At 61.2% G+C, this 353721-nt stretch carries 303 protein-coding genes, 4 tRNA genes and 1 pseudogene (1 of these 308 only partly in view); 212 read left to right on the forward strand and 96 right to left on the reverse strand.

Features of this window, described 5'->3' with window-relative positions:
* The 7 genes from IB264_RS02490 to IB264_RS02520 all read left to right on the forward strand — a co-directional run.
* Positions 1-868 carry the 3' portion of a pyridoxal phosphate-dependent aminotransferase gene (locus IB264_RS02490; RefSeq protein ID WP_025425856.1) on the forward strand. Its footprint begins 323 nt before the window's first position, so the window shows 868 of its 1191 coding nt (coding positions 324-1191); its start codon lies off the left edge, out of view; it ends in the stop codon at positions 866-868.
* The gene (locus IB264_RS02495) at positions 865-2469 is read left to right on the forward strand and encodes a 5-guanidino-2-oxopentanoate decarboxylase (protein ID WP_025425857.1); all 1605 of its coding nucleotides are present in this window, start codon (positions 865-867) and stop codon (positions 2467-2469) included. Before IB264_RS02490 ends, IB264_RS02495 begins: the two co-directional genes overlap by 4 nt.
* A 255-nt stretch (positions 2470-2724) precedes the next feature.
* Complete coding sequence (locus IB264_RS02500; RefSeq protein WP_128090456.1) at positions 2725-3066, forward strand: hypothetical protein; 342 nt, start codon at positions 2725-2727, stop codon at positions 3064-3066.
* A 101-nt stretch (positions 3067-3167) separates the two neighbouring features.
* Positions 3168-5708 (forward strand): protein translocase subunit SecD, encoded by a 2541-nt coding sequence (secD, locus tag IB264_RS02505; protein WP_025425859.1) that lies wholly within the window; start codon positions 3168-3170, stop codon positions 5706-5708.
* A 510-nt stretch (positions 5709-6218) separates the two neighbouring features.
* Entirely contained in the window at positions 6219-6431 is a 213-nt protein-coding gene (locus IB264_RS02510; protein WP_025425860.1) for a hypothetical protein, read from the forward strand.
* Between the two features lie 171 nt (positions 6432-6602).
* Complete coding sequence (locus IB264_RS02515) at positions 6603-7058, forward strand: Rrf2 family transcriptional regulator (RefSeq protein WP_025425861.1); 456 nt, start codon at positions 6603-6605, stop codon at positions 7056-7058.
* Positions 7059-7203: 145 nt separating this feature from the next.
* Complete coding sequence (locus IB264_RS02520) at positions 7204-8214, forward strand: SIS domain-containing protein (protein ID WP_038575867.1); 1011 nt, start codon at positions 7204-7206, stop codon at positions 8212-8214.
* 31 nt (positions 8215-8245) lie between these two features.
* Here the strand turns inward: IB264_RS02520 and IB264_RS02525 are convergent, their stop codons facing one another.
* Genes IB264_RS02525 through IB264_RS02545 form a run of 5 tightly spaced genes read right to left on the reverse strand, consistent with a single transcriptional unit; the run spans position 8246 to position 21102 of the window.
* The gene (locus IB264_RS02525; RefSeq protein WP_371412228.1) at positions 8246-9559 is read right to left on the reverse strand and encodes a capsule biosynthesis protein; all 1314 of its coding nucleotides are present in this window, start codon (positions 9557-9559) and stop codon (positions 8246-8248) included.
* A 28-nt stretch (positions 9560-9587) separates the two neighbouring features.
* Positions 9588-11222 (reverse strand): LTA synthase family protein, encoded by a 1635-nt coding sequence (locus IB264_RS02530; protein WP_038575873.1) that lies wholly within the window; start codon positions 11220-11222, stop codon positions 9588-9590.
* A 55-nt stretch (positions 11223-11277) separates the two neighbouring features.
* Positions 11278-12096, reverse strand: coding sequence for an SDR family oxidoreductase (locus IB264_RS02535; RefSeq protein WP_025425865.1), 819 nt, complete (start codon positions 12094-12096; stop codon positions 11278-11280).
* 52 nt (positions 12097-12148) lie between these two features.
* A complete protein-coding gene (locus IB264_RS02540; protein WP_057204242.1) occupies positions 12149-13564 on the reverse strand; it encodes an aminotransferase class I/II-fold pyridoxal phosphate-dependent enzyme in 1416 nt (471 codons plus the stop codon).
* Positions 13561-21102: a type I polyketide synthase gene (locus tag IB264_RS02545; protein WP_192433119.1), complete on the reverse strand. Its 7542-nt coding sequence runs from the start codon at positions 21100-21102 to the stop codon at positions 13561-13563. Before IB264_RS02545 ends, IB264_RS02540 begins: the two co-directional genes overlap by 4 nt.
* A 405-nt stretch (positions 21103-21507) precedes the next feature.
* On the opposite strand from IB264_RS02545, the gene IB264_RS02550 reads away from it, so the two are divergent.
* The 3 genes from IB264_RS02550 (at position 21508) to pncB (ending at position 24857) form a co-directional block, all read left to right on the forward strand.
* A complete protein-coding gene (locus IB264_RS02550) occupies positions 21508-22689 on the forward strand; it encodes a polysaccharide biosynthesis/export family protein (protein WP_025425868.1) in 1182 nt (393 codons plus the stop codon).
* A gap of 182 nt (positions 22690-22871) precedes the next feature.
* Positions 22872-23471, forward strand: coding sequence for a bifunctional nicotinamidase/pyrazinamidase (gene pncA / locus IB264_RS02555; protein ID WP_025425869.1), 600 nt, complete (start codon positions 22872-22874; stop codon positions 23469-23471).
* A gap of 81 nt (positions 23472-23552) precedes the next feature.
* Complete coding sequence (gene pncB, locus IB264_RS02560; protein WP_025425870.1) at positions 23553-24857, forward strand: nicotinate phosphoribosyltransferase; 1305 nt, start codon at positions 23553-23555, stop codon at positions 24855-24857.
* A gap of 689 nt (positions 24858-25546) precedes the next feature.
* Here the strand turns inward: pncB and IB264_RS02565 are convergent.
* Together IB264_RS02565 and IB264_RS02570 are read right to left on the reverse strand one after the other, a co-directional pair.
* Positions 25547-25756 (reverse strand): cold-shock protein, encoded by a 210-nt coding sequence (locus IB264_RS02565; RefSeq protein ID WP_025425871.1) that lies wholly within the window; start codon positions 25754-25756, stop codon positions 25547-25549.
* Positions 25757-26038: 282 nt separating this feature from the next.
* Positions 26039-26113: transfer RNA gene (locus IB264_RS02570), tRNA-Thr, on the reverse strand.
* 158 nt (positions 26114-26271) lie between these two features.
* On the opposite strand from IB264_RS02570, the gene IB264_RS35545 reads away from it, so the two are divergent.
* The 10 genes from IB264_RS35545 to IB264_RS02620 all read left to right on the forward strand — a co-directional run bounded on the left by IB264_RS35545 (position 26272) and on the right by IB264_RS02620 (position 32565).
* On the forward strand, positions 26272-26511 hold the full coding sequence (locus IB264_RS35545) for a hypothetical protein (protein ID WP_025425872.1): 240 nt from the start codon (positions 26272-26274) through the stop codon (positions 26509-26511).
* Between the two features lie 160 nt (positions 26512-26671).
* Positions 26672-27964 (forward strand): UDP-N-acetylglucosamine 1-carboxyvinyltransferase, encoded by a 1293-nt coding sequence (gene murA, locus IB264_RS02580; RefSeq protein WP_025425873.1) that lies wholly within the window; start codon positions 26672-26674, stop codon positions 27962-27964.
* A gap of 106 nt (positions 27965-28070) precedes the next feature.
* A complete protein-coding gene (locus tag IB264_RS02585; protein ID WP_025425874.1) occupies positions 28071-28511 on the forward strand; it encodes a DUF2948 family protein in 441 nt (146 codons plus the stop codon).
* A gap of 37 nt (positions 28512-28548) precedes the next feature.
* Positions 28549-29853, forward strand: a complete 1305-nt coding sequence (gene hisD, locus IB264_RS02590; protein ID WP_025425875.1) for a histidinol dehydrogenase — start codon at positions 28549-28551, stop codon at positions 29851-29853.
* Positions 29850-30326 (forward strand): UPF0262 family protein, encoded by a 477-nt coding sequence (locus IB264_RS02595; RefSeq protein ID WP_025425876.1) that lies wholly within the window; start codon positions 29850-29852, stop codon positions 30324-30326. Before hisD ends, IB264_RS02595 begins: the two co-directional genes overlap by 4 nt.
* A gap of 14 nt (positions 30327-30340) precedes the next feature.
* Entirely contained in the window at positions 30341-30808 is a 468-nt protein-coding gene (locus IB264_RS02600) for a low molecular weight phosphatase family protein (protein ID WP_025425877.1), read from the forward strand.
* A gap of 395 nt (positions 30809-31203) precedes the next feature.
* Positions 31204-31422 carry a translation initiation factor IF-1 gene (infA, locus tag IB264_RS02605; protein WP_004435948.1) on the forward strand — a complete coding sequence of 73 codons (219 nt, stop codon included), beginning with the start codon at positions 31204-31206 and terminating at the stop codon, positions 31420-31422.
* A 50-nt stretch (positions 31423-31472) separates the two neighbouring features.
* Positions 31473-32093 carry a Maf-like protein gene (locus tag IB264_RS02610; protein WP_025425878.1) on the forward strand — a complete coding sequence of 207 codons (621 nt, stop codon included), beginning with the start codon at positions 31473-31475 and terminating at the stop codon, positions 32091-32093.
* A 5-nt stretch (positions 32094-32098) separates the two neighbouring features.
* Complete coding sequence (gene yacG / locus IB264_RS02615; protein WP_025425879.1) at positions 32099-32308, forward strand: DNA gyrase inhibitor YacG; 210 nt, start codon at positions 32099-32101, stop codon at positions 32306-32308.
* Between the two features lie 181 nt (positions 32309-32489).
* A tRNA-Phe gene (locus tag IB264_RS02620) sits at positions 32490-32565 on the forward strand.
* A gap of 911 nt (positions 32566-33476) precedes the next feature.
* On the opposite strand, the gene IB264_RS02625 is transcribed toward IB264_RS02620, so the two are convergent.
* From IB264_RS02625 to IB264_RS02650, 6 genes are all read right to left on the reverse strand, one after another.
* Positions 33477-33863 (reverse strand): DUF930 domain-containing protein, encoded by a 387-nt coding sequence (locus tag IB264_RS02625; protein WP_025425881.1) that lies wholly within the window; start codon positions 33861-33863, stop codon positions 33477-33479.
* Positions 33864-33965: 102 nt separating this feature from the next.
* Entirely contained in the window at positions 33966-34427 is a 462-nt protein-coding gene (locus IB264_RS02630) for a YbaK/EbsC family protein (protein ID WP_025425882.1), read from the reverse strand.
* A 104-nt stretch (positions 34428-34531) separates the two neighbouring features.
* The gene (locus tag IB264_RS02635; RefSeq protein WP_025425883.1) at positions 34532-34720 is read right to left on the reverse strand and encodes a hypothetical protein; all 189 of its coding nucleotides are present in this window, start codon (positions 34718-34720) and stop codon (positions 34532-34534) included.
* Positions 34721-34797: 77 nt separating this feature from the next.
* Positions 34798-35052 carry a GlsB/YeaQ/YmgE family stress response membrane protein gene (locus tag IB264_RS02640; protein WP_025425884.1) on the reverse strand — a complete coding sequence of 85 codons (255 nt, stop codon included), beginning with the start codon at positions 35050-35052 and terminating at the stop codon, positions 34798-34800.
* 287 nt (positions 35053-35339) lie between these two features.
* Entirely contained in the window at positions 35340-36635 is a 1296-nt protein-coding gene (gene rhaI, locus IB264_RS02645) for an L-rhamnose catabolism isomerase (protein WP_025425885.1), read from the reverse strand.
* A 13-nt stretch (positions 36636-36648) separates the two neighbouring features.
* Positions 36649-38748 (reverse strand): bifunctional rhamnulose-1-phosphate aldolase/short-chain dehydrogenase, encoded by a 2100-nt coding sequence (locus IB264_RS02650; protein ID WP_025425886.1) that lies wholly within the window; start codon positions 38746-38748, stop codon positions 36649-36651.
* Positions 38749-38951: 203 nt separating this feature from the next.
* On the opposite strand from IB264_RS02650, the gene IB264_RS02655 reads away from it, so the two are divergent.
* From IB264_RS02655 to visR, 20 genes are all read left to right on the forward strand, one after another.
* Positions 38952-39764, forward strand: a complete 813-nt coding sequence (locus tag IB264_RS02655) for a DeoR/GlpR family DNA-binding transcription regulator (RefSeq protein WP_025425887.1) — start codon at positions 38952-38954, stop codon at positions 39762-39764.
* 126 nt (positions 39765-39890) lie between these two features.
* Positions 39891-40880 carry a rhamnose ABC transporter substrate-binding protein gene (gene rhaS, locus IB264_RS02660; protein ID WP_025425888.1) on the forward strand — a complete coding sequence of 330 codons (990 nt, stop codon included), beginning with the start codon at positions 39891-39893 and terminating at the stop codon, positions 40878-40880.
* Positions 40881-41133: 253 nt separating this feature from the next.
* Entirely contained in the window at positions 41134-42630 is a 1497-nt protein-coding gene (locus IB264_RS02665; protein WP_025425889.1) for a sugar ABC transporter ATP-binding protein, read from the forward strand.
* On the forward strand, positions 42627-43607 hold the full coding sequence (locus tag IB264_RS02670; protein ID WP_025425890.1) for an ABC transporter permease: 981 nt from the start codon (positions 42627-42629) through the stop codon (positions 43605-43607). The genes IB264_RS02665 and IB264_RS02670 overlap by 4 nt, the downstream gene beginning before the upstream one ends.
* Complete coding sequence (locus IB264_RS02675; protein WP_025425891.1) at positions 43607-44611, forward strand: ABC transporter permease; 1005 nt, start codon at positions 43607-43609, stop codon at positions 44609-44611. Before IB264_RS02670 ends, IB264_RS02675 begins: the two co-directional genes overlap by 1 nt.
* 7 nt (positions 44612-44618) lie before the next feature.
* A complete protein-coding gene (gene rhaM / locus IB264_RS02680; RefSeq protein ID WP_025425892.1) occupies positions 44619-44933 on the forward strand; it encodes an L-rhamnose mutarotase in 315 nt (104 codons plus the stop codon).
* A gap of 4 nt (positions 44934-44937) precedes the next feature.
* The gene (locus IB264_RS02685; RefSeq protein ID WP_025425893.1) at positions 44938-46329 is read left to right on the forward strand and encodes an FGGY-family carbohydrate kinase; all 1392 of its coding nucleotides are present in this window, start codon (positions 44938-44940) and stop codon (positions 46327-46329) included.
* A gap of 700 nt (positions 46330-47029) precedes the next feature.
* Positions 47030-48652 (forward strand): globin-coupled sensor protein, encoded by a 1623-nt coding sequence (locus IB264_RS02690; protein ID WP_025425895.1) that lies wholly within the window; start codon positions 47030-47032, stop codon positions 48650-48652.
* A 41-nt stretch (positions 48653-48693) separates the two neighbouring features.
* A complete protein-coding gene (locus IB264_RS02695) occupies positions 48694-48987 on the forward strand; it encodes an STAS domain-containing protein (RefSeq protein WP_025425896.1) in 294 nt (97 codons plus the stop codon).
* 3 nt (positions 48988-48990) lie between these two features.
* The gene (locus IB264_RS02700) at positions 48991-49356 is read left to right on the forward strand and encodes a response regulator (protein WP_025425897.1); all 366 of its coding nucleotides are present in this window, start codon (positions 48991-48993) and stop codon (positions 49354-49356) included.
* 19 nt (positions 49357-49375) lie between these two features.
* Positions 49376-51664: a chemotaxis protein CheA gene (locus IB264_RS02705; protein WP_025425898.1), complete on the forward strand. Its 2289-nt coding sequence runs from the start codon at positions 49376-49378 to the stop codon at positions 51662-51664.
* 5 nt (positions 51665-51669) lie between these two features.
* On the forward strand, positions 51670-52140 hold the full coding sequence (locus IB264_RS02710) for a chemotaxis protein CheW (RefSeq protein WP_025425899.1): 471 nt from the start codon (positions 51670-51672) through the stop codon (positions 52138-52140).
* Entirely contained in the window at positions 52137-53045 is a 909-nt protein-coding gene (gene cheR, locus IB264_RS02715; RefSeq protein ID WP_025425900.1) for a protein-glutamate O-methyltransferase CheR, read from the forward strand. The genes IB264_RS02710 and cheR overlap by 4 nt, the downstream gene beginning before the upstream one ends.
* Positions 53042-54100, forward strand: a complete 1059-nt coding sequence (locus tag IB264_RS02720) for a chemotaxis response regulator protein-glutamate methylesterase (protein WP_025425901.1) — start codon at positions 53042-53044, stop codon at positions 54098-54100. Before cheR ends, IB264_RS02720 begins: the two co-directional genes overlap by 4 nt.
* Positions 54100-54489, forward strand: a complete 390-nt coding sequence (locus IB264_RS02725; RefSeq protein WP_025425902.1) for a response regulator — start codon at positions 54100-54102, stop codon at positions 54487-54489. Before IB264_RS02720 ends, IB264_RS02725 begins: the two co-directional genes overlap by 1 nt.
* The gene (gene cheD / locus IB264_RS02730) at positions 54486-55040 is read left to right on the forward strand and encodes a chemoreceptor glutamine deamidase CheD (protein WP_025425903.1); all 555 of its coding nucleotides are present in this window, start codon (positions 54486-54488) and stop codon (positions 55038-55040) included. The genes IB264_RS02725 and cheD overlap by 4 nt, the downstream gene beginning before the upstream one ends.
* Before the next feature lie 72 nt (positions 55041-55112).
* Positions 55113-55505: a hypothetical protein gene (locus tag IB264_RS02735; RefSeq protein ID WP_025425904.1), complete on the forward strand. Its 393-nt coding sequence runs from the start codon at positions 55113-55115 to the stop codon at positions 55503-55505.
* Between the two features lie 372 nt (positions 55506-55877).
* The gene (gene fliF, locus IB264_RS02740; RefSeq protein ID WP_025425905.1) at positions 55878-57554 is read left to right on the forward strand and encodes a flagellar basal-body MS-ring/collar protein FliF; all 1677 of its coding nucleotides are present in this window, start codon (positions 55878-55880) and stop codon (positions 57552-57554) included.
* An 839-nt stretch (positions 57555-58393) separates the two neighbouring features.
* Positions 58394-59134 carry a transcriptional regulator VisN gene (gene visN / locus IB264_RS02745; protein WP_025425906.1) on the forward strand — a complete coding sequence of 247 codons (741 nt, stop codon included), beginning with the start codon at positions 58394-58396 and terminating at the stop codon, positions 59132-59134.
* A gap of 12 nt (positions 59135-59146) precedes the next feature.
* Entirely contained in the window at positions 59147-59890 is a 744-nt protein-coding gene (gene visR / locus IB264_RS02750) for a transcriptional regulator VisR (RefSeq protein WP_025425907.1), read from the forward strand.
* Between the two features lie 114 nt (positions 59891-60004).
* Here the strand turns inward: visR and IB264_RS02755 are convergent, their stop codons facing one another.
* From IB264_RS02755 to motA, 6 genes are all read right to left on the reverse strand, one after another.
* Positions 60005-60445: a hypothetical protein gene (locus tag IB264_RS02755; protein ID WP_025425908.1), complete on the reverse strand. Its 441-nt coding sequence runs from the start codon at positions 60443-60445 to the stop codon at positions 60005-60007.
* A gap of 5 nt (positions 60446-60450) precedes the next feature.
* On the reverse strand, positions 60451-61530 hold the full coding sequence (flhB, locus tag IB264_RS02760; protein ID WP_192433121.1) for a flagellar biosynthesis protein FlhB: 1080 nt from the start codon (positions 61528-61530) through the stop codon (positions 60451-60453).
* A gap of 235 nt (positions 61531-61765) precedes the next feature.
* The gene (gene fliG / locus IB264_RS02765) at positions 61766-62797 is read right to left on the reverse strand and encodes a flagellar motor switch protein FliG (RefSeq protein ID WP_025425910.1); all 1032 of its coding nucleotides are present in this window, start codon (positions 62795-62797) and stop codon (positions 61766-61768) included.
* A gap of 29 nt (positions 62798-62826) precedes the next feature.
* The gene (gene fliN, locus IB264_RS02770; RefSeq protein WP_025425911.1) at positions 62827-63453 is read right to left on the reverse strand and encodes a flagellar motor switch protein FliN; all 627 of its coding nucleotides are present in this window, start codon (positions 63451-63453) and stop codon (positions 62827-62829) included.
* Between the two features lie 60 nt (positions 63454-63513).
* The gene (locus IB264_RS02775; RefSeq protein WP_025425912.1) at positions 63514-64461 is read right to left on the reverse strand and encodes a FliM/FliN family flagellar motor switch protein; all 948 of its coding nucleotides are present in this window, start codon (positions 64459-64461) and stop codon (positions 63514-63516) included.
* Positions 64462-64465: 4 nt separating this feature from the next.
* On the reverse strand, positions 64466-65344 hold the full coding sequence (motA, locus tag IB264_RS02780; RefSeq protein WP_025425913.1) for a flagellar motor stator protein MotA: 879 nt from the start codon (positions 65342-65344) through the stop codon (positions 64466-64468).
* A gap of 184 nt (positions 65345-65528) precedes the next feature.
* Here motA and IB264_RS02785 point away from each other — a divergent pair, with 184 nt between their 5' ends.
* The 14 genes from IB264_RS02785 to fliP all read left to right on the forward strand — a co-directional run bounded on the left by IB264_RS02785 (position 65529) and on the right by fliP (position 75276).
* Positions 65529-66308 (forward strand): DUF1217 domain-containing protein, encoded by a 780-nt coding sequence (locus IB264_RS02785; protein ID WP_025425914.1) that lies wholly within the window; start codon positions 65529-65531, stop codon positions 66306-66308.
* Positions 66309-66310: 2 nt separating this feature from the next.
* Positions 66311-67036 carry a flagellar basal-body rod protein FlgF gene (flgF, locus tag IB264_RS02790; RefSeq protein WP_025425915.1) on the forward strand — a complete coding sequence of 242 codons (726 nt, stop codon included), beginning with the start codon at positions 66311-66313 and terminating at the stop codon, positions 67034-67036.
* 18 nt (positions 67037-67054) lie between these two features.
* Positions 67055-68455 carry a flagellar protein export ATPase FliI gene (fliI, locus tag IB264_RS02795; RefSeq protein WP_025425916.1) on the forward strand — a complete coding sequence of 467 codons (1401 nt, stop codon included), beginning with the start codon at positions 67055-67057 and terminating at the stop codon, positions 68453-68455.
* The gene (locus tag IB264_RS02800; RefSeq protein ID WP_025425917.1) at positions 68455-69012 is read left to right on the forward strand and encodes a hypothetical protein; all 558 of its coding nucleotides are present in this window, start codon (positions 68455-68457) and stop codon (positions 69010-69012) included. The genes fliI and IB264_RS02800 overlap by 1 nt, the downstream gene beginning before the upstream one ends.
* Positions 69013-69185: 173 nt before the next feature.
* Entirely contained in the window at positions 69186-69566 is a 381-nt protein-coding gene (flgB, locus tag IB264_RS02805) for a flagellar basal body rod protein FlgB (RefSeq protein WP_025425918.1), read from the forward strand.
* A 5-nt stretch (positions 69567-69571) separates the two neighbouring features.
* Positions 69572-69991 (forward strand): flagellar basal body rod protein FlgC, encoded by a 420-nt coding sequence (gene flgC / locus IB264_RS02810; protein WP_025425919.1) that lies wholly within the window; start codon positions 69572-69574, stop codon positions 69989-69991.
* Positions 69991-70332: a flagellar hook-basal body complex protein FliE gene (locus tag IB264_RS02815; protein ID WP_025425920.1), complete on the forward strand. Its 342-nt coding sequence runs from the start codon at positions 69991-69993 to the stop codon at positions 70330-70332. The genes flgC and IB264_RS02815 overlap by 1 nt, the downstream gene beginning before the upstream one ends.
* A gap of 11 nt (positions 70333-70343) precedes the next feature.
* Positions 70344-71132, forward strand: coding sequence for a flagellar basal-body rod protein FlgG (gene flgG, locus IB264_RS02820; RefSeq protein ID WP_025425921.1), 789 nt, complete (start codon positions 70344-70346; stop codon positions 71130-71132).
* A gap of 17 nt (positions 71133-71149) precedes the next feature.
* Positions 71150-71662 carry a flagellar basal body P-ring formation chaperone FlgA gene (gene flgA, locus IB264_RS02825; RefSeq protein WP_025425922.1) on the forward strand — a complete coding sequence of 171 codons (513 nt, stop codon included), beginning with the start codon at positions 71150-71152 and terminating at the stop codon, positions 71660-71662.
* A complete protein-coding gene (locus tag IB264_RS02830; RefSeq protein ID WP_025425923.1) occupies positions 71659-72774 on the forward strand; it encodes a flagellar basal body P-ring protein FlgI in 1116 nt (371 codons plus the stop codon). Before flgA ends, IB264_RS02830 begins: the two co-directional genes overlap by 4 nt.
* Positions 72771-73307 (forward strand): MotE family protein, encoded by a 537-nt coding sequence (locus tag IB264_RS02835; RefSeq protein WP_025425924.1) that lies wholly within the window; start codon positions 72771-72773, stop codon positions 73305-73307. Before IB264_RS02830 ends, IB264_RS02835 begins: the two co-directional genes overlap by 4 nt.
* Positions 73304-74014 (forward strand): flagellar basal body L-ring protein FlgH, encoded by a 711-nt coding sequence (flgH, locus tag IB264_RS02840; protein ID WP_025425925.1) that lies wholly within the window; start codon positions 73304-73306, stop codon positions 74012-74014. Before IB264_RS02835 ends, flgH begins: the two co-directional genes overlap by 4 nt.
* 18 nt (positions 74015-74032) lie before the next feature.
* Complete coding sequence (gene fliL, locus IB264_RS02845; protein WP_025425926.1) at positions 74033-74530, forward strand: flagellar basal body-associated protein FliL; 498 nt, start codon at positions 74033-74035, stop codon at positions 74528-74530.
* 8 nt (positions 74531-74538) lie between these two features.
* On the forward strand, positions 74539-75276 hold the full coding sequence (gene fliP, locus IB264_RS02850; RefSeq protein WP_025425927.1) for a flagellar type III secretion system pore protein FliP: 738 nt from the start codon (positions 74539-74541) through the stop codon (positions 75274-75276).
* Positions 75277-75561: 285 nt separating this feature from the next.
* Here fliP and IB264_RS02855 read toward each other — a convergent pair whose 3' ends face one another.
* Complete coding sequence (locus IB264_RS02855) at positions 75562-77487, reverse strand: glycosyl transferase (protein ID WP_051509153.1); 1926 nt, start codon at positions 77485-77487, stop codon at positions 75562-75564.
* Between the two features lie 42 nt (positions 77488-77529).
* Positions 77530-77796, reverse strand: a complete 267-nt coding sequence (locus IB264_RS02860; protein WP_128090457.1) for a hypothetical protein — start codon at positions 77794-77796, stop codon at positions 77530-77532.
* Positions 77797-77880: 84 nt separating this feature from the next.
* Here IB264_RS02860 and IB264_RS02865 point away from each other — a divergent pair, with 84 nt between their 5' ends.
* The 22 genes from IB264_RS02865 to IB264_RS02970 all read left to right on the forward strand — a co-directional run bounded on the left by IB264_RS02865 (position 77881) and on the right by IB264_RS02970 (position 98230).
* Positions 77881-78801: a flagellin gene (locus IB264_RS02865; RefSeq protein WP_107026826.1), complete on the forward strand. Its 921-nt coding sequence runs from the start codon at positions 77881-77883 to the stop codon at positions 78799-78801.
* Between the two features lie 262 nt (positions 78802-79063).
* Positions 79064-79984 carry a flagellin gene (locus IB264_RS02870; RefSeq protein WP_107026827.1) on the forward strand — a complete coding sequence of 307 codons (921 nt, stop codon included), beginning with the start codon at positions 79064-79066 and terminating at the stop codon, positions 79982-79984.
* Positions 79985-80316: 332 nt separating this feature from the next.
* The gene (locus IB264_RS02875) at positions 80317-81285 is read left to right on the forward strand and encodes a flagellin (RefSeq protein WP_025425932.1); all 969 of its coding nucleotides are present in this window, start codon (positions 80317-80319) and stop codon (positions 81283-81285) included.
* Positions 81286-81739: 454 nt separating this feature from the next.
* Positions 81740-82393 carry a hypothetical protein gene (locus IB264_RS02880; RefSeq protein ID WP_025425933.1) on the forward strand — a complete coding sequence of 218 codons (654 nt, stop codon included), beginning with the start codon at positions 81740-81742 and terminating at the stop codon, positions 82391-82393.
* On the forward strand, positions 82390-83598 hold the full coding sequence (locus IB264_RS02885) for a MotB family protein (RefSeq protein ID WP_025425934.1): 1209 nt from the start codon (positions 82390-82392) through the stop codon (positions 83596-83598). The genes IB264_RS02880 and IB264_RS02885 overlap by 4 nt, the downstream gene beginning before the upstream one ends.
* Positions 83599-83603: 5 nt before the next feature.
* Positions 83604-84914 carry a chemotaxis protein MotC gene (motC, locus tag IB264_RS02890; protein WP_025425935.1) on the forward strand — a complete coding sequence of 437 codons (1311 nt, stop codon included), beginning with the start codon at positions 83604-83606 and terminating at the stop codon, positions 84912-84914.
* Complete coding sequence (locus tag IB264_RS02895) at positions 84911-86368, forward strand: flagellar hook-length control protein FliK (RefSeq protein ID WP_025425936.1); 1458 nt, start codon at positions 84911-84913, stop codon at positions 86366-86368. Before motC ends, IB264_RS02895 begins: the two co-directional genes overlap by 4 nt.
* Positions 86319-86876 (forward strand): transglycosylase SLT domain-containing protein, encoded by a 558-nt coding sequence (locus IB264_RS02900; protein ID WP_025425937.1) that lies wholly within the window; start codon positions 86319-86321, stop codon positions 86874-86876. The genes IB264_RS02895 and IB264_RS02900 overlap by 50 nt, the downstream gene beginning before the upstream one ends.
* 270 nt (positions 86877-87146) lie before the next feature.
* A complete protein-coding gene (gene rem / locus IB264_RS02905; RefSeq protein WP_025425938.1) occupies positions 87147-87818 on the forward strand; it encodes a transcriptional activator Rem in 672 nt (223 codons plus the stop codon).
* A 91-nt stretch (positions 87819-87909) separates the two neighbouring features.
* Complete coding sequence (locus IB264_RS02910; RefSeq protein WP_025425939.1) at positions 87910-89142, forward strand: flagellar hook protein FlgE; 1233 nt, start codon at positions 87910-87912, stop codon at positions 89140-89142.
* 23 nt (positions 89143-89165) lie between these two features.
* Positions 89166-90581 (forward strand): flagellar hook-associated protein FlgK, encoded by a 1416-nt coding sequence (gene flgK, locus IB264_RS02915; protein WP_025425940.1) that lies wholly within the window; start codon positions 89166-89168, stop codon positions 90579-90581.
* 2 nt (positions 90582-90583) lie between these two features.
* Complete coding sequence (locus tag IB264_RS02920; protein ID WP_025425941.1) at positions 90584-91636, forward strand: flagellar hook-associated family protein; 1053 nt, start codon at positions 90584-90586, stop codon at positions 91634-91636.
* A 35-nt stretch (positions 91637-91671) separates the two neighbouring features.
* Positions 91672-92019, forward strand: a complete 348-nt coding sequence (gene flaF / locus IB264_RS02925; protein ID WP_025425942.1) for a flagellar biosynthesis regulator FlaF — start codon at positions 91672-91674, stop codon at positions 92017-92019.
* The gene (gene flbT, locus IB264_RS02930; RefSeq protein ID WP_025425943.1) at positions 92016-92465 is read left to right on the forward strand and encodes a flagellar biosynthesis repressor FlbT; all 450 of its coding nucleotides are present in this window, start codon (positions 92016-92018) and stop codon (positions 92463-92465) included. The genes flaF and flbT overlap by 4 nt, the downstream gene beginning before the upstream one ends.
* Positions 92456-92866, forward strand: a complete 411-nt coding sequence (gene flgD / locus IB264_RS02935) for a flagellar hook assembly protein FlgD (protein WP_025425944.1) — start codon at positions 92456-92458, stop codon at positions 92864-92866. Before flbT ends, flgD begins: the two co-directional genes overlap by 10 nt.
* A 7-nt stretch (positions 92867-92873) precedes the next feature.
* Positions 92874-93140: a flagellar biosynthesis protein FliQ gene (gene fliQ, locus IB264_RS02940; RefSeq protein WP_025425945.1), complete on the forward strand. Its 267-nt coding sequence runs from the start codon at positions 92874-92876 to the stop codon at positions 93138-93140.
* 220 nt (positions 93141-93360) lie between these two features.
* Positions 93361-95448, forward strand: coding sequence for a flagellar biosynthesis protein FlhA (gene flhA / locus IB264_RS02945; RefSeq protein WP_025425946.1), 2088 nt, complete (start codon positions 93361-93363; stop codon positions 95446-95448).
* Entirely contained in the window at positions 95445-96197 is a 753-nt protein-coding gene (gene fliR, locus IB264_RS02950) for a flagellar biosynthetic protein FliR (protein ID WP_025425947.1), read from the forward strand. Before flhA ends, fliR begins: the two co-directional genes overlap by 4 nt.
* Positions 96198-96201: 4 nt before the next feature.
* Positions 96202-96615 (forward strand): hypothetical protein, encoded by a 414-nt coding sequence (locus tag IB264_RS02955; protein WP_025425948.1) that lies wholly within the window; start codon positions 96202-96204, stop codon positions 96613-96615.
* A gap of 116 nt (positions 96616-96731) precedes the next feature.
* On the forward strand, positions 96732-97283 hold the full coding sequence (locus IB264_RS02960; RefSeq protein WP_025425949.1) for a rod-binding protein: 552 nt from the start codon (positions 96732-96734) through the stop codon (positions 97281-97283).
* Between the two features lie 14 nt (positions 97284-97297).
* A complete protein-coding gene (locus tag IB264_RS02965; protein ID WP_025425950.1) occupies positions 97298-97666 on the forward strand; it encodes a hypothetical protein in 369 nt (122 codons plus the stop codon).
* On the forward strand, positions 97667-98230 hold the full coding sequence (locus tag IB264_RS02970) for a hypothetical protein (protein WP_025425951.1): 564 nt from the start codon (positions 97667-97669) through the stop codon (positions 98228-98230).
* Positions 98231-98247: 17 nt separating this feature from the next.
* Here the strand turns inward: IB264_RS02970 and IB264_RS02975 are convergent, their stop codons facing one another.
* Positions 98248-99237 (reverse strand): glycosyltransferase family 2 protein, encoded by a 990-nt coding sequence (locus IB264_RS02975; RefSeq protein ID WP_025425952.1) that lies wholly within the window; start codon positions 99235-99237, stop codon positions 98248-98250.
* Positions 99238-99396: 159 nt separating this feature from the next.
* Here IB264_RS02975 and IB264_RS02980 point away from each other — a divergent pair, with 159 nt between their 5' ends.
* Genes IB264_RS02980 through IB264_RS02990 form a run of 3 tightly spaced genes read left to right on the forward strand, consistent with a single transcriptional unit; the run spans position 99397 to position 102370 of the window.
* Positions 99397-100617, forward strand: coding sequence for a glycosyltransferase family 4 protein (locus IB264_RS02980; RefSeq protein WP_025425953.1), 1221 nt, complete (start codon positions 99397-99399; stop codon positions 100615-100617).
* The gene (locus IB264_RS02985; protein WP_239637564.1) at positions 100614-101429 is read left to right on the forward strand and encodes a WecB/TagA/CpsF family glycosyltransferase; all 816 of its coding nucleotides are present in this window, start codon (positions 100614-100616) and stop codon (positions 101427-101429) included. The genes IB264_RS02980 and IB264_RS02985 overlap by 4 nt, the downstream gene beginning before the upstream one ends.
* The gene (locus tag IB264_RS02990) at positions 101423-102370 is read left to right on the forward strand and encodes a DUF6492 family protein (protein WP_025425955.1); all 948 of its coding nucleotides are present in this window, start codon (positions 101423-101425) and stop codon (positions 102368-102370) included. The genes IB264_RS02985 and IB264_RS02990 overlap by 7 nt, the downstream gene beginning before the upstream one ends.
* Here IB264_RS02990 and IB264_RS02995 read toward each other — a convergent pair.
* The gene (locus IB264_RS02995) at positions 102314-103516 is read right to left on the reverse strand and encodes a lipopolysaccharide biosynthesis protein (protein WP_225906256.1); all 1203 of its coding nucleotides are present in this window, start codon (positions 103514-103516) and stop codon (positions 102314-102316) included. The genes IB264_RS02990 and IB264_RS02995 overlap by 57 nt on opposite strands.
* 234 nt (positions 103517-103750) lie before the next feature.
* On the opposite strand from IB264_RS02995, the gene IB264_RS03000 reads away from it, so the two are divergent.
* Together IB264_RS03000 and folD are read left to right on the forward strand one after the other, a co-directional pair.
* Positions 103751-105772 (forward strand): GumC family protein, encoded by a 2022-nt coding sequence (locus tag IB264_RS03000; RefSeq protein ID WP_025425957.1) that lies wholly within the window; start codon positions 103751-103753, stop codon positions 105770-105772.
* Between the two features lie 197 nt (positions 105773-105969).
* Positions 105970-106869 (forward strand): bifunctional methylenetetrahydrofolate dehydrogenase/methenyltetrahydrofolate cyclohydrolase FolD, encoded by a 900-nt coding sequence (gene folD, locus IB264_RS03005; protein WP_025425958.1) that lies wholly within the window; start codon positions 105970-105972, stop codon positions 106867-106869.
* Positions 106870-106923: 54 nt separating this feature from the next.
* Here folD and IB264_RS03010 read toward each other — a convergent pair whose 3' ends face one another.
* The gene (locus tag IB264_RS03010; protein WP_025425959.1) at positions 106924-107955 is read right to left on the reverse strand and encodes a substrate-binding domain-containing protein; all 1032 of its coding nucleotides are present in this window, start codon (positions 107953-107955) and stop codon (positions 106924-106926) included.
* Between the two features lie 290 nt (positions 107956-108245).
* Here IB264_RS03010 and IB264_RS03015 point away from each other — a divergent pair, with 290 nt between their 5' ends.
* The 7 genes from IB264_RS03015 (at position 108246) to IB264_RS03045 (ending at position 115788) form a co-directional block, all read left to right on the forward strand.
* On the forward strand, positions 108246-109604 hold the full coding sequence (locus tag IB264_RS03015; protein ID WP_025425960.1) for an ABC transporter substrate-binding protein: 1359 nt from the start codon (positions 108246-108248) through the stop codon (positions 109602-109604).
* 139 nt (positions 109605-109743) lie between these two features.
* Positions 109744-110754 (forward strand): carbohydrate ABC transporter permease, encoded by a 1011-nt coding sequence (locus IB264_RS03020; RefSeq protein WP_025425961.1) that lies wholly within the window; start codon positions 109744-109746, stop codon positions 110752-110754.
* Position 110755: 1 nt separating this feature from the next.
* Positions 110756-111904 carry a carbohydrate ABC transporter permease gene (locus tag IB264_RS03025; RefSeq protein ID WP_025425962.1) on the forward strand — a complete coding sequence of 383 codons (1149 nt, stop codon included), beginning with the start codon at positions 110756-110758 and terminating at the stop codon, positions 111902-111904.
* Positions 111905-111933: 29 nt separating this feature from the next.
* Positions 111934-113586, forward strand: coding sequence for an alpha-glucosidase family protein (locus tag IB264_RS03030; RefSeq protein WP_025425963.1), 1653 nt, complete (start codon positions 111934-111936; stop codon positions 113584-113586).
* A 37-nt stretch (positions 113587-113623) separates the two neighbouring features.
* Complete coding sequence (locus tag IB264_RS03035) at positions 113624-114712, forward strand: ABC transporter ATP-binding protein (protein WP_025425964.1); 1089 nt, start codon at positions 113624-113626, stop codon at positions 114710-114712.
* A gap of 133 nt (positions 114713-114845) precedes the next feature.
* Positions 114846-115256: a hypothetical protein gene (locus IB264_RS03040; protein ID WP_025425965.1), complete on the forward strand. Its 411-nt coding sequence runs from the start codon at positions 114846-114848 to the stop codon at positions 115254-115256.
* Positions 115257-115422: 166 nt separating this feature from the next.
* The gene (locus IB264_RS03045) at positions 115423-115788 is read left to right on the forward strand and encodes a GFA family protein (RefSeq protein ID WP_025425966.1); all 366 of its coding nucleotides are present in this window, start codon (positions 115423-115425) and stop codon (positions 115786-115788) included.
* Between the two features lie 97 nt (positions 115789-115885).
* On the opposite strand, the gene edd is transcribed toward IB264_RS03045, so the two are convergent.
* From edd to IB264_RS03070, 5 genes are all read right to left on the reverse strand, one after another.
* Entirely contained in the window at positions 115886-117706 is a 1821-nt protein-coding gene (edd, locus tag IB264_RS03050; RefSeq protein WP_192433123.1) for a phosphogluconate dehydratase, read from the reverse strand.
* Between the two features lie 177 nt (positions 117707-117883).
* A complete protein-coding gene (gene pgl / locus IB264_RS03055) occupies positions 117884-118582 on the reverse strand; it encodes a 6-phosphogluconolactonase (protein ID WP_025425968.1) in 699 nt (232 codons plus the stop codon).
* An 8-nt stretch (positions 118583-118590) separates the two neighbouring features.
* Entirely contained in the window at positions 118591-120066 is a 1476-nt protein-coding gene (zwf, locus tag IB264_RS03060; protein WP_025425969.1) for a glucose-6-phosphate dehydrogenase, read from the reverse strand.
* 202 nt (positions 120067-120268) lie between these two features.
* Positions 120269-121555, reverse strand: coding sequence for an FAD-binding oxidoreductase (locus IB264_RS03065; protein ID WP_025425970.1), 1287 nt, complete (start codon positions 121553-121555; stop codon positions 120269-120271).
* 16 nt (positions 121556-121571) lie between these two features.
* Positions 121572-123008: a glutamine synthetase family protein gene (locus tag IB264_RS03070; protein ID WP_025425971.1), complete on the reverse strand. Its 1437-nt coding sequence runs from the start codon at positions 123006-123008 to the stop codon at positions 121572-121574.
* A gap of 123 nt (positions 123009-123131) precedes the next feature.
* On the opposite strand from IB264_RS03070, the gene IB264_RS03075 reads away from it, so the two are divergent.
* The 3 genes from IB264_RS03075 (at position 123132) to IB264_RS03085 (ending at position 127567) form a co-directional block, all read left to right on the forward strand.
* Positions 123132-124316 carry an NAD(P)/FAD-dependent oxidoreductase gene (locus IB264_RS03075; protein WP_025425972.1) on the forward strand — a complete coding sequence of 395 codons (1185 nt, stop codon included), beginning with the start codon at positions 123132-123134 and terminating at the stop codon, positions 124314-124316.
* A 230-nt stretch (positions 124317-124546) separates the two neighbouring features.
* Complete coding sequence (locus IB264_RS03080) at positions 124547-124693, forward strand: hypothetical protein (RefSeq protein WP_164474899.1); 147 nt, start codon at positions 124547-124549, stop codon at positions 124691-124693.
* 348 nt (positions 124694-125041) lie between these two features.
* Positions 125042-127567: a methyl-accepting chemotaxis protein gene (locus tag IB264_RS03085; protein WP_025425973.1), complete on the forward strand. Its 2526-nt coding sequence runs from the start codon at positions 125042-125044 to the stop codon at positions 127565-127567.
* 27 nt (positions 127568-127594) lie between these two features.
* Here IB264_RS03085 and IB264_RS03090 read toward each other — a convergent pair whose 3' ends face one another.
* Positions 127595-127807 (reverse strand): hypothetical protein, encoded by a 213-nt coding sequence (locus tag IB264_RS03090; RefSeq protein ID WP_025425974.1) that lies wholly within the window; start codon positions 127805-127807, stop codon positions 127595-127597.
* 88 nt (positions 127808-127895) lie between these two features.
* Between IB264_RS03090 and IB264_RS03095 the strand changes: the two genes are divergently transcribed.
* Positions 127896-128765, forward strand: coding sequence for a LysR family transcriptional regulator (locus IB264_RS03095; RefSeq protein WP_025425975.1), 870 nt, complete (start codon positions 127896-127898; stop codon positions 128763-128765).
* Positions 128766-128770: 5 nt separating this feature from the next.
* Here IB264_RS03095 and IB264_RS03100 read toward each other — a convergent pair whose 3' ends face one another.
* The 3 genes from IB264_RS03100 to aceA form a co-directional block, all read right to left on the reverse strand.
* On the reverse strand, positions 128771-129877 hold the full coding sequence (locus tag IB264_RS03100; RefSeq protein WP_025425976.1) for a helix-turn-helix transcriptional regulator: 1107 nt from the start codon (positions 129875-129877) through the stop codon (positions 128771-128773).
* A 255-nt stretch (positions 129878-130132) separates the two neighbouring features.
* The gene (locus IB264_RS03105) at positions 130133-130372 is read right to left on the reverse strand and encodes a hypothetical protein (protein ID WP_025425977.1); all 240 of its coding nucleotides are present in this window, start codon (positions 130370-130372) and stop codon (positions 130133-130135) included.
* Positions 130373-130454: 82 nt separating this feature from the next.
* A complete protein-coding gene (gene aceA / locus IB264_RS03110; RefSeq protein ID WP_025425978.1) occupies positions 130455-131744 on the reverse strand; it encodes an isocitrate lyase in 1290 nt (429 codons plus the stop codon).
* Positions 131745-131972: 228 nt separating this feature from the next.
* Between aceA and IB264_RS03115 the strand changes: the two genes are divergently transcribed.
* Entirely contained in the window at positions 131973-133382 is a 1410-nt protein-coding gene (locus IB264_RS03115; protein ID WP_192433125.1) for a short-chain fatty acyl-CoA regulator family protein, read from the forward strand.
* Positions 133383-133394: 12 nt separating this feature from the next.
* On the opposite strand, the gene IB264_RS03120 is transcribed toward IB264_RS03115, so the two are convergent.
* Together IB264_RS03120 and IB264_RS03125 are read right to left on the reverse strand one after the other, a co-directional pair.
* Positions 133395-134348 (reverse strand): fatty acid desaturase family protein, encoded by a 954-nt coding sequence (locus IB264_RS03120; RefSeq protein ID WP_162250494.1) that lies wholly within the window; start codon positions 134346-134348, stop codon positions 133395-133397.
* Positions 134349-134408: 60 nt separating this feature from the next.
* Positions 134409-134597 carry a hypothetical protein gene (locus IB264_RS03125; protein WP_128090405.1) on the reverse strand — a complete coding sequence of 63 codons (189 nt, stop codon included), beginning with the start codon at positions 134595-134597 and terminating at the stop codon, positions 134409-134411.
* A gap of 89 nt (positions 134598-134686) precedes the next feature.
* Between IB264_RS03125 and IB264_RS03130 the strand changes: the two genes are divergently transcribed.
* The 4 genes from IB264_RS03130 to IB264_RS03145 all read left to right on the forward strand — a co-directional run bounded on the left by IB264_RS03130 (position 134687) and on the right by IB264_RS03145 (position 138762).
* Positions 134687-135781 carry a polyamine ABC transporter substrate-binding protein gene (locus IB264_RS03130; protein ID WP_025425981.1) on the forward strand — a complete coding sequence of 365 codons (1095 nt, stop codon included), beginning with the start codon at positions 134687-134689 and terminating at the stop codon, positions 135779-135781.
* Between the two features lie 103 nt (positions 135782-135884).
* Positions 135885-137027, forward strand: coding sequence for an ABC transporter ATP-binding protein (locus IB264_RS03135; protein WP_025425982.1), 1143 nt, complete (start codon positions 135885-135887; stop codon positions 137025-137027).
* A 4-nt stretch (positions 137028-137031) separates the two neighbouring features.
* Complete coding sequence (locus IB264_RS03140; protein ID WP_025425983.1) at positions 137032-137943, forward strand: ABC transporter permease subunit; 912 nt, start codon at positions 137032-137034, stop codon at positions 137941-137943.
* A 3-nt stretch (positions 137944-137946) separates the two neighbouring features.
* Positions 137947-138762 carry an ABC transporter permease gene (locus IB264_RS03145; RefSeq protein WP_025425984.1) on the forward strand — a complete coding sequence of 272 codons (816 nt, stop codon included), beginning with the start codon at positions 137947-137949 and terminating at the stop codon, positions 138760-138762.
* 53 nt (positions 138763-138815) lie between these two features.
* Here IB264_RS03145 and IB264_RS03150 read toward each other — a convergent pair whose 3' ends face one another.
* Complete coding sequence (locus tag IB264_RS03150; protein ID WP_025425985.1) at positions 138816-140639, reverse strand: AsmA-like C-terminal region-containing protein; 1824 nt, start codon at positions 140637-140639, stop codon at positions 138816-138818.
* A gap of 176 nt (positions 140640-140815) precedes the next feature.
* Between IB264_RS03150 and IB264_RS03155 the strand changes: the two genes are divergently transcribed.
* The gene (locus tag IB264_RS03155; protein ID WP_025425986.1) at positions 140816-142768 is read left to right on the forward strand and encodes an acetoacetate--CoA ligase; all 1953 of its coding nucleotides are present in this window, start codon (positions 140816-140818) and stop codon (positions 142766-142768) included.
* A gap of 462 nt (positions 142769-143230) precedes the next feature.
* On the opposite strand, the gene IB264_RS03160 is transcribed toward IB264_RS03155, so the two are convergent.
* Together IB264_RS03160 and IB264_RS03165 are read right to left on the reverse strand one after the other, a co-directional pair.
* Positions 143231-144805, reverse strand: coding sequence for an ABC transporter permease (locus IB264_RS03160; RefSeq protein WP_373688513.1), 1575 nt, complete (start codon positions 144803-144805; stop codon positions 143231-143233).
* Between the two features lie 310 nt (positions 144806-145115).
* A complete protein-coding gene (locus tag IB264_RS03165; RefSeq protein WP_025425988.1) occupies positions 145116-148754 on the reverse strand; it encodes a PAS domain S-box protein in 3639 nt (1212 codons plus the stop codon).
* A 230-nt stretch (positions 148755-148984) separates the two neighbouring features.
* Between IB264_RS03165 and IB264_RS03170 the strand changes: the two genes are divergently transcribed.
* The 4 genes from IB264_RS03170 to IB264_RS03185 all read left to right on the forward strand — a co-directional run bounded on the left by IB264_RS03170 (position 148985) and on the right by IB264_RS03185 (position 152895).
* Positions 148985-149434: a phasin gene (locus IB264_RS03170; protein ID WP_025425989.1), complete on the forward strand. Its 450-nt coding sequence runs from the start codon at positions 148985-148987 to the stop codon at positions 149432-149434.
* Positions 149435-149582: 148 nt separating this feature from the next.
* A tRNA-His gene (locus IB264_RS03175) sits at positions 149583-149659 on the forward strand.
* Between the two features lie 388 nt (positions 149660-150047).
* Positions 150048-151811: an adenylate/guanylate cyclase domain-containing protein gene (locus IB264_RS03180; protein WP_025425990.1), complete on the forward strand. Its 1764-nt coding sequence runs from the start codon at positions 150048-150050 to the stop codon at positions 151809-151811.
* A 403-nt stretch (positions 151812-152214) separates the two neighbouring features.
* Positions 152215-152895: a peroxiredoxin-like family protein gene (locus tag IB264_RS03185; protein WP_025425992.1), complete on the forward strand. Its 681-nt coding sequence runs from the start codon at positions 152215-152217 to the stop codon at positions 152893-152895.
* 199 nt (positions 152896-153094) lie between these two features.
* Here IB264_RS03185 and IB264_RS03190 read toward each other — a convergent pair whose 3' ends face one another.
* A complete protein-coding gene (locus tag IB264_RS03190; protein WP_025425993.1) occupies positions 153095-153976 on the reverse strand; it encodes a LysR family transcriptional regulator in 882 nt (293 codons plus the stop codon).
* Positions 153977-154092: 116 nt separating this feature from the next.
* Between IB264_RS03190 and IB264_RS03195 the strand changes: the two genes are divergently transcribed.
* From IB264_RS03195 to IB264_RS03205, 3 genes are all read left to right on the forward strand, one after another.
* The gene (locus IB264_RS03195; protein ID WP_192433127.1) at positions 154093-155589 is read left to right on the forward strand and encodes a CoA-acylating methylmalonate-semialdehyde dehydrogenase; all 1497 of its coding nucleotides are present in this window, start codon (positions 154093-154095) and stop codon (positions 155587-155589) included.
* A 354-nt stretch (positions 155590-155943) separates the two neighbouring features.
* Positions 155944-157050 (forward strand): YjgN family protein, encoded by a 1107-nt coding sequence (locus tag IB264_RS03200; protein ID WP_025425995.1) that lies wholly within the window; start codon positions 155944-155946, stop codon positions 157048-157050.
* Positions 157040-158095 (forward strand): M48 family metallopeptidase, encoded by a 1056-nt coding sequence (locus IB264_RS03205; protein ID WP_192433129.1) that lies wholly within the window; start codon positions 157040-157042, stop codon positions 158093-158095. Before IB264_RS03200 ends, IB264_RS03205 begins: the two co-directional genes overlap by 11 nt.
* 210 nt (positions 158096-158305) lie before the next feature.
* Here the strand turns inward: IB264_RS03205 and IB264_RS03210 are convergent, their stop codons facing one another.
* A complete protein-coding gene (locus IB264_RS03210; RefSeq protein ID WP_025425997.1) occupies positions 158306-159346 on the reverse strand; it encodes a Fe(3+) ABC transporter substrate-binding protein in 1041 nt (346 codons plus the stop codon).
* 193 nt (positions 159347-159539) lie between these two features.
* Here IB264_RS03210 and rirA point away from each other — a divergent pair, with 193 nt between their 5' ends.
* The gene (gene rirA, locus IB264_RS03215) at positions 159540-160013 is read left to right on the forward strand and encodes an iron-responsive transcriptional regulator RirA (protein WP_025425998.1); all 474 of its coding nucleotides are present in this window, start codon (positions 159540-159542) and stop codon (positions 160011-160013) included.
* Between the two features lie 95 nt (positions 160014-160108).
* On the opposite strand, the gene IB264_RS03220 is transcribed toward rirA, so the two are convergent.
* Together IB264_RS03220 and IB264_RS03225 are read right to left on the reverse strand one after the other, a co-directional pair.
* Positions 160109-160498 (reverse strand): response regulator, encoded by a 390-nt coding sequence (locus IB264_RS03220; RefSeq protein ID WP_025425999.1) that lies wholly within the window; start codon positions 160496-160498, stop codon positions 160109-160111.
* A 158-nt stretch (positions 160499-160656) separates the two neighbouring features.
* Complete coding sequence (locus IB264_RS03225; RefSeq protein WP_144239132.1) at positions 160657-161370, reverse strand: helix-turn-helix transcriptional regulator; 714 nt, start codon at positions 161368-161370, stop codon at positions 160657-160659.
* A gap of 657 nt (positions 161371-162027) precedes the next feature.
* Here IB264_RS03225 and IB264_RS03230 point away from each other — a divergent pair.
* The 8 genes from IB264_RS03230 (at position 162028) to IB264_RS03265 (ending at position 169805) form a co-directional block, all read left to right on the forward strand.
* Positions 162028-163623 carry an ABC transporter substrate-binding protein gene (locus IB264_RS03230; protein ID WP_025426001.1) on the forward strand — a complete coding sequence of 532 codons (1596 nt, stop codon included), beginning with the start codon at positions 162028-162030 and terminating at the stop codon, positions 163621-163623.
* 214 nt (positions 163624-163837) lie between these two features.
* Positions 163838-164842: an ABC transporter permease subunit gene (locus IB264_RS03235; RefSeq protein WP_025426002.1), complete on the forward strand. Its 1005-nt coding sequence runs from the start codon at positions 163838-163840 to the stop codon at positions 164840-164842.
* 10 nt (positions 164843-164852) lie between these two features.
* Positions 164853-165761 carry an ABC transporter permease subunit gene (locus IB264_RS03240; protein ID WP_025426003.1) on the forward strand — a complete coding sequence of 303 codons (909 nt, stop codon included), beginning with the start codon at positions 164853-164855 and terminating at the stop codon, positions 165759-165761.
* A 2-nt stretch (positions 165762-165763) separates the two neighbouring features.
* On the forward strand, positions 165764-166618 hold the full coding sequence (locus IB264_RS03245; protein WP_025426004.1) for an ABC transporter ATP-binding protein: 855 nt from the start codon (positions 165764-165766) through the stop codon (positions 166616-166618).
* A complete protein-coding gene (locus tag IB264_RS03250; protein ID WP_025426005.1) occupies positions 166615-167442 on the forward strand; it encodes a dipeptide ABC transporter ATP-binding protein in 828 nt (275 codons plus the stop codon). The genes IB264_RS03245 and IB264_RS03250 overlap by 4 nt, the downstream gene beginning before the upstream one ends.
* A 271-nt stretch (positions 167443-167713) precedes the next feature.
* Positions 167714-168061: a RidA family protein gene (locus IB264_RS03255; protein WP_025426006.1), complete on the forward strand. Its 348-nt coding sequence runs from the start codon at positions 167714-167716 to the stop codon at positions 168059-168061.
* Positions 168062-168155: 94 nt separating this feature from the next.
* Positions 168156-168467, forward strand: coding sequence for a hypothetical protein (locus IB264_RS03260; protein ID WP_128090404.1), 312 nt, complete (start codon positions 168156-168158; stop codon positions 168465-168467).
* A gap of 207 nt (positions 168468-168674) precedes the next feature.
* Positions 168675-169805 (forward strand): AI-2E family transporter, encoded by a 1131-nt coding sequence (locus tag IB264_RS03265; protein WP_025426007.1) that lies wholly within the window; start codon positions 168675-168677, stop codon positions 169803-169805.
* Positions 169806-169816: 11 nt separating this feature from the next.
* On the opposite strand, the gene IB264_RS03270 is transcribed toward IB264_RS03265, so the two are convergent.
* Entirely contained in the window at positions 169817-170614 is a 798-nt protein-coding gene (locus IB264_RS03270) for a response regulator (RefSeq protein ID WP_025426008.1), read from the reverse strand.
* A gap of 164 nt (positions 170615-170778) precedes the next feature.
* Here IB264_RS03270 and IB264_RS03275 point away from each other — a divergent pair, with 164 nt between their 5' ends.
* A complete protein-coding gene (locus IB264_RS03275) occupies positions 170779-171003 on the forward strand; it encodes a NepR family anti-sigma factor (protein ID WP_025426009.1) in 225 nt (74 codons plus the stop codon).
* Between the two features lie 123 nt (positions 171004-171126).
* On the opposite strand, the gene IB264_RS03280 is transcribed toward IB264_RS03275, so the two are convergent.
* The gene (locus tag IB264_RS03280) at positions 171127-171375 is read right to left on the reverse strand and encodes a glycine zipper domain-containing protein (protein ID WP_025426010.1); all 249 of its coding nucleotides are present in this window, start codon (positions 171373-171375) and stop codon (positions 171127-171129) included.
* Between the two features lie 527 nt (positions 171376-171902).
* Between IB264_RS03280 and IB264_RS03285 the strand changes: the two genes are divergently transcribed.
* The 5 genes from IB264_RS03285 to IB264_RS03305 all read left to right on the forward strand — a co-directional run bounded on the left by IB264_RS03285 (position 171903) and on the right by IB264_RS03305 (position 175323).
* Positions 171903-172226, forward strand: a complete 324-nt coding sequence (locus tag IB264_RS03285; RefSeq protein ID WP_025426011.1) for a hypothetical protein — start codon at positions 171903-171905, stop codon at positions 172224-172226.
* Positions 172227-172284: 58 nt separating this feature from the next.
* Positions 172285-172482, forward strand: coding sequence for a CsbD family protein (locus tag IB264_RS03290; RefSeq protein WP_025426012.1), 198 nt, complete (start codon positions 172285-172287; stop codon positions 172480-172482).
* A 639-nt stretch (positions 172483-173121) separates the two neighbouring features.
* Positions 173122-173286 carry a DUF1328 domain-containing protein gene (locus IB264_RS03295; protein WP_025426013.1) on the forward strand — a complete coding sequence of 55 codons (165 nt, stop codon included), beginning with the start codon at positions 173122-173124 and terminating at the stop codon, positions 173284-173286.
* Between the two features lie 219 nt (positions 173287-173505).
* Positions 173506-174009, forward strand: coding sequence for a TIGR00645 family protein (locus IB264_RS03300; RefSeq protein ID WP_081788838.1), 504 nt, complete (start codon positions 173506-173508; stop codon positions 174007-174009).
* A 60-nt stretch (positions 174010-174069) separates the two neighbouring features.
* Positions 174070-175323, forward strand: coding sequence for an FAD-binding oxidoreductase (locus tag IB264_RS03305; protein ID WP_025426015.1), 1254 nt, complete (start codon positions 174070-174072; stop codon positions 175321-175323).
* Positions 175324-175390: 67 nt separating this feature from the next.
* Here IB264_RS03305 and IB264_RS03310 read toward each other — a convergent pair whose 3' ends face one another.
* Positions 175391-176164, reverse strand: coding sequence for an SDR family NAD(P)-dependent oxidoreductase (locus IB264_RS03310; RefSeq protein WP_051509154.1), 774 nt, complete (start codon positions 176162-176164; stop codon positions 175391-175393).
* A gap of 73 nt (positions 176165-176237) precedes the next feature.
* On the opposite strand from IB264_RS03310, the gene IB264_RS03315 reads away from it, so the two are divergent.
* On the forward strand, positions 176238-176858 hold the full coding sequence (locus IB264_RS03315; protein ID WP_025426017.1) for a TetR/AcrR family transcriptional regulator: 621 nt from the start codon (positions 176238-176240) through the stop codon (positions 176856-176858).
* A 161-nt stretch (positions 176859-177019) separates the two neighbouring features.
* Here IB264_RS03315 and IB264_RS03320 read toward each other — a convergent pair whose 3' ends face one another.
* On the reverse strand, positions 177020-177421 hold the full coding sequence (locus IB264_RS03320; RefSeq protein WP_113567036.1) for a hypothetical protein: 402 nt from the start codon (positions 177419-177421) through the stop codon (positions 177020-177022).
* A gap of 254 nt (positions 177422-177675) precedes the next feature.
* On the opposite strand from IB264_RS03320, the gene IB264_RS03325 reads away from it, so the two are divergent.
* Positions 177676-178815: a fumarylacetoacetate hydrolase family protein gene (locus IB264_RS03325; protein ID WP_144239134.1), complete on the forward strand. Its 1140-nt coding sequence runs from the start codon at positions 177676-177678 to the stop codon at positions 178813-178815.
* 110 nt (positions 178816-178925) lie between these two features.
* Here IB264_RS03325 and IB264_RS03330 read toward each other — a convergent pair whose 3' ends face one another.
* Positions 178926-179108: a YegP family protein gene (locus IB264_RS03330; protein WP_025426020.1), complete on the reverse strand. Its 183-nt coding sequence runs from the start codon at positions 179106-179108 to the stop codon at positions 178926-178928.
* A gap of 189 nt (positions 179109-179297) precedes the next feature.
* Between IB264_RS03330 and IB264_RS03335 the strand changes: the two genes are divergently transcribed.
* Positions 179298-179936, forward strand: coding sequence for a bifunctional 2-polyprenyl-6-hydroxyphenol methylase/3-demethylubiquinol 3-O-methyltransferase UbiG (locus IB264_RS03335; RefSeq protein WP_025426021.1), 639 nt, complete (start codon positions 179298-179300; stop codon positions 179934-179936).
* Between the two features lie 209 nt (positions 179937-180145).
* Here IB264_RS03335 and IB264_RS03340 read toward each other — a convergent pair whose 3' ends face one another.
* A complete protein-coding gene (locus tag IB264_RS03340; protein WP_025426022.1) occupies positions 180146-180985 on the reverse strand; it encodes a hypothetical protein in 840 nt (279 codons plus the stop codon).
* A gap of 768 nt (positions 180986-181753) precedes the next feature.
* On the opposite strand from IB264_RS03340, the gene IB264_RS03345 reads away from it, so the two are divergent.
* The 3 genes from IB264_RS03345 to IB264_RS03355 all read left to right on the forward strand — a co-directional run bounded on the left by IB264_RS03345 (position 181754) and on the right by IB264_RS03355 (position 190069).
* Positions 181754-185272 (forward strand): DUF3427 domain-containing protein, encoded by a 3519-nt coding sequence (locus tag IB264_RS03345; protein WP_246811716.1) that lies wholly within the window; start codon positions 181754-181756, stop codon positions 185270-185272.
* A gap of 482 nt (positions 185273-185754) precedes the next feature.
* Positions 185755-188505, forward strand: coding sequence for a UvrD-helicase domain-containing protein (locus IB264_RS03350; protein WP_246811710.1), 2751 nt, complete (start codon positions 185755-185757; stop codon positions 188503-188505).
* Between the two features lie 271 nt (positions 188506-188776).
* A complete protein-coding gene (locus IB264_RS03355) occupies positions 188777-190069 on the forward strand; it encodes a metallo-hydrolase/oxidoreductase (RefSeq protein WP_192433133.1) in 1293 nt (430 codons plus the stop codon).
* 1045 nt (positions 190070-191114) lie between these two features.
* Here IB264_RS03355 and IB264_RS03360 read toward each other — a convergent pair.
* A complete protein-coding gene (locus IB264_RS03360) occupies positions 191115-194042 on the reverse strand; it encodes a phospholipase D-like domain-containing protein (protein WP_192433135.1) in 2928 nt (975 codons plus the stop codon).
* A 228-nt stretch (positions 194043-194270) separates the two neighbouring features.
* Between IB264_RS03360 and IB264_RS03365 the strand changes: the two genes are divergently transcribed.
* The 10 genes from IB264_RS03365 to IB264_RS03410 all read left to right on the forward strand — a co-directional run bounded on the left by IB264_RS03365 (position 194271) and on the right by IB264_RS03410 (position 210974).
* The gene (locus IB264_RS03365; RefSeq protein ID WP_192433137.1) at positions 194271-195263 is read left to right on the forward strand and encodes a hypothetical protein; all 993 of its coding nucleotides are present in this window, start codon (positions 194271-194273) and stop codon (positions 195261-195263) included.
* Complete coding sequence (locus tag IB264_RS03370; protein WP_192433139.1) at positions 195260-196381, forward strand: hypothetical protein; 1122 nt, start codon at positions 195260-195262, stop codon at positions 196379-196381. Before IB264_RS03365 ends, IB264_RS03370 begins: the two co-directional genes overlap by 4 nt.
* Positions 196382-197154: 773 nt before the next feature.
* Entirely contained in the window at positions 197155-199314 is a 2160-nt protein-coding gene (locus IB264_RS03375; RefSeq protein ID WP_192433141.1) for an AAA family ATPase, read from the forward strand.
* A gap of 74 nt (positions 199315-199388) precedes the next feature.
* Positions 199389-200252 (forward strand): hypothetical protein, encoded by an 864-nt coding sequence (locus IB264_RS03380; protein WP_192433143.1) that lies wholly within the window; start codon positions 199389-199391, stop codon positions 200250-200252.
* 574 nt (positions 200253-200826) lie between these two features.
* The gene (locus IB264_RS03385) at positions 200827-203484 is read left to right on the forward strand and encodes a UvrD-helicase domain-containing protein (RefSeq protein WP_246811711.1); all 2658 of its coding nucleotides are present in this window, start codon (positions 200827-200829) and stop codon (positions 203482-203484) included.
* Positions 203485-203545: 61 nt separating this feature from the next.
* Positions 203546-203911 (forward strand): hypothetical protein, encoded by a 366-nt coding sequence (locus IB264_RS03390; RefSeq protein ID WP_192433145.1) that lies wholly within the window; start codon positions 203546-203548, stop codon positions 203909-203911.
* A 177-nt stretch (positions 203912-204088) separates the two neighbouring features.
* Positions 204089-204874 carry a DUF1837 domain-containing protein gene (locus IB264_RS03395; RefSeq protein ID WP_192433147.1) on the forward strand — a complete coding sequence of 262 codons (786 nt, stop codon included), beginning with the start codon at positions 204089-204091 and terminating at the stop codon, positions 204872-204874.
* 445 nt (positions 204875-205319) lie between these two features.
* The gene (locus IB264_RS03400) at positions 205320-208364 is read left to right on the forward strand and encodes a DEAD/DEAH box helicase (RefSeq protein WP_246811712.1); all 3045 of its coding nucleotides are present in this window, start codon (positions 205320-205322) and stop codon (positions 208362-208364) included.
* 239 nt (positions 208365-208603) lie between these two features.
* The gene (locus IB264_RS03405) at positions 208604-210232 is read left to right on the forward strand and encodes an RNA-directed DNA polymerase (RefSeq protein ID WP_192433151.1); all 1629 of its coding nucleotides are present in this window, start codon (positions 208604-208606) and stop codon (positions 210230-210232) included.
* Positions 210222-210974: a hypothetical protein gene (locus IB264_RS03410; protein WP_192433153.1), complete on the forward strand. Its 753-nt coding sequence runs from the start codon at positions 210222-210224 to the stop codon at positions 210972-210974. The genes IB264_RS03405 and IB264_RS03410 overlap by 11 nt, the downstream gene beginning before the upstream one ends.
* Positions 210975-211216: 242 nt before the next feature.
* Here IB264_RS03410 and IB264_RS03415 read toward each other — a convergent pair whose 3' ends face one another.
* The 5 genes from IB264_RS03415 to IB264_RS34545 all read right to left on the reverse strand — a co-directional run bounded on the left by IB264_RS03415 (position 211217) and on the right by IB264_RS34545 (position 218988).
* Positions 211217-212422, reverse strand: a complete 1206-nt coding sequence (locus IB264_RS03415; protein ID WP_192433155.1) for a GIY-YIG nuclease family protein — start codon at positions 212420-212422, stop codon at positions 211217-211219.
* Positions 212422-214548 carry a DEAD/DEAH box helicase gene (locus IB264_RS03420; RefSeq protein ID WP_192433157.1) on the reverse strand — a complete coding sequence of 709 codons (2127 nt, stop codon included), beginning with the start codon at positions 214546-214548 and terminating at the stop codon, positions 212422-212424. Before IB264_RS03420 ends, IB264_RS03415 begins: the two co-directional genes overlap by 1 nt.
* Entirely contained in the window at positions 214549-217242 is a 2694-nt protein-coding gene (locus IB264_RS03425; RefSeq protein WP_192433159.1) for a class I SAM-dependent DNA methyltransferase, read from the reverse strand. It abuts the gene before it with no gap.
* 39 nt (positions 217243-217281) lie between these two features.
* Positions 217282-218283: a restriction endonuclease gene (locus tag IB264_RS03430; RefSeq protein ID WP_192433161.1), complete on the reverse strand. Its 1002-nt coding sequence runs from the start codon at positions 218281-218283 to the stop codon at positions 217282-217284.
* A 123-nt stretch (positions 218284-218406) separates the two neighbouring features.
* Positions 218407-218988 (reverse strand): HNH endonuclease, encoded by a 582-nt coding sequence (locus tag IB264_RS34545; protein WP_246811713.1) that lies wholly within the window; start codon positions 218986-218988, stop codon positions 218407-218409.
* A gap of 230 nt (positions 218989-219218) precedes the next feature.
* Between IB264_RS34545 and IB264_RS03440 the strand changes: the two genes are divergently transcribed.
* The 7 genes from IB264_RS03440 (at position 219219) to IB264_RS03470 (ending at position 229317) form a co-directional block, all read left to right on the forward strand.
* Positions 219219-220340: a hypothetical protein gene (locus IB264_RS03440; RefSeq protein ID WP_192433163.1), complete on the forward strand. Its 1122-nt coding sequence runs from the start codon at positions 219219-219221 to the stop codon at positions 220338-220340.
* Positions 220341-220678: 338 nt separating this feature from the next.
* Positions 220679-221725: a hypothetical protein gene (locus IB264_RS03445; RefSeq protein WP_192433165.1), complete on the forward strand. Its 1047-nt coding sequence runs from the start codon at positions 220679-220681 to the stop codon at positions 221723-221725.
* A gap of 651 nt (positions 221726-222376) precedes the next feature.
* The gene (locus tag IB264_RS03450; RefSeq protein WP_192433167.1) at positions 222377-224356 is read left to right on the forward strand and encodes an ATP-binding protein; all 1980 of its coding nucleotides are present in this window, start codon (positions 222377-222379) and stop codon (positions 224354-224356) included.
* The gene (locus IB264_RS03455; protein ID WP_192433169.1) at positions 224353-225129 is read left to right on the forward strand and encodes an ATP-dependent Zn protease; all 777 of its coding nucleotides are present in this window, start codon (positions 224353-224355) and stop codon (positions 225127-225129) included. The genes IB264_RS03450 and IB264_RS03455 overlap by 4 nt, the downstream gene beginning before the upstream one ends.
* Before the next feature lie 42 nt (positions 225130-225171).
* A complete protein-coding gene (locus IB264_RS03460; protein ID WP_192433171.1) occupies positions 225172-226110 on the forward strand; it encodes a DUF429 domain-containing protein in 939 nt (312 codons plus the stop codon).
* A gap of 317 nt (positions 226111-226427) precedes the next feature.
* Positions 226428-226742 (forward strand): hypothetical protein, encoded by a 315-nt coding sequence (locus IB264_RS03465; protein WP_192433173.1) that lies wholly within the window; start codon positions 226428-226430, stop codon positions 226740-226742.
* A gap of 238 nt (positions 226743-226980) precedes the next feature.
* Positions 226981-229317, forward strand: a complete 2337-nt coding sequence (locus tag IB264_RS03470) for a hypothetical protein (protein ID WP_192433175.1) — start codon at positions 226981-226983, stop codon at positions 229315-229317.
* Between the two features lie 42 nt (positions 229318-229359).
* Here the strand turns inward: IB264_RS03470 and IB264_RS03475 are convergent, their stop codons facing one another.
* Positions 229360-231282, reverse strand: a complete 1923-nt coding sequence (locus IB264_RS03475; RefSeq protein ID WP_246811714.1) for an integrase — start codon at positions 231280-231282, stop codon at positions 229360-229362.
* A 325-nt stretch (positions 231283-231607) separates the two neighbouring features.
* A tRNA-Gln gene (locus tag IB264_RS03480) sits at positions 231608-231681 on the reverse strand.
* A gap of 63 nt (positions 231682-231744) precedes the next feature.
* Here IB264_RS03480 and IB264_RS03485 point away from each other — a divergent pair.
* The 4 genes from IB264_RS03485 to IB264_RS03500 all read left to right on the forward strand — a co-directional run bounded on the left by IB264_RS03485 (position 231745) and on the right by IB264_RS03500 (position 234798).
* Positions 231745-232005 (forward strand): hypothetical protein, encoded by a 261-nt coding sequence (locus IB264_RS03485; RefSeq protein WP_128090403.1) that lies wholly within the window; start codon positions 231745-231747, stop codon positions 232003-232005.
* A 5-nt stretch (positions 232006-232010) separates the two neighbouring features.
* The gene (locus tag IB264_RS03490; RefSeq protein ID WP_025426023.1) at positions 232011-233561 is read left to right on the forward strand and encodes a Ppx/GppA phosphatase family protein; all 1551 of its coding nucleotides are present in this window, start codon (positions 232011-232013) and stop codon (positions 233559-233561) included.
* A 112-nt stretch (positions 233562-233673) separates the two neighbouring features.
* A complete protein-coding gene (locus tag IB264_RS03495; RefSeq protein ID WP_025426024.1) occupies positions 233674-234411 on the forward strand; it encodes an RlmE family RNA methyltransferase in 738 nt (245 codons plus the stop codon).
* Between the two features lie 3 nt (positions 234412-234414).
* On the forward strand, positions 234415-234798 hold the full coding sequence (locus IB264_RS03500; RefSeq protein WP_025426025.1) for a VOC family protein: 384 nt from the start codon (positions 234415-234417) through the stop codon (positions 234796-234798).
* Between the two features lie 4 nt (positions 234799-234802).
* Here the strand turns inward: IB264_RS03500 and IB264_RS03505 are convergent, their stop codons facing one another.
* Positions 234803-236212: a DHA2 family efflux MFS transporter permease subunit gene (locus IB264_RS03505; RefSeq protein WP_025426026.1), complete on the reverse strand. Its 1410-nt coding sequence runs from the start codon at positions 236210-236212 to the stop codon at positions 234803-234805.
* A 180-nt stretch (positions 236213-236392) separates the two neighbouring features.
* Between IB264_RS03505 and IB264_RS03510 the strand changes: the two genes are divergently transcribed.
* The 5 genes from IB264_RS03510 to IB264_RS03530 all read left to right on the forward strand — a co-directional run bounded on the left by IB264_RS03510 (position 236393) and on the right by IB264_RS03530 (position 242057).
* Positions 236393-237385, forward strand: coding sequence for an MBL fold metallo-hydrolase (locus tag IB264_RS03510; protein ID WP_025426027.1), 993 nt, complete (start codon positions 236393-236395; stop codon positions 237383-237385).
* 197 nt (positions 237386-237582) lie between these two features.
* Entirely contained in the window at positions 237583-239085 is a 1503-nt protein-coding gene (gene guaB, locus IB264_RS03515; protein ID WP_025426028.1) for an IMP dehydrogenase, read from the forward strand.
* 104 nt (positions 239086-239189) lie between these two features.
* Entirely contained in the window at positions 239190-239606 is a 417-nt protein-coding gene (locus tag IB264_RS03520) for an MAPEG family protein (protein WP_025426029.1), read from the forward strand.
* Between the two features lie 304 nt (positions 239607-239910).
* The gene (gene adhP, locus IB264_RS03525; RefSeq protein WP_025426030.1) at positions 239911-240939 is read left to right on the forward strand and encodes an alcohol dehydrogenase AdhP; all 1029 of its coding nucleotides are present in this window, start codon (positions 239911-239913) and stop codon (positions 240937-240939) included.
* A 242-nt stretch (positions 240940-241181) separates the two neighbouring features.
* On the forward strand, positions 241182-242057 hold the full coding sequence (locus IB264_RS03530) for a dienelactone hydrolase family protein (RefSeq protein ID WP_025426031.1): 876 nt from the start codon (positions 241182-241184) through the stop codon (positions 242055-242057).
* 263 nt (positions 242058-242320) lie between these two features.
* Here the strand turns inward: IB264_RS03530 and IB264_RS03535 are convergent, their stop codons facing one another.
* Positions 242321-243271: a LysR substrate-binding domain-containing protein gene (locus IB264_RS03535; RefSeq protein WP_025426032.1), complete on the reverse strand. Its 951-nt coding sequence runs from the start codon at positions 243269-243271 to the stop codon at positions 242321-242323.
* 208 nt (positions 243272-243479) lie between these two features.
* On the opposite strand from IB264_RS03535, the gene IB264_RS03540 reads away from it, so the two are divergent.
* The gene (locus IB264_RS03540; RefSeq protein WP_025426033.1) at positions 243480-243767 is read left to right on the forward strand and encodes a DUF1127 domain-containing protein; all 288 of its coding nucleotides are present in this window, start codon (positions 243480-243482) and stop codon (positions 243765-243767) included.
* 353 nt (positions 243768-244120) lie between these two features.
* Here the strand turns inward: IB264_RS03540 and IB264_RS03545 are convergent, their stop codons facing one another.
* The 6 genes from IB264_RS03545 to IB264_RS03570 all read right to left on the reverse strand — a co-directional run bounded on the left by IB264_RS03545 (position 244121) and on the right by IB264_RS03570 (position 250636).
* Positions 244121-244948, reverse strand: coding sequence for a DUF937 domain-containing protein (locus IB264_RS03545; protein WP_025426034.1), 828 nt, complete (start codon positions 244946-244948; stop codon positions 244121-244123).
* A 300-nt stretch (positions 244949-245248) separates the two neighbouring features.
* A complete protein-coding gene (locus IB264_RS03550) occupies positions 245249-246622 on the reverse strand; it encodes a glutamate--cysteine ligase (protein WP_025426035.1) in 1374 nt (457 codons plus the stop codon).
* Between the two features lie 144 nt (positions 246623-246766).
* The gene (locus tag IB264_RS03555; protein ID WP_025426036.1) at positions 246767-247504 is read right to left on the reverse strand and encodes a 16S rRNA (uracil(1498)-N(3))-methyltransferase; all 738 of its coding nucleotides are present in this window, start codon (positions 247502-247504) and stop codon (positions 246767-246769) included.
* A gap of 11 nt (positions 247505-247515) precedes the next feature.
* The gene (locus IB264_RS03560; RefSeq protein ID WP_025426037.1) at positions 247516-249021 is read right to left on the reverse strand and encodes an inorganic phosphate transporter; all 1506 of its coding nucleotides are present in this window, start codon (positions 249019-249021) and stop codon (positions 247516-247518) included.
* Positions 249022-249135: 114 nt separating this feature from the next.
* Positions 249136-249642, reverse strand: a complete 507-nt coding sequence (locus tag IB264_RS03565) for an NUDIX hydrolase (protein WP_025426038.1) — start codon at positions 249640-249642, stop codon at positions 249136-249138.
* Positions 249643-249847: 205 nt separating this feature from the next.
* Positions 249848-250636: a FadR/GntR family transcriptional regulator gene (locus IB264_RS03570; RefSeq protein WP_025426039.1), complete on the reverse strand. Its 789-nt coding sequence runs from the start codon at positions 250634-250636 to the stop codon at positions 249848-249850.
* A 171-nt stretch (positions 250637-250807) separates the two neighbouring features.
* Between IB264_RS03570 and IB264_RS03575 the strand changes: the two genes are divergently transcribed.
* Entirely contained in the window at positions 250808-252082 is a 1275-nt protein-coding gene (locus IB264_RS03575) for a DUF3422 family protein (RefSeq protein WP_025426040.1), read from the forward strand.
* 3 nt (positions 252083-252085) lie between these two features.
* On the opposite strand, the gene IB264_RS03580 is transcribed toward IB264_RS03575, so the two are convergent.
* Positions 252086-252982 (reverse strand): LysR family transcriptional regulator, encoded by an 897-nt coding sequence (locus IB264_RS03580; RefSeq protein WP_025426041.1) that lies wholly within the window; start codon positions 252980-252982, stop codon positions 252086-252088.
* Positions 252983-253088: 106 nt separating this feature from the next.
* On the opposite strand from IB264_RS03580, the gene IB264_RS03585 reads away from it, so the two are divergent.
* From IB264_RS03585 to glcF, 4 genes are all read left to right on the forward strand, one after another.
* Positions 253089-254528, forward strand: a complete 1440-nt coding sequence (locus IB264_RS03585) for an FAD-linked oxidase C-terminal domain-containing protein (RefSeq protein WP_025426042.1) — start codon at positions 253089-253091, stop codon at positions 254526-254528.
* Positions 254525-255736 (forward strand): glycolate oxidase subunit GlcE, encoded by a 1212-nt coding sequence (gene glcE, locus IB264_RS03590; RefSeq protein ID WP_057211572.1) that lies wholly within the window; start codon positions 254525-254527, stop codon positions 255734-255736. Before IB264_RS03585 ends, glcE begins: the two co-directional genes overlap by 4 nt.
* Before the next feature lie 33 nt (positions 255737-255769).
* Positions 255770-256150 carry a DUF4870 domain-containing protein gene (locus tag IB264_RS03595; protein WP_025426044.1) on the forward strand — a complete coding sequence of 127 codons (381 nt, stop codon included), beginning with the start codon at positions 255770-255772 and terminating at the stop codon, positions 256148-256150.
* A 128-nt stretch (positions 256151-256278) separates the two neighbouring features.
* Positions 256279-257574 carry a glycolate oxidase subunit GlcF gene (gene glcF / locus IB264_RS03600; protein WP_025426045.1) on the forward strand — a complete coding sequence of 432 codons (1296 nt, stop codon included), beginning with the start codon at positions 256279-256281 and terminating at the stop codon, positions 257572-257574.
* Positions 257575-257637: 63 nt separating this feature from the next.
* Here the strand turns inward: glcF and IB264_RS03605 are convergent, their stop codons facing one another.
* Positions 257638-258333 (reverse strand): L,D-transpeptidase, encoded by a 696-nt coding sequence (locus IB264_RS03605; RefSeq protein WP_025426046.1) that lies wholly within the window; start codon positions 258331-258333, stop codon positions 257638-257640.
* Between the two features lie 191 nt (positions 258334-258524).
* The gene (locus IB264_RS03610) at positions 258525-259295 is read right to left on the reverse strand and encodes a L,D-transpeptidase (RefSeq protein WP_025426047.1); all 771 of its coding nucleotides are present in this window, start codon (positions 259293-259295) and stop codon (positions 258525-258527) included.
* Between the two features lie 251 nt (positions 259296-259546).
* Between IB264_RS03610 and IB264_RS03615 the strand changes: the two genes are divergently transcribed.
* Positions 259547-260182 (forward strand): DNA-3-methyladenine glycosylase I, encoded by a 636-nt coding sequence (locus IB264_RS03615; protein WP_025426048.1) that lies wholly within the window; start codon positions 259547-259549, stop codon positions 260180-260182.
* Positions 260183-260206: 24 nt separating this feature from the next.
* Here the strand turns inward: IB264_RS03615 and IB264_RS03620 are convergent, their stop codons facing one another.
* Complete coding sequence (locus IB264_RS03620; RefSeq protein WP_025426049.1) at positions 260207-260590, reverse strand: DUF305 domain-containing protein; 384 nt, start codon at positions 260588-260590, stop codon at positions 260207-260209.
* Positions 260591-260740: 150 nt separating this feature from the next.
* On the reverse strand, positions 260741-261109 hold the full coding sequence (locus IB264_RS03625) for a hypothetical protein (RefSeq protein WP_025426050.1): 369 nt from the start codon (positions 261107-261109) through the stop codon (positions 260741-260743).
* A 173-nt stretch (positions 261110-261282) separates the two neighbouring features.
* On the opposite strand from IB264_RS03625, the gene hisS reads away from it, so the two are divergent.
* From hisS to IB264_RS03655, 6 genes and pseudogenes are all read left to right on the forward strand, one after another.
* Complete coding sequence (hisS, locus tag IB264_RS03630) at positions 261283-262797, forward strand: histidine--tRNA ligase (RefSeq protein WP_025426051.1); 1515 nt, start codon at positions 261283-261285, stop codon at positions 262795-262797.
* A gap of 5 nt (positions 262798-262802) precedes the next feature.
* A complete protein-coding gene (locus IB264_RS03635) occupies positions 262803-263945 on the forward strand; it encodes an ATP phosphoribosyltransferase regulatory subunit (protein WP_025426052.1) in 1143 nt (380 codons plus the stop codon).
* Positions 263942-264637 (forward strand): ATP phosphoribosyltransferase, encoded by a 696-nt coding sequence (gene hisG, locus IB264_RS03640; protein ID WP_025426053.1) that lies wholly within the window; start codon positions 263942-263944, stop codon positions 264635-264637. The genes IB264_RS03635 and hisG overlap by 4 nt, the downstream gene beginning before the upstream one ends.
* A 107-nt stretch (positions 264638-264744) precedes the next feature.
* Positions 264745-265453: pseudogene (locus tag IB264_RS03645) on the forward strand (glutathione binding-like protein).
* 77 nt (positions 265454-265530) lie between these two features.
* Positions 265531-266769, forward strand: coding sequence for an NAD(P)/FAD-dependent oxidoreductase (locus IB264_RS03650; protein WP_038575919.1), 1239 nt, complete (start codon positions 265531-265533; stop codon positions 266767-266769).
* A gap of 425 nt (positions 266770-267194) precedes the next feature.
* On the forward strand, positions 267195-269993 hold the full coding sequence (locus IB264_RS03655; protein WP_025426055.1) for an EAL domain-containing protein: 2799 nt from the start codon (positions 267195-267197) through the stop codon (positions 269991-269993).
* A 165-nt stretch (positions 269994-270158) separates the two neighbouring features.
* Here the strand turns inward: IB264_RS03655 and IB264_RS03660 are convergent, their stop codons facing one another.
* The 3 genes from IB264_RS03660 to groES all read right to left on the reverse strand — a co-directional run bounded on the left by IB264_RS03660 (position 270159) and on the right by groES (position 273367).
* Positions 270159-270605, reverse strand: a complete 447-nt coding sequence (locus IB264_RS03660; protein ID WP_025426056.1) for a hypothetical protein — start codon at positions 270603-270605, stop codon at positions 270159-270161.
* A gap of 765 nt (positions 270606-271370) precedes the next feature.
* A complete protein-coding gene (gene groL / locus IB264_RS03665; RefSeq protein ID WP_025426057.1) occupies positions 271371-273008 on the reverse strand; it encodes a chaperonin GroEL in 1638 nt (545 codons plus the stop codon).
* A 62-nt stretch (positions 273009-273070) separates the two neighbouring features.
* Positions 273071-273367: a co-chaperone GroES gene (groES, locus tag IB264_RS03670; RefSeq protein ID WP_004675403.1), complete on the reverse strand. Its 297-nt coding sequence runs from the start codon at positions 273365-273367 to the stop codon at positions 273071-273073.
* A gap of 468 nt (positions 273368-273835) precedes the next feature.
* Between groES and IB264_RS03675 the strand changes: the two genes are divergently transcribed.
* The 5 genes from IB264_RS03675 to IB264_RS03695 all read left to right on the forward strand — a co-directional run bounded on the left by IB264_RS03675 (position 273836) and on the right by IB264_RS03695 (position 280168).
* A complete protein-coding gene (locus tag IB264_RS03675; protein WP_025426058.1) occupies positions 273836-274684 on the forward strand; it encodes a TIGR01459 family HAD-type hydrolase in 849 nt (282 codons plus the stop codon).
* A gap of 13 nt (positions 274685-274697) precedes the next feature.
* Positions 274698-275681, forward strand: coding sequence for a bifunctional riboflavin kinase/FAD synthetase (locus IB264_RS03680; protein WP_025426059.1), 984 nt, complete (start codon positions 274698-274700; stop codon positions 275679-275681).
* A gap of 345 nt (positions 275682-276026) precedes the next feature.
* On the forward strand, positions 276027-278936 hold the full coding sequence (ileS, locus tag IB264_RS03685; RefSeq protein ID WP_025426060.1) for an isoleucine--tRNA ligase: 2910 nt from the start codon (positions 276027-276029) through the stop codon (positions 278934-278936).
* Between the two features lie 128 nt (positions 278937-279064).
* On the forward strand, positions 279065-279685 hold the full coding sequence (locus IB264_RS03690; protein WP_025426061.1) for a hypothetical protein: 621 nt from the start codon (positions 279065-279067) through the stop codon (positions 279683-279685).
* A 3-nt stretch (positions 279686-279688) separates the two neighbouring features.
* Positions 279689-280168 (forward strand): GNAT family N-acetyltransferase, encoded by a 480-nt coding sequence (locus tag IB264_RS03695; protein WP_025426062.1) that lies wholly within the window; start codon positions 279689-279691, stop codon positions 280166-280168.
* A gap of 12 nt (positions 280169-280180) precedes the next feature.
* On the opposite strand, the gene IB264_RS03700 is transcribed toward IB264_RS03695, so the two are convergent.
* The gene (locus IB264_RS03700; protein ID WP_025426063.1) at positions 280181-280630 is read right to left on the reverse strand and encodes a nucleoside deaminase; all 450 of its coding nucleotides are present in this window, start codon (positions 280628-280630) and stop codon (positions 280181-280183) included.
* Positions 280631-280703: 73 nt separating this feature from the next.
* On the opposite strand from IB264_RS03700, the gene IB264_RS03705 reads away from it, so the two are divergent.
* The 3 genes from IB264_RS03705 to IB264_RS03715 are packed head-to-tail and all read left to right on the forward strand — an operon-like array spanning position 280704 to position 284224.
* Positions 280704-282713: a pseudouridine synthase gene (locus IB264_RS03705; RefSeq protein ID WP_025426064.1), complete on the forward strand. Its 2010-nt coding sequence runs from the start codon at positions 280704-280706 to the stop codon at positions 282711-282713.
* Positions 282714-282719: 6 nt separating this feature from the next.
* Positions 282720-283280: a 16S rRNA (guanine(966)-N(2))-methyltransferase RsmD gene (rsmD, locus tag IB264_RS03710; protein WP_025426065.1), complete on the forward strand. Its 561-nt coding sequence runs from the start codon at positions 282720-282722 to the stop codon at positions 283278-283280.
* A 59-nt stretch (positions 283281-283339) separates the two neighbouring features.
* Positions 283340-284224, forward strand: coding sequence for a patatin-like phospholipase family protein (locus IB264_RS03715; RefSeq protein WP_025426066.1), 885 nt, complete (start codon positions 283340-283342; stop codon positions 284222-284224).
* A gap of 114 nt (positions 284225-284338) precedes the next feature.
* Here IB264_RS03715 and IB264_RS03720 read toward each other — a convergent pair whose 3' ends face one another.
* On the reverse strand, positions 284339-286174 hold the full coding sequence (locus IB264_RS03720; protein ID WP_025426067.1) for a monovalent cation:proton antiporter-2 (CPA2) family protein: 1836 nt from the start codon (positions 286172-286174) through the stop codon (positions 284339-284341).
* Positions 286175-286335: 161 nt separating this feature from the next.
* Between IB264_RS03720 and IB264_RS03725 the strand changes: the two genes are divergently transcribed.
* From IB264_RS03725 to IB264_RS03745, 5 genes are all read left to right on the forward strand, one after another.
* Positions 286336-287682 (forward strand): TldD/PmbA family protein, encoded by a 1347-nt coding sequence (locus IB264_RS03725; protein WP_025426068.1) that lies wholly within the window; start codon positions 286336-286338, stop codon positions 287680-287682.
* A gap of 61 nt (positions 287683-287743) precedes the next feature.
* Entirely contained in the window at positions 287744-288559 is an 816-nt protein-coding gene (locus IB264_RS03730) for a 3'(2'),5'-bisphosphate nucleotidase CysQ (RefSeq protein WP_025426069.1), read from the forward strand.
* 57 nt (positions 288560-288616) lie between these two features.
* Entirely contained in the window at positions 288617-288853 is a 237-nt protein-coding gene (locus tag IB264_RS03735) for a DUF4170 domain-containing protein (RefSeq protein ID WP_025426070.1), read from the forward strand.
* A gap of 91 nt (positions 288854-288944) precedes the next feature.
* The gene (waaA, locus tag IB264_RS03740; protein ID WP_025426071.1) at positions 288945-290258 is read left to right on the forward strand and encodes a lipid IV(A) 3-deoxy-D-manno-octulosonic acid transferase; all 1314 of its coding nucleotides are present in this window, start codon (positions 288945-288947) and stop codon (positions 290256-290258) included.
* Positions 290259-290283: 25 nt separating this feature from the next.
* Positions 290284-290988, forward strand: coding sequence for an HAD family hydrolase (locus IB264_RS03745; RefSeq protein WP_025426072.1), 705 nt, complete (start codon positions 290284-290286; stop codon positions 290986-290988).
* A gap of 55 nt (positions 290989-291043) precedes the next feature.
* On the opposite strand, the gene IB264_RS03750 is transcribed toward IB264_RS03745, so the two are convergent.
* Positions 291044-291541 (reverse strand): DUF2938 domain-containing protein, encoded by a 498-nt coding sequence (locus tag IB264_RS03750; RefSeq protein ID WP_192433181.1) that lies wholly within the window; start codon positions 291539-291541, stop codon positions 291044-291046.
* Positions 291542-291684: 143 nt separating this feature from the next.
* Here IB264_RS03750 and IB264_RS03755 point away from each other — a divergent pair, with 143 nt between their 5' ends.
* Both IB264_RS03755 and lpxK read left to right on the forward strand, forming a co-directional pair.
* Complete coding sequence (locus IB264_RS03755; RefSeq protein ID WP_038575925.1) at positions 291685-292350, forward strand: metalloregulator ArsR/SmtB family transcription factor; 666 nt, start codon at positions 291685-291687, stop codon at positions 292348-292350.
* A 160-nt stretch (positions 292351-292510) separates the two neighbouring features.
* Positions 292511-293551, forward strand: coding sequence for a tetraacyldisaccharide 4'-kinase (gene lpxK, locus IB264_RS03760; protein WP_025426075.1), 1041 nt, complete (start codon positions 292511-292513; stop codon positions 293549-293551).
* Between the two features lie 70 nt (positions 293552-293621).
* On the opposite strand, the gene IB264_RS03765 is transcribed toward lpxK, so the two are convergent.
* Together IB264_RS03765 and mutL are read right to left on the reverse strand one after the other, a co-directional pair.
* Positions 293622-293855: a DUF2093 domain-containing protein gene (locus IB264_RS03765; RefSeq protein ID WP_025426076.1), complete on the reverse strand. Its 234-nt coding sequence runs from the start codon at positions 293853-293855 to the stop codon at positions 293622-293624.
* 97 nt (positions 293856-293952) lie between these two features.
* Positions 293953-295761, reverse strand: coding sequence for a DNA mismatch repair endonuclease MutL (gene mutL, locus IB264_RS03770; RefSeq protein ID WP_025426077.1), 1809 nt, complete (start codon positions 295759-295761; stop codon positions 293953-293955).
* A gap of 308 nt (positions 295762-296069) precedes the next feature.
* Here mutL and IB264_RS03775 point away from each other — a divergent pair, with 308 nt between their 5' ends.
* Together IB264_RS03775 and IB264_RS03780 are read left to right on the forward strand one after the other, a co-directional pair.
* Positions 296070-297794 (forward strand): response regulator, encoded by a 1725-nt coding sequence (locus IB264_RS03775; protein WP_025426078.1) that lies wholly within the window; start codon positions 296070-296072, stop codon positions 297792-297794.
* 265 nt (positions 297795-298059) lie between these two features.
* Complete coding sequence (locus IB264_RS03780; protein ID WP_225906253.1) at positions 298060-299406, forward strand: bifunctional diguanylate cyclase/phosphodiesterase; 1347 nt, start codon at positions 298060-298062, stop codon at positions 299404-299406.
* A gap of 21 nt (positions 299407-299427) precedes the next feature.
* On the opposite strand, the gene IB264_RS03785 is transcribed toward IB264_RS03780, so the two are convergent.
* The gene (locus IB264_RS03785) at positions 299428-300360 is read right to left on the reverse strand and encodes a LysR substrate-binding domain-containing protein (RefSeq protein ID WP_025426080.1); all 933 of its coding nucleotides are present in this window, start codon (positions 300358-300360) and stop codon (positions 299428-299430) included.
* Between the two features lie 90 nt (positions 300361-300450).
* Between IB264_RS03785 and IB264_RS03790 the strand changes: the two genes are divergently transcribed.
* Positions 300451-302001 carry a trimethylamine methyltransferase family protein gene (locus IB264_RS03790; protein WP_025426081.1) on the forward strand — a complete coding sequence of 517 codons (1551 nt, stop codon included), beginning with the start codon at positions 300451-300453 and terminating at the stop codon, positions 301999-302001.
* A gap of 95 nt (positions 302002-302096) precedes the next feature.
* Positions 302097-304145 carry an NADH:flavin oxidoreductase gene (locus IB264_RS03795; RefSeq protein ID WP_025426082.1) on the forward strand — a complete coding sequence of 683 codons (2049 nt, stop codon included), beginning with the start codon at positions 302097-302099 and terminating at the stop codon, positions 304143-304145.
* Between the two features lie 60 nt (positions 304146-304205).
* Here the strand turns inward: IB264_RS03795 and IB264_RS03800 are convergent, their stop codons facing one another.
* Positions 304206-304847, reverse strand: a complete 642-nt coding sequence (locus tag IB264_RS03800; protein WP_025426083.1) for a PRC-barrel domain-containing protein — start codon at positions 304845-304847, stop codon at positions 304206-304208.
* A 365-nt stretch (positions 304848-305212) separates the two neighbouring features.
* Here IB264_RS03800 and IB264_RS03805 point away from each other — a divergent pair, with 365 nt between their 5' ends.
* Positions 305213-306310: a hypothetical protein gene (locus IB264_RS03805; RefSeq protein ID WP_025426084.1), complete on the forward strand. Its 1098-nt coding sequence runs from the start codon at positions 305213-305215 to the stop codon at positions 306308-306310.
* A 61-nt stretch (positions 306311-306371) separates the two neighbouring features.
* Here IB264_RS03805 and IB264_RS03810 read toward each other — a convergent pair whose 3' ends face one another.
* The 5 genes from IB264_RS03810 to IB264_RS03830 form a co-directional block, all read right to left on the reverse strand.
* Complete coding sequence (locus tag IB264_RS03810; protein ID WP_025426085.1) at positions 306372-308096, reverse strand: IlvD/Edd family dehydratase; 1725 nt, start codon at positions 308094-308096, stop codon at positions 306372-306374.
* Between the two features lie 183 nt (positions 308097-308279).
* Positions 308280-309164, reverse strand: coding sequence for an SMP-30/gluconolactonase/LRE family protein (locus IB264_RS03815; protein ID WP_025426086.1), 885 nt, complete (start codon positions 309162-309164; stop codon positions 308280-308282).
* The gene (locus IB264_RS03820) at positions 309164-309799 is read right to left on the reverse strand and encodes a 2-dehydro-3-deoxy-6-phosphogalactonate aldolase (protein WP_025426087.1); all 636 of its coding nucleotides are present in this window, start codon (positions 309797-309799) and stop codon (positions 309164-309166) included. Before IB264_RS03820 ends, IB264_RS03815 begins: the two co-directional genes overlap by 1 nt.
* Positions 309800-309815: 16 nt before the next feature.
* Entirely contained in the window at positions 309816-310736 is a 921-nt protein-coding gene (locus IB264_RS03825; protein WP_025426088.1) for a 2-dehydro-3-deoxygalactonokinase, read from the reverse strand.
* On the reverse strand, positions 310733-311503 hold the full coding sequence (locus IB264_RS03830) for an SDR family NAD(P)-dependent oxidoreductase (RefSeq protein ID WP_025426089.1): 771 nt from the start codon (positions 311501-311503) through the stop codon (positions 310733-310735). The genes IB264_RS03825 and IB264_RS03830 overlap by 4 nt, the downstream gene beginning before the upstream one ends.
* A gap of 167 nt (positions 311504-311670) precedes the next feature.
* Here IB264_RS03830 and IB264_RS03835 point away from each other — a divergent pair, with 167 nt between their 5' ends.
* The 12 genes from IB264_RS03835 to IB264_RS03890 all read left to right on the forward strand — a co-directional run bounded on the left by IB264_RS03835 (position 311671) and on the right by IB264_RS03890 (position 323657).
* Positions 311671-312483 carry an IclR family transcriptional regulator gene (locus IB264_RS03835; protein ID WP_025426090.1) on the forward strand — a complete coding sequence of 271 codons (813 nt, stop codon included), beginning with the start codon at positions 311671-311673 and terminating at the stop codon, positions 312481-312483.
* Between the two features lie 193 nt (positions 312484-312676).
* On the forward strand, positions 312677-313417 hold the full coding sequence (locus tag IB264_RS03840; RefSeq protein ID WP_025426091.1) for an autoinducer binding domain-containing protein: 741 nt from the start codon (positions 312677-312679) through the stop codon (positions 313415-313417).
* A gap of 169 nt (positions 313418-313586) precedes the next feature.
* Positions 313587-314342 carry a LuxR family transcriptional regulator gene (locus IB264_RS03845; RefSeq protein ID WP_025426092.1) on the forward strand — a complete coding sequence of 252 codons (756 nt, stop codon included), beginning with the start codon at positions 313587-313589 and terminating at the stop codon, positions 314340-314342.
* A gap of 449 nt (positions 314343-314791) precedes the next feature.
* On the forward strand, positions 314792-315952 hold the full coding sequence (apbC, locus tag IB264_RS03850) for an iron-sulfur cluster carrier protein ApbC (protein ID WP_025426093.1): 1161 nt from the start codon (positions 314792-314794) through the stop codon (positions 315950-315952).
* A 423-nt stretch (positions 315953-316375) separates the two neighbouring features.
* Positions 316376-317353 carry a magnesium transporter CorA family protein gene (locus IB264_RS03855; protein WP_025426095.1) on the forward strand — a complete coding sequence of 326 codons (978 nt, stop codon included), beginning with the start codon at positions 316376-316378 and terminating at the stop codon, positions 317351-317353.
* 17 nt (positions 317354-317370) lie between these two features.
* Positions 317371-319272, forward strand: coding sequence for a potassium transporter Kup (locus IB264_RS03860; RefSeq protein WP_025426096.1), 1902 nt, complete (start codon positions 317371-317373; stop codon positions 319270-319272).
* Positions 319273-319509: 237 nt separating this feature from the next.
* Positions 319510-320685, forward strand: a complete 1176-nt coding sequence (locus tag IB264_RS03865) for a cell wall hydrolase (RefSeq protein ID WP_025426097.1) — start codon at positions 319510-319512, stop codon at positions 320683-320685.
* A 297-nt stretch (positions 320686-320982) separates the two neighbouring features.
* Complete coding sequence (locus IB264_RS03870; RefSeq protein WP_025426098.1) at positions 320983-321342, forward strand: AtpZ/AtpI family protein; 360 nt, start codon at positions 320983-320985, stop codon at positions 321340-321342.
* A 60-nt stretch (positions 321343-321402) separates the two neighbouring features.
* Entirely contained in the window at positions 321403-322155 is a 753-nt protein-coding gene (locus tag IB264_RS03875; protein ID WP_025426099.1) for a F0F1 ATP synthase subunit A, read from the forward strand.
* A gap of 81 nt (positions 322156-322236) precedes the next feature.
* A complete protein-coding gene (locus IB264_RS03880) occupies positions 322237-322464 on the forward strand; it encodes a F0F1 ATP synthase subunit C (protein ID WP_025426100.1) in 228 nt (75 codons plus the stop codon).
* 76 nt (positions 322465-322540) lie between these two features.
* A complete protein-coding gene (locus IB264_RS03885) occupies positions 322541-323158 on the forward strand; it encodes a F0F1 ATP synthase subunit B (protein WP_025426101.1) in 618 nt (205 codons plus the stop codon).
* Between the two features lie 13 nt (positions 323159-323171).
* Positions 323172-323657: a F0F1 ATP synthase subunit B gene (locus IB264_RS03890; RefSeq protein WP_025426102.1), complete on the forward strand. Its 486-nt coding sequence runs from the start codon at positions 323172-323174 to the stop codon at positions 323655-323657.
* A gap of 375 nt (positions 323658-324032) precedes the next feature.
* Here IB264_RS03890 and IB264_RS03895 read toward each other — a convergent pair whose 3' ends face one another.
* Both IB264_RS03895 and IB264_RS03900 read right to left on the reverse strand, forming a co-directional pair.
* Entirely contained in the window at positions 324033-324683 is a 651-nt protein-coding gene (locus IB264_RS03895) for a ribonuclease HII (RefSeq protein ID WP_025426103.1), read from the reverse strand.
* Between the two features lie 450 nt (positions 324684-325133).
* On the reverse strand, positions 325134-326291 hold the full coding sequence (locus tag IB264_RS03900; protein ID WP_025426104.1) for a PA0069 family radical SAM protein: 1158 nt from the start codon (positions 326289-326291) through the stop codon (positions 325134-325136).
* A gap of 199 nt (positions 326292-326490) precedes the next feature.
* On the opposite strand from IB264_RS03900, the gene IB264_RS03905 reads away from it, so the two are divergent.
* On the forward strand, positions 326491-327018 hold the full coding sequence (locus IB264_RS03905; protein ID WP_025426105.1) for a glycosyl transferase: 528 nt from the start codon (positions 326491-326493) through the stop codon (positions 327016-327018).
* Positions 327019-327326: 308 nt separating this feature from the next.
* Here the strand turns inward: IB264_RS03905 and moaB are convergent, their stop codons facing one another.
* From moaB to IB264_RS03925, 4 genes are all read right to left on the reverse strand, one after another.
* Complete coding sequence (gene moaB, locus IB264_RS03910) at positions 327327-327869, reverse strand: molybdenum cofactor biosynthesis protein B (RefSeq protein ID WP_025426106.1); 543 nt, start codon at positions 327867-327869, stop codon at positions 327327-327329.
* Position 327870: 1 nt separating this feature from the next.
* Entirely contained in the window at positions 327871-328782 is a 912-nt protein-coding gene (locus tag IB264_RS03915) for a 4-(cytidine 5'-diphospho)-2-C-methyl-D-erythritol kinase (RefSeq protein ID WP_025426107.1), read from the reverse strand.
* Positions 328783-328789: 7 nt separating this feature from the next.
* The gene (locus tag IB264_RS03920) at positions 328790-330622 is read right to left on the reverse strand and encodes a tetratricopeptide repeat protein (RefSeq protein WP_025426108.1); all 1833 of its coding nucleotides are present in this window, start codon (positions 330620-330622) and stop codon (positions 328790-328792) included.
* A 164-nt stretch (positions 330623-330786) separates the two neighbouring features.
* Complete coding sequence (locus IB264_RS03925; protein WP_025426109.1) at positions 330787-331803, reverse strand: polyprenyl synthetase family protein; 1017 nt, start codon at positions 331801-331803, stop codon at positions 330787-330789.
* A 108-nt stretch (positions 331804-331911) separates the two neighbouring features.
* On the opposite strand from IB264_RS03925, the gene IB264_RS03930 reads away from it, so the two are divergent.
* The 6 genes from IB264_RS03930 to IB264_RS03955 all read left to right on the forward strand — a co-directional run bounded on the left by IB264_RS03930 (position 331912) and on the right by IB264_RS03955 (position 335877).
* A complete protein-coding gene (locus tag IB264_RS03930; protein ID WP_025426110.1) occupies positions 331912-332133 on the forward strand; it encodes a DUF2007 domain-containing protein in 222 nt (73 codons plus the stop codon).
* 52 nt (positions 332134-332185) lie between these two features.
* On the forward strand, positions 332186-332962 hold the full coding sequence (locus IB264_RS03935) for a tRNA1(Val) (adenine(37)-N6)-methyltransferase (RefSeq protein ID WP_025426111.1): 777 nt from the start codon (positions 332186-332188) through the stop codon (positions 332960-332962).
* Between the two features lie 76 nt (positions 332963-333038).
* Positions 333039-333905: a S49 family peptidase gene (locus IB264_RS03940; protein WP_025426112.1), complete on the forward strand. Its 867-nt coding sequence runs from the start codon at positions 333039-333041 to the stop codon at positions 333903-333905.
* 141 nt (positions 333906-334046) lie between these two features.
* Positions 334047-334238 carry a membrane protein gene (locus IB264_RS03945; RefSeq protein WP_025426113.1) on the forward strand — a complete coding sequence of 64 codons (192 nt, stop codon included), beginning with the start codon at positions 334047-334049 and terminating at the stop codon, positions 334236-334238.
* Between the two features lie 110 nt (positions 334239-334348).
* Positions 334349-335311 (forward strand): glycine--tRNA ligase subunit alpha, encoded by a 963-nt coding sequence (locus tag IB264_RS03950; RefSeq protein WP_025426114.1) that lies wholly within the window; start codon positions 334349-334351, stop codon positions 335309-335311.
* Complete coding sequence (locus IB264_RS03955) at positions 335308-335877, forward strand: AAA family ATPase (protein WP_025426115.1); 570 nt, start codon at positions 335308-335310, stop codon at positions 335875-335877. The genes IB264_RS03950 and IB264_RS03955 overlap by 4 nt, the downstream gene beginning before the upstream one ends.
* Positions 335878-335964: 87 nt before the next feature.
* On the opposite strand, the gene IB264_RS03960 is transcribed toward IB264_RS03955, so the two are convergent.
* Positions 335965-336162 carry a hypothetical protein gene (locus tag IB264_RS03960; RefSeq protein WP_025426116.1) on the reverse strand — a complete coding sequence of 66 codons (198 nt, stop codon included), beginning with the start codon at positions 336160-336162 and terminating at the stop codon, positions 335965-335967.
* A 248-nt stretch (positions 336163-336410) separates the two neighbouring features.
* Between IB264_RS03960 and IB264_RS03965 the strand changes: the two genes are divergently transcribed.
* From IB264_RS03965 to IB264_RS03985, 5 genes are all read left to right on the forward strand, one after another.
* The gene (locus IB264_RS03965; protein ID WP_025426117.1) at positions 336411-336959 is read left to right on the forward strand and encodes a LemA family protein; all 549 of its coding nucleotides are present in this window, start codon (positions 336411-336413) and stop codon (positions 336957-336959) included.
* A gap of 93 nt (positions 336960-337052) precedes the next feature.
* Positions 337053-338321 carry a 3-phosphoshikimate 1-carboxyvinyltransferase gene (gene aroA, locus IB264_RS03970; protein WP_025426118.1) on the forward strand — a complete coding sequence of 423 codons (1269 nt, stop codon included), beginning with the start codon at positions 337053-337055 and terminating at the stop codon, positions 338319-338321.
* Between the two features lie 108 nt (positions 338322-338429).
* A complete protein-coding gene (locus tag IB264_RS03975; RefSeq protein ID WP_025426119.1) occupies positions 338430-340370 on the forward strand; it encodes a DUF2207 domain-containing protein in 1941 nt (646 codons plus the stop codon).
* A gap of 113 nt (positions 340371-340483) precedes the next feature.
* Entirely contained in the window at positions 340484-342649 is a 2166-nt protein-coding gene (gene glyS, locus IB264_RS03980) for a glycine--tRNA ligase subunit beta (RefSeq protein WP_025426120.1), read from the forward strand.
* A gap of 14 nt (positions 342650-342663) precedes the next feature.
* On the forward strand, positions 342664-343167 hold the full coding sequence (locus IB264_RS03985) for a DUF523 domain-containing protein (protein ID WP_025426121.1): 504 nt from the start codon (positions 342664-342666) through the stop codon (positions 343165-343167).
* 133 nt (positions 343168-343300) lie between these two features.
* Here IB264_RS03985 and IB264_RS03990 read toward each other — a convergent pair whose 3' ends face one another.
* From IB264_RS03990 to IB264_RS04010, 5 genes are all read right to left on the reverse strand, one after another.
* Positions 343301-343828 (reverse strand): plant virulence effector HPE1-like domain-containing protein, encoded by a 528-nt coding sequence (locus IB264_RS03990; RefSeq protein ID WP_025426122.1) that lies wholly within the window; start codon positions 343826-343828, stop codon positions 343301-343303.
* A 209-nt stretch (positions 343829-344037) separates the two neighbouring features.
* Positions 344038-345309: a phosphoribosylamine--glycine ligase gene (purD, locus tag IB264_RS03995; protein ID WP_025426123.1), complete on the reverse strand. Its 1272-nt coding sequence runs from the start codon at positions 345307-345309 to the stop codon at positions 344038-344040.
* Positions 345310-345457: 148 nt separating this feature from the next.
* Positions 345458-347821, reverse strand: coding sequence for a bifunctional diguanylate cyclase/phosphodiesterase (locus IB264_RS04000; protein ID WP_025426124.1), 2364 nt, complete (start codon positions 347819-347821; stop codon positions 345458-345460).
* Complete coding sequence (locus IB264_RS04005; RefSeq protein WP_192433183.1) at positions 347818-348858, reverse strand: spermidine/putrescine ABC transporter substrate-binding protein; 1041 nt, start codon at positions 348856-348858, stop codon at positions 347818-347820. Before IB264_RS04005 ends, IB264_RS04000 begins: the two co-directional genes overlap by 4 nt.
* A gap of 170 nt (positions 348859-349028) precedes the next feature.
* The gene (locus tag IB264_RS04010; protein WP_057211584.1) at positions 349029-350228 is read right to left on the reverse strand and encodes an MFS transporter; all 1200 of its coding nucleotides are present in this window, start codon (positions 350226-350228) and stop codon (positions 349029-349031) included.
* A 108-nt stretch (positions 350229-350336) separates the two neighbouring features.
* Here IB264_RS04010 and IB264_RS04015 point away from each other — a divergent pair, with 108 nt between their 5' ends.
* From IB264_RS04015 to ubiA, 3 genes are all read left to right on the forward strand, one after another.
* Positions 350337-351152, forward strand: coding sequence for a helix-turn-helix domain-containing protein (locus IB264_RS04015; protein WP_025426127.1), 816 nt, complete (start codon positions 350337-350339; stop codon positions 351150-351152).
* A 166-nt stretch (positions 351153-351318) separates the two neighbouring features.
* Entirely contained in the window at positions 351319-352125 is an 807-nt protein-coding gene (locus tag IB264_RS04020; RefSeq protein ID WP_025426128.1) for a MipA/OmpV family protein, read from the forward strand.
* Between the two features lie 76 nt (positions 352126-352201).
* Positions 352202-353161, forward strand: coding sequence for a 4-hydroxybenzoate octaprenyltransferase (gene ubiA / locus IB264_RS04025; RefSeq protein WP_025426129.1), 960 nt, complete (start codon positions 352202-352204; stop codon positions 353159-353161).
* Positions 353162-353721: the final 560 nt, after the last annotated feature.

A 353721-nucleotide genomic window follows, 5' to 3' on the forward strand; every position in this document is an offset into this window, starting at 1 on the left:
GCTGGGCCTGGTCGAGGCCGGCGATGCCGTTCTCGTCGGCGATCCGCTCTACGCCACCTATGAGGGCGTCATCCAGTCGACGGGCGCCCATCACGTGCTGGTGCCGCTGAAGCCGGAGTTTGGTTTTCACATGCAGGCCGCCGATATCGAGAAGGCGATCACGCCGGAATGCCGGGTGCTGCTGCTCAACACGCCGCACAATCCGACCGGGGCCGTACTGACCGCGGCTGAAATCGCCGAGATCGGCGAGGTCGCGCGCCGCCACGATCTCTGGATCGTCTGCGACGAGGTCTACGAGGAATTGGTGTTCGACGCCGTGTTTGCCTCTCCGTTCGACAATCCGGATCTGGCCGAGCGCACTATCGTCGTGTCGTCGATCTCCAAGTCGCATGCAGCGCCAGGCTTCCGCAGCGGCTGGGCCGTCGGGCCGGAGGAGTTTACCAATAGGCTTCTGCCGGTGTCGGAAACCATGCTGTTCGGCGTGCAGCCGTTCATTGCCGATATGACGGCTTACGCGCTGACGCATGACATCGATACGGCGCGGCGGATGCGCGAGACCTACAAGTCTCGCTCGCGCCGCATCGTCGAGGGCCTCGCCAATGCGCCAGGCATCCTGGTCTTGCCACCGGAGGCTGGCATGTTCACGCTGATCGACGTGTCGGCCACCGGCATGACCGGCGAAGCCTTCGCCTGGGCGCTTTTGGAGGAAGAGGGGGTCGCGGTGATGCCGGGATCCTCCTTCGGTGACGAGGCGCAGAACTTTCTGCGCGTCAGCCTGACCGTGCCCGACAAGGACATCGACGAGGCTTGCCGTCGCATCACCGTGCTTGCCGAGCGCGCCACACTGCGTCAGGAGCGCCGCGCATGACCACGAAAACAGTAGGCGAAGCCCTGGTCGATCTGCTCGAGGCCAATGGCGTCGAGGTGGTGTTCGGTATTCCGGGCGTTCATACGGTCGAGCTCTATCGCGGCCTGGCGGCATCGAAGATCCGCCACGTCACCCCCCGTCACGAGCAGGGCGCCGGCTTCATGGCCGATGGCTATGCCCGCGTCAGCGGCAAGCCGGGCGTCGCCCTTGTCATCACCGGACCGGGCTTGACCAACACCATCACCGCCATGGCGCAGGCCCGGCAGGATTCGATCCCGATGCTGGTAATTTCAGGCGTCAATCGTCGCGATTCGCTTGGGCACGGTCGCGGGCTGCTGCATGAGCTTCCCGACCAGCACGGCATGATCAAGACGCTGGCGCTCTATTCGCACACCTTGCTCAATCCCGACGACCTGCCTTTTGTCGTCGACCGGGCTTTCTCTGTGCTGCTGTCCGGCCGGCCAGGGCCGGTGCATATCGAGATCCCGACCGACGTCATGACGGCACGGATCGAGCCGAAGACGATCCGCTCGGCCGCCGCGACCCGTCCGCGCTCCGACAGCGAGACGCTACAACGCGCCGCGATCCTCTGCGCCGACGCGACCCGCCCGGTGATCATCTGCGGCGGCGGCGCTCTGACTGCCGAGGCGGAGGTCAGGGCACTTGCCGAGCAGATCGGCGCGCCCGTCGTCACGACGGTGAATGCGCGCGGCATGCTGGCCGGCAGCCCGCTGCGCGTTCCGGCAAGCCCCAGCCTCAAGGCGGTGCGATCGCTGCTCAAGGAGGCTGATCTCGTGCTGGCGCTTGGCACTGAGATGGGCCAGACCGACTACGACATGTATGCCGATGGCGGGTTCCCGGTGCTGCGCAACCTGATCCGTACCGACATCGATGCAGCACAGCTGGCCCGCGGTCCGCATGCCGCACTTTCGATCCTCTCCGGCGCCAAGACGGCGACGGCGAGCATTCTGGCTTTCCTGCCGGGACATGCGCCGAAGGATGGAGCGGCCCGCGCCGAGGTAGCGCGTAAGGCGGCGCTGAAGGAGCTGACGGCGAAGATGCGGGCCGAGATTGCCGTGATCGATGCGGTCTACAAGGCGCTGCCGGACTGCACCATCGTCGGTGACTCCACTCAGGCCGTCTACGCCGGCAACCTTTATTGCGACGCGCCGCGCCAGCGCAGCTGGTTCAACTCGGCGACGGGGTACGGGGCATTGGGCTACGCGCCGCCGGCAGCCGTCGGTGCTGCCGTGGCCGACCCGTCGCGGCCGGTCGTCTGCCTTGTCGGCGATGGTGGTTTCCAGTTTTCGCTTGCCGAGATTGGTTCTGCCGTCGATGTCCAAGCGCGGGTGATCTTCCTCGTCTGGAACAACGACGGCTATCAGGAGATCGAGTCCTACATGATCGATTCCGGTGTGACGCCGGAGGGTGTGAGGCCGTCTGCGCCGGACTTTATCCTCGCCGCCAAGGCCTATGGCATCGAGGCGGAAAGGCTGACGTCGGTCACTGACCTTTCGCGGGCACTTGCGGATGCCGGCGCGCGCAGCGGGCCGTCGCTGATCGAGATTCATCAGGTGAAAACCAGCGGCGCAACCGCGTAACCTGCAAATCATGTCACCGTTTGAGCGGCGCGAAATTTGACATTTCGCGCCCGCAATGGTGTTAAGAGCGCCTCGTGCTCGATTCCGGCCATGTTCTTCGGCTAGATTTGTTGCATTCCGGCTGAATTGAACTTTCAGGCGCCAAGCGCCGAGGAAGGGGCGGCGTCCCGAATGGACCCAGTGTGTGGTGGCAACAGAGGCAAGTTTGCCGGCCGGCTAATCGCCGTGCTGTGGCTCTTCTGTGCCTCGCTCGCCATGCAGCTGATCGTCGTCGGGCAGGGCTTCTCCTCGCGTCTTTCAGCCGAACAGCAGGCGGGCAATTTCTCCGCGCCTGACACCGTTCCTTCGGATCACCCCGCCGCGCGCCAGATTTCGCGCGCCACCCCGGTTTCGGATCTGCGCTTTACCGCCGAACGCAAGGATGGCAAATCCGCGACCGGCGACGGCGCGGTGCCGATGCTGCTTGCGTCGGTCCAGTTTCTTGCTTTCGAGCCGTCCGGCGAAGACCTCGCTTTCGGCCGTACCCCCTTCGCCGATGGTTTGTCGAACCGCGGCCCGCAAATCCGTGCGCCTCCGCGCGCCTCTGGTGATTGCTGATATTCGGGCACGATGATCGCTGCGATCGTGTTCATGCCCTTGATGAAACAAAGTCCTGATCACGCGGCTTTCGCCCGTACAGGCTCTCTTGGAACCACAACATGCGTACATCCAAATGGGCGATTTTCGCCTATGTCGTCGTTATCATCTTCGGATGCATAGCAGCGCTGCCAAACGTTCTCTCGCCGGCACAACGCGAGCAATTCGGCGCCTGGCTGCCGGTGAAGCCCGTTACCCTCGGCCTCGACCTGAAGGGCGGCTCTCACCTCGTCCTCGAGGTCGACGCCGCCGGCCTGCGCAAGGCGCGGCTTGAAACCCTGCTCGACGATACGCGCAGGGCGCTTCGCGGCGAGCGCATTCCCGCCTCGTCGGCGCGCATCAGCGGCGATGCCGTCACCGTCAAGATCGACGATCCGGCCGACCTCGAAAAGGCGCTGCCGAAGCTCAAGGAGCTCGCAGCCCCTGTCGGCACGCTCGGTTTCGGTGGTTCGGCCTCGGATATCGAAGTCACCGAGAACGGTGGCAACATTAGCCTGGCAATGACCGAAGCCGGCCTCAACGACCGGATGACCAAGGCGGTCGAACAGAGCCTCGAGATCATTCGCCGGCGCGTCGACACGGTCGGCGTCGCCGAGCCGTTGATCCAGCGCGTCGGTTCCAACCGTATTCTCGTCCAGCTTCCGGGCCTGCAGGATCCGACCGGGCTCCGCCAACTCCTGGGCTCGACCGCCCAGATGAGCTTCCACATGCTGGATCAGACCGTCGACGTGACGCAGCCGGCGCCCCGTGGCGTCGACATCCTGCCCGGTGCCAACGACGGCAACAGATATCCGGTCGAAAGCCGCATCGCCATTTCAGGCGAGCGTCTGGCCGATTCCAAGGCCGGCTTCGACCAGCGCACCAATGAGCCGATTGTCTCGTTCACCTTCGATTCGCTCGGCGCCCGGCAGTTCGCCGAAATCACCCGTGACAATGTCGGCCGGCCCTTCGCCATCGTGCTTGACGGCAAAGTCCTGACCGCGCCCGTCATCCGCGAACCGATCATCGGCGGTAACGGTCAGATCAGCGGTAATTTCACCGCACAGGAAGCAACCGTTCTTTCGGCACTGCTGCGCTCGGGCGCACTGCCCGCACCGTTGACCGTGATCGAAGAGCGTTCCGTTGGCCCGAACCTCGGCAGCGATTCCATCCGCATGGGCATCTTCACCGGCCTTGCCGGTTTCGGCCTCGTGGTTGCCCTCATGGTCGTGCTCTACGGCGCATGGGGCATGATCGCTAACGTCGGCTTGGTACTGCACACCATTCTGACGATCGGCGTGCTCGCAATGCTCGGCTCGACCCTTACGCTTCCCGGCATCGCCGGTATCATCCTCGGCATCGGCATGGCGGTGGACGCCAACATTCTCATCAATGCCCGTATTCGAGAAGAAACCGAGGGCGGCGCCGGCGCCATGAAGGCGCTCGATATCGGCTTCAACAAAGCCTATGCGACGATCATCGACTCCAACGTCACCACGCTTTCGGGCACCGTGCTGCTGTTTGCGTTCGGCTCCGGACCGGTCAAGGGCTTTGCGGTGACCATGATGCTCGGCATCGTCATCTCGATGTTCACGTCGGTGACCGTCGTGCGCCTGATGATGCGTGAAGTCGTCATCCGCCGGAAGATGAAGAAGCTCGAGATCCCCTCGCTCTTCGGACGTGTTCCGCATCTGCCGTCCTTCTCCTTCATGAAGGGCCGTTTCGTTGCCATCGGCATGTCCGCCTTCCTGTCGATCAGCTCGGTCGTGTTGTTCTTCACGCCCGGCCTCAACTACGGCATCGACTTCGTCGGCGGTATCCAGGTGGAAGCGACATCCAAGCAGAAGCTCGATCTGCCGGCGCTGCGCCATGGTCTGGAGTCGCTCAACATCGGTGAAATCGCCCTTCAGGAATTCGGCCAGGACAAGTCGGTCCTGATCCGCGTTCAGCGCCAGCCCGGCGGTGAGCAGGAGCAGACGGTTGCCCTGAACAAGATCAAGGATGCAGCCGTTCAGACCATTCCCGACGTGACCTTCGAGCGGACGGAAGTCGTCGGCCCGACGATCAGCACGGAACTCGCGCGTTCGGGCTTCCTTGCCGTCGGTCTCGCGATGGTGGCGATCCTGTTCTACATCTGGTTCCGCTTCGAATGGCACTTCGCCGTCGGCGCGATCGCGGTCCTGCTGCTCGACATCACCAAGACGATCGGCTTCTTCGCGCTCACCGGCATCGACTTCAACCTGACGGCCATCGCCGCACTGCTGACGATGATCGGTTACTCCGTCAACGACAAGGTCGTGGTCTACGACCGCATGCGCGAGAACCTGCGCAAGTACAAGTCGATGCCGTTCTCCGACCTCATCGACATGAGCATCAACCAGGTGATCGCGCGATGCATCTTCACCTCGATGGCCACGGCGCTGTCACTGGTGCCGATGGCAATCTGGGGCGGCGATGCCGTCAAGAGCTTCGCCTGGCCGATGATCTTCGGTGTTATCGTCGCGACGACGTCGTCGATCTACATCGGCGGCCCGATCCTGCTCTTCCTCAATCGTTGGTGGAAGGATCGCGAAGCGACCCGCACCGGCACCGGAACCACGCAGCCGGGCGCACCGGCCGCCTGATATCAGGGCTGAGGTTATAAAATGTGAAGGGGCGGTCCTATGGGCCGCCCCTTTTTTGTCAGAAAGTGCTGTCTTTATCGCCCCCGTACCTTGCAGGTTGATTCGTCGCTTCCTAGATAGCGAGGGTCTCCGGTTTCGGATCGGGAGAACGGATATTGCATCCGGGACCCCTAAAATTTGATGGGTTGAGAAATATTTTTCGCGTCATCATGTTTTTAATTGACGGAATTGGTAGATTATTCTAGTTTGCAGCTCTGTGACGCGGGCGAGTCCGCCTCACAGTTGTTCATGAACCGCTCCGGCATTGCGATGCCGGACCAAGCCAAAGGAGTGTGACATGTCCGAAACCGTCTCGACCGCCGCCTTCTTCGGCACGCGTTCCCATTGTCGTGCAACAGTGAAGAAACGTCTCATTCGCCTCTGCCGAATGTGATCCTCGAACTCTCGAAATTCATCCTTTGCCGAAATTGAAATGTCCGCGCCTCCGGGTGTGGAAGGAGCGTTATTTGCATGAGCAAGCAGGTTATCGAATATGGCGGCGAAGCCGTCGGGGTCGTCGTCCCGGACGACGGCCGGTTCAAGTTCCTGGCAGTCAAGTACCATGTCTGGGATCTGGACGCTCAGCGGTTCCGGTCGGCTGACGAAGCACGCGCGGCAATTCGCCATCTGCTCGCGCGTCAGGCAGTGCCTGCCGAACGCCATGGCGATGCGGCCGCAGCATAATGTCTGGGGCGGCCGCCCCCTTATTCCGAGTATAATCCCAGACCAAGCTTTGCATTGATTCTGTGCCACAATTGTGTGTTTGCCGCACGATTCTTGTGCTATGCCAAAACAAGATTGCGTTTGCGCGGATGATTCCCGTTCTCAAGGGAACCGTAGGGAAAGCTTGCCGGAATGCTGACGAAGAAGGGAAAGTACGGATTGAAGGCTCTTGTCGACCTCGCTCGACTGGAGCCGGGAGAGACGGCTTTCATTACCGAAATCGCCCAGCGCAACAATATCCCGAAAAAATTCCTGGATACGATCCTGCTCGAACTGCGCAACGCCGGCATGCTGCGTTCGAAGAAGGGGCCAGGCGGCGGCTATTCGCTGTCGCGCCCGGCGGCGGAAATCCGCATCGGCCATGTCATCCGGACGCTTGACGGTCCGCTTGCGCCGATCCGCTGCGCCAGCCGCACGGCTTACGAGGTCTGCGAGGACTGCAATGATCCCGAGACCTGTCAGGTCCGTGTGTCGATGACGACCGTGCGCGACGCGGTTGCCGCGATCCTGGACTCCATGACGCTCGAAGAGTTTGCGGCCGACAAGTCGATGCCGCTCGAAGCGCCGGAAGAACAGCGCGTCGGCTGACGAAACCGTCGTCTTTGTGGGATTTCCTGCCGAAACTCGATGGCTTTGGCTTGGTTTGCCAAGAAAAAGCGCCTATCTGCCTGCAATGGGTCTGAGAAACGCCGCTTCTAACCGGCGCAAACGTCTTCGCGGGAATGGAAACATCATGGGTTTGAGACACGCATCAGCGGATGAGCGACGCGGTTCTGCCGCATTGGAGTCGGTCGGCAGGACGCTGACGACGGCGATGGCAGGCATCAAGGCGCTGGCCGATCATCTCGGTGCCGATACGGCGTTTGCGCAAAGCATGGTCGAAGCGATCGAACTCATTGGCGAAAGCCAGGGGCGCGTTGTCGTTTCCGGCGTCGGCAAGAGTGGCCATATCGGCCGCAAGATGGCGGCGACCATGGCATCAACAGGCACGTCCGCCTATTTTGTCCATCCGACCGAGGCGAGCCACGGCGATCTCGGCATGGTCACGTCGCAGGACGTGCTGATCCTGTTGTCCTGGTCGGGCGAAACGGCGGAACTCGCCAACATGCTCACCTATGCCAAGCGCTTCAAGGTGCCGGTCGTTTCGATTTCGTCCAACCGCGACAGCGTTCTCGCTCGCAACTCCGAAGTGCCGATCGTGCTGCCGAAGGTTCAGGAAGCCTGTCCGCATGGGCTGGCGCCGACGACGTCGGCGATGCTGCAGCTTGCGGTCGGCGACGCGCTTGCCATCGCCCTGCTCGAGCGCCGCGGTTTCTCCGCCGAAGATTTCAAGACCTTCCATCCCGGCGGCAAGCTCGGCGCTCAACTGCGTCTCGTGCGCGAACTGGCGCATGCCGGGGAACAGGTGCCGCTCTTGAGCGTCGGTCGCCCGATGAGCGAAGCCGTCATCGAGATGTCTTCCAAGGGCTTTGGTGTCGTCGGCATCGTCGACGAGGATGGCAAGCTGACCGGCGTCATCACCGACGGCGACCTCCGTCGCCACATGTCGGGCGATCTGCTTGCGCAGACCGTCGAGGCGGTCATGTCGCGTAACCCCCGTGTCATCAGGGGAGATGTTCTGGCAAGCGGTGCAATGGAGTTCATGCAGGATCACAAGGTGACCGTGCTGTTTCTCGTCGACGACGACGGGCTTCCCGTCGGCATCCTGCACATTCACGATCTGCTTCGCGCCGGCGTTGCCTGAGTTAAGCCGTCTTGGAATTTTTACGGCCAGCCTATGCCGATCGCGAGGCTGGCCGTTGTCTTTTCTGCGGCTTCCGGCGCGGTGGCGGATCGATGAACGCGCCGGGCTGGTTGACCGTGTTCTCGTGCAGGCGCTCGGCGATTGCCCGGGCGCCTGCGTCGGTTCCTGTTCTTGAATAGAGATTGCCCCGCACCTGGATCGAAGCCGCAAGCAGCCGGAACATGGCGCTGCTCACCTCGGCGTCGGGTGCTGTCGGCCTTTGCCAGAAATCCTCCAGCGGCTGCTGGTCCGTCAAACCGGCAATGTCGAACACAGCCGTGCCCAGCACCCTGACCGGGCGTCCCTGCTTTAGCGCGTGCAGACCGGCGGTCGAGTTGACCGTGACCATGCCGGCGCTGGCCTCTGCCAGCACATCGAGATTGCCGCCATCGAGATAGAACACGCGACCGGTCAGCCCGAGTTCCGCTGCCTTGTCGTCGATGAATTTGCGCCAGGCGATCAGATCGTTGTCGAGCGGATGAACCTTGAAGACCAGTCTGGTTTCCCTAGCCGCATCGGCTGCAAACGAGTGCATGACCTCGTCGATCGCGTCCTTCTGGCTGTGGAACGGCGAGTGGGCGCGCAGCTGGAAATCGGTTTCGAGCTGCAGCGGATAGACGAAAAAGGGCACGCGTTCCGAAAGCAGGATGCGGACCGTTTCCTCGGCCTCGGCACTGCGTCTTTTGCCGGTGAAAAGGCGGCGGATCCAGCCGGCATATTCGGCAAGTGGATGAAAGATCGCGTGACGGCGATAATGCGGAAAGAGGAACCACAGGAAGACGTTGGGCAGGTTGTAGAGAAGGTCGTAGCTGGCATCGGCGAGAAAGGTCTGGCTGTAGTGCTTGCGCCAATCCGGCTCCGGCAGGGTCTTCGCGGCTTCGACGATATGGGCGGCGTCGGCGGGAAAGTGGGAGTTCGACGACATGCCGTCGCGCTCGAGTGTTAGCCAGTCGGGTCGGAGATAGCCCATCTCGACGATGGCGATCGCGACCCCGGTCCGCCGGGCGACCGCAGTGGCAGCCTGATGATAGGGGCGCTCTTCGCCAAGCAGGATCATGTCGGTGACCTGGTGCAGGCCGATGAAGCGTGCCAGATAGTCCGGCCAATCCTCCGCTCTCCCGCGGTAGTTGGATGCGCCTTTGCGACGCCAGATGATCTCGTCGCCGACATTGAGGTTTATCCGCAGGCAGGTGTGGCCGTAGCTCTCAAGCCGATCGGCGATCTTGCGGAAGATCGGCGATGACGGGCCTTGCAGGAACAGGAAGACCCGTCGGCTTGGCCGATCGGCTGACACACGGGTGTTCAACGCTGCGTTTTCCATCGTCTCGCCGCCGCTAACGCAGCGTGTCCTTCTTGAGGTTGGCGTGGTTGAGCAGCGCCTCGATCAGATCCCAGGCAGCGACATCCCGTGGTTCGACCGGTCGATGATGCGTCGATTTCGCCTTGGAAAAAGGCACGATGAGATAATCCGTGCGTGGGTCGGGGAAGGGGTCTGCGAACGATTTCAGCAGCGGCGCATGATCGCCATAAAAGACGAACCAGACAGGCCGGTCGAGCCTGTCGAGCCGATCGGTCAGCTGCTTCAGTGCTGCGTCGGATTGCTCAAGGATCGCCAGATAGATGTCCACCGGGTTGGCAAGATCGCCAACGCGACCCGGTTCCCAAGGTCCGTGGTTTGCCATCGAGGCGACGAAAACGAAACCGCTCTTGTCTTCCGGCAGGTTCTCGCAGGCATCGATGACCCTGGCGGCGAGCTTCTCGTCGGAGACGTAAGGCCCGTCGCGCGCCGGCACGTGGTCGAATCCATCGAGCATCGTCAGCTCGGCAAAGCCGAGCTGCGGCATCGCCTTGTGGCGCAGGAAGAACGTGCGGTCGTAAGGATGCATGAAATGGGTGTGCCAGCCGGCGCGTTTCATCTTTCCCGGCCAGACGACGTCGGAATAGTGGGACGCGCGCAGATAAGGGTAGCTTGCATCCACGTGGATATCGTCGGGCACGAGCCCGCTGATGACGGCAAACTCGGTGCGCAGCGTATAGCCGCCTTCGAAGACGCTGCTGAGGCGTCCCCACTGGGCGGCCTGACGCCGCAACCGGTCGAGTGTCGGCATCTTCAGCGTGTCGACACCGAAATGGCGCATGTCGATGAAGGACTCCGACTGCCAGACGACGATGAGCGGCGAACCGTCGTCACCGATCAGGTCCTGGACGGCCGCCCGAACGATTTGTGAGAGTTCGGCGACGATCTTCTCCCGCTTGACGCCGAGCCAGATGATGAAGCGGAAGATCACCGACCCGAAGGTGCCGAAGCGCACCGTATTCATTTTGACGTCGAGCACTTTGACGAGCCTCTGAACGAGGGCCGCCGTGGGTCGGTTCACCGGGCCGTAGAACAGCAGGAGCCATGGGCCTGCGGCGACTGCCACCATCACCAGGATCCAGAAGGCCTTGCCGCTGTTGGGCAGAACAGACGGTTCGAAATAGAGGTAGAGCCCGGAAACGCCGAAGACATAGAGAAATGCAACGGTCCAGAACACGATGTTCAGCGAACTGGCATAGAAGATCGTCTTGTATTTGAAGACGTCGACGACGAGGGCGATGTCGGAAAAGATCAGCGGCTCGCGGATGAACTTGAACTTGGCCCTAGAAATCCCGGTGAAGATGATGAAGAAGCTCATCGTGCCGGCGGCGGCATAAAGTGGCCGCCAGGAGCCAGCGAAAAAGCCGGCGAACACCAGCGCGATGACCGGCAGGCGGGCAATAACATCGATGATGTCCTGCTTGCGGCCAAAGGGAGACGGGTTTTTCCGGCGTTCCCGTTTCGGCAGAGCGAAGCGGTCGGTGAAGAAGATCACCGCACAGGACAAGATGAAACAACAGATCGTCAGCGTTATCGGATAGTCGTGCAATTGAAAGGGGAGCAACGCCAAGCGGAAACCTTCATGCTTTCTTGCACACCGGCGCCGCCTCATGCAGCACGGCATCCGCCTGACACTTAGATCCTATCGCCGGCGCGCACAAGCGCCGTCACCTGCCGCCCTTTGATACTCCACCGCTACTGCGGGCGATTGCGCGGTCGAACCACCAGTTGAGGAGTGGTCTGACGGTGGGGCCGAACCGACCGAGAAGAAAAAGCGTCATTCCAAAATAGACTTCGAACCGTCCGCGCTCGATGCCGTAGACGATCTTGCGGGCAACTGCTTCCGCCGGCCAGGGGCTGACCGTACCCATGACGGCGGCGGCTTCAGGGGGACGGAAGGCAAGCTCGCGCTGGAACTGCGGCGTCTGGGTGTCCGGCGGGAAGCAGATCGAGACGTCTATCCCATGCGCGCGCGCCTCGGAGCGGAGTGCCTGGGCAAAGCCGTGCAGTGCGAACTTCGAGGCGCAATAGGCCGAATAGCCATAGATGCCGAGAAGGCCGGCACCGGAGGAGATCATCATGATCTTTCCGTGCCCACGCTGCTTCATGCCGGCGTAGACGGCGCGAACCGCATGGACGGTACCGGAAAAATTCGTTTCCATCTGACGCCGGAAGGCGGCGCTGCCGAGTTCGTCGAACCGGCCCGGCTCGACGACGCCGGCAGAGGTCACCAGGATGTCGCAGGGCCCGAATGCCGCTTCGCAGCGATGGATGGCGGCGATGATTTCCTCTTCCCGCGCGACATCCGCCGTCTCGATCCGGATGTCGCCGGCTGTTGCCGACTTGGAGGAGAGTTCGTCCTGGGCACGCTTCAGGATCTCGGCCGAACGGGCGATCAGCGAAAGGCGCGCGCCACGACCCGCATAGATCGATGCGATCGCCAGCCCTATGCCGCTCGAGCCGCCGGTGATGATCACATGGGTCATGCTGGTTTCCGCCTGCGGCATCCGGCCCGTGAAGGGCGCCTGCACGTCATCCTCAGCGCGCCGAGAGCGCCTTCATCATCTGATCGATATCGATGCCGCCGAGGCCGAAGTTGCGTTCGGTCAGGTCCTTCAGGCGTTCCGCCGTCAGGGCCACCGTCTTGCGGATCTGCTCTTCGGTATGGTCGCTGGTGATGAAGAAGCGCAACCGCGCCAGTCCTTCGGGAACGGCGGGGTGGATGATCGGCAGCGCATTGACGCCGGCCGCAAGCAGATCGTTGGACAGCTGAACCGCGCGCAGGGAATCCCCGACCAGCACCGGCACAACCGAAAAGCCGCTGCTGAGGCCGGTGTCCAGACCCGCTTCCTTGGCAAGCTTGAGGAAGAGCGCGCCATTGCGCCGGAGGGCGGCAGTGCGCGACGGCTCGCGCGCAAGCACGTCGAGGCTGGCGGCCGCCGAGGCGGCCAGAACCGGCGCCAGGCCGACGCTGTAGACGAAGCCGCCGGCAGAGGCCTTGAGCACGGCAACAAGCGCCTCGCTGCCGGCAATGTAGCCGCCGCAGCTGGACGTCGTCTTCGAAAGCGTTCCCATCCAGATGTCGATCTCATGCGGATCGACGCCGAAGTGCTCGGCAAGACCACGACCATGCTTGCCGACGACCCCCAAGGAATGGGCCTCGTCGACCATCAGCCAGAAGCCGTATTCGGCCTTGAGCTTCAGGAGGGCCGGCAGGTCGGCGATGTCGCCGTCCATCGAGTAGATGCCCTCGACGATGACAAGGATACGACGATAGTCGCCCGAGACCGTGCGCAGCACGTGTTCCAGGTCGCTCGCGTCATTGTGCTTGAACAGCCGGCGCGTGGCGCCGGAGAGCTTGATGCCCGCAAGCGCGCTATTGTGAATGAACTCGTCGTGGACAACCAGATCCTTCGGGCCCATCAGGCAGCTGATGGCCGCGACATTGGTGAGATAGCCACTGACGAAGCAGACCGCGGCATCGACGCCGTAGAAGCGCGCGATCTTTTCTTCGAGCTCCACATGAACAGGGCGCTCGCCAGCGACAAGCCGGCTGGCAGAAGCCGAGATCCCGAAGGCGTCGACGGTTTCCTTTGCCCTTGCCAGCACTTCCGCGTGCCGGTTGAGGCCGAGATAATCATAGGAGGCGAAGTTGATCAGCTTGCGCCCGTCGATGACGGTGGTGGCGCCGGCTGCGGTCTGATGCGCGCGGTAGAACGGATTGGCGATCCCCAGCTGTTCGCTGGCAAACTTCTGGGTCAGAACCTGCTTGTACTCCGGCAGGTCCTCGAAACGGGCCTGTTGCCGGCGGGCCGGCGGCGGCATCTCCCGCTCCGAACGCGCCATGCGGTTGCGCTCGGAGGATTGATGCGTGTTTCTCATCCGGTCCAGCAGGTTCTCCTTGAGGCTGCTGGTCATCTTGGATGAGCCGGGACCATTTCCGTTCGTGCTCATTGGCTCTGTGCTTTTTCCTTTGCCGTGCCGACATGCCGTTGCGCCAGTTCTGTGACCAACTTGTCGTCCGCACCGTCGCTCTCTTCGCCCTGGTCGCGCTTGCTGACCTTGTCATAGAGCTTGCGGGCGACGTCGCCAACCGTCGTGTTGTCTGCGACACCACTGAGCGGCATGTCGAAACCGGTATTCTGCTGGAAGCTCATGCCGAGTTCCACGGCCATCAGGCTGTCGAGGCCGATTTCCTTCAGGACCTTGCTGCGCGTGACCGTATCCTTCGAGACCCGAAGGATGGCGGCAATTTCGCCTGCGACCAGTTCGAAGAGAATATCCTCGGCTTCCTGCGCCGACTTGCCCTCGATCATCGCGACGAGGTCCATCTTGGTGCCTTCGCCGCCGGACGAATGCTGATCGGCGCTACGCAGGATGACTTCGAAGAGCGCGTTGCGCGCGACCGGCAAGTTGCGGGCGGCCGACCAATCGATCTCCGATATCATCACGACGGCGGCGTCGACTGTGCCGGGATCGCTGGCGAGATGGCTCTCGACCATGTCCAGCGCCGTCTGCGCCTTCAGTGCCGTCTTGCCGATGCGCTTGGCCAGCAGATCGTTGACGTCGGTGTTCTGCACGAGATAGCCCTTGTCGGCGATCGCGCCGAAACCGACCGCCAAACCGGCAAGACCTTCCGCGCGCCGGGCGCGGGCAAGACCTTCGAGGTAGCCGTTGGCCGCAACGTAGTTTGCCTGGCCGGGATTGCCCACCAGCGTCGTTGCCGACGAGAACAGGATGAAGTTGTCGAGCGCATCGTTGCGGGTCAGCTGATCGAGAACAGCGGCACCCTTTGCCTTCGTGTCGATAACCGGCCGGTTGCGCTCGCGATTGAGATTGCTGATCAGCGCGTCATCCAGCACCATCGCTGCATGAACGATGGAGCGTAGCGGTGCGATGGCTCGCAATTCGGTGAGCAGGAGATCCGCAGCGGTTGCATCGGTGATATCGCAGGCGTGAACCGTGGCCGAAATGCCGGCCTTGGCCCAAAGCTCGATCATCGCCGTCGTTTCCGCGTCGGCAAGGCCGCGCCGCGAGCAGAGCGCGATCGTCTTGGCGCCCTTTTCCGCAAGCCAGTTGGCGGCGGCCAGGCCGAAGCCACCGATGCCACCGACGACCAGGTGCATGCCTTCGGGGTCGACCTTGACGCCACCGTGCGGCCGGGTCGCGACCTGGTGTTTGCCGGCCACCGGCGGCAGCACGACGATCTTGCCGATGTGACCCGCGTTCTGCATCAGGCGGAACGCATTGCCGATCTCGTCGAAATCGAAAGCACGGTACGGCAGCGGCGTAAGCTTGCCGTCCTCGAACAGGGCGCCGATCTCGGTGAAGATGCGCTTGGTCAGGGCCGGCGCGTTGACCAGCAACTGGTCCGCGTCGATGCCGAAGTAGCTGACATTGCGGCGGAACGGCCTGAGGCCGATCTTGCTGTCTGCGTAGTAGTCACGCTTGCCGAGTTCGAGGAAGCGGCCGAACGGTTTGACCAGTGCCAGGCTCTGCTCCATCGCCTCGGCGAAGAGTGAGTTCAGCACGAGGTCGACGCCCTCTCCATCAGTCACGGCGCGCACGTCGTTGACGAAACCGAGCGAGCGCGAATCGAACACATGATCGGCACCGAGCATCGAAAGGAAGCGGCGCTTCTCGCGGGTGCCGGCCGTGGCGATGACTTTCGCGCCCTTGAGCTTGGCAACCTGCAGCGCTGCGAGGCCGACCCCGCCGGCCGCACCATGGATGAGGATCGCTTCACCGGCCTGGATGCGGCCGAGCTCGACCATGGCGTAGTAGGCCGTGAGGAACGCAACAGGCACGGTGGCCGCGGCAACCGGGCTGACCGATTGCGGCAGCCTGGCGACGCCGGCGCGCGAAACGACGGCATGGGTGGAGAAGGCCGCAGACGCGATCGCCATGACCGCATCGCCGACCGAAAGGTCGTCCACGCCTTGACCGACGGCAACCACGTGACCGGACAGTTCCATGCCGATCGTCGCACCGGCAAAGCCGTCCTCGAGGGCTTCTTCAGGCAGAAGACCCATCGCCCACATCACGTCGCGGAAGTTGAGGCCGGTGGCCGCAACCTTGACGACGACGTCGCCGGGGCCCGCGGACGGCACGTTGCTTTCTTCCCAAACGATGCTGCCGACCTGAGAGGCGACACGCTGGCGGATGGTGGCGGCCTCGAAGGAGGCCGTCGAGCCATGGGCGTTGTCGGTCGGACCGGGAACCGCACGGATTTCCGAAAGCGATCCGTTCGGTCCTTCCAGCAGCCATTCGCGATTGCTGCCGGAAACGGTGAGCAATGGAAGCGATGCGGCAATCTGCTCGTCAGACGTCGAGGCGTCTGCGGCCAGATCCAGAGCATGAACGTCCAGGAACTCATATTCGTTCTGCAGCACCCGGGCGAAAGCCCAAAGGCCGGCATTGGTGCCGGAGCTTGCGGCCGTCGTGCCTGAGACACGGCTGGCGACCGGCGCCCCGCCAGGCGCGACAAGAACGAGCCTCGGACGTGCGTCGCCACTTGGATCGGTATCGCCGACATGCCGCCGCAATACTTCGGCTACGGCGCTAAACGCCAGAACCTGGTTTTGCAGCGAGGCAGAATCGTCCGTCCGGCTCTTCGGCGCAGGCGACGAAAGGAAGACGGCGCGAACGGGGCGATCGCGGAAGGCCTCAAGTGCATCGCGAAGCAAGGCCGCATCCGTCGCCGCATCACCCGTCAGGTCGACGGGGATGGCGCCGGTGGACGACTGCTTTGTCTTGGGCGCGCCGATCTGCAACAGAAGGTAGGAGCCCGCCGCTGAGGCAGCAGCATTCGCACCGGTCTCGACAGCCGCCGGCGCTTCCACGCCGCGTGCTTCAAGAACGATGACATTGCCGGACGCGCATTCACGGTCGGTGACGTCAATCTCGCGAAGATCGAGGTCGGCCAGACATTTCTGCCAGTGAGGAACGGCGGCGAGGTTGCCGATCGGGAACTCGGCCGCCTGGCTGCGGGCAAACCAGCCATCCGACAGTCCAAGCGCAAAATCGTTGAAAAGGGATGGCGCGCCGACGCCAGCGACGAGACCACCCGTCCGGCGCAGCGTCGAGCGGAGTGCCGTGCGTACATCGATGTCGTCTTCGATCAGGCCGTAGAGCCGGTCGGAGGCACTGATGGCGAGATCGAACGGCGCCTGTGTCGCAAGCTCACCCTTCTTGAGAATGCGCACATGGGCATCGTTTTCGAAGGCGAGTTCAAGGCCGCGTTGGGCATTGTCACGCGGCTCGACCACACCGAGGCTCGCGCCGTGTTTGGCTGCAAGCGTCGCGATGCGGCGCGTGAACCCGGCAGACACGCTGCCAAGCTCGAGAACGCGCAGACGTGTTCCCGTCGGCTGCGCCCGTAGCGCGCTTTCGACCGCATCAAGCACGAGCGCCATACGCTGGCGGCTTACTTCAGAATGCACGGCCTGATGATCGAGCGTCGCATCGCTGATGAAGCCGGCATTGGCAACGATTTCGGCATCGCCACCGGCTGGGGCCGCCAGCAGGACGTCGAGGCGTGCGAGCGCTTCCGCATAGGCGTTGTTGATCAGCACCGCCTCGACGGCACGATCAGGACGTTCGCCATAGAGTTCGCGCAGGATTTCTGGAACGCTCGGCAGGCTGAATTCCTGGGCGACGACCCAGACTCCATCCTTGTGCTCGCAGAGGCCGGCATCCTCAAGCACGTAAAGGCAGCTCGCCAGGAAACACTGGAAGGCGAAATCACCGGGCAGGCTATCGCTGCGCACGATCGATCGGCCCTTGCCGAGCTTCAGCGCAATCTCCTGGCAGGCGCGGTAGATCGCCGCGTTGAACAGCAACGTCGTGTTGTCGACGCCGGCATCGGCCGCCGTCTTGACGCCGAGGGTTACCGGCGTGAGGACGTCGGCCTCAACTGTCGGCAGGAACGTTTCGGAAAGGACTGTTTCGTAGTGGAAAGAGAGAGCGTCCAGCGCCTTGTGCTTGCGCAGATAGGTGCGTCGGAAACGGCAATCCTCGAAATGAGCGATCGGGTCGCCCGACTTGTCGAAGAAATGGAACTTGGCCTTGATCGAATTGGCGCTGACACGTTCGATCTCGATCGTGGCGCGCGCGATCGGCTTGCCGGCATTGACGACGCGCACGGAACCGAAGCGCACCGGAATATAGGGTGCGCCGCTCTTGTCGCCGGTGAAGCGGTCAAAAAGCGCGACGAGGCCGTGGAACGTGGCGTCGACCGAGATCGGATTGAGGGCATAGGTGACGAGCGGATGTCCCGGTTTGTCCGGGCTCTTCAGCTCGACGTCGACGATCCGGTCGTTATAGGCAACCGCCTTTGCCAGCAGCTGGAAACGCGGACCGTAGTCGAGGCCGAATTGCCGTGCGGTATCATAAGCCTTGGCCGGAGCGACGGTTGCCGTCTTCTGCATGCCGGCAAAGGAAGGCAACGCGCGTTCTTCACTCGGCAACGGCTTGCGGGACCGGGCGACCGCATGAACGGCCCAGTCGTCTTCGGACAGGCGCTCGCGCGAGCGGATCTCGATATCGCCGGTTTCCGGCGACAGGATGGTCGACAGTTCCATGATGCGGCTGTCGCTGAGCTCCAGCGGCCGGACGATTTCCAGATTGGTGATCTCGACTTCGTCTGTCCCGTAAAACTGCTGTGCCGCTGCGACGGCAATCTCGATGAAGCCGCTGCCCGGCAGGATAGCCTTGCCATCGACAACGTGCTCGGCCAGATCCGGGAAGAGGGGCGCATCGATGTGGTTCTTCCAGCTGCCGCTGTTCGGGTCGCTGCGCCATCCGATCAGGCGATAGGGTTTGGCGGTGCGGCCAAAGAGATCCGTGGCGTCGGTCGTGGCCGCCGGTCGCAATTCGACCGGCTCGAACGGCAGGCTCGGCAGCGAAATCGCCGCATTGCGCTTGCCGAATACGCGCGCGGTGTCGACGATTGCGCCGTGGGCGACAGCACGCGCCATAGCGGCCGAGATCGGATCCTGACCGGTCTCTCCGACATCTCGAAGCAGCGTCGGCACGACCATGCCTGGTGCCGCCGCCTGCTTGATCGTCTCCTTGACGTAAGAGGACAGGATCGGGCGCGGAGAAATCTCGATGAAGAGCCGGCAGCCGAGCTCGATCGCCGCCTCTGCCGCCGCCTGGAAGCGAACCGGCTCACGAACATTCTTCCACCAGTAGTCGGGGTCGAGTTGCGTGCCATCAAGGGCAGCACCCGTAACCGTCGATAGGTAGGTAACGTCCGCACGACGGGGCGCGATATCGGGAATATCCGACAGGAATGCGTCCTTGGCCCGGTCGATGATCGGGTGGTGGAAGGGATAGTTGATGTCGAGGATCTGAGCAGGGATCTTCGCCTTGCGTGCCGCGTCGCGGAAGCCGGAAATCTCATGGGCCGGGCCCGAGATCGTCACCGAATTGTGGGCGTTGACGGCAGCGACGCAAAGCTCATCGAGGCCGTGCGCCTCGGCGAAGGCGCGCGCGGCGTCTTCGCCCAGCATCACGGCGGCCATCGTGCCGTGGCCCGCGAGCAGATCCTGGTGCAGCGACCGCTTTGCAACGATCGAGACGGCGTCGACCATCGACAGCGCGCCGGCTGCATAAGCAGCGGCGATCTCGCCGACCGAATGACCGAACACGGCGACTGGCTTGACGCCCATGGCGACAAGCGAATCGGAAAGAGCTGCCTGGACGGCAAAAAGCAACGGCTGGGCGATCTTCGTGTCGGACAGCTTCTTGTCGAGGTCAGGATCGGTCAGAAGCTCGATGAGCGAGATGTCCGAATGGAACTTGAAGAGCGCGCTGACAGATGTGAAACACTGGCGGAAATGCAGGTTCTCACGGAACGCTTCGACGCCCATGCCGGCCCATTGCGAACCGTTGCCCGAAAAGACGAAGGCGACCTTGGCATCTCTGGTGACGGCTTCGCCGACTTCGCCGATATCGGAGCCCGGCTTTTCCACATGGCTTGCGATCGCACGGACGATATCTTCGGGATGATCGCTGCGGGCCGCGAACCGATAGCGCATATGGGTGCGGTTGGCGCCCGACGCTGCGACCATCGAGCGGATTTCGCCCTTGGAAGCGTTGGCAAAACGCGTCTTGTAGTCCTTCAGCAGTGCTTCGAGGCTCGACGCGGTATGGGCGCTTGCAAGGAAGACGTGACCGGACGACGGCGGATTGTTGATCTTGTCTTCGGAAACGGGCTCCGGATCGCTGATGACCACGTGGGCATTGGCGCCGCCGAAGCCGAAGGAGTTGATGCCGGCAAGCCGCGCACGCTTGCCGCGCAGCAGTTCGATCGGGCTTGCCGTGACGCGCACGTTCAGGCCATCGAAATCGATATGTTCGTTCGGCGTGTCGAAGTGCAGCGACGCCGGCAGGTAGTTGTTTTCGAGCGCCAGGATCGCCTTCATCATGCCGAAAAGGCCGGAGGCAGGCTCCGTGTGGCCGATGTTCGACTTGATCGAGCCGATCGGAACCGGTGCCCGGCGATTGGCGCCGATGACCGTGCCGATGGACCAGACTTCCGCTGGGTCGCCGACCTTGGTGCCGGTGCCGTGGCCCTCGACGAAAGCCACCTGATTGGCATCGATGCCGTTGCCTTCGTAGATCGCCCGCAGCAGATTTGCCTGGGCTTCGCGCGAGGGCAGGGAGATGCCGTTCGTGCGGCCGGCCGAATTGACGCCAGTCGCAACGATCCGGGCATAGCTCCGGTCTTTTTCGCGGCGCGCCCGGTCCGAGCGGCGCAGCACGAACACGACGCCACCTTCGGCGCGCACATAGCCCGCGCCATCGTTGTCATAGGCGCGGCAGAGCCCTTCAGGCGACAGCATGCGCGCCTGCGCAAAGCCGACGAACGGCAGCGGATGGGCGAGAATATTGACGCCGCCGACGATCGCCGTGTCGATTTCGCCGGCGTTCAGTGCGCGCATCGCCTGATCGAGCGCGACGAGCGAGGACGAACAAGCCGTATCGACCGTCATGCTCGGACCGCTCAGCCCGAAGATGTGCGAAATGCGGTTGGAGACGATCGACAGGGTGTTGCCGGTCATGAAATACGGGCCGGCCGCCGCCGGGTCCTCAACCGTCAGGTTGGCGTGGTCGAGGCTCGATGCGCCGATGTAGACGCCGACATTCTCGCCGTGCAGCGACGTCGTCGAGATATTGGCGTCCTCGAGCGCGCGCCAGGCGAGCTGCAAGAGCACGCGCTGCTGCGGATCCATATACATGGCTTCGCGCTGCGACATGCCGAAGACGGCCGGGTCGAAGTCATAGAGCTGATCCAGCACGCCCGCGGCGAAGGAATAGGTCTTGCCCTGCGTGCCCATGACCGGGTGCCAGAAACGCGCAACGTCCCAGCGATCGGACGGGATGCTGGTGACTGTGCACTTGCCCTGACGAAGAAGTTTGAACAACGCCGAAGGCGATTCTGCTCCAGGGGCGAGGCATGCACGCCCAATAATTTCAACAGCCATATATGATCGAACGCTCTAAACTGACGTTAAAGTTGCATCTGCGATTGCGCTTCCAAGCGGAAAACGCAACTGCCAATCATTCCGCCCCAGGGTTATCCCCACGTATATTCGTTCCGCCTCATTAGTCAGCTTTTAACTTAAAGTACCTAGCTTTCAAGTCCAATGGCCTAACATATACATGCCCAGAACCTTCATCCAAGACAAATCGGGCCGCAAACCCGTCAAGGTGTAGGAGGTATGACCGGAAAGGCGCAGGGCCAATTATTTTGCTCGTCTTCGTCTGCAAGTGACTTGTTGTGAGACGGCTATTGTGCTTTTCAGAGACCGGCGGATTCCCGACCGGGAGATCATGCGGTGCAGAACTATGAACAGAATCATGGCTGTGCCGAATTCGGAGTGTCTTAGTTGAAACGTGTAGCTGCCCTTCTGCTTTCTACCGCGCTTGCGGGATGTCAGGCTGTTCCGGGCGAGGGGCCGCTGGCCGGGGCCATTGTTGCGGATGCCGGCCAATCCGGCGCCGAAATCGGTCGAAAGAACGCCACCGTATTTGATATCGTCGATGTGACCGGTCAGTCCGCACGCCTTGTTTCCGACTACGTGTCGTCGACGCTCAACCGCCGGTTCGGTATCGGCGGCGGTGTGGGCCGGGTCGTCATCGGTGTTGGCGACGCTCTGAAAGTATCGATCTTCGAGGCCGGCAGCGACGGTCTGTTCTCGACGCAGGACTCCAAACAGACAAGCATCGACCTCGTCGTCCAGCCGGACGGCAAGGCAGCCATCCCCTATGTCGGCTCGGTCCGATTTGCCGGCCTGACGCTGGAACAGGCGCGCCAGGAAATCCTGGAAGCGCTGAAGCAGAAGGCGGTCGAGCCTGATGTCATCGTCACGAGCATGAGCACCGCCTCGCGCAACGTCACCGTTTCGGGCGCTGTCGGCAAGTCCGCAGTCGTCCCGCTCAGCCTCGTCGACGAGACGATCAACGAGGTCATCGCCAAGGCGGGCGGCCCCGTGGCGCAGCCCTACGAGACCTATGTCACGCTGGTGCGCGGCAAGAAGACCGGCACGGTTCTCCTGAAGTCGATCATCGAGAACCCGTCTGAAAACATCCATGTGAAGCCGGGAGACCAGATCTTCGTTGCGCGCGATCCGCGCCGCTTCACTATCCTTGGCGCCGTCAAGGCCAACCAGCGCGTCGAGTTCGGCGCCAACGACCTCAACCTGCTGGAAGCCATGGGACTTGCCGGCGGCGGTTCCGACTATGCGCTCGACATGAAGGGCTACTTCATCTTCCGCTACGAAGAGCCGGATGTCGTCATGAGCCTTCTCGGCCAGCAGCGCTTCAACGAGATGTTGCGCAAGGGCATGCAGACGGACAGCCAGGGGCGCTATCCGATCGTCTACCGCTTCGACATGAGCAAGCCGGACAGCCTGATCGTCGGCCAGACCTTCCCGATCAAGAATCGCGACGTGATCTATGCCTCGCGTCATCCGTCGGTGGACTTCTCGAAGTTCCTGAACTTCGTGGCGCAGCCGGTCGGCATTGCCAATTCCGGCTTCTCCATCGCCGACAACCTCAACGGCAACTGATCCAATTCAGGCTGCAGTTCTTGAGAGGGCGCCGACCGTGGTCAGCGCCCTTTTTCTATGTGCGTCAAGGATCGTGCCGTGGGGTGTCGAAGCAGGTTGCCGTCGCTCAAATTCTGTGATTGATCTTGGACTTAAATCGATTTTGGTGATCGATAGGGATTGGTCCGCTCAAGGGGAAAGCGATGGCTGGTGAGGCGTTGATCGTCGTCGACGTGCAAAACGATTTTTGCCCGGGCGGAGCGCTTGCCGTTTCCGGCGGCGATGAGATCGTGCCTGCGGTCAACGATCTGATCGGGAGGTTCGAGCATGTGGTGCTGACGCAGGATTGGCATCCGGTCGGCCATTCGAGCTTCGCATCCGTCCATTCGGGAAAAGCGCCGTTCGAGACGGTAACGATGTCCTATGGCGAGCAAACGCTTTGGCCGGACCATTGTGTTCAGGGCAGTACCGGCGCCGACTTTCACCCATCGCTGAAATGGACACGCGCCGAACTGGTGATCCGCAAGGGCTTTCGCACCGGCATCGACAGCTATTCCGCCTTCTTCGAGAATGATCGCCGGACGCCGACCGGGCTGACTGGCTACCTCAGGGATCGCGGTATCGGCAGCGTTACCTTGTGCGGCCTGGCGACCGATTTCTGCGTCGCCTTTTCCGCGCTCGACGCCGTGGCCCAGGGGTTTTCAACCTCCGTCGTGCTTGATGCCTCCAGGGGTATCGATCTCAACGGTTCGCTCTCCGCCATGATCACGCGCATGCGGCAAGCCGGCGTGCGTATGCTTTAGCCATGCAGCAATTCAAAGTGCTACAGCGACCTTTGCGCGTCTCATAAGACGCGCTGCGCTGTAAGAGGAGCAATTCCTAAGATGACCAAGACCGATATCGCCAGGCGCGTCTACAATCATGCCTGGAAGCTCGACCCGATCGTGCGCAGCCTGCTCGACACGGATTTCTACAAGCTTTTGATGCTGCAGATGATCTGGCAGCTCTATCCGGATGTAGACGCGACCTTCTCGCTGATCAACCGGACCAAGACCGTGCGCCTGGCCGACGAGATCGACGAAAATGAACTGCGCGAGCAACTCGATCATGCGCGCGAGTTGCGGTTCTCCAAGAAGGAGATGATCTGGCTTGCCGGTAACTCGTTCTACGGTCGCAAGCAGATTTTCTCGCCGGAGTTCCTCGCCTGGCTCGCAAAATTCCGCCTGCCGGATTACGAGCTGTCGCGACGCGACGGCCAGTTCGAGCTGACCTTCCGTGGGCGCTGGGCCGAGACCACCATGTGGGAGATCCCGGCGCTGGCGATCATCAACGAGCTGCGCTCGCGCTCGGCCATGAAAGGGCTCGGCCCCTTCACGCTCGATGTGCTCTATGCCCGTGCCAAGGCGAAGATGTGGTCGAAGGTCGAGCGCCTCAGGCAGTATCCCAACCTGCGGATTTCGGATTTCGGCACGCGAAGGCGCCACAGCTTCCTGTGGCAGCGCTGGTGCGTCGAGGCATTGAAGGAAGGCATCGGTGCATCCTTCTCCGGCTCCAGCAACGTGCTTCTGGCGATGGATACGGACCTGGAGGCGCTCGGCACCAACGCGCATGAATTGCCGATGGTGGCAGCTGCACTTGCCCGCACCGATGCCGAACTCGCCGCCGCACCCTATAAGGTGCTGCAGGACTGGAATCAGCTCTACGGCGGCAATCTCTTGATCGTGCTTCCCGATGCCTTCGGCACGGCCGCGTTCCTGCGCGATGCGCCGGCATGGGTGGCGGACTGGACCGGCTTTCGTCCGGACAGCGCCCCGCCGATCGAAGGCGGCGAGAAAATTCTCGCCTGGTGGAAGAAGATGGGGCGCGACCCGCGTGAAAAACTGCTCATCTTCTCCGATGGTCTCGATGTCGAAACGATCATCGAAACCTACAGGCATTTCGAGGGACGCGTGCGCATGAGCTTTGGTTGGGGAACGAACCTCACCAATGACTTTGCCGATTGCGCGCCGACGGAGATCAAGGGCCTCAATCCGATATCGATCGTCTGCAAGGTCAGCGACGCTGATGGCCGGCCGGCGGTCAAGCTGTCGGACAACCCCCGCAAGGCGACCGGCGACGCGGCCGAGGTGCAGCGCTATCTGAAGTTCTTCGGGAGCGAGGATTTCGTCGAGCAGGCCGTCAAGGTCTGACGGCGGTCGTTTGGACAAAAAGAAACCGGCGCGAGCCGGTTTCAAAAGGGGATTTAAGCGTTGCGATTGTCCATCATCGCGATGTCAAATCTAGGGACAGAATCTTAAGGTTGCGTTAAGGCGCATCTTTCGATGTCTGCAACTACAAATTAAATCTTCCGCTTGAGCGTTTCGATCGAGCGATCTCCTCAGGTTTCCTGAGCGACCCATCAGAACACGAACATGTAAAGCAGAACGATGACGATCAGGGGTACGCCCATGAGCCAGAGAACGATGCCTTTCATTTCAAGACCTCCACGTCGTTGCCGTTGAATTGGTAACGCAGGCTGGCGGGAAACGTTCCCTGTCTCAAGCAGGTCACGCAAGAGTGCCCAGCGGTTGGCGATAACCGCTGAGAGGCAACTGGACTTTAAATTGCGACGAGCTGATCTTGGAGATCGCGCCCGCATTTTGGGATTGAAGCGTTGCCGCGCGGAATATCAAACAGGGTCGTCTGACGACGCCGTAACATCGAGAAATCGCTTCATAATTCCACCTCGATGCGTCGCCGGTTTGAGGTGGAATTATCCAGTCGCCGGTGACAACAGGGCAATAAAAAAGGCCGGGCGAACCCGACCTTCCCATTCGCTGCACTGCCGCTGCCCGCAAATCTGCGTCCGGCGACGACGCGCGAAAATGACTTGGCCTAATTACTTGGCCTGCAGGTTGTCTGCAGAAGACTTGCCGGTCTTGCGGTCGCGCGTCAGCTCGTAGCTGATCTGCTGACCTTCGTTGAGGCCGGAAAGGCCTGCGCGCTGAACGGCCGAAATGTGAACGAACACGTCCGGGCTGCCGTCGTCAGGCTGGATGAAGCCGAAACCCTTGGTGCTGTTGAACCACTTTACTGTGCCTGTAGCCATGACGATTCCCTTTCAATCGCTCGTAATAGACATTTCCGGAAAAAACCTCCGGATCAGGATAACCGATTTTGAAGAGGGAAGTCCGTCTCTCACGCGCTTAGGGCGCCGACACAAAGTTCGTCAGCAATATCGATTTCCGCCAAATAGGAGCTGAATGTGACGATTGCAAGGCTTTGTTCGCCCATGTCTGGACGGGTTGAGCGGCTATGCACATGTGCGTGTTCATCGCGGTGCAACGGTGGCGAATAGCGCCATGGTTTTGAGGCAAAATAGAAGGAAAACTGGTGCTGCTAGAGAGATTTGAACTCTCGGCCTCTCCCTTACCAAGGGAGTGCTCTACCCCTGAGCTATAGCAGCATCTCGCGGCCGGTTCGTTGACAAGCCGCATCAAGCGAGGCGCCTATTGCCATAGCTGGACGGGGAGCGCAAGCCGCATTTCGAAGTTTTCGCTGTTGTTCCGTGAGAAAATCGGTTTCGGCTTCCGAAGCCCCTGCTTTTGCGCTAAAGCATCGCCCATGCAAACAGACGACAAGAAAAGCGCCAAGGGCGAGGTTTCGCCGCAGGAGCAGCAGGCGACTGCGCCGACGCGCAAGAAGAAAGATACGACCGAGTCGGATCTGAGAAAGGCGCGCCTTGCCAAGACCCTGCGCGACAATCTCCAGCGCCGTAAACAGCAGATGCGCGCGCGCCGTTCCGGCGCCCCCGACGAAGCGATTGGTCTGCCTGCCGCAAAAACGGACGAATCCGAAGATTAGTACGACGAGGGAGGGGCTGCCGTTCGGCATTCCCCCACGCATGCAGGCGTCTGCCTTGCGTTCAAGGCACTTCTAATTTCGCGGCGTCTCCACTAAAGAGGCGCCTTCAGACACACTTCATTTTTTTGGAAAGGCGGGCCAAGCCCGTTCGAGAGGCCTCATGGATCGCATCAGGATTGTAGGCGGGAATGAACTTCACGGGGTCATCCCGATCTCCGGCGCGAAGAATGCGGCCCTGCCGCTGATGATCGCATCGCTTTTGACCGATGACACGCTGACGCTGGAAAACGTTCCGCATCTGGCCGACGTCGAGCAGCTGATCCGCATCCTCGGCAACCATGGCGTCGATATCTCGGTCAACGGCCGGCGCGAGCGCCAGGGCGAAAGCTACGCCCGCACGATCCATTTCACCTGCCGCAACATCGTCGACACCACCGCGCCTTATGAGCTGGTGTCGAAGATGCGCGCAAGCTTCTGGGTCATTGGCCCGCTGCTCGCACGCGAAGGCAAGGCCCGCGTGTCGCTGCCGGGCGGTTGCGCCATCGGCACGCGCCCGGTCGATCTGTTCATCGAGGGTCTTCAGGCGCTGAGCGCCAACATCGAGATCGACAGCGGCTACGTTAACGCGACGGCGCCGGCAGGTGGCCTGATCGGTGCCCGCTACACCTTCCCGAAGGTTTCCGTCGGTGCCACCCACGTGCTGATGATGGCGGCGACGCTCGCCAACGGCACCACCGTGCTCGGCAACGCCGCGCGCGAGCCCGAAGTCGTCGACCTAGCCAATTGCCTGAACGCCATGGGCGCCAAGATCACCGGCCAGGGCACGGCGACGATCACCATCGAGGGCGTGCGCTCGCTGTCCGGCGCGCGTCACCGCGTGCTGCCCGACCGTATCGAGACCGGCACCTACGCCATGGCCGTTGCCATGACCGGCGGCGACGTCATCCTCGAAGACACGGATATGGCGCTGCTTGACACCGCACTCGAGGCGATCCGCCGGGCCGGCGCTGAAATCACGCCGACCAACAGCGGCATCCGCGTCGTGCGCAATGGCGCCGGCATCAAGCCGGTCGATATCGTCACCGATCCGTTCCCCGGATTCCCGACCGACCTGCAGGCGCAGTTCATGGGTCTGATGACCAAGTCGAACGGCGTTTCGCACATCACCGAGACGATCTTCGAAAACCGTTTCATGCACGTGCAGGAACTGGCGCGCCTCGGCGCCAAGATCTCGCTGTCGGGCCAGACGGCCAAGATCGAGGGCGTCAGCCGGCTGAAGGGCGCCCCCGTGATGGCGACCGACCTGCGCGCCTCGGTGTCGCTGGTCATCGCCGGTCTTGCGGCGGAAGGCGAAACCATGGTGTCGCGCGTCTACCATCTCGACCGCGGTTTCGAGCGGCTGGAAGAAAAGCTCACCCGTTGCGGCGCTCACGTCGAGCGTGTCAGCGACTGATTTTAGCCGTCGCGCCTGATGCCGTTGCGGTTTCAGGCGCGACGTCCTATGTCCATTTCAATTGTGGCACGCAAAATGTGCGACGAAAGCGAAAGGAATGGATCGCATGGATGGTCTGAAGCTGCTGGCGCTCGATGAAGAGGACCTGGCCGTCGTCTCCGCCCACGTCCAGGATGCCGTGTTCAAGGTTTCCGGACTGGAATACGACGCACGCCGCAAGCAGTTTTCGCTCATCGTCAACCGGTTCGTCTGGGAGATGGCCGACGGCAAGCGGCGTTCGTTCGAGCGCCGGCGCGCCGTGCTCCTGTTCAAGCGGGTGAGCGCCGTGCGCTCGCTTGGCTTCGACCGCCGCAACGGCGAGGCCGTGCTCGATCTGCTGGCGGTGACGTTCACGGTCGCCGGCGAGGGGCCGGAAGGCGCCGTCGAACTGGTGCTTGCCGGCGAAGCTTCGATCGCCCTTGATGTGGAATGCATCGAGGTGCAGCTTGCGGATACCGGCGGAGCATGGGAAACCGCTTTCAAGCCCCGGCATCCCGAAGGCGTTTGAAACCCGCGACACAGGCATACCACAAGGACATTTTGCGTTGGCAATCAGGCTGAACTATCTCGACGGTAACTTCGAACAGCAGTTCGCGGCATTCCTGACCACCAAGCGCGAAGTTTCCGAGGACGTCAACGCCGCGGTCAAGGCGATCATCGACGATGTTCGCCTGCGCGGCGACGAGGCGGTGGCGGAATATTCCGCCCGCTTCGACGGCATCGACTTTGCAACGACCCCGATGGCCGTCAGCGCCGAGGAAATCGATGCGGCGATCCAGGCCGTTGAGCCGGAAGTGCTGGGCGCGCTCAAGGTTGCCGCCGTCCGCATCGAGGCGCACCACGCCCGCCAGCGGCCGAAGGACGATATCTACGAGGATACGATGGGCGTCGGCCTCGGCTCGCGCTGGACGGCGGTCGACGCCGTCGGGCTTTACGTGCCTGGCGGCACGGCGAGCTACCCAAGCTCGGTGCTGATGAACGCGCTGCCGGCCAAGGTCGCCGGCGTCGAGCGCATCGTCATGGTCGTGCCGGCAAACGGCGGCAAGATCAACCCGGCGGTGCTGGCAGCTGCGCGTCTGGCCGGTGTCGAGGAAATCTACCGTATTGGCGGCGCGCAGGCGATCGCCGCCCTTGCTTATGGCACCGCGACCGTCGCGCCGGTGGCAAAGGTCGTCGGCCCGGGCAATGCCTATGTCGCCGCCGCCAAGCGCCAGGTTTTCGGCACCGTCGGCATCGACATGATTGCTGGCCCGTCCGAGGTGCTCGTCATCGCCGACCGCGAAAACAATCCGGACTGGATCGCCGCCGACCTCCTGGCGCAGGCCGAGCACGATGTCGGCGCCCAGTCGATCCTGATCACGGATGACGCGGCCTTCGGCGAGGCGGTCGAAGCGGCGGTCGAACGTCAGCTGAAAACCCTGCCGCGCGCAGAGACCGCATCGGCGAGCTGGCGCGATTTCGGCGCGATCATCCTGGTGCCGGACCTCGAAAAGGCCATACCGCTTGCAAACCGCATTGCCGCCGAGCATCTGGAGCTGGCGCTTGCCGATCCCGAGCCGATGGTCGCCAAGATCCGCAATGCCGGCGCCATCTTTGTCGGACGCCACACGCCCGAAGTCATCGGTGACTATGTCGGTGGCTCGAACCACGTACTGCCGACGGCGCGCTCGGCGCGGTTCTCCTCCGGTCTCGGCGTTCTCGACTACATGAAGCGCACGTCGATCCTGCGCCTCGACGCGGAGCAGCTTCGCATCCTCGGCCCTGCAGCAATCGCGCTGGCGCGGTCGGAAGGCCTTGAGGCTCATGCGCGCTCCGTCGCCATTCGCCTCAATCTCGGGGATGCGGGATGAAGGCAGACCGCAACCAGCGCCTCTGCGACGTCGTATTGGACGAGACGATCGGCCGTTCGACGCCCGACGTGGAGCATGAGCGCGCGGTTGCGATCTTCGACCTTCTCGAAGAAAACCTGTTCGAACCGGTCGGCCACCCGGGCGGCCCCTACAAGCTCAACCTTTCTCTCATGGACGCCAAGCTGGTCTTTGCGATCTCCACCGAGAAAGGATCTGACGTCGCCACCCATATTCTCTCGCTGACGCCGTTTCGCCGGATCGTGAAGGACTACTTCATGATCTGCGAGAGCTATTACGAAGCGATCCGCTCGGCGACGCCGAGTCAGATCGAAGCGATCGACATGGGTCGCCGCGGCATCCACAACGAGGGCTCGCAGACGCTGATGGACCGCCTGTCGGGCAAGATCCGGCTAGATTTCGACACCGCCCGCCGCCTGTTCACGCTCGTCTGCGTGCTCTACTGGCGCGGATGACGGCGGAGACCGGGATGACGGCAACCGCGACGCCTCAACCGACAAGGCCCCGTTCCGTTCTCTTCATGTGCGGCATGAACGCAATCCGCTCGCCGATGGCCGAGGCACTCGCCAAGGCCGCCCTGCCGGCGGGAACCTATGTCACCTCCGCCGGCGTGCGCCACGGTGAGCGCGATCCCTTCGTCGATGTCGTGCTCGACGAGATCGGCCTGTCGATCGGGCGGCATCAGCCGCGCACCCTGGACGAGCTCGAGGACGACTATTTCGACCTCATCGTCACGCTGGCGCCCGAGGCCCATCACATGGCGCTGGAATTGACTCGCTCCATGGCCGTCGACGTGGTCTATTGGCCGACACCTGACCCGACGGTTGCCACCGGCACGCGCGAACAGATTGTCGATGCCTATCGCGCCGTTCGCGATCACCTTGCCACTCTGATTAATCGCCGTCTGGTAGTAGCGCCCGCGGGCGAAAAAGCTTAATACCAACCTGCGCTGATATTGACCTATTGCGTGCGACCGTATGCGGTCCTCCGGCAAGGAGCATATCTGAGAGCGATGCCTGGGCATCGGTCGAGGATTGCGACGCTGCCGGCGGCCGACAGACGGCCCACCCGAAGGGCCGGGCGCTTTTGGTCTCCGACAGCGTCGACAATCCTCACCGGACTGCTCGGGTCCGGTTGCGGTTTTCTCCTTGCCGGAAACCAAAATCGCTCCGGCGCAATCGATCAATATCAGCGCAGGTTGGTATAAGGCAGTACAAAAGCTGAAAAGCCGGCGCAAAGCGGTTCACAAATCCTCGTCGATTGTGTAGTTTCCGGCGAATTTTTCGGGATGCGTGTCGTATCCCCGAACAAACACAGAAAGAACAGTCCTACATGGCGAAAGAAGAAGTCCTCGAATTCCCGGGCGTGGTCACGGAATTGCTTCCCAATGCGACCTTCCGCGTGAAGCTCGAAAATGAACATGAAATTATTGCCCACACCGCAGGCCGCATGCGCAAGAACCGTATCCGCGTTCTGGCCGGCGACAAGGTGCTCGTCGAAATGACGCCCTATGACCTGACCAAGGGTCGCATCACCTACCGCTTCAAGTAAACCGCCCGACAGGTGGCTTCATCATATTTCTGGGGTGACGGCGCGTTCCGATGACAACGGCTCAAAAACTGATACTGGCGTCCGGTTCGCCGCGTCGCGTCGAGCTTTTGGCCCAGGCAGGTATCGAGCCTGCGCGCCTGATGCCGATGGATCTCGACGAAACGCCGAAGCGCTCCGAGCATCCGCGCTCGCTGGCGCGTCGTCTCTCGGCTGAAAAGGCCAAGGCGGCGCTGGCTGCAATCAAGGGTGAAGCCGGTTGGGATGGCAGCTATATTCTGGCGGCCGACACCGTCGTCTGCGTCGGTCGGCGCATCCTGCCGAAGCCGGAACTCGTCAGCGAAGCCTCGAGCGCCCTGCATCTTTTGTCGGGCCGCAGCCACCGCGTCTATACCGGTGTTTGCCTGATCACACCCGACAAGACGTTGCGCCAGAAGGTGGTCGACACCAAGGTCCGCTTCAAGCGCCTTTCCGGTTTTGACATCGAGAGCTATCTTGCCTCCGGCCAATGGCGCGGCAAGGCAGGCGCCTATGGCATCCAGGGCATTGCCGGCAGCTTTGTGGTCAAGCTCGTCGGCTCCTACAGCAACGTCGTCGGCCTGCCGCTCTACGAGACGGTCGGCCTGCTGGTCGGTGAAGGCTACGACGTTCACAATCGCTGGCTGGAAGGCTGAAGGCAGTGACTGACGAAGACAAGAAAAGCGGCTCGAACGTAGCACCTCTGCGCGCCCCGCGTCCTTGCCCCGAATGCGGCCGCCCATCGCACCGCGAGCACTATCCCTTCTGCTCGGACCGCTGCCGCAATGTCGACCTCAACCGCTGGCTCTCGGGCTCCTACGCCATTCCCGTCGCAGACGACGAGGCGAAAGCGGACGACGACGATCGCTGACCGCGATCTGCCTGAATATCCACGGTTTTTTGGCTTTTTCCACTAACTTTGAAATTCCTGCCAAAAAACTTTCATTTGGTGCTGGACACCGCCGAACAAGATGTTATAACCCCGCTCGCTTCCGGGGCACAGACAACGCCCCGAGGGCTCCGAGAGGAGCCGCTGCCCGCAACGGCAGGATGCCCGGATAGCTCAGTTGGTAGAGCAGCGGATTGAAAATCCGCGTGTCGGTGGTTCAAATCCGCCTCCGGGCACCATTCATAATTGCATGGTTTCCTTTGATTTTTAGCCTCTTGATTTAGTCGGTCGCTTGCCGCGTCTAGGCAGGTCTTTTCAGCGTTCTGGAAGTTTCCGTTCTTCCTTCTGCTCACTTCCTTTTTGAAGTCAGCAATGGTGCGTGTCGCAGATGGTAGCCACGTCGAACCTCGCCGCCTCCTCCAACCGAATGTGGCGGGTCTCTAGGGCACGGTCACACTGGCAGGAGCATATCGGGGCAGGGGTGGCTGCTTCCCCTTGCCGATGCAAAGCCGGAGCCGAAGAAGCCGTAATCTTAGCGCTGACGCCCTTACAAGGGCTAGGGCGCGGTCTGTGACTGCGCTCTGATGCAAGCTGCTTCCGATACCCTGCCGCCACCTTATTCAGCCAAGCGGCGATTTTTTCACCTGGCTCTGTCGCCGCCATCCCGCCATGCGGCTGGTATTCCGCATGGGCCCGAAGGGCGCCGCGCCACCTATCCACCCAACACCGCAGACAATGAGATTAACCAATTGTTAACCATGTCGGCGCAACCTGAAACACTGTTGGCAGATTGTGCACCGATCTGGTGGGATCGTGTCAGTCAGGCGTTTCGAGCTTGGAATATACCGGGCATGCCGCGCCCCAAAAGCAGACGAATTCGTTCATTCCTGAGGGAGTAGAGGCAAGGGTGTACGAAATGGCAGATCACATGATGAAGATGCTGATGAGCATCATGGCAGCGCTGTCGCTTGGCTCGCTGCTGTTTCTGATGGCCGTTCTCTAAAGCGCGTCGCGATTTCCAGGATCCGCTTGTCGCGCTTCAAGCTCTTGTTCTTTCGCATGTCATCGCGAAAGCGCTGCACATTTTTGCGCGACATTTCTGGTGACGGCGAAAAGCTCGGGCGTTTGCGCGCACCCGCGGTCCGGTCTGTCAGGGATAGAGGTAGAACTCGTCCCAGTTCTCGCGCGGCACGAGATCGCCGATCTTATATTCGAAGGACAGGATGCCCAGGTGCTCCGCGTCGGTGCGGCACTTGAATTTTAGCTTGTACCATTCCCCCTTGCTGCGGAAAACCGCGCCCGGCGCCTTCATCTTGTCTTCCTTCATGACCGGTTCGGCGAAGGTGTAGGCGATCACCTTGTCGGGCTTGAAGGTCGTCTTGTCGGCGTTGATGCGCTCCATCGCCTCGGTGTCGCAGCGCTGTTCCAGGCGGGTCTGCGGGTCAAGCTTTTCGAACTGGCGCACCAGGGACTGATCCATCGCCAGCGCCGGGGAAAATGTGGCGGCGAAGATGAGCGGGTACGCGACTATCTTCATGCTCGACGGACTCCTGATTCTGGAAAGGGCCGCGCCCGGCAAATCACTGCCGGAGTGCGCCTGCGGTTTCAGTTAAGCTTTGTGGCCATTCCAAGGCACGGATTACGTTTCCGAAACGTCGATCCATTCGGCGCCGGTCAATTCGACGATACGCTGCGGATTGATGTGAACGGCGGCATTGGTGGCGCCAGCGGCAGGAACGACGATGTCGTAGGCTTTCAGCGACAGGTCGCAATAGATGCTGTGGGGCTTGGCAAGGCCGAACGGGCAGACGCCGCCGACTGGATGACCGGTCTCCGCCTCGACCTCGTCGAAGCCGAGCATGCGGGCCTTGGTGCCGAAGCGGGCTTTGTATTTCTTGTTGTCGAGCCGCGCGTCACCGCGCGTGACGATGAGGATCACGTCGTCGCCGACGCGGAGCGCCAATGTCTTGGCGATCTGTGCCGGTTCGACGCCATGGCCCTCGGCGGCAAGTGCCACTGTTGCCGTGCTCTGCTCGAGTTCGATGACGTCGATGTCGGGGGCGTGCTGCGAGAAGAACTGTTTGACGGATGTAAGGCTCATGGTGGGTCTTCAGGCTCTGGAAATGGCTTCATGAAAAAAAGTCGAGCGGACGAACGCTTGGAGAGGCGTCGAGCGCCAAGGGTGCTGCCGCCGGCAGGAATGCCTCAATCGTCGTTGGAGGCGTCAAGGTCTTCCGGGCGTCTGCCTTCCTGCTGCGGCGGCAGGTAGCCATGGGTCGTGAACCAGTTTTCGAGGATCGCCGCGATCGCCTGCTCGCGTGTGAGCTTGCCGGGATGGTCGGCCATGAACGCCTTCAGCGCCGTTTCGATATTGTCGGAGTTCGGCTCGCTCATGGTGATTTCCTTCCGTTGGACTGGCACGGCCCGCCGGGTCGGCGAGCCATGCGGTATGGTCGCGTGGCGGTGGTTCGTCACGCCTGTTTGACGATGCGGATCAGCACCAGCAGGATCACTGCGCCGATCGTCGCGTGCAGGATCGCCGAAAGCACGCCCGATCCAAGGCTGATACCGATGGCGGGAAAGAGGAAGCCGGCGATGAAGGCGCCGATGATGCCCACGACCATGTTGCCGATCAGGCCGAAGCCGAACCCCTTGACGATCAAGCCGGCAAGCCAGCCGGCGATCGCTCCGACAATCAGGAATACGAGAATGCTTTCGATACCCATGAATGGTTCCCTTTCCGTTGGACCTAGAAGGGAAAGATAGACCAGGATTTCAAATCAGATAGGGGGCAATTTCATCGCGCGATGATTTTTTGCAGGAATGCGAAGCATTTGTGCGGGACAATCCGGCGCCGTCCGTCAAACAGGGCGCACAAAAGGCCGCGGTCACGCTCGCTTTATGATCCGCCTACGAGATCGGAGCCGATCCGCGAGACGATATCAATCGTGCGTGAAAATGCCGGGCAGCAATCGCTGCCCGGCATTTAGATTGTGGGATGGGGGAGTGGATCTCAGACGATGCCGCCGCCACCGCCGGCAACGGCCGGCCGCTCGCCGGCCACCTTGGCGCGATAGCCGCTCGCCCGATAGGTCGCAACCGGCGCAATCGCCCCGCCGCTTTCGAAGCGCGCCATCGCCAGGATCGGCTCGACGTCGGTGCGAAACGCGGTCTTCAGCGTTTCCGCCGCCATCAGTGCATCATTGTCCTGCTGGAAGCTGTCGAGCGCTGTGCGGTCGACGATGAGGGCCTGTGCATAGGCGCGGCAGACCTCCATCGCGCTCGTCATCAGGCTTTCGATCGGATCGGTGACATTGTGGCTCTGGTCGAGCATATGGGCCGGATCGAAGCCTTTGGCACCCCGCGTCTCGGCATCGACGAGTTCATTGAAGACGAGGAACAGGCGATAGGGGTCGATCGAGCCGGTATCGAGGTCGTCGTCGCCATATTTCGAATCGTTGAAGTGGAAACCACCGAGTTTCCTGAACTGGATCAGCCGGGCGACGATCATCTCGATGTTGACGTTCGGCGCGTGGTGGCCAAGGTCGACCAGGCAGAAGGCCTTGGGTCCAAGTTCCTGGGCGATCAGGTAGTTGGTGCCCCAGTCCTGCACCACGGTCGAATAGAAGGCCGGCTCGAACATCTTGTGTTCGGTGAAGACGCGCCAGTCCTCGGGCAGTGCGGCATAGACCGCTTTCATCGCATCGAGATAACGCTCGAACGATCTGGTGAAGTTGCTCTGGCCGGGAAAGTTGGAGCCGTCTCCGACCCAGACCGTCAGTGCCTTCGAGCCGAGCTGTCGGCCGATGTCGATGCATTCGAGATTGTGCTCGACCGCTTGGGCGCGCGTGGCCGCGTCGCTGTGCGACAACGATCCGAACTTGTAGGAATGTGCCTGTCCGGGCGCATCCGAGAAGGTGTTCGAGTTCATCGCGTCGAAGCCGAGGCCGAGGGCGGCACCTTTCTGCTTCAGTTCCTGGAGATCGCTGACCTTGTCCCACGGGATGTGCAGCGAGACGTTGGGCGTTGCCCGTGTCAGCTGCTGGATGACGGCGCAATCCTCCAGCTTGTCGAAGATATTGCGCGGCTCGCCCTTGCCGGGGAAGCGGGCAAAGCGGGTGCCGCCGGTGCCGACCCCCCAGGAGGGGACTGCGACGCCATAGGCCGCAACCTTGCGCTTGATGGCGTCGACGTCGATGCCGCGGCGCGCCAGCCTTTCGCCAAGGCTTTCATAGTCCTGGCGAAGTGCCGCCTCGCGGCGCTCGTTCTCTGCGTCAAGGATGGTCTTGCCGATCATGGTGGTGCTCATCAAAATCTCCGGATCAGCGGGTGAACGACTGGGCATTGCCCGCGTCGACATTGACGATGTTGCCGGTCGATTTCGCCGACATGTCCGAGGCGAGGAAGTAGATCGCCTCGGCGATATCCTCCGGGAAGACGCTGAGCTTCAGCATCGAGCGTTCGCGGTAGTGCGCCTCGAGGTCGTCGACATCCATCTTGTAGGCGGCGGCGCGCTGCTCTTTCCACTCGCCGGTCCAGATTTTCGAGCCGCGCAGCACGGCGTCCGGGTTGACGACGTTGACGCGGATCTGGGCGGACGCGCCCTCGAGCGCCAGGCAACGGGCGAGGTGGATCTCGGCTGCCTTTGCGGTGCAGTAGGCCGATGCGCCGGGCGACGCGGCAAGACCATTTTTGGAAGCAACGAAGACGACGTTGCCGCCGGCCTTCTGGTTGCGGAAGACCCGGAAGGCCTCGCGCGAGACGAGGAAGTAGCCCGTCGCAAGGATGTCCATGTTCTTGTTCCAGAGCGCCAGCGTCGTATCCTCGACCGCGGCGGAGGAGGCAAGGCCGGCATTCGACACCAGGATGTCGAGACCGCCGAAGGCTAAAAGCGTATCGCCGAAGCCACCTTCTACCGCCGCCTCGCTGGTCACGTTCATGCTGAGCGAACGCACGAAATCCTTGCCGTGGCGGGCCGCAAGCTCGCTTTCGGCGCTAGCAAGCGCCGTTTCGTCGATATCGGCGATGACGACGCAGGCACCTTCCTGCATCAGCCGGTGTGCCGTTGCCTTGCCGATGCCGCCGGCGCCGCCAGTCACCAGCGCGATGCGTCCCGCAAGGCTTTTTGGCTTCGGCATGCGCTGAAGCTTGGCTTCCTCGAGCAGCCAGTATTCGATGTCGAAGGCTTCCTGTTCCGGCAGGCCGACATAGGTCGAGACGCCGGATGCGCCGCGCATGACATTGATGGCGTTGACGTAGAATTCGCCGGAGATGCGCGCCGTCGCCTTGTCCTTGGCAAAGGTGATCATGCCGACGCCGGGCACCAAGTAGACGACCGCGTTCGGATCGCGCATGGCGGGGCTGTCTGCATGTTTGCAGCGCTCGTAGTAGGCGGCGTAATCGGCGCGATAGGCAGCGATTGCGTCGGCAAGCCCGGCAAGGGTCTTTTCGATGTCTGCAGCGGCAGGATCGAAATCGACGACAAGCGGGCAGATCTTGGTTCTGAGGAAATGATCCGGGCAGCTGGTGCCGAGCGCTGCCAGCGGCTTGAGATCCTTGGCGGTCACGAAGTCGAGCACCGCCTGGCTGTCGTCGAAATGTCCGACCTTGCGCTCGTCGGCGCTGATCAGGCCGCGGATGACCGGCATCAACCGTTTGGCAATCGCCACCCGGTCGCTCGCATCGAGCGTCGGCTTGGCCACGCCGCCGAAGGCCGGCCTGGTGTTTTCCGTCTCGAACCAGGCGATCGCCTTGTTGATGATTTCGACGGTGGTCTCGTAAGCTTCTCTGGCCGTGTCGCCCCAGGTGAAGAGGCCATGGCTTTCAAGCACGACGCCGCGGGCGGACGGATTCTCCAGGCAGAACTTTTCCAGCCAGAGGCCGAGTTCGTAGCCCGGGCGCTTCCAGGGCAGCCAGCCGATGTCGTTGCCGAAGATTTTTGCCGTCAATTCCCTGCTGTTTTTGGAGGCCGCTATCGCGATGATCGCATCGGGATGCATGTGATCGACGTGCTTTTTCGGAACATAGGCGTGCAGCGGCGTGTCGATCGAGGCGGCGCGCGGGTTGAGGTTGAACGTGCAATGCGGAAGATAGCCGACCATCTCGTCTTCGAAGGCGACGCCGCGATAGATGCCTTTCAGGGCATTCAGCTTGTCCATGCAAAGCGTGGCGAAGCCGTCCATCTTGATCGTGCCGACGTCGCCGCCAGAGCCCTTGACCCAGAGGACTTCGACCGTGCCGCCGCCGAGCGGGTCCTTCTCCATCACCTTGGCCGAGGTATTGCCGCCGCCGTAGTTGGTGATGCGCTTGTCGGAGCCGAGCAGGTTCGAACGATAGAGAAGACGTTCGGCCTCGCTCATGCCGGCCGCCTTCGTCTCATCCCATAGATTGGCAAGCCGCGCGCCCTGTTGCTTGTCGAGCATCTCGAAAATCCTCCCGGTCCGTTGCCACGCGGCTTGGCGGCCGCGTGGAGATGTGGTTGGCATCAGATCACATGGCCCGAGAGTCATTGTCAATCAAAAACGATCAAATTCGCGCATGTCGCACTGCACAATGAAAAAATATGATTGATTGTGATTGACAATGTTTGGTCGTGATGGAAGCATGCAAATTATCGGAGGAGCGAATGCACGAGAAAGAAAGACATCGGATCATTCTGTCGGCGGTTCAGGAAAAGCCCGTGGTCACGGTGCCGGAACTGGTCGATCTGACCGACAGTTCCGAGGCGACGATCCGGCGCGATATCGCGGCGCTCCACGTGCAGAAGCGGTTGCGGCGCGTGCGCGGCGGGGCGGAAGCGATCAATCCGCCGCAGTTCGTCGGGCTGGCCGGGCGACCCTTCAAGGTCAATGAAAGCCTGCATGCGCGGGAGAAGCAGGCGATCGCCAAGGAGGCGGTGGCGCTGTGCGAAGATGGCGAGCCGATCATCATCAATGGCGGCACGACGACCTTCCAGATGGTGCACTTTCTCACCAATCGCCGGATGCAGGTCTTCACCAACTCGTTTCCGATCGCCGAGCATCTGCTCAAGCACTCGAAAAACACGGTGATGCTGTCGGGCGGCACGATCTACCGCGAGCAGAACATCATCCTCAGTCCGTTCGACAATGACGTGACGCGCAATTTCTATGCGCGCCGCATGTTCATGGGCGCCCAGGGGCTTGGTCCGCTCGGTCTGATGGAGGCGGATCCGCTGCTGATCCAGGCCGAGCAGAAACTGATCGATCAGGCCGACGAGCTCGTCGTGCTCGTCGACTCGTCGAAATTTCACAAGCGCTCCAGCCTCATCCTGTGCGGATTGAAGCGGATCGCCACTGTGATCACGGATTCGGGCATCGAGGACAGGCATGCTGCGATGCTCGAAAATGCCGGCGTGCGATTGGTGATCGCCAACGCCAGGTCCGGCGCTGACGCGGAGAATGCATCCTCGACCGCTTGAGACGGCCGAGGGGAGGGGAAGGATCGGCACCGGTCGGAAAAGACCGGGCCGGTTGCGAATTCGAGAAGGTTAGTACCGGACGATGCGGTCATCCCGATCGCGTTCCGGTCCATGGGAGGAGTGGAAATGAAGATCCTGAAATCATTGATGGTCACGGCCGCCGTGTCGTTGGCGCTGATGGCCAATGCCGCACATGCGGAAAACAAGAAGATCGCCCTGGTCGTCAAGGCGCTCGGCATCGGCTTCTTCGAGGCTGCCAACAAGGGCGCGCAGGAAGCCGCAAAGGAACTGGGCGACGTCGAGGTGATCTACACCGGTCCAACGACGACGACCGCTGAAGGCCAGATCGAGGTGATCAACTCGCTGATCGCCCAGAAGGTCGATGCCATCGCTGTTTCCGCCAACGACACCGATGCTCTCGTTCCGGCGCTGAAGAAGGCGATGGATCGTGGCATCAAGGTGATCTCCTGGGATTCCGGGGTCGCCAAGGACGGCCGCCAGATGCACCTCAACCCGTCGTCAAATCCATTGATCGGCAACATGATCATCAAGCTCGCCGCCGACAACCTGCCGGATGGCGGCGATGTCGCCGTGCTCTCGGCTTCGGCGACAGCCACGAACCAGAACACCTGGATCGAGGAAATGAAGAAGGTTCAGGGCAACTACAAGGGCATCAATGTCGTCGCGACCGTCTACGGCGATGACCTTGCCGACAAGTCTTACCGCGAAACGCAAGGGCTCATTCAGTCCTATCCCAACCTGAAGGCGATCATCGCGCCGACCTCGGTCGGTATCGTTGCTGCGGCACAGGCCGTCACCGATGCCGGCAAGATCGGCCAGATCAATGTCACGGGCCTCGGCCTTCCCTCGGAGATGGCCGGTCACGTGAAGTCGGGCGCATCCAAGTCCTTCGCGATCTGGAACCCGATCGATCTCGGCTATTCCGCAACGATGATCGCCTATGATCTCGTCAACGGTGCCGAAGCCAAGCCCGGCGCGGAATTGAAGATGGGCCGCATGGGCGCTGTGAAGCTCGACGACAACAACGAAGGCGCCATGGCCGACCCGTTCGTCTACGACGCCTCGAACGTCGAAGAGTTCGCAAAGATCTTCTGATCGGCGAGGGGCGGTTACCTCTCACCCGGCCTGCCGGCCACCTTCTCCCCGTTTGACGGGGAGAAGGGAAACATGCGGCGATGCTCCGCTCCTAATGGGCGTCGGCGTAAGCGGCGACACGCCAACGGGTCCCCTCTCCCCGCGAGCGAGGAGAGGGTTAGGGTGAGGGGCAATTTTGCAGACGTGGCGCCTTGGATGTCAGGCCCACAAATCAGGCGGATGGAATGTGTTGCAGGATACGATCACATCGCGGATGAAGCCCGCCATTGCGCTTGAAGGCATCTCCAAGTCCTTTCCCGGCGTCAAGGCATTGTCCGACGTTTCGCTGTCGCTCTATCCGGGCTCCGTGACGGCACTCGTCGGTGAGAACGGTGCGGGCAAGTCGACCCTCGTCAAGATATTGACGGGCATCTATCAGCCTGATGGAGGCAGCATCCGCGTTGCGGATGCGGAAACCGCCTTCCCGACCGCGCTTTCTGCTGCAAGGGCAGGCGTAACCGCCATCCATCAGGAAACGGTTCTGTTCGACGAACTGTCCGTCGCTGAAAACATCTTCCTCGGCCATGCCCCGCGCAACCGTTTCGGCCTGATCGACTGGAATAAGCTCAATGCGGATGCACGTGCGCTCTTGCATCGCGCCGGCGCTGATTTCGATCCGACGATCCGGCTGCGCGATCTCGGCATTGCCAAGAAACATCTGGTGGCGATCGCCCGGGCTCTGTCGGTCGATGCCCGCGTCGTGATCATGGACGAACCGACGGCGGCGCTGTCGCACAAGGAAATTCACGAACTCTACGCGCTCGTCGAACGGCTGAAGGCCGACGGCAAGGCGATCCTCTTCATTAGCCACAAATTCGATGAGATCTTCCGCATCGCCGATCGCTACACCGTGTTTCGCGACGGAACGATGGTCGGCGAGGGGCTGATCGCCGATGTCAGTCAGGACGATCTCGTGCGCATGATGGTCGGCCGCGCCGTCGGCTCCGTCTATCCGAAGAAGGACGTAGCCATCGGCGACCCCGTTCTGACAGTCTCCGGCTACCGTCACCCGACCGAGTTCGAGGACATTAACTTTGAACTGAGACGTGGCGAAATTCTTGGCTTCTATGGGCTGATCGGCGCGGGCCGCTCCGAATTCATGCAGTCGCTGATCGGCATCACCCGCCCGTCGGCAGGTGCCATCAGGCTGGATGGCGAAATCCTGGTGATCCGCAATCCGTCCGAGGCGATCAGGAGCGGTATCGTCTATGTGCCAGAGGAGCGTGGGCGTCAGGGCGCGATCATCGGCTTGCCGATCTTCCAGAACGTGACGCTGCCGTCGCTGTCGCGCACCTCGCGCTCCGGCTTCCTCAAACTTGCCAACGAGTTCGCGCTTGCGCGGGAATATACGTCTAGGCTCGATCTGCGGGCCGCCTCCCTCGATCAGGACGTCGGCACGCTTTCGGGCGGCAACCAGCAGAAGGTGGTCATCGCCAAATGGCTGGCGACCAAGCCGAAGGTGATCATTCTTGATGAACCGACCAAGGGCATCGACATCGGCTCCAAGGCCGCGGTGCACGCCTTCATGAGTGAGCTTGCCGCACAGGGCCTCAGCGTCATCATGGTCTCATCGGAAATCCCCGAAATCATGGGCATGTCGGATCGCGTCATCGTCATGCGCGAGGGCCGCATTGTCGGCCGCTTCGAGCGGGAAGAATTGACGGCGGAAAAGCTGGTGCGTGCCGCCGCCGGCATTGCGGAGGCCGCATGATGGCCAAGCTCCTGAAAAACCGTGAACTGCTGCTTGTCGGCGCGATCCTGGTGCTGGTCGTCCTGATCGCCTGGCGCTTCCCGCCCTTCATTGCGCCGACCAATCTGGCACGCGTCTACAACGACACCTCGATCCTCATCATCCTGGCGCTCGGCCAGATGGCCGTGATCCTGACGCGCTGCATCGATCTGTCCATGGCGGCAAACCTGGCGCTTTCCGGCATGGTCGCGGCAATGCTGAACGCCGCGTTCCCCGGCCTGCCGATCCCCGTCATCCTCCTGTCGGCCATAGCGCTCGGCGCGGTGCTCGGGATGATCAATGGGGCCCTGGTCTGGAAACTCGACATCCCGCCGATCGTTGTCACTCTCGGCACGCTGACGATCTATCGCGGCCTGATCTTCCTCTTGACCAACGGCAAGTGGATCAATGCCCACCAGATGAGCGATGCCTTCAAGAGCTTTCCGCGCACTGATCTTGCCGGCATTCCCGTGCTGTCCTGGCTCTCGGTCGTCACGGTCGCGGCGATCTTCCTGGTGATAAGCCGCACGCCGCTCGGGCGGGCCTTCTTCGCCGTCGGCGGCAATCCGCATGCGGCTGTCTATACCGGCATCGACGTCGGCCGGACGCGCTTCTTTGCCTATTGCCTCTCGGGGACGCTTGCCGGGCTGTCCGGCTATCTCTGGGTGTCGCGCTATGCCGTTGCCTATGTCGATATTGCCGCCGGCTTCGAACTCGACATCATCGCCGCCTGCGTCATCGGCGGCATCTCGATCGCCGGTGGCATCGGTTCGGTGCCGGGAGCGGTGCTCGGCGCGCTGTTCCTCGGTGTGATCAAGAACGCTCTGCCGGTCATCAACATCTCGCCCTTTGCCCAGATGGCGATTTCCGGCATGGTCATCATAACGGCCGTTGCCGTCAATGCGCGTGCCGAACGGCGCAAGGGACGCGTCATCCTCAAAAAGGCGGAGGCTGTCTGATGGCAGAAACGCATCTCTCCCCCCGCAACATTCCCGATCGCCTCGAAGGGCGCGGCGCGCGCCTGCTGAAGAGTTGGGAAAGCCTGCTGTTCGTCGTCGCCTGCCTCATCTTCATCGGCAATTCGCTGGCCTCACCCTATTTCCTCGACCCGTGGAACCTGTCCGACGCCACCTTCAACTTCACCGAAAAGGCGATGATCGCCTTCGCCATGGCGCTGGTGATCATTTCAGGCGAGATCGATCTCTCGGTCGCCTCGATCATCGCGCTCGCCTCGACGGCGATGGGTTATGCCGTCCAGCTCGGCTTCGACACGCCGGCGCTGGTGGTTGTCGGACTTTCGGTCGGGCTCGCCTGCGGCGTCGTCAACGGCCTGCTGATCACCGGTCTCGGCCTGCCGTCGATTGTCGTCACTATCGGTACGATGAGCCTGTTTCGTGGCCTCTCCTTCATCATCCTTGGCGATCAGGCCTTCACCGGCTATCCCGGAAGCTTCTCCTGGTTCGGGCAGGGCTATGTCTGGTGGGTGTTCTCGTTCGAGTTCACGCTCTTTGTCGTCCTGGCCGTGATCTATGGCGTCGTGCTGCACAAGACCAATTTCGGCCGCGCCGTCTACGCGATCGGCAACAACCAGACGGCCGCGCTGTTCTCCGGTATCCGCGTCGGCCGCGTGAAGTTCACGCTGTTTCTGCTCACCGGCCTGATGGCGGGGCTTGCCTCGATCTGCCTGACCTCGCGCCTCGGCTCCACCCGACCGTCGATCGCGCTTGGTTGGGAGCTGGAAGTCGTGACCATGGTGGTGCTTGGCGGCGTCAGCATTCTCGGTGGCTCCGGTACCATACCGGGGGTCGTGCTTGCGGCCCTGATTATGGGCATGGTCACCTTCGGCTTCGGGCTCCTGAACGTGCCGGGCATCGTCATGTCGATCTTCATCGGTTTGCTGTTGATCTCGGTGATCGCCCTGCCCATCCTGTGGCGACGCGCCCGCCGCCGTCTTGCCCACTGAGGTTTCCATGGAAAAATACGCCTTCCGTATGCGGCTCAATCCGGGAATGGCCGCCGAATATACCGCACGTCACGATGCCATCTGGCCGGAGCTGGTGACCCTGTTGAAGGAGGCCGGTATTTCGGACTACTCCATCCATCTCGACGAGGAGAACGATCTGCTCTTCGGCGTCCTCTGGCGAGCGGACGACCACGGCATGGCCGATCTGCCCTCCCATCCGGTGATGCGGAAGTGGTGGGCTCATATGGCCGACATCATGGAAACCCGCGAGGATAACGATCCGGTCGCCGTACCGCTCAAAACCGTTTTTCACATGAGCTGACCCGATGCGGATCGTGGGCGTCATTGACATCGGCAAGACCAATGCCAAGGTCGCAGCGGTTGATCTCGATCGCTTCGAAGAGGTTGCCGTGCGCAAGACCGCAAACCGTGTCGTCGCGGGCGAGCCCTATCCGCATTTCGATGTCGAGCGTCTCTGGGCCTTCGTGCTCGATAGCCTGACGGCGCTCCAGGCCGAGCATCCCTTGCAAGCGATCTCGATCACCACCCACGGCGCAACCGCGGTTGTCCTCGACGAGGCCGGCGACCTTGCCTTGCCGGTGCTGGACTATGAATTCGTCGGGCCGGATACCCTGTCGGAAGCCTATGAGGCCGTTCGTCCGCCTTTTGCCGAAACCGGCTCCGCGCGCCTGCCTATGGGCCTGAATGTCGGCGCGCAGCTGTTCTGGCAGCAGCAGACCTTTCCCGACGCCTTCGCCAGGATCGCAACGATCCTGACCTATGCGCAATACTGGACCTTCCGGCTGACCGGCGTGCGCGTCAACGAACTGACCTCGCTCGGTTGCCACACCGACCTCTGGAACCCGACGGAAGGCGCCTTCTCGACGCTGGTGGAAGGCCAGGGCTGGCGGCACCTGTTTGCGCCCGTCCGCAAGGCAGACGATATCGTCGGCAAGCTGCTGCCCGAGCTTTGCCTCGCCACCGGCATTCCCGCGGGTACGCCTATCTACTGCGGCATCCACGATTCCAACGCGTCGTTGCTGCCGCATCTGCTGACCCGAACGACGCCGTTTTCCGTGGTGTCGACCGGCACCTGGGTCGTGATGCTGGCGGTTGGCGCCGCCAAAGTGACGCTCGATGAACATCGCGACACACTGATCAACGTCAACGCTCTCGGCGACCCGGTTCCCTCGGCGCGTTTCATGGGCGGTCGTGCCTTCTCGCTGCTGCTCGGCGACGGCACGACGCCCACCGCGTTTGAAGACGAGGAGGCCGTCATTGCGGCAGGGCACATGCTGTTGCCTTCGCTTCCCGAAGGCTCCGGACCTTTCCCATCCGCCAAGGCGCGCTGGACGGTGGACGAGGAGAAGCTGACGCCGGCCGGCAGGGTCGCCGCCGTTTCTTTCCATCTGGCATTGATGACGGCGACATGCCTCGATCTCATCGGGGCGCGAGGGGATATCGTGGTCGAGGGACCGTTCGCTGCAAACGCCGCCTATTTGCGCATGCTTCAGGCGGCAACGGGGCGCCCGGTCCTTGCCGACAGCCACAACGTGACCGGCACCAGCCTCGGGGCTGCAAGTCTTGTCGACGGCCGCCACGTGCGGACCGGCGTGCAGGCCTTCGCCGGCCCCGTGCCTGAGAGCTTTGTGCACTATGCAGAAAACTGGCGGTCGCTAACGAAAAGCCATGTGCAACAGGCCAATGGCAACCAGTAACGGTGAAATATAGGAGAGTAACGGTGCCGCATGAAGTGCGCGGTTGACGACGATGGCGTTCGTTTTTTCGCTTAGAAAACCGAGCTGCGGTTCGTCGAGCGGTTATGCTCGAGATTGAGCACGATGGATACGGCCATCATTGTCAGGATTGCTGTGAGAGCGGCGCCAATTCCAAGAACAATCATTGTTCGTTTCCCGTCAGCGCATCGTCATGATGTCGCTTTGCTTGCTGCAAAGGTTTCTTCCGCGCGATCTGCGCCCACTTCACGTTCGCTTCGATACGCGAGCGCAAGTAGAAGTACAATTCTAAACTCTTGTGAGTGAAAACCTGTTGAAATTCGGGGTCAATAGTGCGGCATTGCTGCGCCGCAAAAACAGCGCCAGGAAACACCCGGCGAATTTTAGTGATTCCGGTTACAGGCCATCGACCGTTAACCTTCAAGCAAGGAATTAACCATAAACATTGTCCCACACGTCGGAATGGGAAAATTCACAGTCTCCTCAAGGCATGATGCCGCCCCGCCGTACCGGTTCCGGTCCGGTATCGATTCTTCACCGAATTTACTTGCGGGATGGACGATAGCAGACGCCCAAGCGGCGGGGGCTGATCTCATTGATGTGGCGTGCACGTCCGGTGGACCGTGGACCGTCCGGATACTCCCCAGGCAAATTCCAAGCATGCAAAGCCGGGGATTTAGCGTTGAGGCAGGAAGCATCGTCAGAACAGGCAAGGAAGGGCCAGGCAGGCAGTCTGCTGGAGCGCTTGCGCTTTGCCGGGCTCGACGACGAGAGTTGTTCCCGCGTCCGCGACACCAGGCAGAAACTTTCCCCTCGCATCGACGCAGCCCTTCGCGATCTCTTCCAGCGCCTGCAGAGCTATCCCGACGCAGCCCGCCATTTCGACAACGACCGGCAGCTCGATCGCCTGCAGGACATCCAGTCTTCGCACTGGAACGTGCTGACCGATGCCCGCTTTGACGGCCTCTATGCCGAGCGCGTCAAGGTGCTTGCCGACACATCGAACCGCATGGGCCTCGATCCGCGCTGGCAGATGGCAAGCCACGCCGTCGTGCTGGAACACTTGTTGGTCGGCCTCATCGAAGAGGCCTGGCCGAAGTCCTTCCTGCCGATGGGCAGGGGACGTCGCAAGGAACTGTGCGATCTGGTTGCGGCACTAGTCCGTACCGTTTTCGTCGACACCGAGATCGGCGTCTCGCTCCGCTTCAACGCCCTTCGCCAGCAGCATCAGCGCCAGCTCGCCGACCAGCACAGTGCCGACGAGCAGGCGGTAACGACCCTATTCGGCGACTTCGCCAAAGGCTTGAACGACGGCGACCTGGGCGTGCGCCTGTCCGAGAGCGCGCCGGATGCCTACCAGCCGATCGTCGCCAGCTTGAACGCGGCACTCGACACGATCCAGCAGAGCCTGCAGTCCGCCGATCAGCGCGGTCAGGCGGCGGAGACTTTCATTGGCCGTCTGCGCGACGGAGCGGCCGGTTTTTCCGACAAGGCGGCGGCTGAAGCCGATGCCCTCTCGGGTCAGCTCGCAGCGCTTGCCGACATGACCGAACGCATGGCGACGGGCTCGAGCCGCATCAGCGCCACCGAGATCAAAGCCACCGAGACAAGGGTTGCTGTCGAGCGCAGCGGCGAGATTGCCGGCCAGGCAATCTCCGCCATGGCCGACATCGAAGCGTCGGCCGAAAAGATCGGCCAGATCATCGGCGTCATCGACGAGATCGCCTTCCAGACCAACCTGTTGGCGCTGAATGCCGGCATCGAGGCTGCAAGGGCAGGCGACAGCGGCCGCGGCTTTGCCGTCGTCGCCCAGGAAGTGCGCGCGCTGGCGCAGCGCTCCGGCGAAGCGGCACGTGAAATCAAGCAGCTGGTGACGGGCACCAAGGCGCAGGTCGAGACCGGCGTCGAGATCGTCGGTCGCACTCAGGATGCGATCAGCAGCATCGTCCAGCAGGTCACATCGATCAATGCCGCCGTCTCCGGTATCGCCCGTGAGGCTGAACAACAGGTCGGCGATCTCAAGGGCGTTGCCTCTGACATCGGTGCGATTTCGCAGGCCGTGCAGGCAAGTGCCGCGATGGCGGGCGAGACGGTCCGGTCTTCCGACGACCTGCACAATGTCATCGTCGAGCTCGGCGAGACGATCCGCAGGTTCCGCGTTGAACGCCGCCACGCGGCCTCACCAACACCGGCCGCCAGCCAGGGACGCGGCCTCGTGGCTCCTGCGGCGATGGCCGACGATGAAATGGCGGCGCCATTGTTCGACGACGGTCCGCAACGTCAGTTCGCCGGTTGGCAACGCTGATCTCAAGGGCACTCAAGAGTTAGCAGTCGAGGAAAACAGGAATGGCCAGCAAAAAGACCGCTCAGAAGACGCTCAGCCTCGCTCCGGTGTTGGACCTGAACGAAGCGACAGCGCTGCATGAGAAGCTTTTGGGCCTGAAGGGCAGCGATCTCACGATCGACGCCTCGGCGGTCGAGCGGGTTGGAACGCTCTGCGTCCAGGTGCTGATGGCCGGCGCCAAGACTTGGGAAGAGGATCATTTGTCTTTCACCTTCAGCAAGGTGTCGGACGCTTTCGAGAAAACGACACAGCTCATCGGGGTCGATATCGATCACCTGATGGCAAAGGAGATTTGAAGAATGAAAAAGCGAGTTCTGACAGTCGACGACTCCCGGACGATCCGAAACATGCTTCTGGTCACGCTGAACAATGCCGGTTTCGAAACGATCCAGGCAGAGGACGGCGTCGAGGGCCTCGAGGTTCTCGAAGAAGCCAATCCGGATGTCATCGTCACCGACATCAACATGCCGCGTCTCGACGGCTTCGGCTTCATTGAAGGCGTGCGCAAGAACGACCGTTACCGCGCTATCCCGATCCTGGTCCTGACCACGGAAAGCGACGCCGAAAAGAAGAACCGCGCCCGTCAGGCCGGAGCTACCGGCTGGATCGTCAAGCCGTTCGACCCGACCAAACTGATTGATGCAATCGAGCGCGTAACGGCCTGAAGTCCGAGGATAGCCTCCAATGGATATGAACGAAATCAAAGAGATCTTCTTCCAGGAATGCGAGGAACAACTCGCCGAACTGGAATCGGGTCTGCTGAAGCTCAATGACGGCGACCGCGATCCGGAAACGGTCAATGCGGTGTTTCGCGCGGTGCACTCGATCAAGGGTGGCGCCGGCGCTTTCGGGCTCGACGACCTCGTCTCCTTCGCCCACGTGTTCGAGACGACACTTGATTGCGTTCGTTCCAACAGGCTCGACCCCGGTCCTGAGGTTCTGAAGGTGATGCTGAAGTCGGCCGACGTGCTCGCCGACCTGACGAACGCTGCCCGCGATGGCGGTAGCGTCGACGAGGCGCGCAGCCGCCAGTTGATCAAGGAACTCGAGGCGCTTGCCAACGGCGAGGTACCGCAGGCGTCGGCCGCTGCCGAGCCGGTCACCAAGGCCGCCCCGGTTGTAACGGCACCCGTCGCCAACGACGAAGGCTTCCAGCCCGTCGCGTTCTCCTTCGACGATTTCGAGGCAGACGAGCCGGCGCTGATGGAGATGCCGACCTACGAGATCGTCTTCAAGCCGAGATCCGATCTCTACGCCAAGGGCAACGAGGCAACGCTGCTTCTGCGCGACCTTTCCCGCCTTGGCGAGATGAGCATCCATTGCGACATGGACGCGCTTCCGGCGCTCGATCGCCTAAATCCGGAATCCGCCTACTTCTCCTGGAAGATCTCGTTGAAGACGGACAAGGGCGAGGACGCGATCCGCACCGTGTTCGAATTCGCCGAGTGGGATTGCGACCTCGAGATTTTGCTGGTCTCCGATGACACAGCCGCTCCGAGCGAAGAGCTGCCGATGCAGCCGGTGCCGTTCGACCTCTCGATCCTCGACGACGAGCCGGCTGTTTCGGTCGGCGTGATCGAGGAAGAAGAGCAGCTGGCAGCCCGGCAGGCGATCCGCGATGCGGCCGTCTCTGCCGCCGGCACGGCCAGCAACGTGCTGCAGATGGCCCAGTCGACCGCCCGTGCGCCTGTTGAAAAGTCGGCCGGTGCCGCCGCCAGTGCCGCGGCGCAATCCGCAGCCGCGCAGCAGGCAGCCGCATCCGCCGCGACACCGACCATCCGCGTCGATCTCGATCGCGTCGACCGCCTGATCAACCTCGTCGGCGAACTGGTGATCAACCAGGCGATGCTGTCGCAGAGCGTGGTCGAAAACGACGCCAACGGCACCTCGTCGATCAACATGGGCCTCGAGGAGCTGCAGCAGCTCACCCGCGAGATCCAGGACTCGGTGATGGCGATCCGCGCGCAGCCGGTAAAGCCGGTGTTCCAGCGCATGTCGCGCATCGTTCGCGAAATCGCCGACATGACCGGCAAGTCTGTCCGTCTCATCACCGAAGGCGAAAACACCGAAGTCGACAAGACGGTCATCGACAAGCTGGCCGAACCGCTGACGCACATGATCCGCAACGCCGTCGATCACGGCCTCGAAACGCCGGAGAAGCGTCTCGCCGCCGGCAAGAGCGCCGAAGGCACCGTGCGCCTGACGGCCAAGCACCGGTCGGGCCGCATCGTCATCGAGCTTGCCGACGACGGCGCCGGCATCAACCGCGAGAAGGTGCGCCAGAAGGCGATCGACAACGATCTGATCGCCGCCGATGCCAATCTCTCCGACGAGGAGATCGACAACCTGATCTTCCACGCCGGCTTCTCCACCGCCGACAAGATCTCCGACATCTCCGGCCGCGGCGTCGGCATGGACGTGGTCAAGCGCTCGATCCAGGCGCTCGGCGGCCGCATCAACATCTCCTCGAAGCCCGGCCACGGCTCGGTCTTCACCATGAGCCTGCCGCTGACGCTCGCCGTGCTTGACGGCATGGTGGTCACGGTCGCCAACCAGACGCTGGTGGTGCCGCTGACGGCGATCGTCGAGACCTTGCAGCCGGAAGCCGCCGCAATCCATTCGTTCGGCTCCAACCAGCGGCTGATATCGATCCGCAACTCCTTCTGCCCGCTGGTCGACGTCGGTCGCATCCTCAACTTCCGCGCCAGCCAGGCAAACCCGGTCGAAGGCGTCGCACTTCTGGTGGAATCCGAAGGTGGCGGCCAGCGCGCACTGATGGTCGACGCCATCCAGGGCCAGCGCCAGGTCGTCATCAAGAGCCTTGAGGCCAACTACACCCACGTGCCGGGCATCGCTGCGGCGACCATTCTTGGCGACGGTCGGGTGGCGCTCATCCTCGATGTCGACACGATCGTGGCCGCCTCGCGTGGCCATTCGCTGAAGGCTGAAATGTCTCTCGCTGCTGCTGGATGAATGCGATGACCTATGCCGCAAGGAATCTGACCACGGACGGACGAGAGCTGATTGCTTTCCGCGTCGGCGATCAGGAGTTCTGCGTGAACGTGATGTCCGTGCGCGAAATCCGCGGATGGACACCGGCGACTGCAATGCCGCATGCGCCGGCCTATATGCTCGGCATCATCAATCTGCGCGGCGCGGTGCTGCCGATCATCGATCTGTCGGCACGCCTCGGCATGAAGCCGGCCGAGCCGACCGTCCGCCATGTCATCATCGTCGCCCAGGTGAAGAACCAGGTCGTCGGCCTGCTGGTCGATGCCGTCTCCGACATACTGACGATTACCGATGACAAGATCCAGCCGACACCTGATGTCATCTCGTCCGAATTCGAAAGGAGCTTCGCCCGCGGCGTGCTCGCGATCGAAGGCCGGCTGATCTGCCTGATAGAACTCGAATCTGTCTTCCCGCAGGAAGAAAGGGAAGCAGCATGAGAAACCAGGCCATTCTGGAGCAGAAGCAGTCGCCCGATGAATGTTTGGCAAGCGGTGAGTATCCGCTGACGCGCCGCGATCTCAGTGAAATCGCAGCGATGATCTATGCCGATGCCGGCATCTATCTCAACGAGACCAAGGCATCGCTGGTCTATTCCCGCCTGTCGAAGCACATCCGCAACCTCGGTCTCAAGGGCTTCCGCGAGTACTGCCAGCTGGTCTCCTCGCCGGCAGGCGCTGCCGCCCGCCGCGACATGCTCTCGCATCTGACGACGAACTTCACCCGCTTCTTTCGCGAGAATCATCACTTCGAGCATCTGAAGACGGAGGTTCTGCCGGAGCTGATTGCCCGCGCCAAGGCCGGCGGTCGCGTGCGTATCTGGTCTGCGGCGTGCTCGGACGGGCAGGAGCCCTATTCGATCGCGCTGACGGTGCTGTCGCTGCTGCCGAACGCGGCCGATTACGACTTCCGCATTCTCGCGACCGATATCGACCCGAAGATCCTGACGCTGGCACGGGCCGGCGCCTATGATGCCACCGCGCTCGAAACGGTCAATCCGGCCATGCGCAAGCAATGGTTCGACGAGGTCAATGCCGGCGGCCGCTTCAAGTGGCAGATCGACGATCGCGTCAAGCGGCTCATCACCTTCAACGAGCTCAACCTGATGGCCCAATGGCCGTTCAAGGGGCCGTTCGATGTCATCTTCTGCCGCAACGTGGTGATCTATTTCGACGAGCCGACGCAGATGAAGATCTGGTCGCGTTTTGCCGGAATGCTCGGCACCAATGGACATCTCTACATCGGTCATTCCGAGCGCGTGTCGGGCGACGCCAAGTCGCAGTTCGACAATATCGGCATCACCACCTACCGCCATACCGGCAAGTTTCATGGAGGACGGGCATGACCGCACCCGCTCGCGTTCTCGTCGTCGACGACTCCGCCACCATGCGTGGCCTGATCACCGCAGTTCTCAATTCCGATCCCGGCGTGACCGTCGTCGGCCAGGCGGCCGATGCGATGGAAGCGCGCCAGGCGATCAAGCAGCTCGATCCCGATGTCGTCACGCTCGACATCGAGATGCCGAACATGAACGGCCTGGAATTCCTCGACAAGATCATGCGCCTGCGCCCGATGCCGGTCATCATGGTCTCGACGCTGACACACAAGGGTGCCGAGGCGACGATTGCAGCACTTGAAATCGGTGCGTTCGATTGCGTCGGAAAACCCCTTCCGGGCGATCCGAACCCCTTCGGCGATCTGATCGACAAGGTGAAGGCCGCAGCCCGCTCGCAGCGAAAGTTCATCATCACCGGCAACAAGGCGGCAGCGCCGACGGCGGCCAATGTCAACGGTGCCTCGGAATATCGGGCAGGGCGCAAGATCATCGCCATCGGCGCTTCCACCGGCGGCGTCGAGGCCCTGATCACCGTGTTGCAGAAGTTCCCGCCGAACTGCCCGCCGACTGTGATCACACAGCATATGCCGCACACCTTCACCAAGAGCTTTGCCGAGCGGCTCAATCGCCTGTGCGCACCGACGGTGCAGGAAGCAACCGATGGCGCACGCCTCGAAATCGGCAAGGTCTATCTGGCCCCGGGCGGCGAGCGCCACCTGCAGGTCTCCAATCCGACGGCGCCTTGCTGCCGTCTGGTCGATCGGGATCCGGTCAACGGCCACCGTCCTTCGGTCGACGTGCTGTTCGATTCGGTCGCCGAACTTGCCGGTCGCAATGCGATCGGCGTCATTCTGACTGGCATGGGCCGTGACGGCGCATCCGGTCTCCTGAAAATGCGGCATGCCGGGGCAAAGACCTTCGGACAAAACGAAAAGACGTGTGTCGTCTACGGTATGCCGAGAGTTGCCTATGAATTGGGCGCCGTCGAAACGCAGCTCCCCCTCGGTTCCATCGGGGAGGAGATACTGAAGACCGCGGCGTTCCGGAAGGAAGGAAGCGAATAATGTCCATCGCCGAAAAAATAAAAGTTCTGATCGTCGACGATCAGGTCACGAGCCGCCTGCTTTTGGGCGACGCCCTGCAGCAGCTGGGCTTCAAGCAGATCACCGCCGCCGGTGATGGGGAACAGGGCATGAAGATCATGGCCCAGAACCCGCATCACCTTGTCATCTCCGACTTCAACATGCCGAAGATGGATGGCCTTGGCCTGCTCCAGGCAGTGCGGTCGAACCCGGCTACCAAGAAGGCGGCCTTCATCATTCTGACGGCGCAGGGCGACCGCGCGCTGGTCCAGAAGGCGGCAGCGCTCGGAGCCAACAACGTGCTGGCCAAGCCGTTCACGATCGAAAAGATGAAGGCCGCGATCGAAGCCGTATTTGGGGCATTGAAATGAACATGGAAGCCGTCGGCAAGCGCGTGCATGTCATTCAGGGCGAGTACAAGGTCTTCAACGATCCCAATGTGGTGTTGTCGACCATTCTCGGTTCCTGCGTGGCCGCGTGCATGCGCGATCCCGTGGTCGGAGTCGGCGGCATGAATCATTTCCTGCTGCCGGGATCGGCGTCGTCGCCCGCTTCCGGCGGCGATGCGACCCGCTATGGGGTCCATCTCATGGAACTGCTGATCAACGGTCTGTTGAAGCAGGGCGCCCGGCGTGATCGGCTCGAGGCCAAGATCTTCGGCGGCGCCAAGACCATCGCCCGGTTTTCGAATGTCGGTGAGCAGAATGCCGCCTTTGCCCGGCAGTTCCTGCTTGACGAAGGCATCCGCATCGTCGGCGAGAGCACCGGCGGTGAACACGGCCGCAAGCTCGAATACTGGCCGTCGTCGGGACGCGCCCGTCAGTACGCACTGACAGGGGTGGAAACCCAGCGCACGGTCCAGCTGGAAGAGCGCCCGGTGATCGCGCCACGTCCGGTCGAAAGCTCCATCGAATTCTTCTGATCCTGCGGGGCATGCTCCGCAGGCGAACCACACGCCTGCACTATCGTCAGAAAAACCACGTGAGAACCGACAATGCAGACTGACTACCAGGGCCACATGCCGCACGTGGAAGAATCGCTGCCCGAAGTGTTGATGCGCGTCGTCACCGAACTTCACGACGTCGCCTATCTCATCGAACGGATCGAGCCTCAGCTGCTCGGCGGTCGGGGCGCCTCGGCACTCGACAATCGCGACGAGATGATGGTGCTGCAGGGCATCGATCTGGCCGTGCAGAAGACCCGCGGCCTGGCCGAGTTCATCGACACGATCACCGCCGTGATCCCCGATACCTGCCTCGTCGACGTGACCACGGCTGTTAGCCTGGTCAAGCTCGCCGACATGAAGAAGGCGCTGGGCAACGGCATGTTGCGTCACGGCCATTCGCAGCCGCTGACCAAGGCGGCGGGCGACTTTGAGGCGTTCTAAAGCCTTCCCAGGAAAAGTGCGGAGCGGTTTTCCGTCAGGGAACGCGTAAAAACAAAGAGAGCGTTTCCGCGCCCCGTTTAAGATGGACGCGCTCTTTTAAGATGGAAGCGCTCTGGCCTTTGGGCTGCATCGTCCGTCGGTGCAGCCAGATTTCTCTACAGCTATATCCCCCGATTTCCCCGAGACTGGCGGCGAAAGCCAAGTTCGCGCAAGTTTCGTTTCCTACGGTCCCGATCGGGGCTGATGGATTCGTGTGTGTTGGAAGTCGTTGCGGGGCACGCGACACCCACCAAACCCAAAATGTTGGAACTGCGCAGGGCGCTCGTCGGATGACCGGCTCGAATGTCCTGCGATACTGGGTGCGGAAACAGAATGAGTCTGTTGAATCAATTTTCGATGTTCACGAAGAACCTCGCCAGTCTGGGGCAAGGCAAGCTGATAGCGCTGGCGGCCGCCGGCATTGTCGCTGTCGGCATGGTCCTGGGGGCCGGTATCTACGTCAACAGGCCATCGTTCGAGACGCTCTATGTCGGGCTTGAGCGAAGCGACGTCACTCAAATCAGCATTGCGCTTGCAGAAGCCAACATCGACTTCAACGTCGGTGCGGATGGCGGCAGCATCCAGGTTCCCGTCGGCATGACCGGCAAGTCCCGTCTGCTCCTGGCCGAGCGCGGCCTGCCGAGCAGCGCCAATGCCGGCTACGAACTCTTCGACAATGTCGGCTCGCTCGGTCTGACCTCCTTCATGCAGGAAGTCACCCGGGTTCGCGCGCTTGAAGGCGAAATCGGCCGCACCATCCAGCAGATCTCCGGTATCGCCGCCGCCCGCGTCCACATCGTGATGCCTGAGCGTGGCAGCTTCCGTAAGGCAGACCAGAACCCGACCGCCTCGGTGATGATCCGCGCCAGCGCCACGGTCGGCCGCAATGCCGCAGCCTCCATCCGCCATCTCGTCGCCTCGTCCGTACCGGGGCTCGACTTCGATGACGTGACCATCCTCGATTCGACCGGCCAGCTTCTCGCCTCTGGCGACGATCCGGCCAACAGCGCCCTCAACCAGTCGCTGGGCGTGGTGCAGAATGTCCAGACCGAGCTTGAGAAGAAGATCGACAACGCGCTCGCCCCATTCCTCGGCATGGACAACTTCCGCACCAGCGTTACGGCTCGTCTGAACACCGACACGCAGCAGATCCAGGAAACGATGTTCGATCCGGAATCGCGCGTCGAACGCTCCACCCGTGTCACCAAGGAAGAGCAGAAGTCCAGCCAGCAGCAGCCGGACAATGCCGCAACCGTACAGCAGAACATCCCGCAGGCCGCTCCGCGCGGCGGTGCCGGCCCGCAGTCGAACGACCAGGCCGAGAAGAAGGAAGAACAGACCAACTACGAGATCAACAGCAAGACGATCGCCACCGTGAAGAACAGCTACACGGTCGAGCGCCTGTCGATTGCGGTGGTCGTCAATCGCGGCCGCCTTGCCGCCATGGTCGGTGAGCCGGTCGATCAGGCAAAGATCGATGCCTATCTTCAGGAGATGCAGAAGATCGTATCGTCAGCCGCCGGCATTGATGCGAACCGTGGCGACGTGGTGACGTTGAACGCCATGGACTTCGTCGAGACGCAGTTGCTTGACCAGGCCATCGCGGGTCCGGGTCTCATGGAGACGCTGACGCGCAATCTTGGCGGCATCATCAACGCGCTCGCCTTCGTCGTCGTCGCCTTCCTGGTGGTCTGGATGGGCATGCGGCCGCTGGCTCGGCAGCTCGGCCTTGGCGGAAGCTCCGGCCAGCTCGCCAACGAATCCGCCGGTCTCGAACTGCCCGATTTCTCCCCTGCGACAGCAGGTGCCGGTGGCGCCCTCATGGACGGCTTCGGCTCCGACTTCGGCTTCGACAGCACCGACGATCTGCTCAGCATGGGCGAAGACGCAGGCGCCTTCAACCGTCGCGTCAAGGAAGGACCGGAAAGGCGCCTTGCACGCATGGTCGAGATCAGCGAAGAGCGCGCCGCAAAGATCCTGCGCAAATGGGCTCTCGAGAAAGCCGCCTGATCACACACAGAAATCGTCTGATAGTGACAAATCCCGCCGCATCGGCGGGATTTTTCGTTTCGCAGGCGTTGCGGGTGCAGCGCTCTTGCCGTCGTGTCCCGTGCAAATATTGTGCGAGTCTCGGCGGTTGCCGGTATCGGCCGCTGAATCCACGGTAAGAATCGTTGTGCCGTCGCCCGAGTCATGGGTGCGGCCCGCGATTGTAATACTTTAACGAGATCTTAATTTTTAGATTCCGCCGTTGCTGCCCGGGTGCGGAAGGTGGGCCGGTTTACTGCGTCTGCCATCGTCAATACACAGATAAATTGGAATATAAATTGGGTTATTCGATAATAATTCTCGACGTATTCGAGTTTTATATATTGATAGACTGCGGTTGTTCGAGTGAATAATTGATGCATTTTCGCAACAGGCGTCAGTCGAAAGTAAAATTCGCCCCTGTTCGAAGCTTCTTCTGACTCTGGTGAATGACGAGATTTGGGCTGAATTTGTGCTCAGCGAGCCGCCCAGCGCTGCGCGAAATCGGTGCGTCAGCGGAGCAGGGGCAATTCGAACGGCAAAACTCTTTTAAATATCAACGCTATGTCAAAACATGTGCTGCGTGGTGCCCGGGATCGGACAATGCTGAAGCAGCATCTCGGCGAATCGTTTCATGAAAGGGTGGTGAAGTAAATAGCGAGAAGATGACGATGGTTTTTTTTGAGGACGGATGTACATTTTTAACATTGATTCGCGTCCTGAATTGCGACTGGTGGTGATATTCGGCTTGGGCCGGCTGTTGGCGGCGACAGTGCAAGCGCAGGTTCCAGGGCGGTGAATCCGGCACGGGGGCTGACATCATGGACATTTCGCAAGCAGACATAACTGTCTGGCCTTTGCCGACAGCGTCGACACGCCTACGCGGTGGTGGGCTTACGCGTGATCAGTTGTTTCGGCGGCTGGGCGACATGGCGGGGCGCGCCAACCTGGGAAGCGGGCTTGCGGCGCTGACCGAATATGTTGGCGCGAGCCATTATCTCCTGGCGCGATACGATCTCTCGCAGGATAACGGGCTCGACTTCGTCGTCTGCTCGGATTGGCCGTTCGACATCGTCAGACGGCTTTCGGGCATCATCATCGGACTTCATGCCAAGACGACCGAGCTTGAAAAATGCCTCTCGGTGCTGCAGCCAGTGTTCTATTCGCTGCCCGACGACATCGACCTGCCACGGGGCATCAGCCGCGAATATTGCGCGGTCACCTTCAATGTCGGACGGCTGCGCTTCTCGTTGATGCTGCTCGTTCCCGAGGATGTGATCCTGTCGCAGGAGAGCCTGCGCGATGTGACCCTGCTTGCTGGATACCTCGCAAGCTTCACCACACGCGCCGAAGTGCGGCACGATCGCGACTTCGACTTGACCGACCGTGAACTGGAGTGCCTGTCCTGGATCGCCGAGGGCAAGACGAGCGAAGAGATCGCCGTCATTCTCGGGATCTCCCGCAACACAATCAACAACTACATCACCAGCGTCATGCGAAAGACAGCCACGCGAACCCGCTCCGAGGCGATCGCCTATGCCGTCCGCAACAACCTGGTCTGAGGGGCGAGACTGATGACCCATTTCCTCGCCAGTGGACGCAACGACGACGACCAGCGGCACAGCCGTAGCGGCAGGGCGGCGCGCGCGGCCACTCTGATCACACGATTGCAGGCGATGCAGCGTCAGATCAACGCCAAGCATTTCGCCGTCCTGCGGCTCAACGGCAAGGGTATGGGCGCGGTGCGCAAGCTGACCTGCGTGCTCGACAACTGGGGAGTTTCCTCGGAAGCGAACGCGCATGATCTCATAACTCTTTACGGCGACGAGTTGACGGCCCATCTCGACACATCGCTGCTGCCGGTGCTTTGGAATGGCTCGGGCGAACATCAGGCGGCGGAGATGTTCGAGTTCGGGCACTTCGGCCACCGTCTGAAAGCGCGCAAGCTACCCTATTCCGGCATTGCCTTTCCCGTGCGGCTCGGTGCGCAGGGCAATGGATATGTGGTCTTCGCCGGCAGCTATGTCGAAGCGACGACCGAGCAGGTGGTTGATCTGCATGGCCGTAGCTGCACGATCATGACAGACCTTCTGGCGGCTGACGAGAAGCGCATGGTGCGGCCGGAGACGCTGAGTGATCGTGAGATCGCCTGCCTGCAGATGGCCGGCGACGGCCATATCAGCGAAGAGATCGCCGAACGGATGGGGCTCTCCGTCCACACGGTGAACGCCTATCTCGGCGCCGCCACGACCAAGCTCGATTCGGTCAACCGTATTCAGGCGATCGCCAAGGCTATTCGCCTCGGCTACATCAGCTGAAGATCGGGCGACCCGGAGCATTTCCAGGAAAAGTGCGTAGCGGTTTTCCGTCAGGAAATGCGTAAAAACAATAATATAGATCGTTTCTACGGCTCCGTTTAAACCGGAAGCGCTCTAACACGCCAGAGGCAGTTCATAGGATTTGATGAACTTCGCTTCGGTCAGGCTCTTTGCAAGGAAGGCCGTGTTCTCGTCTGGATCCGCCGACGGGTTCTGGAAGGTGATGTGGCTGATCTCGATGCCGGCGGTGTCGTTGCCGAGCGAGAGGCGTACGTAGATGGTGACGCCGCGCGGCTTGAGCTCGAGATCGAGCACGATTTCTGGCTCGCTGTCCCAATCCAGATTGTAATTTCCGCCGAGACCGAAATTGACCGTTCCGGGCAGGAAATAGAGCTCGGCGGCCGATTCAACGAGGTCAGCGAGGCTGGCATAGGATTCGAACCGCAGGAGAGCGATGAAATCCGCGGCGTCGATGAGACGCAACTCGGTCGCCACTGGGCGGATCGCTTCGGCTACTATCTGTTCCCGTCTCTCGGAGAATTCGCACTTTTTCATCGGCGTTACGTCATCCGTTTTGGTTGCGATTGCGCATGCACCCTGTGAATGAGTTCGGCAACTGCCTTGTAAAACACGGGTGGAATCACACTATCGACCGAGACTTGTGCAAACATGGAGCGTGCAAGCGGTGGATCCTCGAAGACGGGAATGCCGTTCTTCTCTGCGATCTCGCGGATTTTGAGGGCAACGAGGTCCTGACCAAGGGCAACGACCACCGGTGCGTCGCTTTCTTCGCGGACATAACGCAGGGCAACGGCATAGTGGGTAGGGTTGGCGATCACCAGGGTTGCCCGTGGCACCGATGAAATCATGCGCTTGCGCGCCCGATCGCGCTGCATTGAGCGCAGGCGCGACTTGACGATCGGGTCGCCCTGCGCCTGCTTCATCTCCTCTTTTACTTCCTGCTTGGTCATCATCAGTTCGGTGTACCAATGGTGACGGGACCAGAAGAGATCGGCGATCGCCAAAACGGCGGTGGCCAGCATGATGACGATCATCACCTGGTTGAGATCGGACGTCATCGTCGAGAAGATCATAACCGGATCGGAGAACATCAGATCGAGCGTCGCGAAGTAGTCGTTCCAGAGAACCAGCACGACGAAGATCGACACGACGATGATCTTGAACAGCGACTTTCCGAACTCCACCAACCCTTGAACGCCGAAGATGCGCTTCAGGCCCGCCATCGGCGAAATCCGGTTCATCTTCGGCTGGATGCGATCGAGCACCGGACGCGGCAGGTTCTGAAAGATCGACGAGCCGACGCCGAAGACGATGAGCAGCACGAAGACGGGAACGAGCAGTGCTGTCGACTTCCACGCGAGGTGCGTCATCAACGCGACGACATCCGTGGCGTTGTTCAGTCGCCAGGCTTCCGGCTGCTCGAAAATGTCCTTGAGCGCCGCGGCAACCGTGCTGGCGCCGTCGGTCAGGAAGAACACGAAGAAGATGTAGATCGCCACAATCGAGGCAAAGGTGGTCGCTTCGCGGGAGAAGGGCACGTTGCCCTTGTCGGCGGCGTCGGAGATCTTCTTCTCCGACGGGGATTCTGTTTTGCTGTCCTTATCCTGATCGTCCGACATGCGACAGGAAATCTCCCGACCGGTTTCCACAAGACAGCGCTGATCTTGCGCTGTTTGTAGTGAACCCGGAAACTAGGGCAGACAAGGGCTTCGCGGGGGCAATCATGCCGGGTCAACAGGAAATGCGGGGGCCGTCGATCTCTCCAAAACAGGAACGCGGGCCAAGGGCCCGCGTTGTGGTTCTACGATCAGGCTTAGCGCCGGTCCTTGAAAGGATACCCGGCGACCGGATGGATCAGGCGGCCTGCGCTTCCTTTTCCTTCAGCTCCAGCTGGCCGCTTGCGGCAAGGCGGATCGCCTCCTGGGTGATCGAGCGGCGGGCGATGGCGATGTCGCGCGGGTTGATGCCGGCATCGCCCATGGCAAGATCGGATTCGATCATGCGGCGCTGGCGTGCGCCGATGGAGGCGAGCACCGATTCGCGCAGGTCCGAGGTCGAACCGCGCAGCGCCATGGTGATGATGTCGGTCGAGACATCGTTGAACAGCTGAACGCGGCTGCGCTGCGGCATGTAAAGAACGTCGTCGAAGAGGAAGATCTTCGGGCGAACCTTCTTGGCCGATTCGGTGCTGAGAGATTCGAGCGAAGCGAGCAGCGTGTCGACCTGCGGCTTGTCGAGCTCGTTCATCACCTCGGCGATCTTGGTCGGACCGGCGGAATTGCGCTCGGCTTCCATCTCGCCGATCATTTCCATGACGCGGTTCTCGATGATCGACGCAGCCTTCGGGCTGACGTCCTTCATGTTGACGGCGCGCTTCAGGATATCCGGCCTCTGCTCTTCGGAGAGCTGCAGCAGGACCTTCGCGCCGAAGCTCGACGGCATCATCGACAAGACATAGGCAATGGTCTGCGGATGTTCCTTGGCCAGCTGCAGCGCAACCGCGACCGGGTCGCATTCCTGCAGTCGGTCCCAGATGTTGGCTTCGTAGGACTGGAAGGTGGCGCGGCGCCCGAGCAGGCCGTCGACTTCGTCCGGGGTCAGGCCTTCCTCGAGAATGCTCTCGATCGCCTTGGCATTGTCCATGAGGCCGGCGCCCTCGGTGAACAGGTCTTCGAATTCGTTGACCAGCGCTTCCAGTTCGTGGGGAGGGATGGCCCGCAGCGACTGCGCCGAAGCGATGATCGCCTGCAGCTCGCTCTGGGTGAAGAACTTCAGCAGCTTTCCGGCGACGGTCTTGCCCATCGCGAGCAGAACGGCTGCTGCCTTGTCGGTCTGGTTGAGAGGTCTGGAGAGTGCCTGAGCCTCAAAACTTTCGAAATCCATCATGGATTCATCCCTCGCCCAATGATTGGGTTCTATGACTTCTTGCTGCCCTTGATCTCGATGAGCTTGACGCCGAACCGGGTGTCGTCGCCTTCGAGAACGGTAATTTCACCACGGCCGATGATCCGGCCGTTGACCATGATTTCGACCGGTTCGCCGATCCGCCGGTCGAGCGAGATCGTCGCGCCTTCGGTCAGGTTCATGAGACCCGATACCTGCATTCGGCTGGTGCCGAGAACGATCTGAACATCGATCGGAATATCCATGATCAGGTCGAGATTGGCGGTCATGCCGCTGCCGGGCGGCGTGTCGGTGACGGTTTCACCGGCATCGAAGTCCGATGCGCCGAAATCGCTGGCGCCGAAGCTGCCGCCGCCGAAATCCGTGGTGGCCGGGGTCTCCGACAGATCGTTGCCAAAGGTGTCCGAACCGAAGTCGCCGCCAAAGGCGCCAAGACCATCGGCCGGAGCGGCGAATTCGCCGCCGAATTCGCCTGCGCCACTGAGCGTGTCTACGCTGCCGAACTCGGCGCCGAAGCCAGCCGGCGCGTCCGTGTCTTTCTTGAGAACACCGCGCAGATCGTCGATCGCCTGGTCGAGTTCCATGTCTCCGACAGCGAGTGCGGCCTGTTCGTTGATTGGTGCTTTCTTGGGTGCCATGTGCGAACTATTCCAGTTGAAGCTTGCCTCAGGCCTACTGCCTGGCGACGGCGAGCCGAATTAACTCATGATGTGGCGAAGGATGTCCTGTTCGGAGCCGTGGGTATCCTTGACCCGCACGGTGTATTTCGCACCCGATCGGCCGAACTCGCAGACGTAGAGATCGCGGCCGTTGGCGTTCACGTCGACGCGAACGTCCTGGGCATCGTGGAAGGGAATGACGTCGCCGGCCCGGAGGCGGCTGATCGTCTCGAGTGTCAGGCTTTCAAGCCGGATGCGTGCCTCGATGGTGACGGCGGAGCGGCGAACCTGCTCCTCCATCTGTTCGGTCCATTCGGACTTCTGCTTGCGGTTCTGGCCGGCACCCTTCGGAAAGACGATCTGCGTCTTCAACAGCACGCTTTGCGGCACGATGATCGAGAAGGTCGACAAAACAGGGCCGAAACCGATCGTCATGTCGATCGCTGCCGCATGAACGTCCTCGACCGCAGGGTCGGGCTTGCCGCGGGAAGCACTGTTGTGGGCGCGGGCAACGATCGGCTCGAAGCCGCCCGACGCGTTGACGGCGGTGCGAAGCACGTCGGCGATCTTCTCGAAGATCGGTTGGGCGACGTCGATTTCGATCGGGGAAAGTGTGCGCGGTTGCGGCTCTTCGATATCGGTCGGCTCCGCGCCCAACAGCGCCTCGACCATGGTGATGATGATCGGGCTGTCGCAGCTGATCAGAAAGTCGGGGCACCAGTTGCGCAAGCAGATGTCGCTGATCAGCACGCCGTTGCCGAGCTCGGCGATCAGGCTGTTGCGCAGGCCGGTGCGGAAGCCCGCATAGCCGATGGCGATGTCGAGGCCGGTTTCCGCCTTGCAGATGTCGGGAAGGAATTCGCCGAACACCTGGCCGAGATCGAGCGCCACCCGGCCGATCGCGCGGTCGTCGCCGAGCGCGCCGGTCATGCGCGCCAGCAGTTTCCTGTCGAAGGGATGAACGTTTGTCGGTGTTCCTGATGTCATGGGATCAAGCCGCCTTGCTTTCGCTGCCGCCGCCGGGGTTCATCATCTCCTGCTCGACGGCGTCGATCGAAGGACGCTCATAGGCCGAAATCGTCTTGCGGCCGTATTCAAGCGCGACCTGCGGAACCGAGCCGTTCATGTAGGCAAGCAGCGTCTGCTTGACGATGATGTAGAGCCGGTTCTGTTTTTCGCGGACGGATTTGATGTTCGCGACCAGCGGAGCGACGATCGAGTAGGAGAGGAACACGCCGAGCAGGGTGCCGACGAGTGCGGCGGCGATCTTGGCGCCGAGAACCTCAGGCGCTTCGCTGATCGCGCCCATCGCCTTGATGACGCCGAGAACCGCCGCGACGATGCCGATCGCCGGGAAGGCGTCGCCCATGATCGTCAGCGCGTGGTAGGACTTCATCTTGTCGTGGGTGATCGTCTGGATTTCTTCATCCATCAGCGCCTCGATCTCATGCGAGCGGGCGTTGCCGATGATGATCAGGCGGACGTAGTCGCAGATGAAGGCCGTCAGTTCCTTGTTTTTCAGCACGGTCGGCGCCGACAGGAAGATCGAGGATTCTTCGGGGTTGTCGATGTGGCTTTCGATCTCGTTGCGCGACTTGGTTCTCAGATCGCGCATCAGCGAGTAGAGAACGCCGAGCGTGTCGAGATACTCCCGCTCCTTGGGAACCTTATGGCGAAACGCTTCGCCGAGAGCCTTTCCGGTATCCTTCACCACCTTCATGGAGTTGGCCATGATGAAGCCGCCGATACCGGCGCCGCCGATGATCAGCAGTTCGAAAGGCTGGTTGAGGACTTCCATGTGGCCGCCCATGGCCACGTAGCCGCCGAGAATACAGCCGAAAGTCACAAGAAGCCCGATGATGATGTTCATTTTCGATACCTGACACGATCCCATTTTCGTCTAACGGGATAAGGTTTCTTCCTTGCGTGAGGCTGGCCGTCGAAGCGGCGGAAATCATTGCGGTGGAACAGGTTCGCGCAAGCCAATCCGGTCAGGATTTGCTATGGCCGGCTCTCCAGTCGCGCCCGTCTCACTCCGCTAAGGGCGACCGATCGTGACCACGACCTATACGAGCTACAAGCTGATTACGGCCGACTTGGGCAAGTCGCTGGAGCGCGTCGCCGAGGAACCGGACGTCGCCCGCGAGACCGAATATTATCTTTCGAAGATCGGCGACATAAAAACGATCGACCAGTTTTTCGCTGACACGCGCCTCTACAACTATGCGATCAAGGCGCACGGTCTCGAAGACATGGGCTACGCCAAGGCCTTCATGCGCAAGGTCTTGACCGAGGGCGTCGACAACGAGGATGCCTTCGCCAACAAGTTGACCGACAGCCGCTACAAGCAGCTGGCCGAATCGCTGAATTTCGCCCTTCACGGCGAGGCGGCCACCTCCTTCGATCGCGCCCAGAAGGGCGTCGTCGACAAATACGCCCGCCAGACGCTCGAGCAGAGTGCCGGCGAGGAGAACGCCGGCGTGCGGCTCGCGCTCTATTTCGCCCGCATGGCGCCGTCGATATCAAGCGGTTACGCCATCATTGCCGACGAGGCGCTGGCGCAGGTGGTGCGCACCACGCTGCAGCTGCCCGACGAATTCGCCGGCACCGAGGTCGACCGTCAGGCGGCCGCCTATGAGGACGCAATCGACCTCAAGGACTTCCAGGATCCGGCCAAGCTGACGGACTTTCTCGATCGCTTTACGGCGCTTTGGGAAATCAACAATTCAACGGACGGTTACGACCCGCTTGCGGTTTTCGGCGCGTCGAGCGGCTACGGCATCTCTTCCGACCTGCTCCTGTCCATCAACAGCCTGAAACTCGGGGGACGCTGAACGTGCAGACCGGTCTTTACGTTGCGATTTCGTCGCAGATGGCGCTTGAAAAGCGTCTCAATACACTTGCCGACAATATCGCAAACTCGGGCACCGTCGGTTTCCGCGGCACGGAAGTGAAGTTCAACCAGATGCTCGGCGATACCAAGCCGACCAAGGTTTCCTACGTCAGCAAGGGCGAAGAGTTCCTCAATAGCAGCAACGGTTCGCTGACGCGCACCGGAGGCATGTTCGATTTTGCCGTCAAAGGCGATGCCTGGTTTCAGATCGACACGCCCTCGGGTCCGGCGCTGACGCGCGACGGTCGCTTCACGCTGACCGAAACCGGCGAACTGGTCACCATTCGCGGCTATCCGGTTCTCGACGCCGGCGGCGCGCCGATCCAGATCAATGGCTCGGGCGGCGACGTGACCGTCGGCGCCGACGGTGCCCTGCACCAGAACGGTGTCGCGGTCGCCTCGCTCGGCCTCTACCAGGCCGACTTCAGCAAGGGCTTCATGCGCCTCGACAACAGTGCGGTGCTTCCGGCGGTACAGCCGGAACCGGTCGTCGATCGCTTCGATGTCGGCGTCATGCAGGGGTTCCTCGAAGAATCCAACGTCAACGCCATCGCGGAAATGTCGCAGCTGATCATGGTCACCCGCGCGTTCGACAACATCACCGCGCTGATGCGTGACAGCGAAGGGTCGCTCGACGAAGCGATCAAGACGCTCGGTGGCAGCCGCTAAGGCGTGACGGGAAACGGTATGGAACGCGAAGGCCTGAAGACGAGCGCCGCATCGACATCGCTGGCTGCCCTTGCCGGCCTGGTCGAACGCTACGCCAAACCTGAACATTCGATTGCGCCGGGCGGCCACGTCCAGACGATCTCTCCGGGCCACTATACGGTGACCGGCCTGTCGCGACATGTCCGGCTCGGCGATTTCGTCGCGCACAAGAGTTCGACTGGAACGCATCTCGGCGAAGTGGTGCGCGTCGAGCCTGAACGCGTGGTCGTCTGCCCGATCGAGCCGGGCGATCCGATCGGCATCCACGATACAGTCATCCGCAAGGGCGCCTTCCGCATCGCGCCGACCGACCAATGGTGCGGCCGGGCGATCAACGCGCTTGCGGAGCCGATCGACGGCCTCGGTCCGCTGCTGCAGGGCGACGTCCGCCGCTCGATTTCCAACACGGCACCGCCGTCGATGACCCGCAAGCGTGTGGAGCAGGGGTTCCGCACCGGTGTGCGGGCGATCGATATCTTTTCGCCGCTCTGCCTCGGACAGCGCCTCGGCATTTTTGCCGGTTCCGGTGTCGGCAAATCGACGCTGCTGTCGATGCTTGCGCGCGCCGATGCCTTCGACAAGGTGGTCATCGCGCTGGTCGGCGAACGCGGCCGCGAAGTGCGCGAATTCATCGAGGACACGCTCGGCGACAATCTTTCCAAATCGGTTGCCGTTGTCGCGACCAGCGACGAAAGCCCGATGCTGCGCAAGATGGCGCCGCTGACCGCCGTCACCATTGCCGAGCACTATCGTGACAACGGCGACAACGTGCTGTTGATCGTCGACAGTGTCACCCGTTTCGCCCATGCGATCCGCGAAGTGGCGACCGCATCAGGCGAGCCGCCGATCGCCCGCGGCTATCCGGCCTCGGTCTTTACCGAATTGCCGCGCCTGCTTGAGCGTGCTGGTCCCGGCGCTGAGGGCGCCGGCACCATCACTGCGATCATCTCGATCCTGGTGGACGGCGACAACCACAACGATCCCATCGCCGACTCGACGCGCGGCATTCTCGATGGGCACATCGTGCTCGAACGCAGCCTGGCGGAAGAAGGCCGCTATCCGCCGATCAATCCGCTGGCGTCGATCTCCCGTCTGGCACGCAAGGCTTGGACGCCGGACCAGGAAAAGCTGGTGTCGCGGCTGAAGGCGCTGATCCACCGCTTCGAGGAAACGCGCGACCTGCGCCTGATCGGCGGCTATCGCCCGGGTGGCGATCCCGATCTCGACATGGCGATCAAGCAGGTGCCGGTGATCTACGACGTGCTGACACAGACGGCGAGCGAGCCGCCGACGCAGGATGCTTTTTCCGATCTTGCCGGTGCGCTGAAGGCCGCGGCAATGGGCAATCAGCCGGGTGCTGCAGGGATGAGGCCGAGGTGATGGGTGTGACCGACTACGACGCCGACGAAACGATCCGCCAGCGCAAGCGCGAATCCGGCATGCCGATGATCGACAAGGCGCTGGCCGCAACCGGCATCATGCTGGCGGCCCTTGCGACCTTCTTTCCCTGGTACGCCTTTTTCAATCAGGACAAGTTCACGATGCCGCCGTTGTGGCAGGGCTCGACGCGTGATCTGCCGGAGAAGCCAGCGCGTAGCGTCCTGTCAGTATCGCCGTTGGCAATGTCCGATATGGACGGAGAAACCGTCGCGGCAATCGACCAACTGACGACGGCGACCGTTCCAAGCCTTGGCGGCGGCCCGGCCGTCGAGGGGACCGCTCCGAAGGAGGGGCTCGAGCAGCCATTCCCAGGCAAATCCGGCTTCAAGCTGATGCATGTCGCCAACGGTCGGGCTCTGATCGAGGATACGACCGGCATGTATATCGTGCGCATCGGTTCGATCCTGCCGGACAACAGCCGGCTGGCGACGCTTGAAGAGCGCGATGGCCGCTGGGTGATGATCACGTCGGGCGGCGAGGTCTACCAGGCCGACTGACCGGCCCCCATTTTCCGATCGTTCTTCTCCGTTGCGGGTTCGTCACTGTCCGCAACGGATAATGTCCTGCGTGTTTTGGATGCGTTCCGGCATCAGCACCAAGCTCGTTTCCGACGACAAGTCCCACGCAAGATTACCGACCTAGGTTCGCATCACCAAGCATGGAGCTTTTGATGCAACCGATTCAGCTTTTCGAACTCGCGTCCCGGCAGGCCCAGTGGCTGACCGTCCGCCAGAACGTGGTGGCCGGCAACATCGCCAACGCGAATACGCCGCACTACAAGGCCAAGGACGTCAAGCCGTTCGAAAGCGTGTTGGAAAGCACCGGCATCCAGATGGCCGCGACCCACAAGGCGCACTTCACCGAGAGCCTCGAAGCCTCGCAGGTGGCTGAGGTCGGCATGCTTGACGGCGTTCAGATCCAGCAATCCGGCAACAGCGTCGCGATCGAGCAGGAAATGATGAAGACCGGTGAGATCAAGCGCGACTACGAGCTCAGTGCCGGGCTCGTCAAAGCGTTTCACCGTATGATGCTCATGACGGTACGGAAGTAACAACCATGGATCCTTTGACTTCGGCCATGAAGGTCTCGGCCTCCGGTCTGCAAGCAGAATCGACCCGCCTGCGCATCGTTTCCGAAAACATCGCCAATGCACGCTCCTCCGGCGACGCACCCGGCGCCGACCCGTACCGGCGCAAGACCATCAGCTTTGCAGCCGAGGTCGACAGGGCCAGCGGCGCATCGCTCGTCGAGATCGAGCGGCTCGGCACCGATGATTCTGACTTCACCATCGAGTTCGACCCGGGCAATCCGGCCGCCGACGAGAAGGGCATGGTCAAGATGCCGAACGTCAACATCCTGGTTGAAATGGCCGACATGCGCGAAGCCAACCGCGCCTATGAGGCCAACCTGCAGACGATCAAGCAGTCGCGCGACCTGGTTTCCCAAACAATCGACCTGTTGAGAGCATCACAATAATGATCGACGCAATTAATTCTGTCGGCGCATTTTCGGTCATGAAAGAGGCCGAAGGTACCCGCCTTACGTCCTCTTCGTCGTCGGTCTTCGGTGCGGCCAGCGCCACCCCGGCGGCCCCGCAATCCCAGAGCTTTGCCTCGGTTCTCGGCGACATGGCGACCGACGCTATCGGCGCGATGAAGAAAGCCGAAGGCGCATCGCTCGACGGCATCCGCGGCCAGGCCAACACCCGTGAAGTCGTCGATGCGGTGATGAACGCCGAACAGTCACTCCAGACCGCAATCGCGATCCGCGACAAGGTGGTGACCGCCTACCTCGAAATCGCGCGCATGCAGATCTGAAGGAACGAGACATGAAGGCCCTTTCCATTGCCGCAACCGGCATGAACGCCCAGCAGCTGAACCTCGAAGTGATCGCGAACAACATCGCGAACATCAACACCACCGGCTACAAGCGTGCCCGCGCAGAGTTTTCCGACCTGCTTTATCAAACCGAGCGCGCCCAGGGCGTGCCGAACCGCTCCAACCAGGCGATCGTTCCGGAAGGTGCGATCATCGGTCTCGGCGTCCAGACGGCCGCCGTGCGCAACCTGCATATCCAGGGCAGCCTGGTCAGCACCGGCAACGACTACGACCTCGCGCTGGTCGGCCGTGGCTGGTTCCAGGTCGAAACGCCCGATGGCGAGACGGTCTATACCCGTGCGGGCGCCTTCAACAAGAATGCCCAGGGCCAGCTGGTGACGATCGACGGCTACACCGTCGTGCCGGGCGTCACCGTTCCGCAGGACGCCACCGAAATAGCCTTCACCAGCTCCGGCCAGGTAATGGTGCGCATCGGTAACGATCCGGCGATGCAGGAAATCGGCCAGCTGACGGTTGCCAACTTCGTCAATGAAGCGGGTCTCGAGCCGCAGGGCGAAAACCTGTTCAAGCAGACGCCGGCCTCCGGCGAGCCGATCGTCGGCACGCCGGCTGATCCGGGTTTTGCGCTGATCAAGCAGAAGTATCTCGAAGCGTCGAACGTCGATCCGGTCAAGGAAATCACCGACCTGATCTCGGCCCAGCGCGCCTATGAGATGAACTCCAAGATTATCCAGGCCGCCGACGAGATGGCGGCTACGGTGAGCAAGAACCTCAGATAACGGAAGAGGGGGCAAACATGACGTTTCGCCGAGCCGCAGGAATGACAGCTCAGAAGGACGGTTCCGCGCCAAGGGCGCGGCACGTGGTGGCGGGCATTTTGCTCGCCGCCGCTTTCCTGTCGCCTTCGGCAGGCTTTGCGGAACGGCTGACGGCAGTCATCCCCAAGCAGACGATTTACCCAGGCGAAGCGATCGACGCGAGCCGGGTCGAGATCGTTGATGTGACCAATCCCGATCTGACGGATGGTTATGTCAGGACGTTGAGCGAGATCGACGGCAAGGTAAGCAAGCGCACGCTGCTCCCCGGCCGCGTCATCCTGGCCTCCGCGCTGCGCGAGCAATATGCGGTCGAGCGCGGCTCCACCGTCCGTCTGATCTTCAGCAATGGTGGTCTCACCATCAGCGCGGCCGGTTCGCCCCTTCAGGACGCCGCGGTCGGCGATCTGATCCGGGCTCGCAACATTGATACTGGCGTTATCGTTTCCGGAACGGTGATGGCCGACGGCACGATACATGTGGTGGCGAAATGAAAATGCTTGCCTGCAAATGGTTCCTGACGCTGGCCGTCGCGCTGTCCACAGCGATGACGCCCGCCTTTGGCGCGTCGCGAATCAAGGACGTTGCCTCGCTGCAGGCCGGCCGCGACAACCAGCTCATCGGCTACGGCCTCGTCGTCGGCCTTCAGGGAACGGGTGACAGCCTGCGCGCGTCGCCGTTTACCGATCAATCGATGCGCGCCATGCTGCAGAACCTCGGCATTTCGACCCAGGGCGGAGAATCGCGCACGCGCAATGTCGCCGCCGTTCTCGTCACGGCGAACCTGCCGCCCTTTGCCAGCCCCGGCAGCCGCGTCGACGTGACCGTCGGATCGCTTGGCGATTCCACCTCCCTGCGCGGTGGTACCCTGGTGATGACCTCGCTCTCGGGCGCCGACGGCCAGATTTATGCGGTCGCGCAAGGGTCGGTCGTCGTCACCGGTTTCAATGCGCAAGGCGACGCGGCAACGCTCAACCAGGGCGTCACGACGTCAGGGCGCGTGCCGAACGGCGCCATCATCGAGCGCGAGCTACCGTCGAAATTCAAGGACGGCTTCAACCTCGTGCTGCAGCTGCGCAACCCCGACTTCTCCACCGCGGTCGGCATGGCCGCGGCGATCAACAAATATGCCGCGGCGCGATATGGCGGCCGCATCGCCGAAGCCCGGGATTCGCAGGCCGTTCTCGTCGAAAAGCCGAAGATGGCCGACCTTGCGCGGCTGATGGCGGAGATCGAGAACATCGTCATCGAAACGGACGTCCCTGCAAGGGTCGTCATCAACGAACGCACGGGCACGATTGTCATCGGTCAGGACGTGCGCGTCAACGAGGTGGCCGTCAGCTATGGCACCTTGACAGTGGAGGTCAGCGAGACGCCGACGGTGGTTCAGCCGCTGCCGTTCGCGCGCGGCCAGACGGCGATGGAGCCGAACACCACCATCGATGCTCAATCCGACGGCGGCACGGTCGCCATTCTCAATGGGTCCAGTTTGCGGTCGCTCGTTGCCGGTCTCAATAACATCGGCGTCAAGCCGGACGGCATCATCGCCATCCTGCAGAGCATCAAGACGGCCGGGGCCCTTCAGGCGGAGCTTGTCCTGCAATGATGAACATCGACCGCCTTCTCGGAAGATCCCGCAACATCCTGCTCGCATCGGTTGCCGTCGCGTCGATGCTGGCGATGCCCGGCGCCTTCGCCCAGGACGTCACCGCGCCGCCCGCCAGCAACGCCACAGCCAACGAAATCCAGCAGTTCTGCACCAACATCGCCGATGCTGCCCGCGACCAGCGCTACGTGCTGCAGCGCAAGGAACTCGAGGCTCTTCAGGCGAATGTCGACGACCGGATCGCGACGCTCGAAAAGCGGCGCGAGGAGTATGAAGACTGGCTGAAGCGCCGCAACGACTTCCTCAAGCAGGCCGAGATTGGCCTCGTCGGCATCTACAAGACGATGAAGCCGGATGCTGCCGCGGGCAAACTTGAATTGGTCCGTCCGGAGATTGCCGCCGCGATCGTCATGCAGCTGCCGGCGCGGCAGTCGTCGCTGATCCTCAGCGAGATGAGCGACGAGAAGGCCGCCATCCTGACCAACATCATCTCGAGTGCCAGCGATCCGAACACCTCGAAGGAACCATCATGAAAATGCGTCTAACGGCCATATTGGCCGCGGGCCTCCTCGCAGGATGTCAGAACCAGGCCATCAACGAGATCGGCCGTGCCCCCGCCATGAGCCCGATCGGCAGCGGTCTGCAATATACCCAGACACCGCAGCTGGCGATGTATCCCAAGGAGCCGCGCCATGTCGCCAACGGTTTCTCGCTCTGGAACGACCAGCAGTCGGCGCTCTTCAAGGATGCACGCGCGCTTAACGTCGGCGACATCCTGACGGTCGAGATCGCCATCAACGACAAGGCGTCGTTCGACAACAAGACCGATCGCAGCCGCAAGAACACCAGCGGCTTCAACATCGGCGCGAGCGGGCAGTCGGAAGCCAGCAGCTTTGGCTGGTCGGGTGACCTGAAATACGGCTCGAACACCAAGACCGAAGGCGACGGCTCGACCGAGCGGGCCGAAAAGCTCCAGCTGCTTGTCGCGGCAGTCGTCACCGGCGTGCTCGAAAACGGCAACCTTCTGATCAGCGGTTCGCAGGAAGTTCGCGTCAACCAAGAGCTTCGCATCCTCAATGTCGCTGGTATCGTGCGCACGCAGGACGTCGACTCCGAGAACGTGATCTCCTACGACCGGATTGCCGAGGCACGCATTTCCTATGGTGGTCGCGGCCGCCTGACCGAAGTGCAGCAGCCGCCTTACGGCCAGCAGATCATGGACCTGATTTCGCCGATCTGATCGGCAGGGAATGGCAAGATGGAAGAATTCGATACCGCCGCGCCCGTGAAATCACCGTCGAAGGTGATGACGATCGCCATCGTTGCCGTCCTGACGCTCGTCGCCGGCGGCGGCGGCTGGCTGGTCGGCGCCATGCTGGCGCCGCCGCCGCCCAAGGAGCAGGTGGAGGCGACCAAGGACACAGCTCCGAACGCAACCGGCGAGGAGGGCGTTCCGAAGATCGCGACGGAAGCCAACGGCGTCGTCCAGCTTGACCCGATCACCACGAACCTTGCCTACCCCTCGGAAAACTGGATCCGGCTCGAGGTGGCGTTGCAGTTCGACGGTGTCCCGGACCCGGCGATGGCCGAGCAGATACACCAGGATATCGCCGCCTATCTGAAAACCGTGTCGCTGCAGCAGATCCAGGGGCCGCGCGGCTTTCAATATCTCCGGGATGACATTCAGGAGCGGGTTGACCTGCGCTCGGATGGGCGCGTAACCAATGTTATGTTCAGAACCTTCGTCATTCAATGATTCGCTAAATGATCCGGCTCATCGCCTTCATAGTCGCCATGATGGCGATGTCCGGAATTGCCGGCGCCCAGAGTTTTCCCTCTGACATCCTGAACACGCCCATCGACGGATCGGCCGCCTCCTGGATCATCCGGACGTTCGGCCTTCTGACCGTTCTTTCGGTGGCGCCCGGCATCCTGATCATGGTCACCAGCTTTCCGCGCTTCGTGATCGCCTTTGCCATCCTGCGCACCGGCATGGGCCTGGCGACGACACCGTCGAACATGATCATGGTTTCGCTGGCGCTGTTCATGACCTTCTACGTCATGGCTCCGACCTTCGACCGCGCTTGGCGCGACGGCATCGACCCGCTGATGAAGAATCAGATTACGGAAACGGAAGCGCTGCCGCGCATCGCCGAGCCGTTCCGCGAATTCATGCTCGCCAATACCCGCGACAAGGATCTGCAGCTCTTCATCGATATAGCCAAGGAAAAGGGCCAGACCGTCGTCGTCAACGACAAGGTCGACCTGCGCGCCGTCGTTCCCGCCTTCATGATCTCGGAAATCCGCCGCGGCTTCGAGATCGGCTTCCTCATCATGCTGCCATTCCTGGTGATCGACCTGATCGTTGCCACCATCACCATGGCGATGGGCATGATGATGCTGCCACCAACGGCGATCTCCCTGCCGTTCAAGATCCTCTTCTTCGTGCTGATCGACGGCTGGAACCTGCTCGTCGGCAGCCTGGTACGCTCGTTCAGCTGACCAGCGAACCCGCTCCTCTTCGTTCTTTCAGCCTTGGCTTGTCGCCACGCGCCGTCTCCTGTGCGTGGCCGCGGCTGCTGCAGAAATATCCTCAAGTGTCATCGACCCAGGCACCAGCCGGTGAGTTTGAAACGTTGTCTTGCCCTTGTCGCGCTGTGTTTGATGCGCTGAGCTAAGCTGTAAGCAACGCGCCGGTTCTTGCGTAAAGCCGAACGAAAAACCCCGCCGGATGGGCGGGGTTCAGGAGGGTTATGATGTGCCGGCGGTTGAGCCCGCCTTCTGACTTTACTGTGCGAACGATCCTGTACGTACCGGCAGTGCCGGCACGTCGATGAGAGCAGGCTCCAATCCCTTCTTCGCGCGGTCGGCCATCGCCTCATAGGCCTGCTCGAGGTGGCGGCAGAAGCGTTCCGCATCAAAGAGCGGCATCTGCAGCCGGTTGTCGGCGAGCTTCTGCTTGTATTCGGCTACCTTGCCGCGGGTCTCGTAAAGGGCGATCGCCTGCCCGACATAGTCGTCGACATCGGCGGCAACGAGTTCCGGCACGCCGATTGCGCGCAGCAGGCTTTCGCTGACGCGCGAGGCGAAGTGCGTGCCCTTTGGCGTCAGCACCGGCAAGCCCATCCACAACTGCTCCGACGTCGTGGTGTGTCCGTTACAGGGGAAAGTGTCGAGGCCGAGGTCGGCGACTGGGATACGCGCCAAGTGTTGTTCGTACTCGACCTTCGCGCAGAAGATAATGCGTTTTGTGGCGATGCCGTAGCTCTGGAAACGCCGAAGAATATGAGCCTGGGCTTCCGGCTTGGGGCACATCAGCCAGAGAACGCTGTCAGGCGTCCTGCGCAGGATCCCAGCCCATGCCTTCATGGTTTCGACGGTGATCTTGCGGTTGGCGTTGAACGATGCGTAGACGAAAGCATCTTCCGGCAGGCCCGCTTGCGTGCGTGTCATCGCTGCCGGCCGTGGCCGGCCGGCAGGGTCGTTCGGCTGGTAGGTCTCGGGCAACCGGCAGAACCGCTCGTAGTAGTGGTCCTCGCTGCCATCGGGAAGGACGTGACGGTCGCCGATGATGTAGTCGAGATCGACGTTGACGGTGGTGCCGGGGAAACCGAGCCATGTCGCCTGCACAGGTGCGGTCTTGTGGTTGAGTATGGCAACGCGACTGTTCATCGTATGGCCCTTGAGATCGACGAGGATATCGATCTGCTCGTCGCGGATCGTCTGGGCGGCCTGCTCGTCGGAAAGGTTTTCGATGCGGACGATTTTGCCCCAGGTCTGACGCCCTTCGCCAGCAACGGCGAGGTGTTTCTCCGGCGTGTAGCAGAAGAGCGTCACGTCGAATTTCTCGCGATCATGCAAGGTCAGCACGGCTTGCAGGAGCTTCATCGTCGCGTGCGGTCCCCAGAAGTCGTTCGAAAGGTAACCCAGCCGTATCTTTTTGCCCCACACGTGCTGCATCTTGCGGCGTTCCTCGGGCAATGTTGGTGGGAACGGCTGATCAAGCGCAGCGGCCAGGCGGTTCAACTTTTCATCGCGGCACCAGTGCACATTGTAGAAAGGCGTTTCCGCGCGCAGAAATTTGCGGTTGGTCGCCTGGATCGCACGCTCCAGCGCCTGCGCATAGTTTTCGATTTCGTTGAAGTTGTTCACTTCCTGCATGAAAACGAGATAAGCCGACAGCAGGACCGGGTTCGATGGCGTCCGCCGGAACAGGTTGGTGACGATCTCGCGATCATCGTTGTTTCCGACATCCGACGTCAGCAGCTTTGCCGCCAGCACCTGGTGTTCCTGCCGCGCGCTCGCCGAGAGTGTCGATTTGAAAGGGCTGAGAATGTCGGCCTGGTCGCGCTTCAGGAACAAGGTCACGATGATGTAGGCAAGTTCGGGATCGGTCTTTGCCTGCTCGAGCAAGGGCCGGCCGAGGCTTAAGGCCTGATCATCATTGCCGCAGGCGAAATGCAGCTTCATGGCCTCGGCCAGGAAATGCTCCGAACGCAATCCGCCTTCTTCGCCGGCCAGCTGATAGGCTTGTGCAGCATCGCTCCGGAAGCCGAGCTTCAGCAGTACCTTTGCCAGAAGCGCATAGGTCTTGGCATCACGGGTAAGATCGAGCAGCTGATTGAGGGTATCGAGCGCCTCGGTGTACTGGCCTTTTTGATACTGCCGCGAAGCGGAAGAGAAGATGGTGTGGGCGTTCAAGGGAAGCTCCATGGGATAAGCGCAACCGTTGTCACCGCGCGAGCCTGTGCAACGTCAATGTTCCAGGGTGTTGTTTTGAAGCAGAAACCTTGCCCCAAGCGGGATTGCTGAGCGATTTGCGTATTGTTTGCCAATAAACGCGATGTCGATGAAGTCATTCGCGGGCGACGGGGTGGCGGCAAAGTAACGTGCCGTTAACCATAGGATTTTGCTTAGAAAATATCCTTCCGCCTTAATGAAATCGCAAGCTTTGGGAGGGATATTCACCTTCACATGACGGGTTTGGTTTCCTTCACTTGAGTGAGCGGAGCCGAGTGGCATGAAGCCGGTCCGTCATTGCCGGTAGACGTATTCAGTCCGGCATGTCCCCAACCGTGTAACCTTGTAAATTTGAGGGACAGTCTCATGACTTCTATTATGACCAACAACTCGGCAATGGCCGCACTCTCCACGCTGCGTTCGATCAATTCCTCGATGGAAACGACGCAGGACCGTATTTCGTCCGGCTACCGCGTTGGTAACGCTTCCGACAACGCCGCTTACTGGTCGATCGCAACGACCATGCGTTCGGACAACAAGGCCCTCGGCACAGTTCAGGACGCACTCGGCCTCGGCGCTGCCAAGACCGACGTTGCTTACACCGGCATGAAAGCCGCGATCTCGGTCGTCGACGAAATCAAGGCAAAGCTGGTTGCTGCCAGCGAGCCGGGTGTTGACAAGTCCAAGGTCCAGAAGGAAATCACGCAGCTGCAGGATCAGCTGAAGAGCGTGGTCAAGTCCGCTGGCTTCTCCGGCGAAAACTGGCTCTACACCGCTTCCGGCGCAACTGCTCCGGGCACGAAGTCGATCGTCGGTTCGTTCAACCGTGACGCTTCTGGCAACGTCAGCCTGACGACGCTCGACGTCGACACGACCAAGACCATGCTGATCGACGAAGCAGCAACAGCAAACGGCCTGCTCACAGACGCACTCAAGGACTCCACTGGCACGGCCATCGCCGGCGTCAGCGTTCTGACCCTCGACATCAGCACTGGGGTAACGGCAACGACACTGGCCAACTACCTCAGCGGTGTCGACACTGTCCTGAAGAGCATGACCGATGCCGCTTCGGACCTCGGCGCCGTCAACAAGCGCGTCGATCTCCAGAAGGACTTCGTCGACAACCTGATGGACTCGATCGAATCGGGCGTCGGCAAGCTGGTTGACGCCGACATGAACGAAGAGTCGACCCGCCTGAAGGCTCTGCAGACGCAGCAGCAGCTCGGCATCCAGGCTCTCTCGATCGCCAACAGCAGCTCGCAGAACATCCTGTCGTTGTTCCGCTAAGCGGTCCAGACACCGGCGACTTCGGTCCCGGACTGCAAAACGAAAAACCGCGTCTCCATCGAGGCGCGGTTTTTCTTTTGTCGGTATGTTTTTTTCGTCTGCGGCTTCAAGCTTCGTTAACCATCTTGGTGTTTTCTGTGGCTATCGAAACGGCGGGTTAACCAACAAGATTAACGCGTTAGCAGGCATGAAGCTGGCCGCCGGTTCCCGGTAATCCCGGAATGTCCCTTTCAATCCAGTTTTCCCAAGGGGCACTCAGCCAATGACGTCTATCATGACCAACAACGCGGCAATGGCCGCACTCTCCACGCTGCGTTCGATCAATTCCTCGATGGAAACGACGCAGGACCGTATTTCGTCCGGCTACCGCGTTGGTAACGCTTCCGACAACGCCGCTTACTGGTCGATCGCAACGACCATGCGTTCGGACAACAAGGCCCTCGGCACGGTTCAGGACGCACTCGGCCTCGGCGCAGCCAAGACCGACGTTGCTTACACCGGCATGAAAGCCGCGATCTCGGTCGTCGACGAAATCAAGGCAAAGCTGGTTGCTGCCAGCGAGCCGGGCGTTGACAAGTCCAAGGTCCAGAAGGAAATCACGCAGCTTCAGGAACAGCTTAAGAGCGTCGTCAAGTCCGCTTCGTTCTCCGGCGAAAACTGGCTCTACACCGCTTCCGGCGCAACTGCTCCGGGCACGAAGTCGATCGTCGGTTCGTTCAACCGTGACTCCAACGGCAATGTCAGCCTGACGACGCTCGACGTCGACACGACCAAGACCATGCTGATCGACGAAGCAGCAACAGCAAACGGCCTGCTCACAGACGCACTCAAGGACTCCACTGGCACGGCCATCGCCGGCGTCAGCGTTCTGACCCTCGACATCAGCACTGGCGTAACGGCAACGACACTGGCCAATTACCTCAGCGGCGTTGACACCGTCCTGAAGAGCATGACTGACTCTGCTGCAGACCTCGGTGCGGTCAACAAGCGCGTCGACCTCCAGAAGGACTTCGTCGACAACCTGATGGACTCGATCGAATCGGGCGTCGGCAAGCTGGTTGACGCCGACATGAACGAAGAGTCGACCCGCCTGAAGGCTCTGCAGACGCAGCAGCAGCTCGGCATCCAGGCCCTGACGATTGCCAACACCAACTCGCAGAACATCCTGTCGCTGTTCCGTTAATCAGCGCATAGGTATGACGGACGCATCTGCGCCCGTCATGATCATGACCTCCAGGAAGCCGCGCCGCCCGAAAGGACGGCGCGGTTTTTGCGTTACCGGGGCGTTGTCTTTTGCCGTTAACGCCTGCTTCATATTCCCTTATTTTTGTTCACCTTCGTTACTGACTTATGAATGGCGTTAACCGTTTGTTAACCAAACAATCGTTACACATTCGTTAAGAGCGAAGGGTCGCCCCCAGGGCAAAACAGGGGCGGTTCGCATGACGCTGGTCCCGTCGCTGCCGGTCAATCACTCCGGAATGTTCTCAGAAAATCTTTCGGGGCAAGTGACCAATGACCAGCATCATGACCAACACGGCCGCCATGGCCGCACTTCAGACGTTGCGTTCGATCAACACCAATATGGCCGAAGTGCAGGAGCGAATCTCGTCCGGCTACCGCGTGCAGACAGCAGCCGACAACGCCGCCTATTGGTCGATCGCGACCACCATGCGCTCGGACAACGCCGCACTCTCCACCGTTCAGGATGCGCTTGGTCTCGGTGCGGCGAAGGTCGACACTGCCTATGCGGCGATGAAGGCGTCGATCGACGTCGTCACCGAAATCAAGACCAAGCTCGTCGCCGCGCGCGAGCCCGGCGTCGACAAGCTCAAGATCAACAAGGAAATCACCGAGCTGAAGAACCAGCTCATGTCCGCCGCACAATCGGCGTCGTTCTCGAGCGAGAACTGGCTCTACAATACCAATACAGCCGCCGTCGGCACGAAGTCGGTCGTCGCTTCCTTCAACCGCGACGGAAACGGCAATGTTTCCATCACGACGCTCGATTTCGACACGGCGCAATCGATGCTGATCGACACGGGCAGCGCGGCGCGCGGCCTGCTGACCAGGGCCTATGATGCCGACCAGCTGCAGCAGACGCCGACCGGCACCGCCGCACCGTACTATCTGATCGTCGCCCCGCCGGCTGCGCCGCCGACCGGCACCGAAATCAAGCTGACTGCGACGACCGCGCCCACGGAAATGGACGCGATGATCCGCGTCGTCGACAAGATCCTCGGGCAGCTGACGGACGCCGGTTCGACACTCGGCGCGATCACCAAGCGTATCGACATGCAGGAAAGCTTTGTCGCCAACCTGATGGATACGATCGACAAGGGCGTCGGTCGTCTGGTCGATGCCGACATGAATGAGGAATCGACGCGCTTGAAGGCGCTGCAGACGCAGCAGCAGCTCGGCATTCAGGCGCTGTCGATCGCCAATACCAACTCCGAAAACATCCTGCGCCTCTTCCAGCAGTAAGGTTTTCCAGCCGGTGGCGCCTTGGTTCCGCCGGTTTGGGACCGCCCGTCCGTGCCCGCCGAGAAGGCGGATATCGAATCGAGTTGAGTTCTGCCACGTCGTCGGTCACGGCACCCGGTGGAAACGGTTGGACCGCGCTAATTGCCCTGGCGCGGTCCAACACATTCATTTTCGCACAAGTTTGACCGAATAGCGTTCCCTCGCAGTCCTGTCGGATGACTGCCGGCCAATATGAGATTTGCGCCGCCGCCTGCATCGGTCTGCCGCCGGAATGAAAATTCCCGTGCCCGGCCGCTGTAAGTCAAAGAATGCAGGGTTCGCCGCTATCGGTGACCGGACCCGAGGGAGACATTTCAGCAGTGTCAGGATCATGGGAATTCTGCGCCGTAGGGCGGCGCCTGTCGGGCAGACGGGGATCGCCTTCTATCGTGCTGCGCGCATCGAGGTTCCAGCCATGAGCGCGATGCTGTCCCGCTATCTCAAGGATTTCAGTGCGCCGAAAGTCGAATTGTCGATGATGCCGCAGAAATACTTCCCCGATCTGGATACAGACTACTCCGATGGCGACCGGCACACGTCGCGAGCGGCTGCGCCGCAGATCGATGTCGAAGCCGAACGGCGCGAGGCTTTCGAGCAGGGCCGCGCCGAAGCGTCGGCGGAGCTTGCCTTCGAACACGGCAATCAGATCGCCGATCTCCAGGCGGCCCACGCGGCCGAAATCGAGGCCCTGACCAGGCGCCTCGAGGACGAGGCCGCAAGTCGCATGGCCGGACGGTTTCAGGAGATGACCGAGCATCTGGCGGTTTCGCTGGGTGACCAGACCGCCCGGGTGCTTGCACCTGTCATGGAGGAGGCGCTCGCGCAGCGCGCCGTTGCCGATATGGCGCAGATGATCCGGCAGGGAATTATCGCTGGCGAAGGCTGTGCGATCACCATCAAGGGTCCGCTTCCCCTGTTCGAAGCATTGAAGAGCAGCCTCGGCGACGACATGCCGGTGTTCCGCCACGTTGAAACCAACGACATCGACCTCGCCATCGAAATGGATGAGACGATCCTCGTTACAAGAATGGCGGCTTGGGCCGACACTGTCCGGAAGGTCCTCGCATGAGCGACGAAAGCCATCACAACGGCAAGAACGAAATCATCATCGTCAAACGAGTGAGTGGCGGTCATGGCGAGCATCACGGCGGCGGCTGGAAGATTGCCTACGCCGACTTCATGACGGCGATGATGGCCTTCTTCCTCGTCATGTGGCTGATCAATGCCGCCAACGAGGAGACGAAGGCGGCCATCGCCTCCTATTTCAACCCGGTGCAGCTGACCGACCAGAAGCCCGCTGAGCGTGGCTTGAAGGATCCTGCCAAGGATGCGCAGGGCGAAGAGACACAGCAGCGATCGAAGGTCGACGGCGAGCAGGAAAAATCGGGCGGCTCGGCCAAGACCGGCGACCAGCTGACCGCAACCTCGGGCGAGGAAACGAAATACTCCGACGCCGATTTCTTCGAGAATCCCTATTCGGTGCTTTCGGAAATCGCGCAGGAAGTCGGCCAGCAGGCAAACATCAGCGTCAAGGGTGACGGCGGTGCGGCGCAGTCCGGGCCGTCGACCGGGGCGGAAGGCGGCGAGGCCTTTCGCGATCCATTCGACCCGGACTTCTGGACCAAACAGGTCGAAGTCAAGGATGCCGGCAACACCACCGAGAAGGACGTCGCCTTGGCGTCCAAGGCGGCGATGGCGAGCGGCGCAGCGCCATTGCAGAAGACCGCCGAAGAACAAAAGGCCGAAGGGAAGCCGGCCGACGCCGGTAAGACTGATGCCGAAGAGGCAGAACTTGCCAAACCGGATGCCGCAGCGCAGGCCGAGGAATTGAAGGCCGAGATCAAGAGGGAGCTCGGAGGCGATGCCGGCAAACTGGCAGAGGGCCTCGTCGTGACGCCGGCTGAAGGCGGTCTGCTGTTGACGATCAGCGAACAGACGGATTCCCAGATGTTTGCCGTCGGCTCGGCCGTGCCGCAGAAGGAACTTGTCATGGCCATGGAGAAGATCGGCCGGCTGCTGTCTGAGCGCCAGGGCGTTGTCGCCATCCGTGGCCACACCGATGGTCGTCCGTTCAAGGACGGCACCTATGACAACTGGCGCCTGTCGGCTGCGCGCGCCCAGAGCGCCTACTACATGCTCGTTCGCGGTGGTCTCAAGGAAGATCGCGTCAGCCAGATCAGCGGCTTTGCCGACCGGCGGCTACAGATCCCTGGCGATCCCTATGCGCCCGGCAACCGCCGTATCGAAATCCTGCTGCAGTCGGCTAAGGGTTAGAACCGATGCTGCGACGCTTGCGATCCGCCTTGATGATGTCGGCACTGGCCATCCCGCTTTCGGCGGGAATGGCGGATGCCAACGACCTCGAGGAGCTTGCACCCTTCAAGATGATCCGGTCGCTGCAATACGTGCAGGACTCGGTGGTGCTCGGCGATCATTCTGCCATCGAGATGCAGCGCTTCATGCTGGGTGCGATCGACAAGCGGCTCAGGGCTGCGGATGCGTCCGTGTTCCGCGATCCGCGCAATGTCGATGCGGCACTTGTCTACGCCATGAGCGGCGGTAATCCGGAAACACTCAACTATCTCGCCGACCATGATGTCGATGGCAATTTCGATTCGCGCGTTACTGACGCGCTTAGGCAATATCTCGGCGGCAAGGGTGGCCTGATCGTCGAGAGCCTGTCGAAGGCGGCGCCCGAGTACCGCAATTCCCGTGTTGGTCCCTACCTGTTCCTGATCCTCGGCAATGCCACATCTCAGCAGGACCCGGTCGGGGCGATGAAGTTCTACGACTGGGCGCGATTGACTGCTCCGGGAACGATTATCGAGGAGGCGGCGCTTCGTCGCTCGGTCTTCCTTGCTGTGCAGGCGAACATGCCTGACAAGGGATTTCGTTATGCCCTGAACTACGCCCGCCGATACCTGACGTCGCCCTATGCCAGCCAATTCGCCGACGTCTTCGTCGAGCTGGCCGTCGGGCATTTCGACGAGGCGGCGCACGAACGGATTTCCGAAATCCTGACTTTCATGGATGCGCCGCGCCAGCGCGAGGTCTATCTTCGCGTCGCACGACGTGCGGCTATCAGCGGAAAGCAATCCTTGGCAAAGCTTGCCTCGGAACGGGCCGAGCAGCTCGCAGCCGACGGTGCGTCCGAGCCGCGTGTGCTCGCCAATTTTTACGCCGGGCTGGCGTCGGTACCGTCGTCTGACGTCTTTGCCGCAACACAGAGCATCGCCGCGATCCCGGACGCTGAGCTTTCTCCGCGTGACCGAGCCCTGCGTGACGCGGCAAAGGCAGTTGCAGAGGCCGTTGTCAGACCACCGGACGATGAAAGCCTCACGCAAGCGTTCTCCGCTAGACCGGTTAGACCAGCCACGCCAGTCGAGCAGATCGAAGGTGCGGAAACGGGAAGCGGCATGAGCCCGTTCGGTAGCCCGGCGGCTGATGCCAGCGCCCCAGAAGCTGGCGAGACGACACAGGCCAGCGCTGAGACTGCCGACGCCTCCGATCCTGCTCACGACGGTTTCGTGGCCAAGGGGCGGTCCAAGTTGGAGGAGATCGATGCGCTGCTAAGGGGGGAAGGCAAATGAGAGCTCTCGACGAAAGCCTGCGCGCACCACCTCAGTCCCAGACGGGCAAGCCGGGCGCACGTGCGGGCGGCAAGGAGCAAGCCCCCGGCGCCTTCGAGGACGCCGTCGCAACCGCTGGGCGCCAGAAGGCGAACGGTCAGGGCGGACAAGGTTCGTCCGCCGGCAACGGCGAGGCGGCCGAAGGCGAAAACTCTGGAGCTGCGACCTTGATTGGCAATGGCGGCATTAAAGGCGGCGACGCCAAGATCTCGATCTCCAAGCAGGCGCACAATCGTGCACCTGGGGATCCGGAAGATCCGTTGCTCGACAATCACAATGCTCAGAACGAGCGGTTCTCGCTCGCGGAGCGTGGACGAGACGCCAAGCGTGTTGCTGCCAAGGCGGCGCGGGCGCGCGAACAGGCGAATGAGACGGTTGCCGCCGACGCCGACGAATTGGCCGCCGGCATAGCGGGTTTGTCGCGCGGCTTGGGTAGGGGCCAGGCAAACGGCGCGCAGGGTGCAGACGGCGAGCCAACTGATGCGGCCGCGGCTTCAGATGCCAAGACTTCCCCAAGCGCCAGCGTAGACGACCTGCTGACGCTGCTCGGCGGCAACGCCATGCCGTCGACGCGTGCTGATGCCCAAGGTGGCTCGGCCGGCGCCGCTGGCGTCCATGCCCTCGGTGAACGCGGCGCCAAGGGCGCTGGGCATGGCGAGATGATCGATGCCCATGGTGCGAGTGCCGAAGGTGCCGATGGCGAACAGGGCACCGACCGGTTGTTCCGCTTCGCCCGCGCCGATGGCAAGGGGCAGGCGATTTCGATGAGCATATCGAAGGACGGCGAACGGGCGACGGTTGACGCCGCGCGGTCAAATGCCAAGGCTGAGAACGTCACCGTGCTCGAAGCTCGCCGTTATCTCGGCATTTCGATGAACAGCAATTCCACCAATGTCGCCAACGCGATCGCCGGCGACGCGGGCTTTGCCCAGTCGTTGCAGCCGAGTGCTGCCCTCGGCCAGCCGGGTGCCTGGACGCAGGCCGGCAAGACCTTGAACACGCTCAAGATCCAGATGCATCCGATCGAGCTTGGCCTCGTCACCGCAACGTTGCGGTTGAAGGACGACGAGCTGCAGGTCGAGCTGAAGGTGGAGAACGGCGAAGCCTTCCGCCAGCTGCGCGACGACCAGAGCGAAATGGTCAAGGCGCTGCGAGCCCAGGGCTTCGCGGTCGATCAGATCAACGTCGTGTTCAATTCGGGCAGCGATACATCGACGGGCGGCGGCAGCTCGCAGCCGCAGGCCCAGGCGGGCCAGCAGGGCCGCGATCGCGCCGAGGACGGTAGCGGGCAGGGGCGGCAGCGACAGGATGGCGACAGCCAGGGTTCAGTGGCGGAAAGGCGGGTTGGCAATGGCGGTACGGATGATGCGGTTGCCGGCACTGAGCGTTCTCGCACTGGTCACGTCTACATGTAGCGCATTCGCCGGTGCCGACACTGGAATCTGCGAACGTGAAATCATCTCGGCAGCATCCAAATACGGCATTCCGGCCGGCATACTCTACTCCGTCGGATTGACGGAAACCGGCCGCAAGGGGTCGCTGCAACCCTACGCAATGAATATCGAAGGTAAGGCCTATTTCGGCACCAGCACGCAGGATGTTCTCGTTCGATTTGCCAACGCTCAGGCGCAGGGTGCCAAGCTCATCGATCTCGGTTGCATGCAGATAAATTACCACTTCCATGGCGATCAGTTCGCATCGCCGACGGAGATGCTTGACCCTCGCAAGAATGTCGAATATGCCGCGCGCTTCCTGTCCAACCTTCGAGCGAAGCATGAGAGCTGGACAATGGCCGTCGCACGGTATCATGCCGGCCCGAACAACGACCCGGCGCAGAAGAAATATGTCTGCCGGGTGATCGCGAATCTGGTCGCGACGGGCTACGGCAAGTGGACGCCGAATGCCACGCAGTTCTGTCAATAAGCAACCAATGATTGTTTGATTACGGGTCATTCTGCATTGTGGCGACAATGCGTGGAGAATGTGACGGCAAGTGGTTTTGTCGCAAGCCGTTAACTTTTCCACATTATTTTAGTGTGACCGTTAACGCTTAGCCACTAGATGTAGATCAAATCGGCGCGATATGGTTAATCAATTATTAATTCCACCCATTAACTTCCTCTAGTTGTTCATGAATCCCTCGATTCGTACCTCTCAATCAGTGCGGTGCCATACTGATTCGGAGGCGGACGAATGATCGTAGTGGTTGACGATAGAGAACTCGTGAAAGACGGCTACACGTCGCTTTTCGGGCGTGAAGGAATTCCCTCGACGGGCTTTGATCCCAAGGAGTTCGGCGAGTGGGTGAATGCGGCGGCAGATTCGGATATCGACGCGGTCGAAGCGTTTCTGATCGGCCAGGGTGACAGCACCTTTGCCTTGCCGCGCGCGATCCGCGACCGGTCGATGGCGCCCGTCATTGCGGTCAGCGATACGCCTTCGCTCGAAAACACCCTGGCGTTGTTCGACTGCGGCGTCGACGACGTCGTTCGCAAGCCGGTTCACCCCCGCGAGATCCTGGCACGCGTTGCGGCGATCCGTCGCCGCCTGAAAGCCATCAACAACTACACCGACATCGGCCCGATCCGCGTCTTTGCAGATGGCCGCGATCCGGAGATCAACGGCGACGTGTTCGCATTGCCACGCCGCGAGCGCCGCATTCTCGAATATCTGGTCTCCAACCGCGGGCGCCGAGTCTCCAAGTCTCAGATTTTCAACGCGATTTACGGAATCTTCGATGAAGACGTCGAGGAGAACGTCGTCGAAAGCCACATCAGCAAGCTGCGCAAGAAACTGCGCAAGAAGTTGGGCTTCGACCCGATCGATTCCAAGCGGTTCCTTGGCTACTGCATCGACTGGAACTAAGGCGCGGCTAGGCGGGTCAGGGCGTACCTAAGACAGGTTCACGCAAGGCCCGCTTCCTAGTGTCGCTGCAACGTGGAAATGAGGATCCGATATGAGTCTCTATGGCAGCATGAGAACGGGCGTCTCCGGTATGAACGCTCAGTCGAACCGTCTCGGCACTGTCGCCGAAAACATCGCGAATGCGAACACGACGGGCTACAAGCGCGCCTCGACAGAGTTCTCATCGATGATCCTGCCTTCGGGCGGCGGCAACTACAATTCCGGCGGCGTCGAGACCCAGGTGCGCTACAGCATTTCGCAGCAGGGCGGCACAAGCTACACGACGTCCTCGAGCGACCTCGCGATCAACGGCGGCGGCTTCTTCATCGTGCAGGGCAACGGCGGCGAGAATTTCCTGACCCGTGCCGGCTCCTTCGTTCCCGATAAGGACGGCAACCTCGTCAACACCGCCGGCTTCAAGCTGATGGGCTACGAATACAAGGCTGGCGCCGACCCGACGGTCGTGGTCAACGGCTTCGACGGCCTGACGGAAGTCAAGCTCAAGGACGAAGGCCTGGTGGCGTCGGGCTCGACCAAGGGCACGATGGAAGCGAACCTGCCGTCAGGTGCTGCCGTCGGCGACGAAAAGCCGACGTCGCTTGTCGTCTACGACAGCCAGGGTAACACCCGCATCCTCGACTTCGTCTACAAGAAAACCGGCGTGAACCAGTGGTCGCTTGAGATACGGGACCGTTCGACATACACGGCAGGCCCGCCGGCAACGGGCGTGATCGGCTCGCAGAGCATGACGTTTGACGCGGCCGGCAAGCGCATTTCGGCCACGCCCGCCACGCTGACGACGACGCCTATCAACAACCTGCCGGGCACAGGCGCCAATCTCGGCGCCCTGACGATCGACACGACAAAGACGTCGCAGCTCGGTGGCGATTTCACCAGCACCGGCGGCGGCATCGACGGCAGCAAGCCGAGCAAGATGTCGGGCTTCGAGATCGACAAGGAAGGCGTGGTCTACGTCAAGTACGGCGACGGTAACCTCATTCCGAAGTTCCGCATCGCGCTTGCCACCGTCCAGAGCCCGGACAGGCTCTTGCCGCAGTCTGGCAACGTCTACTCGCAGGGCACCGATTCCGGCGTCATCGTCACCGGTTTTGCCGGCTCCGGTGCGTTCGGCAACATCCAGTCCAAGGCGCTCGAGAACTCCAACGTCGATATCGCCAACGAGCTGACCTCGATGATCGAGGCGCAACGCAACTACACGGCAAACTCCAAGGTGTTCCAGACCGCATCGGACCTGCTTGAAGTTCTGGTCAACCTGAAACGGTAATTGAAAGAGATACGGTCCGCGTTATGTCGCTGTCCTCCGCAATATCCATCGCACAACAGGCTTTCAGCAACACGGCGCAGCAAACCGCGATCGTGTCGAAGAACATCGCGAACGCGGGCAACGCGGACTACTCGCGTCGGCTTGCTTTGCTCGGAAGCACGGCGAATGGCGCGCAGGTCGTATCCATCTACCGTGCCCAGAACGAGGCGCTGCTCAAACAGAGCATCGCCGGCATGGGCGAGGCCTCGGGCCAGGCAAGGCTGCGGGAAGGGCTGGAACTGATGAAGTCGGCGCTCGGTGGCAACAGCTACGAGACGGCGCCTTCCAAGCTGCTGGCCGATTTCCGCAACAGCCTTCAGACCTTTGCCGCGACCCCTGGCAACAAGACGATCGCCGCAACGGCGGTTTCTGATGCCGGGGACCTGGCGGATTCGCTCAACAAGGCCTCCAAGTCCGTCCAGGACATGCGCGAGAATGCCGACAAGGAAATCGCGCTGGAGGTCGACAAGCTGAATGGCCTGTTGGCGGAATTCGAAAAGGCCAACAACGCCGTCAAGGCGGCAACGGCGCAAGGGTCGGACCCGAACGACGCGCTCGATCAGCGCGACAAGATTTTGAAGCAGGTCTCCGAGATCGTCGGCATTTCGACGACGACGCGCGCCAACAACGACACTGTGATCTTCACCACCGACGGGACCGTGCTGTTCGAGACGATTCCGCGCTCGGTCACCTTCGCCTCGCAAAACGTTTACGACGCGACGACAGTCGGCAACAAGATCTATGTCGACGGCGTGCCGATTGCCGCGGGAACCGGCGCCGATACGACGGCGAAGGGCAAGCTAGCAGCACTCGTACAGCTGCGCGACGACGTCGGGCCGAAATTCCAGTCGCAGCTCGACGAAATCGCCCGCGGCCTGGTGACGATGTTCCAGGAAGGCGGCCAGCCCGGCCTGTTTACCTGGGGAACGGCGGGTATTCCGCCAGTCGGCATCGTGCCTGGCATGGCATCGAAGATCACGGTCAACGCGCTTGCCAAGGCAGACCCGCTGATGCTGCGCGACGGTGGTTTCGACGGTACGTCGAACAACCCCACCGGCAATGCAGGCTATACCGCCCTGCTGGACGGCTTCATCAACGCAATGGGTGAGAACATGGCGTTCGACCCAGCGTCCGGCCTCGACAGCAACAGCAACATTCTGAATTTCGCCACCAGCTCCGTCGGCTGGTTGGAGCAGTTCCGCAAGACGGCATCGACAGCCGACGACAACAAGTCGGCTCTGCTGTCGCGCACGGCGGAAGCGCTGAGCAAGCAGACTGGCGTCAGCATCGACGAAGAACTGTCGCTGCTGCTCGATCTCGAACAATCCTACAAAGCATCGGCCAAGCTGGTCAGCACCGTGGACGCCATGATGGCGGCCCTTATGGAAGCTGTGAGGTAATCATGAAGACATCCTTCGTTTCGAACCTGGCGATTCAGACCGCCATGCGCCTGACGATCCAGCAGACTCAGGCCGAGTTGCTGCGACGCACCCAGGAAAGCACGAGCGGCATTCACTACGACATCGGCCTAACGCTTGGGGCGTCGACGTCGCGATCGCTCAATCTGCAGCGCGAGCTGGACAGGATGGGCTCCCTGAAGGGCACCAACGCCGTGGTCACGCAGAGGCTTTCCGCCTCCCAGGGCGCGCTTGAGACGATGCAGAAGGCCGCCGAGAAGGTGCGCGACACGCTTGTGACCTACAAGGGCAACGACAGCGTCGACGCGATGAAGATCCTGAAGTCCGAAGTGAATGGCGCGCTTCAGATCTTCACATCGGCGGCGAACACCTCTTTCAACGGTGAGTTCCTGTTTTCGGGCATCAACTCAGACGTCAAGCCGCTCGCGGACTACAACTCCGTGCCTCCGTCTGCGGCCAAGGCCGCATTCGATACGGCGCTCAGCAGCTACATGTCGACAAACAGCCTGACCGACATGAGCCAGTTCACGCCGGCACAGATGCAGGACTTCATCACGACCAAGCTCGAACCGATGTTCATGGGCACGGATTGGGATGCCAACTGGTCTGATGCCTCGAGCCAGAACATGACGAGCCGGATCAGCGCCAGCGAGGTCATCGAGAGCTCGACCAACGCCAATACCAAGAGCTTCCGGATGTTCGCGCTTGCCAGCGTGATCTCGTCGGAACTGATGGACAAGAACGTCAATTCGCAGGTCCGCAACACGCTCAACAACGCCGCATTCGGCTACATGGAGCAGGCTATTGCCGGCCTGAACGGGGAACGCAGCTCGCTCGGTATCTCGGAGTCGCGCGTCAAGAAGGCGACGACTTCGATCGAGGCGCAGGAGAAGCTCATCAAGACCCACATCATCGACGTCAACGGCATCGATCAGGAAGAAAACGCAACGCGCGTGAATATGTTGAAGACCCAGCTCGATACATCCTACGCGCTGACGTCGAGACTGCAGCAGATGAGCTTGCTCAACTACCTCTGAGAAGAGGCGACCGGACAAACATGAAGGATGTCTGAATGTACCAATTTTCCTATGCCGAGATCATGGAGGATGGCGTTGCCGACTCCAAGAATCGAGAGCGGCAGGTACTCGATCGCTCGATTGCGCTCCTTGAAGCCGCAAGACAGCAGAACGGGTATTCGAGAGAAGCCATCGAGGCGATCTATTTCACCCGGCGCGTCTGGATCCGCTTCATCGAGGATCTTCGCGCTCCGGAAAACCAGCTCAACGAAGAGCTGCGCGCCAATCTGATTTCGATCGCCATCTGGATACTCAACGAGACGGAAAAGATCCGCAAACGCGAATCCTCCAACTTCCAGGGCATAATTGACATTACCACCATCATCAGGGATGGACTGAAATGAAGAGCACACTGCGTATCTCGCTGAAGTCGGGCGAAAGAATTTTTGTAAACGGCGCGGTGCTTCGCGTTGACCGCAAGGTCGCCGTCGAATTCCTGAATGACGTGACCTTCCTTCTGGAAAACCACGTGCTTCAGCCGGAAGACGCGACGACGCCGTTGAAGCAGCTCTACTTCATCGCCCAGATGATCCTGATCAACCCGGAAGGCGCCGAGCAATCGACCGCAATGTTCCGCAAGTCGGTCGTCATGCTGCTTAACTGCTTCAAGAACGAAGAGATCCTGGCCGAACTGAAGCGGGTCGACGGCCTGGTCACCAACGGCCGCGCCTTCGAAGCGCTGAAGGCGATCCGTGGGCTCTACGCCATCGAAGACCGCATCCTCAACACGCAGGAAATCACGCCGGCCACGGTCGAGCAGATTCGCAAGGAGATCGCACCATGGCGGTAAGCGGCGTCAGCAACAATGACTACACCCCGATCGTCTCGGGTGCCGACTCTGGCAACGACGCCAGCAAGGCGTCGCTGAACTACGAGAGCTTCCTCAAGCTGCTCGTGGCCCAGATGAAGAATCAGGACCCGACGCAGCCGATGGACGCCACGCAGCAGATCGCGCAGCTCGCGACCTTCTCGCAGGTCGAACAGACGATCAAGACCAACAAGAATCTCGAAAGCCTGCTGCAGCGCACGTCGCTCAGCGAGGCGGACGCGGTGATCGGCAAGACTGTCACCAATGCCGACGGCACAGTCACTGGCGTTGTCAAGGAAGTCAAACTATACTCTGACGGAATCATTGCAGTGCTGGATAACGGCAAGGAGCTCGTTATCGGCCCAGGCGTCAAGGTAAAGTGATACCCCTATGAATGAGGCGGATGCCCTCGATATCGTGCAGGCTGCGATCTGGACCGTGATCGTTGCCTCGGGGCCCGCCGTTCTCGCCGCGATGATCGTCGGCGTCGTCATCGCCTTCATTCAGGCGCTGACCCAGGTTCAGGAAATGACCCTGACCTTCGTACCGAAGATCCTTGCCGTGATGATCACGGTCGCTGTTTCCGCGCCTTTCATCGGCGCCCAGATCTCGATCTTCACCGACATCGTCTTCTCCCGAATCCAGTCCGGATTCTGAGCGCGCCTTACGGCATAATTTCATTCTTAAATCGGATCCGATTTAAGAATGAAATTATGCAGCAAGTTTAAAGCGATACAGCGTCCTTTGCGCGTCATATTTGACGCGCGGCGCTGTCGCGCTACCACCTTCGCGCAAGCTTGGGCCTCTATCTCCAGTCTTAAGATTGGGGCAGCGCGTGTGAATGCTGCCCGACCTCTCATGAAGAGACGGAAGAGACATGGCACAGCAAGCGGCGTTGATCATCCCGAAAGTAGCACCAAAGGGCCGGGACATCGGCTTTGCGCTCGGGATCGTCATGATCCTGGCAATTCTCTTCCTGCCGATCCCGCCGTTCCTGATCGACATGGGGCTGGCTTTCTCGATCGCCTTCTCGGTCCTGATCCTGATGGTGGCGCTGTGGATCCAGCGGCCGCTCGAATTCTCGTCCTTTCCGACGATCCTTTTGATTTCGACCATGGTTCGCCTGGCGTTGAATATCGCAACGACGCGCGTCATCCTTTCCCACGGTCACGAAGGCCACGGCGCCGCCGGCGGCGTCATTTCCGGTTTCGCCAGCCTCGTCATGTCCGGCGATTTCGTCATCGGTCTGATCGTCTTCCTGATCCTGATCACGGTGAACTTCATCGTCATCACCAAGGGTGCGACGCGTATCGCCGAAGTCGGCGCGCGCTTCACCCTCGATGCCATTCCCGGCAAGCAGATGGCGATCGACGCCGACCTTTCGGCCGGTCTGATCGACGAAAAGGAAGCGCAGCATCGTCGTCGCGAACTGGAGCAGGAAAGCTCGTTCTTCGGCGCAATGGACGGCGCGTCGAAGTTCGTGCGCGGCGATGCGATCGCCGGCCTGATCATCACCGCGATCAATATTTTTGGCGGCATCATCATCGGCTATCTGCGCCATGACATGCCGATCGGCGAAGCGGCCGACGTCTTCGTCAAGCTTTCCGTCGGTGACGGTCTGGTCTCACAGATCCCCGCGCTGATCGTCTCGCTCGCCGCCGGCCTCCTCGTGTCGCGTGGCGGAACCGCCGGCTCGACCGACCAGGCCGTTGTCGGGCAGCTCGGTGGTTATCCCCGCGCTTTGATGGTTGCCTCCGGTCTGATCATCCTGCTTGCGCTGGTTCCGGGACTGCCGTTTCTGCCGTTTGCGTTCCTTGGCGGCGGCATGGCGTTCCTGAGCTGGGTCATTCCGCGGCAGATCGAGGCGGAAAATGCGGCGCGCCGGATGGAGGAAGCCGCGACGGCCCAGCAGGCTAAGGACGGTGAGGCGGACTCGGTCAAATCGGTGCTGAAGACGGCGGAGATCGAATTGCTGCTCGGCAAGCAGGTGTCGACCCGACTGCTCGGCGCGCACCAGGAACTGGCCTTCCGCGTCGGCAAGATGCGCCGCAAGTTCGCCGGTCAATACGGTCTCGTCATTCCGGAGATCAAGGTTTCCGACGACATCAGCATCCCGGACAAGGCCTATCACGTGCGCATCCACGGCACGACGATCGCCTCCAACACGGTGCGTGTCGGTGAAGTTCTGGTGGTCACAGGCGGCGGCCGCCGTCCGAGCGTGCCGGGAGACGAGATCCGTGAGCCCGCCTTCGGCATGCCGGCGGTCTCGATCCTCGAGACATTCACCGAAGACCTGAAGCGCGAAGGCTTCCACCCGATCGACAACGTCTCGGTGGTGCTGACGCATCTGTCCGAAGTGATCCGCAACAACCTGCCGCATCTCTTGTCCTACAAGGATGTGAAGGTACTGATCGATCGGCTGGACCCGGAATACCGCAAGCTGGCCGACGAAATCTGCACTTCGCACATGTCCTATTCCGGCCTGCAGGCAGTCTTGAAGCTGCTCTTGGCGGAGCGGGTATCGATCCGCAACCTGCACCTGATCCTCGAAGCGGTGGCCGAACTCGCGCCGCATGTCCGCAAGACGGAGCAGATCGTCGAGCACGTGCGTGTGCGCATGTCGCAGCAGCTGTGCGGCGACCTTGCCGACAACGGCGTCCTGCGCGTCCTGCGCCTCGGCAACAAATGGGATATGGTGTTCCACCAGGCGCTGAAGCGCGACGCAAAGGGTGAAGTCGTCGAGTTCGACATCGATCCGCGCCATCTCGAAGAGTTCAGCGAGCAGGCGACGAAAGTTATCCGTGAACATCTCGATCGCGGCATGCCCTTCGTACTGGTAAGTTCGCCCGAATCCCGTTCTTATGTCCGCATGATCATCGAGCGTCTTTTTGCCACTTTGCCCGTGCTCTCGCATGTCGAGCTTGCCAAGGGCCTCGAGATCAAGATCATCGGCTCTATTTCATGATAACCGACCCCGAGGGCACGGTGCTCGCACTGTTTGCGGCATTCTGCCGGATCGGGGCGTGTATCATGATCATGCCGGGGTTCTCGACCGCGCGCATTCCCATGCAGATCCGGCTGTTCATCGCGGTCGCCATCTCCATGGCGATCCTACCCGTCATGTGGACCGATATCTATCCGCAGGTGACCGGCAAGGGACACACCTATATCTACCTGATCGCTGCCGAAACCGCCGTCGGCGCGGTCATCGGCCTGGTTGCCCGCTACTATGTGCTCGGCCTTCAGTTCGCTGGCACGACGATAACGATGCTGATGGGCTTCAGCCCGCCGCCGTCGTCGGACGTGATCGAAGACACGGCGGAAAACCAGCTCACCAGCATGATCAGTTTTGCCGGCTTGATGATCCTGTTCATGCTCGATTTCCACCACGTGATGTTCGAGGCGATCGCCCAGTCCTATCGGGTCATGCCGGTCGGCAGCGTCTTCGATCCGCAGGGCGTGCTCATCACCCTGACGGATTCGCTCGAGCAGACCTTCATGATCATGCTGAGGCTCGCGAGCCCCTTCCTGATCTATGGCCTTTTGTTCAACGTCGCCATCGGCATGGTCAACAAGCTGGCGCCGCAGATCCCGATCTACTTCATCTCGCAGCCCTATCTGATCATGGGCGGCATGTTCCTGCTCTATCTCGGTATCGCCGCCATGCTGCGCCTGTTCGGCGACGGCTTTGCGCCGGTCATGCAAGGGGGATAGCCACATGAAGACGCGGTCGCAGAAGCTCAAGCGCCTGGTCGCAGTCCAACGGCATCTCGAGCAGATGGCCGAGGCTGACTTTGTCGAGATGGTGCGGCAGCGCGAGGCCCTGGCCGAGACGATTGATGTCGTCGTCGATGCCATGGGCTCGGCCCATCCGATGCATCGCATGTTTTCCGGCCACTATTCCTCGCAGGTCGGGCGCCTCGTGCAGAAGGACCAGATGCTGTTCGGCATCCAGCAGACGCACGAAGCGCGCATGCTGAAGGAGCGGGCCAAGGCCGACCGGCTCGAGGAAAACATGAAGGATGCCCGGCAATCGGAAGACCGGGAAGAGGCCGACAATTCGATCTATGACCTGATCGATCAACACGTTGCCCGCCAAGCGCCAGCTTCCGGTAAGGTTGACGGGCGATAGTGCGACATCCGGAACGCTCCACCCCCGTGTGGTGGGACGTTCGGTCGAGATGTTGAACGCGCGATTGCGTCGGCCCGGTCGGGGTCGCTGCGATGCCGTTGTCGAGAGGATTTGTCATGGCTATCTCTCCGCCCAGCGATCTGGTGATGGACGTCGTGCGCGCGGCCGATCCGGCCGAGGTGCAGGAAGCGCAGGCCCGGCTGAAGGCCAATCGCGCCGCCTTCCAGGCGACGAGCCTCGCCGAAAACGGCAACGGTTTCGCCGCCGCCGTCAACGTCCTCAACTCTTCGGAGGGATCGAGCGGCCTCGGCGATATCAACAACCGGGTCGAGCAGAAGAAGGTTCCCGAGACCTATCGCAAGTTCGAAGCGATGATCCTGCAGAATTTCGTGAAATCCATGCTTCCGAACGACAGCGAGAATGTTTTCGGAAAGGGCACGTCCGGCGACATCTGGAAAAGCATGATGGCCGAGCAGATCGGCGATGTCATTTCCAAGAGCGGCGGCATCGGCATTGCCGACCAGTTGGCTGCCGGCGATGCGCGCGAACGTGTCAATGCCTCGCTCGATGGCAACAGCCGAAACCTGGCCGCAAGCCTCGTGCAGGAATACGAGCGCAAGACGCTCACTGGCTACACGACTGAAGACGATAAAAACAAACAAGCTTAATTGGGAGTTCATTTATGGAAGCTGTGGCATCCAACGACGTCCGGATCCAGAACGTGCTCGGCCGGCTGGAAATGATCATCGACAATGAGAACAGCCGTATCGGCGTCGATCCGGAGTTCGATATCAAGACGTCGAACGCGCACAAGAGCCGTTGCCTCTACGAACTGACGATGCTGCACCGCGATACGCTGCCGGGCGAGTTTTCGCCGGCCTTCGCGTCGCAGACCCGTCACCTGCGCGACAAGCTCGAGATCAACTCGCAAAAGGTCGAAGCCCACCTCGACGCAGTGCGATCCGTCGTCGATCTGCTGAAGACCGCCGCCCAGGATGCAGATGCCGACGGCATCTATTCCGAAGCGCAGTTCCGCTATAGCGATTTCTGAATGCTCAAGCTCGTTCTCACCGGGGTTTGGGTCTGCGCCGTCACGCTCGGATCCGTCTATTATTCGATGCAGAGCGCCTCGGCGCCCGTCGTCTCGGATGCGGAAGCAACGCGGCGTGCATCGGAGCAATATGTTCCGGGAGAAATGATCACGGTTCCCGTCATCAAGGACGGCGCCGTACAGGGCTATTTCCTGACCAAGCTTTCCTTCTCGGCGACGAAGGAAGGCATCAACAATCTGCGCGCGCCGCTTCGCCAGATGGTCACCGACGAACTCTACGACATGCTGGTCGGTTCGAGGTTCATCGATGTCGGCGACACAGGCACGTTCGACCTGCCGACCTTCAAGTCGACGGTCAAGGATGGGCTCAACAAGAAGCTTGGCGGCGAGGTGATCACCGAGGTCCTCGTCGAACAGCTCGAATATCTGACCAAGGACGACGTCAAGCGCGTGGCCAACGGCCAGAACGTCCCGCGTCAGAAGCCGGTCGCCATCGTCGACAAGAACGGCAACGTCGCCAACGACAAGTTGCCGGAAGGCAGCATCAACGCCAGCACCCACTGATCGCCACTCAGCGGCGCTCAGTTCTTTTCGGGGTTGCGGTATTGTTCGTTGACCAGGCCGAACTCCGCCATCAGCCGCCCGACAGCCACATAGAAGTGGTAGAGACCGGCGGCGGCAAGACCGGTTTTTCTCCATAGTTTGATGCCGCGCGGGATAGCGGCGCCAAGCAGCGCAAGCGATTTGCCGAAGGTCTTCACCCGTCCGCCAAAGCTCGGATCCCGGCGGTGCTCGAGCATCGTCGAAATTGCCCCGTTTCTGAGGCTTCGCGCACGGATCCATGATGCGTTGGTGCGCCGTGCCGGCACCGTTTCCGCCACCCAGGCCTCCTTGGTCCAGGCGAACGAAAACCCCTTCTCCTTGCTGCGGCTGTAGAAGTCGGCGTCGCCGCCACCGATGAAGTTGAAAGCCGGGTCCAGAAACGGGCGCGGCATGGCGTCGAGAACCCGGCGCGTCACCAGCACGTTACCCGAAGAAAACAGGATAGGCACAGGTCCTGTCGTCTCATAATGGGGCGTAAACACCGGGTGCCGCTTCCACTTCTGCCCGCTCATATCCTCGAAAACCGGCAGCTGTGGACCGCCGACCATGTCCGCCTGGGTCGCTTGCTGTGCCGTGACGAGGCAATCGAGCCATTCGGGTGAGGCGATCTCGTCGTCGTCGATGATGGCAATGGCGCGCAGGTTGGGATAGGTTTCGAGCGCCATCGCCCAGCCGGCGTTGTAGGCGTAGCAGTTTCCACGCTGGTGGGCGATGATGACGATGGAGTCGGACGGGTGCCCGAGGAAGAAGTCCTTCGCCGCCGCAGCACCTGCCAGACCTTCATCGTCGTTCTCGATGACGACCGTGGCAAAGGCAACGTCAGGCCGTTGGGAAACAATGGTTTTCAGCGTCTTGATGACATGTTCCGGGCGCCGAAAGGTCGGTAGCACCACGACGAGTTCGATGTCACCGGCGTCTTCCAACTCGGTCCGGAAATAGACGGAAATATCCTGGCCGATAGACGTCATCGTGAAACCTGTGCAAGCGGATTGCTGGCAAGCACTAAAGCAAATCTTCCTAAACAGATGCTGAACCGGCAAAACGACTTTTGAATGAATGCTTTAAGCGGTCCTTCACCCCGCGCTGCTAAAGAAAGGCGCAATGCTCCATCCATGACGTGTGGCAAAATGCATCTGGTCCTGGTTTCCTCACTCGTTCCCGTAGACAATCCCGCCTCCGGTTTCGATATCGCCAATCGTGCGGTGCTTGACGGTCTGCTCGCGCTTGGCCATCGGGTCAGTGTCATCGGATTTCTGCAGCCCGGGCGGCGCCCGGCGCCCGACTGCGAGATGCACCTGCTTGGCGAACTGGAAGTGACCAATGCCAAGGCTGGCCGCCTGCAAAAGCTGAGCTGGCTTGCGACCGCTTTTCTCAATCGCACCTCGGTGTCGTCAGCCAAGATGCTTGGCGTATCGGCGGGCCGGATCCAGTCGATCCTCGACGGGCTTGCACCCTTCGACGGTCTGGTCCTCAATTCCGTGCAACTGCCCGCGGCGTTCGCTCAAGTTTTCAGGTCCTATCCGTCGATCTATGTCGCTCACAATGTCGAGGCCGATTCCGCCCTGGAAAATGCCGAGCGTGCCAAGGGCCTTTTGGAGCGCTTCCTCTTTCGGCGCGAGGCGTTGTATCTCGAACGCTACGAACAGCAACTGGCGCAGAATGCCGTCGGATTGTGGACCTTCGCCGAGGCGGATCGTCTCGGTTTCGGTCGTGCTGTTTACGACCGGGCATTCGTGCTGCCGCTGGTTACCGGCTGGGACGCGCCGATTGTGCCTGATGTGCAGCGCCAGCACGACCTCGGCTTGATCGGCACCTGGAGCTGGCGGCCGAACCGGCTCGGCCTGGACTGGTTCCTGGATCAGGTCGTGCCCCATCTTCCCCAGGACATGTCGATCGCGATCGCCGGGCAACTGGATGGAGCGCCTGTCGTTTCGCATCCGGGCATTCGTTTCGTTGGTCGCGTGCCGGACGCCCGCGCCTTCGTTGCGGCCAGTGCCGTCGTGCCGCTGATCAGCCGTGGCGGCACGGGGGTACAGCTGAAAAGTATCGAGACGTTCGAGCTCGGCATGCCGTCGGTTGCCACGCAGGCTTCGTTGCGTGGCATCGAGACGATCCCGGAAAATTGCACGCCGACCGACGATCCCCGGGAGTTTGCCCGCCTGCTGGTGGAAAAGGTCGCCCACGCGCGCGCCGGCCTTTCGCAGCGCCTGGACGGCGCAGCGTTCCACCGGACTCAAAAGGCCAGGATGATGCAGGTCATGCTGGATGTGTTGCCCGGCCTTGCCGCAAATGACGCAAGCGCCCAGGTTCGACCACGATTGAAGGTCCACGACGGAGGCCGGTCGTGACCATATCTGTCGCCGCCTCGAACGTTGCGGTATCGCAGCGCATGATCCTGGGCATGCCGGTCGCCGATCTCGGCTGGGCGAGCGCTTTCGCCTTTGCCAACGACGCGGTTTCTCGCAGCAGTGGACAGGTGAGTCTTGCCTTTCTCAATGCGAACAACGCCAACCTGATGTTGAAGGACACCGAATATCGGGATGTGCTGCGCCGCCAGATCGTATTTCCCGATGGCCACGGCGTCGATATCGCTTCCTATTTGTTCCATGGAGGCATGTTCCCGGCCAATCTCAACGGCACCGATTTCGTTCCGGCCTTGCTGACCTACCTCGATCGGCCGATGCGGATCGCGATGATCGGCGCGCGGCCGGACGTATTGGCGCGCGCGGCCGAGAACTTTCGCAAACACGCGCCTTGGCACGAATTCCTGCCTGTTTCGGACGGTTTCTTCGATCGCAGCCGGTCGCGCGAACTGCTCGCCGACGTGCGGGCTCTGAGAGCCGATATTCTTCTCGTGGCAATGGGCAGCCCGATGCAGGAGAAATGGGTCGATACCTATGTCGGCCCGCAGGATGCACGGCTGGTGATCACCGTCGGCGCATTGTTCGATTTCGTCGCTCAGGAGTTCCCGCGTGCGCCGAAGCTTCTGCGCAAGCTGCGGCTCGAATGGTTCTACCGGCTGGCTCTTGAGCCGAAGCGCATGTGGCGCCGCTATGTCCTCGGCAACCCGCTGTTCCTGCTGCGTGTATTCCTGCACAAGCTGACGGGCCGCGCTCGAAAAAGCGTCGGCAACTCCAGCCTCGGAGCGCGAAAATGCTGACCGAGCCCTCCAGGCGAACCGCTGTTGTCACTGCGTCCTACGCCAATGATTTCGAGCGCTGCCGCCTGATGTGCGAAAGCATGGATCGGCGGCTGCAGGGCGATTGGGTGCACTATCTGCTCGTCGCCGATTTCGACGTCACGCTTTTCCGGCAGCTCGAAGGATCGCGGCGGCAGGTCATCGACGAGCGCGATCTTCTGCCCTGGTGGCTGCGTCCCGTCACCGACCCGCTCTCGGGCGGGCGCCGCAAGATCTGGCTGAGCCCCTTTGGCCTACCACTGCGCGGCTGGCACGTTCAGCAGCTTCGACGTCTGGCGCTTGCCCGCCATATCGATGAGGCGGCGATGTTCGCGGTCGATTCCGATGTCGTCTTCCTTCGCGACTTCGACCCCGCCACACTCTGGCGGGACGGCCGACTGACGCTTTACCGCAAGGATGCGGCGATTGACGCAAATATGCGCTCCAATCATCTGGCATGGCTTGCGCATTCCGATCGGCTTCTCGGTATCGGCCCCTATGCGCTGCCGGCCAACGATTACATCAATACGTTGATCGCCTGGCGCAACGACACATGCCGCAAGCTCGTCGACCATGTCGAAGCGCTGCATGGCCGCAACTGGGTTCGAGCGGTGACAAAAACACGCGCCTTTTCCGAATGCACGATCTATGGCCGCTTCGTCGACGAGGTTATGGGCGGGCAGGGGCACAAGCCCTCATCCGATGCACTTTGCCACGTGCTCTGGTTCGACGACAGTTATCGGCAGGGCATTGCCGGCCTCAGGGATTTCCTAAGGGATATGGCCCCGCACCAGATCGGCATCGGCGTCCAGTCGTTCGTCGGCCACGATCTCGACGATATCCGCAAGGCCGTGGTCGAACTCGCGTCAGATGACCCGGTTGGCCGGCTTGCTCAGCGCGGTATAGGTCAGGCCGAAGGATAGCAAATACAAAACCAGGAAGATCAGGTTGAGCGATGGCGCCCACTCGGCAACATCCGTGGTCGTCGTCAGCAGCATCGCAAGCAACCCCACTTTCACCACGCCCGCGACCAGCAGGTTGGCCATGCGCCGCACGGTGCGGCCGGTCGCATAGAGCAGTTCCGAATGATACTCGATCAGATTGCGGAACGATGGTACCAGCAGGATCATCGCCACGATCGGTGCTGCAGCCGAAACGTTATGGCCCAGACCGTTCGGGAAAACGTAAAGATAAACGGCCATTGCAGCGATGGCGACAAACGAGGCGGCAGCCACGGCAAACTCGATCGATAGGCGAACGGGCCAGCGGGCGATCGCATCGGGTGTGCGCATGATCCGCTGGACGAGCAGCGTGTTGAACGAGCGCACCGGCAGGGCGGTCAGATCGGCAAGCCGCATCAGGATCGCATAGATGCCGGATACGGCCGGGCCGCCGATCGCCAGCACGGCGATCTTGTCAAACTCCGACTGAATGTAGAAGAGGATTTCGGCGCCTGCGACCGAGACCGAATCGCCCCAGCGGCGGAAGTAGAGCCGGGGCTGCCAGCGAAGACGCACCCTTGGGTAAAACAGTACGAGAGCGATGACGAGGCTGATGGCGTTGGCGGCGAGATAGAACTGCGACCAGGCGCCAAGCGTGTTGACCTGAAGCAGCGCAAACAGCAGCGCCGCCGCCGTGCGGATTGCCGTGGCGATGACCACGAGCAGAGCGCCGCGGCCGAAGCGGCCGAGGCCGTTGAGAACGATGACCGCCGTTTCGAGCCCGCGCCAACAGATGATCTCGGCCGCCATGAAGGCCGCAAAGGTGCCGGCCGACATGTCGCGTGAAAAAAGCGCGATGAAGGTGCCGACGCAGATCAGTGCGATCACCGGCAGGGAAAGCAGCGCGCCGACGAGAAACCCGGCGCTATAGGTACCCACCAGCAGCGGTTTCACCGTCGCCACGCGGTAGAGCGGCGACATGAAGCCGAAGGCAAGTGCGCGCGAGATCATGATGCCGGCGGCGGACGCCGTGGCAAAGAGACCGAAATCGGCGATGGAAAGCGTGTTGGCAACAGCGATAAAATACGCAAGCGACAACACGAGCCGCCCCGCCGAACCCCCCGTCATCGAGAGATAGGCGTGAACAAGCGCCCTGTGGCGAAGATAAAGCGCTTTGATGCGGTGGTGCACGATCGAACTTCCAGGAGTCTCTCCCGTCATAGGCGGGAAAGCTTAATAAGGCGTGAGATCGCCCGTTTCTGGGGTTGGTTCTTTCTCCAAAATTAACCATTTGTTTTCCCTGTTTCCTTAGGTTGAATTCACTATTCGGAATTCGCCATCTCGGCAGCCGCGGGATAAGTCATGTTCAACGTCGACGACGAAAAACGCCCGGTTCCGCGTGCATCGTTGCTCGATATCGCAGCAGGGGGCCCGCGGGTCTCGGCGCGCGCGCAAAAGCCCGACGCCAAAGGCCGAGGATCCGCCGGCTCGTCGTTGCTCGACCGCTTTGTCGAGGCCGATCAAGCGGCTACACAGCCGGGCTATGCCGCGTCGCGGCATGCAGCTCGCGCGACACCCCAACCCAAGATACCGTCGGCACTGAGCGGTCCGGCTACTCGGCCGCAGCGTGGCCTTGGCGGTGCGGACGGCAAGATTGCCCGGTGGCTGGCCGGTCGGGATGCGGACGACGCCTCCGACGGTTCGGGTGGAGATGCATTGCTGCCACCCGGTGACAGACCGCTCGTCGACATCAAGGCCGTGCTTCGCTCCGTCTGGCAGGTTCGTTTCGTCATTGCCGCCACGACGATACTCGGCGCCGTCGCCGGCGTCGCGATCGCCCTGTCGACACCCAGCATCTATCTCTCGGAGAGCAGGCTCTATATCGACCCGCGCGAGGTGCGGCTGACGGATTCCGATCTCTCCAAGCAGTCGCTGGCGACGGAAGCCATTCTTGCGCTTGTCGACAGCCAGCTCGAGGTTCTGCGCTCGCGCACCGTGATGGAGAAGGTCGCACGTGATCTCGATCTGCAGAACGATGCCGAGTTTTCAGGAACTGGCGCGGCGGAAGGCGAAGTCTCGCCGCGCACCCTGCAGAAACTGAGCGACGCCATCCGCGTCTGGCGCGATCCCAAGACCTTCATCGTCATCGTCGAAGCGCAGAGCCGAAGCCCGGAGAGATCGGCGCTGATCGTCAACCGCCTGGTCGAAACCTTTCTGGGCGAGGAGACGGCGGCACAGTCCGGCTTCTTCCAGAAGACCACCGCGGCGCTCGATCAGCGTATCTCCGAACTCAAGGCCGAACTCGATACCGCTGAAAAGGCGATCGAGGAATACAAGGCGCGCAACGATATCGTCGGCGCCGGCGGCGAGCTGATCGCCGACAAACAACTGCTCAGCCTCAGCGATCAGGTCGCTGCTGCGCGCAACCGGATCGCCGAAGCAAAGGCGAAGGCCGACGTGTCCGGCAAGGTCCGGCTCGATGACGTGCTGACCGGCGCCTTTCCGGAGGAAGTCAGCTCGATGGCGCTCGCCGAGCTGCGCAAGCAATATGCGGCGACCAGGGCGCAGTTGAGCTCGCTCGATGCAAGCCTCGGTCCCCGTCACCCGCAGCGCATTGCCGCCGTACAGTCGCTTGAATCCTCCCGCGCCGAGATCGCCAATGAGCTGCGGCGCATTGCGGCCACCGCCCAGACCGAACTCGATCGTGCCGAGAGTGCGGAGCGGGATCTGGTCCGGCAGTTCGCAGCGCAGAAGGCCCGCCAGATCAATTCGTCCGGCGAGATGGTCGAGCTGCGCGAACTGGAGCGAAATGCTGCCGCGACCCGCGAAATCTACGAGTCCTTCCTGAAGCGCGCCAGCGAAACGCGCGAGGAAGAAAAGCTGACGGCCAAGAACATCCGCGTCGTTTCGCGGGCGGAGCCTGCGTTGCAGCCCAAGGGGCCGTCGCGCAAGATCATCGTCATCGGCGCAACGCTTGCGGGCTTTTTCGCCGGTTTCGGTCTCGGTATCCTGCTCGGCATCTATCGCAGCCTGAACGGGTTGTTTGTCGGCCCGAGGGGTGCGCCGCCGGAGACTGTCGACCCGGATCCGCCAGAGCCGGGCACCGACCCGGAACCGGGGCCTGGCGCGCGCAATGAGCAAGAAATGAAGGCGCGCGAACCGGATCTGCCGCCGCCATTCTCGCCAGCAGCCCACCATGCGCAGTCGCTGGCTGCCGCCTATCTCGCTTCGCGCGAGCTGGCAAGCCAGGCTTCCCCGACAAGGCCGTCGCCCCTGGCTATCGAGCCCGAGGACGATCTCGGCATCGCTAAGGTGCAGGACGATCTTCGCGCGCTCAGGTCGCGCGTCGAGAGCTACTCCCGCCAGAAGGTCGCGCGTCGCTGAACCTCAGCATCTGCGAAGAACGAGCAGGCAGCCTTTCAGTGATGAGAGGAAATGTCGCGGCCTGCGCTGCAAACGTGCATCTGGCCATGCCGACCCCTTGCATTTATGCGTTTGGGACAGCATAGGGCGCTTTGAGGCAATCGCCTTTCCCGAGGCGAATTAGAGTGTCCCGCGAACAGGAAGCCAGGAGGAATGCCGTGACGACTGTGATTGATGGCAAGCAGGTTGCCGCTTCGGTTATCGAGGCCGTGAAATCCGCGACACAGGCGCTCGAAACTGATGCGGGCGTGCGCCCCGGTCTCGCGGTCGTGATCGTCGGCAATGATCCGGCAAGCCATGCCTATGTCTCTTCGAAGAGCAAGATGGCCAAGGAATGCGGTTTTCAGTCGGTCCAGCACACCTTGCCTGAAGAAACGACCCAGGAAGATCTGGCGGCGTTGGTTGCCAAGCTCAATGCGGACGCCGCCATCCACGGCATTCTGGTCCAGCTGCCGCTACCGAAGCATCTGAACTCCGAACCGATCATCCAGTCGATCCTGCCGGAAAAGGACGTGGACGGCCTGCACGTCGTCAACGCCGGCAAGCTTGCGACCGGCGATCTCGAAGGCGGTCTGGTTTCCTGCACGCCCGCCGGCGCGATGGTATTCGTGCGCCAGACCCATGGCGAAGACCTTTCGGGCCTGAATGCGGTGGTTATCGGCCGCTCGAACCTTTTCGGCAAACCGATGGCGGCCCTGCTTCTTGCCGCCAATGCGACCGTAACGACGGCCCATTCGCGCACCAGGGATCTGCCGGCAGTCTGCCGCAATGCCGATATTCTCGTGGCGGCTGTCGGTCGTGCGGAAATGGTCAAGGCGGATTGGGTCAAGCCCGGCGCCACCGTCATCGATGTCGGCATCAATCGCGTGTCCGCGCCGGAAAAGGGCGAAGGCAAATCCAAGCTCGTCGGTGACGTTGCATTTTCCGAAGTGGAAAAGGTCGCGGGCGTCATCACGCCGGTACCGGGCGGCGTCGGTCCGATGACCATCGCCATGCTGATGGCAAACACCGTCATCGCTGCCTATCGCAAGGCGGGTCGCAAGCCGCCGCGCTTCTGATCAGCGCAAATTGGTATCCGTCGATATCTGACGCGCCGCCTCTGCGGCGCGTTTTCATTTCTGCGGAGCGGGGCCAGTCGAGGCGCGGACGATCAATTCGGCGCGCCAGAGTTCCTGGTCGGGATAATCGCCGCTCTTGAGGATGCCTGCAATCAGTCGGGTCGCGATGCGCCCGCCGGCTGCCCGGAGCGACGACCGCGTCGTCGTCAGCGGCACGCTGAAATTCTCCGGCTTCAGCATCGGCAGCACATCGTCATGCGCGATCAGCGAGATGTCGCGGCCCATCGCCAGTCCCGCCTGGTTGATCGCCCTGACGGCGCCAAGCGCCAGCACGGTGCTTGAACAGAGCACCGCGGTCGGCGCGTCGGGCTGCTGCAGGAAGCGCTGCATGCTGCGATATCCGTGTTCGTCGGTCATAAGCGAGTGGTGGACGAGGGTTTCGTCGAGGTTGAGCCCATGCTCGGCCAGCGCCCGGGCCATGCCCTTATGGCGGCGGATGGAAAAGGTCAGGTAGTCGGGTCCGTTGATCAGCGCAATCCGCTGATGCCCGAGCTGGATCAGCAGCCGTGTCGCGTCATAGAAGGCGCCGGTGTTGTCGATGTCGAGGAAAGGATAGTCCCGTGCCTCGCCGATCGAGCGCCCATGGACGACAAAGGGCATCGACAGCGATTTGAGCATCGCGATGCGCGGGTCGTTGGCGCGCATATAGGCGAGGAACAGTGCGTCGACGTTGCCGCTGGCGGCCAGGCGCTGGAAGGTCGCCTCCTCGTCTTCCGGCGCGCTCGGATTGAGCACGAAATGGAAGTCGTGCTTGACCGCTTCCTCGCCGAGGCCCGCGAGGAATTCGCCGAAATGCACGTCGGAATCGATGCCGGCCGCTATCGGCATGACCATGCCGATCGAATAGGCCTTGCCGGTAGCGAGGCGCTGGGCGGCCCGGTTCGGCCGATAGCCCGTTTCGCGCACGGCCTGCAGCACGCGTTGGCGGGTTTCCGCATTGACTTCCGGGTAGCCGTTCAGCGCCCGGCTGACTGTCGTCTGCGACAGGCCGAGCAGTTCCGCGAGCTGCTTGAGATTGACCGCCATGGTCAATTTCCCTCCCAAAGCGCTTTGAATATCCGTATGATTTTTATGGTTTGATCCAGCGCCCTCGAATTCTGTAACACTCGTTTTTCATCATACAAAGCGGAATTAGCCGACTTCGCGCTGCAAAAAGTTGCCGCAAAGCAAAATACTGTCGGCAGAAGGCCGGTGAATCGAAAGCTCTTGACTCCTGGAGTGTCGGAATGGTTTGTTAGCAAACTCAAAGCGCTTTGAATTTTGCGCGTTGATGATCTGCCCGGCGGGATCCGGGTTCATCTTGGGAGGAGAACACCGTGAAGAGATCATTTCTGTTGAGCGTGGCTGCGCTGGCGCTGTTTGCGGGCGCTGCCGGCGCTGCGGATCTGAAGTTCAAGCCTGGCGAAGATTCCAAATTCAACTGGGCGAGCTTCGAGGAATTCAAGAAGGGTCACGACCTCAAGGGGCAGACGCTGACGATCTTCGGACCCTGGCGCGGCGAGGACGAAGCGCTCTTCAAGAGCGTCTATGCCTATTTCGTCGAGGCGACCGGCGTCGAGCTCAAATATTCGTCCTCTGAAAACTACGAACAGCAGATCGTCATCGACACCCAGGCCGGCAGCCCGTCCGATATTTCCATCCTGCCGCAGCCGGGCCTGATTGGCGACTTGGCGTCCAAGGGCTACCTGACGCCGCTCGGCGATGATACTCAGAAGTGGCTGCTCGACAATTATGCGGCCGGCCAGTCCTGGGTCGATCTCTCGACCTACAAGGGCAAGGACGGTAACGCCGCCCTCTATGCCTTCCCCTACAAGATCGACGTGAAGTCGCTGGTCTGGTATTCGCCTGAGAACTTCGAGGACGCCGGCTACGAAGTGCCGAAGACCATGGAAGAGCTGAAGGCGCTTACCGAGAAGATCGCCGCTGATGGCCAGAAGCCCTGGTGCATTGGCCTCGGCTCGGGCGGCGCGACCGGTTGGCCGGCCACCGACTGGGTGGAAGACATGATGCTGCGCACGCAGCCGGCCGATGTCTACGACAAGTGGGTCAAGAACGAGATCCCGTTCAACGATCCGGCAGTCGTCGGCGCGATCGACGAATTCGGCTGGTTTGCCAAGAACGACAAGTTCGTCGACGGCGGCGCGGCAGCGGTCGCGTCCTCCGACTTCCGCGACAGCCCGAAGGGGCTCTTCGCGTCGCCGCCGAAGTGCTACCTGCATCACCAGGCTTCGTTCATTCCGTCGTTCTTCCCTGAGGGCACGGTGATCGGCGAGGATGCCGACTTCTTCTACATGCCGCCTTATGACAGCAAGAAGGATCTCGGCAATCCGGTTCTCGGTGCCGGCACGCTGGCGATGATCACCAAGGACACGCCGGCGGCACGCGCCTTCATCGAGTTCCTGAAGACACCGATCGCGCATGAAGTCTGGATGGCGCAGACGAGCTTCCTGACGCCCTACAAGAGCGTCAACGTCGATGCCTACGGCAACCCGCCGCTGAAGAAGCAGGGCGAGATCCTGCTGAATGCGACGACCTTCCGCTTCGACGGCTCCGACCTGATGCCCGGCAAGATCGGCGCGGGCGCCTTCTGGACCGGCATGGTCGATTTCGTCGGCGGCAAGTCCGCTTCCGACGTTGCCGACAGCGTTCAGAAGGCCTGGGACGCCATCAAGTAAAAATGGACGACGGGCGGCGATTGCGCCGCCCGTCCTGTCCTTGGGTCCGTTGAACGCTTGGCGCGGCAGGGCCCCAACGAGAACGGCGACAATCGCCATGCCCTGCACGCAAAGTGCATTTCAGGGGGAGGGACATGTCATGCAACAGCTCGTCTTTGCCGTAGGAACGATGGTGGCCGGGGTTCTCGGCTGCGCCGCCTACTTCTGGGGAACCAGCTTCATTCTCGATCTGATTTTCCCATCGAAGGGGAGATCTGGTGTCGAGGCGTCGCGCAACCTGCGCATCACCAATGCCATCCGGCCATGGCTGTTTCTCGCCCCGGCGCTGTTCGCGTTGACGATCTACCTCATCTACCCCGTGATCATGTCGGTCTGGTTCAGCCTGCATGACCGCGCCGGACAAAACTTCGTCGGTGCCAGTAACTACGTCTGGATGCTGAACGACGGAGAGTTTCGCCAGTCGATCTTCAACAACTTCCTCTGGCTGCTGGTGGTGCCGGCGCTCGCGACCTTCTTCGGGCTGGTCATCGCCGCTTTGACCGACCGCATCTGGTGGGGCAACATCGCCAAGACGCTGATCTTCATGCCGATGGCGATCTCCTTCGTCGGCGCCGCCGTCATCTGGAAGTTTATCTATGATTATCGCGCCGAGGGCACGGAGCAGATCGGCCTCCTGAACGCGATCGTCGTTGCCTTCGGTGGCGATCCTCAGGCCTGGATCACGCTGCCTTTCTGGAACAACTTCTTCCTCATGGCCATCCTGGTCTGGATCCAGACCGGCTTCGCCATGGTGATCCTCTCGGCCGCCCTGCGCGGTATCCCGGAAGAGACGGTCGAGGCCGCCGTGATCGACGGCGCCAACGGCTGGCAGATCTTCTTCAAGATCATGGTGCCGCAGATCTGGGGCACGATCGCCGTCGTCTGGACGACGATCACTATTCTGGTCCTCAAGGTGTTCGATATCGTTCTGGCGATGACCAACGGGCAATGGCAGAGCCAGGTGCTCGCCAATCTCATGTTCGACTGGATGTTCCGCGGCGGCGGCGACTTTGGGCGCGGTGCGGCGATCGCCGTCGTCATCATGGTCCTCGTCATCCCGATCATGATCTGGAACATCCGCAATGCGGCCAAAGAAATGAAGGGGCACTGAGATGAACCCGGCGACACGCTCCCCTCTCACCTGGGCCGTACATCTATCTGTTCTTCTCCTGGTCGCCCTCTGGACGCTGCCGACCGCCGGCCTGTTGATCTCGTCGCTGCGCGACAAGGATCAGCTCGCGGTTTCCGGCTGGTGGACGGCACTGTCGACTTCGACCCAGAATATCGTCGCCCGCGCGCCGGGTGCCGATACCCAGGTCGAACGCGACGGCAAGTTCGTGATCTCGGGCGACGTGCTTGAAGGCACCTCTGCCGGTGAGGTTTCCGCCTTCGGCTTTTCGAGCCAAAAGCCGACCGCCTTCAAGCCTGGCGAAACTGCTGAGCTCAACGACGGCGAGAAGCTGACCGTCCAGGCCGATGGTAGCTTCGAGATCGTCTCGGACACGAAGATGGAAGGCTCGCGCGGCCAGCGCATCTTCTTCACCGCCGCCGTTCCGCCGCGCTTCACCTTCGACAATTACGTCGAAGTGCTGAGCGCCGAAGGCATCGGCGCTTCCTTCATCAACTCGCTGACGGTCGCCATTCCTTCGACGATCATCCCGATCCTGATTGCGGCCTTCGCCGCCTATGCGCTCGCCTGGATGCCGTTTCCGGGGCGCGCGATCCTGATTGCGGTCGTCGTCGGCCTGCTCGTCGTGCCACTGCAGATGTCGCTGATCCCGCTTCTGAAACTCTATAACGGCGTCGGCGCCTTCTTCGGCGTGCCGGCCAAGACCTATGTCGGCATCTGGCTCGCCCATACCGGTTTCGGCCTGCCGCTGGCGATCTATCTCCTGCGCAATTACATGGCCGGCCTGCCGCGCGAGATCATGGAATCCGCACGCGTCGACGGCGCCAGCGACTTCGACATCTTCGTCAAGATCATCCTGCCGCTGTCGTTCCCGGCGCTGGCGTCCTTCGCGATCTTCCAGTTCCTGTGGACCTGGAACGACCTGCTCGTCGCCATCGTCTTCCTCGGCGCCGGCCAGGATGAACTGGTCCTCACCGGCCGGCTGGTCAATCTCTTGGGTTCTCGCGGCGGCAATTGGGAAATCCTGACCGCCTCCGCCTTCATCACCATCGTCGTCCCCCTGATCGTGTTCTTCAGCCTGCAGCGCTACCTCGTGCGCGGCCTGCTGGCGGGATCGGTCAAGGGTGGTTGACCTCACAGGGACTTCTGAACGGAATGAGCATGACTGAAATGAGCGAATCCATTTTGCAGGCCGACAAGGATTGGTGGCGAGGCGCGGTGATCTATCAGATCTATCCGCGCTCCTACCAGGACTCCAACGGCGACGGCATCGGCGATTTGAAGGGCATCACCGCCCGCCTGCCGCATGTCGCCTCGCTCGGCGCCGATGCTATCTGGATATCGCCCTTCTTCACCTCGCCGATGAAGGATTTCGGCTACGACGTTTCGAACTATACCGACGTCGACGGGATCTTCGGCAATCTCGCCGATTTCGATGCGCTGATCGCCGAGGCGCATCGGCTCGGTATCCGGGTGATGATCGACCTCGTTCTGTCCCATACCTCGGACCAGCATCCCTGGTTCGTCGAGAGCCGCGCCAGCCGGGCGAACGCCAAGGCGGACTGGTACGTCTGGGCAGACTCGAAACCCGATGGAACGCCGCCGAACAACTGGCTGTCGATCTTCGGCGGCTCGGCCTGGGCCTGGGATCCGACGCGGCTGCAATATTACTTGCACAACTTCCTGACCTCGCAGCCGGACCTCAACCTGCACAATCCTGATGTGCAGGAGGCGCTTTTGGGCGTCGAGCGCTTCTGGCTGGAGCGCGGCGTCGATGGCTTCCGCCTCGACACCATCAACTTCTATTTCCACGACAAACAGCTGCGCGACAATCCGGCGCTGGCGCCGGAGCGGCGCAACGCCTCCACTGCACCGGCGGTCAACCCGTATAATTATCAGGAACATCTCTACGACAAGAACCAGCCGGAGAACCTTGCGTTCCTGAAGCGGTTCCGTGCTGTCATGGACGAGTTTCCGGCAATCGCGGCGGTCGGCGAAGTCGGCGACAGCCAGCGTGGTCTCGAGATCGCCGGCGAGTACACCTCCGGCGGCGACAAGATGCACATGTGCTACGCCTTCGAGTTCCTGGCGCCCGACGCTCTGACACCGGCGCGTGTCGCCGAGGTTCTGCGCGACTTTCACAAGGCGGCGCCGGAGGGCTGGGCCTGCTGGGCCTTTTCCAACCACGACGTCGTTCGCCATGTCAGTCGCTGGGGCGATGGCGTTGCCGATCGCGACGCGCACGCCAAGCTGCTGGCAAGCCTGCTGATGTCGCTGCGCGGCTCGGTCTGCATCTATCAGGGCGAGGAATTGGCTCTCACCGAAGCCGAGCTTGCCTTCGAGGATCTGAAGGATCCCTACGGCATTCAGTTCTGGCCCGACTTCAAGGGGCGCGACGGCTGCCGCACGCCGATGGTCTGGGATAGCACTGCTGCCAATGGCGGCTTCGGCGATGCCAAACCCTGGCTGCCGGTGCCGGCCGAACACCTGAACCGGGCGGTCTCCGCGCAGAAGGATGACACCGCTTCGGTCATGGAGCACTATCGACGCTTCCTGCAGTTCAGAAAGGCGCATCCGGCCTTTGCCAAAGGCGAGATCGAGTTCCGCAGCACCGATGCGCCCGTGCTTGCCTTCGTGCGCAGCCACGGCAACGAGAAGCTCTTCTGCGCATTCAACATGAGCGGTACGGCCGCTACGGTTGATTTGCCGAAGGAGCCAGTGGAAGCGCTTGACGGCCATGGTTTTACGGCCGAGATCAAGAACGACAAGGTCAATCTTCCAGCCTGGAGCGCATTCTTCGCGCGGCTGGTTTGAGACAACGACAGACAAAAGAGACGAAGGGGAGGGTGCGATGACAGGTCTGACGCTTAAAGATATCCGCAAGTCCTACGGTGCGGTCGATGTCATTCACGGCATCAATCTCGACATCAAGCAGGGCGAGTTCGTCGTGTTTGTCGGTCCGTCCGGCTGCGGCAAGTCGACATTGCTGCGCATGATCGCGGGTCTGGAGGAGATTACCGGCGGCGACATGTTCATCGATGGCGAGCGCGTCAACGACGTGCCGCCGTCCAAGCGCGGGATCGCCATGGTGTTCCAGTCCTATGCGCTCTATCCGCATATGACCGTCTACGACAACATGGCCTTCGGCATGCGGATCGCCAAGGAGACGAAGGAGGAGATCGACCGGCGCGTGCGCGCGGCAGCCGATATCCTGCAGCTCACCAAGTACCTCGATCGTCTGCCGAAGGCGCTTTCGGGCGGCCAGCGCCAGCGCGTGGCGATCGGCCGGGCGATCTGCCGCGATCCCAAGGTCTTCCTGTTCGACGAGCCTTTGTCGAACCTCGACGCGGCGCTTCGCGTTGCCACCCGCATCGAGATCGCCAAGCTCAACGAGCAGATGGCGGACACGACGATGATCTACGTTACCCACGACCAGGTCGAGGCGATGACGCTTGCCGATCGTATCGTCGTGCTGTCGGCCGGCCATATCGAGCAGGTCGGCCCGCCGCTCGAGCTTTACGAGCGCCCGGCGAACCTGTTCGTCGCCCGCTTCATCGGTTCGCCAGCGATGAACGTCATCCCCGCGACGATCACCGCCACCGGCCCGCAGACGACGGTGAAGCTTTCTGGCGGCAAGTCGGTGACACTCGATATCGCCACGAACGCGTCGGAAAACGGCAAGACGGCGAGCTTCGGCGTGCGTCCTGAAGATCTCCAGACGGCCAGCGGCGAGGACTTCCTGTTCGAAGGAACGGTCGCCATCGTCGAGGCGCTCGGCGAGGTGACGCTGCTCTATATCGAGGGACTGGTGGAGAAGGAGCCGATCATCGCCAAGATCCCGGGCATCCTGCCCGTTCATCGCGGCGAAAAAGTCCGGTTCACGGCCGATAAGAACAAGCTGCATCTGTTCGACGCCGGCGGCAAGAGCTACCGCGTCTGACAAAGACCACCATCGTTTGTCTTCAACCCGTCCGATTTTCGGACGGGTTTTTCTTTGCGAAGGCCCTCAATCTACCCTCTGTTAAATTTCTTCCTCTAGCCTGACGGGCAGGGGATACTAAGGGGCCTGTAGAATGACGACCGCGGCACCGGTGATGCAGCAACACTTCCTGAACAAGGAAGAATCTTTCATGTACGATCGCGAAACCACGTTCCCGATGGAGGACACGAGGAACGAGGCGCGGATCGAATATACCGAAAAGGGCATGACGCAGCTGAGCTCCCGCCGCTGCGAAATCATCAAGCTGTCGAAAAGCGGCGCGGTTCTGGGTATCCTGACCAAGTACCAGCTGCCGCAGAATTTCTACCTCGACATTCCAAGCGCCCGCATCCAGATGGTCGGCTGCCTGCTCAAGCGCGTGCACGCCAACAACATCGTCGAAGCGCGCTTCCTGCGGCTCCTGACCGATCGCGACCTCAATCGCATCTTCGTCTACAGCACCCATCCGAACCACCGGAACCGCACACTCGACATCTACCGCTGAACCGGCAAGCGTTCGTGCGGGTGCCCCGTCCGGCCGAGACGGACTGGCGGGCGATGCGCCTTTGCGGCCAGGGACACCGTATTTCGAGGCCTCCAAACTATGCTTGACATGGAGTGTGGGCGTTGGATTGTTGTCGCCTGCACGCCAGAAGCGAGGCAACCGATCGATGAAACGACCCTACCGCCTTTCCTGCCACTGCGGCGATATCTGCATCGAAGTCGATGAGGAGCTCTCGGGGCTGGTCGAGTGCAACTGCTCGACATGCCGGCGCACCGGCTTCCTCCACTGGAAGATTGACGGCAGCAAGATCCGGTTGATCACCGAGAAGCGTCGCCTTTCCACCTATGTCTGGCGCGGCGTGACTGAAGGTCATCACTTCTGCCCGACCTGCAGTGTGGCGATCATGCGCAGCGGCTACCCGAACAATCGCGTCTCGCTCAATGCGCGCTGCATCGAGGATATCGACATCTTCACGCTGGAGGTCGAGCGTTACGACGGTCGAAACGACATGTATCCGGGGCCGCTGAAGTAGCGCTCGTCTTCGCAAGCGCGGCCCGCTACCGGCGGCGAGGGCCGGCAGCGATAGCTCGATGGAAGACAAATCCTCCGCGGTGACGCCGAGGTTCGGCTCAGTTGAACAGCACGCTTGCTCCGTGGTCGGCCGAGCCGGCAATGGCGCGGAACGGTGCGAACAGCTCGCGCCCCATGCCGAACTCGTTGTCCGAGAGATCGGCATGGGCGGGAATGCGCGTCTTGAGCGCGATATCCTCGACAAGCACTTCGATCGTGCCGGTGACGGCATCGATGCGCACGATGTCGCCTTCCTGAATGCGGGCGATCGGCCCGCCATCCTTGGCTTCCGGCGTAACGTGGATGGCGGCAGGCACCTTGCCCGAGGCGCCCGACATGCGGCCGTCGGTGAGGATCGCCACGCGCTGGCCGCGGTCCTGCAGGATGCCGAGCACGGTCGTCAGCTTGTGCAGTTCCGGCATGCCGTTCGCCTTCGGGCCCTGGAAGCGCACGACGGCGACGAAGTCGCCTTCGAGTTTGCCGGCCTTGAAGGCGGCGTTCAACTCGCCCTGGTCATGAAAGATCTTTGCCGGTGCCTCGATGACGTGGCGGTCCGGCTTGACGGCGGAAATCTTGATGACCGCCTTGCCGAGATTGCCGGTCAGCATCTTGAGGCCGCCCGAGTGCTGGAACGGCTGGTCGATGGTGGAGAGTACCTTCGGATAGGCGCTTTCGGCCGGCGTCGGCCGGCGCTCGACACCGCCGTCGGCACCGAGGCGGACGTCGATCTTGTAGGCCTCCAGGCCCTGGCCGACGACGGTGCGCACATCGTCGTGCAGCAGGCCGCCCCGAAGCAACTGGCTGATCAGAAAGCCCATGCCGCCGGCGGCATGGAAGTGGTTCACGTCGGCAAGGCCGTTCGGGTAGACGCGCGCAAGCAGCGGCACGATGTCCGAAAGTTCGGAAATATCCTGCCAGGTGAGCAGGATGCCGGCGGCGCGCGCCATGGCGACGAGATGCATGGTGTGGTTGGTCGAGCCACCGGTGGCGTGCAGCCCGACGACACCGTTGACGATCGAGCGCTCGTCGATCATTTCACCTGATGGCGTGAACTCGTTGCCCATGGCGGTGATCGCCAGCGCCCGCTTCGTCGCTTCCTTCGTCAGCGCGTCGCGCAGCGGCGTGCCGGGATTGATGAAGGAGGCGCCGGGCAGGTGGAAGCCCATGATCTCCATCAGCATCTGGTTGGAATTGGCGGTGCCATAGAAGGTGCAGGTGCCGGGTCCGTGATAGGACTTGGATTCCGCTTCGAGCAACTCTTCGCGGCCAACCTTGCCTTCGGCGAAGAGCTGGCGCACGCGCGCCTTCTCGTCGTTCGGCAGGCCCGTCGTCATCGGCCCGGCCGGCACGAAGACTGCCGGCAGGTGACCGAAGGTCAGGGCCGCGATGACAAGGCCCGGCACGATCTTGTCGCAGACGCCGAGATAGACGGTGGAATCGAACATGTTGTGCGACAGGCCGACACCGGCGGCCATGGCGATCAGGTCGCGCGAAAACAGCGACAGTTCCATGCCCGGCTGGCCCTGGGTGACGCCGTCGCACATGGCGGGCACGCCGCCGGCAACCTGGGCGACGCCGCCTGCCTCGTGCGCGGCTTCGCGGATCAGCGCCGGATAGGTTTCGAACGGCTGATGCGCCGAAAGCATGTCGTTATAGGAGGTAATGATGCCTAGGTTGGCGACGCGATCCCCGGCGAGCGCCACCTTCTCGGCGGGGGAACAGACGGCAAACCCGTGCGCGAGGTTGCCGCAGCCAAGAACGCTGCGATGTGGGCCGCTGGACGCCGCACGACGCACCCGATCGAGATAAGGCTCTCGGTGCGGCTTCGAGCGCTCGACGATGCGGGCGGTGATTGCGGCAATGCGGGAATCGGCGGACATGGCAAATCCTGTTCCGGAGTCTTGAGACTCCTCATCTTCATCCAGTCATCGATCCGGAGCGTTGCCTGCTTGGGAGAACGTGCAGGCCACGCCCCGGTATGAGCTCTTTCAACGCCTTCGCGTTCCGGTGGGGCGCCACCGGTTGAAAGCGTCCTGAACCGGCCGGTGATCCGGCCGTTATGGCGCCCAGTATATTTGCAGCGGCGAGGCCGCACGGCGCAGCATGGTGCGGATCGGCATCTCGGCTTCGTCGCCGGGACCTTCCGCCTTGGCAAGCACCACCTTCTTGCCCTCGCCTTCGATGTGCAGGACCAGCAGCCTGGCATCGTGAAGGCTGGAGAAGGTAAAGGTCAGGCGCGGTTCGCCAGCACCTTCGGCTTCCATGGTGATCACGCCGCGCGGCGTCGTCGCGTCGATCGCCCTTGAAAGTTGCGTGCCGCCCGGGAAGAACGACGCGGTATGGCCATCCGTTCCCATGCCGAGCACGACGACGTCGAAGGGCGTGCCGATCTTTGCCGTCGCCTTGCTGGAGAGCCCGGCCGCATCTTCTGCCGAAGCGGCGGCGTGGTAAAGCGGTAGGAAATGCGCTTTCGCCGCAGGGCCTTGCAGCAAATTGGCCGTGACCAACGCGTGGTTGGAGCGATCGCTCTCCGGTGGAACGAAGCGTTCGTCCACCAGCGTGACCGTCACCTTGTCCCAGGCGATATCCTTCCTGGCGAGCGCCTGGAAGAATGCCTTGGGCGTCGAGCCGCCGGAAACGGCGATGCTTGCTGTGCCACGGGTGGCAATGCCGGTGGCAAGTGCGGCGCTGACGGCGTCCGCCAAGCCCTCTGCCAGGGCGGCGCCATTGTCGAATGTGTGAAGCGTCGTGCTCATTGCCTTACCTATATCGCATCGTGCCAGGTGCGGCCGTCACGCTCGATGAGTGCGATCGACTGGCTCGGACCCCAGGTGCCGGCGGTGTAGCCCTGCACCTGCTGTCCGGTCTCTTCCCAGGCTTTCAGGATCGGATCGACCCACTTCCATGCGGCCTCGACCTCGTCGCGGCGTACGAACAGCGTCTGGTTGTTGCGCACGACGTCGAACAGCAGCCGCTCGTAGGCGTCGGCATTGCGCACGTCGAAAGCCTCGGCGAAGCTCATGTCGAGCGAAACGTTGCGAAGGCGCATGCCGCCTGGACCGGGGTCCTTGATCATCAGCGACTGTTTGACGCCTTCGTTCGGCTGCAGGCGGATGACGAGCTGGTTGGCGGAAATGCGACCGGCACTGTTGTCGAAGATCGAGTGCGGGATCTGCTTGAAGGTAATGACGATTTCCGACATGCGGCCAGCAAGCCGCTTGCCGGTGCGGATGTAGAACGGCACGCCGGCCCAGCGCCAGTTGCTGACTTCGGCCTTGATCGCTACGAAGGTCTCTGTGTTCGAAACGCCACCTTCGAGCTCTTCCAGGTAGCCCTTGACCGGGCCGCCGGCAGAGGCGCCCGCGCGGTACTGGCCGCGCACCGTCACCTGCTCGACATTGGATGCATTGACCGGCTTCAGCGCGCGCAGAACTTTAAGCTTTTCATCGCGCACGGCTTCCGCGTCCATTGAGGTCGGGGCTTCCATTGCGACAAAGCAGACGAGCTGCAGGATGTGGTTCTGCACCATGTCGCGCAGCGCACCGGCCTTGTCGTAGTAGCCGGCCCGGTTTTCGAGGCCTACGGCTTCCGAAACGGTGATCTGCACGTGGTCGATATGGGCGGAGTTCCACAGCGGCTCGTAGAGCGCATTGGCGAAACGCAGCGCCATCAGGTTCTGCACCGTCTCCTTGCCGAGATAGTGGTCGATGCGGAAGATCTGCTCTTCGCGGAAGACCTTGCCGATCGTGTCGTTGAGCTCGGTCGCCGACGCCAGATCGCGGCCGATCGGCTTTTCGACGACGATGCGGGTGGTCTTGGTGATCAGCTTGTGATCGCGGATCTTCTCGGAAATATCGCCGAAGATCGCCGGTCCGACGGCGAGATAGAAGGCGCGGATACGGTCTTTGCCTTCTTCCAGGATCTTCTTCAGCGTATCCCAGCCCTGGTCGGACTTGGCATCGACGGAAACGTAAAAGAGGCGGGCGGTAAACTTCGCCACTTCCTCTTCATTGTATTCCGCCGGCCTCAGGTGTTCCTTCAGCGCATCGGCGGCGAACTTGCGATATTCTTCATGCGTCAACGCGGCGCGCGAGGCGCCGATGATGCGGGTCGGCTCGGTAATCTGGCCTTCCATCTGGCGGTGATAGAGCGCTGGCAGCAGCTTGCGCTCCGCGAGATCGCCGGTGCCGCCGAACACGACATAATCAAATGGTTCGACGGGAATGATCTGGCTGCTCATGGGATAATCTCGATCTTGTTCAGGTCAGGGACACATATAATCTAATCGATTTAAACGCGCTAGGGTGCGACGCAATAAAATGCTGTCGCACACGCTTTCTCATGCATGTCGCCCGAAAATATGCCGCGGTTTCGGGGCGACGACATGCACGGAAACAAAGATCTAATGCACATAGTGTGACACCATCCTGACACAACGTGCCTTAGAGCCTGTCGCGCAGCGCATACCAGCTGAGCGCCAGGAACAGAAGCGCCGATCGGAAGCGTGTTCCGCCCGGAAAAGCCGGTATTTTCAAGGCTTTCAACAGGTCGAGTTCCGTCGGTTTGCCCAGCACAAGGTCAGCGTAGAGCTTGCCACAATAGTTGGAAAGCATGACCCCGTGGCCGGAATAGCCGCCGATCGAGGTGACGCCCGGCATCACCTCGCGACAGAAGGGCGTCCGCGGCAAGGTGATGCCAACGGAACCGCCCCAGGCGTGGGTGATCTCGACATTGCCGAGTTCCGGATAGATCTCGCTGATCTGCCGGCGGATATGGGTGGAAATGTCGCGCGGATTGTCGGCGGTGTAGGCTTCGCGCCCGCCGAATAGCAGCCGCCCGTCTTTCGATTTGCGGAAGTAGCGCACGACAAAGCGCGAATCGTCGACCGATTCACCGCCGGGAAGCACGTTGGGGTGAGCGGAAAGAACTTCGGTCGCGCCGATGAAGGAGCGGATGGGCATCACATGGCTGGCGCTGACCGGCTCGAGATTGCCGATATAGGCATTGCACGCGACAAGCACCCGCTCAGTGGTGATCGTGCCGCGATCGGTAGTGATGACAACAGCCGTTCCCTTGCGCTCGATCTTCTGCGCCTTGGTCTGCTCGAACAGATTGGCGCCGGCAAGGGCCGCCTGCTTCGCCAGTCCGAGCAGCAGCTTCATCGGATGGATATGTCCGGTGCCGACATCGCGGATGCCGAAGTGATAGCGAGACGATCCGAGCCGGCTCGCCGTCTCCTCCCGTTCCATGAACGAGAGATGCGGATAGCCGAAGCGGGTCGCCATCGCCTCGACGTGGTCGCGATAATCCTTCTCCAGGCTCTTCTTGTGGCCGACGGAGAGCTGCCCCGGCATGAACTCGATATCGATGTCGTGTTGGCTGGCGAAGTCGAGCACGTGCCGCTTGGCGTTCTCTGCCATATCGAACAGCAGTTGTGCCCGTTCCTGGCCAAGCGTTTCCTCGGTCTCGTCGGCCCAGGCGCGCTGGCCGGTGCCGAACTGGCCACCGTTGCGCCCCGACGCGCCGTCGCCGAAGCGGCAGGCGTCGATGAGCGTGACATCGACGCCTTGCCGAGCAAGGTTGTAGGCCGCCTGAAGCCCGGTATAGCCGCCGCCGATAATGGCGACATCCGCCTTCCTCGATCCCGGCATCTGCGGATATTCGGGTCGATCGGGAACGGTTGCCTCATACCAGGAGAAACCGGGCGAGATCGGGCTTTGCCAGGGCATTGGACTGCCTTTCAGGTCAGACGTTCAGCAGCAGGAACTCGCGTTCCCACGGGCTGATAACCTGCATAAAGGTTTCGAACTCGCCACGTTTCACGCCGGCATAGATGGCGATGAATTCGGGGCTCAGCACCTCGGCAAGCGACGGCGCCGACTCGAGCAGGGCGACGGCCTCGAGCAGCCCGCGCGGCAGATCGATTTCGCCTTCGTTGGCCGTGTCTTCCGTCGGTGCCGTCGGATCGCGGCCTTCGATGATGCCGAGATAGCCGCAGGCAAGCGAGGCGGCGAGCGCCAGATAGGGGTTGGCATCCGAACTCGGCAGCCGGTTCTCGATCCGCCGGGCAACCGGTTCGGAAACCGGAATGCGGAACGCGGTCGTGCGGTTGTCGTAGCCCCAAGCCGTATTCACCGGCGCCGACATATCGGGCGTCAGCCGGCGGAAGGAGTTCACGTAGGGCGCCATCATCACCAACGTGCGCGGCACATAGTGTTGCATGCCGCCGATGAAGTTGAAGAACTCCTTGGAGGCAGAGCCGTCCGGATTGGAGAACAGATTGCGGCCGGTGTTGATCTCGATCACCGACTGGTGGATGTGCATGGCCGAACCCGGCTGACCCTGCATCGGCTTGGCCATGAAGGTCGCGTAGATGCCGTGCTTCAGCGCCGCCTCGCGGATGGTGCGCTTGAACAGGAACACCTGGTCGGCAAGCTCGATCGGATCGCCGTGACGAAGGTTGATTTCGAGCTGCGCTGGTCCCTCCTCGTGGATCAGCGTGTCAATCTCCAGACCCTGCTTCTCGGAGAAGTGATAGATGTCGTCAATCAGCTCGTCGAATTCGTTGATGCCGGCGATCGAATAGCCCTGGCCGCCAAGGATCGACCGGCCGGAGCGGCCCTTCGGCGGATGCAGCGGATAGTCGGGATCGTCATTGGTGGCGACGAGGTAGAACTCGATTTCGGGCGCAACGACCGGCTTCCAGCCCTTCTGGCGATAGAGGTCGACCACGCGCTTCAAGACGTTGCGCGGCGTGTAGCTGATCTGTTCGCCTTCGGAGCCGACGATGTCGCAGATCACCTGCGCCGTTGGGTCGGTTTCCCAGGGGACGACCGAAAGCGTCGAAAGATCAGGGACGAGCTTGATGTCGCTGTCGCGCGAATCGTAGCGGAATTGTCCGGTCTCGTCAGGATATTCGCCTGAGATCGTGTGGCGGTAGACGGCGGAAGGCAGTGCAAGCGAGGTGTTGGAGGTGAACTTGGAGGTGGGCATCATCTTGCCGCGGGGAACGCCGGCAAGGTCGGGCGTGATGCATTCGATGTCTTCGATCCCGCGGATCTTCAGCCAATCCGTTGCTTCCTTCCAGGTCTTGACGCCTCGGAGGGAATGCAGGGCGGCGGGTATTTTCGAGGTTTTGCTGATTTTCGTTGTTTGTTGGGCAGCACTTCTCTTGGAGGGCATAAATCACCGGTTTTGGCTTCGGATAGCGCATCATAACCAGAGATTGGCAATTGGCTAGAGCGTGACGATTGACTTTCGCCGCCGTGACCGGAATGGAATGCGCAAAGAGCTCAAAGGTGTTTCGTGGCTGAGAAGAAGGATGTGGTGATCATTGGCGCCGGTGCGGCCGGCATGATGTGCGCCATCGAGGCCGGCAAGCGCGGCCGGCGGGTGCTGGTCATCGACCATGCAAAGGCGCCGGGCGAGAAGATCCGCATCTCCGGCGGCGGCCGCTGCAACTTCACCAACATCCATGCCGGGCCGAAGAACTTCCTCTCGGCCAATCCGCATTTCTGCAAATCGGCGCTCGCGCGCTACGGCGCGCGAGACTTCCTGGCGCTGGTCGAAAAACACGGCATCGCCTGGCACGAGAAGACTTTGGGGCAATTGTTCTGCGATCATTCGGCCAAGGACATCATCAGGATGTTGCTCGCCGAGATGCGCGATGCGGCCGCCGAGCTTCGGCTTGAGACGACGGTCGCGAGTGTCGAGCGCCATGGTGCCGGCTTCCGGGTGATGACCGGCGACGGACCGGTCGATGCCCAGTCGCTGGTGGTGGCCAGCGGCGGCAAGTCGATCCCGAAAATGGGCGCAACGGGGCTTGCCTATAAAATCGCAGAGCAGTTCGGATTGGCCCTGGTCGAAACCCGTCCCGGGCTTGTGCCGCTGACGCTCGATCCGGTGCAGCTTGAGACGATCGGCGAACTAGCCGGCGTCGCCGCCGACGCCGAGGCGCGCTCCGGTAAGACGGCGTTTCGCGAGGCGGTGCTGATCACCCATCGCGGCCTCAGTGGCCCGGCGATCCTGCAGATATCGTCCTACTGGCGCGAGGGGCAGGACATCGTTCTGAGGTTGATGCCCGATATCGACATCGCCTCGATCCTAAAAGGTTTGCGCCGCACCAATGGCAAGCAGGCCGTCCAGACGGCGCTCGGCGATATTCTGCCACGCCGGCTTGCGCAATTCTTTGCCGATGGCGCCAAGCTGACGGGACGGCAGCTCGCCGACCTCTCGGACAAGACCATCGATGCGCTATCGGCATCGATCCAGGCTTGGGCGATCAAGCCCGCCGGTTCCGAAGGCTATCGCACTGCCGAGGTGACGCTCGGCGGCGTCGACACCAATGGTCTCGATTCAAAGACGATGCAGGCGAAGGCTGTTCCCGGTCTCTATTTCGTCGGCGAATGCGTCGACGTGACCGGCTGGCTCGGCGGCTACAATTTCCAATGGGCCTGGGCATCGGGCTTCGCAGCCGGCCAGGACGTCTGATCCCTGGTTTTGCGGCATTTGGCTTCAGCCATTGTTAACGGATATGCCGGAACCTCTTTGGTGTCGGCACAGCCGGCGGTTGGTCAGAAAGAACTGTTCCGCAAACGGAAATCACACTGTTTCCATTTTTAGGGCTTTTCTCTGCCACGGCATGGCTGCAATATGGTCTGGACTGGCAAGCCGGTTTATCCGGGCCGAACGTTGCCGGTCAGTGAGAAGGACAGGATGTCATGAACCAGCCACGCCGTCGTCCCCGCGCCATCGCGATCGCTCGCACCGACGAGAGCCGCGTCCAGAGAGTAGCGTTGACCCGCATTGCTCTGATCGCGTTCTTTGCCGTTGCTGCCCTCGCAACGCTGCCGGCTTATTGGCTCTGATGCTGCCAGCCGGCCGCTAACGGCCGGACCTCGAGCGCCTCATGAGCCCAACGCCTTCGGAAATTCGTTGGCGAGTGCTCCGCGCTTATACAATTTTTAATCGTTCAAAATGAATATTGCGACGAAGTGAGTTCCGTCAGGACTTCGCTACCGGGGAGGTGGCGCGGTCCCGCAATGATTGCTGACGGACTGGCGGTGTGCGCCGCATGATTTTTCCGAAAAACATCAGCCTGTTTGCGCATCGGGTGGCTCTCGATCGTTTCGTCCTTTTCGCGGTTACGCGGAAGGCGGGACATGTTTCGAGCCGCCGGGGGAGGCGAATGCGAGCTGCGAGCCAAGGTGTTTTCCATGTTCATCGATAGAATTCTTGCCCGTTTCAAGATCCAGACGAAGGTGCTGTTCTTCATTCTGCCCTTCGTCGTCAGCATCTGTGCCGTCGGCATTACCGGCCTTTATGCGTCCGGCCTGCTTCAGGGCCGGATGGAGATTTCGAACAGCGTCCTGCAGACGCTGAGCGGCTTCAAGGATGTCTATGCGGGGATGAACAACTTCCTGCACTCGACCACCGAGGAAACCCGCGACGCCGTGCAGGGCAAGATCACTGCGCAGAAGGAAATTCTCGCCGAGACCGCCGCACAGGTTGCCGGCCAGAGCGGCCAGGACGAGTTGACGGCCGCTATCGCCGCGACCGCCGACATCGAAGCCCGCATCGACGGGCTCTGGAAGCTGCATGTCGGCGAGCAGGAGATGCGCGCAACGATGACGGCGAACCTCGATGCTCTCTTGGTCGAACGCGCCAAGATCAACGACGAGTCGAACCGGCTGCAATATGCCGTGCGCAAGAACGAGAATGCCGCCAAGACCATGCTGCGCGAAGCCGAAAAGCTGATGCGCGCCAGCCGCTTCTTCAACGAGTTCGGCACCGAAGTCAGCAAGGCGACGACGGTCGAGGATAAGCTCAAGGCCGTCAAGGAACGCTTCCCGATGATCGGCCGCACCGAGCGCGACATCTTCCGGCTGTTGCCGAAAGACGAGAAGTCGCTGACCGAGACGATCACCTCCGCATCGAGCGAGATCGGTGCGCTTTTGAAGGCGCCCGCCGGTCCTGAAACGCTTGCCGGTATCTCGAAGTATGTCGACCGTTTCCGCACCGCGAGCTTCCGTCTCGAAGCGGCTTCTGTCGGCAAGATGCGCGATGCCACCCGGATTTTCGCCGAACTCGATCAGCTTATCGTCAGCACCGAATCCGTTCTGACGGCCACGCGCCGGCTTTCGAGCTCGATCACCGACATCCAGATCTCCGCCGCAACCTTCATGGGGTCGACGACGGAAAGCAACCGCCAGAAGCTGCTCGACAAGTTCCTTGCAGTTCAGCAGAACATGGCAACGCTGCGCGGTGTTGCAAGCGAAGGTGCCTCCTTCGACGCCATTGCCGACACGCTGATGCCGATCATCACCGTAATGAAAAAGGACGCCGCGTCTCTGGTTGAAATCACCGTGAAGCGGACCGCCGATTTCGACGCCGCCGGCCAGTCGATCAACCAGATCTGGAGCGACCTGACCGGTTTTGCCGAACAGCAGAAGGTTGCCGCCGGCACCGAGCGCCAGGAAGCAAACCAGATCTCCGTGGCCGCGACTGTTGCAGGCGTCGTCATCGCCCTGCTTGCCGGCATCGCCCTGACGCTGACGCTGAAGAAGCCGATCGGTCAGATCACCGCCGCCATGCGTCGCCTGGCAGACGGCCGCCTCGATACCTCCATTGACGGCGACGCCCGTCAGGACGAGATCGGCGACATGGCCCGCGCCTTGGGCGTCTTCAAGGAAAACGCGCTTTCCAAGGTGCGCATCGAGGCAGAAAGCGAAGAACAGCGCGCCCGCGCCGAGATCGAGCGAAGCCGCAACGACGCCGAGAAGCGCGAGCTCGATCGCCAGATCGATCTTGCCGTCAGCGAACTCGCCGCCGGCCTCGGCCGTCTGGCGCAGGGCGACCTGTCGCGCCAGATCGACATTCCGTTCCATGGCCGCCTCGAACAGCTGCGCACGGACTTCAACGGCTCGCTGATCCGCCTGCAGGATACGCTGGCCCAGATCCGCGCCAATGCACAGGCGATCCAGCAGAGCGGCTCGGACATGCATCATGCCGCTGACTCGCTGTCGAAGCGGACGGAGGCCCAGGCAGCCTCGCTCGAAGAGACGGCCGCTGCGGTCGACCAGATCACCGTGACGGTCCGCTCGTCGGCGGAGCGCGCGAACGAGGCTAACGTCGCCGTCACGCAGACGAAGAAGAGCGCCGACAGCTCGGCAACCGTCGTCACCAATGCGATCGCCGCCATGGGCCGCATCGAAGAGGCCTCACGCCAGATCGAGCAGATCATCGAGGTGATCGACGACATTGCGTTCCAGACCAACCTCTTGGCGCTGAATGCCGGCATCGAGGCGGCACGTGCCGGCGAAGCCGGCAAGGGCTTCGCGGTGGTGGCACAGGAGGTTCGCGAACTGGCGCAACGCTCAGCCGAAGCTGCCCGCGAGATCAAGGGCCTCATCAACAAGTCGACCAACGAGGTCAATTCCGGTTCGCACCTGGTCAAGGAGACCGGCGCGGTGCTGGCCTCGATCAGCGCCCAGATCGTTACTGTCAGCCAGCATGTCGAAATGATCGCGACCGCCAGCCGTGACCAGGCGGTGGCGCTCAACGAGGTCAACGGATCGGTCAACCAGATGGACCAGATGACCCAGCAGAACGCCTCGATGGTCGAAGAGGCAACGGCAACGAGCCTGGCGCTCTCCAACCAGGCCGACACGCTGATGATGCTGGTCGAGCAGTTCCGGCTCGAGCCGGAAGCCGCCGATATCCACGCTTACCGCGCCGCCTGATTGGCCAAGGCCACAGCGGCTTCGTCCTCAGCATTGCGCCGCGCGACCCACCGGTTGCGCGGCGCAAGTCGCTTGTAGGCTATTCTTGCCGGCTTGTATCTCTTGATGCGCCGCAAACGCAGCGATGCAGCGGCGAAACATCCGCCTCACCAACCCCGGCGGCTTGGGGTCGAAATGTTCGTCCCAGCGGCGGCTTTTCATCGTCATATCGGCCAGATAGGCCATTGCCAGTATTTCCATGGTGATGCTCCTCATTGGATGGCATCCCCTCTTCTATGCAGCAAAGGCTATTTTACATACACAAGATATCGGCCTATGTTTTTCACCGATGAAAGACATGGATTGGGACATTTATCGCTGCTTCATGAGTGTCGCGCGCACCGGCGGACTGACGGGCGCCGCGCAGGCGCTGGGCTCCAGCCCGGCGACCTTGGGCCGGCGCATGCTCGAGATCGAGGAACGCACCGGCCGCACGCTGTTCGTGCGCAGCCAGACCGGCTACCAGCTGACCGGCGACGGGCAGGTTCTGTTCGAGCAGCTCGAGGAGATGGAGGCGGCGGCCCGCCGCGTCGAGAGCTGGCGACGGGAGGGCGAGGGGGCGGTCGTTCGCATCACCGCCGGAACCTGGGTGTCCTGGCTGCTTGCCGAAAATTTCCCGGCGCTCTGCACCGAGCGCGATGGCTTCAGCCTTGCGATCACCATAGGCGAGACCCGCGCCAACCTTGCCTATCGCGAGAGCGATATCGGCATCCGCGCTTTCGAGCCGGAAGAGAGCTATCTGGCAGCCCGCCCGGTGGGAGAAGTTGCCTATGCCGTCTACCGGCAGAAGAATGCAACGCCGGCGGCAAACGGCCGATGGGTCGCCGTCGGCGACGAGGATGCAATCTCATCCTATCTGCGTTGGCCGCATGAGAACGCGACGGGACGTATCGTAGCGACCGTAACGCGCCCTCGTTCGTTGCTCGATCTCGCCCGGGCGGGAGCCGGTTGTGCCGTGCTGCCCTGTTTCGTCGGCGACCTCGACCCTCTGCTGGAGCGGGCGGGCGAGGAGATCCCTGCGCTTATGCATCGGCAATGGATCGTGATGAACAACGAGGACCGCCATCGCACGGAAATCCGCACGGTCGTCGATCGCATGACAAAATTACTGAAAAGCCACGCCGACATCTTCGCCGGCAAACGACCCCGCCGCAGCTGAAGCGGTCAGCGCATCAAGAGGCTGACGAGTGCCGCCTGCGAGTTCACCTGGGTCTTGGAATAGATGCTCTTCAGCTGGGTGCGGATCGTTTCGTAGCTGACGCTGTTCGCCAGGGCGATTTCCCTTAACGACAGTCCTGCAGCGAGGCCGGAGGCGATTCTGATTTCGGCGGGAGTCAATCCGTAGATGTCCTCCAAGTGCCTGCTCCGCACTTCCGGAAGCAGCGACGTGGTCGGTTCAATGACGACAGCAACGGTTGGGCCGCTAAGGAGTTCGGTGAAGGCATCGGAATTCAACTTCAAGAGCGTGATGCGATATGCCGTCCCACCGGCGCCCTTGACAATGGAGACATGTGGGCGCGTATCCGTGCAGCCACGCAATGTCAGCGCTTCCAGCGCTGCGCTTGTCTGCGGACAGCTTAACGTCAAGCGCCCGCCTGTAGCGATACGAATTGGCGCGCCTGTCGCCGATATGCGTTGCGCGTGTTCATTCATGGAGCGGACACGGAGATTCTCGCCGACATACATCAGGCCAACGCCGATCGAATCGAGCAAAGATTGCCCTTGCTGGCGCTCGACCGTCATCACATCGCGCTTCCGGACAAACTCGAACGCGCGTTTGAGATGCGGTGCAAGGCTCGTATATTGATCGGCGGCGTGATGGTTGAACTCTGCGTCGGTTGATGTCGTACATGTCGATAGAATGAATGTGCGTGTCGCATCTCTTATGATCGTCACGCCGACGCTGGTCTCGCATCCGGTTTGTCGCTTTAGCCAGTCGTTGTAGAATTCGGATTTGACCAGATCTTCCCGCGAAACGATATGCTCGCCACATAGGCCCCGGCCGACGGGTACCAGAACGGTTCTCGGGATCCACGGGTTCACTGCGGCGAAATGGTTGTTGAATTGATCGAGGTCGTCGGCCGTAAATCCGGAGACATAGGGGACATGCGACGCGGGTGCCGCGAGGTCATGATAGTGGAGCGCGGACTTACCGTTTGGCACAGTGCCCGCCAACCGGCTCAGAAAATCCTCCCAGCTGCATTCGCCGAACGCAGCGCCATAGATCAGATCGATCAGTTCTTCCGTATTCGCCGTTCCTGTCCGGAACATGCGTGCCCCCGCTCGCACTAGACCGAGTTAGTATAGGCAGGAGCCTCGGCAATAAGCAACTTGAAATGGTATATCTGCTTGCAAGACCGGCGTGAAACGCGGCAGGCCGGCGTTGCTGCCGGCCGTTTTCGCGTCAGGGTTGTCGGTCTGTGGGGTGCTAAACGGGGCGGCGGACGGTCGCGGTTGCCGTCTGTGGTTTGGGTATGCTCGACCAAGCCGCCAGAAGCAGCAAGGCTGCGGCCGTCAGCACCGTCATCACGCGCGTCCCTGAGTGACGATAACAGGGATCAACAGGTCGCCCCAGTTGCCTTCGCCGCCATGATGGCGGGCCGAACGTACCAGCTCGACCGATACGCCGGCGTCGACGGCTTTCATGACGGCCTGGTTAAGGCGGTGCAGGTCGTTGGCGACCATGCGGATCGCCGCCTGCTGATCCGGGGTCATGGCCGAAGACTGTTCCTCGGCCCTTTCCTTGACGCGTGTCTGAACTGTCATTGGAGTTCTCCTTGGTGTCAGCGGTTTCTCGTCGATTGCATGGGGAGCGCGGCGGGCAGGGATTGCCGCGCTCCCCGGTCCTTCACTCTGCGGCCGGGCGGAACTGGTCGTGCTCGGTCGATTCCTTCATGGCTGTCGTCGATGACTGGCCGCCGGTGATGGCCAGCGACACGGCGTCGAAATAGCCGGTGCCGACTTCGCGCTGGTGCTTGGTCGCGGTGTAGCCATTGACCTCGGCGGCGAACTCCGCCTCCTGAAGCTCCGAATAGGCCGCCATCTGCCGGGCCTTGTAGCCGCGCGCCAACTCGAACATGCCGAAGTTCAGCTGGTGGAAGCCGGCAAGCGTGATGAACTGGAACTTGTAGCCCATCGCACCGAGTTCCCGCTGGAACTTGGCGATCGTCGCGTCGTCGAGGTTTTTCTTCCAGTTGAACGACGGCGAGCAGTTGTAGGCGAGCAGCTTGCCCGGATGCGCCTTGTGCACGCCCTCGGCAAACTTGCGGGCCTGCTCCAGGTCCGGCTTGGAGGTTTCGCACCAGATCAGGTCGCAATGCGGCGCATAGGCGATGGCGCGCGCGATGCACGGCTCGATGCCGTTCTTCACCTGGTAGAAGCCTTCGACCGTGCGTCCGGCGTCATAATCGACGAAGGGGCGATCGCGTTCGTCGATATCCGACGTCAACAGCTTGGCCGCTTCCGCATCGGTGCGGGCGATGACGAGCGTCGGCGTACCCATGACGTCGGCTGCAAGCCGTGCCGCGTTGAGATTGCGGATATGCGCGGCCGTCGGGATCAGGACCTTGCCGCCGAGATGGCCGCACTTCTTTTCGGACGCCAGCTGGTCCTCGTAGTGAACGCCCGCAGCTCCGGCCTCGATGAAGGCCTTCATGATCTCGAAGGCATTGAGCGGGCCGCCGAAACCGGCTTCGGCGTCGGCAACGATCGGTGCGAACCAGGTGTCGACCGATAGCCCCTTGCCTTCCGAGGTCTCGATCTGGTCGGCGCGCTGGAGCGTGCGGTTGATGCGCTTTGCCAGCTCCGGAGCGGCATTTGCCGGATAGAGCGATTGGTCCGGATACATCGCTGATGCGGTGTTGGCGTCGGCCGCGACCTGCCAGCCGGAGAGGTAGATTGCTTTCAGGCCGGCGCGAACCATCTGCATGGCCTGATTGCCCGAGAGCGCGCCGAGCGCGTTGACGAAGTCCTCTTCGTGAATGAGCTTCCACAAGCGGTTGGCACCCATTTCGGCCAGGGAGTAACGGATCTCGACCGAACCACGCAGCCGCTTCACGGTTTCAGCGGTGTAGGGGCGTTCGATGCCATCAAAGCGGCCTTGCTGGGCACTGGGAACAAGCTTGTAAAAATCAGTCATCATTTCCTCCTGCTGGAACTCATCCACCATTCGACTTTTGTCGTATGGCTTTCCTCGTCTCTAGTTGATGTGACAGTTTTTACATTGCGCTGCGCAATAGGGCTATGGAAATCGAAGTTCATGGCCTTTCAAAAGGGTTATCTTGTCTTGCCTTTGACAGGCGTGCACGGTAAATTTGTAAATTATGTAAATGTGTGGTCGTCGTCAGAGTTGTAAAGGTAGTGACAAATGGCTGAGAACAAGATCTTTGCCGGTCCTCGTGTCCGGCGGATCCGCAACGGGCTCTCGCTGACGCAGACGGCGATGGCCGAAGCGCTTGGCATCTCGCCGTCCTACCTCAACCTGATCGAGCGCAATCAGCGTCCGCTGACCGTCCAGCTGCTTCTGAAACTCGCATCGGTCTACAAGGTCGACCTCGAGGAACTGCAGGGTGAAACTGGCGGTGGACTGGCGCAATTGCGCGAGGTCTTTGCCGATCCGCTGCTGGCGGCGGAACTGCCGGGGGATCAGGAATTGATCGAAGTTGCCGAAGCGGCGCCCAATGCCGCCGGCGGCGTCGTCAAGCTTTACCGCGCCTATCGCGAGCAGGCGGCGCGGCTAAAGGACCTTGCCGACCTCCTGGCGGGGCAGGGGCACATGGAGGCGCTGTCGGGCACCCGCCTACCGATGGACGAGGTGCGCGAGACGCTGGAGGCGAGACCCAATCATTTCGCCCGGATCGAAGAAATGGCGGAGGCCTTTCACGAGGCGCTTTCGCCGGGCGATGATCTGATCGGCGCACTGAAAGCCTGGCTGAAGAAGGAACACGGCCTGGTCGTGCGCAATCTGCCCGTTCATGCCATGCCCAATCTGCGTCGCCGCTTCGATCGCCATTCCATGCGGCTCTTCATCTCCGAGCGCCTATCGCCCTATGACCAGTTGCGCGAGATCGCCATGGAGGTTGCCTCGATTGCCTGTCACGAAGCGATCGTCCGGGAGTTGGAGACGCTGCGCCTGTCGACCGCCGAAGCGCGCCGCATCGGCCGCTTCGAACTCGCCCGCTATGCCGCCCACGCATTGATGATGCCCTATGCGGCATTTCATGCGGCAGCCGTCCGGGCGAGATACGATATCGACGTGCTCAGGGCGCGTTTCCAAGTGTCGTTCGAGCAGGTCGCCAACCGGCTGACCATGCTGCAGCGGCCCGGCGCGACCGGCGTTCCGTTTTTCCTGATGGAGATCGACAATGCCGGGCATCGGCTCCGTCGTTCCGGCGCATCGGGTTTCCCGCAAGCGAGGTTCGGCGGCGGCTGTCCGAAGCTCAATATCCATGCCGCCTTCTCGTTGCCGGGGCAAATCCTGGTGGACCGCGTAGAGACAACAGAGGGACTGGCGTTCCTTACCGTGTCGCGCACGCTCGATGGTCCGCAGGCGGGCTTTGAAGAGCGGGTTCGCCGCACCGCGTTGCTGATCAGTTGTGAGGCCTCTTTTGCCGATGAGGTGGTCTATGGCACGCTACGCTCGCCCGCGGTTGCGATCGGGGCGGCCTGTCGGCTCTGCGAGCGGCAGGGCTGTCTTGCGCGCGCCGAGCCTCCGGTGACGCGCCCGCTTGGGCTCGACGAGATGGCAACAGGCCTCAGCGTCTTCGATTTTCAGTAGGCGCTGGGACTTTCAGTAGCGGACGGGGTGATGGCTCGGCAGCAGCGGCGCACTGGCGGCGAAGCATTCGGCCGGTAGTCCGGTCGTATAGCCGCGGGTAATGTGCGCCTTGTCCGCATAGGCTTTGTCGCGCATCAGGATCGCGTGCAGTTCGGGCAGGTTATAGAACGGCACGCCGGGATAGAGGTGGTGCTCCAGATGATAGTTGATGTGGTGCGGAGCAAAGAACAGTCTTTCCCAGGCATGCGGATAGACCGTGCGTGAACTCGTCAGCTCGTCGCTATAGTCCATGTTGCCGAAATGCTCCGCAACGCTGCGCACGTAAAGGAACAGGCAGAAGAAGGTGAAGAACGGCACGAGCCAGTAGAGCGCGAATTCGCGCCAGATGCCGAGAAGGCTGAAAATGGCGGCGGCAGCGATATAGAAGCAAAGGCGCAGCATCTTGTAGCTCCGCGTCGACCGGTCGTTCTTCGACATGCGCTTGGCCATGTGCACCATGTCGCGGATCGAGTTGACGGCGACGAGATAGCCGAGCAGTTGCATCACGCCACGCGCGATCTTCTGCGGAAAGGTGAACTGCGCCATGCCGAGCTTTGCCGTCCAGTCCGGGTCGTCGTCGGTGTTGGCATGCTGGTGGTGTGCCAGGTGGTTCTGCCGGTAGCCATCGACGGTCGCCAGCATCGGCCAGGCGAGCAACAGGTCGCTCATCCAGTCGCTGAGCTTGCGGTTCTTGATGATGCGGTAGTGCGCCGCCTCATGAACGAGACAACCGAACGCATGCATGCGACCGGCAATCACGATCACGGTCATGAGGTAGACGAGGATATTGCCGGTATATTCGCTGACGGCGATGGCGGTGGCGATGATCGCCCAGTCGACCGCGATCGCCGCAAGGGATTTCTGTGGCTCGAGTATCGAAAGGCGCTTCAACTCTCTCGGATCGATCCTGCGGTTCCGTCCACTCATGACACTACCCAGACGCTGATACACAACCGAGGGGAAAAATCGCATGCGCCTTATGGTTAATCAATCGTAAACGAACGCGTGTTCTGGCTGGTTGCCGCCATGGTTAACGTCGGCCGCTTGGTACCTGCCGATGGCGGGATCGCGCCCTTCGCCATAAGTGCCCGATTTTCCTTGGCTTGCGAAAACTGGGGTGGCTGAAGAGGTCCGCCTCTTTCCGGCACAAAACCGCTTGAGGTTGTCGAGAAACATGCCTAACCTCGCCCCGGAGCGATCCAGAATGGGCCTGGATCCGTGTCACGGGGCGGCCTTGTCCGGACCGATAATAACGAGGGAACTGCATGTCCAAATTCATCGTTACAACCATGGCGACGGTCATACTGGCCGGTTCGACCATGCTCGCTTCGGCGCAGGAGCGGGTGGTCAACGTCTATAACTGGTCGGATTATATCGACAGCAGCATTCTGGAAGACTTCACCAAGGAAACGGGCATCAAGGTCGTCTACGACGTCTTCGATTCCAACGAGATCCTCGAAACCAAATTGCTCGCAGGCGGCTCGGGCTACGACGTCGTCGTCCCGACGGCGACCTTCCTGCAGCGCCAGATCGCGGCCGGCGTGTTCCAGAAGCTCGACAAGTCCAAGCTCCCGAACCTCACCAATATGTGGGACGTGATCATGGAGCGTACGGCCAAGTACGATCCGGGCAACGAATACGCCATCGACTACATGTGGGGCACCACCGGCATCGGCTACAACGTCGACAAGATGAAGGAAATTCTCGGCACCGACGAGAAGCCCAACTGGGACGTCATCTTCAAGCCGGAACTAGCCGCCAAGTTCAAGGATTGCGGCATCCATGTTCTCGATTCCCCGACGGATGTGATGCCGTCGGCGCTCGCCTATCTCGGCCTCAATCCTGATAGCCACGAAGCGGCCGATCTTGAAAAGGCTGCCGAACTGCTTGCCAGCGTTCGTCCGAATATCCGCAAGTTTCACTCGTCGGAATACATCAACGCGCTTGCCAATGGCGATATCTGCCTCGCGGTCGGCTTTTCCGGCGATGTCTTTCAGGCCCGTGACCGCGCCGCCGAAGCCAAGGCTGGCGTAACCGTCGATTATGCGATCCCGTCGCAGGGCGCGCAGATGTGGTTCGACATGCTCGCCATTCCGGCGGACGCTCCGCATGTCGCCGAAGCGCATGAATTCCTCAACTACATGATGAAGCCGGAGGTCGTCGCCAAGGCGTCGAACTATGTCTTCTACGCCAACGGCAACAAGGCCTCGCAGCAGTTCCTGGACAAGGCGGTTCTCGAAGACACCGCCATCTACCCCACCGATGATGTGATGCAGAAACTGTTCACGGTCACGCCGTTCGAGGCGAAGGAGCAGCGGGTATTGACCCGGCTCTGGACAAAGGTCGTCACCGGCCAGTAAGAGCAAAACGAATTGCCCGGACCTCAAAATCCGGGCAATTTTCTTAAAGGGGGCACCGGGGAAAACGAGAGTGCCCATCGGCTGTATCATTCGGGGATAGATGATGAAGTCACTCGGCAGTATCAGGCGCTCTTTCGCCCCCTGGGCGGATCCCGCTTCCAAGCCATTCATTTCCGTCAAGAACGTCACCAAGAAGTTCGGCGATTTCACCGCCGTCGACGATCTTTCGCTCAACATCTACACGCGCGAGTTCTTTGCACTCTTGGGTGCGTCGGGCTGCGGAAAGTCGACGCTCCTGCGCATGCTGGCCGGTTTCGAGCAGCCGACCTCGGGGGAGATCATTCTCGACGGCCAGAACCTTGCCGGCATTCCGCCCTACCGGCGGCCCGTCAACATGATGTTCCAGTCCTACGCGCTGTTTCCGCATATGACCGTTGAGACCAACATCGCCTTCGGCCTGAAGCAGGACGGCATGCCCAAGGCCGACATCGCCGAGCGCGTCGGCCAGATGCTCAAGCTGGTGAAGCTCGAGAAGTTTGCCAAGCGCAAGCCGCACCAGCTTTCCGGCGGCCAGCGCCAACGTGTCGCGCTGGCACGCTCACTCGCCAAGCGCCCGAAGGTGCTGCTGCTCGACGAGCCGCTCGGCGCACTCGACAAGAAGCTGCGCGAGGAAACCCAGTTCGAACTGATGGACCTGCAGCAGGAACTCGGCCTTACCTTCGTCGTGGTCACGCACGACCAGGAGGAAGCGATGACGATGGCGGACCGCATCGCCGTCATGAGCCACGGCAAGGTCGCGCAGGTGGCAACGCCAGCGGAAATCTACGAGGCGCCCAATTCGCGCTTCGTCGCCGACTTCATCGGCGATGTGAACATCTTCGACGGAACAGCCACAACCGCGGAAAACGGCTACCTCAGCATTGAAACCGGCAACGGCTTTCCCATTCGCATGGCATCGCCGGAGAGGCCTGCCGCCGGCGCCAAGGCCGCGGTCGCCATTCGCCCGGAAAAGATCCGTGTCACCCGCCAGCCGCCGGCGCACGCGCCGGTCAACGCGGTCGAGGGTGAGATCTGGGACGTCGGCTATCTCGGCGACATGACCGTCTTCCATATCAGATTGAAGGATGGCAGGGTCGTGAAGGCGTCGTCCTTGAACGCGGTGCGCGCCGTGGAAGATCCCTTCGGCTACGACCAGCAGGTCTGGATCTCGTTCGGCGAAGACGCCGGCGTCGTCTTGAAGGATTGAAGCCATGGCGCGCGTTGCATCAGCCGTCTTCAGCCGCCTGGTCATCATCATCCCCTATGCCTGGCTACTGTTCTTCTTCCTGATTCCCTTCTTCATCGTCTTCCGTATCTCGTTGTCGCAGACGGCGGTGGCGATGCCACCCTATACGCCGGTCTTCGATCTCCTCGGTGGCCTTTCCGGCATTATGGAAAAGGCACGGGAGTTCTCGCTCGACAACTATGTCTGGCTGACCGAGGACGTTCTCTACTTCAACGCCTATGTGTCGAGTGTCATCATCGCCGGAATCTCGACGGTGCTGACGTTGATGATCGCCTATCCCGTCGCCTACGGGATGGCGAAGGCGCCGAAATCGATCCGCCCGACGCTGTTGATGTTGGTGATCCTGCCGTTTTGGACCAGCTTCCTGATCCGCGTTTACGCCTGGATCGCCATCCTGAAGCCGGAAGGACTGCTCAACCAGTTCCTGATGAGCATCAATGTCATCGACCAGCCGCTGATCATCCTCAACACCAACTGGGCGATCTATATCGGTATCGTCTATTCCTACCTGCCGTTCATGGTCCTGCCGATCTATTCGTCGCTGGAGAAGATGGACCACACGCTGACGGAAGCGGCGCTGGATCTCGGCTGCACGCCATTCTCCGCCTTCTGGCGCGTCACGTTCCCGCTGTCACTGGCCGGCGTCGTTGCCGGTTGCCTGCTCGTCTTCATTCCGGCTGTCGGCGAGTTCGTCATCCCCGATCTGCTCGGCGGATCGGAAACGCTGATGATCGGCAAGACGCTGTGGAACGAGTTCAACGCCAACCGCGACTGGCCGGTCTCTTCGGCGGTTGCCACGATCCTGCTTTTGATCCTGGTGATACCGATCGTGTTCTTCCAGAACGCGCAGGCCAAAGCCGACGGCGAGGGGAAGTAGGTCATGGGCAACTGGTCACGCTTCAACATTGCCTCGATCGTGCTCGGCTTCGGCTTTCTCTATCTGCCGATCGTGCTTTTGGTGATCTTCTCGTTCAACGAATCGAAGCTGGTCACGGTATGGGCCGGGTTTTCGACCAAATGGTACGCGCAGCTCTGGCACAATCAGGCGCTTCTCGACGCCGCCTGGGTCACCATCCGCGTGGCATTGATCTCGGCCACCTGCGCAACCGTGCTCGGGACCTTGGCGGCCCTCGCGCTGGTGCGCTACACGCGCTTTCGCGGCCGCATGCTGTTTTCCGGCATGGTCTATGCGCCGCTGGTCATGCCTGAGGTGATCACCGGCCTGTCGCTGCTGTTGCTGTTCGTTGCCATCGGGCTCGACCGTGGCTTCTGGACGATCACCCTTGCGCACATCACCTTCACCATGTGCTTCGTTGCCGTTGTCGTGCAGTCGCGGCTCCTGAGCTTCGACCAGTCGATCGAGGAGGCGGCGCTGGATCTGGGCGCGACCCCGGTCAGGACCTTCTTTGCGATCACTCTGCCGGTGATCGCGCCGGCCGTCTTTTCCGGCTGGGTGCTGGCCTTCACGCTGTCGCTCGACGATCTCGTGATCTCGAGCTTCACCACAGGCCCCGGTGCCACCACGCTGCCGATGAAGATCTACAGCCAGGTTCGTCTCGGGGTGACGCCTGAAATCAACGCGATCTGCACGATCCTGATCGGCATTGTCGCGATCGGTGTCGTCGTTGCCTCTGTTGTGACCAAACAGCGTGAAGCGCAACGCGAGAAGGACGAGCGCGCCGCTTTCGCGCAGTAGAGTTCAGCTCCGTTTTCAAGAGGACGGCTGGTGCATTTAAAGCGCCGGCCGTTTCAGTTGGGCTCGCCGAGAACCGAGAGCGGCGAGATCACCGCATTCGGCCAGGAGCCGCCGACGAAGAACCGCAATCGCTGGGCGGCATTGGTAGCGTCGGTAAAGGTTCCGGCAAGAGCCAGGCTGCCGCTGCGATAGGGTATGACGCCGTTGACCGACAGGCTGCCCGTCGGCCCGATAAAGGTAGCGCGGTTCAACCGGGCCGATCCGTCGCTGAAGCGCGCCTCGATGTCGGCCCGCTGAAAATCGAACGTGCCGCTGCCTGCCTGCGACAGCGAGAAGAACTCACCCCTGCGGACCAGGTCCGAGAAGGCGTCGGAGTCGAATTCGGATAGTCTGCCGTTGGCAAGCGACAAGGTCAGGCGCCCGGATGCGTCGGCTGCGCGTGGCGTCCAGAACGGGTGATCGGTCGCCAGGTCCAGGTTGACGTTGCCGCGTCCCGTCGGCACCGGGCCGGTGAAGCCGAAGTCGGCGACGGCGGCCGCAAGATCCGCATCCTTGAGAGCCAGCTCTAGCTTGCCGCCACGGGTCAAGCCCGCTTCCGACAGCACGAGGCGGCCGCTGAGCCTGCCATTGGCATAGGTGCTGTCGCCGATATCAAGCGACGCCCGCCCGTGATCGACCATGACGCCGGCCGCCACGTCGGTCAGCCGCAACGGGCCGATCGCTGCCTCCTGCGTCGAAAGGCGCACGTCGACGCGCCAGGTGCGGGCGAAAGCCTCGGTCATATGTCTGGCGAGTTCTTCTGGATCGACCGGAAGCTGCGCAAAAAGTGGTTGCAGTCCGTTGAGGTCGATCCTGTCGAACGCGAGCGTGCCCTCGACGCGCGGTGTGTCGTTGGCAGGAGCGACAACGTCGAGCACCCCGGTTGCCGTCGCGCCGCCGATCGCCAGGCGCAAGTCATCCAGCTTCAGCGTCGCGTCTCCGGTCGTGACGTTGGCACTGAGATCGAAGCTGCTCTCGGGCAGCCCCTCATGCGAGGCCCCCTCAAACCACGCGGCAAGCGCCGGCAGCGAGGCGGTGGAAACCTGGAGCCGCCCCGAGGCGAATGGTTTCATCGACAGATTGCCGACGCCCTCGAAGGAGAAATTGAGGGGGGCCGAGGTCAGCGATGTCTTCAGCGTCGTGTTGCGGCCGGCCAGCAGCGTCAGCGGCTCGTCGCAGGCCAGCGCCCAGCTCACGGCCTGCCCGCCGATCATGCTCGACAGTTGCGCATTCAGGCGCCCGGCAAAGGAGGGCCACTTCACGGTGCCGGATATGCCGGGAAACTCCCGCGCATAATTGGTCGCCCGGTCGAATACCTGCAGGCGGCCATTCTCGATCGTGATGTCGCCGAAGGGGGTGTCGTCGTTGTCCGCTTTCGCCTCGCGCGGCGCAAGCCAGCGCGGCCGCTCCCAGTTGAGCGTGCCGTCGATGCCACGCTCCAGCGTTACCACAGGCTCGATGAGGCGGATGTCTTCGAGTGCCGGTTCGCCGCGAAGCGCAGAAACCAGGCTGAAGGCTGCGGTGATGCTGCCGATCCGGGCGAGTGTGCGGGGGGTACCGTCGGTCGTCTCGATCGTGGCGCCGTACAATGTCAGCGTCGGGTTCGGCCAGAAACGGATGTTCGGCTCGCCGGTTATCCTGCTCTTGCCACCCGACCAGGCGTCGAGCATGCGCTCCATCGTCGGCCGCACGTCCGTCGTCGAGATCACGAGCGGCAGGGCCGCGTTGTATCCGACGGCCAGCACGATGCCGATCGCCGCCGGCCAGAGGAAATGGCGACGACGAAGCCGCGACCAAAGGCGTGATTCACCCATCATATGCAGGATTTTTCTTGTCATTTCCGCCTGGTTGCCCATCGCTTGGGATCACGCTGCTTGGATAGGCTTTCAGCCCGCATAAATCAAATGCGCCCGACATGGAAATGTCGCCAATGCGACGCCGGAGCGGGTTCTCCTGCTGTTTATTTTGCGTTGCAGCATGGTATAGAGGGCATGGAGTAGGAGTGGAGGAAAGCATGCAGTCTGAGCAACCTTTGTGGGTTCCCGGTCCAGAGATCCGCGAGCACAGCCCGATGGCGCAATTTATCGCCTGGTGCAGCGAGCGCTTCGGCAAAGACTTTGCCGATTACGACGCGTTTCACGCGTGGTCGGTTGCCGAACGCGGCGATTTCTGGACGGCGGTCTGGGAGCATTGCGAAGTCATCGGCGATCGTGGCGCGACGGCTCTGGTCAATGGTAACAGCATGCTCGACGCTCGGTTCTTTCCCGAGGCGTCGCTGAATTTCGCCGAGAACCTGCTGCGGCGCGCCGGCGGCGACGATGCGCTCATTTTCCGCGGCGAGGATAAGGTCAGCTACCGGCTTTCCTGGGATGATCTGCGCACGCTGGTCTCGCGGCTGCAGCAGGCGCTGAAAGCGCGCAGCATCGGCAAGGGTGACCGCGTCGCCGCGATGATGCCCAATATGCCCGAAACGATCGCTCTCATGCTGGCGACCGCGTCGATCGGTGCGATCTGGTCGTCCTGTTCTCCCGATTTTGGCGAGCAGGGCGTTCTCGATCGCTTTGGCCAGATCACCCCGAAACTGTTCATCGCCTGCGACGGCTATTGGTACAACGGCAAACGACAGGACGTCGACGCCAAGGTTCGTGCGGTCTCCATGGCTCTCGACGTTCCAGCCCTCATCGTTCCCTATGCGGGCGAGGCGAGGGCGCTGGCGGCCTCAATTGCCGATGGCGTGACGCTCGAGGACTTCATCGCTCCGTTTAAAGCCGAGGCGCTCGCCTTCGAGCGTTTGCCGTTCAGCCACCCGCTCTATGTGCTCTTCTCCTCCGGCACCACGGGCGTCCCGAAGTGCATCGTTCATTCGGCCGGCGGCACGCTGCTGCAGCATTTGAAGGAACATCGCTTCCACTGCGGGCTCGGCGACGGGGAGAAGCTCTTCTATTTCACCACCTGCGGCTGGATGATGTGGAACTGGCTCGCCTCCGGCCTGGCGGTCGGCGCGACGCTGTGCCTGTTCGACGGCTCGCCGTTCTATCCTGATGGAAACGTCCTGTTCGATTATGCGGCGGACGAAACGTTTGCCGTCTTCGGTACGTCGGCAAAATACATCGACGCGGTCCGCAAGGGCGGATTTGAGCCGGCCAAGACCCACGACCTTTCAAGCCTGCGGCTCTTGACCTCGACTGGCTCGCCGCTGTCGCCCGAAGGCTTCTCCTTCGTCTATGAAGGCATCAAACAGGACGTCCAGCTTGCGTCGATCTCCGGCGGCACCGACATCGTTTCGTGCTTCGTGCTCGGCAATCCGCTGAAGCCGGTCTGGCGTGGCGAGATCCAGGGTCCTGGCCTCGGACTGGCCATCGATGTCTGGGACGACGAGGGGCGCTCCGTGCGCGGCGAAAAGGGTGAACTCGTCTGCACCAAGGCATTCCCGTCGATGCCGGTGATGTTCTGGAACGATCCCGAAGGCGTCAAATACCGCGCCGCCTATTTCGAACGTTTCGACAACGTCTGGTGCCATGGCGACTTTGCCGAATGGACGTCGCATGGCGGCATCGTCATCCATGGTCGCTCCGACGCGACACTCAATCCCGGCGGTGTGCGCATCGGCACGGCGGAGATCTACAATCAGGTCGAGCAGATGGAAGAGGTGGCCGAAGCGCTCTGCATCGGACAGGACTGGGAAGACGACGTGCGCGTCGTGCTGTTCGTGCGCATGGCATCCGGCGCCTCGCTCGATGAGCAATTGGAGAAGGCGATCAGGAACCGTATCCGCACCGGCGCATCGCCCCGCCATGTGCCGGCGAAGATCATCGCCGTTGCCGATATTCCGCGCACGAAGTCGGGCAAGATCGTCGAATTGGCGGTCCGCGACGTTGTGCATGGACGCCCGGTCAAGAACAAGGAGGCGCTCGCCAACCCGGAAGCGCTCGATCTTTTCGCCGGGCTCGATGCCCTCAAAAATTGAGGGGCCGTTAACTTGTTCGCGCTTTCGGAATTAACCAAGGCTTCAGACTTGCTGATAAATCCCTAAAATTGTCGGATCGGCTGGTAAGGTCTTGTTAACGATTGGGGGCGCATGGTCATGTCAACTTGAGGCCGGCCGATGAGTGGTCGGCGCCTGGCAGCGATGCCGCCGCAGACATGATGTCATTACTTCTCGAGCATTTGTTGGTTTAGCATTGAATTATCGAGGTGGCCTCCCAGCCACCTCTTTTTTTGCCTTCGGGACAGAGCGTTTTGGGCGGAGGTGCGGAAACGCTCTATCTCTTTGTTTTCCCGTATTTCCAGACGGAAAACCGCTTCGCACTTTTCCTGGAAATGCTGTTAAGCGCGTTGCGATTTCCAGGATTCCCTTGTTGCGCTTTAAGCTCTTTTCTTAACGCATGTCCTTATCGCAAAACCGCTGCGCACTTTTGCGCGACCTGCGTTAGGGCCGACGCTCCATCGATCTCGAAACCAGGATCACGGGGATCATGCCGGCAACGACGATGATCATCGCAGCCACCGATGCATCCTCGACCTTGGCACGCGATGCGTCCTCGTAAACAAGCGTCGCAAGCGTGTTGAAGTTGAACGGGCGCAGCATGATCGTCGCCGACAGTTCCTTCATGGTCTCGATGAAGACGAGAAGTGCTGCGGTCAACACGGCGGGGCGCATCATCGGCAGAAGCACGGTTCGCAGCGTCTGCCCTCCGGTGCGGCCAAGCGCACGTGCAGCCATGTCGAGGTGCGGCGACAGCTTCTGGAAACCCGCCTCCAGCGTGCCTTCGGCCATGGTGAGGAACCGGACGGTGCAGGCGTAGATGATGGCAAAGCCCGTTCCCGTCATCAGTAGCCCGGTGGATATGCCCAAGGTGCTGCGAAAGCCGGCGTCGACCAGATTGTCTAGCGCTGCCAGCGGGAAGAGCACGCCGATCGCCAGAACCGTGCCGGGCACGCCATAGCCGAAGGAGGCGAGGCGGCCGGCGGTATCGGTGAAACGCGAGCGTCCGGTACGCGCGGCATAGGCAAGCACGAAACCGAGCAGCACCGTGACCAGCGCGGTTGCACCGGAAACCAGGATGCTGTGGAAGAGTGCGTTCAGCAACCGCGGTTCGATGAATTGATCGAGGCGCTTCAGCGCGTAATTGCCGAGGATCAGGAACGGGACCGCGAAGCCGGAGAGCACCGGAAGCAGGCACGCAATCGTCGCGGCCCACTTCTTCCAGCCGGAAAGCGGAAGCCTGGTCGCATCATGGACTGCCGACGTCGTCTTCTGGCTGGAGAAGCGCTGCCTTCGCCGGGCAGCCCGCTCGATCATCATCAGCCCGATGACGAAGACGAGCATGATGCAGGCGATCTGCGCCGCGCCGGCAAGGCTGCCGCGGTTGAGCCAGGTGTCGAAGATCGAGAAGGTCAGTGTCTGCACGCCGAGGAATTCGACGGCACCGATGTCGTTCAGCGTCTCCATCGCCACCAGCGTCAGACCGATCATGATCGCCGGTCGCGCCATCGGGATCTGGATGCGGAAGAACACCTTGAGCGGCCCGGCGCCGAGCGTGCGGGCAACATCGGCCGCCGCGCGCCCTTGCATCAGAAACATCGAGCGACAGGCGAGATAGATATAGGGATAGAGCACGGAACTCAGCACCAGGACGGCGCCGCCGAGCGAGCGGATATCGGGAAACCAGTAGTCGCGGCTGGTCTTGAAGCCGAAGATAGCGCGGATCAGCCCCTGCACCGGCCCGGTGAAGGTGAACAGCTCACCGAAGGCGTAGGCGGCGAGATAGGCGGGAATGGCAAGCGGCAACACCAGCGCGGCGGACAGAAACCGGCGCAAGGGAAACTCGCAACTCGCCACCAGCCACGCGGTCACGATGCCGACGACGGCCGTCGTCATCCCGGTGAACGCGATCAGCAGCAACGTGCGGATGGTGGCGCGCGGGATGACGTTTTGCATGAGATGCGGCCAGTCGGAACCGCCGCCGGAAATCGCCAGCCATGCAATGGCGAGGATCGGCATCAGCACGATCAGCGATGCGCCCCCGGCCCATACGGCGAGCAGCGGATGCGAAAGACCGGTTTTCGCGCCGGTTGGGCGCCGCTTGAGGATTTGTGACGTGGACTGCAATCGATCTGATCCGGAGCGAAACGGCCACAGCGCCGCGCGTCTGACATGACGCTCTAAGGATGCTGTAACGCTTTAAACTCGCTGCATAATCTTCCCCTTGGATCGCCTCCGATTTCAAGAAGAGGATTATGCAGCAGGAATTGCCGTGAGGATGCCAACAAACTGGTTTCCCCAAGTCAACATTTCCTTACAGCATCTGTCGTCAGTTCGCCAAGACGCGTTGTGACGGGAAGGAGATTTCCACCAGCGTGCCCTCGTTCGGTGCCGAGGTGATGGCGAACTGCGCACGGTTGGCTTCGGCCATGGCTTTGGTCAGCGGCAGCCCGAGGCCGGTGCCGTCGCCACGCTTGCGGCCACCGGTCGTCACCTGCCGGAAGGGCTTCATCGCCTGGTCGAGTTCGCTGCGCGTCATGCCGACGCCGGTGTCGCGGATACGCAGGATCACGCTGCCGTTCGGCTCATAGGAGGTCGACACCACGATCTGTCCGCCCGATGGCGTGAAGCGGATGGCGTTCGCCAGGATGTTGAGTGCGATCTGCTTGATCGAGCGGCTGTCGGCAACCACGTTCGGCACAGCTGTCGAAAGCGACGTGCGGATGATGACGCGCTGGCTGTTTGCCTGCGGCTGCACCAGCGACACCGCTTCGGAAACCGCATCGTTGATTTCGACCGAGCCGAAGTCGAGATCCATCTCGCCCGCCTCGATCTTCGAGATATCGAGCAAGTCGTTGACGATATCGAGCACATGGCGGCCGGAGCGGCCGATGTCGCCGGCGTATTCGATATAGCGCGGATGGCCAACCGGGCCGAAATGCTCGCTCGCCATCATGTCGGAAAAGCCGATGATCGCATTGAGAGGCGTGCGGATTTCGTGGCTGACGCGCGCCAGGAACTCCGTCTTGTGGGCATTTGCCGTCTCGGCCGCGCGCTTGGCGTTGCGCAACTCCTCTTCGGTCCGCTTCCACTGGGTGATGTCGCGGATGACGGCGCAATAGCCGTTGGAGGCGGACAGGCGGCCGATGGTCATGAACAGCGGCAGGAAGCCGCCTGCGGCCTCGCGGCCGATCACTTCGCGGCCGTCGTTGAGTACGCTGGCAACCCCATGGCCGGACAGGCCTTGCAGATAATCGATGACCGCCTTCTGGCTCTCATGGGCAAAGAGCGCTGCAAACGGCTTGCCGCGGATTTCGCTCTCATCGTAGTTGAAGAGCGCGCTCGCTGAGCGGTTGATCGAGCGGATATCGCCGTCGTGTCCGAGAATGACGACACCATCGGTCGCCGTCTCGAGGATCGAGCGCAGCTCGTCGATTTCGGTCTTGAGCTTGCCGACCTGTTCGTCGGCGACGGGAGCCGGAGCGGTTTCGACCGGGCTCGCTTCGCTCTCTTGGGGCTGCGCGACTTCCGTCGATGCCAGGGCCAGCATCAGCGCGCTCTTTCCGTCCCAGCGGATCGAGTGCAAGTGGGCCGTTACCGGAAGCAACTGCCCGGTCTTGCGGATCAGCGTCATCGTGCCGTCCGGCTCCGTGTCGCCGACCTCCTCGTCATTGGCAAAGAGCGCGTCGATGCCGCCTTCCTCTTTGAAATCATCGAGCGTGTCGTAGCCCGTCAGTCGCAGGAATTCCGGATTGGCGTGCAGCAGGTCGTCGCCGAGATGCACGAGCAGGCCGACAGGCAGGCTATCGAGGATCTCGCCGCTGAAACCGACGGTCGCGATCGTCGCCGGGTCCATGCTCGCCTCGGCCAGGTCGTCGGATCGAGGTTCGGCTGCGGCCACCTCGCTCGAAGCTTCTGGCGTCTCGAACTCAGACTCGCTGGTCGCGGTCGGCGCGGCCTCAAGAGCTGCTTCGTCCAGGGTTTCAGATACCGGTTGTTCCGCTTCGCCTTGGATGGCGTCGTCTGAAGCCTCGTCCGACCGGGTCTCGTGCGCCTCTGGGCGTCCCACAAAATTTTCGCCGAGCTGCCGCGCGATTTCGCGAAAAGCCGCCTGCTCGCCGCGGGTGAGCGCGCTTGAACCGGCCGGGCGGTGTAGCTCGAGTTCGATGATCTTGTCGGAAGCCCGGCGTCCGGGCGTCTCGACGATGCGAAGTGCTGGGCGCTCACCAAGGAAGGGATCGGCCGGCACCGCGGGCTGGTCGGTCGTTACTGCCTCGGTCGGCTGCGGCTCGTCGGAAAAAAGTGCAGGTTCGTCGGCTTCATTCGCGCCGGCGGTCGCGATCTCGTGGGTCGCCTCTTCAACGGCTGCCACGCCATTCGGCGAAGTTGGCGCCGTCAGATCGTTGGCCTCTATCGCATCCTCGTCACGATCGAGCGAAAGGCCGTTGGCGTTGTGATCTTCGACGGCATCTGCAACGCGCACGATGCCGAAGCCGCGGAAACCGTCGAACTCCCGCGAGCGCGAGTAGGTGGGCAGGGCGGCGAGGTCGACCGGGACCTTAAGGCTCGTGCCTTCGACCGGCCAGAAAATCGTCTTGCCGGACCAGGTGTCGCGGCGGTGCAGGAGCTCGTTGATCTTGTTGTCGGGGTCGAGACCATAGCGCGCCGCAAGCGAGGCGAAGCTGACACCGATCACGTCGGCGGCCTTCGGCCCGACCGCCGAGGCAAACTCCTCCGAGATTTCGCTGAACTGTCCTTCCGCGTCGATTTTCCAGACGAACCGCACCGCCCGCCCGCCGATCGCAAAGGCGAAGTCGGACTGAGCGCCGACAGGGGCGTCTTTGTGTTCGCGCGGTTCAACCGATGTAGCATCGGGGACAGGCGCTGCCTCGGCGACAATTGCCGTCTCGGCGGACGGCAACTGCTCCGCGCCTTCTGGTGCGGCGTCCGTCTGTTCCTGGGCCGCATCTGATGTTTCGGCGGTCGCTGTTTCCAGCGGCGTTTCGGTATCGGTGTCGACGGCGAGGTCGGGTTCCTCTGCTTCGACTGCGGCGACGACGTCGTCGGCTTCCGCAAGCGGCTGCTCGATTTCACGTTCGGCGACGATCCGCTGATCCGCCGAAGCCAGCTCGTCGGGAGCCGATTGCTCGACGACCGTTTCCACCGCGCCAGTAGCCATCGCCGCTTCCGTTTCGACGACAGCGGGTGCGACGTCGGTCACAACATCGGCCTCGACGACCTCCGCGACGGCTGTCGGCGGCAAGACAGCCTCGGCCGGTGCTTCATCCGGGTCGAGGTTGCCGAGGATGGTTTCCACCGCAAAGAGAAGATGAAGCGCCGGTTCGTCGGCGATCTTACCGATGGCGGCGGGCAGGTGTCCCTTTGCCGTGGCGACCGGGCGCTTGATCAGCCAGTCATGGTCGCGGGCAACGGCGGCGACGAGTTGGCGGCGCGTCTCGTCGGACATGCCGAGATTGGCAAAGCCAGGCGACTGGGCGACGATCGTACCGTCGGCATCCAGCACGGCCATGTGCGTGTCCGGGCCGTCGAGCCCGGCGATCATGCGCGCCGCGCGATCTTCCGTCGAAAGCGGCTTGCCGGAATGGGGTGCGGTGAACAGCACGCCCAATTCGTCCGGCCGGACGCGGATCAGTTCCACCGTCGTATTGAGCGGCACGCTTCGAAAGCCCGCGGCAATGCGCATCAAGAGCTGGCGACGATCGCCGACCGAAACGAGCTGCGTCGCGGCGGCCTTCAACTGCCGCGCCGACAGGTCGTTCGCATTGGGGCCCGTGTCGATGAAGTCGTAGATCGAGTCTGCGCCGAAGAAGGCGGCACCCTGATCGTTGGCCCACAGAACGCGGTTAAGGTCCCTCGAAAACAGGATCGCCGCATCGCCGCGCGCAAAATGTTCGCGCACCCGCTCATGCACGGCAATGTCGATGAAGGGGTACTGTCTTGCGGGCATGGACGGGCCTATTGACGGGTCGCTGGTACGTTAACACTCTATTAATACCCGCCACGCGGCTGAGGGTCCAGCAATCGGCGTCTTTCGCTCACCCCTTTCATCGCGAAGGGTTAACGCAGGCGAATTTGTGCACTGCACAATTTTATTGCAATGCACAATAGGATCGGTTATATAGTGTGCATCAATCAACGGCGCCTCAAAAGAGGGCCCTGACACCAAGGAGCGCATTCATGGCTACCAAGAAGATCGACGACGCATTTTCCTTCTCCTCTTTCGACCCGGCAAAGGTTGCCGACAGCTTCCGCGACTTCGCGGAAAAGGGCGCTGCCCAGTCGAAGGACGCTTATTCCAAGATGAAGACCGCTGCCGAGGAAGCAAGCAAGACCGTCGAAGCGACGCTTGAAAGCGCCCAGACCGGTAGCGTTGAACTCGGCCTCAAGGCCATCGACGCCCTGCGCACCAATGCCGAAAACTCGCTTTCGCACATGGAAGCGCTGCTCGGTGTGAAGTCGCTGTCCGAATTCGTCGAGCTGCAGACCTCTTTCTTCCGCAAGCAGGCTGAACTTGCCGTCGAACAGACCAAGTCGATGCAGGAAGCAACCAAGAAGGTTGCTGAGAATGTTACCAAGCCTGGCAAGGAAGCCGCTGAAAAGGCGATGTCTTCTTTCAAGAAGGTCTGATCCGCGCCGGCCCCTGGCCGCGCTTGGCATGAATGGGACCGGGTGGCTTGCCATCCGGTCTTTTTGCAGGATAATCTCAAGTTTAGGCTTGCAAAGCGGCGGAAGTCTCCGTATGTGAGCCGCCAAGCGACTGATGTCGCTCGTTTGTGCGGTTGTAGCTCAGTTGGTTAGAGCGCAGGTTTGTGGCACCTGAGGTCGGAGGTTCGAGACCCCCCAACCGTACCATTCTCTTTATATCTATCTGATATTAAGCGCTTTTCGCGCACCTGCTTCCGTCTCTATCGACGTTCTCCGGATATTTGGACGACAAATGCACCACAATCGACGGTGCGGGTTGGTGTTCCAACGCTTAAATCCGCTTAAGGCAGGAACGGAATTCCAAACGTCGCTGTGTCCATCTCCGCCATCGACCCGAACCGGTCGTTCCTGAGGCCCGGATCGCACCCTGAAGCTGACATTTTTTGGAACCGCCACACAAGTGGAGGTTGGCGCGCCCTGCCACGATGTTGGATATCGACCAATCGGCTTCAAGCCGAATGGACATGGGAGCAAGACGCCAGTAAAATTTCGCCAATGGGCGCCAGGAAGGCGCCCCAGGAAGGCGCCATTGTCCATGGCCAACGAACCCATCACACGGCGGCTCGCTGCCATTTTGGCGGCTGACGTAGTCGGCTACAGCCGGCTCATGGAGCGTGACGAGAAAAGCACCTACACGCAGCTCATGGCGCGATGGAAAGAGGTGTTGGAGCCACTCGTCGCCACACATCAGGGCCGCGTCTTCAAGAGGACCGGCGACGGCGTGCTCGTCGAGTTCTCCAGCGCCGTCAACGCCGTCGAATGCGCCGCGGCACTTCAGCGGGCCATGGCAGCCGCCAACAAGGACGTGCCGGCAGACCTGGCGATCGTGCTTCGCGTCGGCGTCAACCTGGGCGACATCATGGTCGCCGACAGCGATCTCTACGGCGATGGGGTCAATGTGGCGGCGCGTATCGAGGCGCTTGCCAGGCCTGGCAGCGTAGCCATTGCGGATGGTGTTCATGAATATGTGCATGGTCGCATCGACCTCGACTTCGTCGACAGCGGTCATCACGAGGTCAAGAACATCGAACGCCCGGTGCATATCTGGACGTGGTCGCCGGACGACCGCACAAACGATCCCGTCAAGATTGCCACCGAAGCCCCGCCGCAGCTTCCAAAGAAGCCATCGATAGCCGTTCTGCCGTTCGACAACATGTCCGGCGACCCGGAGCAGGGGTATTTCGCCGACGGCATCACCGAGGACATCATCACGGATCTCTCAAAGGTTTCCGGCCTCTTCGTGATCGCCCGCAACTCCTCTTTCGCCTACAAGGGCAAGGCGCCAGATATCCGCAAGGTGAGCCGGGAACTTGGCGTCCGCTATGTCCTGGAAGGCAGCGTACGCCGGGCCGCTGATCGAATCCGCATCAATGCCCAGATGATCGACGGCACGACCGGCGGTCATCTATGGGCCGAGCGCTACGATCGGGGAATTGAAGATATCTTTGCGGTTCAGGACGAAGTGACCCGCACCATCGTCACCGCGCTCAAGGTGAAGCTAACAACCGGCGAGGAAGAGCGACGCGGGAGCCTCGGCAAGGTCGATCCAGAAGCCTATGATCTGCTCGTCCGTTCCCGCCAGGCGATTCTGCAGTTCAACGCCGTATCGTCCGCGGAGGCGCGCAGCATGCTCGAGCGTGCCATCGCCATCGATCCGGGGCTTGCGGCTGCCTACGCTTCTCTCGCGATCATCGCCTTGACCGATTTCATCAATCGGTGGAACGGCGGGACGGCCGACGATCTTGAACGCGCTTTGGAGCTGGCACAAAGGGCCGTCGATATCGACGATAACGAGCCGCATGGCCATCACGCTCTCTCGCTCGCGCACTGTTGGATGCGGCACTTCGACGAAGCGGAGCATGCCGCTCAAAGGGCGATCGAACTCGATCCCAATTCCGCGAGCTGCCATACTGCACTTGGCACGATACGGGATTTCCAAGGTCGGTACGAAGACGCGCTGCCATTCTACACACGGGCCCATCGGCTCGATCCGCAATTCGACCTGTCGCTGCATTTCCTGGGTCGGACGTTGTTGAACCTCGGCCGTTTCGGCGAGGCCGAGATCGCCTTCAAGCGCCGCCTGGCGCTTGCGCCGCGATCGGACATGACGCGCCTTTATCTCGCCTGCCTCTATGGTCGCACCGGGCGCCACGAGGAGGCGCGCCGCTACTGGCGCGAAGTGTTCGAGGTTAACCCGAACTTTTCCATCAACCACCTCAAGCGGGCCTTGCCTTACCGGGATCCCACTGTGCTCGATCGACTGGCGGACGGACTCCGCGAGGCCGGAGTGTCTATCTAACCAGGGAAGGCGCGTGTCAGGAGGTCCATTCGACCTCGCCGCCGTGCCGTCCCGTGGCACGGATGACGATTCGCTGTTTACTGCTTGCTCGTGGGCCAATGTGAGGCCATTCTCAGGTCGATCCTGGCTGTACGCTACTGCATGTTTCCTTAAATCCTATTCGATTTAAGGAAAAAACATGCAGCAATTCAAAGTGCGACAGCGACCTTTGCGCGTCTAATAAGACGCGCGGCGCTGTATGGCGAGAGGTCAGGCCCTGCGGCGCTTGATTTCGACCTCGGCAACATGGCGGAGGCCGAGAGCTCTCTGCGTTGGAGCAGGACGTTTGCGCCCAGTACGGGCTCTTTGAAGTACGTCTTGTGCTGCCTCTTCTTCATTGGTCCTTCGGGCGAGGAGGTTGACCATGTCTGCACATTATCTGGATCATCCGTTACAACCGGGCGACCAGGCTCCGAACTTTGTGCTGGATGCGATCTCACGCGAGGGGAAGATCGCACTTGATGATTTTCGCGGCCGTCGCCCGTTGTTGGTCGGTTTGTTTCGAGGCCTGCTGTGTCCGTTCTGCCGACGCCATGTCGCGGCGATGGCACAGTTCAACACGGCTCTGCGCGAAAAAGGCGTCGAATCTCTGGCGGTGGTCAACACCCCGGTCGAGCGCGCGCGACTCTATTTCCGCTATCATCCGATACCCGGTCTTCTTGCTGCATCGGACCCGGAGCGAGCTTCACACCGCGCCTTCGGCTTACCCCTCCTCGAGTTTACGGAGAATGAGACCGACTGGCCACGCAAGGTTGGAATGGACGTGGTCATGACGATGCGGGTCGATCGGCCGGGTGAATTGCCTGAACCGATGGATCCGGCGACCGCGGGCGACCTTCTCAGCGAGAAGGATGGGTACGAAATCACAGAAGCCGATCAGCAGGTGAGGGTACCCGGCCATATGCAACTCATTGGCCAGTTCCTGCTCGATCGAGAAGGTGTGGTGCGTTGGAGCTTCACGGAAGTTGATGGCCAGGGCCAAAATATGTGCCGGGCGCTGAATCCCGAAGAATTGATGTCGGCAGTTTCACAAGTCGCACATTGACAGCGAAAAACGCGCCAGACCGCCGCGTTGGATTCTGTGGGTAGAGACATTCGCCGGCGCGCAATCGTCCGGGATCGCTCCACTGCATGTTTCCTAAAATCGTTTTCGATGTAAGGATAAAAACATGCAGCCATTCAAAGTGCTACAGCGACCTTTGCGCGTCTAACAAGACGCGCGGCGCTGTAGCTCTGGAGCGCGGTCAGGCAAACATCTGGTGCTCCGCGGTCACCAGCTCCTGCAGGAAGGCCGCCACGGTGCGCACGCGCACCAGGTCGCGGGCGCTTTCGTGGTAGGTGGTCCAGTAGGCACGCCGGATTGTGGTTTCAGGCAGGATGCGCTCGAGTTCCGGCGTGTGCCGGGCGATGTAGTTGTGCAGGATGCCGATGCCGGCGCTGGAGCGCACCGCCTCCGTCTGCCCGGTGGCGCTCGAGATTTCGAAGGCGGCATCCCAGCTGCGCATGATCTCGGCCGAAAAATTCAGCGACGGCGTGAAGATCAGGTCCTCGACATAGCCGATGCGGCGATGGTGCTTGAGGTCGTCGATCGTTTGCGGCGTGCCGTGCTGCGCAAGATAGGTCGAGGAGGCGTAGAGACCGAGCGTGTAGTCGGTAAGCTTCGATGAGACCAGGCGTCCCTGTTCCGGCCTTTCGATGGTGATGGCGATATCGGCTTCACGCTGCGACAGCGAGAAGGAGCGGGGCACCGGCACGAGCTGCAGCTTCAGTTCCGGATAGCGCGCCGTCAGCCGCCCGAGGCGCGGCGCGAGGAAGGAGACACCAAATCCATCCGGCGCGCCGATGCGTACCGTCCCGGCGATCGCCGTGTCGATGCGGCCGATCTGCGACTGTGCTGCCAGCATCTCCGTTTCCATGCGTTCGGCCGCCGCCAGGAAGATCTCGCCTTCGGCCGTCAGTTCGCAGCCGTTCGGCCTGCGCACCAGGAGACGGGTCTTCAGCGTTTCCTCAAGCGAGGTCACCCGCCGGCTGAGCGTGGCATGGTTGAGGCCGAGCCGCTTGGAGGCGGCAAGGATCTGCCCGGTGCGCGCGACCGCCAGAAACATTCTCACGTCGTCCCAATTCATGTTTCTGATCCCTATGGACTTCAATTTGCGCACAACGGTTGCTGAATATCGGAAATTGCTTTGTTCAAATCGTAGTGCGATCATGCCGCCACAATCAAGATCAGGAGGAGACATCCATGTACGAACTCGGTCATTTCATCGATGGCAAGCGCGTCGCCGGCACCAGCGGGCGCACGAGCAACATCTTCAACCCGGCAACGGGCGAAGTGCAGGGCACCGTGGCGCTGGCAAGCGACGCGGAACTCGGCGCTGCCGTCGCCAGCGCCAAGGCCGCGCAGCCGAAGTGGGCAGCCACCAACCCGCAGCGCCGCGCCCGCGTGTTCATGAAGTTCGTCGAACTTCTCAACACCCACATGAACGAGCTGGCCGAGATCCTCTCGCGCGAGCACGGCAAGACGATTGAAGACGCCAAGGGCGATCTCGTGCGCGGCCTGGAAGTCTGCGAATTCGTCATCGGCATTCCGCATCTGCAGAAGAGCGAGTTCACCGAAGGTGCCGGCCCCGGCATCGACATGTACTCGATCCGCCAGGCCGTCGGCATCGGCGCCGGCATCACGCCGTTCAACTTCCCCGCCATGATCCCGATGTGGATGTTCGCCCCGGCGATCGCCTGCGGCAACGCCTTCATCCTGAAGCCGTCCGAGCGTGATCCGTCCGTGCCGGTCCGCCTGGCCGAACTGATGATCGAGGCAGGTCTGCCGGCCGGCATCCTCAACGTCGTCAATGGCGACAAGGGCGCGGTCGACGCGATCCTCACCAACCCCGACATTTCGGCCGTATCCTTCGTCGGCTCGACCCCGATCGCCCGCTACGTCTACGGCACGGCTGCCATGAACGGCAAGCGCGCCCAGTGCTTCGGCGGCGCCAAGAACCACATGATCATCATGCCGGACGCCGATTTGGACCAGGCCGCCAACGCGCTGATGGGCGCCGGCTACGGCTCGGCCGGCGAGCGCTGCATGGCTATCTCGGTTGCCGTTCCCGTTGGCGAGGACACTGCCAACCGCCTGATCGCCAAGCTGACGCCGATGGTCGAAAGCCTGCGCATCGGCCCCTATACCGACGAGAAGGCCGACATGGGCCCGGTTGTCACCAAGGATGCGGAGAAGCGCATCAGAAGCCTGATCGACAGCGGCCTCGAGCAGGGTGCGAAACTCGTGGTCGACGGCCGCGACTTCAAGCTCCAGGGCTATGAGGACGGCTACTTCGTCGGCGGTTGCCTGTTCGACCACGTCACCCCGGATATGGATATCTACAAGACCGAAATCTTCGGACCGGTCCTTTCGGTTGTTCGCGCCAAGAACTACGAGGAAGCCCTCGACCTGCCGATGAAGCACGAATACGGCAATGGCGTCGCGATCTATACCCGCGATGGCGATGCTGCCCGTGACTTCGCCTCGCGCATCAACATCGGCATGGTCGGCGTCAACGTTCCGATCCCGGTTCCGCTCGCCTACCACTCCTTCGGCGGCTGGAAGTCCTCGTCCTTCGGCGACCTCAACCAGCACGGCACGGACTCGATCAAGTTCTGGACCAAGACCAAGACGATCACTGAGCGTTGGCCGTCAGGCATCAAGGACGGTGCCGAGTTCGTCATGCCGACGATGAAGTAATGACGGGATAAAGATCCTCCCGCCTCCAGGGCCTCCTTCGGGAGGCCCTTTTTTGTTGCGTGCCCGAGGCCTCCTTCGAGAGGCCTTTTTTTGCATGCCGGGGCCCCTTCGAAAGACCCTTTTCTGTTGCATGTCATGTTGCACTGCAACTAATTTGATATGCCCGAGGCGGCGGAAAATTGATTCGCGCCTTGGTCGAATATTGCAGGCATTTCGACCGTTCATTTGCATGGAAGGCTCATCCGGGGGATAGCCACAGTTCGCTGGGTTCACAATTGACGTCAATCTGTCGCAACGCGGCGCCTGTGTGATGGCGGGCTGCCGCAAGCTGATTTCATTGAGAGAGGTTTTATCATGGTCGTGGCCGAAACGGCGTCGATGCAAGGGACGTTGACGCAGAGGGTACCGGACAATTTCCACCGTCTGTCGTTTACCGGTAGCGGAAAAGAGTATTTTGGCATCTGGATCGTCAACGTGCTGCTGACGATCATCACGCTCGGCATCTATTCCGCCTGGGCGAAGGTCCGCCGCAACCGCTATTTCTACGGTAACACGGTGCTTCTCGGGCGCGCCTTCGAATATCACGCAAAGGGTAAGCAGATCCTGATCGGTCGGGTGATCGTTTTCGCTTACCTGATCTTCTACAACGTCATGCTGAACGTCGTGCCGATCGCCGGCATCATTCTTGCCCTGTTGCTGGTGGCCTTCGTGCCATGGCTGGTCGTCAGGGGCCTGCGCTTCAGTGCCCGCGTGACCAGCTATCGCAATGTGCGGTTCGATTTCGTCGGCGGCGTCGGCGGTGCGTTTCTCGCCTTCATCGTCGGTCCGGTTATTTCGGTCCTCACACTTGGCATTCTGGTGCCGCTCGCCAGCCGCTGGTCCTATCGCTACATCGGCAGCAACCTGCGTTATGGGCAACGGGCATTCGCGACCGATCCTTCCGTCGGTGCGATCTACAAGTCGTGGTTCCTGTCGGCGGCCATCATCGTCGCTGGCCTGCTGATCATTGCCTTTATTGGTTTCCTCAATCTGGCCGTGATCATGTCGTTGTTCGACGGCTCCATTGAGGCAACGCTGGGAATGCACGTTTCGATGATTGCCTTGTTCGTCATCGCCTACATTGCATTCCTCTCGATCTTCGGGGTCGCGGCGCTGTTCTACCGTGCCGGCGTGCGCAACGTCGCCTGGTCGGCAACGACCTTCGACGGCAAGCATCAGTTGACGAGCGACCTGTCGCGGGGCCGTTACGCCTGGATCGCGATTACCAACATGATCGTCACCATCTTCACGCTGGGCCTTATGCGTCCCTGGGCAGCCGTGCGCATGGCGCGTTATGTCAATGAACACACGGGCGTCCATTTCGAAGGCAATGTCGGCGAGATGTTCGACCGGATCGCCCAGGAAGGTTCGGCCGTCGGTTCGGAGTTCATGGACTTCGAAGGGTTCGACTTTGGCTTCTAACGGCACGGAGATTGCTGTTGGCGAGTGGCATCCGGCCGGTTCCAGCCGGTCGGTGCCCTCGCGGCTGATCGAAGATGGCGGTGGCCTCAAGGCTTTGGATGAGGCCGGCGCCGAACTTGCAGGTGGAGCACTTGCTGCCGTCGATATTTCTGCGCGCGTCGGCGCCATTCCGCGTCGCATCGAGTTTCCCGATGGTTCTCTGTTCGAGACGACCGACAACGACGCCGTCGATCGTTTCCTGAAACGCAAGGGAAAAACCAATCTCGTCCACGAATGGGAGCGTTTTCACCCGCGCCTGATCGCGGTCGTCCTGGCGACCGTGCTCAGCGGCGTGGCCATCTATCGTTATGCCGTACCGGCGCTGGTCGAAATCGCCGTGCTGGTGACGCCGCCGATCGTGCCGAAGATCATGTCGGCAAGCACCATGGAGACGATGGATCGCACGCTGCTCGACACGTCGGCGCTTGCAATTGAGCGCCAGGACAAGATCCGTGAGGGGTTCAACGCGATCGCACGGCTGTCCGATCGCGGCGAGGGTGGCTACACCCTCAACTTCCGCATGGGCGGGACCATCGGCCCGAATGCTTTCGCGCTGCCCGACGGCACGCTGATCGTTACCGATGAGCTGATCGAGCTTGCCGGCGACGATACCGAAATGATCGTCGGCGTGCTGGCGCACGAGATCGGTCATGTCGAACTCGAGCATAGCCTGCGCCAGATCTACCGCGCCGCGGGCGTCGCTGGGCTGGTCATGATGATCGGTGGCGACATCGGCTCCGGTGCTGAGGACATTCTGGTGCAGGGTGCCGGTCTCCTTACGCTCTCCTTTTCGCGTAGCGCGGAAGCGGCAGCAGATCGGCATTCGGTGGAACTGATGCTGAAAGCCAGGCGGGATCCGACGGCAATCGCACGGTTCTTCGACCTGCTCGAAAAGGAGCTTGGCGACAGTTCCGACACCAGCATCCTTGCGACCCATCCCGGCACACCGGAACGGCGCAAGGCGATCCTCGATTATGCCGGCGAACTGAGGGCGCAGGCTCATTAGCCCTCTGGTCCGTCGAGCGGCTTCCCCACACAAGGCGCGACGCTGTCATCAAAACGAAAACAGCGGGCACACGGCCCGCTGTTTCCAATTCACGCGATGGCTACAGCGCCGCGCGTCTTAATTTGACGCGCAAAGGTCGCTGTAGCACTTTGAATTGCTGCATGTTTTGATCCTTAAATCGAATGGGATTTAAGGAAACATGCAGTAGGATCAGTCCTGCGGGCCGTCGTTGTAGCCGACCTTGTCGACCAGTTCCGATGCCTTCTTGCGGTTGGCTGCAATGTCGGCCAACGGCAGTTCGTCGGGCTTGATCGTGCCGAACGACTTGACCACGTCGGAGGGCTCGGCACCCGGCAGCACCGGATATTCGTATACCTGCTCGGCGTAGATCTTCTGCGCTTCGCCTTCCGACAGGAATTCCATCAGCTTCAACGCATTGTCCTTGTTCGGGGCGTTCTTGGCGAGTGCCATGCCCGAAATGTTCACATGCGTGCCGCGGTCCTTGGCGTTCGGGAAGAGCACCTTGATAGCCGCCGCCCATTCCTTCTGTTCCGGCTCCTTCTCGTTGGTCAGCATCAGACCGACATAGTAGGTGTTGCCAAGCGCCAGATCGCATTCGCCGGCAAGGATCGCCTTTGCCTGGTCGCGGTCGCCGCCATCGGGCTTCTTCGCCAGATTGTTCTTCAGGCCAGTCAGCCACTTCTCGGTCTCGGCTTCGCCGTTGTGGGCGATCATCGAGGCGAACAGGCCGATATTGTAGGAGTGCTGGCCATCACGGGTGCAGATCTTGCCCTTCCACTTGGGATCGGCGAGTTCCTCATAGGTGATGTCGTTTTCGGCGACGCGGTCCTTGGAGGCGTAGACAACGCGTCCGCGGGTCGTCAGGCCGAACCAGTTGCCATCGGGGTCGCGGAAGTGCGCCGGGATGTCCTTGTTGATCGTCTCGTTGGCGACCGGCTGCGTCACGCCCGCATCCTTGGCTTCAGTGAGGCGGCTGATGTCGACGGTGAGGATCACGTCCGCAGGCGAGTTGGCGCCTTCGGCCTGGATGCGCTCGACGAGGCCCTTGTCGAGGAAGAGCACGTTCGTCGTGATGCCGGTTTCCTTGGTAAAGGCATCAAGCAATGGCTTGATCAGATCGGGCTGACGATAGGAATAGATGTTGACCTCGCCATCGGCCCAGGCAGCAGTGGACGCGAACAGGCTGGCGGTGAGGGACAATACGCCCATTGCAGCTCTTGAAACGGACATGGTTTCCTCCATTTTTTTGGTTTGAGCTAAGTTAACAAAATCGCTCATCTTTTTGATCGGCAGCCACCAAACAGTCAACTGGGAAACCGTTAACGATCAAGCAGATGTGACTTTTTTGGTATTTTGGAATTGTTCCAAACTACGATCCGTCCTATATGAAGGTTTGATAAACCTCTCGATTTCGGAGTGAATGATGCGACTGACGAAACAAACGAACTACGCGGTTCGCATGTTGATGTACTGCGCTGCAAACGGCGAGAAGCTCAGCCGCATTCCTGAAATCGCCAGGGCCTATGGCGTCTCAGAGCTGTTTCTGTTCAAGATTCTCCAGCCGCTGACCCGCGCTGGCCTGGTCGAGACTGTTCGTGGCCGCAACGGCGGCGTACGGCTGCCGAGGCCCGCTTCCGCAATCACCCTGTTCGACGTGGTCAAGGTCACGGAAGACAGCTTCGCGATGGCCGAGTGCTTCGAAGCCGGTGAAATCGATTGCCCGCTGGTTGACAGCTGCGGCCTCAATACCGCTCTGCGCAAGGCTTTGAACGCTTTCTTCGAGGTGCTTCAGGGCTACACCATCGACGATCTGGTCAAGGCGCGTCCCCAGATCAACTTCCTGCTCGGCCTGGAAGAGACCAAGCGTCCGCAGGCCCCGCAGACGACTGCGGCCTGATCCGACGTTTGCGGCGCCGCGTATCAGTCATGACCTCGGCGCCGTAGCTCTACCGCTCATGATTTAGCCGCTCAAAGCGGCCGCCGGCCGCCCCTTCAGTTCGGTGCCAGATATTCCCTCAGGATGAACTCTATTGCCGTCGGATCGATCTCGGACTTGTCGATCCGGAAATCCGCGCCGTACTCTTCCAGACTCTGGAAATAGGGCTCGACGAGCGACCCCGAGATCACGCCGATCGGGCCGATGAAGCCCTGGTACCGGAGTGCCGGCACGGTTTCGCGAAAGTCGCGCTGCGGCTGAAGGCGATTGTCCATCAACACCATCGACACCGGTTTGCCCGAACGAAGGAATTCGAGGGCGCTTTCGATCGTCTGGCAATAATGCAGTTCGATCTCGATGGTGCTGACCTTCTTGATCAGCCCGCGCAGAATGAGGTTCTCCGCAGGGTCGTCGTCAACGAGCAGGATATGGGCTTTTTGTGTCATGATCGTCCAAGTACCTGAGTGACCGGGAGCCATTCTGCTGCGCGCGCCTGTCATCGGCAAGCGGGTGGGGTGGCGAGTTTGCATCGTTTCTGCGGCGCCTGCTGTCAGCGGGGCCGCCTTGCGACGCCGCCAGGTTCAGATCGCCCCGTCGATCGGCTTCACTGAATGATCTGTTCGCGTATCGCCTTCGCCACCATTTGGGTCCGATTGACGACATCCAGCTTCTTCAGGATTGTCGCCGTATGCGAATTCACGGTGTGTTCGGACACCGATACGATCAGCGCGATCTCGCTTGCCGTCTTGCCATGGGAGATCCACTTGAGGATCTCCGTCTCGCGCGGCGTCAGGCCCATGCCGGCCTTGTTGGAAAGCGCGATGCGATAGAAATAGTCGAAGGCGCAGACGGCGTCATAGGTCAGCTCGAAATGCTCGGAGCGGCCGATGTCGTTGCCGTCGCCCAGAAACAGGACGGCGTATCGCGCGCCGGTCGCTGCCGCGTGCACCGGCACGCTCAAGAGCAGCTCGAAGCCGAGCTGGACCAGCAGGTTCTGGCCATTGGCGCAGCCGGGATCGCCTGACCTCCAGACGGAGGAAATGATCGATGTGTGCAGGGTTTTGTAGAAAAGCGAATCGCCGAAGCGGTGGCGCTTGTCGTATTCTTCCGCGAGGCCCGACGGAAGATCGTGCAGGACGAGCCGGGTGGACAACATGCAGGCGTCGTTCTCGTTGCCGAGCTGCAGAATGCCGAAATGGTTGAAGCCGAACCGCAATGCCATCGTGTGAAAGATGCGGAAGAAGTCGACGCGGTTGAGCGCTTTCTCCAGATCGTCGCGGAGATCGTAACGCCTGTGATTTTCCAGCAAACGTGCCACGCGTGCGCTACCCTTTTGTCGCGAGGCGGCAGTCTACTCGCAAGGCCGGCTCAATCAACGGCATGAAGCCGGTGACGAAATTGCGGATCGGCATCATCATGGTCGTCTCGCGGTCGCGTCGCCGCGATGTTGAAAGCGCCGAGTGGCGGATGCCGCCCCCTCCCAAGGACGTTTTGGCACGTCGATTGTCTCCCCCGAGATTTTGTCCAGGTTCTATTGCACGATCGCATAGGGGATTTCTACCCAACTATCTTGGGATTGACCGTTTCTTGCGATTTTCGTCGAATCGCCGATCGCCCGGCCGGAGCGACACACCCAAGGCGGGTGCACGATGGATGCGGTCGGCACATGTGACCTGCTCCACACTCCCGCCTGTCACCGTCGCACTTCGGTCACGCCGTCACCGATAAGCCGGATCGGGATGTTGCACGCCGGCCGAGCAGCGGCCGAAAAAGCCCCTGGAAATGTCAGGGTATTCTAAAACAGTGGACAGATTTCCGGCTCCGCCATAGGAGGAATTTTTCGCATAGACAAATTTGTTTGGCGACTTATTGCAATGCGACGCCAAATGTCGTTCCATCCGGCCTTGACCGGGGGCAAACGTCATTCCGCGTCAGGAAAATACGAGAACAAGAACAAATCTGGGAAGCAAAGCTCATGAAAAAGCTCACTACACTCTTCGCAGCGACGGCGCTTGCCACGCTGATGGCCGGCTCCGCCTGGTCGAAAACGTTCGTTTACTGCTCGGAAGGTTCGCCTGAGGGTTTTGATCCGGGCCTCTACACCGCCGGCACGACGTTCGACGCAGCGGCGCACACGGTCTACAACCGCCTGCTCGAGTTCAAGAAGGGCACGACCGAAACCGAGCCGGGCCTCGCTGAGAGCTGGACCATTTCCGATGACGGCCTTGAATACACGTTCAAGCTGCGTCCGGGCGTGAAGTTCCAGACGACGGAGTTCTTCACTCCCACTCGCGAGCTGAACGCCGACGACGTCGTGTTCTCGTATGAGCGCCAGCTCAAGGCCGACAATCCCTGGAACAAATACGTGACCGGCGCTTCGTGGGAATACGCAGCCGGCATGGGCTTCCCGGAAGTCATCAAGTCGGTCGAGAAGGTCGATGACCTGACGGTCAAGTTCACCCTGACGCGCAAGGAAGCACCGTTCCTCGCCAACATCGCCATGCCGTTCGCTTCGATCCTGTCGAAGGAATATGCCGACAAGCTGCAGGCCGAAGGCAAGATGAACCAGATGAACCAGATGCCGCTCGGCACCGGTCCGTTCGCGTTCGTCGCCTACCAGCAGGATGCCGTCATCCGCTACAAGGCAAACCCCGACTACTGGGGTGGCAAGCAGAAGATCGACGACCTCGTCTTCGCGATCACCACCGACGCTTCGGTTCGCTTCCAGAAGCTGCAGGCCGGCGAATGCCACCTGATGCCGTACCCGAACTCGGCCGACGTACAGGCCATGAAGGCCGATCCGAACCTGAAGGTCATGGAACAGGCCGGTCTGAACGTTGCTTACCTCGCCTACAACACGACGCAGGCTCCGTTCGACAAGCCGGAAGTCCGCAAGGCGCTGAACAAGGCGATCAACAAGCAGGCGATCGTCGATGCCGTATTCCAGGGCGCTGCCCAGCCGGCAACGAACCCGATCCCGCCGACGATGTGGTCGTACAACGACACGCTCCAGGACGACACCTACGATCTCGACGCAGCCAAGAAGATGCTCGAAGACGCAGGCGTCAAGGATCTGTCGATGAAGCTGTGGGCGATGCCGGTTTCGCGCCCGTACATGCTCAACGCCCGCCGCGCTGCCGAATTGATGCAGGCTGACTTCGCCAAGATCGGTGTCAAGGTCGAGATCGTGTCCTACGAATGGGCCGAATACCTCGACAAGTCGAAGGCAAAGGACCGTGACGGTGCCGTCATCCTCGGCTGGACCGGCGACAACGGCGACCCGGACAACTTCCTCGACACCCTTCTCGGCTGCAACGCTGTCGGCGGCAACAACCGCGCTCAGTGGTGCAACCAGGAATTCGACACCCTGGTCAAGAAGGCCAAGGAAACGTCCGACCTGGCAGAGCGCACCAAGCTCTACGAAGAGGCGCAGGTCGTCTTCAAGCGCGAAGCGCCCTGGGCAACGCTCGACCACTCGCTGTCGGTCGTTCCGATGCGCAAGAATGTCGAAGGTTTCGTCCAGAGCCCACTCGGCGATTTTGCCTTCGACGGCGTGGATATTGTCGAGTAAGCTAATGAACTGATCCGAAAGGGGGCGTTTGCCACGGGCAAACGCCCCTCTTTGCATCTACTACAGTGGCGCGCGTCCTGTCAGACGCGCAAAGGTCGCTGTAGCAATTTGAGTTGCTGCATGTTTTTGCCCTCGAATCCGAAGGGTTCAAGGAAACATGCAGTGGTGCCAGCGCCGGGAGACAACGGCGCGGCAACGTGGCGCGGGGTAAAACATGTTTCGATTTCTCTTGGGGCGTTTGGCGGTCCTGATCCCGACTTTCATCGGGGTCTCCATCATTGCCTTCTCCTTCATTCGCATGCTTCCGGGCGATCCTGTCGCCCTGCTTTCGGGCGAGCGTGTCATGTCGCCGGAGCGGCATGCGGAAATTTCACACGCGCTCGGTTTCGACCGGCCGATCGTGATCCAATACTTCGATTATCTCTTGGGCGTCGTCCAGGGCGACTTCGGCACGTCGATCGTGACGAAGAAGCCGGTGATCGACCAGTTCTTCGAACTGTTCCCGGCGACGCTGGAGCTTTCGCTCTGCGCGATCATCTTCGCGATCGTGCTCGGCATTCCCGCCGGCGTCATCGCGGCGATCAAGCGCGGCTCCTTCGTCGACCAGACGATCATGGGCACCGCACTCGTCGGTTTCTCCATGCCGATCTTCTGGTGGGGCCTGCTGTTGATCATGCTGGTCTCCGGCATCCTGCAGTGGACGCCGGTTTCGGGCCGCATCTCGCTGATGTACTTCTTCCCGCCGGTTACAGGCTTCATGCTGATCGACTCGTTGTTGTCGGGGCAGGCGGGTGCGTTCAAGTCTGCGGTGAGCCATCTCATCCTGCCGACGATCGTGCTTGGCACCATCCCGCTGGCGGTGATTGCGCGCCAGACCCGATCGGCGATGCTTGAAGTGCTTTCGGAAGACTATGTGCGCACGGCGCGCGCCAAGGGCCTCTCGACCTTCCGTGTCGTCGGTGTCCACGCGCTTCGAAACGCGATGATCCCGGTCATCACGACGATCGGCCTGCAGGTGGGCGTCATGCTCGCCGGCGCGATCCTGACCGAGACGATCTTCTCCTGGCCGGGCATCGGCAAGTGGATGGTCGATTCCGTCTTCCGGCGCGACTACGCCGTCATTCAGGGTGGCCTCTTGGTCATTGCTGGCATCATCATGCTGGTGAACCTTGCCGTCGACCTGCTCTACGGTCTCATCAACCCCCGCATCCGGCACTAAGGAGGGCGATATGTCTCAAGCTGCTGCAACGAGCGCCGTTTCGACAGATCCGTCCCGCCGGGCGCGACTGGCCGAATTCTGGTACTATTTCTCCGAGAACCGCGGTGCCGTCATCGGCCTTGTGTTCTTCCTGTTCCTCGTCCTGCTCGCGATCTTCGCGCCGATCATCGCGCCGCATGACCCGACCGCCCAGTACCGCGATGCGGTGCTGATCCCGCCAGTGTGGCAGGAAGGCGGCCGTGCCGAATTCCTGCTCGGGACCGACGCCGTTGGTCGCGACATGCTCTCGCGCCTGATCTACGGCACCCAGTTCTCGCTGTTCGTCGGCGTCATCGTCACCACGCTCTCGCTGGTCGGCGGTATTTTCGTCGGCGTGATCGCGGGTTACTTCCGTGGATGGGTCGATACCGTCATCATGCGTGTGATGGACATCATCCTGGCCTTCCCGTCGCTGCTGCTGGCCCTCGTGCTGGTCGCCGTTCTCGGACCGGGCCTGACCAATGCGATGATCGCCATCGCACTGGTCTTCCAGCCGCACTTCGTGCGCCTGACGCGTGCTGCCGTCATGAGCGAGAAGAGCCGTGACTACGTCATTGCCGCGAAGGTGGCGGGTGCCGGCCACGGCCGCCTGATGTTCAAGACGATCCTGCCGAACTGCATGGCGCCGCTGATCGTCCAGGCGACGCTGTCGTTCTCGAGCGCGATCCTCGACGCCGCCGCTCTCGGCTTCCTCGGTATGGGTGCACAGCCTCCGACACCGGAGTGGGGCACGATGCTCGCCGAAGCGCGTGAGTTCATCCAGAGCAAGTGGTGGGTAGTGACGCTTCCGGGCGTTGCAATTTTGGTCACGGTGCTGGCGATCAACCTGATGGGTGACGGCCTGCGCGATGCTCTCGATCCCAAGCTGAAGAGGTCCTGATCATGGCGCTTCTCGAAATTGAAAACCTGGTCGTCGAATTCCAGACGGCCACCGGTCCCTTCCGCGCCGTCGACGGCGTGTCGATGAAGGTTCATGAAAAGGAAGTGCTGGCGATCGTCGGCGAGTCCGGCTCGGGCAAATCCGTGTCTATGTTGGCGGCCATGGGTCTCCTGCCCTGGACGGCCAACGTTACGGCCGACAAGCTGACGTTCAACGGACGCGACCTGCTCGGCATGTCGTCGTCCGAGCGCAAGAAGATCATCGGCAAGGATATCTCGATGATCTTCCAGGAGCCGGTCGCAAGCCTCAATCCGTGCTTCACGGTCGGCTTCCAGATCGAGGAAGTGCTGCGCATTCACCTCGGTCTCGACAAGGCTCAGCGGCGCAAGCGCGCCATCGAACTGTTCGAGGCGGTCGGCATTCCCGATCCGGCCGAACGGCTTGGGCACTATCCTCACCAGATGTCGGGCGGTCAGTGCCAGCGCGTGATGATCGCGATTGCCATTGCCTGCAACCCGAAGCTCTTGATCGCCGACGAGCCGACGACCGCGCTCGACGTGACGATCCAGAAGCAGATCCTCGACCTCCTGATGCGGCTTCAGGCCGAGCATGGCATGGGCCTGATCATGATCACGCACAATATGGGCGTGGTCGCCGAGACGGCCGACCGCGTCGTCGTGCAGTACAAGGGTCGCAAGATGGAAGAAGCCGACGTCCTGTCGCTGTTCGAATCGCCGAAGAGTAACTACACGCGCGCGCTTCTGGCAGCCCTGCCGGACAATGCGACCGGTGACCGGCTGCCGACCATCTCCGAACTTTTCGTCGATGAGCCGAGCCTTCAAGGAGCCGCCCGATGACCGTCGTTCTCGAAGCGCGCAATCTGGTGCGCGACTACCATATCCCCGGCGGCCTGATAAAAAAGGCCAAGACCGTGCATGCGCTCAAGGGCGTGAGCTTCTCGGTCGAACAGGGCAAGACGCTGGCGATCGTCGGCGAAAGCGGCTGCGGCAAGTCAACGCTTGGCCGCATCCTGACGCTGATCGATCCGGCGACATCAGGCGACCTGCTGATCGATGGCAACAAGATCGACATCACCAAGGGTGACCTGACGCCGGAGATGCGCCGCAAGGTGCAGATCGTCTTCCAGAACCCCTATGGCTCGCTCAACCCGCGCCAGAAGATCGGCGACATCCTCACCGAACCGCTGATCATCAACACCAAGACGCCCGCCGACGAACGTCGCGAGCGAGCGATGGCGATGCTGAAGAAGGTCGGTCTCGACGAGCGGCACTACAATCGTTACCCGCACATGTTCTCCGGCGGCCAGCGCCAGCGTATCGCCATTGCGCGCGCGCTGATGCTCAACCCGAAGCTTCTGGTGCTGGACGAGCCGGTCTCGGCGCTCGACCTGTCGGTTCAGGCGCAAGTGCTGAACCTGCTCGCGGACCTGCAGGACGAGTTCCAACTGACCTACGTCTTCATCAGCCACGACCTCTCGGTGGTGCGCTATATCGCCGACGACGTGATGGTGATGTATTTCGGTGAGGCCGTCGAATACGGCAGCCGCGACGAAGTCTTCGCTGATCCCAAGCACAGCTACACCAAGACGCTGTTTGCCGCGACGCCGCGCGCCGACGTTGCCAGCATCAAGGCACGGCTCGCCAAGAAACAGGCGGCCTGAGCCTTTCGGCGCCGTGTAACAAGAGCATTTCCAGGAAAAGTGCGGAGCGGTTTTCCGTCCGGAAGTGCGTAGGAGATGGAGCGTTTCCATGACTCTATCTAAAGTGGAAGCGCTCTAATAGGAGGCCGGGGAAAGAACGCCCCGGCTTCTTGGCCTTGCCGGGCCGATGGTGTAGAGCTTTCGCGCCGCCATTCACTTCTCGCCTTCCGGCGGCGGGCAGCCGCTTTTCGGTCGAACCATCAGCGTTCGACCCAACTTCAGGAACACGATCATGGAAATCAAGCGTTTCGAAACCGGCCCCCGGATGAGCCAGGCCGTGGTTTACAACAACACCGTCTACCTCGCCGGCCAGGTCGGCAATGCCGGTGACGATGTCGTGACCCAGACGAAGCAGGCGCTTGCCGAAGTCGACCGTCTTCTGGCGCTCGCCGGCACCGACAAGACCCGCATTCTCTCGGCCACCATCTGGCTCGCGGACATGGCCGACTTCCCGAAGATGAACTCGGTCTGGGACGCCTGGGCACCGCAGGGCAACACCCCGGCACGCGCCACCGGCGAAGCCAAGCTTGCAACGCCGGAATACCTCGTCGAAGTAATCGTCGTCGCGGCCGCTGCCTAAAGCATCTCTCGCAAAAATTGCGCGGCGCTGTTACGGTTCCGTCTAAACCGGAAACGCTTTAAGGCGCTTGGCGAAGCCGAGAAGGCTTTGCGTGATGTTATCTTTCCGCCGCCGTGCCCAACGCACGGCGGCGTTTTCTTTTGTCGCGACCGCCCCACCTGCGGCTCCCAGGCAGGAACCATTCGCCAGTCCGCACGTTTACCTGTGGTTCCATAAAAAAACGGGAGGGCTGTCGATGCTCTACTGGCTACCGCGGGTCTGCGTGGTTGCTTTTGCAGGTCTGTTGATCGGTTTTGGGTTCATCCCGCATACAGCCGTCGGCGTGGCGCACACATTGCTCATCATCGTCCTCGGCCTGGGGCTTCTGTCGCTGACCCTGCATGTGTTTCCGCCTGAACGGCACTGAGTGATCCGGTCCGCAATTCAAAGTGCTACAGCGACCTTTGCGCGTCTAATAAGACGCGCGGCGCTGTAGAGCGTTTCCAGTTTGGACGGAGCCGCAGACGCACTCTATCTCTTTCCTTTTACGTATTTCCTGACGGAAAACCGTTTCGCACTTTTCCTCGAAAATGCTCTAGGCGTGACGCATGACAAACAACGGCGAGGGACGGCATTGGACACATCCGGGCACACGGCTGCTTACTACAAGCTGAAGCGCATCGCCGAGGAGGAAAAGGCCTCGGTCGAGGCGGCACTTCCCGCCGAGCCGAAGCGGGACGGCATCGACCTGATGGTGGCCTGGAGCATCATCGGCCTCTTCGTGATCGCCGGCTCAGCCGCCGTCTACTCGATGGAAACGATCCTGATGCCGATCACGCTCGCCGTCGTCGTCGGCATCGTGCTCGGACGCGCGGCCGACAGCCTGGCAAAGTTCGGCCTGCCGCCGATCATGGGTGGGCTGCTGCTGGCACTGTTCTTCGTGCTTGGGCTCGCCTCGGTGGTCAGCGCCCTGCTCGGACCAATGACGGACTTGGCGCAAAAGGCACCGGCCCTGGCGGAGGGGGTCGTCGAACGTGTGTTACCCTTCATCGAGCGTTTCGAATGGCTGCGCCTGGCGGTGGCGCGAGGAACCGGCAACGGAGCCCTTGCCGACACCGTCATGAAGAACGCTGGTCCGGTTCTCGGCGTTGTCGCCGCCGGGCTGACGCCGGCCCTGGTCCAGACGCTGATTTTCCTTGCAGCACTCGGGCTCTTCCTGCTGGGTCGCCTGCATCTGCGCAGGACCATCATCCTTGCCTTCAACAGCCGGGAGCGACGTCTGAGCACGATCCGGATCATGAACGCGATCGAAACCGCACTGGCGCAGTATTTTTCGATCGCGAGCCTAATCTATCTGGCGCTCGGCGTCGTCACCATGCTCATCGCGCTGGTCGGCGGCCTGGCCATGCCACCGCTCTGGGGGTTGTTTGCCTTCGTCTCCAGCTTCATACCCTATCTCGGCGTGACCATGATGACGCTGGCCCTGCTCGTCGGCGGGCTGATGACGCACGAAGCCATCCTCCTGGCGCTGGCGCCGGCGGCCGTCTTTTTCGTCGTGCATCTGGTCATGGAAAATCTGGTGATCCCGTCGATCCTGGGCAACAGGCTCGAAGTCAACCCGTTCCTCGTCTTCGTCGCCATCATCTTCTGGACATGGATGTGGGGCGCGGTCGGCGCGATGCTGGCGCTGCCGTTGTCGCTGATCGCCATGACGATCTTCGAGGAGGTGCGCGAGCAGCAGCCGGAACGGCAGCTGCCGGCCTAAGGCGTGTGCGCTTATCCGCGTGTCGAGCGGGCGTGTTCGTCGAAGAACAGGGCCTGGCTGATCAGCGCCTTGACCATGTCCGGGTTGAACGGCTTGGTCACGAGGAAGGCGGGCTCCGGCCGCTTGCCTGTCAGCAGCCGCTCGGGGAAGGCGGTGATGAAGATCACCGGTACCGCCGCATCCTTCAGGATCTCGTTGACCGCGTCGATACCGGAGCTGCCGTCGGCCAGCTGTATGTCGGCGAGAACCATCTTCGGCGCCGTCTTGCGGTAAAGATCCAGCGCTTCCTTATGCGTGCGGGCAATGCCGGTCACGCGATGGCCGAGGCTCGTCACCATATCTTCGATATCGAGCGCAATCAGCGGCTCATCCTCGATGATCAGGACTTCGGTTGCCACCTGGCGCGAAATGTCTTCCGAGGCCACCGTCAGCAGCTTGGAAAACGCCGCCTGGCTCTGCCCCATGATCTCGGCGGCATCGGCAATCGAGAAACCTTCGACCGAAACGAGCAGAAAGGCCTGCCGTGCCGCGGGCGCGATCAGCGAAAGATTGGCGGCAGCCTGCTGTTCCCAGGCGAATGGAGAGACGTTCTCCGTCCGGTCGACGGAGACTTTCTCGAACAGCGAGCAGAACAGCTTGTAGAGGGAAATGCGGTCGTTGGAACCCTCCGGGAAAAGGCTGATGTCCTCGATCAATGCTTCCAGAATTGCAGCCACATAACCGTCTCCGGCCGCCTGCGAACCGGTCACGGCGCGGGAGTAACGGCGGAGAAAGGGAAGGTGTGGTGCAATACGGGTCGAAAGTGACATCAAGTACTTCCTTGGGTCTGATGTGATTCGCTTGTTTTCTGAGGACAATGAGCATCCTGCGAAAGACGTGAATGTTTTGAACACGTTTTTCGGCCTATGGGAAGCTGGCAACAGCGATGCGTGCTCGAGGTGTTTCGAGCGCTGTCTGGCTTAGGGGTTGTGGGATGGAGCATCCTGTGGACGAGCGTGGCGTAGGGGAAGAGGAAACGGCGAAGGCTGCGAGAGGCTCAGATCCGAACGGCTTGATCGGCTCGAAGCTGAAGGCGCTCTACCGCGCGATCGAGCAGGAGCCGGTGCCTGACCTTTTCATCGACCTTCTGCAAAAGCTGGATGACGCCGAGGCGCTTGCAGCGCCGCGCGTCAAACAGGACGCACAAACGACGCGGTAACACTTTAAACCTGCTGCAATTATGCAGTAGCCGTGCCGACGAAAAAGTTCTCCCCGAGTTGTAAGCGCAAGACATGAGAAACGGGCCGAAGCCCGCTTCCCTGGACCTCTTGACGTTTGCGCCTTAGCAGGCGGCCTCGTAGCGGCGGCCGTAGCGGTCGCGATAGATGCAACGTCCCGGCTCATTGGCATTGCCAACGAGCGCGCCGGCGACACCGCCGATGGCGGCACCGACCGCAGCACCTCTGACATTGCCCGTGGCTGCACCGCCGATGATTGCGCCGCCGGTCGCGCCGATCGCCGCGCCCTTCTCCGTTTGCGTGCATGCCGCCAAGGGGAGGATCAGGCTTGCTACGATAAGTATCTTCTTCATGACGCGTTCCTATCCGAGGTTTGCTTTGTTGAACATTGAAGGATGCATTCGGCCGAGACCGGTTGCGGGGGACTGATGACGAACAGAATGACGACAATGAGGCCGTTCGCCAAAGCGAACACGCCTTGCCGACGCCAGCCCTGACCCTGGCTTCGCGCCTATCTTAACCACCTTTGGAATGCTCGCAACGGTCGGATCCGCACCGCTCATCAATGTCTCCCTTGTGGTATCGCCACGGGTGCGGCGCTTGTTATTGCTGTGGAAACGACGATCACGCCGATTTGTTCCATTGGGCAAATTCTTCCCAGACCTGTCGTCGATCCGGGGATTTGAAGGGCCGCCAGCGGCAATTGCTCCGACGTGCGCCTGCGACCTGTTTCGCCAGCCGCAACCATCGCGCTGGGCATGAAATACCGCGTCGAGTGCTCGCTCCAGCGAAGGCATCGACGAAATTTGATTCGGCCCATGGAACTTCGCGCCGTTCATAACCGTTTGCTGTTCACGTTTTTGATGGAAGGAGCATGCGGATGGAACATATCGCTGCCATCATGGTCCTCGTCGGTTGCATGCAGGGCGACGCCGCCTGCCGTGAAGTCCCGACACCGGTCGTCGGTTTTGAGACTGTCGAGGAATTTCATGAATTGCTTTCGCCGTCGATCGAGGAGGTCGGCAAGGCGTTCAAGAGCGCCTATGGCAAATGTGCCGAAGTCGATCCCGCCCTGTTTGTCGAGGATGCGACGATAGAATGGTGGATCACGCCTTCGCGTCAGCTTGAAGTCAATGTGATCGCTGACGACGGCACCTACGCTGTTGCTGCCCGCACGGACGACAAGCCGAAGTTCCGCAACTAAAGCATCTCCAGGAAAAGTGCGAAGCGATTCTCCGTCGCCGCGCTGAAAGGATCAAAGCATGAACTGGGACATCATTCAGGGCAAATGGGCGGAGTTGAAGGGCAAGGCTCAGATCGAATGGGGCAAGCTGACCAATGACGATCTCGATGTCATCGACGGGCGGCGCAAGGAACTTGCCGGCCGTATCCAGGCCCGCTACGGCATCGCCCGCGATGAAGCCGAACGCCAGATCGACGACTGGGCTTCCCGCCACTGAGAGGCGAACCCGACCGAGCCGAAAGGCCAAAAGCAAACGCCGCCGTGGTGATCGACCGTCGCGGCGTTTGCTTTTGGTTTTTGAGCCCCCACAGCCCCGCGCGTCTTATTAGACGCGCAAGGGTCGCTGTAGCACTTTGAATTGCTGCATGTTTTTATCCTTAATCGAATAGGATTTAAGGAAACAGGCAGTAGCGGAAGAACGGCGCTGCGCAATTATCTCTTCGGTTTCGGCTCGGTCTTTTTCAGTTTTTCGAGAAGATTGTTTAAGTTCTGGCTCGGTTTGTCTGTGTTGTGCGCGTAGAGATCACGCATCGTTCTACCGATGTGAAGATTACTGTCCGGCGTTTCGGCGTTTCGGTGCGCTGTTTCAGCTGCGGACTTCCAAATATGTGACATTGGCATCTTCATGTCGAACCCGCTTCATTCCTTGAGGGAACAACGTAAGACTATCACGAAGGTTCCTGGCGAATTTCGCCTCGGCTGTGCCAAATCGAGACTGTTTTGGCGATCATGGTTAACAGATGGTTTCGAACCTCCGGGGCGGGATTGAAGATTTCATCGTTGCTTGCGTCGGTGCTGGAACAAAATAGGCGGTCATGACGTTTCATTTCCAGCGACGCATACAAGGAGATATCCTATGCTTTACTACGCTCTCGTCTTTCTGGTAGTAGCAATTATCGCAGGTGTACTTGGTTTTGGCGGTATTGCCGGTGCTTCCGCAGGTATTGCACAGATCCTGTTCTTCCTATTCCTCGCCTTCCTGGTGATCTCGCTGGTCGTGGGGCTCATGCGCAGAACCTGATCCAGGCGCTGGTAACGCATTAAACCTGCTGCATAATTATCTGCTTAAATCGATTCAGCTTTAAGGATTTATGCAGTAGGAAATCAACAAGGGACGAATGTCGAAAGACTTCGTCCCTTTCGCATGTCGCGATGCTCCGGTTACATCCCTTGCCCTCCCAGGTGTGCTTGGCTATTCATGCCGAAACGGATCTGACGCGCACCAAGGAATGCGGAACACATGAAATCGCTGGAGCTCCTCGTAGAGCGGATCATTCTGTCCAGTCGCTGGCTGCTGGTCATTTTCTATCTCGGGCTTGTTGCAGCGTTGGCGCTCTACGGCATTTCGTTCATGTACAAGTTCCTGAAGATCGCCGGCATGGTCTTCGTCTACGACGATGCCCAGATGATCCTGTCGATGCTCGGCCTGATCGATGCCGCCCTAGTGGCGAGCCTGATCGTCATGGTGATGATCTCAGGATACGAGAACTTCGTCAGCCGCTTCGACGAGGCTGATGCCGAGGTCTCCTTCCTCGGCAAGCTCGACGCCGGCAGCCTGAAGATCAAGGTCGCATCGTCGATCGTCGCGATCTCGTCCATCCATCTTCTGCAGATCTTCCTCAACACGCAGCAATATACCAGCCAGCAACTGATGTGGGCGACGATCATGCATCTCGCTTTCGTGGTTTCGGCGGTTCTGCTCGGTTATCTCGAGCAGATCATGAATGGGCTGAAGAAGAAGTAGCTTGGGCCGAGCGGCGTGCATCGCTGCTGATGGTCTTGATCGAGTAGCGGGGCACTGGACATGAAGACTGACGTAGTGGTTCTCGGCGCCGGCATCGTCGGCATATCGACCGCCATCCATCTGGCGCGGCGCGGCAAGTCGGTGGTGCTGCTTGATCGTCGCGGTGCGGGCGAAGAGACATCCTACGGCAATGCCGGCCTGATCCAGCGCGAGGGCGTGTTTCCCTACGGCTTCCCGCATGATTTCGGGGCATTGTTCCGCTACGCGCTGAACAACACCATCGACGCGCACTACCATATTCGCGCGCTGCCGGGGCTGGTGCCGTTCCTGGCGCGCTACTGGTGGCATTCCGGCTTCACCCAGCACCAGCGCATCGCCAACATGTATGCGCCGCTGATCGAAAATTCGATCGCCGAGCATGAGGATCTCATCAATGCATCCGGCGCGGGCGACCTGATCCGCAAGGACGGCTGGATGAAGGTCTTCCGCACCGAGAAGGAGCGCGACGCGGCCTACAAGGATGCCGAGAAGCTGTCGACCGGTTTCGGCGTCAATCATCAGAAACTCTCGACCAGCGAATTGAAGACCCTGGAGCCTTCGATCAGGGCCGATCTCGTCGGTGGCCTGCGTTGGAGCGACCCATGGTCGATCCGCGATCCGCACAGCCTCAACAAGGCCTATCTCACCTATTTCCAGTCGCTCGGCGGCCGGCTGGTTTCCGGGGACGCGGCGACGGTGGAACACATTCTCGAAGGTCCGGGCTGGCGGGTCGCGACCCCGGAAGGGCCGCTCGAGGCGCATGAAGTCGTCGTCGCACTTGGTCCTTGGGCCGATACGGTCACGCGCAAGCTCGGCTACCATTTCCCGGTTGCCGTCAAGCGCGGTTATCACATGCATTACGGCATGCAGGAGGGCGCCCAGCTCAACAATTGGGTACTGGATGCCGAGAAGGGCTATTTCCTGGCGCCGATGCTGCGCGGCATCCGCCTGACGACGGGGGCGGAATTTGCCTGGCGCGATGCGCCGAAGACGCCGGTTCAGCTCACCCGCGCCGAGCGTGTAGCGCGCGAGTTCTTCCCACTGGCCGAGCGCCGCGACGAAGAACCGTGGATGGGCGCTCGCCCGTGCACGCCTGACATGATGCCGATCATCGGCAAGGCGCCGCGTCACCAGGGCCTGTGGTTCGCCTTCGGTCATGCCCATCACGGCATGACGCTCGGCCCGGTCACCGGCCGGGCGCTCGCCGAAGCCATGACCGGCGAGAAGACGGTGATCGACATCGCCCCCTATCGCCCGGAGCGCTTCTTCTCCTGATCGTTTATCCGATCGCCAAAAGGGGCCGGGAGCATCGCTTCCGGCCTCTTCTGCATTTGGTCGCCGGTCAGGCGTTCGTGCCGCCGTCGATGGTGAATTCGGCGCCGGTCACGCCCCGGCCTTCGGGCCCGGCAAGCCAGGCGACGAGGCTCGCCACCTCGCTCGCATCGTTGAACCGGGGGATTGCCATCAAGCCGCGTTGCGGATCCGCATGCGCGCCGTCCTGCGGATTCATGTCAGTATTGGTCGAGCCGGGATGGACGATGTTGACGGTGATGCTCTTCGGTCCGAGGTCACGCGCGACCGCCTTGGTAAAGCCGACGAGCGCCGACTTGCTGAGCGCATAGAGGCTGATGCCCGGAAAGGGAACGCGCTGCGCCAGATTGCTGCCGATCGAAATGATGCGTCCGCCTTCCGGCATATGTTTTGCCGCAGCGCTCGTGGCCAGTACCACCGCCTTCACATTGACATCGACCGTACGGTCGAAATCGTCCGCGGTCACGTCCGTAATGGCGGCTGCTTCATAAATGCCAGCATTGTTGACCAGAATGTCGATGTGGCCGTGCCGCTCGACGACCGTCTGGACGGCGGTCTCCACCGCCTTTGCATCTCGATTGTCGGCGCGTACGGCGAGCGCCTTGCCGCCCGCGCGCTCGATTTCGGCGACCAGTGCATCGGCCTTTGCCTGCGACTGCCCGTAGGTGATGGCGACAATGGCGCCCTCACTTGCCAGCCGCCTGGCGATCGCCGCACCAATGCCGCGTCCGCCGCCTGTCACCAACGCGACCTTGTTTTTCAGATTCGACACGCTCTTGCTCCGTATTTGTAGTGATCGATACATATATACGCGGCGACTTGCCTCCCGCTGTCAAGTCATTTATGTATTGATCGATACAAAAAAAGGAGTTCATGCGATGTCCAGCCGTGGCCGGCCGCGCAATTTTTCGCGTGAGGAAGCGCTGAGGAGCGCGATGGAAATCTTCTGGGACAAGGGTTTCGACAACACCTCGCTTGCCGATCTGACGCGGGTGATGGGGCTCAATCCGCCGAGCCTTTACGCTGCCTTCGGCAGCAAGGCGAAGCTTTTCCTCGAGGCCGTCGACCTCTATGGCCGGACCGATGGCGCCGGTATCTGGGAGTTTCTGGACAGCGCACCGACGGCAAAGGAGGCGGTGCACGACCTATTGCGCCGGTCGGCCGAGAATTTTACCCAATGGGCCGAGCCACGCGGCTGCATGGTGGTGCTCTCTGCCCCGCAGATGGAGGGGGTCGACCCGGCGGTGTGCAACGGTCTGAAGGCGCGCCGGCTGGAAAAGCAGGCGGCATTAGAGCAGCGTCTCGAGCGTGGCGTGGCGGAAGGTGATCTGCCCGCGGGAACGGCCTGCGACGACATCGCCGCCTATGTCACGTCGATCCAGCATGGAATGTCGATCCACGCCCGCGACGGAGCCTCGCGTCAGACCCTGATGGCAATCGCCGATTGTTGCGCGGCGGGGTGGGACGCGATGGTCAAGGCGTCATCGACGAGAGAATGACGAGATCTGCTGTCGATGACGGCCGATAAGCGTCGTCTCAATTGATCGCGGTCGCCCCAATGCGCGCGCTCTTCGGCACAACCACGTCCTGGTGCGATCAACACTCGACCTTTGCCGGAAGAACGCTCTTCCGGCAAAGGCAAGCCATTGCGACAATACCGTTACTGGGCCGGTGCCGGCTGTGTTGTCGTTCCGTTCGTTGCCGGCGGGGTCGTGCCCTGCTGCGGCGTCGTTTCCGGGGCGGTCATCGTTCCGCCGGAAGGTGCGGTGGTCGTATCGGCCGGCGGCGTGGCCGTCGTATCCGTTGCTGGCGGTGTCGCCGTCTGCCCTGATGTCGACTGGTCGGTGGTGGCCGGTGGCGTTGCCGTCTCGGTCGTATCCCGCGTCAGTTCTGCCGGGAGCCAGGCGATCAAAGCGAGCACGAGGCCGGCAAGCAGGATGATGACGAGCGGCCAGCTGCTGCGCCCGGAGCGGACCGGTGCCGGATCTGTCGGCATGGGTGTCGGCTGACCTGTCACCGGGTCGATGAGCGGCTTTTCCTTGAACTCTTCACGTTGATTCATCGCGTTCACATCCTTTCTGGGCGTCCTCCGGCCTACGGGTCTTGCCGGCCGGAACGGCCTCGGCAAAGGCAGAGGACCGGGTTGTGCGGTTGCAAACTAACGTTGCGAACCTCGCATGCTCGACTGGACGCGCTCTGCAACAGGAAACGCGCGAAAACTTGCAATGTTCCATCGGGTACAACCCACCCAAATCGCATGCGCTTTACAGCCCGCTGTTTTCGCTGCAAGAAAATCATCTCTTTGGGGGAGCGATCATGACGCTTGAGGCATACCGAAGCGGAACCTTTGTCGGGCGCGTCTGGCGATCTGATATTGACGGGCCGGCGCTCGTGACCGTCAGGGACGGCGCGATTGTCGACATCACCTCGAAAATGGCGCCCACCATGCGCGATCTGTTGGAGCTTCCCGACCCGGTTGCCCACATCCGTCAGCTCGATGGCGAACGTCTCGCGTCGGTGACCGACGTACTCACGGGGGAGGGCAAGATCTCGACCCTTCGCCTGCTTGCGCCCTGTGACCTCCAGGCCGTGAAGGCCTGTGGCGTCACCTTTGCGCGCTCGATGATCGAACGCGTCATCGAAGAGCGGGCGGCCGGCGATGCCGCCCGCGCCGAGGCGATCCGCACACGCGTCACTGCCGTCATCGGCGACAGCCTGCGAAACCTTAAGGCCGGCTCACCGGAGGCAGCCCGTGTCAAGGCCGCGCTGATCGAGGAGGGCGTCTGGTCGCAATATCTGGAAGTCGGCATCGGTCCGGATGCGGAAGTTTTTACCAAGGCACAGGTGTTGTCATCGGTCGGTTCGGGTGCCGATGTCGGCCTCCACCCGATTTCGCGCTGGAACAATCCGGAACCGGAAATCGTGCTGGCCGTTGCCTCTGACGGCGCCGTCAAGGGCGCGGCGCTCGGCAATGACGTCAACCTGCGCGATGTCGAGGGCCGGTCCGCTCTGCTTCTCGGCAAGGCGAAGGACAATAATGCCTCCTGTGCGATCGGCCCGTTCATCCGCCTGTTCGACGAGACCTACACGGTCGATCATGTGCGCAGGGCCGAACTCGAGCTGCTGGTCGAAGGCGCCGATGGCTACCGCCTGAAGGGAATGAGCAGCATGGCGGAGATCAGTCGTGACCCGCTCGACCTCGTCGCCCAGACGATCGGGCCACACCATCAATATCCCGATGGGTTGATGCTGTTCATGGGCACGTTGTTTGCCCCGGTCGAAGACCGCGACGAGAAGGGGCAGGGCTTCACCCACAGGATCGGCGATTTGGTGACGATTTCAAATGCTGAACTTGGTAGCCTGACCAACGTGGTGCGCCTGTCGACGGATTGCCCGCCCTGGACGTTCGGCATGGCCGCGCTGATGCGCAATCTCGCCAGCCGTGGTCTGATTTAGCCGCGGCTCATCAGCCGGAAATAAGCGCCCGGATTGCGCGCTAGGCAAGTGCCCGCCTTAAAGGAAAGAGGCCCGCCGATCCTCATCGGCGGGCCTCTCATGGAATTTAGTTAAGCTTGGCTGTTGTCTTCGACAGGCGCGTTCGGTCCGTTCTTCTTGATCGAATCGATGGCGTTCTGAGCGCTTGCCTTGCTCGAATAGCCTTCGGTCGAAAACATCACTTCGCTGTTGTACTTGAAGCGAACCCGATATTCGCCAGCCTTGTCTTTGTAGATCTCGAACTTATGAGCCATGTGCCCTCCCATATGTAATCGTGAATCACGCAGGGACTAGCGTGGCAGTTGCAAGCGGCGTTGACAAGATGTCGGCGGTCTCATTCAAATCTACACGTCCGCTTCACCTGACCTTGATCCTCGTATGGACGATGGAGCAATTTCCCACACAGCGGACCGGCCCCGCACTGGAAAGGCAGAAAACCCACCATGAGCATGGAGACTGACGCCCGCTTCTGGGACCGGAGCGCGCGCAAATACGCCATGGGCAAGATTGCCGATCAAGCCGGATATGAGCGCACGCTGGAGCGAACCCGCGCCCTTTTGAGACCAAGCGACCGGGTGCTGGAAGTGGGTTGCGGGGCAGGAACAACGGCGCTCCGGCTTGCGAGCCATGTGCAAAGCTATCTTGGGACGGATATTTCCAAAGGAATGGTAGCGATTGCCGAAGAAAGGTGTGCCGCCGATCCCATCCCGGGGCTAGCCTTCCGGGTCGCAACCGTCGAGGCGCTGACGCCCGAAGAAACACAGTTCGACGTCATCATGGGGTTCAACTATCTGCATCTGGTTCGCGACTTGGCCGGCACGCTGGGCCACATTCACGCCCTGCTGGCGCCGCAGGGTCTGTTCATTTCCAAGACGCCCTGCGTCGGGGATATGAACCCGCTCATTCGGCTTGTCCTGCTGCCCGCGATGCGAGCGCTCGGGCAGGCGCCTTACGCCGGCATCTTCCGGGCGGCTGAATTGGGTCAGATCATCCATGCTGCCGGTTTCGACGTGCTTGCCACGGAAAACCACGCGACCAAGGGCAACGACAGCCGTCCCTATATCGTCGCGCGCAAGAGATGACATGTCGGGCCGCGGCTCCGGCGTTCGTGACGATCTCCACGCCGAACTTTGCGAGCCTGATCTTCGCGGTATGTCTGCCGGCAGACTGCGTCAGCCTTCGACATTCGGGCGCAGCCACGCCGAGGTCTGGGGAGAGCCGGCGCGGTGTTCGGTATGCGATTTGCCGGCACACAGCGACCCGACCGCTATTTGCGAGATAGGTCTCGTGATCAAAACGCTCGGCTGTTGTTGGACCAGACCGGTCCCAGGCGCTCTTCTTCCTTGATGCTGTTCGACCCATAGGAGAACCGGAGGCCACCGAAGATCGTGCTGCTGTCGCCCGACACCGACGAACCGAAACCGGATACCTCCTCGTCGGCGTATTTGTATCCGCCGAACAATGTGACCGGGAAGTATACCGAGCGATAGTTCGCCGTCAGCTTCAGGCTGCGGATGTCGTAGTCGATGCCGCTGTCGGTGATGCGGTCGAGAGCGCCGTCGACATCGAAGCGTACGTTGTCTGTAGCATAGAAGCGAGCGCCGAGCGCGGCCATGTAATGGTCGGCGTCGAAACCCTCCCATCCCGCCTGGCCATAACCGGCCGCACCGTGGATGGTCCATGTGTCCTGGAAATAGGCGCCCTCGATGCCGCCCATATAATCGTTGATGTGGCTGTCGAACCCTGCATCGAGACGCGCCGCCTGCACGAACACACCCGCCGCATAGAGGTTGTCTCGGTAATAACCGTGCAGGGTGCCGTTATAAGTATTCGTGTCGGCGTCCCCGATCGAGGCGCGGGCGTAGCCGAGATCCGTCTGGAGATTGAAGCCGCCGCCTGCATCGAAGTTGACGGCGCCACGCAGCGCCCATGCGTCGGCATCAATGTCGCCGGGAGAATCGACGACGCTTCCGTAGGCGCCTTCGATATATCCCGTTACGCCCAGCGATGCCTGTTCGACCGGCGCTTCATAGTAGTCGGCCGCCCCGACCAATGGCCCATCCATATCGGCGGCCGCTGCGAGCGATGCGCTCGACAAGAGAAAAACAAGAAAACCGTTCGTCCGAAACATCTGCCCACCCCCTGAAAACCCTAGCAAAGAGTAAGCAAACATCGTTAATGCAATCTCAACGCGAATTCCGTTTGCAAGGCATCTGGATGTGAGGGTGTCGAACGCGACCGTGTCTTTCGAAAGGGGCATTCTAGGCATCGGCGCAAGGCGTGCGAAAGTCACGCGTGCCGAGGTGTTTACGCTACTGAATTTGTTTGTGAAAGAGTTTGGCTGGGGAACCTGGATTCTCACATGATTTCAAAGGCTTAGTGGAAAGCCCTTGAAATTCCCTCTGTTTTCCCATCGCGAGCGACCGTGGATGCCACCTTTGTGCCCTGGCTTTGGGTCTCAGTCAACCGGGCGGGCTGGCGGAAATAATTTCCGCTGTCCGACCTCACGTTTGCGACGAGGCGGCCATAGGGCTCCCGGCTGCTTTGCGCCTCCATTCCTGTCAATACCTTAACGCGCTCGCGTCCTTGACGCGGTCGGCTTCCAGGAGGGCCCAGGTAGCTGCCGCCCGCTGATCAAATGGCAGCTCTAGGGCAGAGGATTCCGCCATGATTTTCGGAAGCACTGGATGCCAACCACCATCACAAGGGACGTATATATCGCGATCGTCTGAAGCCGCCCCAATTCTCTTCCTTAGATTAAACGCGCTTCCACCTCACGGTTCCACATTGGATGGCGCCTCAGCCAGGTGCCAAAAACGCAGGGGGTTCTTAAAAATCATTGTGTGGAAAAGAATTAGCCATCCTGGGATGCTTCAGCGATACAGCCCATAGTTTGCCGATGATCCAATGCCCTTTCTGCACCGCCGAACTGAGCCGCATCGCCTTTATGGACGATCAAGTCGTCGCCCTGTGGGACGCCTTCCCGGTGTCGCCAGGACATTTGCTCATCGTTCCACGACGGCATGCGGGGACATGGGACGATCTTTCAGCGGACGAGAAGCAGGCAATCTGGCAGAACATCGCCAGGGCAAAATTCGAGATCGAAAGGAAGCACAAGCCGGATGGCTACAACGTCGGATTCAATCTGGCTGAAGCTGCAGGACAAACGGTCTTCCATTTCCACCTGCATGTCATTCCACGCTACCTGGGTGACGTCGACGACCCGAGGGGCGGCGTCAGACACGTTATCCCGCAAAAGGCCAACTACCTAGCTCAAGAGGTAAGCAGCGCCGAAGAGGTAAAGCGCCTGGTCACTGGTGGAAGCGACCACCTTCTGCCCCATCTCATCATGCATATAGACCAAGCGAACGCCTGCAACATTGCAGTAGCATTTCTGTTGGATAGCGGCGCGAGACTAATCGTCGAGCATCTGAAAGATTTTCTGGCCCGCGGCGGACGAGCCCGCATTCTTGTCGGCGACTACATGGACGTGACCGAGCCGATGGCACTGCGGCGTTTGGCCGATCTGGACGGCGACCTGACGTTTCGGGTCTTCGAGGCCACGGCGCAGGGATTTCACCTCAAGACCTATATCTTTCTGTCGGATAAGGAGGGTGTGGCATTCGTCGGCAGTTCCAACCTGTCGGAGGCGGCACTGACGACATCCATCGAGTGGAATTACAAGGTCATCTCGAGCCACGACGGAATGGCCTTCCCCCAGATCAGCAATGGCTTCGAGGATCTCTTCAATTCCTATAGCGCCGTCTCCGTCACGCCGGAGTGGATAGACCGCTATGAAAACCGAAGAAATCCGCTGGGCTTCAAGGAGGCCGGCGTAGCATACGAGCTGCCGCTGCCCCCTCCCGAACCCCACGCCATTCAACGGCAGGCTCTCGCAGCGCTCGAGCAGGCACGGCAGGATGGGTTTACTGCGGGCCTCGTTGTGCTCGCTACGGGTCTCGGAAAGACCTGGCTGGCGGCCTTCGACAGCGATCGTCTCGAATTTCGTCGCATCCTATTCGTCGCCCACCGCGAAGAAATACTGAACCAGGCGATCGAGACCTTTCGTCGCGTGCGGCCGGCAGGTCGGATTGGAAGATTGTCGGGCGACTACAAGGACACGGATGCCGATCTCCTTTTCGCCTCCGTTCAGACCCTCGGCAAGGCGAACCAGATCAGGCAATTCAGGCCGGACTCCTTCGATTATATTGTCATCGACGAGTTTCATCACGCAGCAGCGAGCACCTACCGACGCATCATCGATTACTTCGTACCGAAGTTCCTCCTCGGTCTCACGGCGACGCCCGAGCGGAGCGATGGAGCTGATCTGCTCGGTCTTTGCCAAGAGAACCTCGTTTTCCAGGCCGGTGTCCATCTGGGGATAGAGGGCGGGCTTCTTTGCCCCTTTCATTACTTCGGCGTCCCGGACAATGTAGACTATCGAAACATCCCCTGGCGTAGCGCGCAGTTCGACCTGACAGAACTCACCGCTGCTGTCGCCACAGAAGCGCGCGCGCAAAACGCGCTCGAACAGTACCGACTGCGCGGCGGGACGAAGTGCATCGGCTTCTGTTGCTCCCAGACACATGCCGATTTCATGGCCGACTTCTTCAATCGCCATGGGGTACCGGCTGTCGCCGTTCATGCCGGCATCAATTCGGCGCCTCGGGCTACGTCCCTGCAAAGACTGGAAGCGGGCGAACTCGAAATAGTGTTTGCCGTCGACATGTTCAACGAAGGTGTTGACGTCCCAAGCATCGATACCGTGTTGATGCTACGGCCAACGGAATCGACTGTTATCTGGCTGCAGCAGCTCGGCCGCGGTTTGCGAAAATCAACAAACAAGAACCGTCTCGTCGTCATAGACTACATCGGCAACCATCGTATCTTCCTCACGAAGTTGCGTGCGATCGCATCGATTGCGAATGTCGAGGCGTCGTCCAGCGGTCATATCCGAGAGCTTCTGGAAAGACTGCAACGCGATCAAGTCAATCTGCCCACCGGCTGTGAAGTGACCTACGATCTCGAGGCAATCAACATACTGCGTATGCTGGCGAAACCAGCCAGTACGGAGAATGCTCTAGAAGAGTTTTACCGCGACTTCCTGGAGCGGCATGGTGTCCGGCCCACGGCCTCGGAGATTTTTCACTCGGGCAACAATCCTAGAAGTGGCAGCGAGCGTTCATGGCTTGGATTCGTTGAACGCATGCGCGGATTGAACGATCTGGAGCGAACGATCTGGTTGGAGCAGCGAGATTTCTTTCAGGAGATGGAGAAGACCGAATTAACCCGAAGCTACAAGCTCGTGACGCTTCTCGCACTGTTCGATGAGGAGACCGTGCGGGACCGCTGTACCGTCGATGAGCTCGTCGAGGGTGTCGCGCAGTTGGCCTCTCGAGTCCATAAGCTTCAGCAGGATTTCTCCGTCGATCTCGCGGATCGGAAGGCGCTCAGATCGCTCGTGCTAAAGTTTCCGATCGATGTCCTAACGAAGCTGCGGGATAGCGACGGCGCTCCGTATTTTGTTTTGCGAGAAAATCAATTCGGCTTAGTGAGAGTCCCACGGGATAGGGCGACGTTTAGCCAACTTCTGCGGGAAATCCTCGATTGGCGTCTTGCGCAATATTTGAGCAGAAGCGGTGTTCCCAACGAGCCGGCGGAAGCTGTTTGCCGCGTCGCCCGAAACACGAGCGGACAACCTATCTTATTCCTCCCGACGACGTCGGGCGCAGGGCGGCTACCGGAAGGTCCCCTGCACGTTATCGTAGACGATCAGCCGATGGAGGTTACAGTTGCCAAGATCGCAATTGACGTTGTGCGGGGAGCCGACGATTCCTCCAACCGCTTGTCCACCATTCTTCGCGGATGGTTCGGCGACGAAGCCGGACTTCCGGGCAAAGGCGATCGTGTCCGATTCCGATACGAGAGCGATATCTGGCGCATGGAGCCGATGGGTGTACAGGCCCAGGCACAGGCGGGTCTTCGGCTTTGGGAACGCTATTCTCGCGAGGTTATCCCTCCAGCTTTCGGGCTAACCTTCGACCAGGCAACGTGGAACGCCGGTTTTGTGCCAAAACCGCCTCACATCTTTCTGCTCGTCACCTTGGAGAAGGAGGGGATGATGGACGAGCACCGCTATGCTGATCACTTCACGTCAGCCACGGAATTCTCATGGCAGAGTCAGAATAGGACCAAGCAACAATCGAAGCATGGCGAGATGATCCGTGACCATCAAGCCCTGGGTCTTCACGTCCACTTGCTCGTCCGAAAGACGAAGAAGATCGGACCCAAACCGGCACCATTCATCTACTGTGGCGAAGTGGATTTCGAAACCTGGACAGGCGAGATGCCGATTACCGTGACGTGGCGACTACGTGAGGCGGTGCCGTCGACGCTTCTGTCACAACTAAAGGTCTGAACTATTGGCGCCTTTAAGTGCGTCAGAACGCTGGATTGACTAGGCGGCGGTCTACGTGCGCCTGTGCGGAAATGACTTCCCGGTCAACTTGCCGAGACTGAGCGCCCTCATTGTCGGCAGTCTGGGGCGCAAGATTCTTCGTTTAAATCCGCCTTACCCCATCCTCCTTAGTGGGCTCAATCAACATGGCCGTTAGTTATTGGTAATGTGCATCCTCTTTACCACTCGCGATGTATAGTCGGATCATTTCCGATGGCAAAGCCGAGCTGCGCCGCCGAACGCGATACGAGGCTCCTATATTGAATCGACTGCAACAACGGCCATTGCTTGGACTGCTTGTGAACCCATTCGGGACAACGTTTCAGGCAATGGAGCTCGATGGGGACTACCTGCGCGTTACTCGCCGCGGATTGACCTCTTCCGTGTCCCTTGAGGCGATATCTGCTGTTCCGTTGGTAAGGAAGGGAACTGTTGGTGCGACGATGACAGTTACCACGGCAGAGCGCCATCTCGTGGTGCGCGGCCTCCGACATCCTGATGCGTACATGTTCGCCGAAGAAGTCAAAAGAGCCTGGATCGGGTTCAATCTTTCGGCGCTGGAACGTGAAGCAGATAGCTTGCTTCGCCTTCATCGAGCGATTGCCGAACTTGCCAAGCCCACTCGTTATCCCGCCGCATGCCAACTCGCGCCGCTTCTTAGCGATGTCAGGGCACTCGAGACCTTGCTGCTATCGAAACTTCAGCCACACGCCATCGGGGCCGACCAAGCCGAGCGTGTTGCGCTTGTGAGGAAGTTTGCCGCCGAGCCTGACACTATGAGAACGAGCGCAATCGCTACCTTTGTTCCTGCCGAGCTCGAACGCTGGAAGGATTTCTTCGATACGATCGAAAGCAAGCCTCTGACGCCGGAACAACGCCTCTCCGTGGTTGTCGACGAGGACGCAACGCTGGTGTTGGCCGGCGCCGGATCCGGAAAGACCAGCGTGATCACTGCCAAGGCCGCCTATTTGATCAAAGCCGGTATACGTCGGCCGGATGAAATACTGCTGCTTGCATTCGCAAAGAATGCCGCCGAGGAAATGTCGGAACGAGTCGAGGCACGATCCGGTGTGCCGATCGTGGCGCGAACTTTCCACGCAGTTGCCTATGACATCATCGGGAGCGTCGAGGGGTCAAAGCCGGCACTGGCGGATCACGCTACGGACGAGCTGGCGTTCACGAACTTAATTAAGCAGATTCTGAAGGATCTCGTTCACGCGCTGTCTGAAGTGTCCAAGGCAATCATTCAGTGGTTTGCGCACTTTATGATCGAACCGAAGACCGAGTGGGACTTCAAGACCAAACACGATTTCTACACGCATATGGAAAAGCAGGATCTCCGCACCCTGCAGGGCGAGAAGGTCAAGAGTTACGAAGAGCTGCAGATTGCCAACTGGCTTTACGAAAACGGCATCGAATACGAATATGAGCCGGACTACCAGCATAAGATCCGAGAGACGGGGCGCCGAGACTATTGCCCGGATTTTCGCCTGACTGAAAGTGGTGTCTACATCGAGCATTTCGGTGTGCGGCGTCAAAAGATGCCCGATGGCAGCGAGCGGCTGACCACAGCACCCTTCGTCGACCGTGACCATTACCTGGCGGGCATGGAATGGAAGCGCGAGCTTCACACGGCTTATGAAACCACGCTCATCGAAACATATAGCTACGAACGGCAGGAGGGGCGTCTGCTCATTGGCTTGGCAGAGAAGCTCGAACCGCATGTGACGCTGAAACCTCGCCCAGCCGATACAATCTTTGACCGAGTGATTGAGTTGAAGCAGGTCGACGCGTTTTCACAATTGCTCGGTACCTTCCTGCGCAAGTTCAAGGGCGGGGGCTACAACGTCGCCGATTGCGAGACAAATTCGGAGCGGTTGAAGCAAGGCAGTCGCGCCAAGGCTTTCCTTGCCGTCTTCGCACCAGTTTTCGCGGAGTACCAGAAACGTCTGGGCAGACGGATCGACTTCGAAGATATGATCTTGCGAGCTGCCCAGTATGCCGAAACAAGCCGATATGTGAGCCCGTTTCGACACATCCTAGTGGACGAGTTTCAGGACATTTCGCAGAGCCGTGCCCGCCTGGTGAAGGCATTGAAAGCGCAGCACCAGGACGTCCGCGTTTTTGCGGTAGGAGACGACTGGCAATCGATTTTCCGCTTTGCAGGATCGGACATCCATCTGATGCGCCACTTCGGCGCTGAATTTGGTGGGATCTTTAACGCAGAGACCGGGGTCCACCGAACAGTGGACCTTGGTCGGACCTTCCGTTCGATCGACCAGATCGCATTCGCTGCAAGAACATTTGTACTGAAAAACCCGTTTCAGATCTCAAAGCAGATAGTTCCGGCAGGGAAGGCAACCGAGCCGGCTATCAGGATCGTAATGACGCCGAAGAACGAGGACGAGAGAAAGCTCCATGACGTTCTTGCGGGAATCTCCGCCAGGATTGATCGCGCAAGCACCGCGACTGTGTTGCTGCTGGGGCGGTATCGCTTTCTCCAGCCAGACATGAGCGATGTTCAGCGAAGGTTTCCTCGGCTACGCATCAATTTCAAGACGATCCATGCATCGAAGGGTCTCGAGGCCGATCATGTGATCCTCCTGAGTGCGGACAGCGGCCGGATGGGCTTTCCGTCCGAGATCGTCGATGACCCCTTGCTTGCGTTGGTATCGCCAGAGGAGGAATTGTTCGAGAACGCGGAAGAGCGTCGGGTCATGTATGTCGCAATGACACGAGCCCGTCACTCCCTGACGATCATCGCTTCGAACTCGAGACCGTCGTCCTTTGTGACCGAACTCGGGAAGAACCCTGAGTATGGTATTGCCGCGGGGGCTGGCGGCGATCAGCCGGCGCACGAGTGTGGAGAGTGTGGCGGAAGGTTATTGGACGTACAGGGCCAGGATGGTCGAACTTGGTATCGCTGTGAACATGTCCAACACTGCGAAAATCTCCTGCCTGCCTGCTTGTCCTGTGGTGTTGGACTTCCGCGGCGTCCGGAGGGGGCAGCGGAGGCCCGGTGCACCTGCGACGCTCGCTATCCTTCGTGTCCCGAATGCAAGGATGGTTGGCTGATTGAGCGATCCGGGCGTTATGGTGCCTTCTTAAGTTGCGTCCGCTATCCCATCTGCACAGGCAAGGCTACCACTTCGACCAACAAGACTGGTGTCCGGACGACAAGGTCAAAGCGTTAGGACACGGGTCTCTGTTGGCCTGCACAATGCACCCATTTTCGAGTGCGACATTGATTGGCGTAGAGGGAATCTGCTGACAGACTCAGTCAATCCGGTCTCTCATGGAAGACCCTCTGCTTTCGTCGCCTTCACGCCGGCAGCAGATTTTAGCCGTGCGTTCATCCCGAGTAACCTCAAGGCGTGACTTCTGATGCGAAACTACCGGATCCATGGACCAGCTAAGCATGAGAGATCTACCGGGCGGGCAGCTTTTCTTTAGACGCTTGGATTAATGTCCACGCCTGAGCGCGATTTCAGCTTCCAGGAGGCAGCCTTCTTCTTTTTCTTTTTTGGCTTGGGAGAGTTCCCGGAACGACATGTATTCGCAAGAGTCAGTCGAATAGACCAGATCGGTGCTGGCCCGCTTGCGAGATCGGTGATCGAGTTCGACACGGTGACTGCGGACGCAGGTGATCAGGCTGCTGACTGGATTAAAAGTGCGGCTCCCGAGCACGACGCTGATTTCGGATTACTCCGTCTAACCACGACACCTAGTAAATTCGCTAAATTCGCCAACGACATTGTAGATGTGCAACCGGGATTTTGGTTTCACCTGGAGCTGAATCCCGATCAATCAGCAGAGGGAATGCGTGCATGGTTTGCCGGGAGCACTCCTTTGGGGTTCACTGCATTCTCGAAGGGGCGTGTAATAAAAGGCGAACGGCTCGTTTCCAGCATTGATCCAGCGCCTCGTCCATCGTCGCTTGGCGCGGCTTCCGTGCCTGCCCTAGCGCTGCCGTCAGCAATCGCCGCCGTCTGCCGCATACCGCAGCGCTTGTCGCGGTTAAGCGCTCAGGATGTGTTGACGCGCGTTCCGCAGGCGGACAAGGTATTGGTACATGATGTTGGGCAGGGGAGCTTCACGACGCTTTTAAGGGAAGGTCAACCCTGCCTTCACTTTGACGTCGGCGCTCCAACGGCTTTCAATGCGAAGGGCGCAAGGTCTGTACCTTTTACAGTGGACCTAGACGCGCGTGTCCCGATCGTTCTCTCGCACTGGGATTGGGACCATTTCCACGCTGCATTTCAAATCCAATCGCTCAGGCGTTGTAGATGGATAGTGCCCGACCAGATCCTTGGGCCTGGAGCTGCAAGGCTCGCCAGGGGTTTGGCGGATGCGCGTCGCCTGTACGTGTGGAGCGGTGGATCTTCGTCATTCAATGTCGGCGACCTCGGCGAATGCACGGGTTTGGGCAGGAACGGTACGGGCTTGGCAATGCGCGCCTCGCTTCTCGATGGACGTAGTATCCTGCTGGCGGGGGATGCAGACTATAACAGTCTGCCGTTTGGTACGCTGCAATTCGACGGCCTTGTGGCTACCCATCACGGAGGACGCGCTCACAGCGCATTTTCAATGCCGCCTACTCCAATTGGACGGTCGAGTTATGTAATCTCTTATGGTGCGTCCAACGTCTATCGGCATCCTCACGACGAAGCTCTGACACTTCACAGTAACGTTGGATGGGCAGATCCTGTCAGAACTGCCAGTTTCGACGGTATAGCTCGCGGCGACCGAGTCTTGTGATCAGCGGCGAAGCCTCATGGTCGAGGCGCCCCCTTGACGGATCGCTTGTCCGATCTGCTATTCGCGCAGGTCAAGCCACCGCATGAGATAGATACTGACGCGGGTAAGTTTTAGCGTGCAGATATCATGGTCGGCGCGCATTCCTTGTCACGGAAAAGACCGCCGCGTTAACGCGAGGAAATCTCCCGCGCCGGTACTACTACAACCTCCTCAAGTAAACGTACCGATCGATCTGGCTACACCTGCTCCCGTCAATTTCTTTGCAGCACGTCCTGTCAAGCATTCGGCCGCTTTGTGCCGAACAGACTCTCAGACTTGGTCGATGATCGTCAAGGGCCAAACTCGGACCACATCGTCAGACGACTCGATGTCAGCTTTCGCGGAGAGCACCTTAGCAGCGGCCGGTTTGCCTCCGTCCCCAAAGCCGTCGTTAGTCACAGACTATTTGAAGCACTCGAACAGGATCCCCAGCCGTCATTTTGAGAGCTCTAAGCTTCTTTGGGATCTGGAGAGCGTCACATTCCAATTGACGGGAAATCGCGCCAAGTAGCTGAAAAGACGCCACGTTTTCTGGTGGGGAATAGGAACTATTGAAAGAGGAAACAGCTCCGAAAAACGGCCTACCTGGGGACCTTGGATTCTCACATGATTTCAATTGCTTAACGGAAAGCCCCTGAAATTCCCTCTGTTTTCCTGTCGCGAGCGACCGTGGATGCCACCTTTGTGCCCTGGCTTTGGGCATCAGTCAACAGGACGGGCGAGCGGCAATAATTTCCGCTTCGCGGCCGAAGTTTACCGCCTTAAGACCACCGCGCGCATGGCCGCTATACCCTCCTGAGGTCCGCCGTTCAGCCAAAAGAGACAACACACCAGAAGCGGACGCTCTCTAGTCCTTTTGTCCTTGATCACGCGAACAGCCGACGTGTGTGTCCCGCCGACAACCGATAAGATCGCCGCCTCGATGTAATCGGCACTTACCGCTCTTTTTCCAACCGCTAATCTCGCCCAACGCGCGCCTGTTGCGCCGTCGGAGCCAGACAACCGCCTAGCTCTCCTGTTCAGCCAGCCACTCGGCCAAAGGAACTTTGATCATGCGCGGCCTCACACTTTCATCGCCGGGCTCTACCAAGGCGACAGGCGCTGCATTCTCATAAAATTCCGGGGGCTTGGATCGCACCCAATCTGCCTGGAATAGATCTTCGAAATATCGCACTGCGCGCGTGTCGTAGATGATCAGGCTTGCATCACGATTGGTCGTCACACCTTGGCTAGACCAGTTATGGCTTCCAATAACGACGACGTCGTCGTCGATGATAATGCCTTTGGTGTGGCAGTGGCGATTGACGCGCACGCGTTCGAGGTCAAAGCCCCGTCGCTGAATATTGGTCGCCACTTGCCGGTCCGTGTCGAAACCATTTCGCCAGATAATTCTGAGATCCTCGATCGCAGGATCGTTGTGCTTGCGCAGCATGACCTCGATCAGTTCGCGGAAGCCTGGGCGATCGCTCCCGTCTCCGGAGGGCTTAAACGTCTGGTTCTGGAACAGGATGCGCCGCTTCGCCCGCTCCAGCAAATCCAACACGACGTCCGAATAATTGTCCGGTGTGAGCAGCGGATGAACCTTAATCTTGCCGTTGATGGTGACCGATTTACGCAAAACATAAGGTGCTTCGATCTGGGCGACATCGGGCTCCAGATAGTCGATTGGAACCCAGACATATCGCTCGATGATAGGGGCCTCCGGCCGCGCAGTCTGCTTGGCATCGGCTAGATCCTGTTCGATATGCTCTCGGAAAGTTCTGGCAAGGCCGGGGTGATCAACGATCGCGTGCCACTCACGATTAAAGGCATTCCACATTCCGGTGGGCGTTCCTAAGTCTTCACCTTCACCGATAGGCGCCTGATTGGACGATTGCCAGTTTCCCGACGACAGCCAGAATCCGTCATTGTCGCGAACTGCCACTTTGATGTGATAACTGCTTTCGAAAAGTCCGAATGCATTGCTCTTGTAACCCACCGGCCGATAGACCGAAGCCAGAGAGAACGCGAACCGGTCTTTGAGATCTCCCGCAAGCAGGTCGACAACCTCCGCGTCCTTCAAATCATCCTTCTTCGGTCCCTTCTTTTTGAGCGACTCGCCTTCCTGCAACACGAGCGTCATAGTCGCATCTGGTGCCTTCACGCTGGCCCGGACAGCCTCTACGACATGCGGCGCGCCGAAATCATACATGGCAACGGTCAGTGTGCTATTCACCTTCTTGAGGAACGACTTGAGCTCCGGCCATCCCGTATCCGGGCTCGCACAAAGCGTTATCGACATGGTGTCCGTGACGGGCTTCAGCTTACGCTTCTTGTAAGCAGAGTGCCAGGGCGCTTCCGATGCCGCCTCCACGTCGATGCCCAAGCTTTCCGATAGCGTCGCCACTGCGACGTCGATCGGATAGCCGTCAATCGAGCCGGGCAACGGCAACAGACCCATCGCGGTGAGTTGGTTCGGTTCGTAGCGCTGCCTGACGGAAACAACGACGACCGGTTCCTTGGTCATTACGCCTCCGGTCACCCTATACCCCGGCTTGACGGCGATCACGTCACGCCGACTGCCGAGCGCCGCGCGAATTGCCGGGAGAGCGTCCTCGATCTGCTCCCAAGTCAAGCTGGTGCGGGGCGGTGTGGCCCTCATGTCGGCCGGTCCGGCCTTTGCCGCCATCGTGGCACTGTTAAACGTTCCGCTCGGATCGCCAAGTGAGACCGTAATTGTCAAAGGGATCGTAATCTGGACCTCGTTGTTTGCCATCGCGGCTCCTCCCACAGTTGCTACGTCCGGTTTTTGAATAGGCGGCCTTGCTTTAGCTTCGATGATCGGTGGTCGGCGCGCAAAGTCGAGGGCTTGAGTGATGCCCGCCGGCGTGACGGCGAAGTTGCGAGACAGGAAAATTCCCGCTCTGTGATGTCCAACGACCTCGCCGCTTTCCAGATCGATGACGGGCGACCCCGAATTGCCTGTCAGCGTCGAGCAGTCGTGCTCGATGTCTGCTGTCAGTTCGTTCATGACGAAACCGGGCGCGATCTGCTTGCGCTCGTAGCCTTTGAAGAAGATCTCGTCCATCAGCTTCTGTTCAGGCAGGAACGGATCGCGGTGCGGATAGCCGATGACAGCGACCGTCTTTCCGACGCTCGACGTCTTCGACAGCGGCAATGGGGGTGGTAGGGTTAGCCCCGACCTGCCTTTGATCCGCAAAAGCGCAATATCGGGCAGGTTCATCGGTGCAAGATAGATCACTTCCTCGACACTGAATTCGCGTTCCACGTCGGAGCCGAATTCTTCGGCGAAGTCGACGTCAACCGCTATTGGAATGCGCCGATCGTCCCCCAGCAGAAAGCGCAAGCCGCCGGCCGATCGCTGCACGAAATATTCTGCCACGTGCCGGTTCGTCACCGCGACCTCGGGCGCGATCATCCAAGCTGTTCCGATGGATGGCGCCGCGACATAGTTTGTCAGTTCGACGCGTCCAACCGACGGGATTGTGCGCCGAAGCTGTGACGATGCGGCCACTAGCTTTTCCCGCCACGCGGTGGAAGCCGATTGCGAAAATTCAAGAACGGTATCGCCATCCTTTATCGCCAGAACCGGGCGCCCCTGCCGCAACGCAATCGACTCTTCCCGGATACGTGCAGCATCCTGTTCTGCCGAGCGCTCGGATAGTTGTTCGACGACTGGGGTCAATGCAGGCGTGTTCGGAAGTGCTGTTGGTCGAAAGCGATGGTCAAAATCCAGCCGCGGATTGGCCGCCTCAGGCAGCGTAACGATGTCGTCAAAGGCTCCGGTTTGTGCAACCCGTTCATCGATACGGCACTGATACCTAGTGGCTTGCTGCTCGGCCGCGAGCCGTTTCACCAACTCCTGGTCGCGCGCGTAAGGCGCGCCCAAATTTTTGGCATTCAACTCAACAAGCGTCTTGCCGAGTTCTTTCATGGCGCAGCCCTAACTGGTGAGATACATCATTTGGTTGCATGTTCGTACGCGCAAAGTATTTCTGAAGGAAGACACCATGCTAATAAATGATCCTTGACAGCAACGCCTCGACCGGCCGCTGGGTGAAGGCAGCCTTAACCACCCGCGCTATCGCTAGTGTCGGTCTATGTCATGACAAAATAATTGTTTCCGGGCGGAGTAATTTCGCATCTTTGGGGGATAGGTAGAATGGTGGATGCAGAGAAGGACAAGCAACAGCTAAAGGACGCCGTTCGTTCCATCATTCTCACGCAGGGCAACGAGTTCATCAAGGAGCTACTGCGCAAGCACAAGATTCAGATCGGCACGAAGAAGGCCGACTTCTCCAAGAACATCTTGGCCGCCATCGACGCCGGCACTTTGACGAGGCAGATGATCGAGGATTGGCTTGCGGAGGTGGAGGGTTGGGGCAATCAGCACATATACTTGTTTAAGCCGCCAACCCTGCCAAAGGCTGATATCAACGGCAAATTGGAAGCCTCGGACTTCGGCAAGCTCATTGACACGGCCGTCAGCTACGGGTTTCCAGAAAGCCTGGAGCTTAGCGCCATTTCGCTGACCGCTGATCACCTGTTCATTGCTTGGCACAAGGGTGCTGGCGGGTGGGAACGGATGCCGTCGAAAGACTTCGAACGGATCGAAGAAGACGAGCGATTCAGGTATCATGCCTACCGAGAGCGGTTTGATCGTTCCGTCGTGCGCTTCGCCTGGCGCTTCACGGACCCATTCTGCGCAGTCATGATCCAGCAACCCGTCGAGGGGGACGCACATACAGCTATCCATATACAAGTGCGGGAGGACTTGAAGCACATCGGCCTTTTCGATGCGAATCCCGAGCGCATCCCATTGAGTCAAGCATTCAAGAACATGACCCTACACAACGATACGGTAGTCCAATCGACCCGAATGATGACGGACGGTGGCCACGTCGATGTCGTCTCTACATTGACCGAGGGCGGCATCGGGGATGTTGAAGCGCTCCTTGAGGCGCGCCGTGGCGTTAACGACCGGAGTTTTGCAGGCGCCGATGGGCAATTCCATTTCCTCCAGACCAAGCACGGTGAACTCAGCCGAAACGTAAAGGTGCAGGGTTACGGCGTTGAGAGCCGCGTGCGCGTGTGGGTGCAGTGTAAACGCGAGGATGTCTATCTGGTACTCGGCGTGATTTGGGCCAATCTATGAGCGAGGCAGAACTACGGAAACAGTTCGGCAGCCGGGCAGTTGACGCGCTGCTGGATCGGATATGGAGTGGAGCGTCGCCGGAAATCGATCCAAAGCTCTCAGCGGCCCACTTCGGTCTTCAAGAGGAGACAGCGATCGAGCTCTTGGAGGCCGCCTCCGTGGCTGGTTTGGTCGAGCGCCGCGAGACTCAACACTGTCCCGCTTGCAAAGAAAGGCTTGAGGCACTGGACCCGGAGGCTGAACTTTGCCCACTTTGCCAAAAGGCATTCTTGGACCACGGCGAGGTCCTGACGAAGGTCTCGTATCGGGTGGAGGCAAATCCCCCGCGCGCGATCCCTTGGGTCATCGTGATCCACGGCTTTAACACCCATGGCGAATGGCAGCAAGATTTCAGTTGGCGCATAGGGAACAAGCTCAAATATAGTGCCCCAGTCCTGATCTACAAATACGGCCTTATTCGCTTCAGTGTTCTCGTCCGGTGGCGTCATCTCCAACTGGCAAAACAGCTAGGGACGGTTATCCGCTCGGCTATAGCCCATGCCGAAGCAAACCGGATACCTGAGCCGCCGGACGTGATTCTTCATAGCTTTGGGAGCCAGTTATTCGTGCAACTGCTCGCTATGCCCGAATTCGACGATCTGAAGTTCGGACGCATAATAGCCACCGGCGCCGTGATCCAACCGAACTATAATTGGGCGGAGCGGGTCTCTCAAGGCCGTCTGGAGGCCGTGCTCTGTCATTGCGGCGGCAAGGATTGGGCGGTTCCTTTCGCGCAATACTTCATTCCGGGGACGGGGCCCGCTGCACGCAAGGGATTCAGAGACGTCGCCGCGATCAACGTGATGAACGAGGACTACGGGCACGGCGGCTGCTTTGAGCTCAAAGAGTTGGAGGCAAACCTCGCACCTGGAGGTTTGTGGGATCGTTTTTTGCGTCGTCACCCCAGCGCGCTCGATGGCGACCCTAAGTTATTCCAACCAGAGGTGTGGCGGCCCATGTGGGCACCCATCCGGGGGGGAGTCCGGGTAGTTGGCGTATGCCTGATGGTCGCGCTCGCCGCCCTAGTATTGACGTGGGTATCTTGGGCATGGCTTGCGGTTATCGGGTGGTTCTTATGACTTCGCTTCGCGACAACTTCCGCCTGCTCCTCCGGGAATTTCGGTACTACTCACAGATGTGCTGGGACGAAGCAATTTTTACGCGTTCGCGGAGGAGTCGGCTGGACCGGAGACGCCAATGTCTGGGAATGGGTCGGCACTCGCCGTAACGCCATGACGTGGCAATGGCTGCTGTGCTAAACGCTGCGTGTCTGCCGCCGGCCCTAACACATCGTTGGGCAAGGCTTGTCTTGAGGAAGGCGAACGGGGTCCCCAGCCGTCTTTCTACAGTGTTCCGGTACCTGCGGAATCTGAAGGACGCCACACGGCTTTTACGTGAGATTGTGACAAGTGGCTGTAAAGACGTCACTTTTCCCGTTGGGGAATATCAGCCGTAGACGAAGGAAATAGGTCCAAAAATGGCTTGCCTAGGGACCTTGGATTCTCACATGATTTCAATGGCTTAGTGAGATTTCCTTTGAATCCCTTATATTTTCCTGCCGAGAGCGACCGTGGATGCCATCTTTGTGCCCTGGCTTTGGGCATCAGTCAACAGGAGGTTTCTAGCGGCAATAATTTCCGCTTATGGGGATGAAGTCTCCGCCTGGTGATCACCGCGTGCATGACCGCTTTGCGCCCTGATTATCGCCCGTCCACATCGGACACCGCCGTTTCTAAGATCGGACATTCTATTGTCGACCCGAGGGAGGTCCCTTTGTGCCGACAGGTCGCAAGTAGAGTCGATTTGACGTTTTCGTGCTTGAGTTTATCTGCAGAACCGGTTTGAAAGAGCGATGCGTAAGATAGCCAGATCATCGGTCAAAACACCCGCCTCACTATTAGGTCGCATTGCGATCGAGGCCTACAACGAAATTGCCAATTCCATCAGTGCTGATCGCATAACATTTTCACGCCGAGTTAATGTGAATCGTGAAATCTACTCGACCAGCGACGTCCATGAGGCACTCCGCCAACTTTTTTTGGAAAAGTGCGCCTATTGTGAGCAGGGCCTCCACGATATCACCATCGATCACTTCCGCCCCACTGGCGCGGCAGCCGACCAACATGAGCGCAAAACGTCACTGCATCACTATAGTTGGTTGGCTTATGATTGGCGCAACCTCTACCTAAGCTGCCATGCGTGCAACATGGCGAAGCGCAATCGCTTCCCTGTGACCGGCCCAAGACTTCCGCTTCTTGCACCGCTCGACGAGGCCCGTGACCGTGAGAAGTCACTTCTCATCGACCCTTGCGAAGATGACCCGGCAAAGAGCCTCGACTTTTTCCTAGATGGCGTCTGTCATGCTCGCGATAAGGCTGGGAGAACAACGATCGATGTTCTCGACCTGAATCGCGATGACCTCGTCAGATCTCGTTTCTACGTCTTCCGGGATTATATCGATAGAGTGCGTAGCCGTTCCGCTGATTCGGCAGAGGAGATTTTTGACAGTCATTTGCCACATATCGGCGCCTTCGAGAACTTCGCCCGGCGGTCGGTAGCGGCACTCGCGCGGATCCTCTATATGGATGTGCCCCCACGAGCCCGCGAGCTTGAATTTTTCGTAAAGAATCTGTCGCGTTTGCCGCAAGACGATTTCGATAAGGTCATGCGCCCTTCCGCCTCGTCGGACTTAGCAGACCGGACCGACGACAAGCCATACGAATACGCAGTCGGGCGCTCCATTCCGATCGGACGACATCGGTTCAATCGCGGCATCCGACGCGTGTTAATTGAGGACTTCAAGGGAATCAACTACCTAAAACTCAAGCTTCCCGAGGTTGGGCCCGAAGAAATATCCGCTGGCGGTATGATGCTCCTAGCGGACAACGGCGCCGGAAAGACCAGCGTGCTTCAGGCTATAGCCCTTGCGATGATGGGCGCCGAGCGGGCCAACAGCCTCAAGATCAGGCGAGACCGCCTGCTGCGCAATAGCGGCGAGACCGAATGGGGTATTCTGTCTAAAAGACCGGCCCGGGTCCGTGTGGATTATCACTCCGGAGACCACTCTGAAATTACGCTTGATCCCGTGACCCTAGAATTCGATGGCCATAGCCCATATCCCGATGCCCTGATTGCCTACGGCGCCCATCGCCTTCTCGACGATCGCATTCGTCGAGGCAACCGGGCGACCGCGCGCGTTGCGACGCTCTTCGACAGTAAGGCCACCGTCGGACACCCTGAAGCGTGGCTCGCACGAGACAATATCCCGTTTGAGCCGATTGCGAGGGCGTTGGCCGAAGTGCTTGTCCTCCAAGCGGATGACGGCCTGGTTCGGGACGTGGAAGGAAACATCTTCGTCAAGACCTACGGACAGCCCACGCCTGTCGAGGTGTTGAGCGATGGATATCGGTCGGTCATCGCGATGGCGGTCGATACAATTCGTTGGTTGCTGGCGGACTGGCCAGAGTTGGAAACGGCTCGTGGTGTCGTTCTCATCGACGAAGTCGACGCGCACCTTCATCCCCGCTGGAAGCTGCAGATCATGCGGGCACTTCGCGAAGCCATGCCACAGGTGCAGTTTATAGCGACTACGCACGACCCGCTGTGCTTGCGCGGCATGGGCCCAGGCGAAGTCGCCGTCATGAAGCGCTCCTCACTCCAACGCTTCGATCTCGTTACGGACCTTCCCGATTTCCGTGGCATGAGCGCTGAGCAGTTGCTGATGTCAGATTATTTTGGCCTGTCCACGACCTCGGATCCTGAGCTCGATATCCGTCTCGCGCGCAATGCGGATGCCTTAGGTCGGGGAGACGTTTCCGTAGCCAGGGAAAATCGGGAGATTTTTGAAGGCATGATGATCGGTGACAGTCCGCAGCGACAGATAGCTGATGCCGCCATGCTCGAATATCTTCACAACCGCCCTTCCCGCACAGGCAAAGAAGTTTCTGAAAGCCGTAGGCAAGCGATAGATGCTGTGCTCGCCGCGATCGGAGCGGGCCGAACTCCACAATGATCTTCGTAGCCAGGCCAAAAAAAGTACCAGTGTCTCTGGGGGGGGCGAACTCTGCCGGGCGCAAGGAATTCGCCTTGGCCAAAGCCCATTTTAACGCCAACCCGACCGACAAATTCAACTTCGCGGCCTACAGGCGACCCGACGTCAAAATGGCCTTAGAGATTATGTTTGACGCCAAGTGTGCCTACTGCGAAGCCCGTTTTATGGCCGACAGCGACGGGGGAGTGGAGCATTATCGGCCCAAGGGACGGCTCGTTGTTGAGAACCACCCTGGGTATTGGTGGTTGGCCGCTCAGTGGCAAAATCTCTTAGCGACTTGCCAGCACTGTAACGAAATCCGCGGTCAGATCATCGTCACGCCCGGAATGTCGATGGAAGAGGCCACGCGCCTTCACCGCGAGACGCTCGTGAAGCCCACACACGGCAAAGGCTCGCAATTCCCCATCCGGGGCAAACGCCGGCTCCCCATGAGCCATGCGCTGAATCTTGAGGACGCCCTTCTCATCAATCCAACAACACAAGACCCCAAGAAGCACCTATATTTCCCTCCCGATACCGGAATTAGCTTGGCCGTTCCCCACAAGACTCTAACTGGTCCAGACGAATACGGCTTGGCAACGATCAATGTTACCGCGCTGAACCGCTATCAGCTCGTGCGCGAACGAACTGTTCTTCTCATGGATTTGCGCAAGCATGTCCTAGATTTGGAGCGCAGCATCGACGAAGCAGAGACTGCGCCAGATCAGGCTGCGAAGGATGCAGCAACGGGTAGATCGACGGCCGCTCTTGCGGCGATCGAAGCTTACGCCGCGAAGGGCCGCCGTTATTCGGCCGTAGCATATTGGCTCCATCAGCGTCTGATCGAATGGATGAGGGCGGAGCGCGATACTGGTGCGCAACTGCCGGTGCCGACTTTGATCGACGCGGGCATCCTTTGAGCCGCTCAGTCGGAAAATGATGCGATCACCTGAGTCGATCCGCAATCCATTGCCGCAGGCCAAATCCTATCAGGACGAGCCCCAACTGCGGATATCCCCTCACTTCGTGCCAAGAGCGCCGGACGGCGGAAGAGCTCGGAATGGTTCAAACTGGGCATGCATGGTAATAAATGCGATCTGTTGCGCCGGGCGATGACGTTCTTGCACGCATGCGCTAGCCTTGGCCATGGGGCGCCGCGCATCCTCTTTACCAGTGGTGAGATATTTGCGGGTTATTTGCAACCGCACGGCCAGGTGGCGCCGTCGCTCGCAACACGAGGCTGCTGCATTGAATCGACTGCAACAACGGCCATTGCTTGGACTGCTTGTGAACCCGTTCGGGACGACCTTTCAGGCCATGGAGCTCGACGGAGACTACCTGCGGGTTACTCGCCGCCGATTAACCTCGTCTGTGTACCTCGAAGCGATATCTGCTGCTCCGTTGGTGCGGAAGGGGACTGCTGGTGCGACGATGACAGTTGCCACGGCAGAGCGCCACCTAGTGATGCGTGGACTACGATATCATGATGCGTACATGTTTGCCGAAGAAGTCAAACGTGCCTGGATAGGGTTCAATCTTTCGGCGCTGGAACGTGAAGCAGATCGCTTCCTGCGCGTTCATCAAGCGATTGCCGAACTTGCCAGGCCGACTCGTTATCCCGCGGCCTGCCAACTTGCGCCGCTTTTGAGCGACGCCAGGGCACTCGACACCTCGCTGCTATCGAAACTTCAGCCAGGCGCCGTCGGACCCGACCAGGCCGAGCGTGTTGCGCTTGTGAGGAAGTACGCCGTCGAGCCCGACACGATGAGAACGAGCGCCATCGCGACCTTTGTCCCTGCCGAGCTAGAACGCTGGAAGGATTTCTTCGATACGATCGAGAGCAAGCCTCTGACGCCGGAACAGCGACTTTCCGTCGTCGTCGACGAGGACGCAACACTGGTCCTCGCCGGTGCCGGCTCCGGAAAGACAAGTGTCATCACGGCCAAGGCGGCTTATCTCGTGAAGGCCGGAATCCGTAAGCCGGACGAAATCCTACTATTGGCATTTGCGAAGAACGCTGCTGAGGAAATGTCGGAACGGGTCGAGGCGCGTTCCGGGGTGCCGATCGTTGCACGAACTTTCCACGCGCTTGCCTATGACATAATCGGGAGTGTCGAGGGTTCGAAGCCCGCACTGGCCGATCACGCCACTGATGACGTGAAGTTCACGAACTTGATCAAACAGATCCTAAAGGATCTCGTTCGGTCACTGTCTGAAGTGTCCAAGGCGATCATCCAGTGGTTCGCGCACTTTCTGGTCGAGCCGAAGACCGAATGGGACTTCAAAACTAAGCACGATTTCTACACTCATATGGAAAAGCAGGATCTCCGAACCCTGCAGGGTGAAAAGGTCAAGAGCTATGAAGAACTGCAGATTGCCAACTGGCTCTACGGGAACGGTGTCGAATATGAATATGAGCCGGACTACGAGTACAAGATCCAGGAGACTGGACGTCGGGACTATTGCCCGGACTTTCGCCTGACCCAAAGCGGTGTGTATATCGAACATTTCGGTGTGCGGCGGCAAAAGGCGGCTGATGGCAGCGAGCGGCTGATCACAGCGCCCTTCGTCAATCGTGACGAGTATCTGGCGGGCATGGAATGGAAGCGCGAGGTTCACGCGGCTCATGAAACGATGCTCATCCAGACATATAGCTACGAGCGGCAGGAGGGGCGTCTGCTCACCGATCTAGCAGAAAAGCTCGCACCGCATGTGACACTCAAACCTCGCCCTGCCGACACGATCTTCGATCGCGTGGTTGAGCTAAATCAGGTCGACGCGTTTTCACAACTGCTCGGCACCTTCCTGCGCAAGTTCAAGAGCGGGGGCTACAGCGTCGCTGACTGCGAGACTAAGTCCGAACGATTGAAGCTGGGTAGTCGCGCCAAGGCATTCCTCGCCGTCTTTAGGCCTGTTTTCGAGGAATATCAGAAACGTCTGGGCGGACGGATCGACTTCGAAGATATGATCCTGCGAGCCGCCCAGTATGCCGAAACTCGCCGATATGTAGGCCCGTTCCGCCACATCCTCGTGGACGAGTTTCAGGACATTTCACAGAGCCGTGCCCGGCTGGTGAAGGCGTTGAAAGCTCAGCACCCGGATGTCCGTATCTTTGCCGTCGGCGACGACTGGCAATCGATCTTCCGCTTTGCAGGATCGGACATCCATCTGATGCGTCACTTCGGCGACGAATTCGGTGGGAGCTTCAACGGGGAAACCGGAGTTCACAGGACGGTTGATCTTGGTCGCACCTTCCGATCGATCGACCAGATCGCATTCGCGGCGCGTGACTTCGTGCTGAAAAACCCGGCTCAGATCTCCAAGCAGATCGTTCCCGCAGGGAAGGCAATCGAGCCGGCCATTAGTATCGTGATGACGCCGAAGAATGAGGAAGAGAAAAAGCTCGGCGAAGTTTTGGCAGGAATATCCGTCAGGATTGCCGACGCAAACACCACAAGCGTGTTGCTGCTGGGGCGGTATCGTTTTCTCGCGCCGGACATGAGAGACCTGCAACGCAGGTTCCCCCGTTTGCGCATGAGCTTCAAGACGATCCATGCATCAAAGGGCCTCGAAGCCGATCATGTGATCCTCCTGAATGCGGATAGCGGTCGAATGGGCTTCCCGTCTGAGATTGTTGACGACCCCTTGCTAGCGTTGGTGTCGCCAGACGAAGAAATGTTCGAAAACGCGGAGGAGCGGCGGGTCATGTATGTCGCGATGACACGAGCCCGCCACACGCTGACGATCATGGCCTCGAACTCGAGACCGTCGTCATTTGTAACCGAACTCAACAAAGAGCCAAAGTATGGCATCGCTGCGAGTGTTGGCAGCGAACAGACTGCGTACGAATGTGGAGATTGCGGTGGACGGTTGCTGGATGTACGGGGCCAGGATGGGCGAACCTGGTATCGCTGCGAACATGTCCAGCACTGTGGGAATCTGCTGCCTGCCTGCCCGGCCTGTAGTGCTGGCCTTCCGCGTCGCCTGGACGGATCGGGCGAGGTTCGGTGTACCTGCGCTGCCAGCTATTCAACCTGTCCGGAATGCAAGGACGGATGGCTGATTGAACGATCTGGACGTTATGGTGCTTTCCTGAGCTGTGTCCGTTTTCCCGCCTGCACAGGCAAGACCAAGATTTCGACAAAGCGCTAGCCTCGCTCACGAGCGGCCTACAAAATATGCCCCATTCGTAGCTGGCTAGAGGGTAATCTGTTTGAACAGATGGATGCCATGGCTGTGCAGCACATCCTCAACGTCGTTGACGATGGCGTCGTCGGTGGTCGGCCTCCTGCTGCTGCCTAGCTTTGGCGACGAGCCACGCCAACTGGTCGGCGAACCTGCTGCCGCGAGCGACCATGGATGCCATCTTTGTGCCGGGGCTTTGGGTACCAGTCAACCGGCGGGGTTAGCGGAAATAATCTCCGCGCTGAGCGCCGAAGCTATCGAACTGGCGACCACCGCGGCACGGCGGCTTGGCGCCTTCGTCCCTGTCGTCGAAAGGCCGCTGGCTGAATTCCAAAAGCAGCCAACTGTTCTGGCGCGAGTAAGGATATTAGGTGGCATTGACATTTATGATTGAATCACGCTCGATCTGCTACAATAGGTGTCATTGTTCTGTCTGAGCATTGATACCGCGTACGCACAACGTTCGCATAGACGAAGGTAGGTTGCCGTTTCAAAACGCTTGTTAAGCGAGCATGCGTAGACATCGAGTATCGAACGTACGGCAGGGCAGAAGTAGCATTTCGAGGGAAGCGTGGGGCAATTATACGAGCGTTGGTGCGACGCCACCAGGGAAGAGGATAAACGCAAGCGTTACTGGACCTACATCGAGACAGACGGCGGCCGCGATGAAATTCGTGACGACCTCGCCGAGACCATCCGCTCGCACTACGACCGGCTGGATCGCATTGCCGATGATGTAAAGCGGCTCGGCTATGAGGTCGCTGCTAAGATTCTCAGCGAGACGATGCCTCAAACGCCGAAAGGCCGTTCCGGCGATCTCGGCGAAATTCTAGCGACCGAATTGGTGGAGGAGGAGATTGGCCTGCGCGTCCCAGTGCGCCGCCTCCGCTACAAGGATGGCCGCAACATGGCCATGCGAGGGGACGACTTCATCGGCGCGGGATATGACGGAGCCGGTGAGAAACTCTGGCTCCTGAAAGGCGAAGCCAAGAGCAACGAAAAACTCGGCAAGGCCACGGTCACGAGCGCCCGCAAGGTGCTCGACCGCGACAACGGCCGCTGCACGCCCGACTCTCTGCTGTTCGTCGCCAACCGCCTGTTGGATAGCACCGATCCGGACGATAATGCGCTTGGCCGCAGCCTACGCGACGAGGTGGGCTTGAAGTCCCTTCATACCGATCGCATCGACCACATGCTCTTCACTGTGTCGGGCAACGGCCCGCACGCTTCACTGAAGGACGATCTCGACGCCGCGGGAACCAACCGGGACCACTATGTCGTGAACGTCCACGTCGAAGATCACCAGGCCTTCATCGCGGCCATGTATCAGGAGGCGGAAGATCTTGGAGACGATTGACGAGCTGACCACGTTTCTGGAAACTGCGACCGCCGATGGAATCTTCGGGCGTCTCCTCTACCGCGGGGCGGCGTGGTCGCTGATGCGCGAAGAAGGTGTGTTGCCTCAGAATGCACCACCACTCGGGGCGACAATCGAAACCGACCTCGCCGAACACGGGTTTGCGCTGCTTCGGGGCGCAATGGCCCTGCGTGCTCAGGCTGGCGCTTCGGATTTGACCAGCAACGCGTTCGAGCGCGCCGCCAATGCTTTCGAAGCCCTTGTTCGGAACGGCGATCCGGAATCGCCGGATCGCGGCTTCCGTCGCACTATCGCGGCCGCAGCCTATCATCTCGCCGGTTTCTCAGCGGTCGCCTATTCGCTCTTCAACGAGAGCGCGGACGACCTCAACGCCTCGCCAGGTGAGACGGCTATCCGACATTTGATCCTGCGTGATCTCGGCCAATTGCGCGCCTTCGTTCGCGAATGGTTGGACGACGGGGCTCACGACGACGAGCAGTTCGCCGAGGCGCTGCGGGGCGAGGAACCGGATATTGACGATGTCCTGTCTAGCATCCTCAATACGACAATCTGCCGAGCCTTGGCGCATTTCGACTTCGCGCTCGAGACGGGTGAACCTGAGCCGATCGAGAATGCAAGATCATTGCTCGGGACCGCTGTCAGCTTGGCGGACAATGCTGAGAATGTTCCGCTGTGGTGGATCTCGAACCTCTGCCGCCACCTGATTGATGACCTCTGGCAGCATTCGCTACACCAGAATCTGCCGACGGAACCGCCCGAGGGCACAGAGGAAAAATACCCGGACCTGCGTAGGCTTTTCATCTCGTCGCTCTACGCTCGAAAAACTTCCGAGGTGGAGCTATGGCCATCTCAGCGTGAAGCGGCTCAGCGCTCCACGGATGTTACCGACGATCTTGTCGTCGCCTTACCAACCAGCGCCGGCAAGACGCGGGTTGCAGAAATCGCCGCCCTCATGACTCTGGCGTCGGCCCGCCGGGTATTGATCGTCACGCCGCTGCGAGCCCTGTCGGCGCAGACCGAGCGATCCTTCAGAAAGACCTTCGCTCCCCTCGGCTTTGGCGTCTCCTCGCTTTATGGTGCTAGCGGCCTTTCTGTCGGAGATGAAGACGCGCTTCGCTCGCGCGAGATCATCATCGCGACGCCCGAGAAGCTTGACTTCGCGCTGAGAAGCGACCCTTCGCTGATCGACGACGTCGGCCTGATCGTGCTCGACGAAGGACATATGATCGGTCCGAGCGAACGAGAAATCCGCTACGAGACGCTCGTGCAACGCTTGCTCCGGCGCGCGGACGCAGGCGGACGACGAATCGTCTGTCTCTCCGCCATCCTTCCCAGCGGCGACGAACTCGATGATCTCACCGCATGGATACGCTCCGACGAGCCTGGCGAGCCAGTGCGTTCCGACTGGCGCCCCACGCGGCAGCGGTTCGGGGCGCTCGCCTGGCGCGGCAAGGATGCGCTGCTCCGGCTCGACCTTGACGACGATGGTCCCTTCCTCGACAAATTCGTGTTGCAGAAACCGGCGCGGGGAAAAGAGAAGAAGCCCTATCCGCGCAAGAATTCGCATCTCGCCTTGTTCGCGGCGTGGGAATTTGCAGCCAAGGGCAAGCGGACTCTGATCTTCTCTACCCAAGCGAATTGGGTCGAAAGTTACGGCAAACAGGTCGTGGACCTCTGCGTGCGCGGCTATCTAGGCTCGCTGCTGGAGGATGAAGCGCCGATCGCTCGAGCCTTGGAGGTCGGAAAAGAGTGGTTGGGCGAGAACCATCCCGCCGTCGCTTGTTTGAAGGTGGGCGTTGCCATCCACCACGGCCGTTTGCCGAGTCCGTTCCTGCGTGAGCTGGAAGCCCTCCTGTCCGATGGAGTCCTGAAGGTCATCGTTGCGTCGCCGACGCTGTCACAGGGCCTCAACCTCAATGCCGCAGTACTCCTCGTCCCAGCGCTGTATCGGGCGTCTGAGAAAATCAAGGGAGAGGAGTTCGCGAACGTCGCCGGGCGTGCTGGGCGCGCCTTCGTGGACGTGGAGGGGCTTATCGTGCACGTCATGCTCGATAAGATCGATTGGCGGAAGAAGGAGTGGCGTAAGCTGATCGCCTCCACCAAGGCACGGACGCTGAAGAGCGGCCTCATCCAAATCGTCGCCGAGATTCTTGAGCGACTATCAAACGAGGGCGTCTTGGATCGCGATGATGCCTGGGAATATCTCGCCAATGCTCGGGAAGCCTGGAGATCGCCCGAAGAAGAAGCTGCGGTCGCAGAGCGCTTGGTTGCCGGCGCGGAATACGACACCGGTAGCGACGATGCTGAAGAAGGCGGCGATGAGGAAGAGGAATCCATCGACGAGGAGCCGCTTTCGCAGATCGTTGAACGTCTCGACGCGACGGTGTTCGGCCTGATCGAAGCGCTGGACGCCGAACGCGCGGACCTACCGAAGCTCTTGGACGAAGCGCTCAAAGGATCGCTCTGGGCCCGCCAGATCGCCCGCGAGGACGAGGACGTTGCCCCGCTACATAAAAAGGTGTTCGAGGCACGCGCCGATCTCATCTGGAAGACCACGACAGCGCAGGCGCGGCGTGGACATTTCGCTATGGGCGTCGGACTTGAGGCTGGCCTTTCCATCGACGCCATGGCCGACGAGTTGGCAGAACTGCTGGACCGTGCCGACGCCGCAGCGCTGAGTGGTGACGTCGATGAACTTGTCGATGCCCTCGGTGGTCTCGGAGAACGCCTGCTGTACATGCGGCCGTTCATCCCGGACAAGGCGAACGCGCTGCCGGCGGAGTGGAAAGCTATCCTTCGGAGCTGGGTGTCCGGCGAGGAGGTGGCCAAGATAGGATCGCAGAATATGCGGGCTGTCGAAGAGGCGTTCACGTACCGGTTGGTCTGGGCACTGGAAGCCGTACGCACCCGCCGCATGTCGCTCGGTTGGTCGCCGGAGACCGTAGCGGGGGGCGCCGCAGCATCCGTCGAAACTGGCGTCCCGCAACTCATGATGTCGATGCTGATCCGCGCCGGCCTTCCGTCGCGGCGCGCGGCCATGGCGGCGATCGAGGATGCCAAGCCGGTCTTTGTCACTCCAGCCGAGATGCGAGCCTGGCTCGAATCCGACGAGATCACGGCCTACACCGACGCCGGCGATTGGCCGACATCTGAGACGGCCGCACTTTGGGCTCGGTTCCGGACAGAGGCCCTCAGTGGCGGCATCCAGAAGTGGTCGGTTGAACACTATAGTCGTCTGCTCGACGTTGCGGCCGCCCCGACTGCCGGTCTCTATCGAATCATCACCGATGAGGGCGATGGGCGGACCTGGCTAGCCAGGCCTGACTATCAGCGGATCGCTGCGTTCAGGAAACCGGCAGTCGATCCCAAGCCCAGCGTCTTTTCAGGCCGGTTGCCAGGAAACACGAGGCTGGTGGAGGCCCTGCGTATCGGGAGAGGCAGATTGCGTTGGCCGAAGGCGGATGCCTGATGGGGCAGTTGTCATGTCTTTATCGTTGAGGTGCTGACCATCAGCGCACGCATACTGCAAAAGGGAAGTGCGCGGCATGCTGCGACAGCAGCGGCTTGCTCGCGGCAGGCTCAAATCCGGCAGGGGTTCAAGTTCGGCGTGCCGCCGCCACTAGACAGACAGATGCACTATCTGCAAACACACTCGAAGCCGGGGGGCTGCATCCTTTGCTGCCTATATCGAGTAAGAAAAGGGCGTAAATGATCAAGGTTAAGAGAGATCATTTTTTAAGAGCTGCGCTTGAGATTGGTCACAGCGGCGACAACGATACTTTGCCCTACGATCTGGATGCGGGGTTCATCAAGGAAAAGGCAACCGATCTCGCGGCGCTCTGCCTGAATTTGTTCCAGGCCGTCGAAACTGGCGCCGTGGGTAAGCCAGCCACTTTCATGAACGGGCTCTCGATTGCCGCAGAACGTTTACTCGTCCCGTCCGGGCCGCATGGCTTTCGTATCACTACCAAGATTCATCCCTTTTGGAACCTCTATCTGAATGGACTAGGTTTAGCGATTGCTGAGGCGAACGAAGGACAGCGGAGCTTTCGGGCGCATTCTTATCGGCTCGCCTCCCAGGGGCCCGGCCTCTTCGATCGAACCCGATCGTGGCGTGCCTACAAGCTCGCGACTCTATGTGAGGCCGATCTGGGGGAGGACCGTGCGGTGGTTATCCAGACCGATGTCGCGAGCTTCTATGAGCACATCTATCACCATCGGCTCGAAAACGTCGTTAAGGACTTGGCGCCGGGGTCCACCCTGGCGATGCAGATTGATCGGATCCTAAGCAAGTTGGCGGCGGGCCGTTCCTTCGGCCTACCGGTCGGCGGTCAATGCGCGCGTATTCTAGCTGAAGTGATGATGACGCCGATCGACCGGTCATTGAGCGACGCCGGGCTCATCTGGCACCGGTATGTTGACGACTACACCTTGATTTGCCGCTCGCAGCAAGACGCCTACAAGGCGCTCTCTGAACTGTCGCATGCGTTGGCTGACTATGGCCTTTCGCTCAATCGCAGCAAGACAACCATCCTGACCGCCAAACACTACAAGGATTTCGTTTCAGCGCAATTGGGAGAGGGCGAGGATTCCAGTCTCGCTTTACGGGAACTCGACCTGCATTTCGATCCATACTCGGACAATGCGAGCGCCGAGTACGAAAAACTCAAACAGTCGTTCGACAAGATCGACATCTCCTTCCTCCTCGACCTCGAGCGGGAGAAGTCGCAGCCTGATGCCTTTGTGCTTGCGCAGATCGGTCGTGCGCTCAAGTTTCAAGAGCCGGGTGTTGCAGTTCAATTGTGCGCAACGCTCCTCGACCCAAAAAATCTGGATTCGTTCCGTTCGTCTTGGTCAAAAATTATGCGCGGGGTATATGCCGTCCGGTCGAACGACGAGTTCGCATCGATCTTCGCCGCGATCGACATTTTGCTCGATAAAATTCCCAGTGCCGGGGGGCATCTGCTCGTTCCCGAAGCCAATATGTTGCATTTCCTACGGGCGCTTCGGTTCGTCAGAACCGACCTTCGCGGTGCTTTCGTTCGTCAGACCTACGACTCGACAACGTCCGCCGCGGTCCGGCGGGCCTGCATCGACTGCTGGAGACATTGGGCGGATCGGACAAACTTTACACGCTTGCGCAACCAGTGGCAAAATCTGGGCGCTGGCGAGCAACGGATGCTGTGGCTCGCGGCTGGTGCGTTCGGAGACGAAGGTCTGAAGACAAGGGACCAACTGCGCGGTTCGCTTGCGCAGGCGTGGCAACTCGGGATCGAGAACAGCGCGTCAGGCAGCTTTGCGGCTTGTTATGAAGACTGGGTCAAACATGCCATTTAACCGACTGCCGGCCCGAGACCCGAGGACAGTCGCGCGGGACATTCCCGGCGTTCTCGATATCCTTTTCCCGCGACTGACCGGCGGCCTGGTCAAAGCCCTGAACGCGAAGATGTTTTCTTTCGCCGGTATTAGCTCGATCCCGTCCGAGGTGATCGATAAAAGTCGGCTTCAAAAGGCGATGGTTTTCGAACTGTCGATGGCGCGCGCCGAAAGCGAGTTACTGTGCGGAGCAGTGGCGTCGTGGGATGAATGCCTGAAGATTGCATCGCAGCGCCAGCGACGCCATTTCGATTCGCGCATTCCAGAGAAACTCGAGCCGCACGACGTTCTCGTTGCCGAATACGCCTCTCGCAATCTTGTGACGATGCTGAAGAGCGTTCAAGCTCAACGGCCATCAGCCATTTTGGAGCACGCACCTCTCATTCCCGGCCTCGGCTGGGTAGCGTCTGGCAACGGGGACTTTGCGATCGGCTCAACGCTCATTGAGGTCAAGCACACCGATCGCAATTTCGGCGCGGGCGATTTCCGCCAGGTTCTGATGTATTGGCTCCTGCGTTACGCGCGAACGATTGAGAACGGAGGTGCGATGTGGTCGGAAATCCTTTTGCTGAACCCACGGCGCAACGCGGCACTCCTAATTAATTACGATTATTTGCTCCGATCTGCGTCCGCTTCGTCCAATCGTATCGAACTAATCGAGTTGCTGAGGTCTGCGGTCGGGCAGGAATTTGATCGGCGTTGAAAAGCAGGATCTGCGCCGAAGCCAAACTCTTCGACGTGACGTGATCTGTGCGCATATCATCGAAACGGTTGGCATTTGCAAACAGTCGGCGGCGGAATTCCGCTTCAGCATGGCCCACGTCCATAAGCTGACATTCCGCCACCGGCCCCTAAATAGACATCCAGCAAAAGCCAGCCGACGCCTTCTGCCTGCGCGGTGCGGGCCATAGCTATCCGGACCGGAAATAATTTCCGTAGGCTAGCTCAACTTCTCTTCACAATCTGCTGCGTCTCGCGATCATATCGGTACAAATGAAGTTGTCCGTCCTTGATGAGTTGAGCAGCTTGGCCAACGTGCTCAGGGAGCACGTAAAACCACTCACGCGGCCTGATTTTCTTGCCGAAGCGATCAATGATGAAGAGTTCGCCAGGTCTCGCAACATCAAAGAAGCGGTGGAGCAGATTCTCGACTTTCGAGCGGGACAGGTTCTGCAATTCGTAGGTCGCCACGATTTCCACGGACGCGAGAAGGAAGGTGGGGTCATTTCGGGCATCAGCTACGCGACGCCGGACATCCTGTGACGTCACACCGATTTTGTAGAGAATGTCATGCTGCGGCTTGATTGCAGGCTCCTCGGAGAGGCTGCGCGCGACATAAATGGTGCCAGACAGCGATACCTTGTCGGTTTCCCAGTCCGGATCGAGAGGACCGAGCCCGAGGCGCTGAATGACACGCGCTGTCTTGTCGTCGTTGAGCGACTTGCGGAATGACGACATCAACGGGTCGCTCTCGGTGCCGTTGGAGAAAATCACCCGAAGACGATGATCGCGTGCTCCGCCGCGCTGCGTGCTCTCGCTCTTTTCCGCGATATAGGCCAGAAGACCGTTGCGGATGAAGAAGTCTCCCTCCAGCGGTTCGATGACGGCCCATTTCTCGATCAGAGTCGCTTCCCGTGCGCCGCTGTCGAGGGCCTGCTGCATGGTCTCGAACAGGCTGGCGAACTGATCGAAGTCCCTGCAGGGGACGAAATCGGCTCGGTGATCCGGCACGTGGCGTTCCGCAGCCGGCGTCACGTGCCTGAGCTGCACGAGTTCTGGCTGAACATCGAGACCATCATCGGCAAAGATGTCATCGAGCGATTCCGGAACATCATTCTCCTCCACCTCATCCCGCCATGAAGTTACGGCTACCTTCTCTTTGATACTCAACAGCCCAAGCCTGTCTGCTTGACGGAGCTCATCGGTTGGCGCCTTAACGAGACTTTCCCAGATCGTGCCGAGCCGCATTTCTTCGTGATTGGCCGCATTGGCGTCGGGCAAGCGTCCGTGTTGCTCATAAAAGCGCGTCACGTCGTTCGTGATTGACACGCAATTGGTGCTGGATGACGCAGCCTTCGGCTTCAGCTTGACGGCAAGCAGCCCGAAATCATCCGGTTCCGCAAAGATCTCCTCCAATGTCGGTCGGGTCATCAGTTTGTTGCCTCGCGCATCATCTGTGCCTTGCGGTTCTTCAGCCAGGCCAAGGCCTCAGCCATCCGCTTCTCCAGCGGGTCGGAGGCATGCACATTCGGTTCGCGACCCTCCTGTGCCCGGAAGCGTTTGATCCGGGGCCAGAGGGTGCGCGCTTCCTCCTCGGTCATCTGGACGCGCATCGCCACCATGGCGGACTGCACCTGAGACAGAAGCGGAGCGTCGAAGCTGCGCGATGCCACCTCAAAGCACTCCTGAAAGGCATTGACGCTGTCGATCAGGTCGATATCCAGCTCGCGGACATTGATGAAGCGGCGCACCATGGCGAGCAATGTGTTGGGCGCTGCCCTCATGTCGTCGTCGTCGCCGTCCGCTGCCGGTTCCCCGGAGACGCTGCCGGCTGCCTGCGCGGCACCTTCAGACTGATCGGCGCCGATGAAGGGTGCGCCAGCTTCCTGAAACCCACGCTCGGCTTCCTGACGTGCCAGTGTCAGCAGGTTCATACGGGCGGCGAGATTCTGGCGGATGGCTTCAGTTTCGTCGTCGCTAAGGTTCTCGTAGCGATGCTCGATGATGTCCGTCAGCAGCATCTGGGCTGCCACTTCCGGTGCCGTGTCCGGAGCGACGATGCGCGCATCGACAGCCTGGCAGGCCGTCGCCATCAGATCGGCCATGTCATTCTCGCAGATCTCACGCGCCCGGTCCGTTGGCGGCTCCATCAAGCCCTTGATGCCGATGGTGATATTGCCCTGGCCGTCATCGGTGATCGGTTCGCGGATGTCGCCGTCTTCCCGCCGGTAGAATTTGAAGTTCGGCGCCAGCACCTGCTCCATCAGCAAAGAGCCGGAAATGGCCTTCAGCATGTCGTTAACTGCATCCTTCACGGCGGCCGTTTCGACACCCGGTTCCGCGACCAGATTGGTGAAGATGGCTTTCGGCTTGCCTGGCGCGTCGCGCGTTGCCCGGCCTATGATCTGCACGATTTCCGTCAGCGACGCCCGGTAGCCGATGGTCAGCGCGTGTTCGCACCACACCCAATCGAAGCCTTCCTTCGCCATGCCAAGCGCGATGATGATGTCAACCTTGGCGCGATCGGCCGCGTCATCCCGTTTGCCATCCGGGCCCTTGACCTCGCGGGACAGCGCCGCCTTCACACCCTCGCGCTCCGGGCCATCATGAACAAGGTCGGCAACTTTCAGCACGCGGCCGCCCGCTGTCCTGATCAGATCGAAACCGGTCCCTTCTTCGACGCCGATGTGTTCGCCGATGAGATCGAGAATGCGGCCCACTTCATCATTCTTTTCGCCAAAGGCTTCCGCCGAGCCGCGATGGGGAATGTGGATGATCGTCTTCTGCGTCGTGTCGAGCACATCAGGCAGGCCGTTGATATATTGGCCGCGATAGAAGCTGTAGTTGACGCCGAGCGCCTTGAGATACTCATAACCCTCAAGCTGCTCATAGTAGGAATAGGTGATGGTGGTGAAGCGCGCCTCGTCCTCTTGGCGCAGCACCGGCACGGCGTCGCCGCGGAAGTAGGAGCCGGTCATGGCCATCACATGGCTCTGGCCGCGCGCAATGATCTGCCGCAGAATCTCGCCGAGCCGGTTGTTGTCCGCTGCCGAGACGTGGTGGAATTCGTCGATGGCCAGGAAGACGTTGTCGAAGGCCTCAATCCCGTGCGACCGTTCCACCGCCTCGAACCCGAAGCGGAAGGTGGCGTGGGTGCAGACCAGCACACGGGCGTCAGACTGCATGAAATCCGAAAAGGCCTTCACCTTCTGCGCCGTGGAGCCATCCTCGGTTCCGGACAGGCATAGGTTCCAGCGGTCCTCCACCTCCCAGTTGGCGTCGAAGCCGTAGCTCCTCAGGTCGGTTGAGCGGAACGAGCCGCCAATCGATGTTTCCGGCACACAGACGATGGTCTTGGCAAGTCCCTGATGATTCAGCTTGTCGAGCGCCACGAACATCAGGGCGCGGCTCTTGCCTGCGGCAGGCGGCGCTTTCAGTAGAATGAATTGCGCGCTGCGGGCGGCATAGGCGCGGGCTTGCATGGGCCGCTGACCCAGCGCATTGGTGGCCTTGGATTGCCCGGTGCCGGCATAGCGCACATTGACCATCTCGACCATTTACTTCGCCTCCTGCTTCACCCGCGCCGCATAGAGCTTGAACAGCTTTTCCAGCCGCTCGGTATCATTGCGGAAGGGGCGGCCAACATACATGCTCTCTAGCAGCTCATCACTCTCCCGGTGCACCGCGCGCAGGTCGTCCGGCATCTTGTCCGGATTGTAAAGGTCGGCAATGGTTTTGGGGTAGTGCTGGTAGCGCGTCTTCAGAATACGGCGTGCGGATGCCGAAAGCTGTTCCAACTGATCGGCGGTGAATTTCGGCACCGGAAAGGTGTTCCAGCCCAGCGTGTTGGAGTAGCGGAAGTCCGACTTCAACTTGCCGCAGACGGTTGCGATCCAGACCAGGTGCAGGCGCGAAGCAATCAGCGCGATGCACCAGTCTGGCGCATCATAAAGAACCTGGTTCAGGTCAGACGAGATAACGTCGGCGCCGACGCGATCAACGGGGAGGTAAGGGCGACGCTCTGATGTGACGCGGGGCACGAGGATTGCGTGACCGAACATCTCCGGACTCCTACGCTCGACGAAACGGTGAGGTCGAGCGGCGAATTCGGCCGTCGACTTGTTCGTACTTCTCTTCCGGTTCTCAGCTACATTTTCTATTCGCTGCTTGATGGGTGGTATCGATAGGGCAAAATCCAATAATTTTGGATCCGCTCGTTCATCGATCCAAATGCAGTACCGATCGAGACCATTCACAACTTCCTCTGATCCCAGGAATTTTCGAATTATCTTCTTCGTCTCTGGATAGGCCTCAACGAGCGCTTCCATCTCGGTCTGGTTCAAGATCAAATTCCCGCCGTCCCTAGGCATCTCTCCGAAAGTCATTTCCGGTAGGCCATTGACGGGCTTGGATGAGGCAGAAACGGTCACCGTTGGGCCATCGACGAGATATCCATTGATGTTTGCCGCGCGCACCTCAATGTCTTCATCGATCAGGCGCTTTGCCTTCGAACTCAAGTTCCTGATTCCAACCACGATGCAAATGACCGCGGCATTCGCGGCAGCGTTGTTACGCCACTTGAATGATCGGTGGGCAAAGCCGATTTCCACGCCGAGCTTGAAAATTTCCGGCCAAAGACTAGACGCAGACGCTCCTTGGCATATCGAGTTAGTGGAGACCAATGCTGCCTCAGCATTGCGCCCCTTAATGTATCGCGCAGCCAAAAAGTACCAAGCGGCAACAAGGTCGAAAGCGCGGTACGCTTTCAGGTGGCTGCTGAATACGCGATCCATGTCTCCTTTTTGTTCCTCTTCTTGCTGAGCTTTTCCCAGAAAGGGCGGATTGCCAGCAATATAGACCTCTTCACCCTCTACTGGGGGCGGACACACATCCACCCAATTTAACTGTAGCGCGTTGCCTCGGGTAACTTGCCCACCATCCCGCAACGGCAGCAGGGCAGGCATACGTCCAAACACATCCGCAAAGCGCGCATTTGCCTGATACTCCGCAATAAAAAGCGCGAGCTTTGCCGTTTCTGCTGCAAAGTCCGTCAGTTCGATGCCGTAGAACTGGTTGAGGCTCACCGACGAGAACATGACGTTCTGCGGGTTGGCTTCCAGCTCGCCGAGCCGTTTCAAGATGCGGATTTCGCGTTCACGCATCTCGCGATAGGCGACCACCAGAAAGTTGCCGGAACCGCAGGCGGGATCGAAAACCCGGATCTTCGACAGTCGGTGAAGCTGAACCTTCAGTGCCGCCGGCTTGTCCCAGGCCTTTTCTAGCGCCTCATCGAGGTCATCCAGAAACAGTGGCCCCAGCACCTTCATGATGTTGGGCACCGAGGTGTAGTGCATGCCGAGTTCGGCGCGGGCCTTGGGATCGGCAATCGACTGGATCATCGAGCCGAAAATGTCCGGATTGATGAGCTTCCAGTCCAACTCGGCGGCATCGCGCAGATAGCGAAAGGAGATCGGATCAAACTCCGGCGCCTCGATGACATCTGCAAATAAGCCGCCGTTGACGTACTCAAACTTTTCCGTCCAGGCAGGCAGCCCATCCCGCTGCCCTTGCGGCAGGTTCATGGCGGCGAAGGCTTGGACGAGCACGTCGCGCGCGTGTTCGCCCTTGTTGCCGCCGAAAGAAAAGACGGCGAAGGAGAACTGGCTCTCCTTGAAGACGCCAACATCCTCGGAAAACAGGCAGAAGATCAGCCGCGTCATGAACAGGTTCATGGCATGGCGGCGTTCGGGCTTGGCCCAGTCCGGGTTCGCCTTCAGCAGGGCATCATAAAGCTTTGCCAGCTTGCCGGTCGCCTTAATATCGACCGGGTTTTCTTCTGCCGCCCGGTACCGCTCCTTGCCCGCGGCAGGAAGGAAGAAGGAAAAATTCGTACCAAGGTCAGCAAAGGAGCAATGCAGCGTTTCGCCAGATTTCGGATGCTCGGCGGCGATCATCTCGCCATCCGTAGCAATCAAGATTGCGGGTTTGGCCTTGACCGTGCGCTTGGAGGCGCGCAGAGCCTCCAGCATTTCGGCGGCCATGCCCGGAAGGGCAGGGGCATAGTGGAATTTACCATTCAGCAGAACTCCGCCCGGAATATCGGACTTGTTGGTCGCGCCCGCCTTCAGCTTGGCGACTGTGGCCTGCGCATTGTCCGTCGCCTGCGCAAAGGAATAGCCGAACTCTGTTGCATCGAATTTGGCCTTGGCAATGGTATCGAGGGCGTCTGCAATTTCGGTGGGGTTCATCATGAAGGATCAGGCTTCTTGTTATCGTTGCAGGCAGTCCTGTTAGGACCAAGCCGGAATGAAAATGCGTTTCAGAGGAACGAGCTGCTGAGTTTCGAGATCGAGCTTGTCATACTGCTCGAGAAGGCTCTTCACCAGATCATCGAGGTCCATCAAGGCGGTAGGAATGTTGGCGCGTTCGGCTTCGTAACGGGCCTCCCGGGTAAAGCCACCTGTGCTGACATAGAGACCCTTGTCTTGAGGGTGGCGGCCGCCGAGGAAGCTACGGACCTCTGGCGCACCCATGGCCCCCTTGCGATGCTTGACCTCAACGACGATGCGCGGCGCTTCAAACCCGAAGCCATCCGGCGAGGCAACGATATCCTTGCCGCGATCGGGACCAACTTCGGAGATCCGCGTTTTGTAGCCAAGGGAGCGTAGGAGGCCGGCAGCAAGTTCCTGCATCTCTTCCCAAGTCAGTGCGTTCACCTTGTCTTTGATGAACTCATGCGCTCGGCTGGCCATGTTTTCGAAAACATCGTCTTCTGCACCCTCGCTGACTGAGGCCAATGCGTCCGTTGCCGCAGATGAGTTGCCCGACAGGGCTTTCTTCAATTCTGCCGCAACCTCGTTTGAAAGGCGAAACAGGGTAGAAATCGAGCCGAGACTGTTTCTGCTCTCTACGGAGAGAAGATCCCGGCTGACTTCGCCCTGCCATTGCACGGATCGGACCTGGGTATCTTCCGGGTCTATCGACGCATCGTGGCGATAGGGGCCGGAAATTTCACCAATGAGGTACACCCGGCGTGACGGATCGTAGGTGACGATCATGTCGCCAACGCTCATCTCGTTGACAAATCGATGAAGCTGGCCAGCGGCCATGGCCTGGCTTTGAGCCTTACCTCCGGGATAGACCTTTGCAAGCGCATCACTGATCGCCTTGCGGGTTTTCGTTCCAGAAAGATCACCGAGTGCCGGCCAGCCGATCGCAACGACGGATTTCTCTTTGAAAGCGTCGAACAAACGGCCGTTGCGCTCGGCACGAACCATCCATGATTTGGTCATGCGTATTCCCCTCTTCAGCGAGAATACATTCCCGACTCATCGAGTGATTGCAAGGCAGAGATTGTCACTCTCTCTTGGATGTATCAGCAGCAAGGTGCTGCTTCGGAAATCATTTCCGTTACCTCACCCCTTGAACACGTGCTCGCGATGATACTGGAGGAATCGCGAATGCGGCCGCTCGTCCGGCCGTGAAGGGACGAGCAGGCGCCGCTCGGGATTGATGAGCCGGGTGATCGTGTCCGGCACGCCGCCGCTCGCGATCAGCAGGCCGTAATCGTCATCGACCGAAATCAGCCCACGGTCGAAGATCCAGTGCACCGTGCCGGAAAGCGCAAGCCCGTTCCGAACACTGTCCGGGCCGCCGTCGGCGACGGGACGAATGTGGGCTGCCTGGGCCTCTGATCGTCCGCCGCTGTTCCGGAAGGTCGTCGTAGGTCGGATCGACCTTGGTTGTAAGTATGGCCTTCGCCATCGGATGGACTCGCTCTCACTCCGGCAATCAGGTTGCCGGCATCTTGGTACCAGGCGGAAGGCTGACTTGAAAAGGCCCGGACACTCCCGACTTGTCAGCCCTCGTTTTAGCTGAAAGCGTGCACGTATTAATTGTGGCCGTTGCTTGTGTTCACGGAAATGAAATTTTTTTGATTCGCCGCATATTTGAGGTAATTTATAGTATTGTAAAGAATTGTTTGATGTATTTGTCATGGGTATTATTGGGCATAATTTATTGCAAAACTTACGATTGCTTTAACTTGGTGCGTTGTTCTGAGATAATAGAGGAGTAAAAGCGACTGTGCTTTTGCTGTCATTCCTCTTACATGGAGATAACCATGGCCAAGACTGCCGACGCATTCACCCTCCCGTCCGCCGCCCGCACGTTCTACGAAGCCTACTCGCTTGCCGAGGACACCAAGAGCCAGCTCGAAGAGACGGCCATGTTCCTCATCGGCGTTTCGCGCCGTTCGACCGAAGAGACTTTCAAATTGGGCGAGCATCTTGAGCGCGCAGCCGGGCTGCTCCCGGAAGGAACACTGGAGAAATGGGCCGTGGAGCGCTGCGGCTACACGGCGCGCCATGTCCGGACCCAGCGTGCGGTGTTCCGCAACCTGGCTCGCTACAAGGATATTCTGGTGGAACTGGCCGTCGGTCCGACGGTTCTTGGAAAGTTGAGTGCCGTCGAGCCCGAGCAGATCGAGCAGGCCATTGGCTTTGCCGCCCAGAACGGCAGACTCAGGGTACAGGATGTCGCAGCTATTGTGGCCGGCTCGAAAAACGAGACAGAGGCAGGGCCGCAGATCGATCCATACTATGTCGGCGGCCTTGACGGGCTCAAGGCGATCATTGCGATCAAGGTCCGGGATGGCATCAAATCTTTCGTCGGGCACCTTGAGGAGATTCGCGCGCATGTCCGTGATGCGTTGCCGAAGAAGAACATCGTCAAGAAGACGCTCTCCGGAAAGACACATCTGGTGGCACGCCTTGCCCATAAGGAACTGGAGAGTCTGGCGCAGTTCGTCAGACCCTATCCAACTGCGGCATACGTGATCTCGCCCACCTCTCTTCCGGGCAAGACGGGCTGGGCGGCGCTCAGCGCGCTTCTCTACAAGATGGGCAGCGAGACGACCTGGCCGGACAAAGGCGAGCTTAGGACCTGGTTGGAAGCGGAAGTCGTGCCGATCCTGGAATGGGCCACCTCCAAATCAAGTGCCCTGGTCTGGCCAGGTGTGGAAACCAGTGAAGCGCCGAGCGCGAACGTTGCTGTCGAGGTTGGCGCGGACGGGCCGACTTCTGCGGATGTCAGCGGCGGCCCTAATTCGGTAGTCACCGGCATACCCTCTGCGGAAAAAAGGATGGAGTCTATCGCTGCGGCTTTTGGAGCCACTGCCACGATCGAGGCGCCCAAGTCCGAGCGCACATCGGACGTTGACGTTCCTTCCGTCGCTGAAGCACTTGCCAAGCCTGAAAAGCGCCCGACGCGTGCGGAGATCGTCGGCCGGATCAAGTCCGAGTCGGGCATCATTACGAAATCGGCAACGCCACCGAACGCCGCCGCATGAGGCGCTTGGCTCAAGACTGGACGGCCGGACTCTTGACCTTCCCACCAAACTCGAAGGGGCCGCACGTCGGCCCTTTTCTTTTCGCAGGTGATCGCGAGCGGCGACACGCTTCCGGGCAATGCCGATCGACTGACGCGTTCGCCGGACCAAGGCTCCGTGAGCCCACTGTTAACCTTGTACCGGCTTTGTTCCTTTTTTCTCTCCCGGGTCCTTGAGCCCGGCTCCCGGTCCTGCCAGGTTGGGGTCGTTCGGAAGACCGGACACAAAACGGCCCAAGCCGATGCTACCAACATCGACAAGGGCCTGACCCTCAGCCTTCACGTAAAAGGAATCGGGCTATGACCACCATTACCTCTTCGACCCCTCGCGGGGAAGTTCTCCGTTCGACCGCAGCCGCGGCATCCATGTTCTCCCACCGTTCGTTCGGCCCCCGGATCGGCATCGGCGAACCGGCAGCTCTGCGCCGTCATCCGCATATCGTTCGCTTCGCCGAAGTCGAAGCCGATCTCGATCTGTTGATCGATCGCGCCATCGCGGCCATCGCCGACGGCGAACCGGTCGAGGACGAAATCCTCGGCCACTACGTTCACATCGCCTCGCTCGTTCGTGCCGTCTCGTTCCGCGAAGGCAAGCTCTTGGAACAGGCGGTCGAGCGTCTGGCGAAGGCCAATCCGAACATCACCGTGTTGACGCAGTCGCTCAAACTGCCGCTGGTCAAGGCGGCGCTTGAAGCCGTCTCTGGAAACGACTGGTCGAACCTCGATGGTGTGAAGCTCGATTGCGAGGCACCGGCCAAGGGATCGTACACGCCGGACCTCATCCTTGTGAACCGCGCCCGGCATACGGCCTACATCCTCGACCTCAAGCGTTCGCTCGCCTCTTACGGTGACACAAGCCGTCTCGAGGAGTTGAAGCTCAAGATGATGGCGTCGGCGATGGTGCTGCCGGACTGGCTGTACAAGCATCACAAGCGGATGATGGTCGACACCGTCGAGGTTGCCATCGTGGATGGCGCCAGCCGCCCGAGTGACCATGCCACCGGAATCTGGGCCCTGTCCGAGATCGACGATCTCCTTGAAATCGACGGTGTCGCCGCCTGCATGGCTGAACTGCGCCTGCGCTTCGGCCGCCGTGTTCAGCAACTCCTCGAAGCGGAAGCGCGCAAGGCGCTCGGTGTCGCGGATGCGGTTCATCTTTCGACTGTGCCGGGGAAGCCGCTGATCGCCTTGAACGGTCCGGCGCGCAGCTATGAAGAGGAACTGGATGTTCTGCAGGACGATGATCATGGCACCGATGACGTCGATTGCTTCGGCGACGAGCAGGACGAAGAGCCTGAACCTGTCCGTATCCGGGTTGGCTTTGCCTCTCGTCCACGTCGGCACTAACGAGCCGCCAGTCCGACGTCACTGATCGCGGCCGCGCCGAATAGCGCGTGGCCGGCTTCCCTCATCTCCCATTCCATGAACGCCGGATGCCGATGCGCTCCGGCGAGGAGACAGTTATGTCCATCGAGACTCACAGCCCGACTGTGGCCGGCTTCCGTTGCGAAGCGGTCACGGCCGATACCGCCCCGTCGCCCTGCACCCGCGGCAGGTTGGCGAATGTTACCCCTGCCAAATCTGCCGGCGTTGAATGTGCCGCGAGCCATCCCGACGATCCCGCCGTTCTGATCGGCCTTGCTCTCGGCTTCGTTCGGCAAGGTCCTCTGTTGGATGGCCGCGTGCCCGAACCCTTGATGCTCCGGTTGAATGCGCTGGCAGACGGCGGCAACGCGGCATGCCGCGTGCTGCTTGACTGGCTGCGGAACCGCAACCGGAACTTTGGTCGCTCAGGGAGCGGGTATCTGGCCCAACCGGTCCCACTTGCCGCGTCGGTACAAATCCATCGTTTGCGTCGTTCACCGCGCCAGCGTGTGCTGGCGGCTTCTGCAAAATCCGGTCGTCACGACGGTCGAAAGCGGCTCCGGACACGGCCACGCGATCCGGTGCAGAACTCCGAAACGGCAATTATTGCCGCGAGGACGGGAGGGCGCGCCGATGGATAAGGTCGCCCTTCTGTTCATCCACCGGCTTCGTCATCTTGCGCTCCGCGAGGCGCGCCGGATCGCGCTGCGCAACGGCCTGCTCGAGGCCAAGATCGTCGATGTCGATGGTCATCTGCTCTGCCGCTACACCCCGGCCTTCGACACGGCAGCGCTGACCGGTGACCCGGTTCGGGATGGTGCCTGGTTCCGGCGGCGCTTTGGTGCGGGGCTTGCCGCGCCGAAGGAGAAGAGCAAGCCGGGTTCCGACACTGGCCGCGATGTTGTCGTGACAATGGACACCATGGATCTGACGCCAGCCTCGTCGCTGGTTGCCTTTCCCCGCAAGCGCCGCAGCGCAATCGTGCAAGGCGTGGCGCTGGGAAACGGTATCGACCGGCGTGCCTATGCCGTTGGCCTTGTCGATCGGGCAGCCGCCAAACCGCCGGTCGGTCATGTCGTGGCCGCCCTGGTCCTGGCGCGCGCGGTCCGCAGTAGCGGACGGTCGCTTCGGGAGATCCTTCACACTCTGATCCATCTGACCCCGGTCCTCACGCTCCATGCGCCGCTCGACGGCTTCGAACGGGAGGTACTGAGGCTCCTTGAGAAATCCCGGCTGGTGCCTGGAGGTCCGTTCGCAATCATCGATGCGGATCACATGTTCGACGACAACCACTTCGATGCTTACGAAGGGGAGGTTCGCAAACGTCTTATGACGTTCTCGGGCGCCGGCGTTCATCGCGTCACGGGCAATGCCCTGCGCCGGCGGATGATCAGTGCGCTTTCGCGTGACTTGTCCATCCTTGCCGTCGCCGAAAAGCGGTCGGACATTCCCTCCCTGCTGCGCATCTCCGCCGACCTGTCGCTGGAAGCGGGCAAGCTTGACCAGAGCTTTGTCATCGATCTGGTCAAGGTGCTCTATCCGGACACGTCGATCGAGAAACTGTGGCTGCCGTCTGATTCCGATGCGCGCTCCTTGTCGATCGAGGATCTGGTGCTTGCCTTCCGTTCGGGGCGCCATGTTCGGGATGCGCTGTCTGTCGTGGCCAGGCTGATCGAACGCAATCGCGGCGACTCCAACGAAGAGGACGGAGATGGCGGCCAGAGTGGCGACACGGCATCCGGCTCGGGTACTTCCAGTACATCCACTGAGAAAACCTCTAAACCGGACGAGAAGTCGAAGCCGTCCGACACCGAAAGCAACGGTCGCTGGAAAAAGGACAAGCCGTCGGGTGCCGAAGTGATCCAGCCGGAGCCTCTACCGACGCCCGCCGAAATCGGACGGAAATCTCCGGTGACCGTTGAAACCCTCTCCGGATACGGCCGGGCGAAGGACTGGGCGCTCGATCTCAAGGCTGATCTGGACGACTACCGGGCGAGCATCCTCGCTTGGTCGGAGATGAGCACCAAGCTGTTGCTGTCTGGTCCACCCGGCACAGGAAAGACGACATTTGCCCGGGCGCTGTGTAACAGCCTGCAGGTTCCCTTGGTCGTCACCTCCGTCTCGACCTGGCTTCAGGGCGGCCATCTCAATGACGTGATCGACAAGATGAACAAGACGTTTGTCGAGGCCCGGGCCATGGCGCCGGCGATCCTGTTCATTGATGAGATCGACGGCATCGGCAAGCGGCAGCCGGCGGAGCGGGAGTACTCGGACTATTGGAATGCCCTCGTCAACAAGGCGCTGGAACTGCTCGACGGCGCCGTGAAAAGCGAGGGGTTGATCATCGTCGGCGCTACCAATCGTCCAAACGATATCGATGACGCGATCAAACGATCAGGCCGGCTGGAGACGCATATCGAGATCCCCAAGCCCGATGTGCCGGCACTTGCGGAAATTCTCGCCCATCATCTCGGCGACGATGTGACGGCGCTGGTCCGGGCGCCGGCAACGGACGTCCAGTCAGAAGATGATGCCGGGTTCTCGCTGAGAAAGATCGTCGCCGAGCATCTGAAGGAAGAGGCCGAAGACGAACGGAAGGAAGCAGGCCGATGACCGAGCCGCAGAACAACACCACGACGGCAACACCGGCAGCCACGCAGCAGGGCAATCCGGTCGACGCGATCCTGCGGCGTCTGGCGACGCGCGCGATGGGACTGACGGGCGCCGATATCGAGCGCGTCGTTCGGGAGGCGCGATTAAAGGCGCGCCGCGGCAAGCGGGCGATCCGCTACGAGGATATCGAGGATGGTATCCGCGGCCATCGCGCCCCCGTGCCTTACGACTTGCGCTGGCGCTTCGCGTTCCACGAGGCGGGGCATGCCGTCGTCCACCATGCCCTCGATCTCGGCCCCGTCCGGGGTCTCAATATCGACACCGGGGAGGGCGCCTATAATCTGCTTGGCTTCCATGCATCCGGAACCGATACCCACACCTGGTACGAAAACATGCTCACTGTGTTGGTGGCAGGGCGTGCCGCCGAGACGTTGGTGCTGAAGCGCGCCTCAGGCGGCTCCGGCGGTAGCGACGACAGCGATCTGGCGCGGGCGACAAGGATGGCCTTCGACATGGAACGCACCCTTGGCTTCGGCAGCGAGCATCCGCTGCTCTATCGTCCTCATCGCGATCCGGGCGCCGTTCTCGACCGTGAACCCGAACTGGCAGCTCGCGTTCATGCCAGTCTGGGCGCGGCACTCGACCGGGCCGCAGCGATCCTCAGGAGGCGCAGGCCGACCTTCAATGCCCTCGCCAAGGCCTTGTTCGAGGCCCAGGCAATGGATCAAAAGGCCGTTCTGCAAATCCTGACGGACGGTGATCTGACGCTCTAAAGCTGATAGTCATGCGGGCGACGAGGAGAACCGGAGTGCAGGATGAGTGTCGCGATCGTCGCCCATTGCGATTGGAGCATGGAGCAGAAAAAGCGCTGGATGGCAGTAGCCATCAAGCGCCGCGGACGATGGCATGTTCAGCCTCCGGAGCTCGTCGGTGACACGTCGAGCTTGTTCGACCGGCTGCAGCATCGCGCCGTCGATCCCGGCGCGCTTCTCATCGGCTTCGACTTCCCGATCGGTTTACCGGAGGTCTATGCGCGAGCAGCCGGCCTCGGATCTTTCCGGGAGGCACTGACATCATTCGGCTCCGGGGTCTGGTCGGATTGGTACAATGTCGCTGATCACCGCGACCATATCTCGCTGCAGCGCCCGTTCTATCCCCTCCGCCCCGGTGGCACGGCGCGTACCCATCTGTTCGATGCCCTTGGGATTGCTGACGCGTCTTCACTCCTGCGTGTCTGCGAACGGGCGACCGCCGATCGGCAGGCCGCCTGCATGTTGTTCTGGACGCTCGGCGGCAATCAGGTCGGCAAGGGCGCGATTTCGGGATGGCGGGAAATCATCGTGCCGAGACTGGCCGAGATTGGACTGTGGCCGTTCGATGGAAGCTTGGCTGAGCTCGCCAACAGAAAGACGGTCATCCTTGCAGAAACTTATCCTGGCGACGTGTACCGTCAGATCGGCATGCCACGAAGTGGCTGGAGCAAGCGGCGCCAGGCAGACCGCACACGGATGGGGCAGAGTATATTGTCCTGGCTTGCAGCGCGGCCGAACCTCGATACCGGTCTGCTTCAGCCATTCATTGACGATGGCTTCGGCTCGGACAAGGCAGGCGAGGATCGTTTCGATGCCGTGGTTGGGCTGCTGGGCATGCTCGATGTGGTCGATGGCCGGCGGGCGGAAGGCATTCCGGCAATCGATGCCGTCCGCAAATGGGAGGGCTGGATCCTCGGACACCATCGCGATGATGTGGCGTGACTTGATATGATGTACGGCACGTTGTTGGCAACGGACATCAAGTCTTCGGCAACGTGAAACAAATTGCGCTCATTTGATTCCGAACACCGGATATTTGATTCGGAACTCGAATACGACGATTCACCAACGCCGTTCGCGGTCGAGCGGGTCGTTTGATGTGAGATAACGTGCCCGCAACTCGAAACAAATTGCGGTCATTTGATTCATGGTTCTGCACCGCCGATTCAAAGTCCGAAATTTCCGATTCAGCCGGGCAAGGCTTGCGCCGGCAGGTCGGTCCCCTGACCATTGAAGAGGTCGGGATCGGGAGGAGCATCATGAACCAGAAGGCAGCAAGGCAGCGACAGAAGGCACTTCGCGATGCCAACAGAAGGGCGAAGCGGCCTGACAGAGATGACGTGGCTCGGGTGGCGCTGTTCTGGCTGATCCGGCGGGCGATCGACAAAGGTCAGCAAGTGGAGCTTGAAAAGTTCCAGAACAAGATCGTCACGATGCTGACGGATCAGGGTTTCGATGAGCGCGAATCCGACGCTGTGTTCGACGATCTGGTCTACAAGTATCGCGCGGGCGGCTCGCCGTTTCGCAGGAAAATCCACCTGATCTATCCCAACGGCCCCGACCAGGACGCCTGAGCGCGTCCGTGTCCACTTGGTCTTTTGTTACCGGATCTGCTTGATCGACGAGGCCGATCAACGCCTAACGGCGTTTGCTTCCTTTACGACTTCTCCCCCCATTACTCCCGAAAACGCCGTTTGATTCTGAATCGGATTTCCGGAGATGCGGACGGCTCAAATCGTTCCTTAATCCGCTTCGCTTAGCTCGGCCGGCCCCTCGCATAGAGGGTCCGAGTAACGAACATGATGAAGTGAAATGACCAAGCTAACTGCAATCAAAACCTTCCAATGTAAGATCGACGCCTATTGCGAGCTGCGTCTCTCGACCGCCTTTTCTAGCGACGAAGCCGAAGCCCTCAAGGCCTACATGCGGCGACTTATCGAGCGAAGGTGCGGACCACCCCGGACGGCAGGCCGCACCGAATGGGATGTCGTTGCTCGGATGACCGGGATCGATGCGCGATCGCTTGCTTCGCATCACCGTTTAATCGACCCTGGGTTTGACGCCATCATTCGTTGGAACAGGGACGGCGGGAAAACAGCCGGAGAGGCAGGAGCGGCCTCCCGCAAGCCTCAAGGCGCGACAAGGGCAAATAAGGCCCCCGCCGAGAAGACGAAGCCGACAGTCAAGCCCGCGCCTTCGAAGACGACACGTCCTCACCTTGCCTCAGCGGAGCGTAGGCCTGGCGTGAAAGTCGAGTTTCCAGAGCCCTTGGTTCGCGAGTGGGATGACCCCGCCGATTTCGCTGCCGCGCTCCTGCTTCACATGCGTCGCCACGGTGAGACCTACTGGGTTCTCTATCGATCGGTGGTGCGACCTGATGAGCCCATGGACAAGAATACGCTGCTGAGTTGGATCGAAGGCCGGCGTGTGCCGCGGAGCACTGATAGCTTCGACGTGCTTGGTCGTATCGAGCGCCGTTACCGCCTCCCGGAAGGCTATTTCAAAACGAAGCTGCCACATCAGTCGCGATCGGCATCCGGGTTCAATCTCTCGGGCATCGAGCCTGCGGAGCGACGCAGGATCGCGTGGCATCTACCAGATGACTTCAATTCGCTTCCGTTCGCCAAGCGCGAGCAGATTCTGGATTGGGTCCGTCGCGTGATCATCAGCGGATCGACGGATTACCGCAAATTTCAGGCCGCCGCGGCGAAGCAGCGCTACGCCATCCGCTTTCCCGGCGTATCCTACGGCGGACGTGCGCCACGCGATGGAAAGATCAATGTACCGGCGAACTACGAGGAAACCTGGATCGAGGATCCCGATCTGCTGTCCGGCGTCATCGATGCGCCACCAGCGCTTGCCATGGAAATGGCCGACCTCGTCCGCTTCAAAACATCGGCACTGACATCGATCGGCTTTCAGCGCAACGGTGTCTGGGGCGAGGAAACCGCCTCCCAAAAGATCGAGCATCTCGGTCTAATGTTTGGCGCACTTGCGGCGTCAAAGGCGGGAGAGATCAAGGGATATGGGGTGCCGCTGCGTCAACTGACCTTCGGGCTTCTTATTTTTCCGGGTGTCTGGGATTGGTATCTGCAATGGCGCGAAAGCCGCCGGGGTTTCTACACGGCGTGGGAAGTCGACATGCTGCGGATAGCCTTGGCAATCACTAAGGAAAGCACCGGGTGGCTTCGACAGCATCCGGAACTCTTGTCGCGTGTGCAGCCGATTGCCGGTCTCGTCTCGCAGAACGAAATCGATTATGCCCGTGAGGATTGGCACGGCGCCTGCGAGGATTTTCACAAACATGCCTCTCACCGTGTGAAGGAAATCCAGCGCATCGCCCGGGTCCATCGCGATCCGTTCGAGCCCATCATGCCGGTCCTCGAAGCTGACAGTCCTGTCGGCGAATATCGAAAGATCACCGAGGAGATCATCAGGCTGATGCCTGATGAGGAGCGCTATCCGCGTCCGGCCGCCGAGGCGGTTCGCTCGTTCCTCATGTTGAGGCTGGGATTGCATCTCGGGCTTCGCCAGAAAAATCTTCGGCAATTGATGCTATGCCCACGCGGACAGATGCCGCGTCCGGAACGCGTGCTCGAAAAGCTCAAGCGCGGTGAACTCCGCTGGAGTGACCGAGATGGTGGCTGGGAGGTATTGATCCCGGCGGTGGCTTTCAAGAACGCCCATTCGTCGTTCTTTGGAGACAAACCATTTCGGCTGCTGCTGCCCGATCTGCTCGACCTCTACCGCCACATTGATGATTACGTCGAGCGGCACCGTTCGGTTCTTCTTAAAGGTGCTGCCGATCCCGGGACGTTTTTCGTGAAGACGGTCAAGACAACAAGTACCGACGCCGCCTACGACATCACCAGCTTCTATGAGGCATGGCGGCTCACCATCCAGCGCTACGGCATCTACAATCCATACACCGGCCGTGGGGCGATCAAAGGTTTGTTGCCCCATGGGCCTCACAACGTTCGTGATGTGCTGGCGACCCACATCCTGAAGCAGACCGGCTCATACGAGCAGGCGAGCTATGCCATCCAGGATACGGCGGACATGGTGGCAAAGCACTACGGCCGTTTCCTTCCGCAGGACAAGGCGGCATTGGCGGCACGAATTCTCAATCAGGTTTGGGAAGCAGCCTAGTCACGCAGCATGCCGGGGCGGAAATCATTTCCGCCCCGGGCTTCATTTCTTGCCTTCTCGCGCCCATGGCGGCGGCTGCTTGTTCTCGATCCATGGCAGAAGTTGCAGCGGCTTCGGTTCGACGGTCGACGTAATGATCGGATAGTGCTTGAGCGCGCTTCGCATCAATGGAAGGCCGGCCGGATTTGTGTATCGCGTGTTCGTTTCACTGCCTTCGCTCAATCGCCCCGAGATGTCATCGATCACTTCAGACGACACGCCGGCCTGCTTCAGTGTGTCTGCCATGCCGTGGCGAAGGGCATGAATGGATCGCTCCCACATTTTTTCGCCGAGCGCGCCCCGCATGACAGGAGTGAAAGTGTCGTAGAAACGATCTCCCGGATCGTTCTCTGTCTTATCCGAGAACAGGTCCGGGAAGAGAGCTTCGTATCCTAGTCCCTTGATCGCCTGATAATAGTCGAGGAAGCCCAATCGAACCAACTCGTCGGGCATGGGTAGCAGTCGTTTTGATTGCGCGGTCTTCAATCGCCTAATGCCATTCGTGCGAAGGAGGATGACATATCCGTCCTCGTCCTTTGCGATGTCGTCGACTGCGAGCCCTGCGAACTCTTTGCGTCGAGGGCCCAGGTAAGTGAACAGGATCGGCAGATAGTAAAGCGAATCGTGGAAGACATGCTTGCCCGGTTTTCTCCGTTTTCCGCGTAGATGATCCTGGGAGCCCGTATAGATCGGACTTGCGAAAATCGGAGCAATGTCTTCAGGCTTCGGTTTGTATTGCTGGTGACGAATGTCTCCTGCTTTGGGCTTTCGTGGGCGCAGGCCTTCAAAGGTCCAGTTTTCGATTTCGAACCCGTGGCCTTTCAGATGCTTCAGGAAGTGCTGTAGATTTCCGAAGTGCTTTCGGATCGTTCCGGCAGCCAGGCCAACCTTCGCCTTAGTTTCTAAACCCTCCGCAGCCTTGCGCAGCTCGTCGCCCTGGGCGCGAAGTTCCGGCGCTGACATGACGCGCATCCTGCTGCTTCTGCCCCAGTCCGTCGGAATGTGATTGAAGTGCTGACGCAACTGGCCAATGTGATATTGCTCGATCTGCCCGGAATGCTCCACGCCATGTTCGACGAGCACTGATTTGAACATTCGCACCAGCGCCATGGCATCTCGCCCAGTTTCCACTGTCCAGTCTTCTCCCATGTTGGCGATGAGCTTTTCGCACTCTTGCTGAAAGTCCGCGACTGCGACAATTCTTTGGTTGGGATGTTGAGCGTCGAGCGTGCCTTTCTCGGGTGTTGGCGCCTCGCGTGGCGAGAGGTTGAGGTAGGCGATTTCCTCGCGCTCCCGGATATCGGTTGCAGTCGGTTCCGTCTGGCTCTCGTTGGCTACTATCAATGCGACAGGGGCGGCAGGTTCGACCTCGGCCGGCTTCTTCGCGGTCACGGAAGCGTTCGCTCTGCCGCCACCTGTGAATTCGCTTAAGCTGCGGTCGACGAGGTCGTGGCGTTCGTCGATATCCAGGAGGGCCGCAGCGCGTCCTTCGAGCATTTTCGACATGGCGCGTTCGCGATTGAGCGCTGTGTCCTCAATCTCGAAGTGGTAGATCAGTCGTCTGATGCCGTCTTCGAATCCAGGGCTACGCGCCGTGCTCAGTTCGCCGCGATAGTTCGTCCGGATGGCATCGACATGCGAGGCTGGGACGCCGTTCTTCAGGAGGTAGGTGAGACCAGGGCAATCGCCTTCGAGGCTGAGCTCCGACCGGGTCCCGAACTTTGCCAGGAGTTGGCAGGCCCAGCCAACCTCGAGATCGAGCTCCATCTCGACGACATCGCCACCGCGGCCGTTGCGCTTGGCCATCGTGCTGATGTCATCGAGCCTCTCGATTTCCGCATCCCGCACGTGCTCGAACAGGATCTGGAGCTGCTTCTTAGTAGACATTGCTTCTTTCGAATTCATCTTCAGTTCGGCCAGTCGCATATTGAGCTTCCGGCCGATGATCTGAGCCTTTCTATGGTCGGAACAATGAAGGCTGAGTGAAAGGCGACTGCCTGGACGGCAATGGACGAAGACGGCCGGAACGCGCGCCCGCCAATAGAAGATGTTTCCGCGACGGACCAGATTCTCGACCTCGTGGCGCACGGCCATGACGAATACCCTGTCTTCGCCCGAAGGGTCGGCTGCGGCGCACTAGCGCTTGGGCATCACCTTTGGGCATCAGTTCTGGGCATCAGGTCGCCAATGACGCCAAAACGGGATCCGGCACGACTGGAAAATCAAGGAATTAAGGGATTTTAGGGAGAATTGGCTGGGGAACCTGGATTCGAACCAGGACTAACGGAGTCAGAGTCCGTGGGTCTACCGTTAACCTATTCCCCAAAGCCGCCGTCGGGGCGAAGCCCGTCGGGTTGGTTGGCGGGCTTATAAACAAATCAGCGGCCGATGCAAATACCTTTTGCAAAAAAAATCGCACAGGCGGCGGCGATGGTGTGCTTGGCGGCGATGTCAACAGGCCGGCGAACCGGCAACCCCGGTCTGTCCGTTGGTGTCGGGCAGGGGAAAGCCGCGCAGCCACTTTGTTGTGCACAAGCCGTTTCTCAAAAAAAGTTTGGCGAATGGGGACTGCACTGGTACAGTCGCCCCAACGAAAAATCGAGAAAGCGCCTTGAGCGGCCGAAAGGCTTTGCGCGGCGCGATGGTTGAGACAAGTGAAAGACCCCGATCACGGCGAAAAGCCGTCCGAATCCGGGGCGTCGGCAGCAGGCCGTAGCGATGGACCCAAGATGGGTCCGCGCAACGGCAAGGGCAAGCGGAAACGGCGCAAGTCGTCTGCTTTGCCGTCTGCAATTGCCAGCCAACCCGGCGGTGCCGGCATGGCAGGGCGTCCCGCAGGACCAGACGATGCGGAACCGGCGCGCAAGCGCAAACGGCGTCGTCGTTCGAAATCCGCAAAACAGCAGGCTCAGGCCGCGCCCGCTTCCGCGGGCGGTCGCGACGTGCAGCTTGTCGACCCGGCAATGGGCGACAGGAAGGGGCACAAGCGCAACAAGAAGGCGCGGCATCGCCGTGGCATTCAGGGACGGCCGCTCACCTCGGGCGAGCGTCAGCAGCAAGCACAATCGCGCCCCAGCGAGGGCGCAACCACGTCTAGGCCCGGAGCGCCTCAGTCCGGCGGGCAGGCTGCCCCGCGGGGCGACCAGCCGCGCGCGCCGTTCGTTGCCGCCAGCGAGCCGCCGGCGCCGCTTTATGCGGCGCTGGATCTCGGTACCAACAATTGCCGTCTGCTGATTGCGCAGCCGACCCGCCCCGGCCAGTTCCGGGTGGTGGATGCCTTCTCGCGCATCGTCAGGCTGGGTGAAGGGCTGGGTGCCAGCGGCCGGTTGTCCGAGGACGCGATGGACCGCGCCGTCGAGGCGCTGAAAGTCTGCGCTACCAAACTGGGTGCGCGGATGATTCGCCGCCGCCGGCTGATCGCCACCGAAGCTGCGCGCGCCGCCGAAAACGGCGAAAGCTTCCTCGAGCGCGTGGCCAAGGAAACCGGGCTCGAGCTTGAGATCATCAACCGCGAGACCGAGGCGCGGCTTGCCGTGTCGGGCTGCTCGTCGCTGGTCGATCGCGAGACAAGGTCGGTCGTTCTCTTCGATATCGGCGGAGGCTCCTCGGAGATCGCCGTCATCCGCATCGGCGATAGCAGGTCTAATCGGCTCGCCAATCACATCACCCACTGGACCTCGCTGCCGGTCGGCGTCGTGACCCTTTCCGAACGCCATGGCGGCCAACATGTCACCCCGGCAAACTTCGAAGCCATGGTCCAGGAAGTCGAGGGCATGCTGTCGCGTTTCGACAGCCCGCCGGTCGAAGCGCTGGCAACGGGCATTGCCGGCAGCGGCTTCCACCTGATCGGCACGTCGGGCACGGTGACCACGCTTGCCGGCGTTCATCTGGATCTTCCGCGCTACGACCGCCGCCGCGTCGATGGTCTCTGGCTTTCCGATGACGAGGTGTCCGCCATGCAAGCGCGGCTGCTTTCGTGGGATTTTGATGCGCGGGCGGCAAACCCTTGCATCGGCCCCGATCGCGCCGATCTGGTGCTGGCAGGCTGCGCAATCCTCGAAGCGATCCGTCGCCGCTGGCCATCGACGCGCATGCGTGTTGCCGATCGCGGGCTGCGCGAAGGCTTGCTGACCGACATGATGGCGGATGATGGCGCCTGGCGGCGCTCGCGACCGCGCCGGCATCAGCGCAGCTCAACCACATAATTCCTTCAATCGGACAACGATTTAGGCAATTGTGCGATAACTTCTGCAGATACGGCAGGCCCGGTGCGTCCGAAGGGATGTGCGGCAGTCGCCGCCACGAAGGAAACAAGACATGACGAAACCTCCTGTTGGCGGCAACCGCAGCGGTCGAAAGCTTGGTCAGAAGGTCAAGAAGGGCAAGCTCAAGGCTTCGTCCCGCCGCTGGATCGAGCGCCATATCAACGATCCCTATGTCCAGCGCGCCCAGCTCGAAGGCTACCGGGCGCGCGCGGCCTTCAAGCTCTTGGAGATCGACGAGAAGCACAAGATCCTCAATGGCACCCGTCGCATCATCGACCTGGGTGCCGCTCCCGGCAGCTGGTCGCAGATCGCCGCCAAGGTGACCAATTCGACGGATGGCGATCCGCGTGTGGCAGCGATCGACTTCCTGGAGATGGATCCGCTGCCGGGCGTTCGCATCCTGCAGATGGACTTCCTCGACCCGCAGGCGCCTGAGAAGCTGATGGAAGCGATCGGCGGCACGCCGGATCTGGTCATCTCCGACATGGCGGCGCCGACGACGGGACACCGCCAGACGGACCATTTCCGTACCATGCATCTCTGCGAAGTCGCAGCCCATTTCGCCGTCGACGTTCTCGCAGAAGGTGGGCATTTCCTGGCAAAAACCTTCCAGGGCGGCACCGAGCGCGATCTGCTCAACATGCTCAAACAGAATTTCCGCCAGGTCATCCACATCAAGCCGGCGTCTTCGCGTGCCGAATCGGTGGAAATGTTCCTGCTCGCCAAGGGCTTCAAGGGACGCCGCGTCACCGACACGGACGAACCGATGGAAGACGAGGCTGCGGACTAAATCATGCTGCTTTATGTGACGGTCGGCACCAACGATCTCGACGGCGCGGGCGTGTTTTACGACCCGGTTCTGGCGACGCTCGGATACCGCCGTCAGCGCCAGGACGAGACCGAAATCGGCTACAGCGCCGATGGCGATATCAGGTGCCGCTTCTGGGTGGTGACACCGTTCAATGGCAAGCCTGCGACCTTTGGCAATGGAGCGACCATCGCGCTTGAAGCCGAAACGCGCGCGGCGGTCGATGCCTTCCATGCGGCAGCACTTGCCAACGGCGGCACGGACGAGGGCGCCCCCGGCCTCAGGCCGTTCCACGCGCATTTCTACGCGGCCTTCGTGCGCGACCGGGATGGCAACAAGCTGTCTGCCGTCTGCGAACGGCCGGAATAATCTTTCACTTTCCTGCCGTCGTTTCGATTTCCCGCACGGGCAGCCTGTGGCCGGAAACGGATGCGCCGGCATTCTTCGCCATTGTCAGGAACGGGATTGCCGCCAGAAGGTTGGCGATGGCGATGATCATGAAGGCAGTATGGAAGTTGTCGAGTTGCAGCGGCCCGCCGCTGAGCGAGGTCTCGATTTCGAGGATCGCGCCGGCAACGGCCACGCCGAGCGCCAGGCTGATCTGCTGCAGAACCGCGCTCATCGATGTCGCCTTGCTGGCATCCGCATCGTCGATATCGGCAAACGACAGTGCGTTGACGCTGGTGAAGAAGAACGAGCGGGCAAAACCGGCGATCAAGAGAATGGTGACCATCACCAGATAGGGCGTTGCCGGCGTGAAGAAGCCGTTGGCGAAGGTGGTGACCGCTGCAATGATGGCGGCGATGATCAGCGTCGTGCGGAAGCCGGCGAAGGCGAGCACGCGGCGCGCATAGAATTTGGTGGTGATCGCGCCGACCGCGCCGATGAAGGTGATCATCCCGGACTGGAACGGGTTGAGGCCGAAACCGACCTGCAGCATCAGCGGCATCAGGAAGGGCACCGCGCCGACGGAAATGCGGAATACCGTGCCGCCGATCTGGGCGGCGCGAAACGCGCTGTCCTGAAACAGTTTGAGGTCGAGGATCGGGTGCGGATGGCTTCGGGCATGGACGATGTAAAGCAGGGTGGCGATCACACCCGTGATGACCGAGCCGATACCGATGATCGGCGGCAGCGCCGGCAGGCTGATGACCGACAGGCCGAAGACGACGCCGGATGCGGCGATGCCGCCGAGCAGGAAGCCGACAATGTCGACCGGCGGCGGATTGCGGGGTTCCATGTGGGGCAGGTAGATGCCGGAGAGGATATAGCCGGCGATGCCGACAGGCACGTTGATCAGGAAGATCCAGTGCCAGGAGAAATAGGTGGTGATGAAGCCGCCGAGCGGCGGCCCGGCAAGCGGCCCCACCAGCGCCGGGATCGTGAGCAGCGCCATGGCCGAGACGAGCTCGCTGCGCGGTGCGCTGCGCACCAAGACGAGGCGGGCGACGGGCGTCATCATCGCACCGCCCATGCCCTGCAGGAACCGTGACAGCACGAAGGCGAGCAGGCTGTCGGAGATGGCGCAAAGGATTGAACCAGCGATGAAGACGAGGATCGCCGCGCGAAAGATCTTCTTGGCGCCGAAACGGTCGGCCATCCAGCCGCTCAAGGGGATGAAGATCGCCAGCGACACCATATAGGCGGTCAGCGCCAGCTTGAGCGTGATCGGCCCGACGCCGATGTCGCGGGCGATAGCCGGCAGCGATGTCGAAATGACGGTGGAATCCATCTGCTCCATGAAGAGCGCGACGGCTAGGATCATCGGGACGATACGGTTCATGCGAATTTGCCTTGGGCGTGGTCAGCGTCAGCTCGGCTCCAAGCTAGCGCTTGCGATGGCTTTGTCGGGACCAAACCGACGATTGTGGATCAAAAGCCTGTGATCCCGCCTGTCCGTTGCTGTCAAGACGCTAGTTCTGGCCGGGTGATGGAACCGAAGCTGCGATTTCGGGAGAAAATGATGACGAGCGACATGTCGATGAACCGCCGCACCTTGATGACGGCGGGGACAACGGGTGTATTGGCGGCACCCTCAATCATGGTGGGATCTGCCGCAGCGCAGGAAAAAGCGGACAACCGGAACATGCAATCAGCACAAACGCCCATCCGGGCTCTCAAACTCGGCGCGCTCAAGGTTGTTGTCATCAGCGACGGCACGCGCGTCTCTGCCAGGCCGCATGAGACCTACGGCACGAACCAGTCGGAACAGGCCGTATCCGAATTGCTGGCCAAGAATTTTCTTCCAACCGACGCGCTGCTCAACAGCTATTCGCCTGTTCTCGTCGATACCGGGAGCGAGGTGATCCTGTTCGACACCGGCCTGGGCGAAGCCGGACGGGAAGCGGGTTCCGGCCGCCTCATCGACGGCATCCGCGCGGCTGGCTACGCGCCCGAGCGCGTCTCCGTGGTGGTGCTGACGCATATGCACGGCGACCATATCGGCGGCCTGATGGAGGGCGGCAAGCCGGCCTTTGCCAATGCCCGTTATATCATCGGCGAGGCCGAATATGCCTTCTGGAAGGACCCGGCCCGGGTCGGCACGCCGGCCGAGGGTGGCCATAAGGGTGTGCTGGAAAAGGTCGTGCCGCTCGCCGAGAAGGCGACGTTCATCGGCGACGGCGCCGACGTGGCGCCGGGCATTTCGGCGATGGCTGCCTTCGGCCATTCCCCCGGACACATGGTGTTCCGTCTCGAATCGGACGGCAAGGCGATGATGCTGACGGCCGATACCGCCAATCATTATGTCCTGTCGCTGCAGCGGCCGGACTGGGAGGTGCGCTTCGACATGGACAAGGCAGCGGCTGCCGTCTCGCGCCGCAAGGTCTTCGACATGATTGCGAACGAAAGACTGCCCTTCATCGGCTACCACATGCCATTCCCGGCCGTCGGTTTCGTGGAAGTGCACGACCAGGGCTATCGCTTCGTGCCGGCGAGCTACCAGCTCGATATCTGAGCTTTGCGGACGGGCAAAAATGTTGCCATGCAACAACAATGGGTCGAGCCCGGGACATTTCCCGGGCTTTGCTATTTTCATCCTGACATATCCGTGTTACGAGCCCTCGCCAACTTCCAAGAAAAGCTTTGAAGTCACCCGGTGGGCAAATCGCAGCCCGTTTCCCGGGGATTTTCGTTTATTGAAGGGAATTGGCCATGGCGCGTATCATCGAAACGGCAACCGGTCTGGAGGCTCTGACCTTCGACGACGTTCTGCTCCAGCCCGGGCATTCCGAAGTCATGCCGGGACAGACGAACATCTCTACCCGCATCGCGCAGGATATCGACCTCAACCTCCCGATCCTTTCCTCGGCCATGGATACCGTGACCGAAGGACGCCTGGCGATCGCCATGGCACAGGCCGGCGGCATCGGCGTCATCCACCGCAACCTGACGCCGGTCGAGCAGGCCGAAGAGGTCCGCCAGGTCAAGAAGTTCGAAAGCGGCATGGTCGTCAATCCGGTGACGATCGGTCCCGATGGCACCCTGGCGGACGCCCTCGGCCTGATGAAGATCCATGGCATTTCCGGTATCCCGGTCGTTGAAAACGGCGGCAACGGTGGCCAGAAGCAGGGCCGTCTCGTCGGTATCCTCACCAATCGCGACGTGCGTTTCGCCTCCGATCCGAACCAGAAGATCTACGAGTTGATGACGCGTGAAAACCTCATCACCGTCAAGGAAAGCGTCGACCAGCAGGAGGCCAAGCGCCTGCTGCACATGCACCGCATCGAAAAGCTTCTGGTCGTCGACGGCGACGGCCGTTGCGTCGGCCTCATCACCGTCAAGGACATCGAGAAGTCGCAGTTGAACCCCAACGCCTCCAAGGATGCGCAGGGCCGTCTTCGCGCCGCCGCCGCCATCTCCGTCGGCGATGATGGCTTCGAGCGCGCCGAACGTCTGATCGACGCCGGCGTCGACCTTATTGTTGTCGATACCGCGCACGGCCATTCGCAGCGCGTTCTCGATGCGGTCACCCGCGTCAAGACGCTGTCGAACTCGGTTCGCATCATGGCCGGCAACGTCGCCACCGCTGATGGCACCAAGGCGTTGATCGACGCCGGTGCCGATGCGGTCAAGGTGGGTATCGGTCCGGGCTCGATCTGCACCACGCGTATCGTGGCCGGCGTCGGCGTTCCGCAGCTGGCCGCGATCATGGCTGCTGTCGAAGCCGCTCAGGCCGCGGACATTCCCGTCATCGCCGACGGCGGTATCAAGTTCTCGGGCGACCTGGCCAAGGCGATCGCCGCCGGCGCTTCCGCCGTCATGGTCGGTTCGCTGCTTGCCGGTACCGACGAAAGCCCAGGTGAAGTGTTCCTCTACCAGGGCCGCTCGTTCAAGGCCTATCGTGGCATGGGTTCCGTTGGCGCGATGGCGCGGGGCTCGGCCGACCGCTATTTCCAGGCCGAAGTGCGCGACACGCTGAAGCTCGTACCGGAAGGCATCGAAGGCCAGGTTCCCTACAAGGGCCCTGTGTCCGGCGTTCTGCATCAGCTCGCCGGCGGCCTCAAGGCGTCGATGGGTTATGTCGGCGGCGCGACGATCAAGGACTATCAGGAGCGCGCCACCTTCGTGCGCATCTCCGGCGCCGGCCTTCGGGAAAGCCATGCGCATGATGTCACCATCACCCGCGAAAGCCCGAACTATCCGGGCTCGCACTAAGAGTCCTCCCGGGGGCGCCGGCCGGCGCCCCCGTTTTTCCTGATGGGGGGTGCCATCCGGCGCCCCCGTTTTCCTGTTTGGTTGTGTCGAGTGGAGTAAGAGCGGTGACGGGCTTCGAGATCTTCCGGCCGATGGTGGCGCATGTGCTGCTCGTTTTCGTCCTCTATGCCCTGCTGTCGATCCGCCGCGTCGGTCTCGTGCGGGCCGGCAAGGTTTCGGTTTCGCAGTTTCGCGAGAACCGCGACGAGCCGGGCGAGAGCCTGGTCGTCCGCAACAGCATCGCCAACCAGTTCGAACTGCCGGTGCTTTTCCACGTCTGCTGCGTGCTTCTCTACATCACCGAGGCTGACAATATCGTCTCGCTGGCGCTCGCCTGGGTGTTCATTGCTTCGCGCTATCTGCATGCCTTCGTCCATGTCACCAGCAACCGCATCCGCTACCGCCGACCGCTGTTCATGGTCGGCGTGGCTGCACTCGGTGGGATGTGGATCTGGCTTTCCGTCTGGATGGCGATGAACTGATGGCTGCGTGTTTCCTTAAATCGCAGCCGGTTTCAGGACAAAACAGGCAGCAATTCAAAACGCTACAGCGACCTCTGCGCGTCTGGTAAGACGCGCGGCGCTTTGGGTCGGGTGCCGCTCCGGCACGACTGACGCAAATCTGCGACACTTTCCGACATGAACTTCGCGCCTTGATGCGTATCAAGTACCCGTCACGACTTTGCGGATAGTCTGGCTGTCGTTAGCGTAGCTTTGTCGCTGGCGCCTCGCGTGCCCGGCAAAGGCCTTTGCGCCGACGTCGAACAAGACAGCATCGGAGATCGATATGACCGCAACGATGAAAGCCGCCGTGGTGCGCGAATTCCGCAAGCCGCTCGTGATCGAGGAAATGCCGATACCAGTGCCCGGTCCCGGCCAGGTGCTGATCAAGTTTCAGGCGACCGGCGTCTGCCATACCGACCTGCATGCGGTGAACGGTGACTGGCCGGTAAAACCCAATCCACCATTCATCCCCGGCCACGAGGGCGTCGGTTATGTCGCCAAGCTCGGCTCCGGCGTCAAGCGGCTGAAGGAAGGCGACCGCGTCGGCGTGCCGTGGCTGCACACCGCCTGCGGTGGTTGCACGCCATGCCGGACCGGATGGGAGACGCTCTGCGGCAGCCAGCAGAACACCGGCTATTCGGTCAACGGCACGTTCGCGGAGTATGGCCTGGCCGATCCGGACTTTGTCGGCCGGCTGCCTGATAAGCTCGAGTTCGGCCCGGCGGCGCCCGTCCTTTGCGCCGGCGTCACGGTTTACAAGGGTCTCAAGGAAACGGAAGTGCGCCCCGGCGAATGGGCGCTGATCTCCGGCATCGGCGGTCTCGGTCACATGGCGGTTCAATACGCCAAGGCCATGGGCATGCATGTCGCAGCCGTCGATATCTTCCCCGACAAGCTGGCGCTGGCGGGAAAGCTGGGCGCCGATCTCGTCGTCGATGCGCGCGACAAGGATGCGGTCGAGCAGGTGCAGAAGGCGACCGGCGGCGTGCACGGCGCGCTGGTGACGGCCGTGGCACCCAAGGCGATGGAGCAGGCCTTCAACATGCTGCGCTCCAAGGGAACGATGGCGTTGGTCGGTCTGCCGCCTGGCCAGATGTGCGTGCCGATCTTCGATACGGTCCTGAAGCGCATCACCATCCGCGGCTCTATCGTCGGCACCCGCCAGGACCTCGAGGAGTCACTGGAGTTTGCGGGCGAGGGCAAGGTCGCCTCCCACTTCACCTGGGACAAGATCGAGAACATCAACGCCATCTTCCAGCGCATGGAAGAGGGCAAGATCGATGGCCGCATTGTGCTTGATCTCGCCGGCTGATCCGCCTGCTGCGAAGTGTGCCTTTCCGCCAAGCGGTAACGCAAGTTTGTATGTTCGATGCCGCCCGCTGACCTATTCTGTCGCGGGCGGTAATCTTTCGCGCTGCCGCCACTGCATAATTCCTTAAATCGGAACCGATTTGTGGGAGAAATCATGCAGCGAGTTTAAAGCCTTACAGCGCCCTTGGCGCACCATATCTAACGCGCGGCGCTGTTGAGGAGAAGAAACCGAAGGAGGCCGTCATGAACAAACCCGTCATCACGCAGGCAATGATCGACGCTTACGACGAGTACACCCATCTCAGTCTTGATCGCCGCCGTTTCATGGAAACGCTGACCGCACTTGCCGGCTCTGCCGCGGCCGCAGCATCAATTGCCCCCTTGCTTGCTGCTAGCAGCGCCAAGGCCGAAATGATCGCAGATACCGACAATCGCATCATCGGCGAGGACATTTCCTATCCCGGCGCCGACGGCGACATGAAGGGCTATCTGGTCCGCCCGGCAAACATGACCGGAAAGCTGCCGGCCGTCATCGTCATCCACGAGAACCGCGGGCTCAATCCACATATTCGCGATGTCGCCCGCCGCATGGCGCTCGAGGGCTTCATCGCGCTCGCCCCGGATTTTCTGTCGCCATCGGGCGGCACGCCGGCGGATGAGGACAAGGCACGCGAGATGATCGGCGCGCTCGATGCCGCCGAAACCAATGCGGATGCTGTGGCAACCGTCGCATTCCTCGAAGAGCACGCGCAGTCGACCGGCAAGGTCGGCGCCATCGGCTTTTGCTGGGGCGGTGGACTGGTCAATCGGCTTGCGGTCAATGCGCCCGATCTCAAGGCGGGTGTCGCCTATTATGGCGCGCAGCCCAAGGCCGAGAACGTGCCGAAGATCAAGGCGGCGCTGTTGCTGCATTATGCCGGCCTCGACGAACGCATTAATGCGGGTATCGAAGCCTATCGCAAGGCGCTGACCGACAATGGCAAGGACGCGACGATCTATGTCTATGACGGCGTCAACCACGCCTTCAACAACGACACGTCGGCCGCCCGCTACGACAAGGCCGCAGCCGATCTTGCCTGGAGCCGCACTGTCGAATTTCTGAAGGCGAAGCTCGGCTAGAGCAATTCCAGGAAGAGTGTGAAACGGTTTCCCGTCCGGAATTGCGTTATTTCAACGAGTTAGATCATTTCACTGTTTCGATGAAACAGTGAAATGATCTAGCCGCTCACGCCTATGAAGGCGGCGCGATCAGCAGCGCTACCTTGTAAGCGGGGAGAAGAGGCGGGCACTGGGTCCGCCTCTTCCCTCCCGTCTCGTTTCGCATAAAAAAGGCCGCGCCTCCCACGGGAAGCGCGGCCTTTTTGCTAAGTGTCGAAAAATGCTTACCAGCCCGGCAGCATGTGGCTTTGCCGCAGCCGCGGATAGCGCGGAAAACCCTTGATATCGCCGTCGATGTCGTCGTTGACGGTGATCGGCGTGATGTTGTCCAGGCAGGCGGTGATGTGGTTGGTGATCGCATTCGATAGCGATGGCGACAGACCCGGCCGCTTCATGATGCCGATCTGCACTGGAGCCAGCGCCGGGAAGCCGTCCGCAAGCGTCAGCACCTTCATGCCCGGACGCAGCGCCGATTCCGGCAGGACCGAAACCGCCATGCCGGCAAGCACGGCGGCCGCGACCACGGTCGAGGACCAACTGGTAAACAGGATCTGGTATTCCTTGCCGGTCGCATCGAGCGCGGCGCAGGCCGCCTGCCGCCACTGGCAGTCGCGTCGGCCGACCGCAAGCGGGATTGGCGCATTTTCCGGCAGCGGATGGTTGATCGAACTTACCCAACAGAGCGGCTCTGTGCGCACCACGTCCGAGGCTCGGGCACGTGGATTGTGCGTAACCAGTGCGATGTCGAGATCGCCCTTGGCCATCTTCTCCGCAAGATCCACCGAAGGTTCGCAGATGATGTAGAGCTCGACGTTCGGATGCGTCTTGGCAAACCGCACGATGATCTCCGGCATGTAGCGGTCGGCATAGTCATCAGGCGTGCCGATGCGCAGCGTGCCCTCGAGGCGATTGTCGTCGAAGGAGGCCATCGCCTCGTTGTTGAGACGGATCATCCGGCGGGCGAAGTTGAGCAGCCGGTCACCCTCGACGGTCAGGCGGTTGCCGCGCCCGTCCTTCATGAACAACGGCTTGCCGATGCGCTCTTCCAGGCGCCGCATCTGCATGGATACGGCCGACTGTGTCTTGAAAACCCGGTCGGCGGCCTTGGTGAAGCTGCCCGTGTCGGCGATCGCGACAAAGGTTTGCAGCTGATCAATGTCAAGCGGTGCGGACATGGCCGTGATACACCCATAAGATTGTTTGATGAATATCATTAAAAACATTCGTTGGACTGATCAATAAGGATTTGCGATCTATCAGGGGCAAATTTCATTGATCCCGGCCGGCACAGGTGCCGGCTAATCCCAACTTCCCTGGCCCACCCCTGCGTTTGACCTCGCGCAGGGGACGGGTCCCTTCGTGCCTGAAAAAAGGAGTACCGTCATGCGCACGACCGACCACGTCCTCGACCTCGTTGCCGGAAAGCAGGCCTATGCCTCCCGCGCCGCTGGCGTTATCGGCGTGATGACGGCTGCATGGCGCCTTCGAAGCCGATGCCAGATTGCGCGTCTGAATGAGCTGGATGACCGCCAACTGCTCGATATGGGGCTACGGCGCGAAGATGTGCACGAGGCGATCACCTCGCCCTTCTTCGACAATCCCGCCAGCTATCTGACGCGTGCGTCGCGAAACCGCGTGAGCCTCTTCTACAAGGGGATCCGTCACGATTGATTTCCCTATGGCGCATCCCGCCGCTTGAGATGCGCCAGTCGAGCATGATCCGCGCAAGCTGCCGCCAACGCGGGTCATGCTACGAATTTCGAAGTTTCGGTGCTGCTGCCTCTATCGCGCGCCCAAACGTTCCCCGCAGGGTAGAGCCAATAGACCCTGCCGCTTGGCCCGGTACATGAACCAAGACATGTACCGGGCCTTTTTCTTTTCCAGCAGGTGCCGGATTGGTGAGGGTAGCGTCGTCGAGCGTTTCCGGTTTAGACGGAGTCGCAGAAACGCTCTATCTCTTTGTTTTTACGCATTTCCAGGCGGAAAACCACTTCGCACTTTTTCTGGAAATGCTCTAATCCAGCTCAGGCCTTGTCGCCGGTGCCGGTCTTGTAGCTGTCGAACAGCGCCTCGATGTTCTTCTGATATTCCTTCTGCATTTCCAGCCCGCTGTCGAACATGCTGTTCATCATCTGCGAAAACTGGGCGACGGCAGGATTGTCAGCAGCCGGCTTGGCTGTCGTGCCGGCGCCGGTCTGGATCATGTCCTGGAACGCCTTCATGAAGGGATTATCGGCGAAGAGGTCGGGCGCCTTGGCCTTCTCTTCTTTCTTGCCGGCACCGAAGAAGTCCTGCATCGCCTGCGTAAACGGATTGTCGAAGGGGTTGGCCTGCGGCTCCGGCTTCCTGGCAAGGCCGGCCGCCTGCATCCACTGCTGCATCATCGTTGCCATCGGATTGTTGGCAAAGGCGACGTTCGCGCCTGCAAACTGGCCCGTCGCCTGCTTGAACAGCCCGCCCATCAACGTATCGGCCATGGCCGGCAGCATCTGCTTGTAGATCTCCTGGCTGATGCCGGTGACCTGGGCTGCCTGGGCCGCGATCGCGCGCGACATTTCCTTGGAGCCGAAGAGCTGGCCGAGGATGCCGTTGCCGTCGGCCATGCCTTGCGGCGTGAATGCCTGGCTCACGTCCTCGAAGTATTTGGCATAGCTGCCGCTGGACATCGCCGTCAGCAGCGCGCCGAAATCGTAGGGGTTTGTGGTGTTGCGCTTGAAGGCGGCGGAAAAGGCCGGGAGCAGCGCTGCGGTAGCTTTCGCCATCTGCTCCTGCGCAAGCCCGAATTGTCGAGCCATCAGCTCCGTGGCCTGTCCGTTCTGCGCCTGCGTGAACATGTCAAAAAGCGGTGCCATCCCCGGTTCCCTTCGGCTGCTGCCTGATTCCTTAGATCGGAACGATTTAAGGGGAAAATGATGCAGCAAGTGTAAAGCGTGGCAGCGTCCTTTGCGCGTCATGTCTGATGCGCGGCGCTGCAAGCGACGCATATCGTTGCACTATACCGGGAAATTGGAGGCTGGAAACCGCTTTTTACTGCATAATTCCTTAAATCCGGCTCGATTTAAGGACGAAATTATGCAGCAAGTTTAAGCGGTTACAGCGTCCTTGGGCGCGTCATGCCTGACGCGCGGCGCTGTAATGGCAGGCTTACCGGCTCAGTACTGGTACTCGGCAAAGACCGGATCGACGGAGCCATTCCAGCGGCCGTTGTAGAGCGACAGCAGATCCTCGGCGAGCGTTGCCTTCTTGGCAAGCACTTCGTCGAGCGGTGCGAGGAACTGGCTTTCGTCGATGCCGTCGCCGTTCAGCCGGTTGCGTCGCTTCAGGCCGCCGCGCGAGATCGAAACGACTTCGCGGGCGATGTCGTAGAGGCTGCCGGCGCGGAATTTTGTGTTGAGCGCCTGGGCGGGCACTGTGTCACGCAGTGAGCCGACCTCCTCGAAGGTCCAGTCGCGCGTGAGTGCTTCGGCGGCAGAGAGCGCCTCGCCGTCGTAAAGCAGGCCGACCCAGAAGGCAGGCAGAGCGCAGATCCGACGCCAGGGGCCGCCGTCGGCGCCCCGCATCTCCAGGAAGCGCTTGAGGCGCACGTCGGGGAAGAGGGTCGAGAGATGATTGGTCCAGTCGCCCATGTTCGGCTGCCAGTCGGCGATCTCGCCCTTGAGCGCTCCGCCCATGAACTGACGGAAGGTGACATGGGTACAGTCGTGATAGTGGTCGTCGCGAACGACAAAATACATAGGCACGTCGAGCGCCCATTCGACATAGTCCGCAAAGCCGAAGTCCGGCTTGAAAGCGGAAGGCAGAAGGCCGGAGCGCTGGTTGTCTGTGTCGCGCCAGATATCGCCGCGCCAGGACAGGAGCCCGTTCGGCTTGCCATCGGTGAAGGGGGAGCTTGCAAACAGAGCGGTCGCCAGCGGCTGCAGCTTCAAGGACACCTGCATCTTGCGGCGCATGTCCTCTTCCGAGGAGAAGTCGAGGTTCACTTGGATCGTGCAGGTGCGATACATCATGTCGAGACCCTTGGTGCCGACCTTGGGCATGTAGCGGCTCATGATGCCATAGCGCGATTTCGGCATGCGCGGCGTTTCGTCAAACGTCCATTTCGGGCTGCCACCGATGCCGAGGAAGCGAATGCCGAGTGGCTCGGCCACTTCGCGCAGGACGGCGAGGTGCTGGTTCGATTCCTTGCAAGTCTGGTGGAGGTTTTCGAGTGGCGCACCGGAGAGCTCGAACTGACCGCCCGGCTCCAGCGAGATCGCCCCGTTGCCGGAATGCTCGGCAAGACCGATGATATTGCCCTCGTCAACGATCGGATCCCAGCCGCTCTTTGCAGCCATACCGTTGAGCAGCGCCTGGATGCTGGCGTCGCCGTAATAGGGCACGGGGCTGTTGTCCGCCTTAAAGAAGGCAAACTTTTCGTGCTCCGTTCCGATCCGGAACCGCTCCTCCGGTTTCGAGCCCTCCGCCAGATAAGCGGTCAGGTCAGCGACAGAGGTTACCGGCGTCTGGTCGGTGGTATCTCGGGCCATGAGCGTCTTCTTTTGCTTGAGCGGTTCCGCCGGTCAGCGGAAGTGGATGGGGCTGCTTGAACCGTATTCAGGTGCGGTGCAAGTCAATTTCTTTCAAGATCTGTTCAAAAAAAGTATGCGCCGCGCTTGCGTGCGAACGACCGGTTAGTGCCAATCACCGACCGTTGCCTGTATGACCGCCATGGCCGCAACCGCTGCGGTATCGGCCCTGAGAATGCGGGGGCCAAGAGGAATGGCGGTGACGAAATCGAGGCTGCGCAGCAGGCTTCGCTCGCTGTCGGAAAAACCGCCTTCGGGCCCGATCAGCAGTGCCAGCTTCTTTTCCTTAATGCCGTTCAGGATCGGTAGCGGATTCTGGCTGTTGCTGCCTTCGTCGCAGAAGATGATGCGCCGATCCGCGGGCCAACTTTGCAGCAGGTCCTCAAGCCGGCGGGGCTCTTCGACACTGGGTATGCCGAGCACGCCACATTGTTCCGCGGCCTCGACGACATTGGCGCGCACCCGGTCGAGGTTGCCGATCTTGCCCTGAACATGTTGCGTCATCACCGGCTGGAGCACCCCGGCGCCCATCTCGACGGCCTTCTGCACGAGGTAGTCGAGGCGGCCGACCTTTAGCGGTGCAAAGAGATAGACGAGATCGCAAGGTGCCGGCTGCGGACGTGTCTGCTCGACGGCAGTCAGGATCAGGCGCTTCTTGGTCGGGAGCGAAAGCTCGGCTCGCCATTCGCCGTCGCGGCCGTTGAACACGAGGACGGACCCGCCTTCCTCGTAGCGGAGCACGTTGATCAAATAGTTGAACTGTTCCTTGGTCGTCTCCTGGGTTGCACCGGCATGGAGTGCATGTTCCACGAACAGTCGCTGCATGCGAAAATTGGCGCGCATGTCGATTACCTCTAGATGAACAGGCTGGAAAGGATGAAGTAGACGACGGCCGAAAGCAGGGCCGAGGCCGGAACGGTGATGACCCAGGCGGCAACGATCGTCAGAAAATGCGAGCGGCGCACCAGTCGGCGGCGGCGGACCTCGGCAAAGTTGGTCTCGGTCGATCCCATGAAGTCTGCCTGCCCGGTCTTCTGGCGCACATATTCCAGGCGACGCTGCGAGTGCCGAGTATACCATTCGCGGAAGAAGCCGACGCCGAAGACGGCGCCGACCGCCGTGTGGGTCGAGCTGATCGGCAGGCCGAGGGCGGAGGCGAGCAGCACGGTTACCGCGGTTGCCAGCGCAACGCAGAAGGCGCGCATCGGATTGAGGCGGGTGATTTCCTGGCCGACGACGCGGATCAGCCGTGGGCCATAGAGCAGCAGGCCGAGCGATATGCCGATGGCGCCGATCGCAAGTTCCCAAAGCGGTGTTGGCGATCTCTCCGTGGTGATGACACCGTCGAGCGCGGACACGATCGCCGACAGCGGACCGATGGCGTTGGAAACGTCATTGGCGCCGTGTGCGAAGGAAAGCAGCGCAGCCGCCAGGATCAGCGGCGCACGAAACAGCTTGCGTAGCGACTGATTGCGGTTGTCGAGACCCTCCGACTGACGGCGAATCCACGGTTTGCTCAGGAAATAGACGACGATGCCGACGATCAGGCCGAGGCCGAGGCCCGTCACCAGCGAGATCGAGGCAACCTGCACCAGGGCGATCACCGCGAGATAGGCGGTAAAACAACCTGCCGTCACCCCGAGAAGCACGGGCATCCAGCGCCTGGCCGATGCGATCTTGTCCTCGCGGTAGATGATGAATTCCTTGAGAAGCGCAAGGAAGGCAGCGGCGATGACGCCGCCGAGAACAGGTGAAATCGACCAACTGGCGGTGATGCCGGCAAGTTCCCACCATTGCACGCTGGAGACGCCTGCAGCCGCAATGCCCGCTCCGACGATGCCGCCAATGATCGAATGGGTCGTTGAAACCGGCGCGCCGGAATAGGTGGCGATATTGATCCAGACGGCCGACGAGGCGAGCGCCGCCATCATCACCCAGACGATCGTCTGGGCCCCGAGAATGTCTTCTCCGTAAATGATGCCCGCCTCGACCGTCAGTGTCACCTGACGGCCGGCGAGCATCGCGCCAGCGATTTCGAAGACGGCGGCGATTGTCAGCGCCGTTACCATCGACATCGCCTTGGCGCCAACGGCCGCGCCGACGTTGTTGGTGACGTCGTTGGCGCCGATGTTCATCGCCATGTAGCCGGCGATCGCGGCTGCGGCGATGATGATCGGCGCGGTCGCCGAGTTCGTCACGAAGCTTGCGGCAAATGCCATGCTGAGCAGCAGGAACAGGAGAGCGAGGCCCGGGGCTGCCAGACCACGCATCACCTGCTGCGATGCCTCCTCGGCAAGGCTGAACTTGTCCAGATCCTTGTCGAGCGTCTGCTTTTCAAGGCGCGTGCGCGACTTTGGCAATGGCGGTCTCCCTTTTCACCATGGCCACTACTGCCACCGCGAAATGCTTTCAAGCGGAATTGATGATGTCTGCAAAGCTGTGCAAAAGATGGCCGAAGATATCGCCCGCGGTGGCTAGCCGGTGACGGCCTTGGGGACCGGCGAGGGCGGTGCCGCCACGCGGCGGCCGAAGGCGAGGATAAGCTCCTTCAGTGTCGGCTCTGCGACACGGCTGGCTGCCTCCTCGCAGCTGACCCATTCCAGCTTGCGCACACCTTCCTCGGGGAAGTGCTTGCAGAGATCGTCTACCTCGAGGGCATGCACCTGGACCTTGACCGAGATCTTCAGGCCGTGATCCATGCGCTTCTTGTAGAGATAGAAGCCGGCCGGGGCCTTCTGCACTCGGCCCTTGACGCCTGCCTCTTCATAGGCCTCGCGCTCGGCCACCTCGTGGGCACGCTTGCCTTGCATAGGCCATCCCTTGGGAATGACCCAGCGGCCGGTATCACGGCTGGTGATCAGCAGAATCTCGAGCGCCTTGGACTTCTTGCGAACACGGAAACAGAGCGCTGCATATTGCATGCGCGCCGGTCGACGCAGCATCAGCTGCACATCGGATGCGAGCCGGTTCAGGAAGTTCAAGGTCGTTTGCTCTCCTCTTAGCGAATCAGTGTTCGTTGGACGTTCCAGCCAGTATGCCAGCGTCGCGTTGCGTGTAAACGTCGCACCGTGTCGGCTGCCGGATATGCGGTCAGCTTCGCTGCAAACTGTGGTCCCGATGCGACAGAATATGGTGCTTTCGCGCCTGTTTTGCCAGCGGGGCGGCAACCGGGCGTTGGTCCCGGCTTCAGCTCGCCTGATCGCGCTGCTGGAGGCGCAGCCGCGCGATGCGCGCCCACTCGCCGGTGCGCTCGGCCTCGCGGGTGGAGGCGGCAACAAAATCGATATGGCTTTGGGCAGCGGCCTTGGCCGCTTTCGGGTCTCCGGCCATGATCGCGTCGTAGATTGCCTCGTGTTGCGCGAGCAGCCGGTCACGCGCCCCTGGCGCGTCGAAGACCGAATTGCGGTGAAAAAAGATCCCCTGCGTCAGCAGCCGGTAACAGGCGCGCAGCGTGTGCATGAGGATGATGTTGTGGGCGCTTTCGCCGATCGCCTGATGCAACTCGACGTCGGAGGCTAGTTCGTCGTTGAAGTCACCACTGCGGTGGGCGGTTCGCATTCGCTCGATAATGCGCGTGAGGATATCGCGGTCGAAATCCGTTGCGCGCGTTGCCGCCAGTTCCGCGGTCAAGCCTTCGAGTTCGCGGCGATATTCGAGATAATCCTGCGTCGCCTTGTGGTGGCGGCCGATCAGCTCGATCAGCGGCTTGGAGAAGACTTCGCCGACGACATCGGCAACGAAGGTACCGCCGCCGTGGCGGCTCTCGACGAGGCCGCGCGCCTCCAGTTCCTTCAACGCTTCGCGCAGGATCGGCCGCGACACGTCGAAACGCTTCGACAGTTCCCGTTCGCCCGGCAGCCTGTCGCCGTCGCGCAGGATGCCTTCGAGGATGAGAAGCTCGATCTGTTGGACAACCTCGTCCGCCGTGCGGCTGTGGCTGATGCGGGCATAGAGGTCGATCTGGTCTTCGGTCACGCTTGGGTCTCCCATGCGCCGCAATCTAGGCATCGGCAGCCAACTGGTCAATTTCCTTGTCCACTTTGGCCGCCCTGACAAAAGTCAAACTGCGGCAATGCGTCCTTTTGCTTTTGCTCATTCGGTTGATAAGAGAGTCATGATGAACGCGTGAGGGGGATAAAGCGCTTCATGGCAAAGGGAAGTTTTGCATTTCCGGTCGCGCCGATGCGAGCGCAGGCGCTGGGCGAGGTCCATTCGCGGCCTTACGCCCTGGTGGCGACGCCGCGCGTGATCTTTCAGCTCGCCTTCATGACCGAGGGCGGCTCGATCGTCGACCACGCCGTTCTGTCGGAATTGTCGCGTTCGCGTGGCATTGCGCCGCCTGGACGCGATGCCAACCATCATGCCATGGCCTGGGGGCAGGGCACGCTGCGCTGGGAACGGCATACGGAATTTTCGACCTATTTTTGGGACGGCCCGGCGCCGGAGCATTTCGGTGGCGAGGTGGCGATCCACCCATTCGGCGACGGCTTTTCGCCGCCCGGCTCGCTCATTTCGGGCATCCGCCTCGAGATCCGCGCGGACTCACCGGAGACCCGCGAGGCGATCAAGGCTTTCGACCCGACCAGCCTCTGTTACAGCGAGACGAAGAACGGCCAGGCGATCCTCGTCACTGACTTTCGCCAGAACGGTGACGGTCTGACGCAGATCCTGGTGATCGACCGCGGCATGACCGAGGCCGGCACCGGCGCGTTGATCCAGCGTCTGCTCGATATCGAAACCTATCGGACGCTGGCGATGGTCGGCCTGCCGTTGGCGCAATCACTGTCGCCGGAGATCCGCCGCACCGAAGACGGCCTGACGGCGATCACTCAGCGCATGAAGGAGAACGTCCGCGAAGAGGCGGACGACATGCTGGCGGAGATCACCCGGCTTGCGGCCGATCTGGAGGCGGGTGCTGCACTCAGCCTCTATCGCTTCGGCGCCAGCCGCGCCTATTACGGCATCGTCCAGGAGCGCATCCGCACCCTGGCCGAGACGGCGGTCCCCGGCTACGAGACGATCGGCACCTTTCTCGAGCGTCGGCTGGCGCCGGCAATGCGCACCTGCCAGTCGGTGGAGGAGCGGCAGGCGAACCTGTCGCGCAAGCTCGCCCGCGCCACCGCGCTCCTGCGCAGTTGGGTCGATGTCGAACTGGAGCGGCAGAACAGCGCCCTTTTGAACTCGATGGATCGGCGCGCGAAGTTGCAGCTGCGGCTGCAGCAGACTGTCGAGGGTCTGTCGGTTGCCGCGATCTCCTATTACGTCGTCGGTCTGTTCGGCTATCTCGCCAAGGCGGTCAGCCATGAGCTGCCGATCGATCCCGGTCTGTTGACCGGACTTGCCGTGCCCTTCGCGGTCGCCGGCGTCTGGCTCATCGTTCGCCGCATCCGCCACCATCACGGCGACGGCGAGCACAAATAGCGCCTATCGTTCCCAATAGGGGACAGGCCCGTAGAGGCCGGCGAGATAATCGATGAACAGGCGCACCTTGGCCGGCAGGAACTGGCGGCTCGGGTAGACGGCCGATAGCGTCAGGTTCTTCGAGCCCTCCCATTGCGGCAGCACCTGCACCAGCTGGCCGCTGCGCAGCTCCGGGCCGATATCCCAGGTGGAGCGGAGCGCGATGCCGGCGCCGGCGATCACCGCCGCCCGGACGATTTCAGAGGAATTGGTCACCAGCGGCCCTTCGGGGTGCCAGACGAGCGATCCCTCCGGCCCTTCGAGCTTCCAGTTGTCGTTGTTGTGGGCGGGCAGGCAGAAATGCCGGGCGAGGTCGCCAATCTCGTTCGGGGCGCCGTTGCTGGCAATGTAGTCCGGCGAGGCGCAGAGCAGCCTGCGGACCGGCGCGAGCTTGCGCGCTACCAGGCTCGAATCGGTCAGCTCACCGATGCGCACGGCCATGTCGAAGCCCTCGGCGACGATATCGGTAAAGTCGTCGGTGAGCACGATGTGCAGCTTGAGATCCAGATGGTCCTTCATGAAGCCGGTCAGATGCGGCGCGATATGCATGCGGCCAAAGGAGGTCGGCGCCGAAATGCGAAGCACGCCCTGCGCCTGCGACGAGCGTCCTGAGGCATAGGCTTCCGCCTCTTCGATGCCCGTGAGGATGCCGAGCACGCGGTCGTAGAAGCCCTGGCCCGCCTCGGTTAGCGAGATCTGCCGGGTGGTGCGCTGCAACAGGCGCGTGCCCAGCCGGTCTTCCAGCCGCTTGATCCGTTTGGAGATGACCGCGGGGGAAAATCCGAGCGCCCGCCCTGCTGCCGACATACTGCCGGAGGAAACGACGCGTGCAAAAATCTCAAGATCGCCTAAATTCGTCATCAATCGTTGCCATTGTTTCCGAAATGGAAAAGCTCGATAGCATTTGCGAGGGGGCTATCCTAGTGGTAAAGAAAATGAACCAATTGACATATGGGCGGAGGATTTGATGGCGGAAACGATCGGCTTTCTGCAGCCAAGGCCGGCCGTCATCGCCCGGCGCCGCGAGATCGCTGCTGACCTGGCAGACCTGCTGCCATCAGGCTGCCTCATCAGCGACGAGCGCGGCTTAAAGCCGTTCGAGACCGATGCCTTCATCGCCTATCGCCGCATGCCGCTTGCCGTCGCCCTGCCCGAGACGACCGAACAGGTGGCAGCGGTGCTTAAATATTGCAGCCGCTACGGCATTCCCGTCGTGCCGCGTGGCGCCGGCACCTCTTTGTCCGGCGGCGCCATCCCCCAGGAAGACGCTGTGGTAATCGGCCTCTCGAAGATGTCGCGCATCCTCGATATCGACTTCTTCAACCGCACCGCGACGGTCCAGGCCGGTGTGACCAATCTCAATATTTCCGAAGCCGTTTCCGCCGATGGCTTCTTCTACGCGCCGGATCCGAGTTCGCAGCTTGCCTGCACCATCGGCGGCAATATCGGCATGAATTCCGGCGGCGCCCATTGCCTGAAATACGGCGTCACCACCAACAATCTGCTGGGCGTGAAGATGGTGCTGTTCGACGGCACGATCATTGATCTCGGCGGCAAGGCGTTCGATGCGGCCGGCTACGATCTGCTCGGCCTTGTCTGCGGCTCGGAGGGGCAGCTCGGCATCGTTACCGAGGCAACCGTGCGGCTGATCGCCAAGCCCGAGGGCGCCCGCCCGGTGCTGTTCGGCTTTGCCTCCTCTGAAGCCGCCGGCGCCTGCGTCGCCGACGTCATCGGTTCCGGCATCATCCCCGTCGCCATGGAATTCATGGACAAGCCGGCAATCGAGATCTGCGAAGCCTTTGCCCATGCCGGCTATCCGCTGGATGTGGAGGCGCTACTGATCGTCGAGGTGGAGGGCTCGGAGGCCGAGATGGACGCGATGCTCGCAAGCATCATCGACGTTGCCCGGCGCCACGGCGTTACCACAATCAAGGAAAGCCAATCGGCGCTCGAGGCGGCGCTGATCTGGAAGGGCCGCAAATCGGCGTTCGGCGCAACCGGACGCATCGCCGACTATATCTGCATGGACGGCACCGTGCCGCTCAGCCAGCTTTCCCACGTTCTGCGCCGCACCGGCGAGATCGTCGCTTCCTACGGTCTGCGCGTCGCCAATGTCTTTCACGCCGGCGACGGCAACATGCATCCGCTGATCCTCTACAACATCAACGACCCCGATGATGCGGCACGCGCCGAAAGCGCCGGCAACGACATCCTGAAGCTTTGCGTCGATGCCGGCGGATGCCTGACCGGCGAACATGGCGTCGGTATCGAGAAACGCGATCTCATGCTGCATCAGTTCACCCAGACCGATCTGGACCAGCAGATGGCGGCGCGCGCCGCCTTCGATCCACAATGGATCCTGAACCCGTCCAAGGTCTTTCCGCTCGAAGGACGCCCCGCCGCATGATCGTGCATTTCGAGCCTGCGAGCGAAGAGGGGATCGCAACCGTGGTTCGGGCGATGGCCGCGGAAAGGGCGTCGCTTACCGTCATCGGCGGCGGCACGCGCTCCGGCCTCGGCAACCCCGTGCGCGCCGACCGGGTGCTGTCCACCCGCCGTCTCTCAGGTATTGTCAGCTACAACCCGGCGGAAATGACCGTCAGCGCGCTCGCCGGGACGCCGCTTGCCGAGGTCGAGGCGGCCCTTGCCGAAAACCGGCAGATGCTGTCATTCGAACCGATGGACCACCGCCCGATCTTTGCAACGACCGGCGAACCGACGATCGGCGGGGTTTTCGCGGCCAATGTCTCGGGGCCGAGGCGCCTCATCGCCGGTGCCGCTCGCGACAGCCTGCTCGGCGTCCGTTTCGTCAATGGCAGGGGCGACGCGATCAAGGCTGGCGGCCGGGTGATGAAGAACGTCACCGGCCTCGATCTGGTAAAACTTTTGGCGGGCTCGCACGGAACGCTTGGAATTCTGACCGAGGTGACATTCCGCGTGCTGCCGAAGCCGCCAGCCTGCGAAACCGTCGTGGTCTCGGGCTTGAACGATGCCGAGGCGGCGGCCGTGATGGCAGAAGCCATGGCGCAAACGGTCGAGGTATCAGGTGCGGCGCATCTGGCCGAGAGCGTCCGCGGCCGGTTCATCGCCGGCGGCCTGCCCGATGGCGCAGCAACCGTTCTTCGGCTGGAAGGCTTGCAGGCCTCGGTCTCGATCCGCGCGGAAAAACTGTCGAAGGCGCTCGAAAAGTTCGGTCCGGTATCGCGGCTCGATGCGGAGCAGACGGCGGCGCTCTGGTTGGAGATCCGCGATGTGAAGCCCTATGCAGATGGCACGGATCGCCCGCTCTGGCGTGTCTCGGTTGCGCCTTCGGCCGGCCACCAACTGGTTGCCGCGTTGCGCCTGCAAACGGGTGTCGATGCCTTTTATGACTGGCAGGGCGGACTTGTGTGGCTGCGCATGGAGGCCGATCCGGAGGCGGCGCTGGTGCGCCGCTATATCAAGGCGCTTGGCGGCGGCCATGCGAGCCTCGTTCGCGCAGCTGACGGCTTTCGCGCGACCATTCCATCGTTCGAGCCGCAACCCGCGCCGGTGGCGCTGTTGAGCGAGCGCGTCCGGGAAAAGTTCGATCCACAGCGGATCTTCAATCCGGGCCGGATGCAGGCCGTCTCCTGAGGCACGGGGAAATGACGAGAGAGGGAGGTATCGATGAGTGACAATGGTCCGCAGGCTCCGCCTCCCAGAGAGACCGATCGCTGGCTGGAGCCCGGGAAGGTCAACGTCCAGGTCATTTATGTGCTCTATCTCGTCGCTTTCGCCGTGGGGATCACGTCTGTCATCGGCGTCGTGCTTGCTTATCTCAACCGCGGCAAGGGTGCGCCCTGGGTCCAGACACACTATACTTGGGCGATCCGCACCTTCTGGATTGCGCTGTTGTTCGGTCTCATCTCGGCGCTGCTGATGGTGTTGCTGATCGGGTTTTTAGGGTTTATCGCCACCGCGGTCTGGATCGTCGTGCGCTGTGTCGTCGGCCTGCAACGCGCCGCTCGCGAGGAGCCGATCAGCAATCCGGAAAGCTGGATGATCTAAACCGTGTGGCGCAAAAGTGTGTAGCGGTTTTGCGACAGCGACATGGGAAAACAAGAGCTTGAAATGCGGTAAGCGATCAGAGATCGCAACGCGCGTGAGGGGCAGAGCCCCGATACTGGAGTAGCCGCTTGCAAACGAACTTTACGCCCGCGCAGCTTGCCGATCCGCATGTGGCCGAATCCGAGGCCATCCTGCGCAAATGCGTGCATTGCGGTTTTTGCACCGCCACCTGTCCCACCTATGTGACGCTTGGCGACGAGCTCGATAGCCCGCGTGGCCGCATCTATCTCATCAAGGATATGCTGGAGAACAGTCGGCCGGCCGACACCGAAACCGTGACGCATATCGACCGCTGTCTGTCCTGTCTCGCCTGCACCACCACGTGTCCGTCAGGCGTCGACTACATGCATCTCGTTGATCATGCCCGTGTTCATATAGAGAAGACCTACAAGCGGCCATTGAAGGATAGGCTGGCCCGCGCCGTGCTGGCGCAAGTCCTGCCCTATCCCTCGCGTTTTCGCCTTGCCTTGAAGGCGGCCGCTTTCGGAAGGCCCTTTGCCAGGGTTCTGAAAAAGGTGGCGGCGCTCAAGACCTTCGGAGTGATGCTCGATCTGGCGCCGAAGGCGGTGCCGGAGCCCTCGGCGACCGCGATCACGGGCACCCATGCCGCCAGCGGCAAGCGCGTCGGCCGCGTTGCGCTGCTGAACGGTTGCGCGCAACCGGTACTGAAGCCGGAGATCAACGAGGCAACCATCCGCCTCCTTACCCGTCTCGGCATAGAGGTGGTCGTCTCGGCAGGCGAGGGCTGTTGCGGCGCGCTGGTGCATCACATGGGGCGGGAGGGCCAGGCGCTCGACGCGGCCCGGCGCAATGTCGATGCCTGGCTGAGCGTGGCAGACGAAGGTAGTCTCGATGCGATCATCATCACCGCATCCGGCTGCGGCACGACGATCAAGGATTATGGCCACATGCTGCGCCTCGACCCCGCCTATGCGGAAAAGGCAGCAAGGGTCTCGGCCATGGCGAAGGACATCACCGAATACCTGTCGACTCTGGATCTTCCAGTGCAGGATCCGCGCGGCATGACCGTGACCTATCATTCCGCCTGCTCCATGCAGCACGGCCAGAAGATCACCATGGCGCCGAAGCAACTGTTAAAACAGGCGGGGTTCGTCGTGCGCGATCCCGCAGAAGGCCATCTCTGTTGCGGCTCGGCCGGCACCTACAACATCCTGCAGCCGGAGATCTCGCAGAAGCTCAAGGACCGCAAGGTCAAGAACCTCGCGGCGACGAAGCCCGACGTGATCGCCACCGGCAATATCGGCTGCATCACCCAGATCGCGACCGGCACGGCGATCCCGATCGTCCACACGGTCGAACTGCTCGACTGGGCCTATGGCGGCGCGAAACCGGCTGGATTGTGAAACGAAAAATGCCGGCGCGATGGCGCCGGCATTGGTTTTTCTGGGCTATTTCTGGCGAGCGTATCAGCCGCCAAAGATCTGGCGGAAGATATCGACGCCGCGATCGTTGAAGTAGGTATCGCCGGTCTTGCTGCCGGGTCCGATGACGATCACCTTGGTGCCGACGTCGGCCCGGTCGTAGAGGTGCTCGATGTCGTTATTCATCATGCGGATGCAGCCCGAAGACATATTCTGGCCGATCGTCCACGGCTGGTTGGTGCCGTGGATGCGGAAGATCGTGTCGCGGCCGCCCTTATAGAGATACATGGCACGCGCGCCGAGCGGGTTGTCGATGCCGCCTTCCTGCGTGATCGGCAGGATGCGGCCCTTGGCGGCTTCGCGGCGGCGCATTTCTTCCGGCGGCGTCCAGGTCGGCCATTCAGCCTTGCGGCCCACCTTCACCACGCCTGACCAGCCGAAGCCTTCACGACCGACGCCGATACCGTATCGGGTCGCGCGGTTCGGACCGTCGATGTAGTAGAGAAACTTGTTGTTGGTATCGACAATGATCGTGCCGGGGGCTTCGTCGGTGCTGAAGCGAACCTTGGTGCGCCAGAATTGCTTCGGCGGCTTTTTCTGCGTCGCGACAAGGACGATATCACTGCTCTTGGGAGTGGTTCCGGATGTCGGCGCGGGCGTGAAAGCCTGGGCATTGGCGGCGGCAAGAATAGCGCTGGTCGCGATGGCGATCGCGACCAATTTGCTGGCATGACGTTTCATATACGATTCCCTCTAAGCCCTCGTTACATCAAGGCTATGCAAATTGGCCCGAAGTTCAAGCCCGGGATACATCCGATAGACCGAACATGGTCACGGATTTTGTATCTTTAAGCCCGTCTGTTGCCTGAAGATCACGACCAGGCAACAGCAAAACGTATGGGGAGAGGGAAATATTCTATGTCCGGCGCCAATTATATGACGATAACCTTGGTGCCGACATTCACCCGTTCATAGAGATCGACGACGTCCTCGTTGCGCATGCGGATGCAGCCTGAGGAGACCGCGTAACCGATCGTCCAGGGCGCATTGGTGCCGTGGATGCGGTAAAGCGTCGAGCCGAGATACATGGCGCGTGCGCCAAGCGGATTTTCCGGGCCGCCGTCCATGCGGGCCGGCAGGTAGTGCCCCTTGGCGGCTTCGCGCGAGATCATTTCCGTCGGCGGCGTCCAGCTCGGCCATTCCGCCTTGCGGGTGACCTTATGAGCGCCGGCCCATTCGAACCCCGGCTTGCCGACGCCGACACCGTAGCGCCGTGCCTGACCATTACCGGCGACAAGGTAGAGGAAACGATTGTTGGTATCGATGACGATCGTGCCTGCCTTTTCCTTGCCGTCGTAGGCAACTGTCTGCGGCAGATACTGCGGGTCGAACTTAGACTTGACGGGACGCTGGGCGCGGGTGGCGTTGACCGGTTGTACCAGCGGGGCGCCGACGCGGCGTTTTGCCTGCGGCTTCACGGTCAGGCCCTGATAATACTGTTTTCGGGTGGTGGTCGGTATCTGCTGGCGGTAGATGACCCGGCGCGCCTGTTGCGGCTGGCCGCCGAGCTGCATCACCCACGGGGCGGTCAGGTCTGGGCTGACGATCACCGGCGGCCGGTTCTGGTACCGGTCCTGGGCCTGCGCCTGGCCGGCGACGAGGGTGAGGATGGATGCGGCTACAACAAGGGATTTTTTCAACATCGGACGGACTCGCTACCTTTCGCCGAAACGTATCAAAATGGGGCGCGGCCAGCCGGAGAACGGGTCTCCAGGACGGACGGCATGCGCCTTGGCAATGGGGCGATCGTGTCATCGCGGCGCCACGGAATGGTAAACGGCAGCCCGCGAAAGGGAGGAAGCGCCGATAAAGCTTTGGGTAGGGTTATCCGTCGCTTTAGGAATCTGGTTTGTGAATGGTAAATGCGGAAGAGCACGATGAAACGGGGCTGGTAATGACGACCAAGGGCATAATGATTGGCGAAGACGGCCTTGGGCGTTGCGCCTGGCAGAGCAATCTCGATGACTACAGACGGTATCACGACGAGGAATGGGGGCGGCCGGTTACCGATGACCGGCGCCTCTTCGAGAAGATCTGTCTGGAGGGGTTTCAATCCGGCCTCTCCTGGCTGACGATCCTGCGCAAGCGCGAGGCCTTTCGCGCCGCCTTCGCCGGCTTCGACGTCGATGCGGTTGCCGCCTTCGGCGATGCTGACATCGAGCGCTGCCTTGGCAATACCGGCATCGTGCGCCATCGCGGCAAAATCGTCTCGACCATCAACAACGCCAAGCGCGCCCAGGAGCTTAAAGCCGAGTTTGGTTCGCTTGCTGCCTATTTCTGGTCGCACGAACCCGGCCCGGACGAGCGGCCGGCATTTGTCAGCTATGAAGCGATCGCCGCCAATCCGACGACTCCGACCTCGACGCTGATCTCCAAGGATCTGAAAAAGCGCGGCTGGACCTTCGTCGGCCCGACGACGATCTATGCCTTCATGCAGGCCATGGGGCTTGTCAACGACCACATCGAAGGCTGCCATTGCCGCGCGACGGTCGAGGACATGCGGCGGGCGCTGACGCGCCCGCAACCCTGAATTTGCATCTTTCCAGGAACGGCTTCAGCCACCGTTCTTGGCAAGCCAATCCTTCATCATCTGGATCTCGCCCTCCTGGGCCTTGATGATGTCTTCCGCCAGTTTGCGCAGTTGTTCGTCCTTGCCGTATTCGAGTTCGACCCTGGCCATGCCGATCGCGCCCTGATGATGGGCGATCATGCCCCGCACGAAGTCGACATCGGCGTTGCCGGTAAAGGCGATGTCCATGCCCTTGTGCATGCGGGCGTTGACCTCGGCGAAAGCCTTGCTGGAGGCGGAGGTGTCGCCGGCCGGCGCCGCCGCCTCAGCCGATCCGTGATGCATGCTGCTGCCGTGGTCCTGGGCCATAGCGGGAGCATAAAGTGACGCGATCAGGACTGAGGCTGCTATGATCGTTTTCAAAGACATGATGGTTTCCTTCTTCATCTCATTATCATCTCGCGCGACTGAGGCAGCGCCGTGCAATCGCCGAAATGTCGGCCGGTTGTTGCGGCCGGTCATATGGAATTTCGTTTCGTCAGCGCAGCCGATACACCCGAAGGTGAGCCACGATGACGGTCACACAAGCAGGAACGACTTGGGTGGTGGCGAGCGCGGCCCGATCGTGATCGCGTGCAATGCGGGATATGTCGCTGCCGCCAGACGCGACGATGTCGTGGTCGCCGGATCGAACATCAAGGCAATTGGCTCGATCGCGATGCAGGCCGAACAGGACGAAGGATGCGCCTGTTTTTTCGAGTGGTCCTTGCATGCCCGGATATCTTCGCAGGAGATCGCATGGCCAGCGTGAACGGCTTGCTTTTGCGACGAGTCATGGGCGGCGGTTTGTGCGGCACCGGCCGCCAGGTCCTGGGCCTGCAGCATCGCCGAAGGCGCGCCTGAGAACAGGGCTGCAACGAACAGGAGTATGACGGCGGCAAAACGCATGCCCTTTACTTAGGATGGCCCGTGGCAAAGAGAAGACGTGATCGGCACGCTGCCGGTCCGATCGTTGCCTTCGCGCACGCCTGGAGCCGCTTTGCGCCGTGCTAACCCTTGCCGCCCATGCCTCTATCCGATAGGGAAAGCTCGAAACCCGCTGACAGTCCGGAATGCTCCCCATGACCGAGAAACAAAAGAAACCGCAGAAGCTCAAGGCACGCCTTCCGCGTGGCTTTGTCGACCGTTCGGCCGCCGATATTCGCGCCACCGACGACATGATCGTCAAGATCCGCGAAGTCTATGAGCGTTATGGTTTCGATCCGGTCGAAACGCCGCTGTTCGAATACACCGATGCGCTTGGAAAATTCCTGCCCGACAGCGACCGCCCGAACGAGGGCGTGTTTTCGCTGACGGATGACGACGACCAGTGGATGTCGCTGCGCTACGACCTGACGGCGCCGCTTGCCCGTCACGTCGCCGAGAACTTCAACGAGATCCAGCTTCCCTTCCGCACCTATCGCGCCGGCTACGTTTTCCGCAACGAAAAGCCGGGCCCGGGTCGCTTCCGCCAGTTCATGCAGTTCGATGCCGATACGGTCGGTGCCGCCGGCGTCCAGGCGGATGCCGAAATGTGCATGATGATGGCCGACACGATGGAAGCGCTCGGCATCAAGCGCGGCGACTACGTGATCCGGGTCAACAACCGCAAGGTTCTTGATGGCGTCATGGAGGCGATTGGCCTCGGCGGCGACGACAAGGCGAATGCCCGCCTGACGGTGCTGCGCGCCATCGACAAGCTCGACAAGTTCGGTCCCGAAGGCGTGCGCCTGCTGCTCGGCGAAGGCCGCAAGGACGAGAGCGGCGACTTCACCAAGGGCGCCGGTCTGAACGGCGAGCAGATCGACAAGGTCCTGTTCTTCGTTGGCATCCAGGACTACGCCGAAAGTGCCGCCGAACTCGCAGCGCTCGTTGCCGGCACAGCCAAGGGCGGCGAGGGCGTCGAGGAACTCAACACCATCCGCAGCCTGGTCGTGAGCGCGGGCTACGAGGCCGATCGCATCAAGATCGACCCTTCGGTCGTTCGCGGTCTCGAATATTACACCGGCCCGGTTTTCGAGGCCGAGTTGCAGTTTGCCGTCACCAATGAGAAGGGCGAAAAGGTCGTCTTCGGTTCGGTCGGCGGCGGCGGACGTTACGATGGTCTCGTCTCGCGCTTCATGGGCCAGCCGGTGCCGGCCACCGGTTTCTCGATCGGTGTTTCGCGCCTGATGACCGCGCTCAAGAACCTTGGCAAGCTCGGCACGTCGGACGTCGTGGCACCGGTCGTCGTCTGCGTTATGGACCGTGACATCGACAGCATGGGCCACTACCAGCGCTTCGTGCAGCAGCTCCGCCATGCCGGCATTCGCGCCGAGATGTACCAGGGCAACAAGAAGAACTTCGGCGACCAGCTGAAATACGCCGACCGTCGCGGTGCGCCGCTCGCGATCATTCAGGGCGGCGACGAGCGCGCCGCCGGTCTGGTGCAGATCAAGGATCTGATCGAGGGCAAGCGCTTGTCGGGCGAAATCGAGGACAATGCGGCATGGCGCGAGGCGCGGGTGGCGCAGGTCTCCGTGCCCGCAGGCGACCTTGTCGAAAAGGTGCGTGAAATGCTCGCGGCACAGGCCGAGGACCGGGCAAGGGCAGGCTGACGGCGATGCCTCTGATCAACCTTCCCGCCTTCTCCGCAGATCTGCTTGCCGAGTTCGAAAGTCTCGGCACGCTTCGGGTCGACACACCGGTGATCCAACCGGCGGAGCCGTTTCTCGCCATGGCTGGCGAGGATCTTCGCCGCCGCATCTTCATGACCGAGAGTGAGACCGGAGAGAGCCTCTGTCTGCGGCCGGAATTCACCATCCCCGTCTGCCTTCGCCACATCGAAACGGCAACCGGCACGCCCAAGCGTTATGCCTATCTCGGCGAAGTGTTTCGTCAGCGCCGCGAAGGCGGCAACGAATTCTATCAGGCCGGCATCGAAGATCTCGGTGATACCGATATCGCCGCCTCCGACGCGCGTGCGGTCGGCAATGCCATGCGGGTGGTTGCCAATCGTCTTCCTGGCCGGCGCCTGGCGGTCACGCTCGGCGACCAGTCGGTCTTCGAAGCGGTCGTCGGTGCCTGTGGCCTGCCGGGCGGCTGGCAGAAGCGGCTGATCCATGCCTTCGGCGACCAGAAGCACCTGCAGAAGCTGCTTGCCGAGCTTGCCGATCCAAAGGCTGCCGGCGTCTTTGGCCCCGAGGTCGAGCGGCTGGCGATCGCCGGCATGCTCGATGACGAGGTGCGGCTTGTCGCCCATATCGGCGAAACCATGGAGGCGACGGGCTACTCCACCAATGCCAGCCGCTCGCCGCAGGACATCGCCCGCCGCCTGAAGGAAAAGATGGAACTGGCGAATACCCGGCTCGATCCGGAAACGCTGGATCTCGTGCGTGAATTCCTGGCGCTCGACATGCCGCTTGCCGAAGCGCCTGCCGCACTCTTCCGCTTTGCCGAGAAGACCGGATTGACGCTCGATGGAGCGCTGGCGCGTTTTGACGCGCGCGTGGCGGCGCTTGCCGGCATCGGCGCCGATGTCGATGTCATTCGCTATCGTGCCGCCTTCGGCCGCCCGCTCGACTATTATACCGGCCTCGTCTTCGAAGTCGAAGTCGAGGGGACACCGGCGGTGCTTGCCGGTGGCGGGCGCTTCGACCGGCTCCTAACCCTGCTTGGCGCGCGCGAACATATTCCCGCCGTCGGCTTCTCGCTCTGGCTCGACCGGATCGAAGCGGCGATCGCCGCCAGCGGAGGTGCCGCATGACCATCACCATCGCATTGCCGTCCAAGGGGCGGATGAAGGACGACGCCTCGGCGATCTTCGAGCGCGCCGGCATGAAGATCGTCGCCGTCGGCAATGACCGCTCCTATCGCGGCCGTGTCGAAGGCTGGGACGATGTCGAGATCGCCTTCCTGTCGGCCTCGGAGATTTCGCGCGAGCTCGGCAACGGCTCGATCGATTTCGGCGTCACCGGAGAAGACCTTGTGCGCGAGGGGCTTGCCAATGCCGACGCTCGCGTCGAGTTCTGCGCCCGCCTCGGCTTCGGCCATGCCGATGTCGTCGTCGCCGTTCCGGAGATCTGGTACGACGTCGACACCATGGCCGACCTCGGCGACGTCGCCGCCGACTTCCGCGCCCGCCACGGGCGGCGGCTGGCGATTGCCACCAAATACTGGCGGCTGACGCAGAACCACTTTTCCGGCAGCCACGGCATCCAGCTCTACCACATCGTCGAAAGCCTCGGAGCGACCGAGGGTGCGCCGGCCTCCGGCTCTGCCGACATCATCGTCGACATCACCTCGACCGGTTCGACCCTGCATGCCAACCACCTGAAGACCCTTGCCGACGGCGTCATACTGCGGTCGGAGGCCTGCCTGGTGCGTGCACGCAAGCCGGCGCATGACGGCGACCCGATCGTCGGTCGCATTCTCTCGGCGGTGCGCGACGCGCTTTGAAACTTAAGAACCGCCGCTCAGGCGCTCTGCCGGGCGCAGCGCAGGTTGGTATCTGCGCGGCGCAAGCGGCGGGTGCCGTTCGCGCCATTCGTTTCGAGGAGCATTCCATGGCCGACCTTTCCGCCTTTCCGATCACCAAGCGCTGGCCTGCGAAGAACCCGGACATCGTCCCAGCTCTATTCCTTGCCGACGCCGAACGGCGTGAAGATCTCCATTGTGCTCGAAGAACTGGGATTGCCCTACGAGGCGCACCGGATCTCGTTCGACACCAACGACCAGAAATCGGCGGAATTCCTGTCGCTCAACCCCAATGGCCGCATTCCGGCGATCATCGATCCGCACGGCCCTGGCGGCAAGGCGATCGGGTTGTTCGAGTCTGGGGCGATCCTTCTCTATCTCGCGGAAAAGACAGGGAAACTTCTGCCTTCGGATGCGGCCGCGCGTTATGAAGCGATCTGCTGGGTGATGTTCCAGATGGGCGGCGTCGGCCCGATGCTCGGCCAGTTCGGTCACTTCTTCAAATTCGCTGCCGACAAGGTCGCCAACAACATCTATCCGGTGGAGCGCTACCGCGACGAATCGAAACGGCTGCTGGGCGTGCTGGAGGGGCGGCTCCAGGGGCGGTAATGGCTGATGGGCGATGAGTATACGATCGCCGACATCGCCACCTATCCCTGGGTCGAAGGTGCGCGCAAATTCTATGGCGGCGCCGATGTGCTCGACTACAAGAGCTTCCCGAATGTGATGGCCTGGGTCGACCGAGGACTGGCGCGTCCGGCAGCGCAAAAGGGCATGGAGATCCCGGCCAAGGGCTGACGATCGGCCGGCGTGGCCGTCGTTCGAGTTGACGAGGCTCGGGCGGAAAGGCTACGCCTTGTTGTACAAACGAATAAATGACGGGTGAGAGCGTGTCCGGAAAGCTTGTTGTTATCGGTGGCGGTCAGGCCGCCTTTGCGTTGGTCGCCAAACTGCGGGCGTTGAAGGACGAAAGACCGATCACCATCGTCGCGTCCGAGGCAAGCCTGCCCTATCAGCGTCCGCCACTTTCCAAGAAATACCTGCTTCGCGAGATGAGCCTTGATCGACTGCTTTATCGGGCGGAAGCCTGGTACGGCGAGCATGATGTCGACATCAGGCTGTCGACCACGGTGACGGATCTCGACCGAGATGCCAGCCGCGTGATGCTGAGCGACGGCACGTCGCTCGACTATGAGACGCTCGCGTTTGCAACCGGCGCCACCCCCCGTCGGTTGCCAGCCTCGGTCGGCGGCGATCTCGACGGCGTTTTCACCGTCCGCGACTTCAGGGATGCCGATCTGCTGGCTGAAGAGATGAAGCCGGGCAGGCGGGCGCTCGTCGTCGGCGGCGGCTATATCGGCCTTGAGGCCGCGGCCGTTGCACGAACGCTCGGGCTTGAGGTGACGGTCATCGAGATGGCCGACCGCATCCTGCAACGCGTCGCCTCCGCGGCGACGTCAGGCATCGTTCGAGAAATCCATCGATCGCGCGGTGTCGATATTCGCGAGGGAACAGGGCTCAACCGGCTGGTTGGCGAGAATGGCCGCGTTACCGGCGTCGAGCTTTCCGACGGGTCGGTGCTTCCGGTCGACCTCGTCATCGTCGGTATCGGCGTGACCGCCAACGACCACCTGGCGCACGACGCCGGTCTTGAAACCGCCGGCGGCATCGTCGTCGACAGCCACGGCCGCACCTCCGACCCGGCGATTTTCGCGATGGGCGATTGCGCCGTTCAGCCCTGGGGCAACATGCGCATCCGCCTCGAATCGGTTCAGAACGCCGTGGATCAGGCCGAGGCTGTTGCCGCCGTCATTGCCGGCGGTGTCGAGCCTTATGCGCCCAAGCCCTGGTTCTGGTCGGACCAGTACGATGTGAAGTTGCAGATCGCCGGCTTTGGCCTCGGCCACGACGAAACCATCGTTCGCCCCGGCCAGCGCGAGGGCAGCGTTTCGGTCTGGTATTTCCGCGAGGGCAAGCTTCTGGCCGTCGACGCGATCAACGACGCCAAGGCCTATGTCACCGGCAAGAAGCTGCTGGAGACGGGTATTCATCCGGACAGGGCCGTCATTGCCGATCCGCAATCGGATCTGAAGGCGCTTCTGGCCCAGGCTTAGAGCCTGTCGCGCAAAAGTGCGTAGCGGATTTGCGACATCGACAGGCGAAAACAGGGGCTTGAAGCGCACCAAGCGAATTCTACAGCGCCGCGCGTCTTATTAGACGCGCAAAGGTCGCTGTAGCACTTTGAATTGCTGCATGTTTTTATCCTTATATCGAAGACGATTTAAGGAAACATGCAGTAGAGACCCCGATGCGCTTTAGCGGTGTGACCGTCACAGCGTCATTGGGCCGCTTCGAAATCTTTAACTACAAGGCGTTGGCATTTCAGCCTTCGTTAAGGACGAAAGCAACGTCCTGTTTCGAAACGGACGTTGCGACCTGACTTTTCACAATTCCTTAAACGGCACGACGCCAACAGAAGCGATGAACCGGAAGTGGGCGTTCCATTTCCGGACCAGAAATTTCATTTAGGCGTTTGGCGATGTTCAAGGTTCTTACATGCCTCGTGGTCGAGCATGACCCAAAGCTGGTCGTGCTCGCCGCCCTCATCTGCTTCCTGTCGAGCTACGGTGCCGTGACCTTGCTTCAGCGAGGACGCGCATCCGCAGGCAAGGCGCGGGCGATATGGGCCGTGGCTGCCGGCATCGCCAGTGGCTTCGGCATCTGGGCGACCCACTTCATCGCCATGCTTGCCTACGACCCAGGCGTCGTGCTCGGCTATCAGATCGATCTGACGGCCCTGTCGCTTGCCGTCGCGGTCGTTCTGACGACGATGGCACTGCTGATTGCGACCTATGCGCAGGGACCTGTCGCCTGGATCGCCGGCGGCATCGTCCTCGGTTTCGGCGTCGCCTGCATGCACTTCCTCGGCATGGCGGCGCTCGATGTTCCAGGTACCATCCGCTGGGACTGGACGCTCGTCGTCGCCTCCGTCTTTGCCGGCTCCCTGTTCGATATCGGCGCCTTGCGGGCCATCACACACATCGATCGGCCGTTGAAAGCCAAAATTCTGGCGACGCTGTTCATGACGCTCGGTATCGTCGCCTTGCACTTCACGGCGATGGGTGCGGTGACGATCGAAGCCGATTTGCTGCTGCCGTCGCCCGAGGGGATGATACAGCCGCATTTTCTTGCTTTCGTCATCGCCGGAACCGCTTTCTTCCTGCTAACCATGGTCTTGCTTGCCGCAGGCTTTGCGCACCATGCCGAGCTTTCCGCCGCCGCCTCCGAGCGCGAATTCGCCCGCTTCGTGAAAAGCGTCAAGGACTACGCCATCTACATGCTCGACGCAAAAGGCCGCGTCGCGAGCTGGAATGCCGGAGCCGAAGCCAACAAGGGCTATACTGCCGACGAAATCGTCGGCAAGAGTTTCGGATGCTTCTATTCTCCCGAGGATCAGCGGGCAGGCGTACCGCAACAGGCGCTCGACGAAGCCTATGCCAACGGCAAGTTCGAGTGTGTAGGCTGGCGCTATCGCAGGGATGGCACGCGCTTCTGGGCGCATGTCGTGATCGACCCGTTCCTGCATGAGGATGGCACGCATGCGGGCTTCATCAAGATCGTCAAGGACATCACCAAGGAAAAGGTCGACGCCGACCGCATCGCCGAAGTGAGCAAGAATCTCGACATTGCGCTTGAGAACATGTCGCAGGGCATCTGCCTCTTCGACAGCGGCGACCGCCTGCTGCTATCCAACCGGCGCTGCCGCGAGATCTTCGGCTTCTCGGAGACGCTGGCCGGAAAGGGCCTGACGTTCCGCCAGATCCTCGACGAGGTTTTTGCCCGAACCTATTCCGATCCGGTCATCGCCCGGGCGAAATCGGAAGAACTCTATCAGAGGCACCGCGTCGACATGGTCGGCAAGGGCGGTGGCGACATCGTCGAAAAGCTGCCGAACGGTCGCTCGATCCTGACCAAGCACCGCACCCTCGCGGATGGCGGCTGGGTCAGCACCTACGAGGACATCACCGAGCGCCTGGACAGCGAGGAGCAGATTTCGTTCCTCGCTCGCCATGACAGCCTGACGGGCCTCCCGAACCGGCTGCAGTTCAGCAGCTATCTAGAGGAGGAACTCGATGCGGCCGCCTGGTTCTCGCGCAAGGTCGCGGTGATCGGTCTCGACCTCAATAAGTTCAAGGAAGTCAACGACCTGCATGGCCATGCTGCCGGCGATTTCGTGTTGGTGACGATTGCCCAGCGGATGAAGTCGCTGTTGCAGGAGGGCGAGTTCGTGGCCCGCTTCGGCGGCGACGAGTTCGCGGCCGTCAAGCGCTTCGAGGAATTGTCCGAACTCAACGACTTCCTCCGCCGCATCGAGAAAAGCCTGCATGAAGAAATGCGCTTCGGCGACTTCGAGTTGAAGTCCGGTGGCAGCATGGGTGTCGCGATCTATCCGCAGGACGCCGAGACGGCCGACACGCTGATCAACAATGCCGACCTTGCGATGTACCGCGCCAAGGCCGCGCTGAACCAGAGCGTCTGCTTCTACGAAGTGTCGATGGATGAGGCTGCACGCCAGCGCCGCAGCCTTGCCAACGATCTGTGGGATGCGATCGAGAAGAATCAGTTGGCGTTGCACTACCAGGTCCAGAAGTCGGTGATGTCAGGTGACGTCATCGGTTATGAGGTGCTTCTGCGCTGGCACCATCCCGAGCGCGGTATGGTGCCTCCGAACGAGTTCATTCCGCTGGCGGAAGAATGCGGCGCGATCCTGCCGATCGGCGAATGGGTTCTGCGCGAGGCCTGCCGCGAAGCCGCGGGCTGGCAGAGCACCCACAAGATCGCCGTCAATCTTTCGCCGGTGCAGCTTGCCAATGGTGACATCGTCAGCCTGGTCGAGGACGTGATTTCCGAGACCGGGCTCGACCCGAAGCGGCTGGAACTCGAAATCACGGAATCGACGATCATCGACGACAAGGAGCGCGCGCTCCTGACCCTTCGCCAGATCAAGGAGCTTGGGGTCACCATCGCGATCGACGACTTCGGCACCGGCTATTCGTCGCTCGAGACGCTGCGGTCCTTCCCGTTCGACAAGATCAAGCTCGACAAGAGCTTCATGTGGGAGGTGGAAGCAAGTCCGCAGGCAAAGGCGATCGTGCGCGCCATCCTCGCACTCGGGCAGAGCCTCTCGGTTCCTGTTCTCGCCGAAGGCGTCGAGACGCAGACGCAGCTCGATATCCTGCAGGCGGAAGGCTGTGACGAAGCGCAGGGTTACCTGCTCGGCAGACCAGCACCGATCTCAAGTCTCGCCATGGGCAAGGTGAAAGTGGCGGCCGCCTGACGGTCGCCGCCGCCTGCACGACACGGCGGCCCGGCAAACATCATTGAGGCTATTTCCAGGAAAAGTGCGATGCGATTTTCCACCAGGAAACGCGTAAAGACAACGAGCTGGAACGCTTTTGGGACTCTGTTTAAGCGCGGAAGCGCTCTGTAGGCGGGAATGCACCTACTGGCGCAGAAGCATCTTTCCCGCACCTTCGACAAGGAAGCGCGGGAAGAAGAAGATGCCGTGGATCGTACCGGAATAGCGTTCTTCGAGGCCCGAGGATTCGCCGATGCAGAACACCGGCTGCTTGTGGCCGGATTCGAGGCTGATCGTCGTCGAGAAGCAGAAGGACGAACACGTGGTTGCCGCCTGCTCAAAAAGCTCGAGCACGTGGTTGCGGTCGGCGAGGTCGTAGCAGCGCACGAAATTGAGCAGCCCGCATTCGCTCTCGTTGAGACCGTGGATCGCGGACGCCTTCTCGCCAAGCCGGAACAGGCCCGTCGACAGGTCGCCCGACCAACCTTCGGAAACGCAGAACTGTTCCAGGAATTCCTGATGCGGGAGACCGGAATGCATCTGTCCCGGAACACCGAGGGGAACTGAATTTGTTCTCGTGATCTTAAACACGGTCTACCCCAGCACGACCCCTGGCGAATGTCGTCTTCCCACCAGGCAGGCCCATCCCCAATATACAACCCTCGCCAGCCATCGACCCATAGCAGGAAGAACACGCACGATAGTCGGTTGCGTCTTTCTGTACGGAAAGGTCACGAAACTGTGACGTAGCTCGCCAAGCGAAATGATTTCGCAGGAAAGGCCGGCTTAATTTGCGATGAAATACTTATATGCTTTGCGTGATGTTCTCAAAGAGAGCTTGGACACACAGTTAATATGAAAAGTTTGAGCGATTTTTCGCTCGCTTTAGGCCCACCATCCAGTCTCTCGTGAATCTCTGTCCACTTGGGGCGGTGTTATAGTTCGTTTTTTCTCGACTTCAACGCTTTTTTAGTGCCGCCGCAGCTACCGGGTAATTTTTCCTGCGGACAGCTTTGACGTGCACGTTAGATGCAACCGCAGGATTATCGCAAAAACGAGAAAGGGCGACCCGAGGGTCGCCCTTTCCGATCCGAATGGATCATCGTGGATCTGCTTGAACAGGTCCGCGATAAGGCTGGCGCCCTATCACATCATGTCCATGCTGCCCGTTCAGCGCGCTTGACGCGCTGAACCGCTCTTAGTGCATGGGCAAAGCTTTATGGACAATGCTGCGATTGGGCTGGCGCCCTATCACATCATGTCCATGCCGCCCGTTCAGCGCGCTTGACGCGCTGAACTGCTCTTGGTGCATGGGCGAAGCTCTATGGACAATGCTGCGATTGGGCTGGCGCCCTATCACATCATGTCCATGCCGCCCATGCCGCCCATGCCGCCCGGCATCGCCGGCGAGTCCTTCTTCGGCAGTTCGGCGATCATGGCTTCCGTCGTAACGAGAAGGCCAGCAACCGAAGCCGCGTCCTGAAGGGCGGTGCGAACAACCTTGACCGGGTCGATGATGCCCATGGCAATCATGTCGCCATATTCGCCGGTCTGGGCGTTGTAGCCGAAGTTGTCCTGGTCCTTGTCGAGGATCTTGCCGACAACGATCGAAGCTTCGTCACCAGCGTTCTCAGCGATCTGGCGGGCCGGAGCCTGCAGAGCGCGACGAACGATGTTGATGCCGGCTTCCTGGTCGTCGTTCACACCCTTGACGGTGATCTTGACGGAAGAACGCAGCAGGGCAACGCCGCCGCCCGGTACGATGCCTTCCTGAACAGCAGCGCGCGTCGCGTTGAGAGCGTCGTCGATGCGGTCCTTCTTTTCCTTCACTTCAACTTCCGTCGAGCCGCCAACGCGGATTACGGCAACGCCGCCAGCGAGCTTGGCAAGACGTTCCTGCAGCTTTTCGCGGTCGTAGTCAGAAGTGGTTTCTTCGATCTGAGCCTTGATCTGCGAAACGCGGCCTTCGATGTCGCTCTTCTGGCCAGCACCGTCGACGATCGTGGTGTTTTCCTTGGAGATCGAAACCTTCTTCGCACGGCCGAGCATGTCGAGCGTGACGTTTTCGAGCTTGATGCCGAGGTCTTCGGAGATCACGGTACCACCGGTCAGGATGGCGATGTCTTCGAGCATGGCCTTGCGGCGATCGCCGAAGCCCGGAGCCTTGACGGCAGCGATCTTCAGGCCGCCACGCAGCTTGTTGACGACGAGCGTAGCAAGAGCTTCGCCTTCGACGTCTTCAGCGATGATGAGGAGCGGCTTGCCGGTCTGAACGACAGCTTCGAGAACCGGGAGCATGGCCTGGAGGTTCGAGAGCTTCTTCTCGTGGAGGAGAACGAAGACGTCGTCGAGGTCAGCGACCATCTTTTCCGGGTTGGTGACGAAGTAGGGGCTGAGGTAGCCACGGTCGAACTGCATGCCTTCGACGACTTCGAGTTCGGTTTCGGCGGTCTTGGCTTCTTCAACCGTGATGACGCCTTCGTTGCCGACCTTCTGCATCGCTTCTGCGATGTCGAGGCCGATCTGACGCTCGCCGTTTGCCGAGATCGTGCCGACCTGTGCGACTTCTTCCGAAGTGTTGATCTTCTTGGCCTTGGCCTGGAGATCCTTGACGACTTCGGTGACAGCGAGGTCGATGCCGCGCTTCAGGTCCATCGGGTTCATGCCGGCAGCAACAGCCTTGGCGCCTTCGCGAACGATCGCCTGGGCCAGAACGGTTGCAGTCGTGGTGCCGTCGCCGGCGATGTCGTTGGTCTTCGAAGCAACTTCGCGGACCATCTGGGCGCCCATGTTTTCGAACTTGTCTTCAAGTTCGATTTCCTTGGCAACTGATACGCCGTCCTTGGTGATGCGCGGAGCGCCGAAGGACTTGTCGATGATGACGTTACGGCCCTTCGGGCCGAGCGTGACCTTTACGGCGTCAGCGAGGATATCGACGCCACGCAGCATCTTTTCGCGCGCGGTGCGGCCGAATTTGATTTCTTTTGCAGCCATTTGAGAAAACTCCCGGGCTCATTGCCCATTGGTTGTCATGAAAAGGTGTGGACGACGGCAGATCAGCCGATGATGCCCATGATGTCGGCTTCCTTCATGATGAGAAGGTCTTCGCCGTTGATCTTGACTTCGGTGCCCGACCACTTGCCGAACAGAACGCGGTCGCCAGCCTTGACGTCGAGAGCAACAACCTTGCCGCTTTCGTCACGGGCGCCCGAGCCAACAGCGACGATTTCGCCTTCCTGCGGCTTTTCCTTAGCGGTGTCCGGAATGATGATGCCGCCCTTGGTCTTTTCCTCAGACTCGACGCGGCGGACGACAACGCGGTCGTGCAGCGGGCGGAAATTGGTGCTTGCCATTAGTCTAATCCCTCGATCAAATGACACTACGGATCGCTCAACGACCCGATGGATGGGTGTTAGCACTCTCTTTTGTCGAGTGCTAGCGAGGCCGAGATAAGGCTGGGTCCGGGACGAGTCAAGGATTGGCCGTTCAAAAAATTTCAGGCGACATGATTATCGGCGGCTGATGACAGGCAACGAACGGCGGCCGGGCCGGAACGTTTGCCTGCCTATTGCATGAAGCGGTCGGAATTTGGGCAGATCCGATATCGAGGATTTGCCTGGTCTCGCTGCCCGATCCGGTTGTTATCATGAGCCTCGGGGTCGGCAGGCCCTGACGCTGATGTCCCGTGGACCGTCTCCTCGGCATGAGGGAGGGGCGGGCGCCGAATCCTTGGGAATGGCGGCGATTTTCTAGGCGCGAGGCTTGTATTCTCGGCCCTTCCTTGCCATGCAAGCCGGAAACCGAGTTTGCAGGAAGCCCGCATGGCCGCAAGGATCAACAGTTTTCGGGAAATCGCAGGGCGCTATGACGTCGTGCTCTGTGACGTCTGGGGTGTTCTCCACAACGGCGTTCAGGCGTTTGCGTCGGCCTGCGAGGCCCTGGCGGAAGCGCGTGCAGCAGGGCTTACGGTTGTCCTCATCACCAATTCTCCCCGGCCAAGCCCCAGCGTCAAGGTACAGATCCGCGGGCTGGGCGTTCCCGATGAAGCCTATGATCGCATCGTCACGTCGGGCGATGTGACCCGCACCTTGATCGCCGCAGCCGACAAGAAGATTTTCTTCATCGGCGCCGAACGCGATCTGCCGTTGCTCGAAGGGCTCGGCACCGAGATCGTCTCGTCGGAAGATGCAGAGACCGTCGTCTGCGCCGGCTTCTACGACGATGAAACCGAAACGCCGGAGCACTATCGCGCGACGCTGACCGGACTTGCCAAGCGCAAGATCCCGTTCATCTGCGCCAATCCGGACCTGGTGGTCGAGCGCGGCCACCGGCTGATCCCCTGTGCCGGCGCCATCGCCAAGCTTTACGAGGAGCTCGGCGGCGAAGCCCGGATCGCCGGAAAGCCCTATATCTCCATCTACCGTGCCGCGCTGACGGAAGCCAAGGCCGTTCGCGGTCCACTCGATCTGTCGCGTGTCATCGCCGTCGGCGACGGTATGCCGACCGATGTCAAGGGCGCCCAGGATGCCGGCTTCGATCTGCTTTACATCAGTGCCGGTATTCACGCGCAAGAATACATGAACGAAAGCCGCACCGACGAGGCGAAGCTTACTGCCTTCCTGAGGAAGGAAGGTGCTTCGCCGAAGTGGTGGATGCCCAGGCTCGCCTGACGGGAAGATCGAGATGACGGTTTTTCATCGCAACGAAACCCGCGACCCGCTGCCCGAGCGTCTGCGTGGCGGCGTTGTCGCCATCGGCAATTTCGACGGTGTTCACCGCGGCCACCAATCCGTGCTGGAGCGAGCGCTGGAAGAAGCCGCGGCACGCGGCGTTCCCGCACTGGTGTTGACCTTCGAGCCGCATCCGCGCACGGTCTTTCGGCCAGACACGCCGGTCTTCCGGCTGACGCCCGCACCGCTGAAAGCCCGTATCCTCGAAGGCATGGGGTTTGGCGCCGTCATCGAATACCCGTTCGATCGCACCTTCTCCGAACTTTCCGCGTCCGATTTCATCCATCGGGTGCTCCTGGAGTGGCTGCATGCCTCGCATGTGGTCACCGGGTTCGATTTCCATTTCGGCAAGGGGCGCGAAGGCGGTCCCGCCTTTCTGATGGCGGCGGGCGGCGAAAACGGCTTCGGCGTCACCCTGGTCGACGCCTTCCGCGATGAGAATGCCTCGGTGATCTCCTCGAGCTTCATTCGCTCGCTGCTCGGCCAGGGCGACGTTTCTCACGCGGCCGGCTTGCTCGGCTATCGCTACACGGTCGAGGCCGAAGTAATCGACGGCAAAAAACTCGGGCGGACCCTCGGCTATCCCACGGCCAACATGCGTCTACCGCCCGAGGTCGAACTTAGAACCGGCATCTATGCCGTGCGCTTCCGCCGGGCTGACGGCTCGCTCTATGATGGCGTTGCCAGCTTTGGCCGGCGTCCGACCGTCGACAGCGACGGCGAGGCGTTGCTTGAAACCTTCGTCTTCGATTTTTCCGGCGATCTCTACGGCGAGGTCTGTTCGGTTTCGTTCTTCGGCCACCTGCGCGACGAGCTGAAGTTCGACGGGCTCGACCCGCTGGTGGCGCAGATCCGAAAGGACGAAGACGAGGCGAGGGCGTTGCTCTCCGGCGTCACGCCCTTGAGCGATATCGATCGCCGGATCAACTTCGCCTAAAGAAATCCGTCGCGCCGAAGCGGCGGACCTTTTCAAAAGGCCGAAAACGCCTTAAACAACCGGCCACCATGACCCGGCACCGTCGACTGACCATCGATCAGCGAATTATTGGCCCGGCTTTCCGCGCGCACTAGGCCGCCGGAAGGTCCGGGATTTCGGCGTTTCCAACGCCTCAGTCATCTCTGGAGCGCCGCGCGTCTCTTGGACACGCTAAGGTAGCTCGAACACTTTGAAGCTGCGCATGATCCTTTTCCGAAAATCGATCCCGATTTCAGGGTTATGCGCCGGATACCGAACCCTTTCGCATGCGCGATGATCCGCGCGGAAAAGACGATTGCAAAGACCATGACAGATACCGCTGAGAAGATCGACTATTCCTCCACCCTCTATCTGCCGCAGACGGAGTTTCCGATGCGTGCCGGCCTGCCGCAGAAGGAGCCCGAAACGGTTTCCCGCTGGCAGAAGATGGGTCTCTACAAGAAGCTGCGTGCCTCGGCCGCCGGTCGCGAGAAATTCGTGCTGCATGACGGCCCTCCCTACGCCAACGGCAACATCCATATCGGCCATGCGCTGAACAAGATCCTCAAGGACGTCATCAACCGCTCGTTCCAGATGCGCGGCTTCGACGCCAACTACGTGCCGGGCTGGGATTGCCACGGCCTGCCGATCGAATGGAAGATCGAGGAGAAGTATCGCGAGAAGGGCCAGAACAAGGACGAGGTCCCGGTTAACGAGTTCCGCAAGGAATGCCGCGACTTCGCTGCGGGCTGGATCCAGATCCAGGCGGAAGAGTTCAAGCGCCTCGGCATTGAGGGCGACTTCGACAACCCCTATACGACGATGAACTTCCACGCCGAAGCCCGCATCGCCGGCGAACTGATGAAAATCGCCAAGATGGGGCAGCTCTATCGCGGCTCCAAGCCGGTGATGTGGTCGGTCGTCGAGCGCACGGCGCTGGCCGAAGCCGAAGTCGAATATGCCGACGTCGAAAGCGACATGATCTGGGTGAAGTTCCCGGTCACCGAAGGCTCGGCAGATCTTGCAGGCACCTTCGTCGTGATCTGGACGACCACACCCTGGACGATCCCCGGCAACCGCGCCATCGCCTTCTCCTCGCGTTACGCCTATGGTCTCTACGAGGTTGCGACTGCAGAGAACGATTTCGGTCCGCAGCCCGGCGAAAAGCTGATCTTCGCCAAACGTCTGGCAGACGAGTCCGCCGCCAAGGCGAAGCTCACCTTCAATTTCGTCCGCGACATCGAGGGCGCTGAACTGGCCGCCGTCACCTGCGCCCATCCGCTGCATGGGCTGGGTGGCGGTTACGCGTTCAAGGTGCCGTTGCTCGATGGCGACCATGTCACCGACGACGCCGGCACCGGCTTCGTGCACACGGCGCCGAGCCACGGCCGCGAGGACTTTGACGCCTGGATGGACAATGCCCGCGCGCTTGAAGCCCGCGGCATCTCCTCGGCAATTCCGTTCACCGTCGACGACGCCGGTTATTTCACCGCCGACGCCCATGGCTTCGGCCCGGACGCCGAAGGTGGCGCCGGCCGCGTGCTCGACGACAAGGGCAAGAAGGGCGATGCCAATGATCGCGTCATCAAGGCGCTGATCGCCCGTCACGCGCTGTTTGCCCGCGGCCGTCTGAAGCATTCCTATCCGCATTCCTGGCGTTCCAAGAAGCCGGTGATCTTCCGCAACACGCCGCAGTGGTTCGTCTACATGGACAAGGGCTTCGGCGACGGCACGACGCTGCGCTCGCGCGCCCTGTCGGCCATCGACGATACCCGCTTCGTCCCCGGCGCCGGCCAGAACCGCCTGCGTGCGATGATCGAGGGACGTCCGGACTGGGTGCTCTCGCGCCAGCGTGCCTGGGGCGTTCCGATCGCGATCTTTGCCGACGAGCAGGGCGAGATCCTTGTCGATGAGGCCGTCAACGCCCGCATTCTCGAAGCCTTCGAGCAGGAAGGCGCCGATGCCTGGTTCGCCGAAGGTGCCAAGGATCGCTTCCTCGGTAATGACCACGACCACGAGAAGTGGCACCAGGTCATGGACATTCTCGACGTCTGGTTCGATTCAGGCTCGACGCATACCTTCACGCTCGAAGATCGTCCGGATCTGAAGTGGCCGGCTGACGTCTATCTCGAAGGCTCCGACCAGCACCGCGGCTGGTTCCATTCGTCGCTGCTCGAATCCTGCGCAACGCGCGGCCGTGCGCCCTACAACGCCGTTGTCACTCATGGTTTCACCATGGATGAGAAGGGCGAGAAGATGTCGAAGTCGAAGGGCAACACCGTCACGCCGCAGGAAGTGATGAAGGATGCCGGCGCCGACATCCTGCGCCTCTGGGTGATGACGACGGACTATTGGGAAGATCAGCGCCTCGGCAAGACGATCATCCAGACCAACATCGACGCCTATCGCAAGCTGCGCAATACCATCCGCTGGATGCTGGGCACGCTGGCGCACGACAAGGGCGAGGAAGTCGCCCACGCCGAGCTGCCCGAGCTGGAAAAACTGATGCTGCATCGCCTGGCCGAACTCGACCAGGTCGTTCGTGAAGGTTATGACGCGTTCGACTTCAAGAGGATCGCCCGCGCTCTGATCGATTTCTCGAACGTCGAACTCTCCGCGTTCTATTTCGACGTGCGCAAGGATGCGCTCTATTGCGACGCACCGTCGAGCCTTCGTCGCCGGTCGGCGCTTGCGGTGATCCGCAAGCTGTTCGATTGCCTGGTGCTGTGGCTCGCGCCGATGCTGCCCTTCACCTGCGAAGAAGCATGGCTGTCGCGCAAGCCTGACGCTGTCTCGGTCCATCTCGAGCAGTTCCCGGCGATCCCGGCGGAATGGAAGAACGACGCCCTCGAGGCGAAGTGGGAAAAGATCCGCGCGGTGCGCACGGTCGTGACCGGGGCGCTTGAAATCGAGCGTCGCGAGAAGCGTATCGGCTCGTCGCTGGAGGCGGCTCCCGTCGTCTACATCGCCGATCCGGAGCTGTTGAAGGCGCTCGAAGGCGAAGACTTCGCCGAGATCTGCATCACGTCGGCGATCACCGTCGAGGCGGGCGAGGGCCCTGCCGACGCCTTCCGTCTGCCTGAGGTCGCCAAGGTTGGCGTCGTTCCGGAGGCCGCCGTTGGCCGCAAGTGCGCCCGCTCCTGGCGGATCACGACCGATGTCGGTTCGGATGCACTCTACCCTGAGGTGTCTGCCCGCGATGCCGCCGCCCTGCGGGAACTTGGCTTCAAGGCTTAAGGGATCATTTACCGGATGAATTGCGCTTACCGCATTCATCCGGTAAAACCTGCCCGAAATTTGGCGGATTTATCCGCCATGGCGCTGAGTGGCCGCGCACGTGACGGTGGCCGGCTAGAAGGAATTTCATGGAAATGACGCGAGAGTTGCGACTGTTTGCTAGCGTTGCCGCCATTATGACGAGCGGCCTGGTACTTTCCGGCTGCATCGGCGGTCCGACCTACGGCACCGACAAATCGGCTGGCGAGCAGTTGATCGACGATCTCGGAAGCGCTGTGAGCTTTACCCCGACGAAGCGTGATCCGGTCAAGTACCAGCCGCGCCCCGGCCTGGTGCTGCCGCCTACCGGCCAGCAGACCGCCCTCGTGGAGCCGCAGAAGTCGCTCGCCAGTCGCGAAGCCAATCCGGAGTGGGTCGAATCTCCGGAAGAGGCGCGCAACCGTCTGCGCGAAGAAGCCGACGCCAACAAGGACAACCCAAACTACGTCTCGCCACTCGCAAAGGCCAGCGCCAATGGCCGCCGCCTTTCGGCCAAGGAGCAGCAGCAAGCCTATCGCGACGCGCGCAAGATCGAGATGGGTGCCTACGCCGACAAGCGCCGCTTCCTGAGCGATCCGCCGCTCGAATACCGCCGCCTTCCGGAAGCTTCGGAAGCCGACCTTGGTGAGCCGGAAAAGCTCAAGGAGCGCCGCCGCAAGAAGGAAGCGCAGATCAAGAATTCCGGCAGCAAGTGGTACTGGCCCTTTTAAACCATGACGATCAGCATTCGCGACGCGCGACCGGAAGACGCGGAAACCATCCTGCGCTTCATCACAGAACTGGCCACCTACGAGAAGGCGCCCGACGAAGTCGAGGCGACGGTCGAGCAGTTGCAGGCCTCGCTCTTTGGCCCGGATGCGCTCACCCGTGCGGTGATCTGCGAGAAGGACGGAAAGCCGGCTGGCTTTGCCATGTGGTTCTACAACTACTCCACCTGGCAGGCGCGCAAGGGGCTTTATCTCGAAGACCTCTACGTAACGCCGGATTGCCGCGGCTCCGGCGCGGGCAAGATGCTGTTGAAGCATCTCGCCAAGATCGCCGTCGAGGAAGGCTGTGGTCGTTTCGAATGGAGCGTGCTCGATTGGAACGAGCCGGCAATCCGCGTTTACGAAGCCGTCGGCGCCGAACCGATGTCGGAGTGGACGCGCTACCGGCTTGCGGGTGCGGCGCTAGAGTCTTTCGCAGCCGGCTGAGAGTTCGCTCACTTAGCGTTTCCCGGCAAAAAAATCCCTGAGAATGTCAGCGGCTTCGCGCTCGGCAAGCCCGGAATAGACATCGGGCACGTGGTGGCATGTCGGCGAGCCGTAAAAGCGCACGCCGCTATCGACCGCGCCACCCTTGGGGTCTTCGGCGCCGTAGTAGAGGCGACGGATGCGGGCAAAGGAAATCGCTGCCGCGCACATGGTGCAGGGCTCCAGGGTGACATAGAGGTCGGCGCCCGTCAGCCGTTCGTCGTTGAGCACCATGGACGCTTCGCGGATCGCAACGACCTCGGCATGGGCGGTGATATCGTTGAGTTCGCGGGTTCGGTTTCCGGCGCGCGCGATGATCTCGCCGTTGAAAACGACGACGGCGCCGATCGGCACCTCGCCACGTTGGCCCGCCTTTTTGGCCTCTTCGAGGGCCGCATCCATGAAGCGTGTCGTATCAGCCATCGCTCAAACAATAATTTCTCTTAACCCACGGGCTCCGACCTGATAGGACAGCCGCAAAAGGCAGGCAACACAAATGACATCCAAAGACAAGCCCACGCGGCCTGGCGGCAAGCCCGCTGGCCGGGACAAGAAACCTCAATTCGCTGGCAAGAAGGCGGCAGCGCCTGAAGCCGGTGCCTCGCGGCCGCCCAAGGCAGGCCCGAAGCCCGCCGCCGCAAGCAGCGACGAGCCGCAGCGCATCTCCAAAATCCTGGCGCGCGCCGGCGTTGCCTCGCGCCGCGATATCGAACGCATGATCATGGAAGGTCGGGTGAAGCTCAACGGCGTCATTCTCGACACGCCTGTTGTCAACGCGACACTGGCCGACAGCATCGAAGTCGACGGAAATCCGATCCGCGGCATCGAGCGCACCCGTCTGTGGCTCTACCACAAGCCGGCCGGACTGGTGACCACCAATGCCGACCCGGAGGGCCGCCCGACGGTCTTTGACAACCTGCCGGACGAGCTGCCGCGCGTTCTATCGATCGGCCGCCTCGACATCAACACCGAAGGCCTGCTGCTTTTGACCAACGACGGCGGGCTTGCCCGCGTGCTCGAACTTCCGTCGACCGGCTGGCTGCGCCGCTACCGCGTGCGCGCCCATGGCGAAATCGACCAGGACGAACTGGACAAGCTGAAGGACGGCATTGCCGTCGACGGCGTGCTTTACGGCGGCATCGAAGCGACGCTCGACCGTGTGCAGGGTTCGAACGTCTGGATCACGATGGGTCTGCGCGAAGGCAAGAACCGTGAGATCAAGAACGTGCTCGGCGCGCTCGGGCTCGACGTCAACCGCCTTATCCGTATCTCCTACGGCCCGTTCCAGCTCGGCGAATTGCCGGAAGGCCATGTGCAGGAAATCCGTGGCCGGACGCTGCGCGACCAGCTCGGCCCGCGCCTGATCGAAGACGCCAAGGCGAACTTCGACGCGCCGCTCTACAACGATCAGTCGGCAACCCTTCCTGGCGAAGCGCCGGAAGGCGAAGCCTCCGACACCCGCAAGCCCGAGCGTGCCAACCGCTGGGAAAAGCCGGAAGACAAGCGCGAGCGCGCGCTTTCCCGTCTTGATACCCGTCGTGACGACCGCCGCGACGGTGGCCGTGGCAAGGATGGGCCGCGTGGTAAGGAAGGTCCCCGCGGCAAGGGTGGCCCCCGCGAAGAGCGCGGCGACGCCAAGTTCGAGGATCGGCCGAAGCGCACGCCGGCGCAACGCGCCCGCACGGCCAATGTGTGGATGGCGCCCGGTGCGCGTCCGCTGGCCGAGAAGAAGCCGAAGTCCGCTGAAGGCGATGCCTCGGCAACGCCGGCCCGTCGCGAGCGCCCGGATGGCGCTCCGAAGACCAAACGCTACGGCCGCACGAAGGATGGATTTGCGACGAAGTCATCCGGCAAGTTCGATCCCGACCGCAAGGGCGGTGCGCCCAGGGACTTCGACCGTCCGGCTTCCGCCGCACCGGTCAAGCGCCGGGATGAAGAGGGCGAATGGATCAGCGCCAGCGAACCCGCACGCCGCGGCAAGGATGAAGGCCGTGATGGCGGCTTCGGCCGGCGCAAGTCGGGCGATGCCGGAGACCGCAGGTCGCGCGATCACGGTGATCGTCCCCCGCGTCGCGAAGGCGGCGATCGGCCGGCCCGTTCAGAAGGAGGACCGCGCAGCTTCTCCGACAAGCCGCGGTTCCCGCGCGCTGAAGGCGACCGGCCTGCACGTCGCGAAGATGGCGACCGCCCACGTGGCGATCGGCCTGCCCGCGCCGAAGGTGGTCCGCGCAGCTATTCCGACAAGCCGAGAACCCCGCGCGCCGAGGGCGATCGTCCGCCACGCCGCGAAGGCGGTGACCGCCCGTTCGGCGATAAGCCTCGCGGTAAGTCCTTCGGTGGCAAGCCATCCGGCGGCAAATCCTTTGGTGAACGCTCGGGTGGTCCGCGTGGCGGCAAGCCCGGTGGCGGAAAACCGGCTGGCGGCGGCGGCAGGCCCGGTGGTGGCGGCCGTCCCGGTGGCGGTGGGCGCCCGGCCGGCGGCAAGCCGCGCGGCAGAGGAAACTAAGCGGTCGTGCGCATTGTCGGCGGAGAGTTCCGTGGCCGCAGTCTGGCTACGCCCAAGTCGAATGATATCCGTCCGACCACCGACCGGACGCGCGAAAGCCTGTTCAACATCCTGAGCCATTCGTATCCGGAGGCTCTCGATGGCACCCGGGTGCTGGATCTTTTTGCCGGCACCGGAGCCGTGGGCCTCGAGGCCCTGTCGCGGGGGTGCCGTCAGGCACTCTTCGTCGAACAGGGCGTCGAGGGCAGGGGTCTCCTGCAGAACAATATCGAGGCGTTCGGCCTGCAAGGTCGCGCCAAGGTCTTCCGCAGGGATGCGACCAGCCTCGGTTCCGTCGGCACGATGGAGCCGTTCCACCTGGTCTTTGCAGATCCACCCTACGCGATGGGATTGGGAGAGAAGGCGTTGGCGTCGGCGGCTCTCGGCAATTGGCTGGTTCCGAATGCCCTTGTCGTGCTGGAGGAGCGTGCCGACGTTCAGCCTGCGCCAACAGCCGTTTTCGAGCGGCTGGACGTCAGGGTGTTCGGCGATACACGCATGCATTTCTACCGCTTCCGTGGCGTCTGACGTCACACTTTTGATTCGCTTGCAAAGTTAGACTGCCGGCTGAACTGAGGTGCAGGTCGATGAAGCAGGACGTTTCCACCGCGGATATTTCGCCGGTCAGCGCGAGCGAACCGTCGGTCGCGCTGGCGCTTGGCGGCGGCGGTGCCCGCGGGCTCGCCCATATCCATGTCATCGAGGCTTTCGACGAGTTGGGCATTCGCCCTGTTGTCATCGCCGGCTCGTCGATCGGCGCCATCATGGGCGCCGGTATGGCGGCGGGCCTCAGCGGCAAGGAAATCCGGGAACACACGCTTGCGACGGTTGGCCACCGCCGCGAGGTCGTCAATCGCCTGTGGCAGTTGCGACCGGCTAGCTGGTCGGAAGCGATGACCAACGGCTTTCGTTTCGGTCAGTTCAACATCGAGCGCGTCTTGAAGGCGTTCCTGCCCGAAGCCATCCCCGCGACGTTTTCAGAACTGGATATTCCGCTCAAAGTTGTCGTTACCGACTACTATGGCCAGACCGAGCACATCTGCGCGACAGGCGACCTGCAGAAGGCGCTGGCGGCGTCCGCAGCCCTGCCTGCGGTCTTCATGCCGGTCAAGATCGACGGCCGGGTGATGATCGATGGCGGCATCTACAATCCCATCCCCTTCGATCATCTTCGCGGCCTTGCTGAGATCGTCGTCGGCGTCGATGTCGTCGGCGGCCCGGACGGTGATGGCGAGACGATCCCCAGCCGCATCGACAGCCTGTTCGGCGCCAGCCAGCTGATGATGCAGTCGATCATCGCCATGAAACTGAAGGAAGGTGCGCCGGATATCCTGCTGCGGCCGGATGTCGGCCGCTATCGGGTGATGGATTTTCTGCGCGCAAAGGAAGTCCTGGCGGCGACCGCCGGCATCAAGGATCAGTTCAAGCGGACGCTTGAGGAGCGAATGAAGGTGGCCGGCGTCTCCGGATAAGGCTGTCGGCCGGTCGCCGTTTCTGTTAGAGCGACAGAGCCGCAGAAACGCTCTATCTCCCTATTTTAACACATTGCCTGACGGAAAACCGCTTCGCCTTTTCCTGGAAATGTTCTAGGCGCTTTCCCGCTCGTCAGCCGGCAATCCCGGCAGGATGCTCTCGCCCGTTTCCGAGGAATGATCGACGTCGCGCTTGGGCTTGACCAGCGGCTCGGGACGCACGGGCTGCGAATGCAGCATGTCGCGCCCGGCGGTGATGCCCTCTGCCTCCTGCAGCACCAGGCGGGCCTCGTCGCGCTTGCGGATATCGTCCATGATGGCGAGCGCCTCTTCGTTGCCGACGCCCAGCGCCTCCAGCGTCTTTCGACCGAAGAGCAGGCCGGACTCGAAGGTTTCGCGCAGCTCGTAGTCGACGCCCTTCGCCCTCAGTTCGAGCGTATGCAGCCGGTCGTAGGATCGCGCGAAGATACGGGCGTCCGGATATTCGGCCTGAACCAGATCGACGATCCGGTCGGTCGTTTCCTTCTTTTGCGTGCAGATGGCGATGAGCTTCGCCCGCTCGATGCCGGCGGCACGCAGCACGTCGAGCCGGTTGCCGTCGCCGAAGTAGATCCGGAAGCCGAAGGTCGCCGCCTGGCGAACACGCGCGGCCGAGTGGTCGATGATCGTCACGTCGCGACCGCCGGCAAGCAGGATCTGCGCGGCGATCTGGCCGAAACGCGAAAAGCCGATCATCAGCACGTCGGCATCAGCACCTTCGAAGTCCTCCTCCATTTCGTCGGCCATCTCGTCCTGTTCGCGCATGAGGCGCGGGGCGAGCATGGAGGCGATCGGGGTCAGCGCCATCGAAAGCGTAACGATGGCGACGAGCAGCGATGCGCTGCCCGGCGAGAAGACGCCAGCGACCGCTCCAGCAGTAAACAGGACGAAGCCGAATTCGCCGCCTTGCGGCAAGAGCAAGCTGACGCGCACCGCATCGTTGTGATGCGAGGCGGCCAGGCGGCAGAGCCAGTAGAGGATGAAGCTCTTCACCAGCATCAGCAGAGGTACGGCAACAATGATCACCAGGTAATTGTCGATGATCACGTCAAGTTGCAGCGACAGGCCCACGGCCATGAAGAACAGGGCTTGCAGGATGCCGCGAAAGGGCTCGATATCGGCCTCAAGTTCATGGCGATAGGAGGATTCTGCCAGGAGCACGCCGGCAAGGAAGGCGCCCATGGCCATGGAAAGGCCGGCCATCTGCATCAGCGTTGCCGCTCCCATGACCACCAGCAGGGCGGCGGCAATCATCACGTCGCGCGCGCCGGTTCGGGCGATGATCTGGAACAGTGGGTTGAGTAGATAGCGGCCTGCGGCCACAAGGACCGCAACCGCTGTGATGGCGATGGCAAAGTCTTCGAGTGGCGGCGTCGTATCCTCCGGCGCTTGCGCCGCCAGAAGCGGGATCAGCGCAAGCAGCGGGACAATCGCCAGATCCTGCAGCAGAAGGATCGAGAAGGCGCGTTGGCCGAAGCGCGTATTGCGGTCGTTGCCCTCATCGAGAATCTGCATGGCAAAGGCCGTGGACGACAGCGCTAAGCCGAAGCCGGCGACGATGCTTCCGGCATGATCGAGCAGTCCGGTCAGGGCGATCCCGTAGGACAGGACCACACCGGTGATGAGGACTTGCGCCGTGCCGAGACCGAAGATGTCGCGCCGCAGCTGCCAAAGCCGCGACGGCTTCAGTTCCAGCCCGATGATGAAGAGCAGGAAGACGACGCCGAGTTCGGAACCGTGCAGGATCTCTTCGCCATCGGTGATGCTCTGGGCAACCGGGCCGATCAGGATCCCGGCCGCGAGATAGCCGAGGATCGTGCCAAGCCCGAGACGCTTGAACAGTGGCGCCGCGATGACTGCGCCCCCGAGCAATATCAACGCCTGGGAGTAGATGATCGGGGTCGTCGTCATGCTGATTGCTTTCGATATGGCCTCGTCCTGCCCAGGCAGGCAGAGGTTTCGGCGGGAGTGTCATTGCAGTGTATGGGGCAGTGTATGGGCGGGAATCATGCCAATGCCCTTGATGCATGCTTCAGTGCACAATAAATGGGGCAGGAATGAAAGGCCACATCATGTCAGAAACGATCGATTCCGCCTCCCTCGAAAAACGCGCCGCCGAACTGGTGGATCTTGCCCGCAAGGCAGGTGCCGACGCCGCTGACGCCGTCGTCGTTCGCGGGCGCTCCCGTTCCGTCTCGGTTCGCCTCGGCAAGGTCGAAGCAACCGAAGCATCCGAAAGCGACGACTTCTCGCTGCGCGTCTTTGTCGGCAACCGCGTCGCCAGCGTTTCGGCCAATCCCGGGTTCGACCTGAAGGTGCTCGCCGAGCGGGCCGTGGCGATGGCCAAGGCATCGCCCGAAGATCCCTTCGCTTCGCTTGCCGATCCGGACCGGCTGGCGAAATGCTACCCGGATCTCGAGCTTTTCGACGATCGCGAAGTTTCGACGGACGCCCTGACCGAGGCGGCACTCGCCGCGGAAGAGGCTGCCCTTGCGGTGTCTGGTGTCACCAACTCCAGCGGCGCAGGTGCCTCCGCCGGCATGGGCGGGCTCGTGCTCGTGACCTCGCATGGTTTCTCCGGCTCCTACATGGCGACCCGCTTCGGCCGTTCGGTGAGCGCGATTGCCGGCGAAGGCACGAAGATGGAGCGCGACTACGACTACGACAGCCGCATCTACTTCGACGAATTGCGTGCTGCCGAAGAAATCGGCCGGCTTGCGGGCGAGCGTGCCGTCGCGCGGATCAACCCCCGCCAGGTGCCGACTGCCAGGAATGTCACTGTTGTTTTCGATCCGCGCATGGCGCGCGGCTTCGTCGGGCATATCGCCGGCGCCATCAACGGCGCATCCGTCGCGCGCAAGACCAGTTTCCTGCGCGATATGATGGGCAAGCAGGTCATGAAGGCCGGCCTGTCGGTGACGGACGACCCCTTGATCGTCCGTGGCTCCTCTTCGCGTCCGTTCGACGGCGAAGGCGTCAGCGGCTCCAAGCTGACGATGGTCGAGGATGGCGTGCTGAACCATTGGTTTCTGTCGACCTCCGCGGCGCGCGAACTCGGTCTTGAGACCAACGGCCGCGGCGTGCGCGGCGGCCCGACGGTCAATCCGGCTTCCACCAACCTGGCGCTCGAACCGGGTTCGGTTTCACGCGAAGACCTGATCCGCAGTGTCGGAACCGGCTTCTACGTGACCGAGCTGATCGGCCAGGGCGTCAATATGGTGACCGGCGAATATAGCCGCGGCGCCTCAGGCTTCTGGATCGAGAACGGTGAGCTGACTTTTGCCGTGTCCGAGGTCACGATCGCGTCCAACCTCAAGCAGATGTTCATGGCGATCACGCCGGCCGACGACATCGACAGGAAGTTCGGCGTTGCCGCACCGACACTCGCCATCGAAGGCATGACGCTCGCCGGCCTCTGAGCTGCTGACGTCGATGCCATGACAAAAACGTTCGGCCGTATGCCGACGCATAAGGATTTGAATGTCAGACAAAGCACCATCGATCGCGACGTGGAAGGAGGATCTGGATCTGATCCTTTCCGCCGCGATCGCCGCCGGCGAAACGGCTTTGACTTACTTTCGGAACGAGCCCGATGTGCGCTGGAAAAACGAGGGGCGTTCGCCGGTCAGCGAGGCCGATATCGCCGCCAACGACATCCTTAGGGACCGCCTGCTGGGCGCCCGGCCGCACTACGGCTGGCTGTCGGAAGAGACGGACGACGATGAGAGCCGTCTCACCCGCGAAACGGTCTTCGTCATCGACCCGATCGACGGTACCCGCGCCTTCATCGCCGGCAAGGATCTCTGGTGCGTCAGCGTCGCTGTCGTCCACCGTGGCCTGCCGGTTGCCGGTGTGCTCTATGCGCCGGCGCTCGACGAGCTGTTTCAGGCAACCGTGGATGGTCCGGCGCTGAAGAACGGTGCGGGCATTCGCGTGCGCGACGTCCACGATGGCGAAGCGCTGCATGTGGCGGTCGCCGAAGACGTCGTCTCGGCCCTAGCACCGTCCTATCGCAACGGCATCGTGCGGGTACCGCATGTGCCTTCGCTCGCCTACAGGCTGGCAATGGTTGCGGACGGGCGGATCGACGGCACGGTGGTCAAGAAGAACTCACATGACTGGGATCTCGCCGCCGCCGACCTCATCCTCGAAAGGGCGGGCGGGGCGCTCAATACGCTTGAATCTCGGGCCCTGTCCTACAATCGCCCCAATGTCGTTCATGGGCTTCTTTGCGCGGCGTCGAAGGCGACGTTGCCGGGATTGCTTGCTGCCTCAAGGACCCTTGAGGGCCATTGACCTTTCTGGCCGAATGCCGCAAACCAACGCCCATACCCTAAAAAAAATGGAACTCCAATGGCTCACGACTCCGAGAAGAAACAACGTCTGCATTTGGTCTTTGGTGGTGAACTGACCACTCTCACCGATGTTCATTTCCGTGACCTGGACAAGCTCGATATCGTCGGCATTTATCCTGACTACGAAAGCGCCCACATTGCCTGGAAGTCGAAGGCCCATATGACCGTCGACAACGCCCATATGCGTTATTTCATCGTTCACATGCATCGCCTGCTCGATCCGGAAAACGATTGATGCCGATGCCTTGGGCATGCGTGGCGCGTTCCCGCGCGCGCGCTGCGTCTGACCTTCGCCCGAGCTTTCCATTGGGCTGGGGATTGAGGCCATGAGCAGCTTTCGCGCCCGGCTGGCGCTCTCCAGCTATCGCTGGATTGGTTCGGCGATCTATCCGTTCGTGTGGTCCTATCTTGCCCTGCGCGCTGCGAAGGGCAAGGAGGACCCGGCGCGCCGCCGCGAGCGTTACGGCCATGCCAGCGTGCCGCGTCCGCAAGGTCCGCTCGTCTGGTTCCACGCTGCAAGCGTCGGAGAGACCAATGCGGTCATCCCGCTGATCAAGGAAATCCATCGCCGCGGTATCAATGTCGTGCTGACGACCGGCACGAAGACGTCGGCGCGGGTCGCGGCTGGGCGTCTGGGCGAGGCGGTCATTCACCAATACGTGCCGCTCGATTTCAAGCCGGCGGTCAATCGTTTCCTCGAATACTGGCAGCCGGATCTGGCCATCATCGCCGAATCCGAGATCTGGCCGATGACCATCCTGGAACTTGGGCGACGCCATATCCCGCAGGTTCTGGTCAACGGCCGCCTGTCCGACCGCACATTCGCCCGCTGGAAGAAACGGCCGGCGCTCGCCGATGCACTGTTTGAGAACCTCGCGCTCGTCATCGCCCAATCGGATGTCGATGCCGAGCGGTTTCGCACGCTCGGTGCTCTGCCGGTAATGGTATCGGGTAACCTGAAGGTCGATACCGACGCGCCGCCGCACGACCCGCAGGCGTTGAAGGAATATCGCCAGCAGATCGGCACGCGCAAAACCTGGGCGGCGATCTCGACCTTCGACGGCGAGGAAAATGCTGCCGGCGTCGTGCATCGTGCCCTCAAGGAGCGCACCGGTCTGTTGACCATCGTCGTGCCGCGGCACCCCGAGCGCAGCGATGCGATCGAGGCGGCGCTAACGGCCAAGGGGCTGAAAGTTGCGCGTCGCACCCGTCGCGATCCGCTGACATCAGACGTCGATATTTTCCTTGGCGACACGATCGGCGAGATGGGGCTCTATCTGCGCCTGACCGAGGTGGCCTTTGTCGGACGCTCGCTGTTTGCCGAAGGCGGGCAGAATCCGCTGGAGCCGGCAATGCTCGGCTGCGCCGTTCTTTCGGGTGGCAACGTCCAGAATTTCCGCGAGACCTACCAGATGCTCGCCAAGAACGGCAGCGCCAAGATCGTCCGCGATACCGAGATGCTGGCAAAGGGCGTCAACTACCTGCTCGCCAACGACGACATGCGTCGTTCGATGATCGATGCCGGCCTCGAAACCGTGCAAGAGATGCGCGGAGCGCTGTCGGCGACGATGAAGGGGCTCGAGCCCTATATCAATCCGCTCGTCGTCAAGGCGCGGCTCGAACCGCGCAACGACATCTGACCACACCGGGAGACGCAAGATCACCATGAGCGCACCGACAGCCATCGCCGGTATCCTGTTCGACAAGGACGGAACGCTGCTCGACTACGCCAAGAGCTGGGTGCCGGTGAACTACGAACTGGCGAAGATCGCAGCCAAGGGCGACGAGGGCCTGGCCCGCACCCTGCTCAAGGCCGGCGGCATGGATCCGGACACCGGCCATGTGTTGCCCGACAGCCTGCTTGCCGCCGGCAACACCGTCGAGATCTCGACCGGGTTCGTCACCGCCGGTGCGCCGTTTACCGTGGAAGCGTTGACGACGCTGCTTGACGGGTTGTTTGCCCGTTCTGCCGAGTACGCGGTACCGGTCACCGACCTCGGGTCGTTCTTCGCCGGTCTGCATGCCAAGGGCTATCGCCTGGGTGTCGCATCCAGCGACAACGAGCGCTCGATCCGCGAAACCGCCAGACGCTTTGGTTTCGACGGCTATCTGCATTACGTCGCCGGCTACGACAGCGGCTACGGTGTCAAGCCCGAGCCCGGCATGGTGCTCGGCTTCTGTGCCGCGACGGGGCTTGATCCGCAGCAGGTCGTGGTCGTCGGCGACAACAATCACGACATGCACATGGGCCGCAACGCCGGCGTCGGCATGACCGTCGCAGTGCTGACGGGCACCGGCTCGCGCCAATCGCTCGCCGATGCCTCTGACCATTGCCTGGCTGATATCACCGAGCTTGAAGCCGTTCTCTAGGTTTTGCCGAGCTGTATTTCCTTCGTTGCCGCTCTCACGAGTTTCAAGCATGGTCCTATGATCGCCAGAGGACCGATAAAGTCAACGCCGAGAGATAGAGCCCGAAGCCGAATGCCGCATGTGCGAGCAGGCTGCGCAGGCGGGCAATGTTGGGGCTCGGCGTTTTCGAGGCCGCGATGCCCGCGCCCATACCCGGCTGCATCAGGAAGAACGGTGCGACCACGGTCGCGAGGCCGACAATGAGTGCCGGGACAAGCGTCGGCCGCTCCGCCCAGTCAGTCCCCCAGATCAGCAACAGAAGTCCGGCGAAGACTACGCCGATCGCATAATGTGCAGTCCAGCCGATCAGCCGCTCGCTACGGACGGGTGCCGCTGCTGCGATACGCTGGTGCAGGAAGCGGCCCTGCGGAAAATGTCCGATCCAGCGGCCCACCATGCCGTAGTCCAGGGAAGGTATGCCGAGCAAACGTTTCACCGCCACCGCCCAGAGATCCATGACCGCAGTCGCACCGATCCCGATCAGGATGGCCTGCAACACCAGATCCTTTTCCATATTCGTATCCTCTCACATCATCTTCATGGCCGCTGCATCGACAGATCGCGCACATGCGGGCGTTCGATCTGTCATCTGACAAGTCAAAGCATCATTCAATTGAGTAATTGAATGAGTCATGGAGAAATGCTAGGCTTCTGTCAATGACCGACCTTCAACTCCATATCTTCGAGGAATTTGCCGAGCTTGCCCGCACGCTTGCGAGCCCCCAGCGCCTGCTCCTGCTCGAGCATATCGCCCAGGGCGAGCGCTCGGTGGAGCGTCTTGCTGAGCTCGCCGGCCTGAGCATCGCCAACGCGTCGCAGCATCTGCAGCAGTTGCGCCGCGCCGGTTTTGTCGAGACCCGGCGGGATGGCAAGCGCGTGCTTTATCGGCTGGGTGCCGGCCCGGTGATCGGCCTGCTCTCGGCCCTGCGTCAATATGCCGAGCACAATCGCGCTCAGATCCGCGAACTCGTCGCCGATCGCCTCGACCGACCGGACCGCCTCGAGGCGATTTCGCGCGAAGAGTTGCTGCTGCGGATGCGGGGAGGGGACGTCACGCTGCTGGATGTGCGGCCGCAGGACGAATTTTTGTCGGGTCATCTTCCCGGTGCGATCAATATTCCGATTGCGGAACTCGAACGACGCCTTGCCGAACTGCCTGAAGGAGGCGAGATCGTCGCCTATTGCCGCGGGCCTTACTGCGCCTTGTCGTTTGACGCGGTGAGGGTTCTGCAAGGCAACGGCTTTACCGTCCGCCGGCTTGAGAGCGGGTTCCCGGATTGGAAAGCAGCCGGCCTTGCTGTGGAAAGCCGGGACCTCAGCTAGACGACAAGTCTGACGCAACAGGCATTGTCTTGTGCCGCTTGCCTTTTTCCGCGTTCTGACGTTTTTTGTCGGCAGTTACGCCGTCGCCGGTTTTGGCCAGCGGCAGCCAAGATGTGCATCGTCCTTCCCGGAAGGACCAGACGGGGCCACGGAAACAAAGATGGTATCGGAAGCGCCGCCGTTCTGGTGGACAAAGGCGGATTGGCGTGCGCGGGCTTTGTGGCCGTTTTCCTGGATCTATGGACGTATCGCCGGCCTGCGCATGGACCGCGCTCGCCGAGCGTCCGTTCCGGTCCCGATCATCTGCATCGGCAATTTCACGGTCGGCGGCGCCGGCAAGACGCCGACGGCGATCGCGCTTGCGCGCGCCGTCAGGGCCAAAGGCCTGAAGCCGGGTTTCCTCAGCCGCGGCTATGGCGGTTCGCTTGATGTGACGACGATCGTCGAGCCTGAACACCACAGGGCACGCGATGTTGGCGACGAGCCGTTGTTGCTGGCGCGCGAGGCGCTGACGGTTGTGTGCCGTCGCCGCGTCGATGGTGCCCGCCGGCTGGTGGCCGAAGGCGTCGATATCATCATCATGGACGATGGTTTCCAGAGCGCGCGGCTGGCCTTCGATTTTGCGCTGCTCGTCATCGATTCCCGCCGCGGCATCGGCAACGGTTACCTCGTGCCGTCAGGCCCGGTGCGCGCGCCGATTTCCAATCAGTTGCGCCATGCGACCGCGCTGTTGAAGATCGGCAACGGCGCCGAGGCGGATGCCTTGATCCGTCGCGCCGCCCGGGCCGGCAAGCAGGTCTACCAGGCGGAGGTCGTGCGGCTCGACGACGGCTCGCTGAACGGCGTGAGAGTGTTGGCCTGGGCCGGTATCGCCGACCCGGAAAAATTCTATCGCACCGTACGGGAAACCGGCGCCGTCATCGAGGAAACCCGCAGCTTCCCCGACCATCATCATTTCTCAGAGGACGAGATATCGGACCTTCTCGACCGGGCCGCAGCACTCGGCTGCACGCTCGTGACCACGGCCAAGGACATGGTTCGCCTGGAGCCCGGCCACGGCCGGGCAGCGGAACTGGCTCGGGCAAGCCGGGTGATCGAAATCGACGTGCACTTCGACGATCCGTCGGCACCGGCAAAGATCGTGACAACCGCGCTGTCGGCCGCGCGCACCCGCAAGCTGCGGGAAGCGGAACAGAAGTAAGGCTGGATTTGGCCGTTAGAGCGTTTTTGTCGCCAGCGGAGCCATGGGAAGGCCCTCCTGACGGAAAACGTTAGCGGCGCTGGTTCGGCAGGGCGCCTGCGCGCTTTTCCGCTTCGAGCGAGGCTTCCGCGTCGACATAGGGCTGCTGACGGGCAACGCTCCAGTAGCGCAGTTCGTCCACGGGAATGGTCTTGCCCGTCATCGCGCAGATGACATGCGAGCCAGCAAGGACGATCTGAAAGTCGCCGTCGAGATAACGGACCTTCGCTTCGCGCGAGGCGCTTCCTTCAAACCGGTTCATCATTTTCTGGGCCTGTTCCGTCTTCGTGGTCTGCTGTCTGATCTAGCCCGACGCCCGGTAAAATGCCAGTGCATTTCGCCGCGCCGGACCGCTCCCGGCATCAGCTCCTGCCGAACAGTCGCTCGATGTCGGAGAGCTTCAGCTCGATATAGGTCGGCCGGCCGTGATTGCATTGGCCAGAGCCCGGCGTTGCTTCCATCTGGCGCAACAGTGCGTTCATTTCCTCAGTCCGCATGCGGCGGCCGGAGCGGACGGATCCATGGCAGGCCATGGTCGCGGCGAGATATTCAAGCCGGCTGGCGAGCCCGTTGGCCGTGTCCCATTCGGCAATCTCGTCGGCGAGCTGGCGCACGAGGCCGGCGGCATCCATCTCGCCCAGCATGGCCGGCGTTTCCCGCACTGCGATGGCGCCAGGTCCGAAGCGCTCGATGCCGAGGCCGAGGCGACCCAGTTCTTCCGCATGCGTCATCAGCCGGTCGCAATCGTCTTCGGAAAGATCGACGATTTCCGGGATCAGCAGCGCCTGGGCGGCGACAGGCTTCGAATGCAGCGCCGTTCGCATGGTTTCGAAGACGAGACGTTCGTGGGCGGCGTGCTGGTCGACGATGACAAGGCCGTCCTGCGTCTGCGCGACGATATAGTTTTCGTGAAGCTGGGCGCGCACGGCGCCGAGTGGAAACGATTGCGGCGCCAGCGCGTCCGCAACGGTCCGGTCAGGCTCTGCCAAAGGCGACGCCGTGCGGGCCGAGGGTGCGGAGAAGGCAGAAAAGCTTGCCTGCGGCGTCTCGGACAGGCCGCGCACGATGGTCTCGAAATGCGTCGGCCGGTAGGGCGAGGTTTCCGCGCTCCAGGGCTGACGCGGCCGGAACTGCTCGGCGCGGAACGCCTGCATCATTCCGCTCGCTCCGGTCGTCGATGCCCGGTCACCCTCGCGGGCCAGGGCCTCGCGGATGGCACCGATGATCAACCCGCGGATGAGGCCCGGATCGCGGAAGCGAACATCCGATTTCGCCGGATGCACGTTGACGTCGACGAGTGCCGGGTCGAGCGCGATCGACAGCACCGCCACGGGATAGCGGCCATGCGGGATCGTTTCGGAATAGGCTGCCCGAATGGCGGAAAGCAGTTGCTTGTCCTGAACCGGACGGCCGTTGACGAAAACATATTGCTGCAGCGAGTTGCCGCGGTTGTAGGTCGGCACCCCGGCAAAGCCGGTCAGCTGAATGTCCTCGCGCTCGGCATCGATCTCGATGGCGTTGTCGCGGAAATCCTTGCCGAGCACCTGCGCCATGCGGGCGAGCCGGTCGTCGCCCGTCGCCGGAAACTCCAGCGTCGTCCGGTCAGATCCCGACAGCACGAAACGCACCTTCGGAAAGGCGATCGCCATGCGACGCACCACATCCGAGATCGCCGAGGCCTCGGCCTTTTCCGACTTCATGAATTTGAGCCGGGCGGGGGTCGCAAAGAACAGGTCGCGGACTTCGACGACCGTGCCGGTATTGGCGGGCGACGGGCGGACGGGGTCCGTCCTGCCGCCGGCAATGGAAATGACGGCACCCTCGCTAGCGCCTGCCGTTCGAGTGGTGATCGAAAGCCGGGAGACCGATCCGATCGACGGCAGAGCCTCGCCGCGAAAGCCGAGTGTGCGGATATCGAACAGGTTGTCGTCGAGCTTCGACGTGCAGTGCCGCCTGACCGCCAGCTCCAGATCGGCCGGCTGCATGCCCGCGCCGTTGTCGGTGACGCGCAGCAACGTCTTGCCGCCACCGGCGGTGGCGATTTCGATCCGGGTCGCACCGGCATCGAGCGCGTTTTCGATCAGTTCCTTGGCGGCACTGGCCGGGCGTTCGATGACTTCGCCGGCGGCGATCTGATTGATGAGGGTCTCGGAGAGCTGCTTGATGGCCATGCTCTATTTTCCCGGATTCGGCGACGGAACGGAAGTGGAAATACAGCTCTGTCCCCGCCTCGTGCCTTCTATTATTGGGCTTTGGTTGTGCAACCCATTGGTGCACCAAAAAATGAGACGGAGATTTAATTGCCCCTTAATATTCTGCTGCGATTTTCCACAACAACCTGAATGATCACGGGTTTTGTCTTTGGAGCACCGCGGCGTTGCTGGACGTCGTGTCACCCCCGCTCGAAGAGACGCCTTCCAAGGCCATCCCAGCATGTCCCGAAATGAAACCGCCGCAGGGGGCGAGTGAGGACAGCGCAATGAACGATGGGGCGCCGAACGGCGCGGACATCAACAGGATCATTCTTGAGTCGAGCTGCGATGCGCTCGGCTCAGCGATGGTTGTCTGCGGCCGGGACGACACCATCCTCTTTGCCAGCCGCACCATGCTGCAGTACTTCCCCGTTCCCTCCGAGATGCTGTTGCCGGGAACGCGATTGCGCGATTTCCTCGGCGCCGTCTACGACACCGGAGTTCGCCCCGGCACAGTTCCCGAAAACAGCCGTCGTCGGACGAACCGCGAAGACTGGATTGCCGAGCATATGGCGCTGCACTGGCGCGAGCGCTACGAGAATGTCGAGCGCGCCGGCCGCACGCGCTGGGTTTCCATGCGCAAGCGTCGTCTTTCCAACGGTATCGGCATCCTTTCGATCACCGATGTCTCCGACCAGAGGAAGCGTGACGAGCAGTTGCAGACGGACCTCGAGCGGGTCGAACTGACCGAAGAGATCCTGGATGTCCAGCCCAATCCGATCTGCGTCAAGGATCGCAACCTCAACTACATCGCGGTCAACAAGGCGTTCTGCCTAATTCACGATCTCTCGCAGGACGCGATCCTCGGTCGTTCGGCCTGGGATCTGGTCGACAGCGAACTTGCCGAACGTTTCGAGCACTCCGATCGGCGCGTGCTTGAAACCGGCAAGCCGCATTCGGAAGCGGAACATATTGTCCGCGCTGATGGCAGCGACCTCTGGGTTCTCACCCGCAAGTATCGCGTTGGCATGCCAGGCCGCCATTTCGTCGTGACCTGCATGAGCGACGTGACGGATATCGCCGGCTGGTACAATGGCTCCGAGGATGGTTCCGCTCCCTCCGGCGGTCTCCAGATCAACGACTACAGCATTTTTGCGCCGGCCCAGAATTTCTACGATCCGTTCCGCGCGCTGAACGTACAGCAACTGGTCGAGGCGGGCTCGATGATCGAGACCCTTCCGGCGCGCGGTTTGCGCGTTCTGCTTGCCTCTGCCGATCGGCTGACGGAAGATCGGCTGGTTGCGCGTCTGCGCGGCTCGGGCCTTGAAGCCTGTGCGGTGCGCAACCTCGATGAGTTGACCGCCTTCGGCATGGCCGCCGAAAGCGCCGGCGTGAAGCTCGACATTCTGCTGCTGGATGGTGCTTTTCCGGATGGGCAGCATATTCCGGGGGCCTGGCGCAATTGCCCGGTCGTTACCGTCGAATCCGATCAGGATGCTGCCGCTGTTCTGACCGAGGTTTTCCGTGTTTGTGCCGAGCGCCCGCAGGCCTCGCCGCTCCTACAATCGGACTGGTCGATCTCGTTTGAGGACGAGGGCACAGCGTCCGTGCCGGTTTCACAGGTCGACGTCCTCGTTGCCGAAGACAACCAGATCAACCAGTTCGTCTTCACGCAGATCCTGGAAGGGCTCGGCGTCTCCCATCGCATTGCTGCCAACGGTCGCGAGGCCGTCGAACTCTGGCATGAGCTTCAGCCGGCACTGGTCCTCATGGATGTGTCCATGCCTGTCATGAACGGCTTCGATGCGACCGTTGCCATTCGAACAGCGGAAAAGGCGAGAAACGACAGAACGCCAATCATCGCCGTGACCGCTCAGGCCCTCGATATCGATCTGGAGCAGTGCAAGAGGTCGGGCATGGATGATCACATCATGAAGCCGGTTAGCCCCGACATGATCGAGGCCGTGCTGCGAAAATTCATGCCGGTAATGGCCATGCGAACGGCAGGTTGAACGGAATTCGTGTCAACTCGCTAGAATTGGGGATGTCGATGGCAGATCTTGGAGCGAGGCGATATCGGATTGTTAACCCCCGATTGCGATCTTCTGCACCGTATTGCCAAAAAGTGTAGAGCCCCTCCGGAATGCATCGCAGCCCCACAGCCGTCAACGTCGGAACTTCGCCGGAAGCGCACCGCCGCTTCGCGGACCGGCTTGCCTTGTCGGCCGACCGGCACGGACGGGCGGGTTCTTTTGAGATCCAGGGGCTTGGCCGATGATGTCGGGCGAAACTCCCTATCATCGCATCGGCAGGGAGGCTCCGGCTATCGGCGGCTCGGTCGATCTGTTGACCGGGCTCGGCAACGCGCGCCAACTCCGCAAGACCGTTTGCGATCTGGCTGAAGAGCGCGCCAGCGATCCCGCTCCCTTTACCATCGGTCTTGCCAATATCGATGGGTTCAAACCGATCAACGATCTGTTCGGCCCGCGAGCCGGCGACGAGATCCTCTGCCAGGTTGCCCATCGGCTGCAAGCCTGTGCACCTGAAGGCGCGACAATCATTCGCTCCGAGAACGACGAATTCGCTTTCGTCCTGCCGCTCGTCTTCGAGCGCAAGGGTGCGGAGAAAGTCGGGCAGATGTTGAAAGAGGTGCTGTCGGCGCCCTTCGATCTCGGCGATCGCAACGTCCGCCTTTCCGCTTCGTTCGGCTTTGCCGTCTATCCTTTTGCCGGCGAGGTCTTTGAAGACCTGCTGAAGAGCGCCGATACGGCGCTTTATCGTTCCAAGCGCCGCGGCCGCGGCCAGATCACCGTCTATTCCCAGGAAATCGCCCAAGAGATGAAGCGCGCGACGCAGCTCGAACAGGCGCTGCGCAACGCGATCATCGCCAACGAGGTCGACGTGCACTTCCAGCCGATCGTCGATCTGCGCAACGACGCGGTCGTCGGTTTCGAAGCCCTGGCCAGATGGTGCGACGCCGACCTCGGCTATGTCTCTCCAGCCGTGTTCGTACCTTTGGCAGAAGAGCGCGGCTTCATCGAATCGCTGGCCGAGACGCTGTTGCGCAAGGCCGCCCATGCGGCACTCGCCTGGCCGAAGGAGCTGTTCCTGTCGTTCAACCTGTCGTCGGCACAGTTGATGGACCCGGCGACCAGCACGCGTCTCCTGACGATCATCAACCAGATCGGTCTCGACCCGCGACGGTTGGAACTGGAGATCACCGAGACGGCCGTCATGGCTGACGCGGAGACTGCCCAGAAGATCGTGACTGAGCTTCGGGCAGCCGGCGTGCGCGTCTCGCTCGACGATTTCGGCACGGGTCAGTCGAGCCTTGGGCGCCTTCGCGACTTCTCCTTCGACAAGGTCAAGATCGACCGTGCCTTCGTGTCGCGGATTTCCGCCGACCGGGCCTCCGAGCATATCATCAAGGCGATCGTGTCGATGTGCGAAGGCCTGGAACTTGAGGTCGTCGCCGAAGGCATCGAGGATTTTTCCGAAGCGTTGAAGCTGAAGGCGCTCGGCTGCGGCATGGGCCAGGGCTACTTCTACGGCAAGCCGGCCGACGCTGTCGCGACGATGCGCTACCTCTCGGACCGCTATCGCGGCGTTGCAGCTCAGCTTTAGACCCTGCCGCAATAGTGGGTTTCAGTCCTTGGCGCTCTCGGCCCGGTTTCGCGTACCTTCCGCCAGCAGCCAATCCCTGACCCGTCGCGCCTGACTGTTCAGCTCGCGTGAGCGCGGCCAGACGACGTAAAACGCCAGTCCGGTCTTCAGCACGTGACCGCAGACCGGCACCAGTGCACCGGAGCGAACCTGCGGATCGGTCAGGTGCTCCCAGCCAAGCGCCACCCCTTCGCCTGATAGCACCGCCTGGATCACCAGGACATAGTCGTTGATGGCGAGACGACGCGCCTGAGGCGGGTAGGGAAGGCCGGCGCTGGCGAACCATTCGGTCCAGTCGCAGGCGCGCCGGACCGGTTCTTCCAGATGAATGAGGTTGTGGCGCAGCAAATCGGCAGGTTTGCTTGGCAGTCCATGCTGCTCGATATAGGCGGGCGTCGCCACCGCATTGACGACTTCCTCGGCCAGAAGTGCTGCATGGTAGCGCGGCCAATGGCTCGGATCGCCGCCGCGGATGCCGAGCGGGATCGGCTCCTCGTCGAGGTCGAGATCGCGCACGCTCGTCTGGATCCTCAGATCGATCTCCGGCAGATCCTCGCGCATGCGGTTGAGGCGCGGCAGCATCCACATCGAGGCAAAAGCGGTCGATGCCGCAAGCGTCACATTAGTCTCGCGCCCCTTGGAGCGAATGTCTTCCGCCGACTTCTGGATCCGTGACAGACCGACGGATACGTCGGCGTGGAATTTCTCACCAGCCTCCGTCAATTCGACGGCGCGATGCACGCGGTGGAAGAGCGGTACACCCAGCTGCTCTTCCAGCCCGCGAATGGCGTAGGAGACGGCCGCCTGCGTCATGCCGAGCTCGTTGGCGGCTCGGGTGAAATTCTGATGACGGCCGGCAGCCTCGAACACGATGAGGCTGGTTGCAGACGGGAGCAGGCGGCGTAGATTTTCCATAACTTAGGCTTATCGCATGGCTCAATTTTTTCCAGCGTTACAACGTGATTTTTCGTCAATACCATCACCTCAAATGATGGGAGGACGGCGATGGAAATGGTGGCTGTGGAAGCGGGCGAAGCACCGAGACGGACACGAGGATCAAGGCCGCAACGCGGCGGTGTCAGCGCCAAGAGCCTTGGCGTCCCCTACATCGTCCGCAATATTCCGACCTACGATATCCTGAGCGAAGAAAACCTGCTCCGAATCGAGAAGGTCGCCGACCGTATTCTTGCCGAAGTCGGCATCGAGTTTCGCGATGACCCGGCATCCCTTGATCATTGGAAACGCGCTGGCGCCAAGCTGGACGGCGTGCGGGTGACGTTCGAGCCCGGCATGCTGAAGGAGATCGTGCGCTCGGCGCCGCGCCAGTTTACCCAGCATGCCCGCAACCCCGTCCGCAGCGTCGAAATCGGCGGCAACAATGTCGTGTTCTCGCCAGCCTACGGCTCTCCTTTCGTCACCGATCTCGACAACGGCCGGCGTTACGGCACGATCGAAGACTTCCGCAATCTGATAAAGCTGGCGCAGTCGAGCCCCTGGCTGCACCATTCCGGCGGCACCATCTGTGAGCCGGTCGATGTTCCGGTGAACAAGCGCCATCTCGACATGGTCTATTGCCACATCAAATATTCCGACCGAGCCTTCATGGGCTCGATCACCGCCGAGGATCGCGCCGAAGACTCGATCGAGATGGCGCGCATTGTCTTCGGGCACGATTTCGTCGACGCCAACTGCGTCATTCTTGGCAACGTCAACGTCAATTCACCGCTCGTCTGGGACGGAACGATGACGAAGTCATTGCGCGCCTATGCGCGGGCAAACCAGGCGGCTGTCATCGTGCCCTTCATTCTCGGCGGCGCCATGGGTCCGGTCACCAATGCCGGAGCGATCGCGCAATCCTATGCCGAGACGCTGGCCGGCTGCGCCTTGACCCAGCTGGAGCGCAAGGGCGCGCCTGTTATCTTCGGCAACTTCCTGTCGTCCATGTCGCTGCGTTCGGGGTCGCCGACCTTCGGCACGCCGGAGCCGGCGATCGGCAGCATGGTGATCGGCCAACTGGCACGGCGCCTCGGCCTGCCGCTGCGCTGCGCCGGCAATTTTTCCAATTCCAAGCTGCCAGACGCGCAAGCGATGCAGGAGGGCGTCATGTCGATGCTGTCGGCGGTGCATTGCGGCGCCAATTTCATCCTGCACTCGGCCGGCTTCGTCGATGGGCTGCTCGCGATGTCCTACGAAAAGTTCGTCATGGACACGGATTTCTGCGGCGCGCTGCATTCCTACCTCGCCGGCGTTGTCGTCGATGACAACACGCTGGCCATGGACGCCTTTCTGCAGGTTGGGCCAGGCAGCCATTTCCTCGGATGCGATCACACCATGCGCAATTACCAGACCGCCTTCTGGGATTCGGCCCTGTCCGACAACGAGCCTTTTGAAAAATGGACAGAGGAGGGCGGAACCGACATGGCGGCGCGCGCCAACAGGAGTTGGAAGAAGACGCTGGCCGAATACGAAGCGCCGCCGCTGGACGTGGTGATCGACGACGCTTTGACGGACTATGTTTCTCGCCGCAAGAACGGCATGGCGGACGCCTGGTACTGAGCCGACGCCGAGCCTTCTTTGAGAATGCGCATAACAAGAATGATGCCGTGCCACCGGTCCAGCTCAGCGGACAGGCGGTGCTCAAGGGAACAGAAATGACGCTGCCGAAAGACCCACTGCTCCAGCCTTACCGCCTCAAGCATCTGACGCTCAAGAACCGGATCATGTCGACGTCCCATGAGCCGGCCTATTCCGAAGACGGCATGCCGAAGGATCGCTACCGCCTCTATCATCTTGAGAAGGCCAAGGGCGGCATGGCGCTGACCATGACGGCGGGTTCCGCCATCGTTTCGGAGGATTCTCCGCCTGCCTTCGGCAATCTCCACGCCTATTCCGACGAGATCGTGCCCTGGCTGAAGAAGATCGCCGACGACTGTCATGAGCACGACACCGCGGTGATGATCCAGCTCACCCATCTCGGCCGCCGCACCGGCTGGAACAAGGGCGACTGGCTGCCGGTTCTCTCAGCCTCGCCGGTGCGCGAGGCCGCGCATCGGTCGTTTCCAAAGGAGATCGAAGACTGGGATATCGAGCGCATCGTCGGCGACTATGCGACAGCCGCCGCCCGCATGCAGGCCGCCGGCCTTGATGGTATAGAGCTTGAGGCCTACGGCCATCTGATGGACGGCTTCTGGTCGCCTGCCACCAACCAGCGCGACGACGACTTCGGCGGCTCGCTCGACAACCGCCTGCGCTTTACCCACATGGTGCTCGACGCCATCCGCAAGTCCGTCGGGCCGGATTTCATCGTCGGCATGCGCATGGTGGCAGACGAGGATTGGGAGAAGGGGCTTTCGAAGGAAGAAGGCATCGAGATCGCCCGCCGCCTGGCAAACTCCGGCAAGGTCGATTTCCTCAACATCATCCGCGGACACATCGACCATGATGCGCCGTTGACCAAGGTCATCCCGATCCAGGGCATGGCCGCCTCGCCGCATCTCGATTTTGCCGGCGAAATCAGGGCGGCGACCAAATTTCCGGTTTTCCATGCGGCCCGCATCGCCGATGTCGCCACCGCACGCCACGCGATAGCCGAGGGCAAACTCGACATGGTCGGCATGACCCGTGCCCATATCGCCGACCCGCATATCGTCCGGAAAATCGAAGAGGGCCGGGAAGCCCAGATACGCCCCTGCGTCGGCGCGACCTACTGTCTCGATCGTATCTACGAGGGTGGCGGCGCACTCTGCATTCACAATGCGGCGACTGGGCGCGAGGCGATCGTGCCACACGTCATCTCCAGAAGCGAAGGGCCGAAGCGAAAGGCCGTCGTCGTCGGTGCCGGTCCGGCCGGCCTTGAGGCGGCGCGTGTGCTTGCCGAGCGCGGCCATGTGGTCGAGATCATCGAGGCTACCGGCGAGGCGGGCGGGCAGATTCTGCTTGCCCAGCGCAATCCGCGGCGCAAGGAACTGATCGGCATCGTCGACTGGCGGCTGTCGGAGCTGGAGAGGCTTGGCGTGCCGATCCACTACAACGTCTTTGCCGGCGTCGACGATGTTCTGGAGCGGTCGCCCGATCTTGTCGTCGTTGCTACCGGCGGCATCGCCCAAAACCCGGCTCTGGAGGCGGGGGACGAACTGGTTGTCTCAAGCTGGGATATCATCGCCGGTGCGGTGAAGCCGGAGGGACCCGTGCTGCTCTATGACGACAACGGCGCCCATAGCGGCATGACTGCGGCCGAATTGATTGCGCGCGCTGGCGTCGAGCTCGAGATCATCTCGCCCGAGCGCATGTTCGCGCCCGAAGTCGGCGGCATGAACCATGTGCCTTACGCCAGGGCGTTTGCAGATCACAATGTGCGTGTGACGATCAACACCCGCCTCCGGTCGGTTCGGCGGGAAGGCAATGGGCTGGTGGCGACGCTCGGTTCCGATTTTTCTGACACGGCATCGAGCGAACGCCGGGTGGCGCAGGTGGTGGTCGAGCACGGCACCGTGCCGATGGACGATCTCTACCGCGAATTGAAGCCGATTTCTCGCAATCTGGGCGCCGTCGACTACAAGGCGCTGCTTCGCGGCGAAAACCCGATCCCACTGCGCAACCCGGGCGCCGGCTTCGACATGTTCCGCATCGGCGATGCCGTCGCCAGCCGCAACATCCATGCCGGCATCTATGATGCGCTGCGCTACGGCGTGCTTTTCTGAACAAAACGAGCGGCGGTGAAAGCACCGCCGCTCCATCTTCTGGTCGTCTAACGATCCAGCTTACTGCTGGGTACCCTCAGCCGGTGCCGGCTGCATCGGGGTAGCCGGTGCCGTTCCGGTGGTCGAGGAGGTCGTCGACGTGTCAACCGGCTGGTTGGCGAGCTGTTCGGCGACCTGCTGCGCCTTGGTCTTGAACTCGGGAGCCGCCTTCAAGGTTTCGGCGGTTTCCGTCGTCGTCAGCTTCAAGGCATCCGTATTGGCCTGTTCGGAGATCTGAATGCGATCGAACGGGACCGCAACGTTCTTCTCACCGAGGCCCAGGAAGCCGCCGACACCGATCACAGCAGCTACAACGCCGCCATCCTTCTTGATGATCAGGTCGTTAATCTCACCGACATTTTCGTCGCCGGCATTATAGACGGTCTGGCCGACATAGGTGCTGGTCGCGATCTGGTCACTGGCCTGTTCGGTCAGGTACGTTCCGTCAGACTGGGCCGTGACAGCAGGTGCTTCGGTGGTTGCCGGCGGTGTCGTCTGCGCCTGGTCTGCAGGTGCTTCGGCACCCGGAGCCGGCTGAATTTCCATCGTCTGCGGCTCGGCCGGCTTAGGCTGGGTGGCGTCCTGAGCGAAGGTCATCGGCGCGAACGCAACACTCGCGATAAGCGCACCGGCCGCAACGGAAGATACAAGTTTCTTGGTCATCTCAAACTGCCTTTCCTTGACGTTGTCGATCAAGGCGCGGTCCTGATCGTCGCCAGGTTTCCACCGCACCGGTGATACCAAAGCAACGCCTGGCGGCAGAAACGGTTCCAGAAAAATTCGACTGATCGCGCCGGAATTCTGGCAGTCATGCGCCAAACTTCTATGGTCGCAGATCAATATCGCCGGTGGTCGTCGCTCACCTTTCGGCAGATATCGGAGCGTCATCACTCCGGCTATGTATTTTAGTGGTTTATTGAGTTCTGCTTTACATTCATACAATATTGAGTGTTCTTGCCTATACTTGCTGAAGACGGGATGGAGCATTCTTCGTGGATATTCCATCCTGTTGATCTGGACGGTTCCCCATGTTTCTGCCACGGCGATTTCTCTCCGTTTCCCTGCTTTCCGTTTTGGTGATGGTCGGCCTTGTCGGGATCGAGCGCAGCCTGTTCGGCGTGCGCTATTTTTCGGAGCGGATGCCTGAGATCGAACCCTACAATCTTTGGCATGCATGGGTGTCGCTCAGTCTGTCGCTTGCGGCTATTCAGGGGTTCACGCGCGATGCGTCCTGGCTCGGCGCACCCGCGCTTCGGATGGCCTCACGCCGCGAACTGTGGATCTGCATCGCAATGCCGGTCTTTGCAGCCGCGGCGGCCCTTCTTTTCAGCGTCGATGCCGCGATCTTCAGCGCCCTGGCCCGCGAGGACAACATCTTCGAGTGGCTTTCCGCCCTGTTGATCTTTGCCTCAAGCGTGTTCTTCGCGCTGGCGGCCATGGGTCAATTGCGCGCGGCGCGGGGTGAGGCCGATCGCGTCGCATGGCTGGCGGCCGGTGCCGCGGCATCCTTCAGCCTTGTTCTGTTCATCGTCGGCATGGAAGAGATATCCTGGATGCAACGCGTGTTCGGCATTTCCACGCCCGACGCGTTGCTGGGCCTCAACAAGCAGCAGGAACTGAACCTGCACAACATCTCAACCGGTTTCACCGAGCTGCTCTATTATACCGGCAGCTTCGTGCTTTTGACGTTAGCGCCCTTTGTCTGGCTCTACCTTCGCAAGGGTTTCGCGCTCGGGCGGTTCGAAGCATTCACGCCGAGCGTTTTGGTGTTGGCGGCAAGCGCACCGATGGCGGCGTTCAACAGCGACAACTGGAGCATGCTGCCGACCCAGATGATGGTGATGATGACGATAATCATCCTGCTGGTGATCGCCGATCTCGCACTGCGGGGCGGCTTATGGCGGGAATTCACAGTGCTCACCGCCGGCGCGATCCTGATCGTCGCGATCCAGGAACTGTTCGTGCTGCAGGCGCAGGAACTCGTGCGCATCTGGGATCCGACCGAATACAAGGAACTCTTCATTGCGGTTGGTCTCGCCATCTATGGCTATGAGACCTGGTCGCGGCTGCGCTCGTTGGCGCCGGCCACCGAGTTGCTGGTCGGTCGCCGATCGACGGCCGGATAAACGAAAACCCCGCCGAAGGGGCGGGGTTCCACTGCCGTGTCGCTTGGCGCAACAGCTATCCTCAATGGCTTTCGCGCAGAACCTCGCTGCCGCTTCCGCCAACGAGGAAATCCAGGTCGGCGCCCTTGTCCGCCTGCAGCACCGTATCCTGATAGAGCTTGTAGTAGCCGCGTGTCCATTTCTGCTCCGGCGGCTGCCAGGCGGCCATGCGGGCTGCAAACTCTTCCTCGCTGATCATCAGGTTGAGTTCGCCCTTCATCGCGTCGAGCCGGATGCGGTCACCGGTTCTGACGATCGCCAACGGCCCGCCGGCGTTCGATTCCGGGCTGACATGCAGCACGACGGTTCCAAACGCCGTACCCGACATGCGGGCGTCCGAAACGCGCACCATGTCGCGCACGCCCTTTTCGACCAGCCGGCGCGGGATCGGCATGTTGCCGACTTCCGCCATGCCGGGATACCCCTTGGGACCGCAGCCCTTGAGCACCAGGATGGTGTCTTCGGTCACCGGCAGATCCGGATCGTCGATCTTGGCCTTCAGGTCCTCGATCGTCTCGAAGACATAGGCCGGGCCCTCATGCGCCAGCAGATGTTCGCTGGCGGCAGACGGCTTGATGACCGCGCCGTTCGGCGCAAGGTTGCCTTTGAGCACGCGAATGCCGGCTGCCGCACGCAGCGGATTGTCGAGTGGGCGGATGACGTCGTCGTTGAAGACCTCGGCGTCTTCCCAATATCGGCTGATCGGCATGCCGAAGACCGTTGGCGCATCCGCATGCAGCAGATGCTGGATGCGGTTCATGACGGCTGGCAGGCCGCCGGCATAGGCGAGATCCTCGATCAGATACTTGCCTGAAGGCATGCAGTTGACGATGCACGGCACCTGACCGCCGACGCGGTCGAAGTCCTCGAGACAGAGATCGACGCCGGCACGGCCGGCGATCGCCAGCATATGCACGACCGCATTGGTCGATCCGCCGACGGCGGCGTTGGCAATGATCCCGTTTTCGAAATTCTTCTTGGTCAGGATCTTCGACAGGCGCAGATCCTCATGCACCATCTCGACGATGCGCTTGCCCGTCATGTGCGACAGCGCCATTCGGCGCGCATCGACGGCGGGGAGTGCGGCATTCATCGGCAGCGACAGGCCCATCGCCTCGACGATCGACGCCATGGTGGTGGCCGTGCCCATGGTCATGCAGACGCCGGGCGAACGCGACATGCCGCTCTCGGCCGCCATGAACTCCTGAACGCTCATCTCGCCGGCGCGCACCGCTTCTGAAAATTTCCAGACGTCGGTGCCGGAGCCGATGTCCTTGCCCTTCCATTTGCCGTTCAGCATCGGCCCGGAGGAAACGACGATCGTCGGCAGGTCCACCGAAGCCGCGCCCATCAGCTGGCCGGGTGTCGTCTTGTCGCAGCCGCCAAGCAGCACGACGCCGTCGATGCCATAGGCGCGGATTGCCTCCTCGACGTCCATGGCGAGCAGGTTGCGAAACAACATCGCCGTCGGCCGCATCTGCGTTTCGCCAAGCGAGGACACCGGAAACTCGACCGGAAAGCCGCCGGCCTCCCAGACGCCGCGCTTGACGCCCTCAGCCAGAATGCGCAGGTGGCTGTTGCATGGGGTCAGTTCCGACCAGGTGTTGCAGATGCCGATGATCGGGCGCCCGTCGAAGACATGGTCCGGAAATCCCTGGTTCTTCATCCAGGAGCGATGGATGAAACCATCCTTGTGGGTGCCGCCATACCAGTGCCGACTGCGCAGTTCTTTCTTCTTGTCGCTCATTCAAGCTTCCTCCTCACCATGCGATTGATCGCGTGGATGAATTGTATGACTTTTTATTGGCGCTTCGCTACTGCATGTTTCTTTAAAATCCCATTCGATTTAAGGAAAAAACATGCAGCACTTCAAAGTGCTACAGCGACCTTTGCGCGTCTAATAAGACGCGCGGTGCTGTAGGGTTTCCGATCAGAGGCGGAAGGACGGCTCGAACCGGCCGTTGACGCTGACGCCGAGTTCGAAGGTCTTGCCGGCATGCGGATCAGCTGCGCGCGCCGCTTCGTCCAGATCCTGCCAGGCCGACGTCACCAGCATGCGGTCGGCCTTCGCCCCGATGAAGGCCGTGCAGCTCGGCTGCGTCGTCGGCATCGCATAGCGCGTGAGACGCACGCCGTCGGGCCTATAGACGTCGACCGTGCCGCTGCCCCAGCGGGCATTCCAGATCAAGCCGTCGGCGTCGCAGACCGAGCCATCGATGCCGCCGGCCTCGCCGCTGCTGTCGACGAGCAGGCTGGGCTCGCCCGTTGGCAATCCCGTCTCGGCATCGATGTCGACGCGCATCAGGTGGTTGACATCGGTGTCGACGAAATAGGCAACGGTTCCGTCAGGCGAAAAGCAGATGCTGTTGGGAATGGTGATCCGGTCATAGAGCCTAGTCACCTGCGTGCCGGCGACGTGATAGATCGCGCCCGCTCCCTTTTCGGCGCTGCGCCCCATGGTGCCGATCCACAGCGAACCGGACGCATGAACGCGGCCGTCGTTCGAGCGGTTGCCGGGCTTGTCCTCCAGCGTCGTCACGAGGCTGAACGCGCCCGTCTGCGTATCTCTCAGGAACAGCCCCTGGTCGGAAACGATCAGTTGCCGGAGCGGATCGATGACGGCAAGGACGCTGCCGAGGAACGGAAGCGCATGCACGGCCTTGCGGCCGGTTTCGAGGTGCAGTTCGTGCAGTTCCTGGCCCTTGATGTTGAACCACCAGGCGGTGCCGCTGCCGGGGTCGTAGGTTGGGCCTTCCCCGAGGATCGAGGTCGCTCCGCAAAGGATGCTGCCGGCAAAAGGAATACTATCGCTCATCATCGTGCTCCGTAGACGGCGTCGTAGGCCTTGACTGTCGCGACGGCGCGCTTGCCGACGTCGGAGGCACTCATTCCGGGCTTGTAGAGGCTCGATCCGAGCCCGAAGCTTCTGATGCCGATCTTGGCATAGTCGGCGAAATTCTCCTCCGACACGCCGCCGACGGCTGCCACTTCGACATCGGTCGGCAGCACGGTGCGGATCGCGGCGATCCCGGAAGGGCCGAGCACGCTTGCCGGGAAGAATTTGAGGCCGGTTGCGCCTGCCGCAGCGGCCGCGAGCGCCTCCGTCGGGGTGAAGACGCCGGGCATGGTCACCATGCCCTTTTGCGCCGCCAGCCGGATCACTGCCGGCTCGACATTGGGGCTGACCATCAGCCGTCCGCCGACATCGGCAAGCTGTTCGACCTGCGCGGTCGTCAGCACCGTGCCGGCGCCGATCAGGCAGCCCTGCGGCGCCATCTTTACCGCGGTTTCGATCGACCGGAACGGGTCCGGCGAATTGAGCGGGATCTCGATCGCGGTGAAGCCCGCCTCGATCAGCGTGCCGACGACGCCTTCGGTTTCCTCGGGCTTGAGGCCGCGCAGGATGGCGACCAGCGGGTATTTCATCGGCGGAAAGGGGATACGGTTCATATCAGCAGTCTTTCGGTCAGAGGGGCCAGATTGCCTGTGCGGCAGTCGAAAGGCCGGCGCGCACGGCCTCGTCGGCGTCGACGATCCGGGGGCTAAGATTGAGGCTTGCAAGTGCTTCGCGATAGAGCGCACCGAGAGAGCCGGAGGCGACGAGGCAGACGCTATCGACGGTTCCGGCCGCTGCCAGGGCGCCGGCGATCTCAAGCCCGATCAGCGTACCCGACAGCGTCGCCTTGGCGTCCGTCGCCGTCGTGCCGTGCAGCAATTGCCCGGCCCGCACGCCGAACGGCAGGTTGGTGGCGAGCGCCGGGTCGGCGTAGGCCGCCGCGACGGCGGCGAGGAACGCGGGATGGTCGCGGGAAAAAACCTGCGCATCCGCGACCGAATGGCTGAGAATGGAATGCCTGGCGATCACGTCGAACAATTCGCCGGTCATGAAGGTCGAGAAACCGGTGACCTTGCCGCCGTCGAGCCGCACCCATTTGCTGTGGGTTCCGGGCATGCAGACGAGGTGCCGGCCGTCGCCAAGCCTGGCTGCAGCGCCGAGCAGCTGGGTCTCTTCGCCACGCATGACGTCGGGATGCTGCTGATCGCGCTGGGCAAGACCCGGCAGAATGCGGATGTCGCGGCCGACATCGGGCACCGCGACGGCGCTTGCCGCAATTCTCGAGAGGACGGCGGGCGTATCGAGGTAGCCGGCCTCCAGCCAGCCCTGCTTGGCGCCCGCCATGCCGCAGATGATGACGGGCAGGTGCGTCGGTGCGGCCACCGCCGCCAGATGTGCTTCCAGCACGGTTGAAAAGCCGGTCTTGGCGGCCGTGGTCATGCCTTCGCCGCTGCGCCGCTCTGCAAGCACCGCGCCGTCTTCGGCAATGATCCAGAGCCGAAAGCTCGTGGTTCCCCAGTCGACTGCGGCATAATAGGCTGCGGTCATCAAAGTGCGCCTCCGTCAATGATCATCGTTTGGGCCGTCATGCCCATGGAACTGTTGGACGCCAGGTAAAGGCATGGGCCGACGAGGTCCTCGGCGGTCAGGCTTCGCTTCAGGCATTGTTTCTCCAGCATCGCTGCAATCGCCGTTTCGTCGAGCCAGAGTTTCTTTTGGCGCTCGGTAACGATCATGCCGGGTAGGATCGCATTGACGCGGATATTGTCGGGGCCAAGCTTGCCGGCAAGCGACTTCGTCAATCCGATGATGCCCGCCTTGGCCGTCGCATAGGCGGGGATTTCCGCCATGTTGAGCAGGAAGGCGATCGACGAGAAGTTGACGATCGATCCGCCGCCGGCCCGGCGCATATGCGGCGCTATCGCCTGGCTCATGAAGAACAGGTGCCTGAGATTGACGGCCTGGCTTTCGTCCCAGCTCTCTTCGGTGACGCTTTCGAGCGGCTGCCGGTCGTCGCGTGCGGCATTGTTGACGAGCACGTGGATCGCGCTAAGTGTCGCCGCGGCCGTTTCGGCGGCTGTCCTCAATGCCTCGATATCGCGCAGGTCGGCATGAATGAAGAGCGGCCTATATCCGGCCTCGACAGAAAGCCTGTCGGCGAGCTCCCGGCTTGCCGCCTCGTCGATGTCGACGAAGGCGACGTGCGCCCCTTGACGAACGAAACCTTCGACGAGTGCCGCACCGATGCCGGCGCCACCGCCGGTGACAAGGATACAGCGATCCCTCAGGTCGTGAAATTGGGCCGCAGGCAACGGCATCGGTCGGGCACTCCCCATTCGCGCCGTCCCGGCACGCTTGCAGGTTTCTTTGTTCCAATATGTGGAACGTGATTTTATTATATGGAATTATCGGGCGACGGCGGTTATCTTGTCAAGATAGGATGGCGGACCTTGGACCTTGATGGGACCGGAATGATGCGAGCGACATGAGCGAAGACCTGGCAGTGTTTGCGGATGGTGAGGTGGCGGGTACCGGCACGCTCGGCAAGGCCATGGCCGTTCTTGAGGCCGTTGTGATGGCGGATGGGCCGCAGCGTTTCACCGACATCCTTGCCCGATCCGGCCAGCCGCGCGGAACCTTGCATCGGCTGCTCAGCCATCTCGTCGAGGAAGGGCTGCTCGTGCAGCGGCGCGATCTCTGCTACGAGCCGGGCCTGCGCCTGCTCACACTTGCCTATCGCTCCTGGTCCAGCAATCGCTTCCGCGACGTTGCTGAACCGCATCTTCGCAGCCTGCACGAGTTGACGGGTGAGACTGTGCATCTCGGCATCCTCAGGGAAACCGAGATCGTCTATGTCGACAAGGTCGAAAGCCGGCAGACGGTGCGCATGAGTTCGCAGATCGGCAAGGCCTCTCCCGTCTATTGCACCGGCATCGGCAAGGCGGCGCTGTCGCTGTTGCCGCAACCGGAACTGGAGCGGCTTGTTGCAAAAATGGCGTTCCACGCGTTCACCCCGCATACGCATCGCTCGGCCGAAACGTTGCTGGCGGAGATTGCGGACATTCGCCGCGACGGACACGCTTTCGATCGGGAAGAACATGAGATAGAGATCCGTTGCGTGGCTGCGCCGATCCGTGTTTCGGGTAGCGATCTGACGGCTGGAATCTCGGTTACGGGACCGGCCTATCGGGTGAGCATGGAGCAACTGGCCGCCTGGTCGGGGGCGGTACGGACGGCGGCGGCGGCGATCGGGGAGGAGGCCGCGATTCGCCTCGGTCCGGGCCGCGGTGGACCTTGAGTTCACTTTACGGTAAATTAGAAACTTCGACTGGACGTAGTGTTCCAAGCTCGATAACGTTAATATATCAGACTCGCTTCGCGGTTCCCGCGGACAGAGTTGATTATGACATTGATAGAAATTTTGACGTGATCTTCATGCGGCGTCAGCGGCCGTGCTCCTCCCCGGAGCTGGATGTGGAGAAGGGCGGAAGATGATCGATTTCAGCGCGAATATGGCGTCATTGATGCTTCCTGACGGACGGTCCGTGAGGGGGCCGATTTGTTGCGAGGACGATATCAGACGGGTGATCGGCCAGGTTGCGGAGGCCTACGGCTTCCGTGGTTTCCTTGTGCTCGCCGTTCCGGATACCGGCTGTAACAGCCTTGAGGACAACGCCATCATGACGACCTATCCGGTCGAGTTCCTGAAAGGCTACGACAGCGCTGGCCTGATCAATGGCAGCCCTGTGATCCAGCGTCTGCGCCGCAGCACCATACCGTTTACCTATGATGCCCATCAACTGGCGCGCCGCCGCGCCGATGGCAAGGGCGACGCGGCCATCTGCGTCTTTGAGCAGGCGGGCATGCCGCGCGGCATCTATCTGCCGGTGCACGACGCTGGCGGCCACCGGGCTGCGATTGCCTTTGGCGGCGACCGCCCTGTGGTGTCGAACGACGAGATGCAGGAACTCAATCTGTGGGCCGGTATTCTGTTCAGCAAGCTGGCCGAGGTGCGTGAGCGCGGGCGACGCGGCTCGGGAAGCCTGTCGCGCCGCGAGGTCGAATGCCTGCGCTGGGCCGCCGCCGGCAAGACCACGAGCGAGATGGCGCGCATCCTGGCGCTATCGGAGTATACGGTGAACCACTATCTCAACCGGGCGACGCGAAAGCTGGATTCGGTCAATCGCGTGCAAACGGTCGTCAAGGCCATGCGTGCCGGTTTGATCAACTGAGAATTGGCACATCCTGCACATCAAAGCTGGATGCTGCGGCATGGCGCAGGTCGCTTGTAGGGAAATACACAGGCTTTTGGGCGCGTAGGGCAGGGAATCTCGATCATCTGTTGGCATTGGCCTGCAGGTCGGTCTATTTGATAGTTGATGAATGCCATGGAACGCGCGAATGCAGGATACGATGACCACCGGGACGACTGACGCAGATCTGCCCCGGGGCGGTGATTTCGCGTCCGAGATCGCAAAACTGGAGACCCAGTTCGACATCATCCGCTATATGCGGCGGATCACGCAGATGTTCGGCTTCAAAACCTTTCTCATCTGTTCGATCCCTTCCATTGATGTCGAGCGCCTGGCGGCAACCACGGTCATTTCCAATATGCCGGCAGAGCTGCTCAACAAATATGACAGCCTGTCGATGCTGCGCTTCAGCACCGGCGTCAAGCGGCTGCGGGAAACGACGACGCCGTTCCAGGTGACGCTCGATGCCTGGGAAGGCGAGGGCGGCAAGCCCGATTCAGCCCGGGAATACATTGCGATGCTGCGCGAGAACGCCATCTTCCAGGCCAGCTACTTCCCGGTGCATGACGCCGAAGGCGGCCGTGGCGCCGTCATCCTGATGGGGCCGGAAGCCGAACTGCCGATGACGGTGATCATGGAACTGCAGATGATCGCGATCCATGTCTACAACCGGTTGGCCGAGATCGGTTCCGTGTGGAAGAACAGCAGTGCGTCGCTGTCCGAGCGCGAGATCCAGTGCCTGAGCTGGACGGCGGCGGGAAAGACCAGCGCCGAGATTGCCGGCATTCTCGGCCTCTCCGAGCACACGGTGAACCACTACCTCAACCACGTCACCAAGAAGCTCGACGCGGTGAACCGGACGCAGGCCGTCGTCAAGGCGATGAAGAAGGGCTACATCAGCTAGCCGTCGTTCGGCGCGACGGGCCCGAAGCCTTTCGCCCCGTCTTCCGCGTGGGTCACAGCTGAAAGATGCACCGATCCTGTGCGGATTTGAGACCATTGCCCATAAACTGGGCAGATGCTCTCGGGGTCTCGGGCAACCAACGCCGCATCTAATCCACTGAAAATATTCGCTTTTTTGTTCTTCCTCGAATCTGGCACGCATCCTGCATTGCTAGATGCATGTCCAGAGGGGACTAAAAACAAGACAGCGCCCAAGAAGGTCGCGACAAAAAGGGCCGCCACCCAACCCCGTGTGATCCCTGGATCACGCTTGTGATTCCGGATGTACGGACACCAGGGTGAGTGGCGGCCCTGCTTTTTCCGTTATGTCGCATTGGCGAAGCGCCCTGCCTCGATTATCTAAGGGATAACAAACGTTATCCAAGAGATAGCAGAGAATGAGAGGGCGCGATGCCGGAAGTCACCAGAGACGTGGTTCTTGATAAGCTGCGAACGGTCCGCGGACCGGACATGGAAGGCAACATCGTCGAGCTTGGGCTCGTGTCGGATGTCTTCATTTCGGATGGCAAGGCCTATTTCTCGATCACCGTTCCGGCCGATCGGGCCAAGGAACTGGAGCCGATGCGCGCAGCCGCAGAGCGCGTGGTGCGGGAAATCCCGGGAATCAGCGCGGCGATGGTCGCTCTGACGGCCGACCGCAAGGCAGCACCAGCGGCAGCCCCGGTACAGCGTCCGCAACCGGCCGGCGCCCATGCCGGTCATGCCCATGGCCAGCGTCCGGCCGGCGGCGCGCCCGCCAAGGCAGGCATTCCCGGCGTTGGCGCAATCATCGCCGTCGCCTCCGGCAAGGGCGGCGTCGGCAAATCCACCACATCGGTCAATCTGGCGCTGGCGCTGAAGGCCAACGGCCTGAAAGTCGGCCTGCTCGACGCCGACATCTATGGCCCGTCGATGCCGCGCCTCCTGAAGATCTCCGGCCGGCCGCAGCAGATCGAGGGCCGGATGATCCGCCCGATGGAAAACTACGGCCTCAAGGTCATGTCCATGGGCTTCCTCGTTGACGAGGAAGTGGCGATGATCTGGCGCGGCCCGATGATCCAGTCGGCGCTGTTGCAGATGCTGCGCGAAGTCGCCTGGGGTGATCTCGATGTGCTGGTTGTCGATATGCCGCCAGGCACCGGCGACGCGCAATTGACCATGGCACAGCAAGTTCCACTCGCCGGCGCGGTGATCGTCTCGACGCCGCAGGACCTGGCGCTCATCGATGCCCGAAAAGGGCTGGCGATGTTCCGCAAGGTTGAAGTGCCGGTGCTCGGCATCATCGAGAACATGAGCTATTTCGTCGCGCCGGACACCGGCAAGCGCTACGACATTTTCGGCCATGGCGGCGCGCGCAAGGAGGCCGAGCGCATCGGCGTACCCTTCCTCGGCGAAGTGCCGTTGACCATGGGCATCCGCGAAACATCCGATGCGGGCACGCCTCTGGTCGTTTCCGATGCAGACGGCGAGATCGCCCGCATCTATCGCGACATCGCGACCAAGGTCTGGGCTGAGGTTTTGGCTGCCCGCGACGACAAGAGCCGTGCAATGCCGAGCATCGTCTTCGAATAGGCCTTCATCCAGCTTCGTCGGACGCCATCGTTGCGGTGGCAGCCCGACTTGGCGGTCGCCTGCTGCAGCCCCCTGGAATAGCGGCACAATTTTGTCCGCGCCCCGATTTCGATTCGGCGAAACATGCAGTAGGGTGACGCCGGAACAGTAGACGGCGCCTGTGTCATGTATCGAGGGGGCATTGATTTTGCGTCTGTATTGCGCCATATGCCGTGCCGCACTTGCGAAGGTGCCCAACTTAGCGCCCTCTCGCTGGAGATCTTGTCCTCCCGCGACGACCGAGTTGAGGATTTTGTCCTGACTGGCGGAACGCTTCATCCGATGGAATTCGATTGTGGGAATACTGTGGCGCCGATGCGGTTGCTCACTTTCGCTCGGGTTCGCACCTCTGCCCAGGGCCGCAGCTGCGGGAAGGGCGCCTGAATGATCACGGGCTATTGCTCCAACGGTGAGACTGTCACCCTGTCGGTGGCGGATGAGCTCGTTGCCCTGCGGCCAGATATCGTTTGGGTCGACCTCGTCGAGCCGAGCAAGGCCGAGGATCTGATGATGGAGAAGCTTCTGGGCATCTCGATCCCGACACGCGACGACCTGAAGGACATCGAGCCGTCGAGCCGGCTCTATACCGAGGCCGATGCCGTGTTCATGACGGCGTCGCTGGTCTATCGTTCGGAAACCGATATTCCCGATCTCACCGACGTTGCCTTCATCCTGCATGGCGGGCGTCTTGTGACCATTCGCTACGCCGAACCGCGTGCCTTCGCCCTCTTCAAGGCGGCAATGCATCGGATTCCGGGCGGCTGTCCGAACGGTGTGGTGATGCTGACCCGGTTGCTCGAAACGATTGCCGACCGCACTGCCGAAATTCTCGAGCAGGCCGTGGGCAAGATCGACGATCTGTCGCTGCAGGTCTTTGGCGACAAGGCAGTCGTCAAACGTCGTCCGCCGCATTTTCTGGAAGCGCGCCTGCGCGATGTCGCCGGCCATCACCGGCTGGTCGCCAAGACCCGCGATAGCCTCGCGTCGCTCTCGCGCCTGTTGACCTTCGTCTACACCGTTCCCGAGGTCCAGGCGGACAAGGACAGCCGCGAACTTTGCCGCTCGATCTCGCGCGACATCCAGACATTGTCGGAACATGCGTCGTTCATCTCCGGCAACATCACCTTCCTGCTCGACGCCTCTCTCGGCCTCATCAATGTCGAGCAGAATGCCATCATCAAGATTTTCTCGATCGCTTCGGTGGTATTGTTGCCGCCGACGCTGGTCGCTTCCGTCTACGGCATGAACTTTCGCGTCATGCCGGAACTCGAATGGCCGCTCGGCTATCCCTGGGCGCTGGCTGCCATGGTGATATCCGCCGTGATACCGTTTTTCTTCTTTCGCTGGAAAGGCTGGCTGTAACAGCCTGTAGGACACGCATGACCCAATCGCATGCCCCTTCCACACAAGGGTCGAAAGACCTGCGCCGGCTGCTCGTCCTCGGCCTCGGCTCCATCGGCGTCGTCTATGGCGATATCGGCACCAGCCCGCTCTACGCGTTTCGCGAAGCGCTGCGCCCGGTGTCCCACGACGGCGTCACCGATGTCGAAATCATCGGCCTGATCTCGCTGATGATCTGGACGCTGACGATCATCGTCACGATCAAATATGTGCTGTTTCTGCTGCGCGCCGACAACCAGGGGGAGGGCGGCACGCTCTCGCTGCTGGCGCTGCTGATGAAAACGGGGAATGGCCACACGGCCATCCTGTTCTTCATGGGCATTGCCGGTGCCGCGCTGTTCATCGGCGATGCGATGATCACGCCGGCTCTGTCAGTGCTTTCGGCCGTCGAGGGCTTGAAACTCGTGACCCCGGCGCTGTCGGACTATGTCGTTCCCATTGCCGTGGTCATCCTGCTCTTGATGTTTGCCGTGCAGTCCAAGGGCACGGCCGCGGTCTCCAACTTCTTCGGCCCGATCACGCTCGTCTGGTTCCTGGTCATGGGTGGCATCGGCCTTGTCCACATTTCCGACGACCTGTCGATCTTCAAGGCTTTCAATCCTTATTATGCCGTCAGCTTCATGTTCAATGAGGGCTATGTCGGCATCATCGTGCTCGGCGCCGTGTTCCTGACGGTGACCGGCGCAGAGGCGCTCTATGCGGACCTTGGCCATTTCGGCCGCCGGCCCATCCAGTGGGCATGGTTCCTGGTCGTCTTTCCGGCGCTGACGCTCAACTATCTCGGCCAGGGCGCGTTCATCCTGAAGAACCCCGAGGCGATGTCGGACCCGTTCTTCCTGATGTTCCCGAAATGGGCGCTGCTGCCGGTGGTCATCCTGGCGACGTTCGCGACGATCATTGCCAGCCAGGCGGTGATAACGGGCGCATTCTCATTGACGCGGCAGGCGATCCACCTCGGCTTCCTGCCGCGCATGGCGATCTTCCACACGTCGGAGACACACACGGGGCAGATCTATCTGCCCAACGTCAACACGCTGCTGATGTTCGGCGTCATGGCGCTGGTCTTCGTCTTCGGCTCGTCGGAATCGCTCGCCACCGCCTATGGCATCTCGGTCACCGGCGCGATGGTGGTCACGACAGTTCTCTCCTTCGAGTTCCTGCGTGCGCGCTGGAACTGGTCGGCGCTCTGGGCCGGCGCCGTGCTGCTGCCGCTGTTCGCGCTGGAATTCGTCTTCCTCGGCGCCAACATGCTGAAGATCCATGACGGCGGCTACGTGCCGGTGCTGATCGCCGCGACCTTCATCGTGATCATGTGGACCTGGAAACGCGGCACGGAAATTCTCCATGCCAAGACCCGCCATATCGACATTCCGCTGGCAAGCTTCGTCAAGTCGATCGAGCGCAAGAGCGAACATGCGCCGGTTTCGGTGCCCGGCACAGCGGTGTTCCTGACGAGCGACCCGGAATCGACGCCCGCGGCCCTGCTGCACAACATCAAGCACAATCACGTGCTGCATCAGCAGAATTTCATCCTGACGATCCGCACCGCCAATACGCCGAAAGTGCCAAAGGCCGAACGCGTCAGCGTGCAGCCGCTTTCCGAACGCTTCACCCTGCTCGAAATGCGCTTCGGTTTCATGGAGACGCAAAACGTCTCGCAGGCGCTGGGGCTCTTCCGCAAGTCGGGGCTGAAGTTCGACATCATGTCGACGTCGTTCTATCTCGGACGGCGCAAGCTGGTACCGGACGCCCAGTCCGGCATGCCGCATTGGCAGGACCGCCTGTTCATCGCGCTCGCCAATGCCGCGATCGACCCTTCCGACTACTTCCGCCTGCCGACCAACCGCGTCGTCGAACTCGGCTCGCACGTCATCATCTGACGATACCGGCTGCAAAGACGGCCGGCGGGCCGCAAGGCCCGCTCTTCCGGCCTTTCAGTGAAGACGCATTAACCAAACATCAAGGTTAATGCTTCATTTTCAAGGCTCGAACGAAGCATCGTCGGCACAGCGTCCGGCGGCTTCATTGTCCTAGCGTCCTGCGCGGAACCTGTCCGCTGGCTCATCGCCGGCGAGGGCAGAGCCGTGCCTTCGATCAGCGTTGCGTGGAGTCGGTTGGTGCGTAAGAGTAGCAAACTGCGTCGCGAATCTCGTGTTAACTTCTCCGCCTGGCTGGCTCCGGCACTCATTGGCCTTGCGGTGTATATCGGTTTCCCCACGGTCGCGGCCTATTCCGACCTTGCGACCTTCCTGTCCGGTATCAATCGTGGCGGTGAGCGCTGGCGGATGTACATGACGCCGTCGCCAGCGGGATCGATCCACGAAGTCGAGATGGTCTTTGCCGATCCGATCACGACGGGCGCGCTCGATGGCGGCGCCGGTATCGATCTTCCCGATGGCAGCCGCGTCGCTCTGACCGCAGAAAGCAAGCACGCCGGCACGCCGGATGAAGACCGCGTCAACCGCAAGGGCAAGAAGGGCCGTATCGTCGCCGTCACCCCTGTCACCCCACCCAAGGATTTTACCGCCGGTTCGATCCTGCAGCGCACGAGTTCGCTGATGGAGCCCGGCTTCGAGGGCGCCGAAAAAATGGTCTTCGCCAATCCGAAGATCAAAGGCAAGGAGATCGAGATCGCCACGGCCTTCTACAAGAAGAAGCCGCCGAAGACGGATCCCGGCGTCTCGCCGATGCTGGCCAAGCTTGTCACCAACGACAAGCCCGACATTCTTGCGACTGCCTATGTCCGGCCCGAGCCGGACTATGCGCGTGAATCGCCCTTCGATTCGATCCTGCGCGAGGACAAGAATGCCGGACGTTTCATTCCCGATATCTCTCCCGAGGACCACGCCTGGGCCGCGACCCCGCTACCGGCGGGCGTCTTCAGCAAGGAAGAGCAGACATGCCTCGCCGAAGGCATCTACTTCGAAGCGCGCAGCGAACCGCTGAAAGGCCAGGCGGCCGTCGCACAGGTGATTCTCAACCGGGTGCGCAATCCGACCTATCCGAAGACGATCTGCGGCGTCGTCTATCAGAACAAGGCATGGCGCAATCGCTGCCAGTTCTCATTCGCCTGCGACATGATCCGCGATTTGATCTATTCCCGCTCGCACTGGAAGGAAGCAAAGGAAGTTGCCATGGCGGTCACCGCCGGCAAGATCTGGCTGCCCGAAGTCGGCTCAGCAACACATTATCACGCAACCTATGTAAACCCGGCCTGGGCAAAGACGATGAAGCGTGTCGGCAAGATCGGCCTGCACGTCTTCTACCGGACCTACGGCGGCGGCTGGAGCTGACCAGTTCAGCTGCCGACCCCTTGCGCACAAGCACCGATCGCGGGCCGGAGATTCTGGCTCGCGATCTGCCGATTCCCGGCCTTGTCTGTCAGTATGATGGCGTCGAATGCTATCAAGTGGATGAAATCATTGAAAAATATTGTCCACGCCGAAGCGCTTTGCACGCCTTGACTATGCGGAAGCCTAAAACTATGTTGCGCGCGACTTCAAATGGGGCTGAAACGTGGCTTGAACAGCAGCCTTTTGTGTGGCCGAAATCATGGTCGTGACCGTGTGGGACAACAAGGGGAGAGCCACGTGACGGAGAAACCCGAAGAAAGTCTGGAAGCAAGGCTGAAGCAGCTCGGCGAAAAGATTGAGTCCAAGCGACCCAGTGAGCCGGATGGTGCTGAAGCCCGAGCCGCTGAAAGCCGCAAAGGCTATGCGGCGGCAATGAAGCTCTCCAGCGAGTTCATCGCTGGCATCGTGGTTGGGGCGTTTCTGGGCTATCTTTTGGACCACTTTGCGGGTACAGGGCCGTGGGGCATGATCATTTTCCTGCTCCTTGGCTTTTGCGCCGGTGTGTTGAATGTACTGCGTTCGGCGGGGATGGTGGCGACACTCGACTCGGTCAAGCGCAGTTCTGGGAATGACAAGACGGACGGAGATGACGCCTGAGGCGTCGCCCGGAAAACACGGTATCCGCTCTAAAGGCGGGCAGAACGAAAGAGAAGCGCGGTGTCAAACGATCCGACCCACCAGTTCCTGGTCAACAAGATTGTCCCGATCGAAATTGGCGGAATTGACTTTTCCTTCACCAATGCGTCGCTGTTCATGGTTGCGACCGTGGGTGCCGCTGCCGGTTTCCTTTATCTGACCACATCGCAGCGCGGGCTGATCCCGACGCGCATGCAGTCGGTTTCGGAAATGTCCTATGAATTCATCGCTTCGATGCTGCGCGAAGGCGCTGGCAGCGGCGGCATGAAGTTCTTCCCGATGGTTTTCTCGCTGTTCATGTTCATCCTGACGGCGAACCTGCTCGGCATGTTCCCTTACTTCTTCACCATCACCAGCCAGATCATCGTCACCTTCGCCTTGGCGCTGTTCGTCATCGGCACGGTGCTGTTTTATGGTTTCTACAAGCATGGCTTCGGCTTCCTGAAGCTCTTCGTGCCTCACGGCGTGCCGGGCATCCTGTTGCCGCTGGTCGTGTCGATCGAAATCATCTCGTTCCTTTCCCGTCCCATCAGCCTTTCGGTCCGTCTCTTCGCCAACATGTTGGCCGGCCACATCACGCTGAAGGTTTTCGCTGGCTTCGTCACCTCCCTGAGCGCCCTTGGCGCGCTCGGCATCGGTGGTGCGATCCTGCCGCTCATCATGACCGTCGCTATCACCGGTCTTGAATTCCTCGTCTGCTTCCTCCAGGCCTATGTCTTCGCGGTACTGACCTGCATGTACCTCAACGACGCTGTCCATCCCGGAAGCCACTAAGGAATACAGTCGCTTGCTTCCGGCCGGTCCTCCGTCGGAAGCGCAATCCTAAGCCGCAACACCATTCGAAGGAGTTCAATCATGGAAGCGGAAGCAGCAAAGTACATCGGCGCAGGTCTGGCTTGCCTCGGTATGGCCGGCACGGCTCTCGGCCTCGGCAACATCTTCGGCAGCTACCTCTCTGGCGCGCTGCGCAACCCGTCGGCTGCTGACGGCCAGTTCGGCCGCCTCGTATTCGGCTTCGCCGTTACGGAAGCTCTGGGCATCTTCTCGCTGCTCGTAGCCCTGCTCCTCCTCTTCGCCGTCTAATAACGGCTGGAGTTTCGGCCGCGACCTGTCAAAGGGTCGCGGCCGCGCATATTCTTGAGTGCACCTGGAGGTGAGCATGTTTGTGACCGCGGCCTATGCCCAGCAGTCAACCACCACTGAAGGCGCCGAAGCACACGATGCCGCTGCGGCCGGTGAGGTGCACACCGAAACGGGTGTGGCCCACGAAGGCGAGGCTGGCTCCGGCGTGTTCCCGCCCTTTGATTCGACCCATTTCGCATCGCAGCTGCTCTGGCTCGCGATCACGTTTGGCCTCTTCTATCTCTTGATGTCGAAGGTCATCATTCCGCGCATCGGCGGAATTCTTGAAACCCGTCACGACCGCATCGCTCAGGATCTCGACGAAGCGTCGCGCCTGAAGGGCGAAGCTGACGCTGCCATCGCATCCTATGAGCAGGATTTGGCAACTGCCAAGGCCAAGGGTCATCAGATTGCAGACGGCGCGCGCGAAGCTGCCAAGTCCAAGGCTGTCGCCGACCGCAACGCTGTCGAAGCCGATCTTTCCAAGAAGATCGCCGCTGCGGAAGACCGCATCGCCGACATCAAGGCCAAGGCACTCGCAGACGTCGGCGCTATCGCCGAGGAAACTGCAACGGCCGTCGTCAAGCAGCTCATTGGTGGCACCGTCACCAAGGCTGAGATCGTCGCTGCCGTCAAGGCATCGGCCGTTAACTGAGGAGCACTGAACCATGCATCTTGATGCGACCTTCTATGCCCTCGTCGGCTTGATCCTGTTCTTCGTCCTGATTGCCTACCTCAAGGTTCCGGGCATGATCGGCAAGGCGCTCGACGGACGCGCCGACAAGATCGGCAACGAACTGGCGGAAGCCAAGCGCCTGCGCGAAGAAGCCCAGGCCCTCGTTGCCGAATACCAGCGCAAGCGCAAGGATGCCGAAGCGGAAGCTGCCGGTATCGTTGCCGCTGCCCAGCGCGAAGCAGAAATGCTGACCGCCGAAGCCAAGCAGAAGACGGAAGAATTCGTCACCCGCCGGACCGCGCTGTCGGAACAGAAGATCAAGCAGGCCGAAAGCGACGCGATCAACGCCGTTCGTTCGGCTGCCGTCGATCTGGCCATCAGCGCTGCCGAAAAGATTGTTGCTGCCAAGGCTGACGCCGGCGCCCAGAGCGAGCTGTTCAAGAAGGCACTTGGCGAAGTCAAGTCGCGCCTGAACTAAGCCTCGGCTGCAAGATACGATTTAAAGGCCCCGCCACGTGCGGGGCTTTTTGTTTTTGGGATAGCCTTGGGTGATGCGTGCGAGCGCCAGTTCGGGATGTCTTCCGTGACGTCCGGAACCTGTTTGGGCTCGATAAGGGGGGAAACCCCGCGGAACGCCGGCCGATGGTCAGGGGCGGGCGGCGGATTACCGCAGATGCGGTGACCGGAGCGGCTCGGCAGGGGGCGGAGACATGGCTACAGCAAAGCCTGCCGCGTCACCGCTCGTCTGTCTCCGTCTATGACGCGCTGCGCCGTCAAGCGCACCTTCCGGGGGGGCCGCCATCGGCATCGGTTTGTGTCGATCCAGACGGCGAGGTTTCAACGATGCCGAACGTCAATCCTTGCGCAGCGGACGGAAGCTCATGCGATGCAGCGGGCAGGGGCCCTTGGCATCGATTGCCTTGCGATGCACCACTGTCGCGTAGCCGGCATGAGCCGCAAAGCCGTAGCCGGGGTGAGCGACATCGGCCCGTTCCATCATCCGGTCGCGCGTCACCTTGGCGACGATCGATGCCGCGGCGATCGAGAGCGAGCGGGCGTCGCCCTTGACCACCGCCTTGGCGTGACAGCCAAGACCGGGCGGAACATCGCGGCCATCGACCAGCACGAAACGCGCGGTCAGGGACAGGCCGTCGACGGCCCGTCGCATCGCCTCGAGGCTTGCCTTGCGGATATCGATGGTATCGATCGTGGTGGCCGAGGAAGAGGCGATGGAAACGGTGGCGGTTGCCAGGATCTCATCGAACAGCCGTTCGCGCTCAGCGGCGCTCAATTTTTTGCTGTCGTTCAGGCCTTCGGGGATGGCATCCGGGTCGAGGATGACCGCGGCGGCAACGACGGGTCCGGCAAGCGGCCCTCGGCCGGCCTCGTCGGCGCCAGCGACCGGCCAGGCGCCGTCCCTTCTGGCAGCCAGTTCAAAGCTGAAATCGGGCGCAAGGATAATATCCGGGAAAAGGGGAGAATCGGTCGATCTGCGATGTGACATGCGGCGAAACTCGCATGATCGACCGATTCTCTTCAAGTCCCCCGATCTGAGTGCGGCGGCAGCCGGGGGGTATGCCAGCGTCATCCTGATGAGGCACGGAGGAGACGCCGGAATTCAATTCTGTCGCCGCGCGCCAGATATGACGCGCGAGGGACGCTGCTCGCATGAACTTGCGCCGTGACCTGCTTCCCAAATCGCAGCCGATCCAGGGAACCGGGCGTCTCAAGACCGATGCCTGCCCATTCCGGCCAACCATTGAGGTTATTTTGCCTTCAGGCCACACCTCGCATTCCTGACCTGAGCGGTCGAAAACTCCACTTCTCCAGCGACATACGCAATACCGATTGCCGCTAGGGCGTTCCGATTTAGACGGAATCGCGGAACGCTCTATCTCCTTGTTTTTACGCATTTCCTGACGGAAAACCGCTTCGCACTTTTCCTGGAAATGCTCTAGAGCAGCGATAGCTGGACGCCGGTTCCGAGTGGCGGCACGAAAATGTCGTCGCGCAACTGTCGACGATTGAGGTTGAGACCGAGGCGTTTGGCCGCAAGTTCAAACCGGCGGCCGATCTGCCAGGCATAGGGACCGGCGCCCTTCATGCGCTTGCCGAACTCGGCGTCATAATCCTTGCCGCCACGCATCGAGCGGATAAGCGACATGACGTGCCGATAGCGGTCCGGATAGTTCCGCAGCAGCCAGTCGCGAAAGAGCGGGCTGACCTCCAGCGGCAGGCGCAGCAGCACATAGGTCGCTTCCAGCGCTCCTGCCGATCGGGAGGCTTCCAAAACCCGTTCGATCTCATGATCGTTGAGGGCCGGGATGATCGGCGACACCAGCACGCCGGTCGGAATGCCGGCTTCGGTGAGGGCGCGCATCGCTTCCAGTCGTTTGGAAGGGGTCGAAGCACGTGGCTCCATCGTACGCGCCAGCTTTCGGTCGAGCGTCGTCACCGAAATGCCGACCCGTGCAAGTCCCTTTTCTGCCATCGGTGCAAGCAGATCGATGTCGCGCGTCACCATCGCCGACTTCGTCACGATCATGACAGGATGGTTGGCGGCCTGCAGCACTTCGAGGATCTGGCGCATGATCCGCCATTCCTTCTCAATCGGCTGGTAGGGATCGGTGTTGGTGCCGATCGCAATCGGCCTCACCTTGTAGTCCGTGCGGGCGAGCTCGCGCTCCAGCAGGCGTGGGGCGTCGGGCTTGGCAAAGAGCTTCGCCTCGAAATCGAGGCCGGCCGAAAGCCCCATATAGGCATGTGTCGGACGGGCAAAACAATAAATGCATCCATGCTCGCAGCCGCGATAAGGGTTGATCGAGCGATCGAAGGAAATGTCGGGAGAATCGTTGCGGCTGATCACCGAGCGCGGCTTTTCCACCTGCACCTCGGTCTTGAAGGGAGGCAGGTCCTCAAGGCTCTCCCAACCGTCGTCGAAGACCTCGCGCGCCTGCGGCTCAAAGCGGCCCGACATGTTCAGTCCGGCACCCCGCCCGCGGCGACGGTCATTCTCGATCCTGAGACCGGTCCCGCTCATCAATGCTTCGGCAACCTCTGCCGTGTTGGCGGGTGCAAGCGCACCCTGCCTGATCTGAGACAGCTCTTTCATCGGAATCTCCGAGGGATCACCCGTTTGATCCCGTTTTGTTCTGATTATTTTCCTATCGCGAAAACAAGAACAATTCAAGAACAAAAATCGCGCGTGCTGAAACGAGAGCGACCGGCATGACTTGGCGATCGGACAAATCGCGGGCGCGGTCATGCCACGCGGATGTAGCATTTTACGCTGCAATGCGGTAGGAACAGCTATGCTGACGATCATCATGGAAACACGTGACAACGAGGCGGAACTGGCACAGACGCTGTCCGTGCTCGTGGCAGGCGCCGTCGAAGGTTTGGTCAGCGATGTCATCATCCTCGATCATGGCTCGAAGGACGGGTCGGTGCGCGTGGCAGATGCCGCCGGCTGCCGTTTCTGCGTCGATTGGGATCTGGGCGAAATCGTGCGCTCCGCGCGCGGCGAGTGGCTGATGCTGCTTGAGCCCGGTGCTCGGCCGATAGGGCGCTGGGTGGATGAGCTCGTCGAGTATGTGTCGCTTCACAAGGGGCCGGCCCGTTTCTCGCCATCGCGAATGCACCGCAAGCCGTTGCTGCATCGTCTCGCGCGGCGCGTAAAGCCGCTGGAGGCGGGCTTCCTCGTGCACAAGCGCGACGCCTTGGCGATCGCGCGCGGGAAGATGCCGCTGGGCGAAATGACGAATATCCGCGCCGTTCGAAAGCTTGCGACGGAGCTTGTCCCCGCCTGGGTCGCCGTTGACAGCAGGCAGAGCGCCTAGAGTAAATTCGCTCCAACAAAAAAGGTGCCTGTCCTGCGGACGGCACCTCCAAGCGGCTACCAAATTTCCTTGCTAGCAAAGTCTTGTCCGAGCGACCGGGCGAGCCGCGCGTCGTATGTTTTTGTTCCCATCGCTTGGGGGGACATCGGCGATGGGCCGTCTTTGCTCCGGTCGAAGGATTTGCTCGGATCTCGTTGCGATCCCTCAATGCGAGCTGACGTTGGAAGCTGTAGCAGGCGGTTGCGGGTTTCGCAGTTCCCCAGGGAACAGGCTTGTCTCGCGGCACAATTGGGTCGCCGATTGAGGCGTCAGCCCCGTTTCAGATGCTCGTCGAGCCGCGGCATGATCTCGACGAAGTTGCACGGCATGTGCCGGTAGTCGAGTTGTTGCTTGAGAATGCCGTCCCAGGCATCCTTGCAGGCCCCGGGGGACCCCGGCAGGACGAAGATGAAGGTGGCGTTGGCGACACCGCCTGTCGCGCGCGACTGAATCGTCGAGGTGCCGATCTTCTCGTAGGAAATCCGGTGAAAAACTTCGGAGAAGCCATCCATGCGTTTCTCGAACAGCGGTTCGAGCGCCTCCGGCGTGACGTCGCGGCCGGTGAAGCCTGTTCCGCCGGTGGTGATCACCACGTCGATTGTCTCGTCGAGCGTCCAGGCCTCCACCTGATCGCGGATCCTTTGCCGATCGTCCGGCACGATTGCGCGTGCCTCCAGACGATGACCGGCGTCGCGCACCCGCGCCTCAAGCGTGTCGCCGGATTTGTCGTCGGCCAGCGTGCGCGTGTCGGACACTGTCAGTATGGCGATGCCGACGGGGACGAAAGGGCGATTGTCATTGATCCCGGCCATTCTATTTCCCTCTGCCCACGGTTCTGCCGGCGAGAACGTACCATTCAGGATGGGCGGCAGAAAGAGTGTAGGCGGCGCGCTGCGCGCTTTCGTCGCTGTCGAACAGGCCGAAGCAGGTGGCGCCTGAACCGGACATCCGCACCAGCGCGGCTCCGGTTGTTGCCAGCGCGCCGGAGACGTCGGCGATTACCGGCTGCAGCCGGCGCGCCGGCGGCTCCAGGTCGTTGCGCATCGCCGCCATGGCCGAAAGCCAGGCCGCAGGGGAGCCGAGGCCATCCGGGATCACAAGCGGTGGGTTGTTCTTCTTTTCCAGCGTCCGGAAGATCACCGGCGTCGAGACCGCGACCAGAGGATTGACCAGCACGATCGGGAAGGAGGGAAGCTCAATGGCAGGGGTGATCTCTTCGCCGATGCCACTGGCAATAAGCGACCTGCCGTCTAGGCACATTGGCACGTCGGCGCCGAGTTTCAGCGCCAAGGCGGCGAGCAACGCCGGTTCGATGCCGGTCTTCCAGAGGTCGAGAAGGCCGCGAAGCGTTGCGGCCGCATCGGCGGACCCGCCGCCGATGCCCGAGGCGATGGGCAGGTTCTTTTCGAGATGAATGTGGACCGGGCCGGTGTCGACGCCCTGCGATGCCAGAGCCTGGCGCAGCAGGTCCCGCGCCTTGAGCACGAGATTGCCATCCTGGTCGTCACCCGTCGTCGACAATTCGGCGGCGAATGGCCCGGACAGAGTGAAACGGTCCTGCTCCGACGGAGTCAGGCCGATCCGGTCGCCGCGATCGGCAAAGGTGACGAGACTTTCGAGAAGATGGTGGCCGTCGGCCCGTTGGCCGACGACATGCAGTGCCAGGTTGATCTTGGCGGGCGCCGCCCGTGTCAGCGCGAAGCCCGCAATCTCGCCTTGAAGCATGCTGTGATCAGGACTTCTTGTCCGGCGCAGGCGCCTCCGGGGTGACCTTCTTCGGCGCTGTTTCCTTGGCGTCGGCAGAGGCCGGAACCACTTCCTTAAGCGCCGGCAGGCCGTTTTCGATCTTGGCCTTGATCTTCGGGATCTCTTCCTCTTCGGGCTTCAGCTCAAGCGTCTGGGTCCATTGGAACACGGCTTCCAGCTTGCGGCCGACGCGCCAATAGGCATCGCCGAGATGGTCGTTGATGGTCGGGTCGCCGGCCATCAGCTCGGCTGCCTTTTCAAGCTCGACCACCGCATCGTCGAAGCGGTTCATGCGGAAATAGGCCCAGCCGAGCGAATCGACGATGTAGCCGTCGTCCGGCTTCAACTCGACCGCCTTGCGGATCATGTCGAGCCCTTGTTCCAGATTGATGTTCATGTCGACCCAGGAATAGCCGAGATAATTCAGCACCTGCGGCTGATCCGGGTTGAGTTCCAGGGCCTTGCGGAAGCTCGGCTCGGCCTTGTCCCAGAGTTTCTGGCGCTCATAGGCGATGCCGCGCTGGAAGAACACGGTCCAGTCGCTGCGCTTCGGCACAGGGCCGATCGCGTCGACGGCGCGGTCGTAAAGCTCGCCCATCTCCTTGTAGTCCTTGGCATCGGAAAGCACGCTGCCATAGGCGAGATAGTTGCGGATATTCTTCGGGTCGACGTCGATCAGCGCCTTCAAGTGCTTCTTGGCTTCATCCACCTTGCCGATGCTGGCAAGGCTGAGGCCAAGCTGCAGCTCGGACAGGCGGCGCATCGGCGAAGCCTCGGGCACGCTCTGGTAAAGCTCGATCGCTTCCTTCGGCTTTTTCAGGTTCTCGGCGATGCCGGCAAGCATCACGAGAATGTCGGCGCTGTCAGGGTCGAGACGACGCGCCGTCTGCAGATAGAGCGAGACGATGTCTTCGGCGCCTTCACGGTTGAGCGCGCCGCCGATGGAAAACAGCACGGCTGCCGCACCCTGCGATGCGTTCTTAACCTGCTGCTCCTGGGGTAGGCCGGTCTCGATGTTTTTCCGAAGTGCCTCGAGCGGGGTGTAGTTGTTGACCATGTTCTCGCCGACGGCGACCGTGTCGAGCGCCTTCTGTTTGTTGCCTTCGCGCGCCTCGAAGCGCGCCAATGCCTCGACCGCCCGCATGAACGTGTCAGGCGCAGCACTGCCGCCTTCGCGATCGAGGATCGCGTCGTTGAGCTTGGCGCGAGCGGTGGCCTTGTCACCGGAAGCGATGGCGATCGCGCCGGCATGATAATTCTTGAATACGCGGAACCAGTCCGGTCCTTCGAGACCGTTGACCTGCGCCAGCGCCTCTTTGGGCTTGCCCTGGCCGAATTTGGCCCAGGCCGAAAGCAGGCCGTTCATCAGCCGGTCGAGGTCGTTCGGGCCCTCATAGTTCAAGAGCTTCTGCGCGTTGCGGTATTCGCGCTTGCGGATCGCCTCGATCGCACGGATGACGGTGGTGATGCGCTCGACAGCGGGATCGGATTTCAACTGCTCGGCGATCTTGGCGCCATCGTCGAACTTGCCGGCCATCAGCAGGGTGATCATCAGCCGCTGCTTGACTTCGTTGTTGTTCGGCTCGAACTGCAGGGCGATGCGGTAAAGCTCGTTGGCTGCGGCAAAGTCACGGTCCGTGTCGGCCGTGCGGGCAGCCAGGAACGCACCTGCAAAGGTGTTGACGGACGTGATGTCGAAAGGCTCGGTCTCTTCGACGGCGGCCTTTTCCTCGGCGAAAGCCTGGTAGCTGCCGCTGACCGAGGCAAGAGCCATCAGTGCAGCGCCGCTGAGAAGGCGGAGGATCGTCTTTTGCCGCATGTCAAACCTTTCATTGCCGATCTCTCGGCCTTGCGCACGACTGAGGGTTGTTTTGGAATCAGCCACGTGTTGCCTGGCACAACTCTTGAGGAACAGAATGGCTTTTTTGGCGCAACGCGGCAAGAAATTCCTCTTGGATGTCCAGGTTCGGCCGGGCGCGCGCGTCAGCTGACCCGGTCGATGCAGAAGTCGATGACCTCGACCAGCGCCGATTTCCACGGCGAAACCGGGAGCGGTGCCAAGGCATCGCGCGCGATCGTGCCATAGTGCTGGGCACGGGCGATGGTATCGCTTAAGCCCCCATATCGCTTGATCAGGCCGAGCGCCTTTTCAAGGTTGGCATCGCTGCTGTCGCCGCCTTCGATCGCCTGACGCCAGAAGGCGCGGTCCTCCGGTGTGCCGCGACGATAGGACAGGATCACCGGAAGGGTGATCTTGCCTTCGCGGAAATCGTCGCCGACATTCTTGCCGAGATCGCTGGCAGAACCGCCATAGTCGAGCACGTCGTCGACGAGCTGGAAGGCGAGGCCGAGATTCATGCCGTAGGATTTGAGCGCATTGCGGTCGGATTTGCTGGTCTGGGCGACGATCGGCCCGACTTCTGCGGCCGCGGCGAACAGCGCTGCGGTCTTGGCGCGGATGACCTGGAGATAGTCGTCCTCGGTCGTCTCCATGTTCTTGGCGACGGAAAGCTGCAGCACCTCGCCCTCGGCGATCACCGACGCAGCGGTCGACAGCACGTCGAGCGCATCGAGCGAGCCGACATCGACCATCATGCGGAAGGCCTGGCCGAGCAGGAAGTCGCCGACGAGCACGCTTGCCTGGTTGCCCCAGATCGTCCGAGCGGTGGATTTGCCGCGGCGCAGGTCGCTTTCGTCCACGACATCGTCATGCAGCAGCGTTGCCGTATGCATGAACTCGACGCTGGTGGCGAGCTTGACGTGAGCGTCGCCCTCGTAACCGAACATCGCGGCGGAGGCGAGCGTCAGCATCGGTCGCAGGCGCTTTCCACCGGAGGAAATCAGGTGGTTGGCGACCTCAGGAATCATCTGGACGTCGGACCCGGCCCTCGACAGGATGAGCTGGTTGACGCGTTCCATGTCGGGAGACGTCAAGTCAACGAGCGGTTTCACGGACGCCAGTTTGTTTTTGCTGTCTTCCAGCGGTATCACTACGCCCAACACCGGGACTCCTGTTTTCATTGTCGCTTTCGACAATAGGAAGGGGGGGCACGTGCGGCAAGAGGCGAATTGTCCCGCTTGCTGAAATAGGACAGGAAAAACCGCTGGATGAAGGAATTGATCCGCACCAACGACGTCGTTCTGCTCTCTTTTGCCGAGAGCTTGATGAAGGACGCCGGTATCAACAGCCTGATCGCCGATCAGGGCATGAGCATTCTGGAGGGATCGCTGGGCCTGCTGCCGCGCCGTTTCCTCGTGCCGGACGACGATGCCGATGCCGCGCGCCGCATCCTCGTCGAAGCGGGGTTGGAAGCGGAGTTGCGGGCATGATCAGCGGTTCGTCGGCGCCTATGTGTGACGATCGGCCATGAGCGAAGGACCTATGACGCTTGTCGAGTCTGAGACGGTCGATGCATTCCACCGCGGCAGGTTCCATGTCGTGCAGCCGCTGGGGCAGGGACATCGCTCCGGCATGGATGCGATGTTGCTCGCTTCGCTGGTTGCTTCTGACCGCGCCTGCCGTGTGGCCGACCTTGGCGCCGGAGCGGGTGCGGCCGGCATGGCGGTCGCCTCGCGGCTCGATCTGGCCGAGGTCGTGCTGGTGGAGCGTTCGCCGACCATGGCGGCGTTTGCACGCCGAAGCCTCGCGCTTCCCGAAAACGGGCGTTTCGCCGAGCGGGTGTCGGTGATCGAGGCGGACGTTGCGCTTACCGGCAGGGCGCGCCGTGCCGCCGGCTTGCCCGACGATGCCTTCGATCACGTGATCATGAACCCCCCTTTCAACGATGCTTCCGACCGCCGCACGCCGGACAGCCTCAAGGCAGAGGCGCATGCGATGAGCGACGGCCTGTTCGAGATCTGGATCAAGACGGCGGGTGCGATCATGAAGCCGGGCGGACAATTGTCGCTGATCGCCCGGCCGGAATCGATCGCGGATATCATTGCCGCCTGTGGCCGCCGCTTCGGCGGTATCGAGATTACGCCGCTGCATCCGCGCACCGGCGAGAATGCCGTGCGCATCCTCGTGACCGCGATCAAGCAGAGCCGCAAGCGGCTGGTGCTGCGAGCGCCGCTGATGGTGCACGAGGAGGGCGCCCATCGCTTTGCCGGCGATGTCGACGATCTCAACAACGGACGCGCTGCCTATCGGCGCCGTTGATTTACCGTATCCGGCATTGCGTTTGGACGACCAGTGCATACATGCAGGAACAAGTGTTCGTATTGCAGGAGTTGAAATGGCCGGGTTCTTCAAAAGGCTGATGCCGAGGCGTTTTCGGCGGGATGGCATTGCCATCCCCGTCGTGCGGCTTCACGGCGCAATCATGGCCGGTGGTGGCCAGTTTCGTCCGGCACTCAATCTGGCCTCAGTCGCGCCGCTGCTGGAGAAGGCCTTCGCGGTGAAGGAGGCTCCGGCCGTTGCGATTTCGATCAACTCTCCCGGCGGTTCGCCGGTGCAGTCGCGACTGATCTACCAGCGCATCCGCGATCTCGCCCAGGAAAAGAAGAAGCGCGTGCTCGTCTTCGTCGAGGACGTGGCCGCTTCCGGCGGTTACATGATCGCGCTTGCCGGCGACGAGATCATCGCCGATCCGACGTCGATCGTCGGTTCCATCGGTGTCGTCTCCGGCGGCTTCGGCTTTCCGGAACTGTTGAAGAAGATCGGTGTCGAGCGGCGCGTCTATACCGCCGGCGAGAACAAGGTCATGCTCGACCCGTTCCAGCCAGAGAAAGAACGCGACATCGAGTTCCTGAAGAGCCTGCAGCTCGATATCCACGACACCTTCATCCAGATGGTGAAGGCCCGCCGCGGACAGCTGCTGGCCGACCATCCCGACGTTTTTTCCGGGCTTTTCTGGACTGGGCGGCGCGGATTGGAACTGGGTCTGATCGACGGCCTCGGCGATCTGCGCGGCGAGGTGAAGAAGCGCTATGGCGAGAAGGCGCGGCTCGAACTGATCCAGCCGGCGCGCAGCCTTTTCGGGCGGCGCCAGACCGGCGCATCGATTGCCGGCGATATCGCTGCACCGATCGCGGCTTCTGCGATGGCGGGTCTTGCCGAAGCAGTAGAGGAAAGGGCATTGTGGGCGCGTTTCGGGCTTTGAGCCGCGACCGGTGCGACGAGCCTACAGCGCCGCGCGTCTTATTAGACGCGCAAATGTCGCTGTAGCACTTTGAATGGCTGCATATTTTTATCCTTAAATCGACTTCGATTTAAGGATAAAAATATGCAGTAGGGAGGAAAGATGCCGCAGCTTATCCTGCTCCTGATCGCAGGCTTCGTTCTATGGATCGGCTACCGCAAGTTCATTGCGGATGCCCAGAAGCTGACGCGTCAGCGCGACCAGACGCGCCGCGAGCAGCAGACCGGCGCGAGCGGAACCCTCGTCAAGGATCCCGAGACCGGCGAATACCGGCTCAAGCGCGAAGACGACTGAGATTTTTCGTGCACCTTTGCGTGCACGGAGAGCCGCCTCAGCGCTTGACCCCTGTCGCCCGGCGTGGCACCTGTCCGGCTCTCATTTCGTGAAGAATTCGGACGTTCCCCATGACCACCGCCTCGCTGCCCGACCACATGAACCCCAAGCGCTCGTTCCAGGCTCTGATCCTGACGCTGCACAACTATTGGGCCGACAAGGGTTGCGCGGTGCTGCAGCCCTACGACATGGAAGTCGGTGCCGGTACGTTTCATCCGGCAACGACGCTGCGTGCGCTCGGTCCCCGTCCGTGGCGCGCAGCCTATGTCCAGCCGTCCCGTCGCCCGACCGACGGCCGCTATGGCGAGAACCCGAACCGTCTTCAGCACTATTATCAATATCAGGTGATCCTGAAGCCGAACCCGTCCAACCTGCAGGAGCTTTATCTTGGCTCGCTGGAGGCGATCGGCCTCGACCCGTTGCTGCACGATATCCGCTTCGTCGAGGACGACTGGGAAAGCCCGACGCTGGGCGCCTGGGGCCTTGGCTGGGAATGCTGGTGCGACGGCATGGAAGTGTCGCAGTTCACCTATTTCCAGCAGGTCTGCGGCATCGAATGCTCTCCGGTTGCTGGTGAACTGACCTACGGTCTCGAGCGTCTGGCGATGTATGTCCAGGGCGTCGACAACGTCTATGATCTGAACTTCAACGGCCGCGAAGGCGACGAGAAGATCAGCTATGGCGACGTGTTCCTGCAGGCGGAGCAGGAATATTCGCGGTACAACTTCGAATACGCCAACACCGCCATGCTGCATCAGCACTTCATCGATGCCGAGGTAGAGTGCCAGGCTCTGCTGGCGGCCGGCGCGCCGGGCAACGGCACAAACAACCACCTGCACAAGTGTGTCTTCCCCGCCTACGACCAGTGCATCAAGGCGAGCCACGTCTTCAACCTGCTCGATGCGCGCGGGGTGATTTCGGTCACCGAGCGGCAAAGCTACATTCTGCGCGTCCGCACATTGGCAAAGGCCTGTGGCGAGGCGTTCCTGCTGACCGATGCCGGCGGCGCGAACCTCAACCGGGACGCCGCTTGATCGCCGAGCCAGCCAGCCTCATCGTTCATATCAATGGCTGGCCGGGCACCGGAAAGCTGACCATCGCACGCCATCTCGCCGATCATCTCGGCGCGAGGCTTGCCGACAACCATACGCTGATCAATCCGGCCGAGGCACTGTTTACCAGGGGCACGCCGCTCTATTGGTCGCTGCGGGCGACGATCAGAACGGCGGTGCTCGACCATGTGCGCCAGGCCGATGCCGGTCAATCCTTCCTCTTCACCGATGCGCTGTCGGATGACGCATTCGACAGCCGGGCGTTCGAAGACTATGTGGCGCTGGCTAGCGAGCGCAGCGCCCGTTTCGTCGCGGTCGTTCTCGACTGTTCGATAGAGGAAAACCTGAAGCGGCTGACGCGCGCCGGCCGCTCCAAGGTCCACAAACTGACCGATCCGCAGGTGCTGATCGATCTCAGAGGCCGGCACGCTCTGTTGAAAGGAAAATGCGACCAGCTCATCGAGCTCGACGTCACCAATCTCGGCGCAGATGAAGCTGCCGACGCGATTGCGACGCGGATAGCTCGAGGCTACTGCATGTTTCCTTAAATCCTATTCGATTTAAGGATAAAAACATGCAGCCATTCAAAGTGCTGCAGCGTCGCGCGTCTAATAAGACGCGCGACGCTGTAGATCTCAGATCGTGTCGCTGGCGTCGACGCTGATCTTCCAGACGGGCTTCAGCGTGGGGTAGGTGCCGGTGTAAACCTGACCGGAGTAGGTCTGCAGCGCCCGGCGGACACCAGTCGGTCTTTCGGCCGAACCGACGCTCGCATAGGCAACGAAGAGCGCCGAAAAGGCGATCACGTTGATGAGGGTTGCGAGCGTTTTCATGGTCTTCACTTCGTATCCGGGGTTGTTCGATGGCGCGACTATCGCCCATCGTCCGGATCCCTGCGGTTCCCGATGGAACAGGAATCGAGGTGTTTTGGTCTGGGGATAGGCCGTAGCGGTGAACAGTGTGTTCAGCGCCTTCGGCTTGCATTTGGGGAGGAGTGCGTTTCTCCGCCCGAATGCTGCAGAAAGGTCTTTGAAGCTGGAAAGCCGGTGCTAATCTCTGCCGAGTTTTTTGGAGGTATCCCATGATTGGTCTGGCCATCGGCGTCGCCGTGATCCTGTATCTCGTTTTCGTCTACAACGGCCTCGTCAAGGCACGGCAGATCGCCGAGGAAGCCTGGTCGGGTATCGACGTGCAGCTCAAGCGACGCGCCGACCTCATCCCCAACCTGATCGAGACGGTTAAAGGATACGCAGCGCACGAGAAGTCGACGCTCGAAGAGGTGATCGCGATGCGCAATCGCGCTCAGGCCGTTCCAGCAGGTGATGTCGAGGGGCGGGCAGCCGCTGAAGGCGCCCTGTCGCAAGCGCTCGGCAAGCTCTTTGCCCTCGCCGAAGCCTATCCGGATCTCAAGGCCAACGAGAACTTCGCGGAACTGCAGCGCTCGCTGGAGACGATCGAGGGCGAGATCCAGATGTCGCGCCGCTACTACAACGGAGCGGCACGCGACTTGAACGTCAAGGTCGAGAGCTTCCCGTCGAACCTCATCGCCAACGCCTTCCGCTTCGTGAAGGCCGGCTATTTCGAGATCGCCAACGAGGCGGATCGCGCGGTGCCGCAAGTCAAATTCTGATCGGGGACGTTACCCGATTACGCCACCTGCTGATAAGAGACACGCCTGCCGAGGCCGACAGCCTCGGCGCTACTTGCATAAAGAGACCCGAGCATGAGTGATACCGTGAAGAAGCTGACCATCCTGCCGACCGACCACCCCCTGCGCGGCCACGTTCGCCCGCCGGGTTCGAAGTCGATCACCAATCGGGCGCTGCTTCTCGCGGGTCTGGCCAAGGGCACGAGCCGGCTGACGGGTGCGCTGAAGAGCGACGACACGCGCTATATGGCCGATGCCTTGCGAGCGATGGGCGTTGAGGTCAGCGAACCGGACGACACGACATTCGTCGTTACCGGAACCGGCCGGCTTGCGTCGCCGTCCGCGCCCCTGTTCCTCGGCAATGCGGGAACTGCGACGCGCTTCCTGACAGCCGCCGCCGCTCTGGTCGACGGCCCGGTTGTCGTCGATGGTGACCAGCACATGCGCAAGCGGCCGATCAAGCCGCTCGTCGACGCGCTTCGCACGCTCGGCGTCGAGGTGACGTCCGAAACCGGATGCCCGCCGGTCACCGTCAATGGCAAGGGCGGCTTTCCCGCCGGACGGATCGAAATCGACGCTGGCCTTTCCAGCCAATACGTATCGGCTCTGCTGATGGCTGCCCCTGGCGCCAAGGGCCCTGTCCGCATCGAGCTTGCCGGCGACGAAATCGGCGCGCGCGGCTACATCGATCTGACGGTTGCGGCGATGCGTGCGTTCGGCGCCGAGGTCGAGCAGTTGAGCCCATCCATCTGGCAGGTCGCGCCGACGGGCTATCGCGCCGCCGACTTCGTGATCGAGCCTGACGCGTCGGCCGCGACCTATCTCTGGGCCGCGGAAGTATTGACCGGAGGGGCCATCGATCTCGGCGTTCCTGCCTCGGTGTTCTCGCAGCCTGACGCACGCGCCCACGCCGTCATTTCCAGCTTCCCGCATCTTCCCGCCGTCATCGACGGATCGCAGATGCAGGACGCGATACCGACGATCGCCGTTCTTGCCGCCTTCAACGAGACGCCCGTGCGCTTCGTCGGGCTCACCAATCTGCGCGTGAAGGAATGCGACCGTGTCCGTGCCTTGTCGCTCGGCCTGACCGCGATCCGTCCGGGGCTTGCCCACGAAGAGGGCGACGATCTCATCGTCTCCTCCGATCCGGCGCTCGCCGGCCAGACATTGCCGGCGTCGATCGACACCTTTGCCGACCATCGCATCGCCATGAGCTTCGCCCTTGCCGGGCTCAAGATCCACGGCATTGCCATCGAGGACCCCGGCTGCGTCGCCAAGACCTATCCTGCCTATTGGGATGCGCTTGCATCGCTTGGCGTTACCTTCACCGGTGATCGTCCTTGATCTCGCGCCTCAAAGCTTTTCCAGGAAGAGTGCGAAGCGGTTTTCCGCCATGAGACGCGAAAAACCATGAAACCGCTCCTCAAGATCGATCGAAAGGTCTGAGACCGCATGACCCGTTTCGTCGCCCTGCTTGGCATCTTCTTCTTCCTGCTGGCGACAGCGGGTGTCGGCCGGGCGGACGAGGTGTTTTCGTCCTATCATTCGGTGATCGATGTCGCCGAGAACGGAACGCTGACGGTCACCGAGACGATCACCGCCAATGTCGAGGGAAACCAGATCCGGCGGGGCATCTTTCGTGACCTGCCGCTGACCTTCACCGATGCCAAGGGCCGCCGCAGCAAGGTGGATTTCAAGCTGCTTTCGGTCGAACGCGACGGCGAGGAGGAGCCCTACCGCACCGAATCGATCTCGGGCGGCATCCGCATCTACACCGGCTCTGCCGAGGTCTTTCTGCCACACGGCGAGCATACGTTCCAGTTCACCTATGAGACCAGCCGGCAGATCCGCTTCTTCGACGATCATGACGAACTCTACTGGAACGTGACCGGCACCGAATGGGCGTTCCCGATCGACGAGGCGAGCGCAACCGTCAATCTGCCGGAAGGGGTGCGGCCCGAGGCACTCGACGTTTTCACCGGCGGTTATGGCGCAACCGGCAAGGACGCGCTGGCGTCGGAGGAAGGCAGCGAAATCTTCTTTGCAACCACCCGGCGGCTCGAGCCGAAGGAGGGTCTGACGATCGCGGTCAAGATGCCGAAGGGCAGCATCGACCAGCCGACCACGAGCCAGGAAAACACCTGGTGGCTGCGCGATCATATGGCGCTTGTCATTGCTGGAGCAGGTCTCGTGGTGGTGGCGCTCTACTATGGCCGCGCCTGGCTGAAGGTGGGCCGGGACCCGGCGCGCGGCGTGATGGTGCCGCGCTGGGACGCGCCTGAGGGCATTTCGCCGGCGCTTGTCAACTATATCGACAACAGGGGCTTTTCCGGCGAGGGGTGGACGGCTCTGTCGGCATCGGCGCTCAGCCTCGCGGTGAAGGGCCATGTCGTCCTTGAAGATCTGAAGAGCGCCATCATCATTGCCGCGACCGGCAAGGGCAGCAGCGAAAAGCTGCCGACCGGCGAGGCGAGCCTGATGAAGGCCGTCAATGCCGCCGGCGGCAAGTTGAAGATCGACAGGGCCAATGGCACGAAGGTGCAGGCGACGGGTGCCGACTTCCGCAATGCCATGGAGCGCGAGCACCGCGGCAAATACTATCTGGCCAACACCGGTTACATCATTGCCGGGGTGCTGCTTTCGGTTCTTGCGATCGCCGCGGTGTTCCTGTTCGGCGATTTGAGCGAGGACAGCATCCCGCTGGTGATCGTCCCCGTCTTCATCGCCTTTTTCGTTTCCATCTTCGCCGTTTCCTTCGGCAAATCCCTGCGGCGCGAAAAGAGCCTGATGAGCCGGATCATGTCGATCGTGGTGATCGCCTTCATCGGCTTCGTCGCCTTCACCATCTTTTCAAGCATCCTTGCGGTCGTCTTCTACTCCGCCTCCGAGACCGACGAGCTGCCGCTGCTGTTTGCGATCGGCGGCATCGTACTTGTCAACGTGCTGTTCTTCTTCCTGATGGGCGCGCCGACGCCGCTCGGTACCCGGATGATGGATGGCATCGACGGCCTCAGGCAATACATGACGCTTGCCGAGAAGGATCGGATGAATATGCAAGGTGCGCCCGAAATGTCGCCCCGGCATTTCGAGACCCTGTTGCCCTATGCCGTTGCGCTTGGGGTGGAAAAGCCGTGGACGCAAACCTTCGATCACTGGCTGCTGGCTGCCGCTGCCGGGCCAGCTGCCACTGCCGCCTACCAGCCTGCCTGGTACCATGGCGATGGCTTCGGATCGAGTTCGTTCGGGGATCGGATCGGCGGCTTTGCCGGCTCGATGGCCGACACCATGACCTCCTCCTTGCCGCCCCCGCCGAAATCCTCGTCGTCGGGCTTTTCCACGGGCGGCGGTTTTTCCGGCGGCGGTGGCGGCGGTGGCGGCGGCGGCGGCTGGTGATCGTACCGCGACCCTCCTGCCTCTAAATCAAATTCATCGTCGGGCTTGGTGACATTTTCGCCAGAGCTTGCTAAGTCGGCGCCAACCGTCCGGAACAGAAAAAGTCATCTCCCATGCCCGATCTTCTTATCGAACTCCGCTCCGAGGAAATTCCTGCCCGCTTGCAGCGCAAGGCGGCCGGCGACCTCAAGAAGCTGCTGACCGATGCGCTGGTGGAAGCGGGTTTGACCTATGAGGGTGCGCGTGAATACTGGACGCCACGCCGGCTGACGCTCGATATCCGCGGCCTCAATGCCCGTTCCGCCGATGTGCGCGAAGACCGCAAGGGTCCGCGTACCGACGCCAACGAAAAGGCGATCGAGGGCTTTCTGCGCGGTGCCGGCCTTTCTTCGATCAGCGAGGCCCATGTCCATAGCGATCCGAAGAAGGGTGATTTTTACGTCGCCCATATCGTCAAGCCGGGCCGTCCGGCCGAAGAGATCGTCGCTGAGGCGATGCCCGAGATCATCCGCAACTTTCCCTGGCCGAAGCCGATGCGCTCCGGGGCTGCCTCGGCCAAGCCGGGCGCTCTGCGCTGGGTCCGTCCGCTGCAGTCGATCGTCTGCACCTTCGGCTCGGAAACCGACGAAACCCATGTGATCCCCTTCGAGGTCGACGGCATCGTCGCCTCCAACGTCACCTACGGCCACCGCTTTCACGCGCCCGAAGCGATCACCGTGCGCCGCTTTGCCGACTATGCCGAGAAGCTGGAGCGGGCGAAGGTCGTGCTCGACGGCGAACGCCGCAAGCAGATGATCTCGGCTGACGCACATAATATCGCCTTTGCCAACGGCCTCGAACTCGTCGAGGACGAAGGCCTGCTCGAGGAGGTTTCCGGCCTCGTCGAATGGCCGCAGGTGCTGATGGGAAGCTTTGAAGAGAGCTATCTCGAAATCCCCTCGGAAATCATCCGCCTGACGATCAAGACCAACCAGAAGTGTTTCGTGACCCGCGCGCCGGGTGCGGAAACGCTCTCCAACAAGTTCATCCTCGTTTCCAACATCGAGGCGAAGGACGGCGGCAAGGAGATCGTTCACGGCAACGGCAAGGTCGTGCGCGCCCGCCTGTCGGACGCCGCCCACTTCTGGCACCGCGACCAGGGCAACCTGCCGGACCTGGAAACATTGAAGCCGTCGGCTGAAAAATTCGACCTCGATCTCCACAAGCCGCTCGACCAGCGCATGGCGAAACTCGATGCGCTGAACGTCACCTTCCATGCCAAGCTCGGCACACAGGGCGAACGTGTTGCCCGCATCCGTGCGCTTGCCGCCGAGCTTGCCAAGGTAACCGGCGCCGACGCCAAGTTGGTCGATCGTGCCGTGGTGCTGGCAAAGGCTGACCTGCGCACCGAAGCCGTCGGCGAGTTCCCCGAACTTCAGGGCATCATGGGTCGCAAATATGCGCTGCTCCAGGGCGAAGACGCTTCCGTCGCAACGGCAATCGAAGATCATTGGAAGCCGAATGGCCCCTCGGACCGCGCGCCGACCGATGCCGTCGCCGTGACCGTGGCGCTGGCCGACAAGCTCGACACGCTCGTCGGTTTCTGGGCGATCGACGAAAAGCCGACCGGCTCCAAGGATCCATACGCCCTGCGCCGCGCCGCGCTCGGCGTTATCCGCCTCATCCTTGAAGGCAAGGCGCGCCTGCCGCTCACGCCGTTCCTCGAGATCGCGCTGACCGCCCTGCGGGCGCAGAAGCCGGCGCTGACGAGCGATGTGTCGGCGGACCTGCTCTCCTTCTTCCACGATCGCCTCAAGGTCTATCTGCGCGATCTCGGCGCCCGTCACGACCTGATCGATGCGGTGCTGACGTCGGATGCGGACGATCTGCTGATGATCGCCCGTCGCGTCGAGGCGCTGACCGCCTTCATCACCGACGAAGAGGGCAAGAACCTGCTCGCCGGCACCAAGCGCGCGACGCAGATCCTCGCAGCCGAAGAGAAAAAAGGTACGGCCGTGGCCGACGCCGTCGACGCTGATCTCTTCCGTCTCGACGCCGAAAAGGCGCTGCACGCTGCGGTTCAGCTGGGCTCGGGCGAGGCACGCGAGGCGATCGTCAAGGAGGACTTCCGCTCCGCCATGCAGGCCCTGTCGAAGCTGCGCGAACCGGTCGACCAGTTCTTCAACGACGTTCTCGTCAATGACGATGACGTGTCGATTCGGGCAAACCGCCTGGCACTGCTCGGTCTCATCCGCTCGGCGACCGGCACGGTTGCCGATTTCTCCAAGATCGCGGGATGACGGGGGAGGTGTGCATGACGGCGAAGATCCTCGTCAGCGCCTGCCTCATGGGCCATGCCGTGCGCTACGATGGCGCGTCGAAGCCGCTCGTCCATCCGGCCATCGACCGCTGGCGCCTAGAGGGCCGGCTCGTCACCATCTGTCCCGAAATGTCGGCCGGCATGCCGGTGCCGCGTCCGCCGGCCGAGATCGCGTCCGGCATGTCCGGCACCAACGTGCTCGACGGCGGGGCAACCGTCGTCGAGAATACCGGCCGCGATATCACCGGTGAGTTTCTGGACGCCGCCGAGAATGCGCTGGCGCTCGCGCGCGAAACGGACTGTCGTTTCGCGCTGTTGATCGACGGCAGCCCGTCCTGCGGATCGGGTTTCGTCTACGACGGCACGTTTTCCGGCGCACGCCACGCGGGGCAGGGGGTTACGGCCGCGCTGCTCGCAAGGAACGGTATCGAGGTTTATTCCGACAGGGAGATTGAAGCCTTGGTCGAGCGGATCGATGGCCCACGCCAACCCAGATAACACGAGCCCAGATAAAAAGATTGCGCCCCTGCTTCTCTCAGGGGCGCAATCTCTCGCTGTTTCAGCGAATTGCCCGTCAGCCCTTGAATGCAGGGGAGGCTGGCCGGGGCAGGGAACTTTCCCGTTTAGGCCCTCAGTTTAGCCGAAGTTCGAGGCCGGTCGGATCAAATTGCCGTGAGCTTTCGGCGGCCACAGATGCCGCGACTGCCGGCTCTGCCTGTGTAAGGGTCTGAACCGCGGCAGTTTTGGCGGTCTCGTCGATCACAGACGCAGCCAAGTCATGATTGCCCGGGTTCGCGATATCGATATCGGCCGCAGCGGTCGCCGTATCCGCCTGTTCGGCTCCGTTCGCGGCTGCTTTGACAGCCTCCTCAGAAGGCTTGCTGACGAAAACAACCGGCGAGCCGCCGAGCCAGGCTTCGGTGCGCACAAGCCGCATCTCACCGTTGATTTGCTTGAGCTCGACCTTCTCGCTGCCATTCTCGATCTCAGGCACCACATAGGTGACCTTCTTCTTGATCTGCAGCGGCGGGCATTGTGCGCAGGAGACAGAGGCCACGCTGGAATTGACGGCCTCCCCGGAAACGACAGCTTCGATCGACTGTGCCCAGGCGCTGCCGGCGGCGAGCGCAACGGCGGTGGTGATCAGCAACAGGCGCATCGGTCTTCTCTCCGAGTTTGTTCTACAGCGCCGCGCGTCTTATCAGACGCGCAAAGGTCGCTGTAGCACTTTGAATTGCTGCATGTTTTGTCCTGAAATCGGCTACGATTTAAGGAACCATGCAGTCGGCAAGAATATGCGTTCTCTCTTACTTTCCCGTCAGGAGAATTGGTAAAAATTGAATGATCCGGCGCATTTACCGGCGGCGGTCAGGCCTTCTCGCGGGCAACCGCGCGCCAGCCGATATCGTGGCGATAGAAGCCGTTGTCCCAGGAAACGCCGTCGACTGCCGAATAGGCGCGGTCCTTGGCAGCGCTTGCGCTTTCGCCGATCGCCGTGATGTTCAGCACCCGCCCGCCCGTTGCAACCAGGCTGCCGTCCTTCATCGCTGTGCCGGCGTGAAACACCTTGGTCTCAGGCGAGGCCTCGGGCAGCGCAGCAATGGGCGAGTTCTTGTCGTAGCTGCCCGGATATCCCTTCGACGCCATGACCACCGTCAGTGCCGTTTCGTCGCGCCATTCGGCTTCCATGCCCGCAAGCGTGCCCGTCGCCGCGGCATAAAGCAGTGGCAAGAGGTCGCTCTTCATGCGCATCATCAGCACCTGGCATTCCGGGTCGCCGAAACGCACATTGTACTCGATCAGCTCCGGCCCCTTGGCGGTGATCATCAGCCCGGCGAAGAACACGCCGGAAAAGGGATGTCCGCTCTCCGCCATGCCGCGCATGGTCGGCTCGATGATCTCCTTCATCGTGCGCTCGGTCATTTCTGATGTCATCACAGGCGCTGGCGAATAGGCGCCCATGCCGCCGGTATTCGGGCCGGTGTCGCCATCGCCGACGCGCTTGTGGTCTTGTGCCGAGGCAAGCGCGAGCGCGGTCTTGCCGTCGCTGAGGCAGAAGAAGCTTGCCTCCTCGCCGTCGAGATAGGCTTCGACCACCACTTCCGCGCCGGCCGCGCCGAAGGCGCCATCGAAGCAGTCATCGACAGCAGCGAGCGCTTCGTCGAGTTCCATGGCAACGGTCACACCCTTGCCGGCGGCGAGTCCATCGGCCTTGATGACGATCGGCGCGCCCTGCTCGCACACATAGGCCTTGGCGGATTCAGCGTCGGTGAAGCGACCGTAGGCGCCGGTCGGGATATCGTATCTGGCGCAGAGGTCTTTGGTGAAGCCCTTGGAACCTTCAAGCTGGGCCGCGGAAGCGGAAGGGCCGAAGACGGCGACACCGGCAGCGCGCAGCACGTCTGCAAGGCCGGCCACGAGCGGGCCTTCCGGCCCGACCACGACGAAATCGATCGCCTCTTTCAGGCAGAAGTCCGCAACGGCGGCATGATTGTCGGTGTCGAGCGCAACGAGCGTTGCTTCCTCGGCAATGCCAGGATTGCCGGGCGCGGCATAGAGCTTGGTCAATTTCGGCGACTGCGCGATCTTCCATGCCAGCGCATGTTCGCGTCCACCCGATCCGATCAGAAGAACCTTCATTGCCTGCCCCCGACATGCCGAAATTGTTGCGTTGCGGTTAAGGCGAGGCGGCTGTCAGGTCAAGGGGGCAGGGGGCTATGGCGCACGATTCCCGCCTCGGAGTGCACCTTGTCCGGAGCGTCACGGGAGAGAGTAGACCGACATGCGCTCAGGCGATTGCCTGCTGGTTCTTGCGATCATCCTGCTCCTGGCCGTAGCGGGCGGTGCGCGTCAGCGCCCAGATGCCGAGATCCTCAAGTGGTAGCGGCTTGCTGATAAGGTAGCCCTGGAAGAGATCGCACCCTGCAGCAGTCAGCATCGAGAGTTTCTCCGGCGTGTCGACGCCTTCCCCGACCACGGCAACGTCCTTGGCGTGGCACAGCGCGATCAACGCCCTCAGAACCGGCAGTGATTGCGATGCCGTGAGGTTAGAAACGAGCGCCCGGTCCAGTTTGATCGTATCGGCGGTGTATTCGATGATCTGCTGGACAGAGGTATAGCCGGCGCCGAAATCGTCGATCGACAGGCGGAAGCCCTTTTGGCGCAGTTCGTCGATGTTGCGGCGGAGCTGGTCGCTGAACTTGACCGCGAAAGTCTCGGTCAGCTCAATTTCGATCGATTGCGGCTGCAGTCCATGGCGGTTGATACAATCGGAGAAATAGTCGGCAATCGCCTTCGAATGCAGTTCGGCCGAGGAAATGTTGATCGCCAGGATCGTATCGGGACCGAAGAGTGCCTTTAGCTGCCGGCAGTCGGACATGGCCTGGTTGATCACCCACCAGTCGATCTTGGTGAAGAGGCCGGAGCTTTCGGCGATCGGCACGAATTCGTCCGGCGTCACGTTACCGAGTACCGGCGAATACCAGCGCAGCAGCGCTTCGCAGCCGGTCACGCGACCGTCGGTGTCGACGATCGGCATGTAGACCAGATGGAATTGCTCGTCCGGATCGAGCGAGCGCAACTCGTCCTGGATCTGGCGCAGACGGGTGCGCTTGTCGTGCAGGGCGCGCGAGAACCGGGAAGAGCGGTTCTTGCCGCTAGTCTTTGCCTGATACATCGCCGCGTCCGCATTTGAAATCAGCTCGGCAAGGTTGGTCGCGTCATCCGGGCAGATGGCAGCGCCGATGCTGGCCGTCACCGGATAGCTCTTGCCGGAGACTTCGAAGCCATCTTCGAACAGCGCCAGGATGGCCGCAGCGACTTCGCGGACCGTGCCGTCGCCCGGTCGGGAGCGGACCAGCACCGCGAATTCGTCGCCTGAGAGCCGCGCCAGGATCGCCGGCTTCTGGCCGCGTCGCTCGGTGATCGCTTCGACATTCTCGGCGATGCGCGTTGCCAGGGTCTTTAAGAGTTCGTCGCCGATCTCGTGGCCATGCTTGTCATTGACGAATTTGAAGTTGTCGATGTCGATGAACAGCAGGCTGCATTTTTCACCCGAGACAATGGCCTCGCGCACGATGCCGGCGGCAACCGCGTTGAAATGACCGCGATTGCTGATGCCGGTCAGCGTGTCGGTCCAGGAGCTGCGCTGCACCAGCTTGAGCGATTGTTCGGACTGGCGATGCAGCTCTCTGATGTTTTCCGTCAGTCGCCCGATCTCGCCCTTCTCCTCCATGTTGCGGATCTCGTCATGGGCGCCGACCATGACGGCCATAACGTTGGCGTCGAGCTTGGCGATCGGGTCGGTGATGAACCGACGGATGAGAACGATGATCAGCCAGATCGAAAACAGGCTCATCGCCACGGCACCAAATGCCAGCAGCAGTTTCTGCTGGGCCATCAGCCGGTCGAAATGATTGCTCGAAACCGTCAGCGTCGCATAGAGCGATGGCCCGAGATGCACGCTTGCCGAAAGGTCGTCGGTAATCGCGAGCGGCCACGGCTGAAGGACGACGTCGGCGCCGTATTCCTGCTTGAGTGTTTCCTGCATGTCGAGGAAACGATCCGGCTGGATCGCCACCTGGATAAGCAGCGCGCCCGATTTCTTGCTCGGCAGCGGTCGCGTGAAGGTAACGGGATCGAGGAAGTAGGAATAGACGATCCGCGCCTTGTGCCCGCCGTCGTAGAGGTAGGTCCAGTCGACAAGCTTTTCTTCGCGTATCAGTCGCCGTGCCAGATTGAGCTGCGCCTCGTCGATTTCGGCGAAGGGATCCCAGCTGTTTTCGAAATAGTATTCTGATTGCAGGTTCGATGTCAGGATCGACAGGGACACGTAGCCCGTCGGGTCGTCGGAGAGCGACTTGACACTTTCCTGCAGCCGGACGCCGAGCGCATTGGCCCGGTAGTTCTTGTCGGTTTCAGAGATGTACTGGCGCAGCGAATTGCTGTTCAGGAGCGCATTGAGAAAGCCCTTGCTGCGGCCGATCTCGTTCTGGAAGACGGCGGCGGCATGTTCCAGCCGCTGGGACAGCTTGGCATGTTCCAGCGCCCGGATCGATCGGCTCTGGGTGACATGGACCGAGATCGCCGCCAGCAGATAGCCGGCCAGCACCACGGGAAAGATCAGGATGAGTGCGCGCTTGCCGAGGGTCACTGGAAATTCGCCAATGTGCTGATGATGCGCCGGCGCAGCTGCACCGACGTCGTTGACAGTTCCTGCTGGTACTGACTCTTGGCCAGAATGTCTGGCGACGGGTAGATCGCCTGGTCCGCGCGCATCGCCTCCGGCAACAACGCAAAGGCGGCTTTGCTCGGCGTCGGCATATTGAGCGCCTGTGCGTTTGCGGCGGCACTTCCGGGCGAGCCGATATAGTCCAGGAAGGCGAGCGCCCGTGCCTTGTTCGGCGACTTGGCGACGACCGACATGCAATCGAGCCAGGAAAGCGTGCCTTCCTTGGGCACGACATAGCGCCAGATGCCCGGTGTACCGGCCTTTTCGTTTAGGACGTGCTGATCGCCGCTATAGCCAAGCGCCAGATGGATGTCCTTGCCGATGGCCTGGTTCTGGATCGAGCTTATGACGTATTCATAGGTCAGAACCGCCGGTGCCTGTTGCTTCATCAGGTTGAAGGCGGTCTTGAGCGTTGCCTGGTCGTTGGTGTTGATCGACTCGCCGAGCAGCATGAGGGGGGCGACAAAGGCCTCGTTGTGGTCGTCGTACATGGCGACGTGCTTGGTCAGCGTCGGAGCCGGCTGCATCAGGTCGCGCCAGGACGTGGGCGCTTCAGGCAGCATGTCCGATCGGTAGAGAAGGCCCATCGTGCCCCAGAGATAGGGCAGGCCATGGTTCGAGCAGCGCTTGCGCCAGCTTTCGTCATAATCCCTGAGCGAGGCGACATTGGTCTCGTCGACAGCCTCGAGCACGCCTCTGCGCCCAAAGAGCGCGGCGCCGTTCTCGCCGGTCACCACCAGATCGACGATGCTGTTCGGGTCGGCCAACACCTCGTCGCGGGTATCGCCGTTGTCGTAGTAGACCTGATGGATTCCTACGCCGGTTATTGCCGTCCAGCGGTCGAGGATCGCCTGATCGATATAGGATTCCCAGATCAGCAGGTTGAGCGTTTCGGCTTGCCCCGCCGTTGCCAGGAGCAACGTCGTCAAAAAGGCGGGAATCGCCGATCGCGCTCGCATTGTCTACCCCTGCCCAAGCCCCATCCAGCGACCGTAGCGCGCAAAAATTGATGAATGATTACGCAGGGCTGCGGGAAATAGCATGGTTGGAGCAAGGCGTTGCCGGGCGGAAAAACAGAACGGGCGCCGCATGGCGGCGCCCGTTGAAAAGTCTGCTGCTGGATGTCTGCCTAATGCCGCGCGGGCATCCTCGGCAGAAGGATCGTCAGAATGCCGAGCAGCGGTAGATACGAGCAGACCGTGTAGACGAACTCGATGCCCTGCCGGTCAGCAAAAATGCCGAGAAGAGCCGCACCCATGCCGCCGAAGCCGAAGGCGAAACCAAAGAAGACACCGGCAATCAGCCCCACGCGTCCCGGCACTAGTTCCTGCGCGAAAACGACGATCGCCGAAAACGCCGAGGAGAAGATGAAGCCGATGATGATCGACAGCACGCCCGTCCAGAAGAGGTTCGCATAGGGCAGCATCAGCGCGAAGGGGATGACGCCGAGGATCGAGAACCAGATGACGAAGCGCGCGCCGTAACGGTCGCCGATCGGACCGCCGAGGAAAGTGCCGGCGGCGGCAGCGCCCAGGAACAGGAACAGCATCAGCTGTGCTTGCTGAACGGTAACGCTGAACTTCTCGATGACGAAGAAGGTGAAATAGCTGGAGATGCTGGCCATGTAGACGTTCTTGGTGGCGGTCAGCAGCACCAGCACGGCGACGGCCCAGATCACGCGGTTCTTCGGCAGCGGCAAGGCGCGGCTCGGCGCCGGCTTGCTCATCGACGAGCGACGGTGGCGCACATACCAGGTGCTGACCCAGGTGAGCACGAAGAATCCGATGACCGCGACGATCGAGAACCAGCTGAGGCTGCCCTGGCCGAAGGGGATGACGATGAAGGCTGCGAGCAGCGGCCCCATGGCGCTACCGGCATTGCCGCCGACCTGGAACAGCGATTGCGCCAGGCCATGCCGCCCGCCCGAAGCGAGGCGAGCGATCCGCGAAGATTCCGGATGGAAGATCGCCGAGCCGACGCCGATCATGCTTGCAGCCAGAAGCAGCATCGGGAAATCATGCGCGTTGGCGAGCAGGATGAGGCCGGAGCAGGTGGAAAGCATCGCTACCGGCAGCGAATAGGGCAGTGCCCAGCGGTCGGTGATGATGCCGACGGCCGGCTGCAGCATCGAGGCTGTCAACTGGAAGGTGAAGGTCAGAAGCCCGATCTGCACGAAATCGAGCGAATAGTTCGCCTTGAGCAAGGGATAGAGCGCCGTCAGCAGCGACTGCATGATGTCGTTCAGCATGTGGCAGAAGCTGACTGCCAGGATGACGGAGAATGCCGTCTTTTCCGGGGTTATGCTCCCCGTTGAAGTAACCGTTGCCATGGATGTTTCCTTGCCGTCTCGATGGTTGTGTGCGGCGACGGATATCTCTACTGATCTTGCCCATGGCCTGCTTTTGTGATGTGGTCGAGTTCTTTCGCGAGTGGGCCAATGCCGATCCATCGAATAAATTTGCCCGAACTGCCCGACGCCGACCATTTCAGGAACCTGGACTGGATCGAGACCGGAAACTCCGCCGTGCTCGCTCTCGGCCGCGATTATGGCGCGGGCCTGACCGTTCCACTCCACAGCCATACCCGCACGCAATTGTGGTGGGCGCGGCAAGGCGTTGTCCTTGTGCGTACCGCCCACGGACGTTGGCTCGTCCCGCCGGGGCACGCCTTACTGATCCCCGCGGGGGTCGAGCATTCGACCGAGATGATCAGCGATGTGCGCATGCACTCGATCTATTTCACCCCATCGCTGCTGCGCGCCGAACGGCCGATGGTAATGGAAATCACCCCGCTTGCGGGCAGCCTGGTCGATGCGCTTGTCAGCGTCGAGAGCGAGACCATGTCGGAACGGCGGGAACAGCTGATCATGGATCTCCTGCTCGAAGAGATCGCTCTTCTGCATGAGCGGCCGCTCGGCCTGCCTTTCCCGCGTGAGCAGAAACTGGCGCTTCTCTGCCGGCAGTTCCTGGAGGCACCGTCGGCGACCGCCAATATCGACCAGTGGGCCGATCGCCTGGGTCTCAGCCGACGGACATTCACGCGGATGTTCCGCAACGAGACAGGGGTCAGTTTCGTCACCTGGCGCCAACAGGCCTGCATCTTCGCATCGTTGCCGCGCCTTGCGGACGGTGAATCCGTCACCAATGTCGCGCTTGATGCCGGCTACGAGAACGTTGCGGCCTTCACCACGATGTTTCGCCGCATGCTTGGAAGCGCCCCCAGTCACTACCTGAAAATGTACCAGGGCCGGTAGGCATCGTCGCCGGCATGGCAAACGGGAGTTGAATTGACCTGGTTAACGGAATCGTAGGAACAAGGGGCAATAAGTCGCCCCCGTGTCCTTTCAGATGGCGCCAATGGCCGGCGCGCAGGGCACGTTCAAACTTCGCCCCGGCGAATGATTCTTCCGGAGTTGTTCCTTGCGTATCCGTTCTTTTCTTCTCCTTTCTGGAACCCTTTTGTTGTCCGCAGGCACCGCCTCGGCTGCTGACGGCCAGTATTTCTGGTCGGGCGACTGGTACTTGAAGGTCGGCGCCACCGGCTTTCTCGGCCCGAAATACGAAGGCGCCTCCAAGCGCATGTTCCAGGCCGCGCCGCTGATATCGCTCGGCAAGGCCGGCAGCACCGTTCGCTTCTCGTCGCGCAACGACAACATGTCCTATGCGCTGCTGGACCAGGGCGGGTTCCGCGCCGGCGTCGCCGGCAAGCTGATCTTCGAGCGCGACGAGAATACCTCCAGCGACCTTAGGGGGCTCGCCCCCGTCAAGTTCGGTGGAGAACTCGGCGGCTTCGCCGAGGTCTATCCGACCGATTGGCTGCGCGTGCGCGCGGAAGTCCGACAGGGCATTCGCAGCCACCACGGTATCGTCGCCGATGTCACCGCCGATGCCTTTACCGACATCAGCAGCAATGTGCGCATTTCTGCCGGTCCGCGTATGACGGCCGCCACCAGCGACTATTTCAGCGCCTATTACGGCGTGAACGATGCCGAATCGGCAGCATCAGGCCTCAGCACCTATAATCCGCATGGCGGCATTGATTCCGTCGGTGTTGGTGCGGCGATCAATTGGCAGGCAACGGAAAAGCTTGAGACCGGTGCCTATGCCGAATATCGCCGCCTGATGGGCCCGGCGGCCGACTCGAGCCTCGTGCGCGAGCGCGGCAGCCGCAACCAGTTCCTCGTTGGCCTGTCGGCCACCTATCGCTTCGACTTCACGCTTCCCTGAACGGTGGCGCCAAGCGGCGGGACGGTGCGGCATCGAACCGCTTGACCGCCCCGGCGCGTAGCGTCAAACAGGAGGCATGAACACGTCCTCCGCCGATTCCGGGCGCGTCCACGACGCGCCGTCGAACAACTGGGTCTACCGCGTGCTGCCGCGTGCGCTGTGGCCCTATGCGCAACTTGCTCGCTGGGACCGCCCGATCGGCTGGCAATTGCTGATGTGGCCCTGTCTGTGGTCGGTCGCTCTGGCCTCGGGCACGGCGGCGGCAGCGGGGCAATTTTCGCTCGGCCGGTTCGTTTTTCATAGCTTCCTCTTCATCGCCGGCGCCATCGCCATGCGCGGCGCGGGCTGCACCTTCAACGACATCGTCGATCATGACATCGACATGGAAGTGGCGCGAACGCGCTCGCGCCCCTTGCCATCGGGCCGGGTCTCCCGCTTTCAGGCAAAGGCCTTCATGGTGCTGCAGGCACTTGTCGGGCTGGTGGTGCTGCTACAATTCAATGCCGTCACCATTTGGCTCGGTATCCTGTCGCTGGGGCTTGTCGCAATCTATCCCTTCGCCAAGCGGTTTACCGACTGGCCGCAGTTCTTCCTCGGCCTTGCGTTTTCCTGGGGGGCGATCATGGGCTGGTCGGCCGAGTTCGGGACGCTTTCGTTTGCGCCCGTGCTGCTCTACGGCGCGGCGATCGCCTGGACGATCGGCTACGACACGATCTACGCCTACCAGGATAGGGAAGATGACGAACTTATCGGGGTGCGGTCGACGGCTCGCCGCTTCGGCGACAATCCACGCCCTTGGTTGATCGGGCTCTATGGACTTGCCATCGCGCTGATGCTTCTGGCGTTTCTCGCCGCAGGGGCCGGGCTGTTTGCCTATCTCGGTTTGCTGATCGCGGCCGTGTTGCTGATCTATCAGATCCTGGTGCTGAACATCCACGACCCTTCGCAATGCCTCGCATTGTTCAAGTTCAATGGTGTCGTGGGATTGATCATTTTCGCCGGGCTGGTCGCGGCCCTTTTCGTTCGGCTGATATGAAAAACCCTCCGTTTTGGCGGAGGATCCTGCAGTCTATCCGAAATGTTTGATACACGTCCGCCGGCACTTTCCCGAGAGATCTGCGAGAGCCTGATCGCTCAGCCCCAGCTGATTGCGCTGGCAGCCTTGCGCTTCTTCGCCTCGGTGCGCGCACGGAAAATCGCAACGATTGCGTCAATGGTGGCGGCAAGAGACTTGCGCATCGGGTATCTCCTTCTTTCGTGACCTTGGCTATGGGTCGGATATGGCACGAAGAAGGCGAGGCGGCTGTTTCCGAAGGAACACCCGCGATTTGGCTGTGAACGTTTTGGCGTTACAGCGCCGCGCGTCAAGTATGACGCGCTAAGGACGCTGTAGCACTTCAGACTTGCTGCATACAAAAACCGGCCGCAGGGAACGGCCGGCTTTTGCACTGGAGGTATTCGGTTAAGCCCTAGGCTCAGGACCTATTAATTTCGTTTGAGATGTGATTCACGGTTTCCGACAGGAGGCCGTGATGGATGATTTGTTTTTGTTGAGCGAGCGCCAGATGGCGCGGATCGAACCGCACTTCCCTTTGG

Origin of the sequence: Ensifer sp. ENS11 (assembly GCF_014851895.1) — a bacterium.
Lineage (GTDB): Bacteria > Pseudomonadota > Alphaproteobacteria > Rhizobiales > Rhizobiaceae > Ensifer > Ensifer canadensis.

Excerpts from the sequence above, each read along its gene's own strand:
- IB264_RS02495 (WP_025425857.1), top strand. The coding sequence starts at position 865 with ATGACCACGAAAACAGTAGGCGAAGCCCTGGTCGATCTGCTCGAGGCC.
- IB264_RS02500 (WP_128090456.1), top strand. The coding sequence starts at position 2,725 with ATGCAGCTGATCGTCGTCGGGCAGGGCTTCTCCTCGCGTCTTTCAGCC.
- secD (WP_025425859.1), top strand. The coding sequence starts at position 3,168 with ATGCGTACATCCAAATGGGCGATTTTCGCCTATGTCGTCGTTATCATC.
- IB264_RS02510 (WP_025425860.1), top strand. The coding sequence starts at position 6,219 with ATGAGCAAGCAGGTTATCGAATATGGCGGCGAAGCCGTCGGGGTCGTC.
- IB264_RS02515 (WP_025425861.1), top strand. The coding sequence starts at position 6,603 with ATGCTGACGAAGAAGGGAAAGTACGGATTGAAGGCTCTTGTCGACCTC.
- IB264_RS02520 (WP_038575867.1), top strand. The coding sequence starts at position 7,204 with ATGGGTTTGAGACACGCATCAGCGGATGAGCGACGCGGTTCTGCCGCA.
- IB264_RS02530 (WP_038575873.1), bottom strand. The coding sequence starts at position 11,222 with ATGAGGCGGCGCCGGTGTGCAAGAAAGCATGAAGGTTTCCGCTTGGCG.
- IB264_RS02535 (WP_025425865.1), bottom strand. The coding sequence starts at position 12,096 with ATGACCCATGTGATCATCACCGGCGGCTCGAGCGGCATAGGGCTGGCG.
- IB264_RS02540 (WP_057204242.1), bottom strand. The coding sequence starts at position 13,564 with ATGAGCACGAACGGAAATGGTCCCGGCTCATCCAAGATGACCAGCAGC.
- IB264_RS02545 (WP_192433119.1), bottom strand. The coding sequence starts at position 21,102 with ATGGCTGTTGAAATTATTGGGCGTGCATGCCTCGCCCCTGGAGCAGAA.
- pncA (WP_025425869.1), top strand. The coding sequence starts at position 22,872 with ATGGCTGGTGAGGCGTTGATCGTCGTCGACGTGCAAAACGATTTTTGC.
- pncB (WP_025425870.1), top strand. The coding sequence starts at position 23,553 with ATGACCAAGACCGATATCGCCAGGCGCGTCTACAATCATGCCTGGAAG.
- IB264_RS02565 (WP_025425871.1), bottom strand. The coding sequence starts at position 25,756 with ATGGCTACAGGCACAGTAAAGTGGTTCAACAGCACCAAGGGTTTCGGC.
- IB264_RS35545 (WP_025425872.1), top strand. The coding sequence starts at position 26,272 with ATGCAAACAGACGACAAGAAAAGCGCCAAGGGCGAGGTTTCGCCGCAG.
- murA (WP_025425873.1), top strand. The coding sequence starts at position 26,672 with ATGGATCGCATCAGGATTGTAGGCGGGAATGAACTTCACGGGGTCATC.
- IB264_RS02585 (WP_025425874.1), top strand. The coding sequence starts at position 28,071 with ATGGATGGTCTGAAGCTGCTGGCGCTCGATGAAGAGGACCTGGCCGTC.
- IB264_RS02595 (WP_025425876.1), top strand. The coding sequence starts at position 29,850 with ATGAAGGCAGACCGCAACCAGCGCCTCTGCGACGTCGTATTGGACGAG.
- IB264_RS02600 (WP_025425877.1), top strand. The coding sequence starts at position 30,341 with ATGACGGCAACCGCGACGCCTCAACCGACAAGGCCCCGTTCCGTTCTC.
- infA (WP_004435948.1), top strand. The coding sequence starts at position 31,204 with ATGGCGAAAGAAGAAGTCCTCGAATTCCCGGGCGTGGTCACGGAATTG.
- IB264_RS02610 (WP_025425878.1), top strand. The coding sequence starts at position 31,473 with ATGACAACGGCTCAAAAACTGATACTGGCGTCCGGTTCGCCGCGTCGC.
- IB264_RS02625 (WP_025425881.1), bottom strand. The coding sequence starts at position 33,863 with ATGAAGATAGTCGCGTACCCGCTCATCTTCGCCGCCACATTTTCCCCG.
- IB264_RS02630 (WP_025425882.1), bottom strand. The coding sequence starts at position 34,427 with ATGAGCCTTACATCCGTCAAACAGTTCTTCTCGCAGCACGCCCCCGAC.
- IB264_RS02635 (WP_025425883.1), bottom strand. The coding sequence starts at position 34,720 with ATGAGCGAGCCGAACTCCGACAATATCGAAACGGCGCTGAAGGCGTTC.
- IB264_RS02640 (WP_025425884.1), bottom strand. The coding sequence starts at position 35,052 with ATGGGTATCGAAAGCATTCTCGTATTCCTGATTGTCGGAGCGATCGCC.
- rhaI (WP_025425885.1), bottom strand. The coding sequence starts at position 36,635 with ATGAGCACCACCATGATCGGCAAGACCATCCTTGACGCAGAGAACGAG.
- IB264_RS02650 (WP_025425886.1), bottom strand. The coding sequence starts at position 38,748 with ATGCTCGACAAGCAACAGGGCGCGCGGCTTGCCAATCTATGGGATGAG.
- IB264_RS02655 (WP_025425887.1), top strand. The coding sequence starts at position 38,952 with ATGCACGAGAAAGAAAGACATCGGATCATTCTGTCGGCGGTTCAGGAA.
- rhaS (WP_025425888.1), top strand. The coding sequence starts at position 39,891 with ATGAAGATCCTGAAATCATTGATGGTCACGGCCGCCGTGTCGTTGGCG.
- IB264_RS02665 (WP_025425889.1), top strand. The coding sequence starts at position 41,134 with ATGAAGCCCGCCATTGCGCTTGAAGGCATCTCCAAGTCCTTTCCCGGC.
- IB264_RS02670 (WP_025425890.1), top strand. The coding sequence starts at position 42,627 with ATGATGGCCAAGCTCCTGAAAAACCGTGAACTGCTGCTTGTCGGCGCG.
- IB264_RS02675 (WP_025425891.1), top strand. The coding sequence starts at position 43,607 with ATGGCAGAAACGCATCTCTCCCCCCGCAACATTCCCGATCGCCTCGAA.
- rhaM (WP_025425892.1), top strand. The coding sequence starts at position 44,619 with ATGGAAAAATACGCCTTCCGTATGCGGCTCAATCCGGGAATGGCCGCC.
- IB264_RS02685 (WP_025425893.1), top strand. The coding sequence starts at position 44,938 with ATGCGGATCGTGGGCGTCATTGACATCGGCAAGACCAATGCCAAGGTC.
- IB264_RS02695 (WP_025425896.1), top strand. The coding sequence starts at position 48,694 with ATGGCCAGCAAAAAGACCGCTCAGAAGACGCTCAGCCTCGCTCCGGTG.
- IB264_RS02700 (WP_025425897.1), top strand. The coding sequence starts at position 48,991 with ATGAAAAAGCGAGTTCTGACAGTCGACGACTCCCGGACGATCCGAAAC.
- IB264_RS02705 (WP_025425898.1), top strand. The coding sequence starts at position 49,376 with ATGGATATGAACGAAATCAAAGAGATCTTCTTCCAGGAATGCGAGGAA.
- IB264_RS02710 (WP_025425899.1), top strand. The coding sequence starts at position 51,670 with ATGACCTATGCCGCAAGGAATCTGACCACGGACGGACGAGAGCTGATT.
- cheR (WP_025425900.1), top strand. The coding sequence starts at position 52,137 with ATGAGAAACCAGGCCATTCTGGAGCAGAAGCAGTCGCCCGATGAATGT.
- IB264_RS02720 (WP_025425901.1), top strand. The coding sequence starts at position 53,042 with ATGACCGCACCCGCTCGCGTTCTCGTCGTCGACGACTCCGCCACCATG.
- IB264_RS02725 (WP_025425902.1), top strand. The coding sequence starts at position 54,100 with ATGTCCATCGCCGAAAAAATAAAAGTTCTGATCGTCGACGATCAGGTC.
- cheD (WP_025425903.1), top strand. The coding sequence starts at position 54,486 with ATGAACATGGAAGCCGTCGGCAAGCGCGTGCATGTCATTCAGGGCGAG.
- IB264_RS02735 (WP_025425904.1), top strand. The coding sequence starts at position 55,113 with ATGCAGACTGACTACCAGGGCCACATGCCGCACGTGGAAGAATCGCTG.
- fliF (WP_025425905.1), top strand. The coding sequence starts at position 55,878 with ATGAGTCTGTTGAATCAATTTTCGATGTTCACGAAGAACCTCGCCAGT.
- visN (WP_025425906.1), top strand. The coding sequence starts at position 58,394 with ATGGACATTTCGCAAGCAGACATAACTGTCTGGCCTTTGCCGACAGCG.
- visR (WP_025425907.1), top strand. The coding sequence starts at position 59,147 with ATGACCCATTTCCTCGCCAGTGGACGCAACGACGACGACCAGCGGCAC.
- IB264_RS02755 (WP_025425908.1), bottom strand. The coding sequence starts at position 60,445 with ATGAAAAAGTGCGAATTCTCCGAGAGACGGGAACAGATAGTAGCCGAA.
- flhB (WP_192433121.1), bottom strand. The coding sequence starts at position 61,530 with ATGTCGGACGATCAGGATAAGGACAGCAAAACAGAATCCCCGTCGGAG.
- fliG (WP_025425910.1), bottom strand. The coding sequence starts at position 62,797 with ATGATGGATTTCGAAAGTTTTGAGGCTCAGGCACTCTCCAGACCTCTC.
- fliN (WP_025425911.1), bottom strand. The coding sequence starts at position 63,453 with ATGGCACCCAAGAAAGCACCAATCAACGAACAGGCCGCACTCGCTGTC.
- IB264_RS02775 (WP_025425912.1), bottom strand. The coding sequence starts at position 64,461 with ATGACATCAGGAACACCGACAAACGTTCATCCCTTCGACAGGAAACTG.
- motA (WP_025425913.1), bottom strand. The coding sequence starts at position 65,344 with ATGAACATCATCATCGGGCTTCTTGTGACTTTCGGCTGTATTCTCGGC.
- fliI (WP_025425916.1), top strand. The coding sequence starts at position 67,055 with ATGGAACGCGAAGGCCTGAAGACGAGCGCCGCATCGACATCGCTGGCT.
- IB264_RS02800 (WP_025425917.1), top strand. The coding sequence starts at position 68,455 with ATGGGTGTGACCGACTACGACGCCGACGAAACGATCCGCCAGCGCAAG.
- flgB (WP_025425918.1), top strand. The coding sequence starts at position 69,186 with ATGCAACCGATTCAGCTTTTCGAACTCGCGTCCCGGCAGGCCCAGTGG.
- flgC (WP_025425919.1), top strand. The coding sequence starts at position 69,572 with ATGGATCCTTTGACTTCGGCCATGAAGGTCTCGGCCTCCGGTCTGCAA.
- IB264_RS02815 (WP_025425920.1), top strand. The coding sequence starts at position 69,991 with ATGATCGACGCAATTAATTCTGTCGGCGCATTTTCGGTCATGAAAGAG.
- flgG (WP_025425921.1), top strand. The coding sequence starts at position 70,344 with ATGAAGGCCCTTTCCATTGCCGCAACCGGCATGAACGCCCAGCAGCTG.
- flgA (WP_025425922.1), top strand. The coding sequence starts at position 71,150 with ATGACGTTTCGCCGAGCCGCAGGAATGACAGCTCAGAAGGACGGTTCC.
- IB264_RS02830 (WP_025425923.1), top strand. The coding sequence starts at position 71,659 with ATGAAAATGCTTGCCTGCAAATGGTTCCTGACGCTGGCCGTCGCGCTG.
- IB264_RS02835 (WP_025425924.1), top strand. The coding sequence starts at position 72,771 with ATGATGAACATCGACCGCCTTCTCGGAAGATCCCGCAACATCCTGCTC.
- flgH (WP_025425925.1), top strand. The coding sequence starts at position 73,304 with ATGAAAATGCGTCTAACGGCCATATTGGCCGCGGGCCTCCTCGCAGGA.
- fliL (WP_025425926.1), top strand. The coding sequence starts at position 74,033 with ATGGAAGAATTCGATACCGCCGCGCCCGTGAAATCACCGTCGAAGGTG.
- fliP (WP_025425927.1), top strand. The coding sequence starts at position 74,539 with ATGATCCGGCTCATCGCCTTCATAGTCGCCATGATGGCGATGTCCGGA.
- IB264_RS02855 (WP_051509153.1), bottom strand. The coding sequence starts at position 77,487 with ATGGAGCTTCCCTTGAACGCCCACACCATCTTCTCTTCCGCTTCGCGG.
- IB264_RS02860 (WP_128090457.1), bottom strand. The coding sequence starts at position 77,796 with ATGCCACTCGGCTCCGCTCACTCAAGTGAAGGAAACCAAACCCGTCAT.
- IB264_RS02865 (WP_107026826.1), top strand. The coding sequence starts at position 77,881 with ATGACTTCTATTATGACCAACAACTCGGCAATGGCCGCACTCTCCACG.
- IB264_RS02870 (WP_107026827.1), top strand. The coding sequence starts at position 79,064 with ATGACGTCTATCATGACCAACAACGCGGCAATGGCCGCACTCTCCACG.
- IB264_RS02875 (WP_025425932.1), top strand. The coding sequence starts at position 80,317 with ATGACCAGCATCATGACCAACACGGCCGCCATGGCCGCACTTCAGACG.
- IB264_RS02880 (WP_025425933.1), top strand. The coding sequence starts at position 81,740 with ATGAGCGCGATGCTGTCCCGCTATCTCAAGGATTTCAGTGCGCCGAAA.
- IB264_RS02885 (WP_025425934.1), top strand. The coding sequence starts at position 82,390 with ATGAGCGACGAAAGCCATCACAACGGCAAGAACGAAATCATCATCGTC.
- motC (WP_025425935.1), top strand. The coding sequence starts at position 83,604 with ATGCTGCGACGCTTGCGATCCGCCTTGATGATGTCGGCACTGGCCATC.
- IB264_RS02895 (WP_025425936.1), top strand. The coding sequence starts at position 84,911 with ATGAGAGCTCTCGACGAAAGCCTGCGCGCACCACCTCAGTCCCAGACG.
- IB264_RS02900 (WP_025425937.1), top strand. The coding sequence starts at position 86,319 with ATGCGGTTGCCGGCACTGAGCGTTCTCGCACTGGTCACGTCTACATGT.
- rem (WP_025425938.1), top strand. The coding sequence starts at position 87,147 with ATGATCGTAGTGGTTGACGATAGAGAACTCGTGAAAGACGGCTACACG.
- IB264_RS02910 (WP_025425939.1), top strand. The coding sequence starts at position 87,910 with ATGAGTCTCTATGGCAGCATGAGAACGGGCGTCTCCGGTATGAACGCT.
- flgK (WP_025425940.1), top strand. The coding sequence starts at position 89,166 with ATGTCGCTGTCCTCCGCAATATCCATCGCACAACAGGCTTTCAGCAAC.
- IB264_RS02920 (WP_025425941.1), top strand. The coding sequence starts at position 90,584 with ATGAAGACATCCTTCGTTTCGAACCTGGCGATTCAGACCGCCATGCGC.
- flaF (WP_025425942.1), top strand. The coding sequence starts at position 91,672 with ATGTACCAATTTTCCTATGCCGAGATCATGGAGGATGGCGTTGCCGAC.
- flbT (WP_025425943.1), top strand. The coding sequence starts at position 92,016 with ATGAAGAGCACACTGCGTATCTCGCTGAAGTCGGGCGAAAGAATTTTT.
- flgD (WP_025425944.1), top strand. The coding sequence starts at position 92,456 with ATGGCGGTAAGCGGCGTCAGCAACAATGACTACACCCCGATCGTCTCG.
- fliQ (WP_025425945.1), top strand. The coding sequence starts at position 92,874 with ATGAATGAGGCGGATGCCCTCGATATCGTGCAGGCTGCGATCTGGACC.
- flhA (WP_025425946.1), top strand. The coding sequence starts at position 93,361 with ATGGCACAGCAAGCGGCGTTGATCATCCCGAAAGTAGCACCAAAGGGC.
- fliR (WP_025425947.1), top strand. The coding sequence starts at position 95,445 with ATGATAACCGACCCCGAGGGCACGGTGCTCGCACTGTTTGCGGCATTC.
- IB264_RS02955 (WP_025425948.1), top strand. The coding sequence starts at position 96,202 with ATGAAGACGCGGTCGCAGAAGCTCAAGCGCCTGGTCGCAGTCCAACGG.
- IB264_RS02960 (WP_025425949.1), top strand. The coding sequence starts at position 96,732 with ATGGCTATCTCTCCGCCCAGCGATCTGGTGATGGACGTCGTGCGCGCG.
- IB264_RS02965 (WP_025425950.1), top strand. The coding sequence starts at position 97,298 with ATGGAAGCTGTGGCATCCAACGACGTCCGGATCCAGAACGTGCTCGGC.
- IB264_RS02970 (WP_025425951.1), top strand. The coding sequence starts at position 97,667 with ATGCTCAAGCTCGTTCTCACCGGGGTTTGGGTCTGCGCCGTCACGCTC.
- IB264_RS02975 (WP_025425952.1), bottom strand. The coding sequence starts at position 99,237 with ATGACGTCTATCGGCCAGGATATTTCCGTCTATTTCCGGACCGAGTTG.
- IB264_RS02980 (WP_025425953.1), top strand. The coding sequence starts at position 99,397 with ATGCATCTGGTCCTGGTTTCCTCACTCGTTCCCGTAGACAATCCCGCC.
- IB264_RS02990 (WP_025425955.1), top strand. The coding sequence starts at position 101,423 with ATGCTGACCGAGCCCTCCAGGCGAACCGCTGTTGTCACTGCGTCCTAC.
- IB264_RS02995 (WP_225906256.1), bottom strand. The coding sequence starts at position 103,516 with ATGACGGGGGGTTCGGCGGGGCGGCTCGTGTTGTCGCTTGCGTATTTT.
- IB264_RS03000 (WP_025425957.1), top strand. The coding sequence starts at position 103,751 with ATGTTCAACGTCGACGACGAAAAACGCCCGGTTCCGCGTGCATCGTTG.
- IB264_RS03010 (WP_025425959.1), bottom strand. The coding sequence starts at position 107,955 with ATGGCGGTCAATCTCAAGCAGCTCGCGGAACTGCTCGGCCTGTCGCAG.
- IB264_RS03020 (WP_025425961.1), top strand. The coding sequence starts at position 109,744 with ATGCAACAGCTCGTCTTTGCCGTAGGAACGATGGTGGCCGGGGTTCTC.
- IB264_RS03025 (WP_025425962.1), top strand. The coding sequence starts at position 110,756 with ATGAACCCGGCGACACGCTCCCCTCTCACCTGGGCCGTACATCTATCT.
- IB264_RS03030 (WP_025425963.1), top strand. The coding sequence starts at position 111,934 with ATGACTGAAATGAGCGAATCCATTTTGCAGGCCGACAAGGATTGGTGG.
- IB264_RS03035 (WP_025425964.1), top strand. The coding sequence starts at position 113,624 with ATGACAGGTCTGACGCTTAAAGATATCCGCAAGTCCTACGGTGCGGTC.
- IB264_RS03040 (WP_025425965.1), top strand. The coding sequence starts at position 114,846 with ATGACGACCGCGGCACCGGTGATGCAGCAACACTTCCTGAACAAGGAA.
- IB264_RS03045 (WP_025425966.1), top strand. The coding sequence starts at position 115,423 with ATGAAACGACCCTACCGCCTTTCCTGCCACTGCGGCGATATCTGCATC.
- edd (WP_192433123.1), bottom strand. The coding sequence starts at position 117,706 with ATGTCCGCCGATTCCCGCATTGCCGCAATCACCGCCCGCATCGTCGAG.
- pgl (WP_025425968.1), bottom strand. The coding sequence starts at position 118,582 with ATGAGCACGACGCTTCACACATTCGACAATGGCGCCGCCCTGGCAGAG.
- zwf (WP_025425969.1), bottom strand. The coding sequence starts at position 120,066 with ATGAGCAGCCAGATCATTCCCGTCGAACCATTTGATTATGTCGTGTTC.
- IB264_RS03065 (WP_025425970.1), bottom strand. The coding sequence starts at position 121,555 with ATGCCCTGGCAAAGCCCGATCTCGCCCGGTTTCTCCTGGTATGAGGCA.
- IB264_RS03070 (WP_025425971.1), bottom strand. The coding sequence starts at position 123,008 with ATGCCCTCCAAGAGAAGTGCTGCCCAACAAACAACGAAAATCAGCAAA.
- IB264_RS03080 (WP_164474899.1), top strand. The coding sequence starts at position 124,547 with ATGAACCAGCCACGCCGTCGTCCCCGCGCCATCGCGATCGCTCGCACC.
- IB264_RS03085 (WP_025425973.1), top strand. The coding sequence starts at position 125,042 with ATGTTCATCGATAGAATTCTTGCCCGTTTCAAGATCCAGACGAAGGTG.
- IB264_RS03090 (WP_025425974.1), bottom strand. The coding sequence starts at position 127,807 with ATGGAAATACTGGCAATGGCCTATCTGGCCGATATGACGATGAAAAGC.
- IB264_RS03095 (WP_025425975.1), top strand. The coding sequence starts at position 127,896 with ATGAAAGACATGGATTGGGACATTTATCGCTGCTTCATGAGTGTCGCG.
- IB264_RS03100 (WP_025425976.1), bottom strand. The coding sequence starts at position 129,877 with ATGTTCCGGACAGGAACGGCGAATACGGAAGAACTGATCGATCTGATC.
- IB264_RS03105 (WP_025425977.1), bottom strand. The coding sequence starts at position 130,372 with ATGACAGTTCAGACACGCGTCAAGGAAAGGGCCGAGGAACAGTCTTCG.
- aceA (WP_025425978.1), bottom strand. The coding sequence starts at position 131,744 with ATGACTGATTTTTACAAGCTTGTTCCCAGTGCCCAGCAAGGCCGCTTT.
- IB264_RS03115 (WP_192433125.1), top strand. The coding sequence starts at position 131,973 with ATGGCTGAGAACAAGATCTTTGCCGGTCCTCGTGTCCGGCGGATCCGC.
- IB264_RS03120 (WP_162250494.1), bottom strand. The coding sequence starts at position 134,348 with ATGAGTGGACGGAACCGCAGGATCGATCCGAGAGAGTTGAAGCGCCTT.
- IB264_RS03125 (WP_128090405.1), bottom strand. The coding sequence starts at position 134,597 with ATGTTTCTCGACAACCTCAAGCGGTTTTGTGCCGGAAAGAGGCGGACC.
- IB264_RS03130 (WP_025425981.1), top strand. The coding sequence starts at position 134,687 with ATGTCCAAATTCATCGTTACAACCATGGCGACGGTCATACTGGCCGGT.
- IB264_RS03135 (WP_025425982.1), top strand. The coding sequence starts at position 135,885 with ATGAAGTCACTCGGCAGTATCAGGCGCTCTTTCGCCCCCTGGGCGGAT.
- IB264_RS03140 (WP_025425983.1), top strand. The coding sequence starts at position 137,032 with ATGGCGCGCGTTGCATCAGCCGTCTTCAGCCGCCTGGTCATCATCATC.
- IB264_RS03145 (WP_025425984.1), top strand. The coding sequence starts at position 137,947 with ATGGGCAACTGGTCACGCTTCAACATTGCCTCGATCGTGCTCGGCTTC.
- IB264_RS03150 (WP_025425985.1), bottom strand. The coding sequence starts at position 140,639 with ATGACAAGAAAAATCCTGCATATGATGGGTGAATCACGCCTTTGGTCG.
- IB264_RS03155 (WP_025425986.1), top strand. The coding sequence starts at position 140,816 with ATGCAGTCTGAGCAACCTTTGTGGGTTCCCGGTCCAGAGATCCGCGAG.
- IB264_RS03160 (WP_373688513.1), bottom strand. The coding sequence starts at position 144,805 with ATGCCGATCCTCGCCATTGCATGGCTGGCGATTTCCGGCGGCGGTTCC.
- IB264_RS03165 (WP_025425988.1), bottom strand. The coding sequence starts at position 148,754 with ATGCCCGCAAGACAGTACCCCTTCATCGACATTGCCGTGCATGAGCGG.
- IB264_RS03170 (WP_025425989.1), top strand. The coding sequence starts at position 148,985 with ATGGCTACCAAGAAGATCGACGACGCATTTTCCTTCTCCTCTTTCGAC.
- IB264_RS03180 (WP_025425990.1), top strand. The coding sequence starts at position 150,048 with ATGGCCAACGAACCCATCACACGGCGGCTCGCTGCCATTTTGGCGGCT.
- IB264_RS03185 (WP_025425992.1), top strand. The coding sequence starts at position 152,215 with ATGTCTGCACATTATCTGGATCATCCGTTACAACCGGGCGACCAGGCT.
- IB264_RS03190 (WP_025425993.1), bottom strand. The coding sequence starts at position 153,976 with ATGAATTGGGACGACGTGAGAATGTTTCTGGCGGTCGCGCGCACCGGG.
- IB264_RS03195 (WP_192433127.1), top strand. The coding sequence starts at position 154,093 with ATGTACGAACTCGGTCATTTCATCGATGGCAAGCGCGTCGCCGGCACC.
- IB264_RS03200 (WP_025425995.1), top strand. The coding sequence starts at position 155,944 with ATGGTCGTGGCCGAAACGGCGTCGATGCAAGGGACGTTGACGCAGAGG.
- IB264_RS03210 (WP_025425997.1), bottom strand. The coding sequence starts at position 159,346 with ATGTCCGTTTCAAGAGCTGCAATGGGCGTATTGTCCCTCACCGCCAGC.
- rirA (WP_025425998.1), top strand. The coding sequence starts at position 159,540 with ATGCGACTGACGAAACAAACGAACTACGCGGTTCGCATGTTGATGTAC.
- IB264_RS03220 (WP_025425999.1), bottom strand. The coding sequence starts at position 160,498 with ATGACACAAAAAGCCCATATCCTGCTCGTTGACGACGACCCTGCGGAG.
- IB264_RS03230 (WP_025426001.1), top strand. The coding sequence starts at position 162,028 with ATGAAAAAGCTCACTACACTCTTCGCAGCGACGGCGCTTGCCACGCTG.
- IB264_RS03235 (WP_025426002.1), top strand. The coding sequence starts at position 163,838 with ATGTTTCGATTTCTCTTGGGGCGTTTGGCGGTCCTGATCCCGACTTTC.
- IB264_RS03240 (WP_025426003.1), top strand. The coding sequence starts at position 164,853 with ATGTCTCAAGCTGCTGCAACGAGCGCCGTTTCGACAGATCCGTCCCGC.
- IB264_RS03245 (WP_025426004.1), top strand. The coding sequence starts at position 165,764 with ATGGCGCTTCTCGAAATTGAAAACCTGGTCGTCGAATTCCAGACGGCC.
- IB264_RS03250 (WP_025426005.1), top strand. The coding sequence starts at position 166,615 with ATGACCGTCGTTCTCGAAGCGCGCAATCTGGTGCGCGACTACCATATC.
- IB264_RS03255 (WP_025426006.1), top strand. The coding sequence starts at position 167,714 with ATGGAAATCAAGCGTTTCGAAACCGGCCCCCGGATGAGCCAGGCCGTG.
- IB264_RS03260 (WP_128090404.1), top strand. The coding sequence starts at position 168,156 with ATGTTATCTTTCCGCCGCCGTGCCCAACGCACGGCGGCGTTTTCTTTT.
- IB264_RS03270 (WP_025426008.1), bottom strand. The coding sequence starts at position 170,614 with ATGTCACTTTCGACCCGTATTGCACCACACCTTCCCTTTCTCCGCCGT.
- IB264_RS03275 (WP_025426009.1), top strand. The coding sequence starts at position 170,779 with ATGGAGCATCCTGTGGACGAGCGTGGCGTAGGGGAAGAGGAAACGGCG.
- IB264_RS03280 (WP_025426010.1), bottom strand. The coding sequence starts at position 171,375 with ATGAAGAAGATACTTATCGTAGCAAGCCTGATCCTCCCCTTGGCGGCA.
- IB264_RS03285 (WP_025426011.1), top strand. The coding sequence starts at position 171,903 with ATGGAACATATCGCTGCCATCATGGTCCTCGTCGGTTGCATGCAGGGC.
- IB264_RS03290 (WP_025426012.1), top strand. The coding sequence starts at position 172,285 with ATGAACTGGGACATCATTCAGGGCAAATGGGCGGAGTTGAAGGGCAAG.
- IB264_RS03295 (WP_025426013.1), top strand. The coding sequence starts at position 173,122 with ATGCTTTACTACGCTCTCGTCTTTCTGGTAGTAGCAATTATCGCAGGT.
- IB264_RS03300 (WP_081788838.1), top strand. The coding sequence starts at position 173,506 with ATGAAATCGCTGGAGCTCCTCGTAGAGCGGATCATTCTGTCCAGTCGC.
- IB264_RS03305 (WP_025426015.1), top strand. The coding sequence starts at position 174,070 with ATGAAGACTGACGTAGTGGTTCTCGGCGCCGGCATCGTCGGCATATCG.
- IB264_RS03310 (WP_051509154.1), bottom strand. The coding sequence starts at position 176,164 with ATGTATCGATCACTACAAATACGGAGCAAGAGCGTGTCGAATCTGAAA.
- IB264_RS03315 (WP_025426017.1), top strand. The coding sequence starts at position 176,238 with ATGTCCAGCCGTGGCCGGCCGCGCAATTTTTCGCGTGAGGAAGCGCTG.
- IB264_RS03320 (WP_113567036.1), bottom strand. The coding sequence starts at position 177,421 with ATGAATCAACGTGAAGAGTTCAAGGAAAAGCCGCTCATCGACCCGGTG.
- IB264_RS03325 (WP_144239134.1), top strand. The coding sequence starts at position 177,676 with ATGACGCTTGAGGCATACCGAAGCGGAACCTTTGTCGGGCGCGTCTGG.
- IB264_RS03330 (WP_025426020.1), bottom strand. The coding sequence starts at position 179,108 with ATGGCTCATAAGTTCGAGATCTACAAAGACAAGGCTGGCGAATATCGG.
- IB264_RS03335 (WP_025426021.1), top strand. The coding sequence starts at position 179,298 with ATGAGCATGGAGACTGACGCCCGCTTCTGGGACCGGAGCGCGCGCAAA.
- IB264_RS03340 (WP_025426022.1), bottom strand. The coding sequence starts at position 180,985 with ATGTTTCGGACGAACGGTTTTCTTGTTTTTCTCTTGTCGAGCGCATCG.
- IB264_RS03345 (WP_246811716.1), top strand. The coding sequence starts at position 181,754 with ATGATCCAATGCCCTTTCTGCACCGCCGAACTGAGCCGCATCGCCTTT.
- IB264_RS03350 (WP_246811710.1), top strand. The coding sequence starts at position 185,755 with ATGACAGTTACCACGGCAGAGCGCCATCTCGTGGTGCGCGGCCTCCGA.
- IB264_RS03355 (WP_192433133.1), top strand. The coding sequence starts at position 188,777 with ATGTCCACGCCTGAGCGCGATTTCAGCTTCCAGGAGGCAGCCTTCTTC.
- IB264_RS03360 (WP_192433135.1), bottom strand. The coding sequence starts at position 194,042 with ATGAAAGAACTCGGCAAGACGCTTGTTGAGTTGAATGCCAAAAATTTG.
- IB264_RS03365 (WP_192433137.1), top strand. The coding sequence starts at position 194,271 with ATGGTGGATGCAGAGAAGGACAAGCAACAGCTAAAGGACGCCGTTCGT.
- IB264_RS03370 (WP_192433139.1), top strand. The coding sequence starts at position 195,260 with ATGAGCGAGGCAGAACTACGGAAACAGTTCGGCAGCCGGGCAGTTGAC.
- IB264_RS03375 (WP_192433141.1), top strand. The coding sequence starts at position 197,155 with ATGCGTAAGATAGCCAGATCATCGGTCAAAACACCCGCCTCACTATTA.
- IB264_RS03385 (WP_246811711.1), top strand. The coding sequence starts at position 200,827 with ATGTTTGCCGAAGAAGTCAAACGTGCCTGGATAGGGTTCAATCTTTCG.
- IB264_RS03405 (WP_192433151.1), top strand. The coding sequence starts at position 208,604 with ATGATCAAGGTTAAGAGAGATCATTTTTTAAGAGCTGCGCTTGAGATT.
- IB264_RS03410 (WP_192433153.1), top strand. The coding sequence starts at position 210,222 with ATGCCATTTAACCGACTGCCGGCCCGAGACCCGAGGACAGTCGCGCGG.
- IB264_RS03415 (WP_192433155.1), bottom strand. The coding sequence starts at position 212,422 with ATGACCCGACCGACATTGGAGGAGATCTTTGCGGAACCGGATGATTTC.
- IB264_RS03420 (WP_192433157.1), bottom strand. The coding sequence starts at position 214,548 with ATGGTCGAGATGGTCAATGTGCGCTATGCCGGCACCGGGCAATCCAAG.
- IB264_RS03425 (WP_192433159.1), bottom strand. The coding sequence starts at position 217,242 with ATGATGAACCCCACCGAAATTGCAGACGCCCTCGATACCATTGCCAAG.
- IB264_RS03430 (WP_192433161.1), bottom strand. The coding sequence starts at position 218,283 with ATGACCAAATCATGGATGGTTCGTGCCGAGCGCAACGGCCGTTTGTTC.
- IB264_RS34545 (WP_246811713.1), bottom strand. The coding sequence starts at position 218,988 with ATGACAAATACATCAAACAATTCTTTACAATACTATAAATTACCTCAA.
- IB264_RS03440 (WP_192433163.1), top strand. The coding sequence starts at position 219,219 with ATGTTCCTCATCGGCGTTTCGCGCCGTTCGACCGAAGAGACTTTCAAA.
- IB264_RS03445 (WP_192433165.1), top strand. The coding sequence starts at position 220,679 with ATGACCACCATTACCTCTTCGACCCCTCGCGGGGAAGTTCTCCGTTCG.
- IB264_RS03450 (WP_192433167.1), top strand. The coding sequence starts at position 222,377 with ATGGATAAGGTCGCCCTTCTGTTCATCCACCGGCTTCGTCATCTTGCG.
- IB264_RS03455 (WP_192433169.1), top strand. The coding sequence starts at position 224,353 with ATGACCGAGCCGCAGAACAACACCACGACGGCAACACCGGCAGCCACG.
- IB264_RS03460 (WP_192433171.1), top strand. The coding sequence starts at position 225,172 with ATGAGTGTCGCGATCGTCGCCCATTGCGATTGGAGCATGGAGCAGAAA.
- IB264_RS03465 (WP_192433173.1), top strand. The coding sequence starts at position 226,428 with ATGAACCAGAAGGCAGCAAGGCAGCGACAGAAGGCACTTCGCGATGCC.
- IB264_RS03470 (WP_192433175.1), top strand. The coding sequence starts at position 226,981 with ATGACCAAGCTAACTGCAATCAAAACCTTCCAATGTAAGATCGACGCC.
- IB264_RS03475 (WP_246811714.1), bottom strand. The coding sequence starts at position 231,282 with ATGCGACTGGCCGAACTGAAGATGAATTCGAAAGAAGCAATGTCTACT.
- IB264_RS03485 (WP_128090403.1), top strand. The coding sequence starts at position 231,745 with ATGCAAATACCTTTTGCAAAAAAAATCGCACAGGCGGCGGCGATGGTG.
- IB264_RS03495 (WP_025426024.1), top strand. The coding sequence starts at position 233,674 with ATGACGAAACCTCCTGTTGGCGGCAACCGCAGCGGTCGAAAGCTTGGT.
- IB264_RS03500 (WP_025426025.1), top strand. The coding sequence starts at position 234,415 with ATGCTGCTTTATGTGACGGTCGGCACCAACGATCTCGACGGCGCGGGC.
- IB264_RS03505 (WP_025426026.1), bottom strand. The coding sequence starts at position 236,212 with ATGAACCGTATCGTCCCGATGATCCTAGCCGTCGCGCTCTTCATGGAG.
- IB264_RS03510 (WP_025426027.1), top strand. The coding sequence starts at position 236,393 with ATGACGAGCGACATGTCGATGAACCGCCGCACCTTGATGACGGCGGGG.
- guaB (WP_025426028.1), top strand. The coding sequence starts at position 237,583 with ATGGCGCGTATCATCGAAACGGCAACCGGTCTGGAGGCTCTGACCTTC.
- adhP (WP_025426030.1), top strand. The coding sequence starts at position 239,911 with ATGACCGCAACGATGAAAGCCGCCGTGGTGCGCGAATTCCGCAAGCCG.
- IB264_RS03530 (WP_025426031.1), top strand. The coding sequence starts at position 241,182 with ATGAACAAACCCGTCATCACGCAGGCAATGATCGACGCTTACGACGAG.
- IB264_RS03535 (WP_025426032.1), bottom strand. The coding sequence starts at position 243,271 with ATGTCCGCACCGCTTGACATTGATCAGCTGCAAACCTTTGTCGCGATC.
- IB264_RS03540 (WP_025426033.1), top strand. The coding sequence starts at position 243,480 with ATGCGCACGACCGACCACGTCCTCGACCTCGTTGCCGGAAAGCAGGCC.
- IB264_RS03545 (WP_025426034.1), bottom strand. The coding sequence starts at position 244,948 with ATGGCACCGCTTTTTGACATGTTCACGCAGGCGCAGAACGGACAGGCC.
- IB264_RS03550 (WP_025426035.1), bottom strand. The coding sequence starts at position 246,622 with ATGGCCCGAGATACCACCGACCAGACGCCGGTAACCTCTGTCGCTGAC.
- IB264_RS03555 (WP_025426036.1), bottom strand. The coding sequence starts at position 247,504 with ATGCGCGCCAATTTTCGCATGCAGCGACTGTTCGTGGAACATGCACTC.
- IB264_RS03575 (WP_025426040.1), top strand. The coding sequence starts at position 250,808 with ATGGCAAAGGGAAGTTTTGCATTTCCGGTCGCGCCGATGCGAGCGCAG.
- IB264_RS03580 (WP_025426041.1), bottom strand. The coding sequence starts at position 252,982 with ATGACGAATTTAGGCGATCTTGAGATTTTTGCACGCGTCGTTTCCTCC.
- IB264_RS03585 (WP_025426042.1), top strand. The coding sequence starts at position 253,089 with ATGGCGGAAACGATCGGCTTTCTGCAGCCAAGGCCGGCCGTCATCGCC.
- glcE (WP_057211572.1), top strand. The coding sequence starts at position 254,525 with ATGATCGTGCATTTCGAGCCTGCGAGCGAAGAGGGGATCGCAACCGTG.
- IB264_RS03595 (WP_025426044.1), top strand. The coding sequence starts at position 255,770 with ATGAGTGACAATGGTCCGCAGGCTCCGCCTCCCAGAGAGACCGATCGC.
- IB264_RS03605 (WP_025426046.1), bottom strand. The coding sequence starts at position 258,333 with ATGAAACGTCATGCCAGCAAATTGGTCGCGATCGCCATCGCGACCAGC.
- IB264_RS03610 (WP_025426047.1), bottom strand. The coding sequence starts at position 259,295 with ATGTTGAAAAAATCCCTTGTTGTAGCCGCATCCATCCTCACCCTCGTC.
- IB264_RS03615 (WP_025426048.1), top strand. The coding sequence starts at position 259,547 with ATGACGACCAAGGGCATAATGATTGGCGAAGACGGCCTTGGGCGTTGC.
- IB264_RS03620 (WP_025426049.1), bottom strand. The coding sequence starts at position 260,590 with ATGTCTTTGAAAACGATCATAGCAGCCTCAGTCCTGATCGCGTCACTT.
- IB264_RS03625 (WP_025426050.1), bottom strand. The coding sequence starts at position 261,109 with ATGCGTTTTGCCGCCGTCATACTCCTGTTCGTTGCAGCCCTGTTCTCA.
- hisS (WP_025426051.1), top strand. The coding sequence starts at position 261,283 with ATGACCGAGAAACAAAAGAAACCGCAGAAGCTCAAGGCACGCCTTCCG.
- IB264_RS03635 (WP_025426052.1), top strand. The coding sequence starts at position 262,803 with ATGCCTCTGATCAACCTTCCCGCCTTCTCCGCAGATCTGCTTGCCGAG.
- hisG (WP_025426053.1), top strand. The coding sequence starts at position 263,942 with ATGACCATCACCATCGCATTGCCGTCCAAGGGGCGGATGAAGGACGAC.
- IB264_RS03650 (WP_038575919.1), top strand. The coding sequence starts at position 265,531 with ATGACGGGTGAGAGCGTGTCCGGAAAGCTTGTTGTTATCGGTGGCGGT.
- IB264_RS03655 (WP_025426055.1), top strand. The coding sequence starts at position 267,195 with ATGTTCAAGGTTCTTACATGCCTCGTGGTCGAGCATGACCCAAAGCTG.
- groL (WP_025426057.1), bottom strand. The coding sequence starts at position 273,008 with ATGGCTGCAAAAGAAATCAAATTCGGCCGCACCGCGCGCGAAAAGATG.
- groES (WP_004675403.1), bottom strand. The coding sequence starts at position 273,367 with ATGGCAAGCACCAATTTCCGCCCGCTGCACGACCGCGTTGTCGTCCGC.
- IB264_RS03675 (WP_025426058.1), top strand. The coding sequence starts at position 273,836 with ATGGCCGCAAGGATCAACAGTTTTCGGGAAATCGCAGGGCGCTATGAC.
- IB264_RS03680 (WP_025426059.1), top strand. The coding sequence starts at position 274,698 with ATGACGGTTTTTCATCGCAACGAAACCCGCGACCCGCTGCCCGAGCGT.
- ileS (WP_025426060.1), top strand. The coding sequence starts at position 276,027 with ATGACAGATACCGCTGAGAAGATCGACTATTCCTCCACCCTCTATCTG.
- IB264_RS03690 (WP_025426061.1), top strand. The coding sequence starts at position 279,065 with ATGGAAATGACGCGAGAGTTGCGACTGTTTGCTAGCGTTGCCGCCATT.
- IB264_RS03695 (WP_025426062.1), top strand. The coding sequence starts at position 279,689 with ATGACGATCAGCATTCGCGACGCGCGACCGGAAGACGCGGAAACCATC.
- IB264_RS03700 (WP_025426063.1), bottom strand. The coding sequence starts at position 280,630 with ATGGCTGATACGACACGCTTCATGGATGCGGCCCTCGAAGAGGCCAAA.
- IB264_RS03705 (WP_025426064.1), top strand. The coding sequence starts at position 280,704 with ATGACATCCAAAGACAAGCCCACGCGGCCTGGCGGCAAGCCCGCTGGC.
- IB264_RS03715 (WP_025426066.1), top strand. The coding sequence starts at position 283,340 with ATGAAGCAGGACGTTTCCACCGCGGATATTTCGCCGGTCAGCGCGAGC.
- IB264_RS03720 (WP_025426067.1), bottom strand. The coding sequence starts at position 286,174 with ATGACGACGACCCCGATCATCTACTCCCAGGCGTTGATATTGCTCGGG.
- IB264_RS03725 (WP_025426068.1), top strand. The coding sequence starts at position 286,336 with ATGTCAGAAACGATCGATTCCGCCTCCCTCGAAAAACGCGCCGCCGAA.
- IB264_RS03730 (WP_025426069.1), top strand. The coding sequence starts at position 287,744 with ATGTCAGACAAAGCACCATCGATCGCGACGTGGAAGGAGGATCTGGAT.
- IB264_RS03735 (WP_025426070.1), top strand. The coding sequence starts at position 288,617 with ATGGCTCACGACTCCGAGAAGAAACAACGTCTGCATTTGGTCTTTGGT.
- waaA (WP_025426071.1), top strand. The coding sequence starts at position 288,945 with ATGAGCAGCTTTCGCGCCCGGCTGGCGCTCTCCAGCTATCGCTGGATT.
- IB264_RS03745 (WP_025426072.1), top strand. The coding sequence starts at position 290,284 with ATGAGCGCACCGACAGCCATCGCCGGTATCCTGTTCGACAAGGACGGA.
- IB264_RS03750 (WP_192433181.1), bottom strand. The coding sequence starts at position 291,541 with ATGGAAAAGGATCTGGTGTTGCAGGCCATCCTGATCGGGATCGGTGCG.
- IB264_RS03755 (WP_038575925.1), top strand. The coding sequence starts at position 291,685 with ATGACCGACCTTCAACTCCATATCTTCGAGGAATTTGCCGAGCTTGCC.
- lpxK (WP_025426075.1), top strand. The coding sequence starts at position 292,511 with ATGGTATCGGAAGCGCCGCCGTTCTGGTGGACAAAGGCGGATTGGCGT.
- IB264_RS03765 (WP_025426076.1), bottom strand. The coding sequence starts at position 293,855 with ATGATGAACCGGTTTGAAGGAAGCGCCTCGCGCGAAGCGAAGGTCCGT.
- mutL (WP_025426077.1), bottom strand. The coding sequence starts at position 295,761 with ATGGCCATCAAGCAGCTCTCCGAGACCCTCATCAATCAGATCGCCGCC.
- IB264_RS03775 (WP_025426078.1), top strand. The coding sequence starts at position 296,070 with ATGAACGATGGGGCGCCGAACGGCGCGGACATCAACAGGATCATTCTT.
- IB264_RS03780 (WP_225906253.1), top strand. The coding sequence starts at position 298,060 with ATGTCGGGCGAAACTCCCTATCATCGCATCGGCAGGGAGGCTCCGGCT.
- IB264_RS03785 (WP_025426080.1), bottom strand. The coding sequence starts at position 300,360 with ATGGAAAATCTACGCCGCCTGCTCCCGTCTGCAACCAGCCTCATCGTG.
- IB264_RS03790 (WP_025426081.1), top strand. The coding sequence starts at position 300,451 with ATGGAAATGGTGGCTGTGGAAGCGGGCGAAGCACCGAGACGGACACGA.
- IB264_RS03795 (WP_025426082.1), top strand. The coding sequence starts at position 302,097 with ATGACGCTGCCGAAAGACCCACTGCTCCAGCCTTACCGCCTCAAGCAT.
- IB264_RS03800 (WP_025426083.1), bottom strand. The coding sequence starts at position 304,847 with ATGACCAAGAAACTTGTATCTTCCGTTGCGGCCGGTGCGCTTATCGCG.
- IB264_RS03805 (WP_025426084.1), top strand. The coding sequence starts at position 305,213 with ATGTTTCTGCCACGGCGATTTCTCTCCGTTTCCCTGCTTTCCGTTTTG.
- IB264_RS03810 (WP_025426085.1), bottom strand. The coding sequence starts at position 308,096 with ATGAGCGACAAGAAGAAAGAACTGCGCAGTCGGCACTGGTATGGCGGC.
- IB264_RS03815 (WP_025426086.1), bottom strand. The coding sequence starts at position 309,164 with ATGAGCGATAGTATTCCTTTTGCCGGCAGCATCCTTTGCGGAGCGACC.
- IB264_RS03820 (WP_025426087.1), bottom strand. The coding sequence starts at position 309,799 with ATGAACCGTATCCCCTTTCCGCCGATGAAATACCCGCTGGTCGCCATC.
- IB264_RS03830 (WP_025426089.1), bottom strand. The coding sequence starts at position 311,503 with ATGCCGTTGCCTGCGGCCCAATTTCACGACCTGAGGGATCGCTGTATC.
- IB264_RS03835 (WP_025426090.1), top strand. The coding sequence starts at position 311,671 with ATGAGCGAAGACCTGGCAGTGTTTGCGGATGGTGAGGTGGCGGGTACC.
- IB264_RS03840 (WP_025426091.1), top strand. The coding sequence starts at position 312,677 with ATGATCGATTTCAGCGCGAATATGGCGTCATTGATGCTTCCTGACGGA.
- IB264_RS03845 (WP_025426092.1), top strand. The coding sequence starts at position 313,587 with ATGCAGGATACGATGACCACCGGGACGACTGACGCAGATCTGCCCCGG.
- apbC (WP_025426093.1), top strand. The coding sequence starts at position 314,792 with ATGCCGGAAGTCACCAGAGACGTGGTTCTTGATAAGCTGCGAACGGTC.
- IB264_RS03855 (WP_025426095.1), top strand. The coding sequence starts at position 316,376 with ATGATCACGGGCTATTGCTCCAACGGTGAGACTGTCACCCTGTCGGTG.
- IB264_RS03860 (WP_025426096.1), top strand. The coding sequence starts at position 317,371 with ATGACCCAATCGCATGCCCCTTCCACACAAGGGTCGAAAGACCTGCGC.
- IB264_RS03880 (WP_025426100.1), top strand. The coding sequence starts at position 322,237 with ATGGAAGCGGAAGCAGCAAAGTACATCGGCGCAGGTCTGGCTTGCCTC.
- IB264_RS03885 (WP_025426101.1), top strand. The coding sequence starts at position 322,541 with ATGTTTGTGACCGCGGCCTATGCCCAGCAGTCAACCACCACTGAAGGC.
- IB264_RS03890 (WP_025426102.1), top strand. The coding sequence starts at position 323,172 with ATGCATCTTGATGCGACCTTCTATGCCCTCGTCGGCTTGATCCTGTTC.
- IB264_RS03895 (WP_025426103.1), bottom strand. The coding sequence starts at position 324,683 with ATGTCACATCGCAGATCGACCGATTCTCCCCTTTTCCCGGATATTATC.
- IB264_RS03900 (WP_025426104.1), bottom strand. The coding sequence starts at position 326,291 with ATGAAAGAGCTGTCTCAGATCAGGCAGGGTGCGCTTGCACCCGCCAAC.
- IB264_RS03905 (WP_025426105.1), top strand. The coding sequence starts at position 326,491 with ATGCTGACGATCATCATGGAAACACGTGACAACGAGGCGGAACTGGCA.
- moaB (WP_025426106.1), bottom strand. The coding sequence starts at position 327,869 with ATGGCCGGGATCAATGACAATCGCCCTTTCGTCCCCGTCGGCATCGCC.
- IB264_RS03915 (WP_025426107.1), bottom strand. The coding sequence starts at position 328,782 with ATGCTTCAAGGCGAGATTGCGGGCTTCGCGCTGACACGGGCGGCGCCC.
- IB264_RS03920 (WP_025426108.1), bottom strand. The coding sequence starts at position 330,622 with ATGCGGCAAAAGACGATCCTCCGCCTTCTCAGCGGCGCTGCACTGATG.
- IB264_RS03930 (WP_025426110.1), top strand. The coding sequence starts at position 331,912 with ATGAAGGAATTGATCCGCACCAACGACGTCGTTCTGCTCTCTTTTGCC.
- IB264_RS03935 (WP_025426111.1), top strand. The coding sequence starts at position 332,186 with ATGACGCTTGTCGAGTCTGAGACGGTCGATGCATTCCACCGCGGCAGG.
- IB264_RS03940 (WP_025426112.1), top strand. The coding sequence starts at position 333,039 with ATGGCCGGGTTCTTCAAAAGGCTGATGCCGAGGCGTTTTCGGCGGGAT.
- IB264_RS03945 (WP_025426113.1), top strand. The coding sequence starts at position 334,047 with ATGCCGCAGCTTATCCTGCTCCTGATCGCAGGCTTCGTTCTATGGATC.
- IB264_RS03950 (WP_025426114.1), top strand. The coding sequence starts at position 334,349 with ATGACCACCGCCTCGCTGCCCGACCACATGAACCCCAAGCGCTCGTTC.
- IB264_RS03960 (WP_025426116.1), bottom strand. The coding sequence starts at position 336,162 with ATGAAAACGCTCGCAACCCTCATCAACGTGATCGCCTTTTCGGCGCTC.
- IB264_RS03965 (WP_025426117.1), top strand. The coding sequence starts at position 336,411 with ATGATTGGTCTGGCCATCGGCGTCGCCGTGATCCTGTATCTCGTTTTC.
- aroA (WP_025426118.1), top strand. The coding sequence starts at position 337,053 with ATGAGTGATACCGTGAAGAAGCTGACCATCCTGCCGACCGACCACCCC.
- IB264_RS03975 (WP_025426119.1), top strand. The coding sequence starts at position 338,430 with ATGACCCGTTTCGTCGCCCTGCTTGGCATCTTCTTCTTCCTGCTGGCG.
- glyS (WP_025426120.1), top strand. The coding sequence starts at position 340,484 with ATGCCCGATCTTCTTATCGAACTCCGCTCCGAGGAAATTCCTGCCCGC.
- IB264_RS03985 (WP_025426121.1), top strand. The coding sequence starts at position 342,664 with ATGACGGCGAAGATCCTCGTCAGCGCCTGCCTCATGGGCCATGCCGTG.
- IB264_RS03990 (WP_025426122.1), bottom strand. The coding sequence starts at position 343,828 with ATGCGCCTGTTGCTGATCACCACCGCCGTTGCGCTCGCCGCCGGCAGC.
- purD (WP_025426123.1), bottom strand. The coding sequence starts at position 345,309 with ATGAAGGTTCTTCTGATCGGATCGGGTGGACGCGAACATGCGCTGGCA.
- IB264_RS04005 (WP_192433183.1), bottom strand. The coding sequence starts at position 348,858 with ATGCGAGCGCGATCGGCGATTCCCGCCTTTTTGACGACGTTGCTCCTG.
- IB264_RS04010 (WP_057211584.1), bottom strand. The coding sequence starts at position 350,228 with ATGGCAACGGTTACTTCAACGGGGAGCATAACCCCGGAAAAGACGGCA.
- IB264_RS04015 (WP_025426127.1), top strand. The coding sequence starts at position 350,337 with ATGCCGATCCATCGAATAAATTTGCCCGAACTGCCCGACGCCGACCAT.
- ubiA (WP_025426129.1), top strand. The coding sequence starts at position 352,202 with ATGAACACGTCCTCCGCCGATTCCGGGCGCGTCCACGACGCGCCGTCG.